The 461,373-nt window shown below is 46.2% G+C and carries 386 protein-coding genes, 3 pseudogenes and 6 riboswitches (2 of these 395 running past the window's edge); of the genes and pseudogenes, 339 read left to right on the forward strand and 50 right to left on the reverse strand.

Translation table 11 applies throughout. The annotated features are described in order from the left end of the window. From BXO87_RS02990 to mgtE, 3 genes are all read left to right on the forward strand, one after another. A protein-coding gene (locus tag BXO87_RS02990; protein ID WP_007407217.1) for a glycoside hydrolase family 18 protein crosses the window boundary here: on the forward strand, positions 1 to 574 show its end. Its footprint begins 689 nt before the window's first position; the window shows 574 of its 1,263 coding nt (coding positions 690-1,263); its start codon lies off the left edge, out of view; it ends in the stop codon at positions 572 to 574. Positions 575 to 661: 87 nt separating this feature from the next. After that, positions 662 to 799 (forward strand): transcriptional regulator SplA domain-containing protein, encoded by a 138-nt coding sequence (locus BXO87_RS20435; protein WP_003154740.1) that lies wholly within the window; start codon positions 662 to 664, stop codon positions 797 to 799. Between the two features lie 106 nt (positions 800 to 905). Then, positions 906 to 1,071, forward strand: a riboswitch (M-box (ykoK) riboswitch). A gap of 234 nt (positions 1,072 to 1,305) precedes the next feature. Then, a complete protein-coding gene (mgtE, locus tag BXO87_RS03005; RefSeq protein ID WP_007407216.1) occupies positions 1,306 to 2,661 on the forward strand; it encodes a magnesium transporter in 1,356 nt (451 codons plus the stop codon). 35 nt (positions 2,662 to 2,696) lie between these two features. On the opposite strand, the gene BXO87_RS03010 is transcribed toward mgtE, so the two are convergent. After that, entirely contained in the window at positions 2,697 to 3,029 is a 333-nt protein-coding gene (locus BXO87_RS03010) for a MerR family transcriptional regulator (protein ID WP_003154734.1), read from the reverse strand. A 193-nt stretch (positions 3,030 to 3,222) separates the two neighbouring features. Between BXO87_RS03010 and BXO87_RS20440 the strand changes: the two genes are divergently transcribed. The 4 genes from BXO87_RS20440 to BXO87_RS03025 all read left to right on the forward strand — a co-directional run bounded on the left by BXO87_RS20440 (position 3,223) and on the right by BXO87_RS03025 (position 4,990). Then, positions 3,223 to 3,378, forward strand: coding sequence for a hypothetical protein (locus BXO87_RS20440; protein WP_003154733.1), 156 nt, complete (start codon positions 3,223 to 3,225; stop codon positions 3,376 to 3,378). Positions 3,379 to 3,466: 88 nt separating this feature from the next. Further along, a complete protein-coding gene (fbpA, locus tag BXO87_RS03015; protein WP_003154731.1) occupies positions 3,467 to 3,649 on the forward strand; it encodes a Fur-regulated basic protein FbpA in 183 nt (60 codons plus the stop codon). A gap of 142 nt (positions 3,650 to 3,791) precedes the next feature. Further along, positions 3,792 to 4,256 carry a MarR family winged helix-turn-helix transcriptional regulator gene (locus BXO87_RS03020; protein ID WP_007610911.1) on the forward strand — a complete coding sequence of 155 codons (465 nt, stop codon included), beginning with the start codon at positions 3,792 to 3,794 and terminating at the stop codon, positions 4,254 to 4,256. Between the two features lie 179 nt (positions 4,257 to 4,435). Then, entirely contained in the window at positions 4,436 to 4,990 is a 555-nt protein-coding gene (locus BXO87_RS03025) for a YkoP family protein (protein WP_007407215.1), read from the forward strand. A gap of 9 nt (positions 4,991 to 4,999) precedes the next feature. Here BXO87_RS03025 and BXO87_RS03030 read toward each other — a convergent pair whose 3' ends face one another. Both BXO87_RS03030 and ku read right to left on the reverse strand, forming a co-directional pair. After that, the gene (locus tag BXO87_RS03030; protein WP_038463772.1) at positions 5,000 to 6,835 is read right to left on the reverse strand and encodes a DNA ligase D; all 1,836 of its coding nucleotides are present in this window, start codon (positions 6,833 to 6,835) and stop codon (positions 5,000 to 5,002) included. A 2-nt stretch (positions 6,836 to 6,837) separates the two neighbouring features. Then, positions 6,838 to 7,719, reverse strand: coding sequence for a non-homologous end joining protein Ku (gene ku / locus BXO87_RS03035; protein WP_007610913.1), 882 nt, complete (start codon positions 7,717 to 7,719; stop codon positions 6,838 to 6,840). A 514-nt stretch (positions 7,720 to 8,233) separates the two neighbouring features. Here ku and BXO87_RS03045 point away from each other — a divergent pair. From BXO87_RS03045 to BXO87_RS03060, 4 genes are all read left to right on the forward strand, one after another. Further along, positions 8,234 to 8,869 (forward strand): DedA family protein, encoded by a 636-nt coding sequence (locus BXO87_RS03045; protein WP_369878818.1) that lies wholly within the window; start codon positions 8,234 to 8,236, stop codon positions 8,867 to 8,869. Positions 8,870 to 9,115: 246 nt separating this feature from the next. Further along, positions 9,116 to 9,898, forward strand: a complete 783-nt coding sequence (locus BXO87_RS03050; protein ID WP_038457795.1) for a TerC family protein — start codon at positions 9,116 to 9,118, stop codon at positions 9,896 to 9,898. 275 nt (positions 9,899 to 10,173) lie between these two features. Continuing rightward, positions 10,174 to 10,929 carry an RNA polymerase sigma factor SigI gene (gene sigI, locus BXO87_RS03055; RefSeq protein WP_003154719.1) on the forward strand — a complete coding sequence of 252 codons (756 nt, stop codon included), beginning with the start codon at positions 10,174 to 10,176 and terminating at the stop codon, positions 10,927 to 10,929. After that, complete coding sequence (locus BXO87_RS03060) at positions 10,926 to 12,095, forward strand: anti-sigma-I factor RsgI family protein (RefSeq protein ID WP_038457798.1); 1,170 nt, start codon at positions 10,926 to 10,928, stop codon at positions 12,093 to 12,095. The genes sigI and BXO87_RS03060 overlap by 4 nt, the downstream gene beginning before the upstream one ends. A gap of 6 nt (positions 12,096 to 12,101) precedes the next feature. On the opposite strand, the gene BXO87_RS03065 is transcribed toward BXO87_RS03060, so the two are convergent. Continuing rightward, on the reverse strand, positions 12,102 to 12,296 hold the full coding sequence (locus tag BXO87_RS03065) for an alpha/beta-type small acid-soluble spore protein (protein WP_003154717.1): 195 nt from the start codon (positions 12,294 to 12,296) through the stop codon (positions 12,102 to 12,104). A 135-nt stretch (positions 12,297 to 12,431) separates the two neighbouring features. Beyond that, the gene (locus tag BXO87_RS03070) at positions 12,432 to 13,133 is read right to left on the reverse strand and encodes a DUF1836 domain-containing protein (RefSeq protein ID WP_012117404.1); all 702 of its coding nucleotides are present in this window, start codon (positions 13,131 to 13,133) and stop codon (positions 12,432 to 12,434) included. A gap of 147 nt (positions 13,134 to 13,280) precedes the next feature. Here BXO87_RS03070 and htpX point away from each other — a divergent pair, with 147 nt between their 5' ends. From htpX to BXO87_RS20445, 4 genes are all read left to right on the forward strand, one after another. Then, complete coding sequence (gene htpX, locus BXO87_RS03075; RefSeq protein WP_007407207.1) at positions 13,281 to 14,174, forward strand: protease HtpX; 894 nt, start codon at positions 13,281 to 13,283, stop codon at positions 14,172 to 14,174. 158 nt (positions 14,175 to 14,332) lie between these two features. Continuing rightward, entirely contained in the window at positions 14,333 to 15,685 is a 1,353-nt protein-coding gene (locus tag BXO87_RS03080; protein ID WP_007610933.1) for a TrkH family potassium uptake protein, read from the forward strand. Positions 15,686 to 15,779: 94 nt separating this feature from the next. Next, positions 15,780 to 16,454, forward strand: a complete 675-nt coding sequence (locus BXO87_RS03085) for a DUF421 domain-containing protein (RefSeq protein ID WP_038457799.1) — start codon at positions 15,780 to 15,782, stop codon at positions 16,452 to 16,454. Position 16,455: 1 nt separating this feature from the next. Beyond that, positions 16,456 to 16,626, forward strand: coding sequence for a hypothetical protein (locus BXO87_RS20445; protein WP_007610936.1), 171 nt, complete (start codon positions 16,456 to 16,458; stop codon positions 16,624 to 16,626). Positions 16,627 to 16,667: 41 nt separating this feature from the next. On the opposite strand, the gene BXO87_RS03090 is transcribed toward BXO87_RS20445, so the two are convergent. Next, entirely contained in the window at positions 16,668 to 17,690 is a 1,023-nt protein-coding gene (locus BXO87_RS03090) for an acyltransferase family protein (RefSeq protein WP_038457803.1), read from the reverse strand. A gap of 255 nt (positions 17,691 to 17,945) precedes the next feature. On the opposite strand from BXO87_RS03090, the gene BXO87_RS03095 reads away from it, so the two are divergent. Together BXO87_RS03095 and BXO87_RS03100 are read left to right on the forward strand one after the other, a co-directional pair. Next, positions 17,946 to 20,165, forward strand: coding sequence for a PAS domain-containing sensor histidine kinase (locus tag BXO87_RS03095; RefSeq protein ID WP_038457805.1), 2,220 nt, complete (start codon positions 17,946 to 17,948; stop codon positions 20,163 to 20,165). After that, positions 20,162 to 20,659, forward strand: coding sequence for a methylated-DNA--[protein]-cysteine S-methyltransferase (locus tag BXO87_RS03100; RefSeq protein WP_038457807.1), 498 nt, complete (start codon positions 20,162 to 20,164; stop codon positions 20,657 to 20,659). The genes BXO87_RS03095 and BXO87_RS03100 overlap by 4 nt, the downstream gene beginning before the upstream one ends. 241 nt (positions 20,660 to 20,900) lie before the next feature. On the opposite strand, the gene mtnA is transcribed toward BXO87_RS03100, so the two are convergent. The 3 genes from mtnA to BXO87_RS03115 all read right to left on the reverse strand — a co-directional run bounded on the left by mtnA (position 20,901) and on the right by BXO87_RS03115 (position 24,289). Further along, complete coding sequence (gene mtnA, locus BXO87_RS03105) at positions 20,901 to 21,962, reverse strand: S-methyl-5-thioribose-1-phosphate isomerase (RefSeq protein ID WP_038457809.1); 1,062 nt, start codon at positions 21,960 to 21,962, stop codon at positions 20,901 to 20,903. Positions 21,963 to 21,968: 6 nt separating this feature from the next. Further along, positions 21,969 to 23,153: an S-methyl-5-thioribose kinase gene (gene mtnK, locus BXO87_RS03110; protein WP_038457811.1), complete on the reverse strand. Its 1,185-nt coding sequence runs from the start codon at positions 23,151 to 23,153 to the stop codon at positions 21,969 to 21,971. Positions 23,154 to 23,262: 109 nt separating this feature from the next. After that, positions 23,263 to 23,417, reverse strand: a riboswitch (SAM riboswitch). A 92-nt stretch (positions 23,418 to 23,509) separates the two neighbouring features. Next, entirely contained in the window at positions 23,510 to 24,289 is a 780-nt protein-coding gene (locus tag BXO87_RS03115; protein WP_038457814.1) for a carbon-nitrogen family hydrolase, read from the reverse strand. A gap of 91 nt (positions 24,290 to 24,380) precedes the next feature. On the opposite strand from BXO87_RS03115, the gene BXO87_RS03120 reads away from it, so the two are divergent. The 6 genes from BXO87_RS03120 to spo0E all read left to right on the forward strand — a co-directional run bounded on the left by BXO87_RS03120 (position 24,381) and on the right by spo0E (position 29,398). Beyond that, complete coding sequence (locus BXO87_RS03120) at positions 24,381 to 25,577, forward strand: pyridoxal phosphate-dependent aminotransferase (RefSeq protein ID WP_038457815.1); 1,197 nt, start codon at positions 24,381 to 24,383, stop codon at positions 25,575 to 25,577. Positions 25,578 to 25,613: 36 nt separating this feature from the next. Next, a riboswitch (SAM riboswitch) is annotated at positions 25,614 to 25,713 on the forward strand. 81 nt (positions 25,714 to 25,794) lie between these two features. Then, positions 25,795 to 27,009 (forward strand): 2,3-diketo-5-methylthiopentyl-1-phosphate enolase, encoded by a 1,215-nt coding sequence (mtnW, locus tag BXO87_RS03125; protein WP_038457818.1) that lies wholly within the window; start codon positions 25,795 to 25,797, stop codon positions 27,007 to 27,009. Continuing rightward, complete coding sequence (mtnX, locus tag BXO87_RS03130; protein WP_038457820.1) at positions 27,006 to 27,719, forward strand: 2-hydroxy-3-keto-5-methylthiopentenyl-1-phosphate phosphatase; 714 nt, start codon at positions 27,006 to 27,008, stop codon at positions 27,717 to 27,719. Before mtnW ends, mtnX begins: the two co-directional genes overlap by 4 nt. Further along, on the forward strand, positions 27,677 to 28,306 hold the full coding sequence (locus BXO87_RS03135) for a methylthioribulose 1-phosphate dehydratase (RefSeq protein ID WP_022553436.1): 630 nt from the start codon (positions 27,677 to 27,679) through the stop codon (positions 28,304 to 28,306). The genes mtnX and BXO87_RS03135 overlap by 43 nt, the downstream gene beginning before the upstream one ends. Positions 28,307 to 28,321: 15 nt before the next feature. Continuing rightward, the gene (locus BXO87_RS03140) at positions 28,322 to 28,858 is read left to right on the forward strand and encodes a 1,2-dihydroxy-3-keto-5-methylthiopentene dioxygenase (RefSeq protein WP_032874705.1); all 537 of its coding nucleotides are present in this window, start codon (positions 28,322 to 28,324) and stop codon (positions 28,856 to 28,858) included. Between the two features lie 279 nt (positions 28,859 to 29,137). Next, positions 29,138 to 29,398: an aspartyl-phosphate phosphatase Spo0E gene (gene spo0E, locus BXO87_RS03145; RefSeq protein WP_003154690.1), complete on the forward strand. Its 261-nt coding sequence runs from the start codon at positions 29,138 to 29,140 to the stop codon at positions 29,396 to 29,398. A gap of 210 nt (positions 29,399 to 29,608) precedes the next feature. Here spo0E and BXO87_RS03150 read toward each other — a convergent pair whose 3' ends face one another. Then, positions 29,609 to 31,126 (reverse strand): ATP-binding protein, encoded by a 1,518-nt coding sequence (locus BXO87_RS03150; RefSeq protein ID WP_061046826.1) that lies wholly within the window; start codon positions 31,124 to 31,126, stop codon positions 29,609 to 29,611. A gap of 198 nt (positions 31,127 to 31,324) precedes the next feature. Here BXO87_RS03150 and mhqR point away from each other — a divergent pair, with 198 nt between their 5' ends. Further along, a complete protein-coding gene (gene mhqR / locus BXO87_RS03155) occupies positions 31,325 to 31,771 on the forward strand; it encodes a MarR family transcriptional regulator MhqR (RefSeq protein ID WP_007408463.1) in 447 nt (148 codons plus the stop codon). Positions 31,772 to 31,806: 35 nt separating this feature from the next. Here mhqR and motB read toward each other — a convergent pair whose 3' ends face one another. The 3 genes from motB to clpE form a co-directional block, all read right to left on the reverse strand. Continuing rightward, entirely contained in the window at positions 31,807 to 32,592 is a 786-nt protein-coding gene (motB, locus tag BXO87_RS03160; RefSeq protein WP_003154685.1) for a flagellar motor protein MotB, read from the reverse strand. Further along, complete coding sequence (gene motA / locus BXO87_RS03165; RefSeq protein WP_007408461.1) at positions 32,564 to 33,379, reverse strand: flagellar motor stator protein MotA; 816 nt, start codon at positions 33,377 to 33,379, stop codon at positions 32,564 to 32,566. The genes motB and motA overlap by 29 nt, the downstream gene beginning before the upstream one ends. Before the next feature lie 169 nt (positions 33,380 to 33,548). Beyond that, entirely contained in the window at positions 33,549 to 35,645 is a 2,097-nt protein-coding gene (gene clpE, locus BXO87_RS03170) for an ATP-dependent protease ATP-binding subunit ClpE (protein ID WP_076851217.1), read from the reverse strand. Between the two features lie 401 nt (positions 35,646 to 36,046). Between clpE and BXO87_RS03180 the strand changes: the two genes are divergently transcribed. The 6 genes from BXO87_RS03180 to queF all read left to right on the forward strand — a co-directional run bounded on the left by BXO87_RS03180 (position 36,047) and on the right by queF (position 40,893). Further along, positions 36,047 to 37,084 carry a YkvI family membrane protein gene (locus BXO87_RS03180; protein ID WP_047935656.1) on the forward strand — a complete coding sequence of 346 codons (1,038 nt, stop codon included), beginning with the start codon at positions 36,047 to 36,049 and terminating at the stop codon, positions 37,082 to 37,084. Positions 37,085 to 37,181: 97 nt separating this feature from the next. Continuing rightward, positions 37,182 to 38,303 (forward strand): hypothetical protein, encoded by a 1,122-nt coding sequence (locus BXO87_RS03185; RefSeq protein ID WP_076851218.1) that lies wholly within the window; start codon positions 37,182 to 37,184, stop codon positions 38,301 to 38,303. A 108-nt stretch (positions 38,304 to 38,411) separates the two neighbouring features. Next, positions 38,412 to 38,456, forward strand: a riboswitch (PreQ1 riboswitch). A gap of 97 nt (positions 38,457 to 38,553) precedes the next feature. Next, positions 38,554 to 39,213, forward strand: coding sequence for a 7-cyano-7-deazaguanine synthase QueC (gene queC, locus BXO87_RS03190; protein WP_047935659.1), 660 nt, complete (start codon positions 38,554 to 38,556; stop codon positions 39,211 to 39,213). Beyond that, positions 39,214 to 39,657, forward strand: a complete 444-nt coding sequence (gene queD, locus BXO87_RS03195) for a 6-carboxytetrahydropterin synthase QueD (RefSeq protein ID WP_047935660.1) — start codon at positions 39,214 to 39,216, stop codon at positions 39,655 to 39,657. Then, positions 39,650 to 40,381 (forward strand): 7-carboxy-7-deazaguanine synthase QueE, encoded by a 732-nt coding sequence (gene queE / locus BXO87_RS03200; RefSeq protein ID WP_003154676.1) that lies wholly within the window; start codon positions 39,650 to 39,652, stop codon positions 40,379 to 40,381. Before queD ends, queE begins: the two co-directional genes overlap by 8 nt. A 17-nt stretch (positions 40,382 to 40,398) precedes the next feature. Then, the gene (gene queF / locus BXO87_RS03205) at positions 40,399 to 40,893 is read left to right on the forward strand and encodes a preQ(1) synthase (protein WP_003154673.1); all 495 of its coding nucleotides are present in this window, start codon (positions 40,399 to 40,401) and stop codon (positions 40,891 to 40,893) included. 496 nt (positions 40,894 to 41,389) lie between these two features. Here queF and BXO87_RS03210 read toward each other — a convergent pair whose 3' ends face one another. Further along, entirely contained in the window at positions 41,390 to 41,758 is a 369-nt protein-coding gene (locus BXO87_RS03210; RefSeq protein ID WP_032871326.1) for a winged helix-turn-helix transcriptional regulator, read from the reverse strand. A gap of 168 nt (positions 41,759 to 41,926) precedes the next feature. On the opposite strand from BXO87_RS03210, the gene BXO87_RS03215 reads away from it, so the two are divergent. The 3 genes and pseudogenes from BXO87_RS03215 (at position 41,927) to BXO87_RS03225 (ending at position 43,395) form a co-directional block, all read left to right on the forward strand. Beyond that, entirely contained in the window at positions 41,927 to 42,673 is a 747-nt protein-coding gene (locus tag BXO87_RS03215) for an SDR family NAD(P)-dependent oxidoreductase (RefSeq protein WP_020955730.1), read from the forward strand. A 1-nt stretch (position 42,674) separates the two neighbouring features. Then, positions 42,675 to 42,770 (forward strand): annotated as a pseudogene (locus BXO87_RS03220) (preQ(1) synthase); the annotation flags it as partial. A 349-nt stretch (positions 42,771 to 43,119) separates the two neighbouring features. Continuing rightward, complete coding sequence (locus tag BXO87_RS03225) at positions 43,120 to 43,395, forward strand: DUF3219 family protein (RefSeq protein WP_007409590.1); 276 nt, start codon at positions 43,120 to 43,122, stop codon at positions 43,393 to 43,395. Between the two features lie 72 nt (positions 43,396 to 43,467). Here BXO87_RS03225 and BXO87_RS03230 read toward each other — a convergent pair whose 3' ends face one another. Continuing rightward, positions 43,468 to 43,653: a YkvS family protein gene (locus BXO87_RS03230; RefSeq protein ID WP_003154669.1), complete on the reverse strand. Its 186-nt coding sequence runs from the start codon at positions 43,651 to 43,653 to the stop codon at positions 43,468 to 43,470. A 163-nt stretch (positions 43,654 to 43,816) separates the two neighbouring features. Between BXO87_RS03230 and BXO87_RS03235 the strand changes: the two genes are divergently transcribed. The 6 genes from BXO87_RS03235 to BXO87_RS03260 all read left to right on the forward strand — a co-directional run bounded on the left by BXO87_RS03235 (position 43,817) and on the right by BXO87_RS03260 (position 50,286). Then, on the forward strand, positions 43,817 to 44,011 hold the full coding sequence (locus tag BXO87_RS03235; RefSeq protein WP_007409591.1) for a hypothetical protein: 195 nt from the start codon (positions 43,817 to 43,819) through the stop codon (positions 44,009 to 44,011). A gap of 274 nt (positions 44,012 to 44,285) precedes the next feature. Then, positions 44,286 to 44,909 (forward strand): cell wall hydrolase, encoded by a 624-nt coding sequence (locus BXO87_RS03240; RefSeq protein ID WP_076851219.1) that lies wholly within the window; start codon positions 44,286 to 44,288, stop codon positions 44,907 to 44,909. Between the two features lie 115 nt (positions 44,910 to 45,024). Beyond that, positions 45,025 to 46,365 carry a polysaccharide biosynthesis protein gene (locus BXO87_RS03245; protein ID WP_007409593.1) on the forward strand — a complete coding sequence of 447 codons (1,341 nt, stop codon included), beginning with the start codon at positions 45,025 to 45,027 and terminating at the stop codon, positions 46,363 to 46,365. Between the two features lie 62 nt (positions 46,366 to 46,427). Beyond that, entirely contained in the window at positions 46,428 to 46,922 is a 495-nt protein-coding gene (stoA, locus tag BXO87_RS03250; protein ID WP_007409594.1) for an endospore biogenesis thiol-disulfide oxidoreductase StoA, read from the forward strand. Positions 46,923 to 47,164: 242 nt separating this feature from the next. Continuing rightward, positions 47,165 to 49,078, forward strand: coding sequence for a heavy metal translocating P-type ATPase (locus tag BXO87_RS03255; protein ID WP_076851220.1), 1,914 nt, complete (start codon positions 47,165 to 47,167; stop codon positions 49,076 to 49,078). 113 nt (positions 49,079 to 49,191) lie between these two features. Continuing rightward, on the forward strand, positions 49,192 to 50,286 hold the full coding sequence (locus BXO87_RS03260) for a M24 family metallopeptidase (protein ID WP_007409596.1): 1,095 nt from the start codon (positions 49,192 to 49,194) through the stop codon (positions 50,284 to 50,286). A gap of 57 nt (positions 50,287 to 50,343) precedes the next feature. Here BXO87_RS03260 and BXO87_RS21125 read toward each other — a convergent pair whose 3' ends face one another. Further along, the gene (locus BXO87_RS21125) at positions 50,344 to 50,469 is read right to left on the reverse strand and encodes a hypothetical protein (RefSeq protein ID WP_014721086.1); all 126 of its coding nucleotides are present in this window, start codon (positions 50,467 to 50,469) and stop codon (positions 50,344 to 50,346) included. A gap of 97 nt (positions 50,470 to 50,566) precedes the next feature. Here BXO87_RS21125 and BXO87_RS03265 point away from each other — a divergent pair, with 97 nt between their 5' ends. From BXO87_RS03265 to BXO87_RS03305, 9 genes are all read left to right on the forward strand, one after another. Further along, on the forward strand, positions 50,567 to 51,532 hold the full coding sequence (locus tag BXO87_RS03265; RefSeq protein WP_076851221.1) for a LacI family DNA-binding transcriptional regulator: 966 nt from the start codon (positions 50,567 to 50,569) through the stop codon (positions 51,530 to 51,532). 50 nt (positions 51,533 to 51,582) lie between these two features. Beyond that, positions 51,583 to 52,449 (forward strand): glucose PTS transporter transcription antiterminator GlcT, encoded by an 867-nt coding sequence (glcT, locus tag BXO87_RS03270; protein WP_012117426.1) that lies wholly within the window; start codon positions 51,583 to 51,585, stop codon positions 52,447 to 52,449. 230 nt (positions 52,450 to 52,679) lie between these two features. Further along, positions 52,680 to 54,776 (forward strand): glucose-specific PTS transporter subunit IIBC, encoded by a 2,097-nt coding sequence (gene ptsG, locus BXO87_RS03275; protein WP_032871339.1) that lies wholly within the window; start codon positions 52,680 to 52,682, stop codon positions 54,774 to 54,776. Between the two features lie 96 nt (positions 54,777 to 54,872). Further along, positions 54,873 to 55,139 (forward strand): phosphocarrier protein HPr, encoded by a 267-nt coding sequence (locus BXO87_RS03280; RefSeq protein ID WP_003154654.1) that lies wholly within the window; start codon positions 54,873 to 54,875, stop codon positions 55,137 to 55,139. Next, positions 55,139 to 56,854 carry a phosphoenolpyruvate--protein phosphotransferase gene (ptsP, locus tag BXO87_RS03285; protein WP_076851222.1) on the forward strand — a complete coding sequence of 572 codons (1,716 nt, stop codon included), beginning with the start codon at positions 55,139 to 55,141 and terminating at the stop codon, positions 56,852 to 56,854. Before BXO87_RS03280 ends, ptsP begins: the two co-directional genes overlap by 1 nt. 87 nt (positions 56,855 to 56,941) lie before the next feature. Then, a complete protein-coding gene (gene splA, locus BXO87_RS03290) occupies positions 56,942 to 57,181 on the forward strand; it encodes a splAB operon transcriptional regulator SplA (RefSeq protein ID WP_003154646.1) in 240 nt (79 codons plus the stop codon). 84 nt (positions 57,182 to 57,265) lie between these two features. Continuing rightward, positions 57,266 to 58,294, forward strand: a complete 1,029-nt coding sequence (gene splB / locus BXO87_RS03295) for a spore photoproduct lyase (protein WP_038457838.1) — start codon at positions 57,266 to 57,268, stop codon at positions 58,292 to 58,294. A gap of 127 nt (positions 58,295 to 58,421) precedes the next feature. Then, on the forward strand, positions 58,422 to 60,389 hold the full coding sequence (locus tag BXO87_RS03300) for a methyl-accepting chemotaxis protein (protein ID WP_038457841.1): 1,968 nt from the start codon (positions 58,422 to 58,424) through the stop codon (positions 60,387 to 60,389). Positions 60,390 to 60,469: 80 nt separating this feature from the next. After that, positions 60,470 to 61,336 (forward strand): NAD(P)-dependent oxidoreductase, encoded by an 867-nt coding sequence (locus BXO87_RS03305; RefSeq protein ID WP_015239752.1) that lies wholly within the window; start codon positions 60,470 to 60,472, stop codon positions 61,334 to 61,336. A gap of 35 nt (positions 61,337 to 61,371) precedes the next feature. Here BXO87_RS03305 and BXO87_RS03310 read toward each other — a convergent pair whose 3' ends face one another. Beyond that, positions 61,372 to 62,148 carry a CAP domain-containing protein gene (locus tag BXO87_RS03310; RefSeq protein ID WP_014417601.1) on the reverse strand — a complete coding sequence of 259 codons (777 nt, stop codon included), beginning with the start codon at positions 62,146 to 62,148 and terminating at the stop codon, positions 61,372 to 61,374. Positions 62,149 to 62,484: 336 nt separating this feature from the next. Here BXO87_RS03310 and BXO87_RS03315 point away from each other — a divergent pair, with 336 nt between their 5' ends. Both BXO87_RS03315 and BXO87_RS03320 read left to right on the forward strand, forming a co-directional pair. Continuing rightward, entirely contained in the window at positions 62,485 to 64,617 is a 2,133-nt protein-coding gene (locus BXO87_RS03315; RefSeq protein ID WP_038457844.1) for a peptidoglycan D,D-transpeptidase FtsI family protein, read from the forward strand. A gap of 177 nt (positions 64,618 to 64,794) precedes the next feature. After that, on the forward strand, positions 64,795 to 66,615 hold the full coding sequence (locus tag BXO87_RS03320) for a PAS domain-containing protein (RefSeq protein ID WP_038457846.1): 1,821 nt from the start codon (positions 64,795 to 64,797) through the stop codon (positions 66,613 to 66,615). Here BXO87_RS03320 and BXO87_RS03325 read toward each other — a convergent pair. Together BXO87_RS03325 and BXO87_RS20785 are read right to left on the reverse strand one after the other, a co-directional pair. Further along, a pseudogene (locus BXO87_RS03325) lies at positions 66,596 to 67,809 on the reverse strand (aminotransferase A). The gene BXO87_RS03320 and the pseudogene BXO87_RS03325 sit on opposite strands and share 20 nt — an antisense overlap. A 200-nt stretch (positions 67,810 to 68,009) precedes the next feature. Then, on the reverse strand, positions 68,010 to 68,171 hold the full coding sequence (locus BXO87_RS20785) for a hypothetical protein (RefSeq protein ID WP_193427903.1): 162 nt from the start codon (positions 68,169 to 68,171) through the stop codon (positions 68,010 to 68,012). 188 nt (positions 68,172 to 68,359) lie between these two features. Here BXO87_RS20785 and cheV point away from each other — a divergent pair, with 188 nt between their 5' ends. Beyond that, positions 68,360 to 69,271, forward strand: coding sequence for a chemotaxis protein CheV (gene cheV / locus BXO87_RS03335; protein WP_038457848.1), 912 nt, complete (start codon positions 68,360 to 68,362; stop codon positions 69,269 to 69,271). A 42-nt stretch (positions 69,272 to 69,313) separates the two neighbouring features. Here the strand turns inward: cheV and BXO87_RS03340 are convergent, their stop codons facing one another. The 4 genes from BXO87_RS03340 to BXO87_RS03355 form a co-directional block, all read right to left on the reverse strand. Next, entirely contained in the window at positions 69,314 to 69,778 is a 465-nt protein-coding gene (locus BXO87_RS03340; RefSeq protein WP_003154622.1) for a YkyB family protein, read from the reverse strand. 122 nt (positions 69,779 to 69,900) lie between these two features. Next, positions 69,901 to 71,193 (reverse strand): MFS transporter, encoded by a 1,293-nt coding sequence (locus BXO87_RS03345; protein ID WP_038457850.1) that lies wholly within the window; start codon positions 71,191 to 71,193, stop codon positions 69,901 to 69,903. A 76-nt stretch (positions 71,194 to 71,269) separates the two neighbouring features. After that, a complete protein-coding gene (locus tag BXO87_RS03350; protein ID WP_088462390.1) occupies positions 71,270 to 71,764 on the reverse strand; it encodes a L,D-transpeptidase family protein in 495 nt (164 codons plus the stop codon). Between the two features lie 74 nt (positions 71,765 to 71,838). Next, positions 71,839 to 72,702: a metallophosphoesterase gene (locus BXO87_RS03355; protein ID WP_076851223.1), complete on the reverse strand. Its 864-nt coding sequence runs from the start codon at positions 72,700 to 72,702 to the stop codon at positions 71,839 to 71,841. A 143-nt stretch (positions 72,703 to 72,845) separates the two neighbouring features. Between BXO87_RS03355 and fadH the strand changes: the two genes are divergently transcribed. The 14 genes from fadH (at position 72,846) to BXO87_RS03425 (ending at position 83,143) form a co-directional block, all read left to right on the forward strand. Beyond that, positions 72,846 to 73,610, forward strand: coding sequence for a 2,4-dienoyl-CoA reductase (gene fadH, locus BXO87_RS03360; protein WP_076851224.1), 765 nt, complete (start codon positions 72,846 to 72,848; stop codon positions 73,608 to 73,610). A 110-nt stretch (positions 73,611 to 73,720) separates the two neighbouring features. Then, positions 73,721 to 74,269: a hypothetical protein gene (locus tag BXO87_RS03365; protein WP_076851225.1), complete on the forward strand. Its 549-nt coding sequence runs from the start codon at positions 73,721 to 73,723 to the stop codon at positions 74,267 to 74,269. A 143-nt stretch (positions 74,270 to 74,412) separates the two neighbouring features. Then, complete coding sequence (locus tag BXO87_RS03370; RefSeq protein ID WP_003154615.1) at positions 74,413 to 75,633, forward strand: EAL domain-containing protein; 1,221 nt, start codon at positions 74,413 to 74,415, stop codon at positions 75,631 to 75,633. A gap of 444 nt (positions 75,634 to 76,077) precedes the next feature. Next, positions 76,078 to 76,317: a YkuJ family protein gene (locus tag BXO87_RS03375; RefSeq protein WP_003154613.1), complete on the forward strand. Its 240-nt coding sequence runs from the start codon at positions 76,078 to 76,080 to the stop codon at positions 76,315 to 76,317. Positions 76,318 to 76,439: 122 nt separating this feature from the next. Next, on the forward strand, positions 76,440 to 76,958 hold the full coding sequence (locus BXO87_RS03380; protein WP_007409617.1) for a ribonuclease H-like YkuK family protein: 519 nt from the start codon (positions 76,440 to 76,442) through the stop codon (positions 76,956 to 76,958). 140 nt (positions 76,959 to 77,098) lie between these two features. Then, the gene (abbA, locus tag BXO87_RS03385) at positions 77,099 to 77,290 is read left to right on the forward strand and encodes an antirepressor AbbA (protein WP_003154609.1); all 192 of its coding nucleotides are present in this window, start codon (positions 77,099 to 77,101) and stop codon (positions 77,288 to 77,290) included. Positions 77,291 to 77,433: 143 nt separating this feature from the next. Next, a complete protein-coding gene (cbpB, locus tag BXO87_RS03390; protein WP_003154608.1) occupies positions 77,434 to 77,877 on the forward strand; it encodes a cyclic-di-AMP-binding protein CbpB in 444 nt (147 codons plus the stop codon). Positions 77,878 to 78,017: 140 nt separating this feature from the next. Further along, the gene (gene ccpC, locus BXO87_RS03395) at positions 78,018 to 78,899 is read left to right on the forward strand and encodes a transcriptional regulator CcpC (protein WP_007611101.1); all 882 of its coding nucleotides are present in this window, start codon (positions 78,018 to 78,020) and stop codon (positions 78,897 to 78,899) included. Positions 78,900 to 79,011: 112 nt separating this feature from the next. Further along, positions 79,012 to 79,485 (forward strand): flavodoxin, encoded by a 474-nt coding sequence (locus BXO87_RS03400; protein WP_012117440.1) that lies wholly within the window; start codon positions 79,012 to 79,014, stop codon positions 79,483 to 79,485. After that, complete coding sequence (locus BXO87_RS03405; protein WP_038457855.1) at positions 79,475 to 80,368, forward strand: WD40/YVTN/BNR-like repeat-containing protein; 894 nt, start codon at positions 79,475 to 79,477, stop codon at positions 80,366 to 80,368. The genes BXO87_RS03400 and BXO87_RS03405 overlap by 11 nt, the downstream gene beginning before the upstream one ends. A 26-nt stretch (positions 80,369 to 80,394) precedes the next feature. Continuing rightward, on the forward strand, positions 80,395 to 80,850 hold the full coding sequence (locus tag BXO87_RS03410; RefSeq protein ID WP_007409622.1) for a flavodoxin: 456 nt from the start codon (positions 80,395 to 80,397) through the stop codon (positions 80,848 to 80,850). A gap of 81 nt (positions 80,851 to 80,931) precedes the next feature. Next, positions 80,932 to 81,642 carry a 2,3,4,5-tetrahydropyridine-2,6-dicarboxylate N-acetyltransferase gene (gene dapD, locus BXO87_RS03415; RefSeq protein WP_007409623.1) on the forward strand — a complete coding sequence of 237 codons (711 nt, stop codon included), beginning with the start codon at positions 80,932 to 80,934 and terminating at the stop codon, positions 81,640 to 81,642. A 70-nt stretch (positions 81,643 to 81,712) separates the two neighbouring features. Next, positions 81,713 to 82,837: an N-acetyldiaminopimelate deacetylase gene (locus BXO87_RS03420; protein ID WP_038457856.1), complete on the forward strand. Its 1,125-nt coding sequence runs from the start codon at positions 81,713 to 81,715 to the stop codon at positions 82,835 to 82,837. A 60-nt stretch (positions 82,838 to 82,897) separates the two neighbouring features. Further along, positions 82,898 to 83,143, forward strand: coding sequence for a YkuS family protein (locus tag BXO87_RS03425; RefSeq protein WP_003154596.1), 246 nt, complete (start codon positions 82,898 to 82,900; stop codon positions 83,141 to 83,143). Positions 83,144 to 83,176: 33 nt separating this feature from the next. On the opposite strand, the gene BXO87_RS03430 is transcribed toward BXO87_RS03425, so the two are convergent. Further along, on the reverse strand, positions 83,177 to 83,983 hold the full coding sequence (locus BXO87_RS03430; protein ID WP_032874739.1) for a mechanosensitive ion channel family protein: 807 nt from the start codon (positions 83,981 to 83,983) through the stop codon (positions 83,177 to 83,179). 288 nt (positions 83,984 to 84,271) lie between these two features. On the opposite strand from BXO87_RS03430, the gene BXO87_RS03435 reads away from it, so the two are divergent. Together BXO87_RS03435 and rok are read left to right on the forward strand one after the other, a co-directional pair. Further along, positions 84,272 to 84,730, forward strand: coding sequence for a TlpA disulfide reductase family protein (locus BXO87_RS03435; RefSeq protein WP_038457859.1), 459 nt, complete (start codon positions 84,272 to 84,274; stop codon positions 84,728 to 84,730). Between the two features lie 450 nt (positions 84,731 to 85,180). After that, the gene (gene rok / locus BXO87_RS03440; protein ID WP_038457860.1) at positions 85,181 to 85,777 is read left to right on the forward strand and encodes a transcriptional regulator Rok; all 597 of its coding nucleotides are present in this window, start codon (positions 85,181 to 85,183) and stop codon (positions 85,775 to 85,777) included. A gap of 23 nt (positions 85,778 to 85,800) precedes the next feature. On the opposite strand, the gene BXO87_RS03445 is transcribed toward rok, so the two are convergent. Beyond that, complete coding sequence (locus tag BXO87_RS03445; protein WP_038457861.1) at positions 85,801 to 86,793, reverse strand: coiled-coil domain-containing protein; 993 nt, start codon at positions 86,791 to 86,793, stop codon at positions 85,801 to 85,803. A 143-nt stretch (positions 86,794 to 86,936) separates the two neighbouring features. Here BXO87_RS03445 and BXO87_RS03450 point away from each other — a divergent pair, with 143 nt between their 5' ends. The 14 genes from BXO87_RS03450 to sipT all read left to right on the forward strand — a co-directional run bounded on the left by BXO87_RS03450 (position 86,937) and on the right by sipT (position 99,723). Beyond that, positions 86,937 to 87,539: a molybdenum cofactor guanylyltransferase gene (locus BXO87_RS03450; RefSeq protein ID WP_007611112.1), complete on the forward strand. Its 603-nt coding sequence runs from the start codon at positions 86,937 to 86,939 to the stop codon at positions 87,537 to 87,539. 51 nt (positions 87,540 to 87,590) lie between these two features. Further along, positions 87,591 to 88,610, forward strand: coding sequence for a molybdopterin-synthase adenylyltransferase MoeB (locus BXO87_RS03455; RefSeq protein ID WP_007611113.1), 1,020 nt, complete (start codon positions 87,591 to 87,593; stop codon positions 88,608 to 88,610). A 17-nt stretch (positions 88,611 to 88,627) separates the two neighbouring features. Beyond that, positions 88,628 to 89,920, forward strand: a complete 1,293-nt coding sequence (locus BXO87_RS03460) for a molybdopterin molybdotransferase MoeA (protein WP_038457863.1) — start codon at positions 88,628 to 88,630, stop codon at positions 89,918 to 89,920. Next, entirely contained in the window at positions 89,881 to 90,402 is a 522-nt protein-coding gene (mobB, locus tag BXO87_RS03465) for a molybdopterin-guanine dinucleotide biosynthesis protein B (RefSeq protein WP_007409631.1), read from the forward strand. Before BXO87_RS03460 ends, mobB begins: the two co-directional genes overlap by 40 nt. Next, entirely contained in the window at positions 90,403 to 90,873 is a 471-nt protein-coding gene (locus BXO87_RS03470) for a molybdenum cofactor biosynthesis protein MoaE (RefSeq protein ID WP_038457865.1), read from the forward strand. Continuing rightward, positions 90,870 to 91,103 (forward strand): molybdopterin converting factor subunit 1, encoded by a 234-nt coding sequence (moaD, locus tag BXO87_RS03475; protein ID WP_007409633.1) that lies wholly within the window; start codon positions 90,870 to 90,872, stop codon positions 91,101 to 91,103. Before BXO87_RS03470 ends, moaD begins: the two co-directional genes overlap by 4 nt. A gap of 322 nt (positions 91,104 to 91,425) precedes the next feature. Next, positions 91,426 to 92,124, forward strand: coding sequence for a YknW family membrane protein (gene yknW, locus BXO87_RS03480; protein WP_038457866.1), 699 nt, complete (start codon positions 91,426 to 91,428; stop codon positions 92,122 to 92,124). Between the two features lies 1 nt (position 92,125). Next, positions 92,126 to 93,262, forward strand: coding sequence for an efflux RND transporter periplasmic adaptor subunit (locus BXO87_RS03485; RefSeq protein WP_012117453.1), 1,137 nt, complete (start codon positions 92,126 to 92,128; stop codon positions 93,260 to 93,262). Next, complete coding sequence (locus BXO87_RS03490) at positions 93,263 to 93,955, forward strand: ABC transporter ATP-binding protein (protein ID WP_007611126.1); 693 nt, start codon at positions 93,263 to 93,265, stop codon at positions 93,953 to 93,955. Beyond that, on the forward strand, positions 93,952 to 95,145 hold the full coding sequence (locus tag BXO87_RS03495) for an ABC transporter permease (RefSeq protein ID WP_038457867.1): 1,194 nt from the start codon (positions 93,952 to 93,954) through the stop codon (positions 95,143 to 95,145). Before BXO87_RS03490 ends, BXO87_RS03495 begins: the two co-directional genes overlap by 4 nt. Before the next feature lie 282 nt (positions 95,146 to 95,427). Continuing rightward, on the forward strand, positions 95,428 to 96,183 hold the full coding sequence (locus tag BXO87_RS03500) for a DeoR/GlpR family DNA-binding transcription regulator (protein ID WP_007611128.1): 756 nt from the start codon (positions 95,428 to 95,430) through the stop codon (positions 96,181 to 96,183). Beyond that, on the forward strand, positions 96,180 to 97,091 hold the full coding sequence (gene pfkB / locus BXO87_RS03505; protein ID WP_007611129.1) for a 1-phosphofructokinase: 912 nt from the start codon (positions 96,180 to 96,182) through the stop codon (positions 97,089 to 97,091). Before BXO87_RS03500 ends, pfkB begins: the two co-directional genes overlap by 4 nt. 14 nt (positions 97,092 to 97,105) lie before the next feature. Next, entirely contained in the window at positions 97,106 to 99,010 is a 1,905-nt protein-coding gene (locus BXO87_RS03510) for a PTS fructose transporter subunit IIABC (protein WP_038457868.1), read from the forward strand. 131 nt (positions 99,011 to 99,141) lie between these two features. Continuing rightward, positions 99,142 to 99,723 (forward strand): signal peptidase I sipT, encoded by a 582-nt coding sequence (sipT, locus tag BXO87_RS03515; RefSeq protein ID WP_007611132.1) that lies wholly within the window; start codon positions 99,142 to 99,144, stop codon positions 99,721 to 99,723. A gap of 37 nt (positions 99,724 to 99,760) precedes the next feature. Here the strand turns inward: sipT and BXO87_RS03520 are convergent, their stop codons facing one another. Then, the gene (locus BXO87_RS03520) at positions 99,761 to 100,030 is read right to left on the reverse strand and encodes a hypothetical protein (RefSeq protein WP_020955755.1); all 270 of its coding nucleotides are present in this window, start codon (positions 100,028 to 100,030) and stop codon (positions 99,761 to 99,763) included. Between the two features lie 161 nt (positions 100,031 to 100,191). Between BXO87_RS03520 and BXO87_RS03525 the strand changes: the two genes are divergently transcribed. Both BXO87_RS03525 and BXO87_RS03530 read left to right on the forward strand, forming a co-directional pair. Then, positions 100,192 to 101,811, forward strand: coding sequence for an ABC-F family ATP-binding cassette domain-containing protein (locus BXO87_RS03525; protein ID WP_007611134.1), 1,620 nt, complete (start codon positions 100,192 to 100,194; stop codon positions 101,809 to 101,811). A gap of 112 nt (positions 101,812 to 101,923) precedes the next feature. Beyond that, positions 101,924 to 102,832 carry a ketopantoate reductase family protein gene (locus BXO87_RS03530; RefSeq protein WP_038457869.1) on the forward strand — a complete coding sequence of 303 codons (909 nt, stop codon included), beginning with the start codon at positions 101,924 to 101,926 and terminating at the stop codon, positions 102,830 to 102,832. A 30-nt stretch (positions 102,833 to 102,862) separates the two neighbouring features. Here the strand turns inward: BXO87_RS03530 and BXO87_RS03535 are convergent, their stop codons facing one another. From BXO87_RS03535 to mreBH, 3 genes are all read right to left on the reverse strand, one after another. Beyond that, positions 102,863 to 104,095, reverse strand: a complete 1,233-nt coding sequence (locus BXO87_RS03535) for an aminopeptidase (protein ID WP_038457870.1) — start codon at positions 104,093 to 104,095, stop codon at positions 102,863 to 102,865. Positions 104,096 to 104,195: 100 nt separating this feature from the next. After that, a complete protein-coding gene (locus BXO87_RS20450) occupies positions 104,196 to 104,330 on the reverse strand; it encodes a protein YkpC (protein ID WP_003154559.1) in 135 nt (44 codons plus the stop codon). 71 nt (positions 104,331 to 104,401) lie between these two features. Next, positions 104,402 to 105,409, reverse strand: coding sequence for a cell shape-determining protein MreBH (mreBH, locus tag BXO87_RS03540; RefSeq protein WP_038460721.1), 1,008 nt, complete (start codon positions 105,407 to 105,409; stop codon positions 104,402 to 104,404). A gap of 271 nt (positions 105,410 to 105,680) precedes the next feature. Between mreBH and BXO87_RS03550 the strand changes: the two genes are divergently transcribed. The 5 genes from BXO87_RS03550 to ade all read left to right on the forward strand — a co-directional run bounded on the left by BXO87_RS03550 (position 105,681) and on the right by ade (position 110,859). Further along, positions 105,681 to 105,965: an AbrB/MazE/SpoVT family DNA-binding domain-containing protein gene (locus BXO87_RS03550; protein WP_003154557.1), complete on the forward strand. Its 285-nt coding sequence runs from the start codon at positions 105,681 to 105,683 to the stop codon at positions 105,963 to 105,965. Positions 105,966 to 106,137: 172 nt separating this feature from the next. Next, entirely contained in the window at positions 106,138 to 107,442 is a 1,305-nt protein-coding gene (locus BXO87_RS03555) for an ATP-binding protein (protein WP_032874761.1), read from the forward strand. A 1-nt stretch (position 107,443) separates the two neighbouring features. After that, positions 107,444 to 108,271: a gamma-glutamylcyclotransferase family protein gene (locus BXO87_RS03560; RefSeq protein WP_038457871.1), complete on the forward strand. Its 828-nt coding sequence runs from the start codon at positions 107,444 to 107,446 to the stop codon at positions 108,269 to 108,271. 40 nt (positions 108,272 to 108,311) lie between these two features. Further along, entirely contained in the window at positions 108,312 to 108,977 is a 666-nt protein-coding gene (ktrC, locus tag BXO87_RS03565) for a Ktr system potassium transporter KtrC (protein WP_038457872.1), read from the forward strand. Positions 108,978 to 109,125: 148 nt separating this feature from the next. Further along, positions 109,126 to 110,859: an adenine deaminase gene (gene ade, locus BXO87_RS03570; protein ID WP_038457873.1), complete on the forward strand. Its 1,734-nt coding sequence runs from the start codon at positions 109,126 to 109,128 to the stop codon at positions 110,857 to 110,859. Positions 110,860 to 110,893: 34 nt separating this feature from the next. On the opposite strand, the gene rnjA is transcribed toward ade, so the two are convergent. Continuing rightward, a complete protein-coding gene (gene rnjA / locus BXO87_RS03575) occupies positions 110,894 to 112,561 on the reverse strand; it encodes a ribonuclease J1 (protein WP_007611151.1) in 1,668 nt (555 codons plus the stop codon). Between the two features lie 5 nt (positions 112,562 to 112,566). Continuing rightward, entirely contained in the window at positions 112,567 to 112,776 is a 210-nt protein-coding gene (locus BXO87_RS03580; protein WP_007611152.1) for a DNA-dependent RNA polymerase subunit epsilon, read from the reverse strand. 354 nt (positions 112,777 to 113,130) lie between these two features. Here BXO87_RS03580 and BXO87_RS03590 point away from each other — a divergent pair, with 354 nt between their 5' ends. Beyond that, on the forward strand, positions 113,131 to 113,904 hold the full coding sequence (locus BXO87_RS03590; protein ID WP_038457875.1) for a Cof-type HAD-IIB family hydrolase: 774 nt from the start codon (positions 113,131 to 113,133) through the stop codon (positions 113,902 to 113,904). Between the two features lie 34 nt (positions 113,905 to 113,938). Here the strand turns inward: BXO87_RS03590 and def (BXO87_RS03595) are convergent, their stop codons facing one another. Both def (BXO87_RS03595) and BXO87_RS03600 read right to left on the reverse strand, forming a co-directional pair. Further along, on the reverse strand, positions 113,939 to 114,493 hold the full coding sequence (gene def, locus BXO87_RS03595) for a peptide deformylase (RefSeq protein WP_003154544.1): 555 nt from the start codon (positions 114,491 to 114,493) through the stop codon (positions 113,939 to 113,941). 112 nt (positions 114,494 to 114,605) lie between these two features. Further along, complete coding sequence (locus BXO87_RS03600; RefSeq protein ID WP_007409651.1) at positions 114,606 to 114,785, reverse strand: YjcZ family sporulation protein; 180 nt, start codon at positions 114,783 to 114,785, stop codon at positions 114,606 to 114,608. Positions 114,786 to 115,031: 246 nt separating this feature from the next. On the opposite strand from BXO87_RS03600, the gene BXO87_RS03605 reads away from it, so the two are divergent. The 14 genes from BXO87_RS03605 (at position 115,032) to lpdA (ending at position 174,806) form a co-directional block, all read left to right on the forward strand. Beyond that, positions 115,032 to 115,670, forward strand: coding sequence for a YkyA family protein (locus BXO87_RS03605; protein ID WP_032864631.1), 639 nt, complete (start codon positions 115,032 to 115,034; stop codon positions 115,668 to 115,670). A 455-nt stretch (positions 115,671 to 116,125) separates the two neighbouring features. Beyond that, positions 116,126 to 118,432, forward strand: coding sequence for an ACP S-malonyltransferase (gene fabD / locus BXO87_RS03615; protein WP_038457876.1), 2,307 nt, complete (start codon positions 116,126 to 116,128; stop codon positions 118,430 to 118,432). Positions 118,433 to 118,453: 21 nt separating this feature from the next. After that, positions 118,454 to 130,711: an SDR family NAD(P)-dependent oxidoreductase gene (locus BXO87_RS03620; protein ID WP_038457878.1), complete on the forward strand. Its 12,258-nt coding sequence runs from the start codon at positions 118,454 to 118,456 to the stop codon at positions 130,709 to 130,711. Beyond that, entirely contained in the window at positions 130,711 to 135,474 is a 4,764-nt protein-coding gene (locus tag BXO87_RS03625; RefSeq protein ID WP_038457880.1) for a type I polyketide synthase, read from the forward strand. The genes BXO87_RS03620 and BXO87_RS03625 overlap by 1 nt, the downstream gene beginning before the upstream one ends. Positions 135,475 to 135,521: 47 nt before the next feature. Then, complete coding sequence (locus BXO87_RS03630; RefSeq protein ID WP_038457882.1) at positions 135,522 to 144,230, forward strand: type I polyketide synthase; 8,709 nt, start codon at positions 135,522 to 135,524, stop codon at positions 144,228 to 144,230. Continuing rightward, complete coding sequence (locus BXO87_RS03635) at positions 144,223 to 151,227, forward strand: SDR family NAD(P)-dependent oxidoreductase (RefSeq protein WP_076851226.1); 7,005 nt, start codon at positions 144,223 to 144,225, stop codon at positions 151,225 to 151,227. The genes BXO87_RS03630 and BXO87_RS03635 overlap by 8 nt, the downstream gene beginning before the upstream one ends. 23 nt (positions 151,228 to 151,250) lie before the next feature. Then, positions 151,251 to 156,962, forward strand: coding sequence for a type I polyketide synthase (locus BXO87_RS03640; RefSeq protein WP_038457886.1), 5,712 nt, complete (start codon positions 151,251 to 151,253; stop codon positions 156,960 to 156,962). Beyond that, complete coding sequence (locus BXO87_RS03645) at positions 156,962 to 164,344, forward strand: type I polyketide synthase (RefSeq protein WP_038457888.1); 7,383 nt, start codon at positions 156,962 to 156,964, stop codon at positions 164,342 to 164,344. Before BXO87_RS03640 ends, BXO87_RS03645 begins: the two co-directional genes overlap by 1 nt. A gap of 50 nt (positions 164,345 to 164,394) precedes the next feature. After that, on the forward strand, positions 164,395 to 168,246 hold the full coding sequence (locus tag BXO87_RS03650) for an alpha/beta fold hydrolase (protein WP_076851227.1): 3,852 nt from the start codon (positions 164,395 to 164,397) through the stop codon (positions 168,244 to 168,246). 32 nt (positions 168,247 to 168,278) lie between these two features. Further along, a complete protein-coding gene (locus tag BXO87_RS03655) occupies positions 168,279 to 169,370 on the forward strand; it encodes a serine hydrolase domain-containing protein (protein WP_038457891.1) in 1,092 nt (363 codons plus the stop codon). A 470-nt stretch (positions 169,371 to 169,840) separates the two neighbouring features. Then, a complete protein-coding gene (pdhA, locus tag BXO87_RS03660; RefSeq protein WP_007611171.1) occupies positions 169,841 to 170,956 on the forward strand; it encodes a pyruvate dehydrogenase (acetyl-transferring) E1 component subunit alpha in 1,116 nt (371 codons plus the stop codon). Between the two features lie 3 nt (positions 170,957 to 170,959). After that, positions 170,960 to 171,937 carry a pyruvate dehydrogenase complex E1 component subunit beta gene (gene pdhB, locus BXO87_RS03665; protein WP_003154528.1) on the forward strand — a complete coding sequence of 326 codons (978 nt, stop codon included), beginning with the start codon at positions 170,960 to 170,962 and terminating at the stop codon, positions 171,935 to 171,937. Positions 171,938 to 172,060: 123 nt separating this feature from the next. Further along, positions 172,061 to 173,389 carry a pyruvate dehydrogenase complex dihydrolipoyllysine-residue acetyltransferase gene (gene pdhC, locus BXO87_RS03670; protein ID WP_007611173.1) on the forward strand — a complete coding sequence of 443 codons (1,329 nt, stop codon included), beginning with the start codon at positions 172,061 to 172,063 and terminating at the stop codon, positions 173,387 to 173,389. 4 nt (positions 173,390 to 173,393) lie between these two features. Further along, the gene (gene lpdA / locus BXO87_RS03675) at positions 173,394 to 174,806 is read left to right on the forward strand and encodes a dihydrolipoyl dehydrogenase (RefSeq protein WP_007409663.1); all 1,413 of its coding nucleotides are present in this window, start codon (positions 173,394 to 173,396) and stop codon (positions 174,804 to 174,806) included. Between the two features lie 47 nt (positions 174,807 to 174,853). Here lpdA and BXO87_RS03680 read toward each other — a convergent pair whose 3' ends face one another. Continuing rightward, complete coding sequence (locus BXO87_RS03680) at positions 174,854 to 175,228, reverse strand: hypothetical protein (protein ID WP_038457893.1); 375 nt, start codon at positions 175,226 to 175,228, stop codon at positions 174,854 to 174,856. Between the two features lie 248 nt (positions 175,229 to 175,476). On the opposite strand from BXO87_RS03680, the gene BXO87_RS03685 reads away from it, so the two are divergent. Further along, positions 175,477 to 176,277 (forward strand): polysaccharide deacetylase family protein, encoded by an 801-nt coding sequence (locus BXO87_RS03685; RefSeq protein ID WP_038457895.1) that lies wholly within the window; start codon positions 175,477 to 175,479, stop codon positions 176,275 to 176,277. 113 nt (positions 176,278 to 176,390) lie between these two features. Further along, entirely contained in the window at positions 176,391 to 176,510 is a 120-nt protein-coding gene (locus tag BXO87_RS03690) for a GapA-binding peptide SR1P (RefSeq protein ID WP_003154518.1), read from the forward strand. A gap of 47 nt (positions 176,511 to 176,557) precedes the next feature. Here the strand turns inward: BXO87_RS03690 and BXO87_RS03695 are convergent, their stop codons facing one another. Continuing rightward, positions 176,558 to 178,030, reverse strand: coding sequence for an aminotransferase class I/II-fold pyridoxal phosphate-dependent enzyme (locus tag BXO87_RS03695; protein WP_015239787.1), 1,473 nt, complete (start codon positions 178,028 to 178,030; stop codon positions 176,558 to 176,560). A gap of 179 nt (positions 178,031 to 178,209) precedes the next feature. Between BXO87_RS03695 and BXO87_RS03700 the strand changes: the two genes are divergently transcribed. Next, positions 178,210 to 178,476 carry a UPF0223 family protein gene (locus BXO87_RS03700; RefSeq protein ID WP_038457897.1) on the forward strand — a complete coding sequence of 89 codons (267 nt, stop codon included), beginning with the start codon at positions 178,210 to 178,212 and terminating at the stop codon, positions 178,474 to 178,476. Positions 178,477 to 178,510: 34 nt separating this feature from the next. On the opposite strand, the gene BXO87_RS03705 is transcribed toward BXO87_RS03700, so the two are convergent. After that, on the reverse strand, positions 178,511 to 179,143 hold the full coding sequence (locus BXO87_RS03705) for a DUF1054 domain-containing protein (RefSeq protein WP_007409668.1): 633 nt from the start codon (positions 179,141 to 179,143) through the stop codon (positions 178,511 to 178,513). Between the two features lie 236 nt (positions 179,144 to 179,379). Between BXO87_RS03705 and BXO87_RS03710 the strand changes: the two genes are divergently transcribed. The 3 genes from BXO87_RS03710 (at position 179,380) to BXO87_RS03725 (ending at position 180,938) form a co-directional block, all read left to right on the forward strand. Beyond that, positions 179,380 to 179,568 carry a hypothetical protein gene (locus tag BXO87_RS03710; protein WP_007409669.1) on the forward strand — a complete coding sequence of 63 codons (189 nt, stop codon included), beginning with the start codon at positions 179,380 to 179,382 and terminating at the stop codon, positions 179,566 to 179,568. A gap of 133 nt (positions 179,569 to 179,701) precedes the next feature. Beyond that, positions 179,702 to 180,499 (forward strand): inositol-1-monophosphatase, encoded by a 798-nt coding sequence (gene suhB, locus BXO87_RS03720; RefSeq protein ID WP_017417710.1) that lies wholly within the window; start codon positions 179,702 to 179,704, stop codon positions 180,497 to 180,499. Next, the gene (locus BXO87_RS03725) at positions 180,486 to 180,938 is read left to right on the forward strand and encodes a GNAT family N-acetyltransferase (RefSeq protein WP_038457898.1); all 453 of its coding nucleotides are present in this window, start codon (positions 180,486 to 180,488) and stop codon (positions 180,936 to 180,938) included. The genes suhB and BXO87_RS03725 overlap by 14 nt, the downstream gene beginning before the upstream one ends. A 51-nt stretch (positions 180,939 to 180,989) precedes the next feature. Here the strand turns inward: BXO87_RS03725 and BXO87_RS03730 are convergent, their stop codons facing one another. Beyond that, positions 180,990 to 182,555 carry a M4 family metallopeptidase gene (locus BXO87_RS03730; RefSeq protein ID WP_032874795.1) on the reverse strand — a complete coding sequence of 522 codons (1,566 nt, stop codon included), beginning with the start codon at positions 182,553 to 182,555 and terminating at the stop codon, positions 180,990 to 180,992. Positions 182,556 to 182,920: 365 nt separating this feature from the next. Here BXO87_RS03730 and BXO87_RS03735 point away from each other — a divergent pair. Further along, positions 182,921 to 183,055, forward strand: a pseudogene (locus BXO87_RS03735) (RNA polymerase sigma factor); the annotation flags it as partial. After that, complete coding sequence (locus tag BXO87_RS03740) at positions 183,052 to 183,345, forward strand: anti-sigma factor family protein (protein ID WP_007611188.1); 294 nt, start codon at positions 183,052 to 183,054, stop codon at positions 183,343 to 183,345. The pseudogene BXO87_RS03735 and the gene BXO87_RS03740, both read left to right, overlap by 4 nt. 38 nt (positions 183,346 to 183,383) lie before the next feature. Here BXO87_RS03740 and BXO87_RS03745 read toward each other — a convergent pair whose 3' ends face one another. Together BXO87_RS03745 and BXO87_RS03750 are read right to left on the reverse strand one after the other, a co-directional pair. Further along, entirely contained in the window at positions 183,384 to 184,001 is a 618-nt protein-coding gene (locus BXO87_RS03745) for a hypothetical protein (protein WP_038457901.1), read from the reverse strand. Between the two features lie 311 nt (positions 184,002 to 184,312). Then, entirely contained in the window at positions 184,313 to 184,501 is a 189-nt protein-coding gene (locus BXO87_RS03750) for a YlaF family protein (protein ID WP_003154504.1), read from the reverse strand. 111 nt (positions 184,502 to 184,612) lie between these two features. On the opposite strand from BXO87_RS03750, the gene typA reads away from it, so the two are divergent. Beyond that, on the forward strand, positions 184,613 to 186,451 hold the full coding sequence (gene typA, locus BXO87_RS03755; RefSeq protein WP_007409675.1) for a translational GTPase TypA: 1,839 nt from the start codon (positions 184,613 to 184,615) through the stop codon (positions 186,449 to 186,451). 56 nt (positions 186,452 to 186,507) lie between these two features. Beyond that, positions 186,508 to 186,828 (forward strand): YlaH-like family protein, encoded by a 321-nt coding sequence (locus tag BXO87_RS03760; protein WP_007611192.1) that lies wholly within the window; start codon positions 186,508 to 186,510, stop codon positions 186,826 to 186,828. 41 nt (positions 186,829 to 186,869) lie between these two features. On the opposite strand, the gene BXO87_RS03765 is transcribed toward BXO87_RS03760, so the two are convergent. Next, positions 186,870 to 187,079: a YlaI family protein gene (locus BXO87_RS03765; RefSeq protein ID WP_007409677.1), complete on the reverse strand. Its 210-nt coding sequence runs from the start codon at positions 187,077 to 187,079 to the stop codon at positions 186,870 to 186,872. A gap of 102 nt (positions 187,080 to 187,181) precedes the next feature. After that, a complete protein-coding gene (locus BXO87_RS03770) occupies positions 187,182 to 187,805 on the reverse strand; it encodes a YhcN/YlaJ family sporulation lipoprotein (protein ID WP_012117484.1) in 624 nt (207 codons plus the stop codon). Between the two features lie 154 nt (positions 187,806 to 187,959). Between BXO87_RS03770 and BXO87_RS03775 the strand changes: the two genes are divergently transcribed. Then, entirely contained in the window at positions 187,960 to 189,288 is a 1,329-nt protein-coding gene (locus tag BXO87_RS03775) for a PhoH family protein (RefSeq protein ID WP_007409679.1), read from the forward strand. On the opposite strand, the gene BXO87_RS03780 is transcribed toward BXO87_RS03775, so the two are convergent. Next, positions 189,283 to 189,759: a hypothetical protein gene (locus BXO87_RS03780; protein WP_007409680.1), complete on the reverse strand. Its 477-nt coding sequence runs from the start codon at positions 189,757 to 189,759 to the stop codon at positions 189,283 to 189,285. The two genes, BXO87_RS03775 and BXO87_RS03780, sit on opposite strands and share 6 nt — an antisense overlap. A gap of 103 nt (positions 189,760 to 189,862) precedes the next feature. Here BXO87_RS03780 and glsA point away from each other — a divergent pair, with 103 nt between their 5' ends. The 4 genes from glsA to pyc all read left to right on the forward strand — a co-directional run bounded on the left by glsA (position 189,863) and on the right by pyc (position 196,119). Next, entirely contained in the window at positions 189,863 to 190,792 is a 930-nt protein-coding gene (gene glsA, locus BXO87_RS03785) for a glutaminase A (protein ID WP_038457903.1), read from the forward strand. Between the two features lie 107 nt (positions 190,793 to 190,899). Beyond that, positions 190,900 to 191,181: an Fpa/YlaN family protein gene (locus BXO87_RS03790; RefSeq protein WP_003154494.1), complete on the forward strand. Its 282-nt coding sequence runs from the start codon at positions 190,900 to 190,902 to the stop codon at positions 191,179 to 191,181. 204 nt (positions 191,182 to 191,385) lie between these two features. After that, the gene (locus tag BXO87_RS03795; protein WP_015239798.1) at positions 191,386 to 192,597 is read left to right on the forward strand and encodes an FtsW/RodA/SpoVE family cell cycle protein; all 1,212 of its coding nucleotides are present in this window, start codon (positions 191,386 to 191,388) and stop codon (positions 192,595 to 192,597) included. A 75-nt stretch (positions 192,598 to 192,672) separates the two neighbouring features. Then, positions 192,673 to 196,119: a pyruvate carboxylase gene (gene pyc, locus BXO87_RS03800; protein ID WP_038457904.1), complete on the forward strand. Its 3,447-nt coding sequence runs from the start codon at positions 192,673 to 192,675 to the stop codon at positions 196,117 to 196,119. 97 nt (positions 196,120 to 196,216) lie between these two features. On the opposite strand, the gene ctaA is transcribed toward pyc, so the two are convergent. Beyond that, positions 196,217 to 197,143: a heme A synthase CtaA gene (gene ctaA, locus BXO87_RS03805; protein WP_007611205.1), complete on the reverse strand. Its 927-nt coding sequence runs from the start codon at positions 197,141 to 197,143 to the stop codon at positions 196,217 to 196,219. Between the two features lie 343 nt (positions 197,144 to 197,486). On the opposite strand from ctaA, the gene cyoE reads away from it, so the two are divergent. From cyoE to ctaG, 6 genes are all read left to right on the forward strand, one after another. Beyond that, on the forward strand, positions 197,487 to 198,404 hold the full coding sequence (cyoE, locus tag BXO87_RS03810) for a heme o synthase (protein ID WP_003154486.1): 918 nt from the start codon (positions 197,487 to 197,489) through the stop codon (positions 198,402 to 198,404). Between the two features lie 217 nt (positions 198,405 to 198,621). Next, positions 198,622 to 199,692 carry a cytochrome c oxidase subunit II gene (gene coxB, locus BXO87_RS03815; RefSeq protein ID WP_003154484.1) on the forward strand — a complete coding sequence of 357 codons (1,071 nt, stop codon included), beginning with the start codon at positions 198,622 to 198,624 and terminating at the stop codon, positions 199,690 to 199,692. A 31-nt stretch (positions 199,693 to 199,723) separates the two neighbouring features. Beyond that, positions 199,724 to 201,592: a cytochrome c oxidase subunit I gene (ctaD, locus tag BXO87_RS03820; RefSeq protein WP_038457906.1), complete on the forward strand. Its 1,869-nt coding sequence runs from the start codon at positions 199,724 to 199,726 to the stop codon at positions 201,590 to 201,592. Beyond that, positions 201,592 to 202,215, forward strand: a complete 624-nt coding sequence (ctaE, locus tag BXO87_RS03825; protein ID WP_003154482.1) for a cytochrome c oxidase subunit III — start codon at positions 201,592 to 201,594, stop codon at positions 202,213 to 202,215. Before ctaD ends, ctaE begins: the two co-directional genes overlap by 1 nt. 2 nt (positions 202,216 to 202,217) lie before the next feature. After that, positions 202,218 to 202,550 carry a cytochrome c oxidase subunit IVB gene (ctaF, locus tag BXO87_RS03830; RefSeq protein WP_007409686.1) on the forward strand — a complete coding sequence of 111 codons (333 nt, stop codon included), beginning with the start codon at positions 202,218 to 202,220 and terminating at the stop codon, positions 202,548 to 202,550. A gap of 24 nt (positions 202,551 to 202,574) precedes the next feature. Further along, a complete protein-coding gene (gene ctaG, locus BXO87_RS03835) occupies positions 202,575 to 203,459 on the forward strand; it encodes a cytochrome c oxidase assembly factor CtaG (RefSeq protein WP_108654828.1) in 885 nt (294 codons plus the stop codon). A gap of 34 nt (positions 203,460 to 203,493) precedes the next feature. Here the strand turns inward: ctaG and BXO87_RS03840 are convergent, their stop codons facing one another. Then, entirely contained in the window at positions 203,494 to 203,853 is a 360-nt protein-coding gene (locus BXO87_RS03840) for a YugN family protein (protein WP_007409688.1), read from the reverse strand. Between the two features lie 140 nt (positions 203,854 to 203,993). Between BXO87_RS03840 and BXO87_RS03845 the strand changes: the two genes are divergently transcribed. The 8 genes from BXO87_RS03845 to coaD all read left to right on the forward strand — a co-directional run bounded on the left by BXO87_RS03845 (position 203,994) and on the right by coaD (position 208,583). Further along, positions 203,994 to 204,437 (forward strand): CBS domain-containing protein, encoded by a 444-nt coding sequence (locus BXO87_RS03845; RefSeq protein ID WP_038457909.1) that lies wholly within the window; start codon positions 203,994 to 203,996, stop codon positions 204,435 to 204,437. A gap of 84 nt (positions 204,438 to 204,521) precedes the next feature. After that, the gene (locus tag BXO87_RS03850) at positions 204,522 to 205,562 is read left to right on the forward strand and encodes a CAP domain-containing protein (protein ID WP_015388277.1); all 1,041 of its coding nucleotides are present in this window, start codon (positions 204,522 to 204,524) and stop codon (positions 205,560 to 205,562) included. Between the two features lie 164 nt (positions 205,563 to 205,726). Continuing rightward, a complete protein-coding gene (locus BXO87_RS03855) occupies positions 205,727 to 206,137 on the forward strand; it encodes a YlbD family protein (RefSeq protein WP_038457911.1) in 411 nt (136 codons plus the stop codon). A gap of 15 nt (positions 206,138 to 206,152) precedes the next feature. Then, a complete protein-coding gene (locus tag BXO87_RS03860) occupies positions 206,153 to 206,392 on the forward strand; it encodes a YlbE-like family protein (protein ID WP_003154475.1) in 240 nt (79 codons plus the stop codon). A 70-nt stretch (positions 206,393 to 206,462) separates the two neighbouring features. After that, positions 206,463 to 206,912 (forward strand): regulatory iron-sulfur-containing complex subunit RicF, encoded by a 450-nt coding sequence (gene ricF / locus BXO87_RS03865; RefSeq protein ID WP_003154472.1) that lies wholly within the window; start codon positions 206,463 to 206,465, stop codon positions 206,910 to 206,912. A 58-nt stretch (positions 206,913 to 206,970) separates the two neighbouring features. Then, a complete protein-coding gene (locus BXO87_RS03870; RefSeq protein ID WP_014417705.1) occupies positions 206,971 to 207,243 on the forward strand; it encodes a YlbG family protein in 273 nt (90 codons plus the stop codon). A gap of 298 nt (positions 207,244 to 207,541) precedes the next feature. After that, positions 207,542 to 208,096, forward strand: coding sequence for a 16S rRNA (guanine(966)-N(2))-methyltransferase RsmD (gene rsmD, locus BXO87_RS03875; RefSeq protein ID WP_038457914.1), 555 nt, complete (start codon positions 207,542 to 207,544; stop codon positions 208,094 to 208,096). Positions 208,097 to 208,100: 4 nt separating this feature from the next. Then, positions 208,101 to 208,583: a pantetheine-phosphate adenylyltransferase gene (gene coaD / locus BXO87_RS03880; protein ID WP_014417707.1), complete on the forward strand. Its 483-nt coding sequence runs from the start codon at positions 208,101 to 208,103 to the stop codon at positions 208,581 to 208,583. A gap of 18 nt (positions 208,584 to 208,601) precedes the next feature. Here the strand turns inward: coaD and ylbJ are convergent, their stop codons facing one another. Next, complete coding sequence (gene ylbJ / locus BXO87_RS03885; protein WP_038457916.1) at positions 208,602 to 209,828, reverse strand: sporulation integral membrane protein YlbJ; 1,227 nt, start codon at positions 209,826 to 209,828, stop codon at positions 208,602 to 208,604. A gap of 179 nt (positions 209,829 to 210,007) precedes the next feature. Here ylbJ and BXO87_RS03890 point away from each other — a divergent pair, with 179 nt between their 5' ends. Beyond that, positions 210,008 to 210,787, forward strand: coding sequence for a patatin family protein (locus BXO87_RS03890; protein ID WP_014304961.1), 780 nt, complete (start codon positions 210,008 to 210,010; stop codon positions 210,785 to 210,787). Positions 210,788 to 210,792: 5 nt separating this feature from the next. Further along, positions 210,793 to 211,815 carry a SepM family pheromone-processing serine protease gene (locus BXO87_RS03895; RefSeq protein ID WP_038457918.1) on the forward strand — a complete coding sequence of 341 codons (1,023 nt, stop codon included), beginning with the start codon at positions 210,793 to 210,795 and terminating at the stop codon, positions 211,813 to 211,815. Positions 211,816 to 211,834: 19 nt separating this feature from the next. On the opposite strand, the gene BXO87_RS03900 is transcribed toward BXO87_RS03895, so the two are convergent. Next, a complete protein-coding gene (locus BXO87_RS03900) occupies positions 211,835 to 213,082 on the reverse strand; it encodes a nucleotidyltransferase (RefSeq protein WP_038457920.1) in 1,248 nt (415 codons plus the stop codon). 208 nt (positions 213,083 to 213,290) lie between these two features. Here BXO87_RS03900 and BXO87_RS03905 point away from each other — a divergent pair, with 208 nt between their 5' ends. The 3 genes from BXO87_RS03905 to gerR all read left to right on the forward strand — a co-directional run bounded on the left by BXO87_RS03905 (position 213,291) and on the right by gerR (position 214,745). After that, on the forward strand, positions 213,291 to 213,809 hold the full coding sequence (locus BXO87_RS03905; RefSeq protein WP_007611260.1) for a YceD family protein: 519 nt from the start codon (positions 213,291 to 213,293) through the stop codon (positions 213,807 to 213,809). A 21-nt stretch (positions 213,810 to 213,830) separates the two neighbouring features. After that, the gene (gene rpmF, locus BXO87_RS03910) at positions 213,831 to 214,010 is read left to right on the forward strand and encodes a 50S ribosomal protein L32 (RefSeq protein ID WP_003154457.1); all 180 of its coding nucleotides are present in this window, start codon (positions 213,831 to 213,833) and stop codon (positions 214,008 to 214,010) included. A gap of 159 nt (positions 214,011 to 214,169) precedes the next feature. After that, positions 214,170 to 214,745: a sporulation-specific transcriptional regulator GerR gene (gerR, locus tag BXO87_RS03915; protein WP_003154450.1), complete on the forward strand. Its 576-nt coding sequence runs from the start codon at positions 214,170 to 214,172 to the stop codon at positions 214,743 to 214,745. Positions 214,746 to 214,785: 40 nt separating this feature from the next. Here gerR and BXO87_RS03920 read toward each other — a convergent pair whose 3' ends face one another. Beyond that, complete coding sequence (locus tag BXO87_RS03920; RefSeq protein ID WP_007611262.1) at positions 214,786 to 215,268, reverse strand: N-acetyltransferase; 483 nt, start codon at positions 215,266 to 215,268, stop codon at positions 214,786 to 214,788. Positions 215,269 to 215,430: 162 nt separating this feature from the next. Between BXO87_RS03920 and BXO87_RS03925 the strand changes: the two genes are divergently transcribed. From BXO87_RS03925 to BXO87_RS04175, 50 genes are all read left to right on the forward strand, one after another. Then, positions 215,431 to 216,312: a 2-dehydropantoate 2-reductase gene (locus tag BXO87_RS03925; protein ID WP_038457922.1), complete on the forward strand. Its 882-nt coding sequence runs from the start codon at positions 215,431 to 215,433 to the stop codon at positions 216,310 to 216,312. 86 nt (positions 216,313 to 216,398) lie between these two features. Further along, positions 216,399 to 218,018 carry a bacillithiol biosynthesis cysteine-adding enzyme BshC gene (gene bshC, locus BXO87_RS03930; RefSeq protein ID WP_038457925.1) on the forward strand — a complete coding sequence of 540 codons (1,620 nt, stop codon included), beginning with the start codon at positions 216,399 to 216,401 and terminating at the stop codon, positions 218,016 to 218,018. Positions 218,019 to 218,143: 125 nt separating this feature from the next. Next, entirely contained in the window at positions 218,144 to 218,575 is a 432-nt protein-coding gene (mraZ, locus tag BXO87_RS03935) for a division/cell wall cluster transcriptional repressor MraZ (RefSeq protein ID WP_007409703.1), read from the forward strand. 69 nt (positions 218,576 to 218,644) lie between these two features. Then, positions 218,645 to 219,580 carry a 16S rRNA (cytosine(1402)-N(4))-methyltransferase RsmH gene (rsmH, locus tag BXO87_RS03940; protein WP_007409704.1) on the forward strand — a complete coding sequence of 312 codons (936 nt, stop codon included), beginning with the start codon at positions 218,645 to 218,647 and terminating at the stop codon, positions 219,578 to 219,580. 39 nt (positions 219,581 to 219,619) lie between these two features. Then, complete coding sequence (gene ftsL, locus BXO87_RS03945) at positions 219,620 to 219,973, forward strand: cell division protein FtsL (RefSeq protein WP_003154442.1); 354 nt, start codon at positions 219,620 to 219,622, stop codon at positions 219,971 to 219,973. Positions 219,974 to 219,979: 6 nt separating this feature from the next. After that, positions 219,980 to 222,124, forward strand: coding sequence for a penicillin-binding protein 2B (gene pbpB, locus BXO87_RS03950; protein WP_038457927.1), 2,145 nt, complete (start codon positions 219,980 to 219,982; stop codon positions 222,122 to 222,124). Positions 222,125 to 222,237: 113 nt separating this feature from the next. Then, a complete protein-coding gene (locus tag BXO87_RS03955) occupies positions 222,238 to 224,157 on the forward strand; it encodes a stage V sporulation protein D (protein ID WP_003154438.1) in 1,920 nt (639 codons plus the stop codon). A gap of 195 nt (positions 224,158 to 224,352) precedes the next feature. Further along, the gene (locus BXO87_RS03960; protein ID WP_003154436.1) at positions 224,353 to 225,825 is read left to right on the forward strand and encodes a UDP-N-acetylmuramoyl-L-alanyl-D-glutamate--2,6-diaminopimelate ligase; all 1,473 of its coding nucleotides are present in this window, start codon (positions 224,353 to 224,355) and stop codon (positions 225,823 to 225,825) included. A gap of 107 nt (positions 225,826 to 225,932) precedes the next feature. Then, entirely contained in the window at positions 225,933 to 226,907 is a 975-nt protein-coding gene (gene mraY, locus BXO87_RS03965; RefSeq protein ID WP_007409707.1) for a phospho-N-acetylmuramoyl-pentapeptide-transferase, read from the forward strand. After that, positions 226,908 to 228,263: a UDP-N-acetylmuramoyl-L-alanine--D-glutamate ligase gene (murD, locus tag BXO87_RS03970; RefSeq protein WP_012117504.1), complete on the forward strand. Its 1,356-nt coding sequence runs from the start codon at positions 226,908 to 226,910 to the stop codon at positions 228,261 to 228,263. Positions 228,264 to 228,321: 58 nt separating this feature from the next. After that, on the forward strand, positions 228,322 to 229,422 hold the full coding sequence (spoVE, locus tag BXO87_RS03975; protein ID WP_003154430.1) for a stage V sporulation protein E: 1,101 nt from the start codon (positions 228,322 to 228,324) through the stop codon (positions 229,420 to 229,422). Between the two features lie 116 nt (positions 229,423 to 229,538). Next, on the forward strand, positions 229,539 to 230,630 hold the full coding sequence (murG, locus tag BXO87_RS03980) for an undecaprenyldiphospho-muramoylpentapeptide beta-N-acetylglucosaminyltransferase (protein WP_014417719.1): 1,092 nt from the start codon (positions 229,539 to 229,541) through the stop codon (positions 230,628 to 230,630). A 25-nt stretch (positions 230,631 to 230,655) separates the two neighbouring features. After that, positions 230,656 to 231,567, forward strand: a complete 912-nt coding sequence (murB, locus tag BXO87_RS03985; protein ID WP_015388267.1) for a UDP-N-acetylmuramate dehydrogenase — start codon at positions 230,656 to 230,658, stop codon at positions 231,565 to 231,567. Positions 231,568 to 231,696: 129 nt separating this feature from the next. Continuing rightward, positions 231,697 to 232,485, forward strand: coding sequence for a cell division protein FtsQ/DivIB (locus BXO87_RS03990; RefSeq protein ID WP_038457930.1), 789 nt, complete (start codon positions 231,697 to 231,699; stop codon positions 232,483 to 232,485). Between the two features lie 549 nt (positions 232,486 to 233,034). Continuing rightward, a complete protein-coding gene (gene ftsA / locus BXO87_RS03995) occupies positions 233,035 to 234,348 on the forward strand; it encodes a cell division protein FtsA (protein WP_003154425.1) in 1,314 nt (437 codons plus the stop codon). Positions 234,349 to 234,383: 35 nt separating this feature from the next. Beyond that, complete coding sequence (gene ftsZ / locus BXO87_RS04000; RefSeq protein ID WP_003154424.1) at positions 234,384 to 235,532, forward strand: cell division protein FtsZ; 1,149 nt, start codon at positions 234,384 to 234,386, stop codon at positions 235,530 to 235,532. Positions 235,533 to 235,804: 272 nt separating this feature from the next. Next, on the forward strand, positions 235,805 to 240,100 hold the full coding sequence (locus tag BXO87_RS04005) for a S8 family peptidase (RefSeq protein WP_038457932.1): 4,296 nt from the start codon (positions 235,805 to 235,807) through the stop codon (positions 240,098 to 240,100). A gap of 216 nt (positions 240,101 to 240,316) precedes the next feature. Then, positions 240,317 to 241,246, forward strand: coding sequence for a sigma-E processing peptidase SpoIIGA (gene spoIIGA / locus BXO87_RS04010; protein WP_038457934.1), 930 nt, complete (start codon positions 240,317 to 240,319; stop codon positions 241,244 to 241,246). A 57-nt stretch (positions 241,247 to 241,303) separates the two neighbouring features. After that, on the forward strand, positions 241,304 to 242,023 hold the full coding sequence (sigE, locus tag BXO87_RS04015) for an RNA polymerase sporulation sigma factor SigE (RefSeq protein ID WP_007409714.1): 720 nt from the start codon (positions 241,304 to 241,306) through the stop codon (positions 242,021 to 242,023). Between the two features lie 140 nt (positions 242,024 to 242,163). Then, positions 242,164 to 242,946 carry an RNA polymerase sporulation sigma factor SigG gene (gene sigG / locus BXO87_RS04020; protein WP_003154420.1) on the forward strand — a complete coding sequence of 261 codons (783 nt, stop codon included), beginning with the start codon at positions 242,164 to 242,166 and terminating at the stop codon, positions 242,944 to 242,946. 128 nt (positions 242,947 to 243,074) lie between these two features. Further along, on the forward strand, positions 243,075 to 243,872 hold the full coding sequence (locus BXO87_RS04025; protein WP_038457936.1) for an ABC transporter ATP-binding protein: 798 nt from the start codon (positions 243,075 to 243,077) through the stop codon (positions 243,870 to 243,872). 4 nt (positions 243,873 to 243,876) lie between these two features. Then, a riboswitch (TPP riboswitch) is annotated at positions 243,877 to 243,982 on the forward strand. A 76-nt stretch (positions 243,983 to 244,058) separates the two neighbouring features. After that, positions 244,059 to 245,339 carry an acetylornithine deacetylase gene (locus BXO87_RS04030; RefSeq protein ID WP_038460727.1) on the forward strand — a complete coding sequence of 427 codons (1,281 nt, stop codon included), beginning with the start codon at positions 244,059 to 244,061 and terminating at the stop codon, positions 245,337 to 245,339. 60 nt (positions 245,340 to 245,399) lie between these two features. Further along, a complete protein-coding gene (locus tag BXO87_RS04035; RefSeq protein ID WP_003154415.1) occupies positions 245,400 to 245,651 on the forward strand; it encodes a YlmC/YmxH family sporulation protein in 252 nt (83 codons plus the stop codon). 154 nt (positions 245,652 to 245,805) lie between these two features. Next, entirely contained in the window at positions 245,806 to 246,642 is an 837-nt protein-coding gene (pgeF, locus tag BXO87_RS04040) for a peptidoglycan editing factor PgeF (RefSeq protein ID WP_014304972.1), read from the forward strand. A 4-nt stretch (positions 246,643 to 246,646) separates the two neighbouring features. Then, entirely contained in the window at positions 246,647 to 247,339 is a 693-nt protein-coding gene (locus BXO87_RS04045) for a YggS family pyridoxal phosphate-dependent enzyme (RefSeq protein WP_038457938.1), read from the forward strand. Continuing rightward, a complete protein-coding gene (gene sepF, locus BXO87_RS04050) occupies positions 247,336 to 247,794 on the forward strand; it encodes a cell division protein SepF (protein ID WP_003154410.1) in 459 nt (152 codons plus the stop codon). Before BXO87_RS04045 ends, sepF begins: the two co-directional genes overlap by 4 nt. A gap of 6 nt (positions 247,795 to 247,800) precedes the next feature. Continuing rightward, on the forward strand, positions 247,801 to 248,079 hold the full coding sequence (locus BXO87_RS04055) for a YggT family protein (protein WP_003154408.1): 279 nt from the start codon (positions 247,801 to 247,803) through the stop codon (positions 248,077 to 248,079). A gap of 61 nt (positions 248,080 to 248,140) precedes the next feature. Continuing rightward, positions 248,141 to 248,911, forward strand: a complete 771-nt coding sequence (locus BXO87_RS04060) for a YlmH family RNA-binding protein (RefSeq protein WP_038457940.1) — start codon at positions 248,141 to 248,143, stop codon at positions 248,909 to 248,911. A gap of 94 nt (positions 248,912 to 249,005) precedes the next feature. Next, positions 249,006 to 249,500: a septum site-determining protein DivIVA gene (gene divIVA, locus BXO87_RS04065; RefSeq protein WP_003154406.1), complete on the forward strand. Its 495-nt coding sequence runs from the start codon at positions 249,006 to 249,008 to the stop codon at positions 249,498 to 249,500. Positions 249,501 to 249,841: 341 nt separating this feature from the next. Then, positions 249,842 to 252,607, forward strand: a complete 2,766-nt coding sequence (gene ileS, locus BXO87_RS04075; protein WP_038457941.1) for an isoleucine--tRNA ligase — start codon at positions 249,842 to 249,844, stop codon at positions 252,605 to 252,607. Between the two features lie 149 nt (positions 252,608 to 252,756). After that, a complete protein-coding gene (locus tag BXO87_RS04080) occupies positions 252,757 to 253,128 on the forward strand; it encodes a TraR/DksA family transcriptional regulator (RefSeq protein WP_003154399.1) in 372 nt (123 codons plus the stop codon). Positions 253,129 to 253,229: 101 nt separating this feature from the next. After that, entirely contained in the window at positions 253,230 to 253,691 is a 462-nt protein-coding gene (gene lspA / locus BXO87_RS04085) for a signal peptidase II (protein WP_016936189.1), read from the forward strand. A gap of 1 nt (position 253,692) precedes the next feature. Next, positions 253,693 to 254,607, forward strand: a complete 915-nt coding sequence (locus tag BXO87_RS04090) for an RluA family pseudouridine synthase (protein WP_007611300.1) — start codon at positions 253,693 to 253,695, stop codon at positions 254,605 to 254,607. A 188-nt stretch (positions 254,608 to 254,795) separates the two neighbouring features. Next, the gene (gene pyrR, locus BXO87_RS04095) at positions 254,796 to 255,341 is read left to right on the forward strand and encodes a bifunctional pyrimidine operon transcriptional regulator/uracil phosphoribosyltransferase (RefSeq protein WP_003154392.1); all 546 of its coding nucleotides are present in this window, start codon (positions 254,796 to 254,798) and stop codon (positions 255,339 to 255,341) included. Between the two features lie 154 nt (positions 255,342 to 255,495). Further along, positions 255,496 to 256,806: a uracil permease PyrP gene (gene pyrP / locus BXO87_RS04100; RefSeq protein WP_038460730.1), complete on the forward strand. Its 1,311-nt coding sequence runs from the start codon at positions 255,496 to 255,498 to the stop codon at positions 256,804 to 256,806. Between the two features lie 142 nt (positions 256,807 to 256,948). Then, positions 256,949 to 257,863 carry an aspartate carbamoyltransferase catalytic subunit gene (locus tag BXO87_RS04105; RefSeq protein WP_029325902.1) on the forward strand — a complete coding sequence of 305 codons (915 nt, stop codon included), beginning with the start codon at positions 256,949 to 256,951 and terminating at the stop codon, positions 257,861 to 257,863. Continuing rightward, entirely contained in the window at positions 257,847 to 259,133 is a 1,287-nt protein-coding gene (locus BXO87_RS04110) for a dihydroorotase (RefSeq protein WP_038457945.1), read from the forward strand. Before BXO87_RS04105 ends, BXO87_RS04110 begins: the two co-directional genes overlap by 17 nt. Further along, on the forward strand, positions 259,130 to 260,224 hold the full coding sequence (locus BXO87_RS04115; RefSeq protein WP_032874843.1) for a carbamoyl phosphate synthase small subunit: 1,095 nt from the start codon (positions 259,130 to 259,132) through the stop codon (positions 260,222 to 260,224). The genes BXO87_RS04110 and BXO87_RS04115 overlap by 4 nt, the downstream gene beginning before the upstream one ends. Beyond that, positions 260,209 to 263,424, forward strand: a complete 3,216-nt coding sequence (carB, locus tag BXO87_RS04120) for a carbamoyl-phosphate synthase (glutamine-hydrolyzing) large subunit (protein WP_038457947.1) — start codon at positions 260,209 to 260,211, stop codon at positions 263,422 to 263,424. The genes BXO87_RS04115 and carB overlap by 16 nt, the downstream gene beginning before the upstream one ends. After that, a complete protein-coding gene (locus tag BXO87_RS04125) occupies positions 263,421 to 264,191 on the forward strand; it encodes a dihydroorotate dehydrogenase electron transfer subunit (protein ID WP_038457949.1) in 771 nt (256 codons plus the stop codon). The genes carB and BXO87_RS04125 overlap by 4 nt, the downstream gene beginning before the upstream one ends. Continuing rightward, positions 264,191 to 265,126: a dihydroorotate dehydrogenase gene (locus BXO87_RS04130; RefSeq protein ID WP_038457950.1), complete on the forward strand. Its 936-nt coding sequence runs from the start codon at positions 264,191 to 264,193 to the stop codon at positions 265,124 to 265,126. Before BXO87_RS04125 ends, BXO87_RS04130 begins: the two co-directional genes overlap by 1 nt. Further along, positions 265,095 to 265,814: an orotidine-5'-phosphate decarboxylase gene (gene pyrF, locus BXO87_RS04135; RefSeq protein ID WP_038457952.1), complete on the forward strand. Its 720-nt coding sequence runs from the start codon at positions 265,095 to 265,097 to the stop codon at positions 265,812 to 265,814. The genes BXO87_RS04130 and pyrF overlap by 32 nt, the downstream gene beginning before the upstream one ends. Continuing rightward, entirely contained in the window at positions 265,811 to 266,443 is a 633-nt protein-coding gene (gene pyrE, locus BXO87_RS04140; RefSeq protein ID WP_017417751.1) for an orotate phosphoribosyltransferase, read from the forward strand. Before pyrF ends, pyrE begins: the two co-directional genes overlap by 4 nt. Positions 266,444 to 266,543: 100 nt before the next feature. Further along, positions 266,544 to 266,648: riboswitch (SAM riboswitch) on the forward strand. A gap of 127 nt (positions 266,649 to 266,775) precedes the next feature. Next, positions 266,776 to 267,477, forward strand: coding sequence for a phosphoadenylyl-sulfate reductase (locus BXO87_RS04145; RefSeq protein WP_003154369.1), 702 nt, complete (start codon positions 266,776 to 266,778; stop codon positions 267,475 to 267,477). A gap of 12 nt (positions 267,478 to 267,489) precedes the next feature. Then, entirely contained in the window at positions 267,490 to 268,554 is a 1,065-nt protein-coding gene (locus tag BXO87_RS04150; protein WP_007409737.1) for an inorganic phosphate transporter, read from the forward strand. Positions 268,555 to 268,602: 48 nt separating this feature from the next. Beyond that, on the forward strand, positions 268,603 to 269,751 hold the full coding sequence (gene sat / locus BXO87_RS04155; RefSeq protein WP_020955801.1) for a sulfate adenylyltransferase: 1,149 nt from the start codon (positions 268,603 to 268,605) through the stop codon (positions 269,749 to 269,751). 13 nt (positions 269,752 to 269,764) lie between these two features. Next, the gene (cysC, locus tag BXO87_RS04160; RefSeq protein ID WP_007611313.1) at positions 269,765 to 270,358 is read left to right on the forward strand and encodes an adenylyl-sulfate kinase; all 594 of its coding nucleotides are present in this window, start codon (positions 269,765 to 269,767) and stop codon (positions 270,356 to 270,358) included. A 124-nt stretch (positions 270,359 to 270,482) separates the two neighbouring features. Then, positions 270,483 to 271,256 carry a uroporphyrinogen-III C-methyltransferase gene (cobA, locus tag BXO87_RS04165; RefSeq protein WP_015417441.1) on the forward strand — a complete coding sequence of 258 codons (774 nt, stop codon included), beginning with the start codon at positions 270,483 to 270,485 and terminating at the stop codon, positions 271,254 to 271,256. Continuing rightward, the gene (locus BXO87_RS04170; protein WP_038457957.1) at positions 271,257 to 272,042 is read left to right on the forward strand and encodes a sirohydrochlorin chelatase; all 786 of its coding nucleotides are present in this window, start codon (positions 271,257 to 271,259) and stop codon (positions 272,040 to 272,042) included. It abuts the gene before it with no gap. Then, a complete protein-coding gene (locus tag BXO87_RS04175; RefSeq protein WP_038457959.1) occupies positions 272,023 to 272,511 on the forward strand; it encodes a precorrin-2 dehydrogenase/sirohydrochlorin ferrochelatase family protein in 489 nt (162 codons plus the stop codon). The genes BXO87_RS04170 and BXO87_RS04175 overlap by 20 nt, the downstream gene beginning before the upstream one ends. Before the next feature lie 415 nt (positions 272,512 to 272,926). On the opposite strand, the gene BXO87_RS04185 is transcribed toward BXO87_RS04175, so the two are convergent. After that, the gene (locus BXO87_RS04185) at positions 272,927 to 274,633 is read right to left on the reverse strand and encodes an Rqc2 family fibronectin-binding protein (protein ID WP_038460733.1); all 1,707 of its coding nucleotides are present in this window, start codon (positions 274,631 to 274,633) and stop codon (positions 272,927 to 272,929) included. A 119-nt stretch (positions 274,634 to 274,752) separates the two neighbouring features. On the opposite strand from BXO87_RS04185, the gene BXO87_RS04190 reads away from it, so the two are divergent. The 17 genes from BXO87_RS04190 to spoVM all read left to right on the forward strand — a co-directional run bounded on the left by BXO87_RS04190 (position 274,753) and on the right by spoVM (position 292,307). Further along, positions 274,753 to 277,425 (forward strand): calcium-translocating P-type ATPase, SERCA-type, encoded by a 2,673-nt coding sequence (locus BXO87_RS04190; protein WP_038457964.1) that lies wholly within the window; start codon positions 274,753 to 274,755, stop codon positions 277,423 to 277,425. Positions 277,426 to 277,506: 81 nt separating this feature from the next. Beyond that, the gene (locus BXO87_RS04195; RefSeq protein WP_061046960.1) at positions 277,507 to 278,382 is read left to right on the forward strand and encodes a YicC/YloC family endoribonuclease; all 876 of its coding nucleotides are present in this window, start codon (positions 277,507 to 277,509) and stop codon (positions 278,380 to 278,382) included. Positions 278,383 to 278,458: 76 nt separating this feature from the next. Further along, positions 278,459 to 278,728 carry an extracellular matrix/biofilm regulator RemA gene (gene remA / locus BXO87_RS04200; protein WP_003154355.1) on the forward strand — a complete coding sequence of 90 codons (270 nt, stop codon included), beginning with the start codon at positions 278,459 to 278,461 and terminating at the stop codon, positions 278,726 to 278,728. Positions 278,729 to 278,735: 7 nt separating this feature from the next. Next, positions 278,736 to 279,350: a guanylate kinase gene (gene gmk, locus BXO87_RS04205; RefSeq protein WP_025851320.1), complete on the forward strand. Its 615-nt coding sequence runs from the start codon at positions 278,736 to 278,738 to the stop codon at positions 279,348 to 279,350. 3 nt (positions 279,351 to 279,353) lie between these two features. Continuing rightward, positions 279,354 to 279,557, forward strand: coding sequence for a DNA-directed RNA polymerase subunit omega (gene rpoZ / locus BXO87_RS04210; protein WP_003154346.1), 204 nt, complete (start codon positions 279,354 to 279,356; stop codon positions 279,555 to 279,557). Positions 279,558 to 279,647: 90 nt separating this feature from the next. Then, positions 279,648 to 280,868 (forward strand): bifunctional phosphopantothenoylcysteine decarboxylase/phosphopantothenate--cysteine ligase CoaBC, encoded by a 1,221-nt coding sequence (gene coaBC, locus BXO87_RS04215; protein WP_003154345.1) that lies wholly within the window; start codon positions 279,648 to 279,650, stop codon positions 280,866 to 280,868. Next, entirely contained in the window at positions 280,865 to 283,276 is a 2,412-nt protein-coding gene (gene priA / locus BXO87_RS04220; RefSeq protein ID WP_076851228.1) for a primosomal protein N', read from the forward strand. The genes coaBC and priA overlap by 4 nt, the downstream gene beginning before the upstream one ends. 24 nt (positions 283,277 to 283,300) lie before the next feature. Continuing rightward, complete coding sequence (def, locus tag BXO87_RS04225) at positions 283,301 to 283,783, forward strand: peptide deformylase (protein WP_029325903.1); 483 nt, start codon at positions 283,301 to 283,303, stop codon at positions 283,781 to 283,783. Positions 283,784 to 283,787: 4 nt separating this feature from the next. After that, positions 283,788 to 284,741 (forward strand): methionyl-tRNA formyltransferase, encoded by a 954-nt coding sequence (fmt, locus tag BXO87_RS04230; RefSeq protein WP_038457972.1) that lies wholly within the window; start codon positions 283,788 to 283,790, stop codon positions 284,739 to 284,741. After that, complete coding sequence (rsmB, locus tag BXO87_RS04235) at positions 284,728 to 286,071, forward strand: 16S rRNA (cytosine(967)-C(5))-methyltransferase RsmB (protein ID WP_038457974.1); 1,344 nt, start codon at positions 284,728 to 284,730, stop codon at positions 286,069 to 286,071. The genes fmt and rsmB overlap by 14 nt, the downstream gene beginning before the upstream one ends. Before the next feature lie 3 nt (positions 286,072 to 286,074). Then, the gene (rlmN, locus tag BXO87_RS04240; RefSeq protein WP_003154339.1) at positions 286,075 to 287,166 is read left to right on the forward strand and encodes a dual-specificity RNA methyltransferase RlmN; all 1,092 of its coding nucleotides are present in this window, start codon (positions 286,075 to 286,077) and stop codon (positions 287,164 to 287,166) included. Positions 287,167 to 287,171: 5 nt separating this feature from the next. Beyond that, complete coding sequence (locus BXO87_RS04245) at positions 287,172 to 287,933, forward strand: Stp1/IreP family PP2C-type Ser/Thr phosphatase (protein ID WP_038457977.1); 762 nt, start codon at positions 287,172 to 287,174, stop codon at positions 287,931 to 287,933. Further along, positions 287,927 to 289,870, forward strand: coding sequence for a Stk1 family PASTA domain-containing Ser/Thr kinase (gene pknB, locus BXO87_RS04250; RefSeq protein WP_007611349.1), 1,944 nt, complete (start codon positions 287,927 to 287,929; stop codon positions 289,868 to 289,870). The genes BXO87_RS04245 and pknB overlap by 7 nt, the downstream gene beginning before the upstream one ends. Before the next feature lie 14 nt (positions 289,871 to 289,884). Next, positions 289,885 to 290,775 (forward strand): ribosome small subunit-dependent GTPase A, encoded by an 891-nt coding sequence (gene rsgA, locus BXO87_RS04255; protein ID WP_007409752.1) that lies wholly within the window; start codon positions 289,885 to 289,887, stop codon positions 290,773 to 290,775. A gap of 1 nt (position 290,776) precedes the next feature. Further along, positions 290,777 to 291,427, forward strand: coding sequence for a ribulose-phosphate 3-epimerase (gene rpe, locus BXO87_RS04260; protein ID WP_032874864.1), 651 nt, complete (start codon positions 290,777 to 290,779; stop codon positions 291,425 to 291,427). A 68-nt stretch (positions 291,428 to 291,495) separates the two neighbouring features. Beyond that, a complete protein-coding gene (locus tag BXO87_RS04265; RefSeq protein ID WP_038457980.1) occupies positions 291,496 to 292,140 on the forward strand; it encodes a thiamine diphosphokinase in 645 nt (214 codons plus the stop codon). 86 nt (positions 292,141 to 292,226) lie between these two features. Next, a complete protein-coding gene (spoVM, locus tag BXO87_RS04270; protein WP_003154329.1) occupies positions 292,227 to 292,307 on the forward strand; it encodes a stage V sporulation protein SpoVM in 81 nt (26 codons plus the stop codon). 77 nt (positions 292,308 to 292,384) lie between these two features. Here spoVM and rpmB read toward each other — a convergent pair whose 3' ends face one another. Then, positions 292,385 to 292,573 (reverse strand): 50S ribosomal protein L28, encoded by a 189-nt coding sequence (gene rpmB, locus BXO87_RS04275; protein ID WP_003154328.1) that lies wholly within the window; start codon positions 292,571 to 292,573, stop codon positions 292,385 to 292,387. A 258-nt stretch (positions 292,574 to 292,831) separates the two neighbouring features. On the opposite strand from rpmB, the gene BXO87_RS04280 reads away from it, so the two are divergent. The 124 genes from BXO87_RS04280 (at position 292,832) to mutL (ending at position 420,464) form a co-directional block, all read left to right on the forward strand. After that, entirely contained in the window at positions 292,832 to 293,194 is a 363-nt protein-coding gene (locus tag BXO87_RS04280) for an Asp23/Gls24 family envelope stress response protein (protein WP_003154327.1), read from the forward strand. A 15-nt stretch (positions 293,195 to 293,209) separates the two neighbouring features. Then, complete coding sequence (locus BXO87_RS04285) at positions 293,210 to 294,877, forward strand: DAK2 domain-containing protein (protein ID WP_038457982.1); 1,668 nt, start codon at positions 293,210 to 293,212, stop codon at positions 294,875 to 294,877. A gap of 142 nt (positions 294,878 to 295,019) precedes the next feature. Beyond that, positions 295,020 to 295,682 (forward strand): L-serine ammonia-lyase, iron-sulfur-dependent subunit beta, encoded by a 663-nt coding sequence (gene sdaAB, locus BXO87_RS04290; protein WP_017417764.1) that lies wholly within the window; start codon positions 295,020 to 295,022, stop codon positions 295,680 to 295,682. A 20-nt stretch (positions 295,683 to 295,702) separates the two neighbouring features. Continuing rightward, positions 295,703 to 296,605, forward strand: coding sequence for an L-serine ammonia-lyase, iron-sulfur-dependent, subunit alpha (gene sdaAA / locus BXO87_RS04295; protein WP_003154324.1), 903 nt, complete (start codon positions 295,703 to 295,705; stop codon positions 296,603 to 296,605). Continuing rightward, a complete protein-coding gene (gene recG / locus BXO87_RS04300; RefSeq protein ID WP_038457985.1) occupies positions 296,583 to 298,631 on the forward strand; it encodes an ATP-dependent DNA helicase RecG in 2,049 nt (682 codons plus the stop codon). The genes sdaAA and recG overlap by 23 nt, the downstream gene beginning before the upstream one ends. Positions 298,632 to 298,737: 106 nt before the next feature. Continuing rightward, entirely contained in the window at positions 298,738 to 299,304 is a 567-nt protein-coding gene (gene fapR / locus BXO87_RS04305) for a transcription factor FapR (protein ID WP_003154320.1), read from the forward strand. Positions 299,305 to 299,317: 13 nt separating this feature from the next. Continuing rightward, positions 299,318 to 300,316 (forward strand): phosphate acyltransferase PlsX, encoded by a 999-nt coding sequence (plsX, locus tag BXO87_RS04310; RefSeq protein WP_007409758.1) that lies wholly within the window; start codon positions 299,318 to 299,320, stop codon positions 300,314 to 300,316. An 18-nt stretch (positions 300,317 to 300,334) separates the two neighbouring features. Continuing rightward, positions 300,335 to 301,288, forward strand: coding sequence for an ACP S-malonyltransferase (gene fabD, locus BXO87_RS04315; protein ID WP_003154316.1), 954 nt, complete (start codon positions 300,335 to 300,337; stop codon positions 301,286 to 301,288). Beyond that, positions 301,281 to 302,021, forward strand: coding sequence for a 3-oxoacyl-[acyl-carrier-protein] reductase (fabG, locus tag BXO87_RS04320; protein WP_038457988.1), 741 nt, complete (start codon positions 301,281 to 301,283; stop codon positions 302,019 to 302,021). Before fabD (BXO87_RS04315) ends, fabG begins: the two co-directional genes overlap by 8 nt. Positions 302,022 to 302,105: 84 nt before the next feature. Continuing rightward, the gene (gene acpP / locus BXO87_RS04325) at positions 302,106 to 302,339 is read left to right on the forward strand and encodes an acyl carrier protein (protein ID WP_003154310.1); all 234 of its coding nucleotides are present in this window, start codon (positions 302,106 to 302,108) and stop codon (positions 302,337 to 302,339) included. A gap of 138 nt (positions 302,340 to 302,477) precedes the next feature. Then, positions 302,478 to 303,227, forward strand: coding sequence for a ribonuclease III (gene rncS / locus BXO87_RS04330; protein WP_038457991.1), 750 nt, complete (start codon positions 302,478 to 302,480; stop codon positions 303,225 to 303,227). Between the two features lie 101 nt (positions 303,228 to 303,328). Then, positions 303,329 to 306,889 (forward strand): chromosome segregation protein SMC, encoded by a 3,561-nt coding sequence (smc, locus tag BXO87_RS04335; protein WP_038457994.1) that lies wholly within the window; start codon positions 303,329 to 303,331, stop codon positions 306,887 to 306,889. 19 nt (positions 306,890 to 306,908) lie between these two features. Next, positions 306,909 to 307,898, forward strand: coding sequence for a signal recognition particle-docking protein FtsY (gene ftsY, locus BXO87_RS04340; RefSeq protein ID WP_038457996.1), 990 nt, complete (start codon positions 306,909 to 306,911; stop codon positions 307,896 to 307,898). 83 nt (positions 307,899 to 307,981) lie between these two features. Next, on the forward strand, positions 307,982 to 308,752 hold the full coding sequence (locus tag BXO87_RS04345; RefSeq protein WP_038457997.1) for a phosphotransferase family protein: 771 nt from the start codon (positions 307,982 to 307,984) through the stop codon (positions 308,750 to 308,752). A 121-nt stretch (positions 308,753 to 308,873) separates the two neighbouring features. Beyond that, positions 308,874 to 309,206: a putative DNA-binding protein gene (locus BXO87_RS04350; RefSeq protein WP_003154299.1), complete on the forward strand. Its 333-nt coding sequence runs from the start codon at positions 308,874 to 308,876 to the stop codon at positions 309,204 to 309,206. A 13-nt stretch (positions 309,207 to 309,219) separates the two neighbouring features. Further along, positions 309,220 to 310,560 carry a signal recognition particle protein gene (gene ffh / locus BXO87_RS04355; protein ID WP_076851229.1) on the forward strand — a complete coding sequence of 447 codons (1,341 nt, stop codon included), beginning with the start codon at positions 309,220 to 309,222 and terminating at the stop codon, positions 310,558 to 310,560. Between the two features lie 105 nt (positions 310,561 to 310,665). Continuing rightward, a complete protein-coding gene (rpsP, locus tag BXO87_RS04360) occupies positions 310,666 to 310,938 on the forward strand; it encodes a 30S ribosomal protein S16 (RefSeq protein ID WP_007611384.1) in 273 nt (90 codons plus the stop codon). Next, the gene (locus BXO87_RS04365; protein WP_007611392.1) at positions 310,938 to 311,183 is read left to right on the forward strand and encodes a KH domain-containing protein; all 246 of its coding nucleotides are present in this window, start codon (positions 310,938 to 310,940) and stop codon (positions 311,181 to 311,183) included. The genes rpsP and BXO87_RS04365 overlap by 1 nt, the downstream gene beginning before the upstream one ends. A 90-nt stretch (positions 311,184 to 311,273) precedes the next feature. Then, on the forward strand, positions 311,274 to 311,660 hold the full coding sequence (locus tag BXO87_RS04370) for a YlqD family protein (protein WP_003154291.1): 387 nt from the start codon (positions 311,274 to 311,276) through the stop codon (positions 311,658 to 311,660). A gap of 4 nt (positions 311,661 to 311,664) precedes the next feature. After that, a complete protein-coding gene (rimM, locus tag BXO87_RS04375) occupies positions 311,665 to 312,189 on the forward strand; it encodes a ribosome maturation factor RimM (protein WP_003154290.1) in 525 nt (174 codons plus the stop codon). Further along, positions 312,186 to 312,917 (forward strand): tRNA (guanosine(37)-N1)-methyltransferase TrmD, encoded by a 732-nt coding sequence (trmD, locus tag BXO87_RS04380; RefSeq protein WP_038458001.1) that lies wholly within the window; start codon positions 312,186 to 312,188, stop codon positions 312,915 to 312,917. Before rimM ends, trmD begins: the two co-directional genes overlap by 4 nt. A 140-nt stretch (positions 312,918 to 313,057) precedes the next feature. Continuing rightward, entirely contained in the window at positions 313,058 to 313,405 is a 348-nt protein-coding gene (rplS, locus tag BXO87_RS04385; RefSeq protein WP_003154288.1) for a 50S ribosomal protein L19, read from the forward strand. Positions 313,406 to 313,547: 142 nt separating this feature from the next. Beyond that, positions 313,548 to 314,396, forward strand: coding sequence for a ribosome biogenesis GTPase YlqF (gene ylqF, locus BXO87_RS04390; RefSeq protein WP_007611396.1), 849 nt, complete (start codon positions 313,548 to 313,550; stop codon positions 314,394 to 314,396). 72 nt (positions 314,397 to 314,468) lie between these two features. Continuing rightward, entirely contained in the window at positions 314,469 to 315,236 is a 768-nt protein-coding gene (locus BXO87_RS04395; protein WP_014417760.1) for a ribonuclease HII, read from the forward strand. Between the two features lie 16 nt (positions 315,237 to 315,252). After that, positions 315,253 to 316,956 (forward strand): glycosyl transferase, encoded by a 1,704-nt coding sequence (locus BXO87_RS04400; RefSeq protein WP_076851230.1) that lies wholly within the window; start codon positions 315,253 to 315,255, stop codon positions 316,954 to 316,956. After that, positions 316,953 to 317,234 (forward strand): FlhB-like flagellar biosynthesis protein, encoded by a 282-nt coding sequence (locus BXO87_RS04405; RefSeq protein ID WP_007409769.1) that lies wholly within the window; start codon positions 316,953 to 316,955, stop codon positions 317,232 to 317,234. The genes BXO87_RS04400 and BXO87_RS04405 overlap by 4 nt, the downstream gene beginning before the upstream one ends. Positions 317,235 to 317,408: 174 nt before the next feature. After that, on the forward strand, positions 317,409 to 318,566 hold the full coding sequence (sucC, locus tag BXO87_RS04410; RefSeq protein WP_003154283.1) for an ADP-forming succinate--CoA ligase subunit beta: 1,158 nt from the start codon (positions 317,409 to 317,411) through the stop codon (positions 318,564 to 318,566). 28 nt (positions 318,567 to 318,594) lie between these two features. After that, positions 318,595 to 319,497, forward strand: coding sequence for a succinate--CoA ligase subunit alpha (gene sucD / locus BXO87_RS04415; protein WP_076851231.1), 903 nt, complete (start codon positions 318,595 to 318,597; stop codon positions 319,495 to 319,497). 64 nt (positions 319,498 to 319,561) lie between these two features. Beyond that, positions 319,562 to 320,461 carry a DNA-processing protein DprA gene (gene dprA / locus BXO87_RS04420; RefSeq protein WP_076851232.1) on the forward strand — a complete coding sequence of 300 codons (900 nt, stop codon included), beginning with the start codon at positions 319,562 to 319,564 and terminating at the stop codon, positions 320,459 to 320,461. 181 nt (positions 320,462 to 320,642) lie between these two features. Next, the gene (topA, locus tag BXO87_RS04425) at positions 320,643 to 322,718 is read left to right on the forward strand and encodes a type I DNA topoisomerase (RefSeq protein WP_071391835.1); all 2,076 of its coding nucleotides are present in this window, start codon (positions 320,643 to 320,645) and stop codon (positions 322,716 to 322,718) included. Between the two features lie 64 nt (positions 322,719 to 322,782). After that, entirely contained in the window at positions 322,783 to 324,090 is a 1,308-nt protein-coding gene (gene trmFO / locus BXO87_RS04430) for an FADH(2)-oxidizing methylenetetrahydrofolate--tRNA-(uracil(54)-C(5))-methyltransferase TrmFO (protein WP_012117550.1), read from the forward strand. Between the two features lie 69 nt (positions 324,091 to 324,159). Continuing rightward, positions 324,160 to 325,077 carry a tyrosine recombinase XerC gene (gene xerC, locus BXO87_RS04435; protein WP_007409774.1) on the forward strand — a complete coding sequence of 306 codons (918 nt, stop codon included), beginning with the start codon at positions 324,160 to 324,162 and terminating at the stop codon, positions 325,075 to 325,077. Positions 325,078 to 325,092: 15 nt separating this feature from the next. Next, complete coding sequence (gene hslV / locus BXO87_RS04440) at positions 325,093 to 325,638, forward strand: ATP-dependent protease subunit HslV (RefSeq protein WP_003154267.1); 546 nt, start codon at positions 325,093 to 325,095, stop codon at positions 325,636 to 325,638. A gap of 16 nt (positions 325,639 to 325,654) precedes the next feature. Next, entirely contained in the window at positions 325,655 to 327,058 is a 1,404-nt protein-coding gene (hslU, locus tag BXO87_RS04445) for an HslU--HslV peptidase ATPase subunit (protein ID WP_014305002.1), read from the forward strand. 37 nt (positions 327,059 to 327,095) lie between these two features. Beyond that, entirely contained in the window at positions 327,096 to 327,875 is a 780-nt protein-coding gene (codY, locus tag BXO87_RS04450) for a GTP-sensing pleiotropic transcriptional regulator CodY (RefSeq protein WP_003154263.1), read from the forward strand. 353 nt (positions 327,876 to 328,228) lie between these two features. After that, positions 328,229 to 328,618, forward strand: a complete 390-nt coding sequence (gene flgB / locus BXO87_RS04455; RefSeq protein ID WP_003154260.1) for a flagellar basal body rod protein FlgB — start codon at positions 328,229 to 328,231, stop codon at positions 328,616 to 328,618. Further along, entirely contained in the window at positions 328,618 to 329,070 is a 453-nt protein-coding gene (gene flgC, locus BXO87_RS04460) for a flagellar basal body rod protein FlgC (RefSeq protein ID WP_003154259.1), read from the forward strand. The genes flgB and flgC overlap by 1 nt, the downstream gene beginning before the upstream one ends. Positions 329,071 to 329,080: 10 nt before the next feature. Then, on the forward strand, positions 329,081 to 329,401 hold the full coding sequence (gene fliE / locus BXO87_RS04465; RefSeq protein ID WP_007409777.1) for a flagellar hook-basal body complex protein FliE: 321 nt from the start codon (positions 329,081 to 329,083) through the stop codon (positions 329,399 to 329,401). A gap of 42 nt (positions 329,402 to 329,443) precedes the next feature. Continuing rightward, positions 329,444 to 331,054, forward strand: a complete 1,611-nt coding sequence (fliF, locus tag BXO87_RS04470; protein ID WP_003154257.1) for a flagellar basal-body MS-ring/collar protein FliF — start codon at positions 329,444 to 329,446, stop codon at positions 331,052 to 331,054. Between the two features lie 12 nt (positions 331,055 to 331,066). Then, positions 331,067 to 332,083, forward strand: a complete 1,017-nt coding sequence (fliG, locus tag BXO87_RS04475) for a flagellar motor switch protein FliG (protein WP_003154256.1) — start codon at positions 331,067 to 331,069, stop codon at positions 332,081 to 332,083. Further along, positions 332,076 to 332,831, forward strand: coding sequence for a flagellar assembly protein FliH (gene fliH, locus BXO87_RS04480; protein ID WP_062623354.1), 756 nt, complete (start codon positions 332,076 to 332,078; stop codon positions 332,829 to 332,831). Before fliG ends, fliH begins: the two co-directional genes overlap by 8 nt. Beyond that, positions 332,828 to 334,144 (forward strand): flagellar protein export ATPase FliI, encoded by a 1,317-nt coding sequence (fliI, locus tag BXO87_RS04485; protein WP_076851233.1) that lies wholly within the window; start codon positions 332,828 to 332,830, stop codon positions 334,142 to 334,144. Before fliH ends, fliI begins: the two co-directional genes overlap by 4 nt. A 4-nt stretch (positions 334,145 to 334,148) precedes the next feature. Next, a complete protein-coding gene (gene fliJ / locus BXO87_RS04490; RefSeq protein ID WP_032874893.1) occupies positions 334,149 to 334,592 on the forward strand; it encodes a flagellar export protein FliJ in 444 nt (147 codons plus the stop codon). 11 nt (positions 334,593 to 334,603) lie between these two features. Then, entirely contained in the window at positions 334,604 to 335,218 is a 615-nt protein-coding gene (locus BXO87_RS04495) for a MotE family protein (RefSeq protein WP_038458016.1), read from the forward strand. Between the two features lie 6 nt (positions 335,219 to 335,224). Further along, complete coding sequence (locus BXO87_RS04500) at positions 335,225 to 336,568, forward strand: flagellar hook-length control protein FliK (protein ID WP_038458018.1); 1,344 nt, start codon at positions 335,225 to 335,227, stop codon at positions 336,566 to 336,568. Further along, positions 336,569 to 337,009, forward strand: a complete 441-nt coding sequence (flgD, locus tag BXO87_RS04505) for a flagellar hook assembly protein FlgD (RefSeq protein WP_038458020.1) — start codon at positions 336,569 to 336,571, stop codon at positions 337,007 to 337,009. A 24-nt stretch (positions 337,010 to 337,033) separates the two neighbouring features. Beyond that, positions 337,034 to 337,810: a flagellar basal body rod protein FlgG gene (flgG, locus tag BXO87_RS04510; RefSeq protein ID WP_007409783.1), complete on the forward strand. Its 777-nt coding sequence runs from the start codon at positions 337,034 to 337,036 to the stop codon at positions 337,808 to 337,810. Between the two features lie 39 nt (positions 337,811 to 337,849). Beyond that, positions 337,850 to 338,065, forward strand: coding sequence for a swarming motility protein SwrD (gene swrD, locus BXO87_RS04515; RefSeq protein WP_003154243.1), 216 nt, complete (start codon positions 337,850 to 337,852; stop codon positions 338,063 to 338,065). Then, the gene (gene fliL, locus BXO87_RS04520) at positions 338,062 to 338,481 is read left to right on the forward strand and encodes a flagellar basal body-associated protein FliL (protein ID WP_007611437.1); all 420 of its coding nucleotides are present in this window, start codon (positions 338,062 to 338,064) and stop codon (positions 338,479 to 338,481) included. Before swrD ends, fliL begins: the two co-directional genes overlap by 4 nt. Before the next feature lie 33 nt (positions 338,482 to 338,514). Beyond that, positions 338,515 to 339,513 carry a flagellar motor switch protein FliM gene (gene fliM / locus BXO87_RS04525; protein ID WP_003154240.1) on the forward strand — a complete coding sequence of 333 codons (999 nt, stop codon included), beginning with the start codon at positions 338,515 to 338,517 and terminating at the stop codon, positions 339,511 to 339,513. Beyond that, positions 339,503 to 340,639, forward strand: coding sequence for a flagellar motor switch phosphatase FliY (fliY, locus tag BXO87_RS04530; protein ID WP_038458024.1), 1,137 nt, complete (start codon positions 339,503 to 339,505; stop codon positions 340,637 to 340,639). Before fliM ends, fliY begins: the two co-directional genes overlap by 11 nt. 26 nt (positions 340,640 to 340,665) lie before the next feature. Further along, complete coding sequence (gene cheY, locus BXO87_RS04535) at positions 340,666 to 341,028, forward strand: chemotaxis protein CheY (RefSeq protein ID WP_003154238.1); 363 nt, start codon at positions 340,666 to 340,668, stop codon at positions 341,026 to 341,028. A 14-nt stretch (positions 341,029 to 341,042) separates the two neighbouring features. Next, positions 341,043 to 341,696, forward strand: coding sequence for a flagella biosynthesis regulatory protein FliZ (fliZ, locus tag BXO87_RS04540; protein WP_003154237.1), 654 nt, complete (start codon positions 341,043 to 341,045; stop codon positions 341,694 to 341,696). After that, complete coding sequence (fliP, locus tag BXO87_RS04545) at positions 341,689 to 342,354, forward strand: flagellar type III secretion system pore protein FliP (RefSeq protein ID WP_012117556.1); 666 nt, start codon at positions 341,689 to 341,691, stop codon at positions 342,352 to 342,354. The genes fliZ and fliP overlap by 8 nt, the downstream gene beginning before the upstream one ends. Before the next feature lie 14 nt (positions 342,355 to 342,368). Next, positions 342,369 to 342,638, forward strand: coding sequence for a flagellar biosynthesis protein FliQ (gene fliQ / locus BXO87_RS04550; RefSeq protein WP_003154234.1), 270 nt, complete (start codon positions 342,369 to 342,371; stop codon positions 342,636 to 342,638). A gap of 6 nt (positions 342,639 to 342,644) precedes the next feature. Further along, positions 342,645 to 343,424: a flagellar biosynthetic protein FliR gene (fliR, locus tag BXO87_RS04555; protein WP_003154233.1), complete on the forward strand. Its 780-nt coding sequence runs from the start codon at positions 342,645 to 342,647 to the stop codon at positions 343,422 to 343,424. Further along, positions 343,424 to 344,503, forward strand: coding sequence for a flagellar biosynthesis protein FlhB (gene flhB / locus BXO87_RS04560; RefSeq protein ID WP_038458026.1), 1,080 nt, complete (start codon positions 343,424 to 343,426; stop codon positions 344,501 to 344,503). The genes fliR and flhB overlap by 1 nt, the downstream gene beginning before the upstream one ends. A 33-nt stretch (positions 344,504 to 344,536) precedes the next feature. Then, positions 344,537 to 346,570, forward strand: a complete 2,034-nt coding sequence (gene flhA, locus BXO87_RS04565) for a flagellar biosynthesis protein FlhA (RefSeq protein ID WP_038458027.1) — start codon at positions 344,537 to 344,539, stop codon at positions 346,568 to 346,570. Next, the gene (gene flhF, locus BXO87_RS04570) at positions 346,570 to 347,661 is read left to right on the forward strand and encodes a flagellar biosynthesis GTPase FlhF (protein WP_032874912.1); all 1,092 of its coding nucleotides are present in this window, start codon (positions 346,570 to 346,572) and stop codon (positions 347,659 to 347,661) included. The genes flhA and flhF overlap by 1 nt, the downstream gene beginning before the upstream one ends. Next, complete coding sequence (locus tag BXO87_RS04575; protein ID WP_038458030.1) at positions 347,658 to 348,551, forward strand: MinD/ParA family protein; 894 nt, start codon at positions 347,658 to 347,660, stop codon at positions 348,549 to 348,551. The genes flhF and BXO87_RS04575 overlap by 4 nt, the downstream gene beginning before the upstream one ends. Further along, complete coding sequence (locus BXO87_RS04580; protein WP_007409791.1) at positions 348,548 to 349,615, forward strand: protein-glutamate methylesterase/protein-glutamine glutaminase; 1,068 nt, start codon at positions 348,548 to 348,550, stop codon at positions 349,613 to 349,615. Before BXO87_RS04575 ends, BXO87_RS04580 begins: the two co-directional genes overlap by 4 nt. Positions 349,616 to 349,620: 5 nt before the next feature. Continuing rightward, the gene (gene cheA, locus BXO87_RS04585) at positions 349,621 to 351,639 is read left to right on the forward strand and encodes a chemotaxis protein CheA (protein WP_007409792.1); all 2,019 of its coding nucleotides are present in this window, start codon (positions 349,621 to 349,623) and stop codon (positions 351,637 to 351,639) included. 22 nt (positions 351,640 to 351,661) lie between these two features. Next, positions 351,662 to 352,135, forward strand: a complete 474-nt coding sequence (cheW, locus tag BXO87_RS04590; protein WP_003154225.1) for a chemotaxis protein CheW — start codon at positions 351,662 to 351,664, stop codon at positions 352,133 to 352,135. Between the two features lie 15 nt (positions 352,136 to 352,150). After that, on the forward strand, positions 352,151 to 352,780 hold the full coding sequence (gene cheC / locus BXO87_RS04595; protein ID WP_038458032.1) for a CheY-P phosphatase CheC: 630 nt from the start codon (positions 352,151 to 352,153) through the stop codon (positions 352,778 to 352,780). Beyond that, positions 352,777 to 353,277, forward strand: coding sequence for a chemoreceptor glutamine deamidase CheD (cheD, locus tag BXO87_RS04600; protein WP_003154219.1), 501 nt, complete (start codon positions 352,777 to 352,779; stop codon positions 353,275 to 353,277). Before cheC ends, cheD begins: the two co-directional genes overlap by 4 nt. Before the next feature lie 26 nt (positions 353,278 to 353,303). Next, positions 353,304 to 354,068 carry an RNA polymerase sigma-28 factor SigD gene (gene sigD / locus BXO87_RS04605; RefSeq protein WP_003154217.1) on the forward strand — a complete coding sequence of 255 codons (765 nt, stop codon included), beginning with the start codon at positions 353,304 to 353,306 and terminating at the stop codon, positions 354,066 to 354,068. Positions 354,069 to 354,095: 27 nt separating this feature from the next. Next, positions 354,096 to 354,563 carry a DUF6115 domain-containing protein gene (locus BXO87_RS04610; RefSeq protein WP_007611451.1) on the forward strand — a complete coding sequence of 156 codons (468 nt, stop codon included), beginning with the start codon at positions 354,096 to 354,098 and terminating at the stop codon, positions 354,561 to 354,563. 143 nt (positions 354,564 to 354,706) lie between these two features. After that, positions 354,707 to 355,447 carry a 30S ribosomal protein S2 gene (gene rpsB, locus BXO87_RS04615; protein ID WP_007611453.1) on the forward strand — a complete coding sequence of 247 codons (741 nt, stop codon included), beginning with the start codon at positions 354,707 to 354,709 and terminating at the stop codon, positions 355,445 to 355,447. Between the two features lie 99 nt (positions 355,448 to 355,546). Beyond that, the gene (gene tsf, locus BXO87_RS04620) at positions 355,547 to 356,428 is read left to right on the forward strand and encodes a translation elongation factor Ts (RefSeq protein ID WP_007611455.1); all 882 of its coding nucleotides are present in this window, start codon (positions 355,547 to 355,549) and stop codon (positions 356,426 to 356,428) included. A 145-nt stretch (positions 356,429 to 356,573) separates the two neighbouring features. Further along, positions 356,574 to 357,296 (forward strand): UMP kinase, encoded by a 723-nt coding sequence (gene pyrH, locus BXO87_RS04625; RefSeq protein ID WP_003154213.1) that lies wholly within the window; start codon positions 356,574 to 356,576, stop codon positions 357,294 to 357,296. 2 nt (positions 357,297 to 357,298) lie between these two features. Next, entirely contained in the window at positions 357,299 to 357,856 is a 558-nt protein-coding gene (gene frr / locus BXO87_RS04630) for a ribosome recycling factor (protein WP_003154212.1), read from the forward strand. Between the two features lie 125 nt (positions 357,857 to 357,981). Further along, entirely contained in the window at positions 357,982 to 358,764 is a 783-nt protein-coding gene (locus BXO87_RS04635) for an isoprenyl transferase (protein WP_007409795.1), read from the forward strand. Positions 358,765 to 358,767: 3 nt separating this feature from the next. After that, positions 358,768 to 359,565 (forward strand): phosphatidate cytidylyltransferase, encoded by a 798-nt coding sequence (locus BXO87_RS04640; protein WP_007409796.1) that lies wholly within the window; start codon positions 358,768 to 358,770, stop codon positions 359,563 to 359,565. A 55-nt stretch (positions 359,566 to 359,620) separates the two neighbouring features. Beyond that, positions 359,621 to 360,772, forward strand: a complete 1,152-nt coding sequence (gene dxr / locus BXO87_RS04645) for a 1-deoxy-D-xylulose-5-phosphate reductoisomerase (RefSeq protein ID WP_038458035.1) — start codon at positions 359,621 to 359,623, stop codon at positions 360,770 to 360,772. Positions 360,773 to 360,778: 6 nt separating this feature from the next. Further along, complete coding sequence (gene rseP / locus BXO87_RS04650) at positions 360,779 to 362,047, forward strand: RIP metalloprotease RseP (protein WP_007611459.1); 1,269 nt, start codon at positions 360,779 to 360,781, stop codon at positions 362,045 to 362,047. 31 nt (positions 362,048 to 362,078) lie between these two features. Next, positions 362,079 to 363,773, forward strand: coding sequence for a proline--tRNA ligase (gene proS, locus BXO87_RS04655; protein ID WP_007611460.1), 1,695 nt, complete (start codon positions 362,079 to 362,081; stop codon positions 363,771 to 363,773). 111 nt (positions 363,774 to 363,884) lie between these two features. Then, a complete protein-coding gene (locus tag BXO87_RS04660) occupies positions 363,885 to 368,198 on the forward strand; it encodes a PolC-type DNA polymerase III (protein ID WP_012117566.1) in 4,314 nt (1,437 codons plus the stop codon). Positions 368,199 to 368,437: 239 nt separating this feature from the next. Then, positions 368,438 to 368,908: a ribosome maturation factor RimP gene (gene rimP / locus BXO87_RS04665; RefSeq protein WP_032874923.1), complete on the forward strand. Its 471-nt coding sequence runs from the start codon at positions 368,438 to 368,440 to the stop codon at positions 368,906 to 368,908. Between the two features lie 39 nt (positions 368,909 to 368,947). Then, entirely contained in the window at positions 368,948 to 370,069 is a 1,122-nt protein-coding gene (nusA, locus tag BXO87_RS04670; RefSeq protein ID WP_003154195.1) for a transcription termination factor NusA, read from the forward strand. Positions 370,070 to 370,082: 13 nt separating this feature from the next. Continuing rightward, positions 370,083 to 370,358, forward strand: coding sequence for a glucose-induced regulator RulR (gene rulR, locus BXO87_RS04675; protein WP_003154193.1), 276 nt, complete (start codon positions 370,083 to 370,085; stop codon positions 370,356 to 370,358). A gap of 1 nt (position 370,359) precedes the next feature. Next, positions 370,360 to 370,662 (forward strand): YlxQ family RNA-binding protein, encoded by a 303-nt coding sequence (locus tag BXO87_RS04680; RefSeq protein ID WP_003154192.1) that lies wholly within the window; start codon positions 370,360 to 370,362, stop codon positions 370,660 to 370,662. A gap of 19 nt (positions 370,663 to 370,681) precedes the next feature. Further along, positions 370,682 to 372,832, forward strand: a complete 2,151-nt coding sequence (gene infB / locus BXO87_RS04685; RefSeq protein ID WP_007611462.1) for a translation initiation factor IF-2 — start codon at positions 370,682 to 370,684, stop codon at positions 372,830 to 372,832. Further along, positions 372,829 to 373,107, forward strand: a complete 279-nt coding sequence (locus BXO87_RS04690; RefSeq protein ID WP_003154188.1) for a DUF503 domain-containing protein — start codon at positions 372,829 to 372,831, stop codon at positions 373,105 to 373,107. The genes infB and BXO87_RS04690 overlap by 4 nt, the downstream gene beginning before the upstream one ends. A 16-nt stretch (positions 373,108 to 373,123) precedes the next feature. Then, positions 373,124 to 373,477 (forward strand): 30S ribosome-binding factor RbfA, encoded by a 354-nt coding sequence (rbfA, locus tag BXO87_RS04695; RefSeq protein WP_003154185.1) that lies wholly within the window; start codon positions 373,124 to 373,126, stop codon positions 373,475 to 373,477. 84 nt (positions 373,478 to 373,561) lie between these two features. Beyond that, on the forward strand, positions 373,562 to 374,491 hold the full coding sequence (gene truB, locus BXO87_RS04700) for a tRNA pseudouridine(55) synthase TruB (RefSeq protein ID WP_038458038.1): 930 nt from the start codon (positions 373,562 to 373,564) through the stop codon (positions 374,489 to 374,491). A 19-nt stretch (positions 374,492 to 374,510) separates the two neighbouring features. Then, on the forward strand, positions 374,511 to 375,452 hold the full coding sequence (ribF, locus tag BXO87_RS04705; RefSeq protein ID WP_007611467.1) for a bifunctional riboflavin kinase/FAD synthetase: 942 nt from the start codon (positions 374,511 to 374,513) through the stop codon (positions 375,450 to 375,452). 165 nt (positions 375,453 to 375,617) lie between these two features. After that, entirely contained in the window at positions 375,618 to 375,887 is a 270-nt protein-coding gene (rpsO, locus tag BXO87_RS04710) for a 30S ribosomal protein S15 (protein WP_003154182.1), read from the forward strand. Between the two features lie 175 nt (positions 375,888 to 376,062). After that, positions 376,063 to 378,186, forward strand: coding sequence for a polyribonucleotide nucleotidyltransferase (gene pnp / locus BXO87_RS04715; RefSeq protein WP_038458040.1), 2,124 nt, complete (start codon positions 376,063 to 376,065; stop codon positions 378,184 to 378,186). Positions 378,187 to 378,298: 112 nt separating this feature from the next. After that, positions 378,299 to 379,258: a polysaccharide deacetylase family protein gene (locus BXO87_RS04720; RefSeq protein WP_038458042.1), complete on the forward strand. Its 960-nt coding sequence runs from the start codon at positions 378,299 to 378,301 to the stop codon at positions 379,256 to 379,258. Positions 379,259 to 379,297: 39 nt separating this feature from the next. After that, a complete protein-coding gene (locus BXO87_RS04725; RefSeq protein WP_032874927.1) occupies positions 379,298 to 380,533 on the forward strand; it encodes a M16 family metallopeptidase in 1,236 nt (411 codons plus the stop codon). Positions 380,534 to 380,611: 78 nt separating this feature from the next. Then, on the forward strand, positions 380,612 to 380,869 hold the full coding sequence (locus BXO87_RS04730) for a YlmC/YmxH family sporulation protein (protein ID WP_003154176.1): 258 nt from the start codon (positions 380,612 to 380,614) through the stop codon (positions 380,867 to 380,869). Positions 380,870 to 381,026: 157 nt separating this feature from the next. Next, the gene (gene dpaA / locus BXO87_RS04735; RefSeq protein WP_032874928.1) at positions 381,027 to 381,917 is read left to right on the forward strand and encodes a dipicolinic acid synthetase subunit A; all 891 of its coding nucleotides are present in this window, start codon (positions 381,027 to 381,029) and stop codon (positions 381,915 to 381,917) included. A gap of 2 nt (positions 381,918 to 381,919) precedes the next feature. Beyond that, the gene (gene dpaB, locus BXO87_RS04740; protein ID WP_032874929.1) at positions 381,920 to 382,510 is read left to right on the forward strand and encodes a dipicolinate synthase subunit B; all 591 of its coding nucleotides are present in this window, start codon (positions 381,920 to 381,922) and stop codon (positions 382,508 to 382,510) included. Positions 382,511 to 382,644: 134 nt separating this feature from the next. Next, positions 382,645 to 383,685 (forward strand): aspartate-semialdehyde dehydrogenase, encoded by a 1,041-nt coding sequence (gene asd, locus BXO87_RS04745; protein WP_038458044.1) that lies wholly within the window; start codon positions 382,645 to 382,647, stop codon positions 383,683 to 383,685. A gap of 89 nt (positions 383,686 to 383,774) precedes the next feature. Further along, the gene (gene dapG, locus BXO87_RS04750; RefSeq protein WP_038458046.1) at positions 383,775 to 384,989 is read left to right on the forward strand and encodes an aspartate kinase; all 1,215 of its coding nucleotides are present in this window, start codon (positions 383,775 to 383,777) and stop codon (positions 384,987 to 384,989) included. Positions 384,990 to 385,019: 30 nt separating this feature from the next. After that, complete coding sequence (gene dapA / locus BXO87_RS04755) at positions 385,020 to 385,889, forward strand: 4-hydroxy-tetrahydrodipicolinate synthase (RefSeq protein ID WP_003154166.1); 870 nt, start codon at positions 385,020 to 385,022, stop codon at positions 385,887 to 385,889. Positions 385,890 to 386,067: 178 nt separating this feature from the next. Next, entirely contained in the window at positions 386,068 to 387,735 is a 1,668-nt protein-coding gene (gene rnjB / locus BXO87_RS04760; protein WP_012117573.1) for a ribonuclease J2, read from the forward strand. A 115-nt stretch (positions 387,736 to 387,850) separates the two neighbouring features. Beyond that, positions 387,851 to 388,588: a ClpP family protease gene (locus BXO87_RS04765; RefSeq protein WP_003154162.1), complete on the forward strand. Its 738-nt coding sequence runs from the start codon at positions 387,851 to 387,853 to the stop codon at positions 388,586 to 388,588. Further along, entirely contained in the window at positions 388,585 to 388,794 is a 210-nt protein-coding gene (locus BXO87_RS04770) for a YlzJ-like family protein (protein ID WP_003154161.1), read from the forward strand. The genes BXO87_RS04765 and BXO87_RS04770 overlap by 4 nt, the downstream gene beginning before the upstream one ends. 134 nt (positions 388,795 to 388,928) lie before the next feature. Next, positions 388,929 to 391,289: an FtsK/SpoIIIE family DNA translocase gene (locus BXO87_RS04775; protein ID WP_012117574.1), complete on the forward strand. Its 2,361-nt coding sequence runs from the start codon at positions 388,929 to 388,931 to the stop codon at positions 391,287 to 391,289. 124 nt (positions 391,290 to 391,413) lie between these two features. After that, positions 391,414 to 392,139: a GntR family transcriptional regulator gene (locus BXO87_RS04780; protein ID WP_007409813.1), complete on the forward strand. Its 726-nt coding sequence runs from the start codon at positions 391,414 to 391,416 to the stop codon at positions 392,137 to 392,139. A 111-nt stretch (positions 392,140 to 392,250) separates the two neighbouring features. Next, a complete protein-coding gene (gene bcbE / locus BXO87_RS04785; protein WP_017417794.1) occupies positions 392,251 to 393,480 on the forward strand; it encodes a bacillibactin exporter BcbE in 1,230 nt (409 codons plus the stop codon). Between the two features lie 106 nt (positions 393,481 to 393,586). Next, a complete protein-coding gene (locus BXO87_RS04790) occupies positions 393,587 to 394,042 on the forward strand; it encodes a MarR family winged helix-turn-helix transcriptional regulator (protein ID WP_003154157.1) in 456 nt (151 codons plus the stop codon). Next, complete coding sequence (locus BXO87_RS04795) at positions 394,042 to 397,161, forward strand: MMPL family transporter (protein WP_038458049.1); 3,120 nt, start codon at positions 394,042 to 394,044, stop codon at positions 397,159 to 397,161. The genes BXO87_RS04790 and BXO87_RS04795 overlap by 1 nt, the downstream gene beginning before the upstream one ends. 151 nt (positions 397,162 to 397,312) lie before the next feature. Then, the gene (yfmF, locus tag BXO87_RS04800) at positions 397,313 to 398,593 is read left to right on the forward strand and encodes an EF-P 5-aminopentanol modification-associated protein YfmF (RefSeq protein WP_007611492.1); all 1,281 of its coding nucleotides are present in this window, start codon (positions 397,313 to 397,315) and stop codon (positions 398,591 to 398,593) included. Continuing rightward, positions 398,590 to 399,876, forward strand: coding sequence for an EF-P 5-aminopentanol modification-associated protein YfmH (yfmH, locus tag BXO87_RS04805; RefSeq protein WP_007611496.1), 1,287 nt, complete (start codon positions 398,590 to 398,592; stop codon positions 399,874 to 399,876). Before yfmF ends, yfmH begins: the two co-directional genes overlap by 4 nt. A gap of 59 nt (positions 399,877 to 399,935) precedes the next feature. Further along, positions 399,936 to 400,664 (forward strand): elongation factor P 5-aminopentanone reductase, encoded by a 729-nt coding sequence (gene ymfI, locus BXO87_RS04810; protein WP_038458052.1) that lies wholly within the window; start codon positions 399,936 to 399,938, stop codon positions 400,662 to 400,664. A 75-nt stretch (positions 400,665 to 400,739) separates the two neighbouring features. Further along, positions 400,740 to 400,997 (forward strand): DUF3243 domain-containing protein, encoded by a 258-nt coding sequence (locus tag BXO87_RS04815; protein WP_003154150.1) that lies wholly within the window; start codon positions 400,740 to 400,742, stop codon positions 400,995 to 400,997. A gap of 127 nt (positions 400,998 to 401,124) precedes the next feature. After that, positions 401,125 to 401,916 carry a DUF3388 domain-containing protein gene (locus BXO87_RS04820; protein ID WP_003154149.1) on the forward strand — a complete coding sequence of 264 codons (792 nt, stop codon included), beginning with the start codon at positions 401,125 to 401,127 and terminating at the stop codon, positions 401,914 to 401,916. Positions 401,917 to 401,934: 18 nt separating this feature from the next. Then, entirely contained in the window at positions 401,935 to 402,834 is a 900-nt protein-coding gene (locus BXO87_RS04825; RefSeq protein ID WP_014417801.1) for a helix-turn-helix domain-containing protein, read from the forward strand. Between the two features lie 74 nt (positions 402,835 to 402,908). Beyond that, entirely contained in the window at positions 402,909 to 403,490 is a 582-nt protein-coding gene (gene pgsA / locus BXO87_RS04830) for a CDP-diacylglycerol--glycerol-3-phosphate 3-phosphatidyltransferase (protein ID WP_007611521.1), read from the forward strand. A 17-nt stretch (positions 403,491 to 403,507) separates the two neighbouring features. Then, on the forward strand, positions 403,508 to 404,758 hold the full coding sequence (locus BXO87_RS04835; protein ID WP_032874945.1) for a competence/damage-inducible protein A: 1,251 nt from the start codon (positions 403,508 to 403,510) through the stop codon (positions 404,756 to 404,758). A 170-nt stretch (positions 404,759 to 404,928) separates the two neighbouring features. After that, positions 404,929 to 405,972 (forward strand): recombinase RecA, encoded by a 1,044-nt coding sequence (gene recA / locus BXO87_RS04840; protein ID WP_003154145.1) that lies wholly within the window; start codon positions 404,929 to 404,931, stop codon positions 405,970 to 405,972. A gap of 167 nt (positions 405,973 to 406,139) precedes the next feature. Then, positions 406,140 to 407,321 (forward strand): serine hydrolase domain-containing protein, encoded by a 1,182-nt coding sequence (locus BXO87_RS04845; protein WP_046702330.1) that lies wholly within the window; start codon positions 406,140 to 406,142, stop codon positions 407,319 to 407,321. A gap of 292 nt (positions 407,322 to 407,613) precedes the next feature. Further along, positions 407,614 to 409,173 (forward strand): ribonuclease Y, encoded by a 1,560-nt coding sequence (gene rny / locus BXO87_RS04850; protein WP_003154140.1) that lies wholly within the window; start codon positions 407,614 to 407,616, stop codon positions 409,171 to 409,173. A gap of 60 nt (positions 409,174 to 409,233) precedes the next feature. Further along, positions 409,234 to 410,028, forward strand: coding sequence for a TIGR00282 family metallophosphoesterase (locus BXO87_RS04855; RefSeq protein ID WP_003154137.1), 795 nt, complete (start codon positions 409,234 to 409,236; stop codon positions 410,026 to 410,028). Between the two features lie 199 nt (positions 410,029 to 410,227). After that, the gene (spoVS, locus tag BXO87_RS04860) at positions 410,228 to 410,488 is read left to right on the forward strand and encodes a stage V sporulation protein SpoVS (RefSeq protein WP_003154135.1); all 261 of its coding nucleotides are present in this window, start codon (positions 410,228 to 410,230) and stop codon (positions 410,486 to 410,488) included. A 257-nt stretch (positions 410,489 to 410,745) separates the two neighbouring features. Beyond that, positions 410,746 to 411,792, forward strand: a complete 1,047-nt coding sequence (tdh, locus tag BXO87_RS04865; RefSeq protein WP_038458055.1) for an L-threonine 3-dehydrogenase — start codon at positions 410,746 to 410,748, stop codon at positions 411,790 to 411,792. Between the two features lie 12 nt (positions 411,793 to 411,804). After that, positions 411,805 to 412,983, forward strand: a complete 1,179-nt coding sequence (locus BXO87_RS04870; protein ID WP_029325912.1) for a glycine C-acetyltransferase — start codon at positions 411,805 to 411,807, stop codon at positions 412,981 to 412,983. A gap of 142 nt (positions 412,984 to 413,125) precedes the next feature. Next, entirely contained in the window at positions 413,126 to 414,655 is a 1,530-nt protein-coding gene (gene miaB / locus BXO87_RS04875) for a tRNA (N6-isopentenyl adenosine(37)-C2)-methylthiotransferase MiaB (protein WP_003154116.1), read from the forward strand. Between the two features lie 2 nt (positions 414,656 to 414,657). Then, entirely contained in the window at positions 414,658 to 415,089 is a 432-nt protein-coding gene (ricA, locus tag BXO87_RS04880) for a regulatory iron-sulfur-containing complex subunit RicA (RefSeq protein ID WP_003154113.1), read from the forward strand. Positions 415,090 to 415,336: 247 nt separating this feature from the next. Continuing rightward, positions 415,337 to 415,882 (forward strand): outer spore coat protein CotE, encoded by a 546-nt coding sequence (gene cotE / locus BXO87_RS04885; protein WP_003154111.1) that lies wholly within the window; start codon positions 415,337 to 415,339, stop codon positions 415,880 to 415,882. A gap of 118 nt (positions 415,883 to 416,000) precedes the next feature. Then, entirely contained in the window at positions 416,001 to 418,586 is a 2,586-nt protein-coding gene (gene mutS / locus BXO87_RS04890) for a DNA mismatch repair protein MutS (protein ID WP_007409829.1), read from the forward strand. Positions 418,587 to 418,601: 15 nt separating this feature from the next. Further along, positions 418,602 to 420,464 carry a DNA mismatch repair endonuclease MutL gene (mutL, locus tag BXO87_RS04895; protein ID WP_038458059.1) on the forward strand — a complete coding sequence of 621 codons (1,863 nt, stop codon included), beginning with the start codon at positions 418,602 to 418,604 and terminating at the stop codon, positions 420,462 to 420,464. A gap of 401 nt (positions 420,465 to 420,865) precedes the next feature. Here the strand turns inward: mutL and BXO87_RS04900 are convergent, their stop codons facing one another. Beyond that, positions 420,866 to 421,075 carry a hypothetical protein gene (locus BXO87_RS04900; protein ID WP_007611548.1) on the reverse strand — a complete coding sequence of 70 codons (210 nt, stop codon included), beginning with the start codon at positions 421,073 to 421,075 and terminating at the stop codon, positions 420,866 to 420,868. A gap of 929 nt (positions 421,076 to 422,004) precedes the next feature. Here BXO87_RS04900 and BXO87_RS04915 point away from each other — a divergent pair. The 11 genes from BXO87_RS04915 to BXO87_RS04965 form a co-directional block, all read left to right on the forward strand. Continuing rightward, on the forward strand, positions 422,005 to 422,682 hold the full coding sequence (locus tag BXO87_RS04915; RefSeq protein WP_038458061.1) for an MBL fold metallo-hydrolase: 678 nt from the start codon (positions 422,005 to 422,007) through the stop codon (positions 422,680 to 422,682). A 314-nt stretch (positions 422,683 to 422,996) separates the two neighbouring features. Then, a complete protein-coding gene (gene fabD / locus BXO87_RS04920; protein WP_038458064.1) occupies positions 422,997 to 423,866 on the forward strand; it encodes an ACP S-malonyltransferase in 870 nt (289 codons plus the stop codon). A 136-nt stretch (positions 423,867 to 424,002) separates the two neighbouring features. Further along, complete coding sequence (locus BXO87_RS04925; RefSeq protein WP_012117590.1) at positions 424,003 to 424,977, forward strand: acyltransferase domain-containing protein; 975 nt, start codon at positions 424,003 to 424,005, stop codon at positions 424,975 to 424,977. 1 nt (position 424,978) lies between these two features. Then, positions 424,979 to 427,219 (forward strand): ACP S-malonyltransferase, encoded by a 2,241-nt coding sequence (gene fabD / locus BXO87_RS04930; protein WP_038458067.1) that lies wholly within the window; start codon positions 424,979 to 424,981, stop codon positions 427,217 to 427,219. Between the two features lie 65 nt (positions 427,220 to 427,284). Beyond that, positions 427,285 to 427,533 (forward strand): acyl carrier protein, encoded by a 249-nt coding sequence (locus BXO87_RS04935; protein WP_007409841.1) that lies wholly within the window; start codon positions 427,285 to 427,287, stop codon positions 427,531 to 427,533. Positions 427,534 to 427,584: 51 nt separating this feature from the next. Next, positions 427,585 to 428,847, forward strand: a complete 1,263-nt coding sequence (locus tag BXO87_RS04940; RefSeq protein ID WP_038458069.1) for a hydroxymethylglutaryl-CoA synthase family protein — start codon at positions 427,585 to 427,587, stop codon at positions 428,845 to 428,847. Continuing rightward, positions 428,844 to 429,617: an enoyl-CoA hydratase/isomerase gene (locus BXO87_RS04945; RefSeq protein WP_038458072.1), complete on the forward strand. Its 774-nt coding sequence runs from the start codon at positions 428,844 to 428,846 to the stop codon at positions 429,615 to 429,617. The genes BXO87_RS04940 and BXO87_RS04945 overlap by 4 nt, the downstream gene beginning before the upstream one ends. Positions 429,618 to 429,626: 9 nt before the next feature. Next, a complete protein-coding gene (locus tag BXO87_RS04950; protein WP_003154094.1) occupies positions 429,627 to 430,376 on the forward strand; it encodes a polyketide synthase in 750 nt (249 codons plus the stop codon). Positions 430,377 to 430,415: 39 nt separating this feature from the next. Continuing rightward, entirely contained in the window at positions 430,416 to 445,364 is a 14,949-nt protein-coding gene (locus BXO87_RS04955; protein WP_038458075.1) for a non-ribosomal peptide synthetase, read from the forward strand. 1 nt (position 445,365) lies between these two features. Beyond that, positions 445,366 to 458,772 carry a type I polyketide synthase gene (locus BXO87_RS04960; RefSeq protein WP_076851234.1) on the forward strand — a complete coding sequence of 4,469 codons (13,407 nt, stop codon included), beginning with the start codon at positions 445,366 to 445,368 and terminating at the stop codon, positions 458,770 to 458,772. 17 nt (positions 458,773 to 458,789) lie between these two features. Then, positions 458,790 to 461,373: the 5' portion of a type I polyketide synthase gene (locus tag BXO87_RS04965; protein WP_076851235.1), read on the forward strand. 7,952 nt of this gene lie beyond the right edge of the window; only the first 2,584 of its 10,536 coding nucleotides appear in the window; its start codon is at positions 458,790 to 458,792; its stop codon lies beyond the right edge, outside the window.

Consider the following 461,373-nt stretch of genomic DNA (forward strand, 5'->3'; position numbering starts at 1 on the left):
AACCCGGCTTTCAGAGCATCAGCTCGCGTTAACGATATCGGTTCCGGCGAAAACAAGTGATGCAGTGCCGTGGCTGAGGGGATATGATTACGGCGGAATCGGAGCTGTCGTCGATTATATGTTCATTATGGCGTACGACTGGCACCACGCCGGCAGTGAGCCGGGACCCGTGGCGCCTTTGACAGAGGTCAGGCAAACGATCAATTTTGCCATCAGCAGGGTGCCGAGAAGAAAAGTGATTCTCGGTGTTCCGCTGTACGGGTATGATTGGGTGATTCCGTACCGTCCGGGAACGATCGGATCCGCCATCTCCAATCAGCGCGCCATGGAAACGGCCATGAAGCATCAATCAGTGATCCGTTATTCTCAGCAGGAGCGTTCCCCTTACTTCCGGTATACTGATGAAAATGGAAGAACGCATGAAGTGTGGTTTGAGGATGTACGGAGCATGAGTGAAAAAATGGTTCTCGTTCGGGAGTTCGGACTGCAGGCGATCGGCGCGTGGCAATTAACGCTCGGTTTCAAACCGGGCCCGTGGCTGCTTAGGAACTTTTTCACGATCCGAAAAATATAGCTGCATGTCCCGCTCCGCAAGTGATTTTTTTCCTATGATAACGGGTCTTCTTTTGGACAATCTAAAATTGAACAGGAGGTCTGTCATATGAAGAAAAGGGAAGAGCAGTATATCAACGAGGCTGAGTATGTACCGCATCCGACAAAAGAAGGGGAGTACGCGCTCATGCTGCATGAATCCTATCATTTCCTTTCAGAAGAGGATGAAAGCGATTTGCCGGAATAAGGGCTTTATGCCTTTATTCCATTTATTTTATAGGCATGTGCTGAAATCACAAATTTAAGGTTGACACATTCCTTTTTTTTCTGTAATCTCAGTGTGTCAATTCAAATAAGAACTTCGTTAGGTGAGGCTCCTGTATGGAGATACGCTGCTGCCCAAAAATGTCCAAAGACGCCAATGGGTCAACAGGAATCATCGACATAAGGTGATTCTTAACGCAGCTGGATGGCTGTCCTATGCCATACAGTGCTAAAGCTCTACGATTGGAGGCCCCGCACGTTTATTTGCCGTGCTTGTTTTCGCCTTCATATCAGAAGGTTTTTTTTATGCCTCAAAACGTACACGACTGAGCATGATAAGGAGGTGCGGAGTATGGATTCTCCCCATTCGAGTATGTCAGAAGAAGTACCCATATACAGCCAGATAACCAGTGACGACATGATGAGGAGACAAACCGCCGCACTTCCCTTGACGGACGGCGCGTCTCCGTAAAGGAGGTACGAGTCCCGATGGTCCAAAACATGACCTATGACGAACTCATATTACGCATTATCATTTTATTGCGGGACGGAAAAATAAAAGAATTCCGAAACATGATAGATGAGCTTCAGCCCTATGACATGGCATTTTTGTTTAAAGAAATGCCGGAAAAGCACCGGGCCCGCTATCTGTCATATATGACGGTTGATGACATCACCGATATGATCGGAGAGCTGGAGCGGGAATTTCAGCTTGCCGTTTTGCATAAAGTCGGTAAAACGAAAGCCACTCTCGCAATGAATAAAATGGATAACGACGATCTCGCCGCATTGCTGGAAGAGATGGATGAAGAACTGAAAGAACAGCTTTTATCCAGCATGGAGGCTGAGGAATCAAAGGCCGTACAGCTTTTGATGAACTATCCGCAAGAATCGGCGGGCCGGATGATGACGAACCGCTTCGTCTGGATTCCGCAGCATTATACAGTAAAAGATGCGGTCGTGAAGCTGAAAAGCTTTGCAGAAATCGCAGAATCAATAAATTATTTGTACGTGATTAATGACAGCAAGCAGCTTGTCGGAGTGCTCTCATACAGAGATTTAATTCTCGGCGAGCCTGACGATAAAGTGCAGGATCTCATGTTTACGCGTGTCATCTCGGCCGGGGTGCTCCAAGACCAGGAAGAAGTCGCCCGGCTGATCCAGCGGTATGACTTTTTAGCCATTCCCATCGTGGAAGAAAATCATGTGCTTGTCGGTATTGTCACTGTCGATGATATTATTGACGTCGTGATTAAAGAAGCCGATGAAGATTACGAAAAATTCGCAGCCTCCGGTAAGGCGATTACATTTGATACGAAAGCGTACGTTGCGGCGTACCGCCGTTTGCCGTGGCTCATTCTGCTTTTGTTTATCGGATTGATTTCGGGAAGCATTCTGAATTATTTTGAAGATACATTGCAAAAAGTTGTCGCCCTCGCGTTTTTCATGCCGATGATCGCGGGAACGACGGGTAATACAGGCACACAGTCACTCGCCGTCGTCATCAGAGGACTGGCTAAAGAAGAAATGAATAAAAAAACCATCTTTAAACTGATTTTCCGTGAACTAAGAACCGGTATCTATATCGGCATCGTCTGTGCGATCGCGATTACGATTGTCGCAACCGTCTGGCAGAAAGACTTAACGCTCGGTTTTGTCGTCGGTTCATCGCTGCTTGCAACGTTGATTATCGGTACGATGGCCGGAACGATCGTCCCTATTATTCTTCATAAACTGAACATTGACCCGGCGATTGCATCAGGTCCGCTGATTACGACGCTGAACGATATTTTGTCCTTATTAATTTATTTCGGCATTGCAACTGCATTTCTTCATGCTTTATAAAAAAAGTCCGTCTCACAGGAGGCGGACTTTTTTGATCAGCGGTTTTTATACTTAAAATGAGCATTAAGCTGTCCTTCCAGCATTTTTTTGCGAAGCTGCGGGTCGTTTTTGAGAGCCTGTTCTTTTTTTCGCATGTCTTTTAAAATCTCAGCCGTCTGCACGCCGTCTTCCCGCTTGTTGGCAATATCCATCAGCCGCTCAACGTCCGCGAAGGAATACTTTCTCGTTCCCCGTGATGAACGCTGCGGGTAGATTAATTTCCGTTCTTCATAGTATCTGATCTGTCTGACTGACAATCCGGTTAATTCGCTTACAATGCCGATCGAGATTACTTTTTTATCTTTGTAAGATTGTTCGTCTGTCGTCATTTTTCCACCCCTGGATGTCTTTTACTCATATTATATAAGAAAAAAAGAGAAAAAACCTGACGCTTGTCAGGTTTTCTGACACGGAATAGAAAATTTTAGAAAAAAAGCGGCAGAAAAATTGACAAGGTTAATGCATGGTTCTGTGCCCCGTTTTATGCTTACTGTACAGACGCAATGAGGAGGAAGGATAGGAATGGAGAAAGAAAAAGCGGTTTCGCTGGCAAAAGAAATCATTGAATTAGATATGAAACGCGATGAAATGCTGGAGGCGTTCATGCAGCTTGCCGGGGAACACGCTTTTCCGCTGCTCAGAGCCGTCCAGAACGGACTTTACCGAAAAACATCATAATCTACAGAAGTTTTACAATGGCTTTATACATCTTTGATATAAAAGCGTTATTCTGATCATAGAATAACGGAAAACAAAGGAGGGCGCCATGAGTCGTTTGCTTCAAAATGCATTGGACAAAGAGAGAAACCATTATTCCAAAAAGCTTCTGCAGATCGGAGTCTATACGAAAGAAATACTCAATTCCATGACAATTACGGAGCTGAGAAAGGAATACGCGTATTTTTTTCGGAACATTCCCTATAAAGAACGGAACCCTTATACAAATTAAATGATGTATAAGGGTATTTTTTTATATAAAAAAGAAGGAATTCTGAAAAACGGCACGAATAGAATATAAAACAAAGAACGACTCTTATGAATTGTAAGGGTTTACATTATTTTTTTATAAAAATCTTAAATACGGGGTAGATATGATGAGATTATCATTTAACGAAGAAGAAGTGATGCGTTCGATGAATTTGTACAAAGTTTTTGCAAGGGCTTTCAAGAGTGTGTCTGAACACAGCATCCGAGACAGTAAAGAACACGGTTTTAATCCGACTGAATTTGCCGTTTTGGAGCTGCTCTATACGAGAGGACCGCAAAAGCTTCAGCAAATCGGGTCGCGTCTTTTGCTTGTCAGCGGGAATGTCACCTATGTCATCGACAAGCTTGAAAGAAACGGGTTTTTGGTCAGAGAACAAGACCCGAAGGACAAACGGTCTGTTTACGCCCATTTAACTGATAAAGGAAACGAGTATTTGGATAAAATTTATCCGATTCATTCATTGAGAATTGCGAGAGCGTTTTCAGGACTTATGCCTGAGGAACAGGAACAGCTGATAGCCCTACTGAAAAAAGCGGGAATTCACAGCCAGCATTTGCTTTTCCGTTAAAAGAAAGCGGATACAGACACTCTTCTTCACGAAGAGTGTTTTTTTTCTGTTCCGGACAGGAGAGCCTGAAGCGGTTTTTGCATAAGCTGATACAGGTCGGCATCATTATTTACCAATCATAATGTGACACGCCCCATGCCAAAATATGAGGGTGCTTTGAATATAAAGAAGGTGAACATGTGAGAAGCTGTCTGCTGTCTATATGGTACTTACTTGATCCGCTTTATTTCTTCTTTACCCGGCTGACGCTGATTGATAAACGGCAATCGAATGTATTCCGCGTCCGTTTGACTAGATATAAAGGAAAAGAAGTCATCCTGAGCGACGGAACCAGAATTAAAAAAAACGACGTGTTAGTTAAGATTCATCTTCATAATGTCAAACTCCTGAAAGAGCTGCAGCCTATTGAAAGCGCGGTCAGAAGGGGGATTATGCTATATCAGAAGGTATATCAATCCATGCCTCATTTAGCGGATTATATTAACCAGCATAAACGGAAAGACGAGATTAAGGGAGTCGTCGGCATTACAATGCTTCATAAAGGAGCGGCGAGACTCGGTTTTGATGTGATAAAACCGTCCAGCGGCTGCTACAGGCTGTTTAAGAAAGCGGCCCATATTCCCATTTTATACTTTACTGCAAAACAGCTCACCCTCAAAAACATTCCTTACTCCTGCTATTTATTTATTTCCAAAGAAAAATTGATGTGCACGTATCAGACTGAAAAGAGCTGACAAAAAGCGTCAGCTCTTTCTCTTGATTTGCTCAAGCACGATTGAAAGCGGGCCGTCCTGCGGATTCCGGTAAAAATCATAAAACGGATCTCCCTCTGTCCTTACGCGGTTCACTACTGTATCGATCGTATAATCATCAGGTGTTAAAGAGGAGTTGACTTCGCTCCAATAAAGGGGAGCCGCAACCGTTCCCAATTCGTTGCCCCGGGTCGAATAGGGGGCGATAATGGTTTTCCCTTCGGCATGCTGCAAATAATCTAGGTAAAGCCTGCCGTTTCGGTTTTTGATAAACCGCTCTGTCGTAAAAAGATCCGGCCGCGTCCTGACGCAATAATCGGCGATGAGCATTGTGAACGCACGGGTTTCTTCATAGGTGAATGCTTCCGGTGAAAGCGGGATGTAGAGCTGAATGCCTTTATTTCCGGAGAGCTTCGGGAATGACGTAATGCTGAATGAGTCAAACAGCTGTTTCAGCACATGCGCAGCCTCCACAGCCATAGGGAAATCATTCCTTGACGGGGGATCAAGGTCAATGACAATCTCTGCGGGCCTTTCGGAATGCACTGTCTGAAACGGAACGTGAAATTCAAGCGCCAGCTGATTAGCCAGCCATAAAAGTGACGGTATGCTGCTGCATACGATGTGCTCGTGGCTCCCGTCAAACACGCTTGAGACAAAGTCCGGCGTGTAGTCCGGTTTGTTTTTTTGAAAAAAAGATTCGCCGGGCGCGCCGTGCGGATAACGGATCACCGTGACGGCCCGATCTTTAAGAAAGGGCATAAGAAAATCGCTCATTTTCACCATATAACTAAGGAAATCTGCTTTCGTTTTTTCACGTTTTTTAAAAACAATCTTATCCAGGCTTGTGAACTGCAGCTTCGGCGGCAGCGTTTTAGAGTGAAGGATAAGCTGCTGATACGTGCATTCCGTCCAATCCATTTCAAACTGAAAAGACACAAAAGATACTTCACGCAGCGTGTCCTGCAATATGGTTAAATACTGCACGGTCATGCAGATAGAAGGCTCAAGTGTATACTCGCCGCTTTTTTGTTTTTTTCCGTGGGTCTCCATAATGGTTCTGACGGCGTTTTTTTCTTCCGCCTGCATGCCGTGGGAAACGGAAGCGATCGGGACGGCGGTGCCGTCTTTTAAAACAGAGGCCGTTACATACCCGTTCTTCGGGTTAAACCCGGTTAATAGCACATGTGCCGTTTTCATATGTTTATACTTCTGCCAGTCGGGAGAGCGTTTATTTTCCGCCCAGCCGCTGGAAGCCCTTTTTGCTACGATACCTTCTCCGTCATGGCGGACGACCTTGTCCCAAAGCGCATCAAAGTCAGTGTGTTCCGGAATGTATTGAATCGCTTCTTCCGCTAAGTGATGAGGGCAGGCGGGAAGATTTGCTTCGTTAAGCAGTTTGGAAAGGGCGCGTTTCCGTTTCACATACGGTAATGAGACGGTGCCGGCGCCTTCCAGAACGAGGAGATCAAATGCCAGAAAGCGGCACGGCCGTCTATCAGCGGTGCTTTCAATTGCTTCCGTCCGTTTTAAACGTCCGCGGATTTGAAGATGCTCAAAGTCCGCTCTGTACGGATTGATTAAATAGACAAGCTCTCCGTCAAGCGTAATGGGGAACCTGTCTTTCATGTGCTGAAAACACAGGGCCGCAAAAGCCGTGATTTCCGGAAATTGATTCGTCAGCGTCTGTCCGTTTCTGCTGGTTAATGTAACGCCGCTTTCGTCTATGCGGAGAAGACAGCGGAATCCGTCATACTTTACCTCATAGCGCCACTCACTGCCTTCAGGCGGTACAGAGATCAAAATCGGCTGCATCGTCAGCACCATGATTAAGACGTTCCGGCTTTTTGTCTGGTCGTCTTCTGCTTTTTGCCTCCGCCGCCTGCTGACGCGGCGTCTTTTGTCCGCGCCGGTGCAGCCTGTTCGCGATCCGGCCGCTTCGTCCGGTCAATGCTTGCCTGAAGCGCGCTGACAAGATCGATGACATCTTCGCGCGGGCCGGCAGCAGCCGGTGTCACGCCCGCTTCTTCATGTTCGAGCTTATCGTTAATTTTAGCGAGAAGGGCTTTCCGGTATGTGTCTTCGTATTGTTCCGGGTCAAACTCGGTTGTCAGCTCATTAATTAACGTAATCGCCGTCTGCAGCTCTTTTTCATTAACGGCTGTCTGCTCGGGAACGCCCGGCACATGTCCGGCATTTCTGACTTCATCCGGATAATGAATGGATTCCATCACGATGCAGTTGTCATACACGCGAAGAATCGCAAGCTGCTGTTTAGAGCGGATCGTAATGGAGGCAATCCCGATTTTACCCGTCGTCCTCAGCGCTTCCCGTAAAAGTGTATAGGCTTTTGTGCCGTTATCTCCCGGCCCGACATAATACGACCGGTTAAAATAAATCGGATCAATTTCCTGCAGCTGGACAAAGTCAACAATCTCAACCGCCTTTTCTTCATGTTCCTGTTTTACGTCTTTCAAGTCTTCGTCTGTCATAATGACGTATTTCCCTTTTACATACTCATAGCCTTTCACGATTTCATCAGGCTCCAGACTCTTTTCACATCCGGTGCAGATTTTTTCGTATTTAATCGGCGCATGGTCTTCTTTATGAAGACTGCGGAATTTTATATCTTTATCTTCAGTGGCCGCAAAGAGCTTGACCGGGATATTGACGAGGCCGAAACTGATCGAACCCTTCCACATCGTGTGCATGAATAAAAACTCCTTTTTGTCTTTTATTGTGGATAAACGGGTCCGTTCCATGTGTAGCAACTTATGGGTGTTGCGGCGCTTCATGGAGCGGCTGTTCCATTTCTTCAGGCGGAAATGGTCGGCTGAAAAGGAAATGAATTCTTGATTTACAATCAGTGAATCGGTAAGTTCTTTAAAGCGCTGAAGTCCCTGAAAATCATTCCCCGGGAAATGCCCCGCATTCCCATGTAGTGACTGAGAAAATTTCCCGCTCCCATATGAACTGAATCCGCGGTCAGCCGCTGCTTACGCGGAGGGGTAATTTTTCCGGAGAACTTAAGTGATATAACCGCCGCCAGACAAGCAATCAGGAGACAGGCCGGGCGTTGTATTGCGCATGTCATTCCCTCCCGCTATACCGATCTGAAACGACTCACATTTATAACGGGCATGTCTAAAAGATATTTCAGCCTCGAGGTTTTGTGTTAAAATCATTCTTAAGTTTCAGAATATAGACGTAAGCCGGGAGTGATAAATCATCGAAGATTTCATCATATCAATAATAGAGGCGTTTAAAAGCTTATCTTACGCCGGGATTTTTTTGGCGCTCAGTATAGAATTCATCCCGGCGGAAATTGTTCTTCCGCTTGCGGGCTATTGGGTCTCAAAAGGGGATATGACGCTTGCCGGGACCGTGTTTGCCGGTTCGCTCGGCGGTGTTTCAGGTCCGCTTGTCTTATATGGAATCGGCAGGCTGGGCGGTCGGCCGTTTTTGCTGAAATATGGAAAGTATATATGGATAAAACCCGAATCCCTGCAGAAATCAGATGATTTCTTTCAGAAGCACGGAGGTTTGGTCGCGTTCAGCGGCCGTTTTATACCGGGGGTCAGGACGCTGATTTCTTTACCGTGCGGCATTGCGAAGATGAATGTCTGGGTGTTCTCTCTATATACATATGCAGCGATGCTGCCGATTACATTTGCTTACGTATACCTCGGAATGAAACTCGGGGAAAATTGGAAAAGCGTCGGTTCCATTCTCGATCAATATATGCTGCCGCTCGGTATATTCATTGTGTTGCTTCTCATTCTTTGGATGTTTTTAAAGAGAAGAAAACAGCGGGCCAAAACAGAAAAAATTTCTCAATTTGTTAAAAAAGTTAAGCGTTGACAAATGATGAAACAGGCTTTATCATGAGCGTATAAACAAATATTTCTTGAAATCCCAAAGGGGAGTAGCGTCCGGATATTCCGGAAACAAAGTCGTCAATTCATGGATCATATCCATCGGCTTTGTTGGCATGCCAATCATTCATGTCTAGCAAGACCTTTGCCTTATATCGGCAAAGGTCTTTTTTGCGTAAAAAAACCGCCGGTATAAGCTCGGATGATAGAAAAAAGAAACGGAGGGAATGGATTGGACTTCGCATTATTATTGGAGTACGGATGGGTTCTTCTCGTTTTAATCGGGCTGGAAGGGATTTTGGCGGCGGATAACGCGCTGGTGATGGCTGTGATGGTGAAGCATCTTCCTGAAAAACAAAGGAAGAAGGCTTTATTTTACGGATTGGCGGGCGCATTTATTTTGCGTTTCGGGTCGCTGTTCGCCATTTCTTTTCTGGTGAATGTTTGGCAGGTCCAGGCCGTCGGCGCTTTATATCTGTTTTACATTGCGGTCAGCCATTTGCTGAAGCGGTATGTATTTAAAGATAACGCCGGTCAGAAAACGCAGAAAGAAAGCGGGTTTTGGCAGACTGTCTTGAAAGTGGAGCTCGCGGACATCGCTTTTGCCGTTGACTCCATTTTAGCGGCGGTCGCGCTTGCCGTAACGCTCCCGGGAACACAGCTTCCTGCCATCGGCGGCTTGGACGGCGGTCAGTTTCTCGTTATTTTAGCCGGCGGCGTAATCGGTTTAATCATTATGCGTTTTGCGGCATCAATGTTCGTATCCTTACTGAAAACCAGGCCGGGCCTTGAAACGGCGGCATTTGTGATTGTCGGATGGGTAGGCATGAAGCTCGCTCTTTATACATTGGCTCATGAGGAACTCGGTATAATTCCGGCAGATGTCATCCATTCGGCGGCCTGGAAAATCATTTTCTGGGCGGTTCTGGCTGCCATTGCGGTTTGCGGATGGTTTATGTCAGGAGCAAAACAAATAGAGTCTGGCGCGGAATCGGAAAAAAGAGAACACGCGTAAAATGATCAAAAAGGGAGTCTGACTTTTTAAAAAGCAGGTTCCCTTTTTGTTTGAAACGCTTACATTTAAGACATATGATAACAATTTTATAACAGCATTGTTACAAAAAACACAGAGAAAACCCCCTTAATTCTGCATGGGGGCACGAAATCATGTATAGTACGTCTTATTGGCTTGTCATAATTGAGACAAATGAAATCGATTTCTCTTTTTCTTCCTTTGCGAATCCCTACTAAATTAGCTATGATTATGAGTAGTTATAGGGAGGAACTGAGGTGAAACCAGTGCTTAGCCTTTTGTTTAAATTGGGAAAAAAGAAGCAAACGCTTGAAACATCTGTTGAAAAAATACAAAAAGGCGACAAAGATCTGCAGAACGATTTAATACAGCAATATAAGCCTTTTATCGCGAAGACGGTTTCATCCGTTTGTAAACGATATATAGATGAAAAAGACGACGAATTCAGCATCGGGCTGATCGCGTTTAACGAAGCTATTGAAAAGTATTCGGCTGAAAAAGGTAATTCGCTGCTTGCATTTGCAGAGCTGATTATAAAAAGAAAAGTGATAGACTATATCAGAAAAGAAGCAAGAACCGCTCAGCATATCAATATGGATGTGCAGGAAGGCGACGACCAGGAATCTTCGCAGAGCCTTATCGAAGCGGAGCTTTCCATTGATGAATACCGCAAACAGATAGAACAGGAACAGCGCCGGGAAGAAATTCTTTTTTTTCAGAAGCAGCTGAAAGAATACGGCCTGTCTTTTAAAGAGCTGCTGGAACAATCGCCGAAGCATACAGATGCGAGGCAGAATGCGATTAAGGTAGCCTACACGCTTGTTGAAAATGAAGAGCTGGCGTCCATTTTGCACCAGAAAAAACAGCTTCCTGTCAAACAGCTGGAGCAGCTCGTGTCGGTCAGCAGAAAAACGATCGAACGGAACCGAAAATATATCATCGCCATGAGTATTATTATTACCGGTGATTATATTTATTTAAAAGATTATCTTAAAGGGGTGTTGCACTCATGAGAAGAGGGATCATAGTAGAGAAAAATAAAAAATTCGTCACGTTGCTAACCCCTGACGGACAATTTTTAAAAACAAAAAATGATCACCGCACTTGTGAAATCGGAGAGGAAATTACGTTCGAAGGCGAAACGCGTATGGGAAGAAGGGCCAGCTTTTTTGATTTTCTGAAACTGCGCCCTTTTAAATTGGGAGTGTTTACGATGACTGCTATTATTTTGTTTATTTTAATTTTGCTCCCGGTTTTTTCTGATAACAAAGCTTACGCGTATATGACGCTTGACATTAATCCCAGCATTGAAATGGCTTTAAACAGCAAATATGAAGTCATTGAACTGACACCGCTGAACCATGACGCCAAACAGGTCATCAGTGACATTGGAGATTGGAAAAGCAGCGATTTTAAGGAAGTCATCAGTAATATTATTACCGATTGCAGCAAGCACGGATATGTAAAGGAATCAAAAGAGATTTTAATTTCCACGGTTTATGAAAATACAGATGACAATACATATAAAAAAGGCGTTAAAAAACAGCTGGCTGACATGACTGAAAAATATAAGGGCACCTACCAGGTCCAATCGCTTGAATCTGATATGGAAACAAGAGAAAAAGCAAAACAGGAAGGGGTGTCAACAGGCAGCTACATAAGAAGAAACGAAAAGAAAACAGAAGAAAAACAGCCTGAAAAGCAAACCGACGGCAATGAAACAGATCAAAAAGATACCGAAACAGACGCTGATCAAAGCGAGCAGCCGGACACAGAAAAGCCGGCGGCTGATGAAAAGACAGCTCCTGATGAAGAAAAGGCAGCAGAGAAGCCGGGAAACAATGAAACAACGCCCGGTACGGAAGAAGCGAAGCCGGACAGTCAGGACGGCAATCAGCAAACCGAAAAAAATGCAGCTTCCGGATCAGAGGAAAACACACAAAAGGAACAAGATGGGGAAACAGAGCAGCCCCCAACACAAAATCCTCAGGAAAACGGAAATGACAAAGAGCCTAAGCAAAAGTATTACAATCATTACTGGAATCATGATCGCAATGAACATTGGGAATCCTATCGGCATCATGAAGATTCGTCAGACCGAAGGAATCCGAACGGCTACCGGCACGGAAAGGAGAATGCCGATAAATATCAAAATTCGCCGAGAAGTCCCGGCGAATAAGCTGCATTATTGATTTTTCCCGTTTAATTGTGATTGAGCCTGCTGTACAAGACGTTTTGTCATTTCCCCGCCTACAGAGCCGTTTGCGCGTGCTGCTGTATCAGAGCTAAGGTTCACGCCGAATTCTTGAGCCACTTCGTATTTAAATTGGTCAAGTGCCTGCTCAGCCCCTGGAACTAAGAGTTTATTTCTGCTCGCCATCTTTTTCATCTCCTTTTCTCTGGCAAGATGTGTTTTCGCATTTTAGTTTCAAACGGAACGGTATTGATTATGCTGGCAATTGTTGTACAGCAAAAAAACCCCGGCGCAGACACCGGGGCGAAGAAGCGTTATGAATTATAATAAATGGCTGATCATTTTGTAGGCTGAGGCTTGAATATGGAAAGTCAAAACGGAGAGCACCGTGACGGCGATTATGGATCTGATATTGTTCCATTGTCCGCTTCCGAGTTCTTTAAAGCAGCCTTTGAGCTTGTCCGTCTGCTCTTCGACGAGCTCCTGCAGGCTCGTTTCCTTCATCGGCGGGTTTGCCTTATGATGAAGATAATCAATCACTTGGGCGCAGCTTTCATAGTAGCTGATCGGGCTGATGACGTCATCTGATCTGTCTGTGATCGTGTTAAAAGCGATTTTTAATATGCCGCGTATATGTTCGAAGTCATAAATTGATTTTAAATCACGTACAATGAGAAGGATGACAGCTTGTTCAATTGTATATTTTTTGCCGAGTAAGGGGTGGCCGATTAAATCTTTAATATCGCGCTTCACCCAGTTTTGGACGGCGGTTGATTTTAAAGACGTCAGCTCGCACAGATTTCCCAGCTCGACAATCTCGTTAGTTGAAAGCCCGTATTCCTTTTTCTCTTTTTTTCGTTCGAATCTCGTCAGAAATTCAGGGATATGCAGACGGCTTTCCGCTTCATCCAAGGTCATATCCGCTGATTGCAATAAGATTTGGAGAGGGGTTGCGTCTCCTTGGCCTTTTAACGCGTAAAGAAGCCGGACCATATCAGTTCGGGTCAGTTTAAACGTGTTCATGGTTCACCTCTGATTGATTACGTGTTACTTTCTAATATCAATGAGAATTACATTAACATCATACGTCGAAATTGTTGCATTTTCAAACAGATCATTTATAATTTAAGTAAATAAGTTCTTTTGATCTTAAAAAAGACGGAGGTAATTATGGCGAAAAGAATATTTCTGTTTATTTTAACGAACCTTTTGGTCATTACGACAATCGGAATTGTGCTTACGATTATTACAAGCGTTACCGGTGTCGGCTCGTATATACAAAATGGGCGCATTGATCTGATGGCATTGCTCGTGTTCAGTCTTGTCGTCGGTTTTGTCGGTTCTTTTATTTCTCTCGGAATGTCCAGATGGATGGCCAAAACGATGATGGGCGTCCGGGTGTTAAATCCGAAGAAACAGTCGCTCAGCTATGAAGAACAGCAATTGGTTGACCGTGTGCACAGATTGTCCCGTGCCGCAGGGATGACGAAAATGCCTGAAGTCGGCATTTATCATTCCCCGGAGGTCAATGCTTTTGCGACCGGGCCTTCTAAGCGCCGTTCGCTTGTCGCAGTTTCTTCAGGTTTATTGCAGCAGATGGATGATGCTGCGGTGGAAGGGGTTCTTGCCCATGAAGTCGCACACATCACAAACGGTGATATGGTCACGATGACGCTGCTGCAGGGAATCGTCAATACGTTCGTCGTATTCCTTTCCCGAATCGCGGCATGGGTTGCAAGCCGCTTTGTCAAAGAAGACCTCGCGCCGGTCGTTCACTTTATCGCGATGATCGTGTTTCAGATTATCTTTTCCATTCTCGGCAGTCTTGTCGTCTTCGCCTACTCGCGTCATAGAGAGTTTCACGCTGACCGCGGCGGTGCAGACCTTGCCGGCAAGGATAAAATGATTCACGCCCTGCGTACGCTGAAGTCTTATACAGGACATGTGAATGAAGAGGACCAGACGGCGGTACAGACGTTAAAAATTAACGGCAAAAAGCATTCGTCACTGTTCTCCACACACCCTGATCTCGATGAGCGTATCCGCAGGCTGGAAGCAAAATAATCAACAAAACCTCTGACAATCGTTTCAGAGGTTTTTTGTTTAAAGATCGGCAAATTACATAAGGTAATGAAAAATCTTTCTAAAAAGACCTTTAAAAATTCTCCCAATATCATTAGAATAATTACGTACTACATTTGAGAGGCAGAAGGAACTATCTTATGAAATTAAAACTGAAGAAATTCATACAGATCTTGTCGCCTGCACAGCTGATTGCATTATATTATTTTCTTGCTGTGACGGTGGCATTTATTTTGCTAAGTCTGCCGGCCGCCCACAAACAAGGGGCCAGCTGGTCGTTTATAGACGCGCTGTTTACGGCTGTCAGCTCAGTCAGTGTCACCGGTTTAACGGTCGTCAACACGGCTGATACATTCAGCACGGCCGGGATTGTCATTTTGGCTTTCGTGCTTCAATTCGGCGGAATCGGCATCATGACGCTCGGAACATTCGTCTGGCTCATTATGGGCAAACGGATCGGTCTGCGGGAACGGAAGCTCATCATGGTGGATCAGAATCAATCGCAGTTTTCCGGTATCGTCAACCTGATGAAGCAAGTGCTGTTTTTGATTTTATTAATCGAGTTTTTAGGCGGCATCATCTTAGGAACATATTTTTTAACGTATTATGATTCGTTTGAACAGGCGTACTTGCACGGATTCTTTGCGAGCGTCAGCGCCACGACAAACGGCGGTTTTGATATTACGGGAAATTCACTCGTCCCGTTCAGACATGACTATTTCGTGCAGTTTATTACGATGCTTCTGATTATTTTCGGTGCGATCGGTTTTCCGGTGCTCGTAGAAGTAAAAGACTTTTTGTTTTCAAAACAGCGCAGATACTCATTCACGCTGTTTACGAAAATTACGACCGTTACGTTCGGAATGCTCGTTTTGTTCGGAGCCGTGGGCATTTACGCGCTTGAAGCAAGCCATGTCATGAAGGGGAAAAGCTGGCATGATGTTTTATTTTTATGTCTCTTTCAATCAACCGCTACGCGAAGCGGCGGGCTTGCGACAATTGATATCAGCCAGCTGTCGGCGCCGACATTATTTTTCATCTGTGCCCTCATGTTTATCGGCGCATCACCGAGCTCGGTCGGCGGCGGAATCCGTACGACGACATTTGCGCTTAACCTGCTTGCCCTGTTTCATTTTGCCCGGGGGAATAAAGCGGTCAAGGTCTTTAAACGCGAGCTTCATCAGGCTGATGTCATGAAGTCGCTGGTCGTTACGATGATGGCGATTCTGCTCGTGTTCGGATCGACGCTGATTCTGTCCGTGACGGAGAAAAATCAGACGCTCCTCGGACTGCTTTTTGAAGTGTGTTCCGCATTTGGAACGACCGGCCTGTCGCTTGGGATTACTCCGCATTTAAGCGACATCGGAAAATGCGTGATCATGATTGTGATGTTTATCGGCCGGATCGGCATTTTGACGTTCCTTTATTTGATCGGCCGAAAAGAAATCGAAGCAAATTATCACTATCCGAAGGAAAGAATGATTATCGGCTGACACCGCTTTTTAGAAAGCGGTGTTTTTTATTGCCGTAAAATGGATGTGTGGAAACAGTTTCTTTGGAGATTCTACTTGTAAAGAGGTGACGTCATTGTTTGCCGTATTTTGGAAGTCGGTAGTTATGATAGCGGTCGGTACCTTTTTATTGCGGATTGCCGGACGGAAATCAATCAGCCAGCTGTCGGTGACCCAGACAGTCATCATGATTTCGATCGGCTCGATTATTATTCAGCCGTTTATTGAACATAATTTACGGGAAACCATTTTCGCGGCGGCGATTTTTATTGCGGTATTAATCCTGATGGAATATTTAGAAATCAAATCAAGCTTTTTTGAGTTTTTATTTTCAGGAAAAACCGTCGCCGTTGTCAGAAACGGAAAAATCATCCCGGAAAATTTAAAAAAAATGCGTTTTACCGAAGCTCAGCTGTCAATGAGGATCAGGCAGGAAGGCCTCGGAGACATTCAAGATTTTAAATATGTGCTGCTTGAGCCGAACGGACAGATCGGCTATGAACTCATTGATGAGGCCAAAAACGTGACAGTGCGCGACTTGAAAAAAATGCTTGATGAATTCAAAACAGATTTGCTGACAGAAGGAGGAAATCAAATGAAACGCAAAGCAGCAAAGAATGAAGCTTTGACCAACAACAACACACCGACTGAGAGCATGGACAAAGATGCATACAAAACACAATATGACGGTGATCCCGGACTGAGAGGCGCAAACCGCAAATCAAAACACGGCAAACAAGGAGGCGAGTAACATGACGAAAAAAAACCGCCACAGCAAAGACATGCAAAACCATAAAAAGCCGATGGACCCTAAATTGCTTGAAGAAGAGTTTGCAAGCGAGCTCGGTGATTATAACGCCGGAAAATGGATTGAAACGCTTGAACAGACGAAGCCAAAGAAAAAAGAAGACGGCAAACAATAAAAAATACCTCTTAGGCGGCAACGCTTAAGAGGTATTTTGCATTATTTCGAATAAGCACCGTTTCTTGTTCCTTTCACCGCTTCAAGCAAGCCGGTTATCCGCAGCTCAATAAACGGCTGTGCGGCCGTTTTCACCGCATTGCTGGAGAGAATGGACGTAAGAGCGGCCGTTAAAATTAAGAGCATGACTAAATTCTGATAATCAGACAAGTGATCTTCAAGCCCGATCTGCCGCAGCGTTTTTATAATGAATCCATGCAGCAGATACACGTAAAACGTTCTCGTACCCCATTTCGTAAAGAAATAACGCCTTTGCGGAACGAGCGCCAAAAAGCTGAAAGTGGCGGCAAAGGCCAATACATACCAGCCGATGCGCGACAGACCGCTCAACAGCGACACCGTGCCGAATGTGGAATAAGGCTCCGATCCGAACAGCCAAGAGTAATCAAAATCAATGCACCAGCATAGAAGGAAAACAATCCCCAGTACGCCCGCGGCAATCTGCCTGCCTCTTTTAGCCCGAAGCAAATCAAAGTGCTGTTTCTTTAAATAAAACCCGACGAGAAACATCGGTAGAAAAACAAACGTCCGTGAAAGACTCAGCGTGCTGCTGATAAAATCAAGGTACCCGATCATGACGGCAAGCCCGCAGCTCGCCCCAAGCGCCCACATCTTCGGCAGCTTTGTAAAAGGATAAAGCAGCAGATTCCAAAAGAATAAGCTGACTAAAAACCAGAGAGACCACTGCGGATCAATTGGATTGACGCTTGCCATGCTTTCATCCTGAATCAAATAGTAAAAAACTGAGTAAATGCCCTGAAAAATCAAGTACGGAATAATCAGCTTCACAGCCAGCTTCTTCACATAACCTTTCCGCTTAAAGTTTTTTGCGAAATAGCCGGAAACCAGGATAAAGGCCGGCATATGAAAAGTATAAATGAATTTGTAGAGATGGAGCATAAACTCATTTCCGTTAATAAATGACCGGAGGATATGGCCGAACACCACCAGAAAAATCAAGATAAACTTAGCGTTGTCAAAGTAACTGTCTCGCGATTTTGTCATAGCATCACCTTCTCTTCAAAAATCATCCACTGCATGATTATTTCCTGTTGGTGTTCATTTTAAAATAAAAAACAAAAAATTGAAGGAGGACAAAAGGGATTGTTAGGATGATGTAATGGGGAGGTAAGGATCGTAGAAAAAGACTTTAACTTGTCATATCATTGAAATTTTCTGAAATGTATAGGGCGAATGAAGGAAGATGAGGTATTTTGTAGAAATATTGAAGGATAGGTTTTGGAAGAAGGAGTGTACTGAATGGCTGAAACTCTGGATTTGCAAACAAAAGACTCGCTGAAAGAGCAGCTGAAGCGGATGAAAGAGGAAAATGACCGCCTGAAGAGTGATTTGAACCGGTATCACGTGATTATGAATAACACGCTTGATGCCATTTTTATATGCCGTAAGGAAATGAAAATCGTCCAGGCGAACGAGGCTGCGGCCCGGATGATGCAGATTGAGGCAGAGAGCCTCATTAACCGCTCCGTCCTGGATTTTTTATATTCCGTGCCTCAGGAAGAACTGAATAAGGCCGTGAAAAAGTTTTTAAAAAAAGGCCATCTGTGGAAAGAGGTGCCGATTAAGCTTGACAGCGGCGCGACGAAATACATTGAATTCCTCGCCAGAGACGGAATTGGGGAGGATTATTTTTTTGTGGTGATGAGGGATATCTCCTCTAAAAAAATATTAGAGCGCGAATTCTCCATGAACGAGCAGCTGTTTAAAGATTTGTTTGACAGGGCTGTCGACGGCATCGTGCTGTTTGATAAGGACGGCGGGTTTATTGATGCGAACCTCTCTTTTTGCAAAAGCTTTGAGATCGGCCAGAATGAATTGTCCCATCTGTCGCTCCGCCATTTTACCGACGGAGAAAACAAAAAGCATCTGAAAGAAATCTGGGAAACCCTCCGCAGAAAAGGAAACGCCAAAGGAGAACTGCCTGTCAAGCTTCGGTCCGGCGAAGAGAAGCTGTTTGAATTTACGATTACGTCCAACTTAATCAGCGGGTTCTACATGTCGATTATGAGAGACATAACAGAGAAACGGTTGATGGAATTGAAACTCTTTAAAAGCGAAGAGCGATTCCGCGAAATTTTTGAAAACGCCATGGACGCGATTGTCATTTGGTCTGATGACGGAAAGATTGCCAAAGCAAACGAATCGGCGTGCCGCATTTTCGAACTGCCGATGGATAAACTGGTGGAGCGGAATTTATGTACGTTTATCGTTGATCCGCAGAAAAAATATAAGCAGATTAAGAAAAAATATGAAAAATACGGGGAAATCCGTGAAGAGATGCTGTTTCAGATGGCAAACGGCCAATTTAAAGAGCTGGAATTCACATCAAAACGAACCATACTTGAAGGTCAGCATTTAACCATTTTAAGAAATGTCAGCGATCGTAAGCGGATGGAAAAAGAATTGCGGGAAAGCGAGCTGAAATTCAGAAAAGTATTCAACGGCTCAATGGACGGCAAGGTCTTATTTGACAACCAATTCCGCATTATTGACGCGAATCCTCTCGCAAGCCGTATACTCGGTATGCCGGATGAGGAGCTGAGAGCGTACACCGTTCCGGATATTCTTTCTTTATTTGATATTGAAAACGCGGGTGTTCCCGCCAGAAAGATTGATTTAGAAGGAATGGATAATGAAATCCCCTTCCTGTTAAGCAGCAGCGACAGCCGCAAACTGGAATTCTCCTTCAAAAGAAATATCATTCAAAATATGAATCTGGCCATCTTTAAAGATGTCACAGAGGCCAAAGAGCTTGAAGAGAGGCTGCGGAAATCCGACACTCTTCATGTTGTAGGGGAGCTGGCGGCGGGCATCGCCCACGAAATCAGAAACCCGATGACGGCGCTGAAAGGGTTCATTCAGCTTCTTCAAGGAAGCATTGAAGGCGAATATTCTCTGTACTTTAACGTCATTACCTCAGAATTAAAACGCATCGAGTCTATCATCACTGAATTTTTAATTTTAGCGAAACCTCAGGCGATATTATATGAAGAAAAAGACGTGACGCAGATTATGAAAGACACGGCTGATCTTTTGAATGCCCAGGCCAATCTTGTCAATGTGCAGATCCATCTGAACCTGACCGGAAACATCCCGCCGATTTACTGTGAACCGAATCAATTAAAACAGGTGTTTATCAATATTTTAAAAAACGCCATTGAAGTCATGCCGGGCGGCGGCAATATCTACGTGACCATTCAGTCTTCTGATCAAGACCACATTTTGATTTCTATTCAAGATGAAGGAACAGGCATTTCCGAAGACAAATTAAAACGTCTGGGTGAACCATTTTACACGACAAAAGACAGGGGAACGGGCCTCGGCCTCATGGTCAGTTATAAAATCATCGAAGAGCATCAGGGCCGCATTCATGTGGAAAGTGAAGAAGGGAAGGGCACGGTTTTTCATTTGACGCTTCCGGTCCGGCAGAATACGGAAGAAAGAAGGAGCGGGGAATGATCTGTTTTACAAGTGTGAAAGCGCCGTTTGGAACCGTCATCGTAACAGAGGAAGAGAGCTTTATTACCGGCCTGTTTCTCACCGGGGAAGATTTTGAGGAATGGCGGAAAGACGCGCCCGGCGTAAAGCCGTGCGAAACCGCTTTGCTGTCGGAGGCGAAACAGCAGCTGACATCATATTTTTCAGGAGAAAGAAAGCAATTCTCTCTGCCTCTGACACAAAAAGGCACACCCTTTCAGGAAAGAGTATGGAACGCGCTGACGATGATTCCTTACGGGGAATCCCGAAGCTACGGCGATATGGCTGAAGCGATCGGAAAACCGAAAGCGGTGCGCGCCATCGGACAAGCCAATAAACGAAACCGGCTGCCGATTTTGATCCCGTGCCATCGGGTAATCGGCAAAAACAGCGCCTTAACGGGATACGCGGGCACGAAGACGGATGTAAAAGCGGTGCTGCTGAACATCGAACAAATATCCTATAAAGAAAAATAAAGCGTATGGCACGTTCCGTTTTTTCACGTCCGACATATCATTTTATTAAGTGAAAAAAGTTGGCCTGATGAAAAAGGAGGACGAAGCCTGATGAAAATGAGCCGCCCGCAAAAGATAGCCGGTTATGCAGAACTGTTTTTTAAAATGCATCTCATTACAGCCGTCCAAAAAGATGAAGTGATTACATTGTGCAGACAAAAAAACCGCTGACATTGCCTGAGGCAACATCATCAGCGGTTTTTCAGCTCAGCTGGCAGTCAGCGAATAATTGTTCAATTTCTTCCGTGTAAGAACCGGTCACAATTCCTTTCTCGGTTATAATGCCGGAAATCAGGCTGCCCGGTGTGATGTCAAAGGCCGGATTGAAGACCGGAACATCCTCGGGAGCGGTGCGTATGCCGGAGATCTGTCTGACTTCATCCGGATCTCTTTCTTCAATCGGAATCTGATCGCCGTTTTCAATCTGCAAGTCAAATGTCGAAAGCGGTGCGGCCACAAAAAACGGAATTTGAAAGGAGTTTGCCAAAATAGCGAGGCCGTACGTTCCGATTTTGTTGGCCGTATCACCGTTTTTTGCAATTCTGTCAGCGCCGACAATGACTGCAGAAATATGTTTTTCCTTCATTGTATGGGCGGCCATGCTGTCGGTAATGAGCGTGACATCAATTCCGCCCTGCATCAGCTCCCACGCCGTCAGCCGTGATCCTTGGAGAACGGGTCTTGTTTCACATGCGTAGATATGAAGGCCAAGGTCTTTTTGTTTCGCTAAGTAAAAGGGAGCAAGCGCCGTACCGTACCGGCTTGTGGCAATCGAGCCCGCATTGCAGATGGTCATGATCTGGTCGCCTTTTTTAAAAAGGTGCAGCGCATTTTGGCCGATCATACGGCATGTTTCTTCATCCTCAATCTGAATTTGAATGGCTTCATGAACGAGCGTTGTCTTCGCTTCATTGATTGAGATCGCATCCCTGATCGAATCCGTCAGTCTGTCAAGCGCCCACGCAAGGTTGACGGCAGTGGGCCTCGAACTGTTTAAATACGCTTTGACATCCGCGAACTGACGTCGGAAATCTGAAAGATCGCGGGCTTCAAACGACTTGGCGGAGAGCGCGAGTCCGAACGCCGCGGTTATACCGATGGCCGGGGCGCCCCTTACTTTCAGCGTGACAATCGCGTCGAATACATCTTCCTTTGTTTCAAGTTCCGCATATTCAGTGACGTCGGGAAGCTTTTGCTGATTTAAAATGCGGATGTAGGTTTCTTTCCATTCTACAGAACGGGGGATGGCAAATTCATTGGTCATGCTGCATCATTCCTTTACACGGAGCTTAAATTGGTCCAGAACCTCGGTGATATGCTTCAGTTTTTTTCTGTTTTCGATATAATAGGCGCCGATGTCAAGCGCCAGCTTCTTCCGTTCGATTCGTTTGTCAAACGGAGTGATTTCATCTAAGTCAGCCACATGGGCGAGTCCGATCGTGCGCCGGATCAATTCGCATCCCGCAAAACCGACCGCTTCCTCAAACGCGTTTTTCAGTGTGTCTTCCAGCAGGTGTCTGCGGGAAGGCAGGCAGTCTTTCTCCCATGCTTCACTGAATGTTTTCACAAATGTATCCCATACGGCGGCAGTATGGTCATATAAAGGCTGTCTGTCGTCACCGTCGCGGCTGAGGGCGTTTAAGAGCAGATTGGCGATAAATTGGCCGATGTCAAACCCGATCGGTCCGAAGAAAGCAAACTCGGGATCAATCACCTTTGTTTCATGTTCATCGGCGAAGATGCTTCCCGTGTGCAGATCGCCGTGAACCAATGTTTCCGCAGAATTCAGAAAGGTGGCTTTCAATTCGTCAGCGCCTTCTTTCAGCCGGGAATTGTTCCAAACTTTTTCTGCGTATGGGCGCAGCTCCTCTTCAAAATCGTTTGTCTCATGGTCGAGAAACGGTTCTGTAAACACAAGCCTTTCTGTAATATTGCAAAGCTCAGGATTTGTAAACTGCTTTGCGAGCTGCTGCTTTACTTTCGCATCAAGCGCATAATCGGATGAGTAAAAAAGCGTTTTCCCTAAAAATTCACCGATATGAACCGATAAGTTCGGATAATGCTGCCCTTCCAGCAGCCCTTTTCTTGAAATCCGCAAATGGGAGAGGTCTTCCATAACCGTGACGGCCATCTCAGTATCGGAATAGTAAACGGCCGGAACGAGGTGCGGCACGTGTTCGCCCTGGCGGATGAGGGCGCTGCTTTCGATTCTCGCCCGGTCAATGGTAAGCGGCCAGCTTTCACCGACGACTTTCGCGTAAGGGATTGCCTGTTTAATAATCAGTCCTTTTTTGTTTTCTTTATCGTAAACATGAAAGACGTAATTTAAATTGCCGTCGCCGATTTCACGGCATGTCAGAGTGCTTTTGCTTTGGAACAAGCCGAGCTTGACGGCTAACGCGGCGGCGGAGCTTTCTGTTAATTGTTCATAAAGACTTGTTTTAGTTGCTGACATGGATTTACCCTCCAATTATGTAGTGGCAGTAAGAGATCGTGACGGAGAATACGCCCGAAAAAAAGCCTCCTTCTCTGAAAGAGAAGGAGGCTGAAACAGTGCAGTCCGCCTCTTATCTCTCAGATAACATCTGATGGAATTAGCACCGTGCCTTATGAGACAATCGTCTCGGCGCAAAAATCACGCGCCCCATTTCACAATGGAATTACGGTCGGTTGCTGTTGGGGTCAAAAGGCCAATCCCTCGCCCAACTCTCGATAAGAGAAAAATATATTGATTTGTATCACAATTCGGATTAATCAGTTGATGAAAATATTAGCAGGTGCCGGATATTCTTGTCAACATTTTTTTGAAAATTAATATAAATCACGCCGCAAGTCTTGGAAAACCGGAATAGTTCCCCGCACGTCCGCGCTTTCTGACACATCGATTTCCGCCCGGACGGCGCCTTCCGTCCGGTCTCCTTCGGCTAAAATCCGGCCCCACGGGTCAATAATCAGGCTGTGGCCGGCAAATTCATTATCGGGATTGGACCCCGTGCAGTTAGAGGCTGCGACAAAACATTGGTTTTCAATTGCTCTGGCGATAAGCAGGCTTCGCCAATGATCAAGGCGGGGCAGAGGCCATTCCGCAGAGATAAACAGGACATTCGCGCCCTGGGACGTATGCTTTCTGATCCATTCGGGGAAACGGATATCATAGCAGATCAGCCCGGCGCACTTGACACCGTCAAGCTCAAAGGAACCGTCGCTGTTTCCTGCTGCCAAGTAAAGGTGTTCATCCATCAGCTGAAACAGATGGGCTTTCTGATACCGCTTCACGATCTGTCCGCTGTTATCGGCGATGTACATGGTGTTATAGACATTTTCGCCTTCTTTGACCGCAAAAGATCCGGCAACGAGGTGTACGTTGTATGTTTTTGCCGTTTCTTTAAGCCATTGTTCCGAAACGTTGCCGTTTTCATCCGCCAGCTGGTCTAGCCGTGTGAGATCATAGCCGGTCGTCCACAACTCAGGAAGCACGATTACATCCGCATGGCGGCTTTCTTGCTCAATCAAAGATTCTGCTTTTTTAAAGTTTTCTGAAGGATTTCCGTATGAAATATCAAATTGCAAACAGGAAACGGTCCATTTCATTTTTTAACACCTCAAGTTTCTCTTTACTTTTTTTATTTAACCATATATGATGATGGACTATCATTTCAAGACATTTTTAGAAGGTGAAAATATGAACTTTGAAATCTCAGATGTACTCAAACAGCTGCCGGAACAATTTTTCGCATCATTGGTGCAAAAAGTGAATCAAAAGCTGAAAGAAGGCAGAGACGTCATCAATTTAGGGCAGGGAAACCCTGATCAGCCGACGCCTCAGCATATCGTTGAAGAAATGAAGCGCGCCGTCGAAAGGCCGGAAAATCATAAATACTCATCATTCCGGGGCGCTTACAGCTTCAAAAAAGCAGCCGCTGCATTTTATGAAAGGGAGTACGGGGTCACGCTTGATCCGGAAACGGAAGTCGCTGTGCTGTTCGGAGGCAAGGCGGGACTTGTTGAGCTTCCGCAATGTCTTTTAAACCCGGGAGATACCATTCTGGTGCCTGATCCCGGATATCCTGATTACTGGTCAGGCGTCGCCCTTGCGAAAGCGAAAATGGAAATGATGCCGCTGACAGAAGAAAGAGGGTTTCTCCCTGATTACAGCGTAATTCCTGAAAAGGTGCGGAGCGAGGCGAAGCTGCTGTATCTCAATTATCCGAATAATCCGACCGGCGCTGTGGCGACAGAGGCGTTTTTTGAGGAGACGGTCGGTTTTGCGGAACAAAACGGCATTTGTGTCGTTCATGATTTCGCGTACGGAGCCGTCGGCTTTGACGGTCATAAACCGCTGAGCTTTTTGCAGACCGAAGGCGCAAAAGAGACGGGAATCGAAATCTATACCTTGTCCAAAACGTATAATATGGCGGGCTGGCGGGTCGGATTTGCCGTCGGAAACGCTTCTGTCATCGAAGCGATCAACCTTTATCAGGATCATATGTTTGTCAGCTTGTTTCCCGCGGCGCAGCAGGCGGCGGCAGCCGCTCTTTTAGCGGATCAGGCATGCGTCGCAGCGCAAAATGACAGATATGAATCGAGACGCAATGCATGGATTAAAGCCTGCCGCGATATCGGCTGGGATGTGACGGCTCCGGCGGGCTCCTTTTTTGCATGGCTCCCTGTGCCTGACGGTTATACGTCACAGTCGTTTTCAGATCTGCTGCTCGAGAAAGCGGATGTCGCGGTCGCTGCCGGAAACGGGTTCGGAAAATGGGGGGAAGGCTATATAAGAGTCGGTCTTCTGACAAGTGAAGAAAGACTTAAAGAAGCTGCGGAACGGATCGGGAAACTGAATCTTTTCACCCGAAAAAGCATTGACATATCAGGATAACAATGCGATAATTCAAAATACTTTATAAAATCATTATTCTTATCAAGAGCAGGCAGAGGGACGAGCCCGATGAAGCCCGGCAACCGACTGATAAAGCACGGTGCTAATTCTTGCAGCAGGAGCTGAGAGATAAGATTCGGACATAACACGAAGCCTCTTTCTGCTCATACGGAAGAGGTTTTTTTATGTTTTGCGAAAGAAAGAGAGGCGTTCACGCATGAGCGAAGTATTGGCAACATATCTTCTGACAGACACAACGGACAGTGAAAAGCGGGCGGAACAGATTGCGGCGGGGCTGACAGTAGGCTCCTGGACTGACCTGCCCCTGGTGAAGCAGGAACAGCTCAGAAAACATAAAGGGCGGGTCGTAAAAGTTGAGGAGAAAGAAGGAACCTCAGAAAACGAAACACAATCCGCCATCACCATCGCCTACCCCGAGGCGAACTTTTCAAGAGATATTCCGGCCGTCCTGACGACGGTATTCGGAAAGCTGTCACTGGACGGAAAAATAAAATTGACTGATCTTAAATTTTCCGAAGGGTTTAAACGCTCCCTTCCCGGGCCGAAATTCGGTATATACGGCATCCGCAAACTGCTGGGCGAATTTGAAAGACCGCTTCTGATGAGCATATTTAAAGGCGTGATCGGACGGGATCTCGCCGACATTAAAGAACAGCTCAGACAGCAGGCGCTCGGCGGCGTGGATCTGATTAAAGATGACGAAATTTTCTTTGAAAATGAACTGGCTCCGTTTGAAACCCGCATTATCGAAGGAAAACAAGTCCTGAAGGAAACCCGGGAGGAGACGGGGCATAAAACGCTGTATGCCGTAAACCTTACGGGAAGGACCGCTGAATTGCGGGATAAAGCGAGGCGCGCGGCAGAACTCGGGGCGGACGCGCTTTTATTGAATGTGTTCGCTTACGGTTTAGATGTGATGCAGAGCCTTGCTGAAGACAGGGAAATCCCGCTTCCGATCATGGCGCATCCGGCAGTCAGCGGCGCGTTCACATCATCTCCCGTTTACGGCTTGTCGCATGCGCTTTTGCTCGGCAAGCTGAACCGCTATTGCGGCGCTGATTTCAGTCTATTTCCGTCACCTTACGGATCCGTTGCTCTTCCGAAGGAGTCCGCACTTGCAATCCATGATGAATGTGTAAAAGACGATGTCTTTCATCCGTCGTTTGCCGTCCCGTCAGCAGGCATTCACCCCGGTATGGTGCCATTATTGATGCGCGATTTCGGCATCGATCACATCATCAATGCCGGCGGAGGCATTCACGGCCATCCGAAAGGAGCCGAGGGGGGCGGAAGAGCGTTCCGCGCCGTCATTGATGCGGTGCTTGAAGCGCAGCCGATTGAAGAAAAAGCCGCGTCGTGCAAAGATCTTCAGCTTGCATTAGACAAATGGGGAAGGGTGGAAGCAGTATGACCCGCACGCCCCGCACGCCGCTGATTATTTGTGATTTCGACGGAACGGTCACCATGAACGACAACATTGTCAGCATGATGAAAGAATTCGCGCCTCCTGAGTGGCTTGAATTAAAAGACGGTGTTCTGTCTAAAAGCATATCAATCCAAGAAGGAGTCGGACGGATGTTCGGACTGCTGCCGAGCAGCTTAAAAGAAGAACTGACCGGCTTTATCCTGAAGGATGCGAAAATACGGGACGGCTTTTTGGATTTTGTCTCGTTTGTCCGGTCAAACGGCCTCCCGTTTTATATCGTAAGCGGGGGAATGGACTTTTTTGTGCATCCGCTTTTGGAAGGGATCGTAGAAAAGGAGCGGATTTTCTGCAATCATGCATCCTTTGACAATGAATATATTCATATAGACTGGCCGCACGCCTGTGACGGAGACTGTACCAATCAATGCGGCTGCTGCAAACCGTCAGTCATCCGGAAGCTATCCGATCAGCAGAAATTTCTCGTTATGATCGGTGATTCGGTCACGGATGTCGAGGCTGCAAAGTTATCCGATATGTGCTTTGCGAGAGATTATCTTTTGACTGAATGCAAAGAACTCGGCCTCCGGCATCTGCCTTTTCAAGATTTTCATGAGGTGAAAACAGGCATTGAAAACATCGGGGAGGTGCAGGCATGGCTGCAAAAGAAGAACGCTGGCGCGAACTTGCCGAGGTAAAACGCGAGCTGGCCGAAAGAGACTGGTTCCCGGCAACGAGCGGGAATCTTTCCATCAAAGTATCCGACGGGCCGCTGACTTTTCTCGTTACGGCGAGCGGAAAAGACAAACGAAAAGAAACAGACGAAGATTTTCTCTTAATCGATGAGAATGGGAAGCCCGCTGAGACCGGCCATTCTTTAAAACCCTCAGCGGAAACGCTTCTTCATACTTACTTATACCAAAAGACAGACGCCGGCTGCTGTCTGCATGTCCATACCGTCAATAATAATGTCATCTCAGAGCTTTACGGGGATGAAAAACAAATCACTTTTCAGGGGCAGGAGATGATTAAGGCGCTCGGATTATGGGAGGAAAACGCGTCCGTGACCGTTCCGATCATTGACAATCCGGCGCATATCCCGGCATTGGCCGAAAACTTCGCGCACCATGCGGACGCCGGCTCAGGCGCGGTGTTAATCCGCAATCACGGCATTACGGCATGGGGGCGGACCGCATTTGAAGCGAAAAGGGTGCTGGAAGCCTATGAATTTTTATTCAGCTGTCACCTCAAGCTTCTGTCACTTCGTCCGCAGCTGGTAAAATAAAAGGAGGAATAGAAAATGGCGACCATCAGAATTCATGACGAAAAGAATACGCTCATTGAAAAACAGGAAGAAGTAGCGCGCTTCTTAGACGAACAAGAGGTGATCTATGAGCAGTGGAACATTGAAAAACTTCCGTCTGGGCTTTCGGAAAAATTCGATCTAACCGAAGATGAAAAAGAACGGATTCTCGCGGCGTTTGACACTGAGATTCAGGACATTTCAGCCCGGCGCGGATATCAGTCTCAGGATGTCATTTCTTTATCAGATACCACGCCGAATCTTGATGAATTATTAAAAAATTTTCAAAGAGAACATCACCACACGGATGATGAAGTCCGCTTTATCGTCAGCGGACACGGCATCTTCGTCATTCAAGGCAAAGACGGCACATTTTTCGACGTTCGTTTAAATCCGGGAGATTTGATTTCAGTTCCGGAGAACATCCGCCACTACTTTACGCTTCAGGAAGACCGCCGGGTCGTCGCAATCCGAATCTTCGTGACGACTGAGGGCTGGGTGCCGATTTACGAGAATGAAAGTGTGCAAAACTGATAGACGTCCGAACCTCTCATGCCCCCGCCGGCATGAGAGGTTTTTTATTGTAATGTAAAGTCAGCTGTGGCTGTTTTTTAAATCTTGAATATGCCGCATTCTGTTTATATCATTACCCGAATGGGTATTATTCTCGTATTCATGCAAAGATTCCAATACGAAATGAAAAAATAAGTTATTTAGTAAAAAAATGTTTACAAATAAAGTATAATCTGTAATAATGCTCAATAACCCAATCAAACTTGTTTCCTATTCTTTTAGCGGTGAGGGGTGAAGTGAATGGGCAGTTATTCTGAACAAGAAAAATTGCTTGTATCTATTGATAAAAAAAGAAAAATGATGATAGATGCGGCTAACAGGCAAGGGTTTACAGGATATGACACGATCAGGCACAGCCAGGAACTGGACTGTCTGATGAACGCGTATCAGCAGCTGGTAAACCGTGATCGCACACATCACCAAGGAATACAGGGCCTTGTGAAGAAAATAGGCTTGTTCTCCCGCGGTGACGTCATGCCTGCATATGAAGCAAACAAATGATTGATGATAAAACAGATAACGAAGACTGAATGCGCTTCCTGATCAAGCGCCGCATCCGAAAGATGACCGCGTACAGTCAGCACATTTTTCCGCTGGCACGGCTCACGAAGCGCCTCGTACTATCTGCCGGCTATGATGCCGTTCCTCTGGTATATCCTCTTACACATATTCTTCTTTAATTAAAAAACACCCCGATCCAGGGTGTTTTTTTCATCGAGAAGCGGCAGGGAGGGTGATGGTGACCTCTGTGCCCTTATCGACTTCGCTTTGAATGTCAATTGAACCGCCGTACATCAGCATGATTCGTTTACATACGACAAGGCCGAGGCCGGTGCCTTTTTCCTTTGACGTTACAAACGGAAGAAAAATGTGTTCAAGCATATCTTCAGAAATGCCCATTCCGTTGTCGGCCACCTTAATGACTGCTTTATGATCGCGGGCTTCTAAATAGATGGACAGCCGGCCGCCTTCCTGCATGGATTCCAACGCGTTTTTCGCGACATTTAAAATCACCTGTTTAATATGGTCTTTCGTGCAGTTGACCTTGAGCGGCCGATTGACGAGAATCTCCACATTCACTTCCACATTATACAGATTCCCTTCAGAATAAATAATCGGCATAATCTCATCAAGAATATCCTGCAGCGAGTTCACTTCCAACCGTTCAGCAGTGGGTTTTCCAAGCACTAAAAACTCACTGACAATCTGATTGATCCGTTTAATCTCCTGCTCAATAATTGAGAAATACAGCTGATCTTCCTCCGATTTGTATTTTTTCTGCAAAAGCTGAATGAAGCCGCTGATCCCTGTAAGCGGGTTGCGGATTTCATGGGCGGTGCTGGCGGCAAGCGTTCCGATCAGCTCCAATTTCTGCGCTTCATTTTGAGCGCGCTCCAGCTGGGTCTTGCGCTTAAGCAAATAATATTGAACGAGGATGAACAGAATATTCAGCAGCACGGCAATACTGGACATCGGCAGCAGCACGCTTTTGGTCAGCTCATTCAGCTCAACCGGTTTCGGATAAACATTGATATTCCAATTAATATCATCCAGATACCCGCTGACCGGTTTCACACCTTCTGATTGATCAGCCCGTCCGCTGGCAAATATCACTTTATTCTGATTGGTTGCCTTGACATAAACGTCAGGGCTCAGCATATTGATCATATTTCTCAAATAATCGACTTGTATGGCGGCTACTAAATAATCCGTGACTTCCCGTTCTGCGTCTAACACCGGCACGCAGATCGTGAAGATGCGCTGGCCTGTAATTCTGCTGGAGTAGTCATTTGTGATGACCGTTTTTTTCGTTTTTTTCGCCTTCGTAAAATACGGTCTGTCGGCCAAATTCACCTTTGATTTCAGATCAGTCGTGCTTGCGATGACATCACCTTTGGAATTCAGCATATACAGTCCGCTGAATCTGGGTTCATCCTCAAAAGCCTGATCGAGAATGTCAATGATCTTTTCTTCATTGACAGGCTTATCGACAGCGATCGCAAGTGTTGTCATCCGGGCTTTTGTTTCACCGATTAAATAATTGAGCTTATTGCGGTGAAGGTTGAGCATCATACTGGCTTCCTGTATGTGTTTATCGGCTATTTTCTGCTTTTCTTTTTCATAAATGAAAAAGCTGATAATAAGTGCCGGGATGATCACCAATATGAGATAAAGCTTGATCTTTCCCCGGGCACCTTTAAATGTATTCACTCTGCATCGCTCCAACATTACACTTGAATAGAGGTATTATATCATTTTTATACTTCTTTAATAAGAAAAAATAACCAAAATGATAGAAAAACAAATTATTTTATTAAGGTCTGACAAAAAGAAGAGAAATTTTGGAAACATTTTTGTTGACATTTTTCATTTTGTTTATTAATGTTTCTCTGTAACGGTTTCTTTTGTAAAAGGATGATTGAATGTATGACGGATAAAACAGAAAACTCATTGAAATTATTTATTGTACTGTCACGTGCGTACCGATCTATTAACGACCATATGAATAAACATATTCATAAGCACGGCCTGAACCCGACGGAATTTGCGGTGCTTGAGCTGCTGTACCACAAAGGCAACCAGCCGCTTCAGCAGATCGGCGACAAAATTTTATTAGCGAGCGGAAGTATTACATACGTTGTTGACAAATTAGAGAAAAAAGAACTTCTCATCAGAAAAGCCTCGCCGACTGACAGAAGAGTGACTTTCGCACAGATTTCCGAAAAGGGAATCCGTCTTTTGGACGATATTTTTCCTGATCATGCTGACGAAATTAAAGAAATGATCAGTGTGCTGAGTGATGAAGAGATAGAAATGTGTACGGAAATGCTGAAAAGAGTGGGGTTAAACGCTAAACATTTTCATCAGAAATAAAAAAGGAAGCCATTTGAAAGGCTTCCTTTTTTATATTACTGATTTTGGTCAGTCGCGGCGTTTCTAGGCTGTATCAATACCTCGACGCGCCTGTTTTTGCTGCGCCCTTCGGCGGTTTTGTTCGACACGGCCGGTTTATACTCTCCGAAACCTTTGGCGCTGAATACTTTTGCGTCAAGTTTCGGGTTTTCTGTCAGAATAGCCATGAAGTTGACGGCCCGCATGACGCTTAAATGCCAGTTAGATTGATATTGTGAGTTTTTAATCGGTACATTGTCCGTATGTCCGCTGATAATAATGTTCCTTGGCGGATTCAGCACAAGGAGATTCGAGATTTCCTTGGCAAGCGGAATATCTTCCTGACGGATATCCGCCCGTCCGGAATCAAAAAAGATACTGTCTTTAATGGTAATTAAGAGTCCTTCTTTAGTCAGCTTTGTTTCCAGCTGAGTTTCAAGCTTTTTATTTTTTATAAATTGATTGACTTGCTTTTGCACGCCTTCAAGTTCTTCGCGGTCGGCTGCTTCTCTTTCTTTCTTTTTCTGTTCTTTATCTTTTTCCTTGTCTTTTTTTAACTGATCAACGCCGTCTTTTTCGTTTTCAGGAGGGGTGACGCTTGAATATTCAAGAACACCCGTGCCTCCGGTAAACACGGCGTTAAATGATTTAGACAGCATTTGGAATTTCGCCGCATCGACCGAGCTCATGGCGAACAATACAATGAACAGAGCCAAAAGAAGGGTGAGCAAATCCGCGTACGGGATCAGCCAAGACTCATCCACATGCTCGTCATCATGCTTCTTCTTCTTTTTTCTCGCCATTGTTTGCCTCTCCTTCTTGTTCAGCGACTTTTGCGCGTTCATTCGCAGGAAGATACATGAGAAGTTTTTGTTCGATCACTTTCGGGGCCTGTCCTTCAAGCACTGACAGAACGCCTTCGATCATGATTTCACGCAGTTTGACTTCCTGCTTTGATTTGCGTTTCAGTTTGTTGGCGAAGGGATGCCATAGTACATATCCTGTGAAAATCCCGAGAAGGGTGGCGACAAACGCCGCACTGATGGCATGTCCGAGCGCCTCGGTATTGTTCATGTTGGAAAGAGCCGCGATAAGGCCGATGACCGCACCCAAAACGCCGAGTGTCGGCGCATATGTGCCGGCTTGTGTAAAGATGGCTGCGCCGGCCTGGTGTCTGTCTTCCATCGCTTCAACTTCCTCAGTCATAATATCTCTGATAAATTCTGCGCTTTGTCCGTCAACCGCCATGCTCAGGCCGTTTTTCAAAAATGCGTCATCCACGTCTTCAATGCTTGCTTCCAATGCGAGCAGACCTTCACGTCTGGCGATTTGCGCCCATTGAGAGAACATAGGAATTAATTGCGCAATTGTCAGCTGTTTGTTTTCTTTAAACAGCACTTTAAAAAGGGCAGGCACTTTTTTGATTTCTTTTCCGGGAAATGCGATGATCACCGCAGAAATCGTACCGAACAAAATAATCAGAATAGCTGCCGGGTTAGCGAGTGCGCTTAAGCTGACCCCTTTCAGCACCATGCCCACGCTTAAAGCAATCAAGGCGAGGATGATACCGATAATCGATGTTTTATCCATAGTTTTCACCAAATCCTTTATACTAGCTTTCTATGGTTAATATCGGTGGCAGTGCATGGAACTTTAGGGTGATTGAGAAATTGTTCCCGAATTCTTCACAGTTTCTCCCTTCCGGCATGGAGAAAGAAACAAAAAAGCGGCTCCCCGCGAGGAGGGAACCGCTTTTTTCTTATTGTGCCCGGACTTTGATGCCGTCCTCTTCCATTACGACATGGAAGGCTTTTATTTCGTTGTTATCCAATAAGAGATCTGTCATTTCGTCCTCGATCAATTCTTGGATGGTTCTTCTGAGCGGGCGTGCTCCGAAAGCTGGGTGGTAGCCGATTTCAGCGATTTTTTCTTTCGCTTCGTCCGTTACGCTCAGGCTGATGCCGCGCTCTTTTAATGTGTCTTCAAGCTCTGTGAGAAGCAGGCTGACGATTTTCACGAGATGTTCTTTTTTCAGGGATTGGAATTCAATGATGCTGTCAAACCGGTTTAAAAACTCCGGTTTGAAGAACGCGCTCAGTGAATCAATCAGCGTTTGTTCTTCCAGGACGCTCTCTTCAGATTGGAATCCGACTTTCACCTGTTTTTCGCCGGTTCCAGCGTTGCTTGTCATAATCAAAACGGTATCTTTGAAGCTGACCGTTCTGCCCTGGCTGTCTGTCAGACGGCCGTCCTCCATAATCTGCAGAAACATATGCTGGACATCAGGGTGGGCTTTTTCAATCTCATCGAGCAGCACGATGCTGTACGGATTGCGGCGCACTTTTTCCGTTAATTGACCGGCTTCATCGTGTCCGACATATCCCGGCGGTGAACCGATAATTTTTGATACGGCGTGTTTTTCCATGTATTCACTCATATCGAGACGGATAATGGAATCTTTTGTACCGAACAGTTCATCTGCGAGTGTCTTTGATAACTCGGTTTTTCCGACTCCGGTCGGTCCGACAAAGAGGAAGGAGCCGACAGGTCTGTTTTTGGATTTTAAGCCGGCGCGGCTTCGTCTGACCGCTTTCGCCACTTTTTTCACGGCTTTTTCCTGACCGATGACGCGCTGATGAAGATGCTCTTCAAGTTCCTTCATTTTGACTTGTTCATCAGCCTGGAGTTTTCCGACCGGAATGCCTGTTTTCTGTTCAATGATGGCTTGAATATGCTCCGCCCCGATTTCAGGTGAAGAGGCCGGTGTTTCATGCGCCAGCTGCTTTTCCAACGCCGCTTCTTCATCACGCAGTTTCGCGGCAAGCTCATAATTTTCTTCATGAAGCGCTTTTGTTTTCTCCGCGTCAATTGCTTTGAGTCTCTCAGCCGCATCTTCTTCATTTACGGTATCAAGCTCCAGGTTCGCCTTAGAGCCGGCTTCATCTAATAAGTCGATCGCTTTATCCGGCAGGTGGCGGTCCTGAATGTAACGGGATGAAAGCGTAACACAGGCGTTTATCGCTTCATTGCTGAATGTGACGCCGTGGTATTTCTCGTATTTATCTTTAATGCCTTCCAGAATGCTGATGGCTTGTTCTATTGTAGGCTCGTGAACCATGACAGGCTGGAAGCGTCTTTCAAGCGCCGCATCTTTTTCAATCTGGCGGTACTCTTTCAGCGTTGTCGCCCCGATGACCTGCAGCTCGCCTCTGGCAAGCGCCGGTTTCAGGATGTTCCCGGCATCCATTGATCCCTCGGCAGAGCCGGCGCCTACAAGAAGGTGAATCTCGTCAATGAACAAGATGACGTTTTTCCGTTCTTTTAATTCGTTCATTAATTGTTTCATTCTTTCTTCAAACTGGCCTCTGATCCCTGTATTGGCGACTAGAGAAGCGACGTCAAGCAGGTAAAGCTCTTTGTTTTTCAATTTGTTCGGCACATCGCCTTCAGCGATTTTAAGCGCGAGGCCTTCTGCAATAGCCGTTTTACCGACGCCCGGCTCACCGATCAGCACCGGATTGTTTTTATTCCGGCGGTTCAAAATTTCAATTACGCGCGCCACTTCATGATCGCGGCCGATCACATGGTCAATCAGACCTGCTTTTGCGCCGTTAGTGACGTTTTGAGCGAGCTCGTCGAGCAGGCCTTTTTCAGGGCCGGCCTGCTGTTTATTTTGATTGGGAGCGAAACCTTGCTCAAACGGGAATCCGAATGATTGCGGCCCCATGCTCATAGACGGTTTTCGGGTTAATTCTGTATAACATGTTTCACATAAAACGAATTGTTTTTGAATGGAATTGACTTGCATGTTCAGGCGAATCGTCGCCTCGTTTTTCTGACAATGTTGACAACGCATTTGCCAAAACCTCCTCGAAAAATGTTTGATCATCTTTGACCAAATGGATTAGAAAATAAGGTCTTAACTTTGACCTTCTTTGATTAATAGTATACTCTGACCTTCTTTGACTTTCAAGTGTTTTGTTTCAAACCCTGAAAAATAAATGTTTACAGCATGATAAGTGATATTTGTGAGGTTTGATTATTTTTGACCAATATAGTCAGAAAGGAAATGAAATGCTTTGACCTTTCTTGATGAAGAGTATACGCCGGCCCTTTTTTTCTTTCAATATTTTTGCTTAGAGGAGAGAGCTGAATCTGTATTCTCCGGGGAAGGACGATTTGTTCGTCTTTTCGGGCGACTTGTCTCATAAGCATATATAAAGGCCTGGACAAATCTGCGCTTAGCCGGAGGGTGAAATGGGACAAACAAAAGGTTCTGCAAGTCAGCTTGCATTTGTATACGTAGGCACGGTTGTAGGAGCCGGTTTTGCCACGGGACGGGAAATCGTTGAGTTTTTTCTGAAGTTTGGCTGGATCGGTCTGTTCGGTATCGTGGTAAGCGGTCTGATGTTTACATATTTAGGCGCCAAAATCATGATCATTTCCAAACGGATTCATGCAGCATCTTATCAGGAATTGAACACATATTTATTCGGCCAGTCCATCGGCCGCGCCGTGAACATGTTTATGATGTTTATATTGCTGGGAGTGACCTCTGTCATGCTGTCCGGAGCGGGAGCGCTGTTTCATGAACAGCTTGGCTGGTCCGCACAAGCGGGGATCCTTCTGACGATCGTACTGAGCTTTGCCGTCATGACAAGCGGCGTTAAAGGTGTGTTCGGCGTCAATATATTGGTTGTGCCGCTTTTAATTTCTTTCTCTTTTATCGTGACAGCAGATTCATTTGTATTTACAAGCACGAGAAACGCGGACGAATGGGTATGGCCTGACAAGTGGAATTGGCTTTTGTCCGCCGTCTCTTACGGCTCGTTAAATTTATCGCTCGCCCAAGCCGTGCTTGTGCCGCTTGCGAATGAAATGTCTTCAGAGAAGGTGATCAGAAGGGGGGCTTATTTTGGCGGCGTTCTGTTGACACTGGTGCTTGCCGCGAGCTTTTTATCATTATCGGTGCTGCCGGATGTGCTGGAGTTTGACATTCCGATGGCTCAAGTCGTCTATTCGTATTCGCGTTCACTTCATATCATTTATTTGTTTATTATTTTCGGGGAAGTGTTTACGTCGGTCATCGGTAATTTATACGGATTGGAAAAACAATTAAACAGTTTTCTTCATATAAAAAGTACATATATTTACGGCGGCATTTTGGCGTTTGCTTTCATTATCAGCCAAATCGGCTACGGACAGCTGATTTCCACCGTTTATCCGGTGTTTGGGTATGTGAGCCTCGCTTTCATCGGCGCATTGATTTGCAAAAAAATCCCGAAAGAAAAATAAGGATATAAGGAAAATGTCTGTATTTTTTGGGAATTCCCCTTCTTTTTTCCTGACATTTCTGTATAATGAATTGGGAAATGATGGGGAGGAGTAAGAGATGAAAGCTCGACGTGTATTATTGGGATTTATTTTTATTTGTATCGGCATTGCGTTTTTTTTACAGAGGGCGGGAGTTATTCATATATCCGCAGGTTCGGCGTGGCCGTTTCTTTTCATTATAATGTCCGCAGGGTTCCACGCCGGATTTATTTTTGCGAAAAAAACGCCTGAACAGGCGGAATTGCTCGTTCCGGGCGGTATGTTTCTTGTGCTGGGCTGCCTGTTTTGTTTTGAAACGGCAACGGGATGGACGTATTCAGGCGTGACGTGGCCTGTTTATATATGGGCGCCTGCTCTCGGTCTGTTTGAGCTGTGGTATTTCGGCGGGAGGAAGTTAGGTGTATTGATTCCTGCTTTCATCCTGACAGCCGTGGGAGCACTATGCTTTGCCGGTATGCTGATGACGGGGCTGTGGCCGCTTTTGATCATCGCAGCCGCGCTTTTGTTTCACGCCGCTGCCTTTATGCAGCCGAAAAAAAGATCGGGCCTTCTTATTCCGGGCGGCATTTTGCTTGTGACGGGCGGGTTGTTATGGTTTGAAACGCTGACGGATTGGACATACGCAAATGTGACATCGCCTGTCTACCTCTTTGCCGTTGCGTTCGGCCTGTTTGAAGCCTGGCTGTTCGGCAGAAGGCAAAGAGGGCTTTTGACTGCTGCGGCGGTTCTGTGCGCCGCGGGCATTTTCGGCATATTCACCAATGCAAATGAAGCCATCAGCGAACGCGGCTGGCCCGCTCTCATTCTTTTGCTGGGCGCCGCTTTTCACATTCCGATTTTCGGCCCGAAACCTGTCAAAAACGCAGGACTTCTTGTACCGGGCGGCATCTTATTGATTACGGGGATCTTGTTTGTCTTTGAAACGGCAACCAATTGGTCCTACTCCGGTGTGACATGGCCTGTTTACCTGCTTGCAACGGCATTCGGTTTATTTGAGCTATGGCTGTTCGGCGGGAAACAGAAGGCGCTGCTCATCCCGGTTGCGGTGCTGACCTTGACAGCACTTTCTTTTATGATGACGAATCAGCCGATCATTCCGGTTTCTGTTTTCTGGCCTGCTTTATTTGTTCTGATCGGGATTGCGCTGATGGTATTTCCGGGGAAAAAACGCGGGGCTTAAACCCGCTTTTGCAGCCTGATACAGGGTTCAGGCTGTTTTTTTATTGTCACGGGAAACAACATTATGGTATGATAGCAAAAGTGAAAAAAGAAGAAAATCCGTATTGATGCGGGAGAGGTTCTAGCTACACCCTCTATAAAAAACTAAGGACGAGCTGTATCCTTGGATACGGTTTTTTTTATGTTTTTTAGGGCGCCTTCTCCGAAAAAGGCGCTTTTTTTATGGAATGATAGATAAGGGAGAGAAAGACATGAAAAAAGAAAAAGCAGTTGTGGTGTTCAGCGGAGGCCAAGACAGCACGACTTGTTTATTATGGGCTATGCAAAACTTTGAAGAAGTGGAAACCGTTACATTCCATTATAATCAGCGTCACCAAGAAGAAATCGATGTGGCAAAATCGATTGCCGAAAAGCTCGGTGTCAAAAATCACTTGCTTGATATGTCTCTTTTAAATCAGCTCGCGCCGAATGCGCTGACAAGAGATGATATCGAAATTGAAGCGAAGGACGGGGAACTGCCGACAACCTTTGTGCCGGGACGCAACCTTGTATTTTTATCCTTTGCATCGATTCTTGCATATCAAATCGGCGCGCGCCACATTATCACCGGTGTTTGCGAGACTGATTTCAGCGGCTACCCGGACTGCCGTGACGAGTTCGTCAAATCCTGCAATGTCACCGTCAACCTGGCGATGGAAAAGCCGTTCGTCATTCATACGCCGCTTATGTGGCTGAACAAAGCGGAAACGTGGAAACTTGCGGATGAGCTCGGCGCGCTTGATTTTGTAAAGAATAACACACTGACTTGCTATAACGGCATCATTGCGGACGGATGCGGCGAATGCCCGGCATGCCTGCTCCGCAATAAAGGATATGATGAATATATGAAAATGAAAGGAGAGCGAAACTAATTGCTTTCTCAAATTTACCCGCAGGTTCAGCATCCTTATTCGTTTGAGTTGAATAAGGACATGCACATCTCAGCCGCGCACTTTATTCCCCGCGAAAGCGCCGGAGCGTGCAGCAGAGTCCACGGGCACACGTATACAGTAAATATTACAGTTGCGGGGGATGAACTGGACGATTCAGGCTTTCTCGTGAATTTCAGCGTGCTGAAGAAATTGGTGCACGGCGCTTATGACCATACATTGCTGAATGACCATGACGAGTTTTCTGCTGATGATGACAAATATTCACTGCCGACGACCGAGGTCGTGGCCAAAACGATTTACGATAAGGTGCAGTCCTACCTCGAAACACTGGAGAATCAGCCGGTCTGCGTGCAGATTTTTGTCAGGGAAACCCCGACAAGCTATTGCGTATACCGCCCGAAAAAAGGTGATAGGAATGGCTAAAGGAATTCCGGTATTAGAAATTTTCGGACCGACGATACAAGGGGAGGGCATGGTTATCGGCCAGAAAACCATGTTCGTCCGCACGGCGGGCTGCGACTACTCTTGCAGCTGGTGCGACTCCGCTTTTACATGGGACGGCTCAGCCAAAAAAGATATCCGCTGGATGACGGCGGAAGACATTTACCGCGAGCTGAGAGAAATCGGCGGAGACGCCTTTTCCCATGTCACCATCTCAGGAGGAAACCCGGCGCTGTTAAAGCAGCTTGACGCGCTGATTCTGCTGCTGAAAGAGCACGGGGTGCGCGCCGCTTTAGAAACGCAGGGAACGGTCTATCAGGATTGGTTCACAATGATTAACGACCTGACGATTTCACCGAAGCCGCCAAGTTCGGGGATGACAACCGATTTTGCAAAGCTCGATCACATTGTGTCTTCGCTTGATGCGGCAGAAAGGCTTAACGCGGTCAGCTTAAAGGTCGTCATTTTTAATGATGAAGATCTGCAATTCGCGAAAACCGTGCACAAGCGGTATCCGAATATCCCGTTTTATCTTCAGGTCGGAAACGATAACGTCCATACGACGGACGACCGGGCATTGATCGCACATCTGCTCGGAAAATACGAAACACTCGTTGATAAGGTTTCAGCCGATTCGGATCTGAATCTCGTCAGAGTCCTGCCTCAGCTGCATACATTGCTTTGGGGCAATAAACGGGGAGTTTAATAGAAAGGGAGATTTATATGACAAGAAAAGAATCAGAATTAGAAGGAGTTACGCTCCTGGGGAATCAAGGGACAAACTATTTATTTGAATATGCGCCGGAGGTTTTGGAATCATTTCCGAATAAACACGTGAACCGTGATTATTTCGTTAAATTCAACTGCCCGGAATTTACGTCGCTTTGCCCCAAAACGGGACAGCCGGATTTTGCAACCATCTACATCAGCTATATTCCGGACGAAAAAATGGTGGAAAGCAAATCGCTGAAGCTGTATCTTTTCAGCTTCCGCAACCACGGAGATTTCCACGAGGACTGCATGAACATCATCATGAATGATTTGATCGAATTAATGGACCCCCGCTACATTGAAGTATGGGGCAAATTCACGCCTAGAGGCGGAATCTCGATTGACCCGTATACAAACTACGGCAGACCGGGAACAAAATATGAAAAAATGGCCGAACATCGGATGATGAATCATGATATGTACCCGGAGACGATTGATAATCGGTAATTATTCCGTTGTGTGATACGGAGTGTGAAACGAAGTGGAGTCACAGTAAAATCCGAACATTCAGTGCTGATTTTCAGCGGAATTGTGACCGAGTCACAGCGAAGTGTGACCAGCACTAAGCTCAATAAAAGTGTGACCTGAGGTGCAACCTGAACTGTGACTTTTATGCAGTGAAAAATTGATAGTACAGAAGCAGATTAAGGCGTACAATTTGTACGTCTTTTCTTTTTTATCCGAAAGAAAAAATGCCTATCTAGAGATCATAGGCATTAAATATTATTATCAATATCTTCATTTATTTTTTGGCTAAGTTTCTGAACCTTCTCTTTAACATTTGAAACAGCTCTTTTTTGAATTTCATCAAAGTTTTCCTGAATATAGTCCATGACACTTCTTATTAGAACTTCACTTTCAAAATTGAATATCTCATTTATTTCTGACTGTTCTTCATCTGTTAGGTGATGGTATTGAAGTTGTTTAGCATTTACTTCAGCAGCTACATCAATCCTAACTTTAGTTGTTCTGGTTGTACAATTTCATATTCACCTTCTGCATACTTTTGCTCCGCATAATGGCCTCCCCATTGACAGAGCTCCTGCAAGATAGGTTTAAGAGATTCTCCAAGTTCAGTGGATGAATATTCAACCTTCGGCGGTACTTGATTATACATCTTTCTGCTCACAAGTCCACTGGCTTCAAGCTCTCTAAGTGTTTGAATCAGCATTTTCTGAGTTATATTTGGGATCATGCGCTTTAATTCACTCGTTCTCTTTGGTCCATTCATTAAAAAGTATAATACAAGGCCTTTCCATTTTCCGCCAATAACTTCCTTTGTCACTTCAAACCCACAGCTAAATTTTTTCATGTCTAAAGCTCTCCATTCCACATTTATTACTTTTTAGTTACTATATCACAAAAAAGTGGGTACTTCCGATAATGTGCTTACTGAAGGATACTATATCTTGTAAGTTGTTCTTCAAGTACTTAAAGGTACTAGACATAAAATAAAATCAATTCTAAAGGAGTGTTAAGTATGGGTAAATTTGAAGGTAAAATAGCGCTTGTAACGGGTGGAACAAGTGGGATTGGTCTTGCTACAGCACAAAAATTTGTAAACGAAGGTGCATATGTTTATATCACGGGACGTAGACAAAACGAACTTGATAAAGCTGTTAACCAAATTGGCAAGAACGTAACCGGTGTTCAAGGTGATATTTCTAAGCTAGAAGACTTAGACAAACTATATGACATGATAAAGCAGGAAAAAGGTAAGTTGGACATTCTTTTTGCTAATGCAGGCACCGGCAACTTCCTTCCATTAGGTGAAATTACTGAAGAGCAGGTTGATAGAACGTTCGACATTAACGTTAAAGGAACCATCTTTACTGTTCAAAAAGCGTTATCACTATTCCCGGACAAAGTAGGTTCTATTATTGTAACGGGCTCTACTGCTGGATCAATTGGCAACCCAGCGTTTAGTGTATATGGAGCATCTAAAGCAGCATTAAGAGCACTGGTTCGCAACTGGATTCTTGACCTAAAAGGTACTGAAATCCGTGTAAATGTGGTGAGTCCAGGAGCTATTCTTACACCTGCATACGATGAGCTTTTTGGTGATGCACTTGAAGGAGCAATGGAAAATACCAGAAATACTGTTCCAGCTGGAAAAGTTGGGACACCTGAAGAAGTAGCAAACGCTGTATCTTTCCTTGCTTCAGACGAAAGCAGTTACTTGACGGGTGTTGAATTGTTCGTAGATGGCGGGCTAGCACAGGTATAATACAAACTGCGGCAGACCGGGAACAAAATATGAAAAAATGTCCGAACATCGGATGATGAATTATGATATGTACCCGGAGACGATTGACAGCCGTTAATTTTCAGACGGAGTACGGTCTCGGAATATAACCTAAATACCCCCGCCTTTTAGGCGGGGGTATTTTTCGTCTGTGCCGCGCAGCCAAAAAGGTGCATGATATTTGCACAGAACTTCTATAAGGAAAAGAGAGATCATTTGGAGAAAAGAAAAAGACGAGTAAACCCGGGGGGAGTGTACTCGCCGCTTCAATACGTGACGGGTGCTGGATGGCAGCTCGTCTGTTTCATTATAAAATAGGGAACGTATGTTTGTAAAGGCCTGCGCTGTTTTTTCTCATTCGGAGCGGATCAATTGTAAAGGAATGGTCAGCATGATAGCATGTCCTGTAAAAAGAAGGAGTGTTCGTTATGGAGCCGTTAGAGTTAAACGGTGTAAGACTGAAAATGTATGATTGTAAAGAAAGTGCGGGTGAAAACGGCCGCATGATTTCATTTATATTGAAGGTGACCTCTGAAACGTATCATGATATTGCCGTTCTTTTGTATGAAAAAACATTTGATATCAAGGCGCCCGAGCGTGGGCTTGAATTCCGCGGTAAAATAACCAACTACTATACATCCGTCACTAATCTTTACAATAAAGATGAGACAGGTGATTTTTTTGTAGAAATGACCGAGATCTGAATTCATTTGAAAAAGCTGCCGGGCGGCAGCTTTTGTGCGGGATATGTAAATGGTTCGGATTGTTCGGGGGGTTTAATAGGAGTCTCTGATGATTTTATAATTCTTATGATTGACGACAGTGAGGGAATCTAATTCAAGGTCACGATAATTATCCATGATGGTTACATCAACGATGACGGAGTTTTCATTTACTTTTTCAACAATACCGGTTAATCCGTTTTTAAATTCAATGACGTTTCCAACCTTAGCAATTTTCACGAGCTTCCTCTCCTTTATCATAAATCCTGTTTGAAAATATTTTGCAGTATTTTCTTTAAGAAGTAAAGCGATATGGGTATCAGCCCGCTCAATCATTGTCCCGGCGGGGGAAAGATGGTATATTGATTTTCGGGAAAAAGCCGAGAAAAGGAGGCTGTGTTCGTTGCTGCCTGAGGAAATTTCAGAATGTATCAACCAAATGCGCACCGGTGAAATCAAAGAATTCAGGGTGCAGAAAGAACATTTTCTTGCATTTCGAGCAGTTTTATCGAAGCAGGAAGATTTTAAGCATTTCCGCGGTATTGCACAGCAGGGCGGAGATGTTGTTTTCCAGTATTTAGAACAGCCAAGAAGCTGACGGCTCCTCGCACTTGAGGAGTCTTTTTTTTGGTTTCAGTTTCTCATTTCATCTGGCTGTAACAGATGTAAACAAAATGTAAAATCCCTCCGATGGATACTTTTACTGCTATTTGGTTAATGTTGTGAAAATGACGGCTGTTTTCCTGCCAATAACAAGGCTGTTAACGAACTTCTTCCATCATAAAAGCTGATTGGGAGCACTGGAAAATCTTTAACCGTGAATTTGCGCACAGCTCTTGTTAAGGTAGTGAAGTATTTAAGGAGGAAATCGTATGACGACAAAATTTGCTGCCTTGGCTGTCTTTTTTCTATGTTTTATGCCTGCATCAAAAATTGAACATACAGAAGCTCTGTTTACTTTTGCGAAGAAGCCAAAGCAAGAACCCAGCACACTGGTTGCTGATTTAAATAAAAAAAGCTCGGTTCCGAAGCTTTCAAAAACGGATCATAAGCATTCTATCCAACCGATAAAGCTGTCATCTCACCAAGAGAAGAAAGCAGAACCGGAAGAGACGGCTTATCAGCCGCCGAAAAAAACGTATTCCCGCGCTGACAGACAACTTCTGTCACGGCTCGTTCACGCAGAAGCGAAGGGTGAGTCTTATAAAGGGAAGGTTGCCGTAGCCAGCGTAGTGCTGAACCGCACTGAAAAAAACGGCTTCCCGGATACCATTCGGGGTGTGATCTATCAAAGGAATGCATTTGAACCGGTAGCAAACGGAAGCATTAATCAAAAGCCGGATAAGGATTCCATCGCCGCCGCAAATGAGGCGCTTGACCATCCGGGCAGAGAAACGAACGCGTTGTTTTTCTACAATCCGAAAACGGCATCTGACCACTGGATCCGTTCCCGAAAAATTATCGAACGGATCGGCAGACACGTATTTGCGATGTAAGCATAGCGGGATCAAAAATATCCCGGCTATGCTTTTTTCAATTTTGAGAAATCGAAAATATTTTCAGAACTTGTCTCATATGATGATGGAAGAACGAGAGACAAGGAGAGACACCATGAATCGATTTGTGAAAGGGATCATTCTTTTATCCATCGCCGCCTTTTTCGCGGAATGTCTGGAATTTGTCGTGAATATGATACTGGCGCGGGAGCTTGGCGAGCATGGGATGGGACTTTACATGAGCATTCTGCCCACCATTTTTTTAATTATCGTCATCGCCAGTCTGGAGCTTCCGATCTCCATTTCAAAATTCATCGCGGAATCCAATCAGAAGCTGCATGAAAGCATGCTCCGGCATGCCTTCAGAATGACCGCCGTTTTTACCGCGTTTTCAACCGCGGCCGCAAGCATCGCGCTGCCGTTCATTCCTGTATTCGATACGTATCACCCGTTTATTAAAGGGATTGTCATCGGGCTGATTCCAGTCGTCGCTTTTACATCCATCGCCAGAGGTTATTTTATGGGTGTGCAGCAAATGGGAAAAATCGCGGTTGCGAATGTCATGAAAAAAATCATTCAAGTGCTTTGTCTGTTTATCTTTTTTCAATGGTACTCTTTTGAAATTGATATGGCCGTGCTCATTTCATTATTTGTGCTGGTCGCAAGCGATGTCGTGGTGTTCGTTTACTTGTATACGCAGTTTATTTTGGCGCGGAGGGCGCTTTCCGGCCATCAGCACATTCATCTGCGCGGCAAGGACGTGCGGAAACGCCTCCTGGCCGTATCCATCCCGACAACGGGACTTCGTATATTTCATGCGGTGACGAACGCCATTGAACCCTTTTTAGTGAAAGGAGCGCTGCTGGCGTCCGGGGCAGCCGGGACAGCCGCGATTGATCAATACGGCATGCTTGCCGGTGTTGCGATGACAATCGGTTCGTTTCCCGCATTTATCGCCCATTCGCTGATGGTCGTCATGATTCCCAGCATTTCAGAAGCGTATGCGCTGTCCCAATATGATATTGTGCTGAAACGGCTGAGACAAGCGATTTTTATTACATTCGGCTACGGCATTCCGGCAGTCTGGGTCATGTTTCAGTTCGCGGGCCCGCTGACCCATTTGTTTTTTCAGTCTCCGGAAGCGCAGTATTATTTGCAGCTTTTGTGGCCGTTTTTTCTTTTTCATCTGTTTGTGATGCCGCTTCAGGCCTGTCTGATCGGTATCGGCCACGTGAAAACGGCGTTTTATCATAACGTATGGAGCAGCATTGTAGGGCTTTCGATGATGTATGTGCTCGGTTCTATGCCGGAATTGCAAATGCTTGGCATTATACTCGGCATGAATACCGGCATGATTCTTCTGACAAGTTTACATTACGCGACGATCTGCAAAGACCTCGGTGTCTCCGTGTTTTTGACGGGCGGCGGAAGAACAGCGCCCCGGATCGAAAGCTGAAAAGGCTGATACATTTCAATAAGGAAGGGCAAGCTATCCGAAACGCGTGAAAGGAAGATCATATGCATAAAAACCGCCTAATTGTATGTGCAGTCCTTTTGATAGCTGCCGCCGTCTGGATGCCTGAAGCAAAAGCCTCATCAGAAAAACAGGCAGTTCCAGCCGTGTTTCTGATGAAGACGATTGAAGGAGACGAGATATCGATTCCGAATAAAGGGCAGAAAACGATTTTGCATTTTTGGACATCGTGGTGTCCGCCGTGCAAAAAAGAACTGCCTCAGTTCCAAACGTATTATGAACAGCATCAGTCCGATGATGTAAGCCTTGTAACGGTAAATTTGATGAATGCCGAGCGAAACAAAAATACCGTTCAAAACTTTGTCAGTCAGCACCATCTCACTTTCCCGATTGTTCTTGACACGAAAGGCGAGCTTATGAAGGAATACGATGTCATGACGATTCCCACGTCATTTCTGCTGAATGAAAAAGGAGAAATCGAAAAAAAGATCGTCGGTCCGATGACCGCCTCACAATTAAAAGAATGGTCAGAGAAATAAAAAGGTGCGGGAGGAATTCCTCCCGCACCTTTTTTGCATATAATGAACAGCTGAAGAAACACTAATGATAATTATTATCAAAAAGAAATTAAAACAATTATAATTGAAATCTTCCGCCGGCATGCTATAATAAAGAAAACACTGCGATAACACTGTGAAAATGCTGCCTGTCAGGCGGCTGTTTTGCTTTTATCGGGGAATTGAAGATGATTTGCGTTCTCAATTAGAGAGGAGAATTCATAATGAATGAACAAGTGATGACACAAACCCATTCACAACAGCACATACAAGAAGAGCGGGCCGGAAAAAAGTGGCTCCAGCATGCAGAACTCATTGCGGCGCTCGTATCCGGCGTCCTTATTCTTGCGGCCTGGTTTTTTACCGAAACAAAAGGCCTGTCCGTCACTTTGTATATCCTTGCCTTCCTGATCGGGGGATTTGCAAAAGCGAAAGAGGGAATTGAGGATACCATTGAGACGAAGGCGTTAAATGTGGAACTGCTGATGATTTTTGCGGCTGTCGGCTCCGCCCTGATCGGTTATTGGGCTGAAGGCGCTGTTCTTATCTTTATTTTTTCGTTAAGCGGCGCGCTCGAAACATATACGATGAATAAAAGCAGCCGTGATTTAACATCTTTAATGAAACTGGAACCGGAGGAAGCGACCCTGCTTGCGGACGGACGGGAAAAGCGGGTGCCGGCTGCTGAACTTAAGATCGGTGACATGATCGTCATTAAGCCGGGCGAACGCGTAGCAGCAGACGGGATCATTGAGTCTGGCGTGACGAGCCTCGATGAATCGGCGCTTACGGGTGAAGCGATGCCGGCGGAAAAAACAGCTGGAGATTCTGTGTTTACAGGAACGGTAAATGGAAACGGCTCCTTAACGGTTCGTGTGACGAAAACAAATGAACAGTCTTTATTCAGAAAAATCATCCGGCTGGTGGAATCAGCCCAAAACAGCGTGTCACCGGCTCAGGCATTTATTGAGCGGTTCGAAAGTGTCTATGTCAAAGGCGTGCTGTTAGCCGTGGCTTTGCTTTTATTCATTCCTCATTTCGCTTTAGGCTGGAGCTGGAGTGAAACCTTTTACAGGGCGATGGTGTTTATGGTGGTCGCCTCCCCGTGCGCGCTTGTCGCTTCTATTATGCCCGCTGCGCTTTCCCTTATCTCAAATGGTGCCCGCAACGGATTATTGGTTAAAGGAAGTGTGTTTTTAGAGCAGCTGGGAAGCGTACGGATGATCGCATTTGACAAAACCGGCACGGTCACAAAGGGACAGCCGGCAGTCGCGGCATTTCAAGCTGCGGAACATGTGAGTGAAGATGAGATCATGCAGGCGGTGTATGCGATGGAAAAGCAATCAAGCCACCCGCTTGCAAAAGCGATAGCTGAATTTGCCGAAAGCCGGGGCGCCGCGCCCGCAGGACATCTATCGATTGACGAGACGTCCGGATTCGGTGTTCAGGCTGAAATAGAAGGCGTCAAATGGATGGTCGGAAAAGCGGGGTTTGCAGGTGAAGATGCGGCAGATGCTTTTTTGCAAACATCGGGAAAAGAATTAAAGGATAAAGGTTTTACACTGGTCTTTGTTAAAAAAGATGACCGGATTGCGGGCTGCTTTGCCTTAAAGGATCAAATCCGACCTGAAGCCAAAGCCGTGTTGGCTGAGCTTGGATCACTGGGCATTAAAACAGCCATGCTCACCGGCGATCAGTCTGAAACTGCGGCTGCCATTGCCAAAGAGGCGGGCATGACGACGGTTGTTGCCGATTGTCTGCCGGACCAAAAGGCAAAAGAAGTGAAGAAGCTGAAAGAAACGTACGGCACAATCGCCATGGTGGGGGACGGCATTAATGACGCGCCCGCTCTGAAAACCGCTGACGTCGGTATTGCGATGGGCGGGGGAACGGACGTGGCCCTTGAAACGGCTGACTTAGTCCTTATGAAAAATGATCTTCACAAGCTTGTGAAAATGTGCAGACTCTCAAGGAAAATGAACCGGATTATTAAGCAGAATATTGTTTTCTCGCTCTCGGTCATCTGCCTTTTGATCTGCGCTAACTTTCTGCAGGTGATGGAACTGCCGTTTGGCGTGATCGGGCATGAGGGGAGCACGATTCTGGTCATTCTGAACGGACTGAGATTATTAAAATAAACATGACAGCCGCACATCGGGCGGCTGTTTTTTAAATGTTCGTTCACAGCATAAACGCCGGAAAACTGATAGAATGAATAAAGAGTCACTTTGGTAAGGAGGAAAAGCAAAAAATGAACAGATTAGAACGTGTTTCATCTTGGCTGAAAAAAGAAGGACATGATGCGGCGTTTATACATACAAAGGAAAACGTATTTTATTTAACTGATTTTTACACGGATCCGCATGAGCGGTTAATGGGGTTGTTCCTGTTTCAGGAACAGGAGCCGTTTTTCGTTTGTCCGGGAATGGAAGCCGGACAAGCCCGCAGCGCCGGGTGGGAGCATGATATTATCGGCTACGGCGATCACGAAGATCCGTGGGAGCTGATCAAAGCCGAGCTCACAAAACGAAATGTGCGGCTTGATTCCATCGCGGTTGAAAAGGATTCGATCTCTCTTTCCCGCTCAGAACAGCTCAAACAAGCTTCAGGGGGCGCGGCATTTGTTTCGGCAGAAGAAACGCTCAACCAATTCCGTCTCGTGAAAGATGAGAAGGAAATCAGCATTCTCAGGGAAGCGGCAAAACTTGCGGATTACGGAGTTGAAGTCGGTGTCGCGGCGCTCAAAGAGGGTGTGAGTGAAACCGAAGTACTCGCGCAGATTGAGTTTGAGCTGAAGAAAAAAGGCGTGCAGGGCATGTCATTTTCAACGATGGTGCTGTTCGGGGAAAAATCAGGACAGCCCCATGGAAATCCGGGTGCAGACCGGTTGAAAAAAGGCGATTTCGTTCTGTTTGATCTGGGCGTTATTCTTGACGGCTACTGTTCAGACATTACGAGAACATTCGCATACCAATCAATCAGCCCGAAACAGGAAGAGATTTACGAAACGGTGCTTAAAGCTGAACAGGCGGCGCTTCAATTAAGCAAACCAGGTGTCAGAATTGGCGATCTCGATTTAAAAGCCCGCGGCATTATTGAAAAAGCCGGATACGGAGACTATTTCCCGCACCGCCTCGGCCACGGACTCGGGATTTCGGTTCACGAATATCCATCAATGAGCAGCGCGAACGACACACTCCTCAAAGAAGGCATGGTGTACACGATAGAACCGGGGATTTACGTGCCGGATGTCGGCGGCGTGCGCATTGAAGACGATGTGTTCGTCACAAAAGACGGCGCCGAAGCATTAACGCAGTATCCGAAAGAATTAACGATTCTGAAATAGAAAGCTTTGTGATAAAAAAGGACGGTTCTGGAACGCAGCGTCCTTTTTTATCACCATTTAAATGAAAAAATCATCAAAATGCTGAAATGGTTTGATGTCATGCTTTTCATTCAGGGGCCGCATGGCAAGGTAACTGCCGCCGACTATGGCCAGACACAAACCGATTAAGCAAAGAATCCCCATCGCTGTTCTTCTCCTTTCAAACGAATAGGCTGTTTCTGTTTCTAGCTTACTGTATGAAACGCATTCCAGATCAAGGGAAAAAAGAAAGGGGGACGCCATGGCTACGATCAGAGACATTGCCGGCGCTGCCGGGGTTTCCGTTACAACGGTATCAAGAGTATTAAACGATCATCCTTATGTAAGTAAGGACAAAAGAGAAAGAGTGAAAAAAGCGATGCAATCGCTCGGATATTCGCGCAACATTCATGCTGTACATTTATCCAAAGGTTTTTCCGATATGATCGGCGTTGTGCTTCCGTCGGTGAATCTGCCGTATTTTGCAGACCTTGTTGCAGGTATTGCCGAGGCTGCCGAAGCGTCAGGCGTGCATCTTTCTTTATACCAGACAGATTATCAGCAGCAAAAAGAACGTTTTGCCTTATCACAATTACAGGAGCGCCAAGTGGACGGCCTGATTATCTGCTCCAAAGCAATTCCTGATGAACATCTGCTTACCGTGAAAGAACCGCTCATCCTCTGCCAGTACACTGATGCGGCAGGGCTTTCCTCCATCAGTAATCCGCATCGGGAAGCATTTCGGCACGGTCTGGATTATCTGATAGAAAAGGGACACCGGAAAATAGCGATCAGTCTGGCCAGAAAAAAGGGAAAAAACAGTCAAGTACGCATTGCCGCATACAAAGAGGCGCTCAAGAAGATCGGGCAGCCTTACAGGGAAGAGCTGGTTGTGGAAAAGGCGCTGACGCTGCTTGACGGGAAAGCCCTTTTTCATAGATGGAAGAGCTGGGATGACAAACCGACTGCGCTGTTTGCGGCGAATGATCAAGTATCCGCAGGTCTTTACCTTGAAGCCAAGGCAAATGGGACGCGCATCCCGGAAGAGCTTGCGATTTTGAGCATCGACAATCATGATATCAGCAAGATGTTAGGTATTTCCACAATAGATATACAAACAAAAGAAATGGGAAAGCAGGCTTTTCACATGCTTGAGAACAGGATCAGCGGCGGGCCTCCGGCAAGGAAAGTTCTTGATTACCGCCTTATTGAACGATCAACCGTCTAAAAAAAGAATTGACGCGCTTTCCGTTCGTTTTGTACGATATGAGGTATTGAATGACAAAGGAGCTGAGGATCATGAAGGGGTCCTTTACAGTTGAAAAGGTATTAAATAACAATGTGCTCATCGCAACACATGATAGATACAGTGAGGTCGTCTTAATCGGAAAAGGGATCGGCTTTGGAAAAAAACAAGCGGATGTCATTGAAGATAAAGGGTATGACAAGATGTTCATCTTAAAGGATGAAAAAGAACAAAAACAATTTAAAAAGCTCCTCGGTTATGTGGACGAGACACTTGTCGACATCTCCAATGACGTCATTTATCATATCAAGAAGCGGACAAGCCAACCGTTAAATGAGCATATCCATATTGCGCTGACTGACCATATCGCCTTTGCGGTAAAGCGGCTGCAGCAGGGTTTTGACATTAAAAACCCGTTTCTAATGGAAACCGAAACGCTTTATCCGGAAGAATTCCAAATTGCCCGTGAAGTCGTCGGCATGATTAATGAAAAGACGGGAATCTGTCTTCCGGAAGGAGAGATCGGCTTTATCGCTCTGCATATCCACTCCGCCCTGACGAATCGGCCCCTTTCAGAGGTCAATCAGCATTCACAGCTGATGTCCCGGCTCGTTCAGGTGATTGAGGAATCTTTCCAGATGAAAGTGAATAAAGAAAGCGTCCACTATTTGCGGCTGATCCGGCATATCAGATTTACCATAGACAGGATTAATCGGGAAGAGCAGACAAAAGAACCAGAAAAGTTAATGTTATTATTGAAAAATGAATACCCGCTATGCTACAATACTGCTTGGAAACTGATAAAAATCTTGCAGCAAATACTGAAAAAACCAGTTCATGAGGCGGAAGCGGTTTATCTCACGCTTCATTTGTACCGATTAACCAATAAAATTTCATAATTTCAGTTGAAACCTTAAAAACGTGTCACTGATTCGATCAGGCATGAGTGATTGAGGGTAAAAAACGGGAAGAACGGTCCCGTTATTTTGCACACCCTTTTTACTCATGCCTTTTTTGTTGTGTAAAAGGGCAAATGTAAACGGTTAAACTGAAGACTTGCGCCAGTGAATTCGTTGTCATGAATTTTCGCTGTAAGGTCACACTAGCTAACAGAGGAGGTACATCTTTTATGTTTAAAGCATTATTCGGCGTTCTCCAGAAAATCGGCCGTGCTCTTATGCTTCCGGTTGCGATTTTACCGGCTGCGGGGATCTTGCTTGCGTTAGGGAATGCCATGCAGAACAAAGATATGATTCAAGTCATGCACTTCTTAAGCAATGATAACGTTCAGCTTGTGGCGAATGTCATGGAAAGCGCCGGCCAAATCGTATTTGACAACCTGCCGCTTCTTTTTGCAGTAGGGGTTGCGATCGGTCTTGCCAACGGAGACGGTGTTGCCGGAATCGCGGCTATTATCGGATACTTGGTCATGAACGTATCCATGAGCGCCGTGCTTATGGCAAACGGCAGTATTCCGTCTGACAAAATTGAACGGGCAAAGTTTTTTGCGGAAAACCATCCGGCCTATATTAACATGCTGGGGATACCCACTTTGGCGACGGGCGTGTTCGGCGGTATTATCGTCGGGGTTCTGGCCGCGTTATTGTTCAACAAGTTTTATAAAATTGAACTTCCGCAGTACCTCGGATTCTTTGCGGGTAAGCGGTTCGTCCCGATTATCACATCAATTTCCGCATTAATTCTCGGTCTTATTATGTTAGTGATCTGGCCTCCGATCCAGCACGGTCTGAATTCCTTCTCCACGGGTCTTGTGGAAGCGAATCCAACCTTGGCGGCCTTTATTTTCGGGATGATTGAGCGGTCATTGATTCCGTTCGGTCTTCATCACATTTTCTACTCGCCGTTCTGGTATGAATTTTTCAGTTATAAAGATGCGGCCGGAGACATCATCCGCGGAGATCAGCGGATTTTCATGGCTCAGATCAAAGACGGCGTACAGCTGACGGCGGGAACATTTATGACGGGGAAATATCCGTTTATGATGTTCGGTCTTCCGGCGGCAGCGCTTGCAATCTATCATGAAGCGAAACCTGAAAAGAAAAAACTTGTAGCCGGAATCATGGGTTCTGCCGCTCTGACAAGTTTCTTAACGGGAATTACCGAGCCGCTTGAATTCTCATTCTTGTTTGTGGCTCCTATCCTGTTTGCGATTCACTGCGTATTCGCGGGGCTTTCCTTTATGGTTATGCAGCTGCTGCATGTAAAAATCGGTATGACCTTCTCAGGCGGTCTGATTGACTACTTCCTGTTCGGAATTCTGCCTAACCGGACGGCTTGGTGGCTTGTCATTCCGGTCGGCTTAGGATTAGCCGTCATTTACTACTTCGGTTTCCGGTTTGCGATCAGAAAGTTCAATCTGAAAACGCCGGGCCGTGAAGAAGAGGCTGCGGATGAAGGTGCGGGCGCCTCAGGCGAAGCCGGCGACCTTCCTTATGAAATCCTGCAGGCAATGGGTGATCAGGAAAACATTAAGCACCTTGACGCTTGTATCACGAGACTTCGCGTTACGGTCAACGACCAGAAGAAAGTGGATAAGGCCCGTCTGAAACAGCTTGGCGCCTCAGGCGTTCTTGAAGTCGGAAACAACATTCAGGCCATTTTCGGCCCGCGTTCTGACGGTTTAAAAACACAGATGCAGGATATTATCGCCGGACGCACGCCGCGCCCTGAACCGAAAGTATCCGCGCAAGAAGAAGTCAGCCAGCAGGTTGAAGAGGTTATCGCAGATCCGCTCCGAAACGAGCAGGGTGAAGAAGTGTTCGCTTCTCCGATCACCGGCGAAATCCATCCGATTACCGATGTGCCTGACCAGGTGTTCTCAGGAAAAATGATGGGTGACGGTTTTGCGATTCTTCCTGAAGAAGGAATCGTCGTATCGCCTGTCCGCGGAAAAGTGCTGAATGTTTTCCCGACAAAACATGCGATCGGCCTTCAGTCTGACGGCGGAAGAGAGATCCTGATTCATTTCGGAATCGACACAGTCAGTCTGAAAGGCGAAGGATTCACTTCTTTTGTTTCTGAGGGTGACCGGGTTGAACCGGGGCAAAAGCTGCTTGAAGTTGATCTTGAAGCGGTTAAACCTCATGTTCCTTCATTAATGACACCGATTGTCTTTACAAATCTTTCCGAGGGTGAAGCGATTTCCCTTTCGGCCGAAGGTACCGTAAAACGGGAACAAAAAGATATTGTGAAAATCGGAAAATAAGCATATAAATACGCCGTGCTTGTCAGATGACAAGTACGGCTGTATGATATAATATTGTGTAGTAAAATAGCTTTAATTTAAAGGAGAATGATAATCATGGCACAAAAAACATTTAAAGTAACAGCAGATTCCGGAATCCACGCTCGTCCTGCGACAGTTCTTGTACAGACTGCAAGCAAATACGATGCTGACGTAAACTTAGAATATAACGGCAAAACAGTAAACCTTAAGTCAATCATGGGCGTTATGTCTCTAGGTATCGCTAAAGGCGCTGAAATCACAATTTCCGCTTCAGGCGCTGACGAAAACGATGCTCTTAACGCTTTAGAAGAAACAATGAAAAGCGAAGGACTCGGCGAGTAATGCAAGAATTAAAAGGAATAGGCGCTTCAGCCGGAATTGCGATTGCGAAAGCATACCGGCTTGAAGAGCCGGACTTAACGGTTGAAAAGAAAAACATTGCTGATGCTGCGGCTGAAGTAAGCCGTTTTGATGAAGCGATTGTACGTTCTAAAGAAGAGCTTGAAAAAATTAAAGAGCATGCTTTAAAAGAACTGGGACAAGACAAAGCTGACATTTTCTCCGCGCACCTTTTAGTTCTGAGTGATCCTGAGCTGTTGAACCCGGTAAAGGAGAAAATCAGCACAGATTCAGTCAATGCTGAATTCGCTTTGAAAGAAACAGCTTCCATGTTCGTTACTATGTTTGAATCAATGGATAACGAATACATGAAAGAGCGTGCGGCGGATATCCGTGACGTAACAAAACGTGTGACGGGGCACCTGCTGGGCGTGGAAATTCCGAACCCGAGCATGATCTCAGAAGAGGTTGTTATCGTGGCTGAAGATTTGACACCGTCTGATACGGCGCAATTAAACCGCCAGTTTGTAAAAGGTTTTACAACTGATATCGGCGGACGCACTTCACACTCCGCGATCATGGCCCGTTCGCTTGAAATTCCGGCTGTCGTCGGCACAAAAGCGGCTACAGGGACAATTGAAAACGGTGTTACGGTAATCGTAGACGGCATCGATGGTGATGTGATCATCGATCCTTCCAGTGAAACGTTACAGAAATATGAAGAAAAGCACAGTGCTTACCTGGCGCAAAAAGCTGAGTGGGCGAAGCTCGTCAATGAACCGACTGTTTCAAAAGACGGCCATCATGTAGAGCTTGCCGCAAATATCGGCACACCTGACGATGTAAAAGGCGTTCTTGAAAACGGAGGAGAAGCTGTAGGGCTTTACCGTACGGAATTCCTTTACATGGGACGCGACCAGCTTCCGACGGAAGACGAGCAGTTTGACGCTTATAAAACGGTTCTTGAGCGTATGGAAGGAAAATCAGTTGTCGTTCGGACATTGGATATCGGCGGCGACAAAGAGCTTCCTTACCTGCAGCTCCCTAAAGAAATGAACCCGTTCTTAGGCTACAGAGCCATCCGCCTTTGCCTTGAAGAGCAAGAAATCTTCAGAACTCAGCTTCGTGCGCTGCTTCGTGCAAGTACATACGGTAACTTAAAAATCATGTTCCCGATGATTGCGACAGTAAACGAGTTTAAACAGGCGAAAGCGATTCTTCTCGAAGAAAAAGAAAAACTCGTCGAAGCCGGCGTAGCGGTTTCTGACGATATTGAAGTCGGTATGATGGTAGAGATTCCGTCTACAGCCGTTATCGCAGATCAGTTTGCCGCAGAAGTTGACTTCTTCAGTATCGGAACAAATGACTTGATCCAATACACGATGGCTGCTGACCGCATGAACGAGCGCGTAGCTTATCTGTATCAGCCATACAATCCGGCGATTCTCCGTCTGGTCACCCTTGTTATTGAAGCCGCTCACAAAGAGGGCAAATGGGTCGGCATGTGCGGAGAAATGGCGGGAGACGAAATTGCGATTCCGATTCTTCTCGGCTTAGGCTTAGATGAGTTCTCGATGAGCGCTACATCCATCCTTCCGGCAAGAACGCAGATCAGCAAGCTTTCTAAAAAAGAAGCTGAATCATTCAAAGAAACAATCTTGTCTATGAGCACGACAGAAGAGGTTGTCGCATTCGTTAAAGAAACATTCAATAAGTAATACAACAGCCAGACGGTGTAAGCCGTCTGGTTTTTTTCATATTCGGAAAAAAGGGGGGAACAATAACTTTCAACAGGAGGGATTATCATGACAAAATCATTTGCAGCGGGGGATACGGTCTATGTGATTTACCGCAATCCGCATGCCGCCAATGTTGCCCATATTAAAGAGGCGGAGATCGTCCATCACCCGTATCATGAGGGAGAATTGTCTCTGTTTTTATACGAAACCTATCATCCGCTGGCCGAAGATGACGCGGTCTTTTCGACATATGAGGAAGCGGAAGCGCTTTACAGCGAGCTTTTTGAAGAAGACCGGTATCATTGATCAAAGGAAATGTTTACAACGCATATTCACTCTCTTTTAAACGGAAAGTAACAATATGAGAATATGTAAAGGGAGTGTCTGTCTATGCTGAAGCCATTTGTGCCCCAGCTTGTTTATATTGAACCGAGAGCGCTCGAATACCCGTTAGGACAAGAGCTGAAGAATAAGTTTGAAAACATGGGGCTTGAGATCAGAGAAACGACATCGCATAATCAAGTCCGGAATATTCCGGGGAAAAATCACTTGCAGCAATACCGGAACGCGAAATCAACATTGGTAATCGGCGTCCGGAAAACACTGAAATTCGATTCTTCAAAGCCGTCCGCCGAATATGCCATTCCGTTTGCGACGGGCTGTATGGGGCATTGCCACTATTGCTACCTGCAGACGACGATGGGGTCAAAGCCTTACATCCGGACATATGTCAATGTGGAAGAGATTCTGGATCAGGCTGATGAGTATATGAAAGAACGGGCGCCGGAATTTACAAGATTTGAAGCCTCTTGTACGTCTGATATCGTAGGAATCGATCATCTGACACATACATTAAAAAGAGCCATTGAACATTTCGGACAAAGCGAATTGGGACAGCTCAGATTCGTGACTAAATTTCACCACGTCGATCATTTGCTTGATGCAAAACATAACGGAAAGACAAGGTTCAGATTCAGCATCAATGCGGACTATGTCATTAAAAACTTTGAACCGGGAACTTCTCCGCTCGACAAACGGATAGAAGCCGCCGTCAAAGTCGCTAAAGCGGGCTATCCGCTCGGTTTCATCGTGGCGCCGATTTATATTCACGATGGCTGGGAGGAAGGCTATAAGGAACTGTTTGAGAAACTTGACACGGCGCTTGATGAAGACGTTCGGCATGACATCACATTTGAACTGATCCAGCACCGTTTTACAAAACCGGCCAAACGGGTGATTGAGAAGAACTATCCGAAAACAAAGCTTGAGCTTGATGAAGAGAAGCGCAGATACAAATGGGGACGCTACGGAATCGGCAAGTATATATACCAAAAAGACGAAGAACATGACTTAAGGAAAACACTCGAATCTTATATCGAAACCTATTTTCCGAAAGCGAAAATCGAATATTTTACGTAAGGCGGAGCTGTCGGCATGACGGCTCTTTTTTTTGCTGCGCCAAATGACGGAAATGTTTGATATTTATTTCAAGATTTATTCATTTTCTTGGCCGAAAGACCGATATAACTCTCAGGAGGGGATGGTTATGTTTAAAAAAATGCATATCAAAATTGCTGTGTTTGTCTCGGCAATGCTTATCGTAACGGTTGTTTTTTTAACGGTTTCTTCATATTTGACATTAAAGCCGATGATGACGGAGGAAGCAAAACGTACGACAGAGAATGTCACCAATTCACTCGGTCAGAACATTGAGCTTCAGCTGAAAAATGATGAGACCGTATTATTGAGATTAGCAGACGGTGAATTGTCCCGGTCTTTTCTATCAGATGGGAAGAAAGAAACCGCGCGGCTTTTTAACGATGAGTTAAAGCAGATCGGACAGAATGACAAATATGTCGCGCTTGCGTACGTCGGAACCGCAAACAAACAAATGTTTACATATCCAAAGGCCGATTTTGCCAAAGACTATGATCCGACAAATAGAACGTGGTATAAGATGGCGGCTGAAAAACCCGATAAGGTTGTCTGGACTGACCCTTATAAAGATGCAGTGACGGGAGACATGATCGTGACGGCGTCAAAAGCCATTCAAAACAGCGGAACCGTCGTCGGAGTGGCGAGCTTAGATCTGAAGCTGTCCTCCATTCAGAGCATGGTCAACGAGCAAAAGGTCCCGTATAAAGGATTTGCGTTTTTAGCGGATGAAAATGGCTCTCTTCTGGCGCATCCGGAAAAACAGGGGAAAAATATTTCGGAAGATCAGACGTTAAAAGACATCACTACGGATAAAGAAGGTATCAAAGAGCTGCGGGGGAACATGGTCGTCTACCAAACGGTAAAAGAAACAGGGTGGAAAGTCGGAACGCAGTTTGAAAAAGATCAGCTGATGGGAGTAGCCGACAAAATGAACACGGTGAGCATTTTTATGTCACTGATCGCCCTTGTGATTACGATCGGACTCAGCTATTTCCTCGCAAAAACGATAACCGGGCCGATTCAGCAGCTGATCGCCAAAACAAATTCAGTCTCAGCGGGAGATTTAACCGTCCGGGCCCAGACGAAATCAAAAGATGAAGTAGGCGAGTTAACAAAAGACTTTAACCAAATGGTTGAAAATATGAAAGAGATGGTCGAACAGGTCAAGACCTCTTCGGAAAATGTGTCCGATACATCTGACCAATTAACCGTCATTTCACAAGAAACAAATGAAACGAGCGGACAAATCGCAAAAGCGATAGAGGAAGTCGCCGCCGGAGCGACAGAGCAAGCGTCAGAGGTTGAGACAATCAACGAAAAATCAGAAAATCTCTCGGTCAAAATAAAAGGAATCGCAGATCGCGCAGGCAGCATAAAACAACTTTCAAAATCTTCAGAGGATGCCAGCTACAAAGGACTGGACGCGCTTGGGCAGCTGCTGATGAAGTCAAACGAAGCCAATTCAGAAACGAAAAAAGTAGAGGCAATGCTGAATGACCTGGAAGAACAAACGAAAAACATAGAAGAAGTCGTGACGGCAATATCCGCCATTTCAGACCAGACGAACCTCTTGGCGCTGAATGCGAGCATTGAAGCCGCAAGAGCAGGAGAAAGCGGCCGGGGCTTTGCCGTCGTCGCGGAAGAAGTCCGCAAGCTTGCTGAACAATCAGCTCTTTCTTCCGGCCATATCAGTGAGACGGTCCGTCTGATTCAATCTGAGACAAAAGAAGCGTCACACGCGATGATTGAGGCAAGCAGAATGAATGATGAACAAAACAGCGCCATTCATGAAACGGGTGAGGTTCTCAATCTGATTACGACGGAAATGCAGTCTCTCGTTCAAGGTATAGATCATATTTACAATGACATTCAAAAAATGAGTGAAGAACAAGCCGCGATTCAAGAAGCGATTCAAAGCATCTCCGCCATTTCTCAAGAATCTGCGGCAGCGGCGGAAGAAGTGAACGCTTCTACTGATGAACAGCTCGTTACGCTTGAAAAAGTGAAGCAATCGACTGATATGTTAAAGAGCGCAAGCGAAGATCTGATCAGCGCCATTTCTAAATTCACCTTGTAACGCGGTCTCTATCAGCCTATAATATGGTAATATAGACATGAAAGAGTGATATATGAATCGCATCAGGGGAGGAAAGCGCAGTGAACAAAACGGTCGGATTTATCGGTTTGGGCGTCATGGGAAACAGTATGGCATCGCACATTTTAGAAGCGGGCTATCCTGTTTTAGTCTACACGCGTACGAAACAAAAAGCGGAAGAGATTCTGAATAAGGGAGCGGTCTGGCAGGAGACGGTCAAAGACCTTTCAGAGAAAGCTGACATTATTATTACCATGGTCGGCTACCCGAGTGATGTCGAGGAAATCTATCTCGGCGAAAACGGCATTCTCCGCCACGCAAAAGAAGGGGCGTTTGTCATTGACATGACGACATCAAAACCGTCTCTGGCGAAAAAGATTGCGGAGCAGGCCAAAGAAAAGTCCATTCACGCCTTGGATGCACCCGTTTCCGGCGGAGACATCGGCGCGAGGAACGGAACGCTTGCCATTATGGCCGGAGGAGAAAAAGAAGCGTTTGAAGCATGCCTGCCGCTTTTCTCCGTTATGGGGGAAAACATTCAGTATCAAGGGCCGGCTGGCAGCGGCCAGCATACGAAAATGTGCAATCAGATCGCGATTGCAGCGGGAATGGTCGGAGTGGCTGAAGCGATGGCTTACGCTGAAAAATCCGGTCTGAACCCGGAACAAGTGCTGAAAAGCATTACAACCGGAGCGGCTGGCAGCTGGTCATTGTCAAATCTCGCCCCCCGTATGCTGAAAGGCGATTTTGCGCCGGGATTCTACGTGAAACACTTTATTAAAGACATGGGCATCGCCCTTGAAGAAGCGGAGCTCATGGGAGAAGAGATGCCCGGATTGGCGCTCGCCAAATCATTATACGACAAGCTTTCCGCGCAAGGAGAAGAAAACAGCGGAACTCAAAGTATTTATAAGCTTTGGGTGAAATAAAAAAGATTGCCTGCAGGGGCAATCTTTTTTATTATTTATTTTCCGATGAATTGCTGTGTCCAGATGTTTCCTGATTCTACATAACCGACACCGATTTGAGTGAACTCAGGATTCATGATGTTCTTTCTGTGGCCTTCACTGTTCATCCAAGCTTTAACGACAGCTTCAGGAGTCGGCTGTCCTTTGGCGATATTTTCACCGGCAGTTTTATAAGTGATTCCGAAAGACTTCATCATATCGAAAGGTGAGCCGTAAGTAGGGCTTTGGTGATCAAAATAGTTTTTGTCTTTCATATCTTGTGATTTTGCGTGAGCGGATTTGCTTAATTTTTCATCAATCTGCAGAGGTTTTAAGCCTTGCTTTTGTCTCTCTGCGTTTGTCAATTCAACGACTTTCTTTTCATACGCACTGACAGATGAAGGAGTTTTCTCACTGCTGTTGTTTGTGTTATCTGTCTGCTTTGCATTGTCAGCCGTCTGGTTTTGATCGGCTTTCGGTTTTTCGGCAGCTGCCGGAGCCGTTTTTGCCGGTGTTTCTTTTTGAACGTCTTTAACTGTCATATCAGAATGCTTTGCGTGTTTTTGCAGCAGCTGAGTCAGTTCTTTCTCATTTTTAACGTTCAGCTTTTTCACGCTCGTTTTCATATGTAGTTTTTCAACAGCCTCTTGAAGAGTCAGATGCTGTACAGTGTTTCCTTTTTTCACAGTAACGACGTGCTGGCATGACAGCTCTTTGGCAGATGCCTGCTGAATGCCTCCGAATGTAATCAAACTGACTGCCGCGGCGGCAGATAAGAGAAATGCTTTTTTCATAGTTAATAGCCTCCCAGAGAAGTTTTTTTCTACATGAAAAATCTTATCACAGCTTTTTTGTCATAATGCAGGCAGCCATTTCCTTTGACAACAAACTCTTGTCATAATTGTAATTGAGCGCAGAAAAATAGCTCTATACCGGGAAAAACGATCTGTATTTATTTTTTAAAATCCGTTACATCTCTTCAAATTATTTGAAGTGTTAGATATATTTTAAGATAATTTGATCTTGACAGTTTTTTTTACCCGTTTTTGCTGTAACAACTTTTACAAAAATGTTACAATTAAAATCTGTTTATGTAAATATATTCAATGATTTGAGAGGTGTAACAGAAAGTGGCTGAAGTCGCGCGCGAACCAAAGAAAAAAACGAAACGTTACAGAGCGCTGAGAATGAATCTCTATTTTTTGATTGTTTTTCTTCTCTTTACGGCACTGATTTTTAAACTCGGCATCGTCCAGATTGTCGAAGGGGATAAACACCGCCAGGATGCGGAGAAGGCAAATGCAAAAACAGCCTATTATCCGACACCGCGGGGAAAAATGTATGACAAGCGGAACAGAGTGGCGGTTGATAACCAGGCTGTGCCTGAAATTGTATACGTTTCTACCTCAAAAACCTCGGCAAAGGACAAATTGAAAACGGCAAAAAATCTCGCCGCACTGATTCATATTGATACTGAATTTATGAAGGATCGAAATATCATTGATTACTGGCTTGCCGCACATCCGAAGAAGGCGGAAAAGCTTATGAAGGATTCAGAAAACAGCCTGAAACCGCAAGAAGTATACAAACGCCAGATTGAACGCGTCCCAAAGCAGGAGATTGACGCGATCAAAAAAAATAAAAAAGAGCTGGAAGTCGCGGCGATTTATACGCGTTTTTCAAGCGGAAACGCCTATCAGCCGCAAGTCGTCAAATCAATGGACCCGAATAAGCTGAACGGAAACGGAAACAGCGGGTCACTGCTTGACGAACATGAAAACAACAAACAGAAACCGAAAAGCGATCTGACATATGAAGAAGTTTCCGTCGTATCCGAGCACCTGAAAGAGCTCCCCGGCATTGACGTGATCAATGACTGGACGCGAAAATATCCGTACGACAAAACGCTGTACTCTCTGTTCGGCGGTGTGACGACACCGGAACAGGGATTGTTGGGCGAACGGAAAGATTATTATGTCACAAGAGGCTACTCACTGAATGACCGGGTGGGTAAAAGCTACATTGAATATCAGTATGAAGACTATCTAAACGCGCATAAAGAAAAAGTTGAGTATGTGGAAAACAGCAAAGGTGAAGTCGTCAGCCAAAAGCCCGTCGATGAAGGCAGCAGAGGCTACGATCTGCAGCTCTCGCTCGATATGGAATTACAGTCGAAAGTCGAAAAAGTCATTGAAAAAGAGCTGAGAAGAAGCCGCGCCGCAGGCAACTATATGGTTGACAGAGGATTTGCCGTCATGATGGACCCGAACAACGGGGATATTCTCTCAATGGCGGGGAAACGCATCGATCTCGAAACAAATAAAATACAGGATTTTGCGATCGGATCATTTACGACCCAATATGAGATGGGCTCTTCTGTTAAAGGAGCGACTGTTCTCGCGGGTTACCAAAGCGGCCTCCCGCATTATAAAACGTTTGTCGATGCACCGCTTGTATTTAAAGGCAAAACGAGAAAACAATCGTGGACACAAATGGGAGCCATTACTGAGCTGACCGCGCTGCAAAGAAGTTCAAACGTGTATATGTTTCATGTGGCCATGCATATCGCCGGCATTACCTACAGGCCGTACGGCACGCTGCCTGCCGGATTAGACGATATTAAAAAAATGCGCAACTACTACGCCCAATTCGGTTTGGGTGTGAAGACCGGGATTGATCTTCCCCAGGAATCAGCGGGCATGCAGTCAAATCCGCAAATGGTCGGGGGATTGCTGCTTGACTTTGCGATCGGACAATTTGATACATATACGCCGCTTCAAATGGCTCAATATATTTCAGCCATCGCAAATGGCGGGTATCGCGTCCAGCCGCGGATCGTCACAAGCATTCATGAACCGGACAGCAAAAATAAGATTGGAAAAGCGATTGAACAGCGAGATATTAAAATTTTGAACAAAGTAAATAACAGTCCGAGCGATTTTGACCAAGTTCATAAAGGAATGAAATTGGTCACAAGCTCACCTCAAGGAACGGCTTATTCAACATTCCAAGGTTCCGGCGCTGATGTTTCCGGAAAAACGGGAACCGCGGAGACGCACTATTACGGCACGAACAAAAACTGGTGGGGGAAGTACACGTATAACCTGACCTTTGTCGGCTATTATCCGTCAGAACATCCAAGAGTGGCATTCAGCGTCGTCGTTCCGTCTGTTCGAAATGATAAAGATCATGTAAGCAAAAACATTGCCAAGGGAGCAATTGACGCTTACAAAGAACTTGAAAAGAAATACAATAAAAAATAACAAATGAAAGGGCGGCCGAACATCTCGTGCGCCCTTTCTTTCATTCAGGAAAATTGACGTTCACAATAAGAATAGAAGGAGAATGCTTATTTTTTAGCGAATCAATCTAGTGGAATTTCTTTTTATATCAGTCCGTGTCCAGCCTGCAGTGCGAGTATAATGCAAAGGAGGGATTCTGTGGAACAGGATACTCAGCATGTCAAACAGTTTCAATCGAAAACCGATCTTCATGCCGTTTTGACGTCTAACGGGCGTATTATGTATATTTCTGCAAACTGCAAATCGTACTTCAGTTATTCTCAGGAAGAGATGATCGGGTCATTTCTCAAAACGTTCCTGCATGAAGAAGATCAATTTTTGGTTGAAAGTTACTTCTATAATGAGCATCATTTGATGCCTTGCACCTTTCGTCTTATTAAAAAAGATCATACCATCGTATGGCTTGAAGCGGGTGTGGAAATTGTCACACCGCAAATGGAGGGGACGGATCGGGAAATCATCCTCAAAATCAAGGTGCTTGAGGAGAAGACGCCCCGCCGGCCTTATATGTATGAACAAAAGAAGCAACAGGCAGAACAACAGTCGGAAGATGCGGTTGGAAACGGCGAATTCGAGCGTCTTGTCGAAATGCTGCCGAATCCTTTATATGTCAGCATCAACGGCACAATCGCCTACGCCAACAACGCGATGCTTGCCATGCTGGGAGCCGAAAGCAAAGACGAGGTAATCGGCAGGCGCTCTTATGAGTTTATTGAAGAAGAGTATCACGACATTGTGAAAAACCGAATTGTGCGGATGCAAAAAGGAATGGAAGTCGGAATGATCGAACAGACGTGGAGAAGGCTCGACGGCACGCCCGTTCATTTAGAAGTGAAGGCGGCACCGACGACATATAAAAATCAGCGGGCGGAATTGCTGCTTCTGATTGATATTTCTTCACGGAAAAAATTCCAAACGATTCTGCAAAAAAGCAGAGAGCGTTATCAGCTCCTCATTCAGAATTCAATTGACACGATCGCCGTGATTCACAATGATAAATGGGTATTCATGAATGAGTCGGGCATTTCGCTGTTTGAGGCTGAAACATATGAAGATTTAATTGGGAAAAACGTCTATGATCAGCTTCATCCCTGTGATCATGACGGCGTGAAACAGCGGATCCAAAATATTATCAACCGAAAGACCGAGTCAGAAATTATTAAGCAATCGTGGTTTACCTTTAAAAACCGGCTGATCTACACGGAAATGGTCTGCATTCCGACGACGTTTTTCGGAGAAACGGCCGTGCAGGTCATTCTGCGTGATATTTCTGAGCGGAAGCAGACGGAGGAATTAATGCTGAAGTCGGAGAAGCTGTCTATCGCAGGGCAGCTGGCGGCGGGAATCGCTCACGAAATCCGCAATCCGCTGACGGCGATCAAAGGATTTTTACAGCTCATGAAGCCGACGATGGGGGAAAACGAACATTACTTTGAAATTGTGTTTTCTGAACTGAGCAGAATCGAATTAATTTTAAGTGAGCTTTTAATGCTTGCCAAACCTCAGCAAAACGCCGTGAAAGAGCGTGTAAACTTAAAGAAAATTATAAGTGAAGTGACCGCTCTTTTAGAGACGCAGGCAAATCTTAAAGGGATTTTTATCAAAACGGATTACGAACATGACAGCATGTATATTAACGGTGATCAAAATCAGCTGAAACAGGTGTTTATCAATCTGATTAAAAATGCCGTTGAGTCGATGCCGGATGGGGGAACGGTTCACATTCTTATGACAGAAGATGAGTATTCTGTTAATGTGACGGTGAAAGACGAGGGTGACGGGATACCGGAAAACGTGCTGAAACGAATAGGCGAACCGTTTTTGACAACGAAAGAAAAAGGAACCGGCCTGGGGCTGATGGTCACATTCAACCTTATTAAAAACCATCAGGGAGCCATCCAAGTAGACAGCAAACCGGATAGAGGCACGGCCTTTCATATTACATTCCCGAAACAATAAAAAACAACGGCGTTATGCCGTTGTTTAAATAGTCTGCATGGATTCTCTCGTTTTTAAAATAAATGCTTCCAGCCGGTCCAAGCCTTCTCTCAATGTATCCAGTGAATATGCGAATGACAGCCTCACATACCCTTCACCCAACTTTGAAAACGAGCTGCCGGGCACAAGAGCCACACCTGCATCCTCTAAAAGAGCCATACTAAAATCAAACGATGACATTCCGAATGACTTAATGGAAGGGAAGATATAAAATGCGCCTGACGGCTTTACGACGTCAAGCCCCATTGAAACTAGACGGTCATATACATAGTCAAGCCGCTTTTTATACTGTTCTCTCATAATAAGCGCATCATCAACACCGTTTGTCACCGCTTCAAGAGCCGCTTTCTGAGAGATTGAAGACGCGCATGTCACACTGTATTGGTGAACCTTTAAGATGTGCTTGGCAATTTCTTTCGGTGCGAAAATGAAACCGATTCTCCAGCCCGTCATGCTGTGTGATTTTGACAGGCCGTTGATGACGATCGTCTGGTCTCTCAAATAAGACGCGATCGAATAATGCGGTCTGTCATAGGTTAATTCGCTGTAAATCTCATCAGACAGGACAAAAACATTTCTGCCCTTCAGGACGGCTGCGATGTTTTGCAGCTCTTCCTCAGACAATGTCACTCCGGTCGGATTTGACGGATAAGGAAGAATGACGCATTTTGTTTTTGGTGTCAGCGATTCTTCAATGAGCCGCGCCGTCAGCTTAAATCCGTGTGTCGTCGTATCCACATGGACCGGAACGGCGCCCGACATGCGGATGATCGGTTCGTAACCCGGATATATCGGTCCGGGGAGAATAACTTCATCGCCCGGAGATAAAATCGTCCGCAAAGACGCGTCAATCGCTTGGCTTGCCCCGGTTGTGACGATGATTTCAGTTTCAGCTTCATAATTCAAATCAGCTTTTTTCTTCATATAAAGCTGTACGGCCTGTCTCAGCTCAAGGCCGCCCGCATTCGGAGTATATGCCGTTGCGTTCTCGTCGATTGCCTTTTTGGCAGCCGCTTTGACATGGTGCGGCGTGAAGAAATCCGGCTGACCGATCGTAAGCGAAATGACATTGTCGTGCTGAGCTACAAGATTTGAGAATTTGCGAATTCCTGAAATTTCAATTTCTTTTACATTCGGATTAAGCAAATGTTCCATAATTCATCACCTTATACTATATATTGAGTTTATCCTATTTTACCACTAGCTGAGCATTTGTCATCTTTTTATTGAACTATCCCGAGTATATGTCCGATATGTGAAAACATACCTTCTTTCAGAAAAAAATAAGACAACCAGCTGAAATGATTGTCTTCATTGTATCATGATCTATCTATTGTGATATGTGGCGAATGTCATTAATACCCGTATTCAAAGCTGACGTCTTCCCGCCATAAGATGTATGGGGCGGGCTTGTCGGGATGCTCTTTCGCCTCTTTTTTCATTTGCAGGTAAGCCGTTTTGCTGATATCTTCTAACACCGTCATTTGATCTTGGTCGAATATGACTACTGTACCCATTTATTACACCCTTCTTCCTGAAAAATCCTTGACTATTTTACCACTCGATGTCAAAAAGTCAATGGGATATCAGAAAAAAGCATTTTTTTATAAAGAGTTCATGGCCAGTTGGACCGAATACATTCACTTTTTCCGTTTCCAGCCGATATATACAGTACAATACTGAATGCGGATAGCGAGGGATTGAATTGTCTTTACAACAATACGATATTTTATTGGATTCAGGCACAAACGAATTAGAAATCGTCAAATTTGAAGTAGGCGTCAATACATTTGGCATAAATGTGATGAAAGTCCGGGAAATCATTCAGCCGGTAGAGGTCACATCTGTGCCTCAGTCTCATAAAGACGTAGAAGGGATGATTAAGCTGAGAGGCGAAATTCTTCCCGTCATCAGTCTGTATTCCTTTTTCGGCGTTGATGCCGAAGGAGCAAAAGACGATAAATATATCGTAACGGAATTCAACAAACGGAAAATCGTCTTTCACGTCGGTTCCGTTTCACAAATCCACAGGGTGTCCTGGGAGGCGATTGAAAAGCCGACTTCCCTGAACCAGGGCATGGAGCGGCATTTAACGGGAATCATCAAACTGGAAGACACGATGATCTTTCTGCCCGATTATGAAAAGATCATTTACGATATTGAATCGGCATCGGGAGTTGAGACTTATCATGTCCATCAGGAAGGATTTGATGAAAGACGGGCGGGTAAAAAACTGATCATCGTTGAAGATTCGCCGCTTCTGATGCGTCTTTTGACGGATGAGCTGACTGAGGCGGGGTACAGTGAAATCGTTACGTTTGAAAACGGAAAAGAAGCGTATGATTACGTCGTGGAACTGACGGATAACGGAGAAAACCTGTCAGACCATATTGACATGATTATCAGTGACATTGAGATGCCGAAAATGGACGGGCATCGTTTGACGAAGCTCCTTAAGGATAACCCGCAAAGCTCTGATGTGCCGATTATGATTTTCTCGTCCCTGATTACGGACGACCTGCGCCACCGGGGCGAAGTAGTCGGAGCGGATGAACAGATCAGCAAGCCTGAAATCAGCGAGCTCATTAAAAAAGTGGATACGTACGTGATTGAATAGAAAAAAGCCGATGCATGACGCATCGGCTTTTTTGCGGCGGAATTAAAAATAACTCTCACCAAGTTTTTTAAATACGGGTTTATGATAAGCGGGCTGCTGCCTGTTGGCGGCAAGCGGTTTTTCCTTTAAGCCCACATATTTTTGCAATACGTTTTTCGCTTTTGTCAAAGACATTTGTGCTTTAGGATTGCGGTACGATTGATTTAACGTACCTAAATGCGGAAGATGCTGGAAGTCTTCTTTTGTTGGAGGCATGTGAAAATAGTAGTCTCCGATAGAGATAAGTACGTCTGACTGCTGTTGGCTAAACCTGGGATTATTTGAAAAGTGAAGCCCTATTTTTTTCCCTTTGCCTTCTTTCACAAGCTTTTGTAATGCCCGTTTTTTCAGCAGATAAAGGTATTTAGGGTTGGGGGCGGTTTTTGCATGGCGGTTCACAGTATAAACAGCTTTTGAAAGATTCTCGATGGTTGGCTGCAGCTCTTTCGAATAAGCGTGGTCGTCCATTATTTCTCTCCTTTGCATTGATCAAGTTCATATATAGATTATACTTTTTTAGCGTTGAAATGCAAATATTGATTATAAAAATACGCCTTTTTCTGATGAAAAGGGCGCATCTTTTTCCTTTATTAGACAGGATTCGCATGTTTTTCGGAATCAGCCTTTAATGATTGCTGCACATCGACCTCTGCTGCCTCGGCGCTGTATTTCGGAAGAGCGATAAAATAGAACACAAATACCGCTAAAATCACGATTCCCATGCCGTAATAAAGGTAATCAATATTGGTAACGAATTTCGGAAATAACAGGGCGACCAGTCCGAGTGTAATCGATTGGGCAAACATCATAAAAGGATCCTGCCAGCCGCTGACCCGGCCCATTATTTTCGGATGAACGATTTTCGGCATCCAGCCGCCGATGGCGATATTGACAGGGCCGATGCAGATGCCGAGGACGAAAGCCGCCGCATAATAAATCCACAGCTTATCCGTATAGCCGAGGACAAAAATGAGCAGTCCGGCTGCCAAAATAGGAATCGACATCAAATGATGCGGTTTGACTTTTTTTGCGATCATCGTTCCGATCACACTTCCTGCAAGCAGGCCGAAGCCGAGTGCGACGGTGAAGATGGAAGTATGTGATTCGTAATGATCAGGCGCAAGTCCGTATTTCATCGTAAACATCGGCAGTACGGCAAAGCCGCCGTTGACAAAACCAAAGATAAAAAAGCCGAAAATAAGGGAAGCAAGCAATTTGTTTTTAACAATATATACGATCCCTTCCTTAAAATCAGCGACCGAGTCTTTCAGAAACGAATCTCCCCATTTAAAAGGGCCGTTCGGCTGACGGGCTTCTTTCGGAATGCGGCAGGCGCGGATCAGAAAGCCTGATACAATAAAGCTGACAAAATCAAGGATAATGGCTCCGTGAATACCGATCGTTTTATACATAAACGCGCCTATACCGACGCCGAATACCATGAAGATGCTGAACAGGATCTGGTTAAGTCCCGCCGCTTTCGCGTAATGCTCCTTAGGCAGAATAGCTTGTACAAGGCTGGCTTCCGCCGGGAAAAAGAACTTGGTCACGGCGCTTCTGATGAACAAAATACAGAACACGAGAGGGATGCTCCCGGTGTATAATGCGGCAAACAATACGATCGTCAGTCCGGCTCTGATCCAGTCACAATTCTCTGCGACCTTTTTTCTGTCAAGCCGGTCAGCTGCGACACCGACAATCAGAAATACGAAAACTGTCGGCAGTGAATACATCAGCTCAGCCAAAGTCGTGTATGCCGGCTGGTTTGAAAAATGGTCCAGCAAGTAAAAAGCGAAAGCCATATTACCTACAGTCGTTCCCATTTGAGAAGCGAGTGCTGCGAAAAAGAGACGGACAAAATTGCGATTTTTAAATATATCCATAAACACGCTCCTTACCCTAAAGGTCCCACTGTAATATATTATCATCAGCTCGTTCCATTAACAAATAAAGATCTTTCTATCTTATAATAGTCACTCTTGTTCCATTAGGAACGGTAGCGGCAAGTTCAGTGACGTCCTGATTATACATCCGGATGCATCCTTTTGATACCGCTTTGCCGATGGAGGAAGGATTATTTGTTCCGTGAATGCCGTAATGAATTTTAGAGAGGCTGAGCCAATAAGCGCCGAACGGGCCGCCGGGCTTAGGCTGGCGGTTCACGATGTAAAATTCTCCGGTCGGCGTGGTCGTCAATATTTTTCCGACTGCGATGGGGTACGTACGGATGAGCCTGCCAAGGCGGTATAACTCCAGTTTTTTCGCTCCGATATACACGATGATGGAGTAGGGAATGGTGGATGGATCGGGAAGATTCGGTATGATAATATGCTGTCCCGCGTATATGACCGATTGGATTGAGGGATTTGCCTGAAGGAGAGCAGCAGTGCTTATTCTGAAGTCTTGCGCAATGCTTGAGATGGTTTCTCCTTGTTTCACTTGATATGTCAGCAGTTTCATCACCCTCCTTTTTGCTCTTTTCCATATACATATTACGGAGGGGGTGTCTGTGCATCAGGATAAAAGTCTTATTTTTGTTCGGTTTTCAATGTGAACAGCGTGATTTCCGGTCTGGCTAAAAATCGATACGGCAGTCTTGTCGTACCGAGCCCGCGATTGACGTAAACGGCTGTGTCATGCAGCGTATACATGCCGTCGGTATACGTTTTTCCGTATGGAGGCGTAATGAGAGGGCCGAAAAACGGGAGCTGGACCTGGCCGCCGTGAGTGTGTCCCGACAGCTGGAGGTTTACGGGATATCCGCCGATCTTGAGAGCGGCATCAGGCTCGTGGACGATTAAAATGGAAAACGTATCTTCGGAAAGGCGGGACAGGGTGCTTTCATAATCGGGTTTTCCGAGCATTACATCATCCAAAAACGCGAGTTCAATCCGGCTTCCGTCTGTCAGCTGCACCTGACGGTAGCCATTTCGAAGCACTTGAAAATCAGCAGCTTCCATCAGAGCCTTGTACGTGTTCGTACCGTAGCCTCCGTGGTCATGGTTTCCGTAAACACAAAGTTTGCCGAAGGGAGCTTCCAGATTTTGCAGCACGGCGAGTGCATGCTGATGATCATTAAATAAATGCGGCTTATCAATTAAATCTCCCGTAAAGATGAGCAGATCGGGTTTCAGCTGATTGATCTTTTCCGCTGCTTTATTCAAGTCACCGGGTGTAAACACATCACTGAGATGCGTATCGCTGAATTGAACGATTTTAAAATTGTCAAAGCCGCTGGGGATCAGGCGGTTGGTGATTGTATGACGGGTGATCTCAATCATGCGCGGTTCAATATACCGGGCATAGCCGTAACCTCCGCAAGCCGTTGCGAGAGTTGCACCCAAAATGCCGAATCCTCTTTTTAAAAATGTTCTTCTAGTCATTTTCTCCATCTGTAAAACCAACCTTTGTCAGAGTTGTTCTATTATATCATCAGCTTGGCTGAAAAATCCCTTCTCAGCATGTAATGACGCGGAAAGACATCTATGATAAGATTATGAATGATTATTCATTCAATATAAGGGGTGGGTTTGTTATGGATAAGAAAGCGGTAATCATTACAGGCGGTTCAAGCGGCATGGGAAAAGCAATGGCGAAAAAACAGGCTGAATTAGGATGGCATGTCATGGTGACAGGGAGGAACCGTGAAGCACTTGAGGAAACAAAAAAAGAAATTGAGACCTTTGAGGGGCAGGTCGCCTGTTTTCAAATGGATGTCCGTTCTGATTCCGCCGCTTCAGACATGATTACAGAAGCGAAAAAAGTCTTTGGCCGGCTCGATGCGCTGATTAACAATGCGGCCGGCAATTTTATTTGCCCGGCAGAGAAGCTGACGCCCAATGGATGGAAAGCTGTTATTGAGATTGTTTTAAACGGCACATTTTTCTGCAGCCAAGCCGCGGCAAGGCATTGGATCGAGCAGGAGCAGAAGGGCGTCATCTTAAATATGGCCGCTACATACGCATGGGGAGCGGGAGCGGGTGTCGTTCATTCCGCTGCAGCCAAAGCGGGGGTATTGTCACTGACAAGAACGCTGGCCGTTGAATGGGGGAGCAAATACGGCATCCGGACAAACGCGATAGCCCCCGGCCCGATTGAACGGACAGGCGGTGCGGAAAAGCTGTTCGAATCGGAAAAAGCCGTGTCCCGCACTATGAACAGTGTACCGCTCGGCCGTCTGGGGACACCGGAGGAAATCGCCGCTTTGGCAGCGTTTTTGCTATCCGATGAAGCATCCTATATAAACGGGGATTGTATCACAATGGACGGGGGGCAATGGCTGAATCCTTACCCGTTTTAATTTACATGACATATTTTGCAAAGCAAGCGAACGTTAAAGGTGAACGTTCGCTTGTTTTATTTTTCTATTCAAAATTATGATATAATTTTTAAAGATTAAGAGGTGAATAAGTGAAGAAATTATTAAAATGGTTCATTGTACTATTTGTAAGCAGTTTCGTTATCATCTTTAATATTTGGTACTTTATCATTTGCGCTTTTACTCCGGAGTATTATCAAAATACCAATCTTACATCTGATGAAATAATCAGATTTGAAAAGCTATATCACATAGATTTTCCTGATGAAACGAAATTTATTAAAGCCAGGGAGTATTTGAGTGGGCTCGGAGGCGATACATCGGCTGTATTATATGTGTCTCTGCCAACCAAGCTGGCGGAAACAATTTTATCTGATTATACGTATATGCCAATAAATCATACTGATCATGCCGGTTCAATGTATGGAGTTGACGTTTCCAAGAGTGCTGGCGGGTTAACAACTCTTACATTTGGCACTTTAGATAAAAAAGGAACTTTCTTTCAGTTGAAACATGATGATGATTGGATATTTAACAGTACTGATTGGAGCCATTATTTTTGGACAGCCGCCGGTTATAATGCTCTTATATTTATCCTTTTATTTGTGATGGTGAAACAAATGAATAACGTCCTTAATTAACCGGTCTGAAGAGTGATCTTAAAAAGTTTTCCCCTTTTATTTTAAACTGCTGCCATACTGCCTCCTTTTTCCCCTAATCTAAACATTTGTGGTGCTGATATAATTGTGTATAATCAGACAAAGATAGAGAAGCAGGTGATAACATGTTGGACCCACTTGATATACTGACGAATATTGATGATGTTATTCCGTATTACCAAGCGATTTTTAACGCTGAGGAACAAAGAGTCGTAGGCTACGAAGTGCTTGGCCGTATTTTGGCAGATGCGGAGATTGAGAGCCTCGGGCCGTTTTTCTTAGATTCCGGCATTCCGGAAGAATATAAGCTTGAGGTCGATGACAGAGTCATCAGGCAGGCGCTGGAGCGGTTTAAAGAAGCTGATCGCGATCTGTTGATTTTTATCAATCAGGATGCGAATGTATTGATGCTTGACCACGGAGAAAGCTTTCTTGAGCTTTTGAAAGAATACGAAGAGCAGGGCATTGAATTGAACCGTATTGTGCTTGAGATCACCGAGCACAATTTCGAAGGCGACATTGAACAGCTGTACCATATGCTTGCCTACTATCGTACATACGGCATTAAAATCGCGGTGGACAATATAGGTAAGGAGAGCAGCAACCTGGACAGAATCGCGCTCCTTTCACCGGACCTTCTGAAAATAGATTTGCAGGCGCTGAAGGTATCTCAGCCGTCACCATCATATGAGCATGTGCTGTACAGCATTTCATTGCTGGCGAGAAAAATCGGCGCCGCGCTGCTGTATGAAGATATAGAAGCTGATTTTCAGCTCCAGTACGCATGGAGAAACGGAGGCCGATTTTTTCAAGGCTATTATCTGCAGGCGCCGAGCGGCGATTTTATAGACCGGAGCCTGTTAAAAGCACGCTTGAAAACGGAGTTTCAGCAATTTATCACGAGAGAAAAAAAGAAGCTGGAGACAGTATACGAACACTCTGAGAATTTTTATAAGCGGGTCAATCAGGCAGTTTCCGAGCTGAAGAAAACCCATCAGGCGGACGATGAGTTTATTAAAAAACTGGCGGAAAACCTGACCGACTGCTGTTTCAGAATTTATATGTGTGATGAAGAAGGCTATCAGCTGACGGGAAATGTGTTCAAGCAGTCCGGCGAATGGCTTTATCAGCCTGAATACGTGGAGAAAAACTGGAGCTGGCGTCCGTACTTTTTAGAAAACATTATGAAGATGCGGAATTCAAGAAAAGGCTTTTTCAGTGACCTGTACAGTGATATTGAGACGGGTGAGATGATCAGAACCTTTTCATACCCGATGGATGACAATATGTATTTATTTATCGATCTGCCTTACTCTTATTTATATGAACAGGACGGGTTACTTTAAAGCGGCTGCTGTATGCCGCTTTTTTTTATAAATGTGAAAAAGTTTTAAAAAACGATTGACAATGATAGTGATAATCATTATCATTTAGTTATAGAGAGAAGTTACTCTCTGTTCCCCAACCCCTCTATCAGATCAAGATCCGAAAAAGCTTGGCGCTACCCCCGCCAAGTTTTTTTATGCTGTCTCCTCATAAAAGGGCTTCTCCTCACATACATCTGACAATGGCGGCTCAAAAAGCGAAAAATTATTTTTGAAAGGTGTATGACATTCCGAAAAAAGCTTCAAACTATTCGAAAACACAGTTTTCCCGTTTATTTTCTTATTGAAAATCCAGCGGGAAAATGCCATCCCGGTCTACTTTATGGTATGATGCTCTGTAGGACTTGTATTATAATAAATACTTGTTGATTTGAAGTTGTTTTTTGAAAGGAGTCTTTTTTTAGAATGTCACAATTAATGGGTATCATCACGCGGCTGCAAAGTCTGCAAGAAACAGCGGAAGCGGCTAACGAGCCGATGCAGCGTTATTTTGAAGTTAACGGCGAAAAAATTTGCAGTGTTAAATATTTCGAAAAAAATCAAACGTTTGAACTGACGGTTTTCCAAAAAGGTGAAAAACCTAACACATATCCGTTTGATAACATTGACATGATTTCTATTGAAATTTTTGAGCTCCTTCAGTAATTTGATTTGATTTTTCAGGCTGACCAAGCTTCCGGTCTTCCGCAAGCGGAGCTTTATTAAATTATGCAAAGGAACGTGCTTGTTCGTTTGGTTGTAGACTCTGGAAAGAGGAGTGTCCGTACATGGCTGATTCTTTTCTGTTTTATAATCTTTCTGAGGCACAGATGACCTTTCAAGACGTGACGGAGCGGCTGAAACGCTTTGTCAATAAAGACCCCCGTTCAGCATACGTGCTGTCTGTAGGGACTGATTCACAAGTTTACCGCGACTTCACAAAGTTTATTACGGCTATACACTTGCACCGTACAGGCAAGGGAGCTTGGGGCTGTTTGAAAAATCATGATCTTGCAAGACCGATACATAGCCTTCGCGAAAAAATTTCGCTGGAAACCGCGTTCAGCCAGGAGATGGCTGCGCATATCCTCGACGGCCGTCTTATGGAACTGACAGATTTGCTCTTGCCTTTTACGGATGAAGGGGCGGATCTTTCATTTGAAGTGCATCTGGATATCGGTCAAAAAGGGCTGACAAAAGAATTGATACAAGAAATGACCGGCCGCATTACCTCGATGGGCATTGAAGCGAAAATCAAGCCTGATTCCTGCACAGCATTCAGTTATGCCAATCGTTACACAAAATAATATTTCATACAGAATCCGCAAAATGTCGAATTATGCGGTTGACGATTTTTTTCTGTTTACTTATTCTAGCGGTAGAGCTGAAAGCAAATTTCACATTGCTTTCAGAGGTATTCAGTTAAAAATAGGGGGCCTGATTACGTATGAGTCTTATCAGTGAACGATTTACGGAAGAAGAACAGAAACTTCTGCTGAATATCCTGATCAATCAAGAATATGCCATTGAGCTTTTGACCAGCGAAATCAACGATATAGAAGCAGGGTCAAAAAGCGTTGATGGAACCACTTATAAAAAACTCGTAACGCTCTATGACCGTTTTCGGAACGAAAATTAATCAGCGGCCTATAAATTGATACTCGATTGCAAAGAGTATCTTTTTTATTGACGGAAACTTTTCGACAAAAAATGATAATGTTTATATTATTGCAATATAGGGAATACATGCTTTGATGAAAAATGTAAAGGGGTCGAAGTGACATGATTAGCTTACAATCAGATCAGCTTCTTGATGCAACAGTCGGACAATTTATGATCGAGGCGGATAAAGTGGCGCACGTTCAAGTCGGAAACAACCTTGAGCATGCTCTATTAGTGCTGACGAAAACCGGCTATACCGCCATTCCCGTCCTTGACGCTTCGTACCGTCTGCACGGTTTGATCGGGACAAATATGATTATGAACAGCATTTTCGGACTTGAACGGATCGAGTTTGAGAAGCTGGATCAAATTACGGTTGAGGAAGTCATGCTGAAAGACATTCCCCGTCTCCACATCAATGATCCGATTATCAAAGGGTTCAGCATGGTCATTAACAACGGCTTTGTCTGCGTTGAAAATGATGAAGGCGTCTTTGAAGGCATTTTCACGAGAAGAGTCGTGTTAAAACAGTTGAGCAGCCATATCAGATCATTGAATAAGTAGGCTTGCACGATCAGCCTATTTGTTCTTTTGCATGCCGGAAAAAGAAAACGCATACATATGAGTGGCGCTTGCCTCGGCAGCCTTTATTTTATTAGAATGGTAGATAAGAAATACGAAAAGGCATTGAAAAGGAGGACGACATGCAGCTTCAAGAGCTTCATATGCTCGTAGTTTTAGCTGAGGAATTAAACATGAGGAAGGCTGCCGAACGGTTATTCGTGTCACAGCCGGCTCTGTCCCAGCGATTGCAGACCATTGAAAAAGCCTGGGGAACAAAGATCTTTCTAAGATCTCAAAAAGGACTTACGGTAACGCCGGCAGGAGAAAAAATCATACAATTTGCAAATGACGTCACGGATCGGCAAGAAAGAATCAGAGAAAATATTGATGAACTTGAGGGTGAGATTCACGGCACATTAAAGCTTGCCGTCGCCTCCATTATCGGGCAGCACTGGCTTCCGAAAGTGTTAAAAACATATGTGGAGCGTTATCCGAATGCAAAGGTCTCTCTCATTACAGGGTGGAGCAGCGAAATGCTGAAAAGTCTGTATGAAGATCAGGTACATATCGGCATTATCCGGGGAAATCCGGAATGGAAAGGCCGGAAAGATTATTTAATGACCGATCATTTATATTTGGTTGATACGGAAATTTCCTGTATTGATGATATAGCCCATACCGATCGGCCGTTTATCCAATTCAAAAGTGACAGTACATATTTTCAGGAAATTCAGCATTGGTGGCATCAAAAATTCAAAACCTCGCCGAAACAGACCATCCTCGTCGATCAGATTGAAACGTGCAAGCAGATGGCGCTGCACGGGATCGGTTATGCCATTCTGCCGTCAGTCACTTTAGAAGAGGAAGATAAAGTAAATAAAATGCCCCTGCTTGATACAAAGGATCATCCGATCGGCCGTGACACATGGCTGCTCGGATATGAGCCGGCATTTGAATTAAAACAGGTGCAGGCTTTTGTTTCTGTCATTAAAGATATGCTGAAGCAGGAACGGCCATTTTAGAAAGACAGCAATCATGCTGTCTTTTTTTATTTTTTTATTGACAATGAAAATCATTATCATTTAAAGTGTTATATATGTTAATGAAAATCATTATCAATTACGAGGTGATCATATGCAGAAAGCATTAATGATATACGCAAGCATGTCGGGGAATACAGAGGATATTGCCGGCATTATAAAAGAAACACTGAGCGGGCATCAGATAGCAGTTGACTGTCTTGACATGGACGAAGCAGATGCGGATTCTCTCGAAGCATATGATTATGTTTTTGTCGGCACGTACACATGGGGGGACGGTGATCTTCCTTACGAAGCGGAAGATTTTTACGAAGATATTCTGCACAGCCAGCTCAACGGACTGAAAACGGCTTGTTTCGGTTCAGGCGATCACGCCTACCCGAAGTTTTGCGAAGCGGTCACGCTGTTTTGCGATGCGTTTGAACAGGCCGGAGCCAATTTATATCCGGAAACGCTGAAAATCGAGCTGGCGCCCGAGACGGCTGAAGATCAGGAATGCTGCAAAGAATTTGTCCGCGGTTTTCTTGCATGGGCCGCTCACCACGGAGACCGGTGCCATGTTTCATAAAGGCGCGACGGCTGTCATGGCATCAGTGACTTCAGGATATTTTGTCGCAGTGAAAGACGAAGGTATTTTTCATTTTTCCGCGGAAGAAGGCTGGAAAGGACTATTCCGAGTGAAAAGCAGAATTCATGTGCTGACTTACATAGGGCCTTACATATTCGCCGCTGGAGAAAAAGGCGCCGTCCTCAGATCAGCCGATCAGGGAAAGACTTGGACGGCCTCCCGATTTCCGACCAGCGCCTCCGTATGGGCCGTTGCCGGGCGGAATGACGGGTTTGTCTGTGCGCACGGCACATACTGCCTCTACTTATCTGATGATTTCGGCGTCACTTGGCATGTGGCTAAGCCCTTTTCACAATTAAAGGAGCCGCCTGTCATCCGTTCGCTTTGTTTACACGGTCAGACGATTTATATCGGCACCCGGATTCATATGAATCATGGCGGCATTTGGGCGTATGATCTGACGGAAGACCGCATCCGGTGTATAAGCCGCGAAAGGCAGCGCATGACGGCTTCAATGATGATGTATCAGAATGACTGGCTCATTGCAGCAAAGGGCGCGGCAAAGGGAGAACGGGGGGAGGTTGCCGTCCGAAACGTACGGACGCAAGAGGAGTTTGCCATTACAGCCGGGCCCGCCGTACGGGAAAAATCATTTCTCGACGTTTCTGAGGATAACGGGATTATTTATGTCACATCGTCACAGGACGAAAACGGATTTTCGCGTATTTATCAAGCTGATCTCGCCGCCGGTGAATTAAAGTGGTTTGATACGATCCGCGGTCACGGATGGCGGGTGGCCAACCGGGAAGAAAACTTTTTTTGCGCGGGCCTTTACGAAAGTAAGTTTGTCAGACCGTATGAGGCGGTACGGCTCGCACATTAGTTTTTATGCATAAAGGAGAGACGAAGATGGGGAATGTATTGCTTGTTTACGCTACAATGTCAGGAAACACCGAGGCGATGGCGGATTTAATTGAAAAAGGGCTGATCGAAGCACAAGCATCCGTAGACAGATATGAAGCGATGGATATTCATGCCGAACTTTTTAATGATTACGAGTATATTTTATTAGGCACATATACGTGGGGAGACGGGGATCTTCCTGATGAAATGCTCGATATTGCTGAAGATATGGAAAACCTGGAGTTTACGGGAAAAACATTTGCTTTGTTCGGTTCCGGAGATACGTCCTATGAGTTTTTTTGCGGAGCGGTTGACGAATTGGAAAAAGTAATCACGGCCCGCGGCGGGCGGGTGGTGCTGCCGTCGGTCAAAATTGAAAACAACCCTGAGGGCAGTGAGGAAGAAGAGCTCCGGGAATTCGGAAGACAGTTTGCCGCGCTGTGCAGCCAGCCGGCAGAATAAAGGCTTGTTCCTTTTTTTCTTGTCTTTGTATCCTTCCTTTGTTACAGTAATGAGGTAGAAAATCAGAGGAGGACAATACATATGAAAATGATGGATGCAAATGAAATTATTTCATTTATTCAAAATAGTACAAAATCAACGCCTGTAAAAGTGTATGTAAAAGGCGATCTTGAAGGAATCAGCTTTGGCGATTCCGCTAAAACATTCCTGAACGGCCAATCCGGCGTCGTTTTTGGCGAGTGGGCTGAAATTAAAAGCGCGATCGAAGAAAACAAAGACAAAATTGAGGATTATGTCATTGAAAATGACCGCCGCAACTCTGCGATCCCGATGCTTGATTTAAAAGATGTTAAAGCGAGAATCGAGCCCGGCGCTATTATCCGCGACCAAGTCGAAATCGGCGACAATGCCGTTATCATGATGGGTGCATCTATTAATATCGGTTCAGTCATCGGCGAAGGTACGATGATTGATATGAACGTTGTGCTCGGTGGACGCGCGACTGTCGGCAAAAACTGCCACATCGGAGCGGGTTCTGTATTAGCGGGCGTTATTGAGCCGCCTAGCGCTAAGCCTGTTGTCGTGGAAGACGACGTTGTGATCGGCGCAAATGCGGTTGTGCTTGAAGGAGTAACAATCGGTAAAGGCGCGGTTGTCGCTGCCGGAGCCATCGTTGTAAATGACGTCGAGCCATATACCGTTGTAGCGGGAACACCTGCGAAAAAAATCAAAGATATCGATGAAAAAACAAAAGGCAAAACAGAAATCAAACAGGAATTACGCCAGCTGTAAGGAATGGTTTGATAGAATGGGCGTGGATGATAAAATCCACGCCTTATTCTTATCTCAAGGAGGAATACATATGGAAAAAGAGCGTCTCATTGCCATCCGAAGAGATCTGCACCGCATTCCGGAGATCGGCTTTCAGGAATATAAAACCCAACAGTACCTGCTGAATCTATTGAACCAATATCCGGAGGACAGAATTGAAATCGAAACTTGGAGAACCGGCATCTTTGTCAAAGTCAACGGCACGGCTCCGGAAAAAATGCTCGCCTACAGAGCGGATATAGACGCTCTGTCGATTGAAGAGCAGACGGGGCTTCCGTTTGCATCTGAACACCCCGGTTTTATGCACGCATGCGGCCACGATATGCACATGACCATCGCGCTCGGCATTATTGATCATTTTGTCCATCATCCCGTCAAACATGATCTGCTCTTTTTATTCCAGCCGGCTGAAGAAGGACCGGGCGGAGCGGAACCGATGCTTGAAAGCGATGTGCTGAAAAAATGGACACCGGATTTGATTACCGCTCTCCATATAGCACCTGAGCTTCCTGTAGGCACAATCTCCACCAAAAGCGGATTGCTGTTTGCCAATACGAGCGAACTCGTCATCGATCTCGAGGGGAAAGGCGGGCATGCGGCATATCCGCATACAGCAGACGACATGGTCGTCGCCGCGAGCACGCTTGTCACGCAGCTGCAGACAGTCATATCCAGAAATACGGATCCGCTTGACAGCGCTGTGATCACTGTCGGAACGATTACCGGGGGCACGGCGCAAAATATCATCGCAGAGCATGCTCATCTGGAGGGAACCATCCGGACGCTTTCCGAGGAATCAATGCGTATGGTGAAAAAGCGGATTGAAGAGCTTGTCAAAGGAATTGAAATCGGCTTCCGATGCAAAGGAAAAGTTACATATCCGTCCGTTTATCATCAAGTTTATAATACAAGCGGCCTGACCGAAGAATTTATGCAATTTGTCAGCGATCATCAGCTTGCTGACGTGAGAACGGCGAAAGAAGCGATGACCGGAGAAGATTTCGGGTACATGCTGAAAAAATATCCCGGCTTTATGTTCTGGCTGGGGGCCGATTCATCCCACGGGCTTCATCACGCAAAGCTGAACCCGGATGAAGATGCGATGGAAACCGCGGTCAATGTCATGGTCGGATATTTTTCGAAGTATGCCAATTAAATCCGAAAAGAAGAATAATCTAACAAAAATTGAGCATTCTACATAACGGAGGTGTTCAATATGACGAAAAAAATTGGGATTGAACAATCTTTATCGGATGTAGAACAGGCGTTAAAACAAAAAGGATATGACGTAGTGATGATGAAGACTCCTGAGGATGCGAAGAATTGTGACTGCTGTGTCGTAACCGGACTTGACAGCAATGTCCAAGGAATTGCCGATACGTCAACTCAGGCTCCCGTCATTACGGCTTCCGGAATGACCGCCGACGAAATCTGCAGCGAAGTGGAAAAAAAATTTCATTAAAAAGAAAAAACCGAAGCTTACGCTTCGGTTTTTCTATTCGGCGGATGCGGCGTTTTTAAAACGGTCGAGCGCGATTTTTATTTCTCTCCGCAGTACGCGTTCAACCCGCCATTGCTCCATATTTTCAGTTTTGGCAATGATTCTGATCACCATTTCTGACGAGCTTAAATCCTGAACCCCGATGACGTCCGGTCCTTCCTTAATCTGCGGGAGCTCAGCGGCTGCTTTGTCACACGCGGTTTGCAGGATTTGAATGGTTTCATCAAGATTTTTTTCAAGCGGCACTTTAATATCGACAAGCGCCTGCATCGTTCCGCGGGAATGATTGCTCACATTCGTAATACCCCGGTTGGGAAGATAGTGAAGCGTGCCGTCAAAGCTCCGGATTTGCGTCGTACGGAGACCGACCTGCTCGACAATGCCGCTGTAGCCGGCAACCGTAATATAATCGCCGACGTCGATCTGTTTTTCCAAAAGGATAAAAAATCCGGTGACGATGTCACTGACAAGCCCCTGAGCCCCGAAGCCGACTGCAAGACCGACCACGCCGGCGCCGGCAATGAGAGCGCTCGGATTGTAGTGAAATAAATCCAAAATCATTACGATAAAAACGAAAATCAGGATGTATCCATAAACATTAAGCGCGAGGCTTCGCAAAGTATAAGCGCGGCCTTTGGAGAGGTTGTTTTGTTGCTCGAATTTCTGAAACAGATGCTTGATCAGCTTTTTTCCTGCCGTCCGGAAAATAAAGTACGCTAAAATAATGAGAGCCAGCTTTATGATGAAAATCCCGGCAGATGTGAGAAGCCCGGCCCAATCAAAGTGTTTTAAATCAATCATAGTGATGTCTTCCTTTCAAGTCTATTGCAGAAAAAGCTAAAAGTGATATACCCGTTTTTAAAATAAAATAAACCTTTTAATAGAAATCAGTTATTTCATTTATGATTTGTTCATATTGCCCGGTTTCAATATCATCATTTTTGTGAAGATATGAACTAAGGAATCGCCACACTCATTTTAACATGGTGATTCAGCCAAATCATATCCTTTGGAGGGAAAACAGGAGAACGTTGCCTGGCGAAACTGAAAGCCCCGGCAAAAAACCTTTTTCATAAGGAGGGAAATAAGATGAAATTACGTCAGCAAATGCCTGAATTGACAGGCGCTAAAGCATGGATTAACAAAGAAGTCACGAAGGAACAGCTGGTCGGCGGAAAGCCGGCACTGATTCACTTCTGGTCCGCCAGCTGCCGCATGTGTAAAGAAGCGATGCCTGAGATGAACGAATTTCGTGATAAATATAAAGATCAGCTGAATGTGGTGGCCGTTCACATGCCCCGTTCCGAAGATGATCTTGATCTTGAGAAAATCAAGGAAACAGCGGCTGAACACGATATCTCTCAGCCGATTTACGTCGACAGCGATCATACGCTGACTGAAGCATTTGAAAATGAATATGTGCCGGCTTATTACGTTTTTGATAAAAGCGGACAGCTCCGCCATTTTCAAGCGGGAGGAAGCGGGATGAAAATGCTTGAAAAACGCGTCAGCCGAGTACTTTCAGAATCGGAGCAGGCTTCTGAGTAATCGGGACAATCTCCGTCGGACTAATGTCTCGGTTCCGCAAACCCTTTGCCGTTAGGTAACAGGGTTTTTTGTGTCTATTGGATAAAAAATTCCAATATGACATGTGTGGCTTAAAAAATAAGAGAAACAGCCGTAAACACGCTGTACCGCTTGTTTTATCCATATCATAATCTTTTACATATTATAGTCGAAAATTGTAGATATTACGCTAATTTTCATTAAACAAGTAATTTCAAGTTATATTTTGAAATGGTTGAATAAATTGGAACTTTGTCCAGAAACCCCTATATGATAAGGGATTTTTGTATATAAAGTACCATTTTCAGAAAATAAGCAATTTTTCATAGAGTAAATAAAATAGTAAAATGATAAAATAATAGTTGATAAAATTACTTTTGTAATCTAATATCTTAATAAAAGCGTTTAAATTTTTGACAGGGGGTTTTACACATGTTTAATGAAAGAGAAGCGCTGCGCTTACGTTTAGAACAATTGAACGAAGCAGAGGTAAAAGTCATTCGTGAATATCAAATAGAACGTGATAAAATATATGCAAAACTGAGAGAATTAGACAATGCAGGCAGCCTGTCCGATACAAAAAAAGAGTTTCGTCCGGAGAAAAAAAGTGACTCTCTCCCGGTGCTTGCAGAGCTTGCAGCACAGGAAATGAGAAGCTATCAAAAGCCGCAGACACAGCCTCAATCCTCCCAGCCGCAGATGCAGTCTATTACGTCTCTTCCCGCCGGCATTCCAGACGGTTCTACAAGAAGAAGAAGAGGGACGGCGAGACCGGGATCAAAAGCGGCAAAACTGCGCGAAGCAGCGATTAAAACATTGAAACGCCACAATGCAGCGATCAAAAGTTCCGAACTGCAAAAGGAAATTGAAAAGGAAAGCGGCCTTGAAATTCCTAATATGACAACATTTATGCAAAGCTTAATTAAAATGTATCCGGAAGTGAAAAAACCATACCGCGGCCAATATATTCTTGAGGGAGAAATTTCTCAGGAAACAGCAGAAACGGCAAATGATACGGCTGCTGAATAATAAAACAGTAAAAACTGCTTGCGTTACTCAAGCAGTTTTTTTGCGTTTTCCCGCTTATTCTGCGGAAGTGACGCATCTTTTCCCGGCTTTTTTTCAAGCTTGACGACATATTTTTGGAAAGGCTTTTCGCCGTCAGCACGTTCTTTCAACGCATCCAGTTTTTCATCAAACGACTGATCGCGGGACTCTGATTGTACAATTTGTTTTTGCAGGGAGATGACTTGTTCGGTAACGGCTTTAAGCAAGTCTTCTGCCTGAACAGTCTCTTTGGAAATAGAAGGGATTTCCAGAGCTCGTTCCGCCGGTTCCGCCGTGCGGCTGTCAATATCAGCAAAATGGCCGGCAATCCAAGCATCACTTTCGTCCAGCTGCCGTTTATACGAAAGAATGGTTTCTTGAAATAACTTTTCTTTCGTTTTTTCTATTTCTACAAGCCGTTCTTTTGTTTCTAGTATTCGATCTCTCATATGATTAATTTCTATTTTAATATGTTTGAGCTGGTATTCTTTTTCTACCATTTGTGTTTGGAGCCGGGTATTTTCGTCTGCAGCGGCATGATAACGCTGTTTCATATCTTCGTGAGAAGTCCGTTCAGTCTGAATGGCGGTCTCAAGTGAGCGGATGCGGGTATGTAAGTTTTTATTTTCTTCTTCAAATTTTACATTTGTAAGATGCAGACGGTGCTTTTCTTCCATCTCATTTTTCCGCCGAAACGTTTCCTGCTGAAGCAGTTCTTGCAGAATGACGATTTTATCGAGCAGCCCGGCTCTGATTTCATGCAAAGAACGTTCCGTGTCACTTGTCTGTTTGTGTTTTTGAGCCATGGCTTTCAATTCGTCAGAAAGCTTGTGAAGCCGCTCTTTAATATTGGCGTTTTCCTCCTGAAGCTTATTATTTTTTTGATGGAAGTAGCTTGCTTCAAATTCTGAAATTAATTTTCTGCATCTGGAAAGTTCGGATTTCAAGTAAAGGTTCTCTTGAGAAGTGTCGTGGAAAAAAGGACCGGATATTTTCATAAGAACCATCTCCCTCATGATGTTAACACTACAATATGGGAAAGGAACAACGGCTATTCCTCTTATTTAAACAGACAAGCACCGTAATATTGTATTTCGGCTGAGGCGTTTGCTATGCTTTTATATAGAATGGGAGAGATGACATGAAACGGGTGAATGTAATATTAGCGGGGGGAGCTTCCCGAAGATTCGGAGAACCGAAAGCTTTTGCAAAGTGGAAGGGCGGCATGTTTTATGAACAGGCGAAAAAAGCCTTCGGCGGCGGAGAAACGGTAATTATCAGCCGCCCTGAGCATATAAAAAAGTTCTTATCAAACAGGGAGCGGCATGTTTTTGCCGATGAGCCGCGGTTTCGGGGAATGGGCCCGCTTGCCGGCATCTATACGGCAATGAAACAAACGGAAGGCGAAATATATACGGTCATATCCTGTGACACGCCGCTCGTGACAAGAAAAACGATGGCGGCGCTTGAAATGAAGCTGACCGGAAACCTGGACGCTGTCATACCGGTTTGTGAAAACAGAGAGCAGCCCCTCTTGGCGGTTTATCATAAGCGGGTGCAGGATGTGCTTTTTGATCAGCTGACACAAAACAAACTGAAAATGACAGACACGCTGAAACGGCTGTCTGTCTGTTATGTGCAGGCTGAAGACATCGGCGCCGGGCCGGAGGAGTTCGCTAATATCAACACACAGGACGATTACACCAGACTTTTGGCGCATGTCGAGTCTTCAAATCAAGACTGATCGGGAAGAAACATGGTATGATGGAAATAAAAATGCAAGGGGACAACACAGATGGAAGAGCGCTATTCGCGGCAGACAAGATTTAAGCCGATAGGGGAAAAAGGGCAGCAGGCGCTGGCTGACAGCAGTGTCCTGATTGTCGGAGCCGGAGCCCTCGGAACAGCAGCAGCAGAGGGTTTGGCAAGAGCCGGAGCGGGCCGTATGGCGATTATTGACCGGGATTATGTGGAATGGAGCAATTTACAAAGACAGCAGCTGTATACAGAAGAAGACGCGAGACAGCGCCTGCCGAAAGCAATGGCGGCCAAGGCGCGTCTTTTGGCGGTAAACAGTGATATACATATCGATGCTTACGCGGCGGAAGGTACGGCGGAAACGCTCGAACCGCTGATCGAACAAGCGGATTGCATCGTGGATGCGACAGATAATTTTGAAACGAGAATGGTCATCAATGATCTGGCGCTGAAAACGAAAACACCTTGGATTTACGGTGCCTGTGTCAGCAGTCAGGGAATGTGCATGACGATTATTCCGGGGGTTACGCCGTGTTTATCCTGCCTGTTTGAGCAAATGCCCGTGGGCGGAGCGACATGTGATACAGCGGGCATCATACCTCCGGCGGTTCATATCGTCTCCGCTTATCAGCAGGCTGAGGCGCTGAAATTGCTGACAGGAAATCATGCGGCGGTAAATCGGCGCTTTTTCACGTTTGACGTGTGGAATAACACCAATATGAGCATAAATGTGGATCAGATCAAACGGGATCATTGCCCTTCCTGCGGCGCGGAGCCCGTATATCCGTATCTGCAGCCTGAAAACAGGCCGAAAGCAAGCGTGCTGTGCGGAAGAGACACCGTTCAAATCAGATCGGAAGCCTTAAAGAGGCTGGATAAAGAAGAGCTTGTCAAACGTCTGAAGCAGATCGGTAAAGTGGAAGCAAATGAATTTCTGCTGCACATGGCGTATGAGCGCTTCAGAATCGTTATTTTTCAGGACGGACGGGCTCTGATTCACGGTACAAACGATATAAAAGAAGCAAATTCAGTTCTGGCCAGGGTGATCGGACTGTAGGAAGGGGAGATATTGCTATGCTTGAAAAAAGAACGCCGATTCAGGTGGACGAAGCAGTCCGCCGGGTGAGCCGGTATAAAAAACAGGGGGATACCGAATGGGTGGCGCTTGAGGACAGTCTCCACCGCTATTTGGCGGAGGATGTTAAGGCGGATCATGATGTGCCGGCCTTTAACCGTTCCCCATATGACGGGTTTGCCATCAGGGCGAGTGATTCAAAAACGGCTTCCCGTGACAATGCAGTCACCTTTGAAGTAATTGACCATATCGGGGCCGGCGCCGTGTCAGAAAAAGAACTCGGGCCTTATGAAGCGGTCCGCATTATGACGGGGGCGCAGATTCCAAAAGGTGCGGATGCCGTAGTGATGCTTGAGCTGACAAAAACGTTTTCTGAAAACGGGACGAATTACATGTCAGTGAAACGCCCTTTTCATGCGGGTGATAATATTTCATATCAAGGAGAAGACGCGAAAAAAGGCAGCCCGCTATTAAAAAAAGGGACGAAAATTACGCCGGGCGTAACCGCTCTTTTAGCAACCTTCGGCTATGCTTCTGTTCCAGTGGTCAGAAAGCCGGTTGTCGGCATTATCGCAACGGGAACCGAGCTTCTTCATGTCAGCGATCCGCTTGAGCCGGGGAAAATCCGCAACAGCAACGCTGCTATGGTGTATGCCCAGGTCATTGAAGCGGGCGCGGTACCGCTGAACTTAGGGAAAATTTCCGATGATTTTGATGACAGCTATGATGCGGTGAAGGAAGCTATGAAAAAAGTTGATTTTCTGATCACGACCGGCGGCGTGTCAGTCGGCGATTTTGATTTTCTTCCAGACATTTATAATAAGCTCGGAGCGGAAGTTCTTTTTAACAAAGTGGCAATGCGCCCGGGGAGCGTGACAACTGTCGCCCGGGCCGATGACATGCTGCTGTTCGGCCTTTCAGGCAATCCGTCCGCATGTTATGTCGGATTCACCCTGTTTGTCAAACCGATGATTCAGACGTGGCTTCTGAATGAAAAACCTCATTCCGGATGGACGGAAGCCGTGTTAACAAACGACTTTCCGAAACCGAATCCGTTTACGAGATTTGTGAGGGCATTTATTTATCATAAGGACGGAAAGATGATGGCGTCACCGGTCGGTCTCGACAAATCAAGCTCAGTCACATCTCTTGCCGAAGCAAACGCGTTTATCCTTCTGCCGGGAGGAACGAGGGGGTATGAAGCGGGCCGGACGGTTCACGCGCTCCTCATCCGTGATGAGAATGGAAGTGAATGGCCGTGGTCAATTCTTTCCCGATCGTCCAGATCGTAGGTTTTCAAAACAGCGGTAAAACAACGTTTATTGAACGTGTGCTGAAAGCTGCGCCGAAAGAGTGCGATATTGGATGTTTAAAACATCACGGACATGGAGGAGAACCGGAGCCTTTTTCTGACGGAAAAGACTCGGAGCGTTTTTCAAAGGCCGGAGCCGCGGTTACGGCAGTAGAAGGGGACGGCGTCCTGCAGCTTACGGCGCGAAAAAAATGGGATTTGGCGGGCTTGATCAGTCTGTATGAATGTCTGGGAATTGACGGTCTTCTCATAGAGGGATTTAAACATGCGCCGCATCCGAAAATCATTATGATCAAAGACAGCGAAGATTGGCAAAAGCTGAAGCATTTGGAGCGCGTGATCGCAGTTGTCAGCAGAAATACGGAACATATGCCGGCAGACGCAGGCATGCCCGTATTCCATGCGGACGATCCGGCTGCCATGATGTTTGTGCTTTCACAGCTGAAAGGGGAATCTGCTTAAATGGAACGTTTTCAAATTACAAGGGAACCTATCATTGCGGAAAATATCGTAAAAAAAGTTGAAAAGCGTGAAGCCGGCGCCATCACAACGTTTATCGGCACGGTCAGAGAGTGGACTGCCGGGCGGCGGACGGTACGGCTCGAATATGAAGCGTATGAACCGATGGCTGTTCAAATGCTTTCTCAAATCGGCGATGAAATCAGCGCGAAATGGGAAGGAGCCGAAGCTGCAATCACTCACCGTGTCGGCGTCCTTGATATCGGAGAAGCAGCGGTCGTAATCGCCGTGTCTTCACCGCACAGAAAGGCGGCATATGAGGCGAATGAATATGCAATTGAACGGATAAAACAGATTGTGCCGATATGGAAAAAAGAAATCTGGGAAGACGGCGAAGAATGGATAGGCGATCAGCTGGAAACAACGCCCTATCCGTACGGAAAACCGGATTTGGATAAAGGGGAATCGCGATGATTAAAGTATTATTGTTTGCCGGGCTTGCGGAGCAGGCGGGAACACCGGTCATTGAACTTGACGAAAAAGAGACGGCGGCGTCTGCTGTAAAAACGCTGCTAAAGGAACGGTACGGCCTTCAGACGATTGACAATGCCATGATCGCAATCAATGAAACATATGTAAAAGACAACAGCATCGTAACAGAAGGTGATACCATTGCCTTTATCCCTCCTGTAAGCGGAGGGTGAAAAAAGAGCCGGATGTGCATGATTGCCATCCGGCTTTTTTGTATATAGGCGCTGAATTCCGGAGAATATCTAAATGGGATTTAAAGGGATTTGCGATTGAGGCGGTTTTGACTACATGATAGGCTGAAGACAGTACCCTTACAAGGCTTTGAGCCTCCCGTCATACCGGGCTGACAATGCTTTTTTTTACATAATTATGGAACGTAAAGCTGAGAATTTGTGTTACAATTTAGCATAAATACGCAAACGGCAAAAAAATTGAAACTTCTCTCAGCCTAAAGCGTACGTATAAACAGAATAATACATAGGAGGCATCAGCAATATGGAACCAAACCTGGAAAAAGGCAATACGGCAGTAACGGAAAAGCCGTCAATTTTCGGCGTCATTACAAGTCCTGTTGTGCAGTTTAAAAGATTAAAAGAAAAGCCGGTCATCGGCATTCCTCTCCTGATTGTCATCATTCTCATCGCGGCCGGCAGTATTTTGCGCGGGCTTGGGATGAATTATGAAGAAGTGCTGAACAGCTCATCTCTTGACGGTTTGACGGATGATCAGATTGAAATGACCAAAACCTTCGCTAAATTCGGCACGATGTTCGGAGGAATCTTCGGGGGCATTATCGCTCTGTTTATCGTTCCGCTCATTTACTGGCTGTGCGTCAAAATTTCAGGCGGCGTGACAACTTACAAAAAAATGCTCTCACTCAGCCTGTTTACGGCATTTATTACCAATATCGGCTTAGTTATTAACGGTCTTGTTACTTATTTTACCGGTGCGGGCTCACTGTACGCCGTTACATCTTTGGCGAGTGTCATACCGGCCGGAGACGGCGTCGCGGTCTTTTTAAGCGCGTTTGACATTTTCAGCATCTGGAGCTATATTCTGCTCGCTTTGGGACTTCGCTATACAGGCGGCATTTCGAAAAAAGCGGCTTGGACTTCCGCGATTGTCCTTTTTGTTATTATGCTTTTGGTTTCGGCAGTCGGAGGACTGTTAAGTTCAGTGACAGCAGGTGTATAACATGAAAAAAATTTGGATCGGAATCGGCATCGCCGTAATTGTTGCAGTATTCATCGGTATCAATATTTATAAGTCTGCCGCTCCCGCGGGCGGCAGCGCCGGGAAAAAAATCGAAACCGGAACCATGGAAAACAGAGAAATCTCATCTACGGTTATGGTTCCGGGAACACTTAAATTCTCTAAAGAACAGTATGTTTTTTATGAAGCGGATAAAGGAACTCTTGATAAAGTGAAAGTAAAAGAAGGCGACAAAGTAAAAAAAGGGTCGTCGTTAGTCACGTATACAAATGAGCAGCTCAATCTTGATAAAGAACAAAATGAGTTGACAGAACAATCAAAACGGATGCAAATCGAACAAGTTGAAGAAAAACTCAGAGCATTAAACAGCAAGGAACAAGATCTGGCAAAACAAGTGGGAGAAGCGGAAGCCAAAAAACAAATTGAATCCGAACGGACGGATCTGCAGCTTCAGCAAAAAACGGCGGAAATCGAATTAAAGCAATCTGATTTGCAAAAGCAGTCTCTTGAAAATCAAGTGGCGAATCTCAATGTTAAGAGTGAGATGGACGGGACGGTTATCTCGGTAAATCAAGAAGCGGCTTCTAAAAAATCGGATATTCAAGAACCGGTTATACATATAGGAGACCCGGAACACCTGATCGTTGCCGGCAATTTGTCCGAATACGACACGCTGAAAGTGAAAAAGGGACAAAGCGTTACAATTACCTCAGACGCCATTCCAGGTAAAACGTGGAAAGGGAGAGTGGCGGCTGTCGGCCTCGTTCCTGATCAAAAGTCAAGCGCTGCTTCGGGGGAAAGCACGGAACAGGCCGTGCAGTATCCGTTCCAGGTTAAGCTGATCGGAAACCTTCCGGAGGGCAAGCCGGGGTTTAAATTAATTATGAACATTGAAACCGACAAACGGAAAGCCGATACACTGCCGTCCTCCGCAGTCAAAAAAGACGGAGATGAGCACTGGGTCTTTACGGTAAAAGACGGGAAGGCCAAACGCGTGAAAGTTAAAGTCGGCGATACCGCAAATCAGCTTACGGAGATAAAAGAGGGGCTTTCAAAGGATGATAAAGTCATTCTGAATCCGGCTGACGGTTTGACTGACGGAACGGATGTGAAAGCATAGATGATTCAGCTTTCAAAGGTGAAAAAAAGCTATCAGATCGGCAAGGAGACGTTTGATGTTCTTCGTTCAATCGACTTGACGATTGAAGAAGGAGAATATGTGTCAATTATGGGACCGTCGGGATCGGGGAAATCTACGATCATGAATATCATCGGCTGTCTGGACAGACCGACGTCCGGCAGTTACAGGCTTGCGGGCGAAGATGTTTCTTCATGCACTGAAAAAGAGCTTGCGGCGGTCCGGAACAAATCAATCGGATTTGTCTTTCAGCAGTTTCAGCTGCTGCCGCGATTGAATGCAAGAAAAAATGTCGAACTCCCCATGATCTACGCCGGTATCGGCAAAAAAGAGCGTGAGGAACGGGCTGAGTATGCACTGGAAAAAGTCGGTTTGGCGGATCGGATGCGTCACATGCCGAATGAGCTGTCAGGCGGCCAGAAGCAGCGTGTCGCGATTGCAAGAGCCATCGTGAACGAACCGAAGCTCATTTTAGCTGATGAACCGACCGGCGCACTGGATACGAAAACAAGCATTTCCATTATGGAGCAGTTCACAGAGCTTAATGCAGAGGGCGTGACCGTGGTGCTTGTCACTCATGAGCCTGAAGTGGCGGACTGTACAAACAGAGTGATTTTCGTCCGTGACGGCATGATCGTTTCCCGCGATGCTGAGCAGAGGAGAGTGGGGGAATGAGCCTGTCAGAAAATCTCCGGATGGCCCTCAGTTCCGTAAGAGCTCACAAGCTGAGATCGATTCTGACAATGCTCGGAATCATTATCGGCGTCGGTTCAGTAATCGTTGTTGTGGCTGTGGGCCAAGGCGGAGAGCAAATGCTGAAGCAATCCATCAGCGGGCCGGGCAATACGATTGAATTGTTTTACCTTCCGAGTGATGAAGAATTAACAGCCAATCCGAACGCCTTACAGGAAGCGAGTTTCACAGAAGAAGATATTAATGGATTAAAAGGAGTGGACGGCGTAAAGCAGGTTGTCGCTTCCGCTGTAAAATCCATGACGGCCCGTTACCATGAAGAAGACACAGATATTACGCTGAACGGCATTAACAGCGGCTACATGGACGTAAAAAAGCTGGACGTTCAAGATGGACGGACATTTACGGACAATGATTTTCTTTCCGGTAAAAGAGCGGGAATCATCTCAAAAAAAATGGCTGAAAAGCTGTTCGGGAAAACGTCTCCGCTCGGAAAAATCGTCTGGGCCGGCGGACAGCCCGTAGAAGTAATCGGCGTACTGAAAGAAGAGAGCGGTTTTTTATCGTTAGGACTCAGTGAAATGTATGTGCCGTTCAACATGCTGAAAACGTCTTTCGGTACTAACGACTACAGCAACGTTTCCGTTCAGACGGAGTCCGCTGATCAAATCAAATCAACAGGAAAAGAAGCGGCCCGTCTCTTAAATGACAATCACGGTACAAAAGAGGCCTATCAAGTTATGAATATGGAAGAAATCGCGGCGGGAATCGGTCAGGTCACGACCGTCATGACGACGATCATCGGTTCGATCGCCGGTATTTCTCTCATTGTCGGCGGGATCGGGGTCATGAATATTATGCTCGTATCAGTGACGGAACGGACAAGAGAAATCGGCATCCGCAAATCGCTCGGTGCCACGAGAGGACAGATTCTGACACAATTCTTAATTGAATCTGTTGTGCTTACATTAATCGGCGGCTTAATCGGAATCGGTCTCGGCTACGGGGGAGCATCACTCGTTTCCCTTATCGCAGGCTGGCCGTCGCTCGTTTCTTGGCAGGTGGTTTGTATCGGCGTACTGTTCAGTATGCTGATCGGTGTCATTTTCGGCATGCTGCCCGCCAACAAAGCATCACGCTTAGATCCGATTGAAGCGTTACGGTATGAATAACCCGTACCCCATGCAGTCTGCATGGGGTTTTTTTGTGTTTTAATGATTGAATGAATATAATAGACTTTTTTCATTTATGATAAAAAGAAAATGTCATACAATTGTCCCCCTTTTTGTCGAATTTACAGTTTACAAACCCTATGTACATACGTTAATATGAACAAATGTGAAAGATTTTGATAGTTATTGAATGAATTTGAGTGATTTTAGTTGCTAGAAGTAAAAAAAGCGTTTACAATTATCTTGCAGCCGAAATGAATACGTTTCCAAAGGAGGCGGAATATGCTCACTCCTGAAAGGTATCAGCTGATTATTGATCAGATTGAAAAGCGTGATGTGGTGAAGATTCAAGAGCTGATAAGCATGACAAATGCTTCTGAATCAACGATCAGAAGAGATTTATCAACACTCGAAGAGCGCGGATTTTTAAAGCGCGTTCACGGCGGGGCGTCTAAACTTTCCAACAGCAGGCAAGAACCCGATATGCTTGAAAAATCCTCCAAAAACCTTCAAGATAAACTGAAGATCGCAGAAGAAGCGGCATCTTTATTAGAAGAAGGTGACTGTATTTATCTTGATGCGGGAACAACTACATTGCATATGATTGATTTTATAGATCATACAAAGGACATTGTGGTTGTCACAAACGGAGTTATGCATATCGACGCTTTAATAAGGAAAGGGATTCCCTTTTATCTTCTCGGAGGATATGTGAAGCATAGAACAGGTGCAATGATCGGCGGCGCCTCATTAACGGCGGTCAGCCAGTACCGTTTTGACAAAAGCTTCCTCGGGGTGAACGGCGTGCACATTGAAGCCGGCTTTACAACACCCGATCCGGATGAGGCTCTTCTGAAGACAAAGGCTGTGAGACAGGCGAAAAATGCGTATGTTTTAGCCGATCCTTCTAAATTCGGCGAGATTTCTTTCGCAGCGTTCGCCGCCTTGGGCGATGCAGCTATCATTACCACTGAAGCTGAAGAACTTGCATTCGATAATTACCAAGAAAAAACTGTCGTAAAGGTAGTGAAACCATGATTTACACTGTAACCCTCAATCCGTCTGTTGACTATATCGTTCACGTTGAAGATTTTGCCGTAGGCGGTTTAAACCGTTCCAGCTATGACACGAAGTATCCCGGCGGAAAAGGCATCAACGTTTCGAGATTACTGAAAAGACACCATGTGCCGTCAAAAGCATTGGGGTTTGTCGGCGGATTTACCGGAAATTATATTACGTCATTTTTGCATCAGGAAGGTCTGGAAACGGCTTTTTCTGAGGTAGATGAAGACACGCGTATAAATGTAAAACTGAAAACGGGCGATGAAACGGAAATTAACGGACAGGGCCCGACGATTTCAGACGAAGTGTTCAATACCTTTTTAGAACAGTTCTCCGCTCTGGAAGAGGGAGACATCGTCGTTTTAGCGGGAAGCATTCCTTCTTCCCTGCCGCATAACACGTATGAAAAAATTGCTGAGGCATGCAGAAAGCAGAATGCCCGGGTAGTCGTGGACATCTCTGGTGAAGCGCTGATGAAAGCGACAGAAATGAAACCGTTTTTGATGAAGCCGAATCATCATGAGCTTGGGGAAATGTTCAATACGGTCATTGATTCAGCCGAAGCTGCCGTTCCTTACGGTAAAAAATTGATTGAACAAGGCGCTGAACATGCGATTGTTTCGATGGCTGGCGACGGTGCGCTTTTATTTACGAAAGAGGCGGTTTTCCTCGCCAATGTTCCTAAAGGAAAGCTTGTCAATTCGGTAGGCGCGGGTGATTCCGTCGTCGCGGGATTCCTTGCGGGAATTTCAAAACAGCTGCCTTTGGAAGATGCGTTCCGTTTAGGAGTTGCTTCCGGAAGCGCGACGGCATTTTCTGAAGAACTCGGAACTGAAGAGTTTGTACAGCAGCTTCTTCCTGAAGTTAAAGTCACACGTCTATAGAGGAGGAAAGAAAAGTGAAGATAACTGAGCTGTTAACAAGAGATACAATTCATCTCAATATAGAAAGCAAAGAGAAAGAAAACGTTATCGATGAAATGGTGACAGTGCTTGACAAAGCCGGCAGATTAAATGACAGAGAGGCTTACAAAGCAGCCATTTTAAATCGTGAAAGCCAAAGCTCAACGGGAATCGGCGAAGGCATTGCCATTCCTCATGCGAAGACGGCGAGCGTCATTAACCCGGCCATCGCATTCGGACGTTCAAAAGATGGTGTGGATTATGAATCATTAGACGGTCAGCCGGCACACCTGGTCTTTATGATTGCGGCAACCGAAGGAGCGAATAATACGCACCTTGAAGCATTATCAAGACTTTCAACGCTTCTTATGCGTGAGGAAATCCGCAAACAGCTTCTTGAAGCTGAATCAGAAGATGCGATCATTGACATCATCAATCAGCATGACAAAGATGACGATGAGGAAGAAGAAGAGCAGGAAGAACAGGCAGCGCCGTCAGGAAAAGGCAAAATCCTTGCCGTTACGGCATGTCCGACAGGTATCGCCCATACGTTCATGGCAGCTGACGCACTGAAGGAAAAAGCGAAAGAGCTCGGCGTTGACATTAAAGTAGAGACAAACGGCTCAAGCGGTATCAAACATAAGCTGACGGCTCAAGAAATTGAAGACGCGCCTGCGATCATCGTGGCGGCTGATAAACAGGTTGAAATGGAACGCTTTAAAGGCAAACATGTTCTTCAAGTGCCTGTGACGGCCGGTATCAGACGTCCTCAGGAACTGATTGAAAAAGCCGTTAACCAAGATGCGCCGATTTACGAGGGCAGCGGCGGAGGATCTTCCGCTTCAGATGAAGACGGCCCGAAACAGAAATCAGGCACAAGTATCGGAAGTACTTTCTATAAACACTTAATGAGCGGTGTCAGCAACATGCTGCCATTTGTCGTCGGCGGCGGAATCCTCGTGGCGATTTCATTCTTCTGGGGAATTCATTCAGCTGATCCGAAAGACCCGACATACAACACGTTTGCCGCAGCGCTGAACTTTATCGGCGGCGATAATGCATTAAAACTGATTGTTGCAGTTCTTGCCGGATTCATCGCAATGAGTATTGCGGACCGTCCGGGATTTGCGCCGGGTATGGTCGGCGGATTTATGGCTACGCAGGCGAATGCCGGATTCTTGGGCGGACTGATTGCCGGATTCTTAGCCGGTTATGTCGTAGTCCTTTTGAAAAAGCTGTTTGTCTTTATTCCTCAGACTCTTGACGGATTAAAACCTGTACTGATTTATCCGCTGCTCGGTATTTTTATCACCGGTGTCCTGATGCAGTTTGTCATAAACACACCTGTCGCAGCGTTTATGAATTTCTTAACAAATTGGCTTGAAAGCCTTGGAACTGGAAACCTTGTCTTAATGGGTATTATTTTAGGCGGTATGATGGCTATCGACATGGGCGGCCCGCTCAATAAAGCGGCGTTCACTTTCGGTATTGCGATGATCGACGCCGGAAACTATGCGCCGCATGCGGCCATCATGGCGGGCGGAATGGCTCCGCCGCTTGGAATCGCACTGGCGACAACATTCTTTAAACACAAATTCTCTAAACGTGACCGTGAAGCCGGTATTACGTGCTACTTCATGGGAGCAGCTTTCGTTACAGAAGGCGCCATCCCGTTTGCAGCGGCTGATCCGCTTCGCGTCATCCCTGCAGCCGTTGTCGGTTCTGCGGTAGCGGGCGGACTGACAGAGTTTTTCCGGGTAACGCTTCCTGCACCGCACGGAGGAATATTCGTTGCATTCATTACGAACCATCCGCTGCTTTACTTAATGAGCATCGTGATCGGAGCGGTTGTAACGGCGGTTATCTTGGGAATCGTCAAAAAACCGGTTGTAGAGAAATAAGCAAAAAGCGTCCTTTACGGGCGCTTTTTTCAATCATATGCGCATAGAAGCGTTATGTATTTTGTGATGAGTTGTGATAAAGTAAAGATAGTACATGAAACCGTAACAGTGATCGTCTAGGAGGAACCACGTTGACTGAAGAACAAAAACCTACTTCTGAAAAATCGGTAAAAAGAAAATCCAACACGTATTGGGAATGGGGAAAGGCCATCATTATAGCGGTCGCTCTTGCGCTTTTAATCCGCCATTTCCTATTTGAACCGTACTTAGTGGAAGGATCATCAATGTACCCGACATTACATGACGGTGAAAGGCTGTTTGTCAACAAAAGCGTCAATTATATCGGAGAAATCGAGCGGGGGGACATCGTCATTATTAACGGCGATACATCGAAAGTCCATTATGTAAAGCGGCTCATCGGAAAACCCGGAGAAACGGTGGAAATGAAAAATGACACACTTTATATAAACGGCAAAAAAATCGATGAACCGTACCTCGCGAGCAATAAAAAAGAAGCGAAAAAACTGGGAGTCAACCTGACGGGAGATTTCGGCCCCGTAAAGGTTCCGAAAGGCAAATACTTCGTCATGGGCGACAATCGGCTGAACTCAATGGACAGCCGGAACGGACTCGGTTTAATTGCCGAAAAACGGATCGTCGGCACCTCGAAGTTTGTGTTCTTCCCGTTTCATGATATGCGTCAGACAAAATAAAAACGCCGCGCTGCCCGATTCGGACAGCAGGCGTTTTTTATTTGGCAAACGAGGCGGCGACGGCGATGAACAATACCGTGGCCAGCACTGATCCGACAATGGCCAGAACGCTGAAAAAAAGATTCACCTGCTGCTTCTCTTTGCCGCGTTTTTCAAGCATCCGTTTTGAAAAGAGATGCGAAAACGTATAAATGAGGGCGATTCCGACGTACAAGCCGATGTCACGGGCCGTAAAGCCTGTGACGGCCAGAAAAACCCCGGTGAAGAAAATCATAAGACAGTATTCTGTGAGTGTTAAAAGCTTCAACTTGTTCCTCCGTGATGAGTATGTATATATATCTATTGTATCACAGCGCTCCGGGTTTGACGCCTGCATCTTTCAAACCCGTATATTCGCAGGGAAACATTTCTCTTCCCCTTTATTCATGGTATACTTTTAATGATGATAGACACGATGGAGGATTCTAAATGATTGCTGTAAATAATGTGAGCTTGCGTTTTGCGGATCGCAAGTTATTTGAAGATGTCAATATTAAATTTACGCCGGGCAACTGCTACGGATTAATAGGCGCAAACGGTGCCGGAAAATCAACATTTTTGAAAATTTTATCCGGTGAGCTGGAGCCGCAGACCGGCGATGTCCATATGAGCCCGGGGGAACGTCTTGCCATTCTGAAGCAGAACCACTTTGAATATGAAGAGTTCGAAGTGCTGAAAGTCGTCATTATGGGACATAAACGTTTATACGAAGTCATGCAGGAAAAAGACGCGATTTATATGAAGCCTGATTTTTCAGATGAAGACGGCATCCGCGCCGCTGAGCTTGAAGGAGAGTTTGCGGAATTAAACGGATGGGAAGCTGAAAGTGAAGCCGCTATTTTGTTAAAGGGTCTGGGCATCTCTGAAGACCTGCATACGAAGAAAATGGCGGACTTAGGCGGTTCAGAAAAGGTGAAAGTGCTTTTGGCACAGGCGCTGTTCGGCAAGCCGGACGTTCTGCTGCTTGATGAACCGACCAACCACTTGGATCTGAAAGCGATTCAGTGGCTGGAAGAGTTTTTAATCAACTTTGAGAACACAGTCATCGTCGTATCCCATGACCGTCACTTTTTAAATAAAGTGTGCACGCACATCGCCGATCTTGATTTTAATAAAATTCAAGTGTACGTCGGCAACTATGATTTCTGGTATGAATCCAGCCAGCTTGCTTTAAAGCTTTCTCAGGAAGCCAACAAGAAAAAAGAAGAGCAGATTAAACAGCTTCAGGAGTTCGTGGCCAGATTCAGCGCCAACGCCTCTAAATCAAAGCAGGCGACATCAAGAAAGAAACTCCTTGATAAAATCACGCTTGATGATATCAAACCGTCATCACGCCGTTATCCTTATGTCAATTTCACGCCGGAACGCGAGATCGGAAATGACGTGCTGCGGGTTGAAGGCTTAACAAAAACGATTGACGGGGTAAAAGTGCTTGATAACGTCAGCTTTATTATGAACAGAGAAGATAAAATCGCTTTTACGGGCCGCAACGAACTTGCCGTTACGACATTGTTTAAAATCATTTCCGGGGAAATGGAAGCAGACAGCGGCACATTTAAATGGGGCGTGACCACTTCTCAGGCGTACTTCCCTAAAGACAACAGCGAATACTTTGACGGCAGCGACGCGAACCTTGTTGACTGGCTCCGCCAATACTCGCCACATGACCAAAGCGAAAGCTTTCTGCGCGGTTTCTTAGGGCGCATGCTGTTCTCAGGAGAAGAAGTCAACAAAAAATCAAACGTCCTTTCCGGAGGAGAAAAAGTGCGCTGCATGCTTTCAAAAGCGATGCTTTCCGGCGCGAATATCTTAATTCTGGATGAACCGACCAACCACTTAGATTTGGAATCCATTACGGCGCTTAACAACGGCTTAATCAGCTTTAAAGGCGCTATGCTGTTTTCATCTCATGACCATCAGTTTGTACAGACAATTGCCAATCGCATTATTGAATTAACGCCTAAAGGCATTGTTGACAAACAAATGTCTTATGACGAATTTCTTGAAAACGCGGATGTACAGAAAAAGCTTGAAGAGCTATACGCGTAATAAAGAAGCAGGGGAGACTCTGCTTTTTTATTTATGAAAAAAGTTTTCAATCTTCTGACTTCCCGTTACAATAAATGAATACATAACTTGAAAAGAGACGGAGGAATGCATCATGAATTTTTTAGTTGTCGGAGCTGGAGGAGTGGGCGGTTATATCGGCGCACGTCTTGCAGAGAAGGGAAATGACGTTACGTTTCTCGTCCGCAAGAAACGGGCGGAACAATTACAAGAAACGGGTTTGACCGTCAAAAGTGCAAAAGGTGATATTTCAATTAAGCCGAAATTAATGATGGCGGGCGAAGAAGCAGCATTTGACGCGGTTATCATCGCTTCAAAAGCGTATTCTTTGCAGGACGTCATTCGGGATGTCAAACCGTTTGTCAAACCTTCGTCGGTCATTATTCCTTTTTTAAACGGATACAGGCACTATAACCAGCTGTTTGAAGCTTTTTCAAAACGGCAGGTGCTGGGCGGCCTCTGCTTTATTGAGAGCGCCCTTAACGACAAAGGGGACATTCTTCATACGAGCGCTGCCCACCGCTTTGTTTTCGGTGAATGGAACGGGGAACGCACGGAACGTATGAATGAGCTGGAAAACGCATTTGCAGGTGTGAAAGCGGATGTCATCATCAGCCGGGATATTGAAAAGGACATTTGGAAAAAATATATGTTTATTGCCGCGCAGGCGGGAGTGACCACTCTGTTTCAACAGCCGGTCGGACCGATTTTAGAAACAGAAGGCGGCCGCAAAACGGCAAAGCGCCTCTTTGCTGAAATCGGAGCCATTTTCAAGGCTGCCGGCATCCCGAAAGATCCTGGTCTGGAAGAAGAGAGTTATCGCACATTGACAAGCATGTCTTACCATATGAAATCGTCGATGCTGAGAGATATGGAAAAGGGCAGGGTGACGGAAGGTGATCATTTACACGGATTTTTGCTTGAGAAAGCGAAAGGCTTGTCCGTTGATACACCTGTTTTGGAAACCGTCTGCGCCAACTTGCAAATGTATGAAGCGAAATAAAAAAGGAGGCCTAAGCGCCTCCTTTTTTTATTAAAATGCCCAGTTTCCGTTTCTGAAGATCGGTTCTCTTTTGCCGTCCGCCGTAATGCCGTCAATATTCATGTCTTTGGAACCGACCATAAAATCTACGTGTGTAATGCTTTCATTTAAGCCCTCTTTGACAAGCTCTTCCCGTGTCATTTTTTTGCCGCCCTCAATATTAAAGGCATACGCACTGCCGATCGCCAAGTGGTTAGAGGCGTTTTCATCGTACAGTGTGTTGTAAAATAAAATATTTGATTGTGAAATCGGTGAATCGTACGGCACTAAGGCCACTTCTCCGAGATAGTGTGAGCCTTCATCGGTTTCGACGATGCCTTTTAAAATCTCCTCGCCTTTTTCAGCTTTCACATCGACAATGCGGCCGTTTTCAAAGGTAAGAGTGAAGTTATCAATAATGTTGCCGCCGTAGCTCAGGGGTTTCGTGCTGGAAACCGTGCCGTTCACTCCGTCACGCTGCGGGAGGGTGAAAACCTCTTCTGTCGGCATGTTGGCCATGAATTCGTGCCCGCTCTCATTCACGCTTCCCGCGCCTGCCCATACATGTTTTTTCGGCAGTTCAATGGTTAAGTCTGTTCCTTCAGCCTGATAATGCAGGGCGCTGTAATGTTTTTTGTTTAAGTGTTCCACTTTTTCATGAAGGTTTTGATCATGTTTTTTCCATGCTTCCACAGGGTTTTCTTCATTTACGCGGGTCGTTTTGAAAATTTCTTCCCATAAAAGCTGAACGGCTGTTTCTTCCGGCTGATCCGGGAACACTTTTTTCGCCCAGCCTGTTGAAGCGGCTCCGATCACCGTCCAGCTGACCTTATCTGATTGAATATATTGTCTGTATGTATGCAATGCTTTTCCGGCGGCTTTTTGGAACGCTGCAATCCGTTTGCCGTCAGTGCCTTTTAACAGGTCGGGGTCGGATGAGACGACAGAAATAAACGCAGCCCCTTTTTTCGCGAGCTCTTCTTTTCCTTTTGCTTCCCATTCAGGATACTCTTCAAACGCTTCAAACGGTGCCATCTCGTATTTTAATCTGGACAGTTCATCGTCCTGCCAATTTACGGTGACGTTTTTTGCGCCTTTTTCATAAGAATGTTTGGCAAGCAGTCTGACAAGTTCCCTAACATCAGTTGAGGCATTGATTACGACATGCTGTCCTTTTTGGACATTGACGCCGACTTCTACCGCCAGCTGAGCATATGTATGTAACTTTTCAGTAAACGAACTCATCGTTCATTCCTCCTCATCGGTTTTTCTCATCATATCAAATATCGCCTCATAAAGGAAAGAAAGGAGCACAAACGAAAAAGACACAGCTTTTGCTGCGTCTTTACGGGTGATTCAGTTTTACGGCGCCGCCGGCCGGAGAATGGGGCATATTGGCCAGTGAAATGCTCATACCCCCCAAAATAATTCCGCTTAAAATGACGGCTACTGCTACGCGTCTTCCCACATCTCTAAGCATATGCTTCCTCCTTAATGTTTCTCCAGTTCTCACAATATGAGCCGGCTGGAGAAAAAAGAAGCACAATCTTATTATTTAATTGCTTTTTGCAGCTTGTCGATGACGTCTAATGAACGCCCCGTGCCGATAGCCACTGATTCAAGCGGATTTGCCGCCAAATGAACGGGAACGACGATTTCATCTGTCAGCCATTCTTTCATCCCGTTTAAAAGGGAGCCTCCGCCGGTTAACACGACGCCGCGGTCAACGATATCACCGCTGAGCTCCGGCGGGCAATCTTCAAGGGTCGCTCTGATCGCTTCAAGAATATGCAGGAGCGACTCACGCATCGCCTGCTGAATTTCATTAGACTGCAGTCTGATTGTCTTCGGCAGACCGGTTACAAGGTCACGCCCGCGGATTTCCATCGTTTCCGGCACATGTTCGATCAATGCAAAGCCGATTTCCATTTTCACTTGTTCTGCCGTACGTTCCCCGATCAGCAGGTTGTATTTTTTTCTGACGAACGAGGCGATATCTTCATCAAGCTGGTCGCCGCCGATTCTGATCGAATGGCAGGATACGACGCCCCCGAATGAGATGATTGCGACTTCAGTCGTACCGCCGCCGATATCTACGACGACGTTTGCGACCGGCTCGTCAACAGGGAGATCGGCCCCGATTGCAGCGGCTACGGGTTCTTCAATCAAGTGAACGTTTTTCGCTCCGCAGTTTTTGACAGCGTCACTGATGGCGCGGCGTTCAACGGCTGTTGAGCCTGAAGGCGTGCAGACGACGACATTCGGTTTGCGGAAGGTCATTCCGATTTTTTTTCCGGCTTTTTTCATAATGTGTTTTAATAAGTCAGTTGTCATATCATAATCAGCAATGACACCGTCTTTCATCGGCCGTACGGCGACGATTTTCCCCGGCGTCTTTCCGATCATGTTTTTGGCATCCGTTCCGATGGCAAGCACCGCTTTCGTTGTTGTATCTACAGCGACAACTGAAGGCTCGTTTAAAATAATTCCTTTATTTTTACTGTAAACAAGTATATTAGCGGTTCCTAAGTCGATTCCGATCTCAGTTGATTGAAACATGTTTTCACCCAATCCCTATCCTGATTTAATTGATTCTACATTTAAAGTTTCTGAGAAAAACCACGATTTTTGGGGGTTTCCGCCGGGAATGAAATGTTTTTGTAAAAAAGGAGGGAAAGTCTGTATCCCATATTTCAAAAGGATTTTCTTTTTGTAAAAAAACATTCAGTTCCGGATGCTGAGAAACTTTTGCTCCGTTTCTTTCGTCTACGTTTATGAAGGATTTTCCTTGGACATAAAGAAGAGACATTAAAGGAAGTAGGGGATTTCTATGAAATCGATTGGTGTAGTAAGAAAAGTAGACGAACTCGGGCGTATTGTCATGCCGATTGAATTGAGAAGAGCATTGGATATCGCTATTAAAGATAGTATTGAATTTTTCGTTGACGGAGACAAAATTGTCTTAAAAAAATACAAGCCGCACGGCATTTGCTTAATGACGGGGGAAATTACTCCCGAAAATCAGGAGTACGGCAACGGCAAAATTATTTTAAGTCCTGAAGGAGCGAAAATGCTGCTTGAGGAAATCGAGGAAGCGTTAAAAGATAGATCATAATCAGCAAAAAGGGCGGAGCATCATTCCGTCCTTTTATTATGAACTTGTGCAAAAACTCACGGGAAAAGTAAGCGAACCTGCTCAATTAATTGGGAATAGTTATCATTTTTTAGTCAATAATGCAGTCAACAATGTTACAATATATGTAGAAATGCTAGCGGCAGGTGGGACTATGGGAAAATATCAAGCGCGTATCATTTCCTTAATCTTGGCAATGATTTTTATTATGTTTTGGGATTATTTATTTTATATGATTGAACGGAATCCGATTAACTGGCCCGTTGACATCACCTTTACCGCCGTCACATTAATCAGCGTCTGGCTGCTGGCTTATTATGTGGATAATAAAAAGCAGCTGCTGGCGGAGCTGAAGGACAGCGAGCAGAAAGCAAAGGCGCTTTCAGATGAGAAAAACCGGATCATGGACAATCTGCAGGAAATCGTTTTTCAGACGGATGCACAAGGGAATATTACATATTTGAATCAGGCCTGGACGGCGATTACGGGCCACTCCATCAGCGAATGTATGGGCACGATGTATAATGATTATTTTATAAAAGAAAAACATATCATTGATTATATTATCTCCCAAATCAAGCAGCAGTCCCCGTCAGGAATGTTTACGGCCAAATATATTAAAAGAGACGGCACGATCTTTTGGGGAGAAGTCCATTATAAGCTGTATTATGACCGCAGACAGAAATTTGTCGGAAGCCTGGGGACGATGTCTGATATCAGTGAACGGAAAAAAGCGGTCGACGAGCTTCTGGAAACGAACGAACGCCTCGCCATGCAATCTCAAAAGCTGGCCATTGCCGGGGAGCTTGCGGCAGGAATCGCCCATGAAGTAAGAAATCCTTTAACGTCAGTCAGCGGCTTTCTCCAGCTGATGAAAGCCCAGTATCCGGAAAGAACGGATTATTTTGATATTATTTTTTCGGAGATTAAAAGAATTGACCTCGTGCTGGGGGAGCTGCTTCTGCTCGCCAAGCCGCAGACCGTGACGTTTACCGCTCATCATCTCAACCATATTTTGCGGCAGGTGGCGACGCTTCTTGACACGAACGCGGTGCTGTCGAACACTGTGATTGAGAAGGATTTCAGGCAGACTGAGTCCTGTATGGTCAACGGTGACGAAAACCAGCTGAAACAGGTATTTATCAATATTATTAAAAATGCAATTGAAGCGATGCCTGACGGCGGGAATATTCATATTTATACAAAACGGGATGAAGAATACGCGGTGATCAGCATACAGGATGAAGGAAACGGCATGTCGAAAGAAAAGCTTGAAAACATCGGGAAACCGTTTTTCTCAACAAAAGATCAGGGAACGGGTCTCGGTCTTCCGATTTGTTTACGAATTCTGAAGGAGCATAATGGTAAACTTAACATTAAGAGCAAAAATGGAGAAGGCAGTACGTTTCAGGTGATTCTGCCGTTAGAAGCGGCTGCTGTCCAAAAGGAGGAAAAATAACTTGCTTCTTTTTGTATACGGTTTGTTACGGAAGCGTGAAGAAAACCATGAACTGCTGAAAGGCGCTCCGTGTGTGTGCGAGCAGGCTGCGATAAACGCCGTGCTGTACGAAACGGATAAAGGTCAGCCTGCGGCGTCTTTAGCAGAAACAGCTTTTGTGTACGGGGAATTGTATGAAACAGATCATCAGATGATCCGTAAGCTGGATGCGTATTATGCTGATTTTGATCGGAAAGAGGTTGCCGTGACGACGGATGCCGGGAATAAAACCGCCTTCGCATATGTCGTAAAGCCCGACCAGTGTGCCTCATTCAGCCGTATCAAAAGCGGAGACTGGAAAGAATACCGTTTTATGAAACGGGAGGATGACAGTCCGGTTTATTATTTCGCATACGGCTCCTGTATGGACAATGCCCGGTTTAAACAGGCGGGGGTCGATCACTTTTTTGCCGAGCCGGTCGGAGGGGCGGTTGTTGAAGGGTATTCGACGAGATTCACGTTAAGGCGTCCTGACGGTTCCAGAGCCGATCTTGTTGAAGATGGGGGACGAACTGAAGGCGTGCTGTACAAGCTTCCGTTTGAAGCGGCAACCTATCTGTACAAAAGAGAAGGTGTTGATAACCACACATACCGTCCCGCGTTCATGGAAGTGTGTGCCGGCGGCCGTGTATACAGAGGCGTCCTGACGTTTCTCGTTCTTGATAAAGCTGAGGAAATTGCGCCTCCGGGTCACTACCAGGAAGAAATCGAACGCGGAGCGGACCTGTATTTATCGCCCGCCTTTTCAGAAAAGCTTAAACGCTATATGAACTCATTGCCGAAAATGTGATACTATTCCTATTAGAGATATTGTTTAAAGGAGTACTGTTATGAAAAAAGAGTTTGCCGTTATCGGTCTCGGACGCTTCGGCGGAAGTATTTGCAAAGCATTAAGTGAAGAAGGCCTTGAGGTCATGGCGATGGATATTGATGAAGATAAAGTAAATGAATACGCCAAAATCGCATCACACGCGGTCATCGGCGATTCAACCGATGAATCAGTGCTGAAAAACTTAGGGCTGCGCAACTTTGACCACGTCATTGTGGCAATCGGCGAAAATATACAGGCGAGCATTTTAACGACGCTGATCTTAAAGGAACTCGGCGTGAACACGATCACGGTTAAAGCGCAGAACGATTATCATGAGAAAGTGCTTGCGAAAATCGGGGCCGACCACATCGTCCATCCTGAACGTGACATGGCAAAACGCATCGCCCACAACATCGTATCAAATAATGTGCTTGATTATTTGGAGCTGTCCGACGAACACAGCATTGTGGAGATCGTGGCCAACAGCAGGCTTGCGGGCAACACACTGCTTGATCTGGACATCCGGGCGAAGTACGGCATTAATATCGTGGCCATCAAGAGAGAAAAAGAAGTGATCGTATCTCCCCTGGCGACTGAAATGATCCAAAAAGAAGATATTCTCATCGTTATCGGCTCTCTTACGGACATTTCCCGATTTGAAAAAAGAGTGCTTCATACAAAGTGAAAAGCCGTCCGTAAAAGGACGGTCTTTTATTATGTCAGAATAGAAAGACATTTATCATGTAAGCGGTATTTTCCGCAATTTTTATTGACTATGATCAGGCGATCCGATAGCATATTGTACCATATAAAGAAAAAGAGGAGGCCTCATTTTGAACAAAGAAACACTGGCTGAACGGCTGAATGCATCAGCCGGCAGACAAAAAGCCGATACCGTCATTAAAAACGGAAAAATCATGGATGTATTTAACCAGGAATGGATTTCTGCAGATATCGCCATTACGGGCGGAGTGATCGTCGGGCTGGGCGAATATGAAGGGGAAGAAGTCATTGATGCAGAAGGTCAAATGATCGTTCCGGGCTTTATTGACGGACATGTTCATATCGAGTCCTCTATGGTTACTCCGATTGAATTTGCTAAAGCTGTCCTCCCACACGGAGTGACTACTGTCATTACTGATCCTCACGAAATTGCGAACGTTTCCGGAGCAAAAGGCATTTCTTTTATGATAGAGCAGGCGAAAAAGGCGCCGCTGAACATCCGTTTCATGCTTCCTTCCTGTGTTCCCGCCGCTAGCTTTGAACGCTCAGGAGCCGTATTAAAAGCCGAGGATTTAAAGCCTTTTTATCAGGAGAAAGAGGTGCTCGGACTTGCGGAAGTAATGGATTATGTGTCTGTTGCGGAAGGTGAAGAGGATATGCTTCAGAAACTGCTTGATGCCAAGCGTCACGGAAAACGGATCGACGGGCATTTAGCCGGACTGTCTTCAGATATCATCAATATATACAGAACCGCAATGGTGTCAAATGATCATGAAGTGACGACAAAAGAAGAAGCACTGGACAGAATCAGACGGGGAATGTATGTCATGCTGCGCGAAGGATCGGTGGCAAAAAATACGCTCAATGTGCTGCCGGCGGTGAATGAAAAAAACGCGCGGCGCTTTTTCTTTTGCACGGATGATAAGCATGTAGATGACCTGCTTTCAGAAGGAAGTGTGAACCACCAAGTCAAAATGGCGATAAAGGCGGGACTTGATCCATTCCTTGCGTATCAGCTCGCCAGCTTAAATGCGGCTGAGTGCTACGGCCTTGAAACAAAAGGGGCGGTAGCGCCGGGTTTTGACGCAGATCTGCTGTTCATTTCAGATGTACGGGAGGCTGCCGTCACGAAGACTATGGTCGCCGGCCGGACCGTTGCCGAGAACGGACGCACGGTTTATGAACAGTCTGCCGGTTCCTATTCGCCAGACCAGGCGCTGTTGGATACAGTGCGGCTGAAAGCGCCGCTGACTGAATCGGATTTTCATATACCGATTCAAGAAGGCAAGAAAATGAATGTAATCGAAATGATACCGAATCATTTGGAGACGAGAAAAAAAGAAGTGCCTGCACCGTCTGCTGACGCGTTTCGTCCTGATACAGAAAATGATTTATTAAAAATCGCCGTCGCAGAGCGGCACAGCGGCGAAAAAATGATAGGACTCGGGATTGTACAAGGGTTCGGGTTAAAAGAAGGCGCCATCGCCACAACCATTTCTCACGATTCCCATAATATCATCGCTGTCGGTACAAACGATGCCGATTTGGCAAAAGCAATCAACAGGCTCCGTGACACCGGAGGAGGATTAACTGCCGTGAAAAACGGAGAATTGCTTCACTCCGTTCCGCTTCCGATCGCCGGGCTTTTGTCTGATAAGTCGGCGGAATGGGTCAATGACAGCTTGGGCGTGCTTCATGAAAAGCTTCCTCTGCTCGGATTCACCGGTGATTTCAATCCGTTTCTCACATTATCGTTTTTAGCGCTTCCGGTGATTCCGGATATTAAAATGACAGCGGCCGGTCTGTTTGATGTCAAAGCCTTTCAGCATATTCCGCTGCAATAAAAAAAACTGCACTCGTAATGAGTGCAGTTTTTTTTTAGACCTCCATAATGATCGGAAGGATCATCGGGCGGCGTTTTGTTTTTTCGTATAGGAACGGAGCAAGCGTATCGGTAATTTCGTTTTTAATTTCGGACCACTGCGTTGTTTTCCGATCCATTACTTTCTCCAAATGGTTCGAAATGAGCTGCTGCGCGTCATTGATCAAATCACCGGATTCTCTCATGTATACAAAACCTCTTGAGATTAAATCAGGCCCCGCCGAAACCTTAAAGTCGTCCATATTGATGCTGACAACAACGATAACAAGGCCTTCTTCTGAAAGAATGCGGCGGTCGCGGAGCACGATATTGCCGATATCACCGATTCCGCTTCCGTCAATGTAAACGGAGCCGGACGGAATTTTGCCTGCCACAGCGGCTTCTTCGCCTTTGAGGGCCAGCACTTCGCCATTATCCATGATAAAGCAGTTTTCTTCAGGTATACCGCAATCAGTCGCGAGTTTGACGTGCATTTTCTGCATTCTGTACTCACCGTGAATCGGCATAAAGAACTTCGGTTTGATCAGGCGGAGCATTAATTTCTGCTCTTCCTGTCCGCCGTGTCCGGATGTATGAATGTCATTCAATGAACCGTGAATGACTTCTGCGCCCGCACGGTACAGCTGGTTGATGGTGCGGCTTACGCTGATTGTGTTTCCGGGAATCGGAGAGGAAGAAAAGACGACCGTATCTCCGGGATTAATGGAAATCTGCCGGTGCGTCCCGTTAGCGATGCGTGATAACGCCGCCATCGGTTCACCTTGGCTTCCCGTACATAAAATTGTTACTTTATTGGCAGGCAAACGATTGATTTCGTTATGCTCAATAAACGTATTTTTAGGACAGGTAATGTAGCCGAGATTTTGTCCGATTTCAATAGCCGATTCCATACTGCGTCCGAATACGGCAACTTTTCTGCCTTTTAAAACGGCTGCTTCAATCACCTGCTGAAGACGGTGTATATTCGAAGCAAATGTCGCAAATATAATTCTGCCGTCCACTTTTCGGAAAATATCGTGAATGCTTTCGCCTACGCGGCGTTCTGACATGGTGAAATCAGGAACCTCACTGTTTGTACTGTCAGAAAGCAGGCACAGAACGCCTTCTTTCCCGATTTCAGCCATCTTTGTCAAGTTTGCCGGTTCGCCTACCGGTGTGAAATCGAACTTAAAGTCCCCGGTATGTACGATATTGCCCGGCGGTGTTTTGACGACGATTCCGTATGAATCCGGAATGCTGTGTGTCGTTCTGAAGAAGGATACAGATGTCTTGCGGAACTTCACGATGTCGTCTTCACCGATGATGTTTAATTTGGTCTGTCTTAACAGCCCGTGCTCTTCAAGTTTATTCCGAAGTAAGCCGATCGCGAGTTTACCGCCGTAAACGGGAATATTTACTTGTCTGAGCAGGTACGGAATACCGCCGATATGGTCTTCGTGACCGTGGGTGATAAACAGACCTTTAATTTTATCTTCATTTTTTACTAAATACGTGTAATCGGGGATTACGTAATCAATGCCGAGAAGTTCATCTTCCGGGAACTTGATTCCCGCATCAATCAGTACAATTTCATCCTGAAACTGCACCCCGTACGTATTTTTTCCGATCTCGCCCAATCCGCCGAGGGCGAAAACGGCAGTCTGGTCATTTTTTACAAATTTCATTCCGCTCATAACTCCAATACTTTAAAATTTTCGCTCTGCTTCTCATATTCTAAAAAAGCACCATCCACAGGCTGAACAAATTCAATGTTGTATTTCTGATCTTTCAGTTTCGTTCTGACGTCCCGTTCTGAAACGCCCTCAATGTAAAGTGAATCTGTTTTTTCCCGAACAGGTACTTCGTCAGCCTTCTTTTGATAAAATACCTTATAAATCATCCAAATCTCTCCTTAAATGCCGTATGTTAGACTCGCTTATTCTATTATATTCGAAAACGGATTATAAGGAAAGTCTCGAGCAAAAAAGGGACTTTCAAAAACCGAAAGATCCCTTCTACGCGATGACTTTTTTCCGGAGCATTCCGCCCCACTGTCTTCTGAGTTTCTTCCGTAACCGGCGCAGCATCGTATACCTCCTTTAAAGCCCTTTATAGCAGTAGTATGCGGAAAAAATGAATTTGTTTTCGTGGGTAAAACTGGAATTTCATCAAGGCGGTTTTCCGGAAGAAAAACTTTCTGTATGATGATATTGAAAAAGACACGACTGATAAACGGGAAAAAGGAGAAATTGACATGAAACCAAAACTGATCTTTTTTGATATTGACGGTACGATCTATGACCATGATAAACATATTCCCGATAGCGCAAGAAACGCCGTGAAGGCGCTTAAAGAGGCTGGCCATCACGTTTTTATCGCCAGCGGAAGGTCCCCGTTTATGGTAAAACCGATTCTGGAAGAGCTTGAGATTGAATCATTTATTTCATACAACGGCCAGTATGTCGTATTTGAAGGTGAGGTCATTTATAAAAATCCGCTTCCTGAAGATGCGGTTGCGCGTTTATTAGAGCAGGCGGCAGAAGGGGAGCACCCCGTCGTATTTATGGCGGAAGACACGATGAAAACGACCGTCCCCGGACATCCGCACGTCTCGGAAGGAATCGGCAGTCTGAAAGCGCCTTATCCCGAAGTTGATGAAACTTTTTATAAAGGAAAAGAAATTTATCAGCTGCTTTTATTCTGCCGCGGATATGAAGAAAAAGCATATGCCGCTTTTCCGGAGTTTGATTACGTCCGCTGGCACGAATTGTCAACGGATGTGCTTCCGAAAGGCGGTTCAAAAGCGGAAGGCATTAAAAGAGTGCTTGAGCGGCTTCCGTACGGCGTAAGTGACACTTATGCATTCGGCGACGGATTAAATGACCTTGAGATGATCCGTTTTGTCGGCACCGGGGTGGCGATGGGAAATGCGGTTCCGGAATTAAAAGCCGCCGCCGATTTCGTCACAAAGCCGGTGGATGAAGAGGGAATCAGCTGGGCCGTCAAAGAACTGGGCCTTTTGAAATAAAGAAAACCGGCACTTTGGGAAGTGCCGGTTATTTTTAACGGTCAATGGCAATGGCGTTTTCAGGTTCTTTGAACGGATTTTCTTTATCGATATGGTCGTAAAACATCACGCCGTTCAGATGATCGATTTCGTGCTGAAACACGATGGCCGGAAAACCTTTGAGGCGGATGTCAATCTGTTCTCCTTCAAGCGTCACCGCCTTTACGCGGATGCGGGCGTAGCGCGGCACATAGCCGGGAATGGGTTCGTCTACCGACAGGCAGCCTTCTCCGCTCGTCAAGTAGCTTTTTTCCACTGAGTGGCTGACGATCTTAGGGTTAAAAAGAGCATAGCTGTATAAAGTGCCTTTCGCATCTTCTGCATGGACGGCGATCATCCGTTTTTTTACGTCTGTTTGGGGAGCGGCAAGGCCGACGCCCGGACGAAGCTTGTATTTCTCGGCTAATTCAGGATTTTGGCTGTTTTTCACAAACTCAATCATATCAGCAAGATGCTGTTTTTCTTCGTCAGAAGCGGGAAGCTGAACTTCTTCAGCGATCTCTCTGAGCGCGGGATGTCCGTCGCGTACAATATTTTCCATAGTAATCAAGAAACTTCACTCCTAAAGCTTAATATGTAAATTATAGCGAATTTCTTTATCGCGGCGCAACGAAACAATTGGCCGGCCATAGCAGGCCGGCCGATGTTCATGTTGTATAGGGTCAGCAGCCGCAGCCTAAATAAGCGGCACCGACGATGATTAATAAGATAAACAATACGACGATTAATGCGAATGTGCGGCCGTAACCGCCGCCGCAGCCGTAACCGTAACCGCCGCCATAACCATATCCGCCGCCGCAGCAACCGCCGCCAAATCCGCCGCCAAATCCATATCCGTACATAAAAAAACCTCCTCTTTTAATTACGCTGACCCTCTGTCAGCAGGGCCGGCGTCTACTATAAACTATGTAAAAGCCAAAAAGATGTATGGTCATCCGCCCTGTTTTCTCAATTTTTTATGCAAGTATTCTTTGACAGCACCGTAAGCGTCTTTTTACCCGGTCATGTCAATTACAGCTCAGCTATTGTCAAAAAGCGTTCGGGCTTCTATAGTGGAAATTGTCAAGATTGGGGGATTTTAAGTGAATATGATTCAAAAAAAGGTATTAGCAGGAATCGGAGCGCTCGGCGCCGCAAGTATGCTGCTTGCCGGCTGCGGGGGAAAAGATCCGGTTGAATCGCTTCATGACTCGATGGAAAAAGCCGTTCAAGCGGAAAAACCGTTTCAAAAAGAGCAGAAAACATTAGAAAAATTGGAGAAAAAAGAGCATCAGCTATACGACAGCGCGGTTAAACTGAATATGGATGATTACCAGAAAATTGTCACACTGTCTGATCAGGCTCTGAGCAATGCAAATCAGCGAAAAAAACATCTGAAAGCAGAAAAAGACAGTATTGATGATTCAAAAAAAGCGTTTGAATCCGCAAAAAAAACTTCTCAAGAAATAAAGGATAAGAAAGTAAAAGAAAAAGCCGGGCATGCTGTCGCTTTAATGGGGAAAAGGTATGCATCTTATGATCTTTTGTACAAAAAGTACGAAAAAGCCATTTCACTTGATAAGGACCTTTATAAACTGATTAAAGATAAAAAGCTCACATTAGCGCAGCTGGAAGAGCAAATCAGCAAAGTAAACTCAGTTTACGAAAAGGTGCATAAACAAGCAGATGAGTTCAATCAATTTACTAAAGACTACAACAAAGAGAAAGAACTATTATTCCGTAAATAGTATAGTGAAGGCATATCGGCATGGGCTGATGAACTGATAACAACCGAGTTCAGCCGCCTGTAAAAAGGCGGCTGAAGAATTGGTATATACGTGTGTTTCCCATTGACAACAAGTAAATCATGGTATAGTATTTATTTAGGGAAATATTCACATAAAACCAATCGTTGTTTCGGCACGTTGGAATGTTTTTATTATATTGATATATATAAAACAGAATGAAAATGTGATTTTAATTATCAGAAAATTCTATCTATTTATATTTGCGGCAATATGATATTTGTACATGCTTTTTGCTTTTAAACCTTTATCCGGCATAAAGGTTTTTTTATTTTGCTTAATAATGCTTATTAAGTAAGGGTGCTGAGAGTAAACGACAATTTTAAAATTGAAGTGAAAAACGTTAATCAAATCGGAACGAAAAGAAACGGCAGAAATACGGAACAGGAGGAAAACAAATGCTTGCTTACGTCTTTCCCGGACAGGGAGCGCAGTTTAAAGGAATGGGCAGAGACTTATTCGATGAATTCAGTGAGCTCATTAAAAAGGCAGATCATATTTTAGGATACTCCATAAAGGATTTATGCCTTTCAGATGAAAAAGAGAGGCTGACTGATACGAAGTATACACAACCTGCAATTTATACAGTGAGCGCACTGCAATATTTAAAGGGTTTAAAAGAAGGTCATACACGCCCTGATGCTGTGGCAGGACATAGTCTGGGTGAATATACTGCGCTTTTTGCGGCCGGCGTTTTTAATTTTGAAACAGGTCTCCGGCTGGTTGCTAAAAGAGGCGAGTTAATGAGTGAGGCTTCCGAGGGCGGAATGGCTGCCGTGATCGGACTGGATGAGCATCACATAAAAAAAATACTTCAGAAGTATGAATTCGGCCAAATAGATATCGCCAATTACAACACATCTTCACAAATTGTGATAGCAGGGGCTGCAGATGAGATAAAGCGGGCAGCCTCTTTTTTTGAAAAAGAAGGGGCGAAAGCTTATATCGTATTGCAAGTCGGCGGAGCTTTTCATTCTCGTTTCATGGAAAGTGCACAGCGTGAATTTGCAGAATTTATCGGGGAGTTTCATTTTTCTGAATTGAATTTCCCGGTCATCTCTAACTATACGGCAAGACCTTATAAACAAGAAGATATCAAACGGAATTTAATTGAACAAATAACAAACTCGGTGAAATGGACTGAAAGCATCAGGTATCTAATGGGACAAGGCGTAACTGTGTTTGAAGAGATCGGTCCCGGCAACATTCTGACTAAATTAATTCAAACCATACAAAGAGATGAGGAACCGCTTACTATCAATGCGCCGGAAGACAGTCTCTTTTTTTCTGAATGGAACAAGGACAATTCGGAAAGCGGGAAAGAGCATAGCCTCTTGGCCGAAAATATAGAGAGCGGTGCAGCTTCACCGGTGTCCCGATTGGGTGATCAATCTTTCAAAGAAGATTACGGTTTGACATACGCGTATTTGGCAGGTGCGATGCATAGAGGGATCTCTTCCGCTGAAATGCTGATCCGCCTCGGGAAGAAAGGAATGCTGGGGTTCTTTGGCACAGCGGGTTTACCTATAAGGGAAATTGAACAGGCCCTTATTTCTATTAAGAAGACACTCAAAAATGGCCAGCCCTACGGAATGAATCTGCGATTTGAGCCGGATCATCAAGATAGAGAAAAGGAATTGATAGATTTATATATCAAGCATGACGTACGAGTAATAGAAGCGTCTTCGTATCTTTCCGTCAGCGCACCATTAATTTATTACAAGGCGCATCAGTTGAAGATAGACAAAAGCGGCAGGGTTATACCTCATAATCGGATCATTGCCAAAGTTTCACGGCCGGAAGTTGCGGCCGCATTTCTGAGTCCGCCTCCTCAAAGTATCGTAAAGAGAATGTGTCAGCACGGTATGCTGACGGAAGAGCAGGCGGGGTGGCTCAGCCGTATTCCGGCAGCAGACGATATCATTATTGAAGCAGATTGCGGAAGTAATACTGAACAGGGCTCATTGACGGCGATGCTGCCGTTTTTTGTTAACCTGCGGGATGAGATGATGGAAACACACAAATACGCAAGGAAGATAAGGATCGGGGCTGCGGGAGGAATCGGGACTCCCGAGTCTGCGGCGTCTGCTTTTTTAATGGGCGCTGATTTTATTATGACGGGATCCATTAATCAATGTACAGTTGAAGCCGAAACAAGCGGTTTTATTAAAGAAATGCTGAGTGAGACAGGAATATGCGATACTGCTTATGCGCCTTCGGAGACTCTGTTTGAGTTCGGAACAAAGGTTCAGGTGCTGAAAAAGGGCACGCTGTTTCCGGTCAGGGCAAATAAATTATTTCAAATCTACCAACAATATGAGTCTTTGAGTGAGATAGATGAAAAGACAAAGATTCAGCTCGAAAATGATTATTTTAACAAGACTTTTGATGAAATCTACGAAAGCATAATAGATAAACAGCCGAACCTGGCCCAAAAAGCTGAGCGCAATCAAAAATATAAGATGCTGTTACTATTTAAGTGGTATTTGCAAAGAGGATGTCTGCTTGCTTTGGAAGGGAAGGAAGAACAAAAGGTGAATTTCCAAGTTCATTGCGGCCCGTCTTTAGGCGCTTTTAATCATTGGGTAAAGGGCACGGATTTGGAATCATGGAGAAACAGACATGTCGATGACATTGGTGAAAAATTGATGAATGAGACCGAAAGTCTGCTAAGGCGCAGATTGGATACGTTATTTCTACACTAAAGAAGAGGCGGGTGGAGGCCAATGGTTCATTTGAATAAACAGAATGCGGATATCGCGATAATCGGGGTTGCTTGCAGATTCCCCGATGCAGATCATTATCATGAATTCTGGGAAAACATAAATAGCGGCAAAGATTCCATCCGGGAAGTGCCGATTGAACGGTGGGATCCCGAACTTTATTATTCAGCTGATATCAGTATACCGAACAAAACAATCAGCAAGTGGGGAGGTTTTATTCATAAAGCTGACCATTTCGACCATAAGTTTTTTAATATCTCTCCCCGGGAAGCGAAAAACATGGATCCTGAGCAAAGAATCCTTTTAGAAGAAACTTGGCGGTGCATCGAAGATTCCGGGGTTTCTTTACAGGATCTCCAGCGTAAAACCACTTCTGTTTTTGCGGGTATTATGAATTCTGACTACCGGCAGACAGGTCATGCTGAATCGGAAATCGACAGTTATGCCTGTTTAGGAAGTTTCGAAGCTATGCTTTCCAACCGGCTTTCATACACATTCGGTTTGACCGGAAAAAGCATGTCTGTAAATGCCGCTTGTGCATCGTCGCTTGTTGCTTTACATGAAGCGGTTAAGTCATTGCGGACAAAAGAAAGCGATTATGCAATCGCATCGGGAGTAAACTTGAATTTCCAACCCGGAAAATATATTTCTTTTTCTAAAGCCAGAATGCTGAGTCCTGACGGCAAATGTAAAACTTTTGACGCAGCGGCGAATGGGTACGTTCCCGGAGAAGGGGCAGGCGTTGTATTGCTGCAGCGCCTTGGTGATGCAGTAAAAGCCGGTCACCATATATACGGGATCATAAAAGGGACAGCTGTTAATCATGGCGGTAAAACCCGTTCCATAACCGCTCCCAGAGCAGAAGCGCAGTGCCGGGTCATCTCAGAAGCTTTATACAACGCTGCTGTCGATGCTGCGACGGTTTCTTATGTAGAAGCACATGGCACAGGTACATCTCTGGGCGATCCGATAGAAATAGAAGCATTGACAAAAGCGTATCGGCAATATACTGAGGATACTCAATATTGCAGGATCGGAAGTGTGAAAACAAATATCGGTCATACAGAAGCAGCAGCTGGAATGGCCGGATTGATAAAAGTTCTAATGATGATGAAACACCGGAGGGTGCCGAAAAGCCTGAATGTACATACGGTAAATCCAATTATACAGTTTGAAAAAACACCGTTTAGGCCGGCGCTTGATTCAAGTGATTGGAAGGCGGCAGACGGGGCTCCGCTCAGGGCGGGAATCAGCTCCTTCGGTTTTGGGGGTGTTAACTCTCACGTCATCATCGAAGAATTTATACATACAAAAGACGAATCTGACAGAAAAGGAAGGGTACCCTTCCTTTTTTCCGCTAAAAGTGAAGAAAGCATGAAACAAATGATACATCATTGGAGAACCTTTGCTGACGATTCTGAGGAATTTTGCAAAATATCAAATGAAGTGATCAGCAGCACCCTTTTAACGGGGAGGACATCGTTTGATTACAGGGCTGGTTTATTGGCAGGCAGCAAGGAGGAATTTAAAAATCAGCTTAAAGAGGGATTAAGTTTTCGGAGGAAACAAGATTCTGAATGGGCGCTTGCCATCGGTGACTTCAAATGGGAAAGTTATAAACAATTTGCCGTTTTGAAACGGGTATTCCCTGATTTAGAAAAGAACGTAAGGTCGGTGCTGAAAGATATACCAACATTGCACAGTTCATTTAAAAGAAAATGGACACCTGAGAAAATCCGCTTGTATTCTTTAGTTATCAATACGGAAATCATAAAAAGTATCCTGGCATCCGGTTTTAAGCCAAGCCTCATTACAGGCGCCGGAGACGGATATTACGTCGCTCTTGCAGCAGCGGATATCATCAAAATTGAAAAGGCCATTTCTGTAATCACAGGCGCTGAAAAACCTTCGCACATATCCTGTAAGCCGCCGTCCATTCCATTTGTCAATCCGTACACTTCAAAAACGTACCCGCCGGTTCGATTAAATGAAGATTATGTAAGGATGCTGCTGAACGGTCTGAGCTTCCCGGCTGATTTTACAGACCGCCTGTACGGGAAAACACGGCTGCTTCTTGAGCACCAATATACGTTTAAAGGGTTTTTAGAAGAGTGGGATAAAGCGGGGAAGACTCAGGAAATCGAGATTTTATCTTATATTGTGAATCGCACGGCGGATAAAAGAAATGCATTGCCGGCTGATGAGGAAGCGGCGATCATGGCTATCCTTGCCTCTATGAGAAGACTGTATAAGAGATGGGATTTAACAGATTATGATGGATTCTTTAATAATGATTATGTTCTGGAAATATTAAATTTACTTGATGAAGGAATCTTGTCTAAAGAACTTTTTCTGAGCATGTTATTGAAAAAGCAAGACGGAATTAAACAGGCTGTTGCTTGTATTAATGAGCAGCCGGCAGGTTTTTATGATAAAACTCGTTTTCCGTTGATGACAGAATACAATCAAATGGATGCCGTGTCTCAGGAGATAGCTGATCATATGCCGCTTCACACGGAAGAAAAGGGAACGGAGCCGGATGTGGATGTTTCTGATTTTTCAGTTTTTCAATTCGGATCGCTCCCTCCATCAGCAAAACTAAACAAAGCGGCTGCTTTTGAAGCGGACAAACCAGCTGATGAGGCTCTTTATCATTCATTTATGCAAATGTGGCTTTCAGGAGAAGAGATTGAATGGGCGAAACTAGGTGACTATCATAAAAGAAAAGCCCCGCTTCCGCCTTATCCGTTTGAGCGCTCTCAATTTTCTTTAAACCCTCAGCAGGTAAAATCAGACGCGGCTTTTTCAGAAAAGAAGAATCAGGCACTTTATACGCCGGTATGGAAAGAAACCGCACTTGAGAATGAAGCGGACAGCGGACAAGCCTGTACTATTTTGTTGTTCTCCGGTAACAAAGACTATTTTGAAGAGCTGAAAAAAAGAGAGAATACGTCCGCATATCTTATTATGCCCGGTGAGCGTTTAGAGCAGATAAGCGACAGTGTTTTCACGATCAACAGGCAGCGTCCCGATGATTATCAAAGTGTCATTCGTCTGTTAAAAGAAAAAGGCGCAGCGCCTGATGCAATTTTGCATACGTGGTCTGAAAAACGGCCTGAACTGGAAGAAACACTCGAATCAGGAATTTATTCCGTGTTTTATCTGACTAAGGCTTTAATCAGCGAGAACCTTATAAACAAAGTAACGTTCATTTATACATTCAGCGCAGATCAAAAAGAAAAATTGCCGTATTTTGAAGGTGTGAACGGTTTTTTAAAATCGGTAAAACAAGAATATCCGCAGCTGCATTGTAAGACGGTTTGCTTTGAACATGATTCTGCAGCCGTTTCATTTTCAGAGAAGGCTGCCATTCTTCATAAAGAAATAAACACAGCGCCTGATCGGCATCTTTATATCAAGTACAGAGGCTGCGTAAGATATGCACGGATGTTAGAAAAGCAGCGAGAAACAAACGGAAAGGCCATTCAATACCCTGAAAAAGATAAAGTGTATTTAATTACAGGGGGATTTGGGGGGATTGGCAGTAAAGTCGCTGAATATTGCGCGAAAACTGAAAGATCCACCATTATTCTATCGGGGCGATCTGCTTTAAACGGAGATAAGCAGAAACATTTAGAATACCTGAACAGCTTTAAAGCAAAGGTTTATTATATACAGGCGAATATATCCGATAAAGAAGCGGTAAAAAAAATGATTGACGGTATTACCGATCAGCATGCAGTTCTTCATGGCGTCATTCATTGTGCAGGAGTTATCAGAGACTCGCTGCTTTTTCGAAAAACAAAGCAGGAACTTTCAGAGGTGATTGCTCCAAAAGTTCATGGCGCATTGAATCTTGATCATGCAACGAAGTCGCTGGAATTGGATTTTTTCGCCGTTTTTTCTTCAGTCGTCTCTATTGCAGGGAACGAAGGCCAGTGTGATTATGCATATGCAAACGGCTTTTTAGATCATTTTGCCGAATATCGGGAACAGAAACGGCAAAATTCTCTGCGCAGCGGCCGCACGCTGACAATCAATTGGCCTTTATGGCAAGACATCGGAATGGGGGCGAACCTGTCAGGTCAAGGGCGAACGTCTCTTTTTCATGGTTCCGGGCTCGAAGAACTTCCTGCTGAAGACGGAACGCAATGGTTTTCGCGGATTGTGACTTCGGGTCAGCTGCATAATATTGCAGTCTGCGGTGATCATGAGCGCTTTGAACAATTTATGCGGCAGCGATTTTTGACGGACGAAACAGAGACAGGCAGGGCCATTCCTTTGGCTCAAGGCGATATTTTGGATCAGACAGTTTTGTTTTTAACCAATATCATCTCCTCTGAGGTCGGTGCAGAACGGGAAGAGATCGATCAAGATGTGCATCTGGCTGAATATGGAATGGATTCGGTTATGATTCATCAATGCAACACAAAGCTGGAGCAGTCACTGGGAGCAATTTCGAAAACGCTTTTATTTGAATTTCATACAATCAGAGATTTAGCAGATCATCTTGTAAAGGAATATCCGGATCGGCTGGGGCGTTTATTTTCACGGGAGGAAGAAGGAAAACAGATTCAGAGCATTACCCCCGCCAGGCCGGAACAAAACATCACTGCACCTGCGGCGGAGGAAAAAGAACATCTTGACGGGATAGCGGTAATCGGTATCAGCGGCCGTTATCCCGGGGCTGAAAATATCGAAGAATTGTGGGAGCTTCTATCAAAAGAGAGAACCGCAATCACAGAAATTCCGAAAGAACGATGGAATTATGAGACCTACTATGATCCAGACCCCGCTAAAGCGCATGAGGGGAAAATTTATTGCAAATGGGGCGGATTTTTAAAGAATGCTGAATCATTTGATTCTTTGTTTTTCCAAATATCGCCGAGAGAAGCAGAAGCGATGGATCCTCAGGAACGAATATTTCTTGAAACCGTGTGGAAAGCATTTGAAGATTCGGGATATACCATTGAAGGGTTGAGAAAGCAGACCGAAAAACATGTCGGTGTATTTGCGGGAGTGACAACCAATTCCTACAAGCTGCTCGGCGAAAGAATACCGACGGATAAAAATGATGTACTTCCAAATTCGTTCCCATGGTCTCTCGCGAACAGAGTGTCTTACACATTTGACTTTACGGGTCCCAGTGTCCCTGTAGATACGGCTTGCTCTTCATCCTTAACGGCAATTCACATGGCTTGCCAAAGTTTAACAAAGGGTGAGTGCTCGGTTGCGGTTGCGGGAGGAGTAAATTTGTATCTTCATCCTTCTGACTATTTATACCGATGTCAGATGGGGATGCTTTCAAAATCGGGAAAATGCAGAAGTTTTGGAGAAGGCGGCGACGGTTTCGTACCCGGGGAAGGTGTCGGGGCCGTTATTCTTAAACCGCTTAAAGATGCCGTACGTGATAATGATACTGTGTACGCCGTCATTAAAGGAACGGCAATTAATCACGGCGGAAAGACGAATGGCTATACGGTGCCTAATCCTGCCGCACAGGCGGATTTAATTCAAGGAGCTCTTAAAGCGGCCGGTTGGAGCGCCAGAAGTGTCAGCTTTATTGAAGCCCACGGCACGGGAACGCCGCTGGGTGACCCGATTGAAGTCCGAGGCCTGACCAAGGCGTTTAGAGCTTATACCGAAGATGTTTCATATTGCTCTCTCGGATCGATTAAATCTAACATCGGTCATCTCGAAGCGGCTGCGGGTATTGCCGGCCTGACAAAGATTATCTTACAAATGAAGTATAAAAAAATAGCCGCAACACTGCATGCTGAACGGGTGCATCCGGATCTTTATCTGGAAGAGACACCTTTTTGTCTTCAGCAGGAAACCGCCGACTGGATAAAACCCGCGAATGAAAAACATTCTGACAGCAAATATCCGCGGCGCGCGGGATTAAGTTCTTTCGGAGCGGGCGGGGCAAATGCTCATATCCTTGTGGAAGAGTATGAGTCTGCTGCTGACTGTCATACGGATTGTGAGGAAAGTGAGGAACTTATCGTACTCTCAGCCAAGCATTCACTGAGTTTACGGGAATCGGCAAAACAGCTGGAGGAATATCTTCAAAAGGCCCGTCATAAGCAGGACGAGTTTTTGCAGCAAGCGGGAACAAACAAGCCGCTTCACCTTTCTGATATTGCGTATACCCTTCTTGAAGGGCGTGAAGCCATGCCGGAAAGGCTTGCTGTCATTTCAAATAATATCGATGATCTGATGTTGAAATTAAATCACTTTTATAATGGAATTGACGATCACGAAATATTTAGAGGGAAAAAACCGAATCATAAACGCAGACAGCAGCAATCGGATCTTCCGCTCAAATCCGGCAGAACCACATTAGCCGAAATGGCTGAATTCTGGGTATCAGGAGGCAATTTAAGCTGGGAAGATTTCCGCACCGGCAGAAAACCGGCGAAAATTGCGCTGCCGACTTACCCTTTCTTAAAAAACAGACTGTGGGTGTCAAATAAGGCGCAAACAAAATCAGCAGCCGGTACAGCTCCTTTATTTGATTTTTCTGCAGGTGAGTGCCGATTTTATAAAACGCTTTCTGATTCTGAATATTATTTAAAAGATCATGTTGTGCATGGGAATATGGTTCTGCCCGGAGCGGCAATCATCGAAGCGGCCAGAGAAGCGGGAGAGAGGCTGTACGGAAAATCAGTCATAAAACTGAGTCAGGTTGTATGGCCGGTTCCAATAACCGTTGAAAAAGAAAAGACGATAATGATAGATCTGCTGCCGAATCAAAAAGACGGCAGATTTGTGGTGAAAACCGATCTGCAACCTGAAGCGGCAGTTCATTGCCAAGGAAACATTATCACATGCGGAGATAAAGATGCCTCTCATACAGAGCATTTTCAATTGGACAGCTGGTTAACCGGACAGAAAAGATTAATCAGCGGCGCTGAGTGTTATAGGACCTTCCGGCAGAGCGGTTTGGACTATGGAGCCAGTTTTCAGGTAATAAAACAGCTGTTTATCCATGAAAATGCTGTTCTTGCACGAATATCACTTCCTGAGAGCATTCATAAAAAATCCGGCACGCTGCTGGAACCGTGTTTATTGGATGGCATTTTTCAATCCACAACCGGGTTTATGTCCGGTCAAGAAGGGGATCACACCGCATATTTGCCTTTTGAATTAGGTGAGCTGGAGATTCTTCACGCACCTTCGGCAAACGGCTATGCTTACATTACAGCTGCCGATGAAAGACAACATGATGATGTCAAAAGGTTTCATATACTATTTATGGATGAAAACGGATCTGTAAGTCTTAAAATAAAAAACTTAGCGTTGAAGGCATTAAAGGCTGCACCGCAGACTCAAGATGAGCGGCATTCAGTTAAATATTACACTGATATGTGGAAGCGGGCCCCTCTGCTTCATCAGCCTGAAGCCGGCGGTTTAAACAGCTGCCTTGTGATTTCACTCCGTCGGGATATATCAGAACCGCTGATCCGCCAGGCATATAAAGATATCGGCTTGAACATGATCTTTGTCCGCCATGGCGGCAGTTTTCAAGAAAAAGAAGCTGATTCCTTTGAATTGAACAGCGTCAATCTTGAAGGCTATCAGAAATTGCTGGCGATTCTTAAAGAAAGACAAGTGACAATTGACCGCGTCATTTTAATCGGGATGAGCCCTGAAACGGGAATTGAGCATAACATTCGTGAAAAGCTGGAAGAGGCTGTTTTGCCGGTTTTCAATGTAACGAAAGCTCTGCTAGCAACAATCCCAAGACATAAAATCCTGATATCACATGTATTTTTCACAAGGGAAAATCAAATCTTACCTTATCAAATGGCAATCAGCGGCTTTTTTAGGTCGCTTCATTTAGAACATCCTATGTTGTCTGGTAAAAATATTGAAATACACAGCGACGAAATTCAGTTGCAGCTGAACACCGGTCTGCCTGAATTAAAAAACCTTGTGAAAGAAACAATCATCAGCGATGATACTTCAGAAATCAGATACAGAGATGGAATCAGGCAGGTAAAGCACTCTGCAGAAATTGAAAGTGCCGAGCCCCCCAAAAAGATGGAAGTAAAAGAAGGGGGAGTTTACCTCATTACAGGAGGAACAGGCGGTCTGGGACTGATTTTCGCCAGACATCTTGTGCGAAAAGGGAGAATAAAACTTGTCCTTATCGGCAGGTCAGAGCTTTCTGAGGAAGCCATAAGCAATGTAAAAGAGCTCGAAAAAAACGGATCAGAAGTTTTTTATGTAAGAACCGATATTTCTGATAAGGAAAATGTCAATAACCTGATAAAACTCGTCAAAAACAAATTAGGTCCTGTTAAAGGAATTATTCACAGCGCCGGTGTGATAAAAGATTCATTACTCATCAATAAGCGTGAAGAGGATCTCGATTCAGTCTTGGCCAGCAAGGTTTACGGAACGATATGGCTTGACCGGTATACAGACAGAGAACCTCTGGACTTTTTTGTTATGTTTTCATCTATCAGCGCAATAATCGGGAATGCCGGACAAACTGATTATGCTTATGCAAACCGGTTTATGGATTATTTTGCGGAAATGAGAGCGGCGGAAAATAAACCTGGAAAAACAGTCTCGATTAATTGGCCTTTATGGAAAGAAGGCGGCATGCAAATTGATATTCATTCAGAGAAGTTCCTTTATGATCGTTTCGGAATGCTGCCTCTGGAAAAACGGGAAGGCCTTGCAGCATTTGATCAAGCAATGACAGGGTGTGAACATCAAATAATGGTATTTAGCGGTAATGAATTAAAGCTGGAACGAATGATAACGATTGACAGCGGAAAAAGTGACCCGGCAATCGCCGTCGAAAATCAAGAACCGAAAGAGCTGTCAATAACTGAATCTTTAAAAAGCACTTTGACGCGCATCATCACCGGCGTATTAAAAATTGAAGAACGGGAATTTGATTTTGAACTGCCGATAAGTGAATACGGATTTGATTCAATTATGTTTACAATGCTGGGCAACGAATTAAACGAAACATTAGGAATATCAATGATGCCGTCAGATTTTTTCGGTCTTACTGATTTTAATGAACTTCTTGAGTTTTTAAAGAGTGAGTATTCCGAAGAGCTTCATCTCTGCGGTTCTTTTTCTTCAGATGAATCTGCGGCGAAAGACAGGAGAGAAAATCTGATTGAGGGCATCGCAAAGATGATGTCAAGTATTTTAAAGATTGACAGAAAGGAAATAGAAGAAGAGACTTCATTCGGCGAGTACGGATTTGATTCTATTACGTTTACCAGACTCGGAAATGAAATCAATCAACAATATGGTACGGAATTATTGCCGTCCATTTTCTTTGAATGCAATTCACTGGCTGAACTGACTGATTATGTAATCGAGCAATACGGAGAAATCCTTTTTGCTGAGACAGAATCTTTTTCTGCAGCTGACGAAAAAACATTGTACAGCACGCCTCCGCCGGAATCCTATGAACATTCCCCTGAGCCTGAAAACAAAACTAGGCAAGAGGAAAGACATATGAATGAGCCGGTTGCAATAGTGGGAATAAGCGGCCGTTTCCCCCAAACAGATACGCTGGAAGACTTTTGGGAAGGAATTGAAAAAGGGCGGGATATGATTACAGACATTCCTGAAGACCGTTGGGACTGGAAAGAGTTTGACGGCGATCCGATCAGGGACGTCAATAGAACAAAAATAAAAAAAGGCGGATTTATCAAAGGCGCGGACAGTTTTGATCCGTTGTTTTTCGGGATTTCTCCCGCCGAAGCAGAATTAATGGATCCCCAGCAAAGAATTTTTATGGAGACTGTATGGAAAACAATAGAAGATGCGGGCTATAAGCCGTCTGATTTGGCAGGGACGAAAACCGCGGTGTTTGCAGGGGTCGCCACAACGGATTATGCTGAACGTCTGAATGAAAATGGCGTCTCTGTTCAGGCGCAGACCGCAACCGGTTTAAATCATTGTATATTGGCAAATCGTATTTCTTACCAGCTGAATCTGACGGGTCCGAGCGAACCGATTGACACTGCCTGTTCAAGTTCGTTAGTTGCGCTCCATCGTGCGGCTGAGGGGATTCAAAGAGGCGATTTTGAAATGGCGATTGCAGGCGGTGTGCATATTATGACAAGCCCTACTCTGTTTATAGCTTTTGATAAAGCAGGTATGCTTTCCAAAGACGGAAAGTGCAAAACGTTTGATAAAAGCGCTGACGGCTATGTAAGGAGTGAAGGGGCGGCTGCAGTATTGCTTAAGCCGCTCAGCAAAGCACAGGCAGACGGTGATCATATATATGGTTTGATTAAAGGGTCAGCTGTAAATCACGGCGGTCGCGCCAATTCTTTGACAGCTCCGAATCCGAACGCACAGGCGGACTTATTAACCGAAGCTTGGCGGAAGGCGGGGGTCAGCCCTGCCACTGCGGGATATATAGAAGCGCATGGCACAGGGACAAGTCTTGGCGATCCGATTGAAGTAAACAGCATCATAAAGGCATTTAAAACGTTATATCAAGAATGGGACATTCCTTTTGCGAAACAGAAATGCTGCGGAATCGGGTCTGTGAAAACAAACATCGGCCATCTCGAAACCGCTGCCGGAATAGCCGGAGTGGTGAAAGTGTTACTGGCTTTTAAATATCGCAAACTTCCGGGACTCGCCCATTTTTCAGAACTCAATCCATACATCAAACTGGAAAATACGCCATTTTATATCACAGAAACCGCTCAAAAGTGGCATCCGATAAAAGATGAAGAGAACAACGATCTGCCGAGGAGAGCAGGTGTCAGCTCATTCGGATTCGGCGGTGTGAACGCACATATTGTTTTAGAGGAATATAGGGAACCTCAAAAAGAAGTGCCGGAAAACAACGGTAACACACATATTTTTGTTTTATCTGCGAAAACCAAAGATCAATTACTTGAGTATATCCGGCTTATGCTTCAGTACTTGGATCGCGTGATTGCCGGTGAAATGACCGTGAATGCCAGTGACATGGAATTTACATTGCAAAACGGCCGGGAAGCAATGAACGAAAGAATTGCCGTATGTGCAGCGAGTCTGACTGAGCTGAGAGATAAATACGTCAGCTTTCTTGATGACAGCAAGGTGCAAAAAGGCGTATTTATAAGCGAAAACACTGAAGAGCGCACAGCTGTTTCTGAATATATGATTAAGGAGGCTCTTCAAAGCGGAAAAGAGGAGCTGCTCGCACAATGGTGGGCCAATGGAGCCGAGTTTGAATGGAAGACAATCGGCAATAAGAAATTGAATAGAGTGCCGCTGCCGACTTATCCGTTTGCAAAAGAGAGTTATTGGTTTACTCCGAAAAAGAACAAAAGCGAGGTTAATAGCAAAAGTCTTCACCCATTAATCAGCGAGAATGTCTCAACATTAAAGAAACAAGCATTTAAAACTGTTATTTCAGGAACTGAATTTTTCGTCACTGATCATCTTGTTTCAGGAGACTATGTGCTGCCAGGAGCCGCTTCGCTTGAAATGGCTCTCGTTTGTGCGGAAATAAGCGGAGAAAGTAAAGTATATAAAATAAAAGACGTGATGTGGAACAGACCTATATTATATAAAGGAAAAACGCTGCACATTTATACCGACTTGGACATGAAACAAGATAAGTTGAACGTAACGATATGTAAAGAGGGTCCGGATGGCGTGCAGCAAATCTGCACACGAAGTGAAACAGTATTCGGAGACATAAACAGCAATCCTGAGTATGTCGATATTGATAAGTTCAAACGCAGCAGTGGGCCGGTCATAAGCCGGGAAGAGTGTTATCACCGCTTCAGTCGTATGGGCCTGACATATCATAGCAGTTTTCAAACGTTGAAAGCCGTATACCGCAGTGATATGGAGTTAATGGCAGAATTGGAGCTTCCGGCTCATTTAGCGAACGGGTTTTCACATTTTACACTCCATCCTTCATTAATTGACGGCGGTTTTCAAGCGGCGGCATTTTTGTTAAGAGATAATGAGAAAGAGGGCTTATTTGTTCCATATTCACTTAGAGAGCTTCACATTAAGAGGGCGCTTACTGCCCGATGCCATGTTTCGGTGAGAGAAACCGGTTTTTATACGTATAACATTGATTTTATTAACGAGAGCGGCGAAATAGCCGTGAGCATGAAAGACTTTTCTGTCAGAAAAGTGACCGGGGGAGAATTAACCGCAGGACGTAAAAATGAAGATCAGGAAATTCTCTTCTTATTAGAACAATTGAAAAACGGTGAACTTTCTGCTGACCAAGTTTATCAGCTGCTGGAGGGAAAATAGTGCAGATCAAACAAATACTTTCCTTAATTGAAGAACAGCAAATGTCTCCTGATGCAGGACTGGAGCTAATTCGCACTTACAGAAAAGAACAAATGGAAAAAAAGGCGGAGCAAGCTCCGTCCCCAACCATTTTTTTAAAGAACGATTGGGTAAGGACAAATAAGATAGATATGCCGAATCAGCAGGCACCGGGGAATATGCTGATTTTTGATCAGGATAACCGTCTTTTTCAGCATGCCGAGATGATGAATGGAGATCATAACCGTGTCATTCTCGTAACGCCCGATTCTGATTATAGAATTGAACGGAATAGATGCACAATCAATCCTTCTGATGTAAGTCATGTCGAAATGCTGCTGTCTGATTTGGCTGAAAACGGATTTACACCTGATGTCGTGCTTTATTTATGGAACGGAGAAATCAGAGAATTCACTGAAGAATCCGTTAATGAAACTCTTTGCAGAGGGATAAACTCGCTCTTTTTATTATCAAAAGCTTTAATGCGGAGAAACGAACCTGTTACGTTATTGCATATTTATTGGACAAGGGGTCTGAATCAGCCGTTTCATGAAGCTGTCGGAGGTTTCATGAAAACGGTAAACATGGAAAGCTCCAAGCTTAAAGCGAAAACCATACAGATTCGCCATGAGCATTCTGACATAAATCCTCCGGTTTCCGAGATATGGGATGCTGTAATCAGTGAAATGCAGCGCTTTCAAACGGATGAATGTGAGATTTTAATAGACTCACATACCCGTTTTGTGAAAGGGCTGCAGCATATTGATATTCCGGAACACAATAAAGGATCTGTAACGTATCAAAAAGGCGGCATATATATCATTACCGGAGGAGCCGGAAAACTCGGGCTGCTGTTTGCGGAACACATCGCTAAAGAAAACCAAGCCGTGATTATACTTACAGGCCGTTCTGTTTTAACAGCTGATCAAAAAAAACGGATCAGTAAGCTTAATGAGAGCGGCTCTATTGTTGAATATCAGCGGACGGACATAACAGATCGAACAGAGGCAGAGCGATTCATTTTCGGCGTTAAACAGCGGTACGGCAGCATAAACGGGATCATTCATGCTGCCGGCATCCTTCGTGACTCATTTCTTGTAAATAAAAGTCTCAGTGATTTTACGGACGTACTGAAACCGAAAGTTTACGGAACAATCTGGCTGGATGAGCTGACAAAAGACGAAGATCTTGATTTTTTTGTTCTCTTTTCTTCTTTTTCCGCTTACGGAAATGCCGGCCAAAGTGACTATGCGTACGCAAATCATTTTATGGACAGTTTTGCAATGCTTCGATCTCAGCTCTCCCGAAACGGAAAAACACTATCAATCAATTGGCCGTTATTGAAAGATGGCGGGATGAGTCTCGACAGCAATGGAACCAACCAAATAAAAGAAAAATACGGAATGACGCCGATGCGAACTTCCTCTGTTTTGGAAGCGTTTCTGAAAATGCTGCGGTCTTCATTTACCAGCTTAATGCCTGCAGAAGGAGAGCGGGATAAAATGATAAAAGCGCTTTCGATTCAAAGAAACACAGCTGCAGCAGATCAAGATACACTCACGGCGGAACACGATGAAGAAGAGGAATATGCTGCGAAAGAAAAAGTCAATGACTATTTAATCAAGATCATCAGCGGTGTCTTGAAAATACAAGCTCATAAAATAAATGCGAAAGACTCTTTTGAGAAATTCGGAATCAACTCACTTATGATCATGTCACTTATTTCAAAGCTTGAAGATACTTTCGGGGATCTTCCAAAAACAATCTTTTTTGAATATCAGAACATTGAAGAGCTTTCAAACTTCTTCCTAACATCTTTTAAAGAAAAAGTGCTTAAGGCCGCAGGGGCAGCTCCGGTAACAAGAGTGCCGAAGAAAAGAGAAAATCTTAGTAAAAAACAGCACCGGCAGCAGAGGGTTGCAGCTGCACCGAGCATGGTTCAGCCGGGTGAGGATATTGCCATTATCGGTGTGAGCGGAAGATATCCGAATTCCGATACTCTTGAGGAGTTCTGGGAAAACATTGCCGGAGGGAAAAACTGTATTATTGAAATCCCCGAGGAACGTTGGGATTTCAGATCGATTTACAGTCCCGACAGAATGGAGAAGGGGAAAATCAACAGTAAGTGGGGCGGTTTTATCAGCGGTGTTGATCAATTCGATCCGCTGTTTTTCCATATTTCTCATAAAGAAGCTGAGCTGATGGACCCTCAGGAGCGAATTTTTCTCGAAACCTCCTGGCATACGTTTGAAGATTCAGGATATACAAAAGAGAAGCTTAACGGTATGAAAGCCGGTGTGTTTGTCGGAGCCATGTACGGACAATATCAATTATTCGGCGCAGAAGAAACTGCGCGGGGCAATCCGATTGCGCTCAGTTCCTTCTTTTCATCTATTGCGAACAGGGTTTCATACTTTTTTAATCTCTCCGGCCCGAGCATTGCACTGGATACGATGTGTTCATCATCGCTGACGGCCATTCACTTGGCATGTGAGAGCATTAAAAGAGGGGAAAGTGAAATTGCGCTTGCGGGCGGCGTTAATGTGTCCATACACCCCAGCAAATACCTTTGGCTGAGTCAAGGTAATTTTGTTTCCACCGAAGGATTGTGCAGAAGTTTCGGAGAGGGCGGAGACGGCTATGTCCCAGGAGAAGGTTCGGGAGCCGTCCTGTTGAAACCTCTGGAAAAAGCAATTGCCGATCAGGATCATATATACGGAGTGATTAAAGGAACATCTGTAAATCATGGCGGAAAAACCAATGGATTTACGGTTCCGAATCCGAATGCACAAGCTGAGCTGATTGCTGAAAATTTCAAGAAATCGGGCATCAGTCCGCGATCCGTCAGCTACTTGGAAGCACACGGAACGGGTACTTCGCTCGGAGATCCGATTGAGATCGCAGGATTGACAAAAGCTTTTGAGAAATTTACGGACGATAAACAATTTTGCGCCATAGGTTCAGTGAAGTCTAATATCGGACATTTGGAGTCTGCCGCAGGTATAGCAGCCCTTACAAAAGTTCTTTTACAATTTAAGCACCAGAAATTGGCGCCATCCATTCACTCGGAACAGCTGAACCAAAATATCCGATTTGAAAAGACGCCTTTTTACGTTCAGCAGAAAGAAGAAGAGTGGCGGAAAGAATCAGGCGCCTCCAACAGGAGAGCAGCAATCAGTTCGTTCGGAGCGGGAGGAGCAAATGCCCATGTCATTGTGGAAGAATATCAAAACCATGCGGACACACAAACAATCAGCGGTCCGTTTGCCGCAGTTCTCTCTGCCAAAAATGAAGACAGACTGATAGAATACGCCCGGCGCCTTCTGCAATTCACAGAGCGGGAGACAAAGGCCTCGGCAGCTGATATCGCTTTTACATTGCAGACATGCAGGGAACCGATGGAAGACAGACTTGCTGTTGTAGCTTCCGATTTGCCGGAACTTAAGCAGAAACTGAGAACTTTCTGTACTGAAGGAACAATTGGAGAGGGCGTATACAAAGGCAATGTTACGAAAGATTTTGATAAAGTCTTTATCTTTCATGATCAAAAGGTGAAAGATAAATTCCTCGAGGCGATGATGGAGACAAAGGACTTGAATCTTCTTGCAAAATTATGGTCTTTCGGGGCTGATATTCAATGGAGAGAGTTATATGAAGAATGTACCCCGCAAAAGGTCAAGCTTCCTTTATATCCATTTGCTGAGGAGTCTTACTGGGTGCCTGGAAGCCAAAGTGCAGTATTTCCGGAAATATTGCCGCAGCAGTCTTCACTGCACCCGCTTCTGGATTCGAATGAATCTACTCTGGAACAGCAGTTTTTTAAAACGACATTAAGAGACAAAGAGATTTGGTTAAAAGACCACATTGTAAAAAACAAGAGCATTCTCCCGGCAGCTGCTTTTCTTGAAATGGCATGCGCAGCGGGAACGCGGTCATATCGAAAGAAAAAGGTCACTCGTTTAAAAAACGTGATATTTGCCAGACCGGCCATGCTTTTGCAAGAGAGCCTGACCATTTACACTCACATTTCCGTAAAAGACGGCAGCATATTATTTAACATGTCACCTGACGAGGATGCTGCTGTAAGGACTGGATTTGTGACGGGGGAATTAGATTATGATCATCATTACAGTGATGATGATATAGAGAACATCGACAGACAAGAGATGATAAACAGAAGTGCTTTTGTCCGTGAACAAGATGAATGTTACGAGTATTTTCGGGAAAACGGGTTCCTGTATGGGCGCGCTTTTCAGCCGATTCAACGTTTATGGGGCGGCGGAACGGAAGCGGTTGCACACTTATTGCTGCCAAAAGAAGCCGCATATGCTCTTGAAAATTATACATTGCATCCGTCTTTAATTGATGGGGCTCTGCAATCTTTGTTCGGCATTACGGACGGAAGAGAAGAGGCATCTGTTTATGTTCCTTTTTCAATAGGAGAGATTACGATTCGGAAAAAAGTTTCAGCAGAATGCTGGGCTTATGCGCGTAAAACAGGCCAAAAAGGTCACTCCGAGCTTATTTACGATATTCAGCTGCTTAATGAACACGGAGAGAGACTTGCAGGTTTAAAGGATGTAACCATTCGTAAAAAAGAAACGTTTTCCGCGGAGGCACAGAATCATGCAACAGCGGATTCCAATGGAAAGAACGAGAGAGTAAAAGAGCTCCTCAGACAATTAAAAGCGGGCGAACTGACTGCGGAGGAAGCAGATTATGCGCTGGAGCGTATGCAGGATTAGTTTATCATTTTGCGGCAGTGCCATTTGTAAAGGGGATGAAGGTTTTTATGAAAGAAGCCCGTCATATTAGAAAAAAAGTACTCTCTGACATAGAAAGCGGCATCATTTCTTTGGAAGAAGGAGTAAAGCGGATACAGCAGCTTGGTTCTCATTCCGCAGGGGTTAACGGACAGTCGATATATTATCAGACGGTCTGGCAGCGGACAGATCTCAGCATTCATGTAAAAGGCGGCCGACGTGAGGGCAGCCTTTTATTATTTGATAAAAGTGAAGATGTGAGTAAAGAACTTGCTGCATTGCATGATACAAGGGTTATTTTGGTTAAGCCGGGGAAAGAGTTTCGAAAAACCGGGGACGGTGTATTTGAAATCGACCCCCGCTCTGAAAGAGATTACATAAACCTGTTAGGATGGCTTATAGAAGAAGAGAAGTCAGATATACGGGAAGCGGTGCATTTATGGTCAGACATGCCGTTTGAAAAGACAGAGAGAGCGATTCGTGAACAATGCGACAGCGGAGTCTATTCTTTGTTTTTACTACAACAGGCGCTCTTCAAAAATAACTGCCGCAAACCGATCAAGCTGTTATATGGATATTTTTCGCATCTTTCCGGAGAACAGCCTCTTTACGCGGCGGCAAGCGGATTTTTGCGGACATTGCAGCTGGAAAATCCGTTAATCTCAGCAAAAACCATTGAAATGGAGCAGTCAATAGCAGCCGTTCACGCAGCTGATATCATACGCAATGAGCTGAGTGATTTCCAGCCTTCAGATGTAGAGATCCGTTATAAAGACATGCAGCGTTATGTCAAACAGCTCAAAACGTATGAACCCGAAAAAAATTCCGGAAGCGGCGATGTGCCGCTGAGAGAAAATGGAGTATATATTATCGCAGGAGGCGCGGGCGGATTAGGATTTACCTTTGCAGAATATTTGGCTTTTCAAACAAAATGCTGCCTTGTTTTAACGGGGAGATCTCCGCTTTCAGATCATATAAGAAAACAGCTGAGACGATTAGAGGATGCCGGTTCTTCAGCTGTTTATGTTCAGGCCGATATTACCAATAAGGAAGAAGCCGAATATGTAGTCAAAAAAGCCAAAACTTCTTATGGAAAAGTAAACGGGGTCATTCAGGGCGCGGGAATCATCCGTGACTCTTTCCTTCTTAACAAGTCACGAGAGGAATTCGATCAGGTAATCAGACCGAAAGTATTGGGTACGATGTGGCTGAATGATGCTGTTGAGAAAGAAAATCCTGACTTTTTCATTTGCTTCTCCTCTACTTCCGCAGTGTTGGGAAATGTCGGGCAATCTGATTACGCGTTCGGAAACAGTTATATGGATCATTTCATGAATATGCGTTCTGCCCAGCATTCTGATAAGATTTCTCTCTCTCTGAACTGGCCGCTGTGGAAAGAAGTCGGCATGCAAGTGGATGAACGAACGGTAGAGACAATGAAAAAGGCGGGTTTTTATCCTTTAGAAAAAGAAGAAGGTAAAGAAGCGTTTGCAGTCGCATTGTCCTCCGGTTTTTCGCAATTTACTGTATTTTACGGAGATGAGCAAATTGACAATCATGTTCAGCAATTATATGAACGAAAAGAAAGCATTCAGGCAGATGAAGGAACAGGGAGAAATATCGAATCATTTGATTCAGAGAAACTGACAGCTGAAACATCTGATTTCATCATAAAAATGATTGCTGCAGAATTCAGGATGCCTGCGGACAAAATAGATGCAGAAGAGGCATTGGAAAAATACGGACTTGATTCCGTTATGATTATCAATATGACGAATGAGCTTGAAAAACATTTCGGCGCGCTCTCAAAAACGCTGTTATTCGAATATCAGACTGCGGCAGAATTGTCACAGTATTTCGTTGAGGAGCACAGGGATACTCTTCTTCATAAACTCCGGTTAGGAGAAAACGGGAGCAGCACCCCATCTCAGAAGAAAAAAGATCATAAGCAGACAGCCGATGTTAACGGGAAACAGAAAATCCAGATGAAAAATCAGGTGCAGCAGGAGAAGTATCATGAAAATGATATCGCGATTATCGGTATCAGCGGACGTTACCCGATGGCAAATGATCTTGATACTCTGTGGGAAAACTTATTGAACGGTAAAGACTGTATAACTGAGATACCTGAGGATCGGTGGGATTCGGGGCTGCACTATCAGCCTGCGGCGGGCGACGAAGTAAAAAACCAAAGCAAATGGGGGGGATTTATTGACGATGTGTATCATTTTGATCCGTTGTTCTTTAATATTTCTCCTGCCGAAGCTGAATTAATTGATCCGCAGGAGAGACTGTTTTTAGAGACGGTTTGGCACACCATAGAAGATGCGGGGTACGCAAAGAAAACGCTTGAAAGAAAAAACGTCGGTGTTTTTGCAGGGGTTATGTACGGCCAATATCAGCTGTACAGCGTTGGTCACGAAGCGGCCGTTTCTTCCTCATATGCATCAATCGCAAACCGGGTATCGTACTTTTTTAATTTCAGCGGGCCAAGTATTGCTTTGGACACGATGTGTTCCTCATCATTAACGGCTGTTCATTTTGCCTGTGAAAGTTTAATCAGGAATGAATGTGAAATTGCAATTGCTGGAGGCGTCAATTTATCCATTCATCCTCATAAATATGAACTCCTGACTCAAGGCGGATTTTTATCCAGTGATGGCCGGTGCAGAAGCTTCGGTTCAGGAGGAGACGGCTATGTGCCGGGAGAAGGGACAGGTGCCGTGCTGCTGAAACCCGTAAAAAAGGCTATTGCCGACGGTGATCAGATTTATTCAGTTATTAAGGCAACAGCCATCAACCACGGTGCTAAGACGAATGGATATACCGTGCCGAATCCCAAAGCTCAAAGTGAGGTCATTACGAGAGCCTTAAAAAAAGGGTTTATTGATCCAAACAGCATCAGCTATATAGAAGCTCACGGAACAGGCACCGCGTTAGGAGATCCGATTGAAATCACCGGTCTGACCAAAGCATTTTCAGGTGCCGAACGCGATAAGAAGACATGCGCGATCGGGTCGATTAAATCAAATATCGGACATCTTGAGGCTGCTGCAGGCATAGCGGGCATTACGAAAGTTATTCTTCAAATGAAACATAAAACGATTGTTCCGTCACTGACTCATTCTGCTGAATTGAATGAAAATATACCGTTTCAAAAAACACCTTTTTATGTACCGGACAGTGCCGAAAAATGGGAGTCATCCGTTCCCAGGCGTGCCGGAATCAGTTCTTTCGGGGCAGGGGGAGCTAATGCCCATGTTATTTTAGAAGAATTTGCGGATGAAGCTATCTCTCCTCACGCGGCTGAAGAACCTGAACAGCTTTTATTTGTTTTTTCTGCAAAAAATGCCGACAGGCTGGCAGAATATGCAAAACGCGCAAAAGAACATATAGCAGCCAGAGATTATCCATTAGAAACACTTAGAAATACAGCATTTACTTTACAAACCGGCAGAGAAGAAATGCCGCACAGATTGGCTGTTATCGCCTCTACAAAAGATGAATTGCTTAAAGGACTGACAGAATATACTCTCGGCAACGCGATGGATCATATTTTTACAAGCGGCAAAGACACAACAGAAGCTCAAAGGATGAACAAAGCTGAGATTGAAGAAGCAGCCGCAAACAGGGATCTTGTGAAGATTGCTGAATACTGGGTTGGCGGTAACGGAGTAGATTGGCCGTCACTTTATAAAGATGCCACTCTGAGACGGGTATCAGCACCCGGATATCCATTTGCCAAAGAGCTATGCAGAATAGATGCGCAAAATACGGGAAGCCGCCGGATGAACGTAAATAACGATCTGCATCCTTACATTTCATGCAATATATCTGATTTTAAAGCACAGAAGTTTCTTATCAATGTAAGCGATACCGATTTGTATATAAAAACAAAGTATCAAGACAAGGAAATGTTTCCGTTTCTCAGCCAGATTGAAATGGCGAGAGCTGCCGGAGCGATGGCTTCAGGGAATCCGATTATTAAATTAACAGAGCTCTCCTTTAGAGAACCGATGTTACAAAGCGGAAGCAATGAGCAGATCCGGATTGTATTAACCCCGGATAATCAGGGTGCATCGTATTCTATAGAAAAACAGAGCGACTCATCCATTTATTCCTCAGGGCGGCTCGAATTAGAAGGCGGAGCGTACGAGAACGGAAATATTCATCTTGAGCCGTTCCTGTCTCAGCATGCAGACCGCATACCGTACGAAGCGTTTTATCAGCGGCTTGCCGAATTCGGATACAGCTGCAGTGACAGTCTGAAAGCGGCAGAGCATTGCGTCAGCAGGAACGGACAGGTGCTTTTAAAGATAAAAGCAAAGGCCGGGCCGAAAGGGTGCATAATCAAACCGGAAGTTATTGAGAGCGTATATCAAGCCGTCATATACCTTGCGGGGGAAAATGCCGGAGAGCTCCCGGAAAACATTAAAGAATGTACGATTTTTGATCATGAGACTGAACCCGTTTATGTATATGCAGAACAAACTGAAGAAAGCGATTCGGCTTATGATGTGTATGTATTAGACAATGCCGGCGGGATTTTGATGGAACTGAGCGGGCTGGTTTTTGGCGAAAAGCCTAATAAAAATGTACGTTTTTATGAGCATAAGTGGGATCAAAAAAACCCTCTGATTGAAATCAAAGATAGGGAGCCAAAAACAATTCTGGTCTTTGCAAAAGATGAAGCATTAGCTGAAGCTCTGAAAAATCAATCAGACAGCCGTGTCATTCTCGTCACGCCGGATCAGCGGCAGACCGATCAAAATCTGCTGACATTCTGTGTAAACCCGGAAGTGACGTCAGATTACATTCGTTTATTTGAAGAATTGGAGAAAAAGGGATGTTCTCCTGATGTCATCTTGCACACGGGAGAAACATTTTACGCGGGTGACCACCTTCTCAGCGGCCTGGAATCAATTTTTTATTTATTAAAAGCCCTGAGCGCCCGCAGTGACGCCATTCTTTATCTTCATTCTCTGCTTCTTGTTCACTCTTTTAAAGAAGGCGTGAATGATCCGTATACGGGCGCTCTTGCAGGCTGTTTAAAAACGGCAAATATGTTGGTGCCATCCGCAGAGAATGTGAAGTCAATCGGCTTTTCAGAACGTATATCAATTGAAAAAATGGCTGAATTTTGTCTTAACGAAATGGTTTCAGGCATGGAGCGGCAGGCGGAAGAAGTTAAATATATAAATGACAAGAGGTATGTTAAGACATTAAAGGAGTATGTATTCAATCATACAGAGCACTCTCATCTGCTGAAACAGAAAGGGGTTTACCTCATAACGGGCGGTTTGGGCGGTCTGGGCCTGATTTTTGCAAAATATTTAGCTTCTCAGTATCAAGCAAAATTAGTATTGACGGGAAGGTCACCGTTAACAGCTGATAAACGCCATAACATTGACCGGCTGCAGGCACTTGGAGGAGATGCGGTATATTATCAAGCTGATGCCGCAGATCAAAAGACGATGGGACGGGTCATAGAAGAAACGAAACGGACTTGGGGCTCCATTCAAGGTGTTATTCATTCAGCTGGTCATGCCGATGATCGGTTATTTACAGAGATGAATCTGACTGATTTTTCAGAAGGCATGACTGCTAAAATTGAAGGAACGGTATGTTTAGATGAATTAACGAAAGATGAGCCGCTTGATTTCTTTATCGTATTTTCTTCTATTTCTTCGGTCTTCGGAGATTTTGGACAGGTTAATTATGCGTTGGGCAATTATTTTCAAGATCAATATATAAATTGGAGATCCGAACAGAGCCGCCGGCAAGAGAGACAAGGCAAGAGCATTTCGATTAACTGGCCGTTGTGGCGTAAAGGCGGAATGCATTTAAACAAAGAAGCTGAAGAAGCATATCTTTCTGCATCCGGGTTTGATTATTTGGAAACGGAAGAAGGGATAGCGGCTTTTGAGACGATTTTGGCAAGTGACTGTCCGCAAATTTCGGTTGTTACCGGGGATGCCGGAACAACACCAGCAAAAAAAGACCTGCCGCATCAAAAAGTAAATACGCTTCCGGTTCGTCAAGAGGAAATTTCTTATACAGCACCGGTGTCTGCAGACAATGTCCTGGAAGAACTGAAGCAAATGGTATCGGAATTATTGAAAATTAACATTGAACAGCTGGATACGGCAGAGAATTTCGGCAATCTCGGCTTTGATTCTATCAGTTTGAAAACATTAGCTGTCCGACTGAATAAAAAATACAAGCTTAAGCTGACACCTGCCGTTTTCTTTACTTACAGCCATATTAAGTCTCTTTCAGAATTTCTAAACAGTGAACTGCGTACTGTTGCAAAAGGGAATACAGATGCAGAAAAAAACATTTCTGAAAAAAGGAAAGTAGTGCACGCTGGGAAAACCACCGGGAAAACCGTGAAGCCGCCGCGAAGTTTTCCGTTTGAAAAAAAGACAACAAGACAGGCTGATCATCATCCAGAGAAGCAGCCAGTTGCCATTATCGGGATGAGTTGTGTTTTTCCGGGAGCAAAAAATGCAGATGAGTTTTGGATCAATTTAATCAATGAAAAAGATTTGATTCAGGAAATTCCCCCGGATCGCTGGGATTGGAAAAAATACGCCGAAGGCAAAGGAAGCAGCGAAGTACATTCGAAATGGGGCGGCTTTATCACAGATGCCGATAAATTCGATGAGGCGTTTTTCAATATTAATCCGCGGGAAGCAGAACTCATGGATCCTCAGCACAGAATTTATTTGCAGGAAACCTGGAAAGCGATAGAAGATGCGGGTTACAAAGCTTCAAAGCTGTCTGGCAAAAATATCGGGGTGTTTACGGGCATTCAATTTAATGATTACCGCCAGCTGCTGATGAGGCATTCGGACGGGGCGCATGCGTTTGCGGGAACCGGAAACAGCCAGGCGCTCATCAGCAATCGTGTATCCCACTATTTTAATTTCAGAGGTCCGAGTGAGTCCATTGATACAGCCTGCTCAAGCAGTCTTGTAGCAATCCACAGAGCTGTGCGCTCGATTCAAAATGGTGAAAGTGAGCTGGCGGTAGCAGGCGGGGTTTCGCTGCTCTTAGATCCAGTCACGCATATGTATACTGATAAACTCGGTATTTTGTCTAGGGACGGCCGGTGTAAGACGTTTGATAAACTTGCCGACGGTTATGTCCGCGGTGAAGGTGCAGCTGTTCTGTTATTGAAACCATTGCAAGCGGCAATGAATGACAGAGACAATATTTACGGAGTTCTGAGAGGAACCGGAGAAAATCACGGAGGAAGATCTGCTTCATTGACCGCGCCGAACCCGGAAGCTCAGGCAGAACTGTTAACGTCTGTTTACAAAAATGCCGATATTCCTGTTGATACGATATCTTATATTGAAGCACACGGAACCGGGACAGAACTGGGAGATCCGATTGAGATTGAAGGCTTGAAAAAAGCGTTTGGATCTTTTGAGCCGCATTCAGGAAAGAATCATGATCAATATTGCGGCATAGGTTCAGTAAAAACGAATATCGGTCATTTAGAGCCCGCCTCTGGAATGCCGGGGCTGATTAAAGTATTACTATCCATGAAGTATAAAACACTGCCTGCCACACTTCATGTCAAGGAGCTGAACCCTTACATTCAATTAAGCGGAACGCCGTTTCGTATTGTCAATAAAACAATGAAGTGGGCCAGATTAATAGATCGAAAAGGAAATGAAATTCCGCGCCGCGCGGGAGTCAGTTCCTTTGGATTCGGCGGGGCAAATGCTCATGTCATCGTGGAAGAATTTGAATACGGACAAGATAAAGCAGTAACTGCCGAGCGGGAACAAATCATTGTTCTATCGGCCAAAACAAAGGAAAGGCTGATGGTTAAAGCCAAAGAGTTAACAACGTTTTTACATGAAGAACTATCAGTTCAATTCAGTCAGCAAGAGGTGCAGGAACGTGATTTGCAAGAGGCGGTTCGGGAAGCGGCAGCGGGTATCCTGCGTTTAGATACCGCAGATATAGATGCAAAGACACCTCTTTCTGAATTCGGATTTGATCCGTTGGCTTATTCCGAATTAATCTCCTATATAAACCAAATGTACGGCACAGAAATATCACTAGATATATTTCAGGAATTAATGACCCTGAGCGAGCTGTGCCGCTATATCAGCAGCGTCCGGAATCGATCAGCTGATAAACCGCATAACGGCAATTTTAGAGAAAAGTCCGGAATCAGTCTTGAAGAAATAGCATATACGCTGCAAACCGGAAGGGAACCATTTGAATGCCGCCTTGCGATCACTTGCTCGAATACCGGAGATCTTCTTGAAAAATTAAACGGTTACATTCAGGGGAGCAGGCTGCAAGGTGTTTATGAAGGAAATGTAACGGATTTTGATAGTCTGTACGCTCCTTTATTCGGCGGCCCCGAAGGTCATGCATATGTTCAATCACTGATTCAGCAAAACAAGCCGGCCAAACTGGCTCAGTTGTGGACGATCGGTTGTGAAATCAGCTGGGAAGACTTGTATGAGGAGGAACTCAAACCGGTTAAACTGTCTCTTCCTCTCTATCCTTTCAGCAAGAACAGACATTGGATTCATTTAAATAAAGATGAAGCGCAGAAGGCTGAAGCTTTCTCGAACACTGAGCTTCACAACTCAAATAAAGATACAGCAGATGGAGAAATCATGTCGCTTCTTGAAAAAGCACAAACAGGTGAGATGAATACGAAAGAGACGTCAGAGCTGATAGAGGAGTTGCTTTTCCATGAATGAAAAAACGATGCAAATTGAGCAAATCGTGAAAAAGGTGAAAGAATGCAGCCTGACGCCTGAAGAAGGGCTGGAATTAATTAAGAGCTTGGGGAAAACCCATTTATATGAAATGGTATGGGATAGACATGAATTTAAAGGCAGTGAAAAATTCCCGCATACGAAAGAGCCAATTTTATTTTTTTGCGAAGACGACAGCATGTATACCGTAATGAAGAGGCAGCTTGAAGGCTATGAGGCACCTTTCATTTACGTGACTTCCGGCGAGCGTTTCGAAGATTGCCGGAACGGTCGTTTTACAATGAACTTTGCAAAAGATGAGGATTATGATGCGTTATGCGGGGTTCTGCGTTCTCAAAATATAAGACCCCGTCATATTATTCATTTTTTGGCTGCCGGGCTCTTCAAAAATACAGAAGATGCAATGAGAAAGCAGCTCAATAAAAGTCTGTTTTCCTTGTTTCACATGTTTCAGGCCTTCATGGCGAACAAACTTTGTCCGAAAGCAGAAATTTTGTATCTGTATGAAAATACCGAGGGCGAGGTTCAGCCGATTTATAACGCGGTTGAAAGTTTTCTTAAGACCGTACAGACCGAAAATCCGAATTTCACATGTAAGGCTGCAGAGCTGAAATCAATGTTTGACGAGCCGTTTACAAAGCAGCATGTTGCAGATGTCATCTCTTTTGAATGGAACAATCAATGTAAGAAGGACCACTTTACCTGCTATGAGCCGAGGCATTATTATAAAAGGCAGCTTCAAAGAGTAAAAAAAGAAGATGGGGAGAAACATAGTTTCAGTGTGAAAAAGAACGGTGTGTATTTAATTACGGGGGGAGCCGGCGGTCTTGGGTACCTGTTTGCGGAATATCTGGCGAAACAGGCAGAAGTCAAGCTGGTATTAACCGGCCGTTCCCCGGCCTCCCGTGAAACGGCGCAAAAATTGAGCGCTCTTGAAAATCTCGGCGCTGAAGCCTTATATGTCCCGGCAGATATTTCAAAGGAAAAAGAGACGGACGCTTTGATTAAGCACATTAAGCAGACATTCGGAGAATTAAACGGAATTTTGCACAGCGCCGGACTTGTTAAAGATGCATTTATCATAAAAAAAACGAAAGAAAGCATAGAAGAAGTTATAGCGCCTAAAGTATTCGGAACCGTTTGGCTGGATAAAGCAGCTGAAGAAGAGCCTCTTGATTTCTTCGTTATGTTTTCGTCCCTTTCGGCCGTTCTGCCTAATGCGGGTCAAAGCGACTACGCCTTCGCTAATGGATATATGGACGGATTCACCCAGTATCGAAGCATTAAAGGACGTCCCGGGAAAACACTTTCTATTAATTGGCCGTTATGGGATGCGGGGAATATGACAGTCGGGCCGGGAGAGCTGCAGGCTTTAAGACATGCAGGGCTGGAACTTTTATCCGCTCAAGCCGGGCTTGCCGCTTTTCAGGACAGTATGAGCCGCTCTGCTTCTCAGCTGGCTGTTATCAGCGGAGACAAAGATAGAATAAGTGAATTACTCTCAACGGATCATAAAGAAAAAGAGACTGTGCCTGAAAACAACAGTAATCTGCCGCAATTAAATGAAAAAGATCTGAAAAAGCAAACGGTTCGTCTTTTGACAGAGATCGTCGGTGCGGAAACGGGAAGACCGGCGGACAGTATTTTACCCGAGGATACGTTTGACCGTTACGGAATTGATTCTCTAACGATTTTAGGTCTTAACTCCCGTCTGGAAAAATATTTTGGAAGAGTGTCTAAGACTCTTTTCTTTGAATACAGCAGTGTTGAAGAGCTGTCAGAGTATTTTCTTGAACACTATCATCATGAGTTGAAGAAGGCGTTTTTACCGGCAGCCGAACAGCGAATTGATCATTCGGCGCCGGCGAAACAAGAGAAGCTTTCCGTTTCCCGCATACCATCCGCACCTTTCGAGGAAGATATTGCAATTATCGGTATAGCCGGCCGCTACCCGATGGCGAAGGATGTGGAACAGTTTTGGGAAAATATTTCTTCCGGAAAAGATTGTATAACGGAAATACCGAAAGAACGCTGGGATTTTCGGAAATATTATCACACAGGTGACAATGCCCGTCATGACAGCAAATGGGGGGGTTTTATAAAAGACGCTGATAAATTCGATCCGCTGTTCTTCTCAATTTCGCCCCGTGATGCCGAGTTAATTGATCCTCAGGAACGGTTATTTTTAGAGACAGCGTGGCACACGTTTGAAGATGCGGGTTACACAAAGAAAAAGTTGAAACGGCATAAGACAGGTGTATTTGTCGGTGTCACCTACAGCCACTATCAGTTATTTGCAGCCGGTGCTTCAGATGATGAGGAACGTCAGGCGCTCTTGTCTTCTTATTCGTCTATCGCAAACCGGGTGTCATATTTCTTTGACCTGCACGGACCCAGCCTTGCAATTGATACAATGTGTTCTTCTTCACTTTCTGCTGTTCATTTTGCATGTGAAAGTTTAAAAAGGGGAGAATCCACCCTCGCTATAGCCGGAGGAGTGAATTTATCCTTACACCCGGATAAATATACTTTACTTTCACAAAACCATTTTGTTTCAAGCGATGGGCGCTGCAGAAGCTTTGGAGCGGGAGGAGACGGATATGTGCCGGGAGAAGGAGTCGGGGCCGTTCTTTTGAAATCGCTTTCTGCCGCAAAGGCTGACGGGGACAGGATTTACGGTGTGATTAAGGGAACATCTGTAAATCACGGCGGAAAAACAAACGGATACACTGTGCCAAATCCGGGCGAGCAGGCAAACGTCATCAGTGAAACTCTTGATAAGGCGGGGATTGATGCAGACAGCATAAGTTATATTGAAGCGCATGGCACCGGAACATCTTTGGGAGACCCGATTGAAATTTCAGGTTTAACCAAAGCTTTGCACAGCTCGAAAAGCGATTATCGTTGTGCAATTGGTTCGGTTAAGTCAAATATCGGACACCTAGAGGCTGCGGCGGGAATTGCTTCTATCACAAAAGTGCTGATGCAAATGAAATATAAACAGCTTGCTCCTTCCCTTCATTCCGATAACTTAAATCCTAATATTGATTTTGGGGAAACACCGTTTTACGTGCAGTCTGAACTGACCGATTGGGAGACGCCGCAAAATCAAGCCAGAAGGTCAGGCATCAGTTCTTTCGGCGCTGGAGGATCTAATGCTCACATTATCATCGAAGAGTATAAGAATGAAGAAAAGATGGAAACGGTACAGAGCAACAAGACGCAAATTATTCTGCTTTCTGCCAAAAATGAAGAACGGCTCAGACTCTTGATTGATGCATATATAAAAGAACTGGAGCCAAACACGTCACTAGCCAATGCTGCGTACACTTCGCAGACCGGGAGAAACGCTATGGAAGAGCGGCTCGCTGTTGAGGTTAGCAGCATTGACGATCTTCGCAATAAGCTGACGATGTATTTGCGGTCAGATCAGAAGGTAAACGGTTTATATAGGGGAAAGGCCCGCCGAGGCGCTGGTCAAAAGGGTGCCCTGTCAGCCGCTCACTTTGAAAATGCAAGAGATATGGCCATTCACTGGGTGAACGGAGGAGACGTTGAATGGGAAGAGATGTACACTTCGGAATTACCGAAGCTTATCTCTCTTCCTGTATATCCTTTTGAACGGAACAGATATTGGGTGCCTGCCGCAAAAGCAGCACAGAAACAGAAAAAAACAGGTGTACCGCAAAGTCTGTCCCATGCACCGATTGACTTATCATTTGATGTATTAAAAAAATCGTGGAAAAAACAAAAGGCTGCGCCTTCCGCTTTTACGAAAGGACAGGTGATGATCCTGGCTAATAGTGAAAGTGAGCGGCTTGCATTCGAATTGTTTGATTCAGATCCTCTGATTGAACCCGCTGTCATTTGCGCAGATAACTGGGATCATTCAAATGGGGAAGCCAAAAAAACGGCTCTAGCAGTCATAGAAGAAAATCCGGAAATCATCGGCATGATTGACCTGTCAGATTTGCGGAGTGATCAAAACGGGGCACACACCGGCACAATCGGGAAGCTGACACTGCTGCAGGAAATCATAAACACACGTAAACAGCTTTTCGTTTTACATGTGACCAGAGGGCTGCAGACATTTCTGAATGACAAGCCGTCGTTAGCCGGAGCCGAAACAGCCGGACTATATAAAATGCTGAGTGCGGAGTATCAAAAGATAAAATCAAAAACAATAGATGTAGACGGGCATGTCGGGACTGCGGCGGAATTGAGACAGGTAATCACAGATGAAGCTTGCGCTGACGGGCTGTATAGTGAAATCTGCTACCGGAACGGTGAACGTTATATTCCATACGTCGAGAAATTACATGCAGCGGAAATAAACCGGAAACGATCCGGCCTGCCGGTATGCCGTACGGATCAAACCCTGGTTATTACAGGGGGAACAAGAGGGATCGGAGCAGAACTTGCCAGACATTATGCCGGCAAGGGAGTCAAAAAACTTGTGTTGATGGGAGTAACCGACCTTCCGGAATCTGATAAAATAGCCGGCATGTTAAAAGACACCGATGAAAAGTCACCTCTTTATTCGAAATTACAACTGCTGCATGAGTTGGATCAAAAGGGAGTTCAGGTGGAAGTGTATTCCGGGCCGCTCACGGAAAAAGAAAAATTACAACGCTTCTTTTCAAAGGTGAGAATGAAGTTCGGCAAAATCGGCGAGGTCATTCATTGCGCTGGTGCAGCCAATCATTCGAATCCGGCTTTTATTCATAAATCTGATCAAGAAATAAGAGAAGTATTTGAGCCAAAGGTACAGGGGATGCAGGTACTTCATGACATTTTTATTGATGACAAACTTGATTTCTTCATTTTGTTTTCATCTGTTGCGAGCGCCTTTCCTTTATTAGGCGCCGGAACAAGTGACTATGCCGCAGCGAACGCTTTCATGGATTACTTTGCGGCGTATCAGCATGCAGCCGGCAGAACATATTATCAATCAATTAACTGGCCGAGCTGGAGGGACATTGGGATGGGCGAGGTGACAAGTCCATCATATCAGGCACTTGGTTTACTTTCACACTCAACAGAAACAGGTATTGCCATGCTGGATGAAATGATGACGATAAACGGATACCCCTGCCTTATACCGGCAAAGACACATCCGGAGAAATTCAAGCTGGAGCAGCTGCTTCAGACAAGAATTCAAGCTGCTATAAATAACCCGGATGCTGAAGAAAAAGAGATCTCTGGTCAGGGAGACAATGAAGCTATGATCAGGAAGTTAATGGAGATTTTTTCCGCGGAGCTGAAAATACCTTACGAGAATTTAGATCAGGATACGTCTTTTGCGGATTACGGAGTTGATTCAATCTTACTGGTTCAGCTTGTCAAAAAAGCGGAAGATGCATTTCAAATAAAAATTGAACCATCAGCTTTTCTGGAGTATCCGAGTTTTTCACAACTGGGCGTCTATTTAAACGAATTATTTGCAAGTGAGGGGATCAGTCCTCAAATTGATTCAGAAAACATTGAGATTCGGAAAAAAGAGCAACATATAAATCAAAATGCTTCTGAAGTACGGGACAGCGGATCTCAAATGCAACAAACCAGTCTGAACCAAATCGCTATTATCGGAATGGGCTGTGAGTTTCCGGATGCTCCGGACACAGAAACGTTCTGGAGAAATTTGAAGAAAGGACAAAATAGTGTCCGCGAAGTCCCGGCGTCGCGATGGGATATTTCTTCATACTACTCTGACACCTATGAAAAGGGAAAAAGTATCAGTAAGTGGGGCGGATTTCTTCAAGATATTGAGTCTTTCGATCCCGCGTTTTTTAATATGAACAAAAGTGAGGCATCAGAGCTTGATCCGTTAATCAAAAAATGCCTTGAGGTCAGCGTCCAGACATTGAGAGACGGCGGCTATACAAAAGAAGAAGTATCAAACAAAGAAGTCGGCGTCTTCATCGGTTCGCGGACCGGGACGTTTATGTCAAAAATAGGTTCCCCTTCAAAAAATACGATCGTGGGTATAGGACAAAATTTCATAGGTGCGCATATCTCACACTTTTTTAATCTGAAAGGACCGAATCTGGTTGTAGACACGGCTTGTTCTTCTTCATTGGTCAGCGTCCATCTCGCTTGTCAAAGCCTGATGTCAAAAGAGTCAGATATGGCGATTGCGGGCGGGGTTGACATTTTGCTGGATCAAAAGCCTTACGTCATGCTGAGTGAGGCTCGGGCGCTTTCACCTGAAGGAAAGTGTCATACATTTGATGAGAAGGCAGATGGATTTGTACCGGGAGAGGGATGCGGCGCAGTCCTTTTGAAAAGGCTTGATGACGCTCTTGCCGAAGGTGACAGAATTTACGCGGTAATTGACTCATCCGCGGTTAATAATGACGGACAGACAATGGGAATGACAACACCTAATCCGAAAGCGCAAAGCGCAGTGATAAAAAAAGCCCTGAAAAAAGGCGGAATTGATGCAGATACTCTCAGTTATGTCGAGACGCATGGCACCGGAACGATGATAGGAGATCCGATTGAATTAAAAGCGCTGACAGAAGTGTTCCGGGAGGTTACGGAAGAAACGCAATTTTGCGGAGTGGGCAGCGTAAAAACGAATTTCGGACATTTAATGAGCGCAGCGGGGATAGCGAGTATTATAAAGGTTGCCTTATCCATAAAAAATCAGATGCTCCCGCCGACATTACATTGTAAAACGCCAAATCCGCGTTTTAAATTTGATCAGTCGCCATTCTTTCCGAACACGTCTTTAAAAGAATGGCGTCCCAGAAAAGGGGTTTTGAGAGCCGGAATCAGCTCTTTTGGATTCGGGGGCACGAACGCACATATGATATTGAGCGACAGCCATTTCACATTAGGATATGGAGAGACAAAAAGACACCCGCTTTCTCCGATTATATTCAATAAGGAACAATGCTGGATCGACAATGGAGAAACTCCAGAAAAGGAAGAGTCAGAATTGCTGATTCCTTTACTTGATTTCAAAGAATTATAAAGAAAAGAAAAGGAATGAGACAGGTGGCCAGTAATCAAAACTATCAGTTCACATTAACAATTAAACATACGGACTATATTGTCAGGGATCACCGGGTGCATGGCACCCGGATTATACCCGGTGTCACATTTTTAGATATGATATACCGTATGGCGCTGAGCAAAGGTTTGCCTATTGAAGAACTAGAGTGTCAGAATATTTTGTATTTTGAACCTGTAGCAACATCTGATACCTTTGACAGAGAAATCCGCATCCGTTTTCAGGGATTGGAACAGGGATGGGAAATTCAGGCGAAGAGCAGAAAGGTAAAAGATGACCGCATTCTGGATGAAAGCTGGGATGAGAATATGAACTGCAGGCTCATGCCGAAAATCCCGGAAAGCATGAGTTCAATCAATATTGATGAAATTAAACATGCCTCCGCCCGTGAAGCTGATATGGAGATATGTTATGACTATTTAAAAAAGGTTGATATAGAGCATTTTGAATTTATGAAGAGTCTGGGGAAGGTTTATGCGTCTGATCATTCTGTACTTGCAGAGTTGACGCTCAGCCAAATTGCCAATCAATATACCGGCTATTTTCAATTGCATCCCACTTTTCTTGATGCGTCTACCATCATATCGATCCTTTATCAGGCATGTCCCGAATATTTTACACAGGGATCTCCGGCAAGCCGGATGAAAACGTATATTCCCATTCATATTGAATCTTTCCGTATGACGAAGCGCCTGGAAGACAGGTGTTATGTGTACATAGAGAAGCAAGACCAAAATCATGATTCAGGGGATGTCATCCAAGTAAGTTACGGTTTGTACGATGCACACGGGGAGATGATCGCTTATTTTACGCGGCTGTCTGTGAAACATATTCGCTCAAAAGATTTAATTGAAAACCTGAAGCAGACTCGTTTGGAAACTGAAGCGGCTTCTCAGCCAAAAGACAGCCTGATCAGAAAAGATTCAATCATAAATCGAAGCGAAAGCATCGAGACACATCTTAAAGAATTAATATCCGGGGTTTCAAATATAGATCTGCGTGACATAAGGACAGACATTGGTTTTTATGAACAGGGCCTGGATTCAGCTTCTTTGCTTGCCATTGTCAAAGAACTTGAAAACAAAACAGGGGAACAGCTGTATCCTACACTCCTGTTTGAGCAGAAAACGATCCGGGAACTCGCCGCGTATATTAAAGAAAATCAAAGAATGTCCAGTTATTTCTTAACGCGAAATCAACCGGCTGAAAAGCCTGACATGAAAGAAAGTAAGAACGAAAATCTTTCCGCTCTTATAACAGAAGGAGACATTCAGCAGCTGATCGCAGATATCAAAGGGACTGCCCCTGAAACACTCTCTGTGGTAAAAGGTTTTTATGAACAAGGCCTCGATTCCGTAACACTTATGCAAGCCGTAAAGGCATTGGAAGAGAAAACAGGCAGGGAACTGTACCCTACTTTATTGTTTGAGTATCCGACGATTCAAAAACTTGCAAACTATTTTGCAGAGAGCGGCGAAAAGACGTCCGTTGAAAAAGACCTCCCTCTTCATCATGGAGAGAATCATACGGCTCTGACCTATTTAACACCGCATTGGAGACAAAAGGCTGCTTCTTGGGATCCGAATTGCGGAAATAAAAAGAAAACAACATACCTGCTGTTTCAATATGACAGAGAGCTTTTTCATTTTATGCGGGAAAATGCTGAAAATGGATTCGGAAATACACAGATCATTCTCGTTTTATCAGGGAATCGTTTCTCCTATCACGGAGACGGTGTTTATGAGATAGATCACAGGGAGGAAGCTCACTTTGAGAGGCTTGCAGCTGATCTGAAAAAAAGGGGGCAAATGCCCGACACCGTGGTTTACGGGTGGCCGGAAGGGTCATTTGCCGGCCCGGAAAAAATAAATGAACAGCTTTCTAAAGGGGCTTACCCGCTATTCTTTTTCAGCCGGGCATTGATGCGCAGCAAGGCGGAAAAAAAGGTTGTATCGCTTTTCCTTTATCCGGCGGACCATAAAAATGATCAGCCGCTTTACGCTTCAGTCCATGGCGCAGGGCAGTCTATTTTGCTTGAGAACCCGAAACTGGCCCTTAAGACAATCGGGATATCAGTTTCAGACAAGTCATCGTTGCCGGATCTTACAGCTGAAATCATCAGATGCGAATCAACTGAAGCGCATCCGGGAGAAACCGATCTTTATTATGAAGGAAATGTGCGCTGGGTCCGTGCCTTACGGGAAGCGGAACCGGCTCAAAACTCAGGTTTCTCCTTTAAAGAAAACGGAGTATACATGATTACAGGAGGGGCCGGCGGCTTAGGCCTTATATTTGCAGAACATATCGCAGCCCAAACAAAAGCCAATATTATTTTAGCGGGCCGTTCTGAACTTACGGAAGACAAAAAGAACAAAATCAGCCGAATGAAAGCAGGCGGTTCTTCGGTTCAATATATAAGAGGTGATTTTTCAGATAGCCGCGATGCAGAGCGAATCATAAAAACCATTAAAAGGCAATTCGGAGAAATTAACGGTGTGATACACAGTGCCGGTGTGACGCACGACGCTTTATTGATTCAAAAATCAAAAGATGAAATTCAGGAAGTGATCGCTCCGAAAATAAATGGGACGGTCTTATTGGACAGCTTGCTGCAAACCGAACCTTTGGACTTCTTTGTGATGTTTTCATCAAGCAGCTCGATGTACGGGAATATCGGACAGACGGATTACGCATTGGCCAACCGGTTCATCGATCTTTTCGCTGAGTGGCGTGAAGGAATGAGGCGGAAAAAAGAACGCTCCGGCGTCTCAGTAGCCATCGGCTGGCCGCTATGGGAAGACGGCGGCATGAAAGTGGATAAACAAACTGAGAAATGGATGAAACAAAAAATCGGTATGGTTCCTCTTAGTAAAATCAATGGGATCAAAGCTTTTCAAGATTCACTCTCTCTGAACGCATCACAGCTGATCGTGTTTGAAGGTGACAAAGAAAAATTGAAATCTGCACTTCAAGATACCTTCATGGAGGATGAAAACCGTGAGATCCAAATAAATGAAACAGCTGATACAAGGCATGAGGACATTGCCATTATCGGATTAAGCGGGAAGTATCCGATGGCTGAAGACTTACCTGAATTTTGGGAGAATTTAAAGAGCGGAAAAGATTGTATTACAGAAATCCCGCCTGACCGCTGGAATATGGATGATTTCTTCAGCGAAGACAGAGATATGAAAGGGAAGTCTTACAGCAAGTGGGGAGGTTTTATCAGCGGAGCCGATCAATTTGATCCGCTTTTCTTTCATATTTCCCCAAGGGAAGCAGAACTTATGGATCCCCAGGAAAGGCTCTTTTTAGAAACGGCCAAAAATTGTTTTGAAGACTCAGGATACCCGAGAAACATGCTGGAAAAGATGAAAGTCGGTGTATTTGTCGGTGCAATGTGGGGCCAATATCAACTATTTGAAGGAGAAGAAAATGGAGTGGCTTTCTCGCCGGCATCCGTCTATTCTTCAATAGCCAATCGGGTGTCTTATTATTTTCATTTAAAAGGTCCGAGTTTGGCTCTGGATACAATGTGCTCTTCATCACTGACCTCTATTCATTACGCATGCCAAAGCATACATTGCGGAGAGAGCGATATGGCATTGGCCGGCGGAGTGAATTTGTCAATACATCCGAATAAATATAAGTTCCTCAGCATGGGGCAGTTCCTATCAAGTGACGGCAGATGCCGGAGTTTTGGAAAAGACGGAAGCGGTTATGTTCCCGGTGAGGGAGTCGGAGCCGTATTGTTAAAACCATTGAAAAAAGCAATAGAAGATCAAGATCAAATATACGGTGTGATTAAGGGAAGCGCCGTTAATCACGGAGGAAAGACGAGCGGGTATTCCATACCGAATCCGGATGCGCAGGCGGAGGTCATTTCAGAAGCGCTTCGTAAAGCTGACATTGATCCGAATACCGTCAATTATATTGAAGCGCATGGAACGGGTACGTCATTAGGCGATCCGATTGAAATTCAAGGACTGAAAGATTCCTATCAACTGAATCATCCTTGCGCCATCGGTTCGGTGAAATCAAATATCGGACATTTAGAATCTGCGGCAGGAATCGCTGCGGTAACGAAAGTGCTTCTCCAAATGAAGAATAAGCAGCTTGTTCCTTCTCTGCATTCCGATATTGTTAATCCGTTTATAGATTTTGAGCAGGTTCCTTTTCAAGTGCAGCGGAAAGCGGCTGAATGGAATATTCCGCAAAACAGCAATGCTGTTCATCCTTTGAGAGCCGGGGTAAGCGCTTTTGGAGCAGGAGGGACAAACGCGCATCTTATATTGGAAGCGTATGAGCCGCCAAACGCTTTTGATCATCAAAGCGGCCGAGTGATCTTTGTTTTATCGGCTCAAGACAAACAACGGCTGATAAAATATGCGAAGGTTATGGCTGATTTTCTATCAGAAAATGAATCGAAGGATAACAATCATAAACTGCGTCTTCAGGATATTGCCTATACACTTCAGACGGGACGCGATCATATGGAAGAACGGCTGGCGATAGTGGCAGATTCCGGGCAGGTCATTGCTGAAGAGCTCTCAGCTTATATCAGGGGTGAAAAAAGCAGCTTGAGCTATACCGGTAATACATTCGAATCAGAAGTTCACAATGAAATGCCTCACGTTTGTTCAGATTACGCCGAAGCAGCATCAAAATGGGTAAATGGAAGAAAGATAGATTGGGAGACTTTTGAGGTGAATCGGAATGCTCGCAGGATTTCTATTCCGGGACAACCGCTGATCAAACAGCGGTATTGGATAGCGGAAAAAGGGGAAACGCTTGTTTCAACAGATGTGAGTAAGCCGACTCACCCTTTCTTGGGGAGTAACACGTCCGATTTTAATCAGTTCAGTTTCACGAAAAAAATCAGCCGTAATCATCCATTCGCACTAAGTCTGTCTGAAGGAAACGTGTCCTTTTTCCCTTATGCATCTTTGGCTGAAATGGCTATCGTCAATGCAGCGGCGGCATTTGGACAACCAGTTCATACATTGACTGATTTATTGTGGACCGAAAGCATGAACGGAATGACTGATATACGGGAACTGATGATTACGCTGACGCCTGAGCGCGACTTTGCGCGGTTTGACATATATGCAAACACAAAACATGAGAATAAAGTACGTCTTGCCAGGGGAAATGCGCATATTGTTAAGCCTGAAAGCGGTATGCTTCCTGAAGCGCTTGATATTGCTGAAGTCAAATCAGAAATGACTGAACATCCTGCTGAATCGCCTTTTGTCATTGAATCAGCGAAAAACAGTGACGGAATGCTGTCGCTTCATTCATTGCCGGATGAGCTTTATGCAAAAAGAGAGAATTTTATGATCTCTCCTGAAGCGCTTGAGTCCGCGATTCATGCCAGTGCGTTTTTTGTCAGCGGAGAAACCTTCCCGGAATTGATCGGAATGGGAGCGGCGGATGTCTATCAGCCTCTCACTCAAAATTTTTATGTCTATACTCAAAAAGAGAACCGGCAGAACAGCCGTGATGTAACGTGTCGTATGACATTTACAGATGAAAACGGAAGCATTCTGGCAGAGTGCAAAGATGTGAGATTCAGATATGGTCATGAAAAAAGCACTGTTCAGACGGACGACGAACTCATTCGTCTCCTGCGTCAATTGGAAACCAATGATATTGATCAGAAGGCTGTATTGAAACAATTAATGGGGGAAGAATGATGAACGGAAAACGTGAACAAATCAGCGATATTCTTGATCTGATTCAATCAGGACAGATATCGGCTGACGAAGGCTATGCCCGTGTGACATCCATTCAGAATCAAAAATCACGGGCATCGAACCATCCGCTTTTTTATTACAAGCCGGAATGGACAGAATCGTTCATTCCGAATAAGAAGAGCGCACCCTTGACGGGATTGCTCCTGATTTTTGCAGAAAATGAACGGCAAATACAAGAATTGAGCGGTTTGTTTAAGGACTGTACTCTCTTGTTTGTTATCCGCGGAAAAGAATTTGCTGTTTTACATGATGATACGATTTGTATGAACCACGTGAAAAAAGACGACTATCTAAAGCTGTTCCGATACATCCATGATCATTATCAGCTGCCCGAAAAGATTCTTCACTTGTGGTCTGATTCTCAGGCTGACATGAGTAAGGGAGGTATACAGAAACAATTGGAAAACGGATTGTTTTCTCTTCTGTATATTACACAGGCGCTGATTGAACTAAAATGGAAAAAGATAATAAAGCTGACGCATATTTTTCAAACCGAGAATAAAGAACAACTGCCGCTGCATCATGCTCTCGGCGGATTGGTGAAAACCGTTCACCAGGAACATCCCAATTTTCACTATCAGATTATCAATATCACGCAATCAGAGGGTGCGGGAGCCGCTCTTCCAGCAATAGCGGATATATATCAGAGAGAGTGTGACGAAAAACGGGATATCCATTTTGAAGTGCGCTATGAAAACGGCAGACGTTTTACGAAAAGCTATAATAAAGCCGGCTCATTCGATTTAACCCAGCCGCTGAAACATCATGGGAATTATCTGATTACAGGAGGCCTGGGCGGTCTCGGTTATATATTGGCAAAACATCTGTCGGAAAAATGGAAAGCGAATCTCATATTGACGGGGCGCTCTGATTTAACTGAAGAGCAGGAAAAAAAGATCGAATATTTAAGAAGTTCAGGTTCAACAGTTGAATATATCCGATCTGATGTTTCAAAACAAAGTGATGCTGAACGGATGTTTGCTTTTGCAAAAGAGCAGTTCGGCACCTTACATGGAGTATTTCACAGTGCCGGCGTACTCCGTGACTCTTTTATCTTAAGAAAGACAAAAGAAGAAATTGATCAAGTCACAGGTTCGAAAGTTTTTGGCACGTTGTGGTTGGCGGAAGAAATCAAAAAAATGAAAGTTGAATTACTTGTCTTGTTTTCATCCACATCGGCAGTCTTCGGCTCAGCCGGCCAATGTGACTATGCTTTCGCCAATGCCTGTTTGGATCAGTATGCAGCAGTTATGACCGCAAAAGAGTCTGCCGGAAGGGTAGTGTCAGTCAATTGGCCGCTATGGACTTCCGGCGGGATGAATATTGACGATGAAGGAATATCCTACATGAAACAGGAACTCGGTCTTGACCCGTTAGATGACGGTGACGGAATACAGGCCCTGGAGAACAGCTTGTGTCAATCATCTGAACAGCTGATTGCCCTGAAAGGCCGAAAAGAAAAGATTGAGGATGTGCTGATGCGTGCCGGCACAATCACCTTTCATTCAGACCAGCAGGAAGATGCTGATTTGAAAAACGATGAATTAAGACAAAATATCATCAGTTATCTGAAAAATATAATGTCAGAGGAATTGAAATTACCGGTCTCACTCATAGATGAAAAACAATACCTGGAGAAATACGGCATTGATTCAGTGATGATCATGCGTCTGACCAAAAAGCTGGAGCAAAGTATCGGCAGATTGTCGAAAACATTGTTTTTTGAATATCATTCAATATCGCAGTTAGCCGAATATTTCCTGAGTCATCACAGCGAACGAATGATGAAACTGCTGAACCCGGCCGGCACACCTGAACTTGTCTCAGATCAAAAAAAGCAAAAAAGAAAACCAGTGGAAACAAAAGCGCCGGTACGCTCTGAAGAAGAAGATTCAAAAGAGCACATTGCGGCCGATCCCCTTTCTGCTGATATAGCCATTATCGGTGTCAGCGGCAGATACCCGGGTGCGGAAAACATCAGGGAGTTCCAAAATGTGCTGATGAATGGACGGGATTGCGTAAGCGAAATTCCTGATGACCGGAAGGAAATGCTGGAGGGAAGCTGCTATAAGTGGGGAGGTTTTCTGAAAAATCCAGACCGGTTTGATCCTTTATTTTTCCGGATATCACCGAAAGAAGCGGCTTTTCTTGATCCTCAGGAACGTCTCTTTTTAGAGACAGTGTACAATACCATAGAGGATGCGGGTTATAAACCTTCAGATCTGACCCGCAAAAAGGTCGGAGTTTTTGCAGGCGTCACATATGGAAGCTATCAATTTTTCGGCGTTGAAGAATCACTTAAAGGAAATGAACTGGCCGTCGGGTCTCCATTTTCTGCAATAGCAAACAGAATATCGTATTTCTTTAACTTTAAGGGGCCGAGTATGGCGGTTGATACAATGTGTTCATCCTCTCTTAACGCCATTCACTTAGCCTGTGAAAGTATACGAAGAGGAGAAAGCACACTTGCTGTTGCGGGCGGGGTCAATCTTACGCTTCATCCGAATAAATATACATTATTAAATCAAAGCCGCTTCTTTGCAAGTGATGGCCGATGCCGTACATTCGGCGAGGGCGGTGACGGTTATGTACCGGGAGAAGGAGTGGGATCCGTACTTTTAAAGCCGGCGGCGGAAGCGGTAAGGGACGGAGATCATATTTATGCGCTGATTAAAGCGACAGCGGTCAATCACGGAGGGAGAACAAACGGTTTTACGGTTCCTAATCCGAATGGTCAGTCTGAACTGATACAGGACGCGCTTGAGAAAGCTTGTATTGACCCTCGTACAATTAGTTATATTGAAGCTCACGGAACGGGAACTGCTCTGGGAGACCCGATTGAGATCACCGGGTTAACAAAAGCGTTTCGGGAATTTACGGAGCACACTCAATATTGTTCCATCGGTTCTGTCAAATCAAATATCGGCCATCTTGAGGCCGCAGCGGGAATTGCCGGTTTGACAAAGGTTCTTTTGCAAATGAAACTGAAAAAACTGTTTCCTTCCATACATGCGGAGACGCTGAATCCAAATATTGATTTTAAAGCATCTCCCTTTTATGTACAGCGGTCATTGCAAGACTGGAAGAAACCGAAACTGCAGGAAAACGGAAAAACAGTAACTGTTCCGAGAAGAGCGGGGATCAGCTCATTCGGAGCGGGAGGAACGAATGTTCATATCATTATAGAAGAATATGAAGAAACAAACGCCTCAACAGAACATGTTGAGAACGAACCGCATATTGTCCTGTTATCTGCCAAAGACCATGAACGTCTTCTTGAGTATGCCGAAAACATGAGAGATTTTATCCAACGTTCACTAAGTTCTGAAGTAAAGGATAAACAGCCTGATATGAAAGAAAAGGTGAATGAAGTACTCAAACCGTTTGTTTCGGAATTGCTTCATATCCATCCGGAAGAAATTAATATTGCTGATCACCTGAGTGAATTTGGCGTAGGGCCTTTGGAATTAAGCCGGATGGCGGATTTTATTAACGAAATGTTTCATATTGAACTCACGATGTATGAATTAACTGATTGCCCCTCCATTCAAGCGGTTACTGAATACTTATTGAAGGAATATGCCGGAGCGATAAGAAACATGTTCCCGAATGAAGTGATGGAAGCCGGCCAATCGGAAAGCGTCGTTTTACGGGATCTGGCATACACTACACAATCGGGCAGAGAAGCGATGGAGGCCAGAGCGGCGATTACCGGTACCTCCCTTAAAGAAATTAAGGATAAATTATTTGAGTTTTGCCGCGGTGACAAGCAAGTTCCAGGCGTATATGTTAATCAGCAATCAGCAGATGCATTTGCTGAAAAAATGAAGGCGTTAACGGAAGGCAGAGCAGGTGAATTGTTTGTAAAGACCATTATTGAGAACGGTGAAGCGGAAAAGCTGGCTCAATTATGGGTTTGGGGGGCGGATATCGACTGGAAATCCGTTCATCAACATTTACAGCAGCCGGGTAAACGGATCTCAATTCCGACTTATCCGTTTGCAAAAGAACGTTATTGGGTTCCGTCCAGGACTGAGAAGACAGAGATCCCTCAGCATTCTTTTCAACATCACTTACAAAAAAAATGGAGGGAGAATCCGTTTGTAAATCCATCCGAAACAAAAGATTACGGACTGACAGTAGCATTTGTAAATCAAGACACAGAATCAATTGCCCGCACCATTTGTTCGGATATAGATCAGGAGAATCTGATTGTCATAAAACATCACTCTTCATTTATAAAACACTCTGATCAAATGTTTGAGTGTTCTTTATTAGATGAAAACCACGCATACGACGTTATCCGTGAGATCTTCTCGGGCGGTGAGCGGCAGGTCGAAAATATATTTGATTTCTCAGATATCGGAAACCAGAGTGAAAATCAGAACGGCATCCCATATGGTAAATTCTTATTTATACAAGAAATAATTAAGAGGAGTAAAAAGGAAACACCATTATCCATTTTACAAATCACCAATGGCTTGCAGGTATTTAAAGCGGAAAAACCAAAGCTGACGGGGGCAGAATCAGCGGCTTTTCTGAAAGCCCTTTCTGCGGAATACGGCTTTGTTCATGTGAAAACAATAGATATAGACAGCATGAAAGAAACGCATGAGCTGAAACAAATCTTTGAGAATGAAAGGGCGCAATGTACCGGAGAGAATGAAGTATGCTACCGCAGCGGCGTCAGATATGTTCCGTATTTTGAAGAAGAAAGAATCCATACTGGCGAGCCTGTTTCATTTCCTGCGGATAAAGCCATCGTGATTACCGGCGGGACAGGGGGCATTGGCAGAGCAATAGCTGAAGATTTGGTGAAACGGGGAGTGAAAAAACTCGTGCTGACGGGTACGCGTCCATTACCTTTGCGAAGTGAATGGGATCATTTGCTGAAAGAGGACAGACAGGACGAAAAGACAGTCAGCAATATAAAACTGTTTCAAAGTTTTGAAGAGAAAGGTGTCAACTATCTGTATTACAGCGGTTCTCTCACAAATGAAGAGAAGCTGCGTTCATTCTTTCACCAAGTAAGCCTTGAATTTAAAGATATAAGCGGTGTCATACACTGTGCCGGACTGCACAGCGGCGGAAATCCGGCCTTTATTCATAAAAGAATGAGTGAATTTAAGACGGTGTACGGGCCGAAAGTCACTGGACTTCAGAATTTGGAGCGGATTTTTAATAATAGGCCGCTGGATTTCTTTATTCTATTTTCATCAATTGCTGCACAGTCACCCAAACTGTCGAAAGGAATGACTGATTACGCGTCTGCAAACGCATATATGGACTATTTCGCGGCTTATCATTTTCAAAAGGGGAGAACGTATTTCACGTCCATCAATTGGCCGAGCTGGAAAGAAGTCGGAATGGGTACTGTGACGAGTCCTTTATATGATGAATTGGGATTGGACTCTCTTTCCACACGGGAAGGACTGGCGATTTTGTATCATGCACTGGAGAGAAAATCGGCCAATATCATTCCTATCGTGAAAAAAGGAACAGTGTTTCATGCAGACAGTCTCCTGAACATCAATAAAACCGGCGGAGCTTCGGTTCCAGTCCGAAGACAGGAGATTCCCGACACTTTTGATCATTCAGAAGGGCTTGTCAGTGAACTTTCTGCCGTATTTGCCGAGGAATTGAGCATTCCCCTTGAAAAGCTTAACCCAAATACGGATTTTCAGGAATACGGTGTGGATTCTATACTTCTTGTCAGCATTATACATCGAATAGAAGCAATGATTCAGAAAAAAATTGACCCTACTGTGCTTCTTGAACACAACACGATTCATGGTCTTGCGGAATATATCGGTAAGACGGCGCCGCCGTTGAAAAAACAAATCGAACAGACTGATTCTCAAAGCAGCAATCGGCAAGATATGCAGTCTGTGACGAGCCGAAATACAGAACCGCAGACGGCTTCCTCTGCAAAGATAGCTGTTATCGGAATCGGATGTAAGTTCCCTGGAGCGGCTGATAAAGAGGAATTTTGGGACAATCTGAGAAAAGGGAAGAATCATATTAAAGAAGTACCTGATTCCCGGTGGAATATAGAAGAAAATTACTCTCCGGTGCAGCAAAAGGGAAAAAGCATCAGCAAATGGGGAGGATTTATCAATGGAATCGGCAGCTTCGATCCGGAGTATTTCCGCATGGAAGAGGAGAAAGCCATCCAAACGGACCCGCTGATAAGACATTTCTTAGAAACGAGTGTACAGACTGTACGGGATGCCGGTTATGAAGAAACGGAATTATCGGGAAAAAAAGTCGGCGTATTTGTCGGTTCCAGAATGGGCGGCTACGGTCACAAACTGCCGAAAGAAAGCAGCAGCCACATCGTCGGGCTTAGTCAAAACTTTATTGCTTCACATGTGTCGCATTTCTTTAATTTTCACGGTCCAAGCATGGTTTCTGATACCGCTTGTTCTTCTTCATTAGTCAGCATTCATTTAGCCTGCCAAAGCATAAAAAACGGTGATTCAGAGATGGCTCTGGCAGGAGGGGCGGATCTGCTTTTGGATGAAATTCCTTACCTGATGTTAACAGAAGGAGGAGCTCTTTCGCCGGACGGTCAGTGTTTTACTTTTGATGAGAGGGCAAACGGCTTTGTACCCGGAGAGGGTTTTGGCGCTGTTCTGTTAAAACCGCTGGATAAAGCGAAAGCTGACGGAGATCGGATATACGGTATCATTGAAGCATCAGCTATTAATAACGACGGTGCGACAATGGGAATCACGACCCCGAATCCTAAGCTTCAAGAGCAGGTTATTCAAGATGCATTTGAAAAAGCCGATATCGCTCCCGGATCAGTCAGCTACGTCGAAACTCACGGCACAGGCACGATGATTGGAGATCCGATTGAGCTTCAGGCTCTGACAAAAGTATTCCGAAGAGACACAAACAAAACGCAATTTTGCGGAGTAGGAAGTGTAAAAACCAATATCGGACACTTATTAAGCGCTGCCGGAGCGGCAAGTTTCATTAAAGTGATTTTATCAATATGGCATAAGGAAATTCCGCCTACATTGAATTGTGAAACGCCAAATCCCCGCTTTGAATTTGAAAAGTCGCCTTTTTATCCGAATACAGAACTGAGAAGCTGGAAGGATGGAAAACGGAGGGCGGGCATCAGCGCTTTCGGTTTTGGCGGAACAAACGCCCACCTTTTGGTAAGCGGCCTGGATGATTCATATCATTCCGTCAGAACGCCGCTGCCGCCTGCCGAGTTTGTCAGAAAAGAGTACTGGCCGGATTCAAATCGGAAAAAACAAATCAAACAGAATAAAAAACGGCTTCTTGAAATTATTGATGAAACAGAGTAGCACCTGCTCTGTTTCTTTACTTTGTAAAAGAAGAAAGGTTGTCGAGTTGCATGAGGTTCAGCGTATTAGTCAAACATGACGATTATATTGTTTCAGACCATGTCCTTCATCAAGTGCGTACGATACCCGGCGTAACGTATCTGGATTTAATAACCCGATTTTTAGCTGAGAAAGGGATATCCCCCCGAAGTTTTGAAATCAAACATGTTTTATTCCGTGAACCTGTTGCGACGTCAGTCCATTTTGATAAAAAAGTCAGCTTCCAGTTTACGGAACAAGAAAACGGCTGGCTTGTTGAAACAACAAGCAGGAAATGGGTCGCTGAAAAGGCGGAAGGTGAAGCGTCAGTCAACTTGCAGGCGGAAATCATAAGAAAAAATGCGATAAACGAAAAGACAATTTCAATCGAAGCATTAATGAAAGGGGCCGTCCGGATTTCGGATGCTGAATCCGCCTATCGTAATTTGCGCAGGGGCGGCCTGATTCATAAAGATTTTATGAAATTGGAAGGTACGGTATATGAAGGTGAAAATTATATTCTGGGAGAGGTCAGTTTAAGCGGACTTTCAAAAGAATATACAGATGACTTTTACATGCATCCCGCATTTTTGGATGGGTCTCTCAGCTTGTTGGGAATCCTTACATCAGACTTGCCGGATGAAGGAACAAATGCGTTTATCCCTATATATATTGAGACATTCCGGGCACTGCATAAAACAACTGGGTCTTGTTTTGTGTATATTGATAAAAACAGTATAACGCAACCGCCTTCTAAAGACATTTTATATGCGGACATAGAAGTATACAGGCCTGATGGAGAGCTTGCTTTTTATTATGAGCGATTCGGTGTGAAAAGAGTCAGAAATGAAAAATCAATACAAAGGCTGGAGCATTCCCAAAAAGCTAAAGAGGTCGGCAGCGCAACGAACAATAAAGAAATGATCAGAAATAATTTGATCCAAGAGATAGCCGGCATGATTGAAAAACCTGCTGAAACAGTCAAGAATGATATTTCCTTTTACGAGATGGGCTTGGATTCTAAACAATTATTAGACTTATCCAAAAAATTAGAACTGATGTTAGATACAAAGCTGTACCCGACTTTATTATTTGATTACTCCACAATCGGTGAATTGACGGAATATCTGCAGGAGAAATACGGAGCCGACATTACAGACTCTATCTCTGTTACAGTTTTGCACCAAGAAAGTCATAAAACATTAACAGATGAGCTGTCATCCATTATTGGAGAGGTTACAAACACACCGCCAAATAAAGCGGACAAACACCAATCTTTTTACGAACTGGGTCTTGACTCAAAACAGCTGCTGCATATATCGAAAATGCTCGAGGAAAGATTAGATATACAATTGTATCCGACATTGCTTTTTGATTATAACAATATTCATGATTTAGCGGCTTATTTAGAAGAAAAATATGATGTGCGTAATACGCCGGCCGCAGCTTTTAAAGAAAAAACGCAAACGAAAGAGCCGTCTGAAAAGCCGATGCTTGAATCTTTGTATTTACAAAAAGAATGGATAGAATCGCCATTAAAGTCCGGAGAAGTACCTAAGGAAAATACATTGATTTTCGATTTCGACAGTTCATTGAGTGATGAAATCCGAAAGTACATCGGCAGTGAAAATGTTATTTATGCGGAAGCCGCCGATGAATATGAAATGGTAAATGGAAAGCATTATAAATTTAATCCGGAGCAGTCTGCTCATTACACCAGACTGTTAGAAGATATGAAAAAGTCCGGAGCGTTTCCGGCGTCAATCATTCATTACCTGTCAAAAAAAGCTTATACTGAAGCAGCGTTAGATCTGACTCATAGCTTTTATTCAATTCTTTATTTGAGCAAAGCTTTGATCCATCAAAAAGTAAAAGAAAACATCAACATTCTGTACGTACATGACAAGGGTCAATATACAAATCCGGTTTACGCCGCGATTGGAGGCTTTTTCAAAACGCTGAATGCGGAGCAGCCGAATATAAAGTGTAAAACGGTTGAGATTTCTTCAAGACAAACCATTGAAAAAGCACCTTTGCTTCTCAATGAATTAAGTGCCGGACATCATCAGGCTGTGAAATATGACGGCGATCAAAAAAGGTGGGTGACAGCATATAAAGACGCTTCGCTGCAACCAGGGCAAAAGGCCGCAAAGTTTGCAAAAAACGGGGTGTATCTCATCATCGGAGGGTTAAGCGGCATCGGCTGGATTATTTCAGCGTTTCTTTATGCAAATCACGGAGCCAGCGTTATCATTGCCGGGCGATCGAAAATGACAGCAGACATGGAAGAAAAATTAGACAGCATCCGCTATGACGGGGCAAGCATTTCTTATATTCAGGCTGACATGGCAGATAAGCAGCAGGTCATCAAGTTAGCGGAAAAAATTCGTGCTGATTTTTCCGAAATCAACGGGGTTATTTACAGTGCAGGCGTGTTAAAAGACTCTCTCATTATGAATAAAACAGACGCGGAAGCTCAAGCGGTGCTGCAATCAAAGGTCAATGGTGTGATTCATTTGGATGAAGCGCTCAGAGATATGCCTTTAGACTTTTTTGTTTTGTTTTCTTCCATCTCCTCAGAAATCGGAAGTCTGGGTCAAGCCGATTACGCCTACGCCAATCGTTTTCTGGAGCATTTTGCCGAGTGGAGGGAATGTATGAGAAAGGCGGGGGGAAGATCAGGAAAAACCATCGCTGTAAATTGGCCTTTCTGGAAAGACGGAGGCATGTCAGTTGATCCCGGCATTCAAGATATTATGAAAATGGAGTACGGGCTTCACCCATTAGAAAATACTGCCGGAATCAAAGCATTTGAACACTCGCTTCTCGGCCAAGGCCACCAGCTGATCGTGTTATACGGAGAAAAAGAAAAAATACAAAACGATTTCAAGCCGTTATCCGCCCGTTCAGCACCGCCTTTAGTAAGAGATTCAGCCATTGCAGCCGATTTTGATGCTTCGTCAATCGTTACGGAAGAAGCTGAAAGTCCTTTCCGAATACTCGGCACGGCCTCCAATCGTCATCTCGACGATTATTTGCATTATTGGAGCAGACTGAAGAAAGGAGCCCTTCAGCACGATCAAAGCGATGCCGCAAAAAAACTCATCGCTTTTTACCAGACAGAAGAAACGGAAACCGTTCATTTTCTGGCAAACACAGAAAATGCCCGGCATATGGAAATATTGATGAGCGGTAAGGGTGAAACAATTTTACTGATTTGCGGTTTCGCTACCACTGCTTACATGTGGAAAGAACAAATGAAGGAGTGGGCAGATCAATTTAATGTCATTGTCATACACACACCGGGTTACGGACTAAGTGAGGGGAGCGCCGATTTTACACTGAGCGGGCTGGCTCAGACTTTTATCGAAGTGCTGAACGAGTTAGGGGTTGCTTGGCCGATCCACATTGCGGCAGCTTCTTGGGGAGGCATGATAGGGCAGAGGATATCCTATGAATACCCTGAAAAAGTAAAAACACTCATTCTTTCCGGAAGTTACACCGCATACGAAGAAGACCCTGAAAGCAGTGTCGAGGAAAAACTGAAAAATGATTTTATAGCTATAGGAAAATCGCATGAATATGAAAGTTTATACAGTAATCAATTCTTAAATGCTTCTATTGAACGTTTTATGAAGATACATCAACAAGAAGGCTATTCTACGATCGGCTTTTTAAAAGACATTCATACAAGAACGCTTATCCTTACAGGTGAGAAGGAAAGCGTAGTTGATCAGAAAGAAACAAAAAGGCTGCGGAAACTGCTGAGCAATGCAGAATTAAAGAAAATTAAGGGAGCGGGGCATCTTCCGAACCTCACACATCCGGAAGAATTTAATAAAGCGGTGTCAGAATTCATCAAGAAATCGGTAAGTAAAGGATGAAAACGATACATACAGTACAGGGGGAGAAAACAATGAAACAAACAATAAGCAATCCGGCATTTGATATGAAACAAATTAACGCTCTTAACAGCCATTATCAGACGATGATAGACAATGGAGTTCTGCAATGTGCAAGTTATATGATGTCAAGAGGAGGTGAGGTTTTTGCAGCTGAGTCGTTAGGGGAATTTACCGGCGGACAAAACGAAAAGCAAACATTTCAGCTTGATACAATCAGAGAAATCGGTTCTTTGACAAAAGTGTTTACCGCTGTAGCCGTCATGCAGCTCGTCGAAAAAGGTTTGCTCGATCTGAAAATGCCGGTCAAGCTCATTTTGCCTGCGTTTGATAAACCGGGTTTCGGAGAAATTAAAATTTTGCACCTTTTGACTCATACGGCGGGACTAAGTTTTGAGCTGGATATTCAAAAGGCTGAAGGCATTGACTTAACGAATGAGGAAGAATGGATAAACTATCTCGTCAGTACGCCTTTGGAGTACGGAGTGGATGAAGCATGGAACTATTCCAGAACCGGTTTTGTTATACTTGGCATCATTATTTCAAAAGTAACAGGCGTATCCTACGAACAGTATGTAACAAAGCATATTATTGAAGCGCTAGGATTAGAAAGAACGTATTTTTATGTGCCTGATGCTTTAAAAGAAGAAGTTTGTGTGATCAATGAGCACGAGTGCGTACAGCTGGAAAAAAGTCATCACCCGTATTTTCCGAATAAAGCGACAAGCGGTCTGTACTCTTCGTTGCGAGATATTTGGAAGTTGGCTGAAATGTTTAGAAATAAAGGCAGATTGAAAGATAAGAAGCTGCTTGGAAGAAAAACAGTCGAGGCTATGCTGAGAAATCAAATAAAGCCCGGTCTTCCTTTTTACTTCTTCGGAGCGCCCAGAGAGGAAGGCGGCTTTGGTTTAGGCATTAATTTGTGGCCGGCCGGTGACCATTATTTCATGACAGAAGGCACCTTCTCACATCTTGGAATGGGTTGGTGCGGCATGTTTTCTGATCCAGCCGAAGATTTTACGTATGTATTTTTCACTCCGATTTCCGAGTTTCATCCTCATGCCGTGCTGACGCCGCTGAATATCGTGTGGGCAGGTATTGAATAATTAGACAAAAGCATCGTCCCGTCTGTTCGGCAGGCGGGACGATTGCTAACTGCCCGTTTTTATCCCGCGGCATCTTTTCAAAGCCCGCCCCTAAGTTAAATAACTTAATTTACTCTTTGTAATTTTTTTTAATTATAGTACAGTAGAGCATTTTTATAATACAGTTTAAAGTCTTTTATAGTACAGTTTGGCGCAATATGATCTTAAGTTTTATAAGCGGTTTCAAAATGAGGTTATAAATGATTGACGGCTTTGTTTAATTACTGTAAACTATGGTTGTTGATCATATTGTACTAATAAAAAATCTTTTTTTATTAGTACAGTTTAAACGTCATTATCTTTGCTTAAGCGCTATGTGAATTTCTGAATGATTAATTTTAGAATTGCAGAGCATGATAAGACTGTTTTTAATACGGATGGCTAAACGGTATCCTAACCCTGTTAAATCAAAAGAAGAGGTGGTTTAAAAAATGGCTGCAAAGACAAAAACTTCAATTGTTGATAGCAAAAAACAATTTGATGCTATTCATAAGCAGTTTGAAACGTTCCAAATTTTAAATGCTGAAGGAGAAGTCGTAAATAAAGACGCAATGCCTGATCTTTCAGATGATCAGTTAAAGGAATTAATGAGAAGAATGGTGTATATCCGCATTTTAGACCAGCGTTCAATTTCTCTTTCCCGTCAAGGACGTTTAGGTTTCTATGCACCGACAGCGGGCCAGGAAGCTTCTCAAATTGCATCACACTTCGCGCTTGAACAGGACGACTTTATCCTTCCGGGTTATCGTGACGTTCCTCAGCTGATTTGGCACGGTCTTCCTTTACACCAGGCATTCCTGTTCTCAAGAGGCCATTTTAAAGGTAATCAGATGCCTGAGGGAGTAAATGCTTTATCACCTCAAATTATTATTGGTGCTCAAATTATTCAAACCGCAGGTGTAGCTTTAGGGCTTAAAAAGCGCGGTAAAAAAGCGGTAGCTATTACTTACACTGGTGACGGCGGAGCTTCTCAAGGTGACTTCTATGAAGGAATGAACTTTGCCGGAGCATTTAAAGCGCCAGCGATCTTCGTTGTTCAGAATAACCGCTATGCGATTTCAACTCCTGTAGAAAAGCAATCATCCGCACAGACAATTGCCCAAAAAGCAGTTGCCGTCGGTATTACAGGTGTTCAAGTAGACGGAATGGATGCACTAGCCGTTTATGCTGCAACCGCAGAAGCACGCCAGCGCGCAATTAACGGTGAAGGTCCGACTCTGATTGAAACTCTTACATTCCGTTACGGACCTCATACAATGTCCGGTGACGATCCGACTAAATATCGTACGAAAGAAATAGAAAATGAATGGGAGCAAAAAGACCCGCTCGTACGTTTCCGCAAGTTCTTGGAAAACAAAGGACTATGGTCTGAAGAAGAAGAGAACAAAGTGATTGAACAGGCCAAAGAAGAAATCAAACAAGCTATCAAAAAGGCTGACGGCGAATCAAAACCGAAAGTAACAGAGCTGATTGAGAATATGTTTGAAGAGCCGACGTTCAACTTGAAAGAACAACTTGAAATTTACAAAGCGAAGGAGTCGAAGTAAGCCATGGCGCAAATGACAATGATTCAAGCAATCACTGATGCGTTACGCACAGAACTGAAAAACAATGAAAACGTTCTGCTTTTCGGGGAAGATGTAGGCGTTGCCGGAGGCGTATTCCGTGCAACTGAAGGCCTTCAAAAAGAATTCGGTGAGGACCGCGTATTTGACACGCCGCTTGCTGAATCCGGTATCGGCGGTCTCGCTCTCGGTTTAGGCCTGCAAGATTACCGTCCTGTTATGGAAATCCAATTCTTCGGATTCGTATATGAAGTAATGGATTCAATCTCAGGACAAATGGCTCGTCTCCGCTACCGTTCCGGCGGACGCTGGACTTCTCCGGTGACAATCCGTTCTCCATTCGGCGGAGGGGTTCATACACCTGAACTTCACGCTGACAGTTTGGAAGGCCTTATCGCTCAGCAGCCGGGTATTAAAGTTGTTATCCCTTCCACTCCTTACGATGCAAAAGGACTGCTGATTGCCTCTATCAGAGACAATGATCCGGTTGTTTTCTTAGAGCATATGAAACTTTACCGTTCTTTCCGTCAGGAAGTTCCTGAGGAGGAATACACAATCGAGCTTGGCAAAGCTGATGTGAAACGCGAAGGTACTGACCTTTCTATCATCACATACGGCGCGATGGTTCATGAGTCGCTTAAGGCTGCTGAAGAGCTTGAAAAAGAAGGCGTTTCTGCTGAAGTTATCGACCTTCGCACTGTAAGTCCGCTTGATATTGATACGATTATTGCTTCTGTTGAAAAAACAGGCCGCGCAATTGTCGTGCAAGAAGCTCAAAAACAAGCCGGCATCGCTGCCAACGTTGTAGCTGAAATCAATGACCGCGCGATTCTGAGCCTGGAAGCTCCGGTTCTGCGTGTTGCGGCGCCTGATACAGTATTTCCTTTCTCGCTTGCTGAGAGCGTATGGCTTCCAAACCATAAAGACGTTCTTGAAACTGCGAAAAAAGTTCTTGAATTTTAATCAGGCATCATAAAAGACGGTAAAGAGAGTCCTTTTCTCTTATATGAAGGAATCTGTTTACTAGGTTCAATGCTTGCGAATGCATAACTAAAATTTGCTTAATCAACTAGGAGGTCGAAAACTGTGGCATTTGAATTTAAACTTCCGGATATCGGGGAAGGTATCCACGAAGGCGAAATCGTAAAATGGTTTGTTAAGCCGAACGACGAGGTAGAAGAAGACGATGTTCTGGCTGAAGTGCAAAATGATAAAGCAGTGGTAGAAATTCCTTCACCTGTTAAAGGAAAAGTATTAGAATTAAAAGTTGAAGAGGGAACAGTTGCAACTGTTGGACAAACGATTATTACGTTTGACGCACCTGGTTACGAAGATCTTCAATTTAAAGGAAGCCATGATTCAGGAGATGCGAAAACTGAAGCTCAAGTTCAGTCGTCTGCTGAAGCAGGGCAGGATATCTCTAAAGAAGAGACTCCTAAAGAGCCTGCAAAAGAAACCGGCGCAGGACAGCAGGACCAAGCGGAAGCTGATCCGAACAAACGCGTGATCGCGATGCCTTCCGTACGCAAATATGCCCGTGAAAAAGGCGTGGATATCCGTAAAGTAACAGGTTCAGGCAATAACGGACGTGTTGTAAAAGAAGATATCGACAGCTTTGCAAATGGAGGAGCGGCTCAAGAAGCGGCACCGCAAGAAACAGCTGCACCTCAGGAAACAGCTAAACCTGCAGCGGCTCAGGCTCCTGAAGGCGAATTCCCTGAAACACGCGAAAAAATGAGCGGTATCCGTAAAGCGATCGCGAAAGCAATGGTGAACTCTAAGCATACTGCACCGCACGTAACTCTTATGGATGAAGTTGACGTAACAAATCTTGTTGCTCACCGCAAACAGTTCAAACAAGTTGCTGCTGATCAAGGCATCAAGCTGACTTATCTGCCTTACGTCGTCAAAGCATTAACATCCGCTTTGAAAAAATTCCCTGTTTTAAACACATCTATTGATGATAAAACAGATGAAGTGATCCAAAAACATTACTTCAACATCGGAATTGCAGCGGATACCGAAAAAGGCCTGCTTGTGCCGGTAGTGAAAAATGCCGACCGTAAAGCCGTTTTCGAAATCTCTGATGAAATCAACAGCCTTGCTACAAAAGCGCGTGAAGGCAAGCTTGCACCTGCGGAAATGAAAGGCGCTTCTTGCACGATCACAAATATCGGTTCTGCCGGAGGCCAATGGTTCACACCGGTTATCAACCACCCAGAGGTTGCGATTCTCGGTATCGGCCGTATTGCTGAAAAAGCGATCGTCCGTGACGGTGAAATTGTAGCTGCTCCTGTCTTAGCTCTTTCTCTCAGCTTTGACCACCGTATGATTGACGGAGCAACTGCACAAAATGCGTTAAACCACATCAAGCGTTTACTGAACGATCCACAACTTATTTTAATGGAGGCGTAATGTTATGGTAGTAGGAGATTTCCCTATTGAAACAGATACTCTTGTGATTGGTGCGGGACCCGGCGGCTATGTAGCTGCCATCCGCGCTGCTCAGCTTGGACAAAAAGTAACAGTCGTTGAAAAAGCAACTCTTGGAGGCGTTTGTCTGAACGTCGGCTGTATTCCTTCAAAAGCGCTCATCAATGCAGGCCATCGTTACGAGAATGCAAAACATTCAGATGACATGGGAATCACTGCTGAGAACGTAACGGTTGACTTTACAAAAGTCCAAGAATGGAAAGCTTCTGTTGTAAATAAGCTTACCGGCGGTGTTGCAGGTCTTTTAAAAGGAAATAAAGTGGACGTTATAAAAGGGGAAGCTTATTTCGTAGACAGCAACTCTGTCCGTGTAATGGATGAGAACTCTGCGCAAACATACACATTTAAAAACGCAATCATTGCTACCGGTTCTCGCCCTATCGAATTGCCAAACTTCAAATATAGCGAACGCGTTCTGAACTCTACAGGCGCACTTGCGCTTAAAGAAATTCCGAAAAAGCTCGTTGTTATCGGCGGCGGATATATCGGTACTGAGCTTGGAACAGCGTATGCGAACTTCGGAACTGAATTGGTTATTTTAGAAGGCGGAGATGAAATTCTTCCTGGCTTCGAAAAACAAATGAGTTCTCTCGTTACCCGCAGACTGAAGAAAAAAGGCAACGTTGAAATCCATACAAGCGCCATGGCTAAAGGCGTTGAGGAAAGACCTGACGGCGTAACAGTTACATTCGAAGTAAAAGGCGAAGAAAAAACGGTTGATGCTGATTACGTATTAATCACTGTCGGACGCCGTCCGAACACTGATGAGCTCGGCCTTGAGCAAGTCGGTATCGAAATGACTGACCGCGGTGTCATTAAAACAGACAAGCAGTGCCGCACAAACGTACCGAACATTTACGCAATCGGTGACATCATTGACGGACCTCCATTGGCTCACAAAGCGTCTTACGAAGGTAAAATCGCTGCGGAAGCTATTTCAGGAGAGCCGGCTGAAATCGATTACCTCGGTATTCCGGCGGTTGTATTCTCTGAGCCTGAACTGGCTTCTGTCGGTTACACTGAAGCACAGGCGAAAGAAGAAGGCATTGAAGTCGTTGCAGCTAAGTTCCCGTTTGCAGCGAACGGACGTGCGCTGTCTCTTAACGAAACTGACGGCTTCATGAAGCTGATCACTCGTAAAGAAGACGGTCTTGTAATCGGTGCGCAAATTGCCGGCGCAAGCGCTTCTGACATGATTTCTGAATTGAGTCTGGCGATCGAAGGCGGAATGACTGCTGAAGATATCGCAATGACAATTCACGCTCACCCGACATTGGGCGAAATCACTATGGAAGCTGCCGAAGTAGCAATCGGAAGCCCGATCCATATCGTAAAATAATAATGTAACAAAGAAACAGCCCCCATTTGTAAAAGCGGGGGCTGTTTTTATTGTGCAAGCACATGCTGCATAGGTTTAATGATATCCTCTTTTTTCTTTACGGATCCCTCAATCTTCATGACCACATGCCGATGATTGATCACCATCAGCGCAGGGAACGTGTTGATTTCCTCTTCCCATCCCTTTCTGTTGTCATAAACCTTCATTTGATCGACATGATGGGGATACTTCTTTTCTAAATCAAGGATCGCATCGTAATAAGGCACTTCTTTATCTATATGATTTTCATCGGAAAAAAACAAAATTTGAGTGTGATGAATGCTGTCGATCCGGTTTTTTGTAAATGGACTGACAGTAGAAACCGAACAGCTTGACAGAACGAACAGCATCAAAAAAAAGGGAAACACCGTACGGTAGCGCATCTATCTTACTCCTCTGTTTTATATAATATATTGGTTCATCCATTGATAAGGACTATATCAAGTGTATCACGAGAGGTGAAAAACCTAAGGCTTGTTACTGAATTGTTATATAATTGAAACCGTTTTTAATGAAGAAATAATACGTGTGACAACTTGCGCAGCCGATGTGTAAAAAAGGCACATTGTTTTTCGTGAGAGCGCTGTTTTTTCGTTATACTGGGGGCAAAACCATATCAGGAGGGATTGTCATGTATAAAGCCGCTGCAGCCGTCATATGTATGTGCTTACTCGCCGGTTGCCAATCAAATGAAAAGATGCAAACAAACAAACCCCATTCTCAAGCCGCGGCCAATCGCGCCAAACGGGAAAACCACCATACAAAAGAGGAAAAACAGAAAAAACAAAAGGCGGAGCCCCGTTACTATATCAACCCGAAAAGTTTTTCTGTGGAAAAAATGGATGAACAGAAAGAGAAAAAACCGATCGCATTGGTAACGATCGATGACGCACCTGATCAGCATGCCGCTGAGATTGCGGACAAACTGCACGATCTCAATGCGTCAGCGATCTTTTTTGTAAACGGACATTTTTTGAAAAAAGATGAAAATAAGAAAGCGCTTAAGCATATTCATGAGTTAGGTTTTATGATCGGAAATCATACAATGACTCATCAAAACTTAAAAGATCTTTCCGAACAAAAACAACGGGAAGAAATCATTGGCGTCAATAAAGCGGTTGAAAAGGTAATAGGAGAGAAGCCCGCATTTTTCAGGGCGCCTTTCGGAAGCAATACAGACTACAGTGACAGACTTATAAAAAAAGAAGGTATGGTGAAAATGAACTGGACCTTCGGGTATGATTGGGATCAGAAATATCAATCCAAAAAAGCGCTTACCGATATCACACTGAACAGTCCTTATCTGCGGGACGGGGCCAACATATTGATGCATGACCGGAAATGGACGGCGGAAGCCATGCCGGACATTGTAAAAGGATTGCGTCATAAAGGATATACTGTGATTGACCCTCGAGCTATAAAAAGACCGTAAAAAATAAATGTGTTATACAATTTATCGGTTGACATATTAAATGTGACATAATAATATAATAACAACAAGTGAAAATTAAGCGTTTTCAAATTCTGAGAAATGGGGAATGACAGATGGGTACAATTGTTTGCCAAGACTGTAACGAAGCGATTCATTACTTTGAGGATGAGAAGGTCACGACGTTATACGGAACATGCTGCGGACAATGCCAGTGTCATCTTGAAGAAGAGTAAAAAGCGTAAAAAGGCCCGAAACGATTTCGTTTCGGGCTTCTTTATGTTTATTGGATGGCTTTTTGCTCTTTGATGACTCTGATCATTTCAAGCGTTGCATCTTCGGGACCCTGCACAGGAAGGCCGGCGTCCAAGTTTTTAAAAATGTAGCTGATATTTTCTTCAGTAATGATCTCACCCGGAATAAAGATCGGAATTCCCGGCGGGTACACCATGACAAACTCTGCGATGATCCGTCCCGCGGATTCTTTTAACGGAATGACTTCCGTATTTGCGTAAAACGCGTCTCTTGGCGTCATCGCTAACAGAGGAATTTCAGGAAGCAGAACTTCGGTTTGCTGATGAGCATAGTCATTGTCGGAAGCCTGTTTTGAAATGTCTGTAAGCGCGCTTACAAGACGGTCGGCATCTCCCGCTCTGTCTCCGGGGGTGAAAATACATAAAATATTATACAAATCGGACAGCTCGACTTCGATATTATATGATTCGCGGAGCCATTTTTCAACGTCATGGCCCGTCAGGCCGAGGTTTTTGACCGAAATGATTAATTTAGTCGGATCATAACTGAATGCAGCTTTAGACCCTGTGATTTCTTCGCCGACACAGCGGATGCCTTCAATTTGATTGAGGCGTTCCCGTGTCTGATCCGCCAGCAGAATCGTATCTTCAAGAAGATCGCGGCCTTCTGTAGCGAGGCGCTTTCTTGCGACATCCAGTGAAGCGAGAAGCAGATAGGATGTTGACGTTGTCGTCAGCATGCTTAAAATCGACTGTACTCTTTCTTTGGAAACAAGACCTTCTCTCACATTTAAAATGGAGCTCTGCGTCAGGGAGCCTCCCAATTTGTGCACGCTTGTGGCTGCCATATCAGCGCCCGCCTGCATGGCGGACAGAGGGAGCTTATCATGAAAATGAATATGCACGCCGTGCGCTTCATCGACAAGCACAGGCACATCGAAAGAATGCGCGAGCTTTACAATGCTGCTCAAGTCCGCTGCCACACCGAAGTACGTCGGATTTATGACAAGCAGGCCTTTTGCGTCAGGGTGCTCCGTCAAAGCCCGCTCTGCGGACTCAAGCGTAATGCCGTGAGAAATTCCGAGCTCATCGTCAATTTCCGGGTGTATAAAAATCGGCACCGCTCCGGAAAATACAATGGCCGACATAATGGATTTATGAACGTTTCTCGGGATGATGATTTTATCTCCGGGTCCGCATACGGCCATGACCATCGTCATAATGGCGCCGCTCGTCCCTTGTACGGAAAAGAAGGTATGGTCTGCGCCGAATGCTTCCGCGGCCAGATCCTGGGCTTCTTTAATGATGCCCTTTGGCGCATGTAAATCATCCAGAGGTTCGATATTAATTAAATCTATACTTAACGCGTTTTCTCCGATAAATTGTCTGAATTCCGGGTCCATTCCCGCGCCTTTTTTATGGCCCGGAATGTGGAATTGGACAGGCTGTCTGTCCGCGTGCTTTTTCAGTCCGCTGTACAGGGGTGTTTCATGTTGCGGCAATTGTTTTCCCACCTTTATCATAATACCTACGGATTAGTTTGTATTACATTCAGTTTTATTACCCGTTTTTTAAACGTAAAACAAATGAATTATATTATGAACTTGAAAGAAAGTAAAGAACAATTTATGATCTATGGAAGATGCTTATTTTGAGCATGATTATAAAGGAGTGAAGACATTTGGAATATCAATATCCGATGAATGAGGACTGGACGACAGAGGAGGCCGTGGATGTCATTGCTTTTTTTCAGCAGGTGGAAAACGCCTATGAAAAAGGAGCTGACCGGGACAGGCTTTTGAATGCGTACCGCCGCTTTAAAGAAATCGTTCCCGGGAAAGCGGAAGAAAAGAAAATCTGCAGCCAATTTGAAGCTGACAGCACCTATTCCCCTTATCGGACTGTGAAACAGGCGAAACAATCAGATCAAGCGATGATCAAAATGTAGACAAAGCGAGCCGGCAATCGGCCCGCTTTTTATGTTATGAGACTTTCTGAGTCAGTGTGTATAAAAAGGAAAGCTTCCTAAAAGCATCTTCAATGGTTTGCAGGAACTCATTGTTGTTCATGTTGATCACGTCTTCTTTTTGCAGCTGAATGCCGCACAAAAGCTCTGCTTTTTTCACTGTCTGCAGGCGTTCAAATAATGTTTTCAGCTGCTCCTGATCCATGTCGGACTGCTTGTACGCACCTGGCTTCGTATGATCCGGGGACCATACAAAATGACCGGGAATCTGTTTTGTGATGTCCTCCTGCTTCGCTTCCAGCAATCTGCCGTATTCCTCTTTTATCGGAGATTCATAAATGATGGCAAACCATACAAACATATGGGTGTCCCATAAACCGATCTGAAAGTGAGGGAGTTTCTTATACCCGCGTTTGCTGTTGGCAAAGGCAACCCAGCTGTCAGCCGGCGGGTTGACAGATCTTCTCGCGTGCTTGGCGACATGCGGGAACATTTCATCTCCTGTCAATGCTGACAATGTCGGTGCGAAATGCTCTCCTAACAAGGTCAGCTTTGGACGGACTTGTTCTTTTAACACCTCCATGCGCGGATCTAAACCTTCTATTGTAAATGTATCGAAGTCTTCTTTTGTAAAACGCATCTGAGTCATCTTTTTCCTCCTTATCGTAAGTATTCATATTTTACCACAGCCGCCGCCGGCCGCAAAAACATTGAGAACGTTTGAGCCGAGAGGATTGGTGGTAAAAAACGAATAGGTAAACACACAATTTTAAGAATGTTGTTACAGCCGAATATAAGTTTCCATACGATATAAGAAGTATCATTAATAAATTGGAAAAATGGGATGCTTTTTTAACAAATGATCTCTGGAAGGGGCGAAAGACAATGAGGCAAGTGGTGAAGGAAGGATTCAGGGAGGAAAAAAATAACCGTGTAGCTGTCTGGAGACTAGAGGTTGATTATGAATTGGCAACCCTGTATGAGGCCATGCAAAAAGAGAATGCGGATCAAATCGATCTCAGCAAAAGAAAACTGGAACGTCTCAGAAAAGAATGGATTCGGCTTAACGGATAAAGAATAGTAAAAACGAACCGCAGGAAATGGTTCGTTTTTACGTGAGAAGGCATTTTTTTCATTTTCCTTGCTTTTTCATCGCCTTTATCAGTATGCTATAGAATAAGCTATACATAGAAAAGAGGTACACGGTATGACAAATTGGACGGAAATTGATGATATCGCAAAAAAATGGGTAAAAGAAGCCGGAACGAGAATCAGACAATCCATGCAGGAAAGCTTGACGATTGAAACAAAATCAAATCCGAATGATTTAGTCACAAATATTGATAAAGAGACGGAACGCTTTTTCATTGACCGTATACAGGGAACTTTTCCCGGACACCGGATTCTCGGAGAAGAAGGGCAGGGAGATAAGCTCCGCTCCCTTGACGGAATCGTCTGGATTATTGATCCGATTGACGGAACGATGAATTTTGTCCATCAAAAGCGGCACTTCGCGATCTCCATCGGCATCTTTGAAGACGGAAAAGGCAAAATCGGCTTAATTTATGATGTGATGCAGGACGAGCTGTATCACGCATTCAGCGGAAAAGGAGCTTATCTGAACAATACGCCGCTTGCTCCTTTAAAAGAAGCTTCCATTGAAGAAGCCATTATTGCAATCAATGCCACATGGGTGACGGAAAACAGAAGGATTGACCCGAGTATTTTGGCGCCGCTCGTAAAACGGGTCAGAGGAACGCGTTCCTACGGTTCGGCGGCACTTGAGCTGGCCAGTGTTGCGGCCGGCCGCATTGACGCATACATTACGATGAGGCTCGCGCCGTGGGATTACGCTGCCGGCTGCGTGCTGCTGAACGAAGTCGGGGGCATTTACACGACCACAGACGGCGAACCGTTTACGTTTTTAGACAACCACAGCGTGCTTGCGGGCAATCCGGCAATACATAAAATTATCTTTGACGACTATTTACATGCTGACAGGTAGAGATTTTGAAGAAGAAGATCTCGGTTTTCTGGAGCAGCTGGCGGCATCACACCCGGTGTGGAAAAACGAAGAGTTCGGAACAAAAAATGCGGCGGAGTTTATGCTTGCATACTCCATGTACAATGGAACGTGGCTCGTATGGGAGATTGACGGCGCTCCTGCCGCCGTCAGTTTTCATTTGGAATGGGCCCCTTCAAACGGAAAACCGTGGCTCGGAACCGTTGCCGTCGCTCCGGAGGCAAAAGAGAAAGGAATCGGACGCGCGGTCATTGAAGAGATTGCGGGCCGGCTGAGAGGGGAGCATAAAGCAATGTTTTCAGCCGTTCCCCTGGACAGGCAGGGATGGGTTTTGTTTTTAAGCCAATGCGGCTTTGAACAGCTCAAGCTTGAAAAAGACGATCGGGAAAAGACATATATGATCATGGTGAAGCCATTGTGAAATGTTTCAGATATAAAAAAGAGACCGGATTTCTCCGGTCTCTTTTCTTGTTTACAAGCCGACCGCATTCCAGGCCGCTTCTACGCTTGCAGCGTCTTGAGAGCCGTAAAGGTCCCGCGCTGATTGAATCAAAGCTGCTTTTGCATCTTTAAAGTTTGATGACGGAGTGAGATATACCGTCAGTGCGCGATAGTAAATCTGCTCCGCTTTTTTCACGCCGATTTTTGTAATCGTGTTGTAAGCGGCTTTGTTCGGAATTCCGCTGTTTGTATGCACGCCGCCGTAGTCGCCGGCATCAGTGTTCGGAAGGTTTCGATAATTTTTGTAATGGTCGGGCTGTCCGTATTTTGTCGGAGTGGATAAACTGCGGAGAGCCGGCTGGCTGACCGTAATATCTTCACCGATATCCCAGTCCTCAGTATCGTTGAAGTATCCGAATACATCAGAGAAGGATTCGTTTAAAGCGCCCGGCTGATTTTCATAGTTCAGGTTGGCTGTTTCCTGTGTAACACCATGTGTCATTTCATGGGCCGTTACGTCCATTGAACCGGAAAGAGGCGAGAAGAATGAGCCGTCACCGTCACCGTAAATCATTTGGTCGCCGATCCAGGCCGCGTTATTGTATTTGCTGCCGTAATGAACGGAAGATACGATTTTGCCGCCTTTATTGTCGTAGCTGTTGCGTTTAAACGTCTGATAGAAATAATCGTACACTTTGCCGAGATTGTAATGCGCATCAACGGCAGCGCGCTGAGAAGAAGTTGTGAACTGGTTTGTAGTGCTTGATACGAGCGTGCCCGGCAGGTTATATTGTCGGTTTTGCAGATCGTACGTAATAATTTGCGTTCCAGTAGGTTTAGAAAGATCACGCATTACATATTTGCCGCTTTCAGAAGAAATATTTAATGAGACCGTTTTTCCTTTAAGAGTCGTACCTGTTCCGGTTGCAGCGGCATGCTCCACTTTGTTTTGCTTTTTCAGGACTTTCCCTGTTTCCGCATCAACGGTTACTTCCCAGTTAGCTGGTTCCGGTTCGATGTAGCGGATGGTTACATCATAGGCGAGGCGGTATTTACCGTCTTTTGTGGCCGCTGCTTTCAGCTCGGCTTTGTTTTTGTTTGCAACGTTGCCGTTAGAGACGGCTTCAGGTGATTTGCCGATTGCTTTAAAAGCATGATCCAGCGCCTGATTTGCAGATAATTTTTTGCTGTTTGCCGTTTTGGCAGAAGCATCGTTGTTTAATTCACCGTTAATCGCATAGACATTGTTGGATTTATCGACGTGAATAATGACTTGTGAGTCTTTCACAGGCACACCGTTAACGACAGGCACATAACGGAAATGCTTGTAGCCGAGATCATCAGTCGTGTGGTCAATCAGCTTCAGTCTCTCAGAAGGGTTGCCTTTGAAGACTTTGCCGTTTTGTTTCAAGTATTGCTTGATTGCTTTGTCACTGACTGAAGGCAATTCAGATTGCACCAAAGAATGCTTCGGCACAAAGTTCGTCAGGTTTTCTTTAAGCTGAGGATTCTCAGCGGCCTGAACACCCGGAAGACTGATGGTTAAACTCATAAAGGAAGCGGCGACAGCAACAGACAATTTCTTACCTAAACCCACAATAAATCCCCCTTTTTGAAAATAATGAAAACTTATATTGTTATAATAAACCAGCATTCTCTCATTCTGCAATATAAAACTAGACTCCGCTGATGAATTGATAGAATCGTCCCGGAAAGGCTTCCGTCGGCCAGCATCGGGGGATAAGCCGAGAGGCACGTGTTGAATCAGACATGAGTCGAATGATGCGATTTATTCTGAAAAAAATGACAAATGAAGTCGGGAAAAATGATAGGGGAAAAATGTTCCGATCTGTAAAACTTTTTTTATAGCCGTTTGTCTAAACGGGTGAGGCCTTAATAAACGAAAAGATTGTTTCAGATGTCAGAGATTTTCAGTCATTTTATTCAGCATTTCGACAAATATTTCAAGAGCTGTCTTACGAAGAGATTGCTGATGTTTTGGACTGGAGTCTTTCGAAGGTGAAGAGCACCCTGTACAGGGCAAGAATGCAGCTGAAACAGCACTTGGCGGAAAAAAGGAAGGACGGACAGATATGACTTGCTGTTTAGTGAGAGATTTACTCCCTTTATATATTGAAGGCGATTGTGAAACAGAAACGGAGCGGTTTATTTCCCGCCATCTTGAATCATGCGGTAAGTGCGGGAGTTTATATCATATGATGAAGGAGCCGCTTGACCTCGGCAGCCCTGAGATGAAGGCGCCAGCTTGTTATGCAGAAGAAGAAAGGCGGTTTAAGGAACGGTATTACGGGAAACTGCTGATAAAAGCAGCCTGTATGTTCGGCGCTGTTTTCTTTATCATGCTGATCCTTAAACTGCTGATTTAAAAAAACGCCCGGCTGAATGACCGGGCGTTTTAATCCGTTTACTCAGCCGGATGAAAGGCTGTATAAATGCCTTCAAGTAATTCCTGGGGCAGTGAATTAAAGAATCCGGCACACAGCTTTGCTTCTTTTTTTCCTGCTCCTGCTTTTTCAGCAAGGTCCTGATCAAACGTAAACACACCGTCTTCTTCAATCAGCGCAGATTGAAGGATATGAAGACTTTGGGAAAAAGCGGTGAACAGCTGATCAACGATAAGGGCCTCTTTTTCCGTAAAGCCGAGCTCCACCGCTTTTTCTTTATTAAATGTATATTCGCCGTCCGTTTTCTCAATACATTGGGAAAGAACGGTTAAAAACTCGGTTGAACTGTCCCACAGCTTTTGAATGATCTGGGCTTGTTCTTGATCTAATCCCAATTCAACCGCTTTTTCACCGTCAAAATAATAGACACCGTCTTTTTCGTAAATCGATTGGCTGATGATGTCAATGAGTTTTGCCGCGTCTTCCGGTGTTTTCTCTGCGGAAGCCTGCAGGACATGCGGTTCATTTGCCTGGATCGTTTTTGCGCCGGCAGAATCAAGCGGACTGAATGCAAGCAAGGCGGCTGAGGCGGTTGCGGCGGCAGTTACAGCGGTTTTCTTCAAAAAAGATGTTTTCATTTCGTTCTCTCCTTGTCATGTGTATTTGCTTACAGCCACAAGTATAAAAAGTCAATGATGGAATTGATATAGGAGGTATGGTATTTTCTGCATAACGATGCCGGACTATTTCAGACTTCATTTTCTGAGGGAATCTGCTGATGTAACTAGAGTGGGGGCCGTCATTTCCGGCTTCCTGACTAGGCGGCGGGGGAGATAAGCCTTACATCTAAAGCCTGTTTTGAGGATGTAAAAAAGCCTGAATCTTTGATTCAGGCTTCATTAGATATTGTGCTTTTCATGTTTACGGAATTTTGCAAAGGGTCATGCTTTTAATCAAGCAGTCCCTGTTCGCGCATTTTTTTCTTTACGGTGAAACCGCTTCCCATCATGGCGATAACGAGAACAATGCTTCCGATGATGCCCCATGCGCTTTTCTCAGCGATTGATACGCCGATCAGCATCATGCTGAAGACTGCTGCGAATGCAAATAATAATAAGAGCCAATTCAATTTTTTCATATTTCCATCCCCTTTAACGTCATACTTTCAGTTTACAGAAAAACGTAACGCTTTTAAAGAGGATGTGTGGTATAATATGAAAGTTATCTAATTTTTTTAGGAGATGAAAATGTGAAACTTCGAAACGATCTTCGCAACATCGCGATTATTGCCCACGTTGACCATGGGAAAACGACTTTGGTAGACCAATTGCTTCACCAAGCCGGAACATTCCGTGCCAACGAAAATATTGCCGAACGCGCAATGGATTCAAACGATCTTGAACGTGAACGCGGTATTACAATTCTTGCGAAAAATACTGCGATTAACTATAAAGATACACGCATTAATATTTTGGACACTCCGGGACACGCCGACTTCGGCGGAGAGGTAGAACGGATTATGAAAATGGTTGACGGCGTTCTGTTAGTCGTTGACGCATATGAAGGCTGCATGCCGCAAACCCGTTTCGTACTGAAAAAAGCCCTTGAGCAGAACTTAAATCCGGTTGTCGTCGTAAACAAAATCGACCGTGATTTCGCCCGTCCGGAAGAAGTCATTGATGAAGTGCTTGATTTGTTCATCGAGCTTGACGCAAACGAACAACAGCTTGAGTTCCCTGTCGTCTACGCTTCTGCGATTAACGGAACGGCAAGTCTGGACCCGAAAAAGCAGGACGAAAATATGGAATCACTGTATGAAACGATTCTTGAACATGTCCCTGCCCCGGTAGATAACGCTGAAGAGCCTCTTCAATTCCAAGTGGCGCTGCTTGATTACAATGATTATGTCGGCCGTATCGGTATCGGACGCGTTTTCCGCGGCACGATGAAAGTGGGTCAGCAGGTTTCATTGATGAAACTTGACGGAACGGTAAAATCATTTCGCGTAACGAAAATCTTCGGTTTCCAAGGATTGAAACGCGTGGAAATTGAAGAAGCGAGAGCGGGAGACCTCGTTGCCGTTTCGGGCATGGAAGACATCAACGTCGGTGAAACGGTTTGTCCGGCTGACCACCATGAGCCGCTGCCGGTTCTGCGCATTGATGAGCCTACGCTTCAAATGACATTTGTTGTAAACAACAGCCCGTTTGCAGGCCGTGAAGGCAAATATGTCACAGCCCGCAAAATTGAAGAGCGTCTGAACGCGCAGCTTCAAACAGACGTCAGTCTTCGTGTCGAACCGACTGCATCACCTGACGCATGGGTTGTTTCAGGACGCGGTGAGCTTCACCTGTCCATTTTAATTGAAAACATGCGCCGTGAAGGCTATGAGCTTCAAGTGTCTAAACCTGAAGTTATCATTAAGGAAATCGACGGCGTAAGCTGCGAGCCTGTTGAGCGCGTACAGATTGACGTGCCTGAAGAGCATACCGGTTCTGTTATGGAATCAATGGGTGCGAGAAAAGGCGAAATGCTTGATATGATTAATAACGGAAACGGCCAGGTCCGCCTGATCTTTACCGTACCTTCACGCGGACTCATCGGCTATTCTACTGAGTTTCTGTCACTGACACGCGGGTTCGGTATCCTGAACCACACGTTTGACAGCTATCAGCCGATGCAAAAAGGCCAAGTCGGAGGCCGACGTCAGGGTGTGCTCGTTTCCATGGAAAACGGAAAAGCGACATCTTACGGAATTCAAGGTATTGAAGACCGCGGCGTCATCTTCGTTGAGCCTGGAACAGAAGTATATGAAGGCATGATTGTCGGCGAACATAACCGTGACAATGACCTTGTCGTCAATGTCAGCAAAATGAAACAGCAGACAAACGTCCGTTCCGCTACGAAGGATCAAACGACTACGATTAAGAAAGCGCGCATTATGTCGCTTGAAGAATCACTCGAGTACTTAAACGAAGATGAATACTGTGAAGTAACGCCGGAATCCATCCGTTTAAGAAAGAAAATCTTGAATAAAAACGAACGTGAAAAAGCGGCGAAAAAGAAAAAAACAGCAGGAATGTCTTAATCACTTGCAGAATTTGAAGAGGTAGAACCCGAACGGAAAAGGGGAGGGGGATCCTTTTGAATGAAGTAAGTGAACGGCTGTCGTTCTTTGCGGCTCTTTACCAAGTGGATGAGCATCCGCTGACGGGAATGTGGCTGTTATACGGAACGATCGTCGTGCTTTCAGTGATTGTATTTAAACTCGGCTTTGCCAAACGGCTGCCGGTGTTGAAGGCTGCGGCAGTTTATCTCTTTCTCGTGCTCGGCTGCACCGTACTGACTTTTTTCGGTGTGTTTCTGCCGGTCGGAGAAGGGCTTGTTGTCGCCGCCTTGATTTTGATCGTTTACAAAATCCGTCTGCACCAGTCCAAAAAAAGCCAGTCAGCTAAACCGCAATAAAAAAATGACCTTGCCTTCCGGCGGGTCATTTTTTATTCGGTTTATTTTTTTAGTTTATCTTTTTTCGCTTTTTGTCCGGGATGAAAGGAAAAGTGTCCAGTATTCAGCCGCGCCTCCGTTTTGACTTTGATTCGGTCATGGCATTCCCGGCACATATATGTATGAATCGGACGATTGCGGAGGCGTTTGGCTGTCAGTGTTTCATCATCAATTTGTTCGATTTTGTCGCAAATGGAACATTTTACTCTCATTGATTTTTCACCTCTTTCACTATGACAAGCATTATATCATGGATGCCCCTCCTGCCAAAGGGAAAGAAAGCAGCGCCCTTCCTTTGGAGCGGGCGCTGCTTTTTACCGGCGGTTTTTCATATGATGATCCGATTGATCGTTCTGTTCGTTCTGCAACTTGTTCTGGTCTCTTTGGTTCAGCTGATCATCATTCGATTGAGTCGGTGATTCTTTTTCATTGTCGGTCACATCATTCGGGACTTCCGGCATGACACGACCGACGATGGCGGCAAGTTCGTCCAAAATGCCTGAAACGGGGCGGCCGGCCTTAATGTCGCTGCCCATGCCTCTCAGGCGGGAAACCGTATCAGGATCAGCAACGACAACGGCATTGGCACCGTAAGGATCGTTTTTTAACGCCTGGGCAACCGTGTATTTAATGCTCTCCACTTTGCTTCTTTCTAAATTGTCATCCACATCGATACCGACAACGGAGTATCTTCCGAGTACAACCGCGGTGGCATCTGAAATGCCGGGGATTTTTTCGGTTACCTCGACGAGATGCTTAGCGATGTCTGTCCGGCCGGGATTTTCAGCTGTCTCAGGAGCCGTATTTTTCACATGGATCGGTTTTGCATCGCGCTGATCGGCTGATTCGTTCTGAATATTGCGGCCGCGGCCGTCCTGTACAGCAGTGCAGCCGGTAAGGATAAACAAGGCTTGTATGATAATGAAAAGAATTCGCACGTCAGATTTCCTCCTTGAATGCTTTCATTTATTTTATTGTTGAATTAACCTTCTATCTTTATGCACCAAATCATATATTTTAGCAGGCATCCCCGTTATTCGCGGAAAGAGAAGCACACGATGGGCTTTGATCCTTATTTCAGGAGGCTGAGACTTGAGTAAAATTTATGTGTTAGATACGAATGTACTTTTGCAGGATCCTAACGCCATTTTTTCCTTTGAAGAAAACGAAGTTGTCATCCCCGCCGTCGTGCTGGAAGAGGTCGATTCAAAAAAGCGGTATATGGACGAGGTCGGGAGAAATGCGAGGCACGTATCTAAGCTGATAGACGGGCTCAGGGAGAAAGGAAGGCTGCACGAAAAAGTTCCGCTTGAAAGCGGAGGAACGCTCAGAATTGAACTGAACCACCGGTCGTTTCACCAGCTCCAAGAAATTTTTATCGAAAAAACGAATGATAACCGCATTTTGGCGGTGGCAAAAAATTTAAGCCTTGAGGAGGAAACGAAAGAAAACGGCCGCCTCGTCATCCTGGTCAGCAAAGATGTGCTTGTCAGGGTAAAGGCGGATGCCATCGGGCTTTTGGCGGAGGACTTTTTAAACGACAGAGTCGTTGACCATGATGAAATATATAGCGGGTACAAAGATATATTTATGAATAAAGAGCGGTTTGCCTCGTTTTATAAAAACAAACAAATTTCAGTCAAGGAGCTTCAGCAGCATCAGGTTTATCCGAATCAATTTGTGCTGATGAAAGATGAATTAGGAGGATCTTCGTCTGCGGTCGGCATGACAGATAAGAAAGGCGAGACCGTAAAAAGACTCGTTTTCGATGATGAGCACGTATGGGGTATCAGGCCGAAGAACGTCCAGCAGACAATGGCGCTTGAGCTCCTGCTGAGGGAAGATATCCCGCTTGTCACCCTGATCGGAAAAGCGGGAACGGGTAAAACCTTGCTTGCTCTCGCGGCAGGGCTTCTGCAGACGGAGGATCTCGGGATTTATAAAAAACTGATCGTCGCGCGTCCCATCGTCCCGGTGGGAAAGGATATCGGATATTTGCCGGGCGAAAAAGAGGAAAAGCTCAAGCCGTGGATGCAGCCGATCTTTGATAATCTTGAATTTTTATTCAATGCGAAAAAGCCGGGTGAACTTGAAGCGATTTTGGCAGGAATCGGATCGATTCAGGTGGAGGCGCTGACATACATTCGGGGAAGAAGCATTCCGGATCAGTTTATTATTATTGATGAGGCTCAGAATTTGACGAGGCACGAGGTCAAAACGCTTTTGACTCGGGTGGGAGAGGGCAGCAAAATTGTCCTGATGGGCGATCCGGAGCAAATAGATCACCCATACTTAGACAGTTTAAACAACGGACTTGCTTATGTTGTAGAACGGTTTAAAGAACAAACCGTCTCCGGCAGCGTGAAGCTTGTGAAAGGTGAGAGATCCGGCCTTGCACAGCTTGCCGCCGATTTGTTATAAAACTTCGATTTCTGTGACGCCCGTTATCGGTTTTTCAAAGTCTCCGTCCACGTAAAAATGGACCGGGCCGCCGTCTTGAAGGGGTTTCCCCGCATCGCTGAAATGCGCGATTGCGTCCATCGCCTTTTCGAGCGGCACTTCGGTTCTTTCTGATTTTGAAATAAATGCGCACAGGACAGCGCTTTCTTTCGGCTCGGCATTTGCTAAAACAGCGCCGAGCTTCATGGCGAAGCTGCCGTTCATCAGTCTTTCTTTTTCATAACGTTTTTCGCTTTTTAAAGTCGGCGGCGAAATGCGCCCTTCTCTGATCACCCGTTCCGGATCAAGCGTATGCTCCTGGGTTTCTGCAGAGCCGTCCGGATGAACGGGCTGATTTTTTTCAAACGGAAACTTGCGGTCATCGAAAATCCAGACACTCGGATCAATTGTAATCGGGTATGTAACATTGCCTTTTACTTGAATAACGCTCATGGTGAAGCCCCCCTTTACTTAAAGTATAAAAGTTTTCGCATGAATTGTCACTTTGCGTCGCAAATTAGATGTATACAACGGCAGCGAAGTGAGGATGATCGACATGGTATGCCGGCATTACCAAGAGCTGGACGCATTAGTTCAGGAAGCGAAAAAAAGAACTGAAGAAGGCAAAGTGGCAGACTATATTCCGGCTCTGGCTGAATCTGAACAAGACAGCCTTTCGGTCACAATTTATCATGCGGAAAATACATGTCTGACGGCAGGAGACGCCGACCGGACATTTACACTGCAGAGCATTTCAAAAGTGCTTTCTCTGGCGCTCGTACTGATGGATTACGGAAAGGAAAAGGTGTTCAGCTGCGTGGGTCAGGAGCCGACCGGCGACCCGTTTAATTCCATGATTAAGCTTGAAACAGTGAATCCGGGCAAGCCTTTAAATCCGATGATTAATGCAGGGGCTCTCGTCGTTACGGGCTTAATTAAAGGGCATTCGCCGAAAGACCGCCTGGATTACCTGCTCGGATTCATCAGAAGACTTGCGAATAATCAGGACATTACATATTGCAGCCATGTCGCGGAATCGGAATTCAGTTCATCCATGATTAATCGGGCCATGTGTTATTACATGAAGCAGTATGACATTTTTAAAGGCGATGTTGAAGAGGTCATGGATTTGTATACAAAACAGTGCGCGATTAAGATGAGCAGTCTGGATTTAGCCAAAATCGGCTGTGTATTCGCCCTTGACGGCAAGCACCCGGAAACCGGGGAGCAGGTCATTAAAAAAGATGTGGCGAGAATCTGCAAGACGTTTATGGTGACATGCGGCATGTACAATGCGAGCGGGGAATTCGCAATCAAGGTTGGCATTCCCGCTAAAAGCGGCGTTTCGGGAGGAATCATGGGCATTTCGCCGTACAACTTCGGAATCGGTATATTCGGCCCGGCGCTTGATGAAAAAGGCAACAGCATCGCGGGTGTGAAGCTTTTGGAAATCATGTCTGAGAAATACAGGCTGAGTATTTTTTGAAACATTTTTTATCATAACATCTGCTTAAATCCTCTTGCAATTTCACCTGATACCCTTTATGATAAATAGAAGAATTAGGTACTCGCCTGGGGAACGGAGGGATACTTTTGGCTTCAGAGATTATAGTTGACCATCAGCAGAAAGCATTCGAGCTGTTAAAGTTAGATGCTGAGAAGATTTTGAAGCTGATCCGAGTACAAATGGATAACTTAACGATGCCTCAATGTCCTCTGTATGAAGAGGTCTTGGATACTCAGATGTTCGGACTGTCGAGGGAAATCGATTTTGCTGTCCGCCTGGGATTAGTTGACGAAAACGACGGCAAAGAGCTGCTGGACAGACTTGAAAGAGAACTGTCTGCTTTGCATGACGCGTTTACAGGAAAATAAATGATCAAACTCAAACTATTCAACGGTTTGGGTTTTTTTATAACCGTAAACCGTTTTTTTGCATCTTCTTTTCGTAAGACGGTCTCTTAATCTGCATTTCATCCGAAAAACTATAAAGAAACTGCGTAAATTGTTTATGAATTATAGTAAAATATAATACGCTATAGGTATTAAACGTAAGCTTTAAGCAGGAAAGAGGATGTTATGTTTAAAAGAATGTTAAAATCTTACGATTATTCATTGATATGCGCTATCATTCTGCTGTGCTGTTTCGGATTGGTAATGGTATACAGCTCAAGCATGATTACCGCCGTTATGCGTTACGGCGTGAGCAGCGACTATTTCTTTAAACGGCAGCTGTTCGCCGTCATCGCGGGGTTTGTGCTGTTTATCATCGCGGCCGTTTTTCCGTACAAAGTGTTCGCCCATCAAAAGATTCAGAAATTCATACTGCTTGCGTCAGTGGCTGCGCTTTGCGCGCTGTTTGTTTTCGGACATGTTGCCGGAAACGCGCAAAGCTGGTTTAAAATCGGCGGAATGGCCATTCAGCCGGGGGAATTTGTCAAGCTGACCCTGATACTGTACCTTGCCGCGGTATACGCAAAGAAACAAAGCTACATCGATCAGCTTTTGACGGGGGTTGCTCCGCCGGTGATCGTCACCGTAGTTATTTGTGCGCTTATCGCCATTCAGCCCGACTTCGGAACGGCAATGATTATCGGTCTGATCGCGTTTTGCGTCATTATGTGTTCGGGATTCAGCGGAAGGACCCTGCTCAGGCTGGTTCTCATGGCGGGAATCGTATTGCTCCTTGTCAGCCCGATCATCTATCTGAAATGGGACGATATTTTGACACCCGGTCGTATGAGCCGGTTTGAAAGCCTTGAAAATCCATTTAAATACGCCAGCACATCAGGCCTGCAGATTATAAATTCGTATTATGCGATCGGCTCAGGCGGTTTTTTCGGTCTCGGTCTTGGAGAAGGCATTCAAAAATACGGTTATCTGCCTGAATCGCATACAGACTTTATTATGGCGGTTATTTCAGAGGAGCTCGGCATTTTCGGCGTCCTGTTTGTCATTGTACTGCTGGCTTTTGTCGTGTTAAAAGGTTTTTATATTGCGAGAAAATGTGAAGATCCGTTCGGGAGCCTTTTGGCAATCGGGATATCCAGCATGATTGCGATTCAGACTTTTATCAATCTCGGCGGTGTCAGCGGCTTAATTCCGATTACAGGTGTTCCGCTGCCGTTTATCAGCTACGGGGGCTCATCAATGTTGTTGTTATTAATGAGCGCCGGTATATTGGTGAATGTCAGCATGCATGTCAAGTACTCAGAAAAGAAGAAAAAGAGGGAGCCCGTTCCGTCTAAGGGGGTAAAAAGACGGCAGACGGAAAAATCTGTGTATCTCTAAAAAACAAGTGTATACACAGAACGGATATTCCTTTATTATAAACTACATATTTATTAGGCCAAGGGGGAGAAAAGTTTGTCACAACAATCCATCCAAAAAGTGTTAGTAGCAAACAGGGGAGAAATTGCGATCCGGATTTTCCGGGCGTGCACAGAATTGAACATCAGAACGGTAGCCGTTTATTCAAAAGAAGATTCGGGCTCCTATCATCGCTATAAAGCGGATGAAGCTTATCTTGTGGGAGAAGGCAAAAAACCGATTGATGCGTATCTTGATATTGAAGGGATTATTGAGATCGCAAAAAGAAACGGTGTTGATGCCATTCATCCGGGCTACGGATTTCTCTCTGAAAATATCCAATTTGCGAGACGCTGTGAAGAAGAGGGCATCGTATTTATCGGACCGACGTCAGCGCATTTGGATATGTTCGGAGATAAGGTAAAGGCGAGGGAGCAGGCAGAAAAAGCCGGCATCCCCGTTATTCCGGGGAGTGACGGACCGGCTGAAACATTAAAAGATGTCGAACAATTCGCAAAAGTCCACGGATTTCCGTTTATTATTAAAGCATCGCTCGGAGGCGGAGGCCGCGGAATGAGAATCGTCCGAAGTGAAAGCGAATTGAAAGAATCGTTTGAGCGGGCCAAATCAGAAGCGAAAGCCGCATTCGGAAACGATGAAGTGTATGTTGAAAAACTGATCGAAAATCCTAAGCATATTGAAGTTCAGGTGATCGGAGATAAAGAAGGCAATGTCGTCCATCTGTATGAGCGGGACTGTTCCGTTCAGAGACGCCATCAAAAGGTCATTGAGGTGGCGCCGAGTGTATCTTTGCAGCCTGAATTAAGGGACGAAATCTGTGAAGCGGCTGTGGCGCTTGCGAAAAATGTCGGCTATATCAACGCGGGGACCGTGGAATTTCTCGTAGCGGGCGGTGAATTTTACTTTATTGAAGTGAACCCGCGCGTGCAAGTGGAGCATACGATTACGGAAATGATAACGGGGGTTGATATCGTTCAGACGCAAATCCTCGTCGCGCAGGGCTACGGACTCCACAGCCGTGCCGTCAATATCCCTGAGCAGAAAGACATTTTTACAAACGGGTATGCGATACAATCACGTGTGACCACTGAAGATCCGCTGAATGACTTTATGCCTGACACGGGTAAAATTATGGCTTACCGCTCAGGCGGCGGCTTCGGCGTCCGCCTTGATACGGGAAACAGCTTCCAGGGCGCCGTCATTACGCCTTACTATGATTCACTGCTCGTCAAGCTGTCGACATGGGCGCTGACGTTTGAACAGGCATCAGCAAAAATGGTCCGCAACCTGCAGGAATTCCGGATCAGAGGCATTAAGACCAATATTCCGTTTCTTGAAAACGTGGCAAAGCATGAAAAATTCCTGACGGGCCAATACGACACATCGTTTATCGACACAACGCCTGAGCTGTTTGTTTTCCCAAAACAGAAGGACCGCGGAACAAAAATGCTTTCCTATATCGGCAATGTCACGGTGAACGGTTTTCCGGGAATCGGGAAAAAAGAAAAACCTGCATTTGATAAGCCTCAGACCGTTACGTTAGGTATCGAAGAAAAGCCGGCAAGCGGTACGAAACAGATCCTTGACGAAAGAGGCGCTAAGGGGCTTGCTGACTGGGTGAAAGAGCAAAAATCCGTGCTCCTGACCGATACAACGTTCAGGGATGCCCATCAGTCTCTGCTTGCAACCCGGATCAGATCCAATGATTTGAAAAAAATCGCGAATCCTACGGCTGCCCTGTGGCCTGAACTGTTCAGCCTTGAAATGTGGGGAGGCGCGACATTTGATGTAGCGTACCGTTTCTTAAAAGAAGACCCTTGGAAACGCCTTGAAGATCTTCGCAAAGAAGTGCCGAACACATTGTTCCAGATGCTCCTTCGTTCATCAAATGCCGTCGGTTATACAAACTATCCGGACAATGTCATCCAAAAATTTGTCCGGCAGTCAGCGGAGTCAGGTATTGACGTATTCCGGATCTTTGACAGCCTGAACTGGGTAAAAGGGATGACGCTGGCCATCGATGCCGTCCGTGAAACCGGAAAAGTGGCGGAGGCTGCGATTTGTTACACGGGAGATATTCTTGATAAGACCCGGACGAAATATGATTTGAAATATTATCTTTCTATGGCGAAAGAGCTTGAGGCGTCTGGTGCGCACATTCTCGGTATTAAAGACATGGCCGGTCTTTTGAAACCTCAAGCCGCATACGAACTTATCTCAGCGCTGAAGGAAACGATTGATATTCCCGTTCATCTTCACACGCATGATACGAGCGGCAATGGCGTCTTTCTCTATGCCAAAGCTGTTGAAGCGGGTGTGGACATCGTGGATGTCGCCGTCAGCTCAATGGCGGGTCTGACTTCACAGCCGAGCGCAAGCGGATTTTATCATGCCCTTGAAGGAAACAGCCGCCGTCCTGAAATGGATGTCCGGCAGGTGGAAAGACTGTCGCAATACTGGGAATCCGTCCGTCAGTATTACAGTGAATTTGAAAGCGGGATGAAGTCTCCGCATACTGAGATTTATAATCATGAAATGCCGGGCGGCCAGTACAGTAATCTGCAGCAGCAGGCAAAAGGAGTCGGCCTGGGTGATCGCTGGAATGAGGTGAAAGACATGTACAGCGTCGTCAACCGCATGTTCGGCGACGTCGTGAAAGTAACACCTTCTTCCAAAGTCGTCGGAGATATGGCGCTTTACATGGTGCAAAACAATTTAACAGAACAAGATGTTTATGATAAAGGCGAAACGCTTGATTTTCCGGATTCAGTCGTTGAGCTCTTTAAAGGGCAGATCGGCCAGCCGCACGGCGGATTTCCGGAAAAACTGCAAAAGCTCGTTCTGAAAGGACAGACGCCGATCACGGTAAGACCGGGTGAGCTGCTTGAACCGGTATCTTTTGAAGGCATTAAAGAAGAATGGAAAGAAACACATCAGATGGAATTGAGTGATCAGGACGCAATCGCGTATGCTCTTTATCCGAAGGTGTTTACTGAATATGTTAAAACGGCTGAACGCTTCGGTGATATTTCCGTATTAGACACACCGACTTTCTTCTACGGCATGACACTTGGTGAAGAAATCGAAGTGGAGATCGAGCGCGGAAAAACGCTGATCGTGAAGCTTGTATCTATCGGTGAACCGCAGCCGGATGCGACACGTGTCGTTTATTTCGAATTGAACGGCCAGCCGCGCGAGGTGGTCATTAAAGATGAAAGCATTAAATCGTCCGTACAGGAAAAATTAAAAGCAGATCGGACAAACCCAAGCCACATTGCGGCATCCATGCCGGGAACCGTCATTAAATTGTTAACGGAAACCGGGGCAAAGGTGAATAAAGGCGATCATCTGATGATTAATGAAGCGATGAAAATGGAAACGACGGTACAGGCGCCGTTCTCCGGGACGATACAGCAGATTCATGTGAAAAACGGTGAACCGATTCAGACAGGCGATTTACTGATCGAAATTGAAAAAGCGTAAAAAATGAACATGAAAAAACCTGATCCGCCCCCGTGTGCGATCAGGTTTTTTATATGTAAAAAGGCCGAAGCTCTAATGCTTCGGCCTTTTCTGTGCCTCAGATGTTCCGTTGTTTTGATTCATAGCGGAAGCGGGCGATTAATAATAAGAAATAGCATAAGACGCCGAACAGGCCGGCAATAAAGAGCGAATGGGCAAGTGCAAAGCCGGTGGCCATTTCTGAATAAACAACCATGATTCCGGAGAGCGCCTGTAATACAACAAAGGCAAGAGCCGCTATCCAGCCCCCAAGAATCTGTTTTTGATCTTTGTAGGAGCGCACCGCATGCGCAAAAGCGACAAGAATCCATACGAACAGAAGCAGCGCTGCCGTTCTGTGGCCCATCTGCACCCATTCCTGAAAATGAGACGGAAGCCCGTGGTTCAGCCTGCTGCAAAGCGGAACGTCAGGGCAGGCAAGGCTTGATTTCGTATGGCGCACATAAGCTCCCGTATAAACGACGATATACGTGTAAATCGAAAGGCCGATCATATGAAACTGCATTTTCCTGCCGATTCTGAGCGGCTTGACGAGCTTTTTGTCTGATTTATCAGCTTCGAATATGAGCAGCGTCAAAATCAGAACAGAAGCGAATGAAATCAGCGATATGCCGAAATGAAGCGCCATAACGAGCGCATTTGATCCGAAAACAACCGCTAATGCGCCGAGAAGCGCCTGTAAAAACAAAAAGATAATGGACATAATGGCGAGAAAGGTTGTTTCACGGAAAACAGGCGTGACTTTTCTCCATGCCCAAAAAGCGAGACTCAGCACGAGAACGATTGAGACACCGCTTGCGAGTCTGTGGCTCCATTCAATGATAGAAGCGGCGTTAAGCTCCGGGAAAAACCGGCCGTGGCAAAGCGGCCACTGCCTTCCGCATCCGAGACCCGATCCTGTCTTTGTGACAAGAGCGCCGCCGATCAGCACGACGAGCATAACGAATGTCGTCAGCACGCCGAGCGCTTTCAAAGCTTTATTCATTTTACATTCACCTTCTTAACAAACTGGACAAAATGATATACGTACCAAGTGTAAGCGAATATGTGTTTTGTGGCAATTCTCAATTCTGTTTGTTCACAAAAATATAATAGAATCAGGACTTCTTAGATAATGGGGTTGATTATTCCAGATGGGTCTGATAGAAATAAAGTAACCGCTTTATTATGAAACCGGCGGGTATGGTAAAATTCATAAAAAGTTCACAAATAAATTCCTGTTTCTCGTTTAATATTTAAGAGGATGTTTTTTTACAGGTCATTATCTTGTATGATAGAGTTGCAGGTCTTAAAAAACCTGCTTTAGGTTTGTAAGGGAGGTTTACGTTATGGCTAATTCCAGAATTTTAAACGATACAGCTATAGACGGACAGATTGAAGAGACGACGGCATGGAAGGATTTCCTTTCGCTTATCAAAATAGGAATCGTCAATTCGAATTTAATTACGACTTTTACCGGCATGTGGCTTGCGTTACATATATCCGGTCTGAGTTTTTTAGGCAATTTAAACACCGTGCTTCTTACATTAATAGGATCATCTTTGATCATCGCCGGTTCTTGTGCGGTTAACAACTATTATGACCGTGATATTGATCATTTAATGGAACGCACGAAAGTAAGACCGACGGTAACCGGAAAGATTCAGCCGAATCAAGCGCTGTGGTCAGGAATTTTACTCATTGCTTTAGGACTTATCATGCTTTTGATGACCACCGTGATGGCAGCAGTCATCGGTTTTATCGGCGTGTTTACGTACGTTGTTCTTTATACAATGTGGACGAAACGCCGTTATACGATTAATACGGTTGTCGGAAGTGTATCAGGCGCCGTGCCGCCGTTAATCGGCTGGACAGCGGTTGAAGGACACATCGGTGTTGTCGCGTGGGTTTTATTCATGATTTTATTCATCTGGCAGATTCCGCACTTTTTAGCGCTTGCGATTAAGAAGACGGAAGATTACAGAGCAGCGAATATTCCGATGCTTCCGGTAGTGCACGGCTTTGAAGTGACGAAAAGACAGATTATCGTCTGGGTCGCATGCCTGCTGCCGCTTCCGTTTTTCCTCGGCAGTCTCGGTCTTCCGATCGTCATTCTCGGCACTTTGCTGAATGTCGGATGGCTTGTTCTCGGACTGATGGGATTCCGCATGAAAAACATCATGAAGTGGGCAACTCTTATGTTTGTCTATTCGCTTAATTACATGACCATTTATTTTGTAGCGATGGTGGTCTTCACGCTGTTTTAATTGAATAATGAGCTTGTTTGATCGCCAAAACAAACAATGACAACTAGTAAACGCCGCCTTGACCTTTTGTTTAATCAGGCGGCTTTGCTTTTATACATAGATGGAATTTTAAGTAAAAAATCTCATATTTTAAGAAATGAGGAAATGAAGTATTTCGGCTGGAAGCAGTTTTACTGCTTGTGCATCTCGTACTGATTCAAAAAAGGGGTTGGGTGAAATGTTAAAGCGTTGGCGTCTTTTATCATTATTAGCCTTAGTGCCGCTTTTATTGAGCGGCTGTGGAAAACCGTTTCTGTCCACACTCAAGCCTGCCGGCGAAGTGGCTGATAAACAATATGATCTGACGGTGCTCAGCACACTTATCATGGTTGTCGTCGTTGCGGTCGTAGCAGTTATTTTCTTTTACGTCATTGTGAGATTCAGACGGTCGCGTATAGGGGAAGACACGATACCGAAACAGGTGGAGGGGAACCGTTTTTTAGAAATCACTTGGACCGTTATTCCGATCCTGCTTCTGATTATTCTTGTCATTCCGGTTGTCATCGATACATTGGCGCTGGCGGATACGTCGCCGATGGATAAGAAAAACCGTAAAGCAGAGGATGCGCTCGTGATTAATGTAAGGGCGAATTTATACTGGTGGGAATTCGAGTATCCTGATTACGGGTTTGTGACAAGTCAGGAGCTGATCGTTCCCACAGATGAACGCGTCTATTTCAAGCTGAAGTCCTCAGATGTGAAACACTCTTTCTGGATTCCGTCAGCCGGGGGAAAAATCGATACGAATACGGATAATGATAATACTTTCTTTCTGACTTTCGATTCTAAACGCAGCAAAGAAGCGGGAGAATATTTCTTCGGGAAATGCGCAGAGCTGTGCGGACCTTCACATGCGCTGATGGATTTCAAAGTGAAACCGCTGCCGTCAAAAGAATTTAAACAATGGACGAAAGCGATGAAAAATTATAAGCATACAACAGATTCCGGTTTAGCCGCGCAAGGAGAAGAGCTGTTTAAGGAAAAAAACTGCCTGAGCTGTCATGCGGTTGAGCCCAATGATAAACGGGCTGAAGCGGCAAGAACGGCTCCGAACCTCGCTACCTTCGGTGAACGGGTCAAAGTGGCCGGCATTAAGGATGCGAATAAAGAGAATATAAAAGCCTGGCTGAAAAATCCGGACAGCATTAAACCGGGCAATAAAATGACAGGCACTTATCCGAAGCTCTCGGACGCTGAAACGGATGCGCTGTATGAATATTTAAAAGGGCTGAAAGCGGAGAACAAGTGAGGACAGGGAGATATCAGGGGGGAGGTCGTAAATGATGAATACGCTTACAGGAAAGCAAAGAAAAAGCTCTTTGCTTTGGGATTATTTGACGACGGTTGACCATAAGAAAATCGCGATTTTATATATGATCGCCGGGGGATTTTTCTTCGTCGTCGGCGGACTTGAGGCCATGCTTATCAGGATTCAGCTCTTGAGGCCGGGGAACGATTTTATGGGTGCGCAGCAATTTAATGAAATTATGACGATGCACGGCACGACAATGATCTTCCTGGCGGCGATGCCGCTGTTATTCGGGCTGATGAATGCGGTTGTGCCGCTGCAGATCGGGGCGCGTGATGTATCATTCCCATTTTTGAATGCGCTCGGATTTTGGCTGTTTTTCTTCGGAGGCATCTTTTTGAATCTGAGCTGGTTTTTAGGAGGCGCTCCTGATGCAGGCTGGACGTCGTATGCGTCGCTTGCGCTGAATTCGAAAGGGCACGGCATAGACTTTTTCGTGCTCGGCCTGCAAATATCAGGCTTAGGTACGCTCATTGCGGGGATCAATTTTCTCGCCACGATTATTAATATGAGGGCGCCGGGTTTGACGTATATGAGACTGCCGCTGTTTACGTGGACGACATTTGTGGCGTCGGCACTCATTTTATTCGCATTTCCTCCGCTCACCGTCGGTTTGGCGCTGATGATGCTGGATCGTTTGTTCGGAACCAATTTCTTTAATCCTGAATTGGGAGGCAATACGATAATCTGGGAGCATCTGTTTTGGATTTTCGGGCATCCGGAAGTATACATTTTAATTCTTCCCGCCTTTGGGATTTTTTCAGAAATCATTCCCGTATTTGCAAGGAAACGTCTGTTCGGTTATTCGTCTATGGTCTTTGCGATCGTGCTGATCGGCTTTCTCGGGTTCATGGTTTGGGTTCACCACATGTTTACGACGGGACTCGGACCGATCGCTAATGCGATATTTGCAGTTGCGACGATGGCGATCGCGGTGCCTACCGGCATTAAAATTTTCAACTGGCTTTTGACCATCTGGGGAGGAAACGTCAAATTCACGACGCCTATGCTGTATGCCGTCGCCTTTATTCCTTCTTTCGTACTCGGAGGAGTCACGGGTGTCATGCTGGCGGCCGCAGCGGCAGATTATCAGTTCCATGATACGTATTTTGTCGTAGCGCATTTCCACTACGTCATTATCGGCGGCGTTGTGTTCGGCATCCTGGCGGGCGTGCATTTCTGGTGGCCGAAAATGTTCGGGAAGGTGCTTCATGAAACGATGGGGAAAATTTCGTTCGTCTTATTTTTTATCGGGTTTCATCTTACCTTCTTCATTCAGCATTTCCTCGGTTTGATGGGAATGCCGCGGCGCGTTTACACATATCTGCCCGGCCAGGGGCTTGATACCGGCAACCTGATCAGTTCAATCGGCGCGTTTTTCATGGCGGGCGCGGCTGCTTTACTCGTCGTCAATATTATTTATACCTCAATAAAGGGGAAATACGTCGGGAACGACCCGTGGCTGGACGGTCGTACGCTTGAATGGGCGGTCTCTTCGCCGCCGCCGGAATATAATTTTAAACAGCTTCCGTTTGTCCGGGGACTTGACCCGCTGTGGATTGAAAAGCAGGCCGGAAATGAAGGGATGGCGCCTGCAGAGCCTGTAGAGGACATTCATATGCCGAACGGATCCATCATGCCGTTTATCATATCTTTCGGGCTGTTTGTCGCAGCGTTTGGGTTTTTATACCACTCCGATTATTCATGGGGGCTTCCGGTTATCTTCATAGGGCTCGGCATCACATTCTTTACCATGCTGCTTCGCTCTGTGGTCGATGATTACGGCTATCATATTCACAAAGAAGATCTGCCGAATGATGATAAAGGGGTGAAGGCGTAATGCAGCTGCAGGAAAAAATGACGGCTGAAACCTTTCCGGCTTCTCCTGAAAAAGCAACGCTGGAAGGGAAAAATAAGTTTTTGGGATTTTGGCTGTTTCTCGGCGGGGAAACGGTTCTGTTCGCCTCGCTATTTGCAACATTCCTTGCTTTACGGGAATCTAAAGCCGGAGGGCCGTCAACGGCTGAGATGTTTGAGCTGCCGATCGTATTTATCGCGACGATGCTTCTTTTAACGAGCAGCTTAACGAGTGTGTATGCGATGTATCATATGAAGAATTTCTCCTTTAAAAAAATGCAGGTGTGGCTTTTGGTTACCGTTTTATTGGGAGCAGGATTTTTAGGGGTGGAAATCTATGAATTTATGCATTACACTCACGAATTCGGCTTTACCATTACAAGCTCTGCGCTCGGCTCAGCGTTTTACACGCTCGTCGGCACACACGGAGCACACGTGGCGTTCGGGCTGTTGTGGATCAGCGCGCTTATGATTCGGAATGCGAAAAGAGGGCTCAGCCTTTATAATGCGCCGAAATATTATGTGGCCAGCTTATATTGGCATTTTATCGATGTCGTGTGGGTCTTTATCTTTACCGTTGTATATTTGATGGGGATGGTGGGATAACGATGGACGATAACAAAAACAGAGGGACTGTCAGTACGGATCTCGAATATCGGAAAAAGAAAAATGCCGAGGAGATGAAATATCAGGTCATATCCTTCGGTTTGATGATCGGCCTTACGCTTGTCGCGTTTTTGACGGTGGCTGCTGACGGCATTGCCGGATGGTTTACGATGCCGTTTCTGATCCTGCTTGCGGTCATCCAGGTCATCTTTCAGCTGTTTTACTTTATGCATATGAGCCAGAAGGGGCATGAAGCGCCGTCATTATTTCTGTATTCGGGAATATTTGTCGCGTTTATCACCGTGCTTGCATTTGTCACGATTATTTGGTGGTAATCGGGACGGCGGGGAGTGAGAGATTTGATTAATTTGGAAATGTTCGGGTTTCGCGCAATGTGGAGCCCGTATCTGTTTTGTATAACTGCCGTGATAACAGGTGTTTACTTTTACTGGTGCAGCCGGCATAAAGGACGTGTGGCCGCTAAGGAGAAGGTGCTGTTTGTGCTTTCCGCGCTATTTTTTTACACGGCTGCGGGAAGTCCGGTTGATTTATTGGGCCATGTGATGTTCAGTGCTCATATGACGCAGATGGCGGTTCTGTTTTTAGTCGTACCGCCGCTGTTGATTTCCGGAATTCCCGGCTGGGCATGGAAGAAACTGATCTTCCGTCCTGTCGTAAAGCCGCTGTTTTCGTTCTTTTCAATGCCGCTTATCGCATTAGTGCTGTTTAACGGTATTTTTTCACTGTATCACATCCCGTTTATATTTGATTTCGTCAAAACGGATTCGCTGTATCACGCGCTGATGAACGGACTCATCTTTGTAACGGCGTTTTTTATGTGGTGGCCGCTTGTGCATAAGGTGGACGGTCTGCCCCGTCTCAGCGGTTTAATGAAGCTGGGGTATATTATGGCAGACGGGATTCTGTTAACGCCGGCCTGCGCGCTCATTATGTTCAGCGGGGCGCCCATGTATGCCACGTATACAGATCCGGCGGCTTGGGCCGAAGCAATGAAGCTTTGCGTTCCTTTAGATTTGCTGGAGGAGATCCCTTTATCCGGACCGGAGATGTTCAACACGCTGCCTCCTCTGGAAGATCAGCAGCTTGGGGCAGTACTGATGAAAATCATTCAAGAGGCGGTCTACGGAACATATTTGGCTGTCATCTTTTTTCAGTGGGTCAGAACGGAACGGGAAAAAGATACGCTGTCAGAGCCGCCGTATATCGAGCATACCGTCTCATGAAAAAAAGTACAGCAGAATATGCTGTACTTTTTTATTACATTTGCACTGTTTTTAATGACTCTTCTAATTCAAGCAGTAAAGCTTTGCTTTCAGCGACGACATGTTCCGGAAATTCTTCAGCGCTGCCGTATTCTACGCCGTGCGGATAATAATGCTTTCCTAAAAGAGGGGCCTTCAGCTGAATCACGGCCCGGCTGCCGCCGACATCGCCCTCTTTTGCCGTTCCTTGAATCCGCAGATAAAATGTCCCCTCAGGTACTGAAAACTTTTTGTCGTAAGTCACTCTTTCATAATCCCATTGTCCAGCCAGAATGAGCCCTTTACCTTCCATCAGATCATTCAAGCGGCTGAGCTCCGCTGTTACCCCTTCAAGACCGCTGTTTTCAAACTTCAAACCTTCCCCCTCCTTTTAAAAATGCCCTTTCCTGACAATCATAGTATGAAAGCGTTACACTTTCAATGATTCATACGGTGAAAGTATGCAAAAAGAAAAATTTGACGACAATAGTAGCAGAAAAAAGGAGGAATTCCGCAATGACAAAGATCAATAAGCTCATGACGTCAGACTTGCAATATTGTACAGTATTAGATAATGTATATGAAGCTGCGGTGAAGATGAAAGACGCGGATGTCGGCGCCATTCCGATAGTGGATGAAGACGGCGCCACCCTTGTCGGGATCGTGACAGACAGAGATCTCGTATTACGGGGAATTGCTTCAAAAAAGCCGAACTCTCAAAAAATAACCGACGCAATGACAGAGCGGGTTATCAGTGCAGAAGAAGACGCCTCTGTGGAGGGGGTGCTCCATTTGATGGCTGAACATCAGCTCAGAAGAATTCCCGTCACAAAGGATAAAAAACTGGTCGGCATTGTTACGCTCGGCGATCTTTCGTTGGCCGAGCAATCAAATGAGCAAGCAGGCCGGGCGCTGTCTGACATTTCTGAAGACGGCGGTCCGGAGGGGTTTATCCATTAAACATAAATCACGGACGATGCAAATAGGCTGTACTGTATAAGAGTAAACAAAAACAGAACGGTTTGAATATATGGGGGTGAGAGGTTGAAAAATATCGCAAGGGCTCTCGTTATCCTTTTGCTTATTTACGGAGCGTATGTTCTGTTTATACAATATGGATCGGCTCCTCAGAAAAAGACGGATCAGGAGGAGCCTCAGGTTTCCAATGAAGAAGAGAGCGGAAAACGGCTGAAAATGCCGTCATCCGGACTGCTTTCTCTCATGGGGAAATCTGCCGCCGATGTGAAAAAGAAACTTGGGGAACCGTCCCGGAAAGATCCTTCTGCCTACGATTACGAGTGGTGGGTGTACAACCAGGGGAAAGACCAATACGTACAAGTCGGTATTTTGAATGATAAAGCCGTGACTTTATACGCTTCGGGAAGCGGCATCAACGCAAAACCGTTTAAGATCGGCGAATCGACGGGCGAAGTTTTTAAAACGACGCAGGTTTCTCCTTTTGTCAATGTGACTGACAAGGGAAACACGTATCGGTTCGAGTTTTCTGAAGAAGATATCAATACCCGTCCTACCGTCAAGATAGGCGGAATGTATGTTCAGCTGTACATGGACAAATTTGACGGGAATCTGTCAAGCATCAGGGCATTTGATGCGGAAACACTTGTGAAACAAAGGCCGTATGAAGTCATGTACAGAGGAAAGCTGACAGAACCCGAACCTGTTTCTGATAAAAAATGGAACGACATTGAACGAGCGAGTGAGCAGCAGATTCTCGATATTACAAATGTCATCCGCGTGAAACACGGACTTGCAAGGCTGAAATGGGACGAAGGCGCCGCAAAAGTGGCATTCGGCCACAGCAAGGACATGAAGGATAACAAGTATTTCTCTCACGTCTCAAAGAAATACGGGACTCTGAAGGATCGCTTGGAGAAAGGCGATGTGAAATACCGGGAGGCCGGTGAAAATATTGCCTACAACTATGTGGACGGTCCTGCAGCCGTGGAGGGCTGGCTGAACAGCGAAGGCCACAGAAAGGCGCTGTTAAGCCCGGATTATACGCACCTCGGTGTCGGCGTGGACCGGAAGTATTATACGCAAAACTTCATTAAGCCTTGGCAGTAAAAAACCGCAGAGGGGCGCGTCCCCCGCGGTTTTTTTATGTTTTTTCGCGAGCGGCGCTCCTGCTGAAAAAAATATACCTGCTTTTTTTCGCAATTTAGGCGAACATTAAGGCGCATGAACCGATACATTATAGCAGGCAAAACTTTTCGGAGGGGGTGAGAATTGTGGCGAATCAGCAATCACGGCAATCAATCGATGATTTTAAACAATTCATAAAAAAGCATCCCAAACTGATCCAAAATGTTCGCAAGGAACAAAGAAGCTGGCAGGAAGTCTATGAAAATTGGGTGCTTCTGGGCGAGGATGATCCGATATGGAACCCTTTTAAAGACGAGGCCGTTCAGCCTTCTTCCGACGCGGAAACCAAACAGGAACCAGCTGAAAAAAACGATTTCGTTTCAAAAATGGTCACTGCCGTCAAAAAAATGGATATCAACCAAATGAATGAGCAGATCAATAAAATGAGCCAATCCATTTCATCATTGCAAAGCCTTTTAAGCCAATTTTCGGGGAGCAGCACGAAGCAGCCCCGGCAAGGCTCCGGACAACATCCTTTTTCGTTCAGGAAGGATTAAAGAAGGGGATCGTGTATGCGAAAAGAGGTTCAGGAATTCATATCCGCAGATGAGGAACGGAAACGGTTTATACGGCAGCGCCCCGTCTGGTACCGCAGACTTGCGAGAAAACCGGACGATCTCAATTCCTTTCAGCTTGACATGATGAATTTTTATGAAAAGACGATACCGCATCGGGTAAGCCAATTCTCAAACGGGATTCAAATGGCGCAGATGATGATGCAGATGGTTCACGCCATGCGTTCACAGGATTAAAAAGCGTTTAAACGCCGCATTTTCCAATTGGGTGGTTTCATGGTAAACTAGCAACTGGAGGTGCGTATTTATGTATGCAACAATTGAGTCCGTCAAGCTTCAAAGTGAAGCGGAGCAGCTTGCCGGCATGATTCTGCAGTCTGAGACGGCTGAAAATTACCGCGATTGTTACAAGCGTCTCCGTGAAGATGAAGAGGCAGGGCGGATCATTCGTTCTTTTATGAGCGTTAAAGAGCAGTATGAGGATGTGCAGCGCTTTGGCAAATACCATCCTGATTATAGAGAGATTTCCCGCAAAATGAGAGAAATGAAGCGGGAACTGGATTTAAACGATAAGGTGGCCGAATTTAAAAAAGCGGAGACTGAGCTTCAGTCGCTGCTTGACGAGATCAGCATTGAACTCGGAACGGCCGTCTCGGAGCATGTAAAAGTGCCGACGGGGAATCCTTATTTTGACGGCCTGTCATCCTGCGGCGGCGGCTGCGGTTCCGGCGGCGGCTGCGGATGCAAAGTTTCCTGACGAGACGGCCGTCTCGTCTTTTACATAAAATGAACAGAAAGTCAGGCGGGTGATCATGATGGAAAATAAGCGCCAAGGCATAATCGTATATCTGCATTCCTTAAAACACAGCAAAATGCTGAGAAAATTCGGCAACGTTCATTATGTTTCAAAGCGGCTGAAATACGTTGTGCTGTATTGCGATATGGACCTAATCGAAAAAACAATGGAAAAGATTTCTTCTTATTCTTATGTGAAGAAGGTAGAGCCTTCTTATAAACCTTTTTTAAAGCTGGAATTTGAATCAAAGCTTGATAAAGCGAAAGAGTACGATTATAAAATCGGCATATAAAAAAATCCCCGCAGATACCTGCGGGGTCCTTCTATTCCTTAACAAGTTAAGGAGAAGGAAAAGGGAGAGGAGAAACCGGAGGAAGAACTTATGGGGAAACGTAAGTCTTCTCCGCGGTTGGCAACAACATCATTCATTGATGCTGTTACACGTAGTCTTGACAGGAATGTGAATATGTATACACGATTTCACGTTCATTGTTTGAAAGAATGCTTTATGATAAGATAGGGATTGTTTTTATACATAACGGCTCAGCCGATGAGAAACATCAAAGTTTTCAGAAAAAGTGGTGTGAATAATGAGAGTAATTTCCGGTTCAAGAAAAGGACGAGCCTTAAAGGCTGTGCCGGGCACATCAACAAGGCCGACGACGGATAAAGTAAAAGAGTCTATTTTTAATATGATCGGCCCGTATTTTGACGGAGGAACGGGGCTGGATTTGTTTGCGGGGAGCGGCGGTCTCGGGATTGAAGCGCTGTCGCGCGGATTTGACCGCTGTATCTTTGTGGATCGTGATTTCAAAGCCATCCAAACGGTAAAAGCGAATATCAAAGCGCTTGATCTGCTGTCTTCAGCGGAAGTATACCGCAATGATGCAGAGCGGGCCCTCTATGCCGCGGCGAAACGGGAAAAAGGTTTTGACGGAATTTTCTTAGATCCTCCGTATAAGGAACAAAAGCTGAAAGCGCTTATCGAAATGATTGATGAGCAGAACATGCTGAATGAAGACGGTTTTGTCGTAGCCGAGCATGATAAAGCCGTTGCGCTTCCTGAAGCCATCGGCGCGCTTTCTGTAACAAGAAGGGAAATTTACGGGCTTACAGGAGTGACGATATACCGAAATAGGGGGTAATGATGTGGCAAGTATAGCTGTATGTCCCGGAAGTTTTGATCCCGTTACCTACGGACATCTGGACATTATCAGACGGGGGGCAAACGTGTTTGAGCAGGTGTACGTATGCGTGCTCAATAATTCTTCTAAGCAGCCGCTGTTTACAGTTGAGGAACGATGTGAGCTGTTAAGAGAAGTGACAAAAGACATTCCGAATGTTACGGTCGAGACGTCACAGGGACTGTTAATCGACTATGCGAAAAAAAAGCGGGCGAAGGCGATTATCAGGGGGCTCAGAGCCGTTTCTGACTTCGAATATGAGATGCAGGGGACTTCCGTCAACCGCGTGCTCGACGAATCAATAGAAACTTTTTTTATGATGACGAACAATCAGTACTCTTTTTTAAGTTCAAGCATCGTAAAAGAAGTCGCAAAATATAACGGGCCTGTTTCAGAGTTTGTTCCTCCGGAAGTTGAACAGGCGCTGAAGCAGAAATTTAAAGGATGAGAAGCGCTGATTGGCGTCTCATCCTTTTTTTGTCCGTACTGACAGCCTGTAACAATAAATCAATGCGTATACGGCGAGAGCTGTCAGCGTGATGGCGGGACCGGTTTCAACAAGTGTATTCCAACCGCTGACGGCAGCAGATCCCGCTTCCTGATCGCGGAAAGGGAGGAATACGGACTGGTAAGGTTCGTCCAACGCAAGGTAAAGCGGCTTCCACAGTAAGAGAATAAAGAGTGCGGCATAAATGCCCTGAAGGATACGCGCCGCGAAAAACGGTTTAAAGCGGATATCTGTTTCCGATAAAATGCCGGCTACCTGGGCCTGTACGGAAAGGCCGCTGAACCCGAGAATAAAACTCACAATCATGGCTTTCGGCAGCAAGGCGGCATCAGCTTCACTGACCAGCTTGCTCCCAAGTGTAATTTCAAACATCCCGCTGATAAGAGGGATGTCCAGATTTGCCGGAAGATGAAAAAGCGAAAGCAGCGCATTTGTAAATACAGAAAGCACATCCATGACTTGTACGATTGATAATAACCGGCTGAAAACCGAAAACAATATAATAAAACCGCCCACCATCAGCAAGGTTTGTACAGAAGAGGTGACGGCGTCGCCCAAAATTTTTCCGAGCGGCCGCTTTTCCGAAAGCCGCGCCTTGTGGAGGGCCAGAAATGCTTCCTTCAGAGAAGGGAGAGCGATCGTCTTTTTACCGGTATACGCCGCTTCTTCTTTCCGTCCGTATGAACGCATCGTCAGGCCGACAGCGATGTTTCCGAGATAGTGAGCCGATGCCAGCAGAATGCCGAGAGACGCGTTATGAAAAAAGCCGACTGCCACAGCAGCGAATATAAATAACGGATTGGATGAATTGGTAAAAGAGACGAGGCGTTCAGCCTCTACTCTGGAGATTTGTTTATCCTGGCGCAGCCGTGCAGTCAGCTTCGCGCCGGCCGGATTGCCTGAAGCCATGCCCATAGCCAGTACAAATCCGCCGACCCCCGGCACTCTGAAAATGGGACGCATAAAGGGTTCGAGTAAAAGGCCGACAAACTTGACAATGCCGAATCCGATTAAAAGCTCAGATAGAATAAAAAACGGAAGCAATGAAGGAAAAACTACCTCCCACCACATGGAAAGACCGGTTTTGGAGGCTTCGAATGAGGCCTGAGGGTGTGAAATAACCGTCGCCGTCAAAAAAATGAAAAACAATGAAATCAAAAATGTATGAAACTTAGACAAATTCATTCTTACCTCCCCGATGCTAAAATTGCACACTGACATTTATATCATGATAAAATATAGAACAGACCTTAAAGGCGGCCGGGCAAGTACCTATTTGTCATCCTGTACTAATATACGAGCATAGGGGTTCAATTTAGACCATAGAATTCATGTATAGGATGTCTATTAGGGGGTTCGTCGCGTTGGCCAAACCTACAATCGGGTTAGCGTTAGGTTCGGGAGGGGCAAGAGGCATCGCTCATCTCGGAGTGTTATCCAGTTTACATAAGCATCAGATTCCAATTGATATGATTGCCGGCAGCAGCATGGGAGCATTAGTCGGGAGCTTTTATGCGGCCGGGCATGACGTGGCCACGATGAAAAAAGTCGCCAAAGCATTTAAGCGGCGGCTGTACGCGGATTATACGATGCCGAGGCTCGGATTTTTAAAAGGGGACCGCATCAGGCAGCTCGTTCATGCCTATACGTACGGCAAGCCGATAGAAGAACTGCGGATCCCGCTCGGCATTGTGGCCTGCGACCTTCAGACCGGCGAAAAGCTTGTTTTTACGAAAGGTTCAGTATCCGAAGCCGTCCGCGCGAGCATCAGCATACCGGGCGTTTTCGTCCCGCAAAAAATGAACGGACGTATGTTAGTCGACGGCGCGGTGGTCGACAGAATCCCGGTTTCCGCCGTAAAAGATATGGGTGCTGATATCGTCATCGCCTCTGACGTATCCCGGGTGAAAAAAACGGAAAAGGCGGCACATATTTTTGATGTAATCATGCAAAGTATGGATATACTGCAAAATGAATTGGTCCGTCACCAGACCATTGCCGCAGACGTCATGATCCGCCCTTCTCTTGAATCATTCAGCTCAAGTTCTTTTGCCAACATTGATCATATGATCACAGCGGGCGAAGAAGCCGCAGACCGGATGATCGGCCGGATTAAACAAGAAATAGAGAACTGGGAGGGCTAGCTCATATGAAAGCAAAACATTTTCGCTGGGTGTTTATCATCCTGATCTTATTAATCGCTGTTACATTTATTAAGCTTCCGTATTACATCACACAGCCGGGAGAAGCATCAGAGCTGAGACCGCTGATTAAGGTGGACGGAGGCTATCCTGAAAAAGGAAGCCTTTCCTTGATGACTGTCAAAGTAGGCCCCGCCAATCCGTATACATATCTTTGGGCGAAAGTGCATCCTTACGATGAAATCGTCTCTGATGAAAGCATAAAAGAAGAGGGCGAATCGGACTCGGATTATATGAAGCGCCAGCTGCAAATGATGAAAAGCTCCCAAGAAAACGCGGTCATTGCCGCTTATCAAAAAGCCGGGAGACAGGTGAAATACTCATTTAACGGCATTTATGCCAGCTCAGTCGTCTCTGACATGCCGGCAAAAGGAAAAATAGAGGTCGGTGATAAAATCATCAGCGCGGACGGGAAAACATACGAATCCGCTGAAAAGCTGATTGATTATATCAGCAGCAAAAAAGCGGGGGAAAAAGTAACGTTTCACATTGAACGGGACACGAAAGAAAAGACCGTTGACATTGTGCTGAAATCATTCCCGGACGACCCGAAAAGAGCGGGAATCGGCGTCGCATTATATACGGACCGGAACGTGAAAGTGAAGCCGGATCTTCATTTCAGCATTGAAAACATCGGCGGGCCTTCTGCGGGTCTCATGATGTCTTTAGAAATTTACAACCAGCTGACAAAACCTGACGAAACAAAAGGCTATAATATAGCCGGAACGGGGACAATCGACGTGGATGGCAAAGTCGGACCGATCGGCGGAATCGATCAGAAAGTCGTCGCCGCAGACAAAGCGGGAAAAGATATTTTCTTTGCGCCGAATCAAAACGGAGCTGAAAATTCTGATTACAAAAATGCGGTAAAAACGGCGAAAGCAATCAAGTCCGATATGAAGATCGTCCCTGTCGACACCATGCAGGACGCACTTGACTATTTGGATCAGCTGAAAGTAAAAAGCACCTGATACAGTCAGGTGCTTTTTTTTACGCATTCAAAAAACGCTTTTCGTCTTCATCATAGCGGATCGGGGCTTGTGAAAATTCCTGTTTCTCAAACAATGTGCGCTCAGGTTCGTTTATCGGCAGGCTGTAAACCCGTCCCGCCAGTATGTCCAGATCCAGAGCGGGATGAGAGAAAGAAGAGAGCTTGCTGACGAGAGGTGCGGTAAGCTTTTTTTTCTTTGCTGACAGGTACGCCTGTCCTTTTTTCGTCATTCCGAGAAGACGGATATAAGGAGCGCTTGAAGGCTGTAAGAGCCGATGCATGTCTTCCTTTTTCGTCCGTGTCAGAATGTGCGTATTCATCCGCTGCAGCCTCGTCCACGTGTATCGTTTTGTTTTCAATCGTTCCATCATTTCGCGATAGGATCGGGCTTGTCTGATGGTGCGCAGAATTCTGTGCTCAAGGCCTTCTTCCACTTCATAGATTCGGCTCAATTCTTCAGCGGAAAGAGTGCTGAGGCTGTATTTTACATATGAAAAATAGTCTTCCGTGCTGTGCCATATTCCGTATGAATTTCTGTATGCCTCCAGCTCACGCGCAGACGCTTCCGGGAGAAAGCTCCTTGCGGCCGCCGTTCCTTTTTCTATCAGTGCTTTCCGGATGCTTGTTGCGCTGGCTATCCGGCTGTTATCTCCGGGAAGCTCGGCGTCATGATACTGGGAAGCGATTCTGGCTGTCGTATAAGGCTGCATAGCGGAACCGGAGGTGTGAATCGCTCTAACGTAGTGAAAACCGAGAATATTGTTCGGCTTGGACAAATCGAGCATGTCCCGCCCTTTGAATATGTGTGAAAAAGCTTTTGAGGCGGCGGCCGGATAGCTGAGACCCTTTTTCAGCTCCTCTTTCAGAATCAGGTTGCAGTCATCTTCCTTTCGGCTGAACGCTTCAGACGCTTCAATAAAGGCCTCGATCCGCCCGTTTTCGCTGCCGAAAAACAAGCTGCTGCATCCTAAATGATGAAGAAGCGAAACGCTGCCGCGCGCGAATAATTCCGCTTTTTGTACGGCATATATATAAGGGAGCTCAATGACGATATCCACGCCGTTTTCCAGCGCCATTTTTGTCCGGGCCCACTTTGAGACGGCGGCCGGTTCCCCGCGCTGCAAAAAAGGGCCGCTCATCACCGCCGCCGCGACGCTGCTGTCCGTTTTGATTTTTGCTTGTTCCGCATGATAGCGGTGTCCGTTATGAAAGGGATTATATTCAACAACCAGGCCGACTGCTTTCATATTTGTCCCGCCTTTCTTGCTATGTTTTGCTTCGTGTGGTACATTTGCAAATGAAGTGCATATTTTAGTCCGTTTCGTTTAGTGTATGCATAGCCTATCCGGCTGTCAACGATTGCATGACGGCGGCATTATGCTGTAAAGAAAAAATATTGACAAAAACATTCTGAAAAGCTATAATCATGTTTGTTGCTTTCCTGAGGTGATACAAATGAAATGGACGATTTATCAGCTTCATCAAATGGCGAAAAAGAGTTTTGAATTTGATGAAACAGTTGAGTTAAATGAGCTGACAAAATTGAATTCTGACATCCGCCGCATTTCTCCCGTCCGGGTGAAGGGCCGCGCGGAGATTGAATCCAAGCAAGTTTCGTTTGACTTTACGATTTCAGGCGAAATGGTTTTGCCGTGCTCAAGAACTTTAGTTGATGTGCCGTATCCATTTACAATCGCGACAAAAGAACTGTTTAGATTTCATAAGTCGGATGATATAGAAGATGAGGACGTTCATATTGCTGAAGACGATATCGTCGACTTAACTCCGATCATAAAAGAAGAGATTCTTTTAGAAATTCCTATGCAAGTCTTTTGTGAAACTGAACAAAAAGAAGGAGCCGCTCCCCAAGTGGGGAAGGATTGGCAAGTGATTTCTGAGGAAGACAAGAAAAATCAAATCGACCCCAGACTTGCGGATCTGAAAAAGCTCTTAACACAAGATGATGAATCTTAACTCTTTAAGGAGGTGGGAATAATGGCTGTACCTTTTAGAAGAACTTCTAAAATGAAAAAAAGATTGCGCCGTACACATTTCAAACTAAATGTACCTGGTATGACAGAATGCCCGTCATGCGGAGAGATGAAATTGTCTCACCGTGTATGTAAAGCATGCGGATCATACAACGGCAAAGACATAAATGTTAAAAGCAATTAATGTATGAAGAAAAGCGCGGGAATCTCGGTTCCTGCGCTTTTCTTTTTTTTTTGCCCCTCCGGCCTGCTTACGCCGAAAAAATTGTGAGCGCCAGTAGTCTATCTAATCTATCAGCGGCATATGTATGAGGTAAATGAGCAAATATGGAGGGAGATACGATTGACGATAACGAGACAAGACGCGTGGACGCAAGATGAAGATTTGCTGCTGGCCGAAGTGGTGCTCAGGCATATTCGGGAAGGCGGGACCCAGCTTTCCGCTTTTGAAGAAGTCGGCAGAGCGCTGACGAGAACGGCTGCCGCCTGCGGGTTCAGATGGAATTCTTATGTCAGAAAACAATATCAGTCAGGGATAGAACTGGCGAAAAAACAGCGGAAGGAATTAAGAAAGCAGATCGGGGTGCATTCCGCCAATCTGCCGGGAACCGTCAAACAGCCTCCGATCCGCAGGGCGGAAGGAGAAAAAGAGCTGTCCATTGATGATGTCATTTTGTTTCTGCAGCAATTTAAAGAGTCGCCGGCCGCAGCGGATGTGCGTCATGAAAAAGAAAAACTCACAGAACAGCTGACCGCGCTGCAAAAAGAAGTCGAGGATCTGCGTGAGGAAAATGAAAGCTTGAGAAACAAGCTGGAGATGACGGAAGAAGATTATAAAGCGTTAATTGACATTATGGACAGAGCGAGAAGAATGGTCAATTCAAAAGAAGACGACAGAAAATCGGCGCAGAGCCTGTAAAATGAACCGGCCTGGGGGCGGCGGCCCGGCCGGTTTTTTATTATGCCGTTTCTCCGGATGTCATTTCACCGTCCATATCGGGATGCCAGATATAAGGATTTTCTCCTTTATCACGCGCCATATCATATTTAACCGGCTCAAAATTCATCTTATCCCAGAAATCTGCAGATTTCATGCGTGAATTTGTCCTGATCGGCATTCTGAAGGATTTTGCAAAATCAACAAGCGCTTTTCCGTATCCGTTGTTTTGATAGCCCGGAAGAACCTCAAGCTTCCAAAGTTCCAAAAAGTCCTGGCGCTGATCAAAATACGGATTCGCGCCTCCGTTTACCTGATATAAACTCATTCTCGCCACTAGTTTATCCCCGAAGTAAATCCCGTAAAAAGGCGAGGTGCTGTCATTTTCAATGATATTATCCTGAAGATCTTCAAGCATCGACAGCTCCTGCATCCCGTATTCCTTAAACCTTTTAAATTCTTCGAGTGTCTTAAAGTTGATGAGCAGCCGCTCTATTTTCAACACAAACTCCCCCTTTGTTGTGTTCTACCATTATTGTAAACGCTTTAATTGAAAATTCCAACTATAATATGCTTGCCAGTCTTTTTGCTCAAAACGAAATTGAAGTAATTTGCGGCGGCTTCTGCTATGATAATATGGAAAAATGCAGATATAGGGTGTGACAGTGTGAAAATCGGAATTATCGGCGGCGGAGCGGTAGGCCTTTTATGTGCTTACTACTTATCGTCCCGCCATCAGGTAACGGTCATTACGCGGCGGACGGAGCAGGCTGATGCGATTAACTCAGGCGGTATACGGCTTTTGAAAGACGGAATAGAATGTACGGCGGCATGCAGTGCGCAAACAGGCATCACTTCCGGATTCGACCTCTTAATCGCAGCCGTTAAACAGCACCAGCTAAGTGCGGTGTTGCGGGATCTTGAGACGATAAAAGGGACGAATGTGCTGTTTTTGCAAAACGGCATGGGACACATACACGACATTAAAGATTGGCATACGGATCATTCGCTTTATGCCGGCACTGTTGAGCACGGAGCAAAAAAGATATCAGATCATGCCGTTGAACATACGGGAGTGGGAGCCGTAAGGTGGAGTGTATTCAGCGCTTCCCGGCCGGAAACGCTCAAAAGCATCTTTTCCGGCATGCACCGGGATTTTCCCGTATATGATGAAAACGACTGGTATCGGCTGTTAACGGGAAAACTGATCATAAATGTATGCATTAACCCGTTAACTGCATTGCTGCGCGTGAAAAACGGAGAGCTGGTAACAAATGACGCTTACAAAAAATATATGAGAAACGTGTTTGAAGAAGCGGAGACAATACTTGGCCTCGCCGATAGAGAAAAAGCGTGGAACAAGGTTTGCGAAGTGTGCAGACTGACGGAAAAAAATCATTCTTCCATGCTCGTCGATATCATGGCAGGCAGGCGGACAGAGGCCGATGCGATTATCGGCTATCTTGTAAAAGAAGCGGAAAGCCGCGGATTGCCGGCCGTTCATCTCACGTTTTTACATCGCAGCATAAAAGCGTTAGAAAGAAACTGAAACAAAGTCTTTTGAGGTTTTCCGGTAACATGCTATACTCATTTCGGAAACCTAACTATTTATTGGAGAAAGGAAGTTCCAGACAGATGCAGCTAACTGAACTTTCCATCAAAAGTCAAAATAAGTTTGTGCAGCACTATATAGATGGAGAAAACATGTCTTCATTTTTTGATTATGATATTCATTCAGAGGACGTATGGCAAAAGCGGCTTCATGACTTGTCTTCGCGGCCGTTTGCCAGAGAGGAATTAGCGGATTATTTATCCTCCTATCACGAAAAATTTCACTCCGCCGCCATGCAGGCCTCCATCGAAAAACTGAGAGATCCAAAAAGCGCAGCGGTTGTAGGCGGCCAGCAGGCCGGTCTTTTAACGGGGCCTCTTTACACCATACATAAAATTATCTCCATTATCGTACTTGCCAGACAGCAGGAAGAGGCGTTACAGATTCCTGTTGTTCCGATTTTCTGGGTGGCGGGTGAAGATCACGATCTGGAAGAAATCAATTTTGTGCATACGTCAGCAGAGAATAAAGGTCCGGTGAAACAGAAACTGCCGCAGTCGTACTGGAAAAAAACATCGGCGGCTAAAACCGAGCTTGATCAGGAAAAATGCGCGGCTTGGATTGATGAAGTGTTCGCTGCTTTTGAGGAAACGGATCACACAAACACACTCCTTCAAAACGTGAAGCGATGTTTACGCTCATCAGAGACATTCACGGACTTTTTTGAGCTGTTGATCGCCGACTTGTTTCAAGAAGAAGGCCTTATTCTGATGAATTCGGGAGATCCGGGGATTAAAAAGCTGGAAACGGGTATGTTTCAGCAGATTTTAAAACACAATCATGAGCTTGCCAAAGCCGTGTCAGACCAGCAGAGTCTTATGCGGGAAGCCGGTTATCACCCGATTATTGAATCGGACAAAGATCAGGCCAATCTGTTTTACGAACACGAGGGAGAGCGTTTCTTAATTGAAAAAGAAAACGGCGTTTTTGTCATTAAGGAGCTTGACCTGAAGTGGACGAACGACGAGCTTCATACTCATATGGAAGAAAAACCGGAATGTTTCAGCAATAACGTTGTGACAAGGCCGCTTATGCAGGAGTTTCTCATTCCGACTCTGGCGTTTATCGCGGGGCCGGGGGAGATCAATTATTGGGGTGAGCTGAAGCAGGCTTTCTCATTAATGGGCTTTCGCATGACGCCGGTAGTGCCGAGACTGAACATTACGATTCTTGAGCGCCATATTGAAAAGAAGCTTTCAGAACGGAATATCCCGCTTCAGGAAGCGATTGAACACGGCACCGGACACCTGAAAGACACTTATTTTGAAGAGCAGATTCCGGAAGAGTTTTCTTCTGTAATGGAACAGGCGAAGTCGCAGATTGAAGCTGTCCATAAACGCGCAAGGGACGAAGCGCTGAAGGTCGATTCAAGCCTTGAGCCGCTCTTACAGAAGAATGCCGCCTTCATTCAAGATCAGCTCTTGTTTTTAGAACGGACGGTAACGAAAAGAATTGAAGAAAAAGAAGGCTTTGTGCTGCGTGACTATGAAAGAATCCAAAACAGCATCAGACCGCTCGGCGCTCCGCAGGAACGGATTTGGAATGTGATGTATTATCTGAACCGCTACGGTCCAAAATTCTTCACAACCTTCAAACATCTGCCATTTTCTTTTCAAAACCAACATCAGATTGTCAAACTTTGAAATAAAGTTTTAAAGAACCCTGAATAGTTCAGGGTTTTTTTTTATGTGTAAACAGTGTAAAATGAGGTTGTGGAGAGAAGTGGCGGATAGTGGTGAGTTTAGGGGAGAAAGTGGGGGTCCTTATCATGTTTATGGGTGAATACCGGCATACTGTTGATGCAAAGGGCCGCATGATCGTACCCGCAAAATTCAGAGAAGGCCTCGGTGAGCAGTTTGTGCTGACCAGAGGACTGGACCAATGCCTTTTCGGCTATCCGATGAATGAATGGAAGCTGATTGAAGAAAAGCTGAAGGCTCTGCCGCTCACCAAAAAAGACGCCCGCGCATTTACCCGATTCTTTTTTTCCGGTGCGACCGAATGCGAACTGGACAAGCAGGGAAGGGTTAATATTGCGTCATCTCTTCTGAATTACGCAAAACTGGAAAAAGAATGTGTTGTCATCGGGGTTTCCAATCGAATTGAATTGTGGAGTAAGGTAATATGGGAACAATACACAGAAGAGCAAGAAGATTCATTCGCTGAAATTGCTGAAAACATGATTGGATTTGATATATAATGGATCTTCGTGCATCACAACAACAACTGACAATTCAATTCATTCCTTATAAAGGTGGGACCGACACAAATGTTTCAGCATAAGACAGTACTTCTTCGTGAAACCGTCGACGGTTTAAATATCAAACCTGACGGAACCTATGTGGACTGCACCCTTGGCGGCGCCGGGCACAGTACATATTTATTGCAGCAATTATCGGAAAAAGGACGCTTGATCGCCTTTGACCAAGATGACACAGCACTTGAAAACGCAAAGAAAACATTGTCCGAATACAAAGGACAGCTTATTCTGGTGAAAAGCAACTTTCGTTATTTAAAAGAGTGTTTACATGAACACGGCATTACGAGTGTTGACGGAATTTTATTTGATTTAGGAGTATCCTCTCCGCAGCTTGATACACCGGAACGGGGATTCAGCTATCATCATGACGCACCGCTGGACATGAGGATGGACCAGTCGGCCGCCCTTACGGCGAAAGAAGTCGTAAATGAATGGCGGTATGAGGACCTTGTGAGGATTTTCTTTAAATACGGAGAAGAAAAATTCAGCAAGCAGATCGCCCGAAAAATTGAAGAGGCTAGAGAAAAATCGCCTATTCAAACAACCGGCCAACTGGTCGATCTAATAAAGGACGCGATACCGGCACCGGCGAGAAGAAGCGGAGGTCATCCGGCCAAACGCGTATTCCAAGCCATTCGAATCGCCGTAAACGACGAGCTTCAAGTATTTGAAGAGGCCCTCTTGCAAGCGATAGAGGTGCTGAAACCGGGCGGAAGGGTGTCTGTGATCACTTTTCACTCACTGGAAGACAGAATGTGCAAGACGACATTCAAGGAAAAATCATCACTTCCCGAACTGCCTCCGGGTCTTCCGGTGATACCGGAAGAATTTGAACCGGAATTAAAACTGATTACGAGAAAGCCCATTACGGCATCAAAAGAGGAGCTTGAAGAAAATAACCGCGCCCGGTCAGCGAAGCTCCGCATTGCGGAGAAACGAAAATAACGGGCAGCAAATGACAACATTAAAGGAGGTCATCAGCCTATGAGCAACTTAGCTTACCAGCAGGAAAAACAACAACGGCCAGTGATAAGTCCCGAAAAAAAGGTGATTGTCAAAAAGAGGGCTTCCATTACACTAGGGGAAAAGGTGCTGCTCGTCCTGTTTGCCATTGCCGTTCTCTCCACATCAATGTTTATCGTATCAAAGGCATACGCGGCGTACCAATCCAATATTGAGGTGCAAAAACTGGAGGAGAAAGTATCTGAGAAGAATAAGCAGATCGGTGATCTCGAAAAGACGGCTGCTGACTTAAGCCAGCCGCAGCGCCTGATGGATATCGCTAAAAAGCACGGTTTGAATCTGAAAGATAAAAAAGTGAAAAACATACAGGAATGATAACCCATGCCGAAAAAAAATAAGTTTATGAACAGAGGAGCAGCGATACTCAGTATTTGTTTCGCTCTCTTTTTCTTTGTCATTCTCGGGAGAATGGCGTACATTCAATTAACCGGTAAAGCAAACGGTGTAGAACTTGCAACAAAAGCGACCGAGCAGCACGAAAAAAAGCGGACGATAGAAGCGAGCCGCGGCTCTATTCTTGACCGGAACGGCAAAGTGCTTGCAGAGGACACGGCGACATATAAGCTCATTGCCGTACTTGATAAAAAAATGACGAGTGATCCGAAGCATCCTCAGCATGTCAAAGACAAAGAGAAAACGGCGGAAAAACTGGCGACCGTTATCAATCTTGATAAAAGCAAGATTCTGGACATCTTAAACAGGGATGGCGCGAAGCAGGTGGAATTCGGTTCAGCCGGCCGCGATATCTCTTATGCGAAAAAACAAAAGATCGAAAAAATGAATCTTCCGGGTATCTCTTTCTTAAGAGATACGAAGCGCTACTATCCGAACGGCATATTTTTGTCAAATGTTCTCGGCTATGCCGATGTGAATGAAAAAACAAACGAGATACAAGGCTCTTTAGGGCTTGAAAAAATACTGAACAACTATCTGACGGAACGCGACGGATCCGTCACTTACGAAAGTGATAAATCCGGCTGGAAACTTCCGAACAGCAACGAAAAAATCACCGCACCTAAAAACGGTGACAATGTATATTTAACCATTGATCAGAAAATTCAAACCTTTTTAGAAGACAGCATGACGAAAGTAGCGGAAAAATATAAACCGAAAAAAATTATGGCGGCTGTCGTAGAACCGAAAACAGGCAAAGTGCTTGCGATGGGGCAGCGTCCGAGTTTTGACCCGAACATCAGAAACGTCACCAATTATTACAACGACTTAGTGTCGTACGCATATGAACCGGGATCGACGATGAAGATCTTTACGCTTGCTGCGGCGATTCAGGAAAATGTGTTTTCTGCAAACGAGAAATATAAATCAGGAACATATAAAGTGGGAGGCGGACCTGTTAAAGATTGGAACGACGGCGCCGGATGGGGTATGACAAGCTTCCATGACGGCCTCATGAGGTCATCCAATGTTGCTTTCGCCAAACTGGCCAACGAAAAACTGGGGTTTGACCGGTTTAATGAGTACCTGCACAAATTCGGGCTCTATCAAAAAACAGGGGTTGATCTGCCCGGTGAAGTATCAAGTAAAATTAACTACAAATATGATTTTGACAAAGCGTCTACGGCTTACGGCCAAGCATCGGCGATAACGCCGATCCAGCAGCTGCAGGCGGTCACGGCGATTGCCAATAACGGCAAAATGATGAAACCTTACGTCATTGATCATATTGTCGACCCCGATACGAAAAAAGTCGTCAAGCAGACAAAACCAGAGCAAGTAGGCACGCCGATTTCAGCCGATACGGCGAAAAAAGTCCGGAATCTGCTCGGAGAAGTCGTGACGTCAGACATCGGAACGGGAAAACCTTATAAAATTGAAGGATTTGACGTCGCGGGTAAAACGGGAACCGCACAAATCGCCGGGACGGGCGGATATTTAAAGGGAACGAGCAACTATGTGTTTTCATTCATGGGCATGGCGCCGAAAAATGATCCTAAGCTCGTCATCTATGTAGCCGTGCAGCAGCCGCAATTAAAAGCGGGGCAAAGCAGCTCTGATCCTGTCGCGGAAATCTTTAACCCGACGATGAAAAACAGTCTCCACTACATGAATATCGAACCGACGGAAAAATCAGATTCCGGTCAGGAAGAAACGAAAAGCCAAAAGATGCCTGACCTGACAGATAAGACGGTCAAGAGCGCTGAGAAGGAAGCGAAAAATGAACATCTCACACCGATTGTCATCGGCAGCGATGTTGCCGTAAAAGAGCAGTATCCGACAGCCGGAGAAGATGTGATCACCAATCAGAAAATCTTCTTAAAAACAGACGGAAAGATGACGATGCCAGATATGTCCGGATGGTCGAGACGGGAAGTGCTTCAATTCAGCAAAGTATCAGGCATTCACATCGATGTGAGCGGTGAAGGTTACGCTTCAAGCCAAAGTGTGAAAAAAGGCAAAGAAGTGAAAGAAAATACCGTGATCAAGGTGAAATTTAAAAATCCTGATTAACGGGACAGAGAAGTCCGCGGATGCCCGCGGGCTTCTTTTTTATGCGCCGCCGTTCTATGTGTCCAAGCTGAGGCATAAATTGAAACAAGCCTAAATAAGGAGTGGACGGTCCCTTGCGCGTTTCAAATGTAACGGTTCGAAAACGTTTATTACTGGTTTTGCTTTTTGGCGTAATCATTTTTTTGATCATTGACAGCAGATTAGGCTATGTCCAATTTGTGATGGGAGAAAAGCTGACTTCACTGGCTAAGGATTCCTGGAGCCGGAATTTGCCGTTTGAGCCTGAGCGGGGAGAGATCCTTGACCGAAACGGCGTGAAGCTGGCTACTAATAAAAGCGCGCCGACCGTCTTTGTCGTACCGCGCCAGATCCAAAATCCCATAAAAACGGGCAAACTTCTCGCGTCAGTTTTAAATATGTCGGAAGAGAAGGTCTACAAACACATTACTAAGAAAACCTCCATAGAAAAAATCTCACCCGAGGGGCGGAAAATTTCCAATAAAAAAGCGAAAGAAATCAAAGCGCTCGACTTAAAAGGGGTTTATGTGGCTGAAGACAGCATCCGCCATTATCCGTACGGAAGCTTTTTGTCCCATGTTCTCGGTTTTGCCGGTATTGATAACCAGGGCCTTCTCGGATTGGAGGCTTATTATGATGATGACTTAAAAGGTGTAAAGGGATCCGTGAAATTTTATACGGATGCCAAGGGGAAGAAAATGCCTGATGAAGCGGATGATTACACCCCTCCGAAAGACGGACTTGATATGAAATTGACGATTGACGCCAAGGTTCAGACGATTATAGAAAGGGAGCTCGACAATGCAGCGGCGAAATATAACCCGGACGGAATGATTGCGGTCGCAATGAATCCGAAAAACGGGGAAGTGCTCGGCATGTCAAGCCGTCCTGATTTTGATCCGGCTGACTATCAATCGGTGGATCCGTCCGTTTACAACCGGAACCTGCCGGTATGGAGCACATATGAACCGGGTTCGACCTTTAAGATTATTACACTTGCGGCGGCTCTCCAAGAGCAAAAAGTAAACTTGCAAAGAGACCACTTTTATGACAAAGGATTTGCCGAGGTCGACGGCGCCCGCCTCCGATGCTGGAAAAAGGGCGGCCACGGTTCGCAATCTTATCTTGAAGTCGTTCAAAATTCCTGCAACCCCGGGTTTGTACAGCTGGGGGAACGGCTCGGAAAACAAAAGCTGTTTCAATATATTAAGGACTTCGGCTTTGGAAAGAAAACAGGCATTGATCTGCAAGGGGAAGGAACGGGGATCTTATTCCCGCTTGACAGAGTCGGCCCGGTCGAACAGGCGACAACCGCTTTCGGACAAGGGGTTTCCGTCACGCCGATTCAGCAGGTGGCAGCCGTTTCCGCAGCAATAAACGGCGGAACGCTTTATACTCCGTTTATCGCCAAAGAGTGGGTTGATCCCGTTACGAAAAAAACTGTTAAGAAACAATCACCGATTGCGAAAAGGCAAGTTATTTCCCAGGAAACGTCAAAGCAGATCAGATATGCTTTAGAAAGCGTCGTCGCTCAGGGAACGGGGCGGAACGCCTTTGTGGAAGGGTATCGCGTCGGCGGAAAAACAGGTACCGCACAAAAGGTCAAAGACGGCAAATATCTCGAAAACAACCATATCGTCTCCTTTATCGGTTTTGCGCCGGCTGATGACCCGAGCCTTGTCGTGTATGTCGCGGTTGATAATCCGAAAGGCACGATTCAATTCGGGGGAACCGTCGCCGCGCCGATTGTCGGAAATATGATGAGAGACAGTCTGCCTGAGCTCGGCGTGAAACCGCGCAAAAATCAAATCGAGAAAAAATATCAATGGAACGACACAAAAACAATAGAGGTTCCGAATGTTGTAGGGATGTCTGTCTCTGATCTTGAGTCGCTGCTTGTCAATTTGAATATTGACTCCTCAGGAAAAGGAAGCAAAATTGTGAAACAATCACCTGCAGCCGGAACGAAAGTAAAAGAAGGCTCAAAGATCCGTGTTTACTTGAGTGAAGAATGAGTCTTTTTGAGGCAGCCGATTGTTTTCGGCTGCCTCTTATCATAAAGAGAAAAAAAGAAGATAACTTTTAAGATTAACTGGATGTATCCTTTTATTTACGCTAAAATATGAACTGTATGTTTAAAAGCCATTCTGACTTTTATAAACGGTTATCATGATAAAAGAATGAATAGAATTTCTGAGAGGTTTGATACAATGAAACTTACAAAGCTGCTTACATATTTAATGGCCGAACCTGTTCAAAATGACTTTCATGACCCTGACATAACTTCAATTGAGATGGACTCCAGGGAAGTGAGAAAAGGGAGTCTTTTTGTGTGTATAAAAGGGTATACGGTAGACGGACATGATTTCGCCCAAAAAGCCGCAGAAAACGGCGCGGCGGCCATCGTTGCCGAGAAAGAGCTTGACGTCGATGTTCCTGTCATTATCGTCCGCCGGTCACAGCGGGCGCTCAGCGTTCTTTCTGACGCGTTTTACGGGCAGCCGACAAAGCAGCTTCAGCTTATCGGCATCACCGGCACAAACGGCAAAACATCAACGACGCACATGGTTGATGAGATTTTTAAAAAAGCGGGAAGACAGACCGGTTTAATCGGAACGATGTACATTAAAATCGGGGATGAGACATTCCCGGTCAAAAATACAACGCCCGAAAGCGTCACACTGCAAAAAACGTTCAAGAAAATGAATGATGAGCATGTTGACACAGCTATTATGGAAGTGTCTTCTCACGCTCTGTCACTCGGCAGGGTTCACGGCTGCGATTATGATATCGCCGTATTCACGAACCTGACGCAGGACCATTTAGACTATCACAAGACGATGGAAGACTACAGACAGGCTAAAAGCCTCCTGTTTTCCCAGCTGGGCGGCTCCTTTAACCATGAAAAGCCGAAGCGGGCCGTTTTAAACGCAGATGACAAAGCCAGTGCTTATTTTGAAAAAGTGACGGCGGCGCACATCCTTACATACGGAATCGAGAACGATGCCGATGTCATGGCGAAACAAATCGAGATCTCTGCGCAAGGCACAAGCTTTGAACTCGTTACGCCAAAAGGAACAAAGCAGATCACAGTTTCACTCGTCGGCCGCTTCAACGTGTATAACGTACTGGCTGCAGCGGCGACAGCGATCGCAGCGGGTCTGCCGTTTGATACGATCACAAGCGCTCTTGAAGAGCTGCAAGGTGTCAGAGGCCGGTTTGAACTGGTGAATCACAATCAGCCGTTTCCTGTGGTCGTCGATTACGCGCACACGCCTGACAGTCTGGAAAACGTTCTGAATACATGCAAAGACATGACAGAGGGCAAGCTTTTCGTCGTCGTCGGATGCGGCGGAGACCGGGACAAAACGAAACGCCCGAAAATGGCGGAAATTGCGGTGCGGATTGCCGACGAACCGATTTTCACTTCAGATAACCCGAGAAGCGAGGACCCGCTGGCCATATTAAGAGATATGGAAAGAGGGGTAGAAGGCACCTACTATCACAGTATCGCAAACCGCGAGCAGGCTATCTTTTTTGCCATTGCCAACGCGAAAAAGGGAGATGTGGTTCTGATTGCCGGGAAAGGGCATGAAACCTATCAGCAGATCGGCAATGAAACATTCGACTTTGATGACGCCGAAGTAGCGGGAAGAGCTATTGTTGAGCTGAATAAAAAGTAAAACAGGAAAGAGTGTTAGAATGAGGGAAATGAATAGAATTACGGGGACACAATGTGAATATGATAAATACGTATGTCGTTTGAACGAAACGGGAGGAGAAAAGAGCAATGCTTGAGCAAGTGATTTTATTTACAATAATAATGGGATTTTTAATCAGTGTTCTGATATCTCCGATTCTTATCCCGTTTTTAAGACGTTTAAAATTCGGCCAAAGTATCAGAGAAGAGGGGCCGAAATCACATATGAAAAAATCAGGGACGCCGACGATGGGCGGGGTCATGATTATTGTATCCATCGCCATTACGGCGATTGTCATGACGCAGAAATTTTCGCATCTGAGCGCGGAAATGTTTCTTCTGCTGTTTGTCACGATCGGATACGGCCTGCTCGGCTTTCTGGATGACTATATTAAAGTAGTAATGAAACGGAATCTCGGATTGACGTCGAAGCAGAAATTGATCGGCCAGATCATTATTGCCATTGTATTTTACGGAGTATATCATTATTGCCATTTTTCAACCGGCATCAGGGTGCCGGGCACACATCTGTCAATCGATCTCGGCTGGGGATACTTTATCCTCGTTCTCTTTATGCTTGTCGGAGGTTCAAATGCCGTCAACCTGACAGACGGTCTGGACGGTCTCTTGTCCGGTACCGCGGCTATCGCATTCGGCGCTTTCGCCATCCTTGCGTGGAACCAGTCACAATATGACGTTGCGATTTTCTCGGTTGCCGTTGTCGGCGCCGTTCTCGGTTTTCTTGTATTCAACGCCCATCCCGCCAAGGTATTTATGGGGGATACCGGTTCGCTTGCGCTCGGAGGAGCGATCGTGACCGTTGCCATTTTGACGAAGCTTGAAATTCTGCTCGTCATTATCGGCGGAGTATTTGTTATTGAGACCTTATCTGTTATCTTACAAGTCATCAGCTTTAAAACGACAGGAAAACGAATCTTTAAGATGAGTCCGCTTCACCACCATTACGAATTGGTCGGATGGTCTGAATGGAGAGTTGTCGTCACATTCTGGACTGCGGGACTGCTGCTTGCCGTTTTAGGAATTTACATCGAGGTGTGGTTATAAGTGGAAAACGAACTTTTTTTGCAAAAACAAAACTTTCTGGTCCTCGGACTGGCGAAAAGCGGATATGCGGCTGCGTCGATTCTTCATGAAAAAGGCATTAACGTCGTCGTGAATGATCAAAAAGCCTTTGAAGAGAACGAACCTGCCCAAAGGCTTGCAGAAAGAGGAATTGAAGTCATCTGCGGTGAGCATCCGACGTCACTTTTTGATCAGCATCACATTACCATTCTGATCAAAAATCCCGGAATCCCGTATGAAAATATCATGGTGGAGGAAGCGCAAAGAAGAGGCATCCCGGTCTGGACGGAAATCGAGCTTGCGTATTATATCACCAATGCAAAATTCATCGGCATTACAGGTTCAAACGGGAAAACAACAACGACGACCCTGATTTATGAAATGCTGAAAGCTGATTCGATAAAGACGCTGATCGCAGGGAATATCGGCACTGTCGCCAGTGAAGTGGCTTATCATGCTGACGGTGATGAATGGATCGTCACAGAGCTTTCTTCGTTCCAGCTTATGGGGACTCATGCGTTCAGACCTGAAATCGGCCTGATTTTAAATGTGTTCGACGCTCATTTGGATTACCATCACAGCCGTGAAAACTATGAAAAAGCCAAGCAGAACGTGTATCTTCATCAGCTTGAGAGTGATACGGCCATCGTGAATCAAAGCGATGAAACAGTCGTGCGGCTTGCCGAAAGCGGAAAAGCCGGCACCGTTCCGTTTTCAGTTCACCAGGAACTGTCAAGCGGCGCATTCATTAAAGACGGAATGCTGATGTTCGGCGATGAAGCGATTCTGCCTGTTGATGACATCGTACTGCCGGGCGCGCACAATCTAGAAAATATTTTAGCCGCTGTAGCCGCGGCCAAAACGGCGGGCGCGTCTAATAAAGCGATTCAGAAGGTGCTGACAAGCTTTACCGGTGTCAAACACCGTCTGCAGTATGTAACAGCGATCCAGAATCGTAAATTTTATAATGACAGCAAAGCGACGAATATTTTGGCCACAAGCAAAGCGCTCTCCGCGTTCAAAGCTCCGGTTATTCTGCTTGCAGGCGGACTGGACCGCGGCAACGGTTTTGACGATTTGAAACCGTATATGGACAATGTCAAAGCGGTCCTGACGTTCGGACAGACAGCGCCGAAGATAGAAAAACTGGGCAATGAGCTGGGAATACAACATGTCAAACGTGTCGATAATGTTGAACAAGCAGTATCTGCGGCGTTTGCGCTCTCAAATGAAGGAGACGTCATCCTCTTGTCACCCGCGTGTGCAAGCTGGGATCAGTTCAAAACATTTGAAGAACGCGGTGACATGTTTATAGATGCCGTGCATATGCTTAAGTAAGGGCTTGTCTCTGTTCATCGGCAGCCCTAAATGACTTATGCTTGGGGTGTCGATTGCTTTGACTACTAAAAAAACAGCGCCTGATTTGTTATTAGTTATCATTACGTTATTGCTTTTAACAATAGGATTAATTATGGTCTACAGTGCAAGTGCGGTATGGGCGGATTATAAATTTGACGACTCGTTTTTCTTCGCGAAACGGCAGCTGCTGTTTGCGGGGATCGGCGTCATTGCCATGTTTTTCATTATGAATGTGGATTATTGGACATGGCGCACATGGTCGAAGCTGCTTCTGATCATTTGTTTTTTTCTGCTTGTGCTTGTGCTGATTCCGGGAGTCGGAATGGTGCGGAACGGTTCAAGAAGCTGGATCGGAGTGGGAGCGTTCAGCATTCAGCCTTCGGAGTTTATGAAACTCGCGATGATTGCGTTTCTGGCTAAATTTCTTTCTGAAAAACAGAAGAATATTACGTCATTCAGACGCGGATTCGTTCCCGCGCTCGGAATCGTGTTTTCTGCATTTATTATTATTATGTGCCAGCCGGACCTGGGAACAGGGACGGTAATGGTGGGCACGTGCATCGTGATGATTTTTGTATCCGGTGCGCGAATTGCTCATTTTGCGTTCCTCGGACTCATCGGTTTAAGCGGATTTGCGGCGCTTGTTCTGTCCGCTCCTTATCGGATTAAACGGATTACCTCTTACTTAAATCCGTGGGAGGATCCGCTTGGAAGCGGATTTCAGATCATTCAGTCGCTCTATGCCGTAGGTCCGGGCGGACTGTTCGGGATGGGGCTCGGCCAAAGCCGGCAAAAGTTTTTTTACCTGCCGGAGCCGCAAACCGATTTCATTTTTGCTATTTTATCTGAGGAACTCGGCTTTATCGGCGGTTCGCTCATATTGCTGCTGTTCAGTATTTTATTATGGCGGGGCGTCAGGATTGCCCTCGGCGCGCCGGATTTATACGGAAGCTTTGTCGCCATCGGTATTATTTCTATGATAGCTATTCAAGTCATGATTAATATCGGCGTTGTGACGGGGCTGATCCCGGTAACAGGAATTACGCTGCCGTTTTTAAGCTACGGAGGCTCATCACTGACGCTGATGCTCGCAGCGGTCGGCGTGCTTTTAAATGTCAGCCGGTACTCGAGGTATTGATCTGTATCTTGCCTCATCACTCATGATTTATTCGTTATCTATAAAAAAACAGACAACATCAATAACCCTGTCCTAAAAAACAGGGTTATCGCTATGTGATTAAGGGGGACATACGAATGCGTATTGCAGTAAGCGGAGGCGGAACCGGAGGACATATTTATCCGGCCCTGGCCTTTATTAAAGAAGTTCAGCGCCGGCATCCGGATGTGGAATTTTTGTATATCGGAACAGAGAACGGTCTTGAGAAAAAAATTGTTGAACGGGAAAATATCCCGTTCCGCGCCATTGAAATTACAGGTTTCAAACGAAAACTTTCTTTTGAAAATGTAAAAACCGTCATGCGTTTCTTAAAAGGCGTGACGAAAAGCAAATCATATTTAAAAGAGTTTAAACCAGATGCCGTTATCGGTACAGGCGGCTATGTATGCGGTCCGGTCGTATACGCCGCAGCAAAAATGGGAATTCCGACGATCATTCATGAGCAAAACAGCCTGCCCGGCATCACAAATAAGTTTCTCTCGAAATATGTTAATAAGGTGGCAATTTGCTTTGAAGAGGCAAAATCGCATTTTCCTGCTGAAAAAGTTGTGTTTACGGGAAACCCGAGAGCCTCTGAAGTCGTCTCAATTAAGACAGGCCGCTCGTTAACTGAGTTCGGGCTGAAAGACAATCAAAAAACGGTGCTCATTTTCGGCGGAAGCAGAGGCGCGGCTCCCATTAACCGTGCCGTTATAGATATGCAGGAAGAATTGAAAACGAGACCTTACCAAGTGCTTTATATTACCGGGGAAGTGCATTACGAGAAGGTAACGGCTGAGCTGAAAGGCGGAAAAGCCGCTGATAATATGGTGACAAAACCGTTTTTGCACCAAATGCCGGAGTACTTACAATCAATTGATGTCATTGTGGCCAGAGCCGGAGCGACGACGATTGCGGAGATCACCGCTCTCGGCATTCCGAGCGTGCTTATTCCGAGCCCGTATGTGACAGCCAATCACCAGGAAGTCAATGCGAAGGCGCTCAGCCAGCATGACGCTGCAATCGTACTGAAGGAAACCGAGCTCAGCGGAGAAAAACTGATCGCTGCGCTGGACAAAATCGTCATGAATGAAGAAACCTTAAAAGACATGAGTGAGCGGACAAAATCACTCGGTGTTCCGGATGCGGCAGCCAGACTGTACAGTATCATGGAAGACATAAAAAAATAGAGCAAATGGAATGCGGAGGTTTATGATGGAGAACGTAATTCAGGAATTAAGAGACCGCGAAGTCGGCAAAGTGCTGGAACAAGAACCGCTCGCGAACCATACAACGATGAAAATCGGCGGTCCGGCGGACATTTTGATCATCCCCAACCGTGTGGAAGCGGTCAAAGATATTATGGATATTGTGAAAAAACATGATCTGCCATGGACGGTTATCGGCCGCGGTTCAAATCTGCTCGTGCTTGATGAAGGCATAAGAGGAGTTGTCATCAAACTGGGCGCGGGTCTGGATCATTTGGAGATTGACGGCGATCAGGTGACGGTCGGAGGCGGCTATTCGGTCGTCCGGCTTGCGACTTCCATGAGTAAAAAAGGAATGTCCGGTCTCGAATTTGCAGCGGGCATTCCCGGATCAATCGGCGGAGCCGTCTATATGAATGCCGGGGCGCACGGATCTGATATGAGTGAGATTCTTGTGAAAGCCCGTATCTTATTTGAAGACGGCACAATCGAATGGCTGACGAACGAAGAGATGGATTTCAGCTACAGAACGTCTGTTTTACAGAAAAAACGCCCCGGTGTCTGTCTTGAGGCAGTTCTTCAGCTTGAGCAGAAGGAACGGGAAGCCATTACGGCGCAAATGCAGCAGAACAAAGATTACAGAAAAAATACGCAGCCGTATTCGAGCCCATGCGCCGGAAGCATATTCAGAAATCCGCTGCCGAATCATGCCGGAAACCTCGTTGAAAAAGCGGGATTAAAAGGACATCAGATCGGCGGAGCAAAAGTGTCCGAAATGCACGGGAATTTTATCGTCAATGCCGGCGGAGCGACTGCCAAGGACGTTCTTGACCTGATTGAATATGTGAAAAAGACAATCCGTGAGCAGTATGATGTTGACATGCATACAGAAGTTGAAATCATCGGAGGGAATCGTTAAAAGGTTCTCTGATTACATGAGCTCATGTGATATACTTTTAACAAATGTCAAACGGCATCACAGCATGCCGTTTGTTTTTTCAATCAGACGAATGTCAAGCTGTTTCATTCTTAGTGAGGTGGACAGGCAGTGAACCCAAATCATGAAAGAGAAAAAATCGTAAATATTGAAGAGCGGATTCCGAAAATCAAAGAGCAGCGGAAACAAAAAGCAAACCGCCGGCTGATTTCATTCATTGTGCTCTTTTTTATGATGGTGCTGATCATCGTGTACTTGCAGATGCCGATCAGCAAAGTGTCTTCTGTCACCGTTTCCGGAAACGAAAACGTGTCTGTAAAAGAGATCAACGCGCTTTCTGATATACATAACGGACAAACCGAGTTCTGGAGTCTGAACAAGAAAAAAACAGAAGAAAAGATTGAGCAGAATAAGCTGGTGAAAAAGGCGGAACTTTCAAAAGTATTTCCTAACAAAGTCAGCATTCACATTGAAGAATACAAGACGATCGCGTATCTGCAGCGACATGATGTGTATTATGAAGTGCTCGAAAACGGCACTGTGCTGCCGAACGAAGTCACGCCGGATGACGCGGGCCCGATTTTGGTTGACTGGAGAAACGCGAAAAAGCGGGTCAAAATGGCGGAGCAGCTTGATAAGCTTTCCGGTTCGCTTAAGCAGTCGATTTCTGAAATCTATTATACACCGGTAAAAATGGATCAGGACCGGATCAAGCTGTATATGAACGACGGGTATGTAGTTACCGCTTCTATTAAAACGTTTGCCGGCCGGATGAAGACCTATCCTTCTATCGTTTCCCAGCTGGATGGCGGGAAAAAGGGGATTATCCACTTAGAAGTCGCTACGTATTTTGAAGAATTTAACAAAGGTAAATCCGGCAAGAAAAAAGAAAATGATTAATAGTTCTAAAGAACTAATTTAAAGGCGGTTCAAAAGAATCTATTACAATCAGCGGGGCAGCCGATATAACCGATAGCGGAATCATTATGACTATGTTTGTTTTTGCCCGGGATATGGCTGCCGGACAAGCGGAAAATTCTCAATGCAATGGGCGTGTCTTCTGCAGTGAGCACTGCATTTGGAATTTTCCTCCTGTTTCTTCTTTTTTCGGATGTTTCTGGCAATATCTATAGCTTTTCTGGAGGTTCATCTTAGTGTAGACTAAGGGAAAGCGGATATATTTGCATCTGGATTGCACAGTATGACACCGTGACAAGAAATCTTACGGTAAGGTGGGCCGTCTCTAAAAAAAATAAAAAAAATGCGATATAAAAGAGGATATACATAGAATATAACGAATAGTTTCATTAAACATAAATTGTGAGAAATCAGATAAGAATTTGTTGATGCTGTTGTTTTTGTTACACACTTGTAAAGCCACATTCATTGTATTGTTGTTCCGCAAATAATAGAATAGAATTTGATCGAAATGTGAGGAGGTGCCATAGAATGAACAACAATGAACTTTACGTCAGTCTTGACATCGGTACGTCCAATACAAAAGTGATCGTCGGAGAAATGACAGATGATTCCCTTAACATTATCGGAGTGGGAAATGTACCGTCTGAAGGGTTGAAAAAAGGCTCAATCGTTGATATAGATGAAACCGTTCATTCTATAAGAAAAGCGTTTGACCAAGCTGAAAGAATGGTAGGTTTTCCGCTGAAAAAAGCCATTGTCGGCGTTAATGGAAATTATATTCATATTCAAGATACGAACGGCGTTGTCGCTGTTTCCAGTGAAAACAAAGAAATTCACGTTGAAGACGTCCGCAGGGTAATGGAAGCGGCACAGGTCGTGTCAGTTCCGCATGAGCAGCTGATCGTTGACGTCGTTCCGAAACAGTTTATTGTTGACGGAAGAGACGAAATTACCGATCCGAAAAAAATGCTCGGCGTGCGCCTGGAAGTAGAAGGCACGCTGATTACCGGCTCCAAAACGATCTTACATAATTTACTTCGCTGTGTGGAGAGAGCGGGCGTTGAAATTACTGATATCTGCCTGCAGCCGCTTGCGGCCGGTTCGGCGGCTTTGTCAAAAGACGAAAAAAACCTCGGAGTCGCCATGATTGATATCGGCGGCGGCTCGACGACGGTGGCGGTATTTGAACAGGGGCACCTGAAGGAGACAGCCGTCATTCCGCTCGGAGGCGAAAACATCACGAAAGATGTATCGATCGGATTGCGCACTTCCACCGAAGAGGCTGAAAGAGTAAAAAAACAATTCGGACATGCATTCTACGATGAGGCTTCAGAAGATGAAGTATTTGAAGTCACCGTCATAGGAACGAATCAAAAGCAATCTTTTACACAGCAGGAAATTGCCAATATTATTGAAGCAAGAGTGGAAGAGATTCTTGAGATTGCCGCAGCCGAAATTGAGCATATGGGAATTACAGATCTGCCCGGCGGCTTTGTGCTGACCGGCGGACAGGCCGCAATGCCCGGAGTGCTTTCATTGGCACAGGAAGTGCTGAGGCACAATGTAAGGGTCGCAAGCCCGAATTATATCGGTGTAAGAGACCCTCAGTATATGACGGGTGTCGGCTTGATACAATTTGCCTGCCGAAATGCCAGAATTCAGGGAAGAAAAATAGGCTTTCATATGCCGGAAGAAGCCGTGCAGGAAATCGCGGTCTCTCACGAAGAAGAACATCATCAGCGGCCAGAGGCGCAGCAGCGTCCAAAAGCAAAACAAAAAACACAAGCCGAACACAACAAACCGAGCAAAATGAAAAAACTATTAAGCATGTTTTGGGAATAGATTGATAGTCATTCGGCAGATTAGGAGGATTTAGCATGTTGGATTTCGAAACAAACATAGACGGCTTAGCATCAATTAAAGTAATCGGAGTAGGAGGCGGCGGTAATAACGCGGTCAACCGAATGATTGAAAATGAAGTACAGGGTGTAGAGTACATTGCGGTAAACACGGACGCGCAAGCTCTTAACCTGTCAAAAGCGGAAGTGAAAATGCAGATCGGGGAAAAGCTGACCCGCGGTCTCGGAGCGGGAGCGAATCCGGAAGTCGGCAAAAAAGCCGCTGAAGAAAGTAAGGAACAAATCGAAGAAGCGCTGAAAGGCGCTGACATGGTGTTCGTTACAGCCGGAATGGGAGGCGGTACCGGAACGGGAGCCGCACCGGTTATCGCGCAAATCGCAAAGGACTTAGGCGCTTTGACTGTCGGTGTCGTAACAAGACCGTTTACATTTGAAGGAAGAAAACGCCAGCTGCAGGCTGCAGGCGGTATCACGGCAATGAAAGAAGCCGTTGACACACTGATCGTTATTCCGAATGACCGCATTCTTGAAATTGTCGATAAAAACACACCGATGCTTGAAGCATTCCGTGAAGCTGATAATGTGCTTCGCCAAGGGGTGCAAGGTATCTCTGACCTCATCGCGACGCCTGGTTTAATCAACTTGGACTTTGCCGATGTCAAAACCATCATGTCCAACAAAGGTTCAGCATTGATGGGTATCGGGATCGCTACGGGCGAAAGCCGTGCTGCTGAAGCCGCCAAAAAGGCGATCTCCAGTCCGTTACTGGAAGCGGCAATCGACGGAGCGCAAGGTGTTTTGATGAACATTACGGGAGGTACAAACCTTAGCCTCTACGAAGTGCAGGAAGCAGCCGACATCGTCGCTTCTGCATCTGACCCTGATGTCAACATGATTTTCGGATCAGTTATCAATGAAAATCTGAAAGATGAAATCGTCGTCACCGTTATTGCGACCGGTTTTATCGAACAGGAAAAAGATGACTCAAAACCGCAGCGTCCGACTTTAAACCAAGGATTGAAGTCTCAAAGCCAAAACGCTGCGAAACGTGAGCCGAAACGAGAAGAAACACAGCATCAAAACACGGTGAACCGCCATACATCACAGCCGGCGGATGATGCCCTCGACATTCCTACATTTTTAAGAAACCGCAACAAACGCGGCTGATGTAAAAAAGGACAAGACCACATGGTTTTGTCCTTTTTCTTTTGTGCACAGTCTTCCTTCCTATCCCCGTAATCTACACAGTGAAAAAAGCAACTTTATACCTATGACGAATTGATTGTTTTTTAGTTTCATACGGTTTTCTACAGAATGTGACAATATCTGGATGGAAGATTGTCTACATTTAACGTACAGCATCGAAAATGACAAACGATTCCAATTATGAAGGAGGGATACACATTTTATAGGGCGTTACCAAATAAGGGGGGATACGATTGAAGAAAAAAACGAGAAACAGATGGACAGGCTCCGTTTTAAGCGCGATTGTCGTCAGTTCCCTGTTGTTTCCGGGTGCAGCCGGAGCGAACAGCACACCGGGAGCAGTTTCTTTCACCAAAGATCTTTCTTCCTCTAAGAGCATTCAGCATAAGATTTCCGATTCAGTCAAGAAGCGTTTTGAAAAAAATGATAAAGTCACGTTTCTTATCAAATTTAAAGAGAAAGCCAATACGAAAAAAGCGGTCAAAGAAGCAGAAAAAAACGCCAAGTCTCAATCGCTTTCCGCAGCAAAAACCGAATATCAAAAGCGGTCAGCCGTCGTTTCTTCTTTAAAACTGGCGGCTCATGAAGCGCAGCAGAATCTGAAAACATATTTGGAAAAACAAAAAAAGAAAGGCAAGGCTGATCACATCCATTCCTATTATATTGTCAACGGAATGGCAGTCACTGCTTCGAAAGAGGTAATGGAAAAAGCCGCCTCATTTCCTGAAGTAGAAAAAGTTCTTCCGAATGAAAAACGTCAGCTTACTCAACGACAATCAAAAGCTCCTTTTCAAATGAAGAAAAAACAAAAAGAGATCAAAGCAAAGGAAGGCATCGAATGGAATATCAGCCAAATTGATGCGCCGCAGGCCTGGGCCTCAGGATACGACGGAACCGGCACGGTTGTCGCCTCCATTGATACGGGAGTTCAGTGGGATCATCCGGCGCTTAAGGAAAAATACCGGGGTTACGATCCTGAAAATCCCGCAGCGCCGAATCATGAAATGAACTGGTATGATGCCGTGTCCCATAAAGACGCTCCCTACGATGATCTTGAACACGGCACTCATGTAACAGGGACCATGACGGGTTCAGAACCTGACGGCTCAAATCAAATCGGTGTGGCTCCGGGGGCGAAATGGATCGCAGTAAAAGCATTTTCAGATGACGGAGGAACCGATGCCGATATTTTGGATGCCGGTGAATGGGTGCTCGCGCCTAAAGATAAAAACGGCACGCCGCATCCCGAGATGGCGCCGGATGTTGTTAATAATTCCTGGGCAGGCGGTTCGGGAATGGACGAGTGGTACCGCGATATGGTGAATGCGTGGAGAGCGGCAGGGATTTTTCCGGAATTCTCTGCGGGAAATGAAGACTTATTTACACCGGGAGGACCGGGTTCAATTGCAAATCCGGCCAATTATCCTGAAGCATTTGCGACAGGTGCGACTGACATCGACAAGAAACTCGCTGATTTCTCACTTCAAGGCCCCTCACCGTATAATGAAACAAAACCGGACATTTCGGCTCCGGGAGTGAATATCCGTTCTTCGATTCCTGGAGGAACATACGAAGGCGGCTGGGACGGAACTTCAATGGCCGGGCCGCATGTGGCGGCGACGGCGGCTTTGTTAAGGCAGGCGAACGCCTCTATTACGGTCGATGAAATGGAAGACGTTTTGACGCGCACCGCGGAAAAGCTGACAGATTCCGTTTTTCCGGAATCACCGAATAACGGTTACGGCCACGGTCTCGTTAACGCTTTTGATGCCGTTTCTGCCGTAACGGACGGAATCGGGAGCGTAGAAGGCAAGGTCTCTTCTGCGGGCGAAGATCACAATCCGCCCAGCTTTCATCATGAACCGGTCTCAGTGGCTTACAAAGGGGCAAACCTTCCGTTGACGGTTACAGCAGAAGACGATGTAAGCGTAACTGAAGTCATCCTTTCCTATCAGTTTGATGAAGGAGAGCGGAAAACGACAGCCGCCGTTCAAAAAAGCGGTGATGAAAAAAAGGGAACATACCAGGCGGAAATTCCGGATGTAACGGGAAGCAAGATAAGTTATAAATGGACCATAAAAGATTTCGGAGGTCACTCTGTAGAATCTGATACGTACCGGGCTGACGTGAAACCGAGCATTACGGCGGGATACAAAGAGGATTTTGAATCACAGCCGGCGGGCTGGTCCAGTTACGGGACACATGACCAATGGGAATGGGGGATCCCGGGTTCAGGGCCCGGCGCCGCATTTTCCGGAGATAAAGTGTATGCGACGAATCTGTCCGGCCCTTATGCCGATTCAGCCAACATGAATTTGGTGATGCCTCCGATTCAAGTTCCGGAAACAGGACGGCTGTTTTTGCAATTTAAAAGCTGGCACAAGCTCGAAGAATTTTTTGATTACGGGTATGTGTTCGTTCTTCCGGAAGGAAAATCAAATTGGGAGCAGGCGGCCGTTTACAATGGTGACTCCGCAGGATGGAACGATGAAGAGGCAGATTTATCTGCGTATAAAGGCCAAAACATAAAGCTCATGTTTAATATGCAGTCAGACGAAGTACTGAATGAAGACGGATGGTATATCGATGATGTCCGGCTTTCAAGCAGCTCTCTCGGCAAGGCGGCTAAAAAAAGTAAGCACAATAGGCAAACACCTCCCGGCCACCTGAAGAAAAAAGCTGTCAGTCCGAAACAGGCCAAACCGGCAGTGAAATCACCCGGAAAAAGAGTAAAACGTGAAACAAACCTCCTGCCTCTCAGAGCGCAAATCAGTGTCGCCGAGACGGGGAAATCCGTATATTCCGACCCTGCAAGCGGAAGCTACAGCCTGTCGCATAAGGCGGGAAGCTATACGCTGAAAGCAGAGGCTTACGGATTTAAGTCCGCTTCGAAACAAGTTTCTATTCAATCAGACAAAACCGCACAGGCAGACTTTACACTGGAGCAAATGCCGTCCGGCACGCTAAAAGGAACCATCACCAATCAGTCAACAGGCAAACCGGTAAAAGGGGCTGCGCTTTATGTGGTCGAGGATGCCGCAATTGAACCGGCGGTGACAAACGATAAAGGGGAATATTCGCTTAAGGCGTACGAAGGCTCCTACACAATCAAAGTAGCGGCAAAAGGCTATTACAATAGCGAATTTTCTGTTGACATCAAAGGGGATGCTGAAAAAAACGTCAAGCTTAAGCCGTATATCGGTTATGAAGGGGAAATTGCCTATGATAACGGGACGGAAGAAGCCGCGCTGTCATATTTTAAAGCCGGCAGCAAATCTGCCGTTAAGATGACGCTTAAAGACGGAAAAGGACACGGTATGCTGACGGGAGGCCTTTTTAAATTTTGGGGCGCAGACTGGCCTGATCCGGGAGGTACCGAATTTCAAGCAGAAGTATATGATGCATCCGGCCCTGATGGAGCTCCGGGCAGCAAAATTGCCGGCCCGTTCCAAGCTGAAGCGCTTCGAAACGGAGAATGGACCAAAGTGGATCTCAGCTCAAAAGGAATCGCGGTCGGAAAGGATTTTTATCTTGTGTTCCGCCAGACGAAACCTGACCCTTATACACCTGCCCTGTCATCTGATGACGGCAGTCCGTACTCGAACAGAAACTGGCAATACCTCGACGGCCGCTGGTCTAAAACCGATAAATCAGACGGAAACTTTATGATCAGGGCTTTGGTCGACTACGAAGCTTCTGTGCCTGACATAACGTCGCCTGAAGACCGGTCATTTACAAACAAGAAGTCAATCACGGTGAAAGGAACGGCTTCACCAAAAACCGCTGTCCGTCTTACCAATAACGGTAAAACCGCCGCAGAAACGAAAGCAGATGCAGACGGCAATTTCCAGGCCGGCGTCACACTCACTAAAGATGCCAATCGGCTGACGGCAGCATCTGTGACAGACAGCGGGTCAACCGATGAGTCACGCCCTGTCACGGTCATACTGGATGAGGATAAGCCGGATGTGACGATTGACAGTCCGGCAAACGGTGATAAAACAAATAAAGAAACAGTGACCGTAAAAGGAAAAGTGCACGACGCCCATTTAAAATGGGTAAAGGTGAACGGAAAAAAAGCTGAAGTAAATAACGGTTCTTATCAAGCGAGAACCCTCCTGGAAAACGGCAGCAATGAGATCAAGGTCACGGCCTCAGATGAAGCGGGTAACAAAACAACGAAAAAGACGGTGATCGATGTCAATTACAATGCTCCCGTCATTTCCGGATTGGTTCCCGGAGCGGATAAGGAATTAAAAGCCGGAGAATCAGTGAAAATCGCTTTTTCAAGCGGAAAGAAATTAGACGCTTCCTTCGTTATCCGTCTGCCTCTGACAAACGCCCGGGCAGGGAGCCAAAACGCAACAGAGCTTCCGCTGAGAGAAATTTCTCCGGGACGATATGAGGGTTACTGGACGGCGACTTCTTCCGTCAAAGCAAGCGGAGCAAAAATTGACGTTATCGCTAGAGATGACTACGGAAATGAAACGAGACAGACGGCTAAAGGAAAACTTTATATCAATGAGTAAAAACAGAGCGCTGCCAGATCACGGCAGCGCTTTTTTAGTTGAAGCGGACAATAGGAAAGCAACCCTTTCGGCCCTCGACAAATAAAACGGTTATCCCTTAAAAATTGTACTTTACCCTCAACATTAATTGACAGACTTTCCCACAGAGCTTGCTTTATACTTATGAAACAAGAGAGAGAAACAGATATGTAAGACAAAAGAGGAAAGGGGTCAGATGTGAAAATCTATCTGGATGTCATTTGGCTGTTGAACTTTTGTTTTGATTCTCTTTTGCTTTTATTGACCGCCTTTATTTTAAAACGCCAGGTGAAAAAAAGAAGAGTGGCCGCCGGCGGTTTCATCGGGTCAGCCATTGTGCTTCTGATGTTTACGCCTGTTTCTCCCTTTGTGGAGCATCCGGCGGGAAAAATGGCGTTTTCAGTAGTCATCGTGCTTGCGGCTTTTGGCTTTAAACGGTTCCGATACTTTTTTCAAAATTTGTTCGCCTTTTATTTCGCGACTTTTCTCGTCGGCGGAGGAATGATCGGCGTACATTCCCTGCTGCAGACAGAATCAATTGTGCAGCAAGGCGTAATGGTCACAAGCCAGACCGGATTCGGCGACCCGATCAGCTGGATGTTTGTAGTTATCGGATTTCCGGCCATATGGTTTTTCTCGAAAAAGAGAATTGAAGACATCGAGACGAAGTCCATTCAGTACGATGAACTTGTCATGGTGCAGGCGGAATTCAGCGGACAGACAATCCGCGCGAAAGGGCTGGTGGATTCCGGGAATCAGCTGTATGATCCGCTGACGAAAACGCCGGTCATGATCCTTCACATTGACAAATTCGCTCCGATTCTCAGCGAAAAGGAAACGGACCTCATCAAATCCGCCAGTCCGCTTGAAGTGATAGAGCGGCTTGATGATTCGTTCCGCCATGCGGATAAGCTGAGGCTGATTCCATACAGGGGCGTCGGCCAGGACAATCAATTTTTACTCTGTTTAAAGCCGGATTACGTCACGATTTTAACAAAAGACGAAATGATCGCTTGTGAAAAATGCCTGATCGGCATCAGCACGAAACCATTATCCGCGGACTGTGAATTTGACGGAATCGTTCATCCGAAGATGCTGACAGGGAAGGCTGTAAAACATGTTTCCTGACGAAAAGTCTGTTATTCATCATACTCAAAACGCGTTGTATTTAGAAGGGGGAGGAAGATGAAAAAACTTAAGCTGCGTCTGACATATTTGTGGTATAAATGGCTGATGAAACTCGGACTGAAAAGCGATGAAGTGTATTACATAGGAGGAAGCGAGGCGCTGCCGCCGCCTTTGTCTAAAGAAGAGGAGCAGGTGCTCTTATTAAAGCTGCCGAGCGGGGATCAGGCGGCGCGGGCCATTCTGATTGAGAGAAACTTACGTCTTGTCGTTTACATTGCCCGCAAATTCGAAAATACCGGCATCAATATCGAGGACTTAATCAGCATCGGCACCATCGGTTTGATCAAAGCGGTAAACACTTTTAATCCGGAAAAGAAAATCAAACTCGCCACCTACGCGTCGCGATGTATCGAAAACGAAATTTTAATGTACTTGCGCCGAAACAATAAAATCCGTTCAGAGGTGTCCTTTGATGAACCGCTGAATATTGATTGGGACGGAAACGAGCTGCTGCTTTCGGATGTGCTCGGCACAGATGATGATATTATTACAAAAGACATTGAAGCCAATGTGGATAAAAAACTTTTGAAAAAAGCGCTTGAGCAATTAAACGAAAGAGAAAAGCAGATTATGGAACTGCGTTTCGGGCTTGTCGGAGAAGAAGAAAAAACACAAAAAGATGTAGCCGACATGATGGGGATTTCACAATCTTATATCTCCCGGCTCGAAAAGCGGATTATCAAAAGACTGAGAAAAGAGTTTAACAAAATGGTGTAAAATTTTTTCCATCTTACAGCCCTTACTGCTGCAAGGATTGCCGCAACCGGATGTTTATTTCTGTAAAATGGCGGTGCATATTTTTCCCACCCGAGGAGATACTTAACGTTGTACAGCAGCTCCTAGTGGGAGGGAAAAACGTGTCAAGAAATAAAGTCGAAATTTGCGGGGTGGATACCTCCAAATTACCGGTGCTCAAGAATGAAGAGATGAGAAAGCTGTTTAGGCAATTACAGGATGAGGGCGATGATTCAGCGAGGGAAAAGCTTGTAAACGGCAATCTGCGCCTTGTCTTAAGCGTCATTCAGAGGTTTAACAACAGAGGAGAGTATGTTGATGACTTATTTCAGGTCGGCTGCATCGGACTAATGAAATCCATTGATAATTTTGACCTAAGCCATAATGTTAAGTTTTCAACATACGCTGTACCGATGATCATCGGAGAAATCCGCAGATATTTGCGGGATAACAATCCGATCCGCGTCTCGAGGTCGCTTCGCGATATCGCATATAAAGCGCTTCAAGTAAGAGAGCGGTTAATCAGTGAGACAAGCAGGGAGCCGACAGCAGAGGAAATCGCCAAAGTTCTTGAAGTGCCCCATGAAGAAATTGTGTTTGCCCTTGACGCCATCCAGGATCCGGTTTCACTGTTTGAGCCGATTTATAATGACGGCGGCGATCCGATTTACGTGATGGACCAGATCAGCGATGAGCGCAACAAGGATACACAATGGATTGAGGAGCTGGCTCTGAAAGAAGGCATGAGAAGACTGAACGAACGGGAAAAAATGATTTTGCGAAAGCGCTTTTTCCAAGGGAAAACCCAAATGGAAGTCGCTGAAGAAATCGGCATATCCCAAGCTCAGGTCTCCAGGCTTGAAAAGGCAGCCATTAAACAAATGAATAAGAATATCCATCAATAACGGAAAAAGCCTTTAAACCTTGTTTAAAGGCTTTTTTCGTGCGATGGTTTACGTTTGCAAAAAAGTAATGTATTCTAATGTGTAAAAGTTTTTAGAAAATTTAAACAAAGCAAACGGGGGAAACTGCAATGATTTTACAGCTGGACAGTGTGTCATTAAAAAGAAACGGGAAATGGATTTTGAAAGATATTAACTGGCGCGTCGAGAAAAACGAAAATTGGGTGCTGTACGGATTAAACGGAGCCGGAAAAACGGCTTTGCTGAATATGTTATGCTCTTATTACTTCCCCACTTCAGGAGAGATGCAGGTGCTCGGCCATCAATTCGGCAAAACAGAGCTCGGTGACAGGCTCAGAAGGAAAATCGGCCTTGTTTCGGCAGGTCTTCAGCACAAATTATATGCCGCGGACTCCGCTTTTGAAATCGCCCTCAGCGGCGCGTACGCCTCAATCGGGCTGTACGAAACTCCGAGTGAGCAGGTAAGGGAAAAAGCGATCGGTCTTCTGAAGGATTTGGGCGCCATCGGTTACGCCGACAGACGGTATGAAACATTATCACAAGGGGAAAGACAAAGAGCGCTGATTGCGCGGGCGCTTATGGCTGATCCGGAACTGCTGATTTTGGACGAACCCGTGACGGGTCTTGATTTTATGGCAAGGGAGCAGCTGCTGGACACGATTACGTCGATCGCCGAAAAAGAAAATGCGCCGTCCATCCTTTATGTCACCCATCACGCTGAAGAAATTCTGCCGGTGTTTGATCAGGCGCTGCTTTTAAAAAAGGGCGAGGTGTTCGACTCCGGGAAAATCAGGGACATGCTTTCTGACGAGCGGCTTACAGCGTTTTTCGATATGCCTGTCAATGTCTTATGGAACAATGGCCGCCCGTTTTTAACACGTGCAAAAGAGGCATCATCCGTAAAATAACATAAATTCACCCTGGGGGTGCTGCCATGCGGCTGAGAGAGACGTTTGTCTCAACCCTTAACGGACCTGATCCGGATCATGCCGGCGGAGGGAAGCGGTGAAAAAAGCGGAGGAAGATCCGTTTTTTACCCGTTTCATTTCATGAATGAAACGGGTTTTTTGATACATCCAAAGGGGAGATTTCCAATGCATCAGATTGATATGCTGTTACACCAGGCGGAGAAACGGCGGCACGACTTCATACATATTGCTGAAAGACTGATAGCTTTTCCCACTCCGGCCCCACCAGCAAGAAATACGGCAGAAGCCCAAAAGTGGGTGGCCGGCTTTTTAAAAGAAACGGGCTGCTCGGTCGATATGTGGGATGTGTATCCGGAAGATCCGAATGTAGTCGGTGTTTTAAAAGGGACAGATTCAAGCAGGCATCAAAGCCTGATTTTAAACGGACACATTGATGTGGCAGAAGCCGGGGGCGAAGACTGGCACTCTGACCCGTTTCAGCCGTTCGTAAAAGACGGCATGCTGATCGGAAGGGGCGCCGCTGATATGAAAGGGGGGTTGGCGTGTGTTCTTTTCTCTCTGAAGCTGATCCATGATGCCGGCATTAAGCTTCCGGGCGACCTCATTGTACAGTCTGTAATCGGAGAAGAAGTCGGTGAGGCGGGGACGCTGGAATGCTGCAAACGCGGCTATCACGCGGATTTTGCGGTTGTCGCGGATACGAGCAGCCTGCATATTCAAGGGCAGGGCGGTGTCATCACCGGCTGGATAGAATTGAAAAGCAAACAAACATTTCATGACGGCATGAGGCGCAATATGATTCACGCGGGCGGAGGCACATTCGGAGCGAGCGCCATCGAAAAAATGGCGAAAATCATCGCTGCCTTGGGAGAGCTGGAGCGCCACTGGGCGGTAACGAAAAGCTATCCCGGCTTTGCGCCCGGCACCAATACGATCAACCCCGCCGTCATTGAAGGCGGAAGACACGCAGCGTTTGTCGCCGATGAGTGCCGGTTATGGATCACCGTCCACTTTTATCCGAACGAAACGCACGAAAAAGCAGCCGCAGAAATCGAAGACTATATCAATCGTGTCGCTGACAGTGATCTGTGGCTCAAAGAAAACAGGCCGGTGTTCAAATGGGGCGGATCTTCGATGATTGAAGACAGAGGAGAGGTGTTCCCGGCGCTGGAAATCGACCCGGACCATCCGGCAGTTTCTGTCTTGGCTGCATCACACTCAGCCGTCAAAAAACAGGAGCCCGTCATTGATGTTTCCCAAACCGTAACTGACGGAGGGTGGCTTTATCATGCCGGGATTCCGAGCGTCATATACGGTCCCGGCGATTTAAAAAACGCCCACTCCGTAAACGAGGAAGTGTCTGTTGATGAGCTTATGGACTATACGAAAATCATGCTGAGATTTATCCTCGGCTGGTGCAGCCGCAAAAAAGATTGCCCGATGTGACAAGGTTCAGCCCGGCCGTTCATATAATAGGAAAAAGAACGGGCAAAGGGCGTGATACGGATGATCAGCATATCTGAATTTCAAATAAAAGATGTGGTAAACGTGTCGAACGGAAAAAAACTCGGAAGCATCGGTGATATTGATATTAACGTGACAACGGGAAAAATTCAGGCGATTATTTTAGGCGGCAGCGGAAAAGTTCTCGGTTTTTTCGGAAAAGAAGAGGAAATGATCATTCCTTGGCGAAATATAGTTAAAATTGGGGAAGATGTCATCTTAGTGCGTGTAAACGAACCAAAGGGGGGAGCGTAATCCTCCCTTCACTTGTAAAATGCCGGAAATCTCAATGTTTCCGGCACATTTATTTATCTCATTTTTCAATCAGCCGCTAAACGTATGCTCAAAATTGTGTTAAAATGATTGGGAAATTACGCTTTTTTAATGTTTGTCGAAAGGTTGGATCTCCATGAATACATATCACCCGTTTAGTCTTACCACCCCCTCGGCACTCATGATAGAAGACTGGAACTGTGTGAATCAGCTTAACACAAAGGTCATCGCCGGATTCACAACGAAAAACGGCGGGGTCAGCAATCCTCCGTATGAGTCATTAAATACCGGATTGCACGTCCGGGATGAAGCTCATGATGTTGTGACAAACCGTGAAGTCATAGCGTCCTTATGCGGTACTGATCTGGATTCCTGGGTGTTCGCCGACCAGACACATGAAAACCGCGTCCGGCGCGTGACAGCCGGGGATAAAGGAAAAGGAGCGAGAGACTATTCTTCCGCATTCCGCGGGACGGATGGGCTCTACACGAAAGATGCGAATCTTTTTTTGGCCCTTTGTTTTGCGGACTGTGTGCCCTTGTATTTTTATGACCCGGTAAAATCCATTATCGGCGCTGCCCATGCCGGGTGGAAGGGGACGGTCAAACAAATCGGACGCATCATGACGGAACGCTGGGTAAACGAAGAAGGCTCCCGTTTAACAGATATTCAGGCTGTCATCGGTCCGTCCATCAGTGCGGGAAGCTATACAGTCGACGATCGCGTCATCAATGAAGTGCGGGCGCTGCCTTTTACGGCTGAATCCGCTATATGCGAAACGGAAAAAGGCCAGTATCAGCTTGATTTAAAAGAGGTCAACCGTCTTCTTCTGATACATTGCGGCATTCCGGAAGAAAACATTTCAGTCAGCGGTTTATGCACCGAACGAGAGCGTGAACTATTCTTTTCACACCGCCGCGACAAAGGGAAAACGGGACGCATGATGTCCTTTATCGGAATGAAGGAGGCGTAAGATCTTGCGTGTTGCTGATCAATTACGACATATAAACGAAAGAATAAACGAAGCATGTAACAGATCGGGCCGAAGCCCCGAAGATGTTACCGTCATCGCGGTTACAAAATACGTATCAGCCGAAAGGGCTCAAGAGGCCGTTGATGCCGGTATTACAAGTCTGGGAGAAAACCGGGATGCCGAGCTTATCCATAAGCAGGAAGTCATCAAAGGCAGCCCGGAGTGGCACTTTATCGGCAGTCTTCAGTCCAGAAAGGTGAAGGCCGTCGTTGACCGTGTATCTTATATTCATTCCTTAGACAGACTGTCATTGGCAAAAGAGATTGAAAAACGGGCGCAGCATACGGTTCGCTGTTTTGTGCAGGTGAATACTTCGCTTGAGCCGTCTAAGCACGGTTTGAAAACAGAGGAGGTCATCCCCTTTATCAGAGAGCTTTCTGAGTTTAGAAACATTTCTGTAGAGGGCCTGATGACGATGGCTCCCCTGACAGACGATACAGAAACGATCAGAGCCTGCTTCCGGCAATTGCGTGATCTGAGGGATCAGGTGCAAAAACTGAATCAGACAAACGCACCGTGCCGGGAACTGTCAATGGGCATGTCAAATGATTATGAAATCGCTGTTGAAGAGGGCGCAACTTTTGTCAGAATCGGCTCTTCATTAGTCGGAAATGAACCGGGGGGTGTAAACAAATGAGCATGAAAAATAAACTGAAAAACTTTTTCTCAATGGATGAGGAGGAGTACGAGTACGAATACATTGAAACAGAGCAGGATCATCAGGAAGAGCATGAACAGCAGAAAGATAAACAGCCTGCTTACGCTCAGAAGCCGCAGGGCAAGCAGAACGTAGTAAGCTTGCAAAGTGTTCAGAAATCCTCTAAAGTGGTGTTGAGTGAACCGCGTGTATATGCGGAAGCGCAGGAAATCGCCGATCATTTAAAGAACAGGCGTGCGGTTGTCGTCAATCTGCAGCGCATCCAGCATGATCAGGCGAAAAGAATCGTCGACTTTTTAAGCGGTACCGTCTACGCCATCGGCGGCGACATTCAGAGAATCGGTTCAGATATTTTTCTGTGCACGCCTGATAATGTCGACGTTTCCGGCACGATTTCGGAGCTTATAAATGAAGACGAACATCAGAGGTGGTAAAGCAGGATGATTCTTTATCAAATTTTTTCCGTTCTGAGTTATTTAATTTACATCTACTCGTTTGCCCTGATCATCTATATCTTTATGTCATGGGTGCCGAGTACGAGAGAAACGGCGGTCGGACGGTTTCTCGCAGCGATTTGCGAACCGTATTTAGAGCCGTTCAGAAGGATCATTCCGCCCATTGCCATGCTGGATATATCCCCGATTGTAGCGATTATCGTGCTTCGGTTTGCCACGACGGGACTTTGGGGCCTATACCGCATGATCGCAATGTATACTTGAATGCGACAGTTTGATACGGGCTTGGCACCAGCCAAGCCTCTTTACATAGAAAGGAAAGAACATGAGCGATATTTACCAGCACTTCAGACAAGACGAGCAGCCTTTTATTGATCAGGCGCTTGAATGGAAACAGATTGTCCTGGACCAGTATCGGATGAAGCTGACTGATTTCTTAGATCCCAGAGAACAGGTCATTGTAAAGGCCGTTATCGGCGACGCCTGCGGTCTTGCGTTTTTCGGAGGATATGACAGAGCTGAGCGCAAACGCGCGATTTTATACCCTGAATATATGGAACCTGAACAGGATGATTTTGAGCTTCGGGCTTTTGACGTTCAATACGCTGAAAAATTCGTCAGCATTGACCACCGCTCTCTTCTCGGATCATTAATGGGGATCGGCTTAAAGCGGCAGAAATACGGCGATCTGATTTTCTCAGAGGAAGCCGTGCAGCTGATCGTCTCCGGTGAAATCGCCGATTTTGTCAGCACTCAGCTGACCAAGGCGGGCAAAGCGCCGGTAAAGCTTGAGAAAATCGAGCTTTCCGCTCTTCACATTCCCGCTTCAGATGTCGAAATAAGGGATGACACGGTTTCTTCATTGCGTCTCGACGCCGTCTGCGCTTCAATGAGCAGGCAATCCCGTCAGAAAGCGCAGGCGCTTGTGAAAAACGGGCTCGTTAAGGTGAATTGGAAAGCCATTGAAGATCCGTCTTATCAGGTTGCTGAAGGGGACATGCTCTCGATTCGCGGCTTCGGACGATGCAGTTTGGCAAAAGTTGACGGAAAAACGAAAAAAGACAAATGGAAAGTTACATTTGAACGGCAAAAATGAGTCGTTTTTTCAGTTTTTTTCTCCATCTGTGCCGTATTTGTTTTATAATGTGAACTAGATAACCGTACTGAAATGTAAAAATGGAGGTGGCAATATGCCATTAACGCCGAATGATATCCATAACAAAACGTTTACAAAAGGTTTTCGCGGATATGATGAAGACGAAGTAAATGAATTTTTAATGCAGGTCAGAAAAGATTACGAAATCGCACTCCGTAAAAAAACGGAGCTTGAGGCGAAAGTGAACGAGCTGGACGAAAAAATCGGCCACTTTGCCAATATCGAAGAAACGCTGAATAAATCAATTCTCGTAGCCCAGGAAGCCGCAGAAGACGTAAAGCGCAACTCGCAGAAGGAAGCGAAGCTGATCGTCCGTGAAGCAGAAAAAAATGCCGATCGCATCATCAATGAGTCGCTTTCCAAATCAAGAAAAATCGCAATGGAAATTGAAGAGCTGAAAAAACAGTCTAAAGTCTTCAGAACACGTTTCCAAATGCTGATTGAGGCGCAGCTCGACCTGCTGAAGAACGATGATTGGGATCATCTGCTGGAATACGAAGTCGACGCGGTTTTTGAGGAAAAAGAATAATTTTCTGATTTTCTTGACATTCTCCGGCCCGTTCGAATATAATACGTTCATAAATTCAGATGAAAAGACGATTGAAAGGGACCGGCATGACTCAAAACAGGCTATAAAGCGACCCGGGGAAGGTGAAAGCCCGGGATGGCCGGAATCATGCAGATCAGCCCTTTAGTTTCCTTTCTGAACCGAGAGTAGGATAGGACGTTCCATCACGTTACGATGTTCGAGAGGAAAAGACGGATGATCCGTTTTTTCTAAAAGGGTGGTACCGCGAGATAAGCTTTCTCGTCCCTTATGGGATGAGAGGGCTTTTTTTATTTTCTGAAAAATGTTGTGGAGGAATGAAAATGGATTACAAAGATACGCTGTTAATGCCGAAAACAGATTTTCCGATGCGGGGAAATCTGCCGAATCGTGAGCCGGACATGCAAAAAGACTGGGAGGAGCAGGACATTTACCGTCTTGTTCAAGAACGGACGAAAGACCGCCCGAAATTCGTGCTGCATGACGGACCTCCTTATGCAAACGGAGATATCCACATGGGCCATGCCCTGAACAAAATCCTGAAAGACTTCATCGTCCGCTATAAATCAATGAGCGGCTACAACGCACCTTACGTGCCGGGCTGGGATACGCACGGACTGCCGATTGAAACGGCGCTGACGAAAAACAAAAAAGTAAACCGGAAAGAAATGTCCGTCGCTGATTTCCGCAAGCTTTGCGAAGATTATGCATGGCAGCAGATCGAAAGACAGCGCGAACAATTCAAGCGTCTCGGCGTCAGAGGCGATTGGGAAAACCCGTATGTTACGCTTCAGCCTGAATTTGAAGCGCAGCAGATCCGCGTTTTCGGCGAGATGGCGAAAAGAGGCTATATTTATAAAGGTCTGAAGCCGGTCAACTGGTCGCCTTCAAGTGAATCTGCCTTAGCGGAAGCGGAAATTGAATATCAGGACAAACGTTCCGCGTCTATTTATGTTGCGTTTAAGGTGAAAGACGGTAAAGGCGTTCTGGAAAACGGAGAAAGCTTCATCATCTGGACGACGACGCCGTGGACGATGCCTGCCAACCTCGGAATTTCCGTTCATCCTGATCTTGAATACAATGTCATCAAGGTTGGAGACAAGCGTTATGTAGTGGCTGCTGAACTGATCGAAAACGTAGCGGAGGCATGCGGTTTTGAAAATCCTGAAGTTGTCGCATCATATAAAGGCAGAGAATTAGAATACATCACTGCAGAACATCCGCTGTACGGCAGAGATTCACTCGTCATGCTCGGTGACCACGTCACAACCGATGCCGGAACAGGCTGTGTTCATACTGCTCCGGGCCACGGGGAAGATGACTTTATCGTCGGCCAAAAGTACGGCTTAGAAGTACTGTGCCCTGTTGATGAAAAAGGAAACATGACCGACGAAGCGCCGGGCTTTGAAGGAATGTTTTACGATAAAGCCAATAAACCGATCACGGAGAAGCTTGAAGAAAACGGCGCGCTCTTGAAACTCGAGTTTATTACACACTCCTATCCGCATGACTGGAGAACGAAAAAACCGACCATCTTCAGAGCGACAGCGCAATGGTTTGCGTCAATTAAAGATTTCAGATCCGATCTGCTTGATGCCATCAAACAAACGAATTGGGTGCCGGAGTGGGGCGAACAGCGACTTTACAACATGGTGCGCGACCGCGGTGACTGGTGTATCTCAAGACAGCGCGTCTGGGGCGTTCCGATCCCGGTATTTTATGCAGAAAACGGTGAGCCGGTCATCACTGACGAAACGATTGAACACGTGTCTGAGCTGTTCAAACAGCACGGCTCAAACGTCTGGTTTGAAAGAGAGGCAAAAGACCTTCTGCCGGAAGGATTTACACATCCGGGAAGCCCGAACGGAATCTTCACGAAAGAGCAAGACATTATGGATGTATGGTTTGATTCAGGTTCTTCCCATCAGGCTGTTCTTGAAGAACGTGATGATCTTGTCCGTCCGGCTGATTTATACCTTGAAGGCTCTGACCAATACCGCGGCTGGTTTAACTCATCTCTTTCCACCGCTGTTGCAGTCACCGGCAAAGCGCCGTATAAAGGCGTATTAAGCCACGGATTTACACTTGATGCAAACGGCCGTAAAATGAGTAAATCACTCGGCAATACGATTGACCCGACAAAAATCGCAAAACAGCTTGGAGCTGAAATTCTGCGTTTATGGGTATCTTCCGTAAACTATCAGGCCGATCACCCGGTTTCTGAAGATATTCTGAAGCAGGTCGCGGAAGTATACCGGAAAGTCCGCAACACGTTCCGCTTCCTTCACGGCAACCTGTTCGATTTCAATCCAAGCGTCAATGCCGTTGATGTAAAAGATCTCCGCGAAGTGGATCAATATATGCTGATCAAGCTGAATAAGCTGATCGATAAGGTGAAAAAAGCGTACGATGAATACGAATTTGCGGTTGTTTATCACAGCATTCACAATTTCTGTACGATCGAGCTCAGCTCCTTCTATCTTGATTTTGCAAAAGATGTTGTGTACATCGAGCATGCGGATCATCCGGACCGCCGCAGCATGCAGACCGTCTTTTATGAAACGCTGCTGGCGTTAGTGAAGCTGACGGCGCCGATTCTCCCGCACACGGCGGATGAAATGTGGTCTCACTTATCATTTGTTGAAGAAGCGAGCGTGCAGCTGACAGATATGCCGGAAACCATTGCTGTTCCGGACAGTCAAGCGACAGAAGAAAAATTCGACCGCTTCATGGAGCTTCGAAACGACGTGTTGAAAGCTTTGGAAACAGCCCGTAACGAAAAAATTATCGGAAGATCATTGGAAGCGAGCCTGACTTTGTATCCGAACAAAGAAAACCGCGACCTCTTGTCATCCATTAAAGAAAACATCGCGCAGCTGTTTATCGTCTCAGAACTGACAGTAAAAGACGAAAGTGAAGCGCCGGAAAACGCGCAAAGCTTCACAACAGGAAAAATGACCGTAGAAAAAGCGGAAGGCCAGATGTGTGAACGTTCCCGCGTCATTTCTAAAGATGTCGGAGCCAATCCGAAATATCCGACATTATCACTGCGCAATGCGGAAATCGTTGAAAAATATTATCAAAAATAATAAATGAGAAAGCGCCCGGTGCCAGCCGGGCGCTTTTTTACATGCCAGCAATGTCATCGATTAGAACGACAGGAAAAATCTTATGGGCTTCAAATGGCGCACTGGGGGCAACAATAAAGCTATAACATCAAGAGCAGGAGTTGTGATGAATGAATGATCAACTGACCGCAATCCACACGGAGCTTCTCATGATGAAAGAAGAACTTCAATCAAGATTATTCGAATATTCTTGCTTTCAAATGTCAGCATCTGTTGAACCTTCAATGAACGACCAAGAAGCAACTCTGATCTATCATATAAAAGAAGAACTTCAGGACGTTCTTCTTGCCCTGTCTAAGTTTGAAAACAATACGTACGGTTATTGTGAAAAAACAGGCGCCCCCATTCCGATTGAAAAACTTGCGGTGTTGCCTACGGCCAGAACCGCTGATGATTTTTATTATCCCGCTCAATTTGAAAAGAAAACCCTTCCATATTGGGAACCCGGAGATTATGCATATGATCAGGCGCTGTATGAGTGACAGCGTCTGTTTGCATGCGCTTATGATCTGCCTTTACTCTGGCATCTTTTACTGATAAAATTCATAAAGGATAAAAGTAACTGTATACTGGAGGAACGTGTGTGCTTTATTATCTTATCGCTCTTTTTATTATTATTGCCGACCAATTGACCAAATGGCTTGTCGTCAGCCATATGGAATTGGGACAAAGCATACCTGTCATCGATCAGGTGCTTTATATCACATCTCATCGCAACACGGGAGCGGCGTGGGGGATTTTAGCCGGCCAAATGTGGTTTTTCTACGTCATTACCATCGCCGTGATTATCGGAATCGTTTATTACATACAGCGTTATGCAAAAGGGCAGATGTTACTCGGAATTTCTCTCGGCTTAATGCTGGGCGGTGCGGCCGGAAACTTTATTGACCGGGCGGCGCGCCAGGAAGTGGTGGATTTTATTCATGTCATCATCGTGAATTATCACTATCCGATTTTTAATATCGCGGACTCCTCACTGTGCGTCGGTGTAATACTTTTATTTATTCATATGCTGTTTGACAGCGGGAAAAAGAAGGAGCAATAACATGAATCAATTTGAGATAACCGTTCAGCCTGAACAAAAGAGCGAACGGATTGATAAATTTTTGGCTTCAACGGGAGAAAACTGGTCACGCACTCAAGTGCAGCAATGGGTAAAAGAGGGACTGGTATCCGTTAATGGCAAATCCGTAAAAGCGAATTATAAAATGCAGCCCGGCGATCAGGTAAACGTCACCATTCCTGAACCGGAAGAATTGGACGTGCTTGCAGAGCCGATGGATTTGGACATTTACTATGAAGACCAGGATGTCTTGGTTGTGAACAAACCGCGCGGCATGGTTGTACACCCGGCGCCCGGCCATGTGACAGGGACGCTTGTAAACGGACTGATGGCTCACTGCAACGACCTTTCCGGCATTAACGGCGTCATGCGCCCGGGAATCGTCCACCGGATTGATAAAGATACTTCCGGTCTGTTAATGGTCGCTAAAAACGATATGGCGCATGAATCACTCGTTAATCAGCTCGTCAATAAAACCGTGACCAGAAAGTACACAGCGGTTGTCCACGGGGTGATTTCACATGATGACGGAACAATTGACGCTCCGATCGGGAGAGATAAAAAAGACCGTCAAAGCATGACCGTAACAAGAGAAAGCAGCAAAAACGCCGTCACGCATTTCCACGTGCTTGAGCGTTTTCAAGATTTCACGCTCGTAGAGTGCCGGCTTGAGACCGGAAGAACGCATCAGATCCGTGTTCATATGAAATATATCGGGTTTCCTTTGGCGGGCGATCCGAAGTACGGACCGAGAAAAACCATTGATTTCAATGGTCAGGCGCTTCATGCCGGAATATTAGGTTTTGATCATCCGCGGACGGGCGAATACATTGAGTTTGAAGCGCCCCTTCCTGAAGATATGAAAAAACTCATTGAAGATTTAAGAAATAGCCATTGACAGCGACTCTCTTTTCTGAAATAATAAAAACAAGCTGAATAGATTCTTTAACACAGTCCAGAGAGGCTGAGAAGGATAACGGATAGGACAGAAGAGATACGCATGTGTCTTCGTCCTGGAAAGGAACCCCTCTATGCTCTGGCAGGAGGGGTTTTTTCTTCTTATATACGAATGGAGAGGTGTCACGAGTGAATCAAAAAGCTGTTATTCTCGACGAACAGGCGATCAGGCGGGCGCTGACAAGGATAGCCCATGAAATGATCGAACGGAATAAAGGAATGAATGACTGCATTCTTGTAGGGATTAAAACAAGAGGCATTTATTTAGCGAAGCGGCTGGCCGAGCGGATCGAACAGATTGAAGGAAATCCGGTCACCGTCGGGGAAATCGATATCACCCTTTACCGTGACGATCTCACGAAAAAAACGAGCAATGAAGAGCCGCTTGTAAAAGGCGCGGACATTCCGGCCGATATCACAGACCAAAAGGTCATTGTGGTTGATGATGTGCTTTATACCGGCCGGACGGTGAGAGCTGCGATGGATGCCCTCGTTGATGTCGGGCGGCCGTCATCGATACAGCTTGCTGTGCTTGTCGACAGAGGGCACCGGGAGCTGCCGATCAGAGCGGACTATATCGGGAAAAACATTCCGACCTCAAAAGCTGAAAAAGTGATGGTTCAGCTGAGCGAAGTTGATCAGACTGATATGGTCGCCATTTACGAAAATGAATAATCACCCTTTTTAAATGCATTCCAGAGAGTTTGCAAAGAGGATTTTAAAACACAAAGCCGGGCGGATCGACGCGGCCGGGTTTTGTATGCCTCTTTGCGCAAAAAGCAAAGAGGTTTTTTTATACCATTTGAAAGTCAACCGGGAGGAAAACGCCATGAGTAAGAAAAAAGTAAACCTGGGAGTCAGGGACGTCCCCAATCCATTGTCCTGGCTGTCATTCAGCCTGCAGCATTTATTCGCCATGTTCGGTTCAACCATACTCGTGCCGAAACTGGTCGGAATGAGCCCGGCAGTGGCGCTTGTCACGAGCGGAATCGGGACACTCGCCTATCTCTTGGTGACAAAAGGCCAGATTCCCGCTTATCTCGGCTCATCATTCGCCTTTATATCACCGATTATCTTGGTGAAGGCGACGGGAGGGCCGGGGGCTGCCATGGTCGGCGCTTTCCTGGCGGGAATTGTGTACGGCCTGATCGCGCTTCTCATCAGGCAGCTTGGAACGGGGTGGCTGATGAAGCTGCTGCCCCCGGTGGTCGTCGGGCCGGTCATTATCGTCATCGGCCTCGGACTGGCAAGCACAGCCGTCAATATGGCAATGTATGCTGATCCGAATGCGAAGGAACTCGTCTACAGCTTGAAACATTTCAGTGTAGCCGGCGTCACTTTGGCAATCACCATTATCTGCGCCATCTTTTTACGGGGATTTTTAAGCCTGATACCGGTATTGATCGGCATTATAGGCGGATATCTGTTTGCGCTGACACAGGGCATCGTCAATTTTCAGCCGGTCATTGATGCAAAGTGGTTCGCCGTTCCTGAATTTATCATCCCTTTCAAAGACTATACGCCGTCAGTGACATTGGGCATTGTGGCTGCGATGGTGCCGGTCGCTTTCGTGACGATGTCAGAACATATCGGCCACCAAATGGTGCTGAGTAAAGTCGTCGGACAGGATTTCATTAAAAAGCCGGGACTGCACCGCTCCATAATGGGGGACAGCGTAGCGACGATCATTGCTTCGTTAATCGGCGGCCCGCCCACGACAACATATGGCGAAAACATCGGTGTACTGGCAATTACGAGAGTTTTCAGCGTCTTTGTCATCGGCGGCGCGGGTGTGATTGCGCTGTGCTTCGGATTTATCGGAAAAGTATCAGCGCTGATCAGCTCTGTTCCGTCCGCGGTTATGGGAGGCGTTTCCTTCCTGCTCTTCGGAATTATCGCCTCCAGCGGCTTAAGAATGCTGATTGACAACAACATTGATTATGAAAACAAGAGAAATTTAATTATCACATCCGTCATCCTCGTGATCGGCGTCGGAGGGGCTTTTATTCAAGTATCAAAAGGCGGGTTCCAAATATCCGGCATGGCGCTTGCGGCAATCGTCGGAGTCATCCTGAACCTTATCCTGCCGCATGCAAATGAAGAAGACGCGATTGCATCAGAAAAACAAAATCATATGTAAAACCTTTTAAAGAAAGTCCAGAGAGGCTTGGAAGGGTTATAACGGGAAGAAGCTGTACGCTGCTTCTCTCTTTAACCGCACCCCGAGTCTATAGACCGGGGTGTTTTTTTACGGCCTTCAAGCGGAAACGGAGGAGAAAAACATGAATCATTTAACGGCGATGTCTGAACTGAGCACTGCTGAAATTACAGAACTGCTGCGTGAGGCAAAAGCGATAAAAGAGGGTACAGTCCGTCCCGATCTCGCGGGAAAATTCGTTGCGAATCTGTTTTTTGAACCGAGCACGAGGACGCGGTTCAGCTTTGAAGTGGCGGAAAAGAAACTCGGGATGAACGTGCTCAGCTTAGACGGCACGAGCACAAGCGTTCAAAAAGGCGAGTCCTTATACGACACGGTCAAAACACTGGAATCAATCGGAGCGGACGCCTGCGTCATCCGGCACAGCACGGATGAATATTACAAAGATCTGACCGGCAGAGTCAATATTCCGATCTTAAACGCCGGCGACGGCTGCGGCCAGCACCCGACCCAGTCGTTGCTTGATTTAATGACGATTCAAGAGGAATTTGAGACCTTTCAGGGCCTGACGGTTTCCATTCATGGCGATATCAAACACAGCAGGGTGGCAAGGTCGAATGCCGAGGTGCTGACAAGGCTCGGCGCGCGTGTGCTGTTTTCTGGTCCGCCGCAATGGCAGGATGAGAAAAACGCCTTCGGCACCTGTGTTCAGACGGATGAAGCCATACAAGCTTCAGATGTCGTCATGCTGCTCCGCATCCAAAATGAAAGGCATCAGACAGAAGCCGACCAAAAAGGCTACCTGGAAGCATACGGGCTGACCGCAAAGCGGGCGGAGAGCATGAAGCGGCATGCCATCATCATGCATCCCGCACCGGTGAACAGAGGAGTCGAAATTGACACAACATTAGTGGAATGCGGAAAATCAAGAATCTTTAAACAAATGGAAAATGGCGTGTATATCAGAATGGCAGTCTTAAAAAGAGCACTGCAAACCAATGTGAAAAGGGGAGAAGCGGCTTATGTCTTATCTCATTAAAAACGGCTGGATGTTAAATGAACAAGGAGAAAAAGTGGAACAGGATATCCGGGTAACGGGTGAATTTATTTCGGAAACCGGGCTTCTGACAGCGAAAGACGGAGAAACGGTGATCGACGCTGGGGGACTGTTCGTTTCACCGGGACTCGTAGACCTTCATGTCCACTTCAGAGAACCGGGCGGCGAGAAAAAAGAAACCATTGAGACGGGCTCTAAAGCCGCGGCGCGGGGCGGCTTTACCACAGTCGCAGCCATGCCGAATACAAGACCGGTGCCGGATACGAAAGAGCAGATGGAATGGCTGCAAAACCGGATCAAAGAAACCTCATCTGTCAGGGTCCTTCCTTACGCATCCATTACGATCAGACAAACCGGCGAAGAAATGACAGATTTTGAGGCGCTTCATGAAGCCGGCGCATTCGCCTTCACCGATGACGGCGTCGGCGTTCAGACGGCCGGAATGATGTATGAAGCCATGAAACGGGCGGCTTCAATAAATAAAGCGATTGTCGCTCATTGTGAGGATAACTCACTGATTTACGGAGGAAGCGTGCATGAAGGTTCTTTTTCAAAAGCGAACGGCCTGAACGGCATACCTTCCATTTGTGAAGCGGTACATATCGCCCGTGACGTCCTGCTGGCGGAAGCGGCGGGCTGCCATTACCATGTGTGTCATATCAGCACGAAAGAATCCGTCAGAGCCGTAAGAGACGCAAAAAAAGCGGGAATCCGCGTGACGGCGGAAGTATCGCCTCACCATCTGCTGCTTTGTGACGACGATATCCCGGGACTTGATACCAATTTTAAAATGAATCCGCCCCTTCGCAGCAAAGAGGACAGAGAGGCGCTGATTGAAGGGCTTTTAGACGGCACGATTGATTTCATCGCCACTGACCATGCGCCGCATACAGAAGAAGAGAAAAACACGGACATGAAGCTTGCGCCTTTCGGTATCGTCGGTTTAGAAACAGCCTTTCCGCTTCTGTACACACATTTTGTGAAAAACGGGGCGTGGACGCTGAAGCAGCTGGTTGATTTCATGACGGTGAAACCTTGCGAGGCATTTGATCTTCCGTACGGAACGCTTGCACCGGGGGCGCCGGCTGACATCACCCTGATTGATCTGGAAAAAGAAGCAGCCATTGACAAAGATACATTTTTATCTAAAGGAAAAAATACGCCATTCAACAAGATGAAGTGCTTCGGCTGGCCTGTTGCAACGATGGCTGCCGGTAAGCTTGCATACGAAGAAGGGAGACTCGTCAAATGAAAAGAAGACTAGTGCTGGAAAATGGAGCGGTATTTGAGGGTGAAGCATTCGGGAGCCTGGAACATACAGCGGGTGAAGTCGTATTCAACACGGGAATGACCGGTTATCAGGAAATTTTATCAGACCCTTCTTACTGCGGGCAGATCGTGACGCTGACGTATCCTCTGATCGGCAACTACGGAATTAACAGAGATGACTTTGAATCCATCACTCCTTTTGTAAAAGGGCTGATCGTAAAAGAACTGTGCGAGCTGCCTTCCAACTGGCGTTCGGCTTACACGCTTGACGAGTATTTGAAAATGAAAAATATCCCCGGCTTACAAGGGATTGACACGAGAAAGCTCACAAGAATGATCCGCACGGCCGGCGCATTAAAAGGAACGTTTGCTTCAAGTGAGGAGAATGTCGGAGAGGTTCTTGCAAGGCTGAAAGAAACGGAACTGCCGAGAAATCAAGTCGCTCAAGTATCTGCGAAAACGGCATATCCGAGTCCGGGCCGCGGCAAACGCATCGTACTCGTCGATTTCGGTATGAAGCACGGCATTTTAAGAGAGTTAAACAAAAGAAAATGCGATGTCATCGTTGTGCCGTACAATGTAACGGCGGAAGAAGTGCTTCAGCTCAAGCCGGACGGCATCATGCTTTCTAACGGACCCGGAGATCCGAAAGATGTGCCGGAAGCCATTGAAATGATAAAAGGCATACTCGGGAAGGTGCCGTTATTCGGAATCTGCCTCGGCCACCAATTATTTGCGCTGGCATCCGGAGCGGAAACGGAAAAAATGAAATTCGGACACAGGGGTTCCAATCATCCGGTTAAAGAGCTTGCGACAGGGAAAGTCGCTTTAACCGCCCAAAACCACGGATATACAGTTTCTTCAATAGATGATACAGAGCTTGAAGTGACGCACATTGCGATCAATGATCAAACGATCGAAGGACTCAAGCATAAAACATTGCCGGCATTTACGGTTCAGTACCACCCTGAAGCTTCACCGGGGCCGGAAGACGCCAATCATTTATTTGACAGATTCATTGACTTGATCGAAACAACTGAGAAAGAAGGGGAAGCGGTATGCCAAAACGCATAGATATTAAAAAGATTTTAGTGATCGGATCAGGCCCGATTATTATCGGACAGGCGGCGGAATTTGATTATGCGGGCACACAGGCGTGTCTCGCTTTAAAGGAAGAAGGCTATGAAGTCATTCTCGTCAACTCGAATCCGGCAACGATTATGACGGATACGGAAATGGCTGATCGGGTATACATAGAACCGCTGACGCCGGAGTTTCTCACGCGTATTATCAGAAAAGAACGGCCGGACGCCATCCTGCCGACTCTGGGAGGACAGACCGGACTGAATCTTGCCGTCGAGCTGTCTGAACTCGGGGTTCTTGAGGAATGCGGAGTGGAAGTGCTCGGCACAAAGCTGTCCGCCATCCAGCAGGCGGAAGACCGCGACTTATTCCGTACGCTGATGAATGAGCTGAATGAACCGGTGCCGGAAAGTGAGATCATCCGCACTTTACAGGAAGCCGAGGAATTTGTCGGCCGGATCGGGTTTCCGGTTATCGTGCGCCCTGCTTACACATTAGGCGGAACGGGCGGCGGCATCTGCTCGAATGAAGCGGAACTGAAAGAGATCGTCGAAAACGGATTAAAACTCAGCCCCGTCCATCAGTGCCTTCTGGAAAAAAGCATTGCCGGTTACAAAGAGATCGAATATGAAGTCATGAGAGACAGCAGAGATCACGCGATCGTCGTCTGCAACATGGAAAATATCGATCCGGTCGGCATCCATACGGGTGACAGCATCGTCGTTGCCCCGAGCCAGACTTTGAGCGACCGGGAATACCAGCTTTTGCGCAATGTTTCATTAAAGCTGATCCGCGCGCTCGGCATTGAAGGCGGCTGTAATGTTCAGCTCGCGCTCGATCCCGACAGCTTCCAATATTACATTATCGAAGTGAATCCGCGGGTGAGCCGCTCATCTGCCCTCGCCTCAAAAGCGACGGGTTACCCGATCGCAAAGCTTGCGGCGAAAATCGCAGTCGGGCTTTCTCTTGATGAAATGATGAATCCCGTAACGGGAAAAACATATGCGGCTTTTGAGCCCGCGCTGGACTATGTTGTTTCTAAAATCCCGCGCTGGCCGTTCGACAAATTTGAGTCGGCAAACCGCAGGCTCGGGACGCAAATGAAAGCTACCGGAGAGGTCATGGCTATCGGACGCACCCTTGAAGAATCGCTGTTAAAGGCGGTCCGCTCACTGGAAGCCGATGTCTATCACCTGGAACTGAAGGATGCGGAAGAGATTTCTGACGGACTTTTGGAAAAACGGATCAGAAAAGCCGGGGATGAACGCCTGTTTTATCTTGCTGAAGCGTTCAGAAGAGGCTACACAGTGGAGCAGCTTCATGAGTTTTCCGCAATTGACGTATTCTTTTTGCACAAGCTCTGTAAGCTGGTCGCTTTTGAAACAGAGCTGAAAGCGGAAAAAGGCAGCCTCGCCGTCCTTCAGACAGCGAAGGAACTCGGTTTCTCCGACAAATATATCAGCCGGGAATGGAATATGCCGGAACAAGAGCTGTATCAAATGCGAAAAGAAGCAGACATCAAGCCTGTATATAAAATGGTGGATACATGCGCGGCGGAATTCGAATCAGAAACCCCGTACTTTTACAGCACATATGAGGAAGAGAACGAGTCTGAGGTTACTTCAAGAAAAAGCGTCGTCGTCCTCGGTTCCGGGCCGATCCGCATCGGACAGGGCGTGGAATTTGACTATGCGACCGTTCATTCTGTCTGGGCGATCAAGCAGGCAGGCTATGAAGCGATTATTATCAACAACAATCCTGAGACGGTGTCCACTGATTTCAGCATATCAGACAAACTGTATTTTGAACCGCTGACGGTTGAAGATGTCATGCACATCATCGATTTGGAACAGCCGGAAGGCGTTGTTGTCCAATTCGGCGGCCAGACGGCGATCAACCTTGCGGAAGAATTGAGCGCCCGCGGCGTCAAAATTCTCGGTACATCACTTGAAGATTTAGACCGTGCGGAAGACCGGGATAAGTTCGAGCAGGCGCTTGAGGCGCTGAATGTGCCGCAGCCGCTCGGGAAAACCGCCGTATCGGTGAACGAAGCGGTCAAAATCGCCGCATCCATCGGCTATCCGGTACTTGTCCGCCCTTCGTATGTGCTCGGCGGCCGGGCGATGGAAATCGTCTATCACGAAGAAGAGCTGCTTCACTATATGAAAAACGCGGTCAAAATCAACCCGCAGCATCCGGTGTTAATCGACCGTTATCTGACGGGGAAAGAAATCGAAGTCGATGCCGTATCTGACGGCGAAACAGTCGTTATTCCGGGAATTATGGAGCATATCGAGCGGGCAGGCGTCCATTCAGGGGATTCAATCGCCGTCTATCCGCCTCAGTCTTTAAGCGAAGACATTAAGAAAAAAATCGAACAATACACTGTAGCCTTAGCAAAAGGCCTTAACATCATCGGGTTGCTGAACATCCAGTTCGTACTGTCGCAAGGTGAGGTGTATGTGCTTGAGGTAAATCCGCGGTCAAGCAGAACCGTGCCGTTCTTAAGCAAAATCACAAAAATCCCAATGGCGAACCTGGCGACAAAGGTCATTCTCGGCCAAAAGCTTGCTGATTTCGGCTATCAAGAGGGGCTGCAGCCTGAACAGCAGGGGGTATTCGTGAAAGCGCCTGTCTTCTCATTCGCGAAGCTGAGAAGAGTGGATATCACGTTAGGCCCTGAAATGAAGTCGACGGGAGAGGTCATGGGCAAAGATTCAACCCTGGAAAAAGCGCTCTATAAAGCGCTGATTGCCTCTGGCATTCAAATCCCGAACTACGGCTCAGTGCTGTTGACCGTTGCCGATAAAGATAAAGAAGAAGGACTGCTGATCGCCAAGCGGTTCCACGCCATCGGCTATAAAATCTTGGCGACGGAAGGAACGGCGGCTTATTTGAAAGACGCTCAGATTCCGGCTCAAGTCGTCGGAAAAATCGGCGAAGAAGGGAAAAATCTGCTCGATGTCATCAGAAACGGCGAAGCGCAATTTGTCATCAATACGCTGACAAAGGGCAAACAGCCGGCCAGAGACGGCTTCAGAATCCGCCGCGAATCTGTTGAAAACGGAGTCGCCTGCCTGACATCTTTAGATACGGCCGAAGCCATTTTGCGGGTGTTGGAAAGCATGACATTCCGGGCGGATCATATGCCTGCATCCGAAACCAATCAAAAGGCGGCAGTCACGATATGAAAAAAGCGCATTTGACTGTTCAATCCAACTTAGAAATTGCCAATCGGATTTATAAGATGGTGCTGAAAGGAGAGCTTGTCCGGCACCTTACCGAGCCGGGTCAATTTCTTCATCTGAAGGTGAGTGACGCGGTCATGCCGCTATTAAGAAGACCGCTCAGCATTGCGGACGTCAATTTCGCTGCGAATGAAGTATCCGTTATCTACAGAGCTGACGGTGAGGGAACGCGTCTTTTGTCCGAGAAAAAAGAGGGCGGCAGGATAGACGTTCTCGGCCCTCTCGGCAACGGGTTCCCCGTCCGGCGGATTGAATCCGGCAAAACCGCGCTGTTAGTCGGAGGCGGAGTCGGGGTTCCGCCTTTGCAGGAACTGTCAAAGCGCCTGACGGAAAAAGGCGTAAACGTCATTCATGTGCTTGGATTTCAATCAGCAAAGGATGTTTTTTACGAACAGGAATGTCGTGCGTACGGAGACACTTATGTGGCGACGGCTGACGGAACATATGGAGAGAAAGGGTTTGTCACCGATGTCATCCGTGAAAAGCAGCTCGAATTCGATGTCCTGCTAAGCTGCGGACCGACACCGATGCTGAAAGCTCTGAAGCAGCAGTACGGCCATAAAGAGGTTTATCTTTCGATGGAAGAGCGGATGGGCTGCGGCATCGGTGCCTGCTTCGCCTGCGTGTGCCGCACGGGTGAAAGCGATACATCCTATGTAAAGGTCTGCCTTGACGGGCCGGTATTTAAAGCTGAGGAGGTGGCGCTGTAATGTTAGAGGTGAATCTGCCGGGTCTCCAATTGAAAAATCCGATCATCCCCGCTTCCGGATGTTTCGGATTCGGGAAAGAATATGCCGGATTTTACGATTTATCATGCCTCGGAGGCATTATGATTAAAGCAACGACGAACGAAGCCCGCTTCGGAAATCCGACGCCGAGAGTGGCGGAGACAAGCGCGGGAATGCTGAATGCCATCGGACTGCAAAATCCCGGCCTTGAGCATGTGCTCAATCATGAGCTGCCTTGGCTCGAACAATTTGACACGCCGATTATCGCAAATGTCGCCGGTTCTCAGGTGGACGACTATAAAGAAGTGGCCGAGCACATCAGCCAAGCGCCGAATGTGCATGCGCTTGAGCTTAACATTTCATGTCCGAATGTCAAAACCGGGGGGATTGCTTTTGGTACTGATCCCGTCATGGCGGCCGAACTGACAAAAGCGGTGAAAGAAGTTTCCGCAGTGCCTGTGTATGTGAAGCTTTCGCCTAATGTCGCAAACATAACCGAAATTGCCAAAGCGATTGAAGCGGCCGGTGCTGACGGTCTGACGATGATTAATACACTCATCGGGATGAGGCTCGATCTCAAGACGGGACGGCCGATCTTAGCAAATAAAACGGGCGGACTGTCAGGCCCGGCGATCAAACCGGTCGCCATCAGGATGGTATACGAAGTCAGCCAGGCCGTTCAAATCCCGATTATCGGGATGGGAGGCGTTCAGACCGCAGAGGATGCATTAGAATTTCTTCTTGCGGGAGCGAGTGCGGTTGCCGTCGGCACGGCAAACTTCGTCAATCCGCTCGTCTGCCCGGAAATCATAGAACAGCTCCCCCGTGTGCTGCGCCAACACGGCTTTCAATCTGTAAGTGAATGCATCGGAAGGAGCTGGAAACATGAAAAACAACCTGCCCATCATCGCGCTTGATTTTGCATCAGGGGAAGAGACTTTAACGTTTTTAGACTTGTTTGAAAAGAAAAGGCTTTTTGTCAAAACGGGGATGGAGCTTTTTTATCAGGAAGGCCCCGCCATCATTCACCAATTAAAAGAACGGAACTGTGATATATTTTTAGATTTAAAGCTTCATGATATCCCGACTACGGTCAATAAAGCGATGAAGCGGCTGGCCGGCCTCGGCGTTGATCTCGTCAATGTGCATGCAGCAGGGGGCGCACGCATGATGCGCGCGGCCCTTGAGGGGCTTGAAGAAGGCACGCCGGCAGGCAGAAAACGCCCGTCTTTAATCGCGGTGACTCAGCTGACCAGCACTTCAGAGCAGGTGGCGAAGGAAGAGCTTCTGCTGCATAAGCCGCTGTTAGAAACGGTTGTGCATTACGGCAAAATGGCGGAAGAGTGCGGGCTGGACGGAGTGGTATGTTCGGTACATGAAACAAAAGCCATTTATGAAGCGGTCCGGCCTTCATTTCTGACAGTCACGCCGGGCATCCGCACGGCCAGTGACGCAGCTGACGATCAAGTCCGGACGGCGACTCCGTCATTTGCGAAAGAAAACGGTTCGTCAGCCATTGTCGTGGGCCGCTCAATTACAAAAGCGGAAAACCCCGTTAAAGCATATGAAGCAATTAAACTGGAATGGGAGGGCGTTCGCCGATGAAACAGGCTATCGCAAAACATCTATTACACATTGAAGCTGTCTTTTTACGCCCGAATGAGCCGTTTACGTGGGCGAGCGGCATTTTATCACCGATCTATTGTGACAACCGTCTGACATTGTCGTATCCAAAAGTGAGAAATGATGTGGCGGACGGGCTCGGCAAACTGCTGAAAGAGCATTTCCCCGAGGCGGAGATGATCGCGGGCACTGCAACGGCGGGCATTCCGCATGCTGCGCTTCTCGCAGACCGTACAGGCGCGCCGATGTGCTACGTCAGAAGCAAACCGAAAGCGCACGGCAAAGGAAATCAAATAGAAGGCGCCATTAAGAAAGGACAAAAAACAGTCGTGATTGAAGACTTGATTTCTACCGGGGGCAGCGTGCTTGAAGCTGCGGCGGCCCTTCAAAGAGAGGGCGCGGAAGTCCTCGGCGTCATTTCCATTTTTACATACGGACTGCCGAAAGCAAAAGAAGCCTTTAAAAAAGCGGGTCTTCCTTATTACTCGTTAACGGATTATGACACGCTGATTGAAGTCGCGCTTGCAAACGGAACGATTCATTCAGATGACATTGAGAAACTGAAATCATGGAAATTGAATCCCGAGTCAAAAGATTGGTTTAAAAAATAATGACAATAAAACAGGCCTCAGGGCCTGTTTTATTATTCCTATCAAAAAACTCGGGTTGACTTCTGTTAGAATTGTGCTAAAATTTAGTACAAATCTAAAAAGCTTATCAAGAGCGGCTGAGGGACTGGACCGATGACGCCCGGCAACCTGCGTGTCATGCAAGGTGCCGCATCCAGAAAAATGCACAGCATTTTGAAGATAAGGGCTATACCGGGTCACTGTCTTTCATTCCGCTGGATTGAAAGTTTTTTATATGAAAAAAAGATTGAGGGATAAGACAACCGGCAGAAAACAACAGCTGTTTGATTGTCTCCGGGAGGAGGAAAGGAAAAATGCTAACGTATGACACATGGGAAGAGCCGGCGATTACATTTCCGGAAGACGATTCCTATAAAGGCGCGCTGTCCGTTTTAAAATGGGCATACGGCCACTACGGAGACCAGCTTGTTTACGCATGCAGCTTCGGGATTGAAGGCATCGTCCTGATCGATTTAATTTCTAAAGTAAAGAAAGACGCGGAAATCGTGTTTCTCGATACGGGTCTTCACTTTAAAGAAACATATGAAACGATCGAAAAAGTGAAAGAACGTTATCCGGGGCTGAACATTATCCTGAAAAAGCCAAGCCTTACTCTTGAAGAACAAGCCGAGGCTCACGGAGATAAACTGTGGGAAAGAGAACCGAACCAGTGCTGCTACATCAGAAAAATTCTGCCGTTAAGAGAAGCGCTCGCGGGGCATCCGGCATGGCTGTCCGGTCTTCGCCGGGATCAAGGGCCGAGCCGGGCGAATACGAATTTCCTGAATAAAGACGACAAGTTTCAATCGATTAAAGTATGCCCGCTGATCCATTGGACATGGAAAGACATCTGGAGATATACTTCCAAGCATGAGCTGGATTACAATATCCTCCATGATCAGGGGTATCCGAGCATCGGCTGTGAACCGTGCACTTCACCTGCGTTTACCGCGGAAGATTTGCGGAGCGGCAGATGGAACGGCATGGCGAAAACAGAATGCGGACTGCATGAATAAAGGAGCTGCACGATGGAATTAGCCGCTATTTTATTCTGCCTGTTTTTTGCCATGAATATCGGAGCCAGCGGAGCCGCGGCTTCAATGGGAGTCGCTTACGGGTCCGGCGCAGTTAAAAAGAAAACGTATGCGCTGATCATCTGCGCGGCCGGAGTCCTGTCAGGGGCGGTTATCGGCGGCGGTGAAGTCGTTAAGACGATCAGCGGCGGAATCATTCCCGAACAAACCATTTCGCTCACCATTGTCTGCATTATTATCGGATCGGCGGCGCTATCATTATTCACGGCGAATGTGCTCGGCATTCCGCTGTCGACGAGTGAGGTCACTGTCGGGGCGATTGTCGGTGTCGGCGTCGCGTACAAAGTATTGTTTTTACAGCATCTTTTAGTCATCGTGATTTTTTGGGTGCTCGTACCGTTCGTCGCGTTCTGTTTCACGTTTCTCGTCTCGAAGGTATTCAGTTCTCTGAATATTCGAGTCATTTCGAGTCGGAAACAGAAGATTTTAGGGATTGTGCTGCTGATTGCGGGGTTTTGGGAAGCTTTTTCAGCCGGAATGAACAATGTCGCAAATGCGGTGGGCCCTTTGGTTGCTGCGGGCGTGCTCAGCGTGTCCAAAGGAACGCTGTACGGAGGCATCTTTGTCGCTCTCGGCGCTCTGCTTTTAGGACGTAAAGTGCTTGAAACCAACGGGAAAAAGATTACGAGATTTTCAGCCGGAGAAGGCATACTGCTTTCAGGAACCGGCGCGGGGCTTGTCATTATCAGTTCCGTCTTCGGTCTGCCGGTCCCATTGGCGCAAGTCACATCATCATCAATTATCGGTATCGGAATGGCCAAAAACGGGCCGAACGTTTTTCATAAAGAAGTCGTGAAAACGATGCTCAAAGTATGGGTCGTTTCACCGTTTTTGTCACTGTCGATTTCGTATTTGCTTGTCTCCCTGCTGTTAAAAGGAGATTACTATTCCATCTTTATGATGGCCAGCGTGCTTTTGGCAGCTGGCGGAGCCGCCAGTCTGATGAAAGCCATCCGAAAAGAGAAACGCTCTGTCCATGAACAAGGCGGAGGCATTTAACTATTAATCTGAGTTTATTTATCTGTTAACTGGGAGGAATCATGTATTATGAGTTTAGCACCGCACGGAGGAACATTAATTAATCGGGTAAATGAGCAGTATGATTTTACATCCGTCCAAAAAGAAATTGAGCTTGATTTGATTTCGTTCGCTGATTTAGAGCTGATCGGGATCGGGGGGTACAGCCCGATTGAAGGATTTTTCACAGAAAAAGATTACGTGTCAGTCGTTGAAAATATGCGTCTGGCATCCGGGGTTGTCTGGTCCCTGCCGATCACGCTTCCGGTCGATTCAGAAAAAGCGGCTGAGCTTGCCGTCGGCGACACGGTGAAACTGACTTACGGCGGAGAAACATACGGCGTAGTCGACATCGAAGATATTTATACGCCGGATAAACAAAAAGAAGCCGTTCACGTATATAAAACCGATGATGCCGCGCATCCGGGCGTGAAAAAATTATTTTCACGCGGCGATACGTATGTCGGCGGGCCGATCACATTAGTTAAAAAAGCGTCAAAGCAGTTTCCCGAGTTTACATTTGAACCTGCCGATACAAGACGAAGCTTCGAAGAAAAGGGCTGGAAAACCATTGTCGGTTTCCAAACGAGAAATCCGGTCCACCGCGCCCACGAATATATCCAAAAAACCGCGCTTGAGACGGTTGACGGCCTGTTTTTGAACCCGCTCGTCGGTGAAACAAAATCAGATGACATTCCGGCGGATGTCAGAATGGAAAGCTACCAGGTGCTGCTCGATCATTATTATCCGAAAGACCGCGTGTTCCTCGGCGTATTTTTGGCGGCTATGCGGTATGCGGGGCCGAGAGAAGCCATTTTCCACGCGCTTGTCCGCAAAAACTACGGCTGCACGCATTTTATCGTCGGCCGCGATCATGCCGGCGTCGGTGATTACTACGGCACATATGAAGCGCAAGAGCTGTTTGATCAATTTACAGCGGATGAACTCGGGATTACACCGATGAAATTCGAGCACAGCTTCTTCTGCCAGAAATGCGGCAACATGGGAACGGCCAAAACATGCCCGCATGACAGAGAAGACCACGTCATTCTGTCAGGAACAAAGGTCAGAGAAATGCTGCGAAGCGGCGTCATGCCGCCGGCGGAATTCAGCCGTCCTGAAGTTGTCGAGGTGTTGATTAAAGGGCTGAAAACGAAAGAAGAAGCAGGCGTTTCTTAAGGAGGAAAATAGAGTGACAAATCGTGATATCGTGTGGCATGAAGCCTCAATAACGAAAGAAGAATACCAGCAGAAAAACAAGCATAAAAGCTCTATCCTCTGGCTGACGGGCTTAAGCGGTTCAGGGAAATCCACGATTGCAAACGCCGCAGCGCGCGAGCTGTTTGAACAAGGCTATCAAGTCATCGTGCTTGATGGTGATAACATCCGCCACGGCTTAAACAAGGACTTGGGTTTTTCCGATGATGACCGCAAGGAAAATATACGCCGCATCGGGGAAGTGGCGAAGCTTTTCGTTCAGCAGGGAACCATCGTCATCACGGCTTTTATTTCTCCGTTCCGTGAGGACAGAGATCAGGTGAGAGAGCTTGTGGCAGAGGGCGAATTTAATGAAATCTATGTTAAATGCGACCTCGATATATGTGAAAAGCGCGATCCGAAAGGTTTATATAAAAAAGCAAGAAATGGTGAAATTCCGTTCTTTACGGGGATCGACTCACCGTATGAAGAGCCGAAAGCGCCTGAGCTCGTACTTGATTCAGGCAAATGTGAACGCGAAGAATGCACCGGAAGACTGGTTGACTTTGTGAAAAACAGCTTAGCATAATAGGTCCAAAAAGGCCGCGCAATCAGCCGGATATCCCCCGCAATGGCGGGATATGGTAAAATAGCTGAAGTGCGGCCTCGCGGCTGTTCTGGGAAGATTTCAAAACGGATCGGGGAGACATGCTATGGGGAAAGTATTTATCGTTGGAGCCGGTCCGGGAGATCCGGACTTATTAACGGTGAAGGCAATGAAAGCCATACAGAAAGCGGACGTTATATTATATGACAGATTGGTAAGCAAAGAGATTTTACAGTATGCCGGAGAAGAGGCGGATCTGATTTACTGCGGCAAGCTCCCGGATTTTCACATTATGAAACAGGATACGATCAACCGTTTCCTTGTGAAGTATGCGAAAAAGGGGAAAACCGTTGTAAGGCTCAAGGGGGGCGACCCGTTTGTTTTCGGCCGCGGAGGCGAAGAAGCGGAGGCTCTCGCGCAAAACGCCATTCCGTTTGAGATCGTTCCCGGCATTACATCAGGAATCGCGGCTGCTGCTTATGCCGGCATTCCCGTGACACACAGAGAGGCGAGCTCCAATGTCGCATTCGTTACGGGGCATTATAAACAAGAAGACGACTTTGAAGAAAAATGGAAAGCGCTGGCGACGGGCATTGATACGCTGGTGATTTATATGGGAATTAAAAATATTCGGCAGATTGAAAGAATGCTGCTGGAAAACGGCAGAGACGCCGGCACCCCGGCAGCCTTTATTCATTGGGGAACGACGGACAGGCAAAAAACAGTCGTCTGCACCGTCGGCACGCTTTCAGACACCGTGATAAAAGAAGAAATCAAAAACCCGAGCTTAATTGTTATCGGTGATGTCGTCAATTATCACTGCAAACTGGACTGGTATGCATCTGATCAGAAAAATCTGGATTTGAGCGAGGCGTTGTAAATGAAGCAGGCGATTTTATACATCGGGCACGGAAGCAGGCTGAAAAAAGCGCAGACAGAGTCGGCGGCGTTTTTAAAAGGGTGCATGCCGCACGCTGACGCTCCCATTCAGGAAATTTGTTTTTTAGAACTGCAGGAACCGTCTATTGAATCGGGATTTGAAGCATGTGTCAGACAAGGCGCCACTCATATTGCGGCCGTGCCTTTGCTGCTGTTGACCGCTGCCCACGCAAAACATGACATTCCGGCTGAAATCGCCCGTGCGGCGGCCCTGCATCCCGATATAAAAGTGACATATGGTGTTCCGATCGGAGTGGACGATGAAGTCGTAAAAGCGGTGCATCATCGCATTGAAGATACCGGAGTGCCCATTGAGCAGGCGAAAGTGGTGCTGATCGGAAGAGGAAGCACAGATCCGGCAGTTAAAAACGCAGTCGGTGAGATTGCCGGAAAACTTGAGGCGATTACACCTGTTAAAGAAGTCATCCCTTGTTTTTTAACAGCATGTGACCCGCACTATAAAGAAGTGTTTGCCGGCCTTGAAGAGGATGACGGAGCACCCGTTTTTATCGTTCCATATCTTCTGTTTACCGGACTTTTAATGACTGAGATTGAACGGGAAGTTCAAAAGCTTCAAACGATCAATCAAAATGTTCATCTCGCTTCATACTTAGGTTTTCACCCTCATATTAAGCAGGCGTTTTTGAACCGTGTGTCAGAAGCTGTTCGAAACCCCGGCGGTCAGTTTGATTTTAAGGGGGGACAGTATGCTGCCTCTGCACATTAATTTAAGCGGAAAAAGAATTATCATCGCGGGCGGAGGCAATGTTGCCTTAAGAAGGCTCAAAACGGTGCTTCCGGAAGGCGCGGATATTACTGTAATCAGTCCCGATGCCCTGCCTGAAATTAAACAGCTGGCGGATGAAGGACGTATCCGCTGGGTTTCCCGTAAAATTGAAATGAAAGATCTCGCGCCCGCTTTTTTCATCATTGCCGCGACAAATGACCGCAGCGTGAATCAGGAGATAGCCGCGAGCGCTTCTGAAACGCAGCTGGTCAATTGTGTAAGCGATGCTGAACAGGGCAGCGTGTATATGCCGAAGATCATCTGCAAAGGGCGCATTCAAGTATCCGTATCAACAAGCGGCGCAAGCCCGGCACATACGAAAAGACTGGCTGAGGACATAGAGCCTCTCATTACTGCTGATTTGACTGAAGAAGTGGATCGATTATTTGAGAAAAGAAGAAGACCATAAAAAACACCTTGTCTGTCATCAGGCAGGGTGTTTTTTATACTGTCCTGACAGTCCCCGAATGTGAACAATTCAAAACGAAAGCGGGCAGTTTGAACGGTATATGCCGACAAGCGGTCAGGATTGCGAAGTGATGCGGAATATGTATCTGATCCCAATGCCGCCTGGATTCCGCCCGCATACAAAGGAAAGGTCAGAGACCCGCCCGGATGTGCTCAGGTGCGGCGAGGGAAGTTGACAGCATCCGCCGCCAAATCAGGTGTGACCGCTTTAATCACAGGCGGCCCCGGCGGATCAGGCAGACATGACGGGAAACTGATCAGATACTGTAAAGATCGGTTCTGACGGCTGGGAGAGTTTCGTCTCCGTAATAAAAAACACCTCCAAGCTGAGTGCGGGTTTCAGCTTGGAGGTGCGTTTATTTTTTCAGCCGTATGACAAGGTCGGCATCAGGTGTGACAAATACGGTATGCTGGCTGTCATAGGTGACAAATCCGGGCTTTGCGCCGTTTGGCTTTTTCACGTGTCTGATTTTTGTATAATCAACCGGAACAGAGCCGGAATCTTTCGCTTTGGAAAAATAAGCGGCGATCGCAGCCGCCTCCAGTATGGATTGTTCATCCGGATCGCTGCTTTTAATCACAACGTGGGAACCCGGAATGTCTTTCGTGTGGAACCATAAATCATCCCTTGCGGCAGCTTTTGTCGTTAAGTACTCATTTTGTTTATTGTTTTTGCCGACAAGAATCGTCAATCCCCGTGAAGATTCATATTGCTCCAAAACAGGAACGTGCTGCTTCTGTTTTTTCTGTCCTCGCTGCTGTTTCGGTCGCAGATATTTGCCTTCCACAAGCTCTTCCCTTATTTCGTGAATATCCTTTGTGGACGCGGAGGAGAGCTGCTGGATCAGCTGATCGAAATAAGCGATTTCCTCCTCGGCCAGACGGATCTGTTCTTTTACCACCTCGACGGAATTCTTCGCCTTTTGATACTTTGTAAAATACATCTGCGCGTTTTCTGACGGTGTTTTGTTCGGATTTAAAGGGATGGTCACTGTCTTACTTTCTTCATCATAATAATTGATGACTTCCGCTTCTTTGTCACCTTTTTTCAGCATATACAAATTCGCCGTCAGCAGTTCGCCGTATAGCTGGAATTCCTTCGCATTCTCTGAGTAGTCGAGCGTCTTTTCCAGCTTTTTTATCTTATTGGCGTTCTTTTTCCGTTCATTTGCGACAAACCGCTCGAGATCCTGAGCCTGCTGTTTGACGCGGTCGCGTTCCGCCTTGCCGAAATAAAACCGGTCCAACAGCTCACTCAGTGAGTGAAAGGTGCGCTCCTCTCCGTTTACATGTGTGAGGGACAGGAGATAAAAGTATTCCTTTCCGCCGGCTGTCGTAATGTTCGGTGTAAACCTGCAATCTTTCACGGCATGGAACATTTCAATCAGCGTCTTCGGCAGCGTTATTTTGTTAGCGAGACCCGCTCTGTGAACGGCTTCTTTTGCAAACAGAGGAGAAACACCGGAGAAATGTCTGACGATCTGCTGGTCAAGCCGTCCTTCCTGGAAACTGAGATAACGCAAAACGTCTTCTTCATCCGCGGCGAGCGGCGAAATTTTTTCCTGAGCGGGAGGAAGCTTGTAATCATAGCCCGGCAGAACGGTCCGGTAGCTGTTCATCGACGGAGATAAATGCTTCAGCCCGTCGATGATGGCTCCTTCTCCGTCAGTCAGAATAATATTGCTGTGCCGTCCCATAATTTCAACATACAGCGTTCTGACGGTTTCGTCGCCGATTTCATTTCTGCTTTTTATGCGGAATATCATAATCCGGTCTAATCCAGCCTGTTCTATTTTCTCAATAAATCCGCCTTCTATATGCTTTCTGAGCAGCATACAAAACATCGGCGGCTCGCTCGGATTTTCATAAGCCTGATTCGTCGTGTGCACCCGTGAATAGCTCGGATGCGCCGATAATAATAATTTATGGTTTTTTCCGTTAGCGCGGATATGGAATATCACATCGTGCTTAAAAGGCTGATGGACTCTCGTAATCCGGCCTCCGGTGATCCGGCTGTTTAATTCATGTGTCATTCCGTATGTAAACATGCCATCAAAAGACATATAAAACACCCTTTCCTTCTTCCTGCATTCGATAATTATAGCATGAAAAGGGACGAGTCAGAATAAGCTTGTTTACAGAGTGACATCTCTAAAGCGAGGCAGGGGAGTGGACGAGAAGAATGAAGTTTCATGAAATGGGACAAACCGATTTGCTGAAAGCAACAAATACGTCCATTAAACAGGGGTTGACCGAAAAAGAGGTGAAAAAACGCCTTGAAAAGCACGGACCGAACGAGCTTCAGGAGGGCAAGAGGACACCGGCGATCGCCGTGTTTTTCGCCCAATTTAAAGATTTTATGGTGCTCGTGCTGCTGGCGGCAACCTTAATATCCGGGTTTTTAGGCGAATATGTAGATGCCGTAGCGATTATGGCGATTGTATTTGTCAATGGGGTTCTCGGTTTTTTTCAAGAGCGGCGTGCGGAAAAGTCTTTACATGCATTAAAAGAGCTGTCAACGCCGTATGTGTCAGCGTTGCGGGACGGGAGCTGGAAGAAAATTCAGTCCAAGGAGCTCGTTCCCGGCGATATCATGAAATTTTCAAGCGGCGACCGAATTGGCGCGGATGTGCGGATCGTTGAAGCGAAAAGCCTTGAAATTGAGGAATCGGCGCTGACCGGGGAATCAATTCCGGTGGTTAAACAAGCTGATAAACTGAGAAAGCCGGATGTTTCGTTAGGCGACATCAGCAATATGGCGTTTATGGGTACAATCGTAACGCGCGGCAGCGGTGTCGGCGTCGTCGTCGGTACAGGAATGAATACGGCAATGGGGAAAATCGCCGATATGCTGGAATCCGCCGGCAGCCTTTCAACACCGCTGCAGCGAAGACTTGAAGAGCTCGGCAAAATTTTAATTATCGTCGCGCTCCTTTTAACGGTATTGGTCGTTGCAGTCGGCGTCTTACAGGGACATGAGCTTTACAGCATGTTTTTGGCCGGAGTGTCATTGGCCGTCGCCGCGATTCCGGAAGGGCTTCCCGCCATTGTTACGGTGGCATTATCAATCGGCGTCCAGCGCATGATCAAACAAAAATCAATTGTCAGAAAGCTCCCGGCGGTTGAAACATTGGGCTGCGCCTCTGTCATTTGTTCTGATAAAACCGGCACGCTGACACAAAACAAAATGACCGTCACCCATATGTGGTCAGGGGGAAAAACATTTAAAGTGTCAGGCATCGGCTATGAGCCGGAGGGCGTTTTCACCCGAGATGAGCGGGAAATCAAGCCGAAAGATGAAAAGATTCTTGAACAGATGCTGGTTTTCGGCGCGTTGTGCAACACATCCGAAATCGCACTGAAAGACGGCCATTATGTACTCGACGGTGATCCGACAGAAGGAGCGCTGCTGACAGCTGCAAGAAAGGGCGGCTATTCAAACGATTGGCTCAGCGGGCAATACCGCGTGGTTGCCGAGTTTCCGTTTGACTCCGTCCGCAAAATGATGACCGTCATTGTAGAGGATAAGGAAAAAAAGCAGTTCGTCATCACTAAAGGAGCGCCCGATGTGCTGATTGACCGCTCGTCACATCTGATGTACGACGCAAGAAGCGCGCCATTTTCAGGAGAAAAGAAAGCAGAAACGGAAGCGGTTCTGAAAGAGCTGGCGTCGCAAGCTTTGCGTACGATCGCGATTGCTTATAAACCGCTTAAGCCCGGAGAAAAGCCGACAATGGAGCAGGCGGAAAAAAATCTGACGATGCTCGGCTTGTCAGGCATAATTGATCCGCCCCGTCCGGAGGTCAGACAGGCGATTAAAGAATGCCGTGAAGCCGGCATTAAAACGGTTATGATCACAGGGGATCACGTCGAAACGGCAAAGGCCATTGCGAAAGATTTGCGTCTTCTTCCGAAAAAGGGGCGTGTGATGGACGGGAAGACGCTGAATGAGCTTACGGAGAAAGAACTTATCGAAACGGTCGATGATGTCTACGTCTTCGCACGCGTGTCGCCTGAACATAAATTGAAAATCGTCAAAGCGTTCCAGGAAAACGGACACGTCGTCGCCATGACGGGAGACGGGGTTAATGACGCGCCGGCCATAAAGCAGGCAGATATCGGTGTTGCCATGGGCGTGACGGGAACGGATGTGGCAAAGGAAGCCTCTTCTCTCATTCTGGTAGATGATAACTTTGCTACGATTAAATCAGCCATAAAAGAGGGACGGAATATCTATGAAAATATAAGAAAATTCGTCCGGTATTTGCTCGCCTCCAACGTCGGTGAAATTTTAGTGATGCTGTTTGCGATGCTTCTCGCTCTGCCGCTGCCGCTCGTTCCGATTCAGATATTGTGGGTGAACTTAGTCACTGACGGGCTGCCGGCGATGGCCCTCGGTATGGATCAGCCGGAAGGAGATCTGATGAGGCGGAAGCCGCGGCATCCGAAAGAAGGAGTGTTTGCGAGAAAACTGGGCTGGAAAGTCGTATCAAGAGGGTTTTTAATCGGAGCCGCAACCATTTTAGCGTTTATCATCGTCTATCACCGCAATCCTGAAAATCTGCCCTACGCACAGACCGTTGCATTCGCGACTCTTGTCCTGGCTCAGCTTATACACGTGTTTGACTGCCGGAGCGAAACGTCTGTTTTCTCCCGGAATCCGTTTGAAAATATCTATCTGCTCGGGGCCATCATTTCTTCTATCTTCCTGATGGTCATCGTCATCTATTATCCGCCGCTGCAGCCGATTTTCAAAACAGTGCCGATTACGCCGGGCGATTGGATGCTGATTATCGGTATGTCGGGCATACCTACTTTTTTGCTGGCGGGTTCACTTTTGACAAGAAAAAAATAATTCCATATGATATAATCTTAGGGGTAATAGCATGTCTATTGCCCTTTTATTTTGATAACGGGAAAGAATTGGGTGTTTCATATGATACGGAGTATGACAGGCTTCGGCAGCGCAAGCAGCACAAAAGGCGATCTCTCGGCAACCGTTGAATTGAAATCCGTCAATTACCGGTTCAAAGAAGTGAACGCCCGCCTGCCACGGCCTTTGCTATATGTAGAGGATAAGCTGAAACAAACGATATTGCAGCATATACAGCGCGGAAGAGTAGAGCTGTTTCTCACTGTAAACAGTGACGCGCTCATAAAAAGAAGCCTGAACATCGATTGGGAGCTCCTTGATGAATATGTGAGCGCCGCACGCGTCATGAAAGAGCGCTACAGCCTGGCCGCAGAACCCGATGCACTGGAGTTCTTTAAATTTGAACATATTGCGCAGATACACGAAGAACAGATGCGTGATGACAAGCTTGAAGAAGTCATCAGGGAAGCCGCTGAGCTGGCTGTAAAGGAACTTTGTGACATGAGGGAAAAAGAAGGACGGCTTTTGGCGGAAGACTGCTTTCTGCACATTGAGCGGCTTGAGACGCTGTCCGAACAGGTGAAAGAGCGCGCTTCGGCCGTTGTTATTCAATACCGCGAGCGTCTTTACGCCCGAATGAAGGAATGGACGGAGGATGCGCTCGACGAAAGCAGGCTGATCACGGAATGCGCCATTTTCGCCGACCGTTCTGATATCACGGAAGAAATTACCAGATTGAAGAGCCATTTTGTTCAATTCCGTGATATATTAAAAGAAGGCGGGGCAGTCGGCCGCAAACTTGATTTCCTTGTTCAGGAGCTTAACCGGGAAGCGAACACGATCGGCTCAAAAGCCAATGATCATCAAATCACAAAGCTTGTCGTTGAAATGAAAAGTTCTATTGAAAAATTGAAGGAACAAGTGCAAAATATAGAATAGCGACTGTGCGTATTGTTTACAGACGGTCTCTTCAGGTTACACTAGAGACGTCTATTTTACAGGGGGAACGTAGAAGATGACGATTAAACTGATTAATATCGGATTTGGCAATATCATCTCCGCCAATCGGATGATTTCGATTGTCAGCCCGGAGTCTGCGCCAATAAAGCGAATGATCCAGGATGCAAGAGACCGCGGAATGCTAATAGACGCTACATACGGACGAAGAACCCGTGCAGTTGTCGTCATGGATAGTGATCACATTATCTTATCTGCCGTCCAGCCTGAGACAGTTGCACACAGACTTTCTGTGAAAGAAGAAATTATGGATGAAGGGCAGGGGTAATTGCCGCATGAAAGAAAGAGGGTTATTAATCGTTCTCTCAGGTCCCTCCGGAGTTGGAAAAGGAACGGTTCGGCAAGCAATATTTTCACAACAGGACACGAAATTTGAATACTCAATTTCAGTCACGACGAGAAACCCGAGAGAGGGCGAGGTCGACGGCGTCGATTATTTCTTTAAATCCAGAGAAGAATTCGAACGCATGATTGAAAACAACAAACTGCTTGAGTGGGCAGAATATGTCGGCAACTATTACGGAACGCCCGTTGATTATGTCGAACAGACGCTTCAAGAAGGAAAAGACGTCTTCTTAGAGATTGAAGTGCAGGGCGCGCTCCAAGTGCGGAATGCATTTCCGGAAGGCCTGTTTATCTTCTTAGCGCCGCCGAGTCTTTCTGAGCTGAAAAACAGAATCGTGACAAGAGGGACTGAAACCGACGATTTAATCGAAAACAGAATGAATGCCGCAAAAGCTGAAATCGAAATGATGGACGCGTATGATTATGTCGTTGAAAACGACGATATCCAAACGGCTTGTGATAAGATTAACGCAATCGTTCTCGCCGAGCACTTAAAACGTGAACGCGTCGCTCCGAGATATAAGAAAATGCTGGAGGTAGAATAACTTATGTTAGATCCGTCAATTGACTCTTTAATGAATAAATTAGATTCTAAATATACGCTGGTGACTGTGTCTGCAAGACGCGCGCGTGAAATGCAGATCAAAAAGGACCAGCAGATTGAACATACCATTTCTCACAAATATGTAGGCAAAGCTTTAGAAGAAATTGACGCGGGCCTGCTTTCGTTTGAAAGAGAAGACAGCGAATAACAAGCACACGTAGCAACCTATCTCTACATAGGTTGTTATTTTTTTCCGTTTGGGATTTGTCCAATGCTTTCATAAAGGGGAGAAGACTTCATGAAAAACCGAAACATTTTGCTATGCGTAAGCGGGGGAATTGCCGTTTATAAAGCTTCCGCACTCACGAGCAAGCTGGTTCAGGCCGGCGCAAACGTCAAAGTGATTATGACTGAGTCCGCGCGTGAGTTTGTTTCTCCGCTGACATTTCAGGCGCTGAGCCGGAATGAAGTGTATACAGATACATTTAATGAACAGAATCCGAAGGTGATTTCTCATATTGATGCCGCTGACTGGGCGGATTTAATTATTGTCGCGCCCGCTACGGCAAATATCATCGGCAAGCTTGCCAACGGAATTGCTGATGATATGCTCACAACGACGGTGCTGGCGGCTGAGGCCCCGGTCTGGGTGGCGCCTGCGATGAATGTCCATATGTATGATCATCCGGCGGTGAAACGGAACATCTCTGTGCTTTATCAGGACGGGGTCCGCTTTATCGAGCCGAGTGAAGGCTATTTGGCATGCGGATATGTCGGCAAAGGAAGGCTGGAGGAGCCGGAGCTTATTGTTGAGCGTGTCAGAGAGCATTTTAAGGAGCCTGAAGACGATGCGCCGCTGAAAGGAAAACATATTGTCATTACGGCCGGTCCGACGCGCGAAGCCGTGGACCCTGTCCGCTTCTTCACAAATAAATCCACCGGCAAAATGGGCTACGCCGCTGCTGAAGCCGCCGTCCGTCTCGGGGCGCGGGTGACGCTGATTTCAGGCCCGGTGTCAATAGAGCCGCCAGTCGGGCTGTATCAGTTTCTTCCTGTGCAATCGGCAGCTGATATGAGAGAAGCCGTGCTTTCTGTGTTTGATTCATGCGACATGGTGATTAAGACGGCGGCCGTGGCCGATTTTACGCCGGCGGCTGTTTCTGATCACAAAATGAAGAAGAAAGACGGTTCGCTCGTGATCGAATTCAACCGTACGGCAGACATACTGAAAGAACTCGGCGAACGGAAAACACACCAGCTGCTGGTCGGATTTGCGGCTGAAACGCAAGACGTCGAACGCTATGCGCGCAGAAAACTCGAACAGAAAAACCTTGATATGATCGTTGCGAATGATGTGAAAGCAGAAGGGGCCGGATTTGGCACGGATACGAATGTCGTCACCTTCTATTTCCGGGACGGAAGAAAACGGGAGCTTGCGCTTATGTCTAAACTTGACGTTTCCTTTGAAATGCTGAAGGAAATGACTGCTTTGAAAGCCGAGGACCGAAAACCCGTATGAATGTAGCAGAAGTCATTGTCGATGTCAGCTCCAAAAACATTGACAGACCCTTTGATTACAAAATTCCCGATCATTTAAAAGGGATGATCGAAGTCGGCATGCGGGTGATTGTCCCGTTTGGCCCGCGCAAGCTTCAAGGATTTGTGACCGGTTTGAAAGATTCGTCTGAATTAAACGGCGGCTCAATGAAGGAAGTCGAGAAGCTTCTTGATTTGACGCCCGTTCTGACTGAGGAACTGATGCAGCTGTCTTCATGGCTTTCTGACAAAACGCTGTCGTTTAAAATCACGGCGCTTCAGGCAATGCTGCCCGCCGCACTGAAGGCGAAGTACGAGAAAGAGCTGAAAGTCGTTGACGAAGAAGCGCTGACACCGGACATCAAACAGCTTTTCAGGAATCAAAAAAGTCTTCTGTACTCGGATATTACCGATGAAAGCATTCTTTCGTCACTTCAAAAATTCGTGCGCAAAGGAAGCATTGATGTCACATATAAAGTCGCCCAAAAAACGAATAAAAAATTGATCCGCATGATCGAAGCGGGGGCGGACAAAGAAGAACTCGCCCGGCACGCAGATTCATTGACAAAGCAGGCTTCTAAACAGCTCGCCGTGCTTACTTATTTTATCGGCGGGGGAGCAAAGATTTCCGCGGCCGAGCTTTGCAAAAAGACCGATTCCAGTTCCGCGACGCTGAAAACACTTCTTAAAAAGGGTCTTCTTACGGAAAGCTTTGAGGAGGTTTACCGCGATCCTTATCAGGACAGAATGTTCAAAAAAACAGAGCCGCTCTCTCTTACAGAAGAGCAGCAGGCTGCTTTTGAGCCGATTAAACAAGCTGTAGCCGATCATGTCCATCACGTCTTTCTGCTTCACGGCGTCACGGGAAGCGGCAAAACGGAAATTTACCTGCAATCCATTGAAAAAGTGCTGGCAAAAGGACAAGAAGCCATCGTGCTCGTTCCGGAAATCTCGTTGACACCGCAAATGGTCAACCGTTTTAAAGGCCGCTTCGGCTCACAGGTTGCGGTCATGCACAGCGGATTATCCACAGGTGAAAAATACGATGAATGGCGGAAGATTCAGCGCAAGGAAGTCCGGCTTGTCGTCGGAGCCAGATCGGCCATCTTTGCCCCGTTTGAAAATCTCGGCATGATCATTATTGATGAAGAGCACGAATCTTCCTATAAGCAGGAGGAAATGCCGCGGTATCATGCAAAGGACGTAGCCATCCGCCGGGCCGAGCATCACAGCTGTCCGGTCGTCCTCGGGAGCGCCACGCCGACATTGGAGTCATTTGCGCGGGCGAAAAAAGGCGTTTATGAGCTGCTTCCATTAAAACATCGCGTAAATCGCCAGCTCATGCCTGACGTTTCTCTCGTTGATATGAGAGAAGAACTGAGAAACGGCAACAGATCAATGTTTTCAAGAGAGCTGATGGAACAGCTGGAAGAGAAGCTTGCAAAAAAAGAGCAGGCCGTCCTTTTTCTGAATAAACGGGGGTATTCCTCGTTTGTGATGTGCCGGGACTGCGGTTATGTGCCGCAATGTCCGCATTGCGACATTTCAATGACTTATCACCGCTACGGACAAAGGCTGAAATGCCATTACTGCGGCCATGAGGAACCTGTCCCGGGAACATGCCCGGAATGCGGCAGCGAACATATCCGCTTTTTCGGCACGGGCACGCAGCGTGTGGAGGAGGAGCTTACCAAAGTGCTGCCTCAGGCGCGCGTGATCAGGATGGATGTGGACACCACTTCAAGAAAAGGCGCCCATGAAAAACTGTTGTCAGCGTTCGGTGAAGGGAAGGCGGATATCCTGCTCGGCACGCAAATGATCGCAAAAGGGCTTGATTTTCCGAACGTGACGCTCGTCGGAGTATTAAGCGCAGATACGACGCTTCACATCCCTGATTTCAGGGCCGCGGAGAAGACATTCCAGCTGCTGACGCAGGTAAGCGGACGGGCCGGGCGGCATGAAAAGCCGGGAACGGTGGTCATTCAAACGTATACACCGTCTCATTACAGCATTCAGCTGACGAAAACGCATGACTATGAAACTTTTTTTCAGCAGGAAATGGCGCACAGACGGGCCCAGTCATACCCGCCTTATTATTACGTGGCGCTGGTGACCGTTTCTCATGAAGAAGCGGCAAAAGCCGCGGTCACCGCAGAAAAGATTACAAACTATTTAAGAGCGTTATGCGGGCCTGATACGAAAATTCTCGGGCCGGCGGCTTCCCCGATCGCCAGGATCAAAGATAGATATCGCTATCAATGCGTGATAAAATACAGACAGGAAAACGAGTTGCAGATTCAGTTGAAAAAGATACTGGAGCACTATAAACGCGACATTGCGCAAAAGCATGTAATGATTTCAATCGATATGAATCCGTACAAGCTGATGTAACATTAGTTTTTGGAGGGCAAAATTTTGGCTGTGAAAAAAATCGTCACACACCCGGCGGAAGTTCTGGAAACACCTGCCGATGAAGTGACAGTGTTTGATAAAAAATTAAAAAAACTGCTTGACGATATGTACGATACGATGCTTGAAATGGATGGCGTCGGCCTTGCCGCGCCGCAAATCGGCATTTTAAAAAGAGCGGCCGTCGTGGACATCGGTGAAGAAAGCGGCCGGATCGACCTTGTAAATCCGGTTATTCTTGAAAAGAGCGGTGAACAGACCGGAGTCGAGGGCTGCTTAAGCTTTCCAGGGGTTTACGGCGATGTCACCCGCCCGGATTACGTAAAGGTAAAAGCCCACGATCGTAAAGGAAAACCGTTTATTTTAGAAGCGGAGGGTTTTTTGGCCAGAGCCGTTCAGCATGAAATGGATCATTTAGACGGCATTTTATTCACATCAAAAATTACGGCTTACTACACTGAAGAAGAACTGGCAGAAATGGAAGGATGATTGGATGACAAGGATCGTTTTTATGGGAACGCCCGACTTTTCAGTTCCCGTCCTGCGCACGCTTATTGAAGACGGGTATGAAGTAGTTGGCGTCGTTACGCAGCCTGACCGCCCGAAAGGCAGAAAAAAAATCATGACGCCCCCTCCTGTAAAGGCTGAAGCTGAACGTCACGGCATTCCCGTGCTTCAGCCCGAAAAAGTAAGGCTCGAAGAAGAAATAGAAAAAGTGCTCAGCCTGAAGCCGGACCTGATTGTTACGGCGGCATTCGGACAGATCCTGCCCAAGCAGCTGCTGGACGGCCCGAAATACGGCTGTATCAACGTACACGCGTCACTATTGCCTGAATTAAGAGGCGGAGCGCCAATACATTATTCGATTCTCCAAGGGAAGAAGAAAACGGGCGTGACGATCATGTATATGGTTGAAAAGCTTGATGCGGGCGATATGATTTCTAAAATCGAAGTGGAAATTGATGAAACGGATAACGTCGGCACGCTGCACGACAAATTAAGCATAGCGGGGGCAAAGCTTTTGTCAGAGACCGTTCCGAACGTCATTTCCGGAAATATAAAACCGATCAAACAGGACGAATCAAAAGCGACTTACGCGCCTAACATTAAGCGTGAGCAGGAGCGGATTGATTGGGCAAAGCCCGGAGAAGAGATTTACAACCAGATCAGAGGTTTAAACCCTTGGCCTGTCGCCTATACAACTTTGAACGGTCAAAACATTAAAGTATGGGCTTCTGAAAAAGTTGCGGCAAAAACTGAAGCTGCGCCCGGAACAGTCATCCGTACGGAGCAAAACGGCATTGTCGTCGCAGCAGGAAACAGCACCGCCCTTTTAATCACAGAGCTGCAGCCGGCGGGAAAAAAACGGATGAAGGGCGAAGATTTTGTAAGAGGCAAAAATGTGCAGCCCGGTGACGTGTTAGGAGAAGCAAATGAAGAAAATTAATGTCCGGGAGCTCGCTCTTGAAGCGCTTGAGAAGCTTGAGCAAAATCAGGCATACAGCAACCTGCTTCTTACATCGGTTATCAAAACGAACACGCTCAGCGATCAGGACAGAGGACTCCTGACAGAGCTTGTCTACGGAACGCTGCAAAATAAAATCGCCTTAGACTATATGCTGAAGCCTTTTATCCGCAAGCCGAATAAGGTCAAACCGTGGGTGATTCAGCTGCTTCGTCTGTCCGCGTATCAAATGGAGTATTTAGAAAAAATACCGGATCGCGCCGCCATTCATGAAGCGGTTGAGATCGCCAAAAAACGCGGGCATAAGGGCATTGCGTCCTTTGTCAACGGCATCCTCCGCTCCCTGCAGCGTGAAGGGGCGCCGTCATTCGCTGAAATTGAAGACCCGGTTCTCCGTCTTTCCACAGAGACAAGCCATCCCGAATGGCTCGTAAAAGAGTGGGTCGCGGCGTACGGCTTTGAGGCAGCTGAAAAGATCTGCCGGATTCATCTCATTCCGCCGAAGCAGACGCTCCGTGTCAATTACATAAAGAGCGACAGGGAAACGGTGCTGAATGAGATGGAGAAAGCCGGTCTGGAAGCGGAAGCCGGAGACCTTTCTCCTGATGCGATTAAGCTTTTAAAAGGAAGCATCGCGAACACGGCATTTTTCCAAAACGGCCGGGTATCCATACAGGATGAAAGCTCTATGCTTGTCGCGCAGGCGCTGGACCCGAAGCCGGGCGAAACCGTTTTAGACGCATGCGCCGCACCGGGCGGAAAGTCGGCTCACATTGCGGAACTGATGGAGAACGAGGGGAGCCTCACATCGCTTGATCTTCACCGCCATAAAGTGAAGCTGATTAAAGAGGGCGCAGAACGGCTCGGGCTTACGATCATTGACGCGCAAACGATGGATGCGCGAAAAGCGGGAGAGGCCTTTGGCGCAGAACGGTTTGACCGTATTCTCGTTGATGCCCCTTGCTCAGGTTTCGGCGTCATCAGAAGAAAACCCGATATGAAATATACGAAGACGCCGGAGGACAGCAGACGGCTGTCAGAAATCCAGCTCGGCATTTTAAGGGAAATCGCCCCATTAGTAAAAAAAGGTGGCACACTCGTATACAGTACGTGTACAATGGACCGGACAGAAAATGAAGAAGTTATGCATGCGTTTATACAAGAACACCCTGAGTTTGAACCCGATTTGTCTCTTGAAAAGCGGCTGCCTGAAAAGGCGAGACCCTTTGTTCAGGATGGAAGCCTTCAAATTCTTCCGCATTATTTCGGAACAGACGGTTTCTTTATTAGCAGCATGAGAAAGAAGGGATAAAAAATGACACAATTAAAAAAGACAAGCGTACGGAAAGAGCTGCGGACTGAGCAGCCGTCCATTTACTCTTTTGAATTAGATGAAATCAAACAGTGGCTGACTGAGAATGGCGAAAAGCCGTTCCGCGCGGCACAGATTTTTGAATGGCTCTATGAAAAGCGGGTTTCTTCATTTGATGAAATGACAAACCTCTCAAAAAGCCTGCGTGAAAAACTCGAGAGCAATTTTGTGCTGACAACGCTGAAAACGGCTGTAAAACAGACATCTCAAGACGGCACGATGAAATTTTTATTTGAGCTTCATGACGGTTATACGATCGAAACAGTTTTAATGAGACACGAGTATGGTAATTCTGTATGTGTAACGACACAGGTCGGCTGCCGGATCGGCTGCACATTTTGCGCGTCAACGCTCGGCGGACTGAAACGGAATCTTGAAGCGGGAGAAATCGTCGCTCAAGTCGTGAAAGTGCAAAAGGCGCTTGATGAAACGGATGAACGCGTCAGCTCAGTCGTCATCATGGGAATCGGAGAGCCGTTTGATAATTTCAATGAAATGCTCGCTTTCTTAAAAATCATTAACCATGATAAAGGGCTGAACATCGGAGCGCGTCATATCACAGTTTCCACCAGCGGAATCATTCCGAAGATTTACGATTTCGCCGATCAAAAAATGCAGATCAATTTCGCGATTTCTCTGCATGCTCCGAATACAGAAATCAGAAGCCGTCTGATGCCGATTAACAAAGCCTATAAGCTTCCTGACCTTATGGAGGCCGTCAAATATTACATCGAGAAAACAGGCAGACGGATCAGCTTTGAATACGGGCTGTTCGGCGGCGTAAATGATCAGGTCGAACATGCAGAAGAGCTTGCAGAACTGTTAAAAGACGTGAAATGCCATGTCAATTTAATTCCGGTAAACTATGTGCCTGAACGGGATTACGTCCGCACACCGAGAGATCAGATTTTCGCATTTGAAAAAACGTTAAAATCCCGCGGTGTAAATGTCACGATCAGAAGAGAGCAAGGCCATGACATTGACGCGGCCTGCGGTCAGCTTCGCGCGAAGGAGCGTCAAGACGAGACGAGGTGAAGAGGTTGATTACAGCCTTGAAAACAGATACAGGTAAAGTCCGCCGGCATAATGAAGATGCGGCGGGCATTTTCACAAAAGAAGACGCGGTGCTTGCGGTTGTCGCCGACGGCATGGGCGGTCATCTTGCCGGAGATGTAGCGAGCAGGATGGCGGTTGCGGCGATGGAAGAGCAGTGGAACCGGACCGAAACGGTTCCTTCTCTGCCGTCTGCTTGCGAGGATTGGCTGAAAGACCGGATTCATGAGGCGAATCTCAAAGTACATGACCACGCTAAAGCGAATGAAGAATGCCGGGGAATGGGCACCACTGTTGTTTGCGCCTTATTCACCGGGAAGTTTGTCACTGTGGCTCATATCGGTGACAGCCGGTGCTACCTGCTTCAAGAGGGGGAATTCACTCAGCTGACTGAGGACCATTCGCTTGTGAATGAGCTGGTCAAGACGGGGGAAATTTCGAAAGAGGACGCCGAGCACCATCCGCGGAAAAATGTATTGACGAGAGCGCTGGGGACAGATGAAACCATCAGTCCCGACGCCCGTTCTTTTGAACTGTCTGACGGCGATCAGCTGCTTTTATGCTCTGACGGACTGTCAAATAAAATAGAAGATCACGAGATCAAACAAATGCTTCAAGCCGAATCTGATCCTCAGGAAAAAGTAGACCTTCTCATCAGCAAAGCGAATCAAAATGGCGGCGAAGATAACATCACGGCTGTGTTGATTGAGTTTTCCGCAGATGCAAAAGAGGGTGAAGACAAGTGCTAACCGGCAAGCGGATCAGCGGGCGTTATCATATCCTCCGGCCCATTGGCGGCGGCGGAATGGCAAACGTTTTTTTAGCTGAGGACATCATTCTCGAACGTGAAGTCGCAATTAAAATTCTGCGGTTTGACTTTGTGAATGACATTGATTTTATCAGGCGTTTCAGAAGAGAAGCACAGTCGGCATCAAGCCTCGATCATCCGAATATCGTCAGTATTTACGATATCGGGGAGGAAGGCGATATTTATTACATTGTCATGGAATATGTGGAAGGCATGACATTAAAGGAATACATAAACGCACACGGGCCGCTCCATCCGAAAGAAGCGCTGTCCATTATGGAGCAGATCGTCTCGGCCATCGCCCATGCCCATCAAAACCATATCGTGCACCGGGATATTAAACCGCACAATATATTGATAGATCATTTAGGGCATATCAAGGTGACGGATTTCGGCATCGCCACAGCGCTTACGTCTACGACAATCACACATACGAATTCTGTGCTGGGCTCGGTTCATTATTTGTCTCCGGAGCAGGCGAGAGGCGGTCTGGCAACGAAAAAATCAGATATTTACGCGCTCGGCATCGTGCTGTTTGAGCTTTTAACAGGTAAAATTCCTTTTGACGGAGAATCAGCCGTCAGCATAGCGCTAAAGCATCTGCAAACAGAAACGCCTTCCGCCAGAAAGTGGAACCCTTCCATTCCGCAGAGCGTTGAAAACATTATTTTAAAGGCAACCGCTAAAGACCCGTTTCACCGCTATGAAAGCGCCGAGGACATGGAAGCGGACATCAGAACGGCTTTTGACGCCGGCAGGCTGAATGAACAAAAGTTTTCCGTGCAGGATGATGAGGAAATGACAAAAGCCATTCCCGTTATTACTGACGGCGCAAAAGCCGCGCCTCAGGCGGAAACGCCGGGGGAGACGGACGATAAGGAACAGCAGCCCGCCAAAAAGAAAAAACGGAAATGGCCGTGGGTTTTGCTGGCCGTCTGTTTCATTTTCATTATGGCGGCTGTTCTTGCGGTCACCGTGTTTCCGTCTTTATTTATGCCTAAAGATGTAAGCGTCCCCGACGTACGGGGCATGAAGTACGAAAAAGCGGAAGCCCTGCTTGAAAAGAACGGGCTCCGGGCGGATCCTGATATAACGGACATTGAAGATGAAAAAATAGAAGAGGAATTAATGGTCAAAACGGACCCAAAAGCGGGGTCTACCGTTAAAGAAGGCTCTTCTGTAAAACTGTACAAAAGCATCGGAAAACCGAAAACCCAGCTGATCGACGTGAAAGGGCGGCAGATCGGCGACGCAAAAAAAGCGCTGAAGGAAAAAGGCTTCAAACATGTCAATGTCAAAGAAGAGAACGATGACAGCGAGGCCGGCACCGTAATTGATCAGAACCCGTCAGCCGGCACCGACATGGTCGCAAGCGACGATGAAGTCAATCTAACGGTCAGCCTCGGTCCGGCGGACGTTACGCTGAGGGACTTAAAGACTTACAGCAAAGAAGCGGCTTCAGGGTATCTTGAAGATAACGGCCTGCAGCTTGTTGAAAAACAAGCCCATTCAGATGACGTGCCGGAAGGACAAGTCATGAAACAAGAGCCGTCAGCCGGTACTGCGGTTAAGCCGGGAAGTAATGTTGAAGTGACGTTCTCGCTCGGACCTGAAGAAAAACCGGCGAAAACGGTAAAAGAAAAAATCAGCATTCCTTACGAACCCGAACATGAAGGGGACGAGCTTGAAGTGCAAATCGCCATCGATGATAAGGACCACAGCATCTCTGATACGTATGATTCATTTAAAATAAAAGAGCCGACTGAAAAAACAATTGAACTGAAGATTGATCAGGGACAGAAGGGGTATTATCAAGTGATGGTCGATCATAAAGTCGTCAGCTACAAAACGATTGAATACCCGAAAGATAATGACTGACAAGGAGGGACCCTATGCCTGAGGGCAAAATTATAAAAGCGTTAAGCGGATTCTATTATGTCTTGGATGAATCACAGGACAAGATCATTCAATGCAGGGGCCGGGGCATTTTCAGAAAAAATAAAATAACGCCCCTGGTCGGCGATTATGCCGTTTATCAGGCTGAAAATGATAAAGAAGGCTACCTGCTGGAAATCAAAGAACGAACAAACGAGCTGATCAGGCCGCCGATTTCAAATGTCGATCAGGCCGTTCTCGTCTTTTCTGCCGTTCAGCCGGCGTTCAGCACGTCTTTATTGGACCGTTTTCTCGTCCTTGTGGAAGCCAACGGCATTCACCCGATCATCTGCATAACCAAAATGGACTTAGCTGCAGACGGGGAATCGAAAGAGGCGATACTTTCTTACGTGAAAGACTATCAGGCAATCGGTTATGACGTATATGTGACGTCATCAAAAGAAAACAGCGGCTTAACAGGCATTGTGAAACACTTTGAGAACAAAACAACGGTGTTTGCCGGTCAGTCCGGAGTCGGAAAATCTTCGCTTTTAAATGCGATCAGCCCGGAGCTTGAGCTGAAAACAAACGAGATTTCCGCGCATTTGGGACGCGGAAAACATACGACGCGCCATGTGGAGCTCATTCATACATCAGGCGGTCTGGTGGCGGATACTCCGGGATTCAGTTCGCTTGAATTTACCGGCATTGAGGAAGAAGAGCTGGGCAGCACGTTCCCTGAGATCAGAGAAATAAGCGCCTCTTGCAAATTCAGAGGCTGTCTGCATCTTAAGGAGCCGAAATGCGCGGTAAAGCAAGCGGTGGAAGAAGGAGAGATTCAGCCGTACCGCTATGAGCATTACAAAGAATTTATGCAGGAAATAAAAGAGAGAAAGCCGAGGTATTAATATGATTAAGGTTGCGCCATCAATTCTTTCCGCCGATTTTGCTTCACTGGGCGAGGAAATTAAAGACGTGGAAAAAGGAGGGGCGGACTATATCCATATTGATGTCATGGATGGCCATTTCGTCCCTAACATTACAATCGGGCCGCTTATCGTTGAAGCCGTCCGTCCGGTGACTGATCTGCCGCTGGATGTCCATCTTATGATTGAAAACCCGGACCGCTACATCCCGGCATTCGCAAAAGCCGGTGCGGACATCCTTTCCGTTCATGCTGAAGCGTGTCCGCATCTTCACCGGACCATTCAATTGATAAAAGAGCAGGGGGTAAAAGCGGGAGTTGTGCTCAATCCGCATACGCCCGTCCACATGATTGAACATGTGATCGAGGAGCTTGACCTTGTGCTGTTAATGACGGTTAACCCCGGTTTTGGCGGACAGCGCTTCATTCATTCGGTTCTGCCGAAAATCCGTCAGGTCAAACAGCTGGCTGAGGAGAAAGGCCTGTCTGAGCTTTTAATCGAGGTGGACGGAGGCGTTAATAAAGAAACAGCCCCTTTATGCGCTGAAGCGGGCGCCAATCTGCTTGTTGCCGGGTCTGCCGTATATAATCAGCCGGATCGGAAAAAAGCCATCGCTGACATCCGAAACGCGTAATAAACATGCTGAAAAAGAGCCCGGTGAAAGCCGCCGGCTCTTTTCGCGTCTAAGAGAGAGGAAAACATATGAAGACAATCAATATTGTTGCGGGCGGCCCGCGGGAGCTTATTCCCGATCTATCCGAATACACAGACGGAGATACGACATGGGTCGGAGTCGATAAAGGGACGGTTGCTCTTTTGGAGGCCGGAATCATTCCGCAGGAAGCTTTCGGTGATTTTGACAGCATTACGGAAGAGGAGCTCATGCAGATTCAAAAAGCGGCGCCGGCCCTCCATGTATATCAGGCGGAAAAAGATTATACCGATCTTGAACTCGCCCTTGACTGGGCTTTACAACTAGAACCGGAAACCATTCGGATATTCGGTGTGACGGGCGGAAGAGCCGATCACTTTTTAGGGAACATCCAGCTGCTGTATAAAGCCTTACATAAGAATACCGATGTCGAGCTGATCGACCGGCAGAATGACATTCAGATGTTCGGGCCCGGCCGTTATACAATTGAAGAAAAAGCAAGCAGACGCTATATTTCTTTCATTCCGTTTACGGAAGCGGCAGACGGCCTGACGCTCGACGGTTTTAAATATCCCCTTGATAATTGTCATATTCCTCTGGGTTCCACACTATGTATTAGTAACGAACTCATTCATTCACGAGGTACTTTTTCGTTTGCAAAAGGCATATTAATAATGGTAAGGAGCGCGGATTAGAAAAGCGGCTTCTGCCATATGCGGAAAAAACCATGAATCCTAAAGTGATGAACGCAGCGGATACGGGACTTATAGGAGGGGACAAAATGAAATTTTATACCATTAAATTGCCGAAGTTTTTAGGAGGAATTGTCCGGGCGATGCTGGGCTCATTTAGAAAAGAGTAAGCCCAAGAAGCTGAAATTGCCCTCTTTGAACGCATAAAAAACGCCTGCCGCATAAAAGGGCAGGCGTTCATTTTTGCTTATACACGCTCAACTTTACCGGATTTTAAAGCCCGGGCAGATACATACACTTTTTTAGGTTTGCCGTCAACGAGGATGCGGACCTTTTGAAGGTTGGCGCCCCAAGTACGCTTAGAAGCGTTCATTGCGTGAGAACGGTTGTTTCCGGCTTTTGTTTTTTTACCTGTAATAAAACATTTACGTGCCATTTGTTTCCCTCCTAACTGCGCGAAACATCTTTTCAAACATAGTTTCTCAGATGCTTTCGTTATACAATACTTTAAATAATTTACCACAGCTAAAAACCGTTTGCAACTATTGTTTCCCTTACTTTCAAGAAAAATCACTTGACATGTAAAACCAATCACATTTCCGCGCTGAAGGCCGCTGTCTGTATCTTTTCTTTTCATAATGGGATACATATAGTAGAATAATGATAACTCTATGCACCTGAAGGAGGAACCTGTGTGTCCATTGAAATGAAGACAAAATACGGACAGATTGATATATCCAACGAAGTCATCGCAATGGTTGCCGGAGGCGCTGCCATTGACTGTTACGGAATAGTGGGGATGGCCTCAAAAAACCAGATTAAAGACGGTTTGTCTGAAATCCTCCGGAGAGAGAACTTCGCAAAAGGCGTACATGTCCGTCAGGAAGCCGAACAAATACATATCGACATGTACATTATTGTCAGCTACGGCACTAAAATATCCGAAGTAGCCCACAATGTTCAGACGAAGGTAAAATACACAGTAAATCAAACAATCGGACTTGCAGTTGATTCTGTAAATATTTATGTCCAAGGCGTACGAGTAACGAACCCGTAGTGAGGAGGATGAGTATTGTCTAGACGAAACTTAGATGGGAGAGCTTTTGCGGCAATGATTCTGGCGGGGGCTGAGACATTGTCTCAAAACGCATCCGCGGTGGATGCGCTGAACGTGTTTCCCGTGCCTGACGGCGATACCGGAACAAATATGAATTTATCGATGTCATCCGGTGCAAGAGAGGTAGAGCACATTGACTCACCCGACATCGGCAAAGTCGGCATCGCCCTGTCAAAAGGCCTGCTTATGGGGGCGAGAGGAAACTCAGGGGTGATCTTGTCCCAATTGTTCAGAGGTTTCACAAAGAGCATTGAAAACAAAAACCAAATAGACGCCCAAGAATTTGCCGCAGCACTCCAAGCGGGAGTGGATATGGCATATAAGGCGGTCATGAAACCGGTTGAAGGAACGATTTTAACCGTGGCCAAGGATGCGGCTAAAAAAGCGGTCGCCTCGGCCAAAGAAGAAACCGATATCATTGCTCTCATGGAGGCCGTTATTGAAGAAGCGGAAGCGTCGCTGAACCGCACGCCGGATCTGCTTCCTGTTTTAAAGGACGTTGGTGTCGTTGACAGCGGCGGAAAAGGTCTGCTTTGTGTATATGAAGGCTTTTTGTCTGCTTTAAAAGGAGAGGCCGTACCGAAAAAAGCGGTTCTTCCGGCACTCGATGATATGGTGAATGCCGAGCATCATAAAAGCGCGCAGAGCATGCTGAGTACAGAAGATATTGAATTCGGATTTTGTACGGAAGTGATGGTAAGGCTGGATCAAGATAAACGGACGTTCAAGGAAGAGACGTTCAGAAACGAACTGAGCCGTTTCGGCGATTCATTGCTGGTCGTGGCTGATGATACGCTGGCGAAGGTCCATATTCATGCCGAAGAACCAGGGAACGTACTCAATCTCGCACAGCGTTACGGCGATTTGATTAAAATTAAAATTGAAAACATGAGGGAACAGCATACTTCAATCATCAGCCAAGAACATGATGAAAAAAAGCCGGCCGGCGTTATGAAAGAAGCCCGCAAGCCTTTTGGCATCGTGACTGTGGCAATGGGAGAGGGCATTTCTGAATTGTTTACGAGCATCGGCGCTTCACACGTAATCGAAGGCGGCCAGACAATGAATCCGAGCACGGAAGATATTGTTGAAGCCGTTCAGTCTGTCAATGCGGAGACGGTTTTCATTCTTCCGAACAATTCCAATATTGTGATGGCTGCCAATCAGGCGGCGAGCGTGGCTGAAGAAAATGTCATTGTCATTCCGGCAAAAACGGTCCCTCAAGGCATGACCGCCCTGCTTGCGTTTAACCCTGACCAGCCGGCTGATGTAAATGAAGCCAATATGCTTGAGGCCATCCGGAATGTGAAAAGCGGACAGGTGACATATTCAGTCAGAGACACCCATATTGACGGCAAAGATATTAAAAAAGGTGATTTTATCGGCATTTTAAACAGTTCAATTATCGGCAGCGCCGAAGATCGGATGAGTGCGGCGAAATTGCTGCTGGATGAAATGATCGGGGAAGAAGATGAAATCGTCACCATCCTGTACGGAGAGGACGCGCCGGAAGAAGAAGCTGAGAAACTTGCTGAGTATATTGCAAGCGTCTGTGAAGATATCGAGGTTGAAATCCATAACGGCAGACAGCCTCTGTATCCATATATATTTGCGGCAGAATAGAAGGGCTTATCAGGCCCTTCTATTCTTATGCCTTTATTTACCTGCGGCAGTGCGGCAGTGTGCCTGCTTGCCAATTGAGAAATGTTCAATTAGTCTAAAGAAAAGCGCTGAATAGAGTGATGTTAAGGAGGAACAAACCAGCATGAAGTATAGAAGCGTTTTTGATATTATCGGCCCGGTAATGATCGGTCCGTCCAGTTCACATACCGCAGGCGCCGCCCGGATCGGCAGAGTGGCCAGAAGCCTATTCAGGCGGGAGCCCCGCCGGATCATTGTGTCTTTTTACGGATCATTTGCGGAGACGTATAAGGGTCACGGCACTGATGTCGCGATTATCGGCGGCCTGCTTGATTTTGATACATTTGATGAACGGATTAAAACAGCGATTCAAATTGCGGAAGAGAAGGGCATATATGTAGAGTTCCGTACAGAGGATGCCGTGCCCGTTCATCCGAATACAGCGCGTATCGTCATTTCTGATGATGAGGGAGAGCTTGCCCTTACCGGTATTTCCATCGGCGGCGGAAAAATAGAAATCACGGAGCTCAACGGCTTTGAGCTGCGTCTTTCCGGAAACCATCCGGCTATTTTAGTCGTTCACAATGATAAATTCGGCACGATTGCAGGCGTTGCGAATGTGCTTGCGAAATTCTCCATCAACGTCGGACATATGGAAGTGGCGCGTAAGGACGTCGGCCAGCTTGCGCTGATGACGATTGAGGTCGATCAGAATATTGAAGAAGAAGTGCTTGACGAGCTTTCAACACTTCCTAATATTATACAGGTTACTAAGATAGCTGACTAAAAAGTCAGGAGGAAAATGACATGTTTCGTAATGTAAAAGAATTAATAGAAATCACTCAAGAAAAACAAATTCCGATTTCGGAAGTGATGATCACCCAAGAGATGGAAGTAACGCAAAAAACGCGGGAAGAAATCTTTCAAGGAATGGAGCGCAATCTCTCCGTCATGGAAGCAGCTGTTGAAAAGGGGCTGAAGGGCGTCACGAGTCAGACCGGTTTAACAGGCGGAGATGCCGTGAAACTTCAGGCATACATCCAATCGGGAAGAAGCCTGTCGGGCAATCTGATTTTAGACGCCGTTTCTAAAGCTGTCGCGACAAATGAAGTCAATGCGGCCATGGGAACGATCTGCGCTACACCGACCGCCGGTTCTGCCGGGGTTGTGCCGGGAACGTTATTCGCCGTAAAGCATAAGCTGAACCCTACGACAGAACAAATGATCCGTTTTCTGTTTACAGCCGGCGCGTTCGGTTTTGTCGTAGCAAATAATGCGAGTATTTCAGGAGCGGCAGGAGGCTGTCAGGCGGAAGTCGGGTCAGCATCAGGCATGGCAGCGGCTGCGATTGTGGAAATGGCGGGCGGAACGCCTCAGCAATCAGCGGAAGCAATGGCGATTACACTGAAAAATATGCTCGGTCTCGTATGTGACCCGGTCGCCGGATTGGTAGAAGTGCCGTGTGTCAAACGAAATGCAATGGGAGCATCCAACGCAATGATCGCGGCGGATATGGCGCTGGCCGGGATTACAAGCCGCATTCCTTGCGATGAGGTGATTGACGCGATGTACAAAATCGGCCAGACAATGCCGACAGCACTGCGTGAAACGGGACAAGGCGGTTTAGCCGCGACACCGACGGGAAGAGAGTTGGAGAAAAAAATTTTCGGAGGAGCGCTGAAATCAAGTGACACACCATCAGCAAACTAGTATAGCGGAAATTAAGGGCATTGGGCCGGAAACAGAAAAAACATTGCGCGAACTTGGTATCTATGACATTTCTGATCTTCTGAATTATTTCCCTTACCGTTATGACGACTATGAGCTGAGGGACTTAGAAGAAGTAAAACATGAAGAAAGAGTGACGGTAGAAGGGAAGGTTCATTCAGAACCTTCTCTTACCTATTACGGCAAAAAACGAAACAGGCTGACATTCAGGGTGCTTGTCGGCAATTATTTAATTACCGCGGTCTGCTTTAACCGTCCCTACTTAAAAAAGAAACTGACGTTAGGTTCTGTCGTCACGATATCCGGGAAATGGGATAAACACAGACAGACCGTTTCCGTGCAGGAATTAAAAAACGGTCCTCATCAAGAAGATAAAAGCATTGAGCCTGTTTATTCAGTTAAAGAAAACGTCACCGTAAAAATGATGAGACGGTTTATTAAGGAAGCGCTGGAGCATCATTTGGACAGTGCGGCCGATCCGCTTCCTGAAAAATTGAGAATCCGCTACAAGCTGCCTGATTACAAACATGCCCTGCAGACGATGCATCAGCCTGAAACGAGGGAATCGTTACAGCAGGCAAGACGCCGGTTTGTTTACGAGGAATTCTTATTATTTCAGCTGAAAATGCAGGCGTTCCGTAAAGCGGAAAGGGAACAGTCAAAAGGCATCAGCCATGTGTTTCCTGCTGAAAAGCTCGCCGCTTTCACAGACAGCCTGCCGTTTTCGCTCACAACCGCACAGACGCGCGTGCTTCGGGAAATTACCGCTGAGATGACATCCCCTTACCGAATGAACCGTCTGCTGCAAGGTGATGTCGGTTCAGGGAAAACGGCCGTCGCCGCCATCGCTTTGTACGCTGCGATTTTGTCGGGGTATCAGGGGGCATTAATGGTGCCGACTGAAATTCTGGCCGAACAGCATGCAGATTCTCTCGTATCGTTGTTTGCAAATGAAGATGTGAATATCGCGCTTTTGACGAGTTCTGTAAAAGGAAAGCGGCGCAGGGAGCTTTTGGAGCGGCTTGCTCTCGGAGAGATTGATATTTTAGTAGGGACCCATGCTTTAATCCAGGACGAAGTGGAATTTAAAGCGCTGAGCCTTGTCATTACGGACGAGCAGCACCGGTTCGGGGTCGAACAGCGCAAAAAACTCAAGAATAAAGGCCAGGATCCGGATGTGCTGTTTATGACAGCCACCCCGATTCCGAGAACGTTGGCCATTACCGTCTTCGGAGAAATGGATGTTTCCGTGATAGATGAAATGCCCGCGGGGCGAAAACAAATCGAAACGTATTGGGTGAAACACGACATGCTGGAGCGGATTTTGGCTTTTATAGAAAAAGAGCTGAAACAGGGAAGGCAAGCCTATATTATCTGCCCGCTCATTGAAGAGTCGGATAAACTGGATGTACAGAATGCGATTGACGTATATAACATGCTTTCTGACGTTTACCGCGGGAAATGGAATGTCGGCCTGATGCACGGGAAGCTCCATTCTGATGAAAAAGATCAGGTGATGAGAGAATTCAGCGCCAATCAATGTCAGGTACTTGTGTCAACAACCGTCGTAGAAGTCGGGGTGAACGTGCCGAATGCGACGATTATGGTCATCTATGACGCCGACCGTTTCGGATTATCTCAGCTCCACCAGCTCCGCGGCCGGGTCGGGCGGGGAGACCACCAATCTTTCTGCATCTTGATGGCAGATCCGAAATCCGAAACCGGGAAGGAACGGATGAGAATCATGTCGGAGACAAACGACGGCTTCGAGCTGTCTGAAAAGGACCTTGAACTGCGCGGCCCCGGGGATTTCTTCGGAAAAAAACAGAGCGGTATGCCCGAGTTCAAGGTGGCGGATATGGTTCATGACTACAGAGCTTTGGAGACGGCCCGCCAGGATGCGGCCAATCTGGTGTCTTCAGAGGCTTTTTGGAAAGATGACGAATACCGCATGCTGCGCGGTCAATTACTTTCAAGCGGCGTCTTGGAAGGGGAGAAATTAAGCTGATTCTGTAAAATTCGGCGGCTTTCAAAAAACAATCATTGCATTCCAATCTATGAGATTATATACTACTATTAGTACCTAGTCTTAATTGTCCGGATGGTGTTTACAGATGAGAAGAAGCAAAAAAGAACGCCAAAAATTATTGCAGCAGACGATCAAATCGACACCCTTCATCACAGATGAAGAATTAGCGGGGAAATTCGGCGTCAGCATTCAGACGATCCGTTTAGACCGCTTAGAGCTCTCAATACCGGAGCTGAGGGAAAGAATTAAAAACGTGGCAGAACAAACGCTTGATGATGAAGTGAAATCACTGTCTTTAGACGAAGTGATCGGTGAAATTATTGATCTGGAGCTTGACGGCCAGGCCATTTCCATATTAGAAGTAAGACGCGAACATGTCTTCAGCCGCAATCAAATTGCGCGGGGGCATCATTTGTTTGCGCAGGCGAACTCACTCGCCGTAGCCGTCATTGATGATGAGCTGGCGCTGACCGCAAGCGCAAATATCCGCTTTACAAGACAGGTGAAAGAAGGCGAGCGCGTCGTTGCGAAAGCCAAAGTGACGGCAGTAGAAAAAGAAAAAGGCAGAACGGTAGTTGAAGTCAACAGCTATGTGGGAGAAGAAGTCGTGTTCTCCGGCAGCTTTGACATGTACCGTTCAAAACAATCATAAAGGTGGAGCATGCATGAGAATAGCTGTAGATGCAATGGGAGGCGACAACGCACCCAAAGCTGTTATTGACGGAGTAATGAAGAGTATTGAGGCATTTGACGATCTTCATATTACGCTGGTCGGTGACAAGACAACGATAGAATCACACTTGCCAACAACATCAGACCGCATCACTGTGTTGCACGCCGATGAAGTGATTGAACCGACGGATGAACCGGTCCGCGCCGTACGCAGAAAGAAAAACTCTTCTATGGTGCTGATGGCGCAGGAAGTGGCTGAAAACAGAGCGGACGCCTGCATCTCAGCGGGGAATACGGGCGCACTCATGACAGCGGGACTGTTTATCGTCGGCAGAATTAAAGGAATCGACCGGCCTGCGCTTGCGCCGACGCTTCCGACCGTTTCAGGCGACGGTTTCCTTCTTTTGGACGTGGGAGCCAATGTCGATGCCAAACCGGAGCATCTCGTCCAGTACGGAATTATGGGATCTGTATATGCCCGGCAGGTTCTCGGAATCAGCTCGCCCCGCGTCGGCTTGTTAAATGTCGGCACGGAAGAAAAGAAGGGAAACGACCTGACAAAAAAGACGTTTGAATTATTAAAAGAAACAAACGTGAATTTTGTCGGAAACGTAGAGGCGAGAGACTTGCTCGAAGGCGCTGCTGACGTCATCGTCACAGACGGCTTTACGGGCAACGTCACGTTGAAAACATTGGAAGGTTCAGCGTTATCGATTTTCAAAATGCTGAAAGATACACTGACTTCAAGTTTTGTTTCTAAGCTCGCAGCGGGAGTGCTGAAGCCGAAGCTGATGGAAATGAAATTGAAAATGGACTATTCTGAGTACGGCGGGGCGAGTCTTTTCGGTTTGAAAGCGCCCGTCGTTAAAGCGCACGGCTCTTCTGACGCACGCGCTGTTTACCATGCGCTGCGCCAGGCGAGAGAAATGGTCAGCCAAAACGTGGCCGCATTTATAGAAGAAGAAGTAAAAGAAGAAAAAACAGATGAGTAGTCTGGAGGTTACCGCATCATGAGTAAGATTGCATTTTTATTTCCCGGACAGGGATCACAATATATCGGTATGGGAAAAGACCTGTACGAACGCGAAGAAGCGTCAAAACGTATTTTTGATGAAGCGGATGAAACGCTTGAAACAAAGCTGAGCTCACTCATTTTTGAAGGTGACGCCGAAGAATTGACCCTTACATACAATGCGCAGCCCGCGCTGTTGACAACGAGCATCGCCGTATTGGAAAAGTTTAAAGAATCCGGCATCACCCCTGATTTCACCGCCGGCCACAGCCTCGGAGAATATTCGGCGCTTGTTGCGGCGGGAGCGATGACATTTAAAGATGCCGTTTACACAGTAAGAAAACGGGGAGAATTCATGAATGAAGCCGTGCCGGCCGGAGAAGGCGCCATGGCAGCTATTCTCGGAATGGATGCGGAGTCCTTGAAAAAGGTGACGGATCAAGTGACGGAAAACGGTCATCTCGTACAGCTTGCAAACCTGAACTGCCCCGGCCAGATCGTAATTTCCGGAACGGCAAAAGGCGTGGAGTTGGCTTCAGAAGAAGCAAAAAACAACGGAGCCAAACGGGCAATCCCATTAGAAGTAAGCGGACCGTTCCATTCTGAATTAATGAAGCCGGCAGCGCAAAAACTCGAGGAGGTGCTCAGCGCCTGTGAGTTAAAAAATGCGGCTGTTCCCGTGATTTCAAACGTTTCGGCTGACGTTATGACAGAAAAAGACGATATCAAGAAAAAACTGATCGAACAGCTGTACTCACCTGTACGCTTTGAAGAAACCATTAACAAACTGATTGACGAAGGCGTCACGACGTTTGTTGAAATCGGGCCCGGAAAAGTGCTTTCAGGCCTTGTGAAAAAAGTGAACCGCCGCCTTAAAACAATCTCGGTTTCTGACCATGAAACCATCGAACTGGCGATTCAAACGCTGAAGGAGGAGAATCAGGATGCTTAATGAAAAAACAGCAGTGGTAACGGGAGCGTCCCGCGGAATCGGGCGGGCGATCGCGCTTGATCTTGCGAAAAACGGCTGTAACGTAGTAGTCAACTACTCCGGGAATGAAGCGAAAGCGAACGAAGTCGTAGATGAAATCAAATCTTTGGGCCGAAACGCGATCGCGGTAAAAGCCGATGTATCAAATTCCGAAGAAGTACAAAACATGATAAAAGAGGCTGTCGCTGCATTTTCTTCAATCGACATTCTCGTGAACAATGCGGGGATCACAAAAGACAATCTTCTGATGAGAATGAAAGAAAATGAATGGGATGATGTCATTAACATTAACCTGAAAGGTGTATTCAACTGCACGAAAGCCGTGACAAGACAGATGATGAAACAGCGCTCCGGCCGGATTATCAACGTATCATCAATTGTCGGCGTCAGCGGAAACCCCGGCCAGGCGAACTATGTGGCGGCAAAAGCCGGTGTAATCGGCTTAACGAAGTCATCAGCCAAAGAGCTTGCGAGCCGCAATATTACGGTTAATGCCATTGCTCCGGGCTTTATTTCTACAGATATGACGGACAAGCTTTCTAAAGAAGTCCAAGATGAAATGCTGAAGCAGATTCCGCTCGCGCGTTTCGGTGATCCTTCCGATATCAGCAGCGTTGTTACGTTCCTTGCGTCTGAAGGATCGCGTTATATGACGGGCCAAACCCTTCATATTGACGGCGGAATGGTGATGTAAAGATTTGTTTTTAAAATTTCATCCTAGTTTCTCTAGTTTTTTAAAAACGAATCCTCTATAATACTTGAGGGGAGGTGAATTGCTATGGCAGATACATTAGAGCGTGTAACGAAAATCATCGTAGACCGCCTTGGCGTTGATGAAGCTGACGTCAAACTTGAAGCTTCTTTCAAGGAAGACTTAGGTGCTGATTCCCTAGATGTAGTTGAGCTTGTTATGGAACTTGAAGACGAGTTTGATATGGAGATTTCTGACGAAGATGCTGAAAAGATTGCAACAGTCGGCGACGCTGTGAACTACATACAAAACCAGCAATAAGCTGATGCTAAAAGTCCCGCCTGACAGCGGGGCTTTAGCCCTTTAATCGTTCGGTTACCGGCGTCTGACGCTGTACGCGTTGCCGATTCCGTTTACGGCGGGGAGCGCGGTGAACCTGATGTGCCTATGGAGGTTACTATGTCAAAACACTCACATTTTAAAGATAAAAAAAAGTTCTATAAAAAAATAGAGCAATTTAAAGAGTTCCAAGAACGGATTTCGGTTCATTTTCAAAACGAGAAACTTTTGTATCAAGCATTTACACATTCATCTTATGTGAATGAGCATCGGAAAAAGCCGTATGAAGACAATGAAAGGCTTGAATTTTTAGGTGACGCTGTTTTGGAACTGACGATCTCCCAATTCTTATTTGCCAAATATCCGGCCATGAGTGAAGGAGATTTGACGAAGCTGAGAGCCGCTATCGTATGCGAGCCGTCACTCGTCTCACTTGCCCATGAATTGTCATTCGGCGATCTTGTTCTCTTGGGAAAAGGAGAAGAAATGACGGGCGGCAGAAAGCGTCCTGCGCTTTTAGCGGATGTGTTTGAAGCGTTTATCGGCGCATTGTATCTGGATCAGGGCCTTGACCCGGTTCAGCAATTCCTGAAAGTGTACGTGTTCCCTAAAATAAACGATGGTGCTTTTTCTCATGTGATGGATTTCAAAAGCCAGCTTCAAGAATTTGTACAGCGGGACGGAAAAGGATCGCTTGAGTACAAAATTCTCAATGAAAAAGGGCCTGCCCACAACCGGGAATTCGAGGCGCTTGTCTCTATTAAAGGTGAGGCGCTCGGTATCGGGAACGGACGTTCCAAAAAAGAAGCCGAGCAGCATGCGGCACAGGAAGCTCTTGCAAAAATGCAAAAACAACATACGAAACAATAAAATCCCCCTGTTTCCCTAGGGGGATTTCAGTATGTCTGCGCCTGATATAAGCGGGTGATTATGATAATATTGAGATACTTATACGATAAGGAGGATCTGGGATGTTCCTCAAACGTTTAGACGTTATAGGATTTAAATCATTTGCAGAACGGATATCCGTTGACTTTGTAAAAGGCGTCACGGCCGTTGTCGGTCCGAACGGCAGCGGAAAGAGCAACATTACCGAAGCCATCCGCTGGGTGCTCGGCGAACAATCAGCCCGCTCGCTTCGGGGCGGAAAAATGGAAGATATCATTTTTGCGGGAAGTGATTCGCGCAAGCGGCTGAACCTTGCCGAAGTTACATTAACGCTTGATAATGAAGATCATTTTCTCCCGATCGATTACCACGAAGTCAGCGTGACGAGACGGGTGTACCGTTCCGGAGAAAGTGAATTTCTCATCAACAATCAGCAGTGCCGCCTGAAAGACATCATTGACTTATTTATGGACTCCGGGCTCGGAAAAGAAGCATTCTCTATTATCAGCCAGGGGAAAGTCGAAGAGATTCTCAGCAGCAAAGCGGAAGACCGCCGCAGTATTTTTGAAGAAGCGGCCGGCGTGCTGAAATATAAAACAAGAAAGAAAAAAGCGGAAAACAAACTGTTTGAGACGCAGGATAACTTAAACAGGGTGGAAGATATTCTCCACGAGCTTGAAGATCAGGTCGAACCGCTGAAAATCCAGGCATCAATCGCCAAAGACTACTTAGAAAAAAAGAAAGAGCTTGAGCATGTCGAAATCGCCCTTACCGTCTTTGACATCGAACAACTGCATGGCAGATGGTCGGGTTTAAAAGATAAGGTGCAGGCTGCTAAAGAAGAAGAATTGGCGGAATCATCGGCTCTGTCCGCAAAAGAAGCGATGATAGAAGAGACGAGAGATAAAATCCACGCGCTTGATGAATCCGTCAACGAACTGCAGCAGGTTCTGCTCGTGACAAGTGAAGAGCTGGAAAAGCTGGAAGGCCGGAAAGAAGTGCTGAAAGAGCGCAAAAAAAACGCCGCGCAAAACCGGGAACAGCTTGAGGAATCCGTTACACATTACACGAACAAAGAAGCCGAACTGAAAGCGGACATTGAAAAACAGTCTGCCGTCTATGATAAGCTGCGTGCGGAAGTGAAGCAGTTAAACGCCCAGGTGAAAGAAAAGCAGCAGGCTCTCAGTCTGCATAATGAAAATGTAGAAGACAAAATTGAACAATTAAAAAGCGATTACTTTGAATTGTTAAACAGCCAGGCGTCGATTCGCAACGAGCTGCAGCTTTTAGATGACCAGATGTCCCAATCTGCGGTCCAGCAGGCGAGACTGACCGCAAACAATGAAAAATACCTTGAAGAACGTAACGATATTGCAGTCCGCAAAGCGGCGTGCGAAGAAGAATTGGCCGCCGTTGAAGAGGATATTCACAATCAGGTCGTCCGCTTTCGCGAAGTCCAGACAGCATATGAACAGAAAAAACGCCAATATGAAAAGAAAGAATCTGCGCTGTATCAGGCGTATCAATTCGTCCAGCAGGCCAGATCCAAAAAAGATATGCTTGAAACGATGCAAGGCGATTTTTCAGGATTTTACCAAGGCGTAAAAGAAGTGCTGAAGCAGAAAGAGCAGCTCGGCGGCATCCGCGGCGCCGTTCTCGAACTGATTGCCACCGAACAAAAATATGAAACGGCGATCGAGATTGCACTCGGCGCAGCGGCGCAGCACGTTGTCACAGACGACGAGCAGGCGGCGCGGAAGGCGATTCAATATTTAAAACAGAATTCATTCGGCCGCGCGACGTTCCTGCCGCTTACGGTTATGAAACCGCGCCAGCTCCAAACCCGTGATGAACAGACGGCTTCAAAGCATCCGTCTTTCCTCGGCACAGCGAGCGGGCTTGTCACATATGATGCCGCGTATCGGAATGTCATTCAAAACCTTCTCGGCACCGTGCTGATCACTGAAGATTTAAAAGGCGCAAATGAACTGGCCAAGCTTCTCGGGCACCGCTACCGCATCGTGACGCTTGAGGGTGATGTCGTCAATCCAGGCGGATCAATGACAGGCGGCGCGGTCAAAAAGAAAAACAATTCTCTGCTCGGCAGAAGCCGTGAGCTTGAGACGGTGACTGCGCGGCTTGCCGAAATGGAAGAAAAAACAGCTCTGCTCGAAAAAGAGGTCAAAACGCTGAAGCAGGCCATTCAAGAGCTTGAACATACGCTGAGCGGTCTCCGTGAAGACGGTGAAGCTTTCAGAACAAAGCAGCAGGATGTAAAAGGCAGGCTGTATGAACTCGAAGTCGCTGAAAAGAACATCAATACCCATCTGGAGCTTTACGATCAGGAGAAAGCATCGCTGACGGAAAGCAGCCGGGAAAAAGAGACGCGTAAATCAGCTCTGGAAGAACAGCTGAGTGAGGCATCCGGCCAGCTGAAAGAGCTTGAGGAAGAGATGGAAAAGCTGACAAAACAAAAGCAGACCCTATCCTCAACAAAAGAAACGCTCTCTCATGAATTGACGGAATGTAAAGTGGCCGCTGCGAAAAAAGAACAGGCGTGCTCGAGTGAGGAAGACAACCTCAAAAGACTGAAAAAAGAGCTTGAAGAAACGCAGCTCGCTCTGAAAGAAACACGGGAAGATTTAAGCCTCCTGACCTCAGAGATGACGTCCAGCACAAGCGGTGAGGAGCAGCTTGAAGAAGCAGCCCATCACAAGCTTCACGATAAAACGAGAACGATCGAATTGATCGCCAACCGGCGCGACCAGCGGGTGAAGCTTCAGAGGGCGCTTGATACGAACGAGCTTGAGCTGAAAGAGATGAAGCGTCTGTACAAGCAAAAAACGGACATTCTGAAAGATGAAGAGGTAAAACTCGGCCGGATGGAAGTCGAGCTTGATAATCTCTTGCAGTATTTACGCGAGGAGTACAGCCTATCCTTTGAAGGGGCAAAAGAACAATATCAGCTCGAACTCGAGCCTGAAGAGGCGAGAAAACGGGTCAAACTGATCAAGCTTTCAATTGAAGAGCTCGGAACGGTCAATCTCGGCAGCATCGATGAATTTGAAAGAGTAAACGAACGGTATCAGTTTTTAACAGAGCAGAAAAATGACCTGACGGAAGCGAAAAACACACTGTTTCAAGTCATTGAAGAAATGGATTCTGAAATGACGAAGCGATTCCATGAAACGTTTGTCCAGATCCGTTCTCAATTCAACGACGTGTTCCGTTCTTTATTCGGAGGAGGACGGGCTGAACTGAAGCTGACTGACCCGAATGATCTTCTTAATTCCGGGGTGGACATTATCGCGCAGCCTCCGGGCAAAAAACTGCAAAACTTAAATCTTTTGTCAGGGGGAGAACGGGCGCTGACTGCCATTGCCCTTTTATTCTCCATTCTGAAAGTAAGGCCCGTGCCGTTCTGCGTCCTTGATGAAGTGGAAGCTGCGCTAGATGAAGCCAATGTATTCAGGTTTGCGCAATATTTAAAAAAATACAGCGGGGACAGCCAGTTTATCGTCATCACCCACAGAAAAGGCACCATGGAAGAAGCGGATGTCCTCTACGGTGTTACGATGCAGGAATCCGGCGTTTCCCGAATGGTTTCGGTCAAACTGGAAGAAACAAAAGAATTCGTTCAGTAACGAGGAAAGAGGTTGAAAGATGAGCTTTTTTAAAAAATTAAAAGAGAAAATCACGAAACAGACAGACTCCGTCTCTGAAAAATTTAAAGATGGTCTTGAAAAAACAAGAAATTCCTTCTCAAATAAAGTGAACGAACTCGTCTCCCGCTACCGGAAAGTCGACGAGGATTTCTTCGAGGAGCTTGAGGAAGTGCTGATTGGTGCTGACGTCGGTTTTACAACCGTTATGGAGCTGATTGATGAGCTCAAAAACGAGGTGAAGCTGAAAAACATCCAGGATCCTCAGGAAGTGCAGTCCGTCATTTCTGAAAAGCTTGTCGACATTTATAATAGCGGCGACGAACAGATTTCTGAATTAAATATTCAGGACGGGCGCCTGAACGTTATTCTGCTTGTCGGGGTAAACGGCGTCGGAAAAACGACAACGATCGGAAAACTTGCCCATAAGCTGAAAAATGAAGGCAAATCCGTTGTGCTCGCTGCCGGAGACACCTTCAGAGCCGGGGCGATTGAACAGCTTGAAGTGTGGGGGGAGCGTACAGGCGTGCCTGTCATTAAACAGGCTGCCGGAAGCGACCCTGCTGCGGTTATTTATGATGCCGTACACGCGGCTAAAGCAAGAGGAGCGGATGTGCTGATTTGTGATACGGCCGGCCGCCTTCAGAATAAAGTAAACTTAATGAAAGAGCTTGAAAAAGTCAAACGCGTCATCGAACGCGAAGTGCCTGAGGCTCCGCATGAGGTTCTCCTTGCGCTGGACGCGACGACAGGCCAAAATGCGATGGCGCAGGCGAAAGAATTCTCCAAAGCGACGAATGTGACGGGTATCGCGTTAACGAAGCTTGACGGCACCGCAAAAGGCGGTATCGTCCTGGCGATCCGCAATGAGCTTCACATCCCCGTGAAACTGGTCGGCCTCGGAGAAAAGGTTGACGATCTCCAGCGGTTTGATGCAGAATCTTACGTATACGGTCTCTTTTCTGATTTAGTTGAAAAAGCCGAGGATTAATGAATAAAAAACGAGTATAAAATGGACGGTTTTATACTCGTTTTTTTATACGCATTGATAGATCGGAATGGAGGGGGCAATTGTTGGACAAATGGCTGAAAGCTGAATTGGAAAGTAAGATCGGGGCGATAAACCATATGTCGCTGTTGGATGAACAGGGAGGCACTTCAACCGTTCGAAAAATAGTGACCGGCCAAGACGCATTTCTGCTGAAAAGTTCTTTTCAACAGAAGTATCGGGAATGGTTAATGAGAGAAGCCTTCGTTTTACAAAAACTGACGGAAACTCGTCGTCTGCCTGTTCCTGTTTATTATGGGATGATACAGGAACAGCATGCCAGCCATATCATAATGTCATTTGAGGATGGAATCACCCTGACTTCGGCTTTAAGAAAAGCAAAAGGGGATACTGAAAAGAAAAAGCTGATCAAAAGTTTCGGCCAGTTTCTGCAACGGCTGCATGAAACCGAAATGGTCTCTGGTTTACGGCCGGAGACAGACTGGCTCGATCTGCAAATCAAACGAGCCGGAGAATATGTCAAAAAAGGACAGGCTGAAGGAAGTGCAGAGCTTTTGAAGGAATTAGACAGGTACAGGCCTGTTCCTGTTCAGCAGACAATGATTCACGGTGACTGCACGACTGATAATGTGCTGGTGAAAGACGGAGAGGTCTATCTGTTTATCGATGCTGCGGGAATATCGGCGGGAGATCCGCGATATGATGAATCATTAGCGATCAGTCATTTTGTCACAAATGAAGCATGCCTTAATGCTTTTTACGAAGGCTATTGCCGCTATCGTGTATCAAAACAAGAATTCGAGTATTTTAACGACGGTCTATATGAATTTTTTTAAAAAAACTTATTATGTAAAAAGAGCATCATGCTTTGACAAGATAAAAACTTGACACACGCTCTGAAACCATGTAAACTAAGTTTTTGTAAAGGGATTTGACTTAACAAAGGGGAGAGCTCAAATGTCGCTCGAAAAAACGACGAGAATGAACTATTTATTTGACTTCTATCAGTCGTTGCTGACGTCAAAACAAAAGAGCTATATGTCGCTTTATTATCTGGACGATTTCTCCCTTGGTGAAATAGCCGAAGAGTATGACGTTTCAAGGCAAGCCGTTTACGATAACATCAAACGGACTGAAGCGATGCTTGAACAATATGAAGAAAAACTGCTCCTTTTTAAAAAGTTTCAGGAGCGTAAAGAAATGTTTACAAAGCTGAAAGAGCTTGCTTCCGGGTTGCAGGAAGAGGAAAAAATGACGGCTCTGATTGAAGCGCTTGAGAAATTAGATTAGGAGGCGGCAAACAATGGCATTTGAAGGATTAGCCGACCGACTGCAAAAGACGATTTCAAAAATCCGCGGAAAAGGAAAAGTCAGCGAACAAGACGTAAAAGAGATGAAGCGTGAAGTTCGTCTTGCGCTTCTTGAGGCTGACGTTAACTTTAAAGTCGTAAAGGATTTTGTGAAAAAAGTAAGTGAACGGGCTGTCGGACAGGACGTTATGCAGAGTCTGACACCCGGTCAGCAGGTTATTAAAGTCGTAAAAGAAGAGCTTACCGAGCTGATGGGCGGCGAAGAAAGCAAAATTGCCGTCGCCAAACGCCCCCCGACCGTTATTATGATGGTCGGGCTCCAAGGTGCCGGTAAAACGACAACCACGGGGAAGCTTGCCAACCTGCTGCGCAAAAAACATAACCGCAAACCGCTGCTCGTGGCTGCGGATATTTACCGCCCCGCCGCGATTAAACAGCTGGAAACACTGGGGAAACAGCTTGATATGCCGGTCTTTTCGCTTGGCGATCAGGTCAGCCCGGTGGAAATTGCCAGACAGGCGATTGAAAAAGCGAAGGAAGAGCATCATGATTATGTGATTTTAGATACCGCCGGACGGCTGCACATCGATCACGAACTGATGGATGAGCTCTCCGGCGTAAAGGAAGTCGCAAATCCTGAGGAAATTTTCCTTGTCGTCGACTCAATGACCGGTCAGGATGCGGTAAACGTCGCCAAAAGCTTTAATGACCAGCTCGGTTTAACGGGCGTCATTTTAACAAAGCTTGACGGGGATACCCGCGGAGGTGCGGCGCTTTCTATCCGCGCGGTCACCGAAACGCCGATTAAATTCGCCGGAATGGGAGAAAAGCTCGATGCTCTTGAAGCATTCCATCCTGAACGGATGGCATCCCGGATTCTCGGAATGGGTGACGTGCTGACGCTGATTGAAAAAGCTCAGGCGACCGTTGATGAAGACAAAGCCAAAGAGCTTGAGCAGAAAATGAGAACGATGAGCTTCACATTGGATGATTTTCTGGAGCAGCTTGGCCAGGTCCGAAACATGGGGCCTCTTGACGAACTGCTGCAAATGATGCCCGGCGCAGGCAAAATGAAAGGCTTAAAAAACATCCAAGTCGATGAAAAACAGCTGAATCATGTGGAAGCGATCATTAAATCAATGACTGTTCTTGAAAAAGAACAGCCGGATATCATTAACGCCAGCCGGCGGAAGCGGATTGCCAAAGGAAGCGGAACATCCGTTCAGGAAGTCAACCGTCTTTTAAAGCAGTTTGAGGAAATGAAAAAAATGATGAAGCAGATGACCAACATGACAAAAGGGAAGAAAAAAGGCTTTAAATTACCTTTTATGTAATCGGTTATACATGATAAAACCGTTGTTAAGAAAAAACACTTTACAAACACTTTTATCATTGTTAATATACTATCTTGTTGAAATATTTTCGGAGGTGCTAGTAAAATGGCAGTAAAAATTCGTTTAAAACGTATGGGAGCAAAAAAATCTCCTTTCTATCGTATTGTTGTAGCAGATTCTCGTTCACCGCGTGACGGCCGTTTCATCGAAACAGTCGGCACATACAACCCGGTTGCAAAGCCGGCTGAAGTGAAAATCAACGAAGAGCTTGCTCTTAAATGGCTTCAAACAGGAGCTAAACCTTCTGATACAGTCCGCAACTTGTTCTCAAACCAAGGAATTATGGAAAAATTCCACAACGCTAAACAAGGCAAGTAATGACTGATCAGAACTTGGAAGATTTGATTGTCAGCATTGTGGCTCCGCTTGTCGACCATCCGGAAGACATAACGGTCACAAAGGAAGAGACTGATCAAAAGATTGCGCTGCGCTTATCTGTCAATAAGTCAGATACCGGTAAAATTATCGGAAAGCAAGGCCGGACTGCAAGAGCGATTCGAACCGTCGTTTTTGCAGCTGGCGCACAGTCTTCTAAGAAAGTTCAATTTGAAATATTTGACTGAAAAAGGGAGAGGGCCGGCACCTCCCCTTTTTTTACACGTAAAAAAGGCAAATGAACAGAAATATGTTGGAAGAGTGGGGAGTCTGGTCCTATGCAGATTATTCACAGGGTAACCGTTATGCAGGTTCTGACCGAGCAAAGCAAGGAAAAGCTTTTGGCCTCTTTTGCAGAAAAAAAGCAAACGCTTGAACGAGAATGCAGCCAGCTCTATTTTCAGCTTAGAAAACATGAAAAAGATCAGCAGAATCCCGATGTAGCGGAATCTTTTAAAAAAGCCATTGAAAAAAGACAAGACAAAATCAAAATGATCGATTTCCAAATAAGCCAGACAGAGTCGCTCCCGCTTGGAAGCGAAGTGAAGGAAAAGGAGATCGATGCGCTGCTTTCAATCAACGTCGGTGATAACTGGCATGAAAAAACAGCGGCAAATACCATCGTCATAAAAGACGGGGTAGTAATTGAAATCCGCCCGAGGTGATAATATGACAAACAGATGGTTTAATGTAGGCAAAATTGTAAATACCCACGGCATTAAAGGCGAAGTGCGGGTCATTTCTAAAACGGACTTTGCCGAAGAACGGTACAAGCCCGGCAATACGCTTTATTTGTTTGCGGAAGGGGCTGCGGAGCCAATCAAAGTAACGGTCAGCGCCCACAGGCTTCACAAGCAGTTTCACCTGCTGCAATTCAAAGAAATGCCGAGTCTCAATGAAGTCGAACACCTAAGAAACATGGTGATCAAAGTCCCTGAAGAAGACTTGGGAGAGCTTGAAGAAGATGAATTTTATTTTCATGAAATCATCGGCTGCGAGGTTGTGTCAGAAGACGGGGAACTGATCGGCACAGTGAAGGAAATTTTGACGCCCGGGGCTAATGACGTATGGGTGGTTGCAAGAAAAGGCAAAAAAGATGCGCTCATTCCGTATATTGCTTCTGTGGTAAAGGATATTAATATAAATGAGAAGAAAATTAAGATTCATGTAATGGAAGGGTTAATAGACGAATGAAAATCGACTTTTTAACACTGTTTCCCGAAATGTTTCAAGGGGTGCTTGGCTCATCCATTCTGCAAAAAGCACAGGAAAAAGAGGCTGTCCGTTTTGACGTCATCAATTTCCGGGCTTTTTCGGATAATAAACACCAAACGGTTGATGATTATCCATACGGCGGGGGAGCCGGGATGGTGTTAAAGCCGCAGCCCGTATTTGATGCGGTTGAAAAGCTGACATCCGGTACGGACGCCAAGCCGCGCATTATCCTCGTCTGCCCGCAAGGTGAGCGTTATACGCAGAAGAAAGCCGAGGAGCTGGCGGAAGAGGAACATCTCATGTTTATTTGCGGACATTATGAAGGGTATGATGAACGGATCCGGGAACATCTTGTCACTGATGAAATCTCCATCGGGGATTTTGTGCTGACCGGGGGAGAGCTCCCTGCCATGATGATCGCCGACAGCGTTGTCAGGCTTTTGCCGGGCGTCCTCGGAAAAGAAGCATCCCACGTGGAGGATTCCTTCAGCACGGGGCTTTTAGAGCATCCTCACTATACGAGGCCAGCAGATTATAAAGGCTTAAAAGTGCCTGAGACTCTTCTGTCCGGCAACCATGCCAAAATACAAGAATGGCGCAATAAAGAATCAATCAGAAGAACCTTTTTAAGACGTCCCGATCTTCTTGAAAACTATCCTCTCACTGATGAGCAAAGAAAATGGATTTCCGAGTGGGAAAACGAATAGATTCTATTGCGCAGGCGATGAAGATATGATAAGATACTACTTGTGGCTTAAGGAGGCTTATCCTTCAGAAGCTTGAAAACGATGTTCCGCTGTGCCTTGCAGTTGTGGCCAAGAGCATCTGTTGGAAGGAGTTGAAAACGATGCAAAAACTAATTCAAGATATCACAAAAGAACAGCTTCGCACTGATCTTCCTGCGTTCCGTCCTGGTGACACTTTACGTGTACACGTAAAAGTTGTTGAGGGTAACCGTGAGCGTATCCAGATCTTCGAAGGTGTTGTGATCAAGCGTCGTGGTGGTGGAATCAGCGAAACGTTCACAGTTCGTAAGATTTCTTACGGTGTTGGCGTTGAACGTACATTCCCTGTACACACACCAAAAATCGCGAAAATCGAAGTTGTACGTTACGGTAAAGTACGTCGCGCTAAGCTTTACTACCTGCGTGAACTTCGCGGAAAAGCGGCTCGTATTAAAGAAATCAGACGATAATGATAACGAACGAAAAGAGCTTGTTACCCGTAACAGGCTCTTTTTTTATATGAAATTTGTAAAAGCAGAACAAGCAACGTAAAATACATAAGAGATCATCGGAACATCCGGTTCCGGTAAATAAGGCAGGTGTCGAAGTCACATGACCATTCAATGGTTCCCAGGCCATATGGCTAAAGCGAGACGGGAAGTAACAGAAAAACTGAAATTAATTGATATCGTATACGAATTGGTGGATGCGAGAATCCCGATGTCATCGAGAAATCCGATGATTGAGGAGATTTTAAAAAATAAGCCGCGCATTATGCTTTTAAATAAAGCCGATAAGGCGGATGCGGCTGTGACTGCCCAGTGGAAGGACCACTTTCAGGAACAGGGCATTCCCTCTCTTTCAATAAACTCCGTTAACGGGCAGGGACTGCATCAAATCGTGCCGTCCTCAAAAGAGCTGCTGAAAGATAAGTTCGATAAAATGAAAGCAAAAGGCATTAGGCCAAGAGCAATCCGCGCATTAATCATCGGCATTCCGAATGTCGGCAAGTCTACTCTCATTAACCGGCTGGCCAAGAAAAACATTGCCAAGACGGGAGACAGGCCCGGCATTACCACTTCACAGCAGTGGGTAAAGGTAGGCAAGGAATTAGAGCTGCTCGATACACCGGGAATTTTATGGCCTAAATTTGAAGATGAGCTTGTCGGCTTGCGCCTGGCGATCACCGGGGCGATTAAAGATACGATTATCAACCTGCAGGATGTGGCCGTCTTCGGGCTGCGCTTTCTGGAAGAGCATTATCCCGACCGCTTGAAGGAGCGCTACGGACTTCAGGAAATCCCTGAGGATATCGCCGCTCTTTTCGACGCGATCGGTGAAAAACGCGGCTGTTTGATGGGCGGCGGAATGGTTGACTATGATAAAACAACGGAAGTCATCATTCGGGACATCCGGACGGAAAAATTCGGCAGGCTTTCATTTGAAACACCATCAGAATAAAGACGCGCAGCGATGCGGGTCTTTATTTTTTCCGCAGAATACCGATATACATAATGTAAGGGAGAAGAGAACGTGAATACATTAACCGTAAAAAGCGTAAAAGAACGCCTGCAAGAGGTCAGGGACGAAAGCGACCCCTTCCTTGCCCAATGTGAGAAAGACCCGAGAAAAAGCGTACAGACGCTTTTAGAGCAATGGCTGAAAAAGCACGCGAAGGAAAAAGCTCTTAAAGAGCAATGGCTGAACATGACGGCATACGAAAGACTGTCATCCAAAAAGGGCTTCCGCCTGATTGCGGGTGTTGACGAAGCCGGAAGAGGGCCGCTTGCCGGACCGGTTGTCGCCGGCGCCGTCATTTTGCCGGCAGAATGCGAGATTCTCGGTCTCACGGACTCGAAGAAATTGTCGGAAAAGAAGCTCGAGGAATATTACAGCCGGATCACGGAAGAAGCGGCGGCTGTAGGAGTCGGCATTGTCCATGCGGACGTCATTGACCGGATCAACATTTATGAGGCCGCGAGACTGGCGATGGTAAAAGCCGTCAATGCTTTAACGGAAACACCTGATTATCTGCTTGTTGATGCCATGACCCTTCCGCTTGACATTCAGCAGTCATCAGTTATAAAAGGGGATGCCAAAAGCGTGTCAATTGCCGCCGGAGCCTGCATAGCAAAAGTAACGCGGGACCGTCTCATGGCTGAGTACGCCAAAACCTATCCCATGTACGGCTTTGAAAAAAATAAAGGCTACGGAACGAAAGAACATCTTGAAGCTCTTCAGGCATACGGACCGACAACTATTCACCGAAAAACGTTCGCTCCCGTTCAATCTTATTGTTAGAAAAGAGGCTTAAGACATGAACATAAGCGGCGAAATCCAAGCGGCTTTCAGACAGCTGACGGCGGAAATCCCTCCGGACCGGCAAGACGGCGGTAAAGACAGCGGCGCTCAAAGGCTGCTGTTAGGGAAGGTTCTCCGTTTGCTGGACGATCAAAGCGCTCTTATCCAAATCGGCGGCCGGACGATGCAGGGAAAACTTGAAACCGCCCTTCGTCCGCAGGCGTATTACTGGTTTTCTTATGACAAACAGCCGGCGGAAAAAACGGGCCGGCTTCATGTCATCGACCAATTCGAAGGAAGCCCGAAAACCGTTCAGGAAGCGGCGGGTAGACTGTTAAACGCACTTTCCGTCAAACCGGGCCCTGTGTCTCTGCAGATTGCCGAAACGTTTATGCAGCAGAAGCTGCCGATGACGGAAAACAGTCTCAAAGCCTGCATCCGCTGGGCTGAATCGCTTCCGGCCGCCGAATTGAAAAAAGCGGCGGAAACAATCGTATTTGCGCTGAAACGGGAACTGCCCGCACATCCGGAAGTCTTGTCAGCCATTCATGCCGTTAAATATCCGGTTCCGACCCGTCGCCTCCTCTCAGGACTGCTTCAGGCAATCAATCAGGCTCCGCAATCGGCAAAAGAGCTGTCTGTGCTCAAAGAGGCGGTTTCTGACGTGTTAAACGCGGAAACGGATCTTCATGCAGAACGTCTCTTGAAGAAGCTTGCCGGGGCTGCACGCATGCCGATCTCAGAAACCGGGCTGATGGATGAAGGAGAACGGACGGAATCAAAACAATCACCATTTGTCCGGGAGACTCGTGAAAACGGAAAGGCAGTCTCAAGCCAACCTTCTCCTCCGAGTGCGCGGACAGATCCGGAACTTCCTGAAAAAACGGCAAAACAGATTATAGAGAAATTAATGACATCGGCAGAAAAAACTGAAAACCGCCCTGTAAAAGTAACGGCGGAGATCATTAAGGCTTTCATTTCTCAAGAAAAAACATTTAAAACAGCACCTGTTCTTCAAAAAGCACATCTGACAGAACAGGAGGCGGCTGTTTTCGAAAAAGCCGTTCAGCTCACCGAATTGAAATATGCGGAAAAACATGATGTATTAAGCCTTTTGCAGAAAATCAAAAAAGGATTGGGCACGCGTGATGAATTATCATTCATTACAGCGCTTGAAAAAGGCGTATCTCTTCAGCCGGAGAAACAAGCGCTGAAAACCGCCCTCCAAGCCGTCCGGACGCTTCAAGAAGCGCCCCAATCCGTTAAACAAGAGGCTGAACCGCTTATTCATAAATTAAACGGCCAGCTGTTTATTGAGCAGCATAACCCTTCTTTTACGCAGATGGTGCTGTCATTTCCGCTGGGAGCGTCCGCGTATGAGAATGATATCACAGTTCTCTTTAAAGGACGGAAGAAGCCGGACGGAAAACTCGATCCGTCACATTGCAGGCTCCTGTTTTTGCTGCATCTTGAAACACTGCAAGAAACCGTTGTGGACTGCATGATTCAGCAAAATGTAATGACCATTACGGTTGAGACTGATTTTGAGCTTCAGTCGGCCATCGATCCTCTCGTACCGGCTTTAAAAGAAGCCGTGAAAGAAACGGGCTTCAGCCTGTCAGGCGTCACGGCTAAAAAACGGCGCCCGAAAGACCAGAGCGCTCTTGTGGAAGAGTTTATAGAAAAAGACGGCGGAAGAAAAGTGGATGTGAAAATATGAAAGAGCAAACGCCGTTAAGAAGAGCTGTCGCCCTGCATTACGACCGGCAGAAAGACCAAGCCCCGAAGGTTGTCGCAACAGGCAGGGGGCATGTGGCGGAAAATATTATAAAAGAAGCTGAGAAGGCTGGGGTCCCCATTCAGGAAGACAGAACCCTTGTCGAATTAATGCGCCATTTGACGGTTGACGATCAGATACCGGAGGCGCTCTATGAAACCGTGGCCGAAATTTTTTCATTTGTTTACAGACTGGACGAAACCCTGAAAAACGAAAAATAAGGACCATTCATTTCCCGGACTCCGTTTAAATTTATATTTTCAATAAAATAAAAGTTAGAATGTTTGGAAGGATATAAAGATTTTGTTTTGAACCCTAGACAATTCTTCCAGTATTATATAGAATGAAAGCGCAGTCTATTTTTAGTTTTGCTACATAAGTTAGGAGGATGGGAAATGAATATCCATGAGTACCAGGGAAAAGAAGTCCTCAGAAAATACGGGGTGTCTGTTCCTGAAGGTAAAGTGGCTTTTACAGCAGAGGAAGCAGTTGAAAAAGCAGAGAGCCTGTCAAGCTCGGTTTATGTCGTAAAGGCGCAAATCCATGCTGGCGGCCGCGGCAAAGCTGGTGGGGTAAAGATTGCAAAAACAAAAGATGAAGTGAAAGAGTATGCCGAAGAACTGTTAGGCAAGACGCTCGTCACACATCAAACGGGTCCGGACGGACAAGTAATAAAACGCTTACTTATTGAAGAAGGCTGCGATATTAAAAAGGAATACTATGTCGGGCTTGTACTTGACCGCGCTACTTCAAGAATCGTTTTAATGGCGTCTGAAGAAGGCGGAACGGAGATTGAAGAAGTAGCGGAAAAAACACCTGAAAAAATTAAAAAAGCGGTAATTGATCCGGCTGTCGGCCTACAGGGCTATCAGGCAAGGGAAATTGCATTCGCAATTAACATCCCGAAAGAGCTTGTCGGCAAAGCCGCTAAATTTATGCTCGGTTTATATAAAGCATTTGTTGAGAAGGACTGCTCCATCGCCGAGATCAACCCTCTCGTCGTTACGGGGGACGGAAACGTCATGGCGCTGGATGCTAAGCTGAACTTCGACAGCAATGCGTTATACAGACAAAAAGACATTATGGAATACAGAGATTTAGATGAAGAAGATCCGAAAGAAATCGAAGCGTCAAAATACGATTTAAGCTACATTTCCCTTGATGGAAATATCGGCTGTATGGTAAACGGCGCGGGTCTTGCAATGTCTACAATGGATATCATTAAACACTACGGCGGAGAACCTGCAAACTTCCTTGATGTCGGGGGCGGCGCAACCGCAGAAAAAGTGACGGAAGCTTTTAAAATCATTCTTTCCGATCAAAACGTAAAAGGAATTTTCGTTAATATTTTCGGAGGCATCATGAAGTGTGATGTTATCGCCGAGGGCGTTGTTGAAGCGACGAGACAAGTCGGATTGACATTGCCGCTGGTCGTGCGCCTTGAAGGGACAAACGTAGATTTAGGAAAGAAAATCCTGAATGAATCAGGCTTAAACATCACATCTGCGGAATCAATGGCAGACGGCGCACAGAAAATCGTATCCTTAGTTTAGGAAAGAATGAAAGGCAGGGGACCAGATAATGAGTGTTTTTATCAATAAAGATACAAGAGTTATTGTACAGGGGATTACAGGTTCTACCGCTTTATTTCATACAAAGCAGATGCTGGAATACGGCACGAATATCGTTGGCGGTGTAACACCTGGAAAAGGCGGAACGGAAGCGGAAGGCGTACCGGTATTCAATACGGTCGCAGAAGCGGTTCATACAACGGGCGCTGATGCGTCAGTCATTTACGTTCCGGCTCCGTTTGCGGCGGACGCAATTATGGAAGCGGTTGACGCGGAAATTGATCTTGTCATTTGTATCACTGAGCACATTCCGGTTTTGGACATGGTGAAAGTGAAGCGCTTTATGGAAGGCAAGAAAACGAGATTAATAGGGCCGAACTGCCCGGGTGTTATTACACCTGAAGAATGCAAGATCGGCATTATGCCGGGATACATTCATAAAAAGGGTCATGTCGGCGTTGTATCCCGTTCAGGAACATTGACATACGAGGCCGTCCATCAGCTTTCAGAAGCCGGCGTAGGCCAGTCTACCGCTGTAGGGATCGGCGGCGATCCGGTCAACGGCACGAACTTTATTGACGTGTTAAAAGCGTTCAATGAAGATCCTGAAACACATGCCGTTATCATGATCGGAGAAATCGGCGGCACAGCTGAAGAAGAAGCGGCTGAGTGGGTGAAAGCAAACATGACGAAGCCTGTTGTCGGCTTTATCGGCGGTAAAACCGCCCCTCCGGGAAAACGCATGGGCCATGCGGGCGCCATCATCTCCGGAGGAAAAGGCACGGCAGAAGAAAAAGTCAAAACGATGAGCGCCTGCGGAATTGAAGTCGCGGAAACCCCTTCTGTAATGGGTGAAACGCTGATTAAGGTGTTAAAAGAAAAAGGCTTATTTGAAACGTGCAAAACGCACTGATCGAAGCAGGGGCAGCCGTAACGGCTGTTCCTGTTTTTGCTGAAAAAAGAGGAGGTTGCCAGATTTGGATCAAGCATCGCGCTGTTTAATGGTCTGCAGTATTAATCAAATCATTTCCCCGTCTCTTCTATTAAAATGGTGGAAAGCTGATCACTCTCTGTCTTTTTTACCGGATCCGCATCCATTAACTGTTTTATCAGAAGGGAAAACAGCCTCGGAAGAAATTTTTCGGGAAATAGAGCGCAAGGATCCGGAACTTGATGAAGTTCTGTCCGATTACCGCCGCGAAGGCATTACTGTCATTCCGATTTCATCAAGCCGCTACCCAACATGGCTTAAAGCGATTTATGATCCGCCGGCTGTCTTGTATGCAAAAGGGAACACGCCGCTTCTTGAAAAAGGCAGAAAAATCGGGATTGTAGGAACGCGGAAACCGACGGAAGACGGAATAAAAGCGGTTGGGCATCTTTCCGCCGAACTCTCAAAAAAAGGCTGGGTCATTGTAAGCGGGCTTGCATCCGGTATAGACGGATTGTCTCATAAGGCGAGCATCAGGGCAAAAGGGCTTACGATCGGCGTGATAGCCGGCGGATTCCATCACATCTATCCCCGGGAAAATCTCCTGTTAGCAGAATACATGGCTGAACACCATCTCCTACTCTCAGAACATCCTCCTGAAACAAAGCCGAAAAAATGGCATTTTCCGATGAGAAACCGCATAATCAGCGGACTAAGTGAAGGAATTGTGGTCGTACAGGGAAAAGAAAAAAGCGGTTCATTAATCACAGCTTACCAGGCCCTCGATCAAGGCAGAGAGGTATTTGCCGTTCCAGGTTCCATATTTAATCCATATTCCGGAGGACCTATAAAACTCATTCAAGAAGGGGCGAAAGCTGTATTATGCGCAGAGGATATTGACGGAGAGCTGACCGCCCGATGCGTTCAGTATACGGAACCCTTTTGAAATATCGTTTGACAAACGGTATTGTAATATTTAATAATAGTGAGGATTTAAAGTTGCATATTATTTTCATGTATAAAATGACGTTCATCATAAAGAATGAAATGTTGAAAGCCATAAAAAGGCAGCTCTAAAATGAATTGATACTTGAAAAGAGAGAGAACACCTCTTGAGGGGGATGAAAATGTCTGATTATCTAGTCATCGTGGAATCGCCGGCAAAGGCGAAAACGATTGAACGTTATTTAGGGAAGAAATATAAAGTCAAAGCTTCAATGGGACATGTCCGGGATCTTCCGAAAAGTCAAATGGGAGTTGACATCGAACAGAACTTTGAACCGAAATATATTACGATCCGCGGAAAAGGCCCTGTTTTAAAAGAATTAAAAACAGCGGCAAAGAAAGCAAAAAAAGTCTATCTCGCGGCTGACCCCGACAGAGAAGGGGAAGCGATTGCATGGCATCTCGCACACAGTCTTGATCTGGATCTCAGCTCGGACTGCCGGGTCGTCTTTAATGAAATAACGAAAGACGCCATTAAAGAATCATTTAAACATCCGCGCATGATTAACATGGATCTTGTCGATGCGCAGCAGGCGCGCCGCATACTAGACAGACTCGTCGGATACAAAATCAGCCCGATCCTTTGGAAAAAAGTAAAAAAAGGCCTCAGTGCGGGCCGTGTGCAATCCGTTGCGCTCCGGTTGATCATCGACCGGGAAAAGGAAATCAATGACTTTAAACCTGAAGAGTACTGGACGATTACCGGCTCATTTTTAAAGGGAAAAGAGACGTTTGAAGCCGGATTTTTCGGGAAAAACGGCAAAAAGCTTCCTTTAAAAAGCGAAGAAGACGTAAAAGCCGTCCTTGCTCAGCTGAAAGGCAATAAGTATACAGTTGACAAGGTGACGAAAAAAGAGCGCAAACGAAATCCCGCTCTGCCGTTTACAACGTCCACTCTTCAGCAGGAGGCTGCCAGGAAGCTGAATTTCAGAGCGAAGAAAACGATGATGATCGCTCAGCAATTATATGAAGGAATTGATCTCGGCAAAGAAGGGACAGTCGGACTCATCACGTATATGAGAACGGACTCAACGCGGATTTCCAATACAGCCATTGAAGAGGCATCAGCTTTTATTGATCAGGCGTACGGAAAAGAGTACTTAGCGGGAAAACGGAAACCGGCAAAGAAAAATGAAAACGCTCAAGATGCCCACGAAGCGATCCGCCCGACTTCAGTGCTCAGAAAACCAGCCGACTTAAAAGCGGTGCTTGGAAGAGACCAGCTCAGACTATACAAGCTGATTTGGGAGCGCTTTGTTGCAAGCCAGATGGCGCCTGCCGTCCTTGATACGATGAGTGTCGATCTCAGCAATAACGGATTGACATTCCGGGCAAACGGAAGTAAAGTCAAATTCGCCGGCTTCATGAAAGTCTATGTAGAGGGTAAAGACGATCAGCTGGAAGAAAAAGACCGCATGCTTCCGGACCTTAAAGAGGGAGACACGGTTTTATCAAAAGATATTGAGCCTGAGCAGCACTTTACTCAGCCGCCTCCGCGTTATACAGAGGCGCGCCTGGTTAAAACGCTTGAAGAACTGGGGATCGGCCGTCCTTCGACATATGCGCCGACTCTTGACACCATCCAGCGCCGCGGTTACGTGGGATTAGACAATAAACGGTTTGTGCCGACTGAGCTTGGGCAGATCGTGCTGGATCTTATCATGGAGTTTTTCCCGGAAATCATCAACGTTGAATTCACGGCTAAAATGGAAAGAGACCTTGACCATGTTGAAGATGGCCAGACAGAATGGGTTCAAATCATTGACAGCTTCTATACCGATTTCGAAAAACGCGTGAAAAAAGCGGAAGCTGAAATGAAAGAAGTGGAAATTGAACCTGAATACGCAGATGAAGATTGTGAATTATGCGGCTCCCGGATGGTTTATAAAATGGGCCGATACGGTAAATTTATGGCGTGTTCCAACTTCCCTGACTGCCGGAATACAAAACCGATTGTCAAACAAATCGGCGTAAAATGTCCGAAGTGCCATGAAGGAAACATTGTCGAACGAAAATCAAAAAAGAAACGCGTCTTTTACGGCTGTGACCGTTATCCTGAATGCGACTTCGTATCTTGGGACAAACCGATTGAACGAAAATGCCCGAAATGTGAAAATATGCTCGTAGAGAAAAAGCTTAAAAAAGGCATACAAGTCCAATGCGTCGAATGCGATTATAAGGAAGAACCACAGAAGTAGCGGTGAGCAGAGCCTTGCTCACCTTCTTTGTGTGGAAGGGACAAACAACAGGAGATGAAAAGAAATGAACCAGCAAACAGTTAATGTAATCGGAGCAGGCCTTGCCGGAAGTGAAGCGGCATGGCAGCTTGCAAAACGAGGAATTCAAGTAAAACTATACGAAATGCGGCCCGTCAGGCAGACGGCAGCCCATCATACTGATAAATTCGCTGAACTGGTATGCAGCAACTCCCTCCGTTCAAATACACTCGCCAATGCGGTAGGCGTATTAAAAGAAGAAATGCGGGCGCTTGACTCAGCAATCATTCAATCTGCTGATAAATGCTCGGTTCCCGCAGGGGGAGCGCTTGCAGTTGACCGCCATGAATTTGCGCAAAGCGTGACGGATCTCGTGAAAAACCATCCGAACGTAACAGTTCTTACTGAGGAAGTAACAGAGATTCCGGAAGGCCCGACGGTGATCGCGACCGGACCGCTTACGTCAGAATCGCTTTCACAGCAGCTGAAAGAGCTCACGGGAGAAGAGTATCTGTATTTTTATGACGCGGCGGCGCCGATTGTCGAAAAAGACAGCCTTGATATGGAGAAAGTGTACTTAAAATCCCGTTACGACAAGGGAGAAGCGGCATACTTAAACTGCCCGATGACAGAGGAAGAGTTTGACCGTTTCTATGAAGCATTGACGACGGCTGAGACGGTTCCTTTAAAAGAATTCGAGAAAGAAATCTTCTTTGAAGGCTGTATGCCGATTGAAGTCATGGCGAAAAGAGGCAAGAAAACGATGCTGTTCGGACCGATGAAACCGGTCGGACTGGAAGATCCGAAAACAGGCAAGCGCCCTTATGCAGTCGTTCAGCTCAGACAGGATGACGCGGCGGGAACGCTTTATAATATTGTAGGTTTTCAGACACATTTAAAATGGGGAGACCAAAAAGAAGTGCTTAAACTGATCCCCGGCCTTGAAAATGTTGATATCGTCAGATACGGCGTCATGCACAGAAACACATTTATCAACTCGCCGAGCCTTTTGAACCCGACATATCAATTTAAACAGCGGAACGATCTGTTTTTCGCGGGCCAAATGACCGGTGTAGAGGGTTATGTTGAATCTGCCGCTTCAGGTCTTGTAGCGGGAATCAATGCCGCCAAACTTGTGCTCGGTCAGGATCTTGTGACATTCCCGCAGGAGACGGCGATCGGAAGCATGGCTCACTACATTACGACGACAAATCAGAAGAACTTCCAGCCGATGAATGCAAACTTCGGCCTCTTAAAAGAATTGCCTGTAAAAATTAAAAACAAAAAAGAACGAAATGAAGAATACGCTAAACGCGCAATTGAGACTATTCAAACTATTTCGAAAACGATATAGCTTTTCATTGCAACTTCGATGCATTATATGATACCATTTAAAAGCCCTTCGGAGAGGGAGGTCTTCATAATGACTGAGAATGTTAACTTTTTTTTAAAGTTATTCGTTGAATATTTACAAATTGAAAAAAATTATTCACAATATACTATTGTGAATTATGTTAATTCGATTGAAGAATTTGGGATGTTTCTGCATGCTCAAAATATAAATGGAATGAAAGAAGCTGCATATCATGATGTGAGAATATTTTTGACAGAGGCTTATGAAAAAGGCCTGTCAAGAAAAACAATCAGCAAGAAAATTTCAGCTTTGAGAAGCTTCTATAAATTTTTAATGAGGGAAAAGCTTGTTGAAGAGAATCCGTTTCAGCTTGTTCATCTGCCGAAACAAGAGAAACGGATTCCGAAGTTTCTTTATGAAAAAGAACTTGAGGAACTATTCGCTGTCTCAGACAGAAGTCAGCCGTCAGGGATGCGCGATCAGGCCCTGCTTGAGCTTCTTTATGCGACCGGAATGAGGGTCAGTGAGTGCTGTACGCTCACTGTCGGCGATCTTGACCTGTTCATGGATACGGTGCTCGTTCACGGGAAAGGCAAGAAGCAGCGCTATATCCCGTTCGGCTCATATGCCCGTGATGCGCTGGAGCTGTATATCAACAGCGGAAGGCAGTGCCTGCTTGAAAAAGCAAAAGAGCCTCATGATGTGCTGTTTGTCAATCAAAGAGGCGGCCCGCTGACCGCCAGAGGAATCCGGTATATTTTAAGCGGGCTTGTAAAAAAAGCATCCGGCACTTTACATATACACCCGCATATGCTTCGGCACACGTTTGCGACTCATCTGCTGAATGAAGGGGCTGATTTAAGAAGCGTCCAGGAGCTTTTGGGCCATTCCAATCTGTCTTCTACGCAGATATACACGCATGTATCGAAGGAAATGCTGAGAAACACATATATGTCCCACCACCCGAGAGCTTTTAAAGAAAATTAAAAGGAGGCCCTTCTCATGTCATCTTTTCATGCGACAACGATTTTTGCCGTCCAGCATAACGGGAAAAGCGCTATGTCAGGAGACGGCCAGGTCACATTCGGTCAGGCTGTAGTCATGAAACATACTGCGAGAAAAGTGAGAAAGCTGTTTAACGGAAAGGTTCTGGCCGGATTTGCGGGATCTGTTGCAGACGCTTTCACACTTTTTGAAATGTTTGAGGCGAAGCTTGAAGAATACAACGGCAATTTAAAACGTGCGTCGGTTGAGCTTGCGAAAGAATGGCGCAGCGATAAAGTGCTGCGCAAGCTGGAAGCCATGCTGATTGTCATGAACCAGGATACCTTGCTTCTCGTATCGGGAACAGGTGAAGTGATTGAGCCGGATGACGGCATTTTGGCAATCGGCTCCGGCGGAAACTACGCCCTGTCAGCAGGAAGAGCGCTGAAAACCTATGCCGGAGAGAATCTGTCCGCCAAAGATATTGCAAAAGCCGCTTTGAAAATCGCAGGCGAGATTTGCGTGTACACAAACGATCAGATCATTTTGGAAGAACTTGAATAGAAAGGACTTGAGGCGCATGGAAAACAAACCGTTAACACCGAGACAAATCGTAGATCGGTTGGATCAATACATTGTAGGACAGCAGGATGCGAAAAAAGCTGTCGCCGTGGCATTAAGAAACCGCTATCGCAGAAGTCTTCTTGATGAAAAACTGAGAGACGAGATCGTTCCCAAAAACATCCTGATGATGGGCCCGACCGGGGTGGGGAAAACAGAGATCGCCAGACGGATCGCCAAGCTTACCGGTGCGCCATTTATAAAAATTGAAGCGACAAAATTTACAGAAGTCGGCTATGTAGGCAGAGATGTCGAATCAATGGTCAGAGACCTTGTTGAGACATCCGTGCGGCTCATTAAAGAAGAAAAAATCAGCGAAGTGAAAGAACAGGCTGAAGAAAATGCAAACAAACGTATAGTGCGGCTTCTCGTTCCGGGAAAGAAAAAACAAGCGGGTGTGAAAAATCCGTTTGAAATGCTTTTCGGAGGAAGCCAGACGGCAAATGATGATGAAGCCGACCAGCAGGAAGAAGCAAGCCTTGAAGAAAAAAGAAAACGCATGGCGCATCAGCTCGCATTGGGAGAGCTCGAAGACCATTACGTCTCCGTAGAGGTGGAAGAGCAGCAGCCGTCGATGTTTGACATGCTGCAAGGCTCCGGGATGGAGCAGATGGGCATGAATATGCAGGATGCGCTGAGCAATCTGATGCCGAAAAAGAAAAAACGCCGCAAAATGACGGTCAGAGAAGCAAGGAAGGTTCTGACCAATGAAGAGGCAGGCAAATTAATCGATATGGATGAAGTCGGCCAAGAGGCCGTGTTAAGAGCTGAAGAGGGCGGCATTATCTTTATTGACGAAATAGATAAAATCGCAAAAAACGGAGGGGCTTCTTCCTCAGCAGATGTATCGAGAGAAGGCGTTCAAAGAGATATCCTTCCGATTGTCGAAGGATCTACCGTCGTCACGAAATACGGCTCCGTCAAAACAGATCACGTGCTGTTTATCGCAGCCGGGGCATTCCATATGGCCAAACCGTCTGATCTGATACCGGAGCTGCAGGGCCGCTTTCCGATTCGTGTAGAATTGAGCAAGCTGACGGTGGATGATTTTGTGAAGATTCTCGTCGAACCCGATAACGCGCTGTTAAAACAATATCAGGCTTTATTGCAGACAGAAGGTATATCTCTTGAATTTTCTGACGAAGCTATTCGTAAGATCGCCGAAGTGGCTTATCATGTGAATCAGGACACGGACAACATCGGAGCGAGAAGGCTTCACACGATATTGGAACGTCTCTTGGAAGACCTGTCGTTTGAAGCGCCGGACGTGACGATGGAAAAAGTCGCCATCACGCCGCAATACGTTGAAGAAAAGCTCGGAACGATTGCAAACAACAAAGATCTAAGTCAATTTATATTGTGAAAATTTAATAAGAGGAATTCTAGGAGGATTATTTATCATGGCTTTACTACAAAAAACACGAATTATTAACAGCATGCTGCAGGCTGCGGCAGGCAAACCCGTAAACTTTAAAGAAATGGCTGAAACGCTTCGTGACGTCATTGATTCTAATATTTTCGTCGTCAGCCGCAGAGGAAAGCTTTTGGGCTACTCTATTAATCAGCAGATTGAAAATGACCGCATGAAAAAAATGCTTGAAGACCGCCAGTTCCCGGAAGAGTACACGAGAAATCTGTTCAATGTTCCGGAGACGTCTTCAAACCTTGATATCAACAGCGAATACACGGCGTTTCCTGTGGAAAACAGAGACCTGTTCCAAGCGGGCTTAACAACGATCGTGCCGATCATCGGCGGAGGAGAGAGACTGGGCACGCTGATTCTGTCCCGTCTGCAGGATCAATTTGAAGATGATGATCTCATTCTTGCTGAATACGGGGCAACCGTTGTAGGAATGGAGATTTTAAGAGAAAAAGCGGAAGAAATCGAAGAAGAGGCGCGAAGCAAAGCGGTTGTTCAAATGGCGATCAGTTCTCTGTCTTACAGTGAACTTGAAGCGATTGAGCATATCTTTGAAGAGCTTGACGGAAACGAAGGCTTGCTTGTGGCAAGTAAGATTGCGGACCGTGTCGGCATTACGCGTTCAGTAATCGTTAACGCGCTGAGAAAGCTGGAAAGCGCAGGCGTCATTGAATCCAGATCACTGGGAATGAAGGGGACGTACATTAAAGTTCTGAACAACAAATTCCTTATTGAATTGGAAAACCTTAAATCTCATTAAGACAAAAGCAGGATCCCTGAAAATGGGGGTCCTGCTTTTTTTATGGACAATAGGTGAAAAGTTGCAGTTTAAAGTTGCTTATTGGAAGCTGATCTGAGATAATCCATCTTGCTGTGTGAAAAAAGGAGGAAGATACAGAAATTCTGCTATTTTCAGTCTTATATTAAACAAATGCTTGTAGTCCAAATACTCTAGGACTTAATACCTACATGCAAAATAGATATAATTGAGCACTTTTTTTTAGCCTAACTTCATAGACTTTAAGCCTGTTATTTCTTACAATAAGCATATGGTTTTACAATTCTCGACAAGGATTTTTAGGAGAAAAATATCTGAAATGGAGGTAAGTGGATTTGGACTTATTTTCTGGAACTATACAAAATCTTGAGAATGCCTTGGGGAGAGCGGACATTAAGCAAAAAGTCTTAACTAATAACATCGCCAATATAGATACACCGAACTATAAGGCAAAAAAAGTCTCTTTCCGAAATTTGTTAGATCAGGAAACATCCAATCTTGAGGCGGTAAAAACCGACTATCGGCACGTTGACTTTACGGGTTCAGGGGACGATTATTCTATCGTGTCCAGCAGTGATACATCGTACCAGCAAAACGGAAACAATGTCGATATCGACAAAGAAATGACAGATTTAGCCGAAAACCAAATTAATTATCAGGCTTTGGTTGAAAGAATGAGCGGCAAATTCAATTCTCTGAAAACCGTCTTGACAGGAGGAAAATAATGAGTGGCTTTCAAAGCTTAAATATTTCGGGCTCCGCTTTAACTGCACAGCGTGTCCGGATGGACGTCGTATCGTCCAACCTGGCCAATATGGATACAACGAGAGCGAAGCAGGTAAATGGCGAATGGGTGCCTTACAGAAGAAAGCTGGTATCTCTCCAATCGGGAGGCGAATCATTTTCGTCCCTTTTACATTCCAAGATGAACGGAACAGGAAGCGCTGGAAATGGCGTAAAGGTATCTGGCGTTACGGAAGACCCGTCCGCTTTTAATCTCGTTTATGATCCGGAGAATCCTGATGCGAATAAAGACGGATATGTACAAAAACCAAATGTAGACCCATTAAAAGAAATGGTGGATCTTGTCAGCAGCACGAGATCATATGAAGCAAACGTAACTGCATTAAACGCCTCCAAAGGCATGCTTTTGAAGGCTTTAGAAATCGGAAAGTAAGGTGATGTAAGTGGTTAACGCTATTACTCCTTTTCAGCTTCAACAAACCCAAAACACTCAAAACGTAACGAATCAATTAAACCAAACTCAAAAAACTGATTCTTCAAACCAAACAAGCTTTTCGGAGCTTTTAAAAAACTCTATTGATTCGTTAAATGAGTCACAAGTAAAATCTGACCAAATAACGAACGAACTGGCTGCAGGAAAGGATGTAAACCTTGACGAGGTCATGATCGCTGCCCAAAAAGCAAATATCTCTCTGACGGCCGCTACCGAATTCCGCAATAAAGCCGTAGAAGCCTATCAGGAAATCATGAGAATGCAGATGTAGTGGTCAGATTGAAGAGAATGACTGGAATGACCGGGGGTTAACATGAATCGTACTCTAATGCAAATGAAAACCAAAACGGCAGCGTTTTGGAACAACAGATCAAAAACACAGAAGATACTCATGGTAAGCGGCTTGGCCGCATTCATTATTTTACTCATCGTCGTTATTATTTTTACTTCGTCTGAAAAGATGGTGCCTCTTTATAAAGATTTGTCCGCGGAAGAAGCGGGGAAGATTAAAGAAGAGCTCGATACGAAAAAGGTGTCTTCTGAACTTGCTGACGGCGGCACGGTCATTAAGGTTCCTGAGAGCCAAGTGGATTCGCTTAAAGTCCAGCTTGCCGCGGAAGGCCTGCCGAAAACGGGATCAATTGATTATTCGTTTTTCGGACAAAATGCGGGCTTCGGCCTGACAGATAATGAGTTTGACGTTTTAAAGGTTGAGGCGACTCAGACCGAATTGTCAAACCTGATAAATGAAATGGACGGTATTAAAAGCTCGAAGGTCATGATCAATATGCCGAAAGAAGCCGTGTTCGTCGGTGAAGATCAGCCGGCAGCGTCCGCATCCATCGTTTTGCAGATGAAACCGGGCTACTCGCTTGATCAAAACCAGATCAACGGGCTGTACCATCTCGTTTCTAAAAGTGTTCCGAACTTAAAAGAAGATAATATCGTCATAATGGATCAAAATTCTACATATTATGACAAAAGTGACAGCGGTGCAGGGTCCGTTTCTGACAGTTATGCATCTCAGCAAGGTATTAAGTCGCAGGTCGAAAAGGACATTCAAAAACATGTTCAGTCACTGCTCGGCACAATGATGGGGCAGGATAAGGTCGTTGTTTCCGTAACGGCGGATATTGACTTCACGAAGGAAAAACGCACTGAAGACACTGTCGAACCTGTCGATAAAGATAACATGGAAGGCATAGCGGTAAGCGCCGAAAAAGTTGCGGAAACGTATAAAGGCGACGGCGCAGCCAACGGCGGCACGGCCGGAACGGGAAGCAATGACACCGCGAACTATGCCGAGACAAACGGCGGTTCAAACAGCGGGGACTACGAAAAAAGCAGCAATAAAATCAACTATGAAGTCAACCGCATTCATAAAGAAATCGCGGAAAGCCCGTATAAAGTGCGTGATTTAGGCATTCAGGTCATGGTGGAGCCGCCTAATCCGAAAAATGCCGCTTCCTTATCAGCACAGAGACAGGCTGATATACAGAAGATTTTAGGAACGGTCGTCAGAACGTCTCTTGATAAAAACGAAACGCAAAATCAAAACCTGACAGACAATGATATCAACAATAAAATCGTTGTATCCGTTCAGCCGTTTGACGGAAAAACAAGCCTGAACACAGATTCGGCACAATCTTCAGGTCTTCCGATCTGGGTATACATTACAGGCGGCGTACTGCTTGCGGCCATTATTCTGCTTATTATTCTCCTCATCAGAAAGAAACGCTCACAAGAGGATGAATACGAAGAATATGAATATGAAACACCGCCGGAGCCGGTTCGATTGCCTGATATCAACGAAGAGAAAATTGAAACGGAAGAAACAGTCAGACGAAAACAGCTTGAAAAAATGGCTAAAGAAAAACCGGAAGACTTTGCTAAATTGCTTCGAAGCTGGCTGGACGAGGATTAGGGGGAATGGAAAATGGCGAAACGTGATCAGAACAAGCTTACAGGAAAACAAAAAGCAGCCATCCTCATGATTTCCTTAGGCCTTGATGTATCAGCTTCTGTGTACAAGCATTTGTCTGAAGAAGAAATTGAAAGATTGACTCTCGAGATTTCGGGAGTCAGAAGCGTCGATCATCAAAGAAAAGATGAAATCATTGAAGAATTTCATAATATCGCAATCGCTCAGGACTATATTTCACAAGGCGGTTTAAATTACGCCCGCCAAGTGCTTGAAAAAGCGCTCGGAGAAGACAAAGCGGTAAGCATTTTAAACAGGCTCACCTCTTCTTTGCAGGTAAAGCCGTTTGATTTTGCGAGAAAAGCGGAGCCCGAACAGATTTTAAATTTCATTCAGCAGGAACATCCGCAAACGATGGCGCTGATTTTATCCTACCTTGACCCGGTTCAGGCCGGACAGATTTTGTCTGAGCTGAACCCGGACGTTCAGGCTGAGGTGGCAAGAAGGATTGCGGTTATGGACAGAACGTCTCCCGAAATCATAAATGAAGTGGAGCGGGTCCTTGAACAAAAGCTGTCCTCCTCCTTTACGCAGGATTATACGCAGACCGGCGGCATAGAAGCCGTTGTTGAAGTGTTAAACGGCGTAGACAGAGGAACGGAAAAAACGATCCTTGATTCATTAGAAATCCAAGATCCTGAATTGGCGGATGAAATCAAAAAACGGATGTTTGTCTTTGAAGATATTGTCACCCTTGATAACCGTGCGATTCAGCGCGTGATCAGAGACGTTGAAAACGACGACCTCCTGCTTTCATTGAAGGTTGCGAGCGAGGAAGTCAAAGAGATCGTCTTCAGCAATATGTCACAGCGTATGGTTGAAACGTTTAAAGAGGAAATGGAAATTATGGGGCCTGTGCGTTTGCGTGATGTGGAAGAGGCGCAATCAAGAATCGTGGGCGTCGTCCGCAAGCTGGAAGAAGCCGGAGAAATTGTAATCGCGCGAGGCGGAGGAGACGATATTATTGTCTAATATCATTAAACAGCAATCATCATTTTCTCCTGAACAAAAACGGCGCAAGCTTTCCTTGCAGGAAGTCAGGAAAACACATTCCCAGCCAGACCGGGAGGAACTTGAAAATCCGGAGGCGCTCATGGCCTTTGCCAAGGCCGAAGCCGACAGGGTGTCTGAAGAAGCGAAAAGTCAATTGGATCACACTCTTCGGCAGATTGAAGAAGAGAAAAACCGCTGGGCGGAAGAAAAACAAAGATTGATGAAAGAAGCGAAGGCAGAAGGATATAAAGAAGGCATGGCATTGGGAAAAGCCGATGCTCAAGCTGAATATGCCAATCTCATCAGCCGGGCCAATGCCGTTATGGAAATGGCGAGACAGTCAGTCGAGGAAAAACTGGAAAGCGCTGAAGAAGAAATTATTGAGCTTTCCGTTGCGCTCGCTAAAAAAGTCTGGCGGCAAAAAAGTGACGATAAAGAGGCTTTCCTTCTGCTGGTCAAACAGGTAGTAGCCGAAGTAAAAGATTATGATGACATCTCCATCTATGTGGACCCTGAATATTATGAGACGGTTCATCAGCATATGGACGAAATTCAGCAGCTGTTATACAAAGAATGCAGATTAAGCTTATATGCCGATGAAAAAGCCGCGAAGGGAACGTGCTCGATAGAAACTCCGTTCGGACGTGTTGATGCAGGCATAGACACCCAGCTGATGCAATTAAAGCAAAAGCTTTTAACGGCGCTTGAGGCGGGAGCGGAGCAATGAAGACACAGTATTTAATAGACTCAATTGAAACAGCGGATCCGTACAAACGCTACGGCAAGGTTAAACGGGTCATCGGGCTGATGATTGAATCAAAAGGGCCCGAAAGCTCAATCGGAGATGTTTGTCTCATTTATCCGAAAGGCCATGCGAAAAAAGCAATTAAAGCTGAGGTTGTAGGCTTCCAGGATGAAAACATTCTGCTAATGCCTTATCTGGAAGCGGCCAGCATCGCGCCGGGCAGCATTGTGGAGGCCACTGGCGAGTCGCTCCGTATCAAAGTAGGGGCGGGTTTAATCGGACAAGTTGTCGACGCGTTCGGCGAACCTCTTGACGGCCGGGCGCTTCCGAAAGGTTTGTCCCCCGTTTCGACGGAACAGCAGCCGCCAAACCCGATGAAACGCCCGCCGATACGGGAAAAGATGGGTGTCGGCGTCAGATCGATTGACAGTCTGCTGACGGTAGGAAAAGGGCAGAGAATCGGGATTTTTGCCGGAAGCGGAGTCGGAAAAAGCACCTTGATGGGAATGATTGCGAAGCAGACTGAAGCTGATTTAAACATTATCGCACTTGTCGGTGAACGGGGGCGCGAGGTGCGTGAATTCATCGAGAAGGATTTAGGCGAAGAAGGCCTGAAACGCTCGATAGTCGTAGTCGCGACCTCTGATCAGCCTGCGTTAATGCGATTGAAAGCGGCGTATACGGCCACCGCCATTGCGGAGTATTTCCGCGATAAAGGCCGGAATGTGATGTTCATGATGGACTCCGTCACGAGGGTCGCGATGGCTCAGCGGGAAATCGGCCTGGCAGCGGGAGAACCGCCGACAACAAAAGGATATACACCTTCTGTGTTCGCTATTTTGCCCCGTTTGCTGGAAAGAACGGGCGCGAATGAACAAGGAACGATAACCGCTTTTTATACGGTTCTCGTTGACGGAGATGACATGAACGAACCGATTGCCGATACGGTGCGCGGAATATTAGACGGGCATATCGTTCTCGATCGGGCGCTTGCCAACAAAGGGCAGTTCCCGGCCGTGAACATCCTGAAAAGCATCAGCAGGGTCATGTCTAATATTTCAGACACATCGCATATAGAGGCGGCCAACAAATTCCGCGATCTTCTGTCAACTTATCAAAACTCTGAAGATCTCATTAATATCGGAGCTTACAAAAGAGGATCATCAAGAGAAATTGATGAAGCGATTCAGTTTTATCCGCAGCTTATTCAATTTTTAAAACAAGGAACGGAAGAACCCGCTCAATTGGAAGACAGCATTGCGGCATTGACGAGTCTGACAGGAAAAGAGGAATAACATCGTGGCATACCAATTCAGATTTCAAAAGCTGCTGGAATTAAAAGAAAATGAAAAAGACCAAACATTGACTGAATACAGACAATCGGTTTCTGAATTTGAGACAGTAGCTGAAAAACTATATGAAAATATGAGCAAAAAAGAATTGCTCGAAAAAGACAAAGAATCAAAGCTGAAATGCGGGATGAGCGTTCAGGAAATGAGACATTATCAGCACTTCGTTTCCAATCTTGAGAACACCATCTATCATTATCAAAAGCTTGTCATCATGAAACGAAATGAAATGAATGAGAAGCAGGAACAGCTCACCGAAAAAAACATTGAAGTAAAGAAATTTGAAAAAATGCGGGAAAAACAATTTAATATGTTCGCACTTGAAGACAAAGCTGCAGAGATGAGGGAAATGGACGACATTTCAATCAAGCAGTTTATGATTCAGGGGCATTAGGAGCGAATGAAATGGCCGATAAAGAAAAGAGATCTGGAAAGTTCGGTTCAATCCTGCTTTTTATCATGATCCCGCTGATTTTTCTGATCATCGTCGCAAGCATCATCCTTTGGGCTGCCGGCGTTGATGTGATGAAGCCGATTCAGGAAACAGCCGCTAAAACGCCTGTTTTAAAAGAATTGGTTCCCGAAACGAAAGAAATGAAAAGCGCGGCGGAAAAGCAGAAGGAAGACAGAACGGCTTCTCTTGAAAAGACCATAAAGGAACAAAAAAGTGAAATTAACATTTTGAATAAAGATTTAGACACAAGCAAGTCCGAAATCGATGATCTGAATCAGAAAATCCGTTCACTGAAACAGGAAGCTGAACAGCAGCAGAAAACGAAGACGGATGAAATGAAAAAAGACGCTTCGGAATCAGCCGGAAAAGATAAAATGATCAACATCTATAAAAGTATGGACAGCGGTAAAGCGGCAAGCATTATCGTAAAGCTGAAAGAAAAAGAAGCCCTCGATATTTTAAACGGATTAAGTAAAAAGCAGCTTGCTGAAATCTTGACGAAAATGACTCCTGAACAAGCGGCTAAATATACAGAAAAACTATCCGCTGACGGAAATAAGGAGTGATGTAAGTTGAAGCTGCTTGAATTAACTGGTAATCGTACGCAGACTGCGCAAAACAGCAATGTGAAGATGAATGTGAACAGCTTAGGTCTATTTCAGAACTGGCTCCTGTCGGAAATCACTTCTCCCCGGCAGCCCGGAGATGAAACAAAAACAAGTGACGCAGAGCTGAATGATGCTCTATCGAAAATCGGTGATTGGCTGAAAGCCGGCCCGGAAGATAAAGAATTGCAGCTAAAACAGCTGCTTGAGGCGGTAAAAGCTCTTGAAGGAAAGCAGACGGCTGAAACAGCTCTTCCTTTATTGAAACAGCTTGCCGAATCTGTTGAAGACATGTTAGCGGGCAAACAGCATGGGGCGAAGCCTGAAACGGATGAGCCGGATTCTTCCGCAAAAGACGGGGATTCCGTCAAGGATGCGCTTGAGAAGGGTCTGCTTTTCATTCAAGAAGCCGTATCCCAGCTCTTCACATCTCAGCAGGAACTGCCTGACAGCGCGAAGGCAAAGGCGGTTTACCAGGAAGGCGCCCGTTTATTAGAGGCATTGAAAAAACAAGGCGTTCCGGACCGCGTGATTCAAGACCTGCGGCAGACATTTTTTCCGAAAAACGAATCTGCATCTAAACTTTACTCCATGACAGCCGCTGAGCTGAAGAGCTTTCAAAGCGTCGCGGAGCAGCTTGCGGGCCTTTCTCAAAAGGGAACAAAGGAATGGGATATGGCTGAAACTGAGCTGAAAGCTTTTGTGTTATCTCAATCATCTGAATCATCCCAAGAGTCAGCCGGGAAAACAGAACAGCAAAACGGCGGCACGGTTTCTCACGCAAAGGCGCCTGACAGCAAATTGTCTGCACATATCCTGTTTTCGGGAACGAGAAGCCTTGCCGGCATTCAGCAAACGCCCGCAGGAGCTGAACAGCAGCCGGCAGAAAATAAACCGTTGACGGATCAGGTCATCAGCGGCTGGAAACAGATGAAATACACGCCTTTCGGGAAAACAACCGGAAGCTTTACGATTCGTCTTAATCCCGAGAACCTCGGATTTGTCACAATTAAGGTGACAAACGAAAACGGAATGTTTCAAAGCAAAATAATCGCATCCAGCCAGTCCGCGAAAGAGCTGCTGGAACAGCATCTTCCTCAGCTGAAACAGTCGCTTCCGAATATGTCGGTCCAGGTCGACCGTTTTACAGTCCCGCTTCAAAGCGGGGATCAGCAGCCTGTTTACGGGCAGACGGCCGATCACAATAAACAGCAGCATCAGGGACAGAGAGAGCAGAAGAACCAGCAGCAGTCAGGCGATTTCGGAGATATGCTGGAGGAGCTTTCTCTCAATGAAATGGAGGAAGAATAGTTGACATCAGTAAACTCGGATTATGCCGCGGCGGGCGCTTCAACCACTTCAAGCGCGAAGAGCACCTCCGCAGTAAACAGCAGCACGAATTTAGGGAAAGACGAATTTCTGAAGATCTTAATGACACAGGTTCAAAACCAGGACCCGCTCAATCCGATTGATGACAAAGAATTCATCAGCCAGATGGCGACATTTTCTTCATTGGAGCAAATGATGAATATGAATACGACGATGACTAAATTTGTAGAAAATCAAGATCCGTTTACGATGTATGTGAACTGGATCGGTAAAAATGTCACATTCAGCGACAGCGACGGGAAGGATCAGACAAGCCCGGTCAATTCAGTCAAGCATTCAAACGGCAATTACGTGCTCGTGCTTGAAAATGGCAAAGAGGTCAGTCCGTGGAATGTCACGGCCGTCAGCGAAACATCTAAATAAAAAGAAACCCAGGGGGAATTTAACATGTTACGTTCATTATATTCCGGTATCAGCGGCATGAAAAACTTTCAGACAAAACTAGATGTAATCGGCAATAACATCGCCAACGTCAACACAGTAGGATTTAAGAAAAGCCGCGTTACATTTAAAGATATGATCAGCCAGACAGTCGCCGGCGGTTCAAACGTGACCAATTCAAAACAAATCGGCTTAGGTGCCGCGACTTCTTCCATTGATGTCGTTCATTCAACCGGCGCCCCGCAGGCTACACAGAATAAAACCGACCTAGCCATTGACGGAGACGGCTACTTTCAGATTAATACAGGCGCGGGAATTGTTTACACACGTGCGGGGAATTTCGGAAAGGACAATCAAGGGAACCTTGTTACGACTGACGGGTACTACCTTGAAAAAATCGGCGGCGGCAAAATCAATATTCCGACTGATGCGAAAGATTACAGCATCGGTGCAGACGGAACGGTTACATACACTGATGCAGGGGATGAGGTTCATGATGCCGGACAAATCGGTCTGGTCACGTTCCCTAACAGCGCCGGTCTGGAAAAAATCGGAGGCAACCTTTACAGAGAATCATTAAGTTCAGGAGCTGCGAGCGCAGTCACCACTCCGGGCGAAAACGGAACGGGTAAGCTTTTGGCAGGCTATCTTGAAATGTCAAACGTAGATCTGACAGATGAATTTACCGAAATGATCGTTGCTCAGCGCGGTTTCCAATCAAATTCAAAAATCATTACGACTTCAGATGAAATCCTTCAGGAGCTGGTTAATCTGAAACGGTAAGGAGGGAGGAGAGGCGGTTAGGCCGCTTCTCCGGATTGCATGATTCAAGTCACCCGTTTAAACGGCCAGCCTTTTACGCTGAACGCGCTGTTTATCGAACAGATTGAGTGCTTCCCCGACACGACGATTACACTGTCCAACGGCAAAAAGTTCGTAGTGAAAGAACCGGAAGAAGCAGTTCTCAAAAAAGTCATATCGTTTTACCATAGCATACAAATATTTTCACTGGATCAGGGAATAGAGGAAGAAGAATGAAGAAAAAATTAGTCATCATTTTGCTGATTATTTTAATTGTCATCGCCGGCCTCGGAACGGCAGCATATTTTGTCGTCAGCGGAAATTCCGACAAAGATAAAAAACCGACAATTGACGAAGTCGTTGCAGCCACTGTGTCTGTCGACGATATCACGACAAACTTAAAGTCTGACAGCATCATCCGTATCGGCATCAAGCTTGAAACCGACTCGGCTAAAGCGAAGGAAGAACTTGAAAAACGCGATTTTCAGGTGAAAGACAACATCATTTCCATTTTAGCCGACACAAGCGCCGGAGAGATTGAGGGAGATAAAGGAAGAGAAGCGTTTAAACAATCATTAAAAGAGAAAGTAAACAGCTATCTCCAAGAAGGAAAAGTTCAGAAAGTGTACATTACCTCCTTTAATCTGCAATAAAAACAAATTTGACAGAATACGGAGGTGAAGAAAATGTCAGGAGAAGTTCTCTCCCAAAATGAAATAGACGCACTGCTTTCCGCCATTTCCACGGGTGAGGCGGATGCGGAAGAGCTGAAAAAGGAAGTTAAAGAGAAAAAAGTAAAGGTATATGATTTTAAACGGGCTCTCAGATTCTCGAAAGATCAGATACGCAGTTTAACCCGGATACATGATAACTTTGCGAGGCTTCTCACAACACACTTTTCCGCCAAGCTCAGAACGTATATTCATATATCCGTCAGCTCAGTTGACCAGGTGCCGTATGAAGAATTTATCCGTTCCATACCGAACATGACGATTTTAAATTTATTCGATGTTCATCCGATGGAAGGCAGAATCATGATGGAGGTTAATCCCACCATCGCATACGCAATGCTTGACCGCGTCATGGGAGGCATCGGCATCACTCATAACAAAGCTGACAGCCTTACGGAAATTGAAACGAATATTATTTCTAACTTATTTGAAAATGCACTGGGCAACTACAAAGAAGCTTGGCAATCGATTGCTGATATTGACCCTGAAATGACTGAATTTGAAGTGAATCCTCAGTTTGTACAGATGGTTTCCCCAAATGAAACAGTCGTTGTCATTTCTCTCAATACACAGATAGGTGAAATCAGCGGTGTCATTAATCTTTGTATTCCCCATGTCGTACTTGAGCCGATTATCCCTAAGCTTTCCGTACATTATTGGATGCAATCAGACCGGAATGAAGCGAAGCCCGAAGAAACGAAGTTGCTTGAAAAGCGCATCATGACGGCTCAAATTCCCGTTGTGGCTCTCTTGGGCGCTTCTGAACTGACAATAGAAGAATTTTTAAGTTTGGAAGTCGGGGACTGTATAACTCTGGACAAATCAGTGACTGATCCTCTTACTGTATTGGTCGGAAACAAACCGAAGTTTTTAGGGCAGGCCGGCCGGGTGAATCGAAGACAGGCAGTGCAAATTTTAGATCACGACATAAGAGGTGAACAAGATGAACAATAGATTATCTCAAGATGAAATCGATGCTCTTCTTAACGGCACAAACAGTCAATCAGAGGATACAGAACAGTCTCAAGGGGCGAACTTGTCTGAACTTGAGCGAGATGCGATCGGAGAAATCGGGAATATTTCGTTCGGCAGCTCGGCTACGGCGCTGTCCACTCTTTTAAATCAAAAAGTGGACATTACGACGCCGAGTGTGACCGTCATTTCAAAAAGCAAAATCAGTGATGAATTTCCTCATCCGTATGTTGCCATTGAAGTGAACTACACAGAAGGCTTTGACGGCAGCAATTTGCTCGTCGTCGAACAAAGCGACGCGGCCATCATCGCGGATTTGATGATCGGAGGGGACGGCCGGGGCGCCGATCCGTCACTCGGTGAAATCCACCTGAGCGCCGTGCAGGAAGCAATGAATCAAATGATGGGCTCGGCTGCTACGTCAATGTCGACCGTGTTCAGTAAAAAGATTGACATTTCTCCGCCAAGGGTTGAACTTCTGGATGTGACGGAAGAAAAAGGGACCGACAGAATACCTGAGGATGACCTGCTCGTAAAAGTGTCATTCCGTCTGAAAGTCGGCGAATTAATCGATTCGAGTATCATGCAGCTTTATCCGATTACGTTTGCGAAAGATCTGATCGCAGACCTGATGACTGCAGACCAGCATGAGTCAGAGGCCGCAGAAACCGTATCAGAACCTCAGCAAACATACGAAACGCCGCAGCCGGAACCTGCCATGCAGCCGGAGCCGCAGGCAAAACCCGAGCTTCCGAAGAGACAGGGAACCGCAAAAAAAGCTGCTCCTGTTCAAGTCGCTCCGGTAGAATTCCAGGCGTTTGATCATAACGAAGCGGCGCAAGGATCAAGGAATAACCTTGATATGCTGATGGATATTCCGCTTTCCGTTACGGTTGAGCTCGGCAGAACGAAGAGAAGCGTCAAAGAAATCCTTGAACTTTCTGCGGGAAGCATTATTGAGCTTGACAAGCTGGCTGGTGAACCTGTTGACATCCTGGTCAACCAGCGGATCGTGGCAAAGGGCGAGGTCGTTGTCATAGAAGAAAACTTCGGCGTGAGAGTCACTGATATTTTAAGTCAGGCAGACCGCCTTAACAATTTAAAATAAGCGAACATAGAGGAGAGAAACAGATTATGGCACACAGAATTTTAATTGTAGACGATGCAGCATTTATGAGAATGATGATCAAGGATATTTTAGTGAAGAACGGTTTTGACGTTGTAGCTGAAGCTTCAGACGGAGCGCAGGCAGTCGAAAAATTCAAAGAGCATTCCCCCGACCTTGTGACAATGGATATTACAATGCCTGAAATGGACGGGATTACAGCTTTAAAGGAAATTAAACAAATCGATCCGCAGGCGAAAATCATCATGTGTTCGGCTATGGGCCAGCAGTCAATGGTTATTGACGCGATTCAAGCCGGCGCAAAAGACTTTATCGTGAAACCGTTCCAAGCGGACCGCGTGCTTGAAGCCATTAATAAAACATTAAGCTAAAGGGTGTACGACTGTTGAAAAAGAGTCATGGTTTACTAGCTTTGATTTGTTGTTTCGTTTTACTCAATGTACATCCGTTCCCTGCTTTTGCGGCGGAGTCTGACAATTCCACCGTCAACGAATGGTTTGACAAACAATCAACAAACAAAACAGAGAAAAAAAGCGATACATCGAAACAAACGGCTGATCAAGAGATAGGGGATGCTTCTGCATCTTCTGTCTCCGCTTTTGATTTTGTAAAGATGATTGGGGCGTTATTATTCGTCATTCTGCTGATCTATGGATTTGTCAAACTGATGAATAGAAGAAACCGTCTGCTGAAGCCGTTTCAATATGTAGAAAATATCGGCGGAACGTCAGTCGGCCAAAACCGTTCCGTGCAGCTGATTAAAGTGGGAAACAGCGTTCTCGTAGTCGGTGTGGGCGAAACAATACAGCTTTTAAAAGAAATTGAAGATGAAAAAGAGCGCGAGGCGATTCTGAGCCAATACGAAGAGTCGATGTCTTCAAAAGTGGAATGGACCAAGCTCGTAAATCCGCGTAAGGATGGAGAAAAAAAGCCGCAAACGATGCTTCCGTCGTTTTCAAAAGCGCTGAAAGAACAGCTGAACGAGCTGAAACAAAGCCGTTCTGAAGGAAAGAAGAAAGGCCCTTATCATCATGAATGAATTCATTAATCTTTTTAATTCAAACAGTCCGACCGAAGTCAGCTCCACTGTTAAATTACTGCTGCTTTTGACTGTCTTTTCAGTGGCGCCGGGGATTCTGATTTTGATGACCTGCTTTACCAGAATCGTCATCGTCTTGTCTTTTGTAAGAACCTCACTGGCGACGCAGAACATGCCTCCCAACCAGGTTTTAATCGGCCTTGCGCTGTTCTTGACGTTTTTTATTATGGCGCCGACTTTTTCAGAGATTAATAAGGAAGCCTTAACGCCGCTGATGGACAACAAAATCAGTCTCGATGAAGCATATACAAAAGCCGAGAAGCCGATTAAAGAGTATATGAGCAAGCATACAAGGCAGAAGGATCTGGCGCTGTTTATGAACTATGCCAAAATGAAAAAACCTGAATCGATTCAGGATATTCCTTTGACGACGATGGTGCCCGCTTATGCGATATCAGAACTCAAAACCGCTTTTCAAATGGGCTTTATGATTTTTATTCCGTTTTTAATTATCGATATGGTCGTGGCGAGCGTCTTAATGTCAATGGGAATGATGATGCTACCGCCGGTTATGATCTCTCTGCCCTTTAAAATATTGCTTTTCGTTTTGGTCGATGGATGGTATTTAATCGTGAAATCTTTGCTTGACAGCTTTTAGGGTAGGTGCTAATTGTGAGTTCAGAATTTGTAATTTCCATGGCGGAAAAAGCCGTATATGTAACACTAATGATCAGCGGGCCGCTGCTTGCGATCGCGCTGATCGTCGGTTTGCTCGTCAGTATCTTTCAAGCGACAACTCAAATCCAGGAACAGACGCTTGCGTTCATTCCGAAAATCGTGGCGGTGATGCTTGGACTGATCTTTTTCGGTCCTTGGATGCTGTCGACGATTCTTTCGTTCACAACTGATCTGTTCTCTCATCTGAACCGATTTGCAGGGTAGAATCAAATGAATTCCATCATTGATTTATTTCCCGCTTTTTTATTGGTCTTTATCAGAATCTCTGCTTTTTTTGTAACGGTGCCGGTGTTCGGACATCGGAATCTGCCGGCGGTTCACCGAATCGGCTTTGCTTTTTTTCTTTCGGTGATCTGCTTCAGCACGCTGAAACATGCGCCGGAAATAGAAATAGGGGAACAGTATATGCTGCTTGTCATAAAAGAGGCCGTTGTGGGCTTGAGCCTTGGGCTGATTGCTTTCATGATGATGACAGCCATTCAGATAGCGGGTTCCTTTATTGATTTTCAGATGGGCTTTTCCATCGCCAATGTGATTGATCCGCAATCAGGAACGCAAAGTCCGCTGATCGGACAATTCGTTTATACGCTGGCGCTGTTATTTATGCTCAGCGTAAACGCCCATTATCTTTTATTGGACGGGATTTATTACAGCTTTCAGTATATCCCGCTTGATCAGGCATTTCCGTCGTTTGGAAATGATCACTTTGGACTTTTTATCGCAAAAAGCTTCAATGCCATGTTTATTATCGCTTTTCAAATGTCTGCGCCGGTTGTGGCCAGTCTGTTTTTAGTTGATTTGGCGCTCGGTATCGTGGCGAGAACGGTGCCGCAGCTGAATGTTTTCGTTGTCGGGCTTCCTCTGAAAATAGCCGTGAGCTTTATTATGCTGATCGTTTGTATGGCGGTGATGTTTGTCGTTGTCCGCAACATCTTCAGCCTTACCGTTGAAACCATGCGGAATCTATTGGCATTGGTCGGTGTGACATGATGAGACTCAGACTGAATCTGCAATTCTTTGCCGGTGAAAAAACGGAGAAAGCCACTCCGAAAAAACGGAAGGATACAAGAAAGAAAGGACAGGTCGCGAAAAGTGCGGATGTGAATACAGCCGTTTCTTTACTGATTATCTTTCTTTCGCTGATCGCGCTCGGTCCTTATATGCGGGACAGGCTGCTGTCCTTTATTAAAACGTTTTATACGAAATCGATAACATTACATCTGTCAGCATCTGCCGTGCATGAACTGTTCGTGGATACGGTGAAAGATATCAGCCTTATCCTCGCGCCGGTTATGCTGGTCGCACTTGTGGCAGGTGTCGTGAGCAATTACATGCAGGTGGGTTTTCTGTTTTCTGCGGAAGTCCTCAAGCCTGACTTGAATAAGCTCAGCCCGCTGAAAGGATTTAAGCGGATTTACAGCATGAGGGCGATTGTTGAACTGGTCAAATCCATTTTGAAGATTACCGTGGTCGGTTTTGCCGCCTTTATGGTGCTCTGGCTTCATTATGGCGATATTCTCCGCCTTCCGCTTTTAACGCCTGCGGAAGTGCTCACTTTCGTTTCCAAGCTCACGCTTTGGATGGGGCTTGCGGGATCAGGGGCTTTAATGCTGCTGGCCGGGCTTGATTATTTATATCAGCGTTTTGACTATGAGAAAAATATCAGAATGTCAAAGCAGGATATAAAAGATGAATACAAAAAATCGGAGGGTGATCCGATTATCAAGTCCAAAATTAAGCAGAAGCAGCGGGAAATGGCGATGAGGCGGATGATGCAGGAAGTGCCGAAAGCGGATGTCATCATTACCAACCCGACCCATTATGCGATAGCTTTAAAATATGATGAAAAGAAAATGGACGCCCCTTACATTGTTGCCAAAGGGGTCGACCATCTCGCATTAAAAATCAGGCAGATCGCCAAAGAACACGATGTCATGACGATTGAAAACAGACCGCTCGCGCGTGCGTTATATGATCAGGTTGACATTGACCAGGCCGTGCCGGAAGAGTTTTTCAAAGTCATTGCGGAAATTTTGGCTTATGTATATAAAACGAAACAAAAAGTATAGTGAATTTCAGATTCAAAAGGAGAGAAAAACAGCATGTCAACAAGAGATTTATCGGTTTTAATAAGTGTTGTCCTCATTGTGGCAATGCTGGTGATTCCATTCCCTCCATGGTTGTTAAGTATTTTGATCATCATTAATATCTCTCTTGCGTTGATCGTGCTTCTCACCACAATGAATATGCAAGAACCGCTGCAATTCTCGATATTCCCGTCATTACTGCTGTTATTGACGCTGTTTCGGCTTGCGCTCAATGTGTCGACGACACGTTCGATTCTTTCTCACGGAGAAGGGGGAAAGGTTGTTGAGACATTCGGGAATTTCGTTGTCGGCGGAAATGTGCTGGTAGGGCTTGTTGTCTTCATTATCTTGATTATTATTCAGTTTATCGTCATTACAAAAGGCGCCGAGCGGGTATCGGAAGTGGCGGCGAGATTTACGCTCGATGCGATGCCCGGAAAGCAAATGAGTATTGACGCGGATTTAAATGCCGGCATGATTACGGAGCAGGATGCAAAGCACAGACGTGAAAAAGTCGGCCGGGAAGCGGATTTTTACGGCGCCATGGACGGTGCGAGCAAATTCGTCAAAGGGGATGCCATCGCGGGTATCATCATCGTGATGATCAATATTATTTTCGGAATCGTAATCGGCATGCTGCAGCAGGGGATGAGCATACAAGAAGCCGCTTCTCACTTTACAATGCTGACGGTCGGTGACGGTATCGTTTCTCAAATGCCGGCCTTGCTCATTTCAACGGCTACAGGGATTGTCGTGACGAGAGCGGCATCTGAAGGAAACCTCGGTCATGATATTACAGGCCAGCTGTTTGCTTATCCGAAGCTCTTATATGTAGCCGCGGGAACTGTACTTTTGCTCGGTCTTCTTACACCGATCGGCATTCTGCTGACGGGGCCGATCGCCGGTCTGCTTGCATTCGGCGCTTATACGCTGTCCAAAACGGATAAGCCGAGCGAAGAAGAGGAAGAAATTCTTGAAGAAGAGGCTCAGGCGGATGAACTGAAAAGCCCGGAAAGCGTTGTGCAGCTTTTACATATTGATCCGATTGAATTTGAGTTCGGATACGGACTCGTGCCGCTTGCAGACGCGGGGCAGGGCGGTGATCTTCTTGACCGCATCGTCATGATCAGACGTCAGCTTGCGCTTGAATTGGGACTTGTTATTCCGGTTGTGCGCATCAGGGATAACATCGCGCTCCAGCCGAATGAATACAGATTGAAAATTAAAGGCAATGAAGTCGCTAAAGGAGAGCTCCTGCTGGATCATTACTTAGCGATGTCACCGACGCCTGAAGATGACGTCATTGAAGGAATTGAAACGATTGAACCGTCGTTCGGACTTCCCGCAAAATGGATCAGCGAAGCTGCAAAAGATGAAGCGGACATGCTGGGGTATACAGTTGTTGATCCGGCGTCAGTCGTATCTACGCATATTACAGAAAAAATTAAGCAGCATGCCCATGAACTGGTCGGCAGACAGGAAACAAAGCAGCTGATCGATCATCTGAAGGAAAATTATCCTGTGCTTGTTGAGGAAGTCACGCCAAACCCTCTTTCTGTCGGCGATATTCAAAAGGTGCTTGCCAAATTGCTGAGAGAAAAAGTTTCAATCAGAAACTTGGTGACCATTTTTGAAACTCTTGCCGATTACGGGAGATTAACGACAGATTCAGATCTTTTGACAGAATACGCGAGACAGTCGCTTGCCAAACAAATCACGGCACAATATGCGAGAGAGCATGAAACGCTGAAGGTCATCACATGCTCAGGCCGGGTGGAAAAAGCGATTGCAGACGGGGTTCAGCAGACTGAACAGGGCAATTACCTGTCACTCGACCCTGAGGTTTCAGACAGCATCATCCGTTCTGTCGCTAAAGAAGCCGAGCAGCTTTCCATCCGTCAGGAGTCGGCGATTCTTCTTTGCTCGCCTGCTGTCAGAATGTATGTAAAACAGCTGTTAGAACGGTATTTCCCTGATCTTCCGGTTCTTTCTTATAATGAGCTGGAAGCAAATGTTGAAGTACAGAGCATTGGAGTGGTGGATATTTAATGAAAATAAAAAAATTTACAGCCGCTTCAATGCAGGATGCCGCGAAGCAAATCAAAAAGGAACTCGGCAATGATGCCGTTATTTTACATTCCAAACAAGTAAAGAAACGAAAATGGCTGGGGCTGCGGTCGCAGCAGGCCGTCGAAGTGATAGCGGTTTTAGATCGTGACGTCAGGGAAGCGAGAAAAACGCCGCCGGCTGCCGCTGAAGAAATGAAAAAGACGGAAACGGCGGAGAAAGCTGAGCCTGTTCAGCCGCCGCGTCTTCCGGATCAAAGCATTTCCGGCGAACTGGCGCATTTTAAAGAAGTGCTCCCTGAACCATTAAAAAAAGCCGAGAGACTATTGAAGCAAGCCGGGCTTCCTGATCATACGCAAAACGCCGTACTCAGTGAATTGCTCCGTTCTTCAATTGTTTCCGGAGATTTAACTGAAGATAATGTCAGCTCAAAACTGCAGGATTTGTTAGTGAAAAAACTCCCTTCGGCAGACAGGTGGCAGGAAGGGATTCAATCAAAATACGTCGTGCTTTTCGGTTCAACCGGGGCCGGCAAAACGACTACACTTGCGAAACTCGCGGCCTCATCAATGCTGACAGAGCATAAAAAAATTGCCTTTATGACGACGGATACTTACCGGATTGCCGCGGTCGAGCAGCTGAAGACATATGCGGAGCTGCTTCAGGCTCCTCTTGAAGTATGCTATTCAAAGGAAGAATGTCTGAAGGCACTGGAAAAATTCGCTGAATATGACCACGTTTTCATTGATACAGCCGGTAGAAACTTTAAAGAAGAGCAGTATATTACGGAATTACAAGAGATGATTCCGTTTGAATCAGGCTTACAATCCTTTCTCGTATTATCGGCATCTGCAAAATATGAAGATATGAAACAGGTGCTGAAACAGTTTTCAGGTGTGCCGGTCAATCAATTCATTTTCACGAAAACGGATGAAACCGCCTCACTCGGCTCCGTGTTTCAAGTGCTGTCGGAATCAAGAATCGGCGCCGCCTATTTGACAAATGGACAGGATGTGCCTGAAGACATCCTATCGGCTTCACCAAAAGAGTTTGTAAGGATGCTTTTGACATGAAACCCGATCAGGCAGAGTCATTAAGAAAGAAAATGAGAGAGCGGCAAATGATCAAGCCGGAGCTTTATGAGAAAAAAGCGAAGACATTAGCCGTCATCAGCGGTAAAGGCGGCGTCGGAAAATCTAATTTAACATTAAACATGGCAGTTGCCCTGCAGGAAAAAGGAAAAAAAGCACTCATCATTGATCTTGACATCGGAATGGGCAACATTGATGTGCTGATCGGCGCTGCTTCTTCCCGCACCATTATTGATGTGATGGAGAATCGGCACGCGTTGGCGCAATCACTTTCCTCCGGTCCGAAAGGCCTTCGCTACATATCCGGCGGAACGGGGCTTGAGGCGATCTATCAAGCAGACGGAGAGAAGTGGACGGCTTTTATGAATGGTCTTTCCGCTGTATTAAGCGATTTTGATTACGTTCTGTTTGATATGGGAGCGGGACTTTCAAAAGAACAGCTGCCGTTTATTTTATCGGCGGAAGACATTCTCGCCGTGACAACGCCTGAGCCGACGGCCATTATGGATGCCTACAGCGCGATCAAACATCTTTTGCTCGCGGATGAACGGCTGACCGTAAACATTGCCGTCAATCGCGCCCGCGCCCAAAAACAGGCGCTGGACACGTACAACCGCCTTTCTCATGCGATTCACACGTTTTTAGGCGCAGGGGTGCGTTTCGCCGGCTCCATACCCGATGACCCGCTAGTAAGTCAAGCCGTCATTGATCAGGTGCCTTTTTTAATAAAAAGTCCTCAAGCAAAAGCCAGCAGGTCCGTCCGTCTTCTGACGGATGTCTTGTTTCAAACGGAAGAAAACAAACCAAGAGAAGAGAAACCGGCATTTATTGAGAGATTATCTTCTTTTTTATTGAGGAGGACTTTACAGTGATTCGTGTGCTTGTCGTTGATGACTCAGCTTTTATGAGAAAGATGATTACCGATTTTCTGGCTGCGGAAGTGCAGATAGAAGTCATCGGGACAGCCAGAAACGGGGAAGAGGCGCTGAAGAAAATAGAGCTTCTTAAACCGGATGTTGTCACGCTTGATATTGAAATGCCGGTCATGAACGGAACGGATACATTGCGGAAGATCATCAGCATATATAAACTTCCCGTAATCATGGTATCGAGCCAGACACAGCAAGGGAAGGACCGAACGATCAACTGTCTGGAAATGGGCGCTTTTGATTTTATCACCAAGCCTTCCGGAGCGATTTCACTTGATCTTTATAAAATTAAAGAGCAGCTGATTGAGAGGGTGATTGCAGCCGGGCTGTCCCGCGCACAAAAACCTGAGGCGGCAGTGAAAGAGTCTTCTATCCCGGAACGTCCGGCTTTGGCGGGATTTGAAAGACCGAAAGCAAAATCCGCCAAGCAGGCCGTATTCATCGCGACCTCTACAGGCGGACCGCGGGCTCTGCAAAAGGTGATTCCGAAACTGCCGAAGGATTTAAAGGCGCCTGTATTTGTCGTTCAGCACATGCCTGAAGGCTTCACCGCTTCACTTGCAGACAGACTCAACCATTTGTCAGATATTCAGGTCAAAGAAGCGGAAAACGGTGAAGAAGCGAAAGACGGATGGGTGTACATCGCGCCCGGCGGAAAAAATATGACGGTTGCAGAGGAAGGCGGAAGGCTCCGCATCATTCTTGACGTTCATGATACGGAAAGCCGGCATAAACCGTCAGCCGATTATTTGTTTCGGTCGGCAAGCCGCTTATCCGATTACGAAAAGGTGGCCGTCATTATGACAGGCATGGGCAGCGACGGAACCGAGGGCGTAAAAGAAATGCTCAGAACAGGCGGCGTTAAAACGATTGCGGAATCGGACGAATCCTGTGTTGTGTTCGGAATGCCGAAGTCAGCGATAAAGGCGGGCCTCATTCATGAGATTAAACATGTGGAAGATATCGCGGCATCCATCACCGGATGTGTGAAAAAAGAGAGGGTGTGAATCAATTGGATATGAATCAATATTTAGATGTCTTTATTGATGAAAGTAAAGAGCACTTACAGACATGTAACGAAAAGCTGCTGCTGTTGGAAAAAGATCCGGCAGACCTTCAGCTTGTGCATGACATCTTCAGAGCTGCCCATACGCTGAAAGGCATGAGCGCAACGATGGGATATACAGATCTGGCGCATTTAACCCACCTGATGGAAAATGTGCTGGACGCTATCCGCAATGGAGAAATGCCCGTTACATCGGATTGGCTGGACGTGCTGTTTGAAGCGCTTGATCATCTTGAAGAGATGGTGCAGTCCATTATTGACGGTGGAGACGGCAAACGTGATATTTCTGAAGTGAGTGCGAAGCTCGACGTAAATGCGGTGCATGAGACTGCGGCTTCAGCCGAAACAGCAGAACCGCCGGCTTCAAAACAACAGGCTTCAACTGAATGGAATTATGATGAGTTCGAACGGACTGTTATTGAAGAGGCGGAAGAGCAAGGATTCAGCCGCTATGAAATAACGGTTTCCTTGAATGAAAGCTGTATGCTCAAAGCCGTGCGCGTGTACATGATATTTGAAAAGCTGAATGAAGCCGGGGAAGTCGCAAAAACGATACCCGCCGCGGAAGTGCTTGAGACGGAAGATTTCGGAACGGATTTTCAGGTGTGTTTCTTGACAAAGCAGCCTGCTGAAGAAATTAAAGAACTCATCAGCGGCATTTCGGAAGTGGAGAATGTCGAAATTTCTGCCGGTGCGCCGTTAAAAACGGCCGAAAAACCGCAAGCGGCTGAACCGGTGAAGGAAGCTCCGGTTAAAAAGGCTGAGAAACAGCCTAAGCCGCAAGCGAAAACGGAAGAACAGCCGAAGCATCACAGCGGCTCGAAAACGATTCGCGTCAACATTGAAAGACTGGATTCTTCAATGAACCTTTTTGAAGAACTTGTCATCGACCGCGGACGTCTTGAGCAGATCGCCAAGGAGCTTGACCACAATGAGCTGACTGAAACCGTTGAACGCCTGACCAGAATCTCGGGCGACCTTCAGTCTATTATTCTTAATATGCGGATGGTGCCGGTAGAAACCGTCTTTAATCGTTTCCCGAGAATGATCCGCCAGCTTCAAAAGGAATTAAACAAGAAGATCGAATTGTCCATCATCGGAGCTGAAACGGAGCTGGACCGCACGGTGATTGATGAAATCGGCGATCCGCTTGTCCATTTAATCAGAAACAGCATCGATCACGGCATTGAATCGCCTGAAGTGCGGGTGAATAAAGGAAAACCGGAATCTGGCCATGTCGTGCTTAAGGCATATCACAGCGGCAACCACGTCTTTATTGAGGTTGAAGATGACGGGGCCGGCCTGAACAGAAAGAAAATTCTTGAAAAAGCGCTCGAGCGGAGTGTAATCACCGAACGTGATGCTGAAACGCTTGAAGATAATGAGATTTACGAGCTTATTTTTGCTCCGGGCTTCTCGACTGCCGATCAAATTTCTGACATTTCAGGGCGGGGCGTCGGCCTGGATGTCGTAAAAAATAAACTCGAATCACTCGGCGGCTCTGTCAGTGTCAAATCCGCGGAAGGCCAAGGTTCTCTTTTCAGTATCCAGCTTCCGCTGACACTTTCAATTATATCCGTTCTTCTCATAAAACTGGAAGAAGAGACGTTTGCGATACCGATTTCTTCTATTATAGAGACGGCTGTTATTGATAAGAAAGATATCCTGCAGACGCATGACAGAGAAGTGATTGATTTCAGAGGCCAAATCGTTCCGATCGTCTATCTGAAAAAAGAATTCGGCATTACGGATTCAAAACAGGATGCCGATCAGTTCCATGTAATCGTTGTGAAAAAGGGCGATAAATCCACTGCTTTTGTCGTGGACTCTTTTATCGGACAGCAGGAAGTCGTACTGAAATCACTCGGCGACTATTTAACGAACGTCTTTGCGATTTCCGGCGCTACGATTCTCGGAAACGGAGAAGTGGCGCTGATTATTGATTGCAATGCGCTGATCTACTAAAACGACACGAGGAGGTGCCCGCATGACTGCTGAAATCAAAACAGGTGAAAAAATGATTGTGTTTATGATAAACGGGAAAGAATACGCTATCTCAGTTTCCCAGGTGAAATCAATTGAAAAGTGGCAAAAGCCGACGAGGGTCCCGGGTGTGGAATCTTATATCCGCGGCGTTATCAATCTGCGCGGAGTGATTACCCCGGTTCTTGATTTAAGAAAACGTCTGAATCAGCCTGAACAGGACATCACAGAAGAGACTCGGATTATCATCATTTCTTACCGTGACGCTGATGTCGGATGGGTCGTGGATGAGGCCAATGACGTCATCACCGTGCATGAAAATGAAATCGAATCCGCGCCTGAAAGCCAGACAAAGGAAACGGATGTGTGGATTAAACAGATCGTTAAGCAAGATAACAGGCTCCTCAATATTATCGATGCGCATGCGGTGCTGGATAAAGGTGCTTCGGCATCTGCGTCCGGAGAGCCTAATGCTTAAAGGGGAAAAGACAACATGAGTAAGTTTGAAGCGATCAAAGAAGAGCAGATGGATATTTTGCGGGAAGTCGGAAATATCGGGGCGGGTCACTCGGCTTCTGCAATGGCTCAGCTGCTGAACAGAAAGATAGACATGGAAGTGCCGTTTGCGACTTTATTGACATTTGATGAGCTCGCTGATTTTTTCGGCGGGGCTGAAACGCCGGTCGCCAGTATCTTTTTAAGAATGGAAGGCGACATGACCGGCTCTATCTTTCTCATCATGCCTTTCCATCAGGCGGAACAGTTTATCAGAGAGCTGATCGGAAATCCGGATTTTGATATTGACCAGTTGGGCGAAGATCATTTGAGTTCTTCTGCTTTACATGAGTTCGGCAATATTTTAGCAGGTTCCTATTTAACGGCATTGGCTGATTTGACAAAACTTGAGATTTACCCGAGCGTGCCGGAAATCTCACTTGATATGTTCGGCGCGGTTATCAGTGAAGGGCTGATGGAGCTCAGCCAAGTCGGAGAGCATGCCATTGTCGTGGATACTTCTATTTTTGACCAGGGCAGCCGGCAGGAGCTCAAAGCTCACATGTTTATGCTCCCGGACTATGATTCTTTTGAAAAGCTCTTCATCTCATTGGGTGCGGCTTTATGAGCCGTGCGGAAGCCGCAGTCGTTAAAGTGGGGATTGCGGATGTTCAAGTCGCGCGTTACCCGGATAAAATCCGAACCTCGGGACTCGGTTCATGCGTAGGGCTGGTTTTATACGATAAAGACAAACAAACGGCAGGACTCGTTCACGTCATGCTGCCGGACTCCGGTTTATCAAAAACTGCGGAGCTCAACCGTGCAAAATACGCGGACACCGCCGTTAAGATGACGATTGATATGCTTTTGAAAGCCGGCTGCCGCAAGTTTGCCCTGAAGGCAAAGCTCGCCGGGGGAGCGGAGATGTTTAAGTTTAAAATGACGAACGACCTGATGAAAATCGGTCCGAGGAATGTAGCGGCCATCAAAGAGCAGCTTTCATTGTATAACATTCCGGTCATCAGTGAAGATACGGGCGGCTCAAGCGGCCGGACGATTGAATTTGAGCCAAAGTCCTGCATGCTGCACATTCGAACTGTTAAACAAGGTGAAACAACGATTTAATAAAGGTATGAGGTAGGGGGATAACAATGCAATCCTTGAATTATGAAGATCAGGTGCTTTGGTCGCGCTGGAAAGAGTGGAAAGATCCTAAAGCCGGTGATGATTTAATGCGCCGTTACATGCCGCTGGTCACATATCATGTCGGCAGAATTTCCGTCGGACTGCCGAAATCGGTGCATAAAGACGATCTAATGAGCCTTGGTATGCTTGGTTTATATGATGCCCTGGAAAAATTTGACCCCGGCCGGGATTTAAAATTTGATACCTATGCCTCGTTTAGAATTCGCGGTGCAATCATCGACGGGCTGCGTAAAGAAGATTGGCTGCCCAGAACTTCACGGGAGAAGACAAAAAAAGTCGAAGCGGCGATCGAAAAACTTGAACAGCGCTACCTTCGGAATGTGACGCCTTCAGAGATCGCAGAAGAGCTGGGGATGACGGAGCAGGACGTAGTATCAACGATGAATGAAGGGTTTTTTGCCAATCTCTTATCCATTGATGAAAAGCTTCACGACCAGGATGACGGTGAGAATATTCAAGTGATGATCAGAGATGACAAAAATGTGCCGCCGGAAGAAAAAATCATGAAGGACGAGCTGATCGCTCAGCTTGCGGGCAAAATTCACGAGCTCTCTGAAAAAGAGCAGCTTGTCGTCAGTTTATTCTATAAAGAAGAACTGACTTTGACCGAAATCGGACAAGTCCTGAACCTTTCGACGTCGCGGATTTCACAGATTCATTCAAAGGCGCTGTTTAAATTAAAGCACCTGCTTGAAAAAGTAATTCAATAATGAACTCATGGTTAGCGAGTGAAAAACATGTCAACACTATTATGGCTTTTAAGCTTTGTGCTTCACGGCGTACTGCTTTATGCCGTCATTATTCTGTACACGAGGTTTTCAGCCCTCAAAGAGACGGAGCGCCAGCAGAAGAAGATTCTTGAAGAGACGGAAAACACCCTTGCAGCGTTTCTGCTTGAGCTGAAAGAAGAAAATGAAAGACTCGAAGACGCAAAAAGCCGTCAAGCGCCGGACGCAGAAGACGCCGAACCCCGGCCGGAACCGAAAGAAGAGCCTGATATTCCGGACCACATGGAAAAGCTTATCAGTGCAACGGAACGGGCTGAAAGTGACGAAAACAGGGGCGCGCATTCGTTTGAAGAACGTGTTTCAGAATTATATGAACAAGGGCTCACCCCCGCGGAAATCGCCAAACGGATGCAGAGCGGAAAGACAGAAATCGAGCTGTTTTTAAAATTTCGCGGCAAAGCTGTAAAGGATTCTTGATTGTCGCATAAAGCTGTGTTATATTATGTCTTGGTGTTAAATACACACGCTTAACGATTTATGCAGAGGGTGCTGCAAACGGCAGTTCTGCACAAAAATGACCTAAGCGGAGGAAAAAAACCATTTTATTAGGAGGAAATCACATGTCAGTTATTTCTATGAAACAATTGCTTGAAGCTGGTGTTCACTTCGGCCACCAAACACGCCGCTGGAACCCAAAAATGAAGCGTTACATTTTCACGGAGCGTAACGGAATCTACATCATTGACCTTCAAAAAACAGTGAAAAAAGTAGAGGAAGCTTACAACTTCACGAAAAACCTTGCTGCTGAAGGCGGAAAAATCCTTTTCGTCGGCACAAAAAAACAAGCTCAGGATTCTGTTAAAGAAGAAGCTGTACGCTCTGGCATGTACTATGTCAACCAACGCTGGTTGGGCGGTACACTGACAAACTTCGAAACAATCCAAAAACGCATTAAGCGTCTGAAAGACATCGAGAAAATGCAAGAAAACGGTACATTTGAAGTACTTCCGAAAAAAGAAGTTGTTCAATTGAAAAAAGAATTAGAGCGTCTTGAAAAATTCCTCGGCGGAATTAAAGACATGAAGGATCTTCCTGATGCATTATTCATCATCGATCCTCGCAAAGAGCGCATCGCTGTTGCGGAAGCTCACAAATTGAACATTCCTATCATCGGAATCGTAGATACAAACTGTGATCCTGATGAAATTGATGTCGTAATCCCTGCAAACGATGACGCAATCCGCGCTGTCAAACTTCTTACTTCTAAAATGGCAGATGCTATTCTTGAAGCGAAGCAAGGCGAAGAAGAAGCGGAAGCTGCTGAAGAGACTGCACCTGAAACAGAAACGACAACTGCGTAACCTAATCAAAAGGTGATAAGAGGGACTGCCTTTTATCACCTTTTTTCAAGAAAAATGTATCTATACATATCTTGTTTACACATATAAGGAGGAATTCAAATGGCTATTACTGCACAGCAGGTAAAAGAACTGCGTCAAAAAACAGGCGCTGGTATGATGGACTGTAAAAAAGCATTGACTGAAACTGACGGAGATATGGACAAAGCAATCGACCTTCTGAGAGAAAAAGGAATTGCGAAAGCGGCTAAAAAAGCTGACCGTATCGCTGCTGAAGGTTCTACTCTTATTAAAACTGACGGCAACAAAGGCGTTATCTTAGAAGTAAACTCTGAAACTGATTTCGTTGCGAAAAACGAAGGCTTCAAAGAGCTTCTGAACACGCTTGCTGACCACCTTCTTGCAAACGCTCCTGCTGATCTTGAAGAAGCGATGGGTCAAAAGATGGAAAACGGTTCTACTGTTGAAGAATACATCACAAGCAACGTTGCTAAAATCGGAGAGAAAATCACTCTTCGCCGTTTTGCTGTTATTTCAAAAGAAGACAGCGAAGCGTTCGGTGCTTACCTTCACATGGGAGGTCGCATCGGCGTATTATCCGTTCTTAGCGGAACAACTGACGAGGATCTTGCAAAAGACATCGCGATGCATGTTGCAGCGGTAAATCCTCGTTACATTTCCCGCGACCAAGTGTCTGAAGAAGAAGCAAACCATGAGCGTCAGATTCTGACTCAGCAAGCTCTTCAAGAAGGCAAACCGGAAAACATCGTAGCTAAAATGGTTGAAGGCCGTCTGAACAAATTCTTCGAAGAAATTTGCTTATTAGACCAAGCTTTCGTTAAAAACCCAGACGAAAAAGTGAAACAAGTTGTGGCTGCGAAAAACGCATCTGTTAAAACTTACGTCCGCTACGAAGTTGGAGAAGGTATTGAAAAACGCCAAGAAAACTTTGCTGAAGAAGTTATGAACCAAGTGAAAAAATAATGGCGGAAAGCCTTGGCGAATCTTTCGCGGCTTTTCAGGCAGTATAGGGGACACTACTTGTGTTCCCTATTTTTAAAACTATATTTACAAACCTTTTTTTCTCTTGCATAATAGGAAACGGCAATGTTTACACTTGGAGGTTATTATGGAAAAACCAAAATACAATCGTATCGTTTTAAAGCTTAGCGGAGAAGCATTGGCAGGAGAGCAGGGAAACGGCATTAATCCGACTGTCATCCAATCCATCGCTAAACAGGTAAAAGAAATCGCTGAGCTTGACGTCGAAGTGGCCGTAGTCGTAGGCGGCGGCAACTTATGGCGCGGAAAAACGGGCAGTGACTTAGGAATGGACCGTGCGACGGCCGATTATATGGGCATGCTTGCTACTGTCATGAACTCACTTGCCCTGCAGGACAGCCTGGAAACGCTCGGAATTCAGTCCAGAGTGCAGACATCAATTGAAATGCGTCAGGTCGCTGAGCCTTACATCAGAAGAAAAGCCATCCGCCACCTGGAGAAAAAACGCGTTGTTATTTTTGCCGCGGGAACAGGAAACCCTTATTTCTCTACGGACACAACCGCAGCGCTGCGTGCCGCTGAAATCGAAGCGGACGTGATCTTAATGGCGAAAAATAATGTCGACGGTGTGTATAATGCTGATCCGAGAAAAGATGAGTCAGCCGTTAAATACGAAAAATTATCTTATCTCGATGTGTTAAAAGACGGGCTGGAAGTCATGGATTCTACGGCTTCTTCACTATGTATGGATAATGATATTCCGCTGATCGTCTTTTCTATTATGGAAGAAGGAAATATTAAGCGTGCCGTAATCGGCGAATCAATCGGAACGATCGTAAGGGGGAAATAACGTTGTCAAACGAAGTATTAACACAAACAAAAGAACGCATGGAAAAAGCGGTTGCCGCTTATTCACGCGAATTGGCGTCAGTCCGCGCAGGACGTGCCAACCCATCTCTATTGGATAAAGTGACAGTAGAATACTACGGTGCCCAAACACCTTTAAACCAGCTGTCTTCCATCAATGTGCCTGAAGCGCGTATGCTTGTTGTCACACCGTATGACAAAACGGCAATCGGCGATATTGAAAAAGCGATCCTGAAAGCTGATCTTGGCGTAACGCCGACAAGTGACGGCACAATTATCCGCATCGCGATCCCGGCTCTGACGGAAGAAAGACGTAAAGAACTTGTCAAAGTCGTGAAAAAATACGCGGAAGAAGCGAAAGTAGCAGTCCGTAATGTCCGCCGTGACAGCAACGATGACCTCAAAAAACTTGAGAAAAACGGAGACATTACAGAAGACGAGCTTCGTGCTTCCAGTGAAGACGTTCAAAAGCTGACAGATGAATATGTGTCAAAAATTGACAGTGTCACAAAGGACAAAGAAAAAGAAATCATGGAAGTTTAATGAAAAACTATGTACAATAGATAATGTGAAAAGACCCTCTCATGTTTACAGGGGGTTTTTTTGTTAATACTGTTGATTACATTGATCATCAGCAACGCAACCTTTTTGGGTGACGGAGGAATCTCATGCTCAACATACTCAAAAATTGGAAGAATCAGCAGAATGCGGCTTCCAACTTAGAACGGTATACAAAAGAAGACATACTGAAGGGTGAAATTCCCGCACACATTGCCATTATTATGGACGGAAACGGACGCTGGGCGAAGAAGCGCTCACTCCCTCGGATTGCAGGACATCATGAAGGAATGAAAGTGGTAAAAAGGGTGACAAAGCTCGCAAGTCAGCTCGGCGTTAAAGTTCTGACTCTTTATGCGTTTTCAACGGAGAACTGGAAGCGCCCGAAGATGGAAGTCGACTTTTTGATGAAGCTTCCGGAAGAGTTCCTGAATACGTATCTTCCTGAATTAATAGAGGAAAATGTACAGGTGAAAATTATCGGAGATGAATCCGCGCTCCCTTCTCATACGTACAGGGCGATTGAGAAGGCCGTAAAAGATACAGAACAAAATGACGGGCTGATTCTCAATTTCGCTTTGAACTACGGCGGACGCACGGAAATCGTCAATGCGGCAAAAGCCCTGGCTGAACAGGTGAAAAGCGGCACGCTGAATATCGAAGACATTGATGAAGCGCTCTTTTCCGGGCATTTAATGACAGAATCACTCCAGGACCCGGAGCTGCTCATCAGAACGAGCGGAGAAATCAGATTGAGCAACTTTATGCTTTGGCAGGTGGCTTACAGTGAATTTGTTTTTACAGATGTCCTGTGGCCCGATTTTAAAGAAGATCACTTTCTGCAGGCAGTGGGAGAATTTCAGCAGCGGGGCCGGAGGTTTGGCGGAATTTAGAGGATGGTGGAAATGAAACAAAGATTGTTAACAGGTGTTCTGGCAGCGGCACTATTTTTATTTTTGGTTATTTTCGGAGGATTGCCGTTCACCGTATTTGTTTACGTGATGGGAAGTATAGCGCTTTTTGAGCTTTTGCGGATGAAAAAGCTCAGATTTTTTTCTTTTCCGGGTCTGATCAGCCTCTTGTTGTTATGGCTGTATATGATGCCGGACAAGTATCATTTTTTTGATGCGAAAATGGAAGTAACGATTTTCGCTGTATTGATTCTGCTCAGCTATACGGTGCTCGTGAAAAACACCTTTACGTTTGACGAAGTCGGGTTTATCGTTCTCGCGACGGTATATATCGGACTGTGTTTTCATTATTTTATTGAAATCAGAAACATTGAAACAAACGGGCTTTTGTATATCTTTTATGCCTGCGTTGTCATATGGTCAACGGACTCAGGCGCGTATTTCGTCGGAAAGTCGCTCGGGAAGCGGAAGCTGTGGCCCGAAATCAGTCCCAACAAAACAGTGGAAGGGTTTCTCGGCGGTATTGTCATCGCCCTTATTTTTACGGCTGTTTTTCAGCTGTTTGCGCACCTTCCGATTTCATACCCGGTTCTTTTGGTCATCACGCTTGTTCTGTCTGTGTTCGGACAGATCGGGGATTTGGTTGAATCAGCGCTTAAGCGGCACTATGATGTGAAGGATTCGGGGAAAATCCTTCCCGGGCACGGCGGCATTTTAGATCGATTTGACAGCTTTTTGTTTGTCATGCCGTTCTTATACTTTCTGCTTGCGCTTTTTTCATGAGAAAGGCTAATATGAAAATAAGACCGATCTGGACGCATAGAATGGGAGTGGCATTTTGAAGAATATTTGTCTTTTAGGAGCAACAGGATCAATAGGGGAGCAGACGTTAGACGTATTGCGCATGCATCAAGATCAGTTCCGTCTCGTCTCGATGACTTTCGGTAAAAACGCCGAGAAAGCGATCCCGTTGATCAGAACGTTTCAGCCGAAATATGTAGCAGTCGGCGACATGGATACATACCAAAAAGTGAAAGAAGCGTCTTTTTCTCATGAATGTCAAATCGGCATCGGAGAAGAAGGCCTGATTGAAGCGGCAGTCATGGACGAAGTGGATATCGTGGTCAATGCGCTGCTTGGAAGCGTCGGTTTAATCCCGACTTTGAAAGCGATTGAACAGAAAAAAGCAATTGCGCTTGCAAATAAGGAAACTCTCGTCACTGCCGGGCATATAGTGAAAGGACACGCAAAACGATACGGTGTTCCTCTTCTTCCGGTCGACAGCGAACATTCCGCTATTTTTCAAGCGTTGCAAGGCGAACAGAGCAAAAATATCGAGCGCCTGATCATTACGGCATCCGGCGGCAGTTTCAGAGATAAAACGCGGCAGGAGCTTGAGTCTGTAACGATTGCCGACGCCCTTAACCACCCGAACTGGTCGATGGGCGCAAAAATTACGATTGATTCGGCTACAATGATGAATAAAGGACTTGAAGTCATTGAGGCGCATTGGCTGTTTGACATTCCGTATGAACAGATTGACGTTGTATTACATAAGGAGAGCATCATTCATTCGATGGTTGAATTTCACGACAGAAGCGTCATCGCCCAGCTCGGAAATCCGGACATGAGGGTGCCGATTCAATATGCGCTGACATATCCGGACCGGCTGCCTCTGCCTGAAACAAAAAGGCTTGAATTATGGGAGATCGGAAGCCTCCATTTTGCGAAAGCTGACTTTGAAAGGTTCCGCTGCTTACAATTTGCCTTTGAATCAGGTAAAATAGGGGGAACAATGCCGACGGTTTTAAATGCGGCCAACGAAGAAGCCGTTGCCGCTTTTCTTGCCGGACGGATTTCATTCTTATCGATTGAGGACCTGATTGAAAAAGCATTGGACCGCCACAGCGTAATTCAGGATCCGAGTCTTGCGGATATCCAAGAAGTGGACAAAGACACCCGGGGATACGTTAATTCAATACTCACATAAGGTGGTATGTTCGTGAATACAGTTATCGCGTTTATTATTATTTTCGGAACGCTCGTTTTTTTCCATGAGCTGGGGCATTTATTGCTCGCCCAAAGAGCGGGAATCCTTTGCCGTGAATTTGCGATCGGCTTCGGCCCTAAAATCTTTTCATTTAAAAAGAATGAAACCGTGTATACGATCAGACTCCTTCCGGTCGGCGGGTTCGTCCGCATGGCCGGTGAAGACCCGGAGATGATCGAAGTCAAACCCGGTTATACTGTCGGGCTTCTTTTTAATAAAGATGACGAAGTGGAAAAAGTCATCATTAATCAAAAGGAAAAATATCCCGACGCTTTAATTATCGAGGTGGAGACGGCTGATCTTGAGCACGAAATGAAGATTACCGGGTACGAGCAGGGGAAAGAAGATGAACTGGCGGGCTTTACTGTCAGTCAGACCTCCTTTTTTATCGTAGACGGAGAAGAAGTGCAGATTGCGCCTTACAATCGACAATTCGGGTCTAAACCCGTATGGAAGCGGATTAAAGCGATTGCTGCCGGTCCGATAATGAACTTCATCTTAGCGTATGTCATTCTCGTCATGCTTGGATTCATTCAAGGCGTGCCTTCGAATCAGCCTGAGCTCGGGAAGCTGACAGACAATGGACGCGCAGCGGCTGCCGGTTTAAAAGAAGGCGACTATATCCAGAGCATTAACGGTGAAAAAATGAGGTCATGGACAGACATCGTGACAGCGGTAAAAGAAAATCCCGGAAAAAAAATCGATGTCGCCGTCAAACGGGATGGCAAATCGTTTCATATCTCGGTTACACCTGAAGCTGTAAAAGATGAAAATAAAAAAACAATCGGCCGCTTCGGCTCTTATGCGCCGACTGAAAAAGGCGCGCTTGCAGCGATCGCCTACGGCGCGACATCTACCGTTGATGTCACAAAAGCGATTCTGACCAATCTGAGCAAACTTGTGACAGGCCAGTTTAAGCTTGATATGCTTTCGGGTCCTGTCGGCATTTATGATATGACGGATCAAGTTGCAAAAACCGGTATTATCAACCTATTCCAGTTTGCGGCGTTTTTAAGCATCAACCTGGGAATTGTCAACCTGCTGCCGATACCGGCGCTTGACGGCGGGCGGCTGCTGTTTTTATTCATTGAAGCAATCCGCGGCAAGCCGATAAACCGTGACAAGGAAGCATTTGTCGTATTTATCGGCGTAGCTTTCTTAATGCTTCTTATGCTGGTTGTCACATGGAACGATATCCAGCGTTTATTCTTATAATTGACTAGTAAAAAATCAGAGGTGCGAAGACATGAGACAAAGTTTGACGCTTATTCCGACCCTGAGAGAAGTGCCGGCTGATGCTGAAGCAAAAAGCCATAAGCTTCTGCTGAGAGCGGGATTTATCAGACAAAATACGAGCGGGGTTTACAGTTACATGCCCCTGGCTTACAGGGTTATTCAAAACATTCAGAAGATCGTGCGTGAAGAAATGGAAAAAATCAACGCGGTGGAAATGCTGATGCCGGCCCTTCAGCAGGCTGAAACATGGCAGGAATCAGGCAGGTGGTATACGTACGGGCCTGAATTAATGCGTTTGAAAGACCGCCACGGCCGTGAATTTGCTTTAGGCGCGACACATGAAGAAGTCATTACTTCTCTCGTGCGCGATGAGGTGAAATCTTATAAGCGTCTGCCGCTCACTCTTTACCAGATCCAGTCTAAATTCAGAGATGAAAAACGCCCGCGTTTCGGGTTATTGCGCGGACGCGAATTCATCATGAAAGATGCGTATTCTTTCCATGCTTCTGAAGAAAGTCTGGAGGAAACATACCAAAACATGTACGGCGCATACAGCAGCATTTTCGCACGCTGTGAATTAAACGTCCGTCCCGTTATTGCCGACTCGGGCGCGATGGGCGGAAAAGACACGCATGAATTTATGGCTCTTTCTGAAATAGGGGAAGATACCATCGCTTATTCCGATGGATCCTCTTACGCAGCCAATACGGAAATGGCGGAAGTTGTCATGAACAGCGAGCCGTCAGATGAAACACCCGAGGCATTGGAGAAAATTGATACGCCGAATGTCAAAAGCATTGAAGAGCTTGCTTCGTTCTTGCAGATCGAGCCGAGCGCCTGCATCAAATCAATGCTGTTTAAAGCGGATGACCGATTTGTTCTCGTGTTAGTAAGAGGCGATCATGAGGTCAATGACGTGAAAGTGAAAAACCTTCTGAACGCGGAAGTGGTTGAACTTGCGTCTCATGAAGAAGTAGCAGAGAAACTTGGCACGGAGCCGGGATTTGCGGGGCCGATCGGCGCTGCCGGCGACATTGAGATTTATGCCGACCAAGCCGTAAAAGTAATGGTAAACGCCGTTAGCGGTGCGAATGAAAAAGACCGTCATTACCGAAACGTAAACATCGAACGTGACGCGTCAGTAAAAGCATATGCCGATCTTCGAATCATTCAGGAAGGCGATCCGTCACCTGACGGAAAAGGCACGATCCGTTTCGCTGAAGGGATTGAGGTCGGACAAGTCTTTAAACTCGGCACGCGTTACTCTGAAGCGATGAATGCGACATACCTTGATGAAAACGGGCGTGCGCAGCCGATGCTGATGGGATGTTACGGAATCGGCGTGTCCAGAACGCTTTCAGCCATCGCTGAACAGCATCACGACGAAAAAGGTTTGATCTGGCCGAAAAGCGTTGCTCCGTATGATCTTCATATTTTGGCGCTGAATATGAAAAACGAAGCGCAAAAAGAGCTTGCTGAACAGCTTTACGGCAAATTCCAGGCGGAAGGTTATGAGGTATTATACGATGACCGCGCTGAACGCGCAGGCGTGAAGTTTGCTGATTCTGATCTGATCGGCCTTCCGATCCGCATCACTGTCGGAAAACGTGCCGATGAAGGCATCGTAGAAGTGAAAATCCGCAAAACCGGTGAATCTGCCGAAGTTTCAGTGGATGAGCTTTCTGAATTTATCAAGACGAAGTAATCACCATAACGAATCATACAAAATCATGTTAAAATAGAGAAAAAAGAAGGTACCTCATCACCTGCGGAGGTACCTTCACTTATGATGTTTTAAGGGAGGGATACTGTCTGAATGGAACAGTTATCAGTAAACAGAAGACAGTTTCAGATTCTTCTGCAGCAGCTTAATATGACAGATGATACCTTCATGACATACTTTGAAGACGGAGAGATTGATAAACTGACAATCCATAAAGCAGAAAAAGCCTGGCATTTCCAATTTCGCTTTAAGGCTCTTTTGCCGTATCAAATATATGATTCATTCATGATGAGGTTAACACAATCGTTTGCTCACATCGCCCGTGTCACATCATCTGTTCAGGTCATCGACCCTACAGTGACAGAGGAGCTTGTACAGGATTATTGGACACGCTGTATTGAAGAGCTTGAAGGAACCTCGCCGCCGATGGTGGCTCTTTTGAATCAGCAGAAGCCGAAGCTCAAGGGAAACAAACTGATCGTGAAAACAAAAACAGATACAGAAGCATCTGCGCTCAAAAATAAATACAGCGCGCTGATTCAGCACAGCTACCGCCAATTCGGCTTTCCGGAACTGCAGCTGGATACCGAAATTTTCGTATCTGACCAAGAAGTCCAGAAATTCCGCGAGCAAAAGCTTGCTGAAGATCAGGAGCGGGCGATGCAGGCGCTTATCGAGATGGAGAAGAAGGAAAAAGAGGGCGATGAGGATCAGGCACCGTCCGGACCGCTTGTCATCGGCTATCAAATTAAAGAGAACGAAGAAATCCGGACGCTTGACAGCATCATGGATGAAGAAAGAAGAATTACGGTGCAGGGGTTTGTGTTTGATGCTGAAACACGCGAGCTGAAAAGCGGACGCACGCTCTGCATTTTCAAAATCACGGACTATACAAACAGCATTTTAGTAAAAATGTTCGCCAGAGAAAAAGAAGACGCCGCTTTGATGAAAACGCTGAAAAAAGGCATGTGGGTGAAGGCGCGGGGAAGCATTCAAAACGATACATTCGTCAGAGACCTCGTCATGATTGCAAATGACGTGAATGAAATAAAAGCCAAAACCCGTGAAGACACCGCTCCTGAAGGCGAAAAACGGGTTGAGCTTCATCTGCATTCTCCGATGAGCCAAATGGATGCTGTAACGGGCATCGGAAAGCTTGTCGAACAGGCGAAAAAATGGGGACATGAAGCGATTGCGTTAACTGATCATGCCGTTGTGCAGTCTTTCCCGGATGCCTATTCCGCCGCGAAAAAACACGGCATTAAAATGATTTACGGAATGGAAGCCAATATCGTAGATGACGGCGTTCCGATCGCATACAATCCAGCTCACCGTCTACTGGAAGAAGACACATACGTCGTCTTTGACGTTGAAACGACAGGTCTGTCCGCAGTGTATGACACCATCATTGAGCTTGCCGCAGTCAAAATAAGAGGCGGAGAAATCATCGATAAATTCGAAGCGTTCGCCAATCCGCACCATCCGCTGTCAGCAACGACGATCGAACTTACCGGTATTACGGATGACATGGTCCGCGACGCTCCCGATGTCGTTGACGTCGTGCGGGATTTTAAAGAATGGATCGGCGATGACGTGCTTGTGGCTCATAACGCCAGCTTTGATATGGGATTTTTAAATGTGGCGTACAAGCGTCTTTTGAAAACGGAAAAAGCAAAAAATCCGGTCATTGATACGCTGGAACTCGCGCGTTTCCTGTATCCTGAGTTTAAAAATCACCGCTTAAATACGTTATGTAAGAAGTTTGATATCGAATTAACCCAGCATCACCGTGCGGTCTTTGACGCTGAAGCAACAGGCTACCTGCTGTTGAAAATGCTCAAAGATGCCGCTGAAAAAGACATTTTTTATCATGATCAGCTGAATGAGAATATGGGACAATCCAATGCTTATCAGAGATCAAGACCTTATCACGCTACATTGCTTGCCGTGAATGAGACCGGCCTTAAAAATCTGTTTAAGCTCGTGTCCATTTCTCATATTCAATATTTCTACAGAGTGCCGCGCATTCCGAGGTCGCAGCTTAATAAATACAGAGAAGGTCTGTTAATCGGCTCTGCCTGTGACAGGGGTGAGGTCTTTGAAGGCATGATGCAAAAATCTCCTGAAGAGGTTGAAGATATCGCATCCTTCTATGATTATCTTGAAGTGCAGCCGCCGGAAGTATACAGACACCTTCTGCAGCTTGAGCTCGTCCGGGATGAAAAAGCGCTGAAAGAAATCATCGCCAACATCACGAAGCTCGGAGAAAAATTGAATAAGCCGGTCGTGGCTACGGGAAATGTCCACTATTTAAACGATGAGGATAAAATTTACCGGAAGATCTTAATATCTTCCCAAGGCGGCGCCAACCCGTTAAACAGACACGAACTGCCTAAAGTGCACTTCAGAACGACAGATGAAATGCTGGAGGCCTTCTCCTTCCTCGGTGCGGAAAAAGCGAAAGAAATCGTGGTTGACAATACGCAGAAAGTCGCTTCGATGATCGATGAGATCAAACCGATCAAAGACGATCTGTACACGCCGAAAATTGACGGGGCTGATGAAGAAATCCGTGAAATGAGCTATCAGCGCGCCAGAAGCATTTACGGTGAAGAGCTTCCCGAAATTGTGGAAGCGAGAATAGAAAAAGAATTAAAAAGTATCATCGGTCATGGATTCGCCGTTATTTATCTCATCTCTCATAAGCTTGTAAAACGGTCTCTGGATGACGGTTATCTCGTCGGCTCCCGGGGGTCCGTCGGTTCATCGCTTGTGGCGACCTTAACGGAAATCACTGAAGTGAACCCGCTCGCTCCGCACTACGTGTGCCCGAGCTGCCGATATTCCGAATTCTTTAATGACGGATCAGTCGGTTCCGGTTTTGACCTTCCGGATAAAAGCTGCCCGTCTTGCGGCACACCTTTGAAAAAGGACGGACATGATATCCCGTTTGAAACGTTCTTAGGCTTTAAAGGTGACAAAGTACCCGATATCGACTTGAACTTCTCAGGTGAGTACCAGCCCCATGCCCATAACTACACGAAAGTATTGTTCGGTGAAGATAACGTGTATCGCGCGGGAACGATTGGCACCGTCGCGGAAAAGACGGCTTACGGATATGTGAAAGGCTATGCGGGCGATCACAACCTACACATGCGCGGCGCGGAGATCGACCGTCTGGTGCAAGGCTGCACCGGCGTTAAGAGAACGACCGGCCAGCACCCGGGGGGGATTATCGTTGTCCCGGATTACATGGATATTTACGATTTTTCCCCGATACAATTCCCGGCAGATGCGACGGGGTCTGAATGGAAAACGACTCATTTTGACTTCCACTCCATTCATGACAACCTGCTGAAGCTTGATATATTGGGGCACGATGATCCGACAGTCATCCGGATGCTTCAGGATTTAAGCGGGATTGATCCGAAGACGATTCCGACAGATGATCCGGAAGTTATGAAGATTTTCCAAGGCACAGAATCGCTCGGCGTTACTGAAGAGCAGATCGGCTGTAAAACGGGGACGCTCGGCATTCCTGAATTCGGGACGCGATTTGTGCGGCAGATGCTTGAGGATACGAAGCCGACGACGTTCTCCGAGCTTGTCCAGATTTCCGGGCTTTCTCACGGAACGGACGTATGGCTCGGCAATGCGCAGGAACTGATACACAACAATACGTGTGAACTGAGCGAAGTGATCGGCTGCCGTGATGACATTATGGTTTACTTGATCTATCAGGGCCTTGAGCCTTCACTGGCCTTCAAAATCATGGAATTCGTCCGTAAAGGCAAAGGCCTGACGCCGGAATGGGAAGAAGAAATGAAAAAGAACAATGTGCCGAACTGGTATATTGATTCATGCAAAAAAATCAAATACATGTTCCCGAAAGCCCACGCCGCCGCATACGTGCTGATGGCGGTGCGGATTGCCTATTTTAAAGTGCATCACGCGCTTTTATATTATGCTGCGTATTTTACCGTCCGCGCAGATGACTTTGACATTGATACAATGATTAAAGGCTCGACCGCCATCAGAGCGGTGATGGATGATATCAGCTCTAAAGGGCTTGATGCTTCGCCGAAGGAGAAAAACCTTCTTACCGTGTTAGAGCTTGCGCTTGAAATGTGTGAGCGCGGCTATTCCTTCCAGAAGGTCGATCTATACCGTTCGAGCGCTTCGGAATTTATCATTGACGGCAACAGTCTCATCCCGCCGTTCAACTCAATTCCGGGACTCGGAACCAACGCCGCTCTCAATATTGTGAAAGCGCGGAAAGAAGGGGAGTTCCTTTCAAAAGAGGATCTTCAAAAACGCGGAAAAGTGTCAAAAACCATTTTAGAGTATTTAGACCGTCACGGCTGTCTTGAGTCGCTTCCGGACCAAAATCAGCTGTCTCTGTTTTAAACTTTGTGCACAGCCTCCGAGCGGAGTTTGATTTGCATTAAATATATGGTTATGGTATAGTTTTATTGGAAATGCTAACGATTACCGAGGCAAAGAGTGGGGAAACCCGCTCTTTTGTATTGAACAGGCAATTTTGCCTCGACATGTCCATCGTTTTCTCAATGCCCCTGCTCTTTAGAAGCAGGGTTTTTATGCAGAGGAACGGCTGATATGATATCGACAGCACAAGGAGGAAAAACATGAGCAAAAAAGTGACTGATACCGTTCAAGTAATGGCTCAGCCCATACTGGATGACCTTCAGCTTGAACTCGTAGACATTGAATTTGTCAAAGAGGGTCAAAACTGGTTCCTTCGCGTGTTTATTGATTCCGAGAACGGTGTTGATATTGAGGAGTGCGCCAAAGTCAGCGAAGCGTTAAGCGAAAAGCTGGATGAGGCCGATCCGATCACCCAGAACTACTTTCTTGAAGTATCTTCTCCTGGAGCCGAGCGTCCATTAAAGAAAAAAGCCGACTTCGAAAAATCACTGGGCAAAAATGTGTACATGAAAACGTACGAACCGATTGACGGTTTAAAAGTGTTTGAAGGCAAATTGGCTGAATTCGATGGACAAACTGTTACAATAGAGATGACGGTCAAAACAAGAAAGAAACGGGTCAATATTCCGTATGAAAAAATAGCTAACGCAAGATTAGCTGTAACATTTTAATGAATGAAGTATTAGTGTTTAAGGGGGGAGACCGCTAACATGAGCAGTGAACTATTAGATGCTCTCACTATTCTTGAAAAAGAAAAAGGCATCAGTAAAGACATTATCATCGAAGCAATTGAAGCTGCCTTAATTTCCGCGTACAAGCGAAATTTTAACCAGGCGCAAAACGTACGGGTCGATCTGAACCGTGAGACGGGCACGATCCGCGTGTTCGCAAGAAAGGATGTCGTAGACGAGGTATACGATTCAAGACTTGAAATCTCGCTTGACGACGCCCAGCACATCCATCCGAACTACCTTGTCGGAGATGTCGTTGAAATAGAAGTAACGCCGAAAGACTTCGGCCGCATTGCTGCGCAGACGGCGAAACAAGTGGTGACGCAGCGTGTCCGTGAAGCTGAGCGCGGCGTGATTTACTCAGAATTTATCGATCGTGAAGAAGACATCATGACGGGAATTGTACAGCGCTTAGACAGCAAGTTTATTTACGTGTCTCTCGGCAAGATTGAAGCGCTGCTGCCCGTCAATGAACAAATGCCGAATGAGAGCTATAAACCGCACGATCGGATTAAAGTATTTATCACAAAAGTCGAAAAAACGACAAAAGGGCCGCAGATCTATGTATCAAGAACGCATCCTGGTCTGTTGAAGCGTCTTTTTGAAATCGAAGTGCCGGAAATTTATGACGGAACGGTCGAACTGAAATCCGTTGCCAGAGAAGCGGGCGACCGCTCTAAAATCTCCGTCCGCACTGATGACCCTGACGTTGATCCGGTCGGTTCATGCGTCGGTCCTAAAGGCCAGCGCGTGCAGGCGATCGTCAATGAACTGAAAGGCGAAAAAATTGATATCGTTAACTGGTCTGATGATCCGGTTGAATTTGTTGCCAATGCGCTCAGCCCGTCTAAAGTGCTGGATGTCATCGTCAGCGAAGAAGAAAAAGCCACGACTGTCATCGTTCCTGATTACCAGCTTTCTCTGGCAATCGGAAAAAGAGGGCAAAACGCCCGCTTAGCCGCGAAACTGACAGGCTGGAAAATCGATATCAAAAGTGAAACGGATGCAAGAGACCTTGGCATCTATCCGAGAGAGCATGAAGAAGATGACGATTTAGAGCCGCTCTTTATGGAGCCTGAAACAGCCGAATCGGATGAATAAGAGGTGACTTTAGGTGAATAAGCGAAAAAAAATTCCTCTGCGCAAATGCGTGGTAACGGGGGAAATGAAGCCTAAAAAGGAACTGATCCGAATTGTCCGTTCTAAAGAAGGAGAGATTTCAGTCGATCCGACCGGAAAGAAGAACGGGCGGGGTGCCTATATCACCCTTGAGAAAGAATGCATCTTAGCTGCGAAAAAGAAAAACACATTGCAAAATCAATTTCAATCACAAATCGATGACCAGATTTTCGAAGAATTGCTGGAACTGGCGGAAAAGGTGAAAAAATAACATGTCTGGAATGGAATGGTTTCCCTTGCTGGGTCTGGCCAATCGAGCTCGTAAGGTCGTGTCGGGCGAGGACTTGGTTATAAAAGAAATTAGAAATGCGCGTGCAAAACTTGTTCTGCTGACAGAAGATGCATCTGCGAATACTGCAAAAAAAGTATCCGATAAATGCAATTATTATAAAGTGCCTTATAAAAAAGTCGAAAGCCGCGCGGATCTCGGCCGCTCTATCGGCAAGGAATCACGTGTCGTTGTCGCCGTCACTGACCAAGGTTTTGCGAATAAGCTGATCAGCTTGCTCGATTAATATTTTTGGGGGTGAACGAATGGCTAAAATGAGAGTTTACGAATATGCAAAAGCCATCAATGTTTCAAGCAAGGAAATTTTGACTGCGCTGAAAAACATGGATATAGTAGTAAATAACCATATGGCAATGCTTGAAGAAAAGACCATTAAGCAGCTTGATGCGAAATTTAAAAAAGGCGGCGCCGGCGTTACATCTCAGAAGCCTGCGGAAACGAACAAAAACAAGCCGCAAGGGATTAATCAGCAGCCTGCTGGGAATCAACCAAACAAAATTCGAGACGGAAAGAAGAATGACGTGCAGAATAATCAATTTAACAAAAACAAGAAGAATAACAACAACAACAAAAACAAAAACAAACGCAATCATAACAACAAAAATCAGTATCAGCAAAAACCGCTGAAACCGAAAAAAGAGCTTCCTGAGAAAATTACGTTTTCCGGCTCTTTAACAGTCGGGGCCTTAGCCGAAGAACTTGGCAAAGAACCGTCTGAACTCATTAAAAAACTGATGCTTCTTGGCGTAATGGCTACCATTAACCAGGAGCTTGACAAAGACACAATCGAACTGATCGCATCTGAATACGGTGTAGAAACAGAAGAAGTGATTGTGCTTGAAGAAACTGAGCTTGAAAAATATGAAGAGGCTGACAAAGAAGAAGATCTTCAAATCCGTCCGCCTGTCGTGACGATCATGGGCCACGTTGACCACGGGAAAACGACCCTCCTTGACAGCATCAGAAAAACAAAAGTTGTTGAAGGTGAAGCCGGCGGAATCACCCAGCATATCGGGGCTTACCAGATCGAAGAAAACGGCAAAAAAATCACGTTCCTAGATACTCCGGGACACGCGGCGTTCACAACAATGCGTGCGCGCGGTGCGGAAGTAACTGATATTACCATTTTAGTCGTAGCGGCTGATGACGGCGTTATGCCGCAAACAGTCGAAGCCATCAACCATGCGAAAGCGGCTGAGGTTCCGATTATCGTTGCCGTGAATAAAGTGGATAAAGAAAGCGCGAACCCTGACCGTGTCATGCAGGAGCTGACTGAATACGGACTCGTTCCTGAAGCATGGGGAGGAGAAACGATTTTCGTTCCTCTGTCCGCTCTTACAGGCAAGGGAATTGACGAGCTTGTCGAAATGATTCTGCTTGTCAGTGAAGTGGAAGAGCTGAAAGCCAATCCGAACCGTCAGGCAAAAGGAACGGTTATTGAAGCTGAGCTCGATAAAGGAAGAGGATCTGTCGCGACACTTCTCGTTCAAACGGGAACATTGAATGTCGGAGATCCGATCGTTGTCGGAAATACATTCGGCCGCGTGCGGGCCATGGTCAATGATCTCGGCCGCCGCGTGAAAACAGCCGGACCGTCTACACCTGTAGAAATTACGGGCTTAAATGACGTACCGCAGGCTGGCGATCAATTCCTCGTCTTTAAAGACGAAAAAACAGCCCGTTCTGTCGGTGAAGCACGTGCTTCCAAGCAACTGGAAGAACAGCGCAGCGACAAAGCGAAGCTGAGCCTCGATGATCTGTTTGAACAAATTAAACAAGGCGATGTCAAAGACATCAATTTAATCGTAAAAGCTGACGTTCAAGGTTCAGCCGAAGCGTTAACAGCCGCTCTTCAAAAAATTGAAGTAGAAGGCGTAAAAGTGAAAATCATTCACACAGGCGTCGGTGCGATTACGGAATCAGACATCATTCTCGCATCTGCTTCAAATGCAATCGTTATCGGGTTTAATGTGCGCCCAGACGGAAATGCTAAAAGCACGGCTGAAGCTGAAAATGTAGATATCCGTCTTCACCGTATCATTTACAAAGTCATCGAAGAAATTGAGGCGGCGATGAAAGGAATGCTTGATCCTGAATACGAAGAAAAAGTCATCGGTCAGGTTGAAGTGCGCCAAACATTCAAAGTGTCGAAAATCGGCACGATTGCCGGCGGATATGTAACAGACGGCCACATTACACGTGACAGCGGACTCCGCCTGATCCGTGACGGCGTGGTCATCTTTGAAGGGGAAGTAGACGTTCTGAAACGCTTCAAAGATGATGTGAAAGAAGTTTCACAAGGATATGAATGTGGTATTACAATTAAGAAATACAATGACATTCGCGAAGGTGACATCATTGAAGCGTATGTCATGCAGGAAATCGAAAGAAAGTGATCGGATTTGCGGAATGTGAATGCATCATTTATGATGCGGGATCATTAAAGGAGAAACGAGCCGTTCTGAAGCGGATTATAACGAGGGTTCAGAATAAGTTCAACGTGTCGGCTGCAGAAATCGGCTATCAGGACACTTGGCAGCGGACCAGCTTCGGAATCGCCGTCGTCTCCTCCTCTCACGTTCAGGCGGAAAAGGAGATCCAGCGCGTACTCGCGTTTATTGACTCCTTTCCCGAAATAGAACGGACGATCACTAGAACAGAGTGGTTTTAACTTAGAGGTGATTGAATTGAGTATGAGAGCAAACCGTGTCGGCGAGCAGATGAAAAAAGAGCTCGGGGATATTATCAGCCGAAAGCTGAAAGACCCGAGAATCGGATTTCTCACTGTAACAGACGTACGTGTTTCAGGTGATTTACAAATAGCGAAGGTGTATATCTCCGTTCTCGGCGGAGAGAAAAAGAAAGAGGAGGCGCTGAAAGGGCTTGAGAAAGCGAAAGGATTTATCCGTTCCGAAATCGGCAGCCGAATCAGACTCCGCAAAACGCCTGAGCTTGAATTTGAATTTGATGAATCAATTGAGTACGGCAACCGTATTGAAACATTGATTCACGAACTGCATTCAGATAAACCGTCTGAATAACAAGGAAAGAGGATGGGCGAGTGTCGTCTGTCCTCTTTTCTGCGTTTTACGGGATACAATTGATAACAAAGGAGCGAAAGACAGATGGTTAACGGAGTTCTCCTTTTACATAAGCCGGTCGGCATGACTTCTCACGACTGTGTAATGAAAATAAGAAAACTGTTAAAAACAAAGAAAGTCGGACATACGGGAACGCTTGATCCGGAAGTGTCTGGCGTACTGCCGATCTGTGTCGGACGGGCCACAAAGATTGTTGAGTACGTCACCGACAAGTCAAAAACGTACGATGCTGAGATCACTCTCGGCTTCTCCACATCGACCGAAGACCAGACTGGAGAAACGGTCAGCGTAAAACCTGTCAAGGAGCCGCTGAAAGAAGCGGATATCAAAGCCGTTTTAGACGAACTGAAGGGACCGCAGGAGCAAGTGCCGCCGATGTATTCCGCTGTAAAGGTCAACGGGAAAAAGCTCTATGAATACGCCAGGGCGGGTATTGAAGTGGAGCGGCCGAAGCGGAATATCACGATTGAAGATATCGCGCTCACTTCCCCTGTCACTTATAACGAAGACACAGCATCATTCCGCTTTACAGTTACGTGCTCAAAGGGCACTTACGTCAGAACATTGGCGGTGACAATCGGTGAAAAACTCGGCTATCCCGCGCATATGTCGCATCTCATCCGCACCGCTTCCGGCGATTTCAGCCTTGATGAGTGTTTCACGTTTGAGGAACTTGAACAGCAGGTTTCAGACGGCATGGTTGCAGAGCATGCCGTGCCGATTGAAAGAGCGCTCAATCATTTGCCGAAATGGGTCATAAGTGATACATTAGCTAAGAAAGCTGAAAACGGGTCAGTGTTTGACATCCCGGCGGAATTTTCTGCAATGACAGCTGACGCCCGTATAGCGGTCTGTACTGAAGACGGAGAATGTGTGGCCATTTATATGCCGCATCCTTCAAAAAAAGGACTGCTGAAACCGGCTAAAGTGCTCATGCAAAAAAGCGAACAATAAGAAAAAAGGTGACCGTTCTGTGAAGACGATACATATTTCTCATCCGCATCATTTACAAAAAGAAGAGCAGCCGGCGTCTGTCATGGCGCTCGGCTACTTTGACGGCGTTCATTTGGGACACCGGAAAGTAATCGGAACAGCCAGACAAATTGCCGAAGAAAAAGGCCTGTCGCTGGCCGTTATGACGTTTCATCCCCACCCTTCCCATGTGTTGGGCAGGGACAAAGAGCCAAAGGATCTGATTACGCCGCTTGAAGATAAAATCAGCCAGATCGGGCGTTTAGGCGCTGATGTGCTGTATGTCGTAAAGTTTGATGAAGCGTTTGCGTCTCTGTCTCCAAAACAGTTTGCCGAGGAGTATATTTTAGGGTTAAACGCGCGGCACGCTGTGGGAGGCTTCGATTTTACGTACGGAAAATACGGAAAAGGCACGATGGAGACGCTGCCGGACGATTTAAACGGCAAGGCCGGATGCACGACTGTCGAGAAACAGACCGAGCAGGACAGAAAGATCAGCTCTACTTATATCCGGTCAGCGCTGCAGGATGGTGACGTTGAACTTGCGCACACTCTTCTCGGTCAGCCGTATTTTATCCGGGGCACTGTGATTCACGGAGACAAAAGAGGCCGCACCATCGGTTTTCCGACCGCGAATGTCGGCCTGCACAACAGTTATATCGTGCCGCCGACAGGCGTGTATGCAGTGAAAGCCGAAATAAAAGGCGAGGTGTATGAAGGCGTCTGCAACATAGGCTACAAACCGACCTTTTATGAAAAGCGTCCCGATCAGCCGTCAATTGAAGTCCATTTGTTTAATTTTCAACAGGATGTATACGGAGAAGACGTTAAAATCGAGTGGTACAAACGAATCCGAAGCGAACGGAAGTTTAACGGCATCGATGAACTGACGGCTCAGATCGGGAAAGACAAACAAGAAGCGATCCGTTTTTTCAGCAAATAACGGAAAAAACATCAAAAGTACACAAATTTTCTTCTAAAAGATTTGCATATGGGCGCGATTTTTAGTATCATATGTTTCGTAGTCTTAAAACCATTGCTTGGCAATCCGAAGTCACCGACGGTTGCTAGGTAACTGGGGCTAATTATGATATGGAGGTGAAACAGGATGGCAATTACTCAAGAGCGTAAAAATCAACTCATCAGTGAGTTCAAAACACACGAATCTGATACTGGATCTCCAGAAGTTCAGATCGCTATCCTAACAGACTCAATTAACAACTTGAACGAGCATTTGCGTACTCACAAGAAAGATCACCACTCACGTCGCGGTCTTCTTAAAATGGTAGGTAAACGTCGTAATCTTCTTACGTATCTGCGTAATAAAGACGTAACTCGTTACCGTGAGTTAATTAACAAACTAGGCTTACGTCGATAATCGTAAAAAGCGGGAGGATTCCCGCTTTTTTATCGTATTAAAGCGAAAAAAATAATGATAAAAAAAACAATGAAATCCTTTTACATACTACTTTGACATTGATATGTTCAATTCATTTCGTTCATAATAGGAGTAATTGATTATTTCACACATTAAGAGAGGAGCTCGTAATCGAATGGGACAAGAGAAACATGTCTTTACCATAGATTGGGCCGGCAGACAGCTTACAGTAGAAGCCGGCCAGCTTGCCAAACAGGCAAACGGCGCTGTCATGGTCCGCTACGGCGATACTGCAGTGCTCAGCACAGCAACCGCATCAAAAGAACCGAAACCGCTAGATTTTTTCCCGCTTACCGTTAACTATGAAGAAAGATTATACGCAGTAGGTAAAATTCCGGGCGGTTTTATTAAAAGAGAAGGCCGTCCAAGTGAAAAGGCCGTTTTAGCCAGCCGTCTGATCGACCGTCCGATCCGCCCGCTTTTCGCAGACGGATTCCGTAACGAAGTACAGGTCATCAGCATTGTCATGAGTGTTGATCAGGACTGCTCATCTGAAATGGCTGCAATGTTCGGTTCATCACTCGCTCTTTGCGTTTCCGATATCCCGTTTGAAGGCCCGATCGCGGGTGTGACGGTAGGCCGCATTGACGGGAAATTCGTCATCAATCCGACGGTTGACCAGCTTGAAAAAAGTGATATCAACCTCATCGTTGCAGGCACAAAAGACGCCATCAACATGGTGGAAGCCGGAGCGGATGAAGTTCCTGAAGAAATCATGCTTGAGGCGATTATGTTCGGTCACGAAGAAATTAAGCGCCTGATCGCATTCCAAGAAGAAATCGTCGCAGCAGTCGGCAAAGAAAAAACAGAAATCGAACTGTATGAAATTGACGAAGAGCTCAGCGAAAAAGTAAAAAGCCTTGCGGAGCCGGATCTTCTCAGCGCCATTCAGGTTCACGAAAAACATGCTCGCGAAAACGCGATCAATGAAGTGAAAAATGCAGTTGTCGCGAAATTCGAAGAAGAAGAGCATGATGAAGATACGATTAAAAAAGTGAAACAGACACTGTCTAAACTCGTGAAAAACGAAGTGCGCCGTTTGATCACAGAAGAAAAAGTCCGTCCGGACGGCCGCGGCGTTGATCAGATCCGCCCGCTTTCTTCAGAAGTCGGCCTTCTGCCGAGAACACACGGCTCCGGGCTGTTTACGAGAGGACAGACGCAGGCGCTCAGCGTTTGTACATTAGGCGCCCTTGGGGACGTTCAGATTCTTGACGGTTTAGGCGTGGAAGAATCAAAACGCTTTATGCATCATTATAACTTCCCGCAGTTCAGCGTAGGGGAGACAGGCCCGATGCGCGGACCGGGACGCCGTGAGATCGGTCACGGTGCTCTTGGAGAGCGTGCGCTTGAGCCGGTCATTCCGAATGAAAAAGACTTCCCGTATACGGTCCGCCTCGTATCCGAAGTGCTTGAATCAAACGGTTCCACTTCACAGGCCAGCATTTGCGCGAGCACGCTTGCCATGATGGACGCAGGTGTTCCGATTAAAGCCCCTGTTGCGGGTATTGCGATGGGACTTGTGAAATCAGGCGAGTACTATACGGTATTAACGGATATTCAAGGGATGGAAGACGCCCTCGGTGACATGGACTTTAAAGTAGCCGGCACGGAAAAAGGCGTGACAGCGCTACAAATGGACATTAAAATTGAAGGCCTTTCAAGAGAAATTCTTGAAGAAGCGCTTCAGCAGGCGAAAAAAGGAAGAATGGAAATCTTGAACAGCATGCTCAGCACGCTTGGTGAATCAAGAAAAGAACTTTCTCAATATGCGCCGAAAATTTTAACGATGAACATTAATCCGGATAAAATCCGTGACGTTATCGGACCGAGCGGTAAACAAATCAACAAAATCATTGAAGATACCGGTGTTAAAATTGACATTGAACAAGACGGCACCATCTTTATTTCTTCTACTGATGAAAGCAGCAACCAAAAAGCGAAAAAAATCATCGAAGATCTTGTCAGAGAAGTCGAAGTCGGCCAGCTTTACCTCGGTAAAGTCAAACGGATTGAGAAATTCGGCGCTTTCGTTGAAATTTTCAGCGGAAAAGACGGTCTCGTTCACATCTCTGAACTAGCGCTCGAACGGGTCGGCAAGGTTGAGGATGTTGTGAAAATCGGTGACGAAATCCTTGTGAAGGTAACTGAAATTGACAAACAGGGACGAGTGAATCTGTCGCGTAAAGCAGTGCTGCGCGAAGAGAAAGAAAAAGAACAGGAACAACAACAATCTTAAATGAAAACCTAACAAGGAGCCTGGGAGACCCGGCTTCTTTATTTTGAGAAAGACAACAGACGGGTTCTACCTTGTCCTCCTCATACATAATGTGTGATGAGGGGGGAAGGACATGTTGAAAAAATTCGTGCCGTTTGCCGTTTTTTTATTTCTTTTTTTTGTTTCGTTTGAAATGTTAAAAAACCCGTATACAGTTGATTACATAGACGCAATGAAAAAAGACGCTGTAACTGTGTCAGCATCAAAAGATCCGCTCTATGAAGAATTACTGCAAAAAGCGCCAGAGTATGAAGTGAAGCCGCAAGACGCGCGGATTGATAAAATATGGAAGAGTATACCGGGATATAACGGTTTAAAAGTCAATGTGGAAAAATCCTATAAACAAATGAAAAAGGACGGAGAATTTCACGAAGACGGCCTTGTCTATGAGCAGGTAAAACCGAAAGTCCATCTTAATTCTCTCGCGCCCGAACCCATTTATAAAGGAAATCCCGACAAACCGATGGTCGCTTTCCTGATAAATGTCGCCTGGGGAAATGAATATGTGGAGCAAATGCTGCCTATTCTGAAGCAGCACCAGGTCAAAGCAACTTTCTTTCTTGAAGGGAAATGGCTGAAAAACAATCAGGAGCTGGGGAAAAAAATAGCGGCAGACGGACATGAAATCGGAAATCATTCATACAATCACCCTGATATGAGCAAACTGACTTCAGGAAGCATTTCCGAACAGCTTGACAAAACCAATGCACAAATCAGCGAGACGCTCGGCATAAAGCCGAAATGGTTTGCGCCGCCAAGCGGCAGCTTCAGAAAAGCTGTGGTCGACCTTGCGGCGGAAAAAGGAATGGGCACCATCATGTGGACCGTTGACACCATTGACTGGCAAAAACCGTCTCCGGCTGTTTTACAAACAAGGGTGTTGAGCAAAATACATAACGGAGCCATGATTTTAATGCATCCGACTGATCCGACTGCGAAAAGCCTGGATACACTGATTGCAAAAATCAAAGAAAAAGGCTACGCGCTCGGCTCAGTGTCTGACTTAATGGATGAAAACAGGCTGATGAAGTAGCAGGCGGCAGTTGCCTGTCTTTGAATAGGAGGAACAGACTTGATAAAACGCTATACATGCCAAAACGGTGTAAGAGTTGTGCTTGAGAATAATCCAACGGTGCGGTCTGTGGCAATCGGCGTCTGGATCGGGACGGGGTCACGCCATGAAACGCCGGAGACAAACGGTATTTCGCACTTTCTTGAGCATATGTTTTTTAAAGGAACAAATACCAGGTCCGCACGGGAAATCGCAGAATCCTTCGATCGGATAGGCGGCCAAGTGAATGCCTTCACTTCAAAAGAATATACGTGCTATTACGCCAAAGTGCTGGATGAGCATGCAAACTACGCACTTGATGTGCTGGCTGATATGTTCTTTCATTCTGCTTTTGACGAAGATGAGCTCAAGAAAGAAAAGAACGTCGTATATGAAGAAATCAAAATGTATGAAGACGCGCCGGATGACATTGTCCACGATCTGCTGAGCAAAGCGACATACGGCAATCATTCGCTCGGCTACCCGATTCTCGGGACGGAGGAAACGCTTTCGTCATTTAACGGCGATTCTCTCAGACAGCATATGGATGACTTTTACACGCCGGACCGCGTCGTCATTTCTGTCGCCGGAAATGTAACGGAACAATTCATTAAAAACGTGGAGAAATGGTTCGGTACATACGAAGCGAAGGGCAAAGCAAGCGGCATCAGCGAGCCTGAGTTTCATTATGAAAAGCTGACCAGAAAAAAAGACACCGAACAGGCGCATCTCTGTCTCGGTTTCAAAGGCCTGAAAGTCGGAGATCCGGACATTTACGATTTGATCGTCTTAAACAACGTGCTGGGCGGAAGCATGAGCAGCCGTCTTTTCCAGGATGTGCGCGAAGATAAAGGACTGGCCTATTCTGTATACAGCTATCACAGTTCCTATGAAGACAGCGGTATGCTGACGATTTACGGAGGCACCGGCGCGAATCAGCTCGGACTTCTGTCTGAAACCATTCAGGAAACGTTATCGGTTCTAAAACGTGACGGTATCACCCCGAAAGAGCTGGAAAACAGCAAAGAGCAAATGAAGGGGAGCTTAATGCTCAGCTTAGAGAGCACAAACAGCAAAATGAGCCGGAACGGGAAAAACGAACTCCTGCTCGGAAAGCATAAGACCATGGATGAAATTATCACTGAATTAAATGCGGTCAGCCTGGAAAGCGTCAACGGCCTCAGCCGCCGCTTATTTACGGATGATTACGCACTATCGCTCATCAGCCCGACCGGCAATATGCCGGCCTCGTCTTAATCGGCAAAGCAGTCTGCCTCTTTACGGGGCAGGCATTTTTTTTTGCTCCGGGTCATATAGTACAAGGGGGTGGCTATCATGAGGCTCAGTGAACTGTCAGGTAAAGAAATTGTGGACATTAAACGGGCAGAGCGGCTCGGCGTGCTCGGCCAGACCGATTTGGAAATTAATGAACAGGACGGACAAATTACCGCGCTGTTGATTCCGACGGTAAAATGGTTCGGATTGCGAAAACAAGGCCACGACATCCGCGTCCCCTGGAACCATATCCAAAAAATCGGGTCAGACATGATCATTTTAGACGTTCCGGGGGAGATCACGCCTCCCGAAGAGTAGATCTTATTCATTTTTTTGCAAGCACCGGCTCATACAGCCGGTGCTTTTTTTATGAAAAAGACGCTGTACATTCACCGCCCTTTCTCTTTGCACATACGATGAAGAGGAGGATGACACTTAAAAGATCCAGTAACTGTAAAGAAGGTGAACGTTTCAGATGTTAACCGGATTGACAATTGCGATTATTGGCGGTGACGCAAGACAGCTTGAGATTATAAGAAAGCTGACAGAACAGCATGCCGATATTTTTCTTGCAGGATTTGACCAATTGGATGACGGTTTTACAGGTACCGTCAAATGCAAAATTGATGAGATTCCCTTTCAAAAAATAGACAGTATCATCCTGCCCGTATCGGCAACGACCGGAGAAGGCATTGTTTCCACGGTTTTTTCAAATGAAGAAGTGGTATTAAAGCAGAGCTATCTTGAGCAGACACCGGAGCATTGCGTCATTTATTCAGGCATCTCCAACGCGTATCTTGAGGGGATCGCCAGCGAAGCCGGCCGCAAGCTTGTGAAATTATTTGAACGGGACGACATCGCGATATTCAACTCGATTCCCACTGTTGAAGGAACAATCATGATGGCGATTCAGCATACGGATTATACCATTCACGGATCAAATGTCGCTGTTCTCGGCATGGGGCGCACCGGTATGACGATCGCCCGGACGTTTGCGGCGTTAGGGGCGAAGGTAAAAGTGGGCGCGCGGAGTTCGGCTCATTTGGCCCGTATAATGGAAATGGGGCTTTCTCCTTTTCAGCTTGAAGAGCTTACTGAACATGTAAATGATATTGATATCTGCATTAACACCGTACCGAGCTTGATTCTGAATCAAAGCGTTTTATCGCGCATGACGCCGAAGACCTTGATTTTGGATTTAGCATCCCGTCCGGGCGGAACGGATTTCAAATATGCTGAAAAACAAGGCATTAAAGCGCTGCTTGCTCCGGGTCTTCCGGGAATTGTGGCCCCGAAAACAGCCGGACAGATTATTGCGAACGTATTGAGCAAGCTTTTGGCAGACTTAAAGAAAGAGGGGAAATAACCATGTCTCTGAAAGGGAAAAGAATCGGATTCGGATTAACCGGCTCGCATTGCACATATGAGGAAGTTTTTCCGCAAATAGAGGCGCTTATCAGTGAAGGAGCTGAAGTCCGGCCGGTCGTGACGTCAACCGTTCAATCGACCGATACCCGCTTTGGGGAGGGGGGAGATTGGGTCAGAAAAATTGAAGAAGCAACAGGCTTTGAGGCGATTGATTCCATCGTAAAAGCGGAGCCTCTCGGGCCGAAACTTCCGCTCGACTGCATGGTCATCGCCCCCTTAACCGGAAATTCAATGAGCAAACTCGCAAATGCGATGACTGACAGCCCCGTCCTTATGGCTGCGAAAGCCACGATCCGCAACGGCCGCCCGGTCGTGCTCGGAATTTCGACAAACGACGGACTCGGTTTAAACGGAACGAATTTAATGAGGCTGATGTCCGCAAAAAACATATATTTCATCCCGTTCGGCCAGGACGACCACGTGAAAAAACCGACATCGCTCGTCGCCAGAATGGATCTCCTTCCGATTACGGTAGAAAAAGCTCTTTTGCACCAGCAGGTTCAGCCGGTGCTCGTACACCATCATGAATAAAATATCAAGATGACAGAAAATCATTCCGGAATAAAAAAATTCGGTCAATCCGTGACTATTCTATGGTAAAATAAAACGTAAAATGCAAAGTCAATTCAACAAATGATGCTTAATTGGCGGAAGGAGTTTTACAGATGGGAAGAGGATTACACGTAGCAGTTGTCGGAGCGACGGGAGCCGTAGGACAGCAAATGCTGAAAACACTGGAAGACAGAAACTTTGAAATCGAAACACTCACACTACTATCCTCAAAGCGTTCTGCTGGTACGAAAGTAACGTTTAAAGGCGAAGAATATACAGTGCAGGAAGCTGTTCCGGAAAGCTTCGAAGGCGTCCATATCGCGTTATTCAGCGCCGGCGGAAGCGTATCACAAAGCTTGGCGCCTGAGGCTGTAAAACGGGGAGCCATCGTGATTGACAATACCAGCGCATTCCGCATGGACGAAAATACACCGCTTGTCGTGCCTGAGGTGAACGAAGGTGATCTGCACAAACATAACGGCATTATCGCCAACCCTAACTGTTCAACGATTCAGATGGTGGCTGCGCTTGAACCGATCCGCAAAGCGTACGGTTTGAATAAAGTCATTGTATCTACTTACCAAGCTGTGTCCGGGGCCGGCAATGAAGCGGCGAAGGAATTGTACAGCCAGACAAAGGCGATTTTAAACAATGAACCCGCAGAACCGTCCATTATGCCGGTTAAAGGCGACAAAAAGCATTATCAAATCGCATTTAACGCCATTCCGCAAATTGATAAATTTCAAGACAACGGCTATACGTTTGAGGAAATGAAAATGATTAATGAAACGAAAAAAATCATGCATATGCCGAAGCTGGAAGTGGCTGCGACATGTGTCAGACTGCCGATTGAAACAGGGCACTCAGAATCTGTTTACATTGAGCTTGACCGTGATGACGCAACCGTTGAAGATATTAAACAGCTTTTAAAAGAAGCTCCGGGTGTTACGCTTCAGGATGATCCGGCGGAGCAGCTTTACCCGATGCCTGCTGATTGCGTCGGCAAACGCGATGTATTTGTAGGAAGAATCCGTAAAGATTTGGACAGAGCAAACGGTTTTCATTTGTGGGTTGTTTCTGATAACCTGTTAAAAGGCGCCGCTTGGAACTCAGTCCAAATCGCGGAAAGCCTGCAAAAACTGAACCTCGTATAAAACAAACGTATTTTTCTATAGGCGAACAGAAGAGAGTAAGGCTCTGCCTGCTCTCTTCTGTTACGTCAGACTAATTTGGAGTGAAAATAGTGAAGATCATTGTTCAAAAATTCGGCGGAACATCCGTAAAAGATGACAAAGGCCGCAAGCTTGCGCTAGCACACATTAAAGATGCCATCAGTGAAGGTTATAAAGTTGTCGTTGTCGTATCGGCGATGGGAAGAAAAGGAGACCCGTACGCGACAGATTCTTTAATCAGGCTCCTTTACGGCAGCCAGTCCGACATTTCTCCGAGAGAGCAGGATATGCTTCTGTCTTGTGGAGAAACGATTTCGTCCGTTGTTTTTTCCAGCATGCTGAAGGAAAACGGCATAAAAGCCGCAGCTTTAACAGGAGCCCAGGCCGGCTTTTTAACCAATGCCCAGCATACTGACGCCAAAATTATAGAAATGAGAACAGAGCGGCTTTTCGCTGCACTCGCCAGCCATGACGCCGTCGTTGTCGCAGGATTTCAGGGAGCGACTGAAAAAGGCGACACGACGACGATCGGCAGAGGAGGAAGCGATACTTCAGCAGCGGCGCTCGGCGCGGCGGTTGATGCTGAGTTTATCGACATTTTTACGGACGTGGAAGGCGTTATGACAGCCGATCCGAGAATCGTGGAAAATGCTAAGCCGCTTCCGAACGTCACATATACGGAAATCTGCAACCTGGCCTATCAAGGCGCGAAAGTCATTCATCCGCGCGCGGTGGAAATCGCCATGCAGGCAAAGGTGCCCATTCGCGTGCGCTCCACTTATTCAAAAGACAAAGGCACTTTGGTGACGTCCCATCATTCGTCTAACATCGGCAGCGATGTATTCGAACGGCTGATTACAGGGATCGCCCATGTGAAAGATGTGACGCAATTTAAGGTTCCCGCCAAAATGGGGCAATACAACGTTCAGACTGAAGTCTTTAAAGCAATGGCAAATGCCGGAATCAGCGTAGATTTCTTTAACATTACGCCGAGTGAAATCGTATATACCGTGGCCGGCAGTAAAACGGAAGCCGCGCGCAGCATTTTGGCTGAATTAGGATATGAGCCGACAGTGACGGAGAGCTGTGCGAAAGTGTCAGCGGTCGGCGCCGGGATAATGGGTGTTCCGGGTGTCACGTCAAAAATCGTCTCCGCACTTTCTGATAAAGGCATTCCGATTCTGCAATCTGCCGACAGCCATACGACGATTTGGGTGCTCGTTCATGAAAAAGATATGGTAACGGCCGTAAATGCGCTGCATGAAGTGTTTGAACTTTCAAAGTAAATGTGATTGAATCATGATGAGGTGAAAAAAATGAATGTCGGAAATATATCTACAGCGATGATTACCCCCTTTGACAGTAAAGGGAATGTAGACTTTCAAAAACTGTCTACATTAATCGACTATTTGTTGAAAAACGGCACGGATTCTTTAGTCGTCGCAGGCACGACCGGCGAATCTCCGACACTTTCAACGGAAGAAAAAATTGCACTCTTTGAATTTACAGTCAAAGAAGTGAACGGACGCGTGCCTGTTATTGCGGGTACGGGAAGTAACAATACGAAAGACTCCATTAAACTGACAAAAAAAGCTGAAGAAGCCGGTGTCGATTGCGTTATGCTTGTCACGCCGTATTATAATAAGCCTTCCCAAGAGGGTATGTACCGTCATTTTAAAGCCATTGCGGAAGAAACGTCTCTTCCTGTGATGCTTTACAACGTGCCGGGCAGAACGGTCGCTTCGCTTGCGCCGGAAACGGCCATCAGACTTGCGGAGATTCCGAATATCTCTGCGATTAAAGAAGCGAGCGGCGATCTTGATGCCATTACGAAAATCATTGCCGAAACACCGGAAGATTTTTACGTCTATTCAGGTGATGACGGCTTAACGCTTCCTATTCTCGCAGTCGGCGGAAGAGGAGTCGTGTCAGTGGCCAGCCATATCGTAGGTTCTGACATGCAGCAGATGATTAAAAACTATACAAACGGGCAGACGGCAACCGCGGCGCTGATTCATCAGAAGCTTCTGCCGATCATGAAGGAGCTCTTTAAAGCGCCTAATCCGGCTCCGGTCAAAACGGCGCTACAGCTGAAAGGCCTTGATGTCGGATCTGTGCGTCTTCCTCTTATCCCGCTGAATGAAGATGAACGTCTGAGCCTGAGCAGCGTCATCAGCGAACTGTAAGAAAAAATTTATACAGTTAAAATACGCGGTCATTCTCATTTTTATCGTGAGTTTGACCGTTTTGTATACATATTGGTTTTCCCTAAACCTTCCGCTTCTTCTTGTTTTCTAAAATTGATATCAGTTATAATAGGAACAAGTGATGATGGACGGGTATGAGACTAGGAGGATACAGATTTTGAAAAAGAAAAATACAGAAAACGTCAGAATTATCGCCCTTGGCGGCGTTGGAGAAATTGGGAAGAACCTATATGTCATTGAAATTGACTCAGACATATTTGTAGTGGATGCAGGGCTGATGCACCCTGAAAATGAAATGCTCGGTATTGATGTCGTCATTCCGGATATTTCCTACTTAGTAGAACGGGCTGACCGCGTGAAGGCCATCTTTCTGACACACGGGCACGATGAAAACATCGGGGGCGTCTTTTATTTATTGAACAAGCTGTCGGTGCCGGTATACGGAACGAAGCTTACGCTTGCATTACTGAGAGAAAAACTCAAGCAGTACGGGCATAATCGAAAAGCTGATTTGCGTGAAGTTCATTCTAAATCAGTCATTACATTTGAATCAACGAAAGTATCGTTCTTTAAAACGATTCACAGCATTCCGGATTCAGTGGGAGTCAGCTTCAAAACATCACTTGGCTCTATTGTATGCACGGGAGACTTTAAGTTTGACCAGACGCCTGCTTATCACCAATCATGTGATATTGGCGAAATTGCCAAAATCGGAAACAGCGGCGTGCTCGCCCTGCTTTCTGACAGCGCCAATGCGGAGCGCCCGGGATATACTCCGTCAGAAGCATATGTAAGCGGTGAAATTGCCGATGCGATGAACAATTCAGAAAACCGTGTCATCATTGCTGTATTCGCGTCTAATATCAACCGGATCCAGCAAGTGATACAGGCTGCCGTCCAGAACGGCCGCAAACTTGCAATCGCCGGAAAAAATCTGCAAAACGTGCTTCAGCTGGGGCGCAAGCTCGGCTATATTGAAGCCGAAGATGAAATGTTTATTCCTGTGCAGGATGTGAAAAAATATCCGAAGCGGGAAGTGGCAATTGTTACAGCCGGAAGCCATGGTGAGCCGCTGGCCGCTCTTACGCGGATGGCCAAGCAGGCGCATAAGCAGCTTAACATTGAAGAAGGAGACACCGTTGTCATTGCATCAACACCGATTCCTGGGCATGAATTGATATATTCCAAAACCGTCAACCTGCTTGCCCGCGCCGGCGCTCAAGTCATTTTCGCCCAAAAACGCGTGCATGTGTCCGGTCACGGTTCGCAGGAAGAATTGAAACTCATGCTTAATTTGCTGAAACCGAAATATTTAATTCCGGTTAACGGTGAATTCAGAATGCAAAAAGCGCATTCCAAAATCGCAGAAGAGATCGGCATGAAACGCAGCGACATTTTCTTGATTGAAAAAGGTGACGTCGTTGAATTCCGCGGACAGAATGTGAAAATCGGGGATAAAGTCACGTACGGAAACGTTCTGATTGACGGCCTCGGAGTCGGCGACATCGGCAACATCGTGCTGAGAGACCGCCGCTTATTATCACAAGACGGCATTCTCATCGTCGTGATCTCACTCGATAAGCAGAAAAAGAACCTCGTATCAGGTCCTGAGATCATTACGCGCGGTTTCGTATATGTCAGAGAATCAGAAGGTTTAATTGTACAAGCTACTGAGCTCGTCCGCTCTATCGTGACTGAAGCGACAGAAACATCTGCCGTAGAATGGTCCACGCTGAAACAAGCAATGCGTGATGCGCTGAATCAATTCCTTTATGAAAAAACAAAACGCAAGCCGATGATCATTCCGATCATTATGGAAGTATAATGTATACACAGCCGGAGCGCATGATGCTCCGGCTGTGTTTTTGTTCATGTCCCGGATGGAAATCATCATCTTTGTTCATAATACAAAGAGACATTCGGAAAGGGTGAAAGATAAAATGGATCATCGTATGGAAAACACCGAAGAACAGCAGCCCGAAAAATCAGATGCGAAAGACAGCATTATGAGCAAAATTCAGCAGCTGGGAGAGACATCTCTGCCGCAAATGTCCCAAGATACCAACATTCACTGCCTGACGATCATCGGCCAAATTGAGGGGCACGTCCAGCTCCCGCCGCAAAATAAAACAACCAAATATGAACACGTCATTCCGCAAATCGTCGCGATTGAGCAAAATCCGAAAATCGAAGGACTTCTGATCATCTTAAACACCGTCGGAGGCGATGTGGAAGCGGGGCTTGCGATTGCGGAGATGCTCGCATCCTTATCGAAACCGACCGTTTCAATCGTACTCGGCGGGGGCCACTCCATAGGTGTGCCGATCGCCGTGTCATGTGATCATAGTTTTATCGCGGAGACAGCGACAATGACCATTCACCCCGTTCGGCTTACAGGTCTGGTTATCGGGGTTCCGCAAACATTTGAATACCTGGATAAAATGCAGGAGCGGGTCGTCAACTTTGTGACCCATCATTCAAATATTTCCGAAGAAAAATTCAAAGAGCTGATGTTTTCAAAAGGAAACTTAACCAGGGACATCGGAACGAACGTAGTCGGCAAAGATGCGGCTGATTACGGATTAATTGATGCCGTGGGCGGCGTCGGACAGGCGATAAAAAAGCTGAATCAGCTGATTGAGGAACGAAAGGGCGAGGAAGGAAGGATGATTCAATGATCCTTTATACCGTCATGCCCCAAGAAGTCGTTTACGGTCAGGATATAGAGCAAAGCGTGCATGAACAGGTAGATTACGCCGGCGTGCCGCTGCTAGTTGAGATGAAGGGAAATGAAGCCGAAGTCGTACAGATTTTAAGTACGAACCCGATGGATTTTCTGAATCCGGACATCGCTCCGGGACAAAAAATCAAGCTGAAAATCTAACCGGCATTCAGTCCGTTTCTCGGGGGCAAAATATGCTATAATAGGGGAATCCTACAGAAAAATGCAGCCGGCAAAAGGCTGCTTTTCTTCATGATGTATGATTTTACATTTTTTAACGCAGTAAGGTGATGAGTGTGGCAAAGAAAAAACGGAAATCTAAAAAGAAACAAGAGAGTAAGCTCAATCTAAAATACGAACTAAGCGGACTGCTCTGTGTTGCAATCTCAATTATTGCTGTTTTGCAGCTCGGCGTTGTGGGACAGACATTTGTGTACTTGTTCCGTTTTTTTGCCGGAGAGTGGTTTATTTTATGCTTAATTGCGCTCTTCCTTCTCGGAATTTCGCTGTTTTGGAAAAAGAAGAGTCCAAGCCTTTTAACGAGAAGAAAGGCAGGGTTGTACTGTATTATCGCCAGTATATTGCTGCTGTCTCACGTGCAGCTCTTTAAAAATCTGTCTCATCACGGGTCGATTCGGTCGGCAAGTGTCATCGGCAACACGTGGGAGCTGTTTATGATTGACATGAAACAGCAGGCTGCTTCCCCTGATTTGGGCGGCGGCATGATCGGCGCGGTACTGTTTGCAGCTTCCCACTTTTTATTTGCATCAACGGGTTCACAAATCATGGCGATCGTGCTGATCTTAATGGGGCTGATTCTTGTAACAGGGCGTTCACTGCAGGAAACGCTCAAAAAGTGGACGAGCCCCGTCGGCCGGTTTATCCGCGGCCAGTGGCAGGCATTTCTTGAGGATATGAAGACGGTCAGAACGAATATGTCTTCGCCGAAAACAAAAACAAAATCGGGCAAAAAACAAAAACGGGTTCAAAAGAAAAAAGAAGAGCCTGAACCGGAGGAAGAGGATGAGGAAATCATTTCGCCGATCATCCATTCAGAGCCGATTATTTCAAGCTTTTCAGACCGTCAGGAAGAGCCCGCCGAACCGCTGATTCCGGAAAAAACGCAGGAGACGGCACAAGCGCCAAAAGATGAGCCTTCCGGCGGCGCTCAAGACAGTGGCGAAACGGCTGCGGCTCCGCCGATGACGTTTACAGAGCTTGAAAATAAAGATTATCAAATGCCTTCATTGGACATACTGGCTGACCCGAAACATACCGGCCAGCAGACCGATAAGAAAAACATTTACGAGAATGCAAGAAAACTCGAGCGGACTTTTCAAAGCTTCGGCGTAAAGGCGAAAGTGACCCAAGTTCATCTCGGTCCGGCGGTCACAAAATATGAAGTGTATCCGGATGTCGGGGTCAAAGTCAGTAAAATCGTGAATCTGAGCGATGACCTCGCGCTCGCGCTTGCCGCGAAGGATATTCGGATCGAAGCGCCGATTCCGGGTAAATCGGCAATCGGCATCGAGGTGCCCAATGCTGAAGTTGCGATGGTTTCGTTAAAAGAAGTGCTTGAATCCAAGCTCAATGACAAGCCGGACGCGAAGCTTCTGATCGGCTTGGGACGAAATATTTCCGGGGAAGCCGTGCTTGCCGAACTGAACAAAATGCCCCACCTGCTTGTAGCGGGGGCAACGGGAAGCGGAAAAAGCGTCTGTGTCAACGGTATTATTACGAGCATTCTGATGAGGGCCAAACCGCATGAAGTGAAGATGATGATGATTGACCCGAAAATGGTTGAGCTGAATGTGTATAACGGCATTCCTCATCTGCTTGCGCCGGTCGTGACAGATCCGAAAAAGGCCTCGCAGGCTTTGAAAAAGGTCGTCAATGAGATGGAGCGCCGCTATGAACTGTTCTCCCATACGGGTACGAGAAATATAGAAGGCTATAACGACCATATCAAGCGGTCAAATGCCGAAGAAGAAGTCAAGCAGCCTGAGCTGCCGTACATCGTCGTCATCGTTGACGAGCTTGCCGATCTGATGATGGTCGCTTCTTCCGACGTGGAAGATTCAATTACGAGACTTTCACAGATGGCGCGGGCGGCGGGAATTCATTTGATTATCGCGACACAGCGGCCTTCAGTTGACGTTATTACCGGTGTTATTAAAGCCAACATCCCGTCAAGAATTGCCTTCAGTGTCTCATCTCAGACCGATTCACGGACAATTTTAGACATGGGCGGCGCTGAAAAGCTTCTGGGGCGCGGAGACATGCTGTTTCTGCCTGTAGGCGCAAATAAGCCGGTGCGTGTGCAAGGGGCATTCTTATCCGATGAAGAGGTTGAGCATGTCGTCGATCATGTCATTACGCAGCAAAAAGCGCAGTATCAAGAAGAGATGATTCCGGAAGAAGTTTCGGAAACACACAGTGAAGTAACGGATGATCTCTATGACGAAGCGGTCGATTTGATTATCGGCATGCAGACGGCATCAGTCTCCATGCTTCAAAGGCGGTTCAGAATCGGATATACGAGAGCTGCCCGTCTGATTGACGCAATGGAGGAACGGGGCGTCGTCGGGCCGTATGAAGGAAGCAAACCGAGGGAAGTACTATTATCTAAGGAACAATATGATGAGCTCTCTTCTTAAAAAGGAGAGAGTTTTCACTGAAAATGATATCACCAAAATCATTCCTATTTATTTTTTTATTAAAACATGATATAGTTGTCCCAATTGTTCAATAATTTATGAAAGTGGTTTACGGAGGGGAAACATGTCTACAAAAGCTGACAATCGTCACTTGTATCTAAAAGTGATTGAGCGAATCAAAGAGGATATACAAAACGGAATTTACACCGAAAAGGAAAAGCTTCCTTCTGAATTTGAGCTTTCAAAATCAATGGGTGTCAGCCGGGCAACTCTGCGTGAAGCTTTGCGTATCCTTGAAGAGGAGCATGTGATTATCAGAAGGCACGGTGTGGGCACTTTCGTCCATACAAAACCGCTGTTTCTTTCAGGTATTGAACAGCTCAACAGCGTGACGAAAACGATTCAGCAGGCGAACATGGTGCCGGGTACAATTTTTTTGTCGTCTCAGGTCATCACGCCGTCTGATGAAGATATCGCTAGATTCCGGCTTGAGCCTGAGCAGGAGCTTTTTTATTTGGAACGCGTGAGAACGGCAAGCGGCACTCCGGTCGTTTACTGTTTAGATACGATTCCGATGCACATTCTGCCGAATTCTTTCTGTCATGAACAGGAGTCTATTTTTGATCTTTTGGAAAAAAACTCCGGGTCTGTGATCAGCTATGCCGTTGCTGATATCGAACCGATCGGATATCACGATACGATTTCGCCGGTTTTGGAATGCGAGCCGGAGACGGCGCTTTTATTGCTGAAGCAAACCCACTATAATCAGAATGATGAACCTGTGCTGTATTCATTAAATTATTTCCGGGCTGATAAGTTCAGTTTTCATGTTGTAAGAAAACGTTTTTAAGACAGACGCGTCATGTGTCTGTTTTTTTATTTGCCGTTTCAGTACATACTTTGTTTTCTGCAAGGCACAATAAAACAGGAAACAACCAAGTATAGTGAATGGGTGAATAAGTTGAGTAAGAAGAAAAATGGAACGAAAAATATCATTGCTCTGGCTTCTGTACCGCTCGTGATGACACTCGGGAATTCCATGCTGATTCCTGTGCTTCCGATGATTGAAAAGAAGCTGTCCATATCGTCTTTTCAAGTATCGTTAATTATAACGGTCTATTCGATTGTGGCGATTATTTGTATTCCGATTGCCGGATATTTGTCCGATAAATTCGGAAGAAAAAAGGTTCTTCTGCCTTGTCTTCTCATAGCCGGTGCGGGCGGAGCGCTTGCCGCGATAGCTTCCACCGCGTTCAAGCATCCTTATCCCATTATCTTGGCGGGGCGGGTGCTGCAGGGAATCGGTTCGGCAGGGGCGGCTCCTGTAGTGATGCCGTTTATCGGTGATTTATTCAAAGGGGATGATGAGCGGATTACCGCGGGGCTCGGCGACATTGAGACGTCTAACACTGCCGGGAAAGTAATAAGCCCGATTCTCGGGTCGCTCTTGGCTGCATGGTTTTGGTTTATGCCGTTTTGGTTCATTCCGTTTTTTTCGCTCATCAGTTTTTTTCTCGTATTGTTTTTGGTGGCAAAGCCGGAGGAACAAAAAGAAGCGCCTTCTATTTCCGAATTTGTGAAAAATGTCGGCCGCATATTTAAGCGTGACGGACGCTGGCTCTTTACGGTTTTTATCATCGGCTGCGTGATTATGTTTTTGCTGTTCGGGGTTCTTTTTTATTTATCAGACTCACTCGAGAAGAAATACGGAATTGACGGTGTGGCTAAAGGAGCGCTTTTGGCAATCCCGCTTTTATTTCTATCCGTCAGTTCATATATATCAGGCCGAAAAATCGGAAAAGACCAAGGCAAAATGAAGTTTTGCATCGTTTTCGGAATGAGTGCCGTGACACTGTCGTTTATCGGCCTATGGTGGAATCACAGTTTTTATTTATTATTTATCTTTTTGTGTGTCAGCGGTATCGGTATCGGAATGGCATTGCCGGCTTTAGACGCTGTCATCACAGAAGGCGTAGACAACGAGGAATCGGGAACCATCACCTCATTTTATAACAGCATGCGGTTTATCGGAGTAGCGGCGGGACCGCCGATCTTTGCTGCCCTGATGTCAAATGCAGGCTGGCTGATTTTTATTTTATCCGCTTTTTGCGGCATTGTGTCTGTATTTTTAGCGCTGTTAAATATCTCATCACAGGCAAAAGAAAAAAAGGAATCATTAAAGACGGTGTAATCTGCACTGTCTTTTTTTATTTTATTTTGAAGATTGACATGATACCGTCAAGTCGTTATTCTTTTTAATAGTTAAACATATTAACTATCGGAAGGAGGGGGAAAAGGTGCATGAAGAAAAAGTAAAACAGCTGATTCAGCGTTATTCCGATGTATACCTGCACGTCTTAAAAAAAATTGACAGCATTATCGCTGAAAAAGTGAACAAAGAGCTGACATTGGATCAATATTACATCCTCCGCTATATTATGCTCAATCCGGATTGCAAATCAATTGAACTGGCCGCAGTGTGCCACGTCAATAAAAGCGCCATTACATCTATGACGAACCGCCTGTATGAAAAAGGCTACATCAATAGAGAACGCAGCCAAAGCGACCGCCGGAGCATACTTTTAAATGTCACGGAAAAGGGGACGGAAGTATTTCACCGTGTGGAGCGGCGGATTGAGGAACTCGTCCGTTCATATATTATGTATTTTGATGAAGACGAGGCGGAGATGTTCGTTAATACATATGAAAAATTATATCGATTGATGATGACAGAGGAGGATCAGCAGACATAATGAAAAACATTATCCGAGCTCGCTGGATCATCGCCGCGGTATGGGTCGCCGCAACGGTGATATTTATGCTTACAGCGCCTGATATGGCTGAATTGACACGGGAGAAAGGGCAGATTTCCGTACCGGACGGGTATTCCTCTTCTTACGCCCATGAATTGCTTGATGAAATGTCTGATTCAGATGCACCGTCTTCTTCTGCCGTCATCGTATTTCACGAAAAAGGCTTAATGACAGACAAAAAAGATCGTCTGGAAGAAGCCGTCAGCACTTTGTCTGAACATAAAAAAGCGCTTCAGATTAAAACGGTGACTTCATACTTCGGGGAGAAAAATGACGACATCAAAAAACAGCTGCTGTCAAAAGACAGACAAACGATGCTCGTTCAGCTGCAGCTTGATACATCCAAAAACGATATCCTCGAAATAAAAAATAAAATTGATAAAGAGCTGAAACCGTACGGCGTATCATACGGCATTACAGGCCAGTCGCTGATTGACGAAGATGTGCTGAAAAGCTCGCAGGACGGCTTGAAAAAGACTGAATATATAACGGTTGCCTTTATCCTGATCGTGCTGATTCTTGTATTTCGGTCAGTGGTCGCTCCGTTCGTACCGCTTTTATCAGTATTGATATCTTATTTAGTCAGCCAGTCGATTGTCGCATTTTTAGTCGATCAGCTGAATTTTCCGCTCTCAACTTTTACTCAGATTTTTATGGTTGCGATTATGTTCGGGATCGGCACAGACTACTGCATCCTGCTTCTCAGCCGGTTTAAAGAAGAACTGTCGCATGGCGCTGATATAAGAGAAGCGATCGTCGTCACCTACAAAACGGCCGGAAAGACGGTTTTGTATAGCGGCGGTGCGGTGCTGATCGGATTTGCCTGCATCGGATTTGCGACATTTAAGCTGTATCAGTCGGCAGCGGCCGTTGCGGTCGGTGTCGCGGTGCTGCTGCTTGCGCTCATGACGATCGTGCCGTTTTTTATGGCTGTTTTAGGAAAAAGACTGTTTTGGCCTGTGAAGGGCGATATTTCCCATCCTCAAAGCAAAGCATGGGAAACGTCAGGACGGTTTTCATTTAAAAGGCCGCTCATCAGTCTTGCAATCGTTGCGGTATTCACCGTCCCGCCTATCCTTCTTTACAAAGGGTCGCTATCTTACAACAGTCTTGACGAAATCGGGGATAAATATGAATCCGTCCGCGCGTTTAATACGATTTCAGACGCATTCGGCCCGGGAGAACTTCTTCCGGCCACAGTCGTCATCAAAAATGATGCGACTTTAAATACCGAAAAACACCTGATTGATATCGAAAAAATCAGCAGAGAACTTGAAAAAACAGAGGGTGTAAAAACGGTCAGAAGCGCCACGCGCCCTGCTGGAAACGGATTGAATCAATTATTTGTCACAAATCAGGCAAAGCAGCTTCAAGAAGGACTTGATAAGGGCAATACAGGACTTGAAAAAATCACGGACGGATTAGGGCATGCCGCAAAGTCGTTAGCTGATTCACAGCCGCAGATCGAAGAGTCGGGGAAAAGCGTCAATCAGCTTATTGACGGAACATTGTCTCTGAAATCCGGGCTTTCTGATATAGGAGAAAACCTGAATAAACTGCAGGCTGGCGTGAACGAGAATAAAGCCGGCGTCGCCCAGATGAGAAAGCGGATTGAAGAGCAAAAACAAATGCTGACTTCACAGCTCAAACAAAACAGCGGTCTCGCTTCAGAAACGCAAAACGCTTTAAAATTGGTAAAAACCGTCCTGCCGATGAAAGATGAAGCCAGCAGACAGCTTGCCGATTTGAGCAAGCAGCTTGCCCGGCTGCCGTTTGCAAAATTGGAAGCGTCAATACCGTCAGTCAAAACCGATCCCTCTTATCAAGAAATTAAATCGGCCTTTACGGGTGTACAGTCAGCCGTTTCCAAGGCAAACGCGGATGCAGAAGCTTTTTCTAAACAGGTCGACAGTCAAAAGGAATATCTGCAGCAAGCGGAAAAACAATTTGCCCGGCTGGCAGCCGCTCAGAAGAAGATTGACACTCAAATTAACGCAATGATCAATGGTCTGACCAGTATTGAAAACGGTCTGCAGCAAGTGTCAGACGGACAGGGGGCTCTCGCTGGGCAAATGCCGCGCCTTGAATCGGCGGCAGGACAGCTCGCGGAGGGCCAGAAAAAAATGAAGAGCGGTCTCGGTGATTTTTCTTCCCGGCTCAGCGATCTTTCTTCCGGCCTTAACGACAGTGTAAAAGGGCTTAAGAAAGTATCAAGCGGCATGATGGGGGCGAATGATTACCTGGGTGAGCTTCACAAGGCGTCAGACAAAGAAATGACAGGCTGGTTTGTGCCGAAAGACGCGTTGACAAACAGTGATTTCACAAGCGTGTTTAATACGTACATGTCAGATGACAGAAAAACGACAGAATTGACCGTCGTTCTTGATAACAATCCTTACTCAAATACGGCCATTCAAGATATTCAAGCGATCAAAGCGAGCGTAAAAAGGGCCATTCCGAACACGGATCTGAAGAATGCTTCCTTCGGCGTTTCGGGAGTCTCCAGCATGAATGCCGATCTGAAGGAAGTATCGGATTCAGACTTCAAACGGACGGCAATGTTTATGCTGGCGGGAATTTTTCTGATTCTCATCGTGATGCTGCGCTCCCTCATTATGCCTGTTTATTTAGTGGTGTCGCTCGTACTGACGTATTTCGCATCCATCGGCGTAACGGAATACATCTTTACACACTTCTTCGGGTATCCGGGCGTAAACTGGGCCGTGCCGTTCTTCGGCTTTGTCATTTTGATGGCTCTAGGCGTGGATTATTCCATCTTTTTAATGGACCGTTTTAATGAGCTTAAAAAAGAAGGAACGGAACCCGCAATGATCAGCAGTATGAAAAATATGGGTTCCGTCATCATTTCTGCGGCGATTATTTTAGCGGGAACCTTTGCGGCCATGCTGCCGTCAGGCGTTCTTTCCTTATTACAGATTGCAACCGTGGTATTAACAGGCCTTCTCATGTACGCAATTGTGGTCCTTCCGTTTTTTGTACCGGTCATGGTGAAAATATTCGGAAGAGCCAACTGGTGGCCTTTCAATTTGAAAAAATAACGTTCAATACCTCTGCCTGTTTTCGGGCAGAGGTTTTTTGTTTCCTTATAAATCCTCCAGTTGATATAATTACATCTGCGTACTCTTTTTTGCGAATGCTGAAATTTGGTCATAATACATACTATGAAAGAATGAACGAAGGAGGTTTCACATGACTTACGTAAATGAAATGAAGTCAAAGCACGGCGGGATCACCGCCCACATCGTAAAGACCGAGAAATTTAAAACCGTTTCGCTGACGTTTAAAATGCTGGCTCCTTTAACGAAAGAGCTCGTAACAAAAAGAGCGCTGTTTCCGCATGTGCTTCTGCGCGGAACAGAAAGCCGCCCGAAAACCGCTGATCTGCGGTCTTATTTTGATGAGCTGTACGGCACATCCGTTTCAGCTGATCTGACAAAAAAGGGAGAACGTCATGTCATTACGTTCAGGCTTGAGATTCCTAATGAAAAGTATCTGAAGGACCGCACACCGTTATTGGAAAAAGGCCTTCAGCTTTTATCAGAGCTTGTCTTTTCGCCCGCTTTGGAAAACGGCGCCTTCCTGCCCCTTTATGTCACGCAGGAAAAACGGACGCTGAAACAGCGGATTCAAGCCGTATATGATGATAAGATGAGATATTCTAATCTGCGTCTCGTTCAGGAAATGTGCAAAAGCGAACCGTATGCCCTTCACGTCAACGGCGAGTTCGATGATGTTGAACACATTACACCGCAAGATTTGTATGAAGCCTATCAAAAAGCCATACGCGAAGATCAGCTGGACCTGTACGTCATCGGCGATGTTGATACAGATCAGGTGAAAACGGCCGTTGATACGTATTTTAAAACGGAAGAACGGGAGCTGAAGCCTTTTGAAAGAAGCGCGGCGAATGAACAGCCCGATCCGAAGGAAGTCATTGATGAAGAGGACGTCAAGCAGGGCAAACTGAATATCGGATTCCGGACCAATACGACATATACAGATCCGGATTATCCTGCATTGCAGGTGTTTAACGGGCTGTTCGGAGGTTTCTCTCATTCAAAGCTGTTTATAAATGTCCGTGAAAAAGCGAGCCTCGCCTATTATGCAGCCTCAAGGGTGGAAAGCTTCAAAGGGCTTTTGATGGTCATGTCGGGCATTGAGGTGAAAAATTACAAGCAGGCCGTCACCATCATTGAAGAACAGTTTCAGGCTATGCAAAACGGTGACTTTTCAGAAGATGATATCGCCCAAACGAAAGCCGTTATTAAAAATCAGGTATTAGAAACCATTGATACGGCATACGGTTTAGCGGAATTTCTGTATCAGCAGGCCTCAGCCCAAGTAGAGATACCGATCGAAAGATTCCTTGACAATATCGAGAAAGTGACAAAAGAGGACATTATCAATGTCGGAAAGAACATTAAGCTGGATACGACTTATTTCTTAAAAGGGACGGGGGGAGCATCTTGACTAAACCGATAAACTTCGAACAGCTTCAGGAAACGCTGTATCATGAAAAAATGGCAAACGGCCTTGATGTCTATGTGCTGCCGAAACAGGGCTTTAATAAAACATACGCCGTGTTTACGACAAAGTACGGTTCCATTGACAATCAATTCGTTCCTTTAAATAAGGAAGAAATGGTACACGTCCCTGACGGAATCGCGCATTTTCTGGAGCATAAACTGTTTGAAAAAGCGGACGGCGACGTGTTTCAGGACTTCAGTAAGCAGGGGGCGTCGGCAAATGCCTTTACATCATTTACACGAACCGCTTATCTGTTCTCCAGCACTTCTAATGTGGAGAAAAACTTGGAAACACTCGTGGATTTTGTTCAGGACCCGTATTTCACGGAAAAATCAGTTGAAAAAGAAAAAGGCATCATCGGCCAGGAAATCAATATGTATGATGATAATCCGGATTGGCGGCTGTTTTTCGGCCTTATCGAAAATATGTATAAAGACCACCCCGTGAAAATTGACATTGCCGGAACGGTGGAGAGCATCTCACATATTACGAAAGATCTGCTGTATGAGTGCTACGAAACGTTTTATCACCCGAGCAATATGCTGCTCTTTATCGTCGGTCCCGTAGATCCTGAAGCGGTCATCAGCCAGGTGCGGAAAAACCAGGAGAAAAAGCCGTTTACAGACCAGCCTGAAATCAAACGTGAAGAAGTTCAAGAGCAGGAAGCGGTTTTCCGCCGGGAGCAGGAATTAAAAATGAACGTGCAAGGCTCAAAATGTCTTGTCGGCTTAAAGGCGAAAGACCCTTATAAAACGGGGCGGGAGCTGTTGAAGCACGAGCTCAGCATGAACCTCATGCTTGAATGTCTCTTCGGTAAAAGCTCACCGCATTACGGCGACTTGTACGACAAAGGCTACATTGATGAAACCTTCAGCTTTGATTACACGGCTGAATACGGATTCGGTTTTGCCTCTGTCGGAGGAGATACACCGGAGCCGGATAAGCTCGCTGACGAATTAAAACACATGCTGCTTGATGCGGAATCAGCCGTGACTGCGGAAAAACTTGACCTTGCGAGAAAAAAGAAGATCGGGTCATTCTTAAAAGCGCTCAATTCGCCTGAATATATCGCCAACCAATTCACACGCTACGCCTTTTTAGATATGAGTCTGTTTGATGTCGTAACCGTACTGGAGCAGATTACGCTGGAAGACGTAAAGCGGGTTATTAAAGAAGAAATATCAGAAGACAGGCTGACAGTCTGCAAAGTCGTGCCAAAATCATAACAAAAACATCCCTCACGCGCTGAGGGATGTTTTTCTGGGGAAAGAAGGAGTATTGATTGATGAAACAGACAGCGCTCGTAACCGGAGCAAGCGGCGGAATCGGACAAAGTATAAGTGAAGTCCTCGCAAAAAACGGGTATGACGTCCTTTTGCACTATCATTCTAATAAGGAAGCCGCACACAGGCTTGCGGAAAGGCTGAGCGCATCATTCGGCGTAAAAGCCTCCGTTATTCAAGCGGATCTGTCCTCACCAGATGGCGCGGATACACTCAGCCGTTCCGTTAAGCAGCCTGTGGACGCTCTGATATTAAACAGCGGCAAAAGTCATTTCGGCCTGATTACGGACGTTACGGATGACACGGCGCGGGAGATGGTGCAGCTGCATGTGACGAGTCCGTTTCTTTTGGCGCGTAATCTGGTGCCCGGCATGATCCGGAAAAAAAGCGGGGGCATCGTCGCGATCGGTTCCGTCTGGGGAGAAACAGGCGCATCGTGCGAGGTATTATACAGCATGGTCAAGGGAGCGCAGCATTCGTTCGTCAAAGCGCTTGCCAAAGAGCTTGCTCCGAGCGGCGTCCGGGTGAATGCAGTCTCGCCGGGTGCCGTTGATACAAATATGCTTGATCAGTTCACGTCTGATGAAAAAGAGGCGTTGGCAGAGGAAATTCCCGCGGGCCGGCTGGCAAAGCCGGAGGAAATCGCCGAAGCGGCGGCCTTTTTATTATCGGACAAGGCTTCCTATATTACGGGGCATATATTATCCGTAAACGGCGGCTGGCACTGCTGAAAAAAATGTGTGTATAGTTTGCATCTGTACGGACAAAATAATTTTGTAACAACAGATGAAATGGAGGAACCCAACATGTCAGTATTAGAAAACTGGGATAATTGGAAGAATTTCCTTGGCGACAGATTGAACTATGCGCAGGAAAAAGGGATGAGTGATGAAACGATCACTGACCTCGCTACAGAAATCGGCGGTTACCTTGCGAACGAAGTCGACTCGAAAAACCATCAGGAAAAAGTGCTTGCTGATCTTTGGAGCGTTGCTTCTGAAGATGAACAGCGCGCCATCGCAAATATGATGGTGAAGCTTGTTGAAAATAACAGCACTCATTAAGAGGGGGGATTTCTCCTCTCTTTTTTTATGTTTTCCTCTATAGAGCAACATTCTTCTTTCTAATTAGAGAAAAATGTTTTATGATAAAGGAAGGTAAAAATTTGCCACAATGGAGGGGGTATATCATTTGGCAAAGCTCGAATGGTATTTTGAATATGAAATTCAAGTGAACCGCCCCGGCCTGCTCGGGGATATTTCATCTCTTCTCGGGATGCTGTCAATTAATATTGTCACAATTAACGGTGTCGACCTTTCCAGAAGGGGAATGCTGCTCAGATGCCGGCATATAGATCAAATTAAACGATTGGAATCAATTTTAAAAACAATGGAGACCATTAAAGTAACGAAGCTGAGAGAACCGAGGCTTCGCGACCGTCTCGCAGTCCGCCACGGGAGATACATTCAGCGTGATGCCGATGACAAAAAAACCTTCCGTTTTGAAAGGGACGAGCTCGGTCTTCTGGTTGACTTTATGGCCGAGCTGTTTAAAAAAGAAGGGCACAAACTGATCGGAATCCGGGGAATGCCGAGGGTCGGAAAAACGGAGTCCATCGTTGCGTCAAGCGTTTGTGCCAGCAAAAGATGGCTTTTCGTATCATCAACACTGCTAAAACAAACGATCCGGAGCCAGCTGGTTGCCGATGAATACAGCACGGAAAACGTGTTTATCCTCGACGGCATCGTTTCGACAAGACGGGGATCTGAGCGCCATCTTCAGCTCGTCAGTGAAATTATGCGGCTTCCGGCGACAAAGGTCGTGGAGCACCCCGATATTTTTGTTCAAAATTCGGAGTATACGCTCGATGATTTCGATTATATTATCGAACTCAGAAATGATCCTGACGAAGTCATTACATATGAACATGCAGAAGAACCGCAAATGTTTGATCAGACCGGTTTTTCAAGCTTTGATTTTTAATATTGGAAGGTGTTTGTTGTGACAGAATTAGCAATCCGGCTTAAAGAAGCCAGAGAGGAAAAAGGGATGTCGTTGGATGAACTCCAGGCGGCGACGAAAATTCAGAAAAGATACTTAACCGCTCTGGAAGAAGGCAATTATGACGTCATTCCCGGCAATTTTTATGTGCGGGCGTTTATCAAGCAATACGCTGAAGCTGTCGGGCTTGATTCAGATCAGTTATTTGAAGAATATAAAAAAGACATCCCTAACACGTACCATGACGATGTGTCGGAAAAAATCTCCGGTCTCGCCATGCAAAGGGAGCTTCCTAAGTCCGCTTCAAAGGCGGCGGAATGGCTTCCGACCGTCCTTGTCGTCATCGGTGTCATTATCGTCATCGCGATCATTTATGCGATTATTCAGCTCGGAATGAGCAAATCCGGGCAGACAGACGGAGATAAGGCTGTCACCCAAAGTGAGAGCAAGTATGAGATTCCTAAGGATTCTGCGCTGAAAAATGACGGCAATACAAATGACGAAGCGCAATCTGACAGCAAAAAAGACAAAAAGGACACAAAAGCGTCAGAGCAGAAAAAGAAAGAAAAAAGCAGTGAAAAGACGGAGATCAAAGCGGCCGGAACGGAAGGCTCAGCTTCTTCATACAACGTCTCCGGGGCAGATAAGTATAAGCTCGAACTGATTGCTTCTGACAGCGCATGGATCCGCGTCCGTGATGACAGCGGCGGTTCTTTAAAAGAAGGAACGCTGCAAAAAGGCGAAACTTTTAAAAAAGACGTCACGGATCAAAAGCAGATTGAAATCCGCACGGGCTATGCCCCTAACCTGAAAATTAAAATCAACGGAGAGGTTCTGTCCTATGAACTCAATCCGCATGATGTGATGGCGCAGACCATCACAATCAAGATGAAAAAATAAAAGGGGAAAAAGTCATCTGAAAGATTAAGATGACTTTTTCTTCACGTCCGAGTACATATTATTGGAGGGGCTTTATGTTTAACTTACCGAATAAAATCACACTGGCAAGAATCGCTTTAATTCCTGTATTTATGATTATCATGCTTGTTCCTTTTCAGTGGGGCAGCGTTCATATAGGGGATGAATCGATTCCGGTCGCGCATCTTACGGGAGCTGTTTTATTCATTATCGCATCAACGACTGACTGGGTGGATGGCTACTACGCCAGAAAACTGAACCTCGTGACAAACTTCGGGAAATTTTTAGATCCGCTGGCTGACAAACTGCTGGTATCCGCGGCATTAATTACGCTTGTGCAGTTTGACCTTGCGCCGGCGTGGATGGTCATCATCATCATCAGCCGCGAATTTGCCGTAACGGGATTAAGACTTGTGCTGGCGGGAACGGGGGAAGTTGTAGCCGCCAATATGCTGGGGAAAATTAAAACATGGGCTCAGATCATCGCTGTTGCCGCGCTTTTGCTGCATAATCTTCCGTTTGAGCTCGTTTCTTTCCCGTTCGGCGATATCGCTTTATGGGTGGCCGTGCTCTTCACAGTCATTTCCGGCTGGGAGTATTTTGCGAAGAACTGGGATGCGTTAAAAACATCTAACTAAGAAAGAAGGACTTAAAGATGGAAATAGCAAAAAAAGCAGAAATCATTGCAGTCGGCTCGGAGCTTCTGCTAGGCCAGATCGCCAATACGAACGCGCAGTTTATCAGTAAAGAGCTGGCGGAAATCGGTGTAAACGTGTTTTATCATACCGCTGTCGGTGACAATCCGGAGCGGCTTAAGCAAGTCATCCGCATTGCCGAGGAGCGCTCAGACCTGATTATTTTTTCAGGCGGCCTCGGACCGACCAAGGACGATTTGACGAAAGAAACCATTGCAAACACACTGGGGCGCCCGCTCGTTCTGAATGACGAAGCGTTCCGGTCGATCGAAGAATATTTCGCGAAAACAAAACGGACCATGTCGCCGAATAACCGCAAACAGGCGCTCGTCATTGAGGGCTCAGACGTTTTGGCGAATCATTTCGGCATGGCGCCGGGAATGCTTGCAGAGCACGGCTCAAGGCTTTATATGCTGCTTCCCGGGCCGCCGAGCGAGCTGCGTCCGATGTTTGAAAATGAAGCGAAGCCGCTGCTTCTTAAAAAGCTCGGTTCTAATGAGAAAATCGTTTCAACCGTGCTGCGGTTTTTCGGAATCGGTGAATCCCAGCTTGAAGCTGATTTAGAAGATATTATTGATGCGCAGACGAACCCGACGATTGCGCCGCTCGCTGCTGACGGCGAGGTCACGCTGCGTTTAACGGCGAAACATGCTGACGAAAAAGAAACAGAACGGCTTTTAAAAGAAACGGAAGCCGCCATTTTAGAACGTGTCGGTGAATTTTTCTACGGATATGATGATACGTCTCTGGTGAAGGAGCTTTCAAAAGCATGCAGACAAAACAAAATCACGATTTCTTCTGCCGAAAGCTTTACAGGCGGCCTGTTTTCAGAGTGGGTGACTGATTTAAGCGGTGCGTCTCAACTATTTGCAGGGGGTGTTGTCTGTTATTCCGACAGCGTGAAACAGCATGTGCTCGGCGTGAAAGCTGAGACGCTCGCAGAAAGCGGAGCGGTCAGCAAAGAGTGTGCGAAAGAGCTTGCAGCCGGTGTGAGAAAGCTGACCGGAAGCGATATCGGCATCAGCTTTACCGGGGTTGCGGGTCCCGACCCGCAGGAAGGGCATGCGCCGGGCCGCGTCTTTATCGGCATTTCGGCGGAAGGAAAAGAAGAGGTCCACGAATTTAACTTTGCCGGCTCAAGAACCGGAATCAGAAAGCGCGCCGCTAAATACGGCTGCCATCTCATTTTGAAAATGCTGGATCAAAAATAAAGTTTTAAAGAGGCGATTTCTCTGATTTTTAAGTTTTGCAAGGGAAATTATGCTCTTTTGCAGAAAAGCGAACGCGGAAAAAATCCGAATATGCGTTCGCTTTTTTCTTGGCAAATGCCAGTAAACAAGGTATAGTATATGTAGTGGCAAGATAAAGGAGGAAAAAATAAATGAGTGATCGTCAGGCAGCCTTAGATATGGCTCTTAAGCAAATAGAAAAACAATTCGGCAAAGGTTCCATCATGAAGCTCGGAGAAAAAACAGATACAAGAATTTCAACGGTGCCAAGCGGTTCCCTTGCACTTGATACCGCTCTCGGAATAGGCGGATACCCGCGCGGACGGATTATTGAAGTATACGGACCTGAAAGCTCAGGTAAAACGACTGTAGCGCTTCACGCAATCGCTGAGGTTCAGGAAAAAGGCGGACAGGCAGCATTTATTGATGCTGAGCATGCTCTTGATCCTGTTTACGCGCAAAAGCTCGGTGTCAATATCGAAGAGCTTCTGCTTTCTCAGCCGGATACGGGAGAGCAGGCGCTTGAGATTGCTGAAGCGCTGGTGCGAAGCGGAGCTGTTGATATCGTAGTCGTTGACTCTGTTGCGGCGCTTGTTCCAAAAGCTGAAATTGAAGGTGACATGGGTGATTCACACGTCGGTTTACAAGCGCGTCTTATGTCTCAGGCGCTCCGTAAGCTTTCCGGCGCCATCAATAAATCTAAAACAATCGCAATCTTTATTAACCAGATTCGTGAAAAAGTCGGCGTTATGTTCGGAAATCCGGAGACGACACCGGGCGGCCGCGCGCTGAAATTCTATTCTTCCGTGCGCCTTGAAGTGCGCCGTGCCGAGCAATTAAAGCAGGGCAACGACGTCATGGGGAATAAAACGAGAATTAAAGTCGTAAAAAACAAAGTCGCTCCTCCGTTCCGTACGGCTGAAGTGGACATTATGTACGGTGAAGGAATCTCCAAAGAAGGGGAAATCATCGACCTTGGAACTGAACTGGATATCGTGCAAAAAAGCGGTTCGTGGTATTCTTATGAAGAAGAACGCCTCGGTCAGGGCCGTGAAAACGCCAAGCAGTTCTTAAAAGAAAATAAAGACATCATGCTGATGATTCAGGAACAAATCCGTGAATATTACGGTTTAGACAATAACGGTGTAACGGACAAAGCGGAAGAAGTTCAGGAAGAGATGGAATTAGAAGAATAAAAACACGATCAAAAGAGCGGAATAAGCAATTTCCGCTCTTTTTTTTGTGTGTTTCAAAAAACACTGGCTGTTTCGGAAAATTTTATCTGGAATGTTACAACTTTTTTCACACTTCACTCGTCTAACATCATGGCGAAAGTTGAAATTATATCTGAGGAGGAAAAAAGATGACGAGCCCCCGCCGCACAAGAATAAATAAAAAAAGAAAGAAGAAGCTGATGAAAACGGGAGGGCTGTTTCTTTTTCTGCTGCTTGTTACTGTTTTTATTATGATCTGGACCGTCACAGCGCATCACCGGGAGAAGGAATCCGTTAAAAGCGCTCCCGCCGCTCAATCTGATACTTCAAAAGACCAGACTCAACAGAAAAAAGAAAAGACGCAAAAAGAGAAAACACCTAAATCAATCGATCACAATAAACAGATCAGCAATTACTTGCAACAGATCGGGTTCAGCGGCACTGCAATGATCGTAAAAGATGGAAAAGTTGTGCTGAAAAAAGGCTTTGGCTATGCGGACCGAAAACAAAAAATGAAAAACAATCCGGAGACATCATATTATATCGGTTCTTCACAAAAAGCGTTAATCGCGACGGCTGTCCTGCAGCTTGAAGAAAAAGGGCTGCTGCAGACGAGTGACCCCGTCAGTACATACTTGCCGAATTTCCCTAACGGCACACGCATCACATTGAAAAACCTGCTCAATCATACGTCCGGCATAAACGGGCATATTGAGGGTCAGGGACCGATTGCTCCAATTGATTTAATCAAGGATATAGAATACCGCGGAATTAAACGGCAGCCCGGGGTTTGGGATTACAGGGATTCCAACTATTCAGTGCTTGCTTATATCGTATCTCAGGTCAGCGGGGAGTCTTATGAACAATATATAAAAGAACACGTGTTCAAACCGGCCGGAATGAAGCATGCCGGATTTTACAAAACATTTGCCAAAGCCAAATATCCTGCCGTCGGCTACAAAGTCAATGAGAGCGGCAGTCTTGTAACGCCGCACCTTTTGGACTTATCGCAGCTGTACGGGGCGGGCGACATGTATATGAGCGCTGAAGATCTCTATAAATTTGATAAAGCGATCGTAAACGGCACGCTCCTTTCAAAAGAAAGCTTCACAAAAATGTTTACAGCAGGAAGCAGTGCCGCTTACGGCATGGGGTTTTACATTGATCCGGGAAGCTATTCCAATCACGGTGTTATGCCCGGTTACAACATTTTGAACAGCTTCAGCCATTCGGCAAGCAAATATGTCATTTTACTGTCAAATATTCAGAATAACGCCAAATTAGGACAGGTAAACAATAGAATTTACCAATTGCTTAACCAGGCGGACTAACAGAGCCGTCATTCACGAAAAGCGGATGAAGATATGGTATGATATATACATGGCGAAGATTCAAAGCTGGAGGCGAATCGTTAAGCTGGCAAGCTTGACAAGTATTTCCGACACAATTACAATGAAGTTGTAACATTTGTTTTTTTAACATGATTGTTAAACCATTTAAACTTGACAAGGGCATGAGAGACTCATTCCCTGTGAAGGTTCTGTATGTTGAGAAAATCAGACAATGTACATGCCGGCACTTATTTAAGCAAAAACCAAGTTCATAGCAAGAGGAGGTGAAAGTATGACCCCAATGACGGTTCTCATCTCCATTTTGCTGACTCTGCTCGGTTTAGTTGTTGGCTACTATGTTCGTAAAACCATTGCCGAAGCAAAGATTGCGGGCGCACGCGGTGCTGCCGAGCAAATCCTTGAAGATGCAAAGCGTGATGCTGAAGCACTGAAAAAAGAAGCTCTGCTTGAAGCAAAGGACGAAATCCATACACTTCGAATAGATGCTGAACAGGAAGTTCGTGAAAGACGAAATGAGCTTCAAAAACAAGAAAACCGTTTACTTCAAAAAGAAGAAAATCTTGACCGTAAACATGAAGGAATTGATAAACGGGAAGCGATGTTGGAGAAGAAAGATCATTCTCTGAATGAACGACAACAACATATTGAAGAGATGGAAAGCAAAGTGGATGAGATGATTCGTATGCAGCAGTCAGAACTCGAACGCATTTCGAGCCTGACACGGGATGAAGCGAAACAAATCATTCTTGACCGGGTTGAAAATGAGCTTTCACATGACATCGCCATCATGACAAAAGAAACCGAAAACCGTGCGAAAGAAGAGGCAGATAAAAAGGCGAAAAACATTCTGTCGCTTGCTTTGCAGCGCTGTGCAGCAGATCATGTTGCCGAAACGACGGTATCGGTCGTCAATCTTCCGAATGATGAGATGAAAGGACGTATCATCGGCCGTGAAGGGCGTAACATTCGTACGCTTGAAACGCTTACAGGTATTGACCTGATTATTGATGACACACCTGAAGCAGTCATTCTTTCCGGATTTGATCCGATCAGACGGGAGACTGCAAGAATCGCTCTTGATAAACTCGTTCAGGATGGCCGTATTCACCCGGCGCGCATTGAAGAAATGGTTGAAAAATCCCGCCGTGAGGTTGATGACTATATCCGGGAAATGGGTGAGCAGACGACGTTTGAAGTCGGCGTTCACGGACTCCACCCGGATCTGATCAAGATCCTCGGCCGGTTGAAATTCCGTACAAGCTACGGGCAGAACGTACTGAAACATTCTATGGAAGTTGCGTTTTTAGCCGGTTTAATGGCTTCCGAGCTTGGAGAAGATGCAAAGCTTGCCAAGCGGGCCGGTCTTCTGCATGACATCGGAAAAGCAATTGACCATGAAGTGGAAGGAAGCCACGTGGAAATCGGAGTGGAGCTTGCGACCAAATATAAAGAGCATCCAGTCGTCATTAACAGTATTGCGTCACACCACGGAGACGAAGAGCCGACTTCCATTATCGCCGTTCTGGTCGCTGCCGCTGATGCATTGTCAGCCGCAAGACCGGGCGCGAGAAGTGAAACGCTCGAAAACTATATCCGCAGACTTGAAAAGCTTGAAGAAATCTCCGAGTCTTACGAAGGTGTTGAAAAATCATTTGCGATTCAGGCCGGCCGTGAAGTTCGCATCATGGTCAAGCCGGACTCCATTAATGATTTAGAAGCCCATCGTTTGGCACGTGATATCCGTAAACGAATTGAGGACGAGCTTGATTATCCGGGCCACATTAAAGTGACCGTAATCAGAGAAACTCGAGCCGTAGAGTATGCAAAATAAAGTGATGCTTAGCGCATCACTTTATTTTTTTGAGTCCCTGAAAAGGAAGGAATGGAATGTATGAGAATTTTATTTATCGGAGATGTTGTCGGTTCCCCGGGCCGCGACATGGTAAAAGAATATGTCCCGAAACTGAAAGCGAAACATAAACCGCATTTTACAATTATTAATGGAGAAAATGCAGCACACGGAAAAGGACTGACGGAAAAGATCTACCACAGCCTGATGGAAGCGGGAGCAGATGCCATTACAATGGGAAACCATACGTGGGATAAAAGAGAGATCTTCGACTTTATTGATGATGTGCCGCATCTTGTCCGGCCGGCGAATTTCCCGGAAGGTACGCCGGGCAAAGGCATTACCTATATTAAATCGAACGGAAAAGAGCTTGCCGTCATTAATTTACAGGGACGGACGTTTCTTCCGCCGCTTGATGATCCGTTTGCTAAAGCGGATGAATTAATAGAAGAAGCAAAAAAGCGCACGCCGTACATTTTTATTGATTTTCACGCCGAAGCGACAAGCGAAAAAATTGCTATCGGCTGGTACACAGACGGAAGAGCCTCTGCCGTGGTAGGCACCCATACACACGTGCAAACGGCAGATAACCGCATTTTGCCGAAAGGAACGGCATATATTACTGATGTAGGCATGACGGGTCCGTACGACGGAATTCTCGGTATGGACAGAGAAACGGTCATCAAGCGGTTTAAAACCAATCTTCCTGTCCGGTTTACGGTGGCGGAAGGTAAAACTACGCTGAGCGGAGTGCTCATTGACATCGACGATCAAACGAAAAAGGCCGTAAATATCGAACGGATATTAATCAATGATGACCATATGTTCTTTGAATAGGTGATCATGTGTTTATTTTATAAAAATATTAAAAGGAAAAGCAGGAATATAGCAACTTCTTAGTGAATATAGTAGAAATGGAAGGTAGCCCGCTATTTTTGAAAAGCATTGTGGGGATGGCTTTTTGGATAGCAACATCTAATAATGATTGTTCTAATGAACACTCACTTATCCATTGTAAAACTAAGGGGGAGCAGAAATGGAAATCTTAAAAGTTTCAGCAAAATCAAGTCCAAATTCAGTAGCAGGCGCGCTTGCCGGTGTATTGAGGGAACGCGGAGCCGCCGAAATTCAAGCAATTGGGGCGGGTGCCTTAAATCAGGCTGTTAAAGCGGTTGCGATTGCCAGAGGCTTTGTCGCGCCAAGCGGCGTAGATTTGATTTGTATTCCGGCTTTTACAGATATACAGATTGACGGAGAAGAAAGAACGGCGATTAAGTTAATCGTCGAACCCCGTTAAAAACAAAAACATGACATTCTCAACCTGCTTGCGTAAGGCGAGCGGGTTGTTTTTATTGTTGTCATATTTTCTCACAATATTATATTGATAGTACGAAGAGATGATAAATGGCTTTATTCATATAATATTCAAAAAAAATCACGCCCATTTTTCCGGACGGAAGCAGTTGTTTTCTTGGTGTGGACACTGGTATTTACCTCCTTTTTATCTCATGTTACAATCCAGTTATTACAGTGTTTTTTCGAGGAGGAGTGTACATGTTGGGAGGAAAGATGAAAGCTATCGTCAAAAATGAAAACGCTTTCGGAGCAACTCTGAAAGAAATTCCCATACCTTCCATAAATGAGAATGAAGTTCTCATTAAAGTACAGGCCGCATCTATATGCGGTACAGATGTGCATATTTATAATTGGGATCAATGGGCGCAGAAACGAATCAAAACACCTCAAGTATTCGGACATGAATTCAGCGGTATCGTAGCGGAAACGGGCAAGAACGTCACAAATGTCAAAATAGGTGACTACGTTTCGGCTGAAACCCACTTCGTCTGCGGTACTTGTGTCCCTTGTTTAACAGGAAAACATCATGTGTGCACCCATACAAAGATCCTCGGCGTAGATACAGCCGGTTCCTTCGCTGAATATGTCAAAGTGCCGGCTCGAAATGTTTGGAAAAATCCCGCTGATATGGACCCCGCCGTCGCTTCTGTTCAAGAGCCGCTTGGCAACGCGGTGCATACGGTGCTGGAAAGCAGCCGGCTTGCGGGCGGTTCCGCTGCAATTATCGGCTGCGGACCGATCGGGCTGATGGCGGTGGCAGTGGCTAAAGCGGCCGGTGCATCCCGTATTGCGGCCATTGATAAAAATGATTACAGGCTGGCTCTTGCGAAGAAATTGGGAGCCACGATCACCATTTCAGCTGGTAAGGAAGATCCGCTTGAGGTGATCGACACCTTAACAGGCGGAGAAGGGATCGACCTTGTCTGCGAAATGTCAGGCCACCCGGCAGCTATCGCACAAGGATTAAAGATGGCGGCCAACGGGGGAAGGTTCCATATGCTGAGTCTGCCGGAACGTCCGGTGACGGTTGATCTGACAAATGACGTGGTGTTTAAAGGACTTACCGTCCAAGGCATCACAGGCAGAAAAATGTTTGAAACATGGCGGCAGGTATCGCACCTGCTTGAATCCGGCCTTGTTGATCTGACGCCGGTGATCACGCATCAGTTTCCGCTTGAAGACTTTGAAAAAGGGTTTGACCTGATGAGAAAGGGCCAGTGCGGCAAAGTCATTTTGATTCCATAAGGGGAGGGTTCTATAATGAAAGAATTTGAATTTCTAAAAGCCGAGCTTGATAAAATGAAAGAAAATAAAACGTGGCAGCAAATGAAACAAATTGAAACGAAGCAGGGTCCGTCGGTGGAAGTCAAAGGGGAAAACGTGATACAGCTTTCATCGAACAATTATCTCGGTTTGACGTCGCATCCAAGGCTTGTCGAAGCGGCTAAACGCGCCGCGGAAGAATTCGGAGCGGGTACGGGGTCCGTCCGGACAATCGCCGGAACATTCACAATGCACAATGAGCTTGAGAAGAAATTGGCAAACTTTAAAAAAACAGAAGCGGCACTTGTTTTTCAATCGGGGTTCACAACGAATCAGGGCGTCTTATCAAGCATTCTTACAAAAGAGGATATCGTGATCTCTGACGAACTGAACCATGCTTCCATTATTGACGGGATCAGGCTGACGAAAGCAGATAAAAAGGTGTACCGCCATGTTGATATGGACGATTTGGAAAGGGTGCTGAAAAAATCAATGAATTACCGCATGCGCCTGATCGTCACCGACGGCGTATTCTCAATGGACGGCAACATCGCTCCTTTGCCTGACATCGTCAAACTTGCAGAGGCGTACGATGCCTTTGTGATGGTCGACGACGCGCATGCTTCCGGCGTACTCGGAAAAAACGGAAGGGGAACGGTTAATCACTTCGGGCTTGACGGAAGAGTCCACATACAGGTGGGCACATTAAGCAAAGCCATCGGAGTGCTTGGCGGTTACGCCGCAGGATCGCAGGTTCTGATCGATTACCTGCGCCATAAAGGGCGTCCTTTCTTATTCAGCACTTCTCATCCGCCTGCGGTAACGGCCGCATGCATAGAAGCCATTGACGTCCTGCTGGAAGAGCCTGAGCATATGGAAAAGCTATGGGAGAACACGGCGTATTTCAAAGATAAACTGGTTCAAATGGGGCTGACCCTCACAAAAAGCGAAACACCGATCGTGCCGATATTAATAGGGGAGGAAGAAAAAGCCCAAGCATTATCAGACCTTTTATTGACCCGCGGCGTCTTTGCACAAAGCATCGTGTATCCGACGGTCGCCCAAGGAAAAGCGAGAATCCGCACCATTATTACGGCGGAGCATACAAAAGAGGAGCTTGACCGGGCCCTGGAAGTAATCCGTTCAGCCGCAAAAGAGCTTCAGCTTGTGTAAGGGGGAAATGATTCCCTCTTTTTTATTTCTTATTGATTCTTATTCTCAATAAGGTGTACAATAATAGGCTGGCGGTTGTGCCAAACGCTTTTAACCAGTATACTTGAGGGTGGAAGTTTCGGTTGAAAGGAGACATTCGAACATGAATGAAAAGCAAAAGCAGGAAAGCGGACAAGTGAATCCGGCGGACAAAAAATCCGAAAAGGATTACAGCAAGTATTTTGAAGCCGTATATATTCCGCCTTCTTTAAAAGATGCGAAAAAACGGGGCAAAGAATCCGTTCAATATCATAACGATTTTAAAATCTCAGAAGAATTTAAAGGCCTCGGTGAAGGCAGGAAATTTTATATCCGCACGTACGGATGCCAAATGAACGAGCATGATACGGAAGTCATGGCGGGTATTTTTATGGCGCTCGGTTATGAAGCGACAAATTCGGTTGATGACGCGAACGTTATTTTATTAAACACTTGCGCTATCCGGGAAAATGCTGAAAACAAAGTGTTCGGAGAGCTCGGCCATTTAAAGGCGCTCAAAAAAAATAACCCGGACTTGATTCTCGGCGTCTGCGGCTGCATGTCACAGGAAGAATCAGTCGTAAACCGCATCCTTAAGAAGCACCCGTTTGTCGATATGATTTTCGGCACGCACAACATTCACCGTCTGCCGGAACTGTTATCAGAGGCATATTTATCAAAAGAGATGGTCATTGAAGTGTGGTCGAAGGAAGGGGATGTCATTGAAAACCTTCCGAAAGTCCGCAACGGAAAAATTAAAGGCTGGGTCAACATTATGTACGGCTGTGACAAGTTCTGCACATACTGCATCGTACCGTATACCCGCGGAAAAGAACGAAGCCGCCGTCCTGAGGAAATTATCCAGGAAGTCAGAAGACTTGCAAGTGAAGGCTATAAAGAAATCACGCTGCTCGGTCAAAACGTGAATGCGTACGGAAAAGATTTTGAGGATATGACGTACGGTCTCGGTGATTTAATGGACGAACTGCGTAAAATTGATATTCCGAGAATCCGGTTCACGACGAGTCATCCGCGTGACTTTGATGATCATCTGATCGAAGTGCTCGCCAAAGGCGGCAACCTTCTTGACCATATCCATCTTCCGGTTCAATCAGGAAGCTCAGCGATGTTAAAAATGATGGCGCGCAAATATGACAGAGAACGCTATCTGGAGCTTGTCGGAAAAATTAAAGCGGCGATGCCGAACGCTTCACTGACGACCGATATTATTGTCGGTTTTCCGAATGAAACCGATGAACAATTTGAAGAAACGCTCTCGTTATATCGCGAAGTGGAATTTGATAGCGCATATACGTTTATTTACTCTCCTCGTGAAGGCACGCCGGCAGCGAAGATGAAAGACAATGTTCCGATGAGGGTCAAGAAAGAACGTCTTCAGCGCCTCAATGATTTGGTGAAAGAAATTTCAGCCAAAAAAATGAAGGAATATGAAGGCAGGACCGTCGAAGTATTAGTTGAGGGAGAAAGCAAAAATAACCCTGACATTCTTGCCGGCTATACGGAAAAAAGCAAGCTCGTCAACTTCAAAGGGCCGAAAGACGCCATCGGCAAGATTGTACGCGTCAAAATCGAACAGGCGAAAACATGGTCGCTTGACGGTGTGATGGCAGGAGAAGCAATCGAGGTGAAATAATAATGACGCTTTACTCAAAGAAAGACATTGTACAGCAGGCTAGGAACCTTGCGAAAATGATTTCTGAAACAGAAGAAGTCGATTTTTTCAAACGCGCTGAGGCGCAGATTAACGAAAATGAAAAAGTCTCTGCGATTATTAATCAGATTAAAACCCTGCAAAAGCAAGCCGTTAACCTGAAGCACTACGAAAAGCTTGAAGCGCTGAAACAAGTGGAAAGTAAAATTGACGCCCTGCAGGAAGAGCTTGAAGGGATTCCGATCATTCAGGAATTCAGAGATTCCCAGATTGAGGTCAATGACCTTCTTCAGCTTGTCGCACATACGATCTCAAATCAGGTGACAAACGAAATCATTACATCTACCGGAGGCAACCTGCTGACGGGAGAAACCGGTTCAAAAGTAAAACATTCGAATAACAGCTGTTCTATTTAAACACGTGGCCTTCATCGGCCCGTGTTTTTTTGCTGTTTTGGAACTAATTGTAATATGTGCTAAATTTTCATCACCGTTTTGTCCCATTTTACTGGAAAGTTTTATCATACTTAAAAGTAAAGTTTCTGGGCAGGGCTGCATACAATGAAACAGAAACTTTGTATTTTTATATTTTTATTATAAAAATGCACATGAGACAAATGCCCAGCATAAGATAACACGAAGAAGAACAAGGAGGCCTGCCGGAATGTCTGAATACAGGGAAATTATTACGAAAGCGGTAGTTGCGAAAGGAAGAAAATTCACCCAATGCACCAACACGATCTCACCTGGAGAAAAACCGTCAAGTATATTGGGCGGCTGGATTATCAACCACAAGTACGATGCCGAAAAGATCGGGAAGACTGTAGAAATTGAAGGGTATTATGATATAAACGTCTGGTACTCTTACGCCGATAATACAAAAACGGAAGTTGTAACCGAGAGAGTAAAGTATGTCGATGTGATTAAACTCAGATACAGAGACACAAATTACTTAGATGACGAACACGAAGTCATTGCCAAAGTGCTGCAGCAGCCGAACTGTCTTGAAGTCACCATTTCTCCTAACGGAAATAAAATCGTGGTTCAGGCAGAGAGAGAATTTTTAGCAGAAGTGGTCGGTGAAACGAAAGTTGTCGTCGAAGTCAATCCTGACTGGGAAGAAGACGATGATGATGATTGGGAAGACGATCTTGATGAAGAATTAGAGGACATTAACCCTGAATTTTTAGTCGGAGATCCTGAAGAATAAGTTGAGGCTAGGGGAGTTTAACACCCCAAGTCTCTTTTTTATATATAAAGATATCACTCTTTTGTTTATGTTATAATGGGATTCGGATAAGAGAAGATACATAGTGAGGGATTAAATGATGGCTAGTTACACGCCTATGATACAGCAATACTTGAAGATAAAGGCAGAGCACCAAGATGCCTTTTTATTTTTTCGGCTTGGTGACTTTTATGAAATGTTTTTTGAAGATGCAAAAAAAGCGTCACAAGAGCTTGAAATTACACTGACAAGCAGAGACGGAGGTTCGGCTGATAAAATTCCGATGTGCGGCGTGCCGTATCATTCCGCGGCGGCTTATATTGAACAGCTGATTAAAAAGGGCTATAAAGTGGCGATCTGTGAACAGACGGAAGATCCGAAGGCGGCTAAAGGCGTTGTGAAAAGAGAAGTCGTCCAGCTGATCACACCGGGAACCGTGATGGATGGAAAAGGCATCCACGAGTCGGAAAACAACTTTATCGCTTCCGTTTCCGAATTCCGTGACGGATACGGTCTCGCTTTATCGGACTTAACGACCGGAGAAAACCTGGCCGTATTTATTGAGCGGATTGAAGATGTCATGTCAGAAATTTACTCAGTCGGCGCAAAGGAAATTGTCGTATCAAGCAAGTTTAACGAACATACAGCTGCTCAGCTGAAAGAACGGTGCGGCGCCACGATTTCTATCGAAGACGGGGAAATAACAGAACGCATTGAAATCGCAAAGCACTTGCCGGGCGAAGAGCTGACAGAGACGTTTATGCGTTTATATACGTATTTGCAGAAAACGCAAAAACGGAGCCTGGATCACCTGCAGCCGGTTCAAGTATATGAATTGGAAGAAGCGATGAAAATTGACCTGTATTCAAAACGGAATCTTGAGCTGACGGAAACGATCCGTTCGAAAAGCAAAAAAGGGTCATTGCTCTGGCTTTTAGACGAGACGAAAACAGCGATGGGCGGCCGGCTTCTCAAACAATGGATTGACCGCCCGCTGATCAGGGCATCCCAAATCGAAGAACGCCAGGAAATGGTCGAGACGCTGATCAATCATCTGTTTGAGCGTGAAGATCTGCGAGAGCGCCTGAAGGAAGTATACGATTTAGAACGTCTGGCGGGCCGGGTCGCATTCGGAAACGTCAACGCAAGGGATTTAATCCAGCTGAAAGAATCTTTAAAACAAGTGCCGAGCATCAAAGAGCTTGTAGGGTCCCTTAACCATAAAAAAGCAAAAGAACGCGCCGGCTTGATTGATCCGTGCGGAGATTTGCTTGACCTGTTAGAAGAGGCCCTTCATGAAAACCCGCCGTTATCGTTAAAAGAAGGCAACTTAATTAAAGACGGCTATCATCAGAAGCTCGATGAGTACCGTGACGCCAGCAAAAACGGTAAAGACTGGATTGCCAGACTGGAGCAGCAGGAACGCGCTTATACGGGCATCCGTTCATTAAAGGTCGGTTTCAATAAAGTGTTCGGCTATTATATTGAAGTCACAAAAGCAAACCTTCATCTGCTTGAAGACGGACGGTATGAGCGGAAGCAGACCCTCACAAACGCCGAACGGTACATTACGCCGGAATTGAAGGAAAAAGAAGCGCTTATTTTAGAAGCGGAAAACAACATCTGCGAGCTGGAATATGAGCTTTTTGCCGGACTGCGTGAAAAGGTGAAACAATTTATTCCGCGCTTGCAGCGTCTTGCCAAACAAATGAGTGAGCTGGACGCACTGCAATGCTTTGCTACGATCAGTGAAAACAGGCATTACACAAAGCCCGTCTTTTCTGATAATGAAGTAAAAGTCATTGAAGGGAGACACCCCGTCGTTGAAAAGGTGATGGACAGTCAAGAATACGTCCCGAACAACTGCCTGATGGGCGATTCGCGGGAAATGCTCCTGATTACGGGTCCGAATATGTCAGGTAAAAGCACGTACATGAGACAGATCGCACTTCTATCGATCATGGCCCAGATCGGCTGTTTTGTGCCCGCAAAAGAAGCGGTTCTGCCGATTTTTGATCAAATCTTCACGAGAATCGGGGCAGCGGATGATTTGATTTCCGGACAAAGCACCTTTATGGTGGAAATGCTGGAAGCGAAAAACGCGATTGTGAACGCCACAAAAGACAGCCTGATCCTGTTTGATGAAATCGGCCGCGGGACATCAACGTACGACGGAATGGCGCTGGCACAGGCGATTATTGAATATGTTCACGATCATATCGGCGCTAAAACACTGTTCAGCACGCATTATCATGAGCTGACGGTGCTTGAAGATAAGCTTCCTCAGCTGAAAAACGTTCATGTGCGCGCAGAGGAATATAACGGAACGGTCGTGTTTCTCCATCAAATCAAAGAAGGAGCCGCAGATAAAAGTTACGGCATTCATGTCGCCCAGCTTGCCGAGCTCCCGGATGATCTGATCAGCCGCGCGCAGGAGATCTTAAAACAGCTTGAGCAGACGGGAGATAAACCGGAGCTTCCGGCGGTATCTGAGAAAAAGTCCGCCGTCAGAGAAGAACCGGCACAGCTGTCCTTTTTTGCTGACGGTGAAAAAGAACAGAAGGCACCGGCTGTTTCTAATAAAGAAAAACAAGTGCTTGAAGCCTTTAAGTCAATCAATATTCTCGATATGACGCCGCTTGAAGCGATGAACGAAATGTACAAGCTGCAAAAAAAATTAAAATAGAAAGAGGTGACGGACTTGGCAAAAGTCATCCAGCTGTCAGATGAACTTTCAAATAAAATAGCGGCCGGCGAGGTGGTCGAACGGCCTGCCTCAGTCGTTAAAGAATTGGTGGAAAACGCCATCGACGCAAACAGCACAGTCATTGAAATCGACATAGAGGAAGCGGGGCTTTCGTCGATTCGGGTGCTCGATAACGGCGAAGGGATGGAAACCGATGATTGCAAGCGGGCTTTCCGCCGCCACGCGACCAGTAAAATCAAAGATGAAAACGACCTGTTCCGGGTGAGAACACTCGGTTTCCGCGGAGAAGCTTTGCCAAGTATCGCGTCTGTTTCTCATCTGGAAATCAAAACGAGCATCGGCGAGGGAGCGGGCACCCATCTCATTCTTCAGGGCGGGAATATCATTTCTGAACAGAAATCCTCCAGCAGAAAAGGAACGGAGATTATCGTTACCAACCTGTTTTTCAATACACCCGCCAGATTGAAATATATGAAAACCGTGCATACGGAGCTCGGCAATATTACGGATGTTGTCAACCGGATCGCTCTTGCGCATCCGGAAGTATCCATCCGTCTCCGCCATCAGGGGAAAAATCTGCTGCAGACAAACGGTAATGGGGACGTGCGCCATGTGCTGGCCGCAATTTACGGGACGGCGGTTGCGAAAAAAATGATACCGCTCCATGTCAGCTCGCTTGATTTTGAAGTCAAGGGCTACATTGCGCTTCCGGAAATCACGCGTGCATCCAGAAACTACATGTCATCTGTCATTAACGGAAGATACATTAAGAATTTCCCGCTTGTAAAAGCGGTGCATGAGGGCTATCACACACTTCTGCCGATCGGCCGCCATCCGATTACGTTTATCGAAATTACGATGGACCCGATTTTGGTTGATGTCAATGTCCATCCGTCGAAGCTTGAAGTCCGCCTCAGCAAAGAGACGGAGCTGCATGAGCTGATCCGTGACGGGATAAAGGAAGTGTTTCAAAAGCAGCGGCTTATTCCGAGCGCCCAGCTCCCGAAAAAATCAGCGCCGGCACCGGCCAAAAACGAACAGCAATTTATGACATTCGAGGAAAGCGCGCCTGAGCGGAAACTTCCTGAAAAAACGCCGGAGCCGTCTTACTCACCAATGAAGCTGAGTTCGGTCGTAAAAGAGCCTGAGCCGCTAATAATAGAAGAAGAGATAGCGGATCACGGAGTGCCGCCGGAGATCGGTATGCCCGAAACGGCAGCGCCTGTTTCCGATATTCCGGAACCGGAAGCTGTCTCTGAAGAAATGCGTGAAGAAAGAGTTCCGGTGATGTATCCGATCGGCCAAATGCACGGGACATATATTTTGGCCCAAAACGAAAACGGCTTGTATATCATTGACCAGCATGCGGCCCAAGAACGGATTAAATACGAATATTTCCGGGAAAAAGTCGGGCAGGTCGAGCCTGAAGTGCAGGATATGATCGTGCCGCTCACTTTTCATTATGCGGCAAATGAAGCGCTGATCATTGACCAGCATCAGCATGAGCTTGAAAGCGTCGGAGTATTTTTAGAAGCATTCGGCACGAACAGCTACATCGTCCGCTGCCATCCGGCCTGGTTTCCAAAAGGGGAAGAAGCTGAACTGATTGAAGAAATCATTCAGCAGGTGCTTGACGCCAAACAGATCGATATTAAAAAACTGCGGGAGGAAGCGGCCATTATGATGAGCTGCAAAGGCTCAATCAAAGCGAACCGCCATTTGCGAAACGACGAAATCAAAGCGCTCTTGGACGACCTGCGCCGAACGACAGACCCGTTCACATGCCCGCACGGCCGGCCGATCATTATCCACCACAGCACGTATGAGATGGAGAAGATGTTTAAGCGTGTGATGTAATAACAACGTTTATGTGAGACTAAACCGTTATTTGCCCACAAGCAGCCTTACTAGTTTGAATGACCCAGCCTTTCAGAGATAGCTTTTGAGTTTTTTAATTTCTGGCATAATTGGTGCATTGGTATGCCGTCAATCATGAAAATGATTTGTTTAACATCCAGCTGCTTTTCTGTCATATAAAAATTGTTTTTGGAGAGTATTTGGGGTTGGCGATGTAGTATCCTGTGATTGGTGTAACCGTCTATATCGTCCATTGACTGCATTAATAGTGAAATAATTGGAGAAAACGGTTCCTGAAAAATCTCATGTTATTTGTGAAGAATTTAAATAAAATTGGAATTTGGCGGGTTATACTATCCGCAAGTTAGTCAAGGGGGACTAGTAATTAGCCCCCCCTACATTTAGTTCTTCCTGCGGTTTTTTCTATTTTTGATCAAACTGAAAACCACTAAGAGAACCACACCGATAGCAACGATATAAAATGAAATTTCTGCTGCTGCGGTATTAATATTCTTAAGAACAAGGATAAGTCCTATTAAAACTATAGGAATGATGTAAGTTAGAATTCTTATAGCTTTTGGGCTCGGTTCAGCGTTACTTTTATCTTCCATAGTTACCTCCGATCTTAACACGTTAGAAAATAATCACTTTAAAGCTTAACACAGGATAAATTTGTTAAACACCAACAATAGCCCCGTTTAAATGAAAAGCCTAAGAGTTTTAGTAATCCACCAAGCGGCTGTTGGGTTGCCAGTTCTTTTAGAGCACCCGCATAGCACGCATCTTCCACGGCACCAGTAAAATTGTCGATCGTATTAAGAATTATTTCAAAACGCCGATTCTACCCATAGGCAGCTTTAGCAGGTATTGCATCCCAGGGCAATTTACCTTGAGCGGTAAACTCCGACCCATATAACATAGTCTATTTGTCTAATGTTTAATATTTACTTTTTACACTTAATGATTTTATGTTAGTTTTGTTTGCACAGTAAAAAGCTGCGCGGCACTTTCGTGAATTGTTGCAGCTAGGGCTGATTTGAAAAGAGTGTAAATTACGCCGTACTTTTCTAAGTTCAATTATGTTAATGTCCATATAACGTTGAATTCGGTGTAAGAACTAAGGTATTCTGATATATTTCGAGAGCCCGTGTGGTTTAGTTATCTTGAAGAAAAGGATTAAAATAATAATCTTGATTGCGGATCATTTCTAAAAACTGATTATCCCCTTCGGCCGCTTCGGCAATTGCTTTTCAAAACAAAAGCTCAATTTGTTTTCTTTTTATCTGAAACCCATATTCATCCTTCATTTTCTGAATAAAATTCCCTAAAGAATTCATCTAAATTAATATTCTAATTTCCTTATATATCAGCATAGCAATTTGTAAAAAAGGTCCAGACTGGTGCTTTTGGCGGGAGCAGAAAGTTTTTTTAACTTTACCGGAAAATCCATGGAAAAACGTGGTGTCATCTGGTAAAGTGGTTACAGTCGGCTGGGCGGCGGCAGCAGTCTGCCCGGATCTTTTAAATGGGAATGGTGACAATGGATCATACATATGAAGTGCATCAAATTAAAACTTATCACCAGATGTGGTCCAACTATTGTTATATTATCGCAGACCGCTCGAAAAAATCTGCGATAGCGGTGGACCCGTCCTGGGAAATCGATAAAATAACCGATAAACTGCATGAATTGGATGTTGATTTATCAGCTATTTTATTAACACATTCGCATTATGACCATGTAAACTTGGCGGAGCCGCTTCAGCAAATCTATCATTCTGATATATACATGTCGTCGGCGGAAATCGATTTCTATCAATTCCGGTGCAGAAACTTAATAGCGCTTGAAGACGGCCAAACCTTTGCGGCCGGAGGGTTTATCATCAGAAGTATATTGACCCCGGGACATACGGCCGGGGGAATGTGCTATTTGCTATCTGATCATCTTTTTACCGGTGACACCGTGTTTACAGAAGGGTGCGGTATATGTGAGGACAGGGGCAGCTCAGCTGAAGATATGTTTCACAGTATACAGAGGATCAAAGCCTCCATTCCCTCGCATGTGCGTGTGTATCCGGGGCACTCCTTCGGGGAGAAGCCGGGTCAAAAAATGGAGAGTCTTTTGAAAAACAATATTTACTTTCAGATTGAAAAAAAAGAACATTTTGTGAATTTCCGCAACAGAAAAAATCAAAAAGGGCTGTTTCATTTTAAGTAATGTGTAATTTAGTTCTATCTAACTATCTTTTCTTTTGAGGTAAGGAACTTCTGAAATGAAATGGTAGTTATTACTAGATTTCTGGTGATGAATGGCTGAGTAACGGGAGTTTGCGGAAGAGAACGCCGGGCAGGCCGGATGGGACATTCTGCTTACGCCTGTTCCGAAAGCCCTGAGTCCGCCTTCCGACAGGGAAAAATAGGCATTATTCAGGAGTTCGCATAGGATAAATTAACTTGACATGGTATTTTTGTGAAGTTACTATCAACTTGAACATGCTTCTTATCTGAATCCGAGAAAGGATGGCTGAGAAAATGATCACATACTTATTCCCCGGACAAGGTTCTCAAAAGCAGGGAATGGGGAGCTCATTGTTTGATGAATTTAAAGACTTAACGGAGCAGGCTGATGAAACACTCGGATATTCTATGAAACGGCTTTGTCTTGAGAATCCGTATTCCAACCTTCACAAGACGCAGTTCACCCAGCCTGCTTTATATGTTGTAAACGCGTTAAGCTATTTGAAAAAAATCCAAGACAATGACATAAAGCCGGATTATGTGGCCGGCCACAGTTTGGGAGAATATAATGCGCTGTTTGCAGCAGGTGCTTTTGATTTTATTACCGGTCTGCAGCTTGTCCGTAAAAGAGGCGAATTAATGAGTATGGCCACTGACGGAAAAATGGCCGCTGTTATGGGGTTAACTGCAGATCAAGTGTCAGACGCCCTTCAAACGCACGGATTACATACGATTGATATTGCCAATATGAATTCTCCTCACCAAGTTGTCATATCCGGACGCAAAGAAGACATTGAAAGAGCCAAAAGCGTATTCGAAGGATTAAAAGACGTTACGATGTTTCATCCGTTAAACGTAAGCGGCGCTTTTCACTCGAGATATATGAGTGAAGCGAAACAAGAGTTCGAAAAATTTTTACAGTCATTTCATTTTTCTGCTATATCAATTCCTGTCATTTCTAATGTGCATGCCAGACCTTATGAGCAAGACGGAATCCACTCCGTTCTGGCCGATCAGATCGACCATTCAGTGCGATGGAACGACAGCATCCGCTATCTGCTGGACAAAGGGCGGATGGAATTTGAAGAAGTCGGCCCGGGCCATGTGCTGACAGGACTTATTCACCGCATCAAAAAAGAAACTGAAGCTTCACCCGCCATGTAGCGGAACGTAAGTCAAAATTCTTATCTCACACAATAGTGCCAGCCATACAACATCACGACCACTTCACCTGCACACGACATCACGAAACACTCGCAAATCAATATTTTGAAAAAATAAAGAGCAAAAAGGAGAACAGATGAACCAGCCAATTGTTTTCATGTTTTCTGGACAGGGTTCCCAATACTATCAAATGGGGAAAGAGCTGTTTGCACATAACGCCGCTTTTCGGCAGAAAATGCTTGACTTGGACGATTTTGCAGTCAGCCGTTTCGGTTACTCTGTCCTAAAAGAGATGTATCATACAGGCAATCGTCTGTCTGATCCATTTGACCGCCTTCTTTTCAGCCATCCTGCCATTTTCATGGCTGAGTACGCACTTGCATATGCTTTGGAGCAAAGAGGCATACGTCCCGATTATGTGATCGGAGCAAGCCTCGGAGAGTATGCAGCGGCCGCTGTGTCGGGCGTGCTGAGCGCCGAGGATGCTTTAGATTGCGTGCTGGAACAGGCCCGAATCGTTACGGAAACTTGCCGTAACGGCAGCATGCTTGCGATACTGGGTGATCCGGCTTTATATCAAGATGATCCGCTGCTCGGCGAACATAGTGAATTGGCATCTGTAAACTATCATTCTCACTTTGTCATCTCGGGAGAGCGGGAACATATCAAAAAGATCATGGACGATCTGAGAGAAAAGCAGATTCCTCATCAGCTATTGCCGGTATCTTACGGGTTTCACTCAGCGCTGGTTGATCAGGCGGAACAGCCGTACAAGCGCTTTTTAGCTCAGAAATCAATCCGGACTCCGTTTATACCGTACATCTCCAGTGCGACCGGAGAGGCTGAGACCGATATACAAGCGGACTTTTTCTGGGATATCGTAAGAAAGCCGATTCGATTCCGCGAAGCGCTTCAATTCGCAGACAGCCGCCAAAAAGGATTGTATATTGATGCCGGGCCTTCCGGAACATTGGCCGCATTTGCCAAACAGATTCTTCCTGCAGGATCGGCTGAACGCATCCGTGCCATTATGACACCGTTTCATAAAGAACAAACACATTTGCAGCAAATAGAAGACAGCATTTTATCACCGCCCGGAAGGAGACTGTAAGATGATCAGCTTTGTTTTTCCAGGCCAAGGCTCGCAAAAAGTAGGGATGGGAGAGGACCTGTTCGGCCGCTATCCTGAATTAACCGCAAAGGCCGATCACATTCTCGGATATTCCATTCAGGAGCTGTGCCGGGACGGAGAACGTCTCAATCAGACTCAATTCACTCAGCCGGCGCTCTATGTCGTCAATGCCCTCAGTTATTTGAAAAAAACAGAAGAGACCGGCTTGAAACCGGATTTTACCGCCGGACACAGTTTGGGCGAATATAACGCGTTATACGCTTCGGGCGCCTTTGATTTTGAAGAAGGCTTACAGCTGGTCAAAAAAAGGGGCGAACTGATGAGCCGCGCAAAAGGAGGCGGCATGGCAGCGGTGATCGGCCTGACTCATGAGCAGGTGACGGATGTTTTAAGAGAAAATCACTTGGATATGATTGATATCGCCAACATGAACACACCGCAGCAAATTGTCATTTCGGGATATAAAGAAGATATTGAAAAAGCCGCATCCGTTTTTGAAGCCGTAAACGGCGTAAAAATGGTTCACCGCTTAAATGTCAGCGGCGCCTTTCATTCCAGATACATGCTGGAAGCGAAGGAAGAGTTTTCACGGTTTATTGAATCTTTCCATTTTAAGCCGCTGTCCATCCCGGTCATTTCAAATGTGACGGCAAGACCCTATGAGCAGAGAGAGCTGAAAGAGACACTCACCGGACAAATAACGGGATCTGTGAACTGGACAGACAGCATCCGTTTCTTAATGGGAAGAAAGAACATGAGCTTTGAGGAAATCGGTCCCGGAAAAGTGCTGACGGGGCTGATTCAAAGAATTACGGCTGAAGCGGAGCCGATAACAGATGAAATCAAAGTCCCGGCCGAGGCTGGAAAAAGCTCAATTACGGCGGCGTCTTTAGGAAATGAAGAGTTTAAGCGCGATTATCAATTGAAATACGCCTACTTGGCCGGCGGCATGTACCGCGGAATTTCTTCGAAGGAAATGGTCGTCAAACTGGCCGAAAAAGGAATGATGGGCTTTTTCGGAACAGGCGGTTTGAACATCGCGCACGTTGAGGACGCCATTTTGTCAATTCAGCATGAGCTTCGTGACGGCGGTTCCTTCGGCATAAATATTGTACATAATATGAAGCATACAGATTCAGAAGAAAAAATGATTGATCTTTTATTGAAGCATGGGATTCAGAACTTGGAAGCATCAGCGTTTTTAACGGTTACTCCCGCTTTAGTAAGGTTTCGCGCTAAGGGGTTAAAACGCGGTGCCGGCGGACAAATAATAGCGCGTCAGCGGATTATCGCCAAGCTGTCCCGTCCGGAAGTAGCGGAAGCGTTTCTCAGCCCGGCGCCTGATCACATTCTGCAGAAACTTGCAGCCGAAAACAAAATTACCGCTGAAGAAGCAAGTCTTATGAGAGAAATACCCGTTGCGCATGACATCTGCGTAGAGGCTGATTCAGGCGGCCACACTGACGGCGGAGTTGCTTACAGTCTCATGCCGGCGATTATCCGTTTACGAGATGACATGATGAAAAAATACCGATACAGCAAAACCGTCCGCATCGGAGCCGCAGGGGGAATCGGAACGCCCGAGGCTGCCATGGCCGCATTTATGCTCGGCGCTGATTTTATTGTGACCGGATCTATTAACCAATGCACCGTTGAAGCAGCGACGAGCGGCCTCGTAAAGGACCTCCTGCAGCAGATGAATGTACAGGACACGGCCTACGCGCCGGCCGGCGATATGTTTGAATCAGGCAGCAAGGTGCAGGTATTAAAGAAAGGGCTGTTCTTTCCGACCCGCGCCTCTAAGCTGCATGAACTGTATCAGCGTCACCGCTCAATTGAAGAAATTGATGAAAAGACACTCAGACAAATAGAAGAGAAGTATTTTAAGGCAAGTGTAAGCAGTATTTATGACAAAGTGAAGGCTCATTATTCGAATGAAGACATTTCAAAAGCCGAACGGAATCCGAAACAGAAAATGGCGCTCATATTTAAATGGTATTTCAGGCAAAGTTCTGCTTCGGCGATTAAAGGAGACCCGGATGCCAAGGTAGACTTCCAGATTCATTGCGGCCCGGCATTAGGCGCCTTTAATCAATGGGTGAAAGGCACGGAGCTGGAGTCCTGGAAAAACCGCCATGCCGATGGTATCGGCATGCGGCTTATGGAAGAGACGGCCTCGCTTTTGAATCAGAAGTTAGGTTCATTTTTGCAAACGTGTTGACAAGACGAAATGATAGATTGAAAACATGGAATATTCATAAAAGATGAAACAGGGAGGAACTGACAATGAGTAAAGAAAGAATCTTTGAATTGCTGCAGAACACAATCTACGAGGTTTTGCCTGATTTAGAAGGCGAACAGCTTTCGCAGGAAGACCGGTTAGTTGATCTGGGGGCGGACTCAGTAGACCGCGCCGAAATTATCACGATGATGCTTGAAGAATTATCACTGCAGATCCCGCGTGTTGAGCTGACGGGAGTGTCAAACATCGGCGAATTGGCGGCAAAGCTTTATGAAAAGGTACAGGCTGTCTGATAAAGCGGTGAAACAATCGGAAACTCAAAATTCATATTGGAGGCGAAGTTCATGGCGGCTGCCGGAATAGAAGCGATAAATGTGTTTGGCGGGACAGCATACCTTGATGTCATGCAGCTGGCGGAGTACAGAAACTTAGACCCTGCCAGATTTGAGAATTTACTGATGAAAGAAAAAGCGGTGGCGCTTCCGTACGAAGACCCCGTTACATTCGGCGTTAACGCGGCAAAGCCGATTATCGACCGATTGACAGAGGCTGAAAAAGACAGAATCGAGCTGCTGATTACCTGCTCGGAGTCCGGCATCGACTTCGGAAAATCACTCAGTACATATATTCATGATCACTTAGGCCTCAACCGGAACTGCCGTTTATTTGAACTGAAGCAAGCCTGTTATTCAGGAACGGCGGGCTTGCAGATGGCGCTTAATTTTATTTTGTCGCAGACATCCCCCGGAGCGAAGGCGCTTGTCGTCGCGACGGATATTTCCCGGTTTTTAATTGCCGAAGGCGGCGATGCGTTAAGCGAGGATTGGTCTTACGCAGAACCGAGCGCCGGAGCGGGTGCCGTCGCCTTATTGATCGGTGAAAATCCCATTGTATTTCAGGCGGATGCGGGCGCCAACGGCTATTACGGCTATGAGGTAATGGATACATGCCGTCCGATCCCGGACAGTGAAGCCGGTGACGCCGACTTGTCATTGATGTCTTATCTCGATTGCTGTGAACAGACATTTCGCGAGTACAAAAACCGTGTGCCGGGCGCTGACTATAAAGAGACGTTTCACTATCTAGCCTTCCATACACCGTTTGGCGGCATGGTAAAAGGAGCCCACCGGACGATGATGCGCAAGCTTGCAAAAGCGAAAAACGCTGAAATCGAACAGGATTTTCAAACCAGGGTAGAGCCGGGGCTCCGCTACTGCCAAAGAGTCGGAAACATTATGGGGGCAGCCTCTTTACTGGCTCTTGCAAGCACGATTGACCAAGGGGCATTCGACACTTCTAAGCGGATCGGCTGTTTCTCCTACGGCTCCGGGTGCTGTTCAGAATTTTACAGCGGCGTTGTGACGCCTGAAGGACAAACGCGGCAGCATTCTTTCAAAATAGAAGAGCACTTGAACAACAGGTACAGGCTGTCCATGGAAGAATATGAAGAACTGTTTAAAGGCAGCGGTTTGGTGAAGTTTGGAACCCGGAATGTCAAATTGGATGTGAATATGATTCCGAACATTTTAGACCATCATACCGGAAGCCCTCGTTTGTATTTGGAAGAAATCACGGAATTTCATCGGAAATACAGGTGGATATCGTGACCTATGAAACGATAAACGTCCGTTTTCAGCAAAATGTCTGCTTCATCACCTTTGATCGGCCTGAAGCCAACAATACGATTAATGAGCGTTTAGTGGAGGAATGCCTGCACGTTCTTTCTGAATGTGAAGACTCCGTGACCTCCGTAGTGCTTGAAGGGCAGCCGGAGGTATTTTGTTTCGGGGCGGATTTTGATGAGATGTACCGGAAAATGAGGCAGGGTATACAGCATGCGGAATCGCAGGAGCCGCTTTACCGTTTGTGGCTGGCATTAAAATCCGGGCCGTACATCACAATCGCCCGCGTCCGCGGAAAAGTAAATGCGGGAGGTGTCGGTTTTGCCGCCGCCTGCGATATCGTCATTGCAGAGGAGAGTGCTTCGTTCAGTTTATCTGAACTGTTATTCGGACTTTATCCAGCCTGCGTTCTGCCGTTTTTAATTCAAAGAATCGGATTTCAAAAGGCGCATTATATGACGATCATGACAAAGCCCGTGCCGGCACGCCAGGCGCTTGAATGGGGACTTTGTGACGTATGCGTCCCGGACTCAGCAACAGAGCTGAGAAAGCATTTGCTGCGCCTCCGCCCGCTGTCGAAAAAAGCAGTCATCCGCTATAAAAAATACATGGATTCCTTAAACGACCTTGTTCATCGTTCGAAATCCATTGCTTTAGCCGAAAATCAAGCGATGTTTTCAGATCCGGATAACCAATCAGCCATCTTCCGTTATGCAGAAACGGGGCGGCTTCCTTGGGAAACGGAGAACAGTTAGGAGGATATCATGCCGAACGCCGCAGTTGAACTGCTCGAAATTGAACCGGATATTATCCAAGTGACAATGCAGGATAAAGCCCATAAAAACGCTTTCTCCAAAGAACTGACTGATGGATTGATGGAAGCATTCACCCGTATAAAAAAATCGTCAGTCTATAAAGCTGTGATTTTAACAGGATACGGCCATTACTTTGCTTCCGGAGGCACACAGGAAGGCCTGCTCAGGATTCAGCAGGGTATCACGAAGTTCACGGAAGACCGCATGTACTCTTTGGCGCTGGAATGTGATATCCCCGTCATTTCCGCCATGCAGGGCCACGGAATCGGAGGCGGCTTTGTCATGGGGCTTTTCAGTGATTTTGTCATTTTAAGCAAAGAAAGCGTGTATACCGCAAACTTTATGAAATACGGTTTCACCCCCGGAATGGGCGCTACCTTTATCGTTCCGGAGAAGCTTGGGGCAAGCCTCGGCCATGAAATGCTGTTAAACGGCGGCCACTACCGCGGCGGTGACCTGGAGAAAAGAGGGGTGCCTTTTCCGGTGCTTCCGCGGCAGGAAGTATTAGACTATGCGCAGGAATTGGCCCGTGAGCTTGCGGAAAAACCGAGAAACTCTTTAATTACATTGAAAAGGCACTTGGTGACGCCGTTTCGCGAGCAGCTTCCGGCCGTCATTGAGAAGGAGTTAATCATGCACGATGAGACGTTTCATGATGATGAAGTGAAAAAACGAATCACGACGATGTACGGAGTATAAGACATACATCTTACATACAGATGAAATGGAGGCAGCTCTATGAAAAGTGATATGAAGGCAAGCGGGTTACTCAAGCCATCTGTCAGCTATGGAAAATCATTGCGGCTTTCAGCGGATCAGCCGATGACGATTCCTGAAGTCCTGCACAAAACCGCCGCGGCAGCGGGAGATCAAAAGGGCATCACATATATACAGCCTGACGGCACCAAAGTGTACCAGACTTACAGCGGCCTGAAAAAGATCGCTCTTTCGATTGTGAAAGGGCTCCGCCGATCAGGAGTGAAGGCTCAGGATGAAGTCATATTACAGCTAAGTGACAATTCCCAGCTGATTCCTGCTTTTTGGGGCTGTGTTTTTTTAGGAGCGATCCCGGTTCCGCTTGCGGCCGCTCCGGCTTATACAGAAATGAACAGCGGGACGCAAAAACTGAAAGACGCCTGGATGCTTTTGAATCGGCCGTATGTCATCACAAGCCGTGACGTGCTGCCGGAGATGACTGAATGGGCGGAGGAGCAGGAGCTTTCCGGGTTTTGCGCTTTGGCGGCAGAAGATCTCAGTGCGCACGAAATGGATACGGACTGTCATCATCCCCGTCCGGAAGATTTGGCGATGCTGCTTTTGACCTCGGGAAGCACGGGCACGCCGAAAGCCGTGATGCTCAGCCATGAAAACATCGTCTGCATGGTCAAAGGAAATATTCAGATGCAGGGCTATACAAGTGAGGATGTCACGTTTAACTGGATGCCTTTTGACCATGTCGGCGGCATCGGAATGCTTCATCTGCGTGATGTTTATCTCGGATGTGAGGAAATCAACATACCGAGCGAATCCATTTTGATGGACCCTTTAAAATGGCTCGACCTGATTGATCATTACCGCGCTTCGGTCACGTGGGCCCCCAATTTTGCCTTTGGGCTGCTTGCCGATTTTGCAGAAGAGATTCAAACGCGGAAATGGGACTTATCTTCCATGCGTTACATGCTGAACGGCGGGGAGGCCGCAGTTGCGAAAGTCGGACGCAGAATTATGGAGCTTTTAGAGCCGCACGGTCTGCCGGCTAATGCCATCCGTCCCGCATGGGGAATGTCCGAAACGTCTTCGGGCGTTATTTTCTCAGATGAGTTTACACTGGAAAACACGAGTGACGACGATCGTTTCGTCGAGATCGGTCTGCCGATCCCGGGATTTAATATGAGAATTACGGATGACCGCAATCAAGTGGTGGAAGAAGGAGAAATCGGCCGCTTCCAAGTGTCGGGTCTGACTGTAACGAGCGGATATTATGAGCGCCCGGACTTAAATGAGAGTGTCTTTACAGAAGACGGCTGGTTTGAAACGGGAGATCTCGGATTTCTGCGTGAAGGCCGCCTGACGATAACGGGGCGCACGAAAGATGCCATCATTATTAACGGTGTGAATTATTACAGCCATGCCATTGAATCAGCCGTTGAGGAATTGCCGGAAATTGAAACGTCTTATACAGCGGCATGCGCCGTCCGGCCGAATCAAAGCACGACAGATGAGCTGGCGATTTTCTTTGTGACATCTGTTCCGTTGGATGAGAACCGCATGACGAAGCTTCTTCATCACATTCACCAGCACGTGACACAGAGAATCGGCGTTACCCCTGATTATCTGCTTCCGGTCGCAAAAGAAGACATTCCTAAGACGGCGATCGGGAAAATCCAGCGCACTCAGCTGAAACATTCATTCGAACAAGGGGAATTTGATTCATTACATAATAGCAGGCAAGAAGGCGGCAATTCAGAAACCGCTTCTGCCGAGAAAGATATTGAACGGGATTTTATCCGTTTTCTGAAAGAGGAACTTTCCATCGCGGATGAGCTCGTTGATCCAAATACGCCGTTTCAAAGTCTTGGCGTCAATTCCATCAAGATGATGAAACTCGCCAGATCAATTGAAAAAACGTATCACATCCGGCTGACGGCAAGAGAGCTGCACAAAAACCCGACGATTGGCGCTTTAGCGGCTTATACTGCTGAAAAAGCGGCAAACATGTCAGCGGAGCATCATTCCCAAAAAACCGACCCGCCGGCAGAACGGGAGAGACGGCAAACGGCGCCAGCGCTTTCAGAAGTCCAAAAAGGGCTGTGGACATTGCAGAAAATGTCGCCTGAAACGACTGCATACCATGTCCCGCTCTGTTTCCGATTCACATCCGGAATCGACAAAGAGAAACTGAAACAGGCGTTTCAGCTCGTATTAAAGCAGCATCCGATGCTCAAAAGCGCCGTGGATGAAACAGACGGCGGGTTATATTTCATAGAAGCGGCAGATCCTTTTGTATTCTCGGAAGAAGATATTTCTGACGTCAATGAATCACAAATATCCGCTCTGATACGGAAAAAAGTGAAAGAGCCGTTTGTCAAAGAAGGCGGGCCTTTGCTGAGCGTGCAGCTGCTTTCAAAATCCGCCCAGGAACATTATCTTTTGACGGTCATTCACCACATCGTGTTTGACGGCATTTCATCCATTACATTTATTCACAGTCTGCTGGGTCATTATCAGGCGCTGATGGAGGGAAAAGAAGAGTTTGCGGCCGCTGCTCCCGGCATTCATCCCGATTTCGCGGCTTGGGAAAAGCGGTATTTAGCGGGTGAAGAAAGCAAAACTGCCCGCGCTTACTGGATGAAACAGCTCGGGGGCGATCTGCCTGACCTTCAGCTTCCGCCGATGCGCACGGACAGCAGTGTTCCGGAGTTTACAGAAGATACGCTGACACGCTGTCTTCCCGAACGGCTGCTGAATAATATAACGGCGTTTGCCGCATCCCGTTCGATTCATTTGTCTACCGTCATGCTGAGCTGTTACATGGTGCTTTTAAGCAAATATACGGATAAGGAAGATATTGTGACAGGCATGCCTGCAATGGTCAGACCCGAAGAACGCTTTGACGGAGTGGTCGGGCATTTCCTCAACATGCTTCCCATACGGAGCAGAGCCGGACGAAAAGAAACATTTGCTGACTTTGTTCAAAAGGTGCAGGATGCCGTTCTGGACGGACTGGATCACTCATTTTATCCGTTTCCGAAAATGGTGCGTGATGTGCATGCGAACCCCCGGCAGAACGGTTCGCCTGTTTTCAGCAATGCCTTTTTCTATCAGAACTTTCTGCAGCATTCAAGCTATCAATCGATGCTTGATGAATACAAGGAATTCTCCTGTGAGTTTGTAAAAGACATTCATCAGGAGGGGGAATATGATCTTGTATTTGAAATGTGGGAAGAAGCATCAGGCATGGATCTTACGATTAAATACAGCACCGAATTATTCGACGAAGCGGGGGCGGCCAGACTTTTCAGCCAATTTGTACAGGCTGCTGAAGCTTTGACGGCGAATCCGGATACGCCGCTTGAGAACGTTTCTCTCATGACAAAAAGAGAGGAGCACATGATTCTTAAGACTTGGAATGAAACAAGCCGTGAATATCCGGATGCCTGCTTCCATGAATTATTCGAACGTCAGGCGGCAGAAACGCCGGACGCTTGTGCGGTTGTGTATGAACAGCAACAGCTGACGTACCGTGAGCTTGATGAAAAAAGCACGAAGCTGGCGCTCTATTTGCAGGCGCACGGTGCAGGCCCTGATGATCTCATCGGCATTTATACAGACCGATCATTGCATATGGCTGTCGGCCTTCTCGGCATTTTAAAAGCCGGGGGAGCGTATGTGCCGCTTGATCCTTCTTATCCCGCTGACAGATTGGAATATATGATCGCCGACAGCAGGATTTCAATGTGCCTGACGACAGCTGATTTAGAGCACTCTTTGAACTGGGGAGGCGTGCAGACAACTGCCATTGACCGCGATTGGTCTCATATTGAAAGTACAGCCGCGGAAAGAACGTCGCTGAAGCGGTTAGTGACACCTGACGATCTGGCGTATGTCATTTACACGTCGGGCAGCACGGGCAAACCGAAAGGCGTGATGATTCCGCACCGGGCGCTGACCAATTTCTTAATTTCGATGGCGAATGAACCGGGGCTTTCGTCCGAAGATAAACTGCTTGCCGTCACGACATATTGCTTTGACATCGCGGCCCTGGAGCTTTACCTTCCTTTAATCAAAGGAGCGGAGTGCAACATCTGTAAGACAGAAGTCACAAAAGACGCACGGAAGCTGAAAGAGCTGATTCAAGAGTACAAACCGACGATCATGCAGGCGACGCCGTTTACGTGGAAAATGCTCTTTCATTCCGGATGGTCAAATGAAGAAAAAGTGAAAATCCTTTGCGGCGGAGAGGCGCTTAGCGAACAATTGAAGCAGCAGTTTCTCGATACGAAAAGCGAGGCTTGGAATATGTTCGGGCCGACAGAGACGACAATCTGGTCCGCGGTGCAGCGTATAACGGAAAATGAGAGCGCGCTTACGATCGGACGCCCGATCGCCAATACCCGCGTGTATATTATGGATTCCGGTCTCAACCCTGTTTTAGAAGGGGTGCCGGGAGAACTTTGTATTGCGGGAGACGGATTGGCAAGAGGGTATTTCAACAAGCCTGAGCTGACAGATAAAGCTTTCGTCAGCCACCGGCTCGAACTGGGATCAAAGCTTTATAAAACAGGCGATATGGCGCGTTTTCTTCCCGGCGGCCGCATTGAATACATGGGACGGATGGATACCCAAGTCAAAATCCGCGGATACCGCATTGAACCCGGAGATATTGAGAGCAGGCTGAATGCCCATCCGGCCGTACAGGAAAGTGTAGTTGTTGTGAACAATCACTCCGGAAATGAAAAGCTTTGCGCGTTTTATATCCGGAAAAACGGAGAGCCGCTTCCGTCTGCAAAGGAATTGCGCAATCATTTGAAGCAAGCGCTGCCGGCCTATATGACGCCAGCTTCGTTTATCCGTCTTGAAGAGCTGCCGCTCACACCGAACGGAAAAGTGGACCGCAAGCTTCTTGCTGCCCGCGATCTGACGGAAAAGCAGCCGGATACACAAACATTTTCATCATCTCATATCCAGCAGGCGGTACTGGCGATTTGGCAGGATGTATTGAAAAGCAAAGATATAGAGCTTGATGACCGCTTTTTTGATGCGGGGGGAGATTCGCTTCTTGCCGTGACTGTCACTGACCGGATGACGCAGGAACTGGATTGTGAATTCAGTGTAACGGAGCTGTTTGAATACGCGACGGTAAAAGACATCAGCCGGTATATCGCTGAACAAAAACCGAAAGAAACCGTTTGGGCTCCTGTGCCGCAAAAGAAAGTGAATGCAGAAGACCGGGAACATCCGGCGGGAGAATTTCCCGATTATTACGAGGACAGCCTTGCGGTTATCGGTATATCCTGTGAGTTTCCGGGAGCGAAAGATCATTATGAATTTTGGAATAACATCAAAGAAGGCAAAGAAAGCATCACCTTCTTTTCAAAAGAAGAGCTCCGCCGATTCGGTATTTCTGAAGAACTCGCTGATCATCCCGGCTTCGTTCCGGCTAAATCAGTTTTAGAAGGGAAAGAAATGTTTGATCCCGGTTTCTTCGGCTTTTCACCGAAAGATGCGGAATATATGGATCCTCAGCTGAGAATGCTTTTGCTCCATTCATGGAAGGCAATCGAGGATGCGGGGTATATCTCCAAAGAAATTCCGGAAACAAGCGTGTATATGTCTGCCAGCACGAACTCTTACCGCAGCCTGCTGCCGGAGGAGACGACAGCACAGCTGGAAACGCCGGATGGCTACGTGTCATGGGTGCTTGCCCAAAGCGGTACGATTCCGACGATGATTTCTCATAAACTCGGGTTGAAAGGGCCGAGCTATTTTGTCCATGCCAACTGCTCATCTTCGTTAATCGGCCTGCATTCGGCTTTTCAAAGCCTGCAGTCCGGCGAAGCCAAGTACGCCCTTGTCGGCGGTGCGACCCTTCATACGGAATCAAGCGCCGGGTATGTTCATCAGCCGGGGCTGAATTTTTCGAGCGACGGGCATATTAAAGCGTTTGACGCGGATGCTGACGGAATGATCGGCGGTGAAGGAGCCGGCGCCGTGCTCTTGAAAAAAGCGTCTGATGCCGTTAAGGACGGCGACCATATTTATGCGCTGCTGCGGGGAATCGGCGTCAATAACGACGGAGCGGATAAGGTCGGATTTTATGCGCCGAGCGTCAAAGGACAGGCTGAGGTCATTCAGAAGGTCATTGATCAGACGGGCATCCATCCTGAAACGATCGCGTACGTCGAAGCTCACGGCACAGGAACAAAACTCGGCGATCCGATCGAACTGTCCGCACTTCAATCGGTGTACGGCCGATATACAGATAAAAAACAATACTGCGGCATCGGTTCAGTCAAAACAAATCTCGGGCATTTGGATACAGCGGCCGGAATGGCGGGCTGCATCAAGGTTGTCATGAGCTTATATCATCAGGAGATCGCGCCGAGCATCAATTACAAAGAGCCGAACCCGAATCTTCATTTAGAAGACTCTCCGTTTTACGTAGCGGAAGAAAAGAAAGAGTTAACCCGTGAGAACAGAGCGCACCGCATGGCTTTAAGCTCTTTCGGTCTTGGCGGAACAAACACACACGCGATTTTTGAACAATACCCGGATGCATCCGAAGCAGCAGACGCTGCGGGTCCGTTCATCATTCCGTTTTCTGCCAGAAAAAAAGATCGTCTGAAGGAGTACGCAAAACAGCTGCTGGCTTTTCTGGAAAGAAAAACGGACGCCGACCTCGCTGATCTTGCCTACACGTTCCAAGTCGGAAGGGAAGCGATGGAAGAGCGCGCTGCCTTTATCACAAGCAGCACTGCGGAGCTGAAGCGGCAGCTTGCCGATTTTATCAATGATAAGCCGGCTGTAACAGGCTGCTTCAGAGGAGAAAAACAGCAGGCGAAAGATATTGCCTGGCTTTCTGATGATGATGACAGCGCTGAACTCATTGAGAAATGGCTTGCGAAAGGAAAAGGATCGAAGCTCTGTGAAATGTGGAGTAAAGGTGTCGCCATCAATTGGCACAAGCTTTACAAAGACAAGCATCCGAAACGAATCAGCGTGCCGGTCTACCCGTTTGCAAAGGAGCCGTACTGGCCGAAAAAAGCAGAAAAGAACACATCTGCCGCACACACCGGAGTCTCAGTTTTACACCCGCTCGTGCAGCAAAACACGTCAGATTTAACCATTCAGAAGTTCAGCTCACTGTTTACAGGATCAGAATTTTTCCTGAAGGATCATGTGGTCAGGGAAAAAGCGGTGCTGCCGGGAGCGGCATATTTGGAAATGTCTTATGAAGCGGTAAAACGGGCGCTTGGCGGCTTATTAAGAGACCAAGACAGAATAACGCTCCATCATACCATCTGGATGAAACCGATCGTCGTTCACGAACAAGAACGCCGTGTTCATATTGCGCTGTTCCCTGAAGAGGACGGCATCATCTCATATGACATTTACAGCGTAAACGCTGACGATGAAGAAGTGCTGCACAGCCAAGGACGGGCCGAAATCATAAAGGCTGAACAAGATCCTGAGACAGACCTTTCTGCCATACAAAACAGATGCACAGCGGACATTCTTGATCCGGCGGTCTTTTATCGGGAAGGCCGGAGCAGGGGGATGTTCCACGGAAAAGCCTTCCAAGGCATTAAGTCCGCCTTTATGGGCGAGAAAGAAGTGCTTTCGGACATACAGCTTCCGGATTCTGTTTCTCACACGAACGGACAATTTACGCTTCATCCGAGCATCATTGATTCAGCTATTCAGACGGCGACGATCTGCATTATGCAGGAGTTTTCCGGACAAAAGCTGATTCTGCCGTTTGCGCTGGAATATCTTGAAGTCGTAAAAGCATGCACGCCGACTATGCGGGCGCATGCACGCTTCAGTGAAGGATATCAAACCGGTGATTCCGTGCAGAAAGCCGACATTGACCTGTTCGACGAAACAGGAGCGCTTTGCGTGAAGGTGAGAGGATTCTCTACGAGAGTGCTTGAAGGCGATGCAGAATCGGCTCAGCGGCTATCAGGCTCGGAAAAGGTCTTGTTTGCACCGGTCTGGAAAGAAGCCGCCGCATCCGAGAAAGCCTCTGTCCATGCTGATGAGCATTTGATCATACTTTGTGAAGATGCCTGCCGTATAAAAGATGAAGCGGCATCCGGCCTGAAAGACGCCGAACTGCTGATTGCAGAAGGTGAGGGTGAAACAGCCGCTGAACGCTTCCAAAGCTACGCGCAGACAATCTCTGAACACATCCGGCGGATCATCAGCGAAAAAAGGCAGGGCCGCATTCTGGTTCAGACTGTTATTTCAGCAGACGGCAGCCAGCAATTGTTTGCGGGGTTAACAGGTTTGTTAAAAACAGCCGAGCTGGAATACGGAAAACTTGACTGTCAGCTCATCGAAATGGAATCAATCGGCGAAATGCCGGCTGTCGCTCAAAAACTGAAAAATGACAGTCATCGGCCGCATGATAAACATATCCGTTATAAAGGAGAAAAACGGTATGTGAAGGCTTGGGAAGAAATGCATCCCGCAGGGGGCGGCATCGTCTGGAAGGACGAAGGCGTATATCTGATTACCGGAGGGGCAGGAAGCCTGGGGTTGATGTTCGCAAAAGAAATCGCAGGTCGCGTAAAACACCCGAAAATCATTCTGACCGGCCGCTCAAATCTGGCAGAAGCCAAACAGCGTGAGCTTGCTATGCTTCAGCACTCAGGCGCAAATGTCGTCTACAAAAAGCTGAATGCGGCAGACCGGCGGGAAAATGAAGCGCTGATAAAAGAGATTACGGCGGATTTCGGAAAGCTTAACGGAATTATTCACGCTGCGGGAGTGATACAAGACCGCTTCCTGCTGCAAAAAACGAAGGAAGAGTTCAGAGAAGTGCTTGATCCGAAAGTCATCGGAACCGCTTATTTAGATGAAGCCAGCAAAGACTGCAATCTTGACTTTTTCGTATTGTTCTCCAGTGTTTCCGGCGTTCTCGGCAATGTCGGGCAGGCTGATTATGCTGCCGGCAACGCGTTTATGGATGCATACGCCGCTTACAGGCAATCCCTTACGGAGAATGGCCTTCGGCACGGAAAAACGGTCGCCTTTAACTGGACGCTGTGGAAAGATGGCGGGATGCAGGCGGGAGACGAGACGGAGAGAATGATGAAAAAAGCTTTCGGCATGGTTCCGCTTCAAAAGGCGTCAGGCCTGGCTGCATTTTATGAAGGAATGGCTCAGGAAAAGCCGCAGCTTTTAGCAACCGAAGGACACGCAGCAAAATTAAAACAGTCGTTCCTATCCGTTTCTGAAACTGAAAAGCCGCAGGTGGAGAAAATTGAGCCTGTATCCGCCGTTTCGGGAGACAAATGGCACGGTGCGCTTATCCGATTGGTCAGTTCAATTTTAAAAGTCGGCCAAGACGAGATTGATATTGATACGGAACTGAGTGAATACGGTTTTGATTCCGTATCGTTTACCGTCTTTACGAATCAATTAAATGAAGCGTATCAGCTGGAGCTGGCGCCGACGATCTTCTTCGAACACGGGACGATCCGCAGTTTAGCAGAGTATTTGACGGATGAGGCAGAAGCCGGCCTTCCTTCTCAGCCGGAAGAAAAACACGATGCAGAAGAATCTCTTCAAACGCTTCAGACCGCTTTGACAGCCATGGTAAGCGGCATTTTAAAAGTTGACCGTGAGGACGTTGAGACAGATACGGAATTGAGTGAATACGGTTTTGATTCCGTATCGTTTACCGTCTTTACGAATCAATTAAATGAAGCGTATCAGCTGGAGCTGGCGCCGACGATTTTCTTTGAGTACGGAACGATCAGCGGTCTCGCCGGATATTTGGCAAAAGAGCATCCGGGCCGTTTCGGCGAAAAGAAGAAAGAGTCTCCGGAAAAAGCGCAGCCAAAAGCCCAAAAACCGAAAATGCAGCGGAAAAAGCGCTTCGCAACGGTAATGAACGCTGCGGCAGCGACACAAGAGCCGCGCCGCTTGGACCCGGTTGCCATTGTCGGAATCAGCGGCCGATTCCCGGGTGCAAAGGATATAGAGGAATTTTGGCGCAATTTGAAAGAAGGAAAGGATTCGATCACAACCATTCCGAAAGAACGCTGGGATTGGCAAGCGTTCGATGGCGACCCGAATCTTGAAGGGAACAAAACGAATATCAAATGGGGCGGCTTTATCGACGGAATAGCTGAATTTGATCCGCTGTTCTTTGGGATTTCACCGCGGGAAGCCCAATATTTAGATCCGCAGCAGCGGCTGTTATTGACTTATGCATGGCGGGCGATAGAAGATGCGGGCTGTAAACCGGAAAGCCTTTCCGGCACAAATACGGGCGTCTTTATCGGCACCGGAAATACCGGTTATAAAGATTTGTTCACAAGGGCAGGTCTTGCGCCGGAAGGACATGCGGCGACAGGCAGCATGATTCCTTCCATAGGTCCGAACCGTTTGAGCTATTTGTTAAATCTTCACGGGCCGAGCGAGCCGATTGAAACGGCATGTTCAAGCTCGCTTGTGGCGATTCACCGGGCGGTATCCGCTATAGAAAACGGAGAATGCGACATGGCGATTGCCGGGGGAATCAATACGATTCTGACGGAAGAAGCGCATATCAGCTACAGCAAAGCAGGCATGCTCAGCAAAGACGGAAAATGCAAAACCTTCTCCAAAGATGCCAACGGGTATGTCAGAGGAGAAGGCGCGGGAATTCTGATGCTGAAGAAACTGACAGATGCAGAACGTGACGGCAATCCGATTTACGGCGTAATCCGCGGTACGGCTGAAAACCACGGCGGCCGGGCGAATACGTTAACCTCGCCGAATCCGAAACTGCAGGCTGATTTATTGGTAAAAGCATACCGGAAAGCGGGAGTGGACCCGAGCACCGTTACGTTTATTGAAGCGCACGGTACAGGAACGGAATTGGGCGACCCGATTGAAATAAACGGTTTGAAAGCGGCGTTTCACGAGCTGGCGAAAACAAATCAAGAGCCCGAAGTCTCCGGTCACCGCTGCGGCATCGGTTCGGTCAAAAGCAATATCGGCCATTTAGAGCTTGCCGCGGGAGTATCAGGCGTGATGAAAGTGCTTTTGCAAATGAAACACAAAACGCTGGTGAAAAGCCTGCATTGCGAGACGATCAATCCGTACATTCAGCTCGATGACAGTCCTTTCTACATCGTGCGGGAAAATCAGGAATGGACGGCAGCAAAAGATAGAAACGGAAATGCCATTCCGCGCCGGGCCGGGGTCAGCTCATTTGGCATCGGCGGGGTCAACGCCCATATCGTCATTGAAGAGTATGTCCCGAAAGCAGCCGCTCAGCCTGAACACAGCCCGGAAAATCCGGCAATCATCCTTTTGTCCGCCAAATCAAAAGAAAAACTGTTTGAACAGGCGCAGCAGCTGCAAAAAGCGATCTGTCAAACGCCGTATACAGATCAAGACTTGGCGGGCGTCGCTTATACGCTGCAAACCGGAAGGGACGAAATGGAAGAGCGCTTGGCCATTCTTGCAGCGACGATGGCGGAATTGGAAACAAAGCTGGAAGCATTTACGAAAAATGAGAAAAACATCGCCGGGCTGTATACCGGCCAGTCTCACCGCAATAAAGATACGTTTGCCTTGTTCACGGCAGATGAAGATATGGACATCGTCATTGACGCCTGGATTAAAAAAGGAAAATTCGCCAAGCTGGCAGAGGTATGGGTGAAAGGCGGCGTATTGAATTGGAACCGGCTGTATGAAAAGGGTACGCCGCGTTTACTCAGTCTACCGTCTTATCCGTTCGCAAAAGACACGTATTGGGTACCTGAGAATCCTGACAAAAATAAGGTCCATACAGAGGAACGGATGAAACGTATTCTGACGAAACAATGGGAACTGAGCCCGCTCGAACTGCGTGAACCGTGCGCACGTTCCGTTGCGATTTTGACAGGCGGGGACACGATCAATCTCGCAGAAGAGATCGCAGCGCATATGCCGAATCACCGTATCATCACCGCATCAGACTTTACCGGTGAATATGACTGGCAGGCGTTTGACGGAGTCATCGACCTCCTCGGCGCAGCGAAAGAAGATTCTCAAGACATGGCCGGAATCAAATGGCTTCAGCAGTTGATTGAGCATGGGCATAAAGAAGGGATGACACTGCTTTGTGTCACGAAAGACCTTGAGTCACTAGATAAAGAAGCCAATCAAACAACAGGAGCAAAACGGACCGGTCTGTACAGAATGCTGGCATGCGAGTACGGTCATCTGTCTTCAAGGCATCTCGACCTTGAAGGAGCGCTGTCGGATGACAAACTGGCGAAGCAGATTGCCGATGAGTTTCATGCCCGTACTGATGACGCGGAAGTTTGCCGGAGGAACGGCTTGCGTTACCGCGCTGTATTAAGCGGCTCAGAAAACATGGATATGAAAGGCGAGAGAATTGATTTTCCGGACAACCATGTGCTTCTGATCACCGGGGGGACGAGGGGGATCGGCCTTTTATGCGCACGCCATTTTGCCGAACATTACGGAGTGAAAAAACTGGTGCTTACAGGCCGTGAGACCCTTCCGCTGCGAAGTGAGTGGACGGGCGGACTGAATGGGGTGACGGCTTCTGTAAAAGCGAAAATTGAAGCTGTTCTCGACTTGGAATCCAAAGGTGTACAAGTGAAGGTTTTGTCAGTCCCGTTAGCTGATGAAGCCGGGCTGAGACAGGAACTGAGTCAGATAAAACAGACGCTCGGACCTATCGGCGGCGTGATTCACTGCGCGGGTGTGACCGATAAAGAGACGCTCGCATTCATCAGAAAAACCGATGAAGACATACAGCGCGTGCTCGAGCCGAAAGTAGACGGGCTTCAGGCGTTATACAGTGTGCTCAGCGAAGAGCCGCTGAAGTTTTTCGTCTTGTTCTCTTCCGTGTCAGCTGCGATACCGGCGCTTTCGGCAGGACAGGCCGACTATGCCATGGCCAATGCGTATATGGACTATTTTGCAAACTCATACAAAGAGCAGCTGCCGATCGTGAGCATTCAGTGGCCGAACTGGAAAGAAACCGGAATGGGCGAAGTAACAAACAAAGCTTATAAAGAGAGCGGGCTATACAGCATCACGAATGCAGAAGGATTACAGCTCCTTGACGGAATACTTCTTGAATCAGCAAGGGGCCCGGTGCTGCCGGCCGTTCTGAATCCTAAGCTGTGGAAGCCGGAGCGATTCCTGCGGCGGAGCAGGCAGGATCAGCCAATGAGTCCGGCTATGGTAAAACCGGCGGAAAAAACCGCTTATGCTGCCGCAGACAACGCTCAATTAACAAGGAAAACAGAAGAATGGCTGAAAGAATTATTTTCTGAAGAGCTGCGGATTGACCAGGACCAGCTTGAGACAGACGTATTATTCCAGGATTACGGAGTGGATTCCATTATTCTTGCTCAGCTTCTGCAGCGGATCAATCGGAATCTCTCGGCATCGCTTGACCCGTCCATTCTGTATGAATATCCGACGATTCAATCTTTCGCAAATTGGCTTCTCGAAGGATATACAGAAGTTTTGTCAGAACGGTTTGATTTGGCGGCGGAGCCTGTTAAGAAGAAGCCGGCTGAGCCGGTGATTGAAACACAAGCCGTTAAGGTGCAAGAAGAGGCGGCCGGAAAACAGATTCACCGGGAAGATATCGCGGTCGTCGGCATGTCCTGCCGGTTTCCGGGGGCGGCTTCCTTAGAGGCGTACTGGTCGCTTTTGGCTGAAGGCCGTTCGGCTATCGGTCCTGTTCCGGCTGAGCGATGGGGGTTGAAGACGCCTTATTACGCGGGGATGCTTGATGGAATTCATCAATTTGATCCAGACTTCTTTTTACTGGCTGAAGAAGATGTAAAGGCAATGGACCCTCAAGCTTTGGCCGCTCTGGAAGAATGCCTTAACCTGTGGTATCACGCTGGCTATACGCCGGATGAGATAAAGGGAGAAGCAATAGGTGTGTATCTCGGCGGACGCAGCCGTCACAGACCGGGTGAAGAGAAACTGCTGGATGCGAAAAACCCGATCGTCGCGCTGGGTCAGAATTATTTGGCCGCAAATCTCTCTCAATATTTTGATATGCGCGGCCCGAGCGTTGTCCTCGATACGGCTTGTTCTTCTGCTTTAGTCGGAATGAATATGGCCGTGCAGGCTCTTGTAACAGGAGAAATAAAAGCGGCCGTCGTCGGCGGGGTGAGCCTGTTTGAATCAGAAGAAACCCATAAATTATTTGAACAGCGCGGCATATTAAGTAAAGCGCAGTCGTTACATGTATTTGACGAACGCGCCGATGGAGTCGTGCTGGGCGAGGGTGTCGGAATGGTTCTTTTAAAAACCGTGTCGCAGGCGATTGAAGACGGAGATTCTATTTATGCCGTAGTGAAGGCGGCATCCGTCAATAATGACGGAAGAACGGCAGGCCCGGCTACGCCGAGTCTGGAAGCGCAAAAATCCGTCATGAAGACGGCTCTTGAAAAAAGCGGAAAACAGCCGGAAGACATCACTCATATTGAAGCGAACGGTTCAGGCACGGTCGTGACGGATCTGTTAGAACTGAAGGCCATTCAATCCGTCTACCGTTCAAAAGACGCCGGCCCGCTCGGAATCGGATCTGTGAAACCGAACATCGGGCACCCGCTTTGCGCGGAAGGAATTGCAAGTTTCATAAAAGTTGTTCTCATGCTGAAAGAAAAGAGCTTTATCCCGTTTTTATCAGGCGAGCATGAAAATACACATTTTGATAGAGAAAAGGCCAATATTCAGTTCAGCCGCACTCTGGCAGACTGGCCGTCACCAATACCGGCGGCAGGAATTAACTGCTTTGCCGACGGCGGAACAAACGCCCACGTCATTGTGGAAGCGTGGCAGGAAGACGAAGGGCGCCGAATCAAGCGCCACCCTTTAACTCCGCCTGCATTAAATAAGCGGCTGATTTCGCCGGACAGCAAAGAAGAAACGAACGAAAAAGCTGCGGCAAACATCTGGGATACCTATGAAGTGGAGGTTTAACGTGAAGAACTTCAATAAGCAAATCACTTTATCGCTGAAAAATCCGTTTATTTTACATCATGACGTTTACGGACAAAAAGTCCTTCCGGGATTGGCTTATATTGATATGTTTTATCAGATTTTCAAAGAGCGCGGCTATTCATACGACGGGCTTCAGCTGCGCCATTTATCCATATATCAGCCGCTTATTGCGAAAGAAGACAGCGCCGTCAAGCTTACGGTTGAATGTACAAAGGTAAAAGAAGGGCGCTGGAAACTTACCGCAAAAGGGGCTGAGGTCAGCGGCGGACGAGTTCAGGCGGAAGAACGTATTTACGTCAAAGCGGAAATGCACGAGACGGCACCCGCAGTTTTCAGTGACACGCTTGATCTTGACTCTGTCAAACGCGAGGCGGAACGCACAATCAATTTAAATGAGCTGTATGCACAATGCAGAAGCCAGGAATTGGTTCACAGCGGATATATGAAAGCAGAAGGAGAAGTGTTTGAGGAGCGGGATGGCGTCACCTTTGATGTATCGCTCGGAAAAGACGCGATGGGACAGGCCGGAGGGTTTTTGTTCCATCCGACTCTTCTTGACGGAAGCGGCGTCGGCGCAAACCTATTGATCTCATCGTTGTTAAATGGGGAAAAGAGGCTGTTTCTGCCTCTTTTCTACGAATCTTTTACAGCTTCTGAACCTTTGCAGGCCGGCTGCATCACGAGAATCAAACGTTCGTCGCTTCGGCAGGAAAAGGAGCTTATTTACATTACACTGGAGTTTTTTAACGCATCCGGCCGGAAAGTAGCCGAGCTGAAAGATTTCACAAGCAAGCTCGTGCGGGATGCCGAGCTGATCAATACAGACCGTAAGCCTGCTGAGAAGTCTCCTGAAAAAGCCGGTTTACCGGAAGTTGCGGCATCGCTTGAAGGCGGACACCCGCATGAGGAAGCAGAGCGGTATGTCATGAATCTGATGGCGGAAAAAATCGGCAAGCCGCTTGAACAGATTGATTCTCAAGTCGGCTACTATGAAATGGGGCTGACATCGTCCGGACTGCTTGACGTCGTCGAAACGATCAGCGAAAAAATCGGCGAAACCCTTTCTCCGACTTTGCTGTTTGAATATACGACGGCAGCAGAGCTGGCGGCTTTCCTGACTGAGCAGTACGGGAGCCATTTCAGCGCGTCTCCGGCAAAAATGGAGAAGCCGGTTGAGACGCAAACAGAAAAAAGGCGGAAAAGCAGTGTTCCGCAAGATGAAGATATCGCGATTATCGGCATGGCCGGCCGCTACCCGCAGGCCGAAAATATTCATGAATTCTGGGAAAACCTGAAAGAAGGAAAAAACTGTGTTACCGAAATTCCGGAGTCTCGCTGGGACTGGCGCCGGTTTGAAAATGTAAAGTCGCCTTCCGGGAAGAGCATTTCAAAATGGGGCGGATTTATTGATGATCCGGATTGCTTTGATCCCCAATTTTTCCGGATTACGCCGCGGGAAGCTGAAACAATGGACCCTCAAGAACGGCTGTTTTTACAAACATGCTGGGAAACGATTGAGGATGCCGGATATACGCCGAAGTCGCTCGCAGAGGCGCGCGGGCGGAATAAGAGACAGCGCGTCGGCGTCTTCGCAGGGGTGATGCATAAGGATTATACGTTGGTCGGTGCTGAAGCTTCTTCCAAAGATCATGTATTCCCGCTTTCTCTTAATTATGCGCAAATCGCAAACAGAGTTTCATATTTTTGCAATTTTCACGGGCCGAGCATGGCGGTCGATACGGTCTGTTCGTCTTCGCTGACTGCGGTTCACCTTGCTGCGGAAAGCATTCGGCGCGGGGAATGTGAATCGGCGGTTGCCGGAGGGGTCAACTTGTCGCTGCATCCGAATAAATATCTGACATACGGTTTATGGGACATGTTTTCAACAGACGGGGTTTGTCATACATTCGGGAAAGGCGGAGACGGCTATGTACCGGCTGAAGGAATCGGTGCCGTTTTATTAAAACCGCTGCGGGAGGCGGTAAAAGACGGAGACCGGATTTATGCGGTGATAAAGGGCAGTGCCGTCAATCACGTGGGGACAGTGAGCGGAATTTCCGTGCCGAGCCCTGTCGCTCAAGCCGATTTGATTGAAGAATGCCTGGACAAAGCGGGCATCGATCCGCGCACGGTCAGTTATATTGAGGCGCACGGAACGGGAACTTCTCTCGGCGATCCGATTGAGGTTCAAGGCCTTGTCAAAGCGTTCCGCCAGTACACACAGGACAAACAGTTCTGTTCGATCGGATCAGTGAAGTCCAATATCGGCCATGCGGAGTCGGCGGCGGGCATCAGCGGCTTAAGCAAAGTTGCCCTGCAGCTTCACCATAAAACTTTGGTGCCGTCTCTTCATTCCGAGGAGCTGAATCCGTATTTAGATTTTGAACAATCACCGTTTTACGTCCAGCATCATACCGAAGAGTGGCAGCAGCCTTCAGTGAAGGAAAACGGAAACGAAACCGTATATCCCCGGCGTGCTGGGATCAGTTCTTTCGGGGCGACAGGTTCAAATGTGCATCTCATTCTGGAAGAATTTATTCCGGAAGAATCACTCGGAACAAATGCTGAACCGGCGGAAGGACAGACATTCATTTTCCCGGTTTCAGCCCGAAATGAAGAACGGCTAAAAGAGTACGTTGCGAAGCTGTCTGCATTTATTCATCCCGGCCTGCCGCTTGAGGATGCGGCGTATACACTTCAGATCGGCCGTGAACAGATGGAGGAGCGGGTTGCGTTCACCGCACAGAATATAACACAGCTCAAAGAGCGGCTGGAAGGCTTTCTGGCGGGTAAAACGGTCAGCGGGTGCTGGCGGAACCGAGCTGATAAAACGAAACAGGCAGAGCTTGCTCCGGACTTGATACATAAATGGCTTTCTTCCGGAAGTCTGGAGATGATTGCTGAGAAGTGGGCCGGCGGAGGAACAATGGATTGGAATCTCTTATACGGAGAAAACAAACCGAATCGGGTCAGCCTGCCGACATATCCGTTTGAAAAAACACGGTATTGGGTGCCGAAGGCGGAGAATAGAGAATCTCTGCCGCAAAAAAATGCAGGCATGCTGCATCCGCTCCTGCATGAAAATGTATCAAACATGTCAGGCGTCCGTTTCCGCTCTGCGTTTAGCGGCGGAGAATTTTACCTGAAAGATCACGTCGTCAAAAACGAGCGGACGTTACCGGGCGCGGCTTATCTGGAAATGGTTAGGGCGGCTGTTGAACACGCGGCAGAAACGAAGGAAGAAGGAACAGTCCGTCTGAAACATGTCGTATGGATACGTCCGTTTACAGCGGCGGATGAGTCCGCAGAACTGTATCTCCGTCTTTATGACGAAGAAAATGGGGAGATGGGATTTACGGTTTACAGTGAATCGGCTTCCTCGGAACAAGAGTCCGTTCTCTATGCGCAAGGAAGCGCGGCGTTTGTCCGAGCGGGCGAACCGGCCAAAATCGAGATTGACAAATTAAGAGAGTCACGCCGTCTGATCACACCTGACGCTTGCTATCAGGCATACAAACAGATGGGGATTGAATACGGGGATGCTCACAAAGCGGTCACGGAAATCTATGCAAAAGACAGCAAAGTGCTCGCAAAGCTCTCACTCCCGTCATCTATTTCTCATACAAAAGATCAGTTTGTCCTCCATCCGAGCCTTTTGGATGCAGCCTTCCACGCGACAATCGGGTTAATGCTTGACAGAGACGGGACTGACATACGCCCGATGCTGCCGTTTGCTCTCGAACAGATTGATGTGTTGAAAAGCTGTAAAAGCGATATGTGGGTATCCATTGCGTACAGCGGTGAAAGCAAGCCTGAAGATGCCGTGCAGAAGCTGGATATTGATGTATGTGACGAACAAGGCAATGTATGTGTGAAAATGACTGGTTATTCCGCACGGGAAATTGAAACGGATAAAACAGATACACTATATTTTGAACACGTATGGGAAGAGAAGGCCGCTGTACATGAAAAAGCGCCGATCCATTTCAAAGCCCGTCACGTGATGATATCTGACCGGTTTACGGATCAAATGAACAGCATACAGACAGACTTCAGCTGTCATGTGCTCCGTGATCAGCATAAGAGTGAAGACGAACGGTTTGAGGCTTGTGCGCTTCAAGCGTTCGAAGAAGTGAAGAAAATCCTCGCTTCAAATTCCGGCGGGCGCGAGCTCATTCAGATTGTCGTGCCTCAAGAAGCGGATACGCAGCTCCTTTGCGGCTTAACGGGGCTTTTGAAAACAGCGGCGCTTGAAAACCCGAACCTGACCGGCCAGCTGATTGAATTGGAGCCGGACGTCAAGGCAGACACGCTGTCACGATATGTAAAAGAATGCAGCGCTCATCCTGATGACAAGCATATTCGCTATGAAAACGGCAGGCGCTATACGGCACAATGGCAGGAAACAGGGCTTGAACAGTTCGGCGCCGAAAAGCCGTGGAAGGATAAAGGTGTTTATCTGATCACAGGCGGTGCAGGCGGTCTCGGATTTTTGTTCGCCAAAGAAATCGCCCGGCATGCAAAAGACGCCGTTCTTATTTTAACGGGGCGTTCTCTGTTGGATAACCGTAAAAAAGCCCAGCTTCAAGAACTGTCCGATCTCGGCGCGCAAGCCGTGTACAAACAAACGGACATAACGGAAAAACAAGAAGTTCAATCGCTCACAGCGGACATTTGCCGGCAGTACGGCGGATTAAACGGTATCATTCACAGCGCCGGAACGATAAAAGACAACTATATTCTGAAAAAGCACAAGGATGAAATCCGTGATGTACTGGCGCCGAAAGTCTCCGGACTGGTTCATCTTGATGAAGCGGCAAAGGACATTGAGCTTGATTTTCTGATTCTTTTCTCTTCTGGAGCCGGAAGCGCCGGAAGCGCGGGCCAGGCTGATTATGCGATGGCCAATGCGTTTATGAACGCCTTCAGTGAAAAAAGAAACCGTAAAAAAGCCCGAAATGAACGCTATGGACACACCCTTTCAATTTGCTGGCCGCTTTGGAAAGACGGCGGCATGACGGTTGATGCTGAAACGGAAGCCATGCTGACAAAAGAAAGCGGCATGGTCCCTATGCAAACAGAAAACGGCATTCATGCTTTGTACCGCGGGTGGGCGGCAAACACATCCCAAGTCATGGTGACGGAAGGCTACGCCGCAAAAATCCGGGCGTTTCTGAAAAAATCAGCGGATGATCAGCCGAATAAGGGCAGCGAAACGGAAGAAACGGCAGGTCTTACAGCAGGCGGAGAGAACATGCTTGCAGAAAAAACGGAGCATTTCTTGAAACAAGTGCTTTCGGAAGTGACCAAACTTCCTGTCGGCAAAATTGACGCCAAGGCGCCTATGGAAGATTACGGTATTGATTCGATTATGATTATGCATTTGACGGGCCGGCTGGAAAAGAGCTTCGGTTCATTATCAAAAACTTTGTTTTTCGAATATCAGAATATCGAATCGCTGGCGCAGTATTTTATGAAAGCACACCGGGACACGCTGCTGGAAGTGACCGGGATGAAAACAGAAGAAACCCCTGCAGCCAAACCGGCGCTGTCTGAGAAAGCGAAAGTAAAGCCCGTTTCCAAACGGAATGAAGGCAAAAAAGGCTTTGCGCAAGTCCGTCCAGACACGCGGAAAAATCAGCAGCTGACGGAGCGTGAAGATATCGCGATTATCGGTATGTCAGGACGATATCCGCAGGCCGAAAACCTTCAGGAATTTTGGAAGAACTTGAGTGAAGGCACTGACTGCATAACCGAAATTCCAAACGATCGCTGGGATCACAGTCTTTATTACGACGCTGATAAAGATAAAGAAGGCAAGACGTACGGAAAATGGGGAGGATTTTTGAAAGACGTGGACAAATTTGATCCGCAATTCTTCTCTATTTCACCCCGGGATGCAAAATTGATGGACCCGCAGGAGCGGTTATTCCTGCAATGTGTCTACGAAACGATGGAAGATGCCGGTTACACGCGCAAAAAGCTCACGGAAAAATCGGGTGATTTGCTTGGCGCCAATGTCGGTGTTTACGTCGGCGTCATGTATGAGGAATATCAGCTTTACGGAGCCGAAGAACAGGCGCGCGGAAAATCGCTTGCGCTGACCGGAAATCCGTCATCAATTGCGAACAGGGCTTCCTATGTATTCGGTTTTAACGGTCCGAGCATGGCTCTGGATACGATGTGCTCTTCTTCTTTGACAGCCATTCATCTGGCATGCCAAAGCTTGCGGAACGGGGAATGCGAAGCAGCATTTGCCGGGGGCGTCAATGTATCCGTTCATCCGAATAAATATTTGATGCTCGGTCAGAACAGATTTTTATCAAGCAAAGGCAGATGTGAAAGTTTCGGAGAAGGCGGAGACGGTTATGTGCCCGGTGAAGGAGTGGGCGCCGTACTCCTTAAGCCGCTTTCTAAAGCAAAAGCGGACGGTGATCATATTTACGGCCTGATCAAAGGAACGGCCGTGAACCATGATGGAAAAACAAACGGGTATTCCGTACCGAATCCGAACGCCCAAGCCGCGGTGATCAAACAGGCGTTAAAAGACGCGGGAACCGATCCGAGGGCGGTCAGCTACATCGAAGCCCACGGCACCGGGACTTCACTCGGCGATCCGATTGAAATCACGGGTCTGACAAAAGTCTTCTCAGAACAAACACAAGATAAACAGTTTTGCTCTATCGGCTCAGCGAAATCCAATATCGGGCACTGTGAAAGCGCGGCGGGCATCGCGGGGCTGACGAAGGTGCTGCTGCAAATGAAATACAAGAAGCTTGCGCCGTCACTGCATTCCCGGACGCTTAACCCGAATATTGATTTTCCGAGTACGCCGTTTAAAGTGCAGCAGACGCTTGAAGAGTGGAAAAGACCGGTCATAAATGATAAGGAATTGCCGAGAACCGCGGGACTTTCCTCATTCGGAGCCGGCGGCGTCAACGCTCATATCGTCATCGAAGAATATTCCGCTGATGAGGATAAGGAGACGGCTTTTGCCGCGCCTCATCCGTCGATGATCGTCCTTTCCGCGAAAAATGAGCAACGGCTTCAAAAACGGGCGGAACGTCTTCTTGATGCGCTGCGGAGCGGGCGTTACCGGGAAGCGGATCTGAGCCGGATCGCATATACGCTTCAAATCGGCCGTGAACCGATGGAAGAGCGTCTCGGAATGATTGTCAGCAATTTGCGCGAGCTTGAAGAGAAGCTTGACGAATTTACGGGCGGCAAGGAGTCAATTGACCAGCTCTACCGCGGACAAGTCAAACAGAATAAAGACACGATGGCGCTGTTTGCGGCTGATGAGGACATGGAAAAAACCATTGAGGCATGGCTTGAAAAAGGCAAAGCCGCAAAGGTATTAGAGCTTTGGGTGAAGGGTCTTCCGCTGAATTGGGATAAGCTGTATCAAATGGGCAGACCGCAAAAAATCAGTCTCCCGGCCTACCCGTTTGCAAAAGACCGTTATTGGATCGACATATCAGCAGATGCAGCTGTCAAAAAACCGGCCGACACACAGTCTGCGCCGATCGCACCGGCGGCCGTCCCGGAACCGGTCATTGAAGTAACAACTCTTCACGAGGAGACTGCCAAAGAAAAACCGTCAAACATTTCATTGCAGCCTTTGAGCGGCGCGAAACCGAAAAGAACCGTACAGTCTGTTTCCCGTCCGGCGGTTTCCGCTGAAAAAGTAAGTGCCGTATTGACCGAAAGTTTGGCAGACGTTTTATATATGGATGCCGACGATATCGACGCAGACGACACATTTATTGATATCGGCATGGATTCAATTACCGGTCTTGAATGGATAAAGGCCGTTAATAAAACGTACGGCACGTCTCTTACGGTGACGAAAGTATATGATTATCCGACAATCCGCCAGTTTGCGGCCTTCTTGCAAAAAGAGCTCGGAACAGAACCGATCCTTGAGGAAGCAACCGAACCGCAGAAAACAGAGGCCGTGAAAAAACCGTCAAACATCATGCTGCAGCCTTTAAACACTTATAAACAGCAGGTAATCCAAGCAGAAGCGGATATTCTGGAGGCGATGTCTGAAACGGCAGCTTCCGCCGAACCGGAAGAACCGATTGAAGCGGTGCATGACGAGTTATCAAAAGCACTGGCTGATGTATTGTACATGGAGCGGCATGAAGTAGATATTGATGAGGCCTTTATTGACTTGGGTATGGATTCGATTACCGGTCTTGAATGGATAAAGGCCGTCAATAAACGGTACGGCACGGACTGTAACGTAACGAAAGTGTATGATTATCCGACAATCCGCCAATTTGCCGATTTTCTGCGTACGCAGCCGTCCGTCCGCGGCAGAAAAAAACAGGCGGTTCCCGTACGTCCAAAGCCGCTTACGCAGCAACATGCCCTGCAGGAGAAAACACCTGCCGAGCCTGAGAGATTAACGGTTCAAAAGGAACCTGAACCGGTGCAGGCCAAACGGGAGCCTAAAGATGAGATAGCGGACGCGATAGCCATCGTCGGCATGTCGGGCAAGTACCCGGATGCGCCGGACCTAAAGACGTATTGGGACAACTTAGCCCGTGCGAAAAACGCCATTCGCGACATCCCGCTTTCCCGCTGGGATGTAAACAAATACTATGATCCGGCCTTAAACAAGAAGGGCAAAGTATACTGCAGATCAGTCGGTATGCTTGACGGTATTGAAGAGTTTGATCCGCTGTTCTTTAATATATCTCCGTCTGAAGCGGAACTTATGGACCCGCAGCACCGGATATTTTTACAGGAAGGTTTTAAAGCCTTTGAAGATGCGGGCTACAGCTCAAAAGAATTAAACGGGAAAAATTGCGGCGTTTATTTGGGGATTATGAACAATGAATATGGCATGATGTTAAACAAACATCAGACAGGAGGAAGCGCGACGGGCAACAGTTTCAGCATCGCGGCGGCCCGCCTGCCTTATTATCTCAATTTGAAAGGGCCGGCCATTCCGATTGATACGGCATGCTCTTCATCTCTCGTCGGGACTCATTTGGCGCGTCAGGCGCTGTTGAATCATGAAATTGACATGGCGCTTGTCGGCGGTGTCACCTTGTATTTAACGCCTGAATCATACATCAGCATGTGTGAAGCCGGAATGCTGTCTCCTGACGGCCAATGTAAAGCATTTGATAACAGTGCGAACGGATTTGTGCCCGGCGAAGGCGCGGGGGCGCTCGTTTTGAAGAGGCTGAAAGATGCGGAAGCCGATCAAGACCATATTTACGGAGTCATTATCGGATCTGGAATTAACCAGGACGGAAAAACCAACGGCATTACCGCACCAAGCGCGAAAAGCCAAATGGATTTAGAGCGTCAAGTGTATGAAGCGCACAACATCCACCCTGAGAGCATCACCTATGCGGAAATGCACGGCACCGGCACAAAGCAGGGGGATCCGATTGAACTAGAAGCCCTGTCTTCTGTATTTAAGGAAAAAACGGATCGCAAACAATTTTGCGCCATCGGTTCGGTTAAATCGAATATTGGGCATACGTCGGCGGCGGCAGGTGTAGCAAGCGTCCAGAAGGTTCTGCTGTCGATGAAGCATCAGCAGCTTGTGCCGACCCTTCATTTCAGCACGCCGAATGAACATTTTGATTTCGATGACTCGCCTTTATTTGTCAATACCGAACTCAAACCTTGGGAAACAGGCGGAGCACCGCGGCGGGCCTGTGTCAGCTCATTCGGCTACAGCGGCACAAACGCTCATCTCGTTATCGAAGAGTATCAGCCGAAAGACCGGGGAAGCCGTAAGCCTGATGAGACAAACATTTTTGTGCTGTCGGCGAAAAAAGCGCCTCAGGTAAAAACCTATGCCGAGTCTGTGATCGAATTTGCAAAAGCCAATCAGAATATCAATCTTTCAGATATGGCGTACACGCTTCAAACCGGGCGTGATGCGATGGATTACCGTCTTGCGGTTACAGCCGGTTCGAGAGAAGAACTGGTCAGCCGTTTAACCGATTTTGTAAACGGAAATACGGGTGAAGGGATATATCAAGCCCATATCAAAACGGCTAAAAAAGAAATCAAAGCATTTGAAACGGACGATGACCTGAAGCAGCTTGTGAGGTCATGGTTCGATAAGAAAAAATACGCCAAAATAGCAGAATTGTGGGCCAAAGGGCTCCAGATGGACTGGGACAGACTCTATCAAGGCGAAAAACCCCGCAGAATCAGTCTGCCGGCTTATCCGTTTGCGAAGGAGCCGTACTGGCTGCCTGAGCCGAAAGTCATACCGCAGGAAACAGAAGACCGGCGCGAGGCTGTGCTTTTAGAAAAGCAATGGGTTCCGTGTGAGATCGATTCGGCCGGTGAGAAAAGCGGCAGGACGGTCATGATTCTGGCTGATGGAAGAACAGCGGAGCTAGCCGAAGAGACTGCAAAGCATTTCGCTGACTCATTCATTCTCCCGGTCGATTCGGCTGACACTGCAGCTAGCGATTGGAATCACATAGATGGCGCAATCGATCTGACGGGATGCGGAGACGAAGACCCTTCACTGGAAGGGATCAGCCGGCTCCAGACTCTGATTGATACAAGCCGCCGGCAGGCGCGGCCGCTGACGCTGCTATATGTAACAAAAGGCTTGGAGCCATTTCAGCAGAAAACGATTCATCTTGCAGGAGCGGCAAAAAGCGGCCTGTACAGAATGCTTCAAAATGAGTATCAAAACGTGACGTCCAGACACATGGATGCCGATACAGATACGGATCAGCAGACGCTTGCCAAACAGATTGCAGATGAATTTGCGGCGGACAGCACAGAACCGGAAATCTGCCGCCGAAACGGACAGAGATACCGTGCTTTATTCAGGGAGATTCCAAGCGGGAAGCGAGCAGAACATAAGCCCGCACCGTTTCCTGAAGACCATGTGCTTTTCATTACCGGAGGCACGAGGGGACTGGGTCTCTTATGCGCCCGCCATTTCACAGAAAAACACGGCGTGAAAAAAGTAGTGCTGACAGGCAGGGAGCCGATTCCTCCCCGCGATGAACGGTCAGCCGTTAATACGAGGCTGAAAGAGAAGATACGGGCGATTGAAGAGCTTGAAGCAAAAGGAGTGCAGGTGGCGGTGATCAGTCTGAAATTGTCTGATCATGATGCGGCGGCAGCGGAAATTGAAACGATCCGGCGCACGATGGGACCGATAGGCGGCGTCATTCACTGTGCGGGATCGGTTAATTCAGTAAATCCGGCGTTTATCAGAAAGACTGCCGACGATATACAAGAAGTGCTGGAACCGAAAGTCGCCGGGCTTCAAACATTAAGCAGCCTTTTCACAAATGATCCTTTGAAATTTTTTGTCTTATTTTCTTCAGTATCTGCAGTCGTTCCGGCGCTCGCGGCGGGACAGTCGGATTATGCGATGGCAAATGCGTACATGGATTATTTCGCGGCGGCTCATCAGCATCAATATCCGTTAGTCAGCATTCAATGGCCGAACTGGAAGGAAACCGGATTGGGTGAAGTCCGCACAGAAAGCCTGAAGCAGACCGGGCTGCTGGGACTGTCCAACGCGGAAGGACTTGACTTGCTGGACCGCATTTTATCTGAAAACATCCGCCCGTCCGTTCTGCCGGCTATCATTGATCGGAGCGAATGGCATCCTGACAGGCTGCTCTGTCAAGAGAAAACACAAAAAGCCGTAGTAAACGGCAAAGCCGCTGAAAAACATTCAGACAGAGAACTGCTTCTTGATACGAAGGCGTGGCTTGTGAAACTGTTTTCCGATGAGCTGAAAATCGCTCCGGAAGAACTGGAAACAGACGAACCGTTTCAGGATTACGGGGTTGATTCGATCATTTTAGCGCAGCTTTTACAGCAAATGAATCAAGCGCTCAAAGAGGACTTAGATCCGTCTGTTTTATATGAACATCCGACGATTGACGCGTTTGCCGAATGGCTTGTATCCAATGGGCAGCCGCTGCTTGCAGAAAGGGAGGAGCCTGATACACAAATCTTGGTTCCGGCTGCCGTACAAACGGTTCACACTGAACAAAAGCGTGATGCCGTAACTGAAGACATTGCCGTCGTCGGAATGAGCTGCCGTTTTCCGGGAGCGGAATCGTTAGAACAATATTGGGACTTGCTGAGAAGCGGCAGGTCCGCAATCGGCTTCGTCCCGGCGGAACGTTTCGGATATGCAAATCAATACGTTGCGGGATTGATTGACAATATGGATCACTTTGATTCCGAATTCTTTTTCATTCCGGAAAACGACGCGAAAGCGATGGACCCTCAGGCATTGGCGGTGTTGGAAGAGAGCTTGAAACTTTGGTGCCATGCCGGCTATTCCCGTGAAGAAATCAAGGGTATAGAGGCCGGTGTGTATATCGGAGGCCGCAGCCAGCATCAGCCTGATCCTGAAATTCTTGCGAATACCCGCAACCCGATCGTTGCGGGCGGGCAGAATTATTTAGCGGCAAACGTTTCGCAATTTTTTGATCTGCGCGGGCCGAGCATCGTGCTTGATACGGCTTGTTCATCGGCTTTGACAGGAATGAACATGGCCGTTCAGGCACTGAGGAGCGGCGATATCAAAGCGGCGGTAGTTGGCGGTGTCAGCCTGCTGAACACGGATGCGGCGCACCGGATGTTCCAAGAGCGCGGGCTGTTAAACGAAAAGCCGGCATTTCACGTATTTGACAAGCGTTCAGGCGGAGTTGTCCTCGGTGAAGGCGTCGGCATGGTGCTGTTAAAAACAGTAAGCCAGGCGCAAAAAGACGGCGACACGATACACGCGGTCATTAAGGCCGCCGCCATGAACAATGACGGCAGAACGGCAGGCCCGTCAGCTCCTAATATGCAGGCGCAAAAAGATGTCATGCAAAGCGCGCTTTTCAAAAGCGGCAAAAAGCCGGAAGACATCAGTTATATCGAAGCAAACGGATCGGGTTCCGCTGTAACTGATTTGCTTGAGCTGAAGGCGATTCAATCCGTATACCGCTCTGGCCAGCATGTTCCGCTCGGCATCGGGTCAATTAAGCCGAACATCGGGCATCCGCTTTGCGCAGAAGGCATCGCAAGCTTCATTAAAGTCGTATTAATGCTGAAGCATAAACAAACGGTTCCGTTCCTCTCAGGAGATGAACCGATGCCGCATTTTGATATAACAAAGACAGATTTTCATTTTCATAAAACAGCCGGCGAATGGGATGCATCCAGACCGTCAGCAGCCATCAACTGCTTTGCCGACGGCGGAACGAACGCCCACGTCATTCTGGAAGCTTGGGAAGAAAAAGATACCCGAATGAAAAGAAAGCCGCTGCCGGTACCGTCATTAAGACGTAAGGCTCTGGTAAAAGAACCTGACGTACTAGCGGAGAAACAAGAGCTTCCTGCGAAAAAAATGTTTTGGAAAGCATTTAAATGAGAGAGGAGTGGGAAGGAATGATATCGGAAAAAATCAATATCTCACTGGATCATCCCATCATGAAGGGCCATAAGGTCTTTGGTGAAGCGGTATTGCCCGGTCTTGCTTATATCGATTTGATTTATCAGGTTTTTCAGGAACACGGTTATGTATACAATGAGCTCGAATTGAAGCACGTTACGATTTATCAGCCTTTAACCGTCAGTGAAACGGCTGCAATCATTCTGACCATTCAATGTTCTGATAGCGGAGATGGAAAGTGGCTCATCTCCCTTTCAGGGCAGAAACAGCAAGGTGACGAGCTGTCAGACAATATACAATATGCGACAGCTGAAATGGTGAAAAGAGACGCTGTGACATTTGACGAAACCATTGATTTCGGCGATGTGAAGCAGTCAGGCAGATCTCTGAATCTTGATGACATGTATAACCGATGCCTGGATCATGACTTGGTTCATTCCGGCATGATGAAATCGAACGGACGATTGTACGAAACAGAAGGCGGAATGCTGGCTGAGCTTTCTTGCGAAGAAGGAAAAGATTTCTTTTTATTCCATCCGGCACTTTTGGATGCGAGCGGAATCGGGGCGAGCGGTTTGCTTTCTGAAACAAACCGGCTTCATCTGCCTTTATATTATGAATCGTTCACGGCCGCCGACAGGCTGCAATCTGAGTGCACGGCGCGTATCGCCGCTTCCGGCGTCCGTCAGGAAAAAGAACTCACAACGATGACGATCGAGTACTTCAGCCGATCCGGACAAAAGGTGGCGGAGCTTAAAAACATTACGGGAAAAGCGGTTCGGTTCGAAGAAGACGAGAATACAGCCGAACAGAATCAACAGGCTGCAACTGAGCCGGAAAGCGCAGATGAAAAAGACATCATTCTGTTTTTAAAGAAGCTTTTGGCTGATAAGCTTGGGCAGCCTTGGGAGACGCTGGACGTTCTTGCAGGCTACTATGAGCTTGGGCTGGATTCATCTTCTTTGCTTGAGATTGTACAGGATATCAATAAAAAGACGGGTGCGGACCTCGCGCCCACTCTTCTCTTTGAATATACAAATATAAAAGAACTCGCAGCCTATCTGAAAAAGACCGTTTCATTTGAATGTGCGGAACGTGCAGCCGAACCATCACGGTCTGAAGCTGAAGCGCCGGACGCGCCAGAACATCATAAAAACACCGGAGACATCGCGATTATCGGAATGGCCGGCCGCTATCCGAAAGCGAAAAGTGTGGCGGAGTTTTGGGAAAACCTGAAGGCAGGCACGGATTGCATCACTGAAGTTCCGAAGTCCCGATGGGATTGGAAAACATATAAAAACGTAACGTCCCCGTCAGGAAAAACAGTATCAAAATGGGGCGGTTTCATTGAAGATGCCGACTGCTTCGATCCGCAGTTTTTCAGAATCTCACCGCGTGAGGCGGAAACGATGGACCCGCAGGAGCGCCTGTTTTTAGAAACATGCTGGGAAACGATTGAAGATGCGGGGTATACGCCTGAAACGCTGGGAAATAAAGGGGAGAAACAGCATCCGATCGGCGTATTTGCAGGGGTGATGCATAAAGATTATTCCTTAATCGGCGCAGAACAATTATCTGAGACTGATCCGTTTCCGGTTTCACTGAATTATGCGCAGATCGCCAACAGAGTGTCCTATTATTGTGACTTCCACGGGCCGAGCATCGCGGTGGATACCGTTTGTTCCTCATCATTGACCGCCGTCCATCTGGCCATTGAGAGCATCCGCCGCGGCGAATGTGAGGCCGCGCTTGCGGGAGGGGTGAACTTGTCACTGCACCCGGCGAAATATCTCAGCTACGGAAGCGTGGGCATGCACTCAAGTGACGGCCGCTGCCGTACATTCGGCGAGGGCGGGGACGGCTACGTTTCCGGAGAAGGAGTCGGTGCGGTATTGCTGAAGCCGCTGGAAAAAGCCGAACAAGACGGCGACCGCATTTACGCGGTCATTAAAGGAAGCGCCGTTAACCACGTCGGGAAAGTAAGCGGAATTACCGTCCCGAATCCTGCTGCACAGGCAGAAGTCATTAAGGCCTGTCTGAAAAAAGCAGGTATCAGCCCGCGGACCGTCAGTTATGTGGAAGCCCATGGCACAGGTACTTCGTTAGGAGACCCGATTGAAATTGAAGGTCTGTCAAAAGCGTTCAGCCAAGGGACGCAGGATCAGCAATTTTGTTCCATCGGTTCGGTCAAATCAAATATCGGTCACGCAGAATCAGCGGCGGGGATCAGCGGGTTAACAAAAGCGGCGTTGCAGCTTCATCACAAAACGCTTGTCAAATCACTGCATTCTGCGGAATTAAATCCTTACCTGAAATTTGAGGAATCTCCTTTTTACGTACAGCAGCAGACTGCTCCGTGGAAGCAACCGTCAGCTGAAGAAAACGGTAAAGTCACACATTATCCGCGCAGGGCCGGGCTCAGTTCCTTCGGTGCATCAGGTTCGAATGCCCATATCATTTTAGAAGAATACATTCAGCCTGAACAAAAAGCGCCTGCACCTGAGAACGATGCAGCAAAACTCATCCCGCTGTCAGCAAGAAATAAAGACAGGCTTCTGGCCTATGCGGAAAAACTAGCCC

It is taken from the genome of Bacillus sp. GZB (genome assembly GCF_001975995.1).
Lineage (GTDB): Bacteria > Bacillota > Bacilli > Bacillales > Bacillaceae > Bacillus > Bacillus velezensis.

What these genes read in the sequence shown, in the direction of transcription:
- BXO87_RS20435 (WP_003154740.1), top strand. Translation starts at nt 662, where the DNA reads ATGAAGAAAAGGGAAGAGCAGTATATCAACGAGGCTGAGTATGTACCG.
- mgtE (WP_007407216.1), top strand. Translation starts at nt 1,306, where the DNA reads ATGGTCCAAAACATGACCTATGACGAACTCATATTACGCATTATCATT.
- BXO87_RS03010 (WP_003154734.1), bottom strand. Translation starts at nt 3,029, where the DNA reads ATGACGACAGACGAACAATCTTACAAAGATAAAAAAGTAATCTCGATC.
- BXO87_RS20440 (WP_003154733.1), top strand. Translation starts at nt 3,223, where the DNA reads ATGGAGAAAGAAAAAGCGGTTTCGCTGGCAAAAGAAATCATTGAATTA.
- fbpA (WP_003154731.1), top strand. Translation starts at nt 3,467, where the DNA reads ATGAGTCGTTTGCTTCAAAATGCATTGGACAAAGAGAGAAACCATTAT.
- BXO87_RS03020 (WP_007610911.1), top strand. Translation starts at nt 3,792, where the DNA reads ATGATGAGATTATCATTTAACGAAGAAGAAGTGATGCGTTCGATGAAT.
- BXO87_RS03030 (WP_038463772.1), bottom strand. Translation starts at nt 6,835, where the DNA reads ATGGTGCTGACGATGCAGCCGATTTTGATCTCTGTACCGCCTGAAGGC.
- ku (WP_007610913.1), bottom strand. Translation starts at nt 7,719, where the DNA reads ATGCACACGATGTGGAAGGGTTCGATCAGTTTCGGCCTCGTCAATATC.
- BXO87_RS03060 (WP_038457798.1), top strand. Translation starts at nt 10,926, where the DNA reads ATGAGAAGAGGGATCATAGTAGAGAAAAATAAAAAATTCGTCACGTTG.
- BXO87_RS03065 (WP_003154717.1), bottom strand. Translation starts at nt 12,296, where the DNA reads ATGGCGAGCAGAAATAAACTCTTAGTTCCAGGGGCTGAGCAGGCACTT.
- BXO87_RS03070 (WP_012117404.1), bottom strand. Translation starts at nt 13,133, where the DNA reads ATGAACACGTTTAAACTGACCCGAACTGATATGGTCCGGCTTCTTTAC.
- htpX (WP_007407207.1), top strand. Translation starts at nt 13,281, where the DNA reads ATGGCGAAAAGAATATTTCTGTTTATTTTAACGAACCTTTTGGTCATT.
- BXO87_RS03080 (WP_007610933.1), top strand. Translation starts at nt 14,333, where the DNA reads ATGAAATTAAAACTGAAGAAATTCATACAGATCTTGTCGCCTGCACAG.
- BXO87_RS20445 (WP_007610936.1), top strand. Translation starts at nt 16,456, where the DNA reads ATGACGAAAAAAAACCGCCACAGCAAAGACATGCAAAACCATAAAAAG.
- BXO87_RS03090 (WP_038457803.1), bottom strand. Translation starts at nt 17,690, where the DNA reads ATGACAAAATCGCGAGACAGTTACTTTGACAACGCTAAGTTTATCTTG.
- BXO87_RS03095 (WP_038457805.1), top strand. Translation starts at nt 17,946, where the DNA reads ATGGCTGAAACTCTGGATTTGCAAACAAAAGACTCGCTGAAAGAGCAG.
- BXO87_RS03100 (WP_038457807.1), top strand. Translation starts at nt 20,162, where the DNA reads ATGATCTGTTTTACAAGTGTGAAAGCGCCGTTTGGAACCGTCATCGTA.
- mtnA (WP_038457809.1), bottom strand. Translation starts at nt 21,962, where the DNA reads ATGACCAATGAATTTGCCATCCCCCGTTCTGTAGAATGGAAAGAAACC.
- mtnK (WP_038457811.1), bottom strand. Translation starts at nt 23,153, where the DNA reads ATGTCAGCAACTAAAACAAGTCTTTATGAACAATTAACAGAAAGCTCC.
- BXO87_RS03115 (WP_038457814.1), bottom strand. Translation starts at nt 24,289, where the DNA reads ATGAAATGGACCGTTTCCTGTTTGCAATTTGATATTTCATACGGAAAT.
- BXO87_RS03120 (WP_038457815.1), top strand. Translation starts at nt 24,381, where the DNA reads ATGAACTTTGAAATCTCAGATGTACTCAAACAGCTGCCGGAACAATTT.
- mtnW (WP_038457818.1), top strand. Translation starts at nt 25,795, where the DNA reads ATGAGCGAAGTATTGGCAACATATCTTCTGACAGACACAACGGACAGT.
- mtnX (WP_038457820.1), top strand. Translation starts at nt 27,006, where the DNA reads ATGACCCGCACGCCCCGCACGCCGCTGATTATTTGTGATTTCGACGGA.
- BXO87_RS03135 (WP_022553436.1), top strand. Translation starts at nt 27,677, where the DNA reads ATGGCTGCAAAAGAAGAACGCTGGCGCGAACTTGCCGAGGTAAAACGC.
- BXO87_RS03140 (WP_032874705.1), top strand. Translation starts at nt 28,322, where the DNA reads ATGGCGACCATCAGAATTCATGACGAAAAGAATACGCTCATTGAAAAA.
- spo0E (WP_003154690.1), top strand. Translation starts at nt 29,138, where the DNA reads ATGGGCAGTTATTCTGAACAAGAAAAATTGCTTGTATCTATTGATAAA.
- BXO87_RS03150 (WP_061046826.1), bottom strand. Translation starts at nt 31,126, where the DNA reads ATGTTGGAGCGATGCAGAGTGAATACATTTAAAGGTGCCCGGGGAAAG.
- mhqR (WP_007408463.1), top strand. Translation starts at nt 31,325, where the DNA reads ATGACGGATAAAACAGAAAACTCATTGAAATTATTTATTGTACTGTCA.
- motB (WP_003154685.1), bottom strand. Translation starts at nt 32,592, where the DNA reads ATGGCGAGAAAAAAGAAGAAGAAGCATGATGACGAGCATGTGGATGAG.
- motA (WP_007408461.1), bottom strand. Translation starts at nt 33,379, where the DNA reads ATGGATAAAACATCGATTATCGGTATCATCCTCGCCTTGATTGCTTTA.
- clpE (WP_076851217.1), bottom strand. Translation starts at nt 35,645, where the DNA reads ATGCGTTGTCAACATTGTCAGAAAAACGAGGCGACGATTCGCCTGAAC.
- BXO87_RS03180 (WP_047935656.1), top strand. Translation starts at nt 36,047, where the DNA reads ATGGGACAAACAAAAGGTTCTGCAAGTCAGCTTGCATTTGTATACGTA.
- BXO87_RS03185 (WP_076851218.1), top strand. Translation starts at nt 37,182, where the DNA reads ATGAAAGCTCGACGTGTATTATTGGGATTTATTTTTATTTGTATCGGC.
- queC (WP_047935659.1), top strand. Translation starts at nt 38,554, where the DNA reads ATGAAAAAAGAAAAAGCAGTTGTGGTGTTCAGCGGAGGCCAAGACAGC.
- queE (WP_003154676.1), top strand. Translation starts at nt 39,650, where the DNA reads ATGGCTAAAGGAATTCCGGTATTAGAAATTTTCGGACCGACGATACAA.
- queF (WP_003154673.1), top strand. Translation starts at nt 40,399, where the DNA reads ATGACAAGAAAAGAATCAGAATTAGAAGGAGTTACGCTCCTGGGGAAT.
- BXO87_RS03210 (WP_032871326.1), bottom strand. Translation starts at nt 41,758, where the DNA reads ATGAAAAAATTTAGCTGTGGGTTTGAAGTGACAAAGGAAGTTATTGGC.
- BXO87_RS03215 (WP_020955730.1), top strand. Translation starts at nt 41,927, where the DNA reads ATGGGTAAATTTGAAGGTAAAATAGCGCTTGTAACGGGTGGAACAAGT.
- BXO87_RS03225 (WP_007409590.1), top strand. Translation starts at nt 43,120, where the DNA reads ATGGAGCCGTTAGAGTTAAACGGTGTAAGACTGAAAATGTATGATTGT.
- BXO87_RS03240 (WP_076851219.1), top strand. Translation starts at nt 44,286, where the DNA reads ATGACGACAAAATTTGCTGCCTTGGCTGTCTTTTTTCTATGTTTTATG.
- BXO87_RS03245 (WP_007409593.1), top strand. Translation starts at nt 45,025, where the DNA reads ATGAATCGATTTGTGAAAGGGATCATTCTTTTATCCATCGCCGCCTTT.
- stoA (WP_007409594.1), top strand. Translation starts at nt 46,428, where the DNA reads ATGCATAAAAACCGCCTAATTGTATGTGCAGTCCTTTTGATAGCTGCC.
- BXO87_RS03255 (WP_076851220.1), top strand. Translation starts at nt 47,165, where the DNA reads ATGAATGAACAAGTGATGACACAAACCCATTCACAACAGCACATACAA.
- BXO87_RS03260 (WP_007409596.1), top strand. Translation starts at nt 49,192, where the DNA reads ATGAACAGATTAGAACGTGTTTCATCTTGGCTGAAAAAAGAAGGACAT.
- BXO87_RS21125 (WP_014721086.1), bottom strand. Translation starts at nt 50,469, where the DNA reads ATGGGGATTCTTTGCTTAATCGGTTTGTGTCTGGCCATAGTCGGCGGC.
- BXO87_RS03265 (WP_076851221.1), top strand. Translation starts at nt 50,567, where the DNA reads ATGGCTACGATCAGAGACATTGCCGGCGCTGCCGGGGTTTCCGTTACA.
- glcT (WP_012117426.1), top strand. Translation starts at nt 51,583, where the DNA reads ATGACAAAGGAGCTGAGGATCATGAAGGGGTCCTTTACAGTTGAAAAG.
- ptsG (WP_032871339.1), top strand. Translation starts at nt 52,680, where the DNA reads ATGTTTAAAGCATTATTCGGCGTTCTCCAGAAAATCGGCCGTGCTCTT.
- BXO87_RS03280 (WP_003154654.1), top strand. Translation starts at nt 54,873, where the DNA reads ATGGCACAAAAAACATTTAAAGTAACAGCAGATTCCGGAATCCACGCT.
- ptsP (WP_076851222.1), top strand. Translation starts at nt 55,139, where the DNA reads ATGCAAGAATTAAAAGGAATAGGCGCTTCAGCCGGAATTGCGATTGCG.
- splA (WP_003154646.1), top strand. Translation starts at nt 56,942, where the DNA reads ATGACAAAATCATTTGCAGCGGGGGATACGGTCTATGTGATTTACCGC.
- splB (WP_038457838.1), top strand. Translation starts at nt 57,266, where the DNA reads ATGCTGAAGCCATTTGTGCCCCAGCTTGTTTATATTGAACCGAGAGCG.
- BXO87_RS03300 (WP_038457841.1), top strand. Translation starts at nt 58,422, where the DNA reads ATGTTTAAAAAAATGCATATCAAAATTGCTGTGTTTGTCTCGGCAATG.
- BXO87_RS03310 (WP_014417601.1), bottom strand. Translation starts at nt 62,148, where the DNA reads ATGAAAAAAGCATTTCTCTTATCTGCCGCCGCGGCAGTCAGTTTGATT.
- BXO87_RS20785 (WP_193427903.1), bottom strand. Translation starts at nt 68,171, where the DNA reads ATGGGTACAGTAGTCATATTCGACCAAGATCAAATGACGGTGTTAGAA.
- BXO87_RS03340 (WP_003154622.1), bottom strand. Translation starts at nt 69,778, where the DNA reads ATGGACGACCACGCTTATTCGAAAGAGCTGCAGCCAACCATCGAGAAT.
- BXO87_RS03345 (WP_038457850.1), bottom strand. Translation starts at nt 71,193, where the DNA reads ATGGATATATTTAAAAATCGCAATTTTGTCCGTCTCTTTTTCGCAGCA.
- BXO87_RS03355 (WP_076851223.1), bottom strand. Translation starts at nt 72,702, where the DNA reads ATGGAGAAAATGACTAGAAGAACATTTTTAAAAAGAGGATTCGGCATT.
- fadH (WP_076851224.1), top strand. Translation starts at nt 72,846, where the DNA reads ATGGATAAGAAAGCGGTAATCATTACAGGCGGTTCAAGCGGCATGGGA.
- BXO87_RS03370 (WP_003154615.1), top strand. Translation starts at nt 74,413, where the DNA reads ATGTTGGACCCACTTGATATACTGACGAATATTGATGATGTTATTCCG.
- BXO87_RS03375 (WP_003154613.1), top strand. Translation starts at nt 76,078, where the DNA reads ATGTCACAATTAATGGGTATCATCACGCGGCTGCAAAGTCTGCAAGAA.
- BXO87_RS03380 (WP_007409617.1), top strand. Translation starts at nt 76,440, where the DNA reads ATGGCTGATTCTTTTCTGTTTTATAATCTTTCTGAGGCACAGATGACC.
- abbA (WP_003154609.1), top strand. Translation starts at nt 77,099, where the DNA reads ATGAGTCTTATCAGTGAACGATTTACGGAAGAAGAACAGAAACTTCTG.
- cbpB (WP_003154608.1), top strand. Translation starts at nt 77,434, where the DNA reads ATGATTAGCTTACAATCAGATCAGCTTCTTGATGCAACAGTCGGACAA.
- ccpC (WP_007611101.1), top strand. Translation starts at nt 78,018, where the DNA reads ATGCAGCTTCAAGAGCTTCATATGCTCGTAGTTTTAGCTGAGGAATTA.
- BXO87_RS03400 (WP_012117440.1), top strand. Translation starts at nt 79,012, where the DNA reads ATGCAGAAAGCATTAATGATATACGCAAGCATGTCGGGGAATACAGAG.
- BXO87_RS03405 (WP_038457855.1), top strand. Translation starts at nt 79,475, where the DNA reads ATGTTTCATAAAGGCGCGACGGCTGTCATGGCATCAGTGACTTCAGGA.
- BXO87_RS03410 (WP_007409622.1), top strand. Translation starts at nt 80,395, where the DNA reads ATGGGGAATGTATTGCTTGTTTACGCTACAATGTCAGGAAACACCGAG.
- dapD (WP_007409623.1), top strand. Translation starts at nt 80,932, where the DNA reads ATGAAAATGATGGATGCAAATGAAATTATTTCATTTATTCAAAATAGT.
- BXO87_RS03420 (WP_038457856.1), top strand. Translation starts at nt 81,713, where the DNA reads ATGGAAAAAGAGCGTCTCATTGCCATCCGAAGAGATCTGCACCGCATT.
- BXO87_RS03425 (WP_003154596.1), top strand. Translation starts at nt 82,898, where the DNA reads ATGACGAAAAAAATTGGGATTGAACAATCTTTATCGGATGTAGAACAG.
- BXO87_RS03430 (WP_032874739.1), bottom strand. Translation starts at nt 83,983, where the DNA reads ATGATTGATTTAAAACACTTTGATTGGGCCGGGCTTCTCACATCTGCC.
- BXO87_RS03435 (WP_038457859.1), top strand. Translation starts at nt 84,272, where the DNA reads ATGAAATTACGTCAGCAAATGCCTGAATTGACAGGCGCTAAAGCATGG.
- rok (WP_038457860.1), top strand. Translation starts at nt 85,181, where the DNA reads ATGTTTAATGAAAGAGAAGCGCTGCGCTTACGTTTAGAACAATTGAAC.
- BXO87_RS03445 (WP_038457861.1), bottom strand. Translation starts at nt 86,793, where the DNA reads ATGAAAATATCCGGTCCTTTTTTCCACGACACTTCTCAAGAGAACCTT.
- BXO87_RS03450 (WP_007611112.1), top strand. Translation starts at nt 86,937, where the DNA reads ATGAAACGGGTGAATGTAATATTAGCGGGGGGAGCTTCCCGAAGATTC.
- BXO87_RS03455 (WP_007611113.1), top strand. Translation starts at nt 87,591, where the DNA reads ATGGAAGAGCGCTATTCGCGGCAGACAAGATTTAAGCCGATAGGGGAA.
- BXO87_RS03460 (WP_038457863.1), top strand. Translation starts at nt 88,628, where the DNA reads ATGCTTGAAAAAAGAACGCCGATTCAGGTGGACGAAGCAGTCCGCCGG.
- mobB (WP_007409631.1), top strand. Translation starts at nt 89,881, where the DNA reads ATGGCCGTGGTCAATTCTTTCCCGATCGTCCAGATCGTAGGTTTTCAA.
- BXO87_RS03470 (WP_038457865.1), top strand. Translation starts at nt 90,403, where the DNA reads ATGGAACGTTTTCAAATTACAAGGGAACCTATCATTGCGGAAAATATC.
- moaD (WP_007409633.1), top strand. Translation starts at nt 90,870, where the DNA reads ATGATTAAAGTATTATTGTTTGCCGGGCTTGCGGAGCAGGCGGGAACA.
- yknW (WP_038457866.1), top strand. Translation starts at nt 91,426, where the DNA reads ATGGAACCAAACCTGGAAAAAGGCAATACGGCAGTAACGGAAAAGCCG.
- BXO87_RS03485 (WP_012117453.1), top strand. Translation starts at nt 92,126, where the DNA reads ATGAAAAAAATTTGGATCGGAATCGGCATCGCCGTAATTGTTGCAGTA.
- BXO87_RS03490 (WP_007611126.1), top strand. Translation starts at nt 93,263, where the DNA reads ATGATTCAGCTTTCAAAGGTGAAAAAAAGCTATCAGATCGGCAAGGAG.
- BXO87_RS03495 (WP_038457867.1), top strand. Translation starts at nt 93,952, where the DNA reads ATGAGCCTGTCAGAAAATCTCCGGATGGCCCTCAGTTCCGTAAGAGCT.
- BXO87_RS03500 (WP_007611128.1), top strand. Translation starts at nt 95,428, where the DNA reads ATGCTCACTCCTGAAAGGTATCAGCTGATTATTGATCAGATTGAAAAG.
- pfkB (WP_007611129.1), top strand. Translation starts at nt 96,180, where the DNA reads ATGATTTACACTGTAACCCTCAATCCGTCTGTTGACTATATCGTTCAC.
- BXO87_RS03525 (WP_007611134.1), top strand. Translation starts at nt 100,192, where the DNA reads ATGATTGCTGTAAATAATGTGAGCTTGCGTTTTGCGGATCGCAAGTTA.
- BXO87_RS03530 (WP_038457869.1), top strand. Translation starts at nt 101,924, where the DNA reads ATGAATTTTTTAGTTGTCGGAGCTGGAGGAGTGGGCGGTTATATCGGC.
- BXO87_RS03535 (WP_038457870.1), bottom strand. Translation starts at nt 104,095, where the DNA reads ATGAGTTCGTTTACTGAAAAGTTACATACATATGCTCAGCTGGCGGTA.
- BXO87_RS20450 (WP_003154559.1), bottom strand. Translation starts at nt 104,330, where the DNA reads ATGCTTAGAGATGTGGGAAGACGCGTAGCAGTAGCCGTCATTTTAAGC.
- mreBH (WP_038460721.1), bottom strand. Translation starts at nt 105,409, where the DNA reads ATGTTTCAATCAACTGAGATCGGAATCGACTTAGGAACCGCTAATATA.
- BXO87_RS03550 (WP_003154557.1), top strand. Translation starts at nt 105,681, where the DNA reads ATGAAATCGATTGGTGTAGTAAGAAAAGTAGACGAACTCGGGCGTATT.
- BXO87_RS03555 (WP_032874761.1), top strand. Translation starts at nt 106,138, where the DNA reads ATGGGAAAATATCAAGCGCGTATCATTTCCTTAATCTTGGCAATGATT.
- ktrC (WP_038457872.1), top strand. Translation starts at nt 108,312, where the DNA reads ATGAAAAAAGAGTTTGCCGTTATCGGTCTCGGACGCTTCGGCGGAAGT.
- rnjA (WP_007611151.1), bottom strand. Translation starts at nt 112,561, where the DNA reads ATGAAATTTGTAAAAAATGACCAGACTGCCGTTTTCGCCCTCGGCGGA.
- BXO87_RS03580 (WP_007611152.1), bottom strand. Translation starts at nt 112,776, where the DNA reads ATGATTTATAAGGTATTTTATCAAAAGAAGGCTGACGAAGTACCTGTT.
- BXO87_RS03590 (WP_038457875.1), top strand. Translation starts at nt 113,131, where the DNA reads ATGAAACCAAAACTGATCTTTTTTGATATTGACGGTACGATCTATGAC.
- BXO87_RS03600 (WP_007409651.1), bottom strand. Translation starts at nt 114,785, where the DNA reads ATGTACGGATATGGATTTGGCGGCGGATTTGGCGGCGGTTGCTGCGGC.
- BXO87_RS03605 (WP_032864631.1), top strand. Translation starts at nt 115,032, where the DNA reads ATGATTCAAAAAAAGGTATTAGCAGGAATCGGAGCGCTCGGCGCCGCA.
- fabD (WP_038457876.1), top strand. Translation starts at nt 116,126, where the DNA reads ATGCTTGCTTACGTCTTTCCCGGACAGGGAGCGCAGTTTAAAGGAATG.
- BXO87_RS03620 (WP_038457878.1), top strand. Translation starts at nt 118,454, where the DNA reads ATGGTTCATTTGAATAAACAGAATGCGGATATCGCGATAATCGGGGTT.
- BXO87_RS03630 (WP_038457882.1), top strand. Translation starts at nt 135,522, where the DNA reads ATGAAAGAAGCCCGTCATATTAGAAAAAAAGTACTCTCTGACATAGAA.
- BXO87_RS03635 (WP_076851226.1), top strand. Translation starts at nt 144,223, where the DNA reads ATGAATGAAAAAACGATGCAAATTGAGCAAATCGTGAAAAAGGTGAAA.
- BXO87_RS03645 (WP_038457888.1), top strand. Translation starts at nt 156,962, where the DNA reads ATGAACGGAAAACGTGAACAAATCAGCGATATTCTTGATCTGATTCAA.
- BXO87_RS03650 (WP_076851227.1), top strand. Translation starts at nt 164,395, where the DNA reads ATGAGGTTCAGCGTATTAGTCAAACATGACGATTATATTGTTTCAGAC.
- BXO87_RS03655 (WP_038457891.1), top strand. Translation starts at nt 168,279, where the DNA reads ATGAAACAAACAATAAGCAATCCGGCATTTGATATGAAACAAATTAAC.
- pdhA (WP_007611171.1), top strand. Translation starts at nt 169,841, where the DNA reads ATGGCTGCAAAGACAAAAACTTCAATTGTTGATAGCAAAAAACAATTT.
- pdhB (WP_003154528.1), top strand. Translation starts at nt 170,960, where the DNA reads ATGGCGCAAATGACAATGATTCAAGCAATCACTGATGCGTTACGCACA.
- lpdA (WP_007409663.1), top strand. Translation starts at nt 173,394, where the DNA reads ATGGTAGTAGGAGATTTCCCTATTGAAACAGATACTCTTGTGATTGGT.
- BXO87_RS03680 (WP_038457893.1), bottom strand. Translation starts at nt 175,228, where the DNA reads ATGCGCTACCGTACGGTGTTTCCCTTTTTTTTGATGCTGTTCGTTCTG.
- BXO87_RS03685 (WP_038457895.1), top strand. Translation starts at nt 175,477, where the DNA reads ATGTATAAAGCCGCTGCAGCCGTCATATGTATGTGCTTACTCGCCGGT.
- BXO87_RS03690 (WP_003154518.1), top strand. Translation starts at nt 176,391, where the DNA reads ATGGGTACAATTGTTTGCCAAGACTGTAACGAAGCGATTCATTACTTT.
- BXO87_RS03705 (WP_007409668.1), bottom strand. Translation starts at nt 179,143, where the DNA reads ATGACTCAGATGCGTTTTACAAAAGAAGACTTCGATACATTTACAATA.
- BXO87_RS03710 (WP_007409669.1), top strand. Translation starts at nt 179,380, where the DNA reads ATGAGGCAAGTGGTGAAGGAAGGATTCAGGGAGGAAAAAAATAACCGT.
- suhB (WP_017417710.1), top strand. Translation starts at nt 179,702, where the DNA reads ATGACAAATTGGACGGAAATTGATGATATCGCAAAAAAATGGGTAAAA.
- BXO87_RS03725 (WP_038457898.1), top strand. Translation starts at nt 180,486, where the DNA reads ATGCTGACAGGTAGAGATTTTGAAGAAGAAGATCTCGGTTTTCTGGAG.
- BXO87_RS03740 (WP_007611188.1), top strand. Translation starts at nt 183,052, where the DNA reads ATGACTTGCTGTTTAGTGAGAGATTTACTCCCTTTATATATTGAAGGC.
- BXO87_RS03745 (WP_038457901.1), bottom strand. Translation starts at nt 184,001, where the DNA reads ATGAAAACATCTTTTTTGAAGAAAACCGCTGTAACTGCCGCCGCAACC.
- BXO87_RS03750 (WP_003154504.1), bottom strand. Translation starts at nt 184,501, where the DNA reads ATGAAAAAATTGAATTGGCTCTTATTATTATTTGCATTCGCAGCAGTC.
- BXO87_RS03765 (WP_007409677.1), bottom strand. Translation starts at nt 187,079, where the DNA reads ATGAGAGTAAAATGTTCCATTTGCGACAAAATCGAACAAATTGATGAT.
- BXO87_RS03780 (WP_007409680.1), bottom strand. Translation starts at nt 189,759, where the DNA reads ATGAGCGTTATTCAAGTAAAAGGCAATGTTACATACCCGATTACAATT.
- glsA (WP_038457903.1), top strand. Translation starts at nt 189,863, where the DNA reads ATGGTATGCCGGCATTACCAAGAGCTGGACGCATTAGTTCAGGAAGCG.
- BXO87_RS03795 (WP_015239798.1), top strand. Translation starts at nt 191,386, where the DNA reads ATGTTTAAAAGAATGTTAAAATCTTACGATTATTCATTGATATGCGCT.
- ctaA (WP_007611205.1), bottom strand. Translation starts at nt 197,143, where the DNA reads ATGAATAAAGCTTTGAAAGCGCTCGGCGTGCTGACGACATTCGTTATG.
- cyoE (WP_003154486.1), top strand. Translation starts at nt 197,487, where the DNA reads ATGGCTAATTCCAGAATTTTAAACGATACAGCTATAGACGGACAGATT.
- coxB (WP_003154484.1), top strand. Translation starts at nt 198,622, where the DNA reads ATGTTAAAGCGTTGGCGTCTTTTATCATTATTAGCCTTAGTGCCGCTT.
- ctaD (WP_038457906.1), top strand. Translation starts at nt 199,724, where the DNA reads ATGATGAATACGCTTACAGGAAAGCAAAGAAAAAGCTCTTTGCTTTGG.
- ctaE (WP_003154482.1), top strand. Translation starts at nt 201,592, where the DNA reads ATGCAGCTGCAGGAAAAAATGACGGCTGAAACCTTTCCGGCTTCTCCT.
- ctaF (WP_007409686.1), top strand. Translation starts at nt 202,218, where the DNA reads ATGGACGATAACAAAAACAGAGGGACTGTCAGTACGGATCTCGAATAT.
- BXO87_RS03845 (WP_038457909.1), top strand. Translation starts at nt 203,994, where the DNA reads ATGACAAAGATCAATAAGCTCATGACGTCAGACTTGCAATATTGTACA.
- BXO87_RS03860 (WP_003154475.1), top strand. Translation starts at nt 206,153, where the DNA reads ATGCGAAAAGAGGTTCAGGAATTCATATCCGCAGATGAGGAACGGAAA.
- ricF (WP_003154472.1), top strand. Translation starts at nt 206,463, where the DNA reads ATGTATGCAACAATTGAGTCCGTCAAGCTTCAAAGTGAAGCGGAGCAG.
- BXO87_RS03870 (WP_014417705.1), top strand. Translation starts at nt 206,971, where the DNA reads ATGGAAAATAAGCGCCAAGGCATAATCGTATATCTGCATTCCTTAAAA.
- rsmD (WP_038457914.1), top strand. Translation starts at nt 207,542, where the DNA reads ATGAGAGTAATTTCCGGTTCAAGAAAAGGACGAGCCTTAAAGGCTGTG.
- ylbJ (WP_038457916.1), bottom strand. Translation starts at nt 209,828, where the DNA reads ATGAATTTGTCTAAGTTTCATACATTTTTGATTTCATTGTTTTTCATT.
- BXO87_RS03895 (WP_038457918.1), top strand. Translation starts at nt 210,793, where the DNA reads ATGAAAGCAAAACATTTTCGCTGGGTGTTTATCATCCTGATCTTATTA.
- BXO87_RS03900 (WP_038457920.1), bottom strand. Translation starts at nt 213,082, where the DNA reads ATGAAAGCAGTCGGCCTGGTTGTTGAATATAATCCCTTTCATAACGGA.
- BXO87_RS03905 (WP_007611260.1), top strand. Translation starts at nt 213,291, where the DNA reads ATGAAATGGACGATTTATCAGCTTCATCAAATGGCGAAAAAGAGTTTT.
- rpmF (WP_003154457.1), top strand. Translation starts at nt 213,831, where the DNA reads ATGGCTGTACCTTTTAGAAGAACTTCTAAAATGAAAAAAAGATTGCGC.
- bshC (WP_038457925.1), top strand. Translation starts at nt 216,399, where the DNA reads ATGCAGCTAACTGAACTTTCCATCAAAAGTCAAAATAAGTTTGTGCAG.
- mraZ (WP_007409703.1), top strand. Translation starts at nt 218,144, where the DNA reads ATGTTTATGGGTGAATACCGGCATACTGTTGATGCAAAGGGCCGCATG.
- rsmH (WP_007409704.1), top strand. Translation starts at nt 218,645, where the DNA reads ATGTTTCAGCATAAGACAGTACTTCTTCGTGAAACCGTCGACGGTTTA.
- ftsL (WP_003154442.1), top strand. Translation starts at nt 219,620, where the DNA reads ATGAGCAACTTAGCTTACCAGCAGGAAAAACAACAACGGCCAGTGATA.
- pbpB (WP_038457927.1), top strand. Translation starts at nt 219,980, where the DNA reads ATGCCGAAAAAAAATAAGTTTATGAACAGAGGAGCAGCGATACTCAGT.
- BXO87_RS03960 (WP_003154436.1), top strand. Translation starts at nt 224,353, where the DNA reads ATGAAACTTACAAAGCTGCTTACATATTTAATGGCCGAACCTGTTCAA.
- mraY (WP_007409707.1), top strand. Translation starts at nt 225,933, where the DNA reads ATGCTTGAGCAAGTGATTTTATTTACAATAATAATGGGATTTTTAATC.
- murG (WP_014417719.1), top strand. Translation starts at nt 229,539, where the DNA reads ATGCGTATTGCAGTAAGCGGAGGCGGAACCGGAGGACATATTTATCCG.
- murB (WP_015388267.1), top strand. Translation starts at nt 230,656, where the DNA reads ATGGAGAACGTAATTCAGGAATTAAGAGACCGCGAAGTCGGCAAAGTG.
- ftsA (WP_003154425.1), top strand. Translation starts at nt 233,035, where the DNA reads ATGAACAACAATGAACTTTACGTCAGTCTTGACATCGGTACGTCCAAT.
- ftsZ (WP_003154424.1), top strand. Translation starts at nt 234,384, where the DNA reads ATGTTGGATTTCGAAACAAACATAGACGGCTTAGCATCAATTAAAGTA.
- sigE (WP_007409714.1), top strand. Translation starts at nt 241,304, where the DNA reads ATGAAAAAACTTAAGCTGCGTCTGACATATTTGTGGTATAAATGGCTG.
- BXO87_RS04025 (WP_038457936.1), top strand. Translation starts at nt 243,075, where the DNA reads ATGATTTTACAGCTGGACAGTGTGTCATTAAAAAGAAACGGGAAATGG.
- BXO87_RS04030 (WP_038460727.1), top strand. Translation starts at nt 244,059, where the DNA reads ATGCATCAGATTGATATGCTGTTACACCAGGCGGAGAAACGGCGGCAC.
- BXO87_RS04035 (WP_003154415.1), top strand. Translation starts at nt 245,400, where the DNA reads ATGATCAGCATATCTGAATTTCAAATAAAAGATGTGGTAAACGTGTCG.
- pgeF (WP_014304972.1), top strand. Translation starts at nt 245,806, where the DNA reads ATGAATACATATCACCCGTTTAGTCTTACCACCCCCTCGGCACTCATG.
- sepF (WP_003154410.1), top strand. Translation starts at nt 247,336, where the DNA reads ATGAGCATGAAAAATAAACTGAAAAACTTTTTCTCAATGGATGAGGAG.
- BXO87_RS04055 (WP_003154408.1), top strand. Translation starts at nt 247,801, where the DNA reads ATGATTCTTTATCAAATTTTTTCCGTTCTGAGTTATTTAATTTACATC.
- BXO87_RS04060 (WP_038457940.1), top strand. Translation starts at nt 248,141, where the DNA reads ATGAGCGATATTTACCAGCACTTCAGACAAGACGAGCAGCCTTTTATT.
- divIVA (WP_003154406.1), top strand. Translation starts at nt 249,006, where the DNA reads ATGCCATTAACGCCGAATGATATCCATAACAAAACGTTTACAAAAGGT.
- ileS (WP_038457941.1), top strand. Translation starts at nt 249,842, where the DNA reads ATGGATTACAAAGATACGCTGTTAATGCCGAAAACAGATTTTCCGATG.
- BXO87_RS04080 (WP_003154399.1), top strand. Translation starts at nt 252,757, where the DNA reads ATGAATGATCAACTGACCGCAATCCACACGGAGCTTCTCATGATGAAA.
- BXO87_RS04090 (WP_007611300.1), top strand. Translation starts at nt 253,693, where the DNA reads ATGAATCAATTTGAGATAACCGTTCAGCCTGAACAAAAGAGCGAACGG.
- pyrP (WP_038460730.1), top strand. Translation starts at nt 255,496, where the DNA reads ATGAGTAAGAAAAAAGTAAACCTGGGAGTCAGGGACGTCCCCAATCCA.
- BXO87_RS04105 (WP_029325902.1), top strand. Translation starts at nt 256,949, where the DNA reads ATGAATCATTTAACGGCGATGTCTGAACTGAGCACTGCTGAAATTACA.
- BXO87_RS04110 (WP_038457945.1), top strand. Translation starts at nt 257,847, where the DNA reads ATGTCTTATCTCATTAAAAACGGCTGGATGTTAAATGAACAAGGAGAA.
- BXO87_RS04115 (WP_032874843.1), top strand. Translation starts at nt 259,130, where the DNA reads ATGAAAAGAAGACTAGTGCTGGAAAATGGAGCGGTATTTGAGGGTGAA.
- carB (WP_038457947.1), top strand. Translation starts at nt 260,209, where the DNA reads ATGCCAAAACGCATAGATATTAAAAAGATTTTAGTGATCGGATCAGGC.
- BXO87_RS04125 (WP_038457949.1), top strand. Translation starts at nt 263,421, where the DNA reads ATGAAAAAAGCGCATTTGACTGTTCAATCCAACTTAGAAATTGCCAAT.
- BXO87_RS04130 (WP_038457950.1), top strand. Translation starts at nt 264,191, where the DNA reads ATGTTAGAGGTGAATCTGCCGGGTCTCCAATTGAAAAATCCGATCATC.
- pyrF (WP_038457952.1), top strand. Translation starts at nt 265,095, where the DNA reads ATGAAAAACAACCTGCCCATCATCGCGCTTGATTTTGCATCAGGGGAA.
- pyrE (WP_017417751.1), top strand. Translation starts at nt 265,811, where the DNA reads ATGAAACAGGCTATCGCAAAACATCTATTACACATTGAAGCTGTCTTT.
- BXO87_RS04145 (WP_003154369.1), top strand. Translation starts at nt 266,776, where the DNA reads ATGCTAACGTATGACACATGGGAAGAGCCGGCGATTACATTTCCGGAA.
- BXO87_RS04150 (WP_007409737.1), top strand. Translation starts at nt 267,490, where the DNA reads ATGGAATTAGCCGCTATTTTATTCTGCCTGTTTTTTGCCATGAATATC.
- sat (WP_020955801.1), top strand. Translation starts at nt 268,603, where the DNA reads ATGAGTTTAGCACCGCACGGAGGAACATTAATTAATCGGGTAAATGAG.
- cobA (WP_015417441.1), top strand. Translation starts at nt 270,483, where the DNA reads ATGGGGAAAGTATTTATCGTTGGAGCCGGTCCGGGAGATCCGGACTTA.
- BXO87_RS04170 (WP_038457957.1), top strand. Translation starts at nt 271,257, where the DNA reads ATGAAGCAGGCGATTTTATACATCGGGCACGGAAGCAGGCTGAAAAAA.
- BXO87_RS04175 (WP_038457959.1), top strand. Translation starts at nt 272,023, where the DNA reads ATGCTGCCTCTGCACATTAATTTAAGCGGAAAAAGAATTATCATCGCG.
- BXO87_RS04185 (WP_038460733.1), bottom strand. Translation starts at nt 274,633, where the DNA reads ATGTCTTTTGATGGCATGTTTACATACGGAATGACACATGAATTAAAC.
- BXO87_RS04190 (WP_038457964.1), top strand. Translation starts at nt 274,753, where the DNA reads ATGAAGTTTCATGAAATGGGACAAACCGATTTGCTGAAAGCAACAAAT.
- BXO87_RS04195 (WP_061046960.1), top strand. Translation starts at nt 277,507, where the DNA reads ATGATACGGAGTATGACAGGCTTCGGCAGCGCAAGCAGCACAAAAGGC.
- remA (WP_003154355.1), top strand. Translation starts at nt 278,459, where the DNA reads ATGACGATTAAACTGATTAATATCGGATTTGGCAATATCATCTCCGCC.
- gmk (WP_025851320.1), top strand. Translation starts at nt 278,736, where the DNA reads ATGAAAGAAAGAGGGTTATTAATCGTTCTCTCAGGTCCCTCCGGAGTT.
- rpoZ (WP_003154346.1), top strand. Translation starts at nt 279,354, where the DNA reads ATGTTAGATCCGTCAATTGACTCTTTAATGAATAAATTAGATTCTAAA.
- coaBC (WP_003154345.1), top strand. Translation starts at nt 279,648, where the DNA reads ATGAAAAACCGAAACATTTTGCTATGCGTAAGCGGGGGAATTGCCGTT.
- priA (WP_076851228.1), top strand. Translation starts at nt 280,865, where the DNA reads ATGAATGTAGCAGAAGTCATTGTCGATGTCAGCTCCAAAAACATTGAC.
- fmt (WP_038457972.1), top strand. Translation starts at nt 283,788, where the DNA reads ATGACAAGGATCGTTTTTATGGGAACGCCCGACTTTTCAGTTCCCGTC.
- rsmB (WP_038457974.1), top strand. Translation starts at nt 284,728, where the DNA reads ATGAAGAAAATTAATGTCCGGGAGCTCGCTCTTGAAGCGCTTGAGAAG.
- rlmN (WP_003154339.1), top strand. Translation starts at nt 286,075, where the DNA reads ATGACACAATTAAAAAAGACAAGCGTACGGAAAGAGCTGCGGACTGAG.
- rsgA (WP_007409752.1), top strand. Translation starts at nt 289,885, where the DNA reads ATGCCTGAGGGCAAAATTATAAAAGCGTTAAGCGGATTCTATTATGTC.
- rpe (WP_032874864.1), top strand. Translation starts at nt 290,777, where the DNA reads ATGATTAAGGTTGCGCCATCAATTCTTTCCGCCGATTTTGCTTCACTG.
- BXO87_RS04265 (WP_038457980.1), top strand. Translation starts at nt 291,496, where the DNA reads ATGAAGACAATCAATATTGTTGCGGGCGGCCCGCGGGAGCTTATTCCC.
- spoVM (WP_003154329.1), top strand. Translation starts at nt 292,227, where the DNA reads ATGAAATTTTATACCATTAAATTGCCGAAGTTTTTAGGAGGAATTGTC.
- rpmB (WP_003154328.1), bottom strand. Translation starts at nt 292,573, where the DNA reads ATGGCACGTAAATGTTTTATTACAGGTAAAAAAACAAAAGCCGGAAAC.
- sdaAB (WP_017417764.1), top strand. Translation starts at nt 295,020, where the DNA reads ATGAAGTATAGAAGCGTTTTTGATATTATCGGCCCGGTAATGATCGGT.
- sdaAA (WP_003154324.1), top strand. Translation starts at nt 295,703, where the DNA reads ATGTTTCGTAATGTAAAAGAATTAATAGAAATCACTCAAGAAAAACAA.
- fapR (WP_003154320.1), top strand. Translation starts at nt 298,738, where the DNA reads ATGAGAAGAAGCAAAAAAGAACGCCAAAAATTATTGCAGCAGACGATC.
- plsX (WP_007409758.1), top strand. Translation starts at nt 299,318, where the DNA reads ATGAGAATAGCTGTAGATGCAATGGGAGGCGACAACGCACCCAAAGCT.
- fabD (WP_003154316.1), top strand. Translation starts at nt 300,335, where the DNA reads ATGAGTAAGATTGCATTTTTATTTCCCGGACAGGGATCACAATATATC.
- fabG (WP_038457988.1), top strand. Translation starts at nt 301,281, where the DNA reads ATGCTTAATGAAAAAACAGCAGTGGTAACGGGAGCGTCCCGCGGAATC.
- acpP (WP_003154310.1), top strand. Translation starts at nt 302,106, where the DNA reads ATGGCAGATACATTAGAGCGTGTAACGAAAATCATCGTAGACCGCCTT.
- rncS (WP_038457991.1), top strand. Translation starts at nt 302,478, where the DNA reads ATGTCAAAACACTCACATTTTAAAGATAAAAAAAAGTTCTATAAAAAA.
- smc (WP_038457994.1), top strand. Translation starts at nt 303,329, where the DNA reads ATGTTCCTCAAACGTTTAGACGTTATAGGATTTAAATCATTTGCAGAA.
- ftsY (WP_038457996.1), top strand. Translation starts at nt 306,909, where the DNA reads ATGAGCTTTTTTAAAAAATTAAAAGAGAAAATCACGAAACAGACAGAC.
- BXO87_RS04350 (WP_003154299.1), top strand. Translation starts at nt 308,874, where the DNA reads ATGTCGCTCGAAAAAACGACGAGAATGAACTATTTATTTGACTTCTAT.
- ffh (WP_076851229.1), top strand. Translation starts at nt 309,220, where the DNA reads ATGGCATTTGAAGGATTAGCCGACCGACTGCAAAAGACGATTTCAAAA.
- rpsP (WP_007611384.1), top strand. Translation starts at nt 310,666, where the DNA reads ATGGCAGTAAAAATTCGTTTAAAACGTATGGGAGCAAAAAAATCTCCT.
- BXO87_RS04365 (WP_007611392.1), top strand. Translation starts at nt 310,938, where the DNA reads ATGACTGATCAGAACTTGGAAGATTTGATTGTCAGCATTGTGGCTCCG.
- BXO87_RS04370 (WP_003154291.1), top strand. Translation starts at nt 311,274, where the DNA reads ATGCAGATTATTCACAGGGTAACCGTTATGCAGGTTCTGACCGAGCAA.
- rimM (WP_003154290.1), top strand. Translation starts at nt 311,665, where the DNA reads ATGACAAACAGATGGTTTAATGTAGGCAAAATTGTAAATACCCACGGC.
- trmD (WP_038458001.1), top strand. Translation starts at nt 312,186, where the DNA reads ATGAAAATCGACTTTTTAACACTGTTTCCCGAAATGTTTCAAGGGGTG.
- rplS (WP_003154288.1), top strand. Translation starts at nt 313,058, where the DNA reads ATGCAAAAACTAATTCAAGATATCACAAAAGAACAGCTTCGCACTGAT.
- ylqF (WP_007611396.1), top strand. Translation starts at nt 313,548, where the DNA reads ATGACCATTCAATGGTTCCCAGGCCATATGGCTAAAGCGAGACGGGAA.
- BXO87_RS04400 (WP_076851230.1), top strand. Translation starts at nt 315,253, where the DNA reads ATGAACATAAGCGGCGAAATCCAAGCGGCTTTCAGACAGCTGACGGCG.
- BXO87_RS04405 (WP_007409769.1), top strand. Translation starts at nt 316,953, where the DNA reads ATGAAAGAGCAAACGCCGTTAAGAAGAGCTGTCGCCCTGCATTACGAC.
- sucC (WP_003154283.1), top strand. Translation starts at nt 317,409, where the DNA reads ATGAATATCCATGAGTACCAGGGAAAAGAAGTCCTCAGAAAATACGGG.
- sucD (WP_076851231.1), top strand. Translation starts at nt 318,595, where the DNA reads ATGAGTGTTTTTATCAATAAAGATACAAGAGTTATTGTACAGGGGATT.
- topA (WP_071391835.1), top strand. Translation starts at nt 320,643, where the DNA reads ATGTCTGATTATCTAGTCATCGTGGAATCGCCGGCAAAGGCGAAAACG.
- trmFO (WP_012117550.1), top strand. Translation starts at nt 322,783, where the DNA reads ATGAACCAGCAAACAGTTAATGTAATCGGAGCAGGCCTTGCCGGAAGT.
- xerC (WP_007409774.1), top strand. Translation starts at nt 324,160, where the DNA reads ATGACTGAGAATGTTAACTTTTTTTTAAAGTTATTCGTTGAATATTTA.
- hslV (WP_003154267.1), top strand. Translation starts at nt 325,093, where the DNA reads ATGTCATCTTTTCATGCGACAACGATTTTTGCCGTCCAGCATAACGGG.
- hslU (WP_014305002.1), top strand. Translation starts at nt 325,655, where the DNA reads ATGGAAAACAAACCGTTAACACCGAGACAAATCGTAGATCGGTTGGAT.
- codY (WP_003154263.1), top strand. Translation starts at nt 327,096, where the DNA reads ATGGCTTTACTACAAAAAACACGAATTATTAACAGCATGCTGCAGGCT.
- flgC (WP_003154259.1), top strand. Translation starts at nt 328,618, where the DNA reads ATGAGTGGCTTTCAAAGCTTAAATATTTCGGGCTCCGCTTTAACTGCA.
- fliF (WP_003154257.1), top strand. Translation starts at nt 329,444, where the DNA reads ATGAATCGTACTCTAATGCAAATGAAAACCAAAACGGCAGCGTTTTGG.
- fliG (WP_003154256.1), top strand. Translation starts at nt 331,067, where the DNA reads ATGGCGAAACGTGATCAGAACAAGCTTACAGGAAAACAAAAAGCAGCC.
- fliI (WP_076851233.1), top strand. Translation starts at nt 332,828, where the DNA reads ATGAAGACACAGTATTTAATAGACTCAATTGAAACAGCGGATCCGTAC.
- BXO87_RS04495 (WP_038458016.1), top strand. Translation starts at nt 334,604, where the DNA reads ATGGCCGATAAAGAAAAGAGATCTGGAAAGTTCGGTTCAATCCTGCTT.
- flgG (WP_007409783.1), top strand. Translation starts at nt 337,034, where the DNA reads ATGTTACGTTCATTATATTCCGGTATCAGCGGCATGAAAAACTTTCAG.
- swrD (WP_003154243.1), top strand. Translation starts at nt 337,850, where the DNA reads ATGATTCAAGTCACCCGTTTAAACGGCCAGCCTTTTACGCTGAACGCG.
- fliL (WP_007611437.1), top strand. Translation starts at nt 338,062, where the DNA reads ATGAAGAAAAAATTAGTCATCATTTTGCTGATTATTTTAATTGTCATC.
- fliM (WP_003154240.1), top strand. Translation starts at nt 338,515, where the DNA reads ATGTCAGGAGAAGTTCTCTCCCAAAATGAAATAGACGCACTGCTTTCC.
- fliY (WP_038458024.1), top strand. Translation starts at nt 339,503, where the DNA reads ATGAACAATAGATTATCTCAAGATGAAATCGATGCTCTTCTTAACGGC.
- cheY (WP_003154238.1), top strand. Translation starts at nt 340,666, where the DNA reads ATGGCACACAGAATTTTAATTGTAGACGATGCAGCATTTATGAGAATG.
- fliP (WP_012117556.1), top strand. Translation starts at nt 341,689, where the DNA reads ATGAATGAATTCATTAATCTTTTTAATTCAAACAGTCCGACCGAAGTC.
- fliR (WP_003154233.1), top strand. Translation starts at nt 342,645, where the DNA reads ATGAATTCCATCATTGATTTATTTCCCGCTTTTTTATTGGTCTTTATC.
- flhB (WP_038458026.1), top strand. Translation starts at nt 343,424, where the DNA reads ATGAGACTCAGACTGAATCTGCAATTCTTTGCCGGTGAAAAAACGGAG.
- flhA (WP_038458027.1), top strand. Translation starts at nt 344,537, where the DNA reads ATGTCAACAAGAGATTTATCGGTTTTAATAAGTGTTGTCCTCATTGTG.
- flhF (WP_032874912.1), top strand. Translation starts at nt 346,570, where the DNA reads ATGAAAATAAAAAAATTTACAGCCGCTTCAATGCAGGATGCCGCGAAG.
- BXO87_RS04575 (WP_038458030.1), top strand. Translation starts at nt 347,658, where the DNA reads ATGAAACCCGATCAGGCAGAGTCATTAAGAAAGAAAATGAGAGAGCGG.
- cheW (WP_003154225.1), top strand. Translation starts at nt 351,662, where the DNA reads ATGACTGCTGAAATCAAAACAGGTGAAAAAATGATTGTGTTTATGATA.
- cheC (WP_038458032.1), top strand. Translation starts at nt 352,151, where the DNA reads ATGAGTAAGTTTGAAGCGATCAAAGAAGAGCAGATGGATATTTTGCGG.
- cheD (WP_003154219.1), top strand. Translation starts at nt 352,777, where the DNA reads ATGAGCCGTGCGGAAGCCGCAGTCGTTAAAGTGGGGATTGCGGATGTT.
- sigD (WP_003154217.1), top strand. Translation starts at nt 353,304, where the DNA reads ATGCAATCCTTGAATTATGAAGATCAGGTGCTTTGGTCGCGCTGGAAA.
- BXO87_RS04610 (WP_007611451.1), top strand. Translation starts at nt 354,096, where the DNA reads ATGTCAACACTATTATGGCTTTTAAGCTTTGTGCTTCACGGCGTACTG.
- rpsB (WP_007611453.1), top strand. Translation starts at nt 354,707, where the DNA reads ATGTCAGTTATTTCTATGAAACAATTGCTTGAAGCTGGTGTTCACTTC.
- tsf (WP_007611455.1), top strand. Translation starts at nt 355,547, where the DNA reads ATGGCTATTACTGCACAGCAGGTAAAAGAACTGCGTCAAAAAACAGGC.
- pyrH (WP_003154213.1), top strand. Translation starts at nt 356,574, where the DNA reads ATGGAAAAACCAAAATACAATCGTATCGTTTTAAAGCTTAGCGGAGAA.
- BXO87_RS04635 (WP_007409795.1), top strand. Translation starts at nt 357,982, where the DNA reads ATGCTCAACATACTCAAAAATTGGAAGAATCAGCAGAATGCGGCTTCC.
- BXO87_RS04640 (WP_007409796.1), top strand. Translation starts at nt 358,768, where the DNA reads ATGGTGGAAATGAAACAAAGATTGTTAACAGGTGTTCTGGCAGCGGCA.
- rseP (WP_007611459.1), top strand. Translation starts at nt 360,779, where the DNA reads ATGTTCGTGAATACAGTTATCGCGTTTATTATTATTTTCGGAACGCTC.
- proS (WP_007611460.1), top strand. Translation starts at nt 362,079, where the DNA reads ATGAGACAAAGTTTGACGCTTATTCCGACCCTGAGAGAAGTGCCGGCT.
- BXO87_RS04660 (WP_012117566.1), top strand. Translation starts at nt 363,885, where the DNA reads ATGGAACAGTTATCAGTAAACAGAAGACAGTTTCAGATTCTTCTGCAG.
- rimP (WP_032874923.1), top strand. Translation starts at nt 368,438, where the DNA reads ATGAGCAAAAAAGTGACTGATACCGTTCAAGTAATGGCTCAGCCCATA.
- nusA (WP_003154195.1), top strand. Translation starts at nt 368,948, where the DNA reads ATGAGCAGTGAACTATTAGATGCTCTCACTATTCTTGAAAAAGAAAAA.
- BXO87_RS04680 (WP_003154192.1), top strand. Translation starts at nt 370,360, where the DNA reads ATGTCTGGAATGGAATGGTTTCCCTTGCTGGGTCTGGCCAATCGAGCT.
- infB (WP_007611462.1), top strand. Translation starts at nt 370,682, where the DNA reads ATGGCTAAAATGAGAGTTTACGAATATGCAAAAGCCATCAATGTTTCA.
- truB (WP_038458038.1), top strand. Translation starts at nt 373,562, where the DNA reads ATGGTTAACGGAGTTCTCCTTTTACATAAGCCGGTCGGCATGACTTCT.
- rpsO (WP_003154182.1), top strand. Translation starts at nt 375,618, where the DNA reads ATGGCAATTACTCAAGAGCGTAAAAATCAACTCATCAGTGAGTTCAAA.
- pnp (WP_038458040.1), top strand. Translation starts at nt 376,063, where the DNA reads ATGGGACAAGAGAAACATGTCTTTACCATAGATTGGGCCGGCAGACAG.
- BXO87_RS04720 (WP_038458042.1), top strand. Translation starts at nt 378,299, where the DNA reads ATGTTGAAAAAATTCGTGCCGTTTGCCGTTTTTTTATTTCTTTTTTTT.
- BXO87_RS04730 (WP_003154176.1), top strand. Translation starts at nt 380,612, where the DNA reads ATGAGGCTCAGTGAACTGTCAGGTAAAGAAATTGTGGACATTAAACGG.
- dpaA (WP_032874928.1), top strand. Translation starts at nt 381,027, where the DNA reads ATGTTAACCGGATTGACAATTGCGATTATTGGCGGTGACGCAAGACAG.
- dpaB (WP_032874929.1), top strand. Translation starts at nt 381,920, where the DNA reads ATGTCTCTGAAAGGGAAAAGAATCGGATTCGGATTAACCGGCTCGCAT.
- asd (WP_038458044.1), top strand. Translation starts at nt 382,645, where the DNA reads ATGGGAAGAGGATTACACGTAGCAGTTGTCGGAGCGACGGGAGCCGTA.
- dapA (WP_003154166.1), top strand. Translation starts at nt 385,020, where the DNA reads ATGAATGTCGGAAATATATCTACAGCGATGATTACCCCCTTTGACAGT.
- BXO87_RS04765 (WP_003154162.1), top strand. Translation starts at nt 387,851, where the DNA reads ATGGATCATCGTATGGAAAACACCGAAGAACAGCAGCCCGAAAAATCA.
- BXO87_RS04770 (WP_003154161.1), top strand. Translation starts at nt 388,585, where the DNA reads ATGATCCTTTATACCGTCATGCCCCAAGAAGTCGTTTACGGTCAGGAT.
- BXO87_RS04780 (WP_007409813.1), top strand. Translation starts at nt 391,414, where the DNA reads ATGTCTACAAAAGCTGACAATCGTCACTTGTATCTAAAAGTGATTGAG.
- BXO87_RS04795 (WP_038458049.1), top strand. Translation starts at nt 394,042, where the DNA reads ATGAAAAACATTATCCGAGCTCGCTGGATCATCGCCGCGGTATGGGTC.
- yfmF (WP_007611492.1), top strand. Translation starts at nt 397,313, where the DNA reads ATGACTTACGTAAATGAAATGAAGTCAAAGCACGGCGGGATCACCGCC.
- ymfI (WP_038458052.1), top strand. Translation starts at nt 399,936, where the DNA reads ATGAAACAGACAGCGCTCGTAACCGGAGCAAGCGGCGGAATCGGACAA.
- BXO87_RS04815 (WP_003154150.1), top strand. Translation starts at nt 400,740, where the DNA reads ATGTCAGTATTAGAAAACTGGGATAATTGGAAGAATTTCCTTGGCGAC.
- pgsA (WP_007611521.1), top strand. Translation starts at nt 402,909, where the DNA reads ATGTTTAACTTACCGAATAAAATCACACTGGCAAGAATCGCTTTAATT.
- BXO87_RS04835 (WP_032874945.1), top strand. Translation starts at nt 403,508, where the DNA reads ATGGAAATAGCAAAAAAAGCAGAAATCATTGCAGTCGGCTCGGAGCTT.
- recA (WP_003154145.1), top strand. Translation starts at nt 404,929, where the DNA reads ATGAGTGATCGTCAGGCAGCCTTAGATATGGCTCTTAAGCAAATAGAA.
- BXO87_RS04845 (WP_046702330.1), top strand. Translation starts at nt 406,140, where the DNA reads ATGACGAGCCCCCGCCGCACAAGAATAAATAAAAAAAGAAAGAAGAAG.
- rny (WP_003154140.1), top strand. Translation starts at nt 407,614, where the DNA reads ATGACCCCAATGACGGTTCTCATCTCCATTTTGCTGACTCTGCTCGGT.
- BXO87_RS04855 (WP_003154137.1), top strand. Translation starts at nt 409,234, where the DNA reads ATGAGAATTTTATTTATCGGAGATGTTGTCGGTTCCCCGGGCCGCGAC.
- spoVS (WP_003154135.1), top strand. Translation starts at nt 410,228, where the DNA reads ATGGAAATCTTAAAAGTTTCAGCAAAATCAAGTCCAAATTCAGTAGCA.
- tdh (WP_038458055.1), top strand. Translation starts at nt 410,746, where the DNA reads ATGTTGGGAGGAAAGATGAAAGCTATCGTCAAAAATGAAAACGCTTTC.
- miaB (WP_003154116.1), top strand. Translation starts at nt 413,126, where the DNA reads ATGAATGAAAAGCAAAAGCAGGAAAGCGGACAAGTGAATCCGGCGGAC.
- ricA (WP_003154113.1), top strand. Translation starts at nt 414,658, where the DNA reads ATGACGCTTTACTCAAAGAAAGACATTGTACAGCAGGCTAGGAACCTT.
- cotE (WP_003154111.1), top strand. Translation starts at nt 415,337, where the DNA reads ATGTCTGAATACAGGGAAATTATTACGAAAGCGGTAGTTGCGAAAGGA.
- mutS (WP_007409829.1), top strand. Translation starts at nt 416,001, where the DNA reads ATGGCTAGTTACACGCCTATGATACAGCAATACTTGAAGATAAAGGCA.
- BXO87_RS04900 (WP_007611548.1), bottom strand. Translation starts at nt 421,075, where the DNA reads ATGGAAGATAAAAGTAACGCTGAACCGAGCCCAAAAGCTATAAGAATT.
- BXO87_RS04915 (WP_038458061.1), top strand. Translation starts at nt 422,005, where the DNA reads ATGGATCATACATATGAAGTGCATCAAATTAAAACTTATCACCAGATG.
- fabD (WP_038458064.1), top strand. Translation starts at nt 422,997, where the DNA reads ATGATCACATACTTATTCCCCGGACAAGGTTCTCAAAAGCAGGGAATG.
- BXO87_RS04925 (WP_012117590.1), top strand. Translation starts at nt 424,003, where the DNA reads ATGAACCAGCCAATTGTTTTCATGTTTTCTGGACAGGGTTCCCAATAC.
- fabD (WP_038458067.1), top strand. Translation starts at nt 424,979, where the DNA reads ATGATCAGCTTTGTTTTTCCAGGCCAAGGCTCGCAAAAAGTAGGGATG.
- BXO87_RS04935 (WP_007409841.1), top strand. Translation starts at nt 427,285, where the DNA reads ATGAGTAAAGAAAGAATCTTTGAATTGCTGCAGAACACAATCTACGAG.
- BXO87_RS04940 (WP_038458069.1), top strand. Translation starts at nt 427,585, where the DNA reads ATGGCGGCTGCCGGAATAGAAGCGATAAATGTGTTTGGCGGGACAGCA.
- BXO87_RS04950 (WP_003154094.1), top strand. Translation starts at nt 429,627, where the DNA reads ATGCCGAACGCCGCAGTTGAACTGCTCGAAATTGAACCGGATATTATC.
- BXO87_RS04955 (WP_038458075.1), top strand. Translation starts at nt 430,416, where the DNA reads ATGAAAAGTGATATGAAGGCAAGCGGGTTACTCAAGCCATCTGTCAGC.